This window comes from Pseudomonas sp. S07E 245, from assembly GCF_019599025.1.
Classification (GTDB): Bacteria; Pseudomonadota; Gammaproteobacteria; order Pseudomonadales; family Pseudomonadaceae; genus Aquipseudomonas; species Aquipseudomonas shirazensis.
The window spans coordinates 4,170,001-4,621,791 of record NZ_CP080625.1; the positions used below are offsets into that span (position 1 = coordinate 4,170,001).

At 62.4% G+C, this 451,791-nt stretch carries 425 protein-coding genes, 1 rRNA gene, 1 other RNA gene and 7 pseudogenes (2 of these 434 cut by a window edge); 241 read left to right on the plus strand and 193 right to left on the minus strand.

Features of this window, described 5'->3' with window-relative positions; translation table 11 throughout:
- The 3 genes from K3F44_RS19155 to K3F44_RS19165 all read right to left on the minus strand — a co-directional run.
- Positions 1-203, minus strand: a 16S ribosomal RNA gene (locus K3F44_RS19155); it reaches 1,334 nt to the left of the window's first position.
- A gap of 559 nt (positions 204-762) precedes the next feature.
- Complete coding sequence (locus tag K3F44_RS19160; RefSeq protein WP_150573236.1) at positions 763-1,983, minus strand: CaiB/BaiF CoA-transferase family protein; 1,221 nt, start codon at positions 1,981-1,983, stop codon at positions 763-765.
- Between the two features lie 15 nt (positions 1,984-1,998).
- On the minus strand, positions 1,999-3,180 hold the full coding sequence (locus tag K3F44_RS19165) for an acyl-CoA dehydrogenase (protein WP_101322669.1): 1,182 nt from the start codon (positions 3,178-3,180) through the stop codon (positions 1,999-2,001).
- A 165-nt stretch (positions 3,181-3,345) separates the two neighbouring features.
- Between K3F44_RS19165 and K3F44_RS19170 the strand changes: the two genes are divergently transcribed.
- The 10 genes from K3F44_RS19170 (at position 3,346) to K3F44_RS19215 (ending at position 13,162) form a co-directional block, all read left to right on the plus strand.
- Positions 3,346-4,263: a LysR family transcriptional regulator gene (locus K3F44_RS19170; RefSeq protein WP_220632809.1), complete on the plus strand. Its 918-nt coding sequence runs from the start codon at positions 3,346-3,348 to the stop codon at positions 4,261-4,263.
- Positions 4,264-4,688: 425 nt separating this feature from the next.
- Positions 4,689-5,810 (plus strand): Re/Si-specific NAD(P)(+) transhydrogenase subunit alpha, encoded by a 1,122-nt coding sequence (locus K3F44_RS19175; RefSeq protein ID WP_150570240.1) that lies wholly within the window; start codon positions 4,689-4,691, stop codon positions 5,808-5,810.
- A gap of 11 nt (positions 5,811-5,821) precedes the next feature.
- Positions 5,822-6,136, plus strand: coding sequence for an NAD(P) transhydrogenase subunit alpha (locus K3F44_RS19180; protein WP_101322672.1), 315 nt, complete (start codon positions 5,822-5,824; stop codon positions 6,134-6,136).
- A gap of 2 nt (positions 6,137-6,138) precedes the next feature.
- Positions 6,139-7,575: an NAD(P)(+) transhydrogenase (Re/Si-specific) subunit beta gene (locus K3F44_RS19185; RefSeq protein WP_101322673.1), complete on the plus strand. Its 1,437-nt coding sequence runs from the start codon at positions 6,139-6,141 to the stop codon at positions 7,573-7,575.
- A gap of 179 nt (positions 7,576-7,754) precedes the next feature.
- Entirely contained in the window at positions 7,755-9,248 is a 1,494-nt protein-coding gene (locus K3F44_RS19190) for an acetyl-CoA hydrolase/transferase family protein (protein WP_101322674.1), read from the plus strand.
- 396 nt (positions 9,249-9,644) lie between these two features.
- The gene (locus K3F44_RS19195) at positions 9,645-9,857 is read left to right on the plus strand and encodes a DUF1127 domain-containing protein (protein ID WP_101322675.1); all 213 of its coding nucleotides are present in this window, start codon (positions 9,645-9,647) and stop codon (positions 9,855-9,857) included.
- Between the two features lie 292 nt (positions 9,858-10,149).
- Entirely contained in the window at positions 10,150-10,467 is a 318-nt protein-coding gene (locus K3F44_RS19200) for a DUF2388 domain-containing protein (RefSeq protein WP_101322676.1), read from the plus strand.
- Positions 10,468-10,555: 88 nt separating this feature from the next.
- On the plus strand, positions 10,556-10,849 hold the full coding sequence (locus K3F44_RS19205) for a DUF2388 domain-containing protein (protein ID WP_101322677.1): 294 nt from the start codon (positions 10,556-10,558) through the stop codon (positions 10,847-10,849).
- A gap of 37 nt (positions 10,850-10,886) precedes the next feature.
- Positions 10,887-11,207 (plus strand): DUF2388 domain-containing protein, encoded by a 321-nt coding sequence (locus K3F44_RS19210; RefSeq protein ID WP_101322678.1) that lies wholly within the window; start codon positions 10,887-10,889, stop codon positions 11,205-11,207.
- A complete protein-coding gene (locus K3F44_RS19215; protein ID WP_220632810.1) occupies positions 11,204-13,162 on the plus strand; it encodes a DUF4105 domain-containing protein in 1,959 nt (652 codons plus the stop codon). The genes K3F44_RS19210 and K3F44_RS19215 overlap by 4 nt, the downstream gene beginning before the upstream one ends.
- Positions 13,163-13,192: 30 nt before the next feature.
- Here K3F44_RS19215 and K3F44_RS19220 read toward each other — a convergent pair whose 3' ends face one another.
- Positions 13,193-13,594, minus strand: coding sequence for a GFA family protein (locus K3F44_RS19220; RefSeq protein WP_150570243.1), 402 nt, complete (start codon positions 13,592-13,594; stop codon positions 13,193-13,195).
- A 268-nt stretch (positions 13,595-13,862) separates the two neighbouring features.
- Here K3F44_RS19220 and K3F44_RS19225 point away from each other — a divergent pair, with 268 nt between their 5' ends.
- From K3F44_RS19225 to K3F44_RS19265, 9 genes are all read left to right on the plus strand, one after another.
- On the plus strand, positions 13,863-15,170 hold the full coding sequence (locus tag K3F44_RS19225) for a CitMHS family transporter (protein WP_101322682.1): 1,308 nt from the start codon (positions 13,863-13,865) through the stop codon (positions 15,168-15,170).
- A 66-nt stretch (positions 15,171-15,236) separates the two neighbouring features.
- Positions 15,237-16,007: a TerC family protein gene (locus K3F44_RS19230; RefSeq protein ID WP_101322683.1), complete on the plus strand. Its 771-nt coding sequence runs from the start codon at positions 15,237-15,239 to the stop codon at positions 16,005-16,007.
- 230 nt (positions 16,008-16,237) lie between these two features.
- Positions 16,238-17,896 (plus strand): Na/Pi cotransporter family protein, encoded by a 1,659-nt coding sequence (locus K3F44_RS19235; protein WP_150570244.1) that lies wholly within the window; start codon positions 16,238-16,240, stop codon positions 17,894-17,896.
- A gap of 30 nt (positions 17,897-17,926) precedes the next feature.
- Positions 17,927-19,333: a pitrilysin family protein gene (locus K3F44_RS19240; protein ID WP_220632811.1), complete on the plus strand. Its 1,407-nt coding sequence runs from the start codon at positions 17,927-17,929 to the stop codon at positions 19,331-19,333.
- Between the two features lie 75 nt (positions 19,334-19,408).
- Positions 19,409-20,437 carry a DUF5924 family protein gene (locus K3F44_RS19245; RefSeq protein WP_101322686.1) on the plus strand — a complete coding sequence of 343 codons (1,029 nt, stop codon included), beginning with the start codon at positions 19,409-19,411 and terminating at the stop codon, positions 20,435-20,437.
- 71 nt (positions 20,438-20,508) lie between these two features.
- A complete protein-coding gene (locus K3F44_RS19250; protein WP_101322687.1) occupies positions 20,509-21,642 on the plus strand; it encodes an ABC transporter permease in 1,134 nt (377 codons plus the stop codon).
- The gene (locus K3F44_RS19255; RefSeq protein WP_259075223.1) at positions 21,639-22,433 is read left to right on the plus strand and encodes an ABC transporter ATP-binding protein; all 795 of its coding nucleotides are present in this window, start codon (positions 21,639-21,641) and stop codon (positions 22,431-22,433) included. The genes K3F44_RS19250 and K3F44_RS19255 overlap by 4 nt, the downstream gene beginning before the upstream one ends.
- 3 nt (positions 22,434-22,436) lie before the next feature.
- Positions 22,437-23,375 (plus strand): MlaD family protein, encoded by a 939-nt coding sequence (locus tag K3F44_RS19260; protein WP_188036900.1) that lies wholly within the window; start codon positions 22,437-22,439, stop codon positions 23,373-23,375.
- On the plus strand, positions 23,372-23,989 hold the full coding sequence (locus tag K3F44_RS19265) for an ABC-type transport auxiliary lipoprotein family protein (RefSeq protein WP_220632812.1): 618 nt from the start codon (positions 23,372-23,374) through the stop codon (positions 23,987-23,989). Before K3F44_RS19260 ends, K3F44_RS19265 begins: the two co-directional genes overlap by 4 nt.
- Here K3F44_RS19265 and K3F44_RS19270 read toward each other — a convergent pair.
- The 6 genes from K3F44_RS19270 to K3F44_RS19295 all read right to left on the minus strand — a co-directional run bounded on the left by K3F44_RS19270 (position 23,971) and on the right by K3F44_RS19295 (position 29,375).
- The gene (locus tag K3F44_RS19270; RefSeq protein ID WP_101322691.1) at positions 23,971-25,200 is read right to left on the minus strand and encodes a nucleoside recognition domain-containing protein; all 1,230 of its coding nucleotides are present in this window, start codon (positions 25,198-25,200) and stop codon (positions 23,971-23,973) included. The genes K3F44_RS19265 and K3F44_RS19270 overlap by 19 nt on opposite strands.
- A 148-nt stretch (positions 25,201-25,348) precedes the next feature.
- Positions 25,349-26,683: a glutamate/aspartate:proton symporter GltP gene (gene gltP / locus K3F44_RS19275; RefSeq protein ID WP_101322692.1), complete on the minus strand. Its 1,335-nt coding sequence runs from the start codon at positions 26,681-26,683 to the stop codon at positions 25,349-25,351.
- 730 nt (positions 26,684-27,413) lie between these two features.
- A complete protein-coding gene (locus tag K3F44_RS19280) occupies positions 27,414-27,884 on the minus strand; it encodes an inhibitor of vertebrate lysozyme family protein (protein ID WP_101322693.1) in 471 nt (156 codons plus the stop codon).
- 3 nt (positions 27,885-27,887) lie between these two features.
- Positions 27,888-28,049 carry a DUF1328 domain-containing protein gene (locus K3F44_RS19285; protein ID WP_101322694.1) on the minus strand — a complete coding sequence of 54 codons (162 nt, stop codon included), beginning with the start codon at positions 28,047-28,049 and terminating at the stop codon, positions 27,888-27,890.
- A gap of 40 nt (positions 28,050-28,089) precedes the next feature.
- The gene (locus tag K3F44_RS19290; RefSeq protein WP_101322695.1) at positions 28,090-28,377 is read right to left on the minus strand and encodes a hypothetical protein; all 288 of its coding nucleotides are present in this window, start codon (positions 28,375-28,377) and stop codon (positions 28,090-28,092) included.
- Positions 28,378-28,553: 176 nt separating this feature from the next.
- A complete protein-coding gene (locus K3F44_RS19295) occupies positions 28,554-29,375 on the minus strand; it encodes a BON domain-containing protein (RefSeq protein WP_220632813.1) in 822 nt (273 codons plus the stop codon).
- A gap of 209 nt (positions 29,376-29,584) precedes the next feature.
- Here K3F44_RS19295 and algB point away from each other — a divergent pair, with 209 nt between their 5' ends.
- Positions 29,585-30,931: a sigma-54-dependent response regulator transcription factor AlgB gene (algB, locus tag K3F44_RS19300; RefSeq protein WP_101322697.1), complete on the plus strand. Its 1,347-nt coding sequence runs from the start codon at positions 29,585-29,587 to the stop codon at positions 30,929-30,931.
- Between the two features lie 8 nt (positions 30,932-30,939).
- On the plus strand, positions 30,940-32,706 hold the full coding sequence (locus tag K3F44_RS19305; RefSeq protein WP_150570249.1) for a KinB sensor domain-containing domain: 1,767 nt from the start codon (positions 30,940-30,942) through the stop codon (positions 32,704-32,706).
- Positions 32,707-32,712: 6 nt separating this feature from the next.
- Here K3F44_RS19305 and K3F44_RS19310 read toward each other — a convergent pair whose 3' ends face one another.
- The 7 genes from K3F44_RS19310 to K3F44_RS19340 form a co-directional block, all read right to left on the minus strand.
- Complete coding sequence (locus K3F44_RS19310; protein ID WP_371918891.1) at positions 32,713-34,332, minus strand: EAL domain-containing protein; 1,620 nt, start codon at positions 34,330-34,332, stop codon at positions 32,713-32,715.
- 131 nt (positions 34,333-34,463) lie between these two features.
- Positions 34,464-35,255, minus strand: a complete 792-nt coding sequence (locus K3F44_RS19315; protein WP_371918892.1) for an N-acetylmuramoyl-L-alanine amidase — start codon at positions 35,253-35,255, stop codon at positions 34,464-34,466.
- Positions 35,256-35,318: 63 nt separating this feature from the next.
- On the minus strand, positions 35,319-37,328 hold the full coding sequence (locus K3F44_RS19320; RefSeq protein WP_220632814.1) for a GGDEF domain-containing protein: 2,010 nt from the start codon (positions 37,326-37,328) through the stop codon (positions 35,319-35,321).
- A gap of 28 nt (positions 37,329-37,356) precedes the next feature.
- A complete protein-coding gene (locus K3F44_RS19325) occupies positions 37,357-38,211 on the minus strand; it encodes an endonuclease/exonuclease/phosphatase family protein (RefSeq protein WP_101322701.1) in 855 nt (284 codons plus the stop codon).
- Between the two features lie 11 nt (positions 38,212-38,222).
- Entirely contained in the window at positions 38,223-38,858 is a 636-nt protein-coding gene (dsbA, locus tag K3F44_RS19330) for a thiol:disulfide interchange protein DsbA (RefSeq protein ID WP_101322702.1), read from the minus strand.
- A gap of 205 nt (positions 38,859-39,063) precedes the next feature.
- Positions 39,064-39,681 carry a cytochrome c gene (locus K3F44_RS19335; RefSeq protein WP_101322703.1) on the minus strand — a complete coding sequence of 206 codons (618 nt, stop codon included), beginning with the start codon at positions 39,679-39,681 and terminating at the stop codon, positions 39,064-39,066.
- Positions 39,682-39,712: 31 nt separating this feature from the next.
- A complete protein-coding gene (locus K3F44_RS19340; protein WP_224785572.1) occupies positions 39,713-40,000 on the minus strand; it encodes a cytochrome c5 family protein in 288 nt (95 codons plus the stop codon).
- 207 nt (positions 40,001-40,207) lie between these two features.
- On the opposite strand from K3F44_RS19340, the gene yihA reads away from it, so the two are divergent.
- Positions 40,208-40,840, plus strand: coding sequence for a ribosome biogenesis GTP-binding protein YihA/YsxC (yihA, locus tag K3F44_RS19345; protein WP_101322705.1), 633 nt, complete (start codon positions 40,208-40,210; stop codon positions 40,838-40,840).
- 323 nt (positions 40,841-41,163) lie between these two features.
- Here yihA and polA read toward each other — a convergent pair whose 3' ends face one another.
- Positions 41,164-43,938: a DNA polymerase I gene (gene polA / locus K3F44_RS19350; RefSeq protein WP_220632815.1), complete on the minus strand. Its 2,775-nt coding sequence runs from the start codon at positions 43,936-43,938 to the stop codon at positions 41,164-41,166.
- Between the two features lie 74 nt (positions 43,939-44,012).
- Between polA and K3F44_RS19355 the strand changes: the two genes are divergently transcribed.
- The gene (locus tag K3F44_RS19355; RefSeq protein WP_101322707.1) at positions 44,013-44,300 is read left to right on the plus strand and encodes a DUF2782 domain-containing protein; all 288 of its coding nucleotides are present in this window, start codon (positions 44,013-44,015) and stop codon (positions 44,298-44,300) included.
- 68 nt (positions 44,301-44,368) lie between these two features.
- Positions 44,369-45,319, plus strand: coding sequence for a homoserine kinase (locus K3F44_RS19360; protein ID WP_101322708.1), 951 nt, complete (start codon positions 44,369-44,371; stop codon positions 45,317-45,319).
- Between the two features lie 43 nt (positions 45,320-45,362).
- On the opposite strand, the gene znuA is transcribed toward K3F44_RS19360, so the two are convergent.
- The gene (znuA, locus tag K3F44_RS19365) at positions 45,363-46,334 is read right to left on the minus strand and encodes a zinc ABC transporter substrate-binding protein ZnuA (protein ID WP_220632816.1); all 972 of its coding nucleotides are present in this window, start codon (positions 46,332-46,334) and stop codon (positions 45,363-45,365) included.
- A gap of 18 nt (positions 46,335-46,352) precedes the next feature.
- Here znuA and zur point away from each other — a divergent pair, with 18 nt between their 5' ends.
- The 4 genes from zur to K3F44_RS19385 all read left to right on the plus strand — a co-directional run bounded on the left by zur (position 46,353) and on the right by K3F44_RS19385 (position 49,218).
- The gene (gene zur, locus K3F44_RS19370) at positions 46,353-46,838 is read left to right on the plus strand and encodes a zinc uptake transcriptional repressor Zur (RefSeq protein WP_101322710.1); all 486 of its coding nucleotides are present in this window, start codon (positions 46,353-46,355) and stop codon (positions 46,836-46,838) included.
- Entirely contained in the window at positions 46,835-47,608 is a 774-nt protein-coding gene (znuC, locus tag K3F44_RS19375; protein ID WP_220632817.1) for a zinc ABC transporter ATP-binding protein ZnuC, read from the plus strand. The genes zur and znuC overlap by 4 nt, the downstream gene beginning before the upstream one ends.
- On the plus strand, positions 47,601-48,383 hold the full coding sequence (gene znuB / locus K3F44_RS19380; protein ID WP_101322712.1) for a zinc ABC transporter permease subunit ZnuB: 783 nt from the start codon (positions 47,601-47,603) through the stop codon (positions 48,381-48,383). The genes znuC and znuB overlap by 8 nt, the downstream gene beginning before the upstream one ends.
- A 127-nt stretch (positions 48,384-48,510) precedes the next feature.
- On the plus strand, positions 48,511-49,218 hold the full coding sequence (locus tag K3F44_RS19385) for a PA5502 family lipoprotein (RefSeq protein WP_220632818.1): 708 nt from the start codon (positions 48,511-48,513) through the stop codon (positions 49,216-49,218).
- 38 nt (positions 49,219-49,256) lie between these two features.
- Here the strand turns inward: K3F44_RS19385 and katE are convergent, their stop codons facing one another.
- The gene (gene katE / locus K3F44_RS19390) at positions 49,257-51,401 is read right to left on the minus strand and encodes a catalase HPII (RefSeq protein WP_188036904.1); all 2,145 of its coding nucleotides are present in this window, start codon (positions 51,399-51,401) and stop codon (positions 49,257-49,259) included.
- 223 nt (positions 51,402-51,624) lie between these two features.
- Here katE and K3F44_RS19395 point away from each other — a divergent pair, with 223 nt between their 5' ends.
- From K3F44_RS19395 to K3F44_RS19405, 3 genes are all read left to right on the plus strand, one after another.
- Entirely contained in the window at positions 51,625-52,632 is a 1,008-nt protein-coding gene (locus tag K3F44_RS19395) for a methionine ABC transporter ATP-binding protein (RefSeq protein WP_101322715.1), read from the plus strand.
- Positions 52,632-53,303 carry a methionine ABC transporter permease gene (locus K3F44_RS19400; protein WP_101322716.1) on the plus strand — a complete coding sequence of 224 codons (672 nt, stop codon included), beginning with the start codon at positions 52,632-52,634 and terminating at the stop codon, positions 53,301-53,303. Before K3F44_RS19395 ends, K3F44_RS19400 begins: the two co-directional genes overlap by 1 nt.
- 64 nt (positions 53,304-53,367) lie before the next feature.
- The gene (locus K3F44_RS19405; RefSeq protein ID WP_101322717.1) at positions 53,368-54,141 is read left to right on the plus strand and encodes a MetQ/NlpA family ABC transporter substrate-binding protein; all 774 of its coding nucleotides are present in this window, start codon (positions 53,368-53,370) and stop codon (positions 54,139-54,141) included.
- Positions 54,142-54,231: 90 nt separating this feature from the next.
- Here K3F44_RS19405 and K3F44_RS19410 read toward each other — a convergent pair whose 3' ends face one another.
- Genes K3F44_RS19410 through K3F44_RS19430 form a run of 5 tightly spaced genes read right to left on the minus strand, consistent with a single transcriptional unit; the run spans position 54,232 to position 58,116 of the window.
- A complete protein-coding gene (locus K3F44_RS19410; RefSeq protein ID WP_188036905.1) occupies positions 54,232-54,864 on the minus strand; it encodes an SCO family protein in 633 nt (210 codons plus the stop codon).
- Positions 54,861-55,763: a heme o synthase gene (gene cyoE, locus K3F44_RS19415; protein WP_101322719.1), complete on the minus strand. Its 903-nt coding sequence runs from the start codon at positions 55,761-55,763 to the stop codon at positions 54,861-54,863. The genes K3F44_RS19410 and cyoE overlap by 4 nt, the downstream gene beginning before the upstream one ends.
- On the minus strand, positions 55,748-56,815 hold the full coding sequence (locus K3F44_RS19420; protein WP_101322720.1) for a heme A synthase: 1,068 nt from the start codon (positions 56,813-56,815) through the stop codon (positions 55,748-55,750). The genes cyoE and K3F44_RS19420 overlap by 16 nt, the downstream gene beginning before the upstream one ends.
- A 10-nt stretch (positions 56,816-56,825) precedes the next feature.
- Positions 56,826-57,410, minus strand: coding sequence for a hypothetical protein (locus tag K3F44_RS19425; RefSeq protein ID WP_150570260.1), 585 nt, complete (start codon positions 57,408-57,410; stop codon positions 56,826-56,828).
- Positions 57,376-58,116: an SURF1 family protein gene (locus K3F44_RS19430; RefSeq protein ID WP_150570261.1), complete on the minus strand. Its 741-nt coding sequence runs from the start codon at positions 58,114-58,116 to the stop codon at positions 57,376-57,378. The genes K3F44_RS19425 and K3F44_RS19430 overlap by 35 nt, the downstream gene beginning before the upstream one ends.
- A 64-nt stretch (positions 58,117-58,180) precedes the next feature.
- On the opposite strand from K3F44_RS19430, the gene K3F44_RS19435 reads away from it, so the two are divergent.
- Positions 58,181-58,384, plus strand: coding sequence for a twin transmembrane helix small protein (locus K3F44_RS19435; RefSeq protein WP_101322723.1), 204 nt, complete (start codon positions 58,181-58,183; stop codon positions 58,382-58,384).
- A 151-nt stretch (positions 58,385-58,535) separates the two neighbouring features.
- On the opposite strand, the gene K3F44_RS19440 is transcribed toward K3F44_RS19435, so the two are convergent.
- The 4 genes from K3F44_RS19440 to coxB are packed head-to-tail and all read right to left on the minus strand — an operon-like array spanning position 58,536 to position 62,770.
- On the minus strand, positions 58,536-59,423 hold the full coding sequence (locus K3F44_RS19440) for a cytochrome c oxidase subunit 3 (protein WP_220632819.1): 888 nt from the start codon (positions 59,421-59,423) through the stop codon (positions 58,536-58,538).
- A 16-nt stretch (positions 59,424-59,439) separates the two neighbouring features.
- Positions 59,440-60,006: a cytochrome c oxidase assembly protein gene (locus K3F44_RS19445; RefSeq protein WP_101322725.1), complete on the minus strand. Its 567-nt coding sequence runs from the start codon at positions 60,004-60,006 to the stop codon at positions 59,440-59,442.
- Positions 60,007-60,015: 9 nt separating this feature from the next.
- Positions 60,016-61,599, minus strand: coding sequence for a cytochrome c oxidase subunit I (gene ctaD, locus K3F44_RS19450; RefSeq protein ID WP_101322726.1), 1,584 nt, complete (start codon positions 61,597-61,599; stop codon positions 60,016-60,018).
- Positions 61,600-61,642: 43 nt separating this feature from the next.
- Positions 61,643-62,770, minus strand: coding sequence for a cytochrome c oxidase subunit II (coxB, locus tag K3F44_RS19455; RefSeq protein ID WP_150570262.1), 1,128 nt, complete (start codon positions 62,768-62,770; stop codon positions 61,643-61,645).
- A gap of 386 nt (positions 62,771-63,156) precedes the next feature.
- Here coxB and K3F44_RS19460 point away from each other — a divergent pair, with 386 nt between their 5' ends.
- Positions 63,157-63,798: a hypothetical protein gene (locus tag K3F44_RS19460; RefSeq protein ID WP_101322728.1), complete on the plus strand. Its 642-nt coding sequence runs from the start codon at positions 63,157-63,159 to the stop codon at positions 63,796-63,798.
- Positions 63,799-63,870: 72 nt separating this feature from the next.
- On the opposite strand, the gene K3F44_RS19465 is transcribed toward K3F44_RS19460, so the two are convergent.
- From K3F44_RS19465 to prlC, 5 genes are all read right to left on the minus strand, one after another.
- Positions 63,871-65,403, minus strand: a complete 1,533-nt coding sequence (locus K3F44_RS19465; RefSeq protein WP_101322729.1) for a SulP family inorganic anion transporter — start codon at positions 65,401-65,403, stop codon at positions 63,871-63,873.
- A 193-nt stretch (positions 65,404-65,596) separates the two neighbouring features.
- A complete protein-coding gene (locus K3F44_RS19470; protein ID WP_101322730.1) occupies positions 65,597-66,319 on the minus strand; it encodes a carbonic anhydrase in 723 nt (240 codons plus the stop codon).
- 284 nt (positions 66,320-66,603) lie between these two features.
- On the minus strand, positions 66,604-67,659 hold the full coding sequence (locus K3F44_RS19475) for a PA0069 family radical SAM protein (protein WP_101322731.1): 1,056 nt from the start codon (positions 67,657-67,659) through the stop codon (positions 66,604-66,606).
- A gap of 75 nt (positions 67,660-67,734) precedes the next feature.
- Entirely contained in the window at positions 67,735-68,016 is a 282-nt protein-coding gene (locus tag K3F44_RS19480) for a YheV family putative zinc ribbon protein (RefSeq protein WP_101322733.1), read from the minus strand.
- Positions 68,013-70,064 (minus strand): oligopeptidase A, encoded by a 2,052-nt coding sequence (gene prlC, locus K3F44_RS19485; protein WP_150572338.1) that lies wholly within the window; start codon positions 70,062-70,064, stop codon positions 68,013-68,015. The genes K3F44_RS19480 and prlC overlap by 4 nt, the downstream gene beginning before the upstream one ends.
- Before the next feature lie 102 nt (positions 70,065-70,166).
- On the opposite strand from prlC, the gene K3F44_RS19490 reads away from it, so the two are divergent.
- Together K3F44_RS19490 and K3F44_RS19495 are read left to right on the plus strand one after the other, a co-directional pair.
- Complete coding sequence (locus tag K3F44_RS19490; protein ID WP_101322735.1) at positions 70,167-70,715, plus strand: gamma carbonic anhydrase family protein; 549 nt, start codon at positions 70,167-70,169, stop codon at positions 70,713-70,715.
- Positions 70,716-70,753: 38 nt separating this feature from the next.
- Complete coding sequence (locus K3F44_RS19495; protein WP_101322736.1) at positions 70,754-71,404, plus strand: HAD family hydrolase; 651 nt, start codon at positions 70,754-70,756, stop codon at positions 71,402-71,404.
- Here the strand turns inward: K3F44_RS19495 and K3F44_RS19500 are convergent.
- Positions 71,394-72,503 carry an aminopeptidase gene (locus tag K3F44_RS19500; protein WP_220632820.1) on the minus strand — a complete coding sequence of 370 codons (1,110 nt, stop codon included), beginning with the start codon at positions 72,501-72,503 and terminating at the stop codon, positions 71,394-71,396. The two genes, K3F44_RS19495 and K3F44_RS19500, sit on opposite strands and share 11 nt — an antisense overlap.
- 67 nt (positions 72,504-72,570) lie before the next feature.
- On the opposite strand from K3F44_RS19500, the gene K3F44_RS19505 reads away from it, so the two are divergent.
- Both K3F44_RS19505 and K3F44_RS19510 read left to right on the plus strand, forming a co-directional pair.
- Complete coding sequence (locus K3F44_RS19505) at positions 72,571-72,984, plus strand: hypothetical protein (protein WP_181088456.1); 414 nt, start codon at positions 72,571-72,573, stop codon at positions 72,982-72,984.
- Positions 72,985-73,039: 55 nt separating this feature from the next.
- Positions 73,040-73,453 (plus strand): hypothetical protein, encoded by a 414-nt coding sequence (locus K3F44_RS19510; protein ID WP_101322739.1) that lies wholly within the window; start codon positions 73,040-73,042, stop codon positions 73,451-73,453.
- Positions 73,454-73,499: 46 nt separating this feature from the next.
- Here the strand turns inward: K3F44_RS19510 and K3F44_RS19515 are convergent, their stop codons facing one another.
- Together K3F44_RS19515 and K3F44_RS19520 are read right to left on the minus strand one after the other, a co-directional pair.
- Positions 73,500-73,733: a DUF1161 domain-containing protein gene (locus tag K3F44_RS19515; protein ID WP_101322740.1), complete on the minus strand. Its 234-nt coding sequence runs from the start codon at positions 73,731-73,733 to the stop codon at positions 73,500-73,502.
- A 74-nt stretch (positions 73,734-73,807) separates the two neighbouring features.
- A complete protein-coding gene (locus K3F44_RS19520) occupies positions 73,808-74,233 on the minus strand; it encodes an OsmC family protein (protein WP_220632821.1) in 426 nt (141 codons plus the stop codon).
- A 156-nt stretch (positions 74,234-74,389) separates the two neighbouring features.
- On the opposite strand from K3F44_RS19520, the gene K3F44_RS19525 reads away from it, so the two are divergent.
- Complete coding sequence (locus K3F44_RS19525; RefSeq protein WP_150572340.1) at positions 74,390-75,394, plus strand: LLM class flavin-dependent oxidoreductase; 1,005 nt, start codon at positions 74,390-74,392, stop codon at positions 75,392-75,394.
- A gap of 155 nt (positions 75,395-75,549) precedes the next feature.
- On the opposite strand, the gene K3F44_RS19530 is transcribed toward K3F44_RS19525, so the two are convergent.
- Together K3F44_RS19530 and K3F44_RS19535 are read right to left on the minus strand one after the other, a co-directional pair.
- Entirely contained in the window at positions 75,550-75,771 is a 222-nt protein-coding gene (locus tag K3F44_RS19530) for a DUF1161 domain-containing protein (RefSeq protein ID WP_101322743.1), read from the minus strand.
- Positions 75,772-75,869: 98 nt separating this feature from the next.
- On the minus strand, positions 75,870-76,085 hold the full coding sequence (locus K3F44_RS19535; protein WP_101322744.1) for a dodecin: 216 nt from the start codon (positions 76,083-76,085) through the stop codon (positions 75,870-75,872).
- A gap of 155 nt (positions 76,086-76,240) precedes the next feature.
- On the opposite strand from K3F44_RS19535, the gene K3F44_RS19540 reads away from it, so the two are divergent.
- A complete protein-coding gene (locus tag K3F44_RS19540) occupies positions 76,241-76,564 on the plus strand; it encodes a YqjD family protein (RefSeq protein WP_101322745.1) in 324 nt (107 codons plus the stop codon).
- Here the strand turns inward: K3F44_RS19540 and K3F44_RS19545 are convergent.
- Positions 76,561-77,454, minus strand: a complete 894-nt coding sequence (locus tag K3F44_RS19545) for a LysR family transcriptional regulator (RefSeq protein WP_220632822.1) — start codon at positions 77,452-77,454, stop codon at positions 76,561-76,563. The genes K3F44_RS19540 and K3F44_RS19545 overlap by 4 nt on opposite strands.
- Before the next feature lie 108 nt (positions 77,455-77,562).
- Here K3F44_RS19545 and trpB point away from each other — a divergent pair, with 108 nt between their 5' ends.
- Both trpB and trpA read left to right on the plus strand, forming a co-directional pair.
- The gene (gene trpB / locus K3F44_RS19550) at positions 77,563-78,780 is read left to right on the plus strand and encodes a tryptophan synthase subunit beta (protein WP_101322747.1); all 1,218 of its coding nucleotides are present in this window, start codon (positions 77,563-77,565) and stop codon (positions 78,778-78,780) included.
- Positions 78,777-79,586, plus strand: coding sequence for a tryptophan synthase subunit alpha (trpA, locus tag K3F44_RS19555; protein ID WP_150572344.1), 810 nt, complete (start codon positions 78,777-78,779; stop codon positions 79,584-79,586). Before trpB ends, trpA begins: the two co-directional genes overlap by 4 nt.
- A 45-nt stretch (positions 79,587-79,631) precedes the next feature.
- Here the strand turns inward: trpA and K3F44_RS19560 are convergent, their stop codons facing one another.
- Together K3F44_RS19560 and K3F44_RS19565 are read right to left on the minus strand one after the other, a co-directional pair.
- Positions 79,632-79,964: a DOPA 4,5-dioxygenase family protein gene (locus tag K3F44_RS19560; RefSeq protein ID WP_101322749.1), complete on the minus strand. Its 333-nt coding sequence runs from the start codon at positions 79,962-79,964 to the stop codon at positions 79,632-79,634.
- Positions 79,965-80,053: 89 nt separating this feature from the next.
- Complete coding sequence (locus K3F44_RS19565; RefSeq protein WP_101322750.1) at positions 80,054-80,953, minus strand: choline sulfate utilization transcriptional regulator; 900 nt, start codon at positions 80,951-80,953, stop codon at positions 80,054-80,056.
- Between the two features lie 108 nt (positions 80,954-81,061).
- On the opposite strand from K3F44_RS19565, the gene betC reads away from it, so the two are divergent.
- From betC to K3F44_RS19580, 3 genes are all read left to right on the plus strand, one after another.
- On the plus strand, positions 81,062-82,576 hold the full coding sequence (gene betC, locus K3F44_RS19570) for a choline-sulfatase (protein ID WP_220632823.1): 1,515 nt from the start codon (positions 81,062-81,064) through the stop codon (positions 82,574-82,576).
- 14 nt (positions 82,577-82,590) lie between these two features.
- A complete protein-coding gene (choX, locus tag K3F44_RS19575; RefSeq protein ID WP_101322752.1) occupies positions 82,591-83,514 on the plus strand; it encodes a choline ABC transporter substrate-binding protein in 924 nt (307 codons plus the stop codon).
- Between the two features lie 88 nt (positions 83,515-83,602).
- Positions 83,603-85,168, plus strand: coding sequence for a SulP family inorganic anion transporter (locus K3F44_RS19580; RefSeq protein ID WP_220632824.1), 1,566 nt, complete (start codon positions 83,603-83,605; stop codon positions 85,166-85,168).
- 151 nt (positions 85,169-85,319) lie between these two features.
- On the opposite strand, the gene aroE is transcribed toward K3F44_RS19580, so the two are convergent.
- Both aroE and hemF read right to left on the minus strand, forming a co-directional pair.
- Positions 85,320-86,144: a shikimate dehydrogenase gene (gene aroE, locus K3F44_RS19585; RefSeq protein WP_150570272.1), complete on the minus strand. Its 825-nt coding sequence runs from the start codon at positions 86,142-86,144 to the stop codon at positions 85,320-85,322.
- 26 nt (positions 86,145-86,170) lie between these two features.
- Entirely contained in the window at positions 86,171-87,082 is a 912-nt protein-coding gene (hemF, locus tag K3F44_RS19590) for an oxygen-dependent coproporphyrinogen oxidase (RefSeq protein WP_101322755.1), read from the minus strand.
- Positions 87,083-87,217: 135 nt separating this feature from the next.
- Between hemF and K3F44_RS19595 the strand changes: the two genes are divergently transcribed.
- Positions 87,218-88,195 (plus strand): NADPH:quinone reductase, encoded by a 978-nt coding sequence (locus K3F44_RS19595; RefSeq protein WP_150570273.1) that lies wholly within the window; start codon positions 87,218-87,220, stop codon positions 88,193-88,195.
- A 44-nt stretch (positions 88,196-88,239) separates the two neighbouring features.
- On the opposite strand, the pseudogene K3F44_RS19600 reads toward K3F44_RS19595, so the two are convergent.
- From K3F44_RS19600 to dprA, 4 genes and pseudogenes are all read right to left on the minus strand, one after another.
- A pseudogene (locus tag K3F44_RS19600) lies at positions 88,240-88,515 on the minus strand (DUF3077 domain-containing protein); the annotation flags it as partial.
- 452 nt (positions 88,516-88,967) lie between these two features.
- Positions 88,968-89,284 (minus strand): annotated as a pseudogene (locus tag K3F44_RS19605) (DUF3077 domain-containing protein).
- A gap of 470 nt (positions 89,285-89,754) precedes the next feature.
- The gene (locus K3F44_RS19610) at positions 89,755-90,312 is read right to left on the minus strand and encodes an L-threonylcarbamoyladenylate synthase (protein WP_150572348.1); all 558 of its coding nucleotides are present in this window, start codon (positions 90,310-90,312) and stop codon (positions 89,755-89,757) included.
- Between the two features lie 36 nt (positions 90,313-90,348).
- A complete protein-coding gene (gene dprA, locus K3F44_RS19615; RefSeq protein ID WP_181088465.1) occupies positions 90,349-91,446 on the minus strand; it encodes a DNA-processing protein DprA in 1,098 nt (365 codons plus the stop codon).
- A gap of 209 nt (positions 91,447-91,655) precedes the next feature.
- Here dprA and def point away from each other — a divergent pair, with 209 nt between their 5' ends.
- From def to K3F44_RS19640, 5 genes are read left to right on the plus strand one after another with little or no spacing between them, the layout of a single operon-like run.
- Positions 91,656-92,162 (plus strand): peptide deformylase, encoded by a 507-nt coding sequence (gene def / locus K3F44_RS19620; protein WP_101322761.1) that lies wholly within the window; start codon positions 91,656-91,658, stop codon positions 92,160-92,162.
- 60 nt (positions 92,163-92,222) lie between these two features.
- Positions 92,223-93,155, plus strand: coding sequence for a methionyl-tRNA formyltransferase (gene fmt / locus K3F44_RS19625; protein WP_101322762.1), 933 nt, complete (start codon positions 92,223-92,225; stop codon positions 93,153-93,155).
- Positions 93,152-94,462: a 16S rRNA (cytosine(967)-C(5))-methyltransferase RsmB gene (gene rsmB, locus K3F44_RS19630; protein ID WP_181105937.1), complete on the plus strand. Its 1,311-nt coding sequence runs from the start codon at positions 93,152-93,154 to the stop codon at positions 94,460-94,462. The genes fmt and rsmB overlap by 4 nt, the downstream gene beginning before the upstream one ends.
- Positions 94,463-94,484: 22 nt before the next feature.
- Positions 94,485-95,858 (plus strand): Trk system potassium transporter TrkA, encoded by a 1,374-nt coding sequence (trkA, locus tag K3F44_RS19635; RefSeq protein WP_101322764.1) that lies wholly within the window; start codon positions 94,485-94,487, stop codon positions 95,856-95,858.
- Between the two features lie 12 nt (positions 95,859-95,870).
- Positions 95,871-96,179, plus strand: a complete 309-nt coding sequence (locus K3F44_RS19640; RefSeq protein WP_188036917.1) for a tetratricopeptide repeat protein — start codon at positions 95,871-95,873, stop codon at positions 96,177-96,179.
- Positions 96,180-96,296: 117 nt separating this feature from the next.
- On the opposite strand, the gene K3F44_RS19645 is transcribed toward K3F44_RS19640, so the two are convergent.
- Together K3F44_RS19645 and K3F44_RS19650 are read right to left on the minus strand one after the other, a co-directional pair.
- Positions 96,297-97,184 carry a lysophospholipid acyltransferase gene (locus K3F44_RS19645; protein WP_101322766.1) on the minus strand — a complete coding sequence of 296 codons (888 nt, stop codon included), beginning with the start codon at positions 97,182-97,184 and terminating at the stop codon, positions 96,297-96,299.
- Between the two features lie 40 nt (positions 97,185-97,224).
- Positions 97,225-97,776, minus strand: a complete 552-nt coding sequence (locus tag K3F44_RS19650) for a DNA-3-methyladenine glycosylase I (RefSeq protein WP_220632825.1) — start codon at positions 97,774-97,776, stop codon at positions 97,225-97,227.
- An 83-nt stretch (positions 97,777-97,859) separates the two neighbouring features.
- Here K3F44_RS19650 and glyQ point away from each other — a divergent pair, with 83 nt between their 5' ends.
- The 4 genes from glyQ (at position 97,860) to K3F44_RS19670 (ending at position 102,234) form a co-directional block, all read left to right on the plus strand.
- Positions 97,860-98,807, plus strand: coding sequence for a glycine--tRNA ligase subunit alpha (gene glyQ / locus K3F44_RS19655; RefSeq protein ID WP_220632826.1), 948 nt, complete (start codon positions 97,860-97,862; stop codon positions 98,805-98,807).
- The gene (gene glyS, locus K3F44_RS19660; protein WP_101322769.1) at positions 98,804-100,858 is read left to right on the plus strand and encodes a glycine--tRNA ligase subunit beta; all 2,055 of its coding nucleotides are present in this window, start codon (positions 98,804-98,806) and stop codon (positions 100,856-100,858) included. The genes glyQ and glyS overlap by 4 nt, the downstream gene beginning before the upstream one ends.
- Positions 100,859-100,861: 3 nt before the next feature.
- Complete coding sequence (gene gmhB / locus K3F44_RS19665; RefSeq protein ID WP_101322770.1) at positions 100,862-101,389, plus strand: D-glycero-beta-D-manno-heptose 1,7-bisphosphate 7-phosphatase; 528 nt, start codon at positions 100,862-100,864, stop codon at positions 101,387-101,389.
- A gap of 62 nt (positions 101,390-101,451) precedes the next feature.
- Positions 101,452-102,234 carry a 1-acyl-sn-glycerol-3-phosphate acyltransferase gene (locus K3F44_RS19670; protein WP_101322771.1) on the plus strand — a complete coding sequence of 261 codons (783 nt, stop codon included), beginning with the start codon at positions 101,452-101,454 and terminating at the stop codon, positions 102,232-102,234.
- A 153-nt stretch (positions 102,235-102,387) separates the two neighbouring features.
- Here the strand turns inward: K3F44_RS19670 and K3F44_RS19675 are convergent, their stop codons facing one another.
- Both K3F44_RS19675 and K3F44_RS19680 read right to left on the minus strand, forming a co-directional pair.
- Complete coding sequence (locus K3F44_RS19675) at positions 102,388-104,007, minus strand: MFS transporter (RefSeq protein WP_101322772.1); 1,620 nt, start codon at positions 104,005-104,007, stop codon at positions 102,388-102,390.
- 97 nt (positions 104,008-104,104) lie between these two features.
- The gene (locus tag K3F44_RS19680; protein WP_220632827.1) at positions 104,105-105,754 is read right to left on the minus strand and encodes a GMC family oxidoreductase; all 1,650 of its coding nucleotides are present in this window, start codon (positions 105,752-105,754) and stop codon (positions 104,105-104,107) included.
- A 166-nt stretch (positions 105,755-105,920) separates the two neighbouring features.
- Here K3F44_RS19680 and K3F44_RS19685 point away from each other — a divergent pair, with 166 nt between their 5' ends.
- The gene (locus K3F44_RS19685) at positions 105,921-106,808 is read left to right on the plus strand and encodes a LysR family transcriptional regulator (RefSeq protein WP_101322774.1); all 888 of its coding nucleotides are present in this window, start codon (positions 105,921-105,923) and stop codon (positions 106,806-106,808) included.
- Here the strand turns inward: K3F44_RS19685 and K3F44_RS19690 are convergent.
- The 3 genes from K3F44_RS19690 to K3F44_RS19700 are packed head-to-tail and all read right to left on the minus strand — an operon-like array spanning position 106,797 to position 109,818.
- Positions 106,797-107,651: a sulfite exporter TauE/SafE family protein gene (locus tag K3F44_RS19690; protein WP_220632828.1), complete on the minus strand. Its 855-nt coding sequence runs from the start codon at positions 107,649-107,651 to the stop codon at positions 106,797-106,799. The two genes, K3F44_RS19685 and K3F44_RS19690, sit on opposite strands and share 12 nt — an antisense overlap.
- Positions 107,606-108,886 (minus strand): FAD/NAD(P)-binding oxidoreductase, encoded by a 1,281-nt coding sequence (locus tag K3F44_RS19695; protein WP_220632829.1) that lies wholly within the window; start codon positions 108,884-108,886, stop codon positions 107,606-107,608. The genes K3F44_RS19690 and K3F44_RS19695 overlap by 46 nt, the downstream gene beginning before the upstream one ends.
- 47 nt (positions 108,887-108,933) lie before the next feature.
- Positions 108,934-109,818, minus strand: a complete 885-nt coding sequence (locus K3F44_RS19700; RefSeq protein ID WP_220632830.1) for an MBL fold metallo-hydrolase — start codon at positions 109,816-109,818, stop codon at positions 108,934-108,936.
- Between the two features lie 245 nt (positions 109,819-110,063).
- On the opposite strand from K3F44_RS19700, the gene K3F44_RS19705 reads away from it, so the two are divergent.
- On the plus strand, positions 110,064-111,365 hold the full coding sequence (locus K3F44_RS19705; RefSeq protein WP_220632831.1) for a sigma-54-dependent Fis family transcriptional regulator: 1,302 nt from the start codon (positions 110,064-110,066) through the stop codon (positions 111,363-111,365).
- A 351-nt stretch (positions 111,366-111,716) separates the two neighbouring features.
- Here K3F44_RS19705 and gyrB read toward each other — a convergent pair whose 3' ends face one another.
- Genes gyrB through dnaA form a run of 4 tightly spaced genes read right to left on the minus strand, consistent with a single transcriptional unit; the run spans position 111,717 to position 117,932 of the window.
- On the minus strand, positions 111,717-114,137 hold the full coding sequence (gene gyrB, locus K3F44_RS19710; RefSeq protein WP_101322780.1) for a DNA topoisomerase (ATP-hydrolyzing) subunit B: 2,421 nt from the start codon (positions 114,135-114,137) through the stop codon (positions 111,717-111,719).
- Positions 114,138-114,141: 4 nt separating this feature from the next.
- Positions 114,142-115,245 carry a DNA replication/repair protein RecF gene (gene recF, locus K3F44_RS19715; protein ID WP_101322781.1) on the minus strand — a complete coding sequence of 368 codons (1,104 nt, stop codon included), beginning with the start codon at positions 115,243-115,245 and terminating at the stop codon, positions 114,142-114,144.
- 15 nt (positions 115,246-115,260) lie between these two features.
- Positions 115,261-116,364: a DNA polymerase III subunit beta gene (gene dnaN / locus K3F44_RS19720; protein WP_101322782.1), complete on the minus strand. Its 1,104-nt coding sequence runs from the start codon at positions 116,362-116,364 to the stop codon at positions 115,261-115,263.
- 41 nt (positions 116,365-116,405) lie between these two features.
- A complete protein-coding gene (gene dnaA / locus K3F44_RS19725; protein WP_101322783.1) occupies positions 116,406-117,932 on the minus strand; it encodes a chromosomal replication initiator protein DnaA in 1,527 nt (508 codons plus the stop codon).
- A 613-nt stretch (positions 117,933-118,545) separates the two neighbouring features.
- Between dnaA and rpmH the strand changes: the two genes are divergently transcribed.
- The 23 genes from rpmH to K3F44_RS19840 all read left to right on the plus strand — a co-directional run bounded on the left by rpmH (position 118,546) and on the right by K3F44_RS19840 (position 140,253).
- On the plus strand, positions 118,546-118,680 hold the full coding sequence (gene rpmH / locus K3F44_RS19730) for a 50S ribosomal protein L34 (RefSeq protein ID WP_002551315.1): 135 nt from the start codon (positions 118,546-118,548) through the stop codon (positions 118,678-118,680).
- A gap of 13 nt (positions 118,681-118,693) precedes the next feature.
- Complete coding sequence (rnpA, locus tag K3F44_RS19735) at positions 118,694-119,098, plus strand: ribonuclease P protein component (RefSeq protein ID WP_101322784.1); 405 nt, start codon at positions 118,694-118,696, stop codon at positions 119,096-119,098.
- A complete protein-coding gene (yidD, locus tag K3F44_RS19740; protein WP_101322785.1) occupies positions 119,091-119,336 on the plus strand; it encodes a membrane protein insertion efficiency factor YidD in 246 nt (81 codons plus the stop codon). The genes rnpA and yidD overlap by 8 nt, the downstream gene beginning before the upstream one ends.
- A gap of 2 nt (positions 119,337-119,338) precedes the next feature.
- Positions 119,339-121,024 carry a membrane protein insertase YidC gene (yidC, locus tag K3F44_RS19745; protein WP_101322786.1) on the plus strand — a complete coding sequence of 562 codons (1,686 nt, stop codon included), beginning with the start codon at positions 119,339-119,341 and terminating at the stop codon, positions 121,022-121,024.
- A gap of 90 nt (positions 121,025-121,114) precedes the next feature.
- Positions 121,115-122,485 (plus strand): tRNA uridine-5-carboxymethylaminomethyl(34) synthesis GTPase MnmE, encoded by a 1,371-nt coding sequence (gene mnmE, locus K3F44_RS19750; RefSeq protein WP_101322787.1) that lies wholly within the window; start codon positions 121,115-121,117, stop codon positions 122,483-122,485.
- Between the two features lie 532 nt (positions 122,486-123,017).
- Positions 123,018-124,910: a tRNA uridine-5-carboxymethylaminomethyl(34) synthesis enzyme MnmG gene (gene mnmG / locus K3F44_RS19755; protein ID WP_101322788.1), complete on the plus strand. Its 1,893-nt coding sequence runs from the start codon at positions 123,018-123,020 to the stop codon at positions 124,908-124,910.
- Positions 124,907-125,557 (plus strand): 16S rRNA (guanine(527)-N(7))-methyltransferase RsmG, encoded by a 651-nt coding sequence (rsmG, locus tag K3F44_RS19760; RefSeq protein ID WP_150572356.1) that lies wholly within the window; start codon positions 124,907-124,909, stop codon positions 125,555-125,557. Before mnmG ends, rsmG begins: the two co-directional genes overlap by 4 nt.
- Before the next feature lie 18 nt (positions 125,558-125,575).
- The gene (locus K3F44_RS19765) at positions 125,576-126,367 is read left to right on the plus strand and encodes a ParA family protein (protein WP_101322790.1); all 792 of its coding nucleotides are present in this window, start codon (positions 125,576-125,578) and stop codon (positions 126,365-126,367) included.
- Between the two features lie 9 nt (positions 126,368-126,376).
- Positions 126,377-127,249 (plus strand): ParB/RepB/Spo0J family partition protein, encoded by an 873-nt coding sequence (locus K3F44_RS19770; RefSeq protein ID WP_101322791.1) that lies wholly within the window; start codon positions 126,377-126,379, stop codon positions 127,247-127,249.
- A gap of 149 nt (positions 127,250-127,398) precedes the next feature.
- The gene (locus K3F44_RS19775; RefSeq protein ID WP_220632832.1) at positions 127,399-127,791 is read left to right on the plus strand and encodes a F0F1 ATP synthase subunit I; all 393 of its coding nucleotides are present in this window, start codon (positions 127,399-127,401) and stop codon (positions 127,789-127,791) included.
- 31 nt (positions 127,792-127,822) lie between these two features.
- Complete coding sequence (gene atpB, locus K3F44_RS19780) at positions 127,823-128,692, plus strand: F0F1 ATP synthase subunit A (RefSeq protein ID WP_101322793.1); 870 nt, start codon at positions 127,823-127,825, stop codon at positions 128,690-128,692.
- A 144-nt stretch (positions 128,693-128,836) separates the two neighbouring features.
- On the plus strand, positions 128,837-129,094 hold the full coding sequence (atpE, locus tag K3F44_RS19785) for a F0F1 ATP synthase subunit C (RefSeq protein ID WP_002555987.1): 258 nt from the start codon (positions 128,837-128,839) through the stop codon (positions 129,092-129,094).
- A gap of 58 nt (positions 129,095-129,152) precedes the next feature.
- Positions 129,153-129,623, plus strand: a complete 471-nt coding sequence (locus tag K3F44_RS19790) for a F0F1 ATP synthase subunit B (protein ID WP_101322794.1) — start codon at positions 129,153-129,155, stop codon at positions 129,621-129,623.
- 12 nt (positions 129,624-129,635) lie between these two features.
- Positions 129,636-130,172 (plus strand): F0F1 ATP synthase subunit delta, encoded by a 537-nt coding sequence (locus K3F44_RS19795; RefSeq protein WP_101322795.1) that lies wholly within the window; start codon positions 129,636-129,638, stop codon positions 130,170-130,172.
- A 21-nt stretch (positions 130,173-130,193) separates the two neighbouring features.
- Complete coding sequence (gene atpA, locus K3F44_RS19800) at positions 130,194-131,738, plus strand: F0F1 ATP synthase subunit alpha (protein ID WP_101322796.1); 1,545 nt, start codon at positions 130,194-130,196, stop codon at positions 131,736-131,738.
- Between the two features lie 48 nt (positions 131,739-131,786).
- Positions 131,787-132,647, plus strand: coding sequence for a F0F1 ATP synthase subunit gamma (gene atpG, locus K3F44_RS19805; RefSeq protein WP_101322797.1), 861 nt, complete (start codon positions 131,787-131,789; stop codon positions 132,645-132,647).
- Between the two features lie 27 nt (positions 132,648-132,674).
- Positions 132,675-134,051 (plus strand): F0F1 ATP synthase subunit beta, encoded by a 1,377-nt coding sequence (atpD, locus tag K3F44_RS19810; protein ID WP_101322798.1) that lies wholly within the window; start codon positions 132,675-132,677, stop codon positions 134,049-134,051.
- A gap of 44 nt (positions 134,052-134,095) precedes the next feature.
- Positions 134,096-134,515 (plus strand): F0F1 ATP synthase subunit epsilon, encoded by a 420-nt coding sequence (locus K3F44_RS19815; protein ID WP_101322799.1) that lies wholly within the window; start codon positions 134,096-134,098, stop codon positions 134,513-134,515.
- A 120-nt stretch (positions 134,516-134,635) separates the two neighbouring features.
- Positions 134,636-136,003 carry a bifunctional UDP-N-acetylglucosamine diphosphorylase/glucosamine-1-phosphate N-acetyltransferase GlmU gene (glmU, locus tag K3F44_RS19820; RefSeq protein ID WP_150570287.1) on the plus strand — a complete coding sequence of 456 codons (1,368 nt, stop codon included), beginning with the start codon at positions 134,636-134,638 and terminating at the stop codon, positions 136,001-136,003.
- A gap of 173 nt (positions 136,004-136,176) precedes the next feature.
- Complete coding sequence (locus tag K3F44_RS19825; RefSeq protein ID WP_101322801.1) at positions 136,177-136,953, plus strand: DeoR/GlpR family DNA-binding transcription regulator; 777 nt, start codon at positions 136,177-136,179, stop codon at positions 136,951-136,953.
- A gap of 1 nt (position 136,954) precedes the next feature.
- Positions 136,955-138,790: a glutamine--fructose-6-phosphate transaminase (isomerizing) gene (glmS, locus tag K3F44_RS19830; protein WP_181088479.1), complete on the plus strand. Its 1,836-nt coding sequence runs from the start codon at positions 136,955-136,957 to the stop codon at positions 138,788-138,790.
- A 356-nt stretch (positions 138,791-139,146) separates the two neighbouring features.
- Positions 139,147-139,716 (plus strand): TetR/AcrR family transcriptional regulator, encoded by a 570-nt coding sequence (locus K3F44_RS19835; protein WP_220634208.1) that lies wholly within the window; start codon positions 139,147-139,149, stop codon positions 139,714-139,716.
- A 60-nt stretch (positions 139,717-139,776) separates the two neighbouring features.
- Entirely contained in the window at positions 139,777-140,253 is a 477-nt protein-coding gene (locus tag K3F44_RS19840) for a nuclear transport factor 2 family protein (RefSeq protein WP_220632833.1), read from the plus strand.
- A 5-nt stretch (positions 140,254-140,258) separates the two neighbouring features.
- Here the strand turns inward: K3F44_RS19840 and K3F44_RS19845 are convergent, their stop codons facing one another.
- On the minus strand, positions 140,259-141,128 hold the full coding sequence (locus tag K3F44_RS19845; RefSeq protein ID WP_150570328.1) for a helix-turn-helix domain-containing protein: 870 nt from the start codon (positions 141,126-141,128) through the stop codon (positions 140,259-140,261).
- Positions 141,129-141,259: 131 nt separating this feature from the next.
- Here K3F44_RS19845 and pobA point away from each other — a divergent pair, with 131 nt between their 5' ends.
- The 3 genes from pobA (at position 141,260) to cfaB (ending at position 144,502) form a co-directional block, all read left to right on the plus strand.
- Positions 141,260-142,444 carry a 4-hydroxybenzoate 3-monooxygenase gene (pobA, locus tag K3F44_RS19850; RefSeq protein WP_220632834.1) on the plus strand — a complete coding sequence of 395 codons (1,185 nt, stop codon included), beginning with the start codon at positions 141,260-141,262 and terminating at the stop codon, positions 142,442-142,444.
- Positions 142,445-142,505: 61 nt separating this feature from the next.
- Positions 142,506-143,267: a transporter substrate-binding domain-containing protein gene (locus tag K3F44_RS19855; RefSeq protein ID WP_220632835.1), complete on the plus strand. Its 762-nt coding sequence runs from the start codon at positions 142,506-142,508 to the stop codon at positions 143,265-143,267.
- Between the two features lie 50 nt (positions 143,268-143,317).
- Positions 143,318-144,502 (plus strand): C17 cyclopropane fatty acid synthase CfaB, encoded by a 1,185-nt coding sequence (cfaB, locus tag K3F44_RS19860; RefSeq protein ID WP_220632836.1) that lies wholly within the window; start codon positions 143,318-143,320, stop codon positions 144,500-144,502.
- A 6-nt stretch (positions 144,503-144,508) separates the two neighbouring features.
- Here the strand turns inward: cfaB and cls are convergent, their stop codons facing one another.
- Complete coding sequence (gene cls / locus K3F44_RS19865) at positions 144,509-145,948, minus strand: cardiolipin synthase (RefSeq protein WP_150570332.1); 1,440 nt, start codon at positions 145,946-145,948, stop codon at positions 144,509-144,511.
- A gap of 130 nt (positions 145,949-146,078) precedes the next feature.
- Here cls and K3F44_RS19870 point away from each other — a divergent pair, with 130 nt between their 5' ends.
- The gene (locus K3F44_RS19870) at positions 146,079-146,612 is read left to right on the plus strand and encodes a DUF3617 domain-containing protein (RefSeq protein ID WP_101322810.1); all 534 of its coding nucleotides are present in this window, start codon (positions 146,079-146,081) and stop codon (positions 146,610-146,612) included.
- Positions 146,613-146,655: 43 nt separating this feature from the next.
- Here K3F44_RS19870 and folE2 read toward each other — a convergent pair whose 3' ends face one another.
- The gene (folE2, locus tag K3F44_RS19875; RefSeq protein WP_150570333.1) at positions 146,656-147,534 is read right to left on the minus strand and encodes a GTP cyclohydrolase FolE2; all 879 of its coding nucleotides are present in this window, start codon (positions 147,532-147,534) and stop codon (positions 146,656-146,658) included.
- 112 nt (positions 147,535-147,646) lie between these two features.
- Here folE2 and zigA point away from each other — a divergent pair, with 112 nt between their 5' ends.
- Both zigA and K3F44_RS19885 read left to right on the plus strand, forming a co-directional pair.
- Positions 147,647-148,855 (plus strand): zinc metallochaperone GTPase ZigA, encoded by a 1,209-nt coding sequence (gene zigA / locus K3F44_RS19880; protein WP_220632837.1) that lies wholly within the window; start codon positions 147,647-147,649, stop codon positions 148,853-148,855.
- Positions 148,856-148,976: 121 nt separating this feature from the next.
- A complete protein-coding gene (locus K3F44_RS19885) occupies positions 148,977-149,951 on the plus strand; it encodes a GTP-binding protein (protein WP_220632838.1) in 975 nt (324 codons plus the stop codon).
- Here the strand turns inward: K3F44_RS19885 and K3F44_RS19890 are convergent.
- Positions 149,942-150,343: a DUF3301 domain-containing protein gene (locus K3F44_RS19890; RefSeq protein ID WP_150570353.1), complete on the minus strand. Its 402-nt coding sequence runs from the start codon at positions 150,341-150,343 to the stop codon at positions 149,942-149,944. The genes K3F44_RS19885 and K3F44_RS19890 overlap by 10 nt on opposite strands.
- 120 nt (positions 150,344-150,463) lie before the next feature.
- Between K3F44_RS19890 and pdxY the strand changes: the two genes are divergently transcribed.
- Positions 150,464-151,336: a pyridoxal kinase PdxY gene (gene pdxY, locus K3F44_RS19895; protein ID WP_220632839.1), complete on the plus strand. Its 873-nt coding sequence runs from the start codon at positions 150,464-150,466 to the stop codon at positions 151,334-151,336.
- On the opposite strand, the gene K3F44_RS19900 is transcribed toward pdxY, so the two are convergent.
- Entirely contained in the window at positions 151,333-151,818 is a 486-nt protein-coding gene (locus K3F44_RS19900) for an acyl-CoA thioesterase (RefSeq protein WP_101322816.1), read from the minus strand. The genes pdxY and K3F44_RS19900 overlap by 4 nt on opposite strands.
- A 375-nt stretch (positions 151,819-152,193) precedes the next feature.
- Here K3F44_RS19900 and K3F44_RS19905 point away from each other — a divergent pair, with 375 nt between their 5' ends.
- Entirely contained in the window at positions 152,194-153,954 is a 1,761-nt protein-coding gene (locus K3F44_RS19905) for a cation:proton antiporter (RefSeq protein WP_101322818.1), read from the plus strand.
- 50 nt (positions 153,955-154,004) lie between these two features.
- Here the strand turns inward: K3F44_RS19905 and K3F44_RS19910 are convergent, their stop codons facing one another.
- The 3 genes from K3F44_RS19910 to uvrD all read right to left on the minus strand — a co-directional run bounded on the left by K3F44_RS19910 (position 154,005) and on the right by uvrD (position 157,697).
- Positions 154,005-154,412: an SMI1/KNR4 family protein gene (locus tag K3F44_RS19910; protein WP_101322819.1), complete on the minus strand. Its 408-nt coding sequence runs from the start codon at positions 154,410-154,412 to the stop codon at positions 154,005-154,007.
- A gap of 112 nt (positions 154,413-154,524) precedes the next feature.
- Positions 154,525-155,379 (minus strand): Tim44 domain-containing protein, encoded by an 855-nt coding sequence (locus K3F44_RS19915; RefSeq protein WP_101322820.1) that lies wholly within the window; start codon positions 155,377-155,379, stop codon positions 154,525-154,527.
- 134 nt (positions 155,380-155,513) lie between these two features.
- A complete protein-coding gene (gene uvrD, locus K3F44_RS19920) occupies positions 155,514-157,697 on the minus strand; it encodes a DNA helicase II (RefSeq protein WP_101322821.1) in 2,184 nt (727 codons plus the stop codon).
- Positions 157,698-157,897: 200 nt separating this feature from the next.
- On the opposite strand from uvrD, the gene K3F44_RS19925 reads away from it, so the two are divergent.
- Positions 157,898-160,264 (plus strand): bifunctional diguanylate cyclase/phosphodiesterase, encoded by a 2,367-nt coding sequence (locus K3F44_RS19925; RefSeq protein WP_101322822.1) that lies wholly within the window; start codon positions 157,898-157,900, stop codon positions 160,262-160,264.
- Here the strand turns inward: K3F44_RS19925 and zwf are convergent.
- Positions 160,261-161,703 (minus strand): glucose-6-phosphate dehydrogenase, encoded by a 1,443-nt coding sequence (gene zwf, locus K3F44_RS19930; protein WP_220632840.1) that lies wholly within the window; start codon positions 161,701-161,703, stop codon positions 160,261-160,263. The genes K3F44_RS19925 and zwf overlap by 4 nt on opposite strands.
- A gap of 104 nt (positions 161,704-161,807) precedes the next feature.
- Here zwf and hexR point away from each other — a divergent pair, with 104 nt between their 5' ends.
- Together hexR and K3F44_RS19940 are read left to right on the plus strand one after the other, a co-directional pair.
- The gene (hexR, locus tag K3F44_RS19935; protein WP_220632841.1) at positions 161,808-162,674 is read left to right on the plus strand and encodes a transcriptional regulator HexR; all 867 of its coding nucleotides are present in this window, start codon (positions 161,808-161,810) and stop codon (positions 162,672-162,674) included.
- Positions 162,675-162,758: 84 nt separating this feature from the next.
- Positions 162,759-162,977 carry a PA3496 family putative envelope integrity protein gene (locus tag K3F44_RS19940; protein ID WP_101322825.1) on the plus strand — a complete coding sequence of 73 codons (219 nt, stop codon included), beginning with the start codon at positions 162,759-162,761 and terminating at the stop codon, positions 162,975-162,977.
- Here K3F44_RS19940 and K3F44_RS19945 read toward each other — a convergent pair.
- A complete protein-coding gene (locus K3F44_RS19945) occupies positions 162,919-163,866 on the minus strand; it encodes a LysR family transcriptional regulator (protein WP_181003831.1) in 948 nt (315 codons plus the stop codon). The two genes, K3F44_RS19940 and K3F44_RS19945, sit on opposite strands and share 59 nt — an antisense overlap.
- Before the next feature lie 202 nt (positions 163,867-164,068).
- Between K3F44_RS19945 and K3F44_RS19950 the strand changes: the two genes are divergently transcribed.
- Both K3F44_RS19950 and oadA read left to right on the plus strand, forming a co-directional pair.
- Entirely contained in the window at positions 164,069-165,484 is a 1,416-nt protein-coding gene (locus K3F44_RS19950; protein ID WP_101322827.1) for an acetyl-CoA carboxylase biotin carboxylase subunit, read from the plus strand.
- Positions 165,485-165,495: 11 nt separating this feature from the next.
- Complete coding sequence (gene oadA, locus K3F44_RS19955; protein ID WP_101322828.1) at positions 165,496-167,304, plus strand: sodium-extruding oxaloacetate decarboxylase subunit alpha; 1,809 nt, start codon at positions 165,496-165,498, stop codon at positions 167,302-167,304.
- Between the two features lie 68 nt (positions 167,305-167,372).
- Here the strand turns inward: oadA and K3F44_RS19960 are convergent, their stop codons facing one another.
- Positions 167,373-168,191 carry an amino acid ABC transporter permease gene (locus K3F44_RS19960; protein WP_101322829.1) on the minus strand — a complete coding sequence of 273 codons (819 nt, stop codon included), beginning with the start codon at positions 168,189-168,191 and terminating at the stop codon, positions 167,373-167,375.
- Positions 168,188-169,006, minus strand: a complete 819-nt coding sequence (locus K3F44_RS19965) for an ABC transporter substrate-binding protein (protein ID WP_101322830.1) — start codon at positions 169,004-169,006, stop codon at positions 168,188-168,190. Before K3F44_RS19965 ends, K3F44_RS19960 begins: the two co-directional genes overlap by 4 nt.
- A 107-nt stretch (positions 169,007-169,113) precedes the next feature.
- Here K3F44_RS19965 and K3F44_RS19970 point away from each other — a divergent pair, with 107 nt between their 5' ends.
- Positions 169,114-170,013: a homocysteine S-methyltransferase family protein gene (locus K3F44_RS19970; RefSeq protein ID WP_178080805.1), complete on the plus strand. Its 900-nt coding sequence runs from the start codon at positions 169,114-169,116 to the stop codon at positions 170,011-170,013.
- A 1-nt stretch (position 170,014) separates the two neighbouring features.
- On the opposite strand, the gene K3F44_RS19975 is transcribed toward K3F44_RS19970, so the two are convergent.
- The 3 genes from K3F44_RS19975 to K3F44_RS19985 are packed head-to-tail and all read right to left on the minus strand — an operon-like array spanning position 170,015 to position 171,791.
- Positions 170,015-170,689: a GNAT family N-acetyltransferase gene (locus K3F44_RS19975; protein ID WP_150570337.1), complete on the minus strand. Its 675-nt coding sequence runs from the start codon at positions 170,687-170,689 to the stop codon at positions 170,015-170,017.
- A 14-nt stretch (positions 170,690-170,703) separates the two neighbouring features.
- Positions 170,704-171,150: a GNAT family N-acetyltransferase gene (locus tag K3F44_RS19980; RefSeq protein ID WP_101322833.1), complete on the minus strand. Its 447-nt coding sequence runs from the start codon at positions 171,148-171,150 to the stop codon at positions 170,704-170,706.
- A gap of 11 nt (positions 171,151-171,161) precedes the next feature.
- Positions 171,162-171,791, minus strand: coding sequence for an FMN-binding negative transcriptional regulator (locus K3F44_RS19985; RefSeq protein WP_220632842.1), 630 nt, complete (start codon positions 171,789-171,791; stop codon positions 171,162-171,164).
- Between the two features lie 89 nt (positions 171,792-171,880).
- On the opposite strand from K3F44_RS19985, the gene K3F44_RS19990 reads away from it, so the two are divergent.
- The gene (locus tag K3F44_RS19990) at positions 171,881-173,407 is read left to right on the plus strand and encodes a PLP-dependent aminotransferase family protein (RefSeq protein WP_220632843.1); all 1,527 of its coding nucleotides are present in this window, start codon (positions 171,881-171,883) and stop codon (positions 173,405-173,407) included.
- 156 nt (positions 173,408-173,563) lie between these two features.
- Here K3F44_RS19990 and K3F44_RS19995 read toward each other — a convergent pair whose 3' ends face one another.
- The 4 genes from K3F44_RS19995 to aspA form a co-directional block, all read right to left on the minus strand.
- Entirely contained in the window at positions 173,564-174,667 is a 1,104-nt protein-coding gene (locus tag K3F44_RS19995; RefSeq protein ID WP_101322836.1) for a polyamine ABC transporter substrate-binding protein, read from the minus strand.
- A 2-nt stretch (positions 174,668-174,669) separates the two neighbouring features.
- Entirely contained in the window at positions 174,670-175,710 is a 1,041-nt protein-coding gene (locus K3F44_RS20000; protein WP_101322837.1) for a histone deacetylase family protein, read from the minus strand.
- Positions 175,711-175,826: 116 nt separating this feature from the next.
- Positions 175,827-176,819, minus strand: a complete 993-nt coding sequence (locus K3F44_RS20005; protein WP_220632844.1) for an AraC family transcriptional regulator — start codon at positions 176,817-176,819, stop codon at positions 175,827-175,829.
- Positions 176,820-176,998: 179 nt separating this feature from the next.
- Positions 176,999-178,423: an aspartate ammonia-lyase gene (aspA, locus tag K3F44_RS20010; RefSeq protein WP_101322839.1), complete on the minus strand. Its 1,425-nt coding sequence runs from the start codon at positions 178,421-178,423 to the stop codon at positions 176,999-177,001.
- Between the two features lie 180 nt (positions 178,424-178,603).
- On the opposite strand from aspA, the gene K3F44_RS20015 reads away from it, so the two are divergent.
- The 5 genes from K3F44_RS20015 to K3F44_RS20035 all read left to right on the plus strand — a co-directional run bounded on the left by K3F44_RS20015 (position 178,604) and on the right by K3F44_RS20035 (position 182,218).
- The gene (locus tag K3F44_RS20015; RefSeq protein ID WP_101322840.1) at positions 178,604-179,533 is read left to right on the plus strand and encodes a LysR substrate-binding domain-containing protein; all 930 of its coding nucleotides are present in this window, start codon (positions 178,604-178,606) and stop codon (positions 179,531-179,533) included.
- 174 nt (positions 179,534-179,707) lie between these two features.
- A complete protein-coding gene (gene purE, locus K3F44_RS20020; protein WP_101322841.1) occupies positions 179,708-180,199 on the plus strand; it encodes a 5-(carboxyamino)imidazole ribonucleotide mutase in 492 nt (163 codons plus the stop codon).
- Between the two features lie 10 nt (positions 180,200-180,209).
- On the plus strand, positions 180,210-181,292 hold the full coding sequence (locus tag K3F44_RS20025; protein WP_101322842.1) for a 5-(carboxyamino)imidazole ribonucleotide synthase: 1,083 nt from the start codon (positions 180,210-180,212) through the stop codon (positions 181,290-181,292).
- A gap of 97 nt (positions 181,293-181,389) precedes the next feature.
- Positions 181,390-181,635, plus strand: a complete 246-nt coding sequence (locus tag K3F44_RS20030) for a GlsB/YeaQ/YmgE family stress response membrane protein (RefSeq protein WP_101322843.1) — start codon at positions 181,390-181,392, stop codon at positions 181,633-181,635.
- Positions 181,636-181,684: 49 nt separating this feature from the next.
- Positions 181,685-182,218 (plus strand): DUF3299 domain-containing protein, encoded by a 534-nt coding sequence (locus K3F44_RS20035; protein ID WP_181088500.1) that lies wholly within the window; start codon positions 181,685-181,687, stop codon positions 182,216-182,218.
- A gap of 171 nt (positions 182,219-182,389) precedes the next feature.
- Here the strand turns inward: K3F44_RS20035 and K3F44_RS20040 are convergent, their stop codons facing one another.
- Both K3F44_RS20040 and K3F44_RS20045 read right to left on the minus strand, forming a co-directional pair.
- Entirely contained in the window at positions 182,390-183,289 is a 900-nt protein-coding gene (locus tag K3F44_RS20040; RefSeq protein ID WP_220632845.1) for a D-hexose-6-phosphate mutarotase, read from the minus strand.
- Between the two features lie 70 nt (positions 183,290-183,359).
- The gene (locus K3F44_RS20045; RefSeq protein ID WP_101322846.1) at positions 183,360-183,758 is read right to left on the minus strand and encodes an acyl-CoA thioesterase; all 399 of its coding nucleotides are present in this window, start codon (positions 183,756-183,758) and stop codon (positions 183,360-183,362) included.
- 353 nt (positions 183,759-184,111) lie between these two features.
- Between K3F44_RS20045 and K3F44_RS20050 the strand changes: the two genes are divergently transcribed.
- The 8 genes from K3F44_RS20050 to K3F44_RS20085 all read left to right on the plus strand — a co-directional run bounded on the left by K3F44_RS20050 (position 184,112) and on the right by K3F44_RS20085 (position 194,549).
- Positions 184,112-185,401 (plus strand): MFS transporter, encoded by a 1,290-nt coding sequence (locus K3F44_RS20050; RefSeq protein ID WP_150570346.1) that lies wholly within the window; start codon positions 184,112-184,114, stop codon positions 185,399-185,401.
- A 161-nt stretch (positions 185,402-185,562) separates the two neighbouring features.
- Entirely contained in the window at positions 185,563-186,561 is a 999-nt protein-coding gene (locus K3F44_RS20055) for a phosphate ABC transporter substrate-binding protein PstS (RefSeq protein ID WP_150573458.1), read from the plus strand.
- Between the two features lie 137 nt (positions 186,562-186,698).
- Positions 186,699-188,987, plus strand: coding sequence for an ABC transporter permease subunit (locus K3F44_RS20060; protein WP_220632846.1), 2,289 nt, complete (start codon positions 186,699-186,701; stop codon positions 188,985-188,987).
- 17 nt (positions 188,988-189,004) lie between these two features.
- On the plus strand, positions 189,005-190,675 hold the full coding sequence (gene pstA / locus K3F44_RS20065) for a phosphate ABC transporter permease PstA (protein ID WP_220632847.1): 1,671 nt from the start codon (positions 189,005-189,007) through the stop codon (positions 190,673-190,675).
- Positions 190,676-190,774: 99 nt separating this feature from the next.
- Entirely contained in the window at positions 190,775-191,608 is an 834-nt protein-coding gene (gene pstB, locus K3F44_RS20070; protein WP_101322851.1) for a phosphate ABC transporter ATP-binding protein PstB, read from the plus strand.
- A gap of 80 nt (positions 191,609-191,688) precedes the next feature.
- Complete coding sequence (phoU, locus tag K3F44_RS20075; protein ID WP_103435538.1) at positions 191,689-192,459, plus strand: phosphate signaling complex protein PhoU; 771 nt, start codon at positions 191,689-191,691, stop codon at positions 192,457-192,459.
- A gap of 164 nt (positions 192,460-192,623) precedes the next feature.
- Positions 192,624-193,523 (plus strand): response regulator, encoded by a 900-nt coding sequence (locus tag K3F44_RS20080; protein ID WP_220632848.1) that lies wholly within the window; start codon positions 192,624-192,626, stop codon positions 193,521-193,523.
- Positions 193,524-193,649: 126 nt separating this feature from the next.
- A complete protein-coding gene (locus K3F44_RS20085) occupies positions 193,650-194,549 on the plus strand; it encodes a peptidoglycan DD-metalloendopeptidase family protein (RefSeq protein WP_101322854.1) in 900 nt (299 codons plus the stop codon).
- Between the two features lie 144 nt (positions 194,550-194,693).
- Here the strand turns inward: K3F44_RS20085 and K3F44_RS20090 are convergent, their stop codons facing one another.
- The 3 genes from K3F44_RS20090 to phoB all read right to left on the minus strand — a co-directional run bounded on the left by K3F44_RS20090 (position 194,694) and on the right by phoB (position 198,229).
- Positions 194,694-196,034, minus strand: coding sequence for a hemolysin family protein (locus tag K3F44_RS20090; RefSeq protein ID WP_101322855.1), 1,341 nt, complete (start codon positions 196,032-196,034; stop codon positions 194,694-194,696).
- Positions 196,035-196,179: 145 nt separating this feature from the next.
- On the minus strand, positions 196,180-197,490 hold the full coding sequence (gene phoR, locus K3F44_RS20095) for a phosphate regulon sensor histidine kinase PhoR (RefSeq protein WP_101322856.1): 1,311 nt from the start codon (positions 197,488-197,490) through the stop codon (positions 196,180-196,182).
- Between the two features lie 49 nt (positions 197,491-197,539).
- On the minus strand, positions 197,540-198,229 hold the full coding sequence (gene phoB / locus K3F44_RS20100) for a phosphate regulon transcriptional regulator PhoB (protein WP_101322857.1): 690 nt from the start codon (positions 198,227-198,229) through the stop codon (positions 197,540-197,542).
- Between the two features lie 150 nt (positions 198,230-198,379).
- Between phoB and K3F44_RS20105 the strand changes: the two genes are divergently transcribed.
- Positions 198,380-198,760, plus strand: a complete 381-nt coding sequence (locus K3F44_RS20105) for a hypothetical protein (protein WP_101322858.1) — start codon at positions 198,380-198,382, stop codon at positions 198,758-198,760.
- Positions 198,761-198,814: 54 nt separating this feature from the next.
- Here the strand turns inward: K3F44_RS20105 and ubiA are convergent, their stop codons facing one another.
- Positions 198,815-199,705 carry a 4-hydroxybenzoate octaprenyltransferase gene (gene ubiA / locus K3F44_RS20110; protein WP_220632849.1) on the minus strand — a complete coding sequence of 297 codons (891 nt, stop codon included), beginning with the start codon at positions 199,703-199,705 and terminating at the stop codon, positions 198,815-198,817.
- Positions 199,705-200,262: a chorismate lyase gene (locus tag K3F44_RS20115; RefSeq protein WP_101322860.1), complete on the minus strand. Its 558-nt coding sequence runs from the start codon at positions 200,260-200,262 to the stop codon at positions 199,705-199,707. Before K3F44_RS20115 ends, ubiA begins: the two co-directional genes overlap by 1 nt.
- A gap of 182 nt (positions 200,263-200,444) precedes the next feature.
- Here K3F44_RS20115 and K3F44_RS20120 point away from each other — a divergent pair, with 182 nt between their 5' ends.
- The 4 genes from K3F44_RS20120 (at position 200,445) to K3F44_RS20135 (ending at position 202,856) form a co-directional block, all read left to right on the plus strand.
- Positions 200,445-200,612 (plus strand): rubredoxin, encoded by a 168-nt coding sequence (locus K3F44_RS20120; RefSeq protein WP_101322861.1) that lies wholly within the window; start codon positions 200,445-200,447, stop codon positions 200,610-200,612.
- Between the two features lie 33 nt (positions 200,613-200,645).
- Entirely contained in the window at positions 200,646-201,794 is a 1,149-nt protein-coding gene (locus K3F44_RS20125) for an NAD(P)/FAD-dependent oxidoreductase (RefSeq protein WP_220632850.1), read from the plus strand.
- A gap of 189 nt (positions 201,795-201,983) precedes the next feature.
- Positions 201,984-202,325: an HU family DNA-binding protein gene (locus K3F44_RS20130; protein WP_101322863.1), complete on the plus strand. Its 342-nt coding sequence runs from the start codon at positions 201,984-201,986 to the stop codon at positions 202,323-202,325.
- A 153-nt stretch (positions 202,326-202,478) separates the two neighbouring features.
- Positions 202,479-202,856 carry a helicase gene (locus tag K3F44_RS20135; RefSeq protein WP_101322864.1) on the plus strand — a complete coding sequence of 126 codons (378 nt, stop codon included), beginning with the start codon at positions 202,479-202,481 and terminating at the stop codon, positions 202,854-202,856.
- Positions 202,857-202,892: 36 nt separating this feature from the next.
- Here K3F44_RS20135 and K3F44_RS20140 read toward each other — a convergent pair whose 3' ends face one another.
- The 6 genes from K3F44_RS20140 to exbB all read right to left on the minus strand — a co-directional run bounded on the left by K3F44_RS20140 (position 202,893) and on the right by exbB (position 209,605).
- Positions 202,893-204,296, minus strand: a complete 1,404-nt coding sequence (locus K3F44_RS20140; RefSeq protein WP_220632851.1) for an aminoacyl-tRNA deacylase and HDOD domain-containing protein — start codon at positions 204,294-204,296, stop codon at positions 202,893-202,895.
- A gap of 78 nt (positions 204,297-204,374) precedes the next feature.
- Complete coding sequence (gene recG / locus K3F44_RS20145) at positions 204,375-206,453, minus strand: ATP-dependent DNA helicase RecG (protein WP_101322866.1); 2,079 nt, start codon at positions 206,451-206,453, stop codon at positions 204,375-204,377.
- A gap of 3 nt (positions 206,454-206,456) precedes the next feature.
- Positions 206,457-207,383, minus strand: coding sequence for a hydrogen peroxide-inducible genes activator (locus K3F44_RS20150; protein WP_101322867.1), 927 nt, complete (start codon positions 207,381-207,383; stop codon positions 206,457-206,459).
- Between the two features lie 93 nt (positions 207,384-207,476).
- The gene (locus tag K3F44_RS20155) at positions 207,477-208,211 is read right to left on the minus strand and encodes an energy transducer TonB (protein WP_220632852.1); all 735 of its coding nucleotides are present in this window, start codon (positions 208,209-208,211) and stop codon (positions 207,477-207,479) included.
- The gene (gene exbD, locus K3F44_RS20160; RefSeq protein WP_101322869.1) at positions 208,208-208,636 is read right to left on the minus strand and encodes a TonB system transport protein ExbD; all 429 of its coding nucleotides are present in this window, start codon (positions 208,634-208,636) and stop codon (positions 208,208-208,210) included. The genes K3F44_RS20155 and exbD overlap by 4 nt, the downstream gene beginning before the upstream one ends.
- A gap of 3 nt (positions 208,637-208,639) precedes the next feature.
- Positions 208,640-209,605 carry a tonB-system energizer ExbB gene (gene exbB, locus K3F44_RS20165; RefSeq protein WP_220632853.1) on the minus strand — a complete coding sequence of 322 codons (966 nt, stop codon included), beginning with the start codon at positions 209,603-209,605 and terminating at the stop codon, positions 208,640-208,642.
- 190 nt (positions 209,606-209,795) lie between these two features.
- On the opposite strand from exbB, the gene K3F44_RS20170 reads away from it, so the two are divergent.
- Entirely contained in the window at positions 209,796-210,659 is an 864-nt protein-coding gene (locus K3F44_RS20170; RefSeq protein WP_220632854.1) for an NAD-dependent epimerase/dehydratase family protein, read from the plus strand.
- Between the two features lie 52 nt (positions 210,660-210,711).
- Here the strand turns inward: K3F44_RS20170 and K3F44_RS20175 are convergent, their stop codons facing one another.
- The 5 genes from K3F44_RS20175 to K3F44_RS20195 all read right to left on the minus strand — a co-directional run bounded on the left by K3F44_RS20175 (position 210,712) and on the right by K3F44_RS20195 (position 215,475).
- Entirely contained in the window at positions 210,712-211,446 is a 735-nt protein-coding gene (locus tag K3F44_RS20175; protein ID WP_150571442.1) for a hypothetical protein, read from the minus strand.
- A 60-nt stretch (positions 211,447-211,506) separates the two neighbouring features.
- A complete protein-coding gene (locus K3F44_RS20180; protein ID WP_101322872.1) occupies positions 211,507-211,887 on the minus strand; it encodes a RidA family protein in 381 nt (126 codons plus the stop codon).
- Between the two features lie 24 nt (positions 211,888-211,911).
- Entirely contained in the window at positions 211,912-214,020 is a 2,109-nt protein-coding gene (gene spoT / locus K3F44_RS20185; RefSeq protein WP_101322873.1) for a bifunctional GTP diphosphokinase/guanosine-3',5'-bis pyrophosphate 3'-pyrophosphohydrolase, read from the minus strand.
- Between the two features lie 59 nt (positions 214,021-214,079).
- On the minus strand, positions 214,080-214,343 hold the full coding sequence (rpoZ, locus tag K3F44_RS20190; RefSeq protein WP_101322874.1) for a DNA-directed RNA polymerase subunit omega: 264 nt from the start codon (positions 214,341-214,343) through the stop codon (positions 214,080-214,082).
- A 256-nt stretch (positions 214,344-214,599) separates the two neighbouring features.
- Positions 214,600-215,475, minus strand: a complete 876-nt coding sequence (locus K3F44_RS20195; RefSeq protein WP_188036951.1) for a LysR family transcriptional regulator — start codon at positions 215,473-215,475, stop codon at positions 214,600-214,602.
- 208 nt (positions 215,476-215,683) lie between these two features.
- On the opposite strand from K3F44_RS20195, the gene K3F44_RS20200 reads away from it, so the two are divergent.
- The 3 genes from K3F44_RS20200 (at position 215,684) to K3F44_RS20210 (ending at position 219,501) form a co-directional block, all read left to right on the plus strand.
- A complete protein-coding gene (locus K3F44_RS20200) occupies positions 215,684-217,066 on the plus strand; it encodes a glutamine synthetase family protein (protein WP_103435549.1) in 1,383 nt (460 codons plus the stop codon).
- A 4-nt stretch (positions 217,067-217,070) separates the two neighbouring features.
- The gene (locus K3F44_RS20205; RefSeq protein ID WP_220632855.1) at positions 217,071-217,844 is read left to right on the plus strand and encodes a gamma-glutamyl-gamma-aminobutyrate hydrolase family protein; all 774 of its coding nucleotides are present in this window, start codon (positions 217,071-217,073) and stop codon (positions 217,842-217,844) included.
- Positions 217,845-217,953: 109 nt separating this feature from the next.
- Entirely contained in the window at positions 217,954-219,501 is a 1,548-nt protein-coding gene (locus K3F44_RS20210) for an APC family permease (protein WP_101322878.1), read from the plus strand.
- A 34-nt stretch (positions 219,502-219,535) separates the two neighbouring features.
- On the opposite strand, the gene gmk is transcribed toward K3F44_RS20210, so the two are convergent.
- Positions 219,536-220,165 (minus strand): guanylate kinase, encoded by a 630-nt coding sequence (gene gmk / locus K3F44_RS20215; RefSeq protein ID WP_101322879.1) that lies wholly within the window; start codon positions 220,163-220,165, stop codon positions 219,536-219,538.
- Positions 220,166-220,178: 13 nt separating this feature from the next.
- On the minus strand, positions 220,179-221,042 hold the full coding sequence (locus K3F44_RS20220) for a YicC/YloC family endoribonuclease (protein ID WP_101322880.1): 864 nt from the start codon (positions 221,040-221,042) through the stop codon (positions 220,179-220,181).
- Between the two features lie 225 nt (positions 221,043-221,267).
- Between K3F44_RS20220 and rph the strand changes: the two genes are divergently transcribed.
- Positions 221,268-221,990, plus strand: a complete 723-nt coding sequence (gene rph, locus K3F44_RS20225; protein ID WP_101322881.1) for a ribonuclease PH — start codon at positions 221,268-221,270, stop codon at positions 221,988-221,990.
- Positions 221,991-222,034: 44 nt separating this feature from the next.
- Here the strand turns inward: rph and K3F44_RS20230 are convergent, their stop codons facing one another.
- A complete protein-coding gene (locus tag K3F44_RS20230) occupies positions 222,035-222,814 on the minus strand; it encodes an exodeoxyribonuclease III (RefSeq protein WP_101322882.1) in 780 nt (259 codons plus the stop codon).
- An 81-nt stretch (positions 222,815-222,895) separates the two neighbouring features.
- On the opposite strand from K3F44_RS20230, the gene pyrE reads away from it, so the two are divergent.
- On the plus strand, positions 222,896-223,537 hold the full coding sequence (pyrE, locus tag K3F44_RS20235) for an orotate phosphoribosyltransferase (protein ID WP_101322883.1): 642 nt from the start codon (positions 222,896-222,898) through the stop codon (positions 223,535-223,537).
- Positions 223,538-223,608: 71 nt separating this feature from the next.
- Here pyrE and K3F44_RS20240 read toward each other — a convergent pair whose 3' ends face one another.
- From K3F44_RS20240 to coaBC, 7 genes and pseudogenes are all read right to left on the minus strand, one after another.
- A complete protein-coding gene (locus K3F44_RS20240) occupies positions 223,609-224,268 on the minus strand; it encodes a DUF799 domain-containing protein (protein WP_101322884.1) in 660 nt (219 codons plus the stop codon).
- On the minus strand, positions 224,265-224,636 hold the full coding sequence (locus K3F44_RS20245) for a DUF4810 domain-containing protein (RefSeq protein ID WP_101322885.1): 372 nt from the start codon (positions 224,634-224,636) through the stop codon (positions 224,265-224,267). The genes K3F44_RS20240 and K3F44_RS20245 overlap by 4 nt, the downstream gene beginning before the upstream one ends.
- A 30-nt stretch (positions 224,637-224,666) precedes the next feature.
- Positions 224,667-225,347, minus strand: a complete 681-nt coding sequence (locus K3F44_RS20250; RefSeq protein ID WP_101322886.1) for a CsgG/HfaB family protein — start codon at positions 225,345-225,347, stop codon at positions 224,667-224,669.
- A gap of 149 nt (positions 225,348-225,496) precedes the next feature.
- Positions 225,497-226,408 (minus strand): acetylglutamate kinase, encoded by a 912-nt coding sequence (argB, locus tag K3F44_RS20255; RefSeq protein WP_150571447.1) that lies wholly within the window; start codon positions 226,406-226,408, stop codon positions 225,497-225,499.
- 29 nt (positions 226,409-226,437) lie between these two features.
- Positions 226,438-227,811 (minus strand): annotated as a pseudogene (locus K3F44_RS20260) (phosphomannomutase/phosphoglucomutase); the annotation flags it as partial.
- A gap of 137 nt (positions 227,812-227,948) precedes the next feature.
- A complete protein-coding gene (gene dut / locus K3F44_RS20265) occupies positions 227,949-228,404 on the minus strand; it encodes a dUTP diphosphatase (protein WP_150571449.1) in 456 nt (151 codons plus the stop codon).
- A 5-nt stretch (positions 228,405-228,409) separates the two neighbouring features.
- Positions 228,410-229,621 (minus strand): bifunctional phosphopantothenoylcysteine decarboxylase/phosphopantothenate--cysteine ligase CoaBC, encoded by a 1,212-nt coding sequence (coaBC, locus tag K3F44_RS20270; RefSeq protein ID WP_101322890.1) that lies wholly within the window; start codon positions 229,619-229,621, stop codon positions 228,410-228,412.
- 123 nt (positions 229,622-229,744) lie between these two features.
- On the opposite strand from coaBC, the gene radC reads away from it, so the two are divergent.
- Positions 229,745-230,425: a RadC family protein gene (gene radC, locus K3F44_RS20275; protein ID WP_220632856.1), complete on the plus strand. Its 681-nt coding sequence runs from the start codon at positions 229,745-229,747 to the stop codon at positions 230,423-230,425.
- Between the two features lie 6 nt (positions 230,426-230,431).
- Here radC and K3F44_RS20280 read toward each other — a convergent pair whose 3' ends face one another.
- Positions 230,432-232,024 carry an ABC transporter substrate-binding protein gene (locus tag K3F44_RS20280; protein ID WP_220632857.1) on the minus strand — a complete coding sequence of 531 codons (1,593 nt, stop codon included), beginning with the start codon at positions 232,022-232,024 and terminating at the stop codon, positions 230,432-230,434.
- A 361-nt stretch (positions 232,025-232,385) separates the two neighbouring features.
- On the opposite strand from K3F44_RS20280, the gene rpmB reads away from it, so the two are divergent.
- Positions 232,386-232,622: a 50S ribosomal protein L28 gene (gene rpmB, locus K3F44_RS20285; protein WP_101322893.1), complete on the plus strand. Its 237-nt coding sequence runs from the start codon at positions 232,386-232,388 to the stop codon at positions 232,620-232,622.
- 11 nt (positions 232,623-232,633) lie between these two features.
- Positions 232,634-232,789: a 50S ribosomal protein L33 gene (rpmG, locus tag K3F44_RS20290; RefSeq protein WP_021702025.1), complete on the plus strand. Its 156-nt coding sequence runs from the start codon at positions 232,634-232,636 to the stop codon at positions 232,787-232,789.
- A gap of 135 nt (positions 232,790-232,924) precedes the next feature.
- Here rpmG and K3F44_RS20295 read toward each other — a convergent pair whose 3' ends face one another.
- Both K3F44_RS20295 and K3F44_RS20300 read right to left on the minus strand, forming a co-directional pair.
- Entirely contained in the window at positions 232,925-233,131 is a 207-nt protein-coding gene (locus K3F44_RS20295) for a hypothetical protein (RefSeq protein WP_150572493.1), read from the minus strand.
- A 96-nt stretch (positions 233,132-233,227) separates the two neighbouring features.
- The gene (locus tag K3F44_RS20300) at positions 233,228-233,587 is read right to left on the minus strand and encodes a cupin domain-containing protein (protein ID WP_101322895.1); all 360 of its coding nucleotides are present in this window, start codon (positions 233,585-233,587) and stop codon (positions 233,228-233,230) included.
- Positions 233,588-233,784: 197 nt separating this feature from the next.
- Between K3F44_RS20300 and K3F44_RS20305 the strand changes: the two genes are divergently transcribed.
- Together K3F44_RS20305 and K3F44_RS20310 are read left to right on the plus strand one after the other, a co-directional pair.
- Positions 233,785-235,278: an aldehyde dehydrogenase gene (locus K3F44_RS20305; protein ID WP_101322896.1), complete on the plus strand. Its 1,494-nt coding sequence runs from the start codon at positions 233,785-233,787 to the stop codon at positions 235,276-235,278.
- 129 nt (positions 235,279-235,407) lie between these two features.
- Entirely contained in the window at positions 235,408-236,547 is a 1,140-nt protein-coding gene (locus K3F44_RS20310; RefSeq protein ID WP_181105892.1) for an MFS transporter, read from the plus strand.
- 41 nt (positions 236,548-236,588) lie between these two features.
- Here K3F44_RS20310 and K3F44_RS20315 read toward each other — a convergent pair whose 3' ends face one another.
- Entirely contained in the window at positions 236,589-238,145 is a 1,557-nt protein-coding gene (locus K3F44_RS20315) for a phospholipase D family protein (protein WP_220632858.1), read from the minus strand.
- A 60-nt stretch (positions 238,146-238,205) separates the two neighbouring features.
- Entirely contained in the window at positions 238,206-239,636 is a 1,431-nt protein-coding gene (locus K3F44_RS20320; RefSeq protein WP_101322899.1) for a PLP-dependent aminotransferase family protein, read from the minus strand.
- Positions 239,637-239,815: 179 nt separating this feature from the next.
- Here K3F44_RS20320 and K3F44_RS20325 point away from each other — a divergent pair, with 179 nt between their 5' ends.
- Complete coding sequence (locus tag K3F44_RS20325) at positions 239,816-240,043, plus strand: DUF1127 domain-containing protein (protein WP_101322900.1); 228 nt, start codon at positions 239,816-239,818, stop codon at positions 240,041-240,043.
- A gap of 12 nt (positions 240,044-240,055) precedes the next feature.
- Here the strand turns inward: K3F44_RS20325 and K3F44_RS20330 are convergent, their stop codons facing one another.
- Complete coding sequence (locus tag K3F44_RS20330) at positions 240,056-241,348, minus strand: FAD-binding oxidoreductase (RefSeq protein WP_220632859.1); 1,293 nt, start codon at positions 241,346-241,348, stop codon at positions 240,056-240,058.
- Positions 241,349-241,556: 208 nt separating this feature from the next.
- Between K3F44_RS20330 and K3F44_RS20335 the strand changes: the two genes are divergently transcribed.
- Positions 241,557-241,910, plus strand: a complete 354-nt coding sequence (locus K3F44_RS20335; protein WP_101322903.1) for a YkgJ family cysteine cluster protein — start codon at positions 241,557-241,559, stop codon at positions 241,908-241,910.
- 3 nt (positions 241,911-241,913) lie between these two features.
- Here K3F44_RS20335 and dadR read toward each other — a convergent pair whose 3' ends face one another.
- Positions 241,914-242,402: a transcriptional regulator DadR gene (gene dadR / locus K3F44_RS20340; protein WP_039581953.1), complete on the minus strand. Its 489-nt coding sequence runs from the start codon at positions 242,400-242,402 to the stop codon at positions 241,914-241,916.
- A gap of 155 nt (positions 242,403-242,557) precedes the next feature.
- Between dadR and dadA the strand changes: the two genes are divergently transcribed.
- From dadA to K3F44_RS20370, 6 genes are all read left to right on the plus strand, one after another.
- A complete protein-coding gene (dadA, locus tag K3F44_RS20345; protein ID WP_101322904.1) occupies positions 242,558-243,859 on the plus strand; it encodes a D-amino acid dehydrogenase in 1,302 nt (433 codons plus the stop codon).
- On the plus strand, positions 243,831-244,184 hold the full coding sequence (locus K3F44_RS20350) for a RidA family protein (RefSeq protein ID WP_101322905.1): 354 nt from the start codon (positions 243,831-243,833) through the stop codon (positions 244,182-244,184). Before dadA ends, K3F44_RS20350 begins: the two co-directional genes overlap by 29 nt.
- A gap of 93 nt (positions 244,185-244,277) precedes the next feature.
- Positions 244,278-245,351: an alanine racemase gene (alr, locus tag K3F44_RS20355; protein ID WP_101322906.1), complete on the plus strand. Its 1,074-nt coding sequence runs from the start codon at positions 244,278-244,280 to the stop codon at positions 245,349-245,351.
- A gap of 109 nt (positions 245,352-245,460) precedes the next feature.
- The gene (locus K3F44_RS20360; RefSeq protein ID WP_101322907.1) at positions 245,461-246,009 is read left to right on the plus strand and encodes a cupin domain-containing protein; all 549 of its coding nucleotides are present in this window, start codon (positions 245,461-245,463) and stop codon (positions 246,007-246,009) included.
- 135 nt (positions 246,010-246,144) lie between these two features.
- Entirely contained in the window at positions 246,145-246,567 is a 423-nt protein-coding gene (locus K3F44_RS20365; protein WP_224785531.1) for a cytochrome c5 family protein, read from the plus strand.
- A 113-nt stretch (positions 246,568-246,680) separates the two neighbouring features.
- A complete protein-coding gene (locus K3F44_RS20370; RefSeq protein WP_150570447.1) occupies positions 246,681-248,543 on the plus strand; it encodes an acetyl-CoA hydrolase/transferase C-terminal domain-containing protein in 1,863 nt (620 codons plus the stop codon).
- A gap of 3 nt (positions 248,544-248,546) precedes the next feature.
- On the opposite strand, the gene xpt is transcribed toward K3F44_RS20370, so the two are convergent.
- Positions 248,547-249,119 carry a xanthine phosphoribosyltransferase gene (xpt, locus tag K3F44_RS20375; RefSeq protein WP_101322909.1) on the minus strand — a complete coding sequence of 191 codons (573 nt, stop codon included), beginning with the start codon at positions 249,117-249,119 and terminating at the stop codon, positions 248,547-248,549.
- Between the two features lie 66 nt (positions 249,120-249,185).
- The gene (rep, locus tag K3F44_RS20380) at positions 249,186-251,195 is read right to left on the minus strand and encodes a DNA helicase Rep (protein WP_101322910.1); all 2,010 of its coding nucleotides are present in this window, start codon (positions 251,193-251,195) and stop codon (positions 249,186-249,188) included.
- Positions 251,196-251,510: 315 nt separating this feature from the next.
- Between rep and K3F44_RS20385 the strand changes: the two genes are divergently transcribed.
- Positions 251,511-253,175: a bifunctional diguanylate cyclase/phosphodiesterase gene (locus tag K3F44_RS20385; protein WP_101322911.1), complete on the plus strand. Its 1,665-nt coding sequence runs from the start codon at positions 251,511-251,513 to the stop codon at positions 253,173-253,175.
- Between the two features lie 141 nt (positions 253,176-253,316).
- On the opposite strand, the gene K3F44_RS20390 is transcribed toward K3F44_RS20385, so the two are convergent.
- Positions 253,317-254,687 carry a NorM family multidrug efflux MATE transporter gene (locus K3F44_RS20390; protein ID WP_220632860.1) on the minus strand — a complete coding sequence of 457 codons (1,371 nt, stop codon included), beginning with the start codon at positions 254,685-254,687 and terminating at the stop codon, positions 253,317-253,319.
- A gap of 156 nt (positions 254,688-254,843) precedes the next feature.
- Between K3F44_RS20390 and K3F44_RS20395 the strand changes: the two genes are divergently transcribed.
- The 3 genes and pseudogenes from K3F44_RS20395 to K3F44_RS25170 all read left to right on the plus strand — a co-directional run bounded on the left by K3F44_RS20395 (position 254,844) and on the right by K3F44_RS25170 (position 257,914).
- A complete protein-coding gene (locus K3F44_RS20395) occupies positions 254,844-255,773 on the plus strand; it encodes a LysR substrate-binding domain-containing protein (protein WP_220632861.1) in 930 nt (309 codons plus the stop codon).
- A gap of 158 nt (positions 255,774-255,931) precedes the next feature.
- A pseudogene (locus K3F44_RS25165) lies at positions 255,932-257,053 on the plus strand (Cache 3/Cache 2 fusion domain-containing protein); the annotation flags it as partial.
- A 132-nt stretch (positions 257,054-257,185) separates the two neighbouring features.
- On the plus strand, positions 257,186-257,914 hold the full coding sequence (locus tag K3F44_RS25170; RefSeq protein ID WP_371411595.1) for a methyl-accepting chemotaxis protein: 729 nt from the start codon (positions 257,186-257,188) through the stop codon (positions 257,912-257,914).
- A gap of 54 nt (positions 257,915-257,968) precedes the next feature.
- Here K3F44_RS25170 and K3F44_RS20405 read toward each other — a convergent pair whose 3' ends face one another.
- Positions 257,969-259,363 (minus strand): VOC family protein, encoded by a 1,395-nt coding sequence (locus K3F44_RS20405; protein ID WP_220632863.1) that lies wholly within the window; start codon positions 259,361-259,363, stop codon positions 257,969-257,971.
- Positions 259,364-259,480: 117 nt separating this feature from the next.
- On the minus strand, positions 259,481-260,371 hold the full coding sequence (gene gcvA, locus K3F44_RS20410) for a transcriptional regulator GcvA (protein WP_220632864.1): 891 nt from the start codon (positions 260,369-260,371) through the stop codon (positions 259,481-259,483).
- 136 nt (positions 260,372-260,507) lie between these two features.
- Between gcvA and K3F44_RS20415 the strand changes: the two genes are divergently transcribed.
- Positions 260,508-261,998 carry an aldehyde dehydrogenase family protein gene (locus K3F44_RS20415; RefSeq protein WP_103435578.1) on the plus strand — a complete coding sequence of 497 codons (1,491 nt, stop codon included), beginning with the start codon at positions 260,508-260,510 and terminating at the stop codon, positions 261,996-261,998.
- 99 nt (positions 261,999-262,097) lie between these two features.
- Positions 262,098-263,384, plus strand: coding sequence for an FAD-binding oxidoreductase (locus tag K3F44_RS20420; RefSeq protein ID WP_220632865.1), 1,287 nt, complete (start codon positions 262,098-262,100; stop codon positions 263,382-263,384).
- A 106-nt stretch (positions 263,385-263,490) separates the two neighbouring features.
- Here the strand turns inward: K3F44_RS20420 and K3F44_RS20425 are convergent, their stop codons facing one another.
- On the minus strand, positions 263,491-264,915 hold the full coding sequence (locus tag K3F44_RS20425; RefSeq protein WP_220632866.1) for a mechanosensitive ion channel family protein: 1,425 nt from the start codon (positions 264,913-264,915) through the stop codon (positions 263,491-263,493).
- A gap of 228 nt (positions 264,916-265,143) precedes the next feature.
- On the opposite strand from K3F44_RS20425, the gene ycaC reads away from it, so the two are divergent.
- The 4 genes from ycaC (at position 265,144) to K3F44_RS20445 (ending at position 269,195) form a co-directional block, all read left to right on the plus strand.
- Entirely contained in the window at positions 265,144-265,776 is a 633-nt protein-coding gene (gene ycaC / locus K3F44_RS20430) for an isochorismate family cysteine hydrolase YcaC (RefSeq protein ID WP_101322920.1), read from the plus strand.
- 76 nt (positions 265,777-265,852) lie between these two features.
- Positions 265,853-266,419: an antibiotic biosynthesis monooxygenase gene (locus tag K3F44_RS20435; RefSeq protein WP_220632867.1), complete on the plus strand. Its 567-nt coding sequence runs from the start codon at positions 265,853-265,855 to the stop codon at positions 266,417-266,419.
- Positions 266,420-266,474: 55 nt separating this feature from the next.
- Positions 266,475-267,293 carry an alpha/beta fold hydrolase gene (locus tag K3F44_RS20440; protein WP_150572509.1) on the plus strand — a complete coding sequence of 273 codons (819 nt, stop codon included), beginning with the start codon at positions 266,475-266,477 and terminating at the stop codon, positions 267,291-267,293.
- 60 nt (positions 267,294-267,353) lie between these two features.
- Positions 267,354-269,195: an amidohydrolase gene (locus K3F44_RS20445; RefSeq protein WP_188036965.1), complete on the plus strand. Its 1,842-nt coding sequence runs from the start codon at positions 267,354-267,356 to the stop codon at positions 269,193-269,195.
- A 203-nt stretch (positions 269,196-269,398) separates the two neighbouring features.
- On the opposite strand, the gene K3F44_RS20450 is transcribed toward K3F44_RS20445, so the two are convergent.
- Positions 269,399-270,310 carry a LysR substrate-binding domain-containing protein gene (locus K3F44_RS20450; RefSeq protein WP_220632868.1) on the minus strand — a complete coding sequence of 304 codons (912 nt, stop codon included), beginning with the start codon at positions 270,308-270,310 and terminating at the stop codon, positions 269,399-269,401.
- Positions 270,311-270,608: 298 nt separating this feature from the next.
- On the opposite strand from K3F44_RS20450, the pseudogene K3F44_RS20455 reads away from it, so the two are divergent.
- Together K3F44_RS20455 and K3F44_RS20460 are read left to right on the plus strand one after the other, a co-directional pair.
- Positions 270,609-270,887, plus strand: a pseudogene (locus K3F44_RS20455) (type II toxin-antitoxin system RelE/ParE family toxin).
- A gap of 13 nt (positions 270,888-270,900) precedes the next feature.
- A complete protein-coding gene (locus K3F44_RS20460) occupies positions 270,901-271,185 on the plus strand; it encodes a HigA family addiction module antitoxin (RefSeq protein WP_103435589.1) in 285 nt (94 codons plus the stop codon).
- Positions 271,186-271,192: 7 nt separating this feature from the next.
- Here the strand turns inward: K3F44_RS20460 and K3F44_RS20465 are convergent, their stop codons facing one another.
- A complete protein-coding gene (locus K3F44_RS20465; protein WP_220632869.1) occupies positions 271,193-272,977 on the minus strand; it encodes a monovalent cation:proton antiporter-2 (CPA2) family protein in 1,785 nt (594 codons plus the stop codon).
- 211 nt (positions 272,978-273,188) lie between these two features.
- On the minus strand, positions 273,189-274,490 hold the full coding sequence (locus K3F44_RS20470; RefSeq protein WP_150570434.1) for an Nramp family divalent metal transporter: 1,302 nt from the start codon (positions 274,488-274,490) through the stop codon (positions 273,189-273,191).
- Between the two features lie 499 nt (positions 274,491-274,989).
- On the opposite strand from K3F44_RS20470, the gene K3F44_RS20475 reads away from it, so the two are divergent.
- Both K3F44_RS20475 and K3F44_RS20480 read left to right on the plus strand, forming a co-directional pair.
- On the plus strand, positions 274,990-275,244 hold the full coding sequence (locus tag K3F44_RS20475; protein WP_188036968.1) for a hypothetical protein: 255 nt from the start codon (positions 274,990-274,992) through the stop codon (positions 275,242-275,244).
- A 12-nt stretch (positions 275,245-275,256) separates the two neighbouring features.
- On the plus strand, positions 275,257-275,505 hold the full coding sequence (locus tag K3F44_RS20480; RefSeq protein WP_220632870.1) for a DUF3077 domain-containing protein: 249 nt from the start codon (positions 275,257-275,259) through the stop codon (positions 275,503-275,505).
- Between the two features lie 99 nt (positions 275,506-275,604).
- On the opposite strand, the gene K3F44_RS20485 is transcribed toward K3F44_RS20480, so the two are convergent.
- Genes K3F44_RS20485 through K3F44_RS20500 form a run of 4 tightly spaced genes read right to left on the minus strand, consistent with a single transcriptional unit; the run spans position 275,605 to position 278,733 of the window.
- On the minus strand, positions 275,605-276,348 hold the full coding sequence (locus K3F44_RS20485; RefSeq protein WP_220632871.1) for a penicillin-binding protein activator LpoB: 744 nt from the start codon (positions 276,346-276,348) through the stop codon (positions 275,605-275,607).
- Positions 276,349-276,351: 3 nt separating this feature from the next.
- A complete protein-coding gene (lpoB, locus tag K3F44_RS20490; RefSeq protein ID WP_220632872.1) occupies positions 276,352-276,939 on the minus strand; it encodes a penicillin-binding protein activator LpoB in 588 nt (195 codons plus the stop codon).
- Between the two features lie 21 nt (positions 276,940-276,960).
- Positions 276,961-277,326, minus strand: coding sequence for a YcfL family protein (locus tag K3F44_RS20495; protein WP_150572512.1), 366 nt, complete (start codon positions 277,324-277,326; stop codon positions 276,961-276,963).
- A gap of 15 nt (positions 277,327-277,341) precedes the next feature.
- Positions 277,342-278,733: a COG3014 family protein gene (locus K3F44_RS20500; RefSeq protein WP_150570431.1), complete on the minus strand. Its 1,392-nt coding sequence runs from the start codon at positions 278,731-278,733 to the stop codon at positions 277,342-277,344.
- Positions 278,734-278,953: 220 nt separating this feature from the next.
- Between K3F44_RS20500 and K3F44_RS20505 the strand changes: the two genes are divergently transcribed.
- Both K3F44_RS20505 and K3F44_RS20510 read left to right on the plus strand, forming a co-directional pair.
- Positions 278,954-280,885, plus strand: coding sequence for a cytochrome c/FTR1 family iron permease (locus K3F44_RS20505; RefSeq protein WP_220632873.1), 1,932 nt, complete (start codon positions 278,954-278,956; stop codon positions 280,883-280,885).
- Between the two features lie 53 nt (positions 280,886-280,938).
- The gene (locus K3F44_RS20510) at positions 280,939-281,391 is read left to right on the plus strand and encodes a YaiI/YqxD family protein (RefSeq protein WP_150570429.1); all 453 of its coding nucleotides are present in this window, start codon (positions 280,939-280,941) and stop codon (positions 281,389-281,391) included.
- Between the two features lie 58 nt (positions 281,392-281,449).
- Here K3F44_RS20510 and elbB read toward each other — a convergent pair whose 3' ends face one another.
- Positions 281,450-282,118, minus strand: a complete 669-nt coding sequence (gene elbB / locus K3F44_RS20515; protein ID WP_101315243.1) for an isoprenoid biosynthesis glyoxalase ElbB — start codon at positions 282,116-282,118, stop codon at positions 281,450-281,452.
- Positions 282,119-282,190: 72 nt separating this feature from the next.
- Positions 282,191-282,814 carry a DedA family protein gene (locus K3F44_RS20520; RefSeq protein ID WP_101315245.1) on the minus strand — a complete coding sequence of 208 codons (624 nt, stop codon included), beginning with the start codon at positions 282,812-282,814 and terminating at the stop codon, positions 282,191-282,193.
- A 207-nt stretch (positions 282,815-283,021) separates the two neighbouring features.
- Here K3F44_RS20520 and hemB point away from each other — a divergent pair, with 207 nt between their 5' ends.
- Both hemB and ppk1 read left to right on the plus strand, forming a co-directional pair.
- A complete protein-coding gene (hemB, locus tag K3F44_RS20525; RefSeq protein ID WP_101315247.1) occupies positions 283,022-284,032 on the plus strand; it encodes a porphobilinogen synthase in 1,011 nt (336 codons plus the stop codon).
- Between the two features lie 19 nt (positions 284,033-284,051).
- Positions 284,052-286,307, plus strand: a complete 2,256-nt coding sequence (ppk1, locus tag K3F44_RS20530; RefSeq protein ID WP_101315249.1) for a polyphosphate kinase 1 — start codon at positions 284,052-284,054, stop codon at positions 286,305-286,307.
- On the opposite strand, the gene ppx is transcribed toward ppk1, so the two are convergent.
- The gene (ppx, locus tag K3F44_RS20535; RefSeq protein ID WP_101315251.1) at positions 286,294-287,796 is read right to left on the minus strand and encodes an exopolyphosphatase; all 1,503 of its coding nucleotides are present in this window, start codon (positions 287,794-287,796) and stop codon (positions 286,294-286,296) included. The two genes, ppk1 and ppx, sit on opposite strands and share 14 nt — an antisense overlap.
- 242 nt (positions 287,797-288,038) lie before the next feature.
- Here ppx and trxA point away from each other — a divergent pair, with 242 nt between their 5' ends.
- The 5 genes from trxA to K3F44_RS20560 all read left to right on the plus strand — a co-directional run bounded on the left by trxA (position 288,039) and on the right by K3F44_RS20560 (position 293,395).
- Positions 288,039-288,368: a thioredoxin TrxA gene (gene trxA, locus K3F44_RS20540; protein WP_101315253.1), complete on the plus strand. Its 330-nt coding sequence runs from the start codon at positions 288,039-288,041 to the stop codon at positions 288,366-288,368.
- A 229-nt stretch (positions 288,369-288,597) separates the two neighbouring features.
- Positions 288,598-289,857, plus strand: a complete 1,260-nt coding sequence (gene rho, locus K3F44_RS20545) for a transcription termination factor Rho (RefSeq protein ID WP_101315255.1) — start codon at positions 288,598-288,600, stop codon at positions 289,855-289,857.
- A 209-nt stretch (positions 289,858-290,066) separates the two neighbouring features.
- The gene (ubiD, locus tag K3F44_RS20550; RefSeq protein ID WP_101315257.1) at positions 290,067-291,533 is read left to right on the plus strand and encodes a 4-hydroxy-3-polyprenylbenzoate decarboxylase; all 1,467 of its coding nucleotides are present in this window, start codon (positions 290,067-290,069) and stop codon (positions 291,531-291,533) included.
- The gene (locus tag K3F44_RS20555) at positions 291,533-292,501 is read left to right on the plus strand and encodes a CDP-6-deoxy-delta-3,4-glucoseen reductase (RefSeq protein ID WP_101315259.1); all 969 of its coding nucleotides are present in this window, start codon (positions 291,533-291,535) and stop codon (positions 292,499-292,501) included. Before ubiD ends, K3F44_RS20555 begins: the two co-directional genes overlap by 1 nt.
- Positions 292,502-292,744: 243 nt before the next feature.
- Positions 292,745-293,395: a gamma-glutamylcyclotransferase gene (locus K3F44_RS20560; RefSeq protein WP_101315261.1), complete on the plus strand. Its 651-nt coding sequence runs from the start codon at positions 292,745-292,747 to the stop codon at positions 293,393-293,395.
- 18 nt (positions 293,396-293,413) lie between these two features.
- Here the strand turns inward: K3F44_RS20560 and K3F44_RS20565 are convergent, their stop codons facing one another.
- Positions 293,414-294,391, minus strand: coding sequence for an NADPH:quinone oxidoreductase family protein (locus tag K3F44_RS20565; protein ID WP_101315263.1), 978 nt, complete (start codon positions 294,389-294,391; stop codon positions 293,414-293,416).
- 158 nt (positions 294,392-294,549) lie between these two features.
- Here K3F44_RS20565 and K3F44_RS20570 point away from each other — a divergent pair, with 158 nt between their 5' ends.
- The gene (locus tag K3F44_RS20570) at positions 294,550-294,954 is read left to right on the plus strand and encodes a flagellar basal body-associated protein FliL (protein WP_101315265.1); all 405 of its coding nucleotides are present in this window, start codon (positions 294,550-294,552) and stop codon (positions 294,952-294,954) included.
- A gap of 168 nt (positions 294,955-295,122) precedes the next feature.
- On the opposite strand, the gene K3F44_RS20575 is transcribed toward K3F44_RS20570, so the two are convergent.
- Positions 295,123-295,575, minus strand: coding sequence for an EVE domain-containing protein (locus K3F44_RS20575; protein WP_101315267.1), 453 nt, complete (start codon positions 295,573-295,575; stop codon positions 295,123-295,125).
- A gap of 173 nt (positions 295,576-295,748) precedes the next feature.
- Between K3F44_RS20575 and K3F44_RS20580 the strand changes: the two genes are divergently transcribed.
- Positions 295,749-295,898, plus strand: coding sequence for a hypothetical protein (locus K3F44_RS20580; protein WP_178080737.1), 150 nt, complete (start codon positions 295,749-295,751; stop codon positions 295,896-295,898).
- 13 nt (positions 295,899-295,911) lie between these two features.
- Here the strand turns inward: K3F44_RS20580 and K3F44_RS20585 are convergent, their stop codons facing one another.
- The 4 genes from K3F44_RS20585 to K3F44_RS20600 all read right to left on the minus strand — a co-directional run bounded on the left by K3F44_RS20585 (position 295,912) and on the right by K3F44_RS20600 (position 297,321).
- Positions 295,912-296,520: a 5-formyltetrahydrofolate cyclo-ligase gene (locus tag K3F44_RS20585; RefSeq protein WP_101315269.1), complete on the minus strand. Its 609-nt coding sequence runs from the start codon at positions 296,518-296,520 to the stop codon at positions 295,912-295,914.
- 80 nt (positions 296,521-296,600) lie between these two features.
- A non-coding RNA gene (gene ssrS, locus K3F44_RS20590) (6S RNA) lies at positions 296,601-296,780 on the minus strand.
- A 17-nt stretch (positions 296,781-296,797) separates the two neighbouring features.
- On the minus strand, positions 296,798-297,115 hold the full coding sequence (locus K3F44_RS20595) for a cell division protein ZapA (RefSeq protein WP_101315271.1): 318 nt from the start codon (positions 297,113-297,115) through the stop codon (positions 296,798-296,800).
- The gene (locus tag K3F44_RS20600) at positions 297,112-297,321 is read right to left on the minus strand and encodes a TIGR02449 family protein (RefSeq protein ID WP_101315273.1); all 210 of its coding nucleotides are present in this window, start codon (positions 297,319-297,321) and stop codon (positions 297,112-297,114) included. The genes K3F44_RS20595 and K3F44_RS20600 overlap by 4 nt, the downstream gene beginning before the upstream one ends.
- Positions 297,322-297,474: 153 nt before the next feature.
- Between K3F44_RS20600 and K3F44_RS20605 the strand changes: the two genes are divergently transcribed.
- The 9 genes from K3F44_RS20605 to gcvH all read left to right on the plus strand — a co-directional run bounded on the left by K3F44_RS20605 (position 297,475) and on the right by gcvH (position 306,869).
- On the plus strand, positions 297,475-298,029 hold the full coding sequence (locus K3F44_RS20605) for a YecA family protein (protein ID WP_220632874.1): 555 nt from the start codon (positions 297,475-297,477) through the stop codon (positions 298,027-298,029).
- Positions 298,030-298,049: 20 nt separating this feature from the next.
- Positions 298,050-299,384 carry a Xaa-Pro aminopeptidase gene (pepP, locus tag K3F44_RS20610; protein ID WP_150570424.1) on the plus strand — a complete coding sequence of 445 codons (1,335 nt, stop codon included), beginning with the start codon at positions 298,050-298,052 and terminating at the stop codon, positions 299,382-299,384.
- The gene (ubiH, locus tag K3F44_RS20615) at positions 299,381-300,580 is read left to right on the plus strand and encodes a 2-octaprenyl-6-methoxyphenyl hydroxylase (protein WP_220632875.1); all 1,200 of its coding nucleotides are present in this window, start codon (positions 299,381-299,383) and stop codon (positions 300,578-300,580) included. Before pepP ends, ubiH begins: the two co-directional genes overlap by 4 nt.
- Positions 300,577-301,059: a DUF4442 domain-containing protein gene (locus K3F44_RS20620; protein ID WP_101315281.1), complete on the plus strand. Its 483-nt coding sequence runs from the start codon at positions 300,577-300,579 to the stop codon at positions 301,057-301,059. Before ubiH ends, K3F44_RS20620 begins: the two co-directional genes overlap by 4 nt.
- A gap of 3 nt (positions 301,060-301,062) precedes the next feature.
- Complete coding sequence (locus tag K3F44_RS20625; protein WP_150573481.1) at positions 301,063-302,286, plus strand: 2-octaprenyl-3-methyl-6-methoxy-1,4-benzoquinol hydroxylase; 1,224 nt, start codon at positions 301,063-301,065, stop codon at positions 302,284-302,286.
- An 87-nt stretch (positions 302,287-302,373) separates the two neighbouring features.
- Positions 302,374-303,375, plus strand: a complete 1,002-nt coding sequence (locus K3F44_RS20630; protein WP_220632876.1) for an extracellular solute-binding protein — start codon at positions 302,374-302,376, stop codon at positions 303,373-303,375.
- A 228-nt stretch (positions 303,376-303,603) separates the two neighbouring features.
- Positions 303,604-305,226: an iron ABC transporter permease gene (locus tag K3F44_RS20635; RefSeq protein WP_220632877.1), complete on the plus strand. Its 1,623-nt coding sequence runs from the start codon at positions 303,604-303,606 to the stop codon at positions 305,224-305,226.
- 124 nt (positions 305,227-305,350) lie between these two features.
- Complete coding sequence (gene gcvT / locus K3F44_RS20640; RefSeq protein ID WP_101315288.1) at positions 305,351-306,433, plus strand: glycine cleavage system aminomethyltransferase GcvT; 1,083 nt, start codon at positions 305,351-305,353, stop codon at positions 306,431-306,433.
- A 52-nt stretch (positions 306,434-306,485) separates the two neighbouring features.
- Positions 306,486-306,869 carry a glycine cleavage system protein GcvH gene (gene gcvH / locus K3F44_RS20645; protein WP_150570420.1) on the plus strand — a complete coding sequence of 128 codons (384 nt, stop codon included), beginning with the start codon at positions 306,486-306,488 and terminating at the stop codon, positions 306,867-306,869.
- Between the two features lie 99 nt (positions 306,870-306,968).
- On the opposite strand, the gene K3F44_RS20650 is transcribed toward gcvH, so the two are convergent.
- The 3 genes from K3F44_RS20650 to K3F44_RS20660 form a co-directional block, all read right to left on the minus strand.
- Positions 306,969-307,283, minus strand: coding sequence for a DUF2388 domain-containing protein (locus tag K3F44_RS20650; protein WP_150573485.1), 315 nt, complete (start codon positions 307,281-307,283; stop codon positions 306,969-306,971).
- A gap of 87 nt (positions 307,284-307,370) precedes the next feature.
- Positions 307,371-309,050 (minus strand): GspE/PulE family protein, encoded by a 1,680-nt coding sequence (locus tag K3F44_RS20655; RefSeq protein ID WP_220632878.1) that lies wholly within the window; start codon positions 309,048-309,050, stop codon positions 307,371-307,373.
- Between the two features lie 212 nt (positions 309,051-309,262).
- On the minus strand, positions 309,263-309,589 hold the full coding sequence (locus tag K3F44_RS20660; RefSeq protein ID WP_101315296.1) for a hypothetical protein: 327 nt from the start codon (positions 309,587-309,589) through the stop codon (positions 309,263-309,265).
- Between the two features lie 126 nt (positions 309,590-309,715).
- On the opposite strand from K3F44_RS20660, the gene K3F44_RS20665 reads away from it, so the two are divergent.
- The gene (locus K3F44_RS20665; RefSeq protein WP_101315298.1) at positions 309,716-310,186 is read left to right on the plus strand and encodes an Lrp/AsnC family transcriptional regulator; all 471 of its coding nucleotides are present in this window, start codon (positions 309,716-309,718) and stop codon (positions 310,184-310,186) included.
- Here the strand turns inward: K3F44_RS20665 and K3F44_RS20670 are convergent.
- Positions 310,175-311,569, minus strand: coding sequence for an inorganic triphosphatase (locus tag K3F44_RS20670; protein ID WP_220632879.1), 1,395 nt, complete (start codon positions 311,567-311,569; stop codon positions 310,175-310,177). The genes K3F44_RS20665 and K3F44_RS20670 overlap by 12 nt on opposite strands.
- 153 nt (positions 311,570-311,722) lie before the next feature.
- On the opposite strand from K3F44_RS20670, the gene argE reads away from it, so the two are divergent.
- Entirely contained in the window at positions 311,723-312,865 is a 1,143-nt protein-coding gene (argE, locus tag K3F44_RS20675; protein ID WP_101315302.1) for an acetylornithine deacetylase, read from the plus strand.
- A 126-nt stretch (positions 312,866-312,991) separates the two neighbouring features.
- Positions 312,992-314,290: an amino-acid N-acetyltransferase gene (gene argA / locus K3F44_RS20680; RefSeq protein WP_101315304.1), complete on the plus strand. Its 1,299-nt coding sequence runs from the start codon at positions 312,992-312,994 to the stop codon at positions 314,288-314,290.
- A 48-nt stretch (positions 314,291-314,338) separates the two neighbouring features.
- Here argA and K3F44_RS20685 read toward each other — a convergent pair whose 3' ends face one another.
- A complete protein-coding gene (locus tag K3F44_RS20685; RefSeq protein ID WP_101315306.1) occupies positions 314,339-315,715 on the minus strand; it encodes a glutamine synthetase family protein in 1,377 nt (458 codons plus the stop codon).
- A 667-nt stretch (positions 315,716-316,382) separates the two neighbouring features.
- Between K3F44_RS20685 and K3F44_RS20690 the strand changes: the two genes are divergently transcribed.
- From K3F44_RS20690 to K3F44_RS20720, 7 genes are all read left to right on the plus strand, one after another.
- Positions 316,383-317,741 carry a glutamine synthetase family protein gene (locus K3F44_RS20690; protein ID WP_101315308.1) on the plus strand — a complete coding sequence of 453 codons (1,359 nt, stop codon included), beginning with the start codon at positions 316,383-316,385 and terminating at the stop codon, positions 317,739-317,741.
- Between the two features lie 48 nt (positions 317,742-317,789).
- Positions 317,790-319,151 carry an aspartate aminotransferase family protein gene (locus K3F44_RS20695; RefSeq protein ID WP_220632880.1) on the plus strand — a complete coding sequence of 454 codons (1,362 nt, stop codon included), beginning with the start codon at positions 317,790-317,792 and terminating at the stop codon, positions 319,149-319,151.
- Between the two features lie 169 nt (positions 319,152-319,320).
- Positions 319,321-320,418 (plus strand): polyamine ABC transporter substrate-binding protein, encoded by a 1,098-nt coding sequence (locus K3F44_RS20700; protein WP_101315312.1) that lies wholly within the window; start codon positions 319,321-319,323, stop codon positions 320,416-320,418.
- 174 nt (positions 320,419-320,592) lie between these two features.
- Positions 320,593-321,687: a polyamine ABC transporter substrate-binding protein gene (locus K3F44_RS20705; protein ID WP_101315314.1), complete on the plus strand. Its 1,095-nt coding sequence runs from the start codon at positions 320,593-320,595 to the stop codon at positions 321,685-321,687.
- 57 nt (positions 321,688-321,744) lie between these two features.
- Positions 321,745-322,887: a polyamine ABC transporter ATP-binding protein gene (gene potA / locus K3F44_RS20710; protein ID WP_101315316.1), complete on the plus strand. Its 1,143-nt coding sequence runs from the start codon at positions 321,745-321,747 to the stop codon at positions 322,885-322,887.
- Positions 322,884-323,804 (plus strand): ABC transporter permease subunit, encoded by a 921-nt coding sequence (locus tag K3F44_RS20715; protein ID WP_101315318.1) that lies wholly within the window; start codon positions 322,884-322,886, stop codon positions 323,802-323,804. The genes potA and K3F44_RS20715 overlap by 4 nt, the downstream gene beginning before the upstream one ends.
- On the plus strand, positions 323,801-324,694 hold the full coding sequence (locus tag K3F44_RS20720; RefSeq protein ID WP_150570415.1) for an ABC transporter permease subunit: 894 nt from the start codon (positions 323,801-323,803) through the stop codon (positions 324,692-324,694). The genes K3F44_RS20715 and K3F44_RS20720 overlap by 4 nt, the downstream gene beginning before the upstream one ends.
- 215 nt (positions 324,695-324,909) lie before the next feature.
- Here K3F44_RS20720 and K3F44_RS20725 read toward each other — a convergent pair whose 3' ends face one another.
- Positions 324,910-325,365 (minus strand): REP-associated tyrosine transposase, encoded by a 456-nt coding sequence (locus tag K3F44_RS20725; RefSeq protein WP_220632881.1) that lies wholly within the window; start codon positions 325,363-325,365, stop codon positions 324,910-324,912.
- Positions 325,366-325,569: 204 nt separating this feature from the next.
- On the opposite strand from K3F44_RS20725, the gene K3F44_RS20730 reads away from it, so the two are divergent.
- From K3F44_RS20730 to K3F44_RS20795, 14 genes are all read left to right on the plus strand, one after another.
- Positions 325,570-326,658, plus strand: a complete 1,089-nt coding sequence (locus K3F44_RS20730) for an efflux RND transporter periplasmic adaptor subunit (RefSeq protein WP_220632882.1) — start codon at positions 325,570-325,572, stop codon at positions 326,656-326,658.
- On the plus strand, positions 326,655-327,722 hold the full coding sequence (locus K3F44_RS20735; RefSeq protein ID WP_101315325.1) for an efflux RND transporter periplasmic adaptor subunit: 1,068 nt from the start codon (positions 326,655-326,657) through the stop codon (positions 327,720-327,722). Before K3F44_RS20730 ends, K3F44_RS20735 begins: the two co-directional genes overlap by 4 nt.
- Positions 327,719-330,775 (plus strand): efflux RND transporter permease subunit, encoded by a 3,057-nt coding sequence (locus K3F44_RS20740; protein WP_220632883.1) that lies wholly within the window; start codon positions 327,719-327,721, stop codon positions 330,773-330,775. Before K3F44_RS20735 ends, K3F44_RS20740 begins: the two co-directional genes overlap by 4 nt.
- Before the next feature lie 178 nt (positions 330,776-330,953).
- Positions 330,954-331,136, plus strand: coding sequence for a sulfur starvation response protein OscA (gene oscA / locus K3F44_RS20745; RefSeq protein WP_220632884.1), 183 nt, complete (start codon positions 330,954-330,956; stop codon positions 331,134-331,136).
- 49 nt (positions 331,137-331,185) lie between these two features.
- A complete protein-coding gene (locus K3F44_RS20750) occupies positions 331,186-332,193 on the plus strand; it encodes a sulfate ABC transporter substrate-binding protein (RefSeq protein WP_220632885.1) in 1,008 nt (335 codons plus the stop codon).
- Between the two features lie 89 nt (positions 332,194-332,282).
- Positions 332,283-333,101 carry a sulfate ABC transporter permease subunit CysT gene (gene cysT / locus K3F44_RS20755; protein ID WP_101315333.1) on the plus strand — a complete coding sequence of 273 codons (819 nt, stop codon included), beginning with the start codon at positions 332,283-332,285 and terminating at the stop codon, positions 333,099-333,101.
- A gap of 13 nt (positions 333,102-333,114) precedes the next feature.
- On the plus strand, positions 333,115-333,987 hold the full coding sequence (gene cysW / locus K3F44_RS20760) for a sulfate ABC transporter permease subunit CysW (RefSeq protein ID WP_101315335.1): 873 nt from the start codon (positions 333,115-333,117) through the stop codon (positions 333,985-333,987).
- Between the two features lie 3 nt (positions 333,988-333,990).
- Entirely contained in the window at positions 333,991-334,980 is a 990-nt protein-coding gene (locus tag K3F44_RS20765; protein WP_101315337.1) for a sulfate/molybdate ABC transporter ATP-binding protein, read from the plus strand.
- Positions 334,981-335,226: 246 nt separating this feature from the next.
- Positions 335,227-336,024: an energy transducer TonB gene (locus tag K3F44_RS20770; protein ID WP_220632886.1), complete on the plus strand. Its 798-nt coding sequence runs from the start codon at positions 335,227-335,229 to the stop codon at positions 336,022-336,024.
- Positions 336,025-336,082: 58 nt separating this feature from the next.
- Positions 336,083-336,811, plus strand: coding sequence for a MotA/TolQ/ExbB proton channel family protein (locus K3F44_RS20775; RefSeq protein ID WP_101315341.1), 729 nt, complete (start codon positions 336,083-336,085; stop codon positions 336,809-336,811).
- 1 nt (position 336,812) lies between these two features.
- Positions 336,813-337,214, plus strand: a complete 402-nt coding sequence (locus K3F44_RS20780) for a biopolymer transporter ExbD (protein WP_101315343.1) — start codon at positions 336,813-336,815, stop codon at positions 337,212-337,214.
- A 179-nt stretch (positions 337,215-337,393) separates the two neighbouring features.
- Positions 337,394-337,975, plus strand: coding sequence for an alpha/beta hydrolase (locus K3F44_RS20785; protein ID WP_150570412.1), 582 nt, complete (start codon positions 337,394-337,396; stop codon positions 337,973-337,975).
- Positions 337,976-338,038: 63 nt separating this feature from the next.
- Positions 338,039-338,974 (plus strand): sigma 54-interacting transcriptional regulator, encoded by a 936-nt coding sequence (locus tag K3F44_RS20790; RefSeq protein ID WP_101315348.1) that lies wholly within the window; start codon positions 338,039-338,041, stop codon positions 338,972-338,974.
- Between the two features lie 180 nt (positions 338,975-339,154).
- Complete coding sequence (locus K3F44_RS20795) at positions 339,155-339,940, plus strand: MetQ/NlpA family ABC transporter substrate-binding protein (protein ID WP_101315350.1); 786 nt, start codon at positions 339,155-339,157, stop codon at positions 339,938-339,940.
- Between the two features lie 68 nt (positions 339,941-340,008).
- On the opposite strand, the gene K3F44_RS20800 is transcribed toward K3F44_RS20795, so the two are convergent.
- Positions 340,009-342,372, minus strand: coding sequence for a penicillin acylase family protein (locus K3F44_RS20800; protein WP_220632887.1), 2,364 nt, complete (start codon positions 342,370-342,372; stop codon positions 340,009-340,011).
- A gap of 85 nt (positions 342,373-342,457) precedes the next feature.
- On the opposite strand from K3F44_RS20800, the gene K3F44_RS20805 reads away from it, so the two are divergent.
- The gene (locus K3F44_RS20805; RefSeq protein ID WP_150573040.1) at positions 342,458-343,024 is read left to right on the plus strand and encodes a sugar O-acetyltransferase; all 567 of its coding nucleotides are present in this window, start codon (positions 342,458-342,460) and stop codon (positions 343,022-343,024) included.
- On the opposite strand, the gene K3F44_RS20810 is transcribed toward K3F44_RS20805, so the two are convergent.
- Complete coding sequence (locus tag K3F44_RS20810) at positions 343,003-343,557, minus strand: DUF6436 domain-containing protein (protein WP_101315356.1); 555 nt, start codon at positions 343,555-343,557, stop codon at positions 343,003-343,005. The two genes, K3F44_RS20805 and K3F44_RS20810, sit on opposite strands and share 22 nt — an antisense overlap.
- Positions 343,558-343,674: 117 nt before the next feature.
- Between K3F44_RS20810 and K3F44_RS20815 the strand changes: the two genes are divergently transcribed.
- Complete coding sequence (locus K3F44_RS20815) at positions 343,675-344,598, plus strand: alpha/beta hydrolase (protein ID WP_150573039.1); 924 nt, start codon at positions 343,675-343,677, stop codon at positions 344,596-344,598.
- Here K3F44_RS20815 and K3F44_RS20820 read toward each other — a convergent pair whose 3' ends face one another.
- Positions 344,599-345,351, minus strand: coding sequence for a DUF2059 domain-containing protein (locus tag K3F44_RS20820; RefSeq protein WP_101315360.1), 753 nt, complete (start codon positions 345,349-345,351; stop codon positions 344,599-344,601).
- A 120-nt stretch (positions 345,352-345,471) separates the two neighbouring features.
- Between K3F44_RS20820 and K3F44_RS20825 the strand changes: the two genes are divergently transcribed.
- Both K3F44_RS20825 and K3F44_RS20830 read left to right on the plus strand, forming a co-directional pair.
- A complete protein-coding gene (locus K3F44_RS20825; RefSeq protein WP_101315362.1) occupies positions 345,472-346,095 on the plus strand; it encodes a 2OG-Fe(II) oxygenase in 624 nt (207 codons plus the stop codon).
- Positions 346,082-346,585, plus strand: a complete 504-nt coding sequence (locus tag K3F44_RS20830; RefSeq protein WP_150573037.1) for a DUF523 domain-containing protein — start codon at positions 346,082-346,084, stop codon at positions 346,583-346,585. Before K3F44_RS20825 ends, K3F44_RS20830 begins: the two co-directional genes overlap by 14 nt.
- 15 nt (positions 346,586-346,600) lie before the next feature.
- Here K3F44_RS20830 and K3F44_RS20835 read toward each other — a convergent pair whose 3' ends face one another.
- Positions 346,601-347,086, minus strand: a complete 486-nt coding sequence (locus K3F44_RS20835; protein ID WP_220632888.1) for a transporter substrate-binding domain-containing protein — start codon at positions 347,084-347,086, stop codon at positions 346,601-346,603.
- Between the two features lie 225 nt (positions 347,087-347,311).
- Here K3F44_RS20835 and K3F44_RS20840 point away from each other — a divergent pair, with 225 nt between their 5' ends.
- The gene (locus K3F44_RS20840) at positions 347,312-347,788 is read left to right on the plus strand and encodes a DUF4399 domain-containing protein (RefSeq protein WP_101315369.1); all 477 of its coding nucleotides are present in this window, start codon (positions 347,312-347,314) and stop codon (positions 347,786-347,788) included.
- A 123-nt stretch (positions 347,789-347,911) separates the two neighbouring features.
- Here K3F44_RS20840 and serA read toward each other — a convergent pair whose 3' ends face one another.
- Positions 347,912-349,141, minus strand: coding sequence for a phosphoglycerate dehydrogenase (gene serA, locus K3F44_RS20845; RefSeq protein WP_101315371.1), 1,230 nt, complete (start codon positions 349,139-349,141; stop codon positions 347,912-347,914).
- 170 nt (positions 349,142-349,311) lie between these two features.
- Between serA and K3F44_RS20850 the strand changes: the two genes are divergently transcribed.
- The 4 genes from K3F44_RS20850 (at position 349,312) to K3F44_RS20865 (ending at position 353,492) form a co-directional block, all read left to right on the plus strand.
- Positions 349,312-350,709, plus strand: a complete 1,398-nt coding sequence (locus K3F44_RS20850) for an FAD-binding oxidoreductase (RefSeq protein ID WP_220632889.1) — start codon at positions 349,312-349,314, stop codon at positions 350,707-350,709.
- Positions 350,710-350,734: 25 nt separating this feature from the next.
- Complete coding sequence (locus tag K3F44_RS20855) at positions 350,735-351,400, plus strand: fumarylacetoacetate hydrolase family protein (protein WP_101315375.1); 666 nt, start codon at positions 350,735-350,737, stop codon at positions 351,398-351,400.
- 176 nt (positions 351,401-351,576) lie between these two features.
- Positions 351,577-352,500 carry an SdiA-regulated domain-containing protein gene (locus K3F44_RS20860; protein ID WP_220632890.1) on the plus strand — a complete coding sequence of 308 codons (924 nt, stop codon included), beginning with the start codon at positions 351,577-351,579 and terminating at the stop codon, positions 352,498-352,500.
- Between the two features lie 80 nt (positions 352,501-352,580).
- Positions 352,581-353,492 (plus strand): SdiA-regulated domain-containing protein, encoded by a 912-nt coding sequence (locus tag K3F44_RS20865; RefSeq protein WP_150570404.1) that lies wholly within the window; start codon positions 352,581-352,583, stop codon positions 353,490-353,492.
- Positions 353,493-353,542: 50 nt separating this feature from the next.
- Here K3F44_RS20865 and rpiA read toward each other — a convergent pair whose 3' ends face one another.
- Positions 353,543-354,217 (minus strand): ribose-5-phosphate isomerase RpiA, encoded by a 675-nt coding sequence (rpiA, locus tag K3F44_RS20870; RefSeq protein ID WP_101315381.1) that lies wholly within the window; start codon positions 354,215-354,217, stop codon positions 353,543-353,545.
- 145 nt (positions 354,218-354,362) lie between these two features.
- On the opposite strand from rpiA, the gene ilvA reads away from it, so the two are divergent.
- From ilvA to ptsP, 4 genes are all read left to right on the plus strand, one after another.
- Positions 354,363-355,877 carry a threonine ammonia-lyase, biosynthetic gene (gene ilvA, locus K3F44_RS20875; RefSeq protein ID WP_101315383.1) on the plus strand — a complete coding sequence of 505 codons (1,515 nt, stop codon included), beginning with the start codon at positions 354,363-354,365 and terminating at the stop codon, positions 355,875-355,877.
- Between the two features lie 91 nt (positions 355,878-355,968).
- Complete coding sequence (locus K3F44_RS20880) at positions 355,969-356,394, plus strand: DUF2269 domain-containing protein (RefSeq protein WP_150570402.1); 426 nt, start codon at positions 355,969-355,971, stop codon at positions 356,392-356,394.
- Between the two features lie 126 nt (positions 356,395-356,520).
- Positions 356,521-357,000 (plus strand): RNA pyrophosphohydrolase, encoded by a 480-nt coding sequence (locus K3F44_RS20885; protein WP_101315386.1) that lies wholly within the window; start codon positions 356,521-356,523, stop codon positions 356,998-357,000.
- Positions 357,001-357,022: 22 nt separating this feature from the next.
- Positions 357,023-359,302: a phosphoenolpyruvate--protein phosphotransferase gene (gene ptsP, locus K3F44_RS20890; protein WP_150570401.1), complete on the plus strand. Its 2,280-nt coding sequence runs from the start codon at positions 357,023-357,025 to the stop codon at positions 359,300-359,302.
- A gap of 23 nt (positions 359,303-359,325) precedes the next feature.
- On the opposite strand, the gene K3F44_RS20895 is transcribed toward ptsP, so the two are convergent.
- Positions 359,326-360,072, minus strand: a complete 747-nt coding sequence (locus K3F44_RS20895) for an NRDE family protein (RefSeq protein ID WP_220632891.1) — start codon at positions 360,070-360,072, stop codon at positions 359,326-359,328.
- 131 nt (positions 360,073-360,203) lie between these two features.
- Between K3F44_RS20895 and K3F44_RS20900 the strand changes: the two genes are divergently transcribed.
- From K3F44_RS20900 to K3F44_RS20910, 3 genes are read left to right on the plus strand one after another with little or no spacing between them, the layout of a single operon-like run.
- Positions 360,204-360,986, plus strand: coding sequence for a sulfite exporter TauE/SafE family protein (locus K3F44_RS20900; protein WP_101315392.1), 783 nt, complete (start codon positions 360,204-360,206; stop codon positions 360,984-360,986).
- A gap of 28 nt (positions 360,987-361,014) precedes the next feature.
- A complete protein-coding gene (gene lgt, locus K3F44_RS20905; RefSeq protein WP_101315394.1) occupies positions 361,015-361,824 on the plus strand; it encodes a prolipoprotein diacylglyceryl transferase in 810 nt (269 codons plus the stop codon).
- 48 nt (positions 361,825-361,872) lie between these two features.
- On the plus strand, positions 361,873-362,844 hold the full coding sequence (locus tag K3F44_RS20910; protein ID WP_101315396.1) for a thymidylate synthase: 972 nt from the start codon (positions 361,873-361,875) through the stop codon (positions 362,842-362,844).
- A gap of 42 nt (positions 362,845-362,886) precedes the next feature.
- On the opposite strand, the gene cadR is transcribed toward K3F44_RS20910, so the two are convergent.
- The gene (gene cadR, locus K3F44_RS20915) at positions 362,887-363,330 is read right to left on the minus strand and encodes a cadmium resistance transcriptional regulator CadR (RefSeq protein WP_101315398.1); all 444 of its coding nucleotides are present in this window, start codon (positions 363,328-363,330) and stop codon (positions 362,887-362,889) included.
- A gap of 134 nt (positions 363,331-363,464) precedes the next feature.
- On the opposite strand from cadR, the gene K3F44_RS20920 reads away from it, so the two are divergent.
- The 5 genes from K3F44_RS20920 to K3F44_RS20940 all read left to right on the plus strand — a co-directional run bounded on the left by K3F44_RS20920 (position 363,465) and on the right by K3F44_RS20940 (position 370,608).
- Positions 363,465-365,738 (plus strand): heavy metal translocating P-type ATPase, encoded by a 2,274-nt coding sequence (locus tag K3F44_RS20920; protein WP_220632892.1) that lies wholly within the window; start codon positions 363,465-363,467, stop codon positions 365,736-365,738.
- A gap of 9 nt (positions 365,739-365,747) precedes the next feature.
- Positions 365,748-366,617, plus strand: coding sequence for a LysR family transcriptional regulator (locus K3F44_RS20925; protein WP_101315402.1), 870 nt, complete (start codon positions 365,748-365,750; stop codon positions 366,615-366,617).
- Positions 366,618-366,761: 144 nt separating this feature from the next.
- Entirely contained in the window at positions 366,762-367,826 is a 1,065-nt protein-coding gene (locus tag K3F44_RS20930) for a putative 2-aminoethylphosphonate ABC transporter ATP-binding protein (RefSeq protein ID WP_101315404.1), read from the plus strand.
- Position 367,827: 1 nt separating this feature from the next.
- The gene (locus K3F44_RS20935; RefSeq protein ID WP_220632893.1) at positions 367,828-369,552 is read left to right on the plus strand and encodes a putative 2-aminoethylphosphonate ABC transporter permease subunit; all 1,725 of its coding nucleotides are present in this window, start codon (positions 367,828-367,830) and stop codon (positions 369,550-369,552) included.
- A gap of 30 nt (positions 369,553-369,582) precedes the next feature.
- Positions 369,583-370,608, plus strand: coding sequence for a putative 2-aminoethylphosphonate ABC transporter substrate-binding protein (locus K3F44_RS20940; protein ID WP_220632894.1), 1,026 nt, complete (start codon positions 369,583-369,585; stop codon positions 370,606-370,608).
- Position 370,609: 1 nt separating this feature from the next.
- Here the strand turns inward: K3F44_RS20940 and K3F44_RS20945 are convergent, their stop codons facing one another.
- Together K3F44_RS20945 and K3F44_RS20950 are read right to left on the minus strand one after the other, a co-directional pair.
- A complete protein-coding gene (locus K3F44_RS20945) occupies positions 370,610-371,974 on the minus strand; it encodes a GTPase/DUF3482 domain-containing protein (RefSeq protein ID WP_150573027.1) in 1,365 nt (454 codons plus the stop codon).
- A complete protein-coding gene (locus K3F44_RS20950; RefSeq protein WP_220632895.1) occupies positions 371,967-373,358 on the minus strand; it encodes a DUF2868 domain-containing protein in 1,392 nt (463 codons plus the stop codon). Before K3F44_RS20950 ends, K3F44_RS20945 begins: the two co-directional genes overlap by 8 nt.
- 54 nt (positions 373,359-373,412) lie before the next feature.
- Between K3F44_RS20950 and K3F44_RS20955 the strand changes: the two genes are divergently transcribed.
- The gene (locus tag K3F44_RS20955) at positions 373,413-373,928 is read left to right on the plus strand and encodes a dihydrofolate reductase (RefSeq protein WP_220632896.1); all 516 of its coding nucleotides are present in this window, start codon (positions 373,413-373,415) and stop codon (positions 373,926-373,928) included.
- Between the two features lie 33 nt (positions 373,929-373,961).
- Here K3F44_RS20955 and K3F44_RS20960 read toward each other — a convergent pair whose 3' ends face one another.
- A complete protein-coding gene (locus K3F44_RS20960; protein WP_101315415.1) occupies positions 373,962-375,353 on the minus strand; it encodes an L-cystine transporter in 1,392 nt (463 codons plus the stop codon).
- Positions 375,354-375,600: 247 nt separating this feature from the next.
- Positions 375,601-377,442: a dihydroxy-acid dehydratase gene (ilvD, locus tag K3F44_RS20965; protein ID WP_101315417.1), complete on the minus strand. Its 1,842-nt coding sequence runs from the start codon at positions 377,440-377,442 to the stop codon at positions 375,601-375,603.
- Positions 377,443-377,933: 491 nt separating this feature from the next.
- Here ilvD and mgtE point away from each other — a divergent pair, with 491 nt between their 5' ends.
- Positions 377,934-378,989 (plus strand): magnesium transporter, encoded by a 1,056-nt coding sequence (gene mgtE / locus K3F44_RS20970; RefSeq protein WP_150570392.1) that lies wholly within the window; start codon positions 377,934-377,936, stop codon positions 378,987-378,989.
- Positions 378,990-379,043: 54 nt separating this feature from the next.
- On the opposite strand, the gene K3F44_RS20975 is transcribed toward mgtE, so the two are convergent.
- Positions 379,044-380,240 carry a class I SAM-dependent rRNA methyltransferase gene (locus K3F44_RS20975; RefSeq protein WP_103435664.1) on the minus strand — a complete coding sequence of 399 codons (1,197 nt, stop codon included), beginning with the start codon at positions 380,238-380,240 and terminating at the stop codon, positions 379,044-379,046.
- Positions 380,241-380,492: 252 nt separating this feature from the next.
- Here K3F44_RS20975 and K3F44_RS20980 point away from each other — a divergent pair, with 252 nt between their 5' ends.
- Positions 380,493-381,311, plus strand: a complete 819-nt coding sequence (locus tag K3F44_RS20980; protein ID WP_178080808.1) for an HDOD domain-containing protein — start codon at positions 380,493-380,495, stop codon at positions 381,309-381,311.
- Positions 381,312-381,314: 3 nt separating this feature from the next.
- A complete protein-coding gene (mutM, locus tag K3F44_RS20985; RefSeq protein ID WP_101315427.1) occupies positions 381,315-382,127 on the plus strand; it encodes a bifunctional DNA-formamidopyrimidine glycosylase/DNA-(apurinic or apyrimidinic site) lyase in 813 nt (270 codons plus the stop codon).
- A 6-nt stretch (positions 382,128-382,133) separates the two neighbouring features.
- On the opposite strand, the gene ggt is transcribed toward mutM, so the two are convergent.
- From ggt to K3F44_RS21005, 4 genes are all read right to left on the minus strand, one after another.
- A complete protein-coding gene (ggt, locus tag K3F44_RS20990; protein WP_409077655.1) occupies positions 382,134-383,816 on the minus strand; it encodes a gamma-glutamyltransferase in 1,683 nt (560 codons plus the stop codon).
- Positions 383,816-384,067, minus strand: coding sequence for a YfhL family 4Fe-4S dicluster ferredoxin (locus K3F44_RS20995; protein WP_101315429.1), 252 nt, complete (start codon positions 384,065-384,067; stop codon positions 383,816-383,818). Before K3F44_RS20995 ends, ggt begins: the two co-directional genes overlap by 1 nt.
- A gap of 110 nt (positions 384,068-384,177) precedes the next feature.
- Complete coding sequence (coaD, locus tag K3F44_RS21000) at positions 384,178-384,657, minus strand: pantetheine-phosphate adenylyltransferase (RefSeq protein ID WP_101315431.1); 480 nt, start codon at positions 384,655-384,657, stop codon at positions 384,178-384,180.
- Between the two features lie 126 nt (positions 384,658-384,783).
- Positions 384,784-386,214, minus strand: a complete 1,431-nt coding sequence (locus tag K3F44_RS21005) for a coniferyl aldehyde dehydrogenase (protein ID WP_220632897.1) — start codon at positions 386,212-386,214, stop codon at positions 384,784-384,786.
- A 146-nt stretch (positions 386,215-386,360) separates the two neighbouring features.
- Between K3F44_RS21005 and K3F44_RS21010 the strand changes: the two genes are divergently transcribed.
- Positions 386,361-387,026, plus strand: coding sequence for a TetR/AcrR family transcriptional regulator (locus tag K3F44_RS21010; RefSeq protein ID WP_101315435.1), 666 nt, complete (start codon positions 386,361-386,363; stop codon positions 387,024-387,026).
- Between the two features lie 31 nt (positions 387,027-387,057).
- On the plus strand, positions 387,058-387,912 hold the full coding sequence (locus tag K3F44_RS21015; protein WP_220632898.1) for a sulfurtransferase: 855 nt from the start codon (positions 387,058-387,060) through the stop codon (positions 387,910-387,912).
- A 12-nt stretch (positions 387,913-387,924) separates the two neighbouring features.
- Here the strand turns inward: K3F44_RS21015 and K3F44_RS21020 are convergent, their stop codons facing one another.
- From K3F44_RS21020 to K3F44_RS21045, 6 genes are all read right to left on the minus strand, one after another.
- Positions 387,925-388,917 carry a hydrolase gene (locus tag K3F44_RS21020; protein WP_220632899.1) on the minus strand — a complete coding sequence of 331 codons (993 nt, stop codon included), beginning with the start codon at positions 388,915-388,917 and terminating at the stop codon, positions 387,925-387,927.
- A 61-nt stretch (positions 388,918-388,978) separates the two neighbouring features.
- Complete coding sequence (locus K3F44_RS21025; protein ID WP_220632900.1) at positions 388,979-390,346, minus strand: pitrilysin family protein; 1,368 nt, start codon at positions 390,344-390,346, stop codon at positions 388,979-388,981.
- A complete protein-coding gene (locus K3F44_RS21030; protein WP_220632901.1) occupies positions 390,339-391,661 on the minus strand; it encodes a pitrilysin family protein in 1,323 nt (440 codons plus the stop codon). Before K3F44_RS21030 ends, K3F44_RS21025 begins: the two co-directional genes overlap by 8 nt.
- A gap of 95 nt (positions 391,662-391,756) precedes the next feature.
- A complete protein-coding gene (gene rsmD / locus K3F44_RS21035) occupies positions 391,757-392,359 on the minus strand; it encodes a 16S rRNA (guanine(966)-N(2))-methyltransferase RsmD (RefSeq protein ID WP_220632902.1) in 603 nt (200 codons plus the stop codon).
- On the minus strand, positions 392,359-393,873 hold the full coding sequence (locus tag K3F44_RS21040) for a pitrilysin family protein (protein ID WP_150570386.1): 1,515 nt from the start codon (positions 393,871-393,873) through the stop codon (positions 392,359-392,361). The genes rsmD and K3F44_RS21040 overlap by 1 nt, the downstream gene beginning before the upstream one ends.
- Positions 393,866-395,221 carry a pitrilysin family protein gene (locus K3F44_RS21045; RefSeq protein ID WP_220632903.1) on the minus strand — a complete coding sequence of 452 codons (1,356 nt, stop codon included), beginning with the start codon at positions 395,219-395,221 and terminating at the stop codon, positions 393,866-393,868. Before K3F44_RS21045 ends, K3F44_RS21040 begins: the two co-directional genes overlap by 8 nt.
- Positions 395,222-395,453: 232 nt before the next feature.
- Between K3F44_RS21045 and ftsY the strand changes: the two genes are divergently transcribed.
- The 4 genes from ftsY to rpoH all read left to right on the plus strand — a co-directional run bounded on the left by ftsY (position 395,454) and on the right by rpoH (position 399,647).
- The gene (ftsY, locus tag K3F44_RS21050) at positions 395,454-396,998 is read left to right on the plus strand and encodes a signal recognition particle-docking protein FtsY (RefSeq protein ID WP_220632904.1); all 1,545 of its coding nucleotides are present in this window, start codon (positions 395,454-395,456) and stop codon (positions 396,996-396,998) included.
- The gene (ftsE, locus tag K3F44_RS21055) at positions 396,995-397,666 is read left to right on the plus strand and encodes a cell division ATP-binding protein FtsE (protein WP_101315453.1); all 672 of its coding nucleotides are present in this window, start codon (positions 396,995-396,997) and stop codon (positions 397,664-397,666) included. Before ftsY ends, ftsE begins: the two co-directional genes overlap by 4 nt.
- Entirely contained in the window at positions 397,663-398,688 is a 1,026-nt protein-coding gene (gene ftsX / locus K3F44_RS21060; protein WP_103435675.1) for a permease-like cell division protein FtsX, read from the plus strand. The genes ftsE and ftsX overlap by 4 nt, the downstream gene beginning before the upstream one ends.
- A 104-nt stretch (positions 398,689-398,792) precedes the next feature.
- Entirely contained in the window at positions 398,793-399,647 is an 855-nt protein-coding gene (gene rpoH, locus K3F44_RS21065) for an RNA polymerase sigma factor RpoH (RefSeq protein ID WP_101315457.1), read from the plus strand.
- 78 nt (positions 399,648-399,725) lie between these two features.
- On the opposite strand, the pseudogene mtgA reads toward rpoH, so the two are convergent.
- Positions 399,726-400,471, minus strand: a pseudogene (gene mtgA / locus K3F44_RS21070) (monofunctional biosynthetic peptidoglycan transglycosylase).
- Between the two features lie 30 nt (positions 400,472-400,501).
- Here mtgA and K3F44_RS21075 point away from each other — a divergent pair.
- From K3F44_RS21075 to trmB, 4 genes are all read left to right on the plus strand, one after another.
- Positions 400,502-400,873, plus strand: a complete 372-nt coding sequence (locus K3F44_RS21075; protein ID WP_101315461.1) for a DUF423 domain-containing protein — start codon at positions 400,502-400,504, stop codon at positions 400,871-400,873.
- 102 nt (positions 400,874-400,975) lie between these two features.
- Positions 400,976-401,176, plus strand: a complete 201-nt coding sequence (gene thiS / locus K3F44_RS21080) for a sulfur carrier protein ThiS (protein ID WP_181088344.1) — start codon at positions 400,976-400,978, stop codon at positions 401,174-401,176.
- A gap of 49 nt (positions 401,177-401,225) precedes the next feature.
- Entirely contained in the window at positions 401,226-402,020 is a 795-nt protein-coding gene (locus K3F44_RS21085) for a thiazole synthase (RefSeq protein WP_101315465.1), read from the plus strand.
- A 9-nt stretch (positions 402,021-402,029) separates the two neighbouring features.
- Positions 402,030-402,752 (plus strand): tRNA (guanosine(46)-N7)-methyltransferase TrmB, encoded by a 723-nt coding sequence (trmB, locus tag K3F44_RS21090; protein WP_101315467.1) that lies wholly within the window; start codon positions 402,030-402,032, stop codon positions 402,750-402,752.
- Positions 402,753-402,906: 154 nt separating this feature from the next.
- Here trmB and K3F44_RS21095 read toward each other — a convergent pair whose 3' ends face one another.
- The 9 genes from K3F44_RS21095 to K3F44_RS21135 form a co-directional block, all read right to left on the minus strand.
- Positions 402,907-403,233: a DUF3392 family protein gene (locus tag K3F44_RS21095; protein ID WP_220632906.1), complete on the minus strand. Its 327-nt coding sequence runs from the start codon at positions 403,231-403,233 to the stop codon at positions 402,907-402,909.
- 9 nt (positions 403,234-403,242) lie between these two features.
- Positions 403,243-404,442 carry a radical SAM family heme chaperone HemW gene (gene hemW / locus K3F44_RS21100; protein ID WP_259407006.1) on the minus strand — a complete coding sequence of 400 codons (1,200 nt, stop codon included), beginning with the start codon at positions 404,440-404,442 and terminating at the stop codon, positions 403,243-403,245.
- Entirely contained in the window at positions 404,439-405,035 is a 597-nt protein-coding gene (rdgB, locus tag K3F44_RS21105) for an RdgB/HAM1 family non-canonical purine NTP pyrophosphatase (protein WP_101315473.1), read from the minus strand. The genes hemW and rdgB overlap by 4 nt, the downstream gene beginning before the upstream one ends.
- Positions 405,032-405,466, minus strand: a complete 435-nt coding sequence (locus K3F44_RS21110; protein WP_150570380.1) for a DUF4426 domain-containing protein — start codon at positions 405,464-405,466, stop codon at positions 405,032-405,034. Before K3F44_RS21110 ends, rdgB begins: the two co-directional genes overlap by 4 nt.
- A 27-nt stretch (positions 405,467-405,493) precedes the next feature.
- Positions 405,494-406,114 carry a methionine biosynthesis protein MetW gene (metW, locus tag K3F44_RS21115; RefSeq protein ID WP_101315477.1) on the minus strand — a complete coding sequence of 207 codons (621 nt, stop codon included), beginning with the start codon at positions 406,112-406,114 and terminating at the stop codon, positions 405,494-405,496.
- Positions 406,115-406,121: 7 nt separating this feature from the next.
- Complete coding sequence (locus K3F44_RS21120; RefSeq protein WP_220632907.1) at positions 406,122-407,261, minus strand: homoserine O-acetyltransferase; 1,140 nt, start codon at positions 407,259-407,261, stop codon at positions 406,122-406,124.
- Positions 407,262-407,347: 86 nt separating this feature from the next.
- Positions 407,348-407,938: a YggT family protein gene (locus K3F44_RS21125; RefSeq protein ID WP_101315481.1), complete on the minus strand. Its 591-nt coding sequence runs from the start codon at positions 407,936-407,938 to the stop codon at positions 407,348-407,350.
- 10 nt (positions 407,939-407,948) lie between these two features.
- Complete coding sequence (gene proC, locus K3F44_RS21130) at positions 407,949-408,767, minus strand: pyrroline-5-carboxylate reductase (protein WP_101315483.1); 819 nt, start codon at positions 408,765-408,767, stop codon at positions 407,949-407,951.
- A gap of 36 nt (positions 408,768-408,803) precedes the next feature.
- Positions 408,804-409,490: a YggS family pyridoxal phosphate-dependent enzyme gene (locus K3F44_RS21135; protein WP_220632908.1), complete on the minus strand. Its 687-nt coding sequence runs from the start codon at positions 409,488-409,490 to the stop codon at positions 408,804-408,806.
- Between the two features lie 65 nt (positions 409,491-409,555).
- Here K3F44_RS21135 and K3F44_RS21140 point away from each other — a divergent pair, with 65 nt between their 5' ends.
- On the plus strand, positions 409,556-410,554 hold the full coding sequence (locus K3F44_RS21140; protein ID WP_220632909.1) for a type IV pilus twitching motility protein PilT: 999 nt from the start codon (positions 409,556-409,558) through the stop codon (positions 410,552-410,554).
- 41 nt (positions 410,555-410,595) lie between these two features.
- On the opposite strand, the gene K3F44_RS21145 is transcribed toward K3F44_RS21140, so the two are convergent.
- Positions 410,596-411,228 (minus strand): C40 family peptidase, encoded by a 633-nt coding sequence (locus K3F44_RS21145; protein ID WP_103435688.1) that lies wholly within the window; start codon positions 411,226-411,228, stop codon positions 410,596-410,598.
- A gap of 165 nt (positions 411,229-411,393) precedes the next feature.
- Here K3F44_RS21145 and K3F44_RS21150 point away from each other — a divergent pair, with 165 nt between their 5' ends.
- Positions 411,394-411,813 (plus strand): TM2 domain-containing protein, encoded by a 420-nt coding sequence (locus K3F44_RS21150; protein ID WP_101315491.1) that lies wholly within the window; start codon positions 411,394-411,396, stop codon positions 411,811-411,813.
- Positions 411,814-411,884: 71 nt separating this feature from the next.
- On the opposite strand, the gene K3F44_RS21155 is transcribed toward K3F44_RS21150, so the two are convergent.
- The 3 genes from K3F44_RS21155 to K3F44_RS21165 all read right to left on the minus strand — a co-directional run bounded on the left by K3F44_RS21155 (position 411,885) and on the right by K3F44_RS21165 (position 416,655).
- Positions 411,885-412,574: an SPOR domain-containing protein gene (locus K3F44_RS21155; protein ID WP_101315493.1), complete on the minus strand. Its 690-nt coding sequence runs from the start codon at positions 412,572-412,574 to the stop codon at positions 411,885-411,887.
- 1 nt (position 412,575) lies between these two features.
- A complete protein-coding gene (gene argS / locus K3F44_RS21160) occupies positions 412,576-414,312 on the minus strand; it encodes an arginine--tRNA ligase (RefSeq protein WP_101315495.1) in 1,737 nt (578 codons plus the stop codon).
- A 123-nt stretch (positions 414,313-414,435) separates the two neighbouring features.
- Positions 414,436-416,655, minus strand: coding sequence for a primosomal protein N' (locus K3F44_RS21165; protein WP_220632910.1), 2,220 nt, complete (start codon positions 416,653-416,655; stop codon positions 414,436-414,438).
- A 179-nt stretch (positions 416,656-416,834) separates the two neighbouring features.
- Between K3F44_RS21165 and rpmE the strand changes: the two genes are divergently transcribed.
- The 3 genes from rpmE to K3F44_RS21180 all read left to right on the plus strand — a co-directional run bounded on the left by rpmE (position 416,835) and on the right by K3F44_RS21180 (position 419,323).
- A complete protein-coding gene (gene rpmE, locus K3F44_RS21170) occupies positions 416,835-417,050 on the plus strand; it encodes a 50S ribosomal protein L31 (RefSeq protein ID WP_101315499.1) in 216 nt (71 codons plus the stop codon).
- Positions 417,051-417,052: 2 nt separating this feature from the next.
- Positions 417,053-417,874, plus strand: coding sequence for a thermonuclease family protein (locus K3F44_RS21175; RefSeq protein WP_220632911.1), 822 nt, complete (start codon positions 417,053-417,055; stop codon positions 417,872-417,874).
- A 180-nt stretch (positions 417,875-418,054) separates the two neighbouring features.
- Complete coding sequence (locus K3F44_RS21180) at positions 418,055-419,323, plus strand: malic enzyme-like NAD(P)-binding protein (protein ID WP_150570375.1); 1,269 nt, start codon at positions 418,055-418,057, stop codon at positions 419,321-419,323.
- 532 nt (positions 419,324-419,855) lie between these two features.
- Here K3F44_RS21180 and K3F44_RS21185 read toward each other — a convergent pair.
- Complete coding sequence (locus tag K3F44_RS21185) at positions 419,856-422,306, minus strand: penicillin-binding protein 1A (protein ID WP_220632912.1); 2,451 nt, start codon at positions 422,304-422,306, stop codon at positions 419,856-419,858.
- A gap of 160 nt (positions 422,307-422,466) precedes the next feature.
- Here K3F44_RS21185 and pilM point away from each other — a divergent pair, with 160 nt between their 5' ends.
- From pilM to K3F44_RS21240, 11 genes are all read left to right on the plus strand, one after another.
- Positions 422,467-423,363, plus strand: a complete 897-nt coding sequence (gene pilM, locus K3F44_RS21190; RefSeq protein WP_220632913.1) for a type IV pilus biogenesis protein PilM — start codon at positions 422,467-422,469, stop codon at positions 423,361-423,363.
- Positions 423,363-423,899 carry a PilN domain-containing protein gene (locus tag K3F44_RS21195; RefSeq protein WP_220632914.1) on the plus strand — a complete coding sequence of 179 codons (537 nt, stop codon included), beginning with the start codon at positions 423,363-423,365 and terminating at the stop codon, positions 423,897-423,899. Before pilM ends, K3F44_RS21195 begins: the two co-directional genes overlap by 1 nt.
- Positions 423,900-423,931: 32 nt before the next feature.
- Entirely contained in the window at positions 423,932-424,906 is a 975-nt protein-coding gene (locus K3F44_RS21200; protein ID WP_220632915.1) for a pilus assembly protein PilP, read from the plus strand.
- Positions 424,827-426,098 carry a type IV pilus secretin PilQ gene (locus tag K3F44_RS21205; protein ID WP_150573352.1) on the plus strand — a complete coding sequence of 424 codons (1,272 nt, stop codon included), beginning with the start codon at positions 424,827-424,829 and terminating at the stop codon, positions 426,096-426,098. Before K3F44_RS21200 ends, K3F44_RS21205 begins: the two co-directional genes overlap by 80 nt.
- Positions 426,099-426,102: 4 nt before the next feature.
- Positions 426,103-426,621 carry a shikimate kinase AroK gene (gene aroK, locus K3F44_RS21210; protein ID WP_101315515.1) on the plus strand — a complete coding sequence of 173 codons (519 nt, stop codon included), beginning with the start codon at positions 426,103-426,105 and terminating at the stop codon, positions 426,619-426,621.
- Positions 426,622-426,718: 97 nt separating this feature from the next.
- Positions 426,719-427,816, plus strand: coding sequence for a 3-dehydroquinate synthase (gene aroB, locus K3F44_RS21215; protein WP_101315517.1), 1,098 nt, complete (start codon positions 426,719-426,721; stop codon positions 427,814-427,816).
- A 15-nt stretch (positions 427,817-427,831) separates the two neighbouring features.
- Positions 427,832-429,439 (plus strand): AAA family ATPase, encoded by a 1,608-nt coding sequence (locus K3F44_RS21220; RefSeq protein WP_181088359.1) that lies wholly within the window; start codon positions 427,832-427,834, stop codon positions 429,437-429,439.
- Between the two features lie 374 nt (positions 429,440-429,813).
- Positions 429,814-434,259, plus strand: a complete 4,446-nt coding sequence (gene gltB, locus K3F44_RS21225) for a glutamate synthase large subunit (RefSeq protein ID WP_220632916.1) — start codon at positions 429,814-429,816, stop codon at positions 434,257-434,259.
- Between the two features lie 123 nt (positions 434,260-434,382).
- Positions 434,383-435,801 carry an FAD-dependent oxidoreductase gene (locus K3F44_RS21230; RefSeq protein WP_101315523.1) on the plus strand — a complete coding sequence of 473 codons (1,419 nt, stop codon included), beginning with the start codon at positions 434,383-434,385 and terminating at the stop codon, positions 435,799-435,801.
- A gap of 154 nt (positions 435,802-435,955) precedes the next feature.
- The gene (gene hemE, locus K3F44_RS21235; RefSeq protein ID WP_101315525.1) at positions 435,956-437,020 is read left to right on the plus strand and encodes a uroporphyrinogen decarboxylase; all 1,065 of its coding nucleotides are present in this window, start codon (positions 435,956-435,958) and stop codon (positions 437,018-437,020) included.
- Positions 437,021-437,222: 202 nt separating this feature from the next.
- On the plus strand, positions 437,223-437,570 hold the full coding sequence (locus K3F44_RS21240) for a YgiW/YdeI family stress tolerance OB fold protein (protein ID WP_101315527.1): 348 nt from the start codon (positions 437,223-437,225) through the stop codon (positions 437,568-437,570).
- A 37-nt stretch (positions 437,571-437,607) separates the two neighbouring features.
- Here K3F44_RS21240 and K3F44_RS21245 read toward each other — a convergent pair.
- Positions 437,608-438,896: pseudogene (locus tag K3F44_RS21245) on the minus strand (MFS transporter).
- Between the two features lie 74 nt (positions 438,897-438,970).
- Here K3F44_RS21245 and K3F44_RS21250 point away from each other — a divergent pair.
- The gene (locus K3F44_RS21250) at positions 438,971-439,858 is read left to right on the plus strand and encodes a LysR family transcriptional regulator (RefSeq protein WP_220632917.1); all 888 of its coding nucleotides are present in this window, start codon (positions 438,971-438,973) and stop codon (positions 439,856-439,858) included.
- A 10-nt stretch (positions 439,859-439,868) separates the two neighbouring features.
- On the opposite strand, the gene K3F44_RS21255 is transcribed toward K3F44_RS21250, so the two are convergent.
- The 13 genes in view from K3F44_RS21255 to hutH are tightly spaced (at most 26 nt apart) and all read right to left on the minus strand, a layout consistent with a single transcriptional unit that may run on beyond the window.
- Positions 439,869-440,315: an excinuclease gene (locus tag K3F44_RS21255; protein WP_101315533.1), complete on the minus strand. Its 447-nt coding sequence runs from the start codon at positions 440,313-440,315 to the stop codon at positions 439,869-439,871.
- 26 nt (positions 440,316-440,341) lie between these two features.
- A complete protein-coding gene (locus K3F44_RS21260) occupies positions 440,342-441,568 on the minus strand; it encodes a beta-ketoacyl-ACP synthase (protein ID WP_101315535.1) in 1,227 nt (408 codons plus the stop codon).
- Positions 441,568-442,296 (minus strand): 3-oxoacyl-ACP reductase FabG, encoded by a 729-nt coding sequence (gene fabG, locus K3F44_RS21265; protein WP_101315537.1) that lies wholly within the window; start codon positions 442,294-442,296, stop codon positions 441,568-441,570. Before fabG ends, K3F44_RS21260 begins: the two co-directional genes overlap by 1 nt.
- Positions 442,289-442,759, minus strand: a complete 471-nt coding sequence (locus K3F44_RS21270) for a hotdog family protein (RefSeq protein ID WP_150570366.1) — start codon at positions 442,757-442,759, stop codon at positions 442,289-442,291. Before K3F44_RS21270 ends, fabG begins: the two co-directional genes overlap by 8 nt.
- Positions 442,756-443,949: a beta-ketoacyl-[acyl-carrier-protein] synthase family protein gene (locus K3F44_RS21275; protein ID WP_101315541.1), complete on the minus strand. Its 1,194-nt coding sequence runs from the start codon at positions 443,947-443,949 to the stop codon at positions 442,756-442,758. The genes K3F44_RS21270 and K3F44_RS21275 overlap by 4 nt, the downstream gene beginning before the upstream one ends.
- Positions 443,946-444,431: a hypothetical protein gene (locus K3F44_RS21280; RefSeq protein WP_103435707.1), complete on the minus strand. Its 486-nt coding sequence runs from the start codon at positions 444,429-444,431 to the stop codon at positions 443,946-443,948. The genes K3F44_RS21275 and K3F44_RS21280 overlap by 4 nt, the downstream gene beginning before the upstream one ends.
- Positions 444,428-445,159, minus strand: a complete 732-nt coding sequence (locus K3F44_RS21285) for a class I SAM-dependent methyltransferase (RefSeq protein ID WP_220632918.1) — start codon at positions 445,157-445,159, stop codon at positions 444,428-444,430. The genes K3F44_RS21280 and K3F44_RS21285 overlap by 4 nt, the downstream gene beginning before the upstream one ends.
- Positions 445,156-446,403 carry an NAD(P)/FAD-dependent oxidoreductase gene (locus tag K3F44_RS21290; protein ID WP_220632919.1) on the minus strand — a complete coding sequence of 416 codons (1,248 nt, stop codon included), beginning with the start codon at positions 446,401-446,403 and terminating at the stop codon, positions 445,156-445,158. The genes K3F44_RS21285 and K3F44_RS21290 overlap by 4 nt, the downstream gene beginning before the upstream one ends.
- Positions 446,390-447,547 (minus strand): sodium:proton antiporter, encoded by a 1,158-nt coding sequence (locus K3F44_RS21295; RefSeq protein WP_150573362.1) that lies wholly within the window; start codon positions 447,545-447,547, stop codon positions 446,390-446,392. Before K3F44_RS21295 ends, K3F44_RS21290 begins: the two co-directional genes overlap by 14 nt.
- Positions 447,544-449,904 carry an MMPL family transporter gene (locus K3F44_RS21300; RefSeq protein WP_409077656.1) on the minus strand — a complete coding sequence of 787 codons (2,361 nt, stop codon included), beginning with the start codon at positions 449,902-449,904 and terminating at the stop codon, positions 447,544-447,546. The genes K3F44_RS21295 and K3F44_RS21300 overlap by 4 nt, the downstream gene beginning before the upstream one ends.
- The gene (locus K3F44_RS21305; protein ID WP_150570359.1) at positions 449,855-450,454 is read right to left on the minus strand and encodes an outer membrane lipoprotein carrier protein LolA; all 600 of its coding nucleotides are present in this window, start codon (positions 450,452-450,454) and stop codon (positions 449,855-449,857) included. The genes K3F44_RS21300 and K3F44_RS21305 overlap by 50 nt, the downstream gene beginning before the upstream one ends.
- Positions 450,451-450,876, minus strand: a complete 426-nt coding sequence (locus K3F44_RS21310) for a thioesterase family protein (protein ID WP_150570358.1) — start codon at positions 450,874-450,876, stop codon at positions 450,451-450,453. The genes K3F44_RS21305 and K3F44_RS21310 overlap by 4 nt, the downstream gene beginning before the upstream one ends.
- Positions 450,869-451,791 carry the 3' portion of a histidine ammonia-lyase gene (gene hutH, locus K3F44_RS21315; protein ID WP_150570357.1) on the minus strand. The gene runs 616 nt beyond the window's last position, so only the last 923 of its 1,539 coding nucleotides appear in the window; the start codon falls outside the window, past its right edge; its stop codon occupies positions 450,869-450,871. Before hutH ends, K3F44_RS21310 begins: the two co-directional genes overlap by 8 nt.

Consider the following 451,791-nt stretch of genomic DNA (forward strand, 5'->3'; position numbering starts at 1 on the left):
AAGGTCCCCTGCTTTCTCCCGTAGGACGTATGCGGTATTAGCGTTCCTTTCGAAACGTTGTCCCCCACTACCAGGCAGATTCCTAGGCATTACTCACCCGTCCGCCGCTGAATCGAAGAGCAAGCTCTTCTCATCCGCTCGACTTGCATGTGTTAGGCCTGCCGCCAGCGTTCAATCTGAGCCATGATCAAACTCTTCAGTTCAATACTGCTTGGGTTTTTAAGAAACCCTAAACTTGGCTCAGCAATCTCAAATGACTACTATGATTTCTCATGTGGCCACTTGTGATGCTGATAATCTTGGCGACTATCAAACCGTACTCACAAGCACCCACACGAATTGCTTGATTCAATTTGTTAAAGAGCGGTTGGTTGAGCGTTTCGTCTCAACCGAGGCGCGCATTCTACGCTTTCCTCTGTGTCTGTCAAGCGTTTATTTCGAAGTATTTTGCGAGAAACTCGTTCAACTTCAAACACTTGACTCGCTTGCGATCTCTCGTAGCGGGAGGCGAATTCTACAGCGTTACAACCTGCTGTCAACTGCCTTTTTTCACCGCTGACGATCTTTCGATCGAAGCCCTTGCAGCACCTCTGAAACTTCTAACTCTTTGAAACTCAAGGAGTTTTCCGTTCCAACTACGCTGGAAGTGGGGCGCATTATAAGGGCTCACAGGAATGCGTCAAGCACTAATTCAACACGTTGCAATATTCTTGTAACAGAGGTGATGAACAGCGCACGCCACCTACAGAAGCATGCTCAGTCTTAAAGGACGCCCGCCGCGCGCAGCTGCCGCACTGCCTGTTCATCCAACCCAAGCAGCTCGCTCAGCACAGCCTCGGTGTGTTCCCCTAATAGAGGCGGCGCCTGGCGATACTCCACCGGCGTCTCGGACAGCCGAATCGGGCTAGCCACCTGCGGCACGCTACCTGCGAGTGGATGTGGGATACTCAGCGCCAGCCCTCGGGCCAGCACCTGCGGGTCCTGGAACATCTGCGCCAGGTCATTGATCGGCCCACACGGCACGCCGGCCAACTCCAATTGCGCAACCCACTCGGCCGTCGTCTTGAACACCGTCGCCTGACGGATCAGCGGAATCAGCTCAGCGCGATTGGCAACGCGCTGCTTGTTGGTGGCAAAGCGTGGATCGTCCGCCCACTGCGGCTGACCAGCTACCTCGGCAAACTTGCGGAACTGCCCGTCATTACCCACGGTGAGAATGAAATCGCCATCGGCGGTAGGGAAGTCCTGATACGGCACTATATTAGGGTGCGCATTACCCAGGCGCCGCGGTGCATTGCCGGTGGTGAGGTAATTCATCGCCTGATTGGCCAGGCAGGCAACCTGCACATCCAGCAGGGCCATATCTATATGCTGGCCGACGCCAGCCTGATCGCGATGGGCGAGGGCGGCCAGAATCGCTACGGTGGAATACAACCCGGTAAGAATATCCGTCAGCGCTACGCCAACCTTGACCGGCCCCGCACCCGCTTCCCCTTCGGGCCGGCCGGTCAGGCTCATCAGCCCGCCCAGCCCCTGAATCATGAAATCGTAGCCAGCACGCTTGGCATAAGGCCCGGTTTGGCCAAAGCCTGTGATCGAGCAATAGATAAGCCTGGGGTTGACCGCCTTCAAGCTTGCGTAGTCCAGGCCATAGGCCGCCAGCCCACCGACCTTGAAGTTCTCGATGACGATATCCGACCGGGCCGCCAGCTCACGCACCAGGCGCTGGCCCTCCGGCTGAGTGAAGTCGATGGTCACCGAACGCTTGTTACGGTTCGCCGACAGGTAATAAGCAGCCTCGCTGGTGTTCTCGCCATAGGCGTCCTTGAGGAAAGGCGGCCCCCAGGCGCGGGTATCGTCACCCGCACCTGGCCGCTCGACCTTGATCACGTCGGCGCCAAGGTCAGCGAGGATCTGCCCGGACCATGGCCCGGCCAGTACACGTGAAAGGTCCAGCACCCGCAGATGGGAAAGCGCACCCATGGCCCGGCTCCTCTATTAATAGAACGCCTGGATACCGGTCTGGGCGCGGCCAAGAATCAGCGCATGGATGTCATGGGTGCCTTCATAGGTGTTGACCACCTCAAGGTTGACCAGGTGACGCGCCACGCCGAACTCATCGGAAATGCCATTGCCACCGAGCATGTCCCTGGCCAGTCGCGCGACCTCCAAGGCCTTGCCGCAAGAGTTACGCTTCATGATCGAGGTGATCTCGACGGCTGCGGTGCCTTCGTCCTTCATCCGCCCAAGGCGCAGGCAGCCTTGCAGGCCCAGGGTAATTTCAGTCTGCATATCAGCCAGTTTTTTCTGGATCAACTGATTGGCTGCCAGCGGGCGGCCAAATTGCTGGCGGTCGAGGGTGTACTGACGTGCGGTGTGCCAGCAGCTTTCGGCTGCGCCCAACGCGCCCCAGGAGATGCCGTAGCGGGCCGAGTTGAGGCAGGTGAACGGGCCCTTCAGGCCGCGCACCTCAGGGAAGATGTTTTCCTCAGGGACAAACACGCTGTCCATGACGATCTCGCCGGTAATCGAGGCGCGCAGGCCAACCTTGCCGTGAATCGCCGGCGCACTCAGGCCTTTCCAGCCCTTTTCCAGAATAAAGCCACGGATATCACCGGCGTCATCCTTGGCCCAGACCACGAATACATCAGCGATCGGGCTATTGGTGATCCACATCTTGCTGCCGCTCAGGCTGTAACCGCCCTCGACCTTGCGCGCACGGGTGATCATCGCCCCCGGATCAGAACCATGGTTAGGCTCGGTCAGGCCAAAGCAACCGATCCATTCGCCACTGGACAACTTGGGCAGGTATTTCTGCTTTTGCGCTTCGCTGCCAAATTCGTTGATCGGCACCATCACCAGCGACGACTGCACGCTCATCATCGACCTGTAGCCGGAGTCGATGCGCTCGACCTCGCGGGCAATCAAGCCATAGCACACGTAGTTCAAGCCGCTGCCACCGTACTGCTCTGGGATGGTCGCGCCGAGCAGGCCGACTTCACCCATTTCACGGAAAATCTTCGGGTCGGTCTGCTCATGGCGGAACGCTTCGACCACACGCGGCGCCAGCTTGTCCTGGGCGAACTGATAAGCGCTGTCGCGGACCATGCGCTCCTCTTCAGTGAGCTGCTGATCGAGCAGCAACGGGTCGATCCAGTTGAAGCTAGCTTTACCGGCCATGAACGTAATCCTCGAATAGGGGGCAGGGCAGTAGGGTCATGGAATGATCCTAGGCCCGATCATCAGCCACGACAAACGACTATTACGCACCTACTAGTGATATTTCGTCACTCCGTATATCTTCAGCATTCGTAATTGCTGCACATATAAGTGAGGTTGACGTACATGCGGCGCAAGATCCCCAGCACGACTGCCCTGATCTGCTTCGAGGCAGCAGCTCGCCACGAGAGCTACACCAAAGCCGCCCTTGAGCTGGCCCTGACCCAAGGCGCTGTGTGTCGCCAGATCGCTGCGCTGGAGGCGTTTCTCAACGTCGAGCTGTTTCGCCGCTCCAGGCGCGGGGTGCAATTGACCGAGGCCGGCTTGTCTTACAGCCGCCAGGTCAGCACTCAGTTGGATGCTGTCGAGCGCGACACCTTGTCGGTGATGCGCCAGCAGGGCGCCAATGTGATCGAGCTGGCGGTGGTCCCAACCTTCGGCACCCAATGGTTGCTGCCGAGGTTGAAGGACTTTCAACAGCGTCATCCCGAGGTGACCGTCAACCTGACCAACCGCACCCGGCCGTTCCTGTTCGCCGACACCGCATTCGACGCAGCGATCTATTTCGGCGATGGCGACTGGTCAGGCACCGAGTCGCACCGACTGATGAGCGAGAACCCATTACCGGTCTGCAGCCCCTCACTGCTGCAGGGCCAGCTGGAACTGAGCGCTAAGCAGATCGCCGAGCTGCCTTTACTGCAGCAGACCACCAGACCCTACGCCTGGCGGCAATGGTTCAGCAGCCTGGAACTGAACATCGAGCGCGACATGACCGGTCCGCGCTATGAGCTGTTTTCGATGCTGGCTCAGGCGGCCATGCATGACATGGGCATCGCCCTGATTCCCCCATTCCTGATTCAACAAGAGCTGCAGCAGGGCAGGCTGGTGGTCGCTAACAGGCATGCGCTGTCCAGCACCAAGGCCTACTATCTGATGATTCCCGAGCGCAAGGTCGCTTCAGCTTCACTGCGCGCGTTCCGAGATTGGCTGGCAGAGCAAGCCCGTATTTACGTAGAGACGCACGGCACAAAGCAGACAAATTGACCCTGTAGTCAAATATTTTAAACACCTACAGATATACTGTTATGTCGCATATATGAAAACTGTAATGCTGGCTGCCTAAATCACTATAAACCCAGTAAAGACGGGGCTTTCAGCGTCTTTTACGACCTCGAGCATGCTAGCTGCGAAATCACTAAAAAATAATTCGTTTTATCGTCTAATCTTCCAAAAGCCCGTACTAGAGCGCCCCCGGCCGGTTACTTGCGACATACGGTCACAGGGTGACTTGTAGTTATGCATCGGTATCACTCCAGAATCGGTTGATGGCCGCTGTGTTCCTCTGCAAAATGCTTCGCCCGCCCGGGATTCGGCGGGTTCGAGCCTTATGGCTGCGTCGCTGGCGTTGCGGTGTTGACCGTGCGCCTGCTGGCTTAAATAACGATAAGAAGGTCCGCAGGAGAAAAGTCGTGCACATTGGTGTTCCTCTCGAGACGCAGACGGGCGAAACGCGGGTCGCTGCGACCCCCGATACCCTCAAGAAGCTGGTTGGCCAAGGCCATCAGGTCACCGTCCAACGGGGGGCCGGGCTTAACGCCAGCATTCCGGACAGTGCCTATGAAGCCGCAGGCGCCACCCTTGGCAGCGCTGCCGATGCCTTTGGCGCGCAACTGGTGCTCAAGGTCGTTGCGCCGTCTGATCAGGAGCTGGCCCTGATCAATCGCGGCAGCCTGCTGGTAGGCATGCTCAACCCCTTCAACAGCGAACTGATCGGCAAGATGGCCGAATGCGGGATTACCGCCTTCGCCCTCGAAGCGGCGCCGCGTACTTCGCGGGCGCAGAGCCTCGACGTACTGTCGTCGCAGGCCAACATTGCCGGTTACAAGGCGGTGCTGTTGGCAGCCCATCATTACCCGCGTTTCATGCCGATGCTGATGACGGCGGCGGGTACGGTGAAAGCCGCCCGCGTGCTGATCCTCGGCGCCGGTGTAGCCGGCCTGCAGGCGATCGCTACTGCCAAGCGTCTGGGCGCGGTGATCGAGGCGTCGGATGTGCGTCCGGCAGTCAAGGAGCAGATCGAATCGCTCGGCGCCAAGTTTCTCGATGTGCCGTTCGAAACCGATGAAGAGCGCGAATGCGCTCAAGGCGTCGGCGGCTATGCGCGACCAATGCCGGCCAGCTGGATGCAGCGTCAGGCGCAAGCCGTGCACGAACGCGCCAAGCAGGCCGACATCGTCATCACGACCGCATTGATCCCGGGCCGCAAGGCTCCCACCCTGCTCAGCGCCGAGACCGTGGCGCAGATGAAGCCCGGCTCGGTGGTTATCGACCTGGCTGCAGCGCAAGGCGGCAACTGCCCGCTGACCGTGGCCGACCAGGTCGTGCTGGAGCATGGCGTGACCATCGTCGGCCCGACCAACCTGCCTGCCCAGGTCGCGGCCGATGCTTCGGCGCTGTACGCACGCAACCTGCTGGACTTCATGAAGCTGCTGTTCGACAAGGACGGTGCGCTGGTGATCAACCTCGAAGATGACATTGTTGCTGCGTGCCTGATGTGCCGCGACGGCACTGTCATCCGCAACAACGGTTAAGGAGCACAGCTATGGAAGACATGTTGATTTCCCACGGCATCTACAACCTGATCATCTTCGTGCTGGCCATCTACATCGGTTACCACGTGGTCTGGAACGTGACCCCGGCACTGCACACACCGCTGATGGCGGTGACCAACGCGATCTCGGCGATCGTCATTGTCGGCGCCATGCTCGCTGCCGCCCTGACCGTGACCCCAGCAGGCAAGATCATGGGCACCCTGGCCGTGGCCCTGGCCGCGGTCAACGTCTTTGGTGGCTTCCTGGTCACCCGGCGCATGCTCGAGATGTTCAAGAAGAAAACCAAGAACGAGGCGCAGAAGTAAGCATGAGCATGAATCTGGTAACGCTTCTCTACCTCGTCGCTTCGGTCTGCTTCATTCAGGCATTGAAGGGCTTGTCACACCCGACCACATCACGCCGCGGCAACCTGTTCGGCATGATCGGCATGGGCATCGCCATGCTCACCACGGTGGGCCTCATCTACAAGCTCGGCGCCGAGCTGGCCACTGCCGGTATCGGCTATGTGCTGCTGGGTCTGCTGATCGGCGGCACTGCCGGCTCGATCATGGCCAAGCGCGTCGAGATGACCAAGATGCCTGAGCTGGTCGCCTTCATGCACAGCATGATCGGCCTGGCGGCGGTGTTCATCGCTATCACCGCCGTGCTTGAACCGCAATCGATGGGCATCGTTGCTGCGATCACTGATCCGATCCCGACCGGCAACCGCCTGGAGCTGTTCCTCGGCGCTGCCATCGGTGCGGTGACGTTCTCCGGCTCGGTAATCGCCTTCGGCAAGCTTTCGGGCAAGTACAAGTTCCGCCTGTTTCAGGGTGCACCGGTACAGTTCGCCGGCCAGCACAAACTCAACCTGATCCTGGGCCTTACTACTATTGCCCTAGGCCTGCTGTTCACCTTCACCGGCCACTACAGCGCGTTCACCCTGATGCTGATTCTGGCGTTCATCATGGGCGTGCTGATCATCATCCCTATCGGCGGTGCCGACATGCCGGTGGTGGTATCGATGCTCAACAGCTACTCAGGCTGGGCCGCGGCCGGTATCGGCTTCTCGCTGAACAACTCGATGCTGATCATCGCCGGTTCGCTGGTCGGTTCGAGCGGTGCGATTCTCTCGTACATCATGTGCAAGGCGATGAACCGTTCGTTCTTCAACGTAATCCTTGGCGGCTTTGGCGGCGCAACCGACAGCGGCGCAGCAGCCGGCAGTCAGGAGCAACGCCCGGTCAAATCCGGTTCCGCTGATGATGCGACGTTCCTGCTGAGCAATGCCGACACCGTGATCATCGTACCGGGCTACGGCCTGGCGGTGGCGCGCGCGCAGCATGCGCTCAAGGAGTTGACCGAGAAACTTATCCACAACGGCGTGACCGTCAAATATGCGATCCACCCGGTGGCAGGGCGCATGCCTGGGCACATGAACGTGCTCCTGGCCGAAGCCGAAGTGCCTTACGACCAGGTGTTCGAGATGGAAGACATCAACGCCGAGTTCGGCCAGGCCGATGTGGTGCTGGTGCTGGGCGCCAACGACGTGGTCAACCCGGCGGCGAAGAACGATCCCAAGTCGCCCATCGCCGGCATGCCGATCCTTGAGGCATACAAAGCCAAGACCGTCATCGTCAATAAACGCTCGATGGCCAGCGGTTATGCCGGTCTGGACAACGAGCTGTTCTATCTGGACAAGACCATGATGGTGTTCGGCGATGCCAAGAAGGTCATCGAAGACATGGTCAAAGCCGTCGACTAAGCCGCTGCTATATAGATAGTCAAAAACCCCCGGAGCTGTATGGCCGGGGTTTTTTGCATTTGCCTGATCCAGATCAACGGCGCGGCGCCGAGGCCGCTCATACGACCATGGTCGTGGGACGGAGCAGGGCGAAATCACTAGACTGCGCATCTAGCTTGAGTAGCCTGAGATAACAATCCATGTACCGTGATCGTATCCGCTTGTCCTCCCTGCACAGCAAGGTAATGAGTGCGGCCGATGCCGCTGCCCTGATCGAGGACGGCATGACCGTCGGCATGAGCGGCTTTACCCGCGCCGGCGAAGCCAAGGCCGTGCCGCACGCACTTGCCGAGCGCGCGAAGACCTCGCCGCTGAAAATCACGCTGATGACCGGCGCCAGCCTGGGCAACGACCTCGACAAGCAGCTGACCGAAGCCGGCGTACTCGCCCGGCGCATGCCGTTTCAGGTCGACAGCACACTGCGCAAGGCGATCAACCAAGGCATGGTGATGTTCATCGACCAGCACCTGTCGGAAACCGTCGAGCAACTGCGTAACAAACAGCTGCCGCTGCCGGACATTGCCGTCATCGAAGCGGTCGCGATCACCGAACAGGGCCACATCGTGCCGACCACCTCGGTGGGCAACTCGGCCAGCTTCGCCATTTTCGCCAAACGGGTGATCGTCGAGATCAACCTGTCGCACAACCCCAACCTCGAGGGTTTGCATGACATCTATATCCCAAGCTACCGGCCGACCCGCACGCCAATCCCGCTGACCAAGGTCGACGACCGTATCGGCAGCCCGGCGATTGCCATCGACCCGGCCAAGATCGTCGGCATCGTCATCAGCAATCAGCCCGACTCGCCGTCTACTGTGCTGGCTCCGGATGACGAGACCCAGGGCATCGCCAACCACCTGATCAACTTCCTCAAGAGTGAAGTCGAAGCAGGGCGCATGACCAACAAGCTTGGCCCGCTGCAGGCTGGCATCGGCAACATCGCCAACGCGGTAATGTGCGGCCTGATCGACTCGCCGTTCGAAGAACTGACCATGTACTCCGAAGTACTCCAGGATTCGACCTTCGACCTGATCGACGCCGGCAAACTGAGCTTCGCGTCAGGCAGCTCGATCACCCTGTCGAGCCGACGCAACGCCGATGTGTTCGGCAACCTCGAGCGCTACAAGGACAAACTGGTCCTGCGCCCGCAGGAGATCTCCAACCACCCTGAAGTGGTGCGGCGTCTGGGCATCATCGGCATCAACACAGCGCTCGAATTCGACATTTATGGCAACGTCAACTCGACCCATGTCTGCGGCACGCGGATGATGAACGGCATTGGTGGCTCGGGTGACTTCGCCCGCAACGCGCACCTGGCGATCTTTGTCACCAAGTCGATCGCCAAAGCGGGCGCGATCTCCAGCGTAGTGCCGATGGTCAGCCACGTCGACCATACCGAGCACGACGTCGACATCCTCGTCACCGAGCAGGGCTTGGCCGACTTGCGTGGCCTGGCCCCGCGCGAGCGGGCTCGGGTGATCATCGACAACTGTGTCCATCCCGATTACCGGGCGGCGCTGAACGATTACTTCGAGCGCGCCTGCCAGCGCGGCGGACACACGCCGCACATTTTGCGCGAAGCGCTGAGCTGGCATGAAAACCTGGAAGAAACCGGGCGCATGCTGGTCGGCTGACTGCAAATGAGTAGGCTGGTTTGACCTCCTACGAAGCCGCGTCGTGTACTTTTTGCCTCAGGCAGAAGGTGCTCGACGCGGCTTTGTGCTGCCTGAGTGCTTGGCAAGCAAACGCAACAAAACAGTTTGAATGCTTTAACTTAATTAAACTGTACTACTGTACCGGTAAATACTGACCCAATCGGCAAGTCAGGCAGCCCCAACAGCCATAAATGCACCATAATGATGCGCACCAGTACAGTTTCGCCAATTAACAGTGCAACAGTCGTGTTATGCAGTTAACTGAACCCGCCCAATACAAGTGAACTGTACCTACTGTTATGGACACAAGAGGAGGATCATTGGCATCAGTTAAATCACTACCTAATGCCGCCACAAGCGGAAGGAAGACATATCATGGAACGCACCCTCAGTTCCGGTCTGGTTTTTGAAAGCAACAGCCAATCCAACACCTCGCTGCCTCTGCGCGCTTTGTCCACTCTGCTCCTGTGGCAGCGTCGCATCGCCAGCCGCCGTCAACTTGCTCGCCTGGATGGTCGCCTTCTGGCTGACGCCGGTATCAGCGAGTCGCAGCGTTACGAAGAGCTGAGCAAGCCGTTCTGGCGCTAAGCTCCGGCTTGCCGGCCCAGGCCGGCACCGAGAATTCCTGAAACCCGTCATAGGCAACTGTGACGGGTTTTTTGTTTTTACGGCTGATACATGACTCCATATCTCCGCAACCAGTACAATTTAATGAATTGCGGTTTATACCAGTACAGTTTGCACCTATGCTGCGTCACATCCAGAAACAGCAACGCGTGATACGCTTGCGCTAACGGCCGGTGAAATAAAGTACCGTTACAGGCCGAGTGAGCGTCCGATAACCACAAGCACACCGCCCTTATCTGCAGGAGTCATCGCCATGTCCCGTAACCACTTGCTGGGCGCCGCCCTGTTGCTGACCCTGACTGGCACAGCCAATGCCACCAGCTTCATCGTCACCACCGATGCCGTAGTCGGCGCCGTTGCTGCCACTACCGATGCCACCTCCGACGTGACCTCGTCATTCCGTGACGACAAGATCGTCAAGGCTGCGCGCGACGATGCCGCCAGCTTTGTGGGCAGCGAAGGTGTGATTCGTGGCGCCAAGCTGGAAAGCGCTTTCCGTCACATCCGCCAGCAGGCGCCAACCCTGCAGGCCAGTGATGCCCAACTGGCGCAGGCGATCCTCGCCCTGTAACACCGCCCTGCGGCACACCCGGGTGCACTGGCTCTGCGCCGTGTATTCGGGTTAGCCTTCGCCCTCCGAGTTCAAGCCTGCCAAACCCATGCGTTATCTTTCGCCATTGCTGATTGCCCTCGCCGGGATGGGCAGCGCCCATGCCATGGATGTCTCGACCCAGAGCCTGGTTGTCACTGGCTACGTCACCAGCAAGGTGACCAGCGCACCGTTCGATCGCAAGCTGATGGTGCAGGCCCGTGATGATGCCGCAGCCTTTGTTGCCACCGACGGTCTGATCCGTGGTGTACGCCTGCAGGCGGCACTGCGCACCTTGCGCCATCATGCTGGCTATCAATCTGCTGACGACCTTGAACTGGCAGAAGCAATTCTCGTCCAATGATTCAATTCGACTCCCTGTATTAGTTTGGAGATGCTCCATGCGTAAATCGCTGATCGCCGCTTCCCTCGGCATGCTGCTCCTGGCCGACCTGGCCCATGCACAGACTCTGGTGGCTACCAGCAATATCATCGTCCGCGCCTTTGGCCGTTCGATCGATTTCACTTCTGATACCACCACTTCGATCCGCGACTCGAAGATCGTTCAGGATGCCCACGACGACGCCGCCAGCTTCGTTGCCAGCCGCGGTGATATTCGCGGTGCACAGCTTGAAGCGGCACTCAATACCATTCGCCAGCGTGTGCCTGAAGCACGCGACGCCAGCGATCAGGTGCTCGCCGAAGCTATTCTCGCGCTGTGAAGCGTATGCGTGCCTGGCTGCTGGGCAGCGTCCTGACGCTGCTGGGCGCGCCCGCCCTGGCCGACCTGCAGCTCGATCTGCAGGCTGACGGGCTTGACCAGCAACAACAGCAAGCCACCCAGGCGCTGCTTGATGAAGCGCTGGCAAAGCTGCCGCCGCGGTTCAAGCAGCAGCTGGATCGGCGCGTGCAGGTCAGCTGGAGCGAGCACATGCCCGCCGACGCTTATGGCCAGGCCTCGCTGGTGTCCACGCTTGACCTGAACCGGCGCTTGCTGCCCGCGCTTGCCGATGGCAGCGCGGCCACCCAGGCCACCGGCCGGCCGCACGGCACGGTACGCCAGGAGCTGCTGGCCACCGTCCTCCACGAACTCACCCATATCTATGACCGCGCCCGCCTGTGGCCCAGCGCCGATCGCCTGCTGATCAACCGCTGCAAGCGCCAACAGGACACGCTGGGCAAGATCGGCCTGCCAGAGGAATGCCGCGGCGAAGGCGAACGACGCTTCACCCTCAGCGATGACCCACGCCTGCTCGACCTGGCCGGCTGGCCGCAGTATGTCGGCCGCCGCGGCGAGCGCGAACAGCACAACAACCAATTGGTGCGCAGCCCCGACAGTTATGAGCTGAGCAGCCCGAAGGAATACGTGGCGGTCAACATGGAGTACTTCCTCCTCGACCCAAGCTACGGCTGCCGCCGGCCGGCACTCAATCAGTATCTGCGTGAGCACTTTGCCTGGGCGCCGCAACAGAACGAATGCGCGAAAACCCTGCCATTCATCAATGCCGGCAATGACTTCGCCCGCCAGCCGCTGGGTGAAATCGACCCCGAGCGGGTCTACGAAATCGACTACCTGCTGGCCGAGGCCAACCAGAACCTGGTCAGCCGCTGGGGCCACAGCATGCTGCGCCTGGTGATCTGCGCACCGGGCCGGCCACGTGGCCCGGATTGCCGGCTGGATCTGGACCAGAGCCTGGTGCTGTCGTACCGCGCCTTCGTCAACGATGTGCAGCTGTCCAGTTGGTCTGGCCTGGTCGGCGCTTATCCGTCACGCCTGTTCGTTCTGCCGCTGAACCAGGTGATCGACGAGTACACCAAGACCGAACTGCGCAGCCTTGCCTCGGTGCCGCTCAAACTCAGCCGCGCTGAAGTCGAAAACGTCGTGCGTCAGGCGGCAGAGATGCACTGGAGCTATGACGGCAACTACTGGTTCCTGTCCAACAACTGCGCAGTCGAAGGACTCAAATTGCTGCGCAGCGGCAGCGCCAACCCGCGCCTGAAAGACCTCGACAACATCATGCCCAACGGCTTGCTCGAGGTGCTCAAAGGCCGCGGCCTGGCCGATACCAGCGTGCTTGAGGACCGCCGCGAGGCACTGCGCCTGGGCTATCGCTTCGACTCCTACCGCGACCGCTACCAGGCCATGTTCGACGTGCTCAGAAAGCAGTTGCCGGTCAAGCAGGTCGAAGTTGAAGACTGGCTGGCGCAAGATGCCGAACAGCGCCAGCCATGGTTCCAGCGGGCCGATCTGCGCACCAGCGCGGCATTGCTGCTGCTCGAACAAGCGGCGCTGCGCCGGCAGTTGCTGCTGGCCCAGGACGAGGTCAAGCAGCGCTACCTGAATTCCACCGCGCTGAAGGACGGCACGGTCGACAAGGCCAACGCCACCTTGCAGCAGATGCTGGCCAATAGCGGCTTCCTCAGCCGCCCGGCAGAGCTGCTGGGCACCGATGGCTACGGCTTGCCGCAACCCGACGAGCGCAAACAGCTGGAGCAGGTTAGTCGTGAGCGGCAGGCGCAGTTGTTGCGCCTGAGCACCGACCTCGATACCGAAGTTCGCGCCTTGCTCGATCCGGCGCGCGGCAAGGAGATCAAAGCGGTGGAAGCCAACGTCAAGCAGATCGGTGAGCACCTGCGCGCCCTGCACAAAGCAGCTGGCGGCTTGCAACTGCCCTGAACAGAAGCCGCCGTTACCAGCAACGGCGGCTTACAGCGCTTCTTCGGCTTCTTCCGGCAACTGTTCATCCAGATGCAGCCAGGCTACCCGGCTGCTGGTCCAGATATGCCGATTGGCCTGGACTCGCTCTGGCTGATCCAGGGTTGCCACGGTCACATCGATACTCTGCGGGCTGTGCTCAGTGCTCAGGGCCACATGCGCGCCACAGTCGCCACAAAAAAACCGACTGCAACTGGCAGGCGCCACATACAGCCGCGGCCGCCCCTTGAGCCAGCGAAAGTCGCGCCTGGGCAGGGTGATCCAGGTCACCACCAGGCCACCGCTGACGCGCCTGCAGATCGAGCAATGGCAATGCGCAACATCGTTCAGATCGCCCGCCAGGCGATACCTGATGGCGCCGCAATGGCAGCCGCCCTCGACAAACTCAGACATGATTACCTCTCGTCACCTTGGCGCCAGCGAAAGCTGGCTGAAAGCTTGCGCTCATAGGATAGCCCCCACTACCGGCACAAGACCGGTCAGCCAGGGTACCCGGACCAGTCCGCACCCGGCCCAATCAACAACAACAATGGTGATTCTGATGTCTTCCTGTGTCCGCCTCTTCGCAGTACCCCTCCAGCTATTCCAAGCACAGCGCCCCACGCGCTGATCCGCCCGAAGCATTTTTTTTCATTCGTCGCGCCACGCCTGGAGTACTGCCATGCTGACCTTCCTCGGCTTTGCCATGGTCATCACCTTCATGTACCTGATCATGACCAAGCGCCTCTCGGCCTTGATCGCGCTGATCCTGGTACCGATCCTGTTCGCCCTGTTCGGTGGCTTCTCCTCCGAAATCGGCCCGATGATGCTGCAAGGCATCACCAAGCTCGCGCCAACCGGCGTGATGCTGATGTTCGCCATTCTCTACTTCGCCCTGATGATCGACTCCGGTCTGTTCGACCCGGCTGTGCGGCTGATCCTCAAGGCGGTCAAGGGTGACCCGCTGAAAGTCTCGGTCGGCACCGCAGTGCTGGCCCTGGTGGTCTCGCTCGACGGCGACGGTGCAACCACCTACATGATCTGCTGCGCCGCCATGCTGCCGCTGTACAGCCGCCTGGGCATGAGCCCGCGGATCATGGCCGGCCTGATCATCCTCGCGGGCGGGGTCATGAACATGACGCCATGGGGCGGGCCGACCGCTCGCGCTGCTAGTGCCCTGCATGTAGACCCGTCCGACATCTTCGTACCGATGATCCCGGCCATGGCCTTCGGCGTGGTGGCGATCCTGGTCATCGCCTACATGTACGGCAAGCGTGAGCGGGCTCGCCTGGGTGAACTGCACCTGCCGACCGACGACATCGACCACAGCGCTATCAGTGTGTCGCAGTTCCCTGAAGCACGCCGGCCGAAGCTGATCTGGTTCAACGGTGCCCTCACCTTGGCCCTGATGGTCGCGCTGATCGCTGGCCTGCTGCCACTGCCGGTGCTGTTCATGGTTGCCTTCAGCATCGCCATGATCGTCAACTACCCATGCCTGCAACAGCAGAAGGACCGCATTGCGGCCCACGCCGGCAGCGTGCTGGCAGTGACCGGGCTGATTTTCGCCGCGGGTATCTTCACCGGCATCCTGTCCGGCACCGGCATGGTCGACGCCATGTCGAAAAGCCTGCTGGCAGTCATCCCGGACGCACTCGGCCCGTACCTGGCTGTGATCACCGCCCTTGTCAGCATGCCGTTCACCTTCTTCATGTCCAACGATGCCTTCTACTACGGTGTGCTGCCGGTGCTGGCCGAAGCGGCCAGCCACTACGGCATCACCCCGGTGGAAATGGCCCGCGCGTCGATCGTCGGCCAGCCGGTGCATCTGCTCAGCCCGCTGGTACCCTCGACCTACCTGCTGGTCGCGCTGGCCGGCATCGAGTTCGGCGATCATCAGCGCTTCACGCTCAAGTGGGCAGTGCTGGTGTGCATGTGCATAATGCTCGGCGCACTGCTGCTGGGGACTTTCCCGCTGTTCAGCAGTCTCTAATTCATAAGCCCCATCGCGCTGCGTCCCTATCGGGCGCAGCGCCTTTTTACGTTTGAAGGAATACATATGGAATGGCTGACCAGCCCAGAAATCTGGGTCGCCTTTTTGACCCTGACGGCACTTGAGATCGTCCTCGGTATCGACAACATCATCATGATCTCGATTCTGGTCAGCCGCATGCCCAAGCACATGCAGCCGCGTACCCGGATCTTCGGCCTGGCCCTGGCCATGGTCACGCGGATCCTGCTGTTGCTGTCGATCACCTGGGTAATGCGCCTTACCGCCGACCTGTTCGAAGTGTTCGGCCAGGGCATCTCCGGGCGCGACCTGATTCTGTTCTTCGGTGGCCTGTTCCTGCTGTGGAAGAGCTCGCAAGAGATCTATCACGGCCTGGAAGGTGAAGACGAGAGCAGCGACGGCCCGAAAGGCGCCGGGGGCAAGTTCCTCTACACCATCATCCAGATCGCCATCATCGACATCGTGTTCTCGCTGGACTCGGTGATCACTGCAGTCGGCATGGTCTCGCACGTACCGGTGATGATCGCCGCGATCGTCGTGGCGGTGCTGGTGATGATGCTCTGCGCTGGTGCTATCAGTAACTTCATCGACAAGCACCCGTCGCTGAAGATGCTCGCGCTTTCGTTCCTGATCGTCGTCGGTACCGTGCTGATCGCCGAATCTTTCGATGTGCATGTGCCGAAGGGCTATGTCTACTTCGCCATGGCGTTCTCGCTGGCGGTAGAAGCCATCAACATCCGTATGCGTACTGCCCGTGCACGCAAGGAAGGCGCCGAGCCTGATGCGGTGAAGCTGCGTAAGGACGTGCCTGGTCAGTAAGCCTGGCAGTTGCAGATAAAGGCCCTTCGGGGCCTTTTTTGTGGGCGGCGCCCCGGCGCTCCTGCACCAGTGAAATGTTTCAAATAGGTTTCAGCCATGCCAAGCTGGCAGCAGACGCACAAAACGACTAAAGCTTGAGTGAGCACTGGGAAAACCACCCAGCCCCGGGCCAGGCTCACGGCTTCATTTTTTGGCCCCGTCTTGGGGCAATTGCAACGGGGGCCTTGCCTATGCTGACTCTGCTCAATCTGCTCTCGGCGGTCGCGCTGCTGGTGTGGGGCACGCACATCGTGCGTACCGGGATCCTGCGGGTGTATGGCTCAAACCTGCGCCGGGTGATCAGCCAGAACATGAGCAAACGCCCGCTGGCGTTTCTCGCCGGCATCGTCGTCACGGCCATGGTCCAGAGCAGCAACGCCACTGCCATGCTGGTGACCTCGTTCGTCGGCCAAGGCCTGATGGCGATGACCCCGGCGCTGGCAATCATGCTCGGGGCCGACGTCGGCACCGCGCTGATGGCCAGGGTGCTGACCTTCGACCTGTCGTGGCTGTCGCCCCTGCTGCTGTTCATTGGGGTGATCTTCTTCCTCTCGCGCAAGCAGACTCGCCTCGGCCAGATGGGCAGGGTAGCGATTGGCCTTGGCCTGATCATCCTGGCCCTGCAACTGATCGTGCAGGCGGCCACGCCGATCACCCAGGCACAAGGGGTCAAGGTGCTGTTCGCCTCGCTGACCGGGGATATCCTTCTCGACGCCCTGGTCGGCGCCCTGTTCGCGATGATTTCCTACTCGAGCCTGGCGGCTGTTCTGCTCACCGCAACCCTGGCCGGCTCGGACCTGATCAGCCTGCCGGTGGCCATCGGCCTGGTGATCGGCGCCAACATCGGCAGTGGCTTGCTGGCCTTTCTGACCACCAGCATGCAGAACTCGGCAGGCCGCCGGGTGGCACTGGGTAGCCTGCTGTACAAACTGATCGGCCTGCTGCTGATGATCCCGGTGCTGCACCCGCTGGTCGACTGGATGGACACCCTCAAGCTCAGCCCGCAGGAACTGGTGATCGGCTTCCACCTGCTCTACAACACGCTGCGCTGCGTGCTCATGCTGCCGACCGTGACGCCGATGGCGCGGCTGTGCAACTTCCTCCTGCCGGAGCGCGAAAGCAGCAACGGCCAGATCCGCCCGCGCCATCTCGACCCGTCCGCGCTGCAAACGCCAAGCCTGGCGCTGGCCAACGCCGCCCGCGAAACCCTGCGCCTGGGCGACATCGTCGAGAGCCTGCTCGAGGCCATGCTCGCCGCCTTGCGCGGCACTCAGACCGCATTGCCGCAGCAGGTCCGCGCCTACACCGAAGACGTCGACGCCCTGTACAGCGCGATCAAGCTGTACCTGGCGCAGATGGACCGCGAGGACCTCAGCGCCCAGGACAACCGGCGCTGGGCCGAGATCATCGAGATCTCGGTCAACCTGAAGATGGCCAGCGACCTGGTCGAGCGCATGCTGCGCAAGGTCCAGCAGCAAAAGACCTCACAGCGCCGCGAGTTCTCCCAGGTCGGCCTGGAAGAGCTGACCGGCCTGCAGGAACAACTGCTGGCCAACCTGCGCCTGGGCCTGTCGGTGTTTCTCAGCGCCGACCCGGAAAGCGCGCAGTTGCTGCTCCGTGAGAAACGCCGCTTCCGCGCCCAGGAACGGCGCCTGGCCCACGCCCATGTAAGCCGTTTGCAACGCAAAGTGGTGCAGAGTATCGAGACCAGTTCACTGCATCTGGAGCTGATCGCCGACATGAAGCGGTTGAACTCTTTGTTCTGCAGCAGTGCCTATGTGGTACTGGGCGGCTCGGACACCGGCGGGCTGATGCTCGACAGCGTGCCAGACGAAGCCCGCCAGCCCTGACCTGCACCACCTGGAGACCCCTGCTCGCCTATGCGTAGCCTGATGTTGATTTGCCTGCTGATCTGCAGCCTGCCGACCCTGGCCCTCGACCGCTCCAAGGTCGAAGGCTACCTGTTGCCCAACGGCCTGCAGGTCATCCTCAAATCCGGCTACGAGCGCGACCATGTCGCGATCCGCCTGATTGTCGGGGTCGGCCTCGATGACTTCGAGTGCGACCAGCGTGAGCTGCCGCACCTGCTCGAGCACCTGCTGTTCAGCGGCATCGATGAAACCGGCGAGGGCGGCCTGGAAGAACGCATGCAGGCACTGGGCGGCGAATGGAATGCCTACACCAGCAGCGCCGACACCACCTTCGTGATCGAGGCCCCGGCGCGCAACCAGCGCAAAGTGCTCGACCTGCTGCTGGCGGCCGTTCGCGATACCAAAATCGATGCCAAGGCCCTGGCCACTGCCAAGCAGATCATCGAGCGTGAAGACGGCGGCCACTACGGCCACCTGCAACGTTGGCTCGACCGCCAGGACATCGGCCATCGCGCCAGTGACCAATTGGCAGTCGAGCTGGGGCTGAAATGCCCGGCGCGCTCCAACCTCGACGACATGACTCTTGAGCAAGTGCAGGCTCTGCGCGACCACTGGTACGCAGCCAACAACATGACCCTGATCGTGGTCGGCGGCCTTGACCGCTTGCTGCCGGCCTATCTCGAACGCAGCTACGGCGAGCTGCCGGCGACCGAGCCCGGCGAGCGGCGTAACCTCGACAGCATCAGCCAACAGGCCGAGCAGCGCCGCGATCTGACCCGCGGCTGGCTGGGCGACAGCGTCAAACTGCACTGGCTGTTCATCGAGCCGGTGCTGGACAGCGGCCACGAGCAGACCCTCGACCTGGTTTCGCGTTACCTGGAGTGGGCAGTCTACGACCAGCTACGCCTGCGCCACAGCCTGTCCTACGGGCCTTCGGTGCAGCGTGAAAGCTTCGGCGACAGCGGCATGCTCAGCCTCAACGCCGACCTCGAGCGCGAAGACCTCAACGCAGCGATCAAGGTGTTGCAGGAGCTGTTCGAGCACCTGCGCAAAAACGGCCTCGACGCGGATACCTTTGCCCGCATCAAGGAAGCCGCCATCGCCCGCGAGAGCTGGAACAGCCAGGGCAACAGCGCCTTGGCCGACTATTACTGGGGCGCTTTGAACAACTACACCGACGGCCGCTTCAGCGACCCGATCCGCGCATTACGCCAGGTCAGCCTGAAACAGGCCGACGCCGCCTTGCAGGAGTTGCTCAAGGAGCCGGGGTACGTGCGCATCGAGCAGCCGCTGCTTGGCTATGACGAACTGTACGGCCTGGTGGCTTTGCTGCTCGGTGTGATTCTCGCCCTGGGCCTGCTGCGCCGTCGCCGTCACACACCGACCAAGCCCAGCGGCGCTACACGCCAGCGCTGATTCAGCGGTATCCTGTGCAGAGCCATCGCGGGGCCGCCGCGATGGTGGCCCCCATACTCTTTCTGTAGCCCGTTCATGCCGCCCATCCCGCATATCGTCCAGCGCATCATCGAACTGCTCAAACGCTACCCAGGCGTTATCGCGCTGGGCGGCTTCCTGTCCGGGATCGGCAGCTTCATCCTGGTCGACCGCCAGGCCGGGCTGGCGAGTTGGGTGGCGATCCTGCTGTTGGTCAGCTGGATATGGCTGATGCTGGAGAACACCCTGACTGGTTTGTTCGCCCGCACCTTCAAGCGGGAGATCCCGCAGCCGCTACTGCGCTACGCCACGCAGATGATCCACCAGGAGAGCCTGTTCTTCGTCCTGCCATTCTTTTTCATCACCACCACCTGGAACAGCGGCCAGTTGATCTTTACCGGCCTGCTCGGCGCCGCTGGGGTGATCTCGATCGTCGACCCGCTTTACTACCGCTGGCTGGCGCCGCGGCGTTGGCTGTTCATGGCCTTGCATACCTTGACCCTGTTTGCCGCGCTGCTGACGGCGCTGCCGATCATCCTTCACCTGACCACCGCGCAGAGCTTCAAGCTGGCGCTGATCGCGGCCATGGCGCTGTCGTTCCCAAGCCTGGCCAGCAGCTTCCCGATCACCAACTGGCGCCGCGGCGTCGCGCTGGTACTGGTGACGCTGTCGGTGGGTGCCGGCGGCTGGCTGCTGCGCTCCTGGGTGCCGCCCGCCACGCTGTGGCTGACCGAAGTGGCGGTGAGCACCGAAGTGATCAACCGCCAGCCGGGTGATTCGCTGGATGAGATCCCGGTCAACCAGATTCGCGGCGCGGGGCTGTATGCATACACCGCGATCAACGCACCGCGCGGGCTCAACGAGCGGATCTATCACGTCTGGCAGTTGAACGGTAAAGAGGTCGACCGGATCGCCCTGGATATTCATGGCGGGCGCAAGGAAGGCTACCGCGCCTGGACCCACAAGCAGAACTTCCCGCCCAACCCGGTGGGCCGCTGGCAAGTCCGCGTGCTGACCGAGGACGGCCAGGTTATCGGCGTGCTGCGCTTCAAAGTGGTCGACGCTGCTGCGGCCCCAGCCAGCTGAGCAGATCGCCATTGCCCGGCAGCGCCCGCACTACGCTATGATCGGTGCCTTCCTCGCGCACTGTCAGAAGCATGGAGCCCATGACTACACCGAGCGCCACTCTGGACACCAGCAGCCAACCGCCGTGCCTGCGTATCAGCGGTGACTGGACCCTGGCCCACTACGCCCAGCTCAAGCGCGACAGCGAGCGCCTGCGCAGTCAATACAGCAGTGACACCCGCGCCGACCTCAGCCAGCTCGGCCGCCTCGACACTGCCGGCGCCTCGCTGCTGGCCGAACTGCTCGGCAGCGAGCGGCTGTCGCGCTGCACCGATGACCTCGGCGCGGCCAACCGGGCCCTGCTGAAGACGGTCTACCACTCGGTGCAGGACTACTGCATCCCGCTCAAGCAAGCCGAACGGCCGGTGCTGCTGATGCTGCTCGAGCGCATCGGCTGCTCGGTCAACAAGCTGTGGGGCGACACCCTGCAACTGCTCGGCTTCATTGGCCTGATCATCCAGACCCTGCTGTTGCGTGCGCTGCAGCCACACCGCTGGCGGCTCACACCGGTCGTTGCCCATATCGAGCAGACTGGCCTCAATGCCGCGCCGATCATCGCTTTGCTGACCTTTCTGGTCGGCGCAGTGGTGGCCTTTCTCGGCGCCACGGTGCTCGCCGCATTTGGTGCGACCATCTTCACCGTCGACCTGGTGGCGTTCTCGTTTCTGCGTGAGTTTGGCGTGCTGCTGACTGCCATTCTCATGGCCGGGCGCACTGCCAGCGCCTTTACTGCGCAGATCGGCTCGATGAAGGCCAACGAAGAGATCGACGCCATCCGCACCCTCGGCCTCAACCCGATCGAACTACTGGTAGTGCCGCGAGTACTGGCATTGCTGATCACGCTGCCGCTGCTGACCTTTGTGGCGATGATCTGCGGCATCGTCGGAGGCGGCGTGGTCTGTGCGCTGTCGCTGGATATCTCGCCAGCCATGTTCCTTTCCCTGCTGCAGACCGATATCGGTGTGCAGCACCTGCTGGTAGGCCTAGCCAAGGCGCCGTTCTTTGCTTTTCTGATTGCCGCGATCGGTTGCCTGGAAGGCTTCAAGGTCAGCGGCAGTGCCGAGTCGGTAGGCGCCCACACCACCTCGGCGGTGGTCCAGTCGATCTTCGTGGTGATCGTGCTGGATGCCGTCGCAGCGCTGTTCTTCATGGAGATGGGCTGGTGAGTGCAGCAACCCAGGCAGTAATCCAGGCGCGCGGGCTGTGCAACCGCTTTGGCACCCAGAGCGTGCACGAGAATCTCGACCTCGATCTGTACAAAGGCGAGATCCTCGCGGTAGTCGGCGGCTCGGGCAGCGGCAAGTCGGTGCTGCTGCGCAGCATCGTTGGCCTGCGCCAGCCCGACGAGGGTCAGGTCAAGGTGTTCGGCCAGGACCTGGCCACCCTCGACAACGAACAGCGCTCGCAGGTCGAGCGGCGCTTTGGCGTACTGTTCCAGAAGGGCGCGTTGTTCTCGTCGCTGACCATTACCGAAAACGTTGCCCTGCCACTGATCGAACACGCCGGTCTGTCGCGCACTGATGCCGAGCATCTGGCCGGGGTCAAGCTGGCCCTGGCAGGGCTGCCGATTTCCGCCGCCGACAAGTATCCCGCATCGCTGTCAGGCGGGATGATCAAGCGCGCGGCGCTGGCGCGGGCATTGGCGCTGGACCCGGACATCCTGTTTCTGGATGAACCCACCGCCGGGCTCGACCCGATCGGTGCGGCGGCCTTCGACCAGTTGATCCTGACCCTGCGTGATGCGTTGGGTTTGAGCGTGTTCCTGATCACCCATGACCTGGATACGCTGTACACCATTACCGACCGCATCGCCGTGCTGTCGCAGAAAAAGGTGCTGGTAGCCGGCCCCTTGGCCGAGGTCGAGCTTACCGACGATCCCTGGATCCACGATTACTTTCACGGCCCACGCGGGCGCGCAGCGGCTCAAGCTGCCAGCCGTGTCGGGCAGGAGCGCTGAAGCATGGAAACCCGAGCTCATCATGTGTTGATCGGTCTGGTCACCGTTCTGGTCGTGGCTGGCGCCTTGTTGTTCGGCTTGTGGCTGACCAAGTCCAGCGTCGACTCGACCTTCAAGGACTATCAGGTGGTATTCAACGAGGCGGTCTCCGGTCTGTCGCGCGGCAGCCCGGTGCAGTACAACGGCATCAAGGTCGGTGACGTCACCACCCTGCGCCTGGACCCGCAAGACCCACGTCGGGTGCTGGCACGCATCCGCCTCAGCGCCGACACGCCGGTAAAGCAGGACACCCAGGCCAAGCTGACCCTGGCCGGGGTTACCGGCAACGCCTTCATCCAGCTCAGCGGCGGCACCCCACAAAGCCCAGAACTGAAAGGCAAGGACGGCCAATTGCCGGTGATCGTTGCCTCGCCATCGCCGATCTCGCGCCTGCTCAACGACAGCAGCGACGTCGTCGGCAACATCAACCTGTTGTTGCACAACGCCAATCAGTTGCTCTCCGACGACAACGTCAGCCGCCTCAGCAACACCTTGGCCAACCTTGAGCAGACCACCGGCGCTTTCGCCAGCCAAAAAGGCAGTATCAGCGACGCCATCGCCCAGCTGGCTGCAGTCGGCAAACAGGCCAACGCCACCCTGGCCGAGACCCAGGCGCTGATGCGCAACGCCAACGGCTTGCTCGGCACCCAGGGCAAGCAAGCCTTCGGCAGCGCCGAGCAGGCCATGAACGCCCTGGCCGAGAGCACCGCAACCATCAATGACCTGCTCAAGAATAACCGCGAGGCCATCGACGATGGCGCCCAGGGCTTGAACCAGCTGACCCCGGCGATCCGCGAACTGCGCGAAACCCTCAACGCCCTCAAGGGCATCTCGCGCCGCCTCGAAGCCGACCCAAGCGGCTATCTGCTGGGCCGCGACAATGACAAGGAGTTCCAGCCATGACCCCGCTGCGCCTGATCGCCCTGCTGGCCACGCTGAGCCTGGCCAGCGCCTGCTCGATCCTGCCGCAAAGCCCGCCGGTGGATATCTACCGCCTGCCGGTCAAGCAGCCCACCAGCAGCAACGCGCCGCTGACCTGGTCACTGCGGGTGAACAAGCCACTGGCCAGCGAGGCGCTCGCCGGGCAACGCATTGCGGTGATCGCCCAGGGCGACGTGATCAGTGGCTACAAAGGCGCCCGCTGGAGCGACCCGGTGCCGTTGCTGGTACGCAATCGGCTGCTCGATGGCTTCCAGCGTGATGGCCGGGTACAGCGCCTGAGCGCTGACGACAGCAATCTGCAAGCCGATTACGAGCTGGCCGGCGAGTTGCTGGCGTTCAACAGCGAATACCGCGAGGGCAGGGTAGAGGTGGTGATCAGCTACGATGCGCGCCTGGTGCAGGGCCGCAGCCAGCGCATCGTCGCCAGCCGGCGCTTTGAAGTGCGCCAGCCGCTAAGTGCTACTCAGGTGCCTGCGGTGGTCACCGGCTTTGGTGCCGCCAGCGACCAACTGATGAGCCAGCTGGTCGACTGGACACTGGCTCAGGTCGCTCAGGCTCAGGCGAAGAACCAGTAGCAGACGCAGATCGCCGCGATCACCCCGGACAGCTCGGCCAGCAGCGCGCAGCCCACTGCATGGCGCACGCGCTGGATGCCGACCGCGCCGAAGTACACCGCCAGCACATAGAAGGTGGTCTCGGTGCTGCCCTGGATGGTTGCCGCAACCAACGCCGGGAAGCTGTCGACGCCCTGGCTTTGCATGGTTTCGATCATCATGGCCCGCGCGGCGCTGCCAGAGAACGGCTTGACCAGCGCAGTGGGCAGGCCATCGACGAAGCGCGTGTCCAGGCCCACCCACTCGACCAGGTGGCGAATCCCGTCCAATGCCAACTCCAGCGCCCCTGAAGCGCGCAGCACGCCCACCGCGCAGAGCATGGCGACCAGATACGGCAGCAGGCTCTTGGCGACGTCAAAGCCTTCCTTGGCGCCTTCGATGAAGGTTTCGTACACCTTGACCCGGCGCAGGGCGCCAACCACCAGGAACGACATGATGATGCCGAACAGGGTCAGGTTGCCCAGGATCGACGACAGGCCTGCCAGCGCAGTCGCCGACAGCGTGCCCAGAAACGCCATGAAGCCGCCCAGCAGCAGCGCGCCAGGGATTAGATAGGCGAGCACCACCGGATCCCACAAGCGCAGCCGCTGCATCACCGCGACCGACAGCAGCCCGACCAGGGTCGAGACGCTGGTGGCCAGCAGGATCGGCAGGAACACCATGGTCGGGTCAGGTGCGCCTTGCTGGGCGCGGAACATGAAGATGGTCACCGGCAGCAGGGTCAGCGACGAGGCGTTGAGCACCAGAAACAGGATCTGCGCATTGCTCGCCGTGGTGCTGCTCGGGTTGAGCTCCTGCAGTGCGCGCATCGCCTTCAGGCCGATCGGCGTCGCCGCGTTGTCCAGGCCCAGGCCATTGGCGGCGAAGTTCATGGTGATCAAGCCCAGCGCAGGGTGGCCGCGGGGCACCTCCGGCATCAGCCGGGCGAACAGCGGGCCGAGCATCTTCGCCAGCCACTCGACGATGCCGGCCTGTTCGGCAATCTTGAGAAAGCCCAGCCACAGGGTCAGGGTACCGAACAACAGGACCATGACTTCGACCGACAGCTTGGCCATGGCAAAGATGCTCTCGACCATCGCGGCGAAGATCCCGGCGTTGCCGCCGACCAGCCACTGCGCCATGGCGGAGATGGCCGCGACCAGGAAAAAGCTGAGCCAAAGGCCGTTTAGCATCCGCGTGTTCCCCCGAAAAATGCCACGCATGATAACGCAAGCGGCTGGGTACTTTCTGCAGGCAACAAAAAACCCCGGCATGCGGGGCTCTTGTGGGTCTGCGTTGTCTGGGGCAGGGGCCGCTTTGCGGCCCCAACCACCGCAAATCTTACTGCTTGGCAGCCTCGCCCACAGCGCCAGCAGCCTTGTTACCGGCCATATGCGGCAGCGAGTTGTAATACGCCTCACCCTTGGCCGAGTCGTACATACCTTCCCAACGAGCGATGACCAGCGCGGCCAGGGCGTTGCCAATCACGTTCAGGGCGGTCCGCGCCATGTCCATGATGCGGTCGACACCGGCGATGAATGCCAGGCCTTCCAGCGGGATGCCAACACTGCCCAGGGTCGCCAGCAGGACCACGAACGACACGCCCGGCACACCGGCGATACCTTTGGAAGTGACCATCAAGGTCAGTACCAGCAGCAGCTGCTGGCTCCACGACAGGTCGATGCCATACAGCTGGGCAATGAAGATTGCCGCGATGCTCTGGTACAGGGTCGAGCCGTCGAGGTTGAACGAGTAGCCGGTCGGAACCACGAAGCTGCAGATCGACTTCGGCGCGCCGTACTTCTCCATCTTCTCGATCACACGTGGCAGCACGGTCTCGGAGCTGGAGGTGGAGTAGGCGAGGATCATCTCGTCTTTCATGATGCGCATGATCTTGATGATCGAGAAGCCGAACATCCGCGCGACCAGGCCCAGCACCATGAAGGCGAAGAAGGCGATGGCGAAGTACACCAGCACCACCAGCTTGGCCAGCGGCAGCAGCGACGAGAAGCCGAAGTTGGCGACGGTCACGGCGATCAGGGCGAACACGCCGATCGGGGCGTAGTTCATGATCATGTGGGTGACCTTGAACATGGTTTCCGATACGGCCTGGAAGGTGCGTACCAGCGGATCACGCAGGTCAGCCTGCAGGCTCGACAGGCCCAGACCGAACATCACCGAGAAGAAGATGATCGGCAGCATTTCGCCGCGGGCAACCGCTGCAAAGATGTTCGAAGGGATCAGGTTGAGCAGGGTCTCGATGAACGCATGCTCATGCTGCACCTCGGCCGCAGTGGCCTGGTACTTGGAGATGTCCACCGTACCCAGAGTGCTCATGTCGATGCCGACACCAGGGTGGAACAGGTTGGCCAGGCCGAGGCCGACGACGATGGCAATGGTCGTCACCACCTCGAAGTAGAGAATGGTCTTCAGGCCGATGCTGCCCAGCTTCTTCGCGTCGCCAACCCCGGCGATGCCCACGATCAGCGACGAAATCACGATCGGGACGACGATCATCTTGATCAGGCGAATGAAGATATCACCGGCAGGCTGCAGGACATTGGTGATCCACCATGCCTTTTCTGCACTGAAATGGTTCAGCAGCGCGCCGATTGCAACGCCTAGTACAAGCCCTATGAGGATTTGCCAGGCGAGGCTTAGTTTTGCCTTCTTCATGTCGTTACCTTTTCTTCTAGTGGTCAGGGGCATCGAGCGGAAACGCGCGTACCAGAGCCATTAGAAGCATGCTTGGCAGCGAGATTGTTCCGTACGACGACTCCATCGAAGGTCAGCGCAAGCGAGCGGTTCGGCGCTCTGGCTAGCGAAAAAGGCGGCAACTATTGCTACGCAGGCGGGGCCAGTCTAATGCCGGAAACGACTACCCTATGCCGGATCGGCATAATAGCCCGAGGCAAAACGACGCAGCTGCAAGTCATTGATTTATAACGTTCGGCTTTCCGAACAAGACCAAAGCGCCATGAAACGGCCAATTTGGCAGATATGGCATGGTCATGCACAACTTCTGTTCGACAATCCGAATGGGATGAACAGGGTGTAGGAGGGGAGAGGTTACGAAGGAAAATAATTCGATGTACGGTCACGACAAAATGTGTCTTCAGCACAATTTGGCGACAGCCGCTCGGAGCACATCCATAGACGCTTCGGAAGCCAGGCCTGGCACGGTGCATTCGGCACTGCCAGACCTGAGACTTCCGATGCCATCTTTTCCTGACCCGGCCCAATCGATGGAGGCACTCCCTGTACCCCTAGGCCACTCCGACCCTGCAACAGTCAGAACAGCCCGGCCCCATGGTCATGTGCCAACCCTCTTCGAGTCGGCGCATCATAGAAGCCTGAACCTTAGAAAGGTTCGGCTTCTATTGCATTACAGTTGCGTGAACTTTAGTCAGTACCACTTCGGATCACGCTTGAGTTGCTCCTGCAACATCGCCTTCATGCCGTCATCCGGCTTGCCCAGCCAGCGGTATTGCGCGTGGCGGGTTGGCGACTTGTCCTTGGGCAATCCCTCGGGTACTTCCACGAGCATCCCGTAGGCATCGTCCTTGTCCCAGCTAAACGCCACGATCAGGCGCTTGTAGGTGCAGTTGTCAGCCGATTCGCACAGCGGACCGACAAGATACTTGTCGCCATCCTCTGTCACCGCCGACATCTGCTCCTGCGAACTGCCGCTGAGGTTGATCACCCACTCGGGCAATCGCTCCTCCCCTTTCAGGGTGTCCTGCCAGGTTTCAACATACTCGGGGTCTGTCGCCAACAATTGGTTGGCGTGGACCTGGCCATCATTGGCCGCCATCGCCGCCGCGCTACTGCCCAACAGCAGGGCAGTAGCCAGGGCTTTGCTGATCATCCGCTTCATGGCTTAGCGCCTGCCGCGCCCGAAGAAGAACGAAGCAATGAACAGCACCAGGAAAACGATGAACAGGATCTTGGCAATACCGGTAGCGGCGCCAGCGATACCACCGAAGCCCAGCACGGCAGCGACAATGGCGATGATCAGGAATGTGATAGCCCAACTAAGCATGATGAATCTCCTTTTTCCCTTGAAATTGTATGCAGGCGCCTCAGAACACCCAGCGATCCTGCGGTACTACGTTTTGCACAGTGGCGGGGGACGAGGCCTTTGGCGACGGCTGTGGATCTGCCGCACGTACCAGGTTGTTGGCACGGGTCGCCTGAATCTGGCTCAACAGCGCTGTCTGCGCTGCCACCTGATCGGCCAGTCGTGCAGTCTGCAGGCTGTAGTAAAACTGGCCGGCGGCCAGGGTTACCAACAGGGCAAGTGCCACGAACAGAAACTGACGTACTGGCACTGCGGTGGTCTGCGACTGGTTGACTGGTTGGCGACTCATGTCGATGTCTCCTGCAATGTTCTTGTTAAACGCTACGAACAAGTAATTGCAGCCTGCATGCCAGTCTTGCCAATGTTAAAAAACGTATATATTTCAAGCACTTAAAAACATGTAGGCAGTGTCTGTAGGACGTATCCTGCACGATGGGGCCGTTAGCGTCGTGCGTATTGCACGACTCAGCCCTCGACCTTGGTCGCTACCTTGAGCAAATCAGCGTCAACCCCGCGCACACCAAGGATTTGCCGCGCGACCTCGACAGCGATGGTTTTCTGCTCCCGGCTGACCACCTCACCCGCCAAGCGAACCATGCCTTGCTCACTGCTGACCTTCAGGTTGAGGCCATCCAGGTTACGGCAATAGCCGTAGCTGCTCTGAATCTTGTCGATGATCCAGCTGTCCGAGGGTTGCTCGCCCTGCACTGCGGCCACGGGCGTTTCCCGCGCCTTGGCCATCGCCGCTGTGTCGAGGCTGATCAGGTTGTTGACCAGGTGGATACCGTCGGTGGTGCGTGCCAGCACGCCTGCCACTTCCTTGGCTTCGACCCGGTCGACGCGACCGCGCAAGGTGACCACACCATCGCGACTGTCTACTTCAATTGGCGCCTTGCTGGTTACCTGCGCCCAGGACAAACGCGCACGGACGATAGCCGTCAGGGTCGCATCCTCCAGCCGCTGGGCGTAAGCGCGCAGGTCCAAGGACTGCTCGACCAGACCGGGGTTGACCTGCAACTGGTTATCCACCTGCTCGATGCCGCGGGTAGCCAGCGCTACGTCCTCGGCCAGCTGGCGCTCCACGGCGCTTTCGACCTCACCGGTGAGGCGCGCCTGCTGCTCCTGCACCGCTACCTCGATACGAAACGGATTGAGCAGACGGTTGAGCGACAGTGCGGTTTGCAGCGCGCCTTGCAGGCGGGCGTCTTGCAACGGATCAGCAAACACCGGAGAGGCGAAAGCGGCGATGGACAGCGCCAAAACGGCGCTTCGTGGGGAAAATGCCATGCTGAGTGCTCCTTTTGAAACAAATCCAAATATCTTCGCAACCACCGTGCCAGGCAAAAATCACTGATAAAAACCTTTATATTCAATTGGTTAACCGAATACGCGACTAACGGCTAGCATGCAAAGGACGGAATCCTTCAGAATTGACCATGCAACTTGCCCGATCTTTCCGACACTAACTCAGATAAATCCTAATGGAGCGTAGGAAAATGGAGTCTACCCAGGACAATCAAGGCCGCATTCTGCTGGTAGATGATGAGTCCGCTATCCTGCGAACCTTCCGCTACTGCCTTGAAGATGAAGGCTACAGCGTGGCCACGGCCAACAGTGCGGCCCAGGCCGAGGCGCTGCTGCAGCGTCAGGTATTCGATTTGTGTTTCCTCGATCTTCGCTTGGGCGAAGACAACGGGCTCGATGTGCTGGCGCAGATGCGCGTGCAGGCACCGTGGATGCGCGTAGTGATCGTCACTGCCCATTCGGCGGTCGATACCGCAGTAGATGCGATCCAGGCTGGCGCTGCTGACTACTTGGTCAAGCCGTGCAGCCCGGACCAGCTGCGCCTGGCCACTGCCAAGCAGCTTGAGGTACGCCAGCTGTCGGCGCGTCTGGAAGCCCTCGAAGGCGAAGTACGCAAGCCCAAGGACGGCCTCGATTCGCACAGCCCGGCAATGATGGCCGTGCTGGAAACCGCGCGGCAGGTGGCGACCACCGACGCCAACATCCTTATCCTCGGCGAATCCGGCACTGGTAAAGGCGAACTGGCCCGGGCCATTCACGGCTGGAGCAAGCGTGCGCGCAAGGCCTGCGTGACCATCAACTGCCCATCGTTGAATGCCGAGCTGATGGAAAGCGAGCTGTTCGGGCATACCCGCGGCGCCTTCACCGGTGCCAGCGAAAGCACCTTGGGGCGGGTCAACCAGGCGGATGGCGGGACCCTGTTCCTCGACGAGATCGGCGACTTCCCGCTGGCTCTGCAGCCCAAACTGCTGCGTTTTATTCAGGATAAGGAATATGAGCGCGTCGGCGATCCGGTTACCCGCCGTGCCGATGTGCGCATTCTGGCCGCAACCAACCTCAATCTGGATGACATGGTCCGCGAAGGGCGCTTCCGTGAGGACCTGCTGTACCGCCTCAATGTCATCACCCTGCACCTGCCGCCACTGCGCGAGCGCAGCGACGATATCCTGACCCTGGCTGACCGTTTCCTCGCCCGCTTCGTCAAGGAATATGCGCGGCCGGCACGTGGGTTCAGCGACGAGGCCCGCGCGGCCCTGCTCAACTACCGTTGGCCAGGCAACATTCGCGAGCTGCGTAACGTGATCGAGCGCGCCAGCATCATCTGCCCGCAGGAGCGGGTTGAAGTCAGCCACCTCGGCATGGCCGAGCAAACCACCAGCAATGCACCGCGAATTGGTGCTGCGCTGAGCCTGGACGAGCTGGAACGGGCCCATATCGGCGCGGTGCTGGCCTCCAGCGATACCCTTGATCAGGCTGCCAAGACGCTTGGGATCGACGCCTCGACGCTGTACCGCAAACGCAAGCAATTCAACCTGTGAAGTGGCCCATGAAGCTGCGTGCGAGGCTCTTTTTAAGCATTTCAGCGCTGGTCACGGTGGCGCTGCTGGGCCTGCTACTGGGCCTGGTCAGCGTTTTGCAGATGGCCTCGACTCAGCAAGCGCTGGTGCGTGATACCACCCATACGCTGGAGTTGGGCCTCAAGCTGCGGCAGAACCTCGGCGAACAGTTGATTCTGATTCTGGACGAGGACAGCGACGCCGACAGCCTCAACAACCTGCAGACCCAGTTCCAGACCTTGCTCAGCCAGGGCTTGCAGGAAGGCGGCGAGAAAACCGGTTTCAGCAAGGCCAGCAGCAATTACCAGGCCTTCCTCCAGGCCTACCGGCAAACCCCCAATCCTGCCCGCAGCATGGCCACCGACAAGCCCCTCGGCGCTGCTTTCAATCAGGTCCGCACCGACCTTATCGACTCCTACAAGCAGTCACTGGAGCAGATATCCCGCAGTGAAGAGGCCAGCCGTGACCGCGCGCTGCTGATCAGTGGCCTGCTCGGGCTGATGGGCTTGACTGTGCTGATCCTCGGCTTTGTCACTGCGCACAACATCGCGCGCCGCTTCGGCCTGCCGATCGAAGCCCTGGCCAAAGCCGCAGATGAAGTCGGCCAAGGCAACTTCAATGTCACCCTGCCGCTGTCCCAGGCTACCGAACTGAACCAGCTGACCCGCCGCTTCGGGCTGATGGCAGACGCCCTGCGCAAGCATCAGGCGACCAATATCGACGAAGTCCTCGCTGGTCAGCAGCGCCTGCAAGCTGTGCTCGACAGCATCGACGACGGGTTGCTGATCATTGACCAGCAAGGCCACCTCGAGCATCTCAACCCGGTTGCCCAGCGGCAGCTGGGTTGGGAAACCAGCCGCCATGGCACCAGCCTGGTCGAGGCGCTGCAACGTCCCGAGCTTGAACAGCAGCTGCGCCAGGTATTGCGCGGCGGCAGCCTGGACCGGCCACCGGAAGACCTGAGCATTGAAGTCGAAGACGAAACGCGCCTGCTGTCGTACAGCCTGACCCCGGTCAGCCATCCGCAAGGGCCGATTCTGGGTGCGGTGATGGTGCTGCATGACGTCACCGAGCAACGTGCGTTCGAGCGCGTGCGCAGCGAGTTCGTGCTGCGCGCCTCGCATGAGTTGCGCACCCCGGTCACCGGCATGCACATGGCCTTTGGCCTACTGCGCGAGCGGATCTCGTTCCCGCCACAGGCCCGCGAAAACGACCTCCTCGACACCATCGGCGAAGAAATGCAGCGCCTGACCCAGTTGATCAATGATCTGCTCAACTTCTCCCGCTATCAGAGTGGTTTGCAGAAGCTCGAGCTGGCCCACTGCGGTGTCGAAGAGATGCTTGAGCGGGCGCAGGCGCGCATCGCCGAGCTGACAGCGGACAAGCAGGTCGAGCTGGTGATCGAGCTCGAACAGCCATTGCCACGTATCCAGGCCGACGTTGCCCAGCTTGATCGGGTGCTGGACAACCTCCTGCACAATGCCGTGCGCCATACGCCTGATGGTGGCCGGATTCGCCTGCATGCGCGGCGCCACGGCGAGCGGGTGATCATCAGCGTCGAAGACAACGGTGAGGGTATTGCCTACGGCCAGCAAGGGCGGATCTTCGAACCCTTCGTTCAGGTTGGGCGCAAAAAGGGCGGGGCAGGCCTCGGGCTGGCCCTGTGCAAGGAAATCGTCCAGCTGCACGGTGGGCGCATGGGGGTCATTTCAAGGCCAGGCGAGGGCACCCAGTTCTATATGGCCCTGCCAGTCTGAACCCGCTCACGGCTCATCATCGATGCGCCGTGAGCGGACTCGCCGCCCACGAGTAATCAGCTCGGCGAACTGGCGGGCGCTGAGTGGATGGGCAAACAGCCAACCCTGGCCATAGTTGACCCCTTCGCTATTGAGCAGCAGCGCCTGATCCTCGCACTCAATGCCCTCGGCGATCACCCGCAGGTGCAGGTCGTGGGCCATGCGGATGATGTGCGGTGCCACGCCACTACTGGCGGCATCATGGCCAAGCGCGTCGATGAACGCCTTGTCGATCTTCAGGCAATCCACCGGCAAGGTCTGCAGGTAGGCGAGGCTGCAATAGCCGGTGCCAAAGTCATCGATCAGCACCTGATGGCCAACCGCGCGCAAGGCTTGCAGGTTGTCGCGCGCCACCACCACGTCGATCAGCCCGCGCTCGGTGACCTCAAAGGCGATCTGGCTGGCCGGGACCCGGTGCAAGGCCAGTAAACGCGCGGCCACCGGCCCGATCCGCGGCACCATCACATCGCACGCGGCAAGGTTGACCGAGATGTACAGCTGGCGGTTGGCGCGCAGCAACTGGCCCAGTTGCTCCAGCACTCGCTGCAACACAAAGTCGGTGATTTCGCGGATCTGCCCGGTGTTCTCGGCCAACGGAATGAACAGGTCGGGGCTGGTCAGGCTGCCATCCGGGCGGCGCCAGCGCACCAACGCTTCGGCACCGACGCAGCGCCGGCTGTCCAGCTCGAAGATAGGCTGATAAAGCACCTGCAGTTCACCCCGGCGTAGTGCGTTCTGCAGCTCGGAGCTCATCGAACGGCGCTGCCGAATCAGCTGCAGCACCAGCCAACCGATGCAGCAAGCCAACAACAAACTGCCTGGAAACAACAGCCAGAGCAGGCCGTTCATCTTCAGGGGCAGGCCCACACGCGGGGCGATCAGCACCAGTTGATAGTCCGGCGACTTGGTCGGCATGCTGTAGATCAGCCGGTCGCTCTGCTCGAACAATGACTGGCCCGAAGGCGGCGGCCATTCGGCCAGCGGTGGCCACGGCTGGGCCGGGCCCAGCACGGGGATAGCCCGACTGCCATGATCGAGCACTACCAACAGGCTGCCTCCCGGTGGCAGATCGACCACATCGGTCAGATGCCCGCGCGAGGTCGACACCAGAAACTTGCCCCGGCCAAGCATCAACGCGGCCAGGTTTTCATCAGGTTCAGTAGTGGTGTTGAGCCAGTAGCTGTAGGTGGGCCCGCGGATATCCGGTGGGCGCAGCGGCTGCATGGCGCTTTCCTTGCCACGGCTGGAGCAGAGCTCGTTGCCGTCCAGGTAAGCGGTTTCGTAGATGAAGCGCGAGCTCAGGCTGACCTGCTGCAACGCCGCCAGCATGCGCCCGTCGCAGCCGCGCAAGGGCAGCGCCTGCAGCTGATCGACGCCCTCGCGCAGTTGCCCAAATACCTGCTCCAGACGCTCGAGAAACCGCTCGCCCTGGGCGTTCATCTGCGCGCTTTCGCTTTCTTTCATCTGTTGCAGGGCAACGCCAACGCTGCCGGCAATCAACAGGACGGCGCTGGCCAGGGCCGCGAATGCGGCCAGCAGCCAGGGACGGTGGAAAATTTGGCGCAACCCATCGAGAAAGGTCGGCATCGCACTCATCCAGTTGATTACCAAAGGTATAGCAACGGATCGGGTAATCAGCATGGCCGTCTGGCGTATTACTCACGACTGCCACCCACGCATAGCTCGGCCAACACGCTCAAGCAGTCGGTGCAGCAGCCTCAGCGCATCTGATTGAGTACTTGCAGCATGGCCGCGGTTTGCGCGTCAGGTTGCCCGTCAAAGCGCTGCGGGCGGAAACGCATCTGGAACGCCGCCAGCACGTGCCGGGTAGCGACATCCAGCTCGCCGGTCTGCTCGATCGCGTAGCCAAACCGCGCCAGCTGCTGCTGATACCAGTTGATGCTGGGCGGATTGACCGCAAAGAAGCCCTGCTGACGCGCGACTGCGTTGGCATCAGGCCAGATGCCGAGGCCTGCATCCGCCAGGCGCTTCCATGGGAACAGCGGGCCCGGGTCGAGCTTGCGCAGCGGTGCGATGTCACTGTGGCCAATGATGTAGCGAGGTTTGATGTTATTGCGTTTGACGATGTCTTTGAGCAGGGCAATCAGCGACTGTACCTGCGCCTCACTGTAGGGATACCAGACGCGGCCGTTGGGCGTGTCATCGAAACCGGGATTGACGATTTCGATACCGATCGAGGTCGAGTTGAGCCAGGTACGCCCATCCCACTGACTGTCGCCGGCATGCCAGGCGCGGCGGCTTTCGTCGACCAACTGATACACCGTGGCCGGGCCGTCGCCAATCAGGTAGTGGCTGCTGACTTCACCTTTGGTAAGCAGCGCGAGCGAGCGCTCCAGTGAAGCGTTGGTGTAATGCAGCACGACAAACTGGATGCGCTCATCCTGGTTCACAGAGGTGTGGCTGCGATCAATGCGCAGCCCCGAGCTACAGCCGGCCAGGGCCAGAACGAGCAGGGCGGTAAAGAGAGTTTTCATCGGCAGGGAACACATATCAGCAGCTACGAAGTTGCTACAGTATAACGTGCTCCCTGCCCACTGTTTGTAGGAAACCGCTTAGCCCTGCTCCACCCGATTGCGCCCAAGATCCTTGGCCCGGTACAACGCGGTGTCGGCACGCTTGAGCACCTGGTCGCCGCGCTCGCCCGTGCGAAAGGCGCTGATACCAATGGAGGTAGTGATCACTACCCGCTCGCCCTTGAAGTGGAACGGGCAGGCTTCGATGGCCGCGCGCAGGGTTTCAGCCACCTGCAAGCCGGCTGCCGGCGAGGTCTGCGGCAGCAACACGACAAATTCCTCGCCGCCAAACCGGGCAATGAAGTCGCGCCCGCGCATGCGCTTGCGCAACTGGTCGGCGACGATCTTCAAGACCTTGTCCCCGGCCAGGTGGCCGTAGCCATCGTTGATCCGCTTGAAATGGTCGAGATCGAGGATCGCCATCAGCAGCTGACCGCCATTTTCCTGCCAGTCGAGTACTTCGCGCTCGACCTGCTCGGACCAGGCGGCGCGGTTGGGCAGCCCGGTCAACGGGTCGATCAGGGCCTTCTGGCGTTGCTCTTCAAGGTGCTCGCGGTAGCCCAGCGCCTCCTGCTCCATGTTCGCCACACGCTCGGCCAAGCCGTGCAGGCGCCCAGCCAACTCCTGTTCGCGGCGGTCACGTTCCTGCTGATGGTCGTCGATGGTGACCAGCAGGCCTTCAAGGCGATTGTCGAGGACATGTTTGAGGCTGTTGAGGTCAGCTGCGCCCTGAACGCTGCTTTGCAGGCCATCAACCTGCTCCCGCAGTTGGCTGTCGAGTTCGCGGGCAGCACTGGTGTTGTCGGCATGCCCGGCACTGGCTTCGTGCAAGTGGCTCTGGAAGGTCTCCAGGCGCTCGTTCAGCTGCTGAAGGTACGCTTCGAACTCGTGCTGACCGCTGTCGGTAATGGCCAGCATCAATACGGCCAGGTCATCCAGCACCGGGATCAACTCGTACCAGTTCAAGCCACGTGCAACCCGCTCGCGCATTTCCAGCGCCTGCGCCTTGTGCCGTTCGGGCAGGCTGAGGTCGTCGAGCAGCCCGATCAAGGTCTGTTCGATATGCAGGGCAACCTGGCTGTAGGGCGGCTCGACGGCGTCGGGCAAAGCGTAGGGGCCGTCGTCGTCGACTGGCTCAGCATCCACCTCTGGCGCCTCGCTCGGCCCCAGTTCGTCGGGCTCGACCTCAGCCAATGCTTGCTGCTGCGGTTCGCCGGGCTGTTCGTCACTCTCGGCCACCGATGTCAGTGGCACTACCAGCGCAGGCCCTGACGACTCGGGCGCTACAGGTTGTACCTGCACGGGCTCAGTGAGTGCTGGCTGAACACCTTGCTCAACGACTGTAGGGAGGACATCGGCTGCGCGGACGGGGATGACCGGCTCAGGAGCTGCTGGAGCCTGTACTTCGGCCGGCACGACGGGCGGCTGGGGCTCACTGGCGAGGACTGGCAGAGCCTGCGCTTCAGCAACGGGCACGTTCGGCGCGGGGCCGCTCGGCTCCGGCGTATCCGCGCGCGACTCGCTGTCGCTTTTGCCGAACAGTCGTTGCAGAAAACCCGGGCGATGCTCATCGTCCTGGTTTTGCAGCGAACTCAGCGCTTTGCCCTGCAGGCCACTGAGTTCGCCTAGCAATGGCGGCAGTTCGCGAGACTGGCCAACGCCGCCGTCGAGTTTTTTCGCCAGTTTTTTCAGCGGCCGGGCAACTTCGCCAGGCAGCGGCAAACTCTGCAACTGGGTAACCAGTGCTGTCAGCGCGTCGCTGACCTGATTCATGCGGGTTTCGCGCCGCTGCTCGGAGTCGAGCACGGTTTTTTCCAGGCGCGGGATCAGGTTGGCAAGGCCAGCGTCCATGTTGTCGCTGCGGATGACCTCGCGCATTTCCTTCATGCACTGGTCCACCGCCTTGTCGCTACCCTCAGCCGCCAGGGTGCTGCGCACCAGGCCACGACGCAGCAGGTCGAGCCGGGCGTCCCAGCGACGCTCGAGCTTTTCCTGCTGTTCGATGCTTTTAAGGTATTTTTCTTTCCAACGCTCTGCGTCGTCTGTCATGCCCGGATCCACTGCGCGGTGATGGCAATTAGCTCAAGACGGGCAGGGTATCCACAGTCAATGCGTCAGGCAATCGAATCTCGACCGCAACTGGGAGGTGATCGGAAATTGGCTGGGCCAATACCTCGACACGCTCCAGCGTCAGGCTCGGGCTGAGCAGAATATGATCAAGGCAGCGCTGCGGGCGCCAACTCGGGAAGGTCGCTTCGACCTGCGGCGCAATCAGCCCAAGGTCGCGCAGTGGCGAGGTTTCCAACAGATCGTTGGCGTGGGTGTTCATGTCTCCCATCAACACCTGGTGACGATAGCCGCCAATCAGCTCGCGGATGTAGCTGAGCTGCATCGCACGGGTCTTGGCACCGAGCGCCAGGTGCATCATGACCACGATCAGCGCATCTTCACCCTCGCCGAAGCGCACCAGGATAGCACCGCGACCGGCGGGGCCGGGCAGCGGGTGATCTTCCAGATGAGTCGGTTTGAGCCGGCTGAGGACGCCATTGCTGTGCTGGGCAAAACGCCCCAGGTTGCGATTGAGCTGCTGATACCAGTAAGGGAACGCGCCCAACTGGGCCAGGTGCTCGACCTGGTTGATGTAGCCCGAGCGCATGCTGCCACCATCGACTTCCTGCAAGGCCACCAGATCGAAGTCGCTGATCAGCGCACCGATCTTCTGCAGGTTGCCGGCCCGACCGGTGTGCGGCAGCAGGTGCTGCCAACTGCGGGTCAGGTAATGGCGGTAGCGCTCGGTACTGATACCAACCTGGATATTGAAACTGAGCAGGCGCAGGCGACCATCTTCCGGGAGGCCGGGTGCCTGCAGGTGATGCTCGTTGACCTGCGGTTGATGCAGGCCAACGCCTCGGGTGGTTCGCACGCGAGCCATGGGTTCGCCGCTTACTTAGCGGCGCGCTCCTTGGCGATCAGCTGATCGGCGACGTTGAGTACGCCTTCCGGGCCGCCGGCGGTGCCGAGGTCAAAGCGGTATTTGCCGTTGACGATCATGCTTGGAACACCAGTGATTTCGTACTTCTTCGCCAGTTCTTTGGCCTGTTTGACCTGGCCTTTGATGGCGAAGGAGTTGAAGGTGGCAAGGAACTTGTCTTTATCGACGCCCTGAGTGGCGAGGAACTCAGCCATGTCTTCAGGCTTGGTCAACTGCTTGCGCTGATTCTGGATCGCATCGAACACTGCGGCGTGAACCTTGTGCTCGACGCCCATGGCTTCGAGGGTCAGGAACATCTGGCCGTGAGCATCCCATGGGCCGCCGAACATGGCGGGAATGCGTTTGAAATTGACATCGGCAGGCAGCTTTTCAGCCCACGGATTGATCACCGGTTCGAAGTGGTAGCAGTGCGGGCAGCCATACCAGAACAGCTCGACGACTTCGATCTTGCCTGGCTGGGAGACTGCAACCGGGTTGCTCAGCTCGATATATTCTTTACCCGCGGTAGCCGTATCGGCTGCCTGAACGGCGGTGATACCGAAAACGCTGGCGGCGACCAGCGCAGCGCTGAGAATCAGTTTACGCATGCATTACTCCTGAGCATTCAGTGGTCACCTCGACGCGACCTCAACTAAGACCGGCCGGGAAGGGTGCGAGTTCGATAGTGTAACGGCAACAGACGAAAAAAAGGGCAGCCGGGGCGCAATGCGTCAGCCGAGCCTCGACCGACTGGCACCAACCCAGCCACCCTTCATCATTTACCAATCAATCATTAACTGAAGGTTAACCCCCTCAGTGCAGCCCCTGAATATAGCTCGCCAACGCCTCAACATCCTTGTTGCTCAGCTTGCTGGCGATGCTGCGCATGGTCATCGCATCACCATCGTTGGTGCGATTGCCTTCACGGAAGTCGGTCAGCTGCTTGCTGATGTATTGAGCGTGTTGGCCACTCAGATGTGGGAAGCCTGCCAAGGCAATGCCTGCGCCATCGGGCGAATGGCAGCCGGTACAGGCAGGCATGCCCTTGCTCAGGTCGCCACCATTGAACAAGGCACGCCCGCGCTCGACCAGCTTCGGATCGGCTGCGCCGACGCTGCCTTTCTGGCTGGCGAAGTAGCTGGCGATGTCGGCCAGGTCCTGGTCATTGAACGGTTCGAGCATGCCGGTCATTTCCAGCACCACGCGCTTGCCGGTCTTGATGTCGTGCAGTTGCTTTTCCAGATAGCGTTCGCCCTGGCCAGCGAGTTTCGGGAAATTAGGCGCCAGGCTGTTGCCGTCGGGGTTGTGGCAGGCACCACAGACGGCGGTTTTCGCCTGACCGGCGGCGGCGTCGCCTTTGATAGGGTCCGCAGCACTTGCCGCACCTGCAACCCCCATGGTCAACAGCAGACTCACGAATAGTTTGTTCATCAGCTAATCCAACACGGCTAAGGGTGAAATGTTATGTATCGGGACTGCCGCTCATCCAAAGGATGACCAAACGGTAGTCCTCGGTACTGCAGTCCATGCACAATCCACGCGGCGGCATAGCCTTGAAACCCTTGTTAACATGCGCCACCAGTACCTCCATACCCTGCGCCAGCCTTGGCTCCCAGGCCGCCACGTCACCCTTCATCGGGGCCTGTGGCAGTTGTCCGGCGTGACAGGCAGCACAGCTGCGGTTGTACAACGCCTCGGGATCCTGTGTAGCCTGTGCACTGAAAAACGGTAGGAACATACCAACAGCCATTAGCCATTGCGCCTTGCGTAACGACCTTTCAGGGTTGGGGGCCGCGCTGCGTTCTAATGCGCGAGCTATTGTTCGACACCCCATGTGCGCCTCCTTCGCTGGGAGAATGCACACACAAAAACTGGGGCATTATATACTTCCGCGATCCAAACGGAAACGACACTGCTTGCCGAGCCTGGCTCAGGCAACACCCACATCGGATATCCCATGCAAGTCAAGAACCCCATCCTCGGCCTCTGCCAGAAAGCCACCTTCGCCCTTAGCGCCGCCAAGGTCGATCAATGCCCGGAAGACCAGGGTTACGAGGTGGCTTTCGCCGGCCGTTCCAACGCCGGTAAATCCAGCGCCCTCAACACCCTGACCCATGCCAGCCTGGCGCGGACTTCGAAAACCCCAGGCCGCACGCAGCTGTTGAACTTCTTCAGTCTGGACGATGAACGGCGTTTGGTCGACTTGCCGGGCTACGGGTATGCCAAGGTGCCGATCCCGCTCAAGCAGCACTGGCAGCGCCACCTGGAAGCCTACCTGGGCGGCCGTGAGTGCCTGCGCGGGATCATTTTGATGATGGACGTGCGCCATCCGATGACCGATTTCGACAAGATGATGCTGGACTGGGCCAAGGCCAGCGGCATGCCCATGCACATTCTGCTGACCAAGGCCGACAAGCTCACCTACGGCGCAGCGAAGAACACCCTGCTGAAAATCCAGGCAGAAATCCGCAAGGGCTGGGGCGATACCGCGTCCATCCAGTTGTTCTCGGCGCCCAAGCGCCAGGGCCTGGAAGAAGCCTACGTGGTCCTGGCCGGCTGGATGGAACTGGAAGACAAGCCTGTCGAGTAAGCGCTGACGCGAGGGTGCTGTAAGCGGCAAATTGCCGCTGCAGCCAAATCGCAGGCAAAAAAAACCCCGGACTTCGTATGGGGAGGGGGAAGTTCGGGGTTCAAGTCCGGACCGTTAGGGCGGGGTCCAGATATTCTGCCAACACTTAACACAACATAGGAGCATCGAACGGCTTCACCAGCCATTCAGTAGATCTGAGTCCCGCTTCACTGGTTTAGTTCCTCAGCGCTTGCAATTATTTGCGCTAACAGGGGCTGCCTAGCCTGCAAAAACGCCTAAGCAACGTGGGTCCACGGATAGCCGCAGACCCCACGCCAGACGTCTTAGTGCGCCTCGTCCCAGTTCGCCCCAACGCCGACTTCGACCAGCAACGGCACGTCCAGCTGAGCCGCGTCGCTCATGTGCGGGCGGATCTCGGCCTTGATCTGCTCGACCAGGTCTTCACGCACTTCCAGCACCAGTTCATCGTGTACCTGGAGGATCACCCGCGCATCCAGCCCGCTGCTGCTCAGCCAGTTATCCACAGCGACCATGGCGCGCTTGATGATGTCGGCGGCAGTGCCTTGCATCGGGGCGTTGATCGCGGTGCGCTCGGCGCCTTTGCGCAGGGCCTGATTCTTCGCGTTGATATCCGGCAGGTACAGGCGACGACCGAAGAAAGTTTCGACATAGCCCTGCTCGGCAGCCTGGGCGCGGGTGCGCTCCATGTAGGCGAGCACGCCTGGGTAGCGGGTGAAGTAGCGGTCAATATAGTCCTGCGACTGTTTACGGTCGACGCCAAGCTGCTTGGCCAGACCAAAGGCGCTCATGCCATAGATCAGGCCGAAGTTGATCGCCTTGGCGCTACGGCGCTGGTCGGTGGTGACGGCAGCCAGATCAACGCCAAATACCTCTGCAGCAGTCGCCCGGTGCACGTCCAGGTCGTTACGGAAGGCATGCAACAGGCCTTCATCCTTGGCCAGGTGGGCCATGATCCGTAATTCGATCTGCGAGTAGTCGGCCGCGAGCAATTTGTAGCCAGGGCTGGCGATGAACGCCTGCCGAATACGCCGGCCTTCGGCGGTGCGGATCGGAATGTTCTGCAGGTTCGGATCACTCGACGACAGGCGCCCAGTGGCTGCCACAGCCTGCTGATACGAGGTGTGAATCCGGCCGGTGCGCGGGTTGATCTGGTGCGGCAGCTTATCGGTGTAGGTGCTTTTGAGCTTGCTCAGCGAGCGGTACTGCATCAACACCTTGGGCAGCGGATAGTCCTGCTCGGCCAACTCGGCCAGCACCGCCTCGGCGGTAGATGCCTGGCCTTTGCTGGTCTTGCTCAGGATCGGCATGCCCAGCTTGTCGTAGAGGATCACGCCGAGTTGCTTGGGCGAGCCGAGGTTGAATTCTTCCCCGGCCAGGGCATACGCCTCGCGCTCCAGTTCGGCCATTTTCAAGCCAAGCTCGCCGCTCTGGATGGCCAGCAGATTGGCATCGACCAGCGCGCCCTGGCGCTCGATCCGCGCCAGTACCGGCACCAGCGGCATCTCGATGTCCATCAGCACCGGCTGCACGCTGGGGGTCTTCGCCAGGTGCGCCTGCAGTGCCTGATGCAGGCGCAGGGTAATGTCGGCGTCTTCGGCGGCGTAAGGGCCGGCCTTGTCCAGTGGGATCTGGTTGAAGGTCAGCTGCTTGGCGCCTTTACCGGCGATCTGCTCGAAGGTGATGGTGGTGTGGTCGAGGTACTTCTGCGCCAGGCTGTCCATGTCATGGCGGGTAGCGTTGGAGTTGAGCACGTAGGATTCGAGCATGGTGTCGTAGGCGACACCCCGCATATCGATGCCATTGGCCTCATCACCGCCAATTGCGCAGTTGGCCAGAATATTGATGTCGTACTTGGCGTTCTGGCCGATCTTGCCTTTGTGCGGGTCTTCCAGCAGCGGCTTCAGCGCCAGCAATACCTGGTCACGGTCGAGCTGGGCCGGTGCGCCTTCGTAGTCATGGGTCAGCGGCACATAGGCGGCCACATGCGGTTCGACCGCGAACGACACGCCAACCAGCTGCGCCTTTTGCGCGTCCAGCCCGGTGGTCTCGGTGTCGAAGGCAAACAGCGGCGCCTGGCGCAGTTTTTCCAGCCAGGCATCGAAGCGGGCTTGGTCGAGGATGGTCTCGTACTGCGGCTCGACCTTGGCCTGCGGCGCTTCTTCTACCGGCGCCGGCGCCAGCTCCTCGCCAACCTTTGCCGCTTCACGCTGCACATCGGCGATCCAGCTCTTGAATTCCATTTCGGCATACAGCGCCAGCAGCGCGTCGCGATCCGGCTCGGCGCAGACCAGCGCATCGACTTCGATATCCAGCGGCACATCAATTTTGATGGTAGCCAGCTCATACGACATGAAGGCCGCATCGCGGTGCTCCTCGAGCTTGGCAGGCAGGCTCTTGGCGCCGCGAATCGGCAGCGCCGGGACCTTGTCGAGGTTGGCGTAGACGTCCTTCAAGCCACCGCCGATGCCGGTCAGCAGGCCGACGGCAGTTTTTTCGCCAACGCCGGGCACGCCGGGGATGTTGTCGACCTTGTCGCCCATCAACGCCAGGAAGTCGATGATGTGCTCAGGGCCGACGCCGAACTTCTCGTGCACACCGGCAATGTCCATGACGCTGCCGGTCATGGTGTTGACCAGGGTGATGTGGCCGTCGACCAGCTGGGCCATGTCCTTGTCGCCGGTGGAGATGATCACCGGGCGCCCGGCCGCCGCACTGCTGCGGGCCAGGGTGCCGATGACGTCGTCGGCTTCGACCCCTTCCACGCACAGCAGCGGATAGCCGAGTGCCTTGACGCTGGCGTGCAATGGCTCGACCTGCACCCGCAGGTCGTCCGGCATGCTCGGCCGGTTGGCCTTGTAGTCGGCGAACAGGGCGTCGCGGAAGGTCCCGCCCTTGGCATCGAAAACCACCGCGAACAGGCTGTCCGGATATTGCCGGCGCAGGCTCTTGAGCATGTTCAGCACGCCCTTGACGGCACCGGTGGGCATACCCTTGGAGGTGGTCAGCGGCGGCAGCGCGTGGAAGGCGCGATACAGGTAGGACGAACCGTCCACCAGGACGAGGGGAGCTAGGCTCATGAGCAGAATCAACCTTTTCGACGGGTCCGGCGCTAGAATAGCCAGATCAATGACGACAAAGGGACAAGGTTATCATGCGGACACTCAATCGCCTGTTACTGCTCGGCCTTCTGGCAACCATGCCGATCGTCTCCCAGGCGGCGGACGACGCCCCATCGGCTGATCCCGATGTGACCATTCGCACGGAAGGCGATAAAACCATTCAGGAATACCGGCAAAACGGCTTCCTGTATGCGATCAAAGTCACGCCGAAAGGCGGCAAGCCTTATTTTCTGGTACGCGCCGATGGCTCGGATGGCAATTTCATCCGCTCCGACCAGCCGGACATGCTGATTCCATCGTGGAAGATCTTCGAGTGGTAATCTGACGCGTACCGTCACATCAACCTGGCACTTCCCGGCGGAAGTGCCCGCATGGGCAACTTTTCATCATGTCAGTTTTCACCCCTGTGTCCCGGCCCGAGCTGGAAACCTTTCTGGCGCCGTATCAGCTGGGCCGTCTGCTCGACTTCCAGGGCATCGCCGCCGGTACCGAGAACAGCAACTTCTTCGTCAGTATGGAGCAGGGTGAGTTTGTCCTGACCCTGATCGAGCGCGGCCCGGCCGAAGACATGCCGTTTTTCATCGACCTGCTGGATGTGCTGCACCAGGCCGACATGCCAGTGCCCTACGCCCTGCGCGACCGCGATGGCCATGGCTTGCGGGAGCTGTGCGGCAAGCCTGCGCTGCTGCAACCACGGCTGAACGGCAAGCATGTGATGGCGCCGAACAACCAGCACTGCGCCCAGGTTGGCGAACTGCAGGCGCATATCCACTTGGCGACCCGCGAGCAGATCCTTGAGCGCAAGACTGACCGTGGCCTGGACTGGATGCTGGAGTCGGGCGCTGAGCTGTTGTCGCACCTGAGCGAGCACCAGCAGGCCCTGCTGCAGCCGACCCTGGCTGACATTGCCGCGCACAAGGCGCAGATCCTGGCGCTGCCACGGGCCAACCTGCACGCCGACCTGTTCCGCGACAACGTGATGTTCGAAGGCACCCACCTCACCGGCTTGATCGACTTCTACAACGCCTGCTCAGGGCCGATGCTGTATGACATCGCAATTACCGTGAATGACTGGTGCCTGGACGAAGCGGCGGGGATCAACCTGCCGCGCGCGCAGGCCTTGCTCGGCGCCTATGCCGCGCTGCGCCCGTTCACCGCGGCCGAAGCCGAGCTGTGGCCGCTGATGCTGCGGGTAGCCTGTGTGCGCTTCTGGCTGTCGCGGCTGATTGCCGCCGAGCAGTTCGCCGGCATGGACGTCACCATTCATGACCCACGCGAGTTCGAAGTGCGCCTGGCCCAGCGCCAGCACATCGACCTGAAGCTGCCGTTCGCGCTCTGAGCCTTGCAGGAGCGTCCTTGCCGGGACGCTCCTTCAAGAGCCGTCAGAGCTGTTCCAGACAGCCAGCCAGGCCGTTCGCGAGGTTTTCCAGCAAGCGCTCGTAGCCTTTGCTGTCCACCGGCTCGCTGCCACCCAGCGCATCCAGCTCGGCCAGCCGCACCGGCAGCCCTGCGGTCAGCGTTTCAGCCAGCCGTGGGCGCAGCGGCGGCTCGCTGAATACGCAGGTCTTGCCCACTTCCTGCAAGCGCTTGCGCATTGCCGCCACGTGTTGAGCACCCGGCTGCACTTCCGAAGCCACGCTGAACACGCCGGTGTGCTTGAGCCCGTAAGCCGCTTCGAAGTAATCGAACGCCTCGTGGAAGACGAAGTAGGGCTTGTCGGCAACGCCCGCCACACGGGTCTTGATCCGCTGATCAAGTGCATCCAGGCGCGCATCGAAGGCGCTCAGATTGCTCTGATAACGCGCCGCATTGGCCGGGTCGAGCTTGCTCAGGTCGGCCGCCATCTGCCCGGCAATTACCCGGGCATTGACCGACGACAGCCACAGGTGCGCGTCCAGGCTACCCGGGCGGTGGTCATGATCATGCTCGTCATGGTCAGCTTCATCATGACCGGCCTCATCATGGGAATGGCTGTCCTCACCAAAATGACGCAGCTGCATGCCCTTCAGCGACTGCACCGCCACGGTCTGCTTGCTGCGGCTGCCGAGCACCCGCGGCAAGAAGCTCTCCATGTCCGGGCCGATCCAGTACAGCAGGTCGGCATCGGCCACGCGCCGTACGTCGGACGGCCGCAGCGCATAGTGGTGCGGCGAGGCACCCGGCGGCAGCAGCACTTCAGGGCTGCCGACACCGTCCTGAACGGCCGCAGCGATCTGCTGCAGCGGTTTGATACTGGTCAGCACACGCACATCGGCATGGGCCGAACAGGCGAGCAAAGCGACAAAAAGCACAAGGAAACGGGGCACGGTGAATACTCGACGTGTCAGAAACAGGTAACATAATAACGTCTCCATTAAGAACCGTCGCCGCCCATGTCGATTACCCCGCTGGCTCACCGTCCCCACGACCACTCCCATTGCGTGCACAGTGCGCTGGCTGAAGCCGACGCCATCTGCGTGCGTCAGGGTCTGCGTTTGACTGCCCTGCGCAAGCGGGTGCTGGAGCTGGTGTGGCAGAGCCACAAGCCGCTGGGCGCCTACGATATTCTTGCCGTACTGAGCGAGCAGGATGGCCGCCGCGCGGCGCCGCCGACCGTTTATCGGGCGCTGGACTTCCTCCTCGAGAACGGCCTGGTGCACCGCATCGCCTCGCTCAACGCCTTCATCGGCTGCAGCCACCCGGAACACGCCCATCAGGGCCAGTTCCTGATCTGCCGCGAGTGCCATATCGCCATCGAGCTTGAGCAGGACAGCATCAGTGGCGCGATCATCGCCAGCGCCAACGCGGTCGGCTTCAAGGTTGAAACCCAGACCGTGGAAGTGGTCGGCCTGTGCGGCAACTGCCGAGGCGCGGCATGAGCGACGCCCTGATCCGACTTGAGCAAGTCGGCGTCAGCTTTGCTGGCGAAGCCGTACTGGACAACATCGACCTGGCGGTTGCGCCAGGCCAGATCGTCACGCTGATCGGCCCCAACGGTGCTGGCAAGACCACCCTGGTGCGGGCCGTGCTCGGCCTGCTCAAGCCGCATCGTGGCAGCGTCTGGCGCAAGCCCAAGCTGCGTATCGGCTATATGCCGCAAAAGATCCAGGTCGACCCGACGCTGCCACTGTCGGTACTGCGCTTCCTGCGTTTGGTACCTGGGGTAGACCGCGGCGCAGCTTTGGCGGCATTACAGGAAGTCGGCGCCGAGCAGGTCATCGACAGCCCGCTACAGACTGTTTCCGGCGGCGAGATGCAGCGCGTGCTGCTAGCCCGAGCCCTGCTGCGCAAGCCGCAATTGCTGGTGCTCGATGAACCGGTACAAGGCGTCGATGTGGCGGGGCAGTCCGAGCTGTACAGTTTGATCACACGCCTGCGCGACCGTTACGGCTGCGGCGTGCTGATGGTCTCCCACGACCTGCACCTGGTCATGAGCACCACCGATCAGGTGGTCTGCCTGAACCGCCATGTGTGCTGCTCCGGCCACCCCGAGCAGGTCAGCGGCGACCCGGCCTTTGTCGAACTGTTCGGCCAGAACGCCCCGAGCCTGGCCATCTATCACCATCACCACGACCACAGCCACGACCTGCACGGCGCAGTTGTCACCCCTAGCGCCCATGTTCACGGAGAGCACTGCAAGCATGGCTGATTTTCTTCTTTACGCCCTGCTGGCCGGTTTGTCCCTGGCAGTTGTTGCAGGTCCGCTGGGCTCGTTCGTGGTCTGGCGGCGGATGGCCTATTTTGGCGACACGTTGTCGCACGCGGCCTTGCTCGGCGTTGCCTTGGGCTTCGTGCTGGATGTCAGCCCGGCGTTGGCGGTAACCGTCGGCTGCCTGCTGCTGGCGATCTTGCTGGTGACGCTGCAGCAGCGCCAGCCGCTGGCGTCGGATACGCTGCTGGGGATTCTTGCTCCAAGCACCTTGTCGCTGGGCCTGGTGGTGCTGAGTTTCATGCACGACGTGCGCATCGACCTGATGGCCTATCTGTTTGGCGACTTGCTGGCGATCAGTCCAACGGACCTGGGCTGGATCATCGGCGGCAGTGCAGCCGTGCTGCTGTTGCTCGCCGCGCTCTGGCGCCCACTGCTGGCGGTGACCGTACATGAAGAGCTGGCAACCGTCGAAGGCCTGCCGGTAGCGGCGCTGCGCCTGACCCTGATGCTGCTCATCGCCGTGGTGATTGCGGTGGCGATGAAGATCGTCGGCGTGCTGCTGATCACCTCGCTGCTGATCATCCCGGCCGCCGCCGCCCAGCGCCATGCGCGCTCGCCCGAGCAGATGGCGCTGGGTGCCAGCCTGCTCGGTGTGGTGGCGGTATGTGGCGGGCTGGCAATGTCCTGGTTCAAGGACACGCCGGCCGGGCCATCGATCGTGGTCTGCGCGGCAGTGCTATTCTTGCTGAGCCTGGCCCTGCCTAAACGCTGAGACACGGGTCGCACTTTGGCGCATCTTGCAACCAATGCGCGGGTAAAGGGTCTGTAAGACTTGTTTTCGAGCGTGCGCACCTGGGTGTAGACTTGCTCGCTTTTTGCGCAAATAGAGAGTCGCAGGAATGAAGCCGTTCGCCTCCCGTTATCTGCTTGTTGCCGTGTTGTCGCTGGGCCTGGTTGCGTGTGCCAGCGCCCCGGTCGAACAGCCGAGCGTGCCTGCCCAGGCCGACCCATGGGCCGAGCTGCAGCAGAACATCGCCAGCAACGAACTGGCCACTGCTGAAGATCAGCTGACCGCCCTGCAAGCCCAGGCGCCGCAAGACCCGCGCGTGGAGCAGCACCAGCGCCAGCTCGCCGAAGCCTACTTGCAGCGCAGCCAGATCGTCCTGCAAAAGGGTGACGTGAATGCCGCCGCGACCGCGCTGGCGCGGGCCCGGGCATTGATGCCGCAAGCGCCGGCGCTGGCCGCCGGGGATGCCGTTGCCCATGCGCGCAAAGCCGAGCTGGACCGTGCCGAAGCTGCCTTGAAGGCCGCTGAAGCCAAGCCCAAGGCGCGCGTGATCGACCCCACCGCACCGAGCACCGTGATCGCCCTGAAAACCACAGACAGCCGCGCCCTGCGCCGGCAGCTGGATGACATCGCCGCAGACGTGGTCAGTTATCAGTGTGAAGTGGTGTTCCAGGTGCCACGCAAGGACGACGCCCCGTGGCTGAAAACGCTGCTGGGCAAGCGCGTACACAAGCTCGACAGTGGCTATGAGCTCAACCAGCGCCATGAAATCCAGCGCTCATTGCCCGCTCAGGTCGTGCTGGTACCGCATCAGCGTTGAAATAAAACCCCGGCAGGCGAGCCTGCCGGGGTGATCGATCAAGCCGGAATGGCTTCTGCAGCAGCTTCGCGCTCCCAGACGCGGTGCGCTTCGACCGCTTTGACGAAGGCATCGATCGCCTTCTGATCATTGCCCAGCAACAAGCCCTTGTCTTCGGCCAGGCCGAGTTTGCCGACCAGCGCCTTGCCGTCTTTGGCAAAGGCGATGGCCTTCAGGTGCTTGTACGCTTCCAGCAGGAAGTGCTTGGCCAAACCGCTCTGCCCCAGCGCATCAATTGCGGCCTTGCCGGCCGGCACCAGCACACCATCGAACATGATCGACGGCATTCCTTCCATCGACGCATCCACCGCCAGGCTGGAACCATCGGCCGCTTTTACTGGCGCCGAGGTTGGGCCCAGCAGCATTGGCCTGGCGCTGTGCGCCTCAAGTGCCTTGACCAGACGATCGACGTCCGCCGCATCCACACCGTCAGCCAGCAGCAGGGCAATCTTGCGACCCTTGATACCCACGCTGCCCGGGTGATTGAGCTGGCTCAGCGCTGGCGACTCGGCCAGGCTCGAGCCTTTGACCTGCACGGTGCCTTTGCTCGGCGCCGGCAGACCCAGGTTGGCCGCTACTGCCGCAGCCAGCTTCAGGTCGATATTGGCGAGGATCTCGTTGACCTGACGGGCACGGATGTATTCCCGCTCGACCTTGCCCAGCTCAAAGCTGTAGGCCTTGATGATGTGCTGCTGCTCGTTCGGGCTCATGCTGTGGAAGAACAGGCGCGCCTGCGAGAAGTGATCGCTGAACGACTCGCTGCGCTCGCGAACCTTGCGTGCATCGATCCGCTCCTGATAGCTGTCGAAGCCACCGTCTTCAGCCGCTGCCGGGGTTTCCTTCGGCCAGCCGCCATCGATGCTGTTCGGCTCGTACGAGGCACGGCCCTTGTTGATTTCCATGCGGTGCATGCCATCGCGCTGGCCGTTGTGGTTGTGCGCAACAGGACGGTTGATCGGGATCTCATGGAAATTCGGGCCACCGAGGCGGCTGATCTGCGTGTCGGTGTAGGAGAACAGGCGGCCCTGCAGCAGCGGATCGTTGGTGAAGTCGATACCCGGTACGATATGGCCAGGGCAGAAGGCGATCTGCTCGACCTCGGCGAAGAAGTTGTCCGGGTTGCGGTTGAGCACCATCTTGCCCAACGGCGTCACCGGCACCAGCTCTTCGGGGATGATCTTGGTCGGGTCGAGCAGGTCGAAGTCGAACTTGTGCTCGTCGGCCTCAGGCACGATCTGCACGCCCAGTTCCCACTCAGGGTAGTCGCCGGTTTCAATCGCTTCGGAAAGGTCGCGACGATGGAAATCGGTGTCCTTGCCGGCCAGCTTCTGCGCCTCGTCCCACAGCACCGAGTGCACGCCTTGCTTCGGCTTCCAGTGAAACTTGACGAAACTGGCCACGCCTTCGGCGTTGATCAGGCGGAAGGTATGCACGCCAAAGCCTTCCATCATCCGCAGGCTGCGCGGGATAGCCCGGTCGGACATCGCCCAGATGACCATGTGCGCCGACTCCGGCACCAGCGAGACGAAGTCCCAGAAGGTGTCATGAGCCGAACCGCCGGTGGGCATTTCATTGTGTGGCTCAGGTTTCACCGCATGAACGAAGTCGGGGAATTTGATCGCGTCCTGAATGAAGAACACCGGCATGTTGTTGCCGACCAGGTCGAAGTTGCCTTCGTCGGTGTAGAACTTCACGGCGAAGCCGCGCACGTCGCGCACCGTGTCACCGGAACCGCGGGGGCCCTGCACGGTGGAGAAGCGCACGAACACCGGAGTGATCTTCTCCGGGTCCTGGAGGAAACCGGCCTTGGTCAGCTCGGCATGCTTGCCGTAGCTCTGGAAGTAACCATGAGCGCCAGTGCCACGGGCATGGACGATGCGCTCGGGGATGCGCTCATGGTCAAAGTGGGTGATTTTTTCACGCATGATGAAATCTTCGAGCAACGACGGCCCGCGCGCACCCGCCTTGAGGGTGTTCTGGTTGTCAGCGATCTTGACGCCCTGATTGGTCCGCAGCGCCTCGCCGGTAGCGTCGCTACGGTAGGCTTCCAGACTCTGCAGTTTGGCGTTGGTGTTGGCACGGTCCGGGGTGTCGGTACCGGCCATCTCACTCTGTTTCGGGGTATCCGGGTGCTTGCGCGACATGTCGGCTCTCCTCATCGGTATTCAGGGCGGCCCATTCGGGCTCGTTAGCTAGTGACTGATGGCCGTGCGCATGCGTTCAATTCCATTGCCGACTGTCGCGTTATGCCGGTTGGATTGGACCAATACGAAATAAATGCTAAGAAGACCAAGGGGAAAAGGCTAAAATGCGCCCCCCGGCTTACCGCCAGACCCTATTTCCATTGCGCCCCACAAGGTTCGCTCAGTGATCGAGTTTCAACATGTGCACAAGACCTACCGCGTCGCCGGTAGGGACATCCCCGCCCTGAACCCGACCAGCCTGACCATTGAAAATGGCCAGGTGTTCGGCCTGATCGGCCACTCCGGCGCTGGCAAGAGCACCTTGCTGCGCCTGATCAACCGCCTCGAAGCGCCCAGCGGTGGCAAGATCATCGTCGATGGTGAAGACGTTACCGGCTTCGATGCCAACCAGCTGCGGCGCTTCCGCCAGCAGGTCGGGATGATCTTCCAGCACTTCAACCTGCTGGCCTCCAAGACCGTGGCCGACAACGTGGCGCTGCCGCTGACCTTGGCCGGTGAGCTATCGCGCAGCGAAATCGACCAGCGTGTCACCGAGCTGCTGGCGCGGGTCGGCCTGTCCGATCACGCCAAAAAATATCCGGCGCAGCTCTCCGGCGGGCAGAAGCAACGTGTCGGCATTGCCCGCGCGTTGTCGACCCGGCCAAAGATTCTGCTGTGCGACGAAGCCACCAGCGCCCTCGACCCGCAGACCACGGCCTCGGTCCTGCAACTGCTGGCCGAGATCAACCGCGAATTGAAGCTGACCATCGTCCTGATCACCCATGAAATGGACGTGATCCGTCGGGTCTGCGACCGCGTGGCGGTGATGGACGCCGGCCTGATCGTCGAGCAAGGCAGTGTTGCCGAGGTGTTCCTGCACCCGCAGCACCCGACCACCAAGCGTTTTGTCCAAGAGGACGAGCAAGTCGACGAAGGCGAACAGCGCGACGACTTTGCCCATGTGCCTGGCCGGATCGTGCGCCTGACCTTCCAGGGCGATGCCACCTACGCACCGCTGCTCGGCACTGTCGCCCGGGAAACCGGGGTCGACTACAGCATCCTCGCCGGGCGTATTGACCGCATCAAGGACGTGCCTTACGGGCAATTGACCCTGGCCGTTACCGGCGGCGACATGCAAGCCGCGTTCGACCGTTTCAGCGCAGCTGATGTGCATATGGAGGTACTGCGTTGATGGACGCTTTGAATTTCTTCGCCAATGTCGACTGGGCCGAAATCTGGCTGGCGACCATCGACACCATGATCATGCTGTTCGGCTCGCTGTTCTTCACCGTGCTGCTGGGCCTGCCGCTGGGCGTGCTGCTGTTCCTGTGCGGGCCGCGGCAGATGTTCGAGCAGAAAGGCCTGTACGCGCTGCTGTCGCTGGTGGTGAACATCCTGCGCTCGCTGCCGTTCATCATCCTGCTGATCGTGATGATCCCATTCACCGTACTGATCACCGGCACCTCGCTGGGCGTCGCCGGGGCCATCCCGCCACTGGTGGTCGGCGCCACGCCGTTCTTCGCCCGCCTGGTCGAGACGGCGCTGCGTGAAGTTGACCGCGGCATCATCGAAGCGACCCAGTCGATGGGCGCGACCACCCGCCAGATCATCACCAACGCACTGCTGCCCGAGGCGCGCCCGGGCATCTTCGCGGCGATTACCGTGACCGCGATCACTCTGGTGTCGTACACCGCCATGGCCGGTGTGGTCGGTGCTGGTGGCCTCGGCGACCTGGCGATCCGCTTTGGTTATCAGCGCTTCCAGACTGATGTAATGGTGGTCACCGTGGTGATGTTGCTGATCCTGGTTCAAGTTCTGCAAAGCGTCGGCGACAAACTGGTCGTGCATTTTTCCCGTAAGTAACCCCAATGGGGTCGGCCAGGCCGACCCGTTCGGGGGCCGTCGCGGCCCTCACAAGGAGTGTTTGATGAAAAAACTGCTTGCTGTTGTTGCCGCTGTGGCGGCTTTTTCGGCGCACGCTGCCGAGACCATCACCGTCGCTGCAAGCCCGGTGCCGCACGCCGAGATCCTCGAGTTCGTCAAACCCGTGCTGGCTAAAGAAGGCGTCGACCTCAAGGTCAAGGTCTTCACCGACTACGTGCAGCCAAACGTACAGGTTGCCGAGAAGCGCCTGGATGCCAACTTCTTCCAGCACCAGCCGTACCTGGATGAGTTCAACAAGGCCAAAGGCACCAACCTGGTCAGCGTTGCCGGCGTGCACCTGGAGCCACTGGGCGCTTACTCGAGCAAGCTGAAGAAGCTCGACGAGCTGCCGGCCGGCGCTACCGTGGTTATCCCCAACGATGCTACCAACGGCGGCCGCGCGTTGTTGCTGCTGGACAAGGCCGGTGTGATCAGCCTGAAGGACAAGAGCAACATCTTGTCGACTGTGAAAGACATCACCACCAACACCAAGAACCTCAAGTTCCGCGAGCTGGAAGCGGCCACCATCCCGCGTGTGCTGACTCAGGTCGATCTGGCCCTGATCAATACCAACTACGCGCTGGAAGCCAAGCTTGATCCGTCCAAGGATGCCCTGGTGATCGAAGGCAGCGACTCGCCTTACGTCAACATCCTGGTGGCACGCCCGGACAACAAGGACTCGGACGCAATGAAGAAGCTGGTTGCAGCGCTGCATTCGCCTGAAGTCAAAGCGTTCATCACCGAGAAGTACAAAGGCGCGGTACTGCCGGCGTTCTGATCGAGCCGACCGCAACACCTGCGGGGCAAGCCCGCCGCCTGCAGCTTGTGCACTGCAGGCGGCGGGCTTGCCCCGCAGTGCTTTCTGGCCTCAGTCGCGCTTGACCAGCCCCGGCAGCTGCGCCGCCAGCTTCTGGTTGTTGAACGGTGCGCGGATAAAGCCGCGCTGGCGCCCATCGGGCCCGACCACAGCCAGGTTGCCGCTGTGATCGACGGTGTAGCCGGGCTTGCTGGTGTCAGCAGGGATAAACGGAATGCTCAGGGCATTGGCCAGCTTCTGGGTGTCCTCGATCGAGCCGGCCAGGCCGACGAAATCCTTATCGAAGTAGCCCAGGTACTGCTTCAGCTGAGTGGCGGTATCGCGGTGCGGATCGACGCTGACCAGCACCACTTGCAAACGCTCCAAGGCTTCCTTGGGCAGTTCGCTCTTGACCTGGCGCAGCTGCGCCAGGGTCGTCGGGCAGATGTCCGGGCAGTAGGTGTAGCCGAAGAACAGCAACGACCATTTGCCTTTGAGCTGATCGAGCTCGACCGGCTGGCCGTTGTGGTCGGTCATGCTCACCGCCGGCACGCTGCGGCTCTGCGGCAGCAGGATGATGCCGGCATCGATCAGTTCAGCTGGGTTGGCCTCGCTGCGGCCGTTGAGCACCTTGTTGACGGTCAGGCCGAGGATCAAGGCAACCACGGCAACGAGAATGAAGACGGTTTTCTGGGTTCGGGTCATAGATTCAGCATCAACAGATAGTGGTCAACGAGCAGGGCGATGAACAGGGCGAACAGGTACCCGATAGAGTACTTGAAGGTCTTGATCGCCGCGTGCGGCCGGGTGCCACGGTACAGCACCCAGGCCCAGCGGACAAAACCCAGCCCGAGCAGCAGCGCACAGGCCAGATACAGCAGGCCGCTCATGTGGATGGCGAACGGCAGCAGACTTGCCGCCAGCAGCACCCAGGTATACAGCAGGATATGCAGCTTGGTGTAGGCCTCACCATGGGTCACCGGCAGCATCGGGATCGCTGCCTTGGCGTATTCCTCCTTGCGGTGGATGGCCAGCGCCCAGAAGTGCGGCGGCGTCCAGGCGAAGATGATCAGCACCAGCAACAACGGCTCGGCGGTGATCTGCCCGGTCACTGCAACCCAACCGAGCAACGGCGGCGCGGCCCCGGCCAGGCCACCGATAACGATATTCTGCGGTGTCGCACGCTTGAGAAAACCGGTGTAGAGCACCGCATAACCGAGCAGTGAAGCCAGGGTCAGCCAGGCTGTCAGGGCGTTGGTGAACACCAGCAGCACGCTCATGCCGAGCACCGCCAGAAGCAAGGCAAAGGCCAGCGCTGCCATGGGCGCGATCCTGCCATCGGCCAAAGGCCGCTTATGGGTGCGCGCCATCAATCCATCAATACGCCGGTCGACCACATGGTTGACCGCAGCCGCAGCGCCAGCGCACAGGCCGATACCCAGGTTGCCGAACAGCAACACCGTCCACGGCACGCCCGCACGGGTCGCGAGAAACATCCCGACCAGCGAAGTGATCAGCATCAACAGCACCACCTTGGGCTTGGTCAGCTCGACATAATCGCGCCAGCTGGCCTGCTGCCGCGGCGTGCTCAGAACCGTCGCCATGCGTCACTCCTCATCGGTACATGTGCCCCGGCCACGCGGGTCAAGCGCCAGCCATGGCCGACGCGGACCTTGTCGACCACGCGAATGCGGTAATTCACCAACACCATGCACAGCAACAGCGCAGCACCACCGGCGTTGTGCGCCACCGCGACGGCCAGCGGCAGGTGCAGCAGGACATTGCTGATGCCAAGGCTGATCTGCACCGCCAGCGCCAGCATGACCAGCCCGGCCAGGGCGCGTAAACCGTTGCGGTAGAGCTTGTGGCTGAGCAGCAACAGTACGGCCGTGACCAGTAGTGCACCCAGCCGATGGCTGATATGAATCGCCGTGCGCGCATCACTGTCGAGCTGGCCACCGAGGTAATTGGGGCCGACATGTTGAGTCAGGTGAAAGCCATTGCTGAAGTCAGCCGCAGGCCACCACTGGCCATGGCAAGTCGGCAGGTCGATGCAGGCGACGGCGGCATAGTTGGCACTGACCCAACCGCCCAGAGCGACTTGGCCAATCACGGTCAGCAGCCCCAGCGCGGCGACTCGGCGCAGGCTCAACGGCAGTTTCGGCAATGGCGCAAAGGCCCGGGATAGACGCAGTGATAGCAGCAACAGCAGGCTCAACGTAGTGAAGCCGCCAAGCAGGTGCGCCGTGACCACCTGCGGCCACAGCTTCAAGGTCACCGTCCACATACCAAATGCCGCTTGCGCCAGCACCACCCCCAGCAGCAGCAGTGGCAGACGGTAGGGCTGGCCGTCACGGGCGTGCCGGCGCAGCGCCTGCAACGCCAGCCAGGCAATCACCAGCGCCAGGCCACCGGCAAAGTAGCGATGGACCATCTCGGCCCAGCCCTTGGCTGCTTCAACGGGATGCTCAGGGAAGTGCAGCTCGGCATGGGCCAGCTGCGCGTCGCTTTTGGGCACGCTGATAAAGCCGTAGCAACCGGGCCAGTCCGGGCAGCCGAGACCAGCATGGGTCAGCCGGGTATAGGCGCCCAGCAGTACCACCACCAGCGCCAGCAAGGTTGCGAACACAGCGAGGCGATAGCCGGGTCTGGCCATGGCAGAGCTCCTATCCGATGTTGGACAGCTTGAGCAGATGACGCAGGTCGTCGAGCACGTGCTTGCCCTTGACCGTGGCGTCGTAGCGCAGCACCAGGTTGCCGTGCGGGTCGACGATCCACAGTTGCGGCCCCGGCTCGCTGACGTGCTCGCCGTAGCGCTGCAGGTCCAGCGGATAACGCTGCAACTGCGGGTACTCGCGGGTGAGCAGCTGCTGGTAATCGCTGCTCAGTGGCTGCGCAGCCGCCAGCGCATGGCTGGCGCGGCTGGCATCGCGGCCCAGGCCGATCTGGATCTGCCGCGCCAGGTACACAAGGTTCTGGCAGGGCTGATCACACGCCGCCGGCGCGCTGACCAGCAGCTGCCAGCGCTGCTCCTGCGCCGGGATACCAATGTCGGCCCGGCTCAGGCCGTTGCCGATCATTGCACCGTGATAACTGCGGCCGTCCGGCACCCAGAACTTGAACTTGTACATGCTGGTGGCAAGGATCATCGGGCCGAGGGTGACCAGCAAGATCAGCAACAGCTGCCAGCGTCCGCGGCTGCGGGGCTTGCGGCCTTCAGGCACGTCCAGTGGACTCGTGGCGGCGCTCATGGTGATGCTCCTTGTTGTTATGCCAGCCGAAGTACAGGTACAGCAGCACCAATGCCGCCGCCAGGGCGAACCACTGCACGGCGTAGCCCAGGTGCTTTTCCGGGCCCATGGCGACTATCGGCCAGTCCAGCCGGTAGCTGGCTGGCCCGCCGAGCAGGCGCAGTTCGTGGCCATAACCGTCACGCCCCAACTGCTGCCAGAGCGCAGCGGGGTCGATGGCAGTGAGCAGGTGCGGCCACTGCCCGCCGACCGGGTCCGGGTGCAGTTGGAAGGCCGCGCCGGGGGCGATATAGACCGACGCCTGCAGCGCCAGCGTTTGCGAAGGGGTATCGAAGCGCGCCGGCACACGCCGATCGGGCCAGGGCAGCCAGCCGCGATTTATCAACAGCCAGTGGCCGCTGGCCTGATCGAGAAACGGTTGCAGCAGCTCGACGCCGACCTGGCCGTCGCGCAGGCGGTTGTCCAGCAGCAGGCTGTGATTGGCGTCAAAGTGGCCAAACAGCTGCACCCGATGAAAAGCCGGATCGGCCAGCGACTGCAGCTCGGCCAGCGCCAGCGGCGCTTCGACCTGGCGTTCGGCGTAGGTCGCCAGCAGTTCGCGCTTCTGCTCGGCGCGGCTCAGTTGCCAGCAACCCAGCGCGATCAACCCCGGCAGCAGTGCAAGCACCACCAGAGTCGGCACCAGCCCGGGGCGAAACGGCTTCACCTTGGGCCACGCTGTGCGAACGCTATACTTGCCTGCATCACCAAGCCCCCCGGGGAGTGCCGCCATGCTCAAGGCCGCCATTGTTTTGCTGTTGTTGGCCACTGTTGCCAGCCTGTTCAGTGGCCTGGTGTTTCTGGTCAAGGACGACCAAGACTCGACCCGCCTGCTCAAGGCCCTGACCGTGCGCGTCAGCCTCGCAGCGCTGACCATCGGTCTGATCGCCTGGGGCTTCATGAGCGGGCAACTGGTCTCCCACGCGCCCTTCTAATTGCATCCCACGCGCCCTGTGTAGGAGCGGCCTTGTGTCGCGATTGGGGCGCGCAGCGGCCCCATAAATCGTGCAGCCACCACAGATCGCCGGGCCCGCTACGCGCGCCTATCGCGACACAAGGCCGCTCCTACAGGGTCCGCGCAAGCCGTTACAGCACATAAACAAATACAAACAAGCCAACCCACACCACATCGACAAAGTGCCAATACCAACTGGCTGCCTCGAAACCGAAATGCTGCTGGGCATCAAAGTGCCCACGCAGCACGCGCACGAACATCACGATCAAGATCACCGTCCCCAAGGTCACATGCGCGCCGTGGAACCCGGTCAGCATGAAGAACGTCGCACCATAGATCCCCGAGCCCAACGTCAGCCCCAGATGCACATAAGCTTCGTAGTACTCGTAGGCCTGCAATGCCAGAAACGACAGCCCCAGCAGGATGGTCAGTCCCAGCCACAACTTCAGCGGCCCGCGATGGCCTTTGCGTAATGCGTGGTGGGCGATGGTAATGGTCACACTCGAGCTGACCAACAGCAGGGTGTTGATCAACGGCAGGTGCCAAGGGTCGATGACATCCTTGGGCGGCGGAAACAGCTTTGGGTCCGGCGTGTGCAAAAGCGGCCAGGCAAACTCGAAGTTCGGCCAGAGCATGTGCGCCACACCCTTGGCGCCGTCACCGCCCAACCACGGCCCGGCCAGCACGCGCACATAGAACAGCGCGCCAAAGAAAGCCAGAAAGAACATCACCTCGGAGAAGATGAACCAGCCCATACCCCAGCGGAACGAGCGGTTCATTTGCGCGCTGTACAGCCCCGCCTTGTTCTCCCTGATCACCGCACCGAACCAGCCGAACAGCATGTAGGCCAGGCACAGCGCACCGAAGAAGAAGATCAGCGGCCCGTGCGAATCCGGGTGGCCGGCCTTCAGATCATTGAACCAGGTGCCCAGGCCGAACACCGTGACGAACATGCCGATGGTGGCGATGATCGGCCATTTGCTCTGCGCCGGGACGTAGTAGTGATCGTGGTGTGCCATTGCTGTTCTCCTTCCCTCAGCGGGCGCGCTGGACGCCCTCGGTGCTCAACTGGGCAACCGGCGGGTGGCGAGCGGTGATGTCGAACAAGGTGTAGGCCAGAGTCAGGTGCTTGACGTTGCCCGGCAGGTCGCGGTCGACGATGAACCGCACCGGCATCTCAATGCGCTCACCCGGCTGCAGCACCTGCTGGGTAAAGCAGAAGCATTCGGTCTTGTGGAAATACGCCGCCGCCTCGGCCGGAGTGATGCTCGGTACCGCCTGAGCGCTCATCGGCTTGTCGGTCGGGTTGTGCGCCACAAAGATCATCTGGTTGACCGCGCCCGGGTTGACCTCGACCTGGTCGGCACGCGAGTAGAAGTCCCAGCTCATGTCACCAGCATTGGTCGACATGAACTGCACCCGCACCGTGCGCGAAGGGTCGCTGACCTGGCTGCCTTCATATTGCCCGCCGGTCTTGCCATTGATGCCGAACGCCTTGCACATCACGTCGTACAGCGGCACCAGGGCAAAGCCGAAGGCAAACATCACCACCGTCAGCAGCAGCAGGCGGCGCACCAGGCGTTTGAGTGGCAGGCTGGTCATGGCAAGGCCCTATTTCACTTCCGGCGGCGTCTGGAAGGTGTGGTACGGCGCCGGCGATGGCACCGACCACTCCAGCCCTTCGGCGCCATCCCACGGTTTGGCCGGCGCTGGCCGGCCTCCACGGATGGTCTTGATGACGATGAACAGGAAGAAGATCTGCGTAGCGCCGAACAGGAATGCACCAATCGACGAGACCATGTTGAAGTCGGCGAACTGCAGGTTGTAGTCGGGGATGCGCCGGGGCATGCCGGCCAGGCCAACGAAGTGCATCGGGAAGAAGGCCAGGTTCATGCCGATGAACGACAGCCAGAAGTGCAGCTTGCCGAGGGTTTCGTCGTACATGTGGCCAGTCCATTTCGGCAGCCAGTAGTAGGCCGACGCGAAGATGCCAAAGATCGCCCCAGGCACCAGCACATAGTGGAAGTGCGCCACCACGAAGTAGGTGTCGTGGTACTGGAAGTCCGCCGGGGCAATCGCCAGCATCAGCCCGGAGAAACCGCCGATGGTGAACAGGATGACAAAGGCAATGGCGAACAGCATCGGCGTCTCGAAGGTCAGCGAGCCTTCCCACATGGTGCTGACCCAGTTGAACACCTTGACCCCGGTCGGCACCGCAATCAGCATCGTCGCGTACATGAAGAACAGCTCGCCCACCACCGGGATGCCGACCACGAACATGTGGTGCGCCCAGACAATGAACGACAGAAATGCGATCGCCCCGGTGGCGTACACCATCGAGGTGTAGCCAAACAGCGGCTTGCGTGAAAACGCCGGGATGATCGAGCTGACTGCGCCGAACGCCGGCAGGATCATGATGTACACCTCGGGGTGGCCGAAGAACCAGAACACATGCTGGAACAACACCGGATCACCACCGCCGGCCGCGCTGAAGAAGCTGGTGCCGAAGTGAATATCCATCAGCATCATCGTCACCACCCCGGCCAGCACCGGCATCACGGCGATCAGCAGGAAGGCGGTGATCAGCCAGGTCCAGACGAACAGCGGCATTTTCATCAGGGTCATGCCCGGCGCGCGCAGGTTGAGAATGGTCGCGATCACGTTGATCGCGCCCATGATCGAGCTGACGCCCATCAGGTGGATAGCAAAGATGAAGAAGGTCACGCTGGCCGGCGCATAGGTGGTGGATAACGGCGCGTAGAAGGTCCAGCCGAAGTTGGGCCCGCCACCGGCGCTGAACAGGGTCGATACCAACAGCAGAAATGCCGCCGGCAGCAGCCAGAAACTGAAGTTGTTCATCCGCGGCAGGGCCATGTCCGGGGCGCCGATCATCAATGGGATCATCCAGTTGGCCAGGCCGACAAACGCCGGCATCACCGCGCCGAATACCATGATCAGGCCGTGCATGGTGGTCATCTGGTTGAAGAAAGCCGGTTCGACGATCTGCAGCCCCGGCTGGAACAGCTCGGCGCGAATGACCATGGCGAACGAGCCGCCGAGCAGGAACATGCAGAAGCTGAACCACAGGTACATCGTGCCGATGTCCTTGTGGTTGGTGGTCAACACCCAGCGCATCAAGCCCTTGGCCGGGCCGTGGGCATGGTCGTGGCCATGCTCGTCGATCACTGCACTCATGTCCTGTCTCCTGCCAGCCACTGGCTGCGGCGCAATTTACGGCTCATTTGGCTTCTGCCTGCTTGAGCGCGAGCACGTCTTTAGGCGTGACCATGTCGCCTTTGTTGTTGCCCCAGGCGTTGCGCTCATAGGTGACCACGGCGGCGATATCGACTTCCGAGAGCTGTTTGCCAAACGCGGCCATGGCCGTGCCGGGCTTGCCGTGGAAGACAATGCCCAAGTGGCCTTCGATAGGCCCGGTAGCGATTTTCGAGCCCTTGAGTGCCGGGAACATTGGCGGCAAGCCCTGGCCCTCGGCCTGGTGACAGGCGACGCAAGTGGTGTGATAGACCTTGTCGCCGCGCTCGACCAGCTCTTGCAGGGTCCATTCCTTGCTGGTCAGCTCTTTGAGCTTGGCGGCTTCGGCCTTGCGCTCGCCCAGCCAGGTGTCGTAATCGGCCTGCGACTTGACCTCGACCACCACCGGCATGAAGCCGTGGTCCTTGCCGCACAGCTCGGTGCACTGGCCGCGGTAGATGCCGGGTTTCTCGACCCGGGTCCAGGCTTCGTTGACGAAGCCGGGGATGGCGTCACGCTTGACCGCAAAGGCCGGTACCCACCAGGAGTGGATGACGTCGGCGGCCGTGACCAGAAAACGCACCTTGGCGCCCACCGGGATCACCAGCGGCTGGTCGACCTCGAGCAGGTAATGCTCGTCCTTGGGCGCCTTGTTGTTGATCTGTTCCGCGGGGGTGGCAAGGTTGCTGAAGAACTCGACATCCTGCCCCAGGTATTTGTAATGCCACTTCCACTGGTAGCCGGTGACCTGGATATCGATATCCGATTCACTGGCGTCGTAGATTTCGATCAGGGTCTTGGTGGCAGGGATGGCCATGACGATGAGGATCAGCAGCGGCACCACGGTCCACATGATCTCGACCCAGGTGTGCTCGTGGAAGTGCGCGGCCTGCTGGCCGGTGGAGCGGCGGTGGATCACCATCGACCAGAACATCGCGCCAAACACCACGATGCCGATAACGACGCAGATCCAGAAGATGATCATGTGCAGGTCGAACACTGCGTGGGAGACTTCGGTAGCCCCGGGCGCCATGTTGACGGTCCATGCGCCATGCGCCTGACCGATAACCGACCACAACAGAAGGCCCATCCAGACATGTGGATGTCGCATCATTGCGGGTTCCCCTTATCATTCTTGTAATCCCGGAGGCATAGACCTTGGGCAAGGGGGGGCGGCGGTCAAGACAGCCTGCTTCGACGACCGAGCTCCTCTGCAAACTGCAGGTGGGCCTCATCAACCAATCACGTTCAACCCGAGTATAGACAGCGCTCTAGGCCACGCAACGCGGCCTATGAAAACATCGTCACAAAGCCACAAAACCCAGCAAACCCGCGCCATTGCTGGGTCATGGCATAATGATGGCATCGCTATATTCTTGAGCTCGCACACGTTTGCGTTGCTTATAACAAATGCGTCTTAGGCATCCGGTATACCGAGCTAACTTAGAGCTTTCCGTAAGTACTGTCTTCCGTTTGTCACCCAATGTCCCTGGAGTTGTCATGAACATCGCCGCTGTACGCGAGCAGATCAAACAAGCCCATCAACATGAAAGCCAGAGCGGCCAATTGAAACAGCGCCTCGAAGCGCAACTGCCGCACCTGCATCCGTCCATCCAACTCCCTGAGAAAGATGCTCAGGGCACCCTGGCGCGCTTTGTTGGCGCTTATATCGATGAGGTTCCAGAGCTACTCGAAGCTGCCCATGCGGTCGCGCTCGAAGCTGGCATCGAGTCGCAGATCAAACCGGTATTGAAGATCGCCGAAGCCTATTTCATGCAACCGCCCAGCGTCATGCAAGGGCATGTCGGCCTCGATTGCCTGCTCGATGAAGCCTACCTGGCCCATCGTCTGGTCGAAGAGGTCAACGATCTGTACATCAAGCACTTCGGGCAGCCGCTGATTCCGGCGGACACCACCGTGGCCAACCTGATCGCCCATCAACTGATCGGCGAAGAGTTTGCCAACCAACTGGATGAAGTGGTGCATCACTCGGTCGACGAGATGCTCGACGACGACAGCTTCGCCCTGGAATCGGTCGAAGCCTACCGCGCCACGCTGAGCAGCCCGGCGACCGGTGAAGCCTGGAAACGCTGGCCGTGCCTGTCGCGCCAGCTGGGGGTCGAGCTCGGCCAACCGGCTTGAGCTGACGCAGTGTGAACCGGCCGGTCGCGGGCAACCCGCGACCGGCCAATACTGTTTAGGTGCAGTGCCCGCTCAGGCACCCACGCCCGCCGTGGTCCGCAGCCGCCCCTCGATCCGCCGCTTCAAGCGCCACTGCTCGATCTTCAAGCGCGAGCCCTTGGCGGCATTGCTGCGCCCCCAGTCTTCCAGTAACTCCAGGCACGAGTGGTCGATGTAGCTCAGGTTGCCCAGCGGCACATGCAGGGTCGTGCCCGCAGGCACCTGCTCAAGTACCTGGGTCAGGGCCGGCACCTTGAGGAAGGTGGCCGCGCCGCTCAGGCGCAACTCCATATGCCCAGGCTTGGCCAGGTCGACCAGATTGATTTTCAGCCGGGCCGCCTTGAACGCCAGCTTCAACAGAGTCAAGGCAAAGCCCAGCAAGACCCCGGTCAGCAGGTCGGTGAAGATGATCGCCAGCGCTGTTGCGGCATAGGTGAACATCGGCATCCGGCCATATCGGCCAAGGCTGCGAAACGCCTTGAAATCAACCAGCTTGATCCCGGTATACACCAGCACCCCGGCCAGGCTCGCCACCGGAATCTGCTGCAGCACGCTGCTCAGCACTACCACAAAGCCCAGCAGCCAGACACCATGCAGGATCGCCGAAGCGCGAGTCTGCGCGCCGGCCTGGACGTTGGCCGAGCTGCGCACGATCACCCCGGTCATCGGCAGCGCACCGAGCACGCCGCAGAGCATGTTGCCGATGCCTTGCGCCGAAAGCTCCTTGTCGAAGTCCGAGCGCTGCCCGCTGTGCATGCGGTCTACCGCTGCAGCAGACAGAAGCGTTTCAGCACTGGCGATGAAGGCCAGGGCAAAGGCGGCGACCAGCAAGGTCGGGTCGGCCAGCTTCAGCAGGTCATCCGGGCGCAGCCAGTCGATCGCTTCGGACAGGTCCGCCGGCACCACCACGCGGTTGACCGGCAGTGCCAGCCACATGGCGATTGCGGTCATGCTTGCCACACCGAGCAGCGCGCCCGGCACAAAGCGCAGCCGCTGCGGCCGGAAGCGCTCCCAGGCCCACATCATGGCGATGGTGCCCAAGCCAAGCGCACCGGCCTGCCAGCCATTCCCCGCGTTTTCCAGCGGCAGCGCTGCCAGCAGCGTTTCGGGGAAGGCCAGCAGGTTGTTGAGGCCCGAAGGCTGCGGCGCGGTGTCGAACATCACATGCACCTGCGACAGCACAATCAGCACGCCAATCCCGGCGAGCATGCCGTACACCACCGCCGGTGCCGTAACCCGAAACCAGCAGCCCAAACGAAAACGCCCGGCCAATAGCTGCAGCAAGCCCGCCAGCAGCAGAATCGGCCCAAGCATGGCCATGCCATGCTGGCGCACCAGCTCGAACACCAGCACCGCCAGGCCCGCCGCCGGGCCACTGACCTGCAGCGGCGAACCGGCAATGAAGCCGACCACGATGCCGCCGATAATGCCGGTAATCAGCCCCTTGGCAGGCGGCATGCCGGATGCGATGGCGATACCCATACAAAGGGGCAGGGCCACCAGAAACACCACCACTGAAGCCAGTAATTCTCGCGGCAGGGCCGCCTTGATCTGTGTTTTGTTCACCGTATTTCTCCTTTCTAGACACATGGCCGGTCCGCTGGCCATGGGCACAATGGGCCCCTGACAGGCGCGCAGGCGCCCGCCGCCAGCGCAGATGCCGGCAACTCGGTCAGGGAAATTCAAGGCAGCCGAAGGCCGCACCGCGCCCCTTAGGGTGCGCGGTCGGCTATCAAGGTTTTGCGGGTGTCAGGGTCGCTTAGTAGCGGCCTCTCGGCGTGGCGCTGGGGATCGGCTGGCCAGCCTCCAACGGCAGGAAGCTGTCGCTGACGGCGTCATAGGCTTCGATCCGGCTGGTCTCGATGTCGTAAATCCAACCGTGGATGTGCAACTGGCCAGCGGCCAGGCGCGAAGCGACCGACGGGTGCGTGCGCAGGTGCTGCAGCTGGGCGATGACGTTTTCTTTGGTCACGACCTGCATGGTCTCGTGCTCGCTGCCGCACGAGCAGTTGTCTTCAACCACGGTGCGGGCGACTTCGGCGTGGCGCAGCCAGGCCTTTACGGTCGGCATCTTTTCCAGCGAAGCGGGGTTGAGCACCGCACGCATGGCGCCGCAGTCGGAGTGGCCACAGATGATGATGTGGTGCACACCGAGGGCCAGCACGGCGTACTCGATGGCTGTCGAAACACCACCGTTCATCTGGCCATAAGGCGGAACCACGTTACCGACGTTACGGGTCACGAACAGGTCGCCTGGCGAGCTCTGGGTGATCAGTTCGGGAACAATCCGTGAGTCGGCACAGGTAATGAACATAGCGCGTGGGGTTTGCGCTGTGGCGAGCTTCTTGAACAGCTCTTGCTGCTCTGGAAACACATCGTGATGAAACTTCAGGAAGCCGTCGACGATATGCTTAAGGGCGGCATCGGCGCTTTCGGCCGGGACAGCAGCCGGGGCGGCTTTGGATGGGTCCTTGATGGGCATGATTCATCCTCTAGACGGTGTGGGTAAGTTCCATATTACCGGTTAAAGATTCTGGCTATGCGGGGAATTAGATGACACGCACGGGCCATGAATCACAGTCGGTGTGGACTGATTTCCTACGCTACCGGGGAAAACTTAACTGAAACTTAATTTGAAGGCTCTAGAACGGGCGTTCCAGCTTCATTTGGCGGGACTTTGATAATAGCAAAAAAACATCAGAGGCCAAGGGTCATTAGTAAAAATATTGTGCAGTATTAGTTGGGCTGAAGGGTAACTGCCTGGGCTCAAAACAGTGCCATCTGCCCGCCGGGCCGACAGAACGCCGAGCAGTCCAGCGTTTGCGCCTCGCGGCCGGCAAAATCCAGCCGGCGCATGGCCCGAGAGAAGCGCTGCTGCAACAATTCGGCAAACACCCCTTCACCGCGCATGCGGCTGCCGAACCGGCTGTCGTAAAGTTCGCCGCCGCGGCTCTGGCGGATCAGGCTGAGCACGTGCGCGGCGCGCTGCGGGTAATGATCCTGCAACCACTGTTCGAACAACGGCGCTACCTCCAACGGCAAACGCAACATCATGTACGCCGCACTTTGCGCTCCGGCCTCCTTGGCCGCTTCAAGCAGATGCTCCAGCTCGCTGTCGTTGATCATCGGGATCATCGGCGAGCACAGCACGCCGACCGGGATACCCGCTGCGCGCATCACCCGGATCGCCCGCAGGCGTGCCTTGGGCGCTGCCGCACGCGGCTCGAGCACACGTTTGAGCTCATCATCGAGGGTGGTCAGGCTGATCATTACCCGCACCAGGCGCTGCTGAGCCAGCTCGGTGAGCAGGTCGAGGTCACGCAGAATCAACGAGCCTTTGGTGACGATGGTGACCGGATGGCGAAAGCGCAGCAGTACCTCCAGCAAGCGCCGGGTCAGCAACTGCTCACGCTCGATGGGCTGGTACGGGTCGGTGTTGGAGCCAAGGTTGATCGGTGCACAGACATATCCCGGCTTGCTCAGCTGTTGTTCGAGCACTTCGGCAGCGTTGGTCTTGGCAATCAGCTTGGTTTCGAAATCCAGCCCTGGGGACAAATCCCAGTAAGCATGGCTGGGCCGCGCATAGCAGTAGATGCAGCCGTGCTCGCAACCGCGATAGGGGTTGATCGAACGGTCGAAGGGCAGGTCGGGGGAGGTGTTGCGGGTGATGATGGTCTTGGCGGTTTCGCTGCGGATCTCGGTGCCCTGGGTGAGCGGCACCTCTTGATACCAGCCGTCATCCTCCGCCACCGATACGCTTGGCGCAAATCGGTTATGAGGATTGTCGGCGGTGCCACGACCGCGCACAGGAGAGACTGACATGAGCATACTCGGAGAACTGTTTTTATATACAGTACTCCGAATGCGCAGCCAATGCCATGACCGCCCGGCGCTCAGTTACTCGCTGGGCTTTTTCAACTTGGGGTTAGGGAAAAACTGCACCGTCTGCACCTTGACCGGCTCAGCCTTGACCGCCTGTTGATTGACCCGTGTGCCCAGCTCCTTGGGCACCGACAGGCCCTGCTCGTTGAGCGTATCGGTAAACCCGCAGGCGACGCACTCTCGGTGCGGTACGCCGTCTTCGCTCCACATGGTCAAGCGATCCGGCTCGCTGCACGCCGGGCAGACCGCCCCGGCGATAAAGCGTTTTTTGGTCTTGCTCACAGGCACCTCACTCATGCCGCTGCATCCTCGCTCAAGCCGCAGTGACGCAGCAGGGCATCGATCGACGGCTCGCGCCCACGGAAGTCGACAAACAGTACCATCGGCTCACGCGAACCACCGCGGGCGAGGATCGCCTCACGGAAGGCGCGGCCGGTTTCGGCATTGAGTACGCCTTCTTCTTCGAAGCGCGAGAAGGCATCAGCCGACAGCACTTCGGCCCATTTATAGCTGTAGTAACCGGCAGCGTAACCGCCGGCAAAGATGTGCGCGAAGCTGTTCGGGAAGCGGTTGTAGGCCGGCGGACGCATCACCGTGACTTCATCACGCACGCCTTCCAGCACCTCCAGCGCGCTGCGACCGTCGCCATGGGTGGCGTGCAGCTCGAAATCGAACAGCGAGAACTCGAGCTGGCGCACCATCATCATGCCGGACTGGAAGTTCTTCGCTGCGAGCATCTTGTCGAGCAGGTCCTGCGGCAGTGGCTCGGCGGTCTCGAAGTGGCCCGAGATCAACGCCAGGCCCTCGGGCTCCCAGCACCAGTTTTCCATGAACTGACTTGGCAGCTCGACCGCATCCCAAGCCACACCGTTGATGCCGGATACGCCGGCATGCTCGATGCGGGTCAGCAGGTGATGCAGGCCGTGGCCGAATTCGTGGAACAGAGTGGTGACTTCATCGTGGGTCAGCAGCGCCGGCTTGCCAGGCGCGGCCGGGGTGAAGTTGCACACCAGGTTGGCCACCGGGCTCTGCAGGCTGCCAGCCTCGGTACGGCGGCGGTCGCGCGCGCCGTCCATCCAGGCCCCGCCACGCTTGTTGGCGCGGGCATAAAGGTCGAAGAAGAAGCGCCCGACGTGCTCGCCGTTCTCCTTGATCTCGAACAGGCGCACGTCCGGGTGCCAGCTGTCGAAGCCCTTGAGTTCGGCGATTTCGATGCCGTACAGGCGCTGGACGATGGCGAACAGGCCAGACAGCACCTTGTCGATCGGGAAGTAGGCACGCAGGGTTTCCTGCGAAACGCTGTAGCGCTGCTCGCGCAGCTTCTCGCCGAAGTAACCGACGTCCCAGCTGGCCAGTTCAGGGCAGCCTTGCTCGGCAGCGTAGGCCTTGAGCTGTGCCAGGTCCTGCGCGGCAAACGGCTTGCTGCGCTTGGCCAGGTCCCGCAGGAAGCTCAGCACCTGGTCGCTGGACTCAGCCATCTTGGTCGCCAGGCTCAGCTCGGCGAAGTTCGGGTAACCGAGCAGCTGCGCCAGCTCCTGACGCAGGTCGAGGATCTCGTTCATGACCGGGCCGTTGTCGAACTGGCCAGCGTTCGGGCCTTGGTCCGAAGCGCGGGTGCAGTAAGCGGCGTACAGTTCTTCACGCAGGGCGCGGTCGTTGGCGTAGGTCATCACCGCGTAGTAGCTGGGGAATTCCAGGGTGATCAGCCAGCCATCGAGGCCCTTGGCTTGCGCAGCGGCAGCCATCTGCGCCTTGGCCGATTCGGTCAGGCCGGCGAGGGCGGCTTCGTCGCTGACGTGCTTGCTCCAGGCCTGGGTGGCGTCGAGCAATTGGTTGGAGAAGCGGCTGCCCAGCTCGCTGAGCTTGCTCTGCACTTCGGCATAGCGCTGCTGTTTGTCCGCCGGCAGGTCGATACCCGACAGGCGGAAGTCACGCAGGGCGTGCTCGAGGATGGTCTTTTGGGCGACGTCGAAGGTCGCCGACTCGGGGCTGTTGGCCAGGGCTTCATAGGCCTGGAACAGCTCGCGGTTCTGGCCCATCTCGGTGGAGTAGGCGCTCAAGGCCGGCAGGCACGACTCATAGGCCTCGCGCAGCTCGGCGCTGTTGCACACCGCATTGAGGTGGCTGACCGGGCTCCAGGCCGCGCCGAGGCGGTCGTTGAGTTCGTCCATCGCCAGCACCAGGCCAGCCCAGGTAGGGTGCTGGCCCTGGCTTTTGAGAATTTCAGCGATGGCTTTACGGTTATCGGCAAGGATCTGTTCGATCGCCGGCAACACGTGTTCGGCACGGATTGCCGAGAAGGGCGGCAGATCGTAGGACTGCAGAAGCGGGTTGTTCGCACTCACGGTTTGGATACCTTGGCAGGAGAAACATGGGACCATCTTAATTACAATCGACGCCGTCCGCAGCAGGCAGCCCGCCTATTGGCATTCAAGAGAGGCGCTATCATGGCCATTCGTAGCTTTCAGCAACACACTCCGATAGTTGGACCCCGGGCCTTTGTCGACCGTTCGGCGGTGGTGCTGGGCGACGTGCAGATCGGCGAGGACAGCTCGGTATGGCCGCTGACCGTGGTGCGCGGCGACATGCACCGCATCCGCATCGGTGCGCGCACCAGCGTGCAGGACGGCAGCGTGCTGCACATCACCCATGCCGGCCCGTTCAACCCGGACGGCTTCCCACTGATCATCGGCGACGAGGTGACCATCGGTCACAAAGTCATGCTGCATGGCTGCACCCTGGGCAATCGCATCCTGGTCGGCATGGGCAGCACCATCATGGATGGCGCGGTGGTCGAGGACGAAGTGATCATCGGCGCCGGCAGCCTGGTGCCGCCGGGCAAGCGCCTGCAAAGCGGTTACCTGTATGTCGGCAGCCCGGTCAAACAGGCGCGGGCACTGACTGACAAGGAGCGGGCGTTTTTCCCGTACAGTGCCGCCAACTACGTCAAGCTCAAGGACCTGCACCTGGCCGAAGGCTACGACCGCCCGGAATGACGCCTTCGCGGCGCCCATCCGCACAACCGAGAGACTCCATGCACCAGCAGACCATTCTTTTCGACCTGGACGGCACCCTGACCGACCCGCGTCTGGGCATTACCCGTTCGATCCAGTACGCCCTGGCCAAACTGGGCATCGACGAGCCGGACCTGACCCGCCTCGAACACTTCATCGGCCCGCCCTTGCTGCAGGCCTTCATGCAGTTCTACGAGTTCGACGAGGCCAAGGCCTGGCAGGCGGTGAACTTCTACCGCGAGCGCTTCAAGGTCACCGGGCTCTATGAAAACAGCGTGTATGCCGGCGTGCCCGAGCTGCTCCAAGCGCTCAACGAGCAAGGCCGCACGCTGTATGTAGCCACCTCGAAGCCGTGGGAATTTGCCCGCGAAATTGCCCGCCACTTTGCCTTCGACCATCACTTCAAAGTGATCTACGGCAGCGAGCTGGATGGCACGCGCACCAACAAGGTCGAGCTGATCGCCCACCTGCTCGAGCAGGAAGGCCTCGACCCGGCGCATACCCTGATGATCGGTGACCGCAAGCACGACCTGATCGGCGCGCGCAGCAACGGCGTGCAGGCCGTGGCGGTGGGCTACGGCTTCGGCAGCCGCGAAGAGCTGACGGCAGAAGCGCCAGCCTTCCATTTCGAAACGCTGGCTGAACTGCATCAGGCGTTTATCAGGGCCTGATCGGCTTCGCCGACGGCTGCGCAAGCTTGCCCAGCTCAGCTTTACGCTGCGCCAGGGGCAGCTTGCCCAGCTGTTCAACCGCCTGATAGAACCGCGGCCAATCCCTGCCGACCTGCTGGAACATTGCCGCAAAGGCCGGCACCCATTGGTCATAAAGGCCGAAGGGCAACAGCTTGGCATTGCTCATTGGTGCGTAGATCCAGGCGTCATAGCGTTTGTCGCCCGCCCATTGACCATCGCGCAGCTGCCGGTACTCGGCGCGCAGACGGGCAAACTCGGCTTGCTTGGCCGCTCGCTTGGCGGCATCGGACAGTTGCCCCGCGTAGAGCTGCTGCAATCGCTCACGGCTATCGAGCACCAACTGAATGAACTGCTCGCGTTGCCGTGAAGTGTCTTCGCCAACCGCTGCAAGGCCACGGGCGGCGCGCCATTGCCGCGTGCCCTGTTGCTCGACAAAAGTGGCAAAGGATTCGTTGAACTCGGTGTCGTCCTTCACGTAGAAGCGCTGGTGCGCCAGCTCGTGAAAGATCAGCGAAGCCAGCCGCTCGTCACCCCAGCCAAGCATCGACGACAGCAGCGGGTCATCGAACCAGCCCAAGGTCGAGTAGGCTTCGACACCGCCGACATACACGTCCAGCCCTTGCTGGCGCATCAACGCCGCCGCACCGCGCGCTGCGCCTTGGCGGTAGTAACCGCGATAGGCCACGCAGCCGGCAATCGGGAAGCAGTGGGTGATCGGCTGCAGCGACAGCTCAGGCGTGGCGAACACATTCCATACCACGTACGGCCGGCCCAGATCGGCATACACCCGGTAGCTGCGGTTATCCGGCAGCTTCAGCACATCGCTGGCAAACACTCGGGCCTTCTCGGCGTGCTCAAGCCGCTCGCGCAACACCGGATCTGTCGCCGGGTCGCGCAGCAGCTGCTCGACCGGCTGGCGCGCACGCAGCAACTGCAATTGGCCCGCGGCCAGTTGGCTGTAGTAACTCACGCTGCTGCAACCGCTCAGCAGAACAAGCGCCAGTACGGGAACCAAAGGTGAGAAAACGCGGTCGAGTGCCCCAAGGCCTGAGCGCTGACTAAAAAGATCGCAAAGCATCGCCGCTGTTCATCTCGCTCAAGGTTGTGCAAAGCCACAGACTATCTCGCCAAGGGGGAGTATCGCCATGCGTGCACCGATAGCCATCGGCGCCTTACTGCTGTTGTCAGGTTGCTCGACCCTGCCCGATGCCGACCCGAGCAAAGCCTGGGTCGACCTCGAACCGAGCGATGACACGGCGCTGCATGCCGTGCAGGTCGACGAGCGCGACTGGCAAGACAACCGTTACTTCGAGGTCGAGCCCGGCAAGCATGAGCTGACCGTGCGCTATCAATTCCCGGTAGCGCCGAGCAACATTGGCCCGGTGGCCGAGCCGCTCTGGCGCGACTGTCAGCTGAATGTCGACTTCAAGGACTTCAACGCTGGCCAGCGCTACAGCCTGCAAGCAGGCAGCATCGGCTTCAGGCCGTGGCTGAAACTCTACGATGAGCAACAAAAGCTGGTAGGCCAGGGTGCACCGGCGGGCTGCCAACGCAGCTGATGGCGACGATTGGCGCTATGCTCAAGGCTTGTAACCTGCAAGTGGGAGTTCCACCATGCGCCAGCCCATGATGCTGATCGCCCTGAGTACACTTGGGGCCTGCGCCAGCCCCTTGCCCCCCGTTGACCCAAAACAGGCGTGGGTCGACCTCTACACCATGACCCCCGGCAAGGTGATCATGGCTGACCGCCTCGATGGCAAGCGCCTCGACGACGGCCGCTACTTTCAGGTACCCCCCGGCCAACACGAGCTGAGAGTGCGTTTTGACTATGAGCTCAGTGGCGGGCTGTTCACTACTGACCCTACCCAGCGCACCTGCTACCTGACCGTACGGTTCGACAACTTCGAAGCCGGCCAGCGCTATCGCCTGGAGGCCAGGGCACCAGCCATGCAGCCGCAGGTGTACCTCTACGACACCAGTCGCAAAGTGTTGGTGGATGAGCCCAGCGACGTGTTTTGCATCCCATAAAGAAAATGGGGCTGCTCGAGTCCGAGCAGCCCCATGGCATCAACCGTTACTGATCATTCTTTTGATAAATGATCTTCTTGCTGCCACCTTCACAGCTGCCCACCACCATGTTCTGGTCGGTGACCTCACTGTTGGCAACAATCTCCAGGGTGTAGGAGGCTACGCCTCGGGCCTGGATCTTCGCTTCGATTTCAGCTTTGAGCTCTTCGCAGGGCTTCACTGCAGCTAACGCAGAAGTAGCGAGCAGCGAAGCCAGCAGGGCGATTGCAACGCGAATCATGGGACGGCTCCTGGAGCGGCAGGCCAACTGCCGACAATCCTTAGACTACAACAAACCGCCCCAGTTGCGCCGCCTCAGCCCTCCAGTGTGGCGTCGAGGCTGATCTGCGCATTGAGCACTTTCGACACCGGGCAACCGGCCTTGGCCTTGTTGGCGATCTCGGTGAACTGCTCTTGGCTGGCACCTGGCACCTTGGCCTTGAGGATCAGGTGCACGGCGGTGATGGCGAAGCCGTCGTCCTGTTTGTCGAGGGTGACTTCGGCGGTGGTGTCGATGCGCTGTGCGGTCAGGCCAGCCTCACCGAGCATCATCGACAGTGCCATCGAAAAGCAGCCGGCGTGGGCAGCGCCGATCAGTTCTTCAGGATTGGTGCCGGGGGTGTCTTCAAAGCGGGTATTGAAGCCATAAGGGTTCTGCTTGAGCGCGCCGCTCTCGGTGGACAGCATGCCTTTGCCATCCTTCAGACCACCTTGCCATACCGCTGATGCTGTCTTTTTCATGGTGTCCCCTGAACATTTGCTTGCGTGTAGGTAAAGATTGAGAGGACACCACCTACGGCAAGTTCAGAACAATCCGCAGGCAAACATTGAATACATCGAATCTGCCCATACAGAGTCTACAAGGCTAACGCCCTTTACTTTTTTGCGGAGGCAGCGATGACGCAGTTGCGTGATCTGAAGATTTCAACCCTCGACCTGGTCCCGGTACGCGCCGACGCCGGCCCAGCCCAATCCCTGCACAATTCACTGGACCTGGCGCGCCACGTCGAACGCTTTGGCTACAACCGCTTCTGGGTGGCTGAACACCACAACATGGACGGCATCGCCAGCTCGGCCACCTCGGTGCTGCTCGGCTACCTGGCCGGCGGCACCTCGACCATCCGTGTCGGCGCCGGCGGGGTGATGCTGCCCAACCACGCACCACTGGTGATCGCCGAGCAGTTCGGCACCCTCGCCAGCCTCTATCCCGGTCGTATCGACCTTGGCCTGGGGCGTGCGCCCGGCTCTGACCAGATGACCGCCCGCGCCCTGCGCCGCGAGCGCTCGGGCAGCGCCGACGACTTCCCAGATGATGTCGAAGAACTGGTGCGCTACCTCGGCCCACGCACGCCTGATCAAAAAGTGATCGCCGTGCCGGGGTATGACACCGAGGTGCCGATCTGGCTGCTCGGTTCCAGCCTGTTCAGCGCCCAGCTGGCTGGCATACGCGGCTTGCCTTACGCCTTTGCCTCGCACTTTGCGCCGCGCTACATGCATGAGGCGATTCGCACCTACCGTAATCACTTCAAGCCGTCGACGGTGCTCGACAAGCCCTATGTGATGCTCGGCGTGCCGATGGTGGTCGCTGATACCGACGAGACAGCCGAGTATCTGGCGACCTCGGTATATCAACGAATCCTCGCACTGATGCGTGGCCAGAGCCTGATGCAGCGCCCACCGGTGAGCACCATGGACGGCCTGTGGCTGCCCCATGAGCGCGAAGCGGTGATGAGTTTCCTGGGTCTGGCGATGATCGGCAGCCCGCAGAAGGTGCGGGCCAAGGTAGAGGTGCTGCTGGAGCAGACCGGTGCTGATGAGCTGATCTTCACCTGTGACCTTTACGAGCACGCCGACCGCATCCGGTCGTACGAACTGCTCGCGCAGGCGCTCAAGGCCGACTGAGTGCAGATGCGATTGGGGCCGCTTCGCGGCGGTCCGGCGTCCCGGTAAACCCGCTCCCACAGGCGCTGCAGATCCCTGTGGGAGCGGTTTACCGGGACGCCGGACCGCCGCGAAGGGCTGCAGAGCAGCCCCAATTGGCCATTACGCAGGCAATATTACTTGCGCGTGTAGACGATTTCCTTGGTGCCGCCCTCGCAAGAGCCCACCACTTTGCCCGCTGGATCACCCTTGTCGATGATCTCCAGCGTGTAACCACTGACCCCTTTGGCATCCAGCTTCGCCGCAATCTCTGCCTTGAGCTCCTCGCACGGTTTGCCTGCGGCCATGGCACCACCGGCCAGCATCAGCAAACCCATCGCCATCAGTAGCTTGTTCATCGATCGCTCTCCTTGTTCAGATCAATCAAACAGGGCGCAACGCGCGCCCCTGAACTGTATTACCCCATCCCGCACGGACACTCTAGCCCGGTAGTGTTTCAACTCTCGGCAATACGGAAGCCAACCTTCAAGGTGACCTGGAAGTGCGCGACCTTGCCATTCTCGATATGGCCGCGGGTTTCGGTGACTTCGAACCATTCCAGATGCTTGAGGCTCTTGCCGGCCTCGGCGATAGCGTTGTTGATGGCGTCCTCTACACTGGTCGTGGAAGACCCAACCAGCTCGATTTTCTTGTACGTACGATGCTCAGACATTAGCGCGTTCCTCGAGTGATTACCGCAGATGAGCCTAGCAGTGCAGGCCTGATTTACCTGCGAGCGGTCAATTCGAGAAAAAGTTCGATCGCACTTTTGCCGCGCGGCACAGTCGCACTAGTTACTGCCACTTACCATTGCGAAGGAGAGTCAACATGGCCCGCAACACCCTGCGTAAGACATCGCTGCAAAGCATGGAAGCCGAGATCGAGAGCCTCCTCAACACCCTCGAGACGCTCAAGAATGACGCCTCCGAAGAATCGCAAAAGTCCCTCAAGGCCATTCGCGGCAACGCCGAAAACGCCCTGAAACACTCGCGCAGCGTCATCAGCGACGCCTATGACGAGGTCAAGACCCGCACCCGTCAAACCGGCATCGCTACCCGTGACTACGCCCAAGAGCACCCATGGACTGCCGCCGGCGTTGCCGTTGGCGCACTGGGCCTGCTGGCGGCTTACCTACTGACAAAACGCAACTAAGCCATCTGCTCCAGCTCGCGGCGCAGCCACTGCGCCAGTTGCTCGGCGCGCCCATCTGCGGCGCGCCGCGGCACCCACAGCGCCAGCGCGGCGTTGGTGGGCGAGAACCCCCAGGGTGCAATCAAACGCCCGGCACGCAAGTCGTCCGCTACCAACGGTTGCGGTGCAATCGCCACGCCCAGGCCTGCCACGGCCGCCTCCAGCAAATAATACAAATGCTCGAACGCCTGCCCCAGCTGTAGCTCGCCCGTGCTCAGGCCATGCTGCGCCGCCCAGGTAGGCCAGGCTTGTGGTCGCGAGGTGGTGTGCAGCAACGCTTGCTGCAGCAATGCTGCCGATGGGGCGTTGCGCAGGCTCTGCGAGCCGGCAAAGTGCGGGCTGAGCACCGGGCCGATGCGCTCTGCAGCCAGGACATGGACCTGCATATCTGCCGGCCACGGCGGCTCGGCGTACACCAGCAGCGCATCCAGCCCCGGGCGGCGCGGATCGAGGTCGCCTTCACCCGCCGACAGGTGCAGGCGCAGCGCCGGCAGCTCGGCATTCAGTCGCCCGAGCCTGGGGATAAACCAGCGCGCCAGCAGGCTGCCCGAGCAGCCCAGCACGAACGGTGCTTCGCTGACATCCCGGCTTAGCTCGGCACACACGCCGCGCAGGCGGTCGAAGGCATCGACACTGGCATCGCGCAGGCGCACGCCGGCATCTGTGAGTTTGACGCCACGCCCATCCTTGACGAACAACGCCACCCCAAGATGCTCTTCCAGCACCTTGATCTGCCGGCTGACCGCGCCGTGGGTCACGTGCAGCTGCTCGGCGGCCTGGCTGACGCTGTTCAGCCGGGCGGTCGCTTCAAATGCCCGCAGAGCATTCAGGGGAGGAAGGTCGTGGCGCATAACCTGTGAGATTTCCTGACATGTTTGCGCAATCTTATCGGTTTTCAGCCGAGCGCAGTGAAGTTAGAGTAAAGCCCATCAGTCATCCATATCGCCTTGGAGCGCTCCATGACCCAGACCCAATTCCGCGCTGGCCCCGACGCCGACGGCCTGTTCGGCTCGTTCGGTGGCCGCTACGTGGCAGAAACCCTGATGCCGCTGGTGCTGGACCTGGCCCGCGAATACGAAGCGGCCAAGGCCGACCCGGCGTTCATCGAGCAGCTGGCGTACTTCCAACGTGATTACATCGGCCGGCCCAACCCGCTGTACTTCGCCGAGCGCCTGACCGAGCACTGCGGCGGCGCGCAGATCTACTTCAAGCGCGAAGAGCTCAACCACACCGGCGCGCACAAGGTTAACAACTGCATCGGCCAGGTACTGCTGGCCAAGCGCATGGGCAAAAAACGCCTGATCGCCGAAACCGGCGCCGGCATGCATGGTGTCGCCACCGCAACCGTGGCTGCCCGTTTCGGCCTGCCGTGCGTGATCTACATGGGCGCCACCGACATCGAGCGCCAGCAAGCCAACGTGTTCCGCATGAAGCTGCTGGGCGCCGAGATCGTTCCGGTTACCTCCGGCACCGGCACCCTCAAAGACGCCATGAACGAAGCGCTGCGCGACTGGGTCACCAACGTCGACGATACCTTCTACCTGATCGGCACCGTTGCTGGCCCGCACCCCTATCCTGCGATGGTGCGCGACTTCCAGTCGATCATCGGCAAGGAAACTCGCGCCCAGATGCAGGAAAAACAAGGCCGTCTGCCAGACAGTCTGGTGGCCTGCGTCGGTGGTGGCTCCAACGCCATGGGCCTGTTCCACGAGTTCCTCGATGACGCCAGCGTGCAGATCATCGGCGTTGAAGCCGGCGGCCATGGCGTCGACACCGACAAGCACGCCGCCAGCCTCAACGGCGGCGTACCGGGCGTGCTGCACGGCAACCGCACCTACCTGCTGCAGGACGGCGACGGTCAGATCACCGATGCCCATTCGATTTCGGCAGGCCTGGACTACCCCGGCATTGGCCCGGAGCATGCCTTCCTGCACGAAGTGAAGCGGGTCGAGTACGTCAGCATCACCGACGACGAAGCGATCGATGCGTTCCACGCCACGTGCCGTCTGGAAGGCATCATCCCGGCGCTGGAAACTGCCCACGCCCTGGCTGAAGCCATCAAGCGCGCGCCGACCCTGCCTAGCGACCACTTGATGGTGGTGTGCCTGTCCGGCCGTGGCGACAAAGACATGCAAACCGTGATGAACCACATGGCCGCCCAGGAGAAACAGGCATGAGCCGTCTCGAACAACGCTTTGCCGACCTCAAGGCCGAAGGCCGCTCGGCGCTGGTCACTTTCATCACTGCCGGCGACCCTGGCTACGACACCTCACTGGCCATCCTCAAGGGCCTGCCAGCCGCCGGTGCCGACGTGATCGAGCTGGGCATGCCGTTCACCGACCCGATGGCTGACGGCGTGGCGATCCAACTGGCGACCTTGCGCGCCCTGGACGCCGGCCAGACCCTGGCAAAAACCTTGCAGATGGTTCGCGAGTTCCGCGTCGACAACCAGACCACGCCAATCGTGCTGATGGGTTACTACAATCCGATCCACCGCTTTGGCGTAGAGAAGTTTGTTGCCGAGGCCAACGAGGCTGGCGTTGACGGCTTGATCATCGTCGACCTGCCGCCTGAGCACGACGCCGAGCTGGCCACCCCGGCGCAGGCCGCGGGTATCGACTTCATTCGCCTGACTACACCAACCACCGACGATGCGCGCCTGCCGCGCGTGCTCGAGCGCAGCTCGGGGTTCGTCTACTACGTCTCGGTGGCAGGCGTCACCGGTGCCGGTTCTGCTACCAGCGAGCACGTCAGCGAGGCGCTGGCGCGTCTGCGTCGCCATACTGACCTGCCGATCAGCGTCGGCTTTGGTATCCGCACCCCTGAGCAAGCAGCGGCGATCGCGCGCCTGGCTGAAGGTGTGGTGGTTGGCTCGGCGCTGGTCGACAAGATTGCCAACGCCAGCAGCAACGAGCAGGCCGTCAACGATGTGCTGAGCCTGTGCTCGGCGCTGGCTGAAGGCGTACGCTCGGCTCGTCGCTGAGTTGACCTGGGCCACTCGCGCTGCTGCAGCGCGGATGGCCCTGCTTCACTCCTCGAAGATCGACAGGTCCAACGGTCGTAAAGCGCCCATCCAGATCGCATGATCACGGTGATCGGCCAGCTCATCGCCAGTCAGCGGGTGCAGAAACACCACCAGCCCGCGTCGATATAACGCCAACCACGGCAGCACCACGCCCACCACCTCCGGCGCAAACGCCAGCTGGCAGCTCCAGTCCGGGTGCGGCCCTACTGGCTTCTGATGCATGCGCCCCATGCTCACGGGAAACAGCCGTGTCGCCTCCTCGCACAGCTCCCGCGCCTGCTCCATGCTCTGCGCGTCGTAATAGACGTGCGCGTGGTAACCCTTGATTCTCTGCACGATAGCTCCTGATTACGCTTCCACCGCCACCGCCGGCAAGGCAGTGATGCAATGAAAAGATAGCCGAGACCGCAGAGCAGCCCAACCTCTTAACGGTTGCGCTCTTGCTCCAGCCAATCCACAAACCGCTCGATCAACGCCCCACGGCGCTTGCGCGGCGGTAATACCACGTAATACCCGCGGTCCGAGCGCAAACTCCCCGCCAATGGCCGGCACAACAACCCTTGTTCCACCAGCCCGTCCACCAAATGCCCCCAGCCAATCGCCACGCCTTGCCCGGCAATCGCCGCCTGAATCAGCAGCGTGTAGTTATCAAAGCGCAATTGCCCAGCCGGCGCTGGGCTGGACACGCCAAAGCCGCGAAACACCCCCGCCCAGTCAAACCAGCGGCTGGCCTGCTCGCCCTTCAAATGCAGCAACGGCAACCGTTGCAAAGCCGAGGCTGACAAGGGTTTGCCATCAGTCATCCGCGGGCTGCACACCGGGAAAACCTCCTCATCGAACAACCAGCGGCTCTCCCCCTGATGGAAACGCCCATCGCCGAACAGCACCGCCACGTCGATGTCAGGGCGCAACATGCCCTGACTACGTTCACCGGTCACCAGGCTTACATCCACCTGTGGATAAGCCTCATGAAAGCGCTGCAGCCGCGGCATCAGCCAGAATGCTGCGAAGGCAAAGTCAGTGGCCACCTGCAGCACCTCGCGTTGACCGCGGCCGCTGGCCTGGGCGATGCCGTCATCCATCGCCTGCAGGCCCTGGTGCACCTGTTCGAACAACAACTGGCCGGCTTCGGTGAGCTCAATGCCCCGATAAATACGGTCGAACAGGCGCGTGCCAAGAGTTGCTTCCAGGCGCTTTACCTGCTGACTGACTGCCGGCTGGGTGGTGCCAAGCTCCAATGCAGCGGGGGTAAAGCCACGCAGGCGCGCGGCCGCTTCGAACACGCGCAAGGTATCCAGCGACAGCGCGGCAAGGTGCTCAAACATAAGCTCAGCTAATCCCAGTCATTGCCCGCCATGGGCTTTACCCATGTTATCGGAAGTCGCATCTTGAAAGGCACGCGGATCGTATAACCCTCGACAATGGAAGCCAATATGACGCGCCCGAATATCCTGTTCATCATGGCCGACCAAATGGCCGCACCCCTGCTGCCAATCTATGCCCCTTCGCCTGTGCAGATGCCTCATCTGAGCCGGCTGGCGGAACAGGCGGTAGTGTTCGATTCAGCCTACTGCAACAGCCCATTGTGCGCGCCGTCCCGCTTCACGCTGGTCAGCGGCCAACTGCCCAGTCGCATCGGCGCCTACGATAATGCTGCCGATTTTCCCGCCGATGTACCGACCTATGCGCACTACCTGCGCCGCTTGGGTTACCGCACTGCGCTGTCAGGCAAAATGCACTTCTGCGGCCCAGACCAGCTGCACGGTTACGAAGAGCGGCTGACCAGCGACATCTACCCAGCCGACTATGGCTGGGCGGTGAACTGGGACGAACCGCACGTGCGTCCGAGCTGGTTCCACAACATGTCTTCGGTGCTGCAGGCGGGGCCGTGCGTGCGCACCAACCAGCTGGATTTCGACGAAGAGGTGGTGTTCAAAGCGCGCCAGTACTTGTACGACCATGTGCGCGAGAACGATGGGCGACCGTTCTGCCTGACGGTGTCCATGACCCACCCGCACGACCCCTACACCATCCCCAAGCGATATTGGGACCGCTATGAGGGTGTAGATATTCCGATGCCCACCGGGCTCAGTCAGGCAGAACAGGACCCCCACTCACAGCGCCTGCTGAAGGTTTATGACCTGTGGGACAAGCCGCTACCTGTGGATAAAATTCGCGATGCCCGCCGAGCCTACTTTGGCGCCTGCAGCTACATCGACGACAACATCGGCCAGCTGCTGCAGACCCTGGAGGAGTGCAACCTGGCCGACGACACCTTGATCGTGTTCTCCGGCGACCACGGCGACATGCTGGGCGAGCGAGGCCTCTGGTACAAGATGCACTGGTTCGAGATGTCGGCGCGGGTTCCGCTGCTGATCCATGCGCCCAGGCGCTTTGCTGCAAGCCGGGTGAGCGCCTCGGTATCAACCTGTGATCTGCTGCCGACATTGGTAGAGCTGGCCGGTGGCGCTGTGGATAAAGACCTGCACCTTGACGGCCGCTCACTGCTCGGCCATCTGCAAGGGCAGGGCGGTCACGACGAAGTGATCGGCGAATACATGGCTGAGGGCACGGTCGGCCCACTGATGATGATCCGCCGCGGGCCATACAAGTTCGTGTACAGCGAAGACGACCCCTGTCTACTCTATGACCTGAGCCGCGACCCGCACGAGCGGGAGAACCTCACGGGCAGCCCGGACCACCAGGCGCTGCTGCAGGCGTTTATCGATGAAGCACAAGAGCGCTGGGATGTCCCCAGCCTGCGCCAGCAGGTACTGGCCAGCCAGCGCCGCCGCCGGCTGGTCGGCGCAGCGCTCGCCATCGGCAAGCTGAACAGCTGGGACCATCAACCCTGGGTAGATGCCAGCCAACAGTACATGCGCAACCACATCGATCTCGACGACCTCGAGCGCAAGGCACGTTACCCACAGCCCGCACCCCTGGATTGAGAAGAGAGGCCGCCATGCACATGTTCTCCACCGCCGTACTTGCCCTGGCTCTGGGCGTTGCCACAGCCAACGCAGCCGACAGCGACGCGCAATGCAGCACCGTAAAACTAGCCGACCCTGGCTGGAGTGATATTGCCTCGACCAACGCAGTAGCCCGGCTGCTGCTGGAAAGCCTGGGCTACCAGGTAAAAGTAGATAGTCTGGCCGTGCCGATCATCTACGGCGGCCTCAAGGATGGGAGGGTCGACGCCTTTCTTGGCAACTGGATGCCGGCGCACCAGAGCTTCCATGACAAGTTCGTCGCCAACGGCGATGTCCAGCAGCTGTCACGCAACCTGGAAGGAACCGAGTTCACCCTGGCAGTGCCCGACTACGTGTGGAACGCCGGGGTCAAGAGCTTCGCTGACCTGCAGAAACACGCCGACCAGTTCGACCACAAGCTGTACGGTATCGGCTCCGGCGCCCCAGCCAATCTCTCGTTGAAAGAAATCATCGACAAGAATGAATTCAACCTTGGTCAGTGGAAGCTGGTGGAATCCAGCGAGCAGGCGATGCTGGCCCAGGTCGATCGGGCGATCAAGAAACAGCAGTTCATCACCTTTCTTGGCTGGACCCCGCACCCGATGAACGTGAAACTGAAGATGCATTACCTGACCGGCGGGGAGAAGTGGTTCGGCAGCAAAGGCGAGGTATACACGCTGACCCGCAAGGGTTATCCACAAGCGTGCCCGAATGCGGCGAAGCTGCTGGGGAATCTCAAGTTCACACTGGACATGGAAAACAGCATCATGGCCCAGGTTGTGGATAACAAGATCAGCTTCGATCAAGCGGCCAAGGCATGGGTGAGAGCGCACCCCGAATCGCTGGACGAATGGTTGCTCGGCGTGACCACCAAAGCCGATAGCAATGCGCTTGAGGCAGTCAAAGCCAAGCTCTGAACGACCCCAAAAAACTGGGGCTAGGCGCTATAGCCGGGATGCCCCACTGCGATGAATCTCGGCGAAATCTAAGGATTGTGGACAACTCATGCACCGCCTCAGTCACCTGCTGCCTTTCCTCAAGTGGCTGCCCCGGCAAACGCCGCGCAGTATGCGCCAGGACCTGCTGGTCGGCCTGAGCGGTGCCATCCTCGCCTTGCCGCAATCCATCGCCTACGCGCTGATCGCCGGCCTGCCGGCCGAGTACGGCCTGTACGCGGCCATCGTGCCGGTGATCATCGCCTGTCTGTGGGGATCTTCGTGGCACCTGATCTGCGGCCCGACCGCTGCCATCTCGATCGTGCTGTATGCCAGTGTCAGCCCGCTGGCCGTCAGTGGCAGCAGCGACTACATCAGCCTGATCCTGCTGCTGACGTTTCTAGCCGGCGCCTTCCAACTGGTGCTCGGACTGGCGCGCTTTGGCGCACTGGTCAATTTTGTCTCGCACTCGGTGGTGCTCGGCTTCACCCTTGGTGCGGCTGTGGTCATTGCCCTGGGGCAACTGCCAAACCTGCTCGGCATCGAACTGGTGAGCCAGGCCACCGCGCTGAAAACCCTGCAGGATCTGCTCAGTCACGCTGGCGAAATCGACCTGCCAGCGCTGACGCTGGGCTTGGCGACGTTGCTGCTTGGCCTGCTGCTGAAGCTTTGGCGGCCGCGCTGGCCGAGCCTGTTGATAAGTCTGCTGCTGGTCAGCCTGGTCGCCTGGTTGCTGCCGCAATGGTTTGGCCAGGTGGCGCGGGTGCCGGCGTTCAGCGGCCAGCTACCACCCTTGAGCCCGTTGCCATTGCTGGATTTCGAACTGATCCTGCACTTGCTGCCAAGCGCCGTGGCGGTGGGCATGCTCGGCTTGGTCACCAGCCTGTCGATTGCCCGCTCGCTGGCGTCGCGCTCCGAGCAAATGATCGATGCCAATCAGGAAATCCGCGCCCAAGGCCTGTCGAACATGGTCGGCAGCGTATTCTCCGGTTACCTCTCGTCCGGCTCATTCACCCGCTCGGGCTTGAGCTACGATGCGGGCGCACGTTCGCCGCTGGCCGGGGTGTTTTCCGCGCTGTGGTTGGCGCTGTTCGCAGTGACCGGCGCCGGCCTGATTGCGCACCTGCCGATCCCGGCCATGGCCGGCAGCATTTTGCTGATCTGCTGGGGTTTGATCGATGTGCGCGGCATCCGCGCGCTGTTTCGGGTCAGCCGCGCCGAGTTTCTGGTGATGGCCCTGACCGCTATGGCAACGCTGCTGCTGGAGCTGCAGACCGCGATCTATGCCGGCGTACTGGCCTCGCTGTTCTTCTACCTCAAGCGCACCTCACAGCCCCGCGTGCTGCAAAGCCGCGAAGGCGAGACAGATGTACTGCGGGTGGGTGGGTCGATCTTCTTTGGCGCAGCGCACTACCTGCAAGTGCGCCTGCAACGCTGCCAGGGGCCGCATGTACTGATCGATGCGCGGCAGGTCAACTTTATCGACTATTCGGGCGTTGACATGCTCCACCGTGAAGCGCGGAGGCTGATGCGTAATGGCGGTAGCCTGACGCTGCAGCGGGCAAGGCCGCAGGTGGTCGAGGAATTGCAGAAGCTGGAAGGGACGCAGGCGTGTCCAATACGCTTTGAGGATTGATTGGGACTTCAGGATGCTGGGGGGACCGCGTCAGACTGGCTGGACACGGTCAGTGTAGGAGCGGCCTTGTGTCGCGAAAGGGCTGCAAAGCAGCCCCGACATTCTCAAACCCCACACAATTTGAGACCCTGCCCGATCCCCGGCCTAGGCCTCAGCCCCGCGCCAACTGGCGACGCAGCTCATCCAGCACTGGCGCTGTATCCGGCCGCACCCCACGCCAGATGAAGAACGCCTCGGCCGCCTGTTCGGCGAGCATGCCCAGGCCATCGAGTACCTTGGCTGCCTGCAGGCGAGTCGCCCACTGGCAAAACGGGGTCGGCTCCTTGCCGTACATCATGTCGTAGCACACGGTGCGGCCAGCTTCGACCAGGCTGTCGGCAATCGGCGGCATCTGCCCGGCAAGGCTGGCCGAGGTGGCGTTGATGATCACATCTACCGGCTCGCTGAGCCAGGCAAAACCACTGGCCACCACCGGCCCTAGCGCATCGAACTCATGCGCCAGCCGCTCGGCCTTTTCTTCCGTCCGGTTAGCGATCACCAGCGCCTGCGGGTTATGCGCCAGAATCGGCTCGAGTACACCGCGCACTGCGCCGCCCGCACCAAGGATGAGGATGCGCTTGCCCTTGAGCTCGACCCCGGCGTTTTGCGTGAGGTCGCGCACCAGACCGGCGCCGTCAGTGTTGTCACCTTGCAGGCTGCCGTCGGCCAGCTTGGTCAGGGTGTTGACCGCGCCGGCGCGCTGGGCACGCTCGGTGAGACTGTCGCACAGGCGGTAGGCTTCTTCCTTGAACGGCACGGTGACGTTGGCACCCTGGCCTTGCTTGAAGAAGCCGCGAGCGCAGTCGCTGAACTCGTCCAGCGGCGCCAGCAGGGTGTTGTATTCAATGTGCTGGCCGGTCTGATCGGCAAACAGGCGGTGGATCAGCGGCGACTTGCTGTGGCCGATCGGGTTGCCGAAAACGACGTATTGGTCCATGGCGCTTCCTCGGTTATCCACAGGGCTTACTGGCCAAGCCAGTCGCGGTCTTGCAGGTAGTAGTCGGTCAGGCGCGCTTCTTCGCTGCCTGGCGCCGGCTTCCAGTCATAGCCCCAGCGCACTTGCGGCGGCAGCGACATCAGGATCGACTCGGTACGCCCACCCGATTGCAGGCCGAACAAGGTGCCACGGTCGTACACCAGGTTGAACTCGACATAGCGCCCACGGCGGTACTCCTGGAATTCGCGCTGCTCAGCGGTATAAGGCGTGGCCTTGCGCCGCTGCACGATCGGCAGGTAGGCGTCGATATAGGCATCGCCGATCGCCCGAATGAAGGCGAAGCAGGTGTCGAAGTCCCACTCGTTGAGGTCATCGAAGAACAGCCCACCAATGCCACGCGGCTCGCCGCGGTGCTTGAGGTGGAAGTAGCGGTCGCACCAGGCTTTGTAACGCGGGTAGACGTCGGCGCCGAACGGCGCGCAGGCCTGCTCGGCGACGCGGTGCCAGTGCACGCAGTCTTCCTCGTTGCCGTAGTAGGGGGTGAGGTCAAAGCCGCCGCCAAACCACCAGACTGCCTCTTCGCCTTCTTTTTCGGCGATGAAAAACCGCACATTGGCGTGCGAAGTCGGCACATGCGGGTTATGCGGGTGGATCACCAGCGACACCCCCAGCGCCTCGAAGCCGCGCCCGGCCAGCTCTGGCCGGTGAGCACTGGCCGACGGCGGCAGGCCGCTGCCGAACACGTGGGAGAAGTTGACCCCGCCTTTCTCGATCAGCGCGCCGTCCCCGATCACCCGCGTGCGCCCGCCACCACCGGCTTCGCGCACCCACGCGTCCTCGACGAAGCGGGCGCCGCCGTCTTCGCGTTCGAGGGCAGAGCAGATGCGGTCTTGCAGGTCGAGCAGATAGGCCTTCACGGCCTCGGTGCGGCTGGTCATCGGGGTCACCTGGGAGGAGCAGGGAAGAATTCGCCGCGTAGCATACCACCGGCAACCGGCGCGTCGCAGTTGACGGCAGTCAAGCAAAGGCGTCCGATAGAAGGCCTGCATCCAATCCGACAACAGGAGTGCGAGATGGCCCAGCGTATCCAGTTCAGCCAGCATGGCGGCCCCGAAGTACTGCAACTGGTCGAGTTCAACCCGGCCCCACCCGGCCCGCAGCAGGTTCGTGTGCGCAACCAGGCTATCGGCCTGAACTTCATCGACACGTATTTCCGCAGCGGCCTGTACCCACCGCCAGCACTGCCCTCGGGCCTGGGCACCGAAGGTGCCGGCATCGTCGATGCGGTCGGCGAAGGTGTCACCCGGCTCAAGGTCGGCGACCGCGTCGCCTACGTCGGCGGCCCGCTGGGCGCCTACAGCCAAGTGCACACGCTGCCCGAAGCCAACCTGGTCAAACTGCCCGACAGCATCAGCTTCGAGCAGGCTGCCGCAGTGATGCTCAAAGGCCTGACCGTGCAGTACCTGCTCAAACAGACCTACGCCGTGCAGCCGGGCGAAGTGATCCTGTTCCACGCCGCAGCTGGTGGGGTTGGCTCGCTGGCGTGCCAGTGGGCTAAAGCGCTGGGCGCCAAGCTGATCGGCACGGTCAGCTCGGCGGAAAAAGCCGAGCGGGCCAAGGCCCTCGGCGCCTGGGAGACTATCGACTACAGCCACGAAGACGTCGCCAAGCGCGTGCTTGAGCTGACTGACGGCAAAAAGGTTGCGGTCGTATACGACGGCGTTGGCGCCGATACCTGGCTGACCTCGCTGGACTGCCTACAGCCACGCGGCTTGATGGTCAGCTTCGGCAACGCCTCCGGCGCGGTCAGTGGCGTCAACCTGGGCATTCTGGCGCAGAAGGGTTCGCTTTACGTGACCCGGCCGACCTTGGCCACTTACGCCAACAACGCCGAAAACACCCAGGCCATGGCCGATGACCTGTTCGCCATGATCGCCAGCGGCCAGCTGACGGTGGATATCCAGCAACGCTACCCGCTCAGCGAAGCGGCCAAGGCGCAGAGCGAGCTGTCGGCGCGGCGCACGGTCGGCTCGACGGTGCTGTTGCCCTGAGCTGCGGGGCCGCGGAGCGGCCCCAATACAGCCAGCACCGGGCGTCAGGTCAACGACATCCTCTCGCTCAATGTCCCGGATTCGAAGCTGTCGAGTAAAGACTCAACCACACCCTCAGCCGCTTCCACCGCGTGCAGGTTGGCCCAGTACAGGCCACGGCCTTCTTCGCGCATGTGTTCCATGGCTTGCATACCGGTTTCATAGGCACAGCGCAGGTGCAGCGCTACGTGGACCAGAGCGTCTTCGATGGGGATGTTTGGGTTTACTGAGAAAAGCGGAGGATGGCCGGCTTCGCAGCGGCCGAAGGGGTGGGCGGTGGTGGAGCTTTACCGCTTCAATTCACTACCACGTGAATTGGGTGGCGGCGATACGCGAGGTGGTAGACCCGGGCATTTTCCAATCCAGGCAGGCTCGAAAGCCTCCCGCGCACAGCCGCCATAGACTGTCATGGAAAAAAAGCACCTGGGCTACCACACCCGATCGCAGAATTATTCAGCGACGATGTGAAGCCTAGAGGCATGAGTTCCCACTGAGCAGGTGATGGCATACGACAGCGTGCGTAGGATATTTCGCTGAATGCGATCCGCACAGCCTTTTGGTAAAAATCAGAAATATCCTGCACATGACTGAGTAATGCTGGGCAACAGTCTGCGGACTCACGAATTCGGTACCAGCCAGAAATGCTGGGGCGCTACGCTCCGTTGGTTCGGCCGTACTGCTGCCCTGAGTGATTGGGGCCGGCTAACGGCCCCAACGTCCTGCACAGCGGGTGTCAGGTGAGAGACATGCGCTTGTCCAGGGTGCCAGCCTCGAAGTTGTCGAGCAGCGAGTCGACCACACCTTCAGCCGCTTCCACTGCATGTAGGTTGGCCCAGAACAGGCCGCGGCCTTCTTCGCGCATATGCTCCATGGCTTGCAGGCCGGTTTCGTAGGCACAGCGCAGGTGCAGTGCGACGTGGACCAGAGCGTCTTCGATGGGGATGTTTGGGTTTACCGAGTAAAGCGGAGGATGGCCGGCTTCGCAGCGACCGAAGGGGTGACTCGTGGTTAGTGGGAGAGAGGCGGATCAGGTACAAGCTTCTTGGTCATGGGGTTTTCTCTAATCAATCGCCGCTACAACTCGTTACCACGCGAATTGGTGGCAGCTATACGCAGGGTGGTAAACCGGAGAGATACCCCAAGACCCGGCAGGCTAAAAGCCTCCCGCGCACAGCTGCCATGACTGACATGGGGAATCATCATCTCCGGGTTACCACACCCGATCGCTGAGTTATTCAGCGACGATGTGAAGCCTAGAGGCATGAGTTCCCACTGAGAAGGTGATGGCATTCTACAGCGTGCGTAGGATATTTCGCCGAATACGATCCGCACAGCCTTTTGGTAAAAATCAGAAATATCCTGCACATGGCCTGGTAGTGCTGGGGGCGCTACGCACCCCTTTCGCGACACAAGGCCGCTCCTACAGGCACCGCGTAAGCAGGTAGCACGCGGTGCCTGTAGGAGCGGCCTTGTGTCGCGAAAGGGCTGCAAAGCAGCCCCGGCAGACTCGAGCCAGACGCTCACCCCGCCCGCACCACCTCGCCAGTGGCCAGATCACGAATCACACTCGGATTCTTCCGCCCGCCCAACAACCCGCCCAGCACCAGATCCAGATCTCCCCGGAAATACTGCTCCACCCGCAAGCGACTCTTCGCTGCCGGCCGTCCACCGGGGTTGGCCGAAGTGGAAATCAGCGGCCCAACCAGCGCGCAAAGCTCGCGCACCTGTGGATGATCAGTGACGCGCAGGGCAACGGTGTCGTGCTGGCCGGTGACCCACTCCGGCAACATGCCCTGATGCGGTACCAGCCAGGTGTTTGGGCCAGGCCAGGTGTCGGCCATGCGCTTGATCCAGTCTTCGGGGAAGTCTTCGAACAGGAAGTCGAACTGCTCGATGCTGTCTGCCACCAGAATCAGGCCTTTATCCACAGGCCGCGACTTGAGCGCGAGCAGGCGGTACACCGCGTCTTCGTTCCAGGGGTCGCAGCCCAGACCCCAGACTGCTTCGGTCGGGTAGGCAATCACCGCGCCCGCGCGAATTTCCCGTGCGGCTTGCTGCACACGCCAACTGCTGACCATTGTTGTTACTCCGAATTACGCTGACCTGCAGTTTACTCAGCCAGACCGCGCAAACCAACGCCCAGCTTGATTGCTGACGCGGCCTTCCAGCTCCAACTCGGTCAGGCTGGCGAGCACCTGCGCCAGCGCCTGCCCGCTGCTGCGGGCCAGCCCTTCGCTGGTTTGCGGTGCAGCGTGGAGCAAGGCGAGCAGGGGGTGGGCGGGTTTATCCACAGCCACCGGCGGCAGGTTTTGCCAACCGCGCAGGCTGTCGAGGATCTGCTCGACGCTTTCCACCAGCAGCGCGCCATCACGAATCAACTGGTGGCAGCCCTTGGCGCCGGGGTGATGGATCGAGCCTGGGATGGCGTACACCTCGCGGCCTTGCTCGGCCGCCAGACGGGCGCTGATCAGCGAGCCGCTGGCTGTACCGGCCTCGACCACCAGCACACCGAGCGACAAACCACTGATGATCCGGTTGCGACGGGGGAAGTTGCCAGGCAGTGGTCCGGCGTCCAGCGGGAACTCTGAAACCACTGCACTACCACGCTCGATCATCTCCTGCGCGAGGGCTTTATGGCGCTGTGGATAAAGTTTTTCAAGACCCGTGCCAAGCACCCCGATTGTGCTGCCTTGAGCGTCCAGCGCAGCCCGATGAGCGGCGCCGTCTACGCCCAGCGCCAGGCCGCTGGTGATGGTAAAACCGGCGCGGGCGAGGCAGCGCGAAAAAGCCGCGGCGTTGTCCAGCGCCGGCGGCGAAGCACGCCTGCTGCCGACGACAGCCAGCTGCGGGCGCTCGAGTATTTCAACGTTGCCGGCCACAAACAGCAGCGGCGGGGCATCGTCGATTTCGCCCAGCAGAGGCGGGTAGCCAGGCTGGTCCCACATCAGCAAATGCTGGCCCGGACGCTCTAGCCAGGCCATTGCAGCGCTGGCACCATCGCGCACTTCTGGGCTGCGCCGAGCCTCGCAGGCCGCGGCAGTCAGCCCCAGCGTGCGCCAGGCAGTTGCCGGTGCACTGAGCGCCGAGGAGGCGCTGCCAAACGCCTCAATCAGTGTCAGAAAACGCCGCATACCGACGTCAGGCAAGCGATGCAGGCGCAGCCTCGCCTCTAATTCAGCAGGTGGACAGTCAGACGAAAGGGGAACGGGCATGGCTGATCATCCTTGATCGACAAAGGGTCATGCAGATGGCACAACCTGTGGATAACTGTGTTGATAAGAGTTTTATAACCTGTCAACAGATTCGGCTATAAGCGCCGTTCTGAAACCCTAGCTGACCTTTGCTACGTGCTGAATCGTGCGTTTGCCTTTATTATGTGTGTTCAGTTTTCAACCGACCGCACAGTGACTGCCTGACCCCTATGGCCATTTTGAACATTCTCGAATTCCCGGACCCGCGCCTGCGTACCATTGCCAAACCGGTGACGGTGTTTGACGACGCCTTGCGCCAGCTGATCGACGACATGTTTGAAACCATGTACGAAGCGCCTGGCATCGGCCTGGCCGCGACGCAGGTCAACGTCCACCTGCGCCTGGTAGTGATGGACCTGAGCGAAGATCGCAGCGAGCCACGGGTGTTCATCAACCCCGAGCTCGAAGAGCTGACCGACGACATGGGCCAGTACCAGGAAGGTTGCCTGTCGGTGCCGGGCTTCTACGAAAACGTCGATCGCCCTCTGCGCATCCGGGTCAAAGCCCAGGATCGCGATGGCAAGCCGTACGAGATGGAGGCCGAAGGCCTGCTCGCGGTGTGCGTGCAGCACGAGCTGGACCACCTCAACGGCAAGCTGTTTGTCGACTACCTGTCGCAGCTCAAACGTGACCGGATCAAGAAGAAGCTGGAAAAGCAGCACCGCCAGAACGCCTGATCCCCCACCTTGCAGAAGGCTTGCTCCGGCAAGCCTTTTTCTATTTCAAGCGAGAACTCCATGCGCATCGTCTTCGCGGGCACCCCTGAGTTTGCCGCCGAACACCTCAAAGCCCTGCTCGACAGCCCTTACCAGGTGGTTGCGGTGTACACCCAGCCCGACCGTCCGGCCGGCCGTGGGCAAAAGCTCATGCCGAGCCCGGTCAAGCAGTTGGCCGTGGCCCATGACATCCCTGTGCTGCAACCGCCGACCCTGCGCAATGCCGAGGCCCAGGCCGAACTGGCCGCGCTGGCGCCGGACCTGCTGGTGGTGGTTGCCTACGGTTTGATCCTGCCGCAGGCGGTGCTGGATATCCCGCGCCTGGGCTGCATCAACAGCCATGCCTCGCTGCTGCCACGCTGGCGCGGTGCGGCGCCGATCCAGCGCGCCGTCGAAGCCGGCGATGCCGAGAGCGGCGTCACCGTGATGCGCATGGAAGCGGGCCTGGACACCGGGCCGATGCTGCTCAAGGTCACTACCCCAATCAGTGCCAGCGACACCGGCGGCAGCCTGCATGACCGCCTTGCCGAAATGGGCCCGCCTGCCGTGCTCGAGGCGATTGCCGGGCTGGCCGCTGGCACCTTGCAGGGCGAAGTGCAGGATGACGCCCTGGCCACTTATGCACACAAGCTGAACAAAGAAGAAGCGCGCATCGACTGGAGCCGCCCGGCAGTTGAGCTGGAGCGTCTGGTACGCGCCTTCAACCCATGGCCGGTGTGCCACACCAGCCTCGATGGCGAAAGCGTGAAGGTCCTCGAAGCGAAGTTGTCCACAGGCAGCGGCGCCCCCGGCCAGATCCTCAGCGCCAGCAAGGACGGCCTGGTCGTCGCCTGCGGTGAGCAGGCACTGAGCCTGACCCGCCTGCAACTGCCAGGCGGCAAGGCGCTGAACTTCAGCGACCTGTTCAACAGCCGCCGCGAGAAGTTCGCTGACGGCAAGGTGCTTGGCCAATGAACCCACGTCTGGCTGCTGCCCGCGCCCTCGCTGCTGTACTCAGCGGCAAGGCTTCGCTGAACAGTTCGTTGCCAACGCAACTGGACAAGGTCGAGGAACGCGACCGTGGCCTGACCCAGGACCTCGCCTTCGGCACCGCCCGCTGGCAGCCACGCCTGGAGCTGCTGGCCGCGCAGTTGCTGCAAAAGCCGTTCAAGGCGGCCGACAGTGATGTGCAGGCGCTACTGCTGGTGGGCTTGTACCAGCTGTTCTACACGCGAATCCCGGCGCATGCCGCCATCGGCGAAACCGTGGGCTGCGCCGACAAGCTGAAAAAGCCGTGGGCCAAGGCCCTGCTCAATGCCGTGCTGCGCCGCGCCCAGCGCGAGGGCGAAGAACTGCTCGCCAGCATGGAGCGCGACCCGGTGGTACGTACCGCCCACCCGCGCTGGCTGCAGAAGTCGCTCAAGGCGTTCTGGCCGGAGCAGTGGGAAGCCATCTGCGCCGCCAACAATGCTCATCCGCCGATGATCCTGCGGGTCAACCGCCGCCATCACAGCCGCGACGCCTACCTGGCCTTGCTTGGCGAAGCCGGTATCGCTGCCGCTGCTTGCCAGTACAGCCGCGACGGCATCGTGCTCGCGGCTGCCTGCGACGTGCGTGGCCTACCAGGCTTTGCCGAAGGCTGGATCAGCGTGCAGGACGAGGCGGCGCAACTGGCCGCCGACCTGCTCGAACTGGCCCCCGGCCAACGCGTGCTGGATGCCTGCTGCGCACCGGGCGGCAAGACCTGCCACCTGCTCGAAGCCGAGCAGGGCCTGGCCGAAGTGGTGGCGATCGACCTGGAAGCCAAGCGCCTGGTCCGCGTGCGCGAGAACTTGGCGCGCCTGCAACTGGACGCCAAGCTGATCGCCTGCGATGCCCGCGACACCGCCAACTGGTGGGACGGCAAGACCTTCCAGCGCATTCTGCTCGACGCACCGTGCTCGGCGACTGGAGTGATCCGCCGTCATCCGGACATCAAGTTGACCCGTCAGGCTGATGACATCCCGGCCCTGGCCACGTTGCAGGGCGAGTTGCTCGATGCGCTGTGGCCAACCCTGGAAGTCGGCGGCATGCTGCTGTACGCCACCTGCTCGAGCCTGCCGACCGAAAACACTGAAGTGATCGAGGCGTTTCTGGCCCGCACGCCAGGCGCCCGTGAACTGGACCTGGCCACCGAGGCCGGCCTGCGCCAGCCGCACGGGCGCCAGTTGCTGGCTCAGGAAGGCGGCCACGACGGCTTCTACTATGCCAAGCTGATCAAGATTGCCGCCTCGCGCGGATAAAACACCAGGTTAGGAGTAGTGGATGAAGATCATCATCCTTGGCGCAGGGCAGGTAGGCGGCACGCTGGCAGAACACCTGGCCAGCGAAGCCAATGACATCACTGTGGTCGACACTGATGGCGACCGCCTGCGCGATCTTGGCGACCGCCTTGATATCCGCACCGTGCAGGGCCGTGGCTCGCTGCCGACGGTGCTGCGCCAGGCCGGCGCCGACGACGCCGACATGCTGGTGGCGGTGACCAACAGCGACGAGACCAACATGGTCGCCTGCCAGGTCGCCTACTCGCTGTTCCACACCCCGACCAAGATCGCTCGGGTGCGCGAATCGGCGTACCTGACTCGGGAAGAAATGTTCCACAACGACCATATCCCGGTCGACGTGCTGATCAGTCCCGAACAGGTGGTGACCAACTACATCAAGCGTCTGATCGAGCACCCCGGCGCACTGCAGGTGATCGACTTCGCTGACGGCAAAGCCCAGTTGGTGGCGGTCAAGGCCTACTACGGCGGCCCGCTGGTGGGCCAGCAGTTGCGCCAGATCCGCGCGCACATGCCCAATGTCGACACCCGCGTGGCGGCGATCTTCCGCCGTGACCGGCCGATCAAGCCGCAGGGCGATACCGTCATTGAAGCCGATGACGAGGTTTTTTTCATCGCCGCGAAGAAGGACATCCGCGCGGTCATGGGCGAGTTGCGACGCATCGACGAGACCAACAAACGTGTGGTCATCGCCGGGGGCGGGCAGATCGGCGAGCGCCTGGCTGAAGCGATCGAGAGCCGCTACCAGGTCAAGATCATCGAGATGAACGCGGCCCGTTGCCGTTACCTGTCCGACACCCTGGAAAGCACCGTGGTGTTGCAGGGCAGCGCCTCGGACAAGGACCTGATGCTGGAAGAGAACATCGCCGACGCCGATATCTTCCTGGCCCTGACCAACGACGACGAGGCCAACATCATGTCGTCGCTGCTGGCCAAGCGCCTAGGTGCGCGCAAGGTGATGACCATCATCAACAACCCGGCCTATGTCGACCTGGTGCAGGGCGGCGATATCGACATCGCCATCAGCCCGCAGTTGGCGACTATCGGCACCTTGCTTGCCCACGTGCGCCGCGGCGATATCGTCAGCGTGCACTCGCTGCGCCGCGGTGCGGCCGAGGCGATCGAGGCGGTGGCGCATGGTGACGCCAAGTCGAGCAAGGTGATTGGCAAGGCCATCGCCGACATCGACCTGCCGCCGGGCACCACCATTGGCGCGATCATTCGTGCCGAGCAGGTGCTGATCGCCCACGACAACACGGTGCTGGAAACCGGCGACCACGTGATTCTGTTCGTTGTGGATAAAAAGCATATCCGCGACGTCGAGAAGCTGTTCCACGTGGGCTTGAGCTTTTTCTAAGGAGGCATGGCAATGCGCGAATCGCTGCAGAAGATGCTCGACAAGGGTGTGGATAACTCACTGTTGCGCTTCGGTCTGGGCAAGGCCTGGCTGGATGAGGGCAACGGCGCCGAGGCGGCGGTGCATCTGGCCCGCTGCGTTGAGCTGGACCCGAAGTATTCGGCGGCGTGGAAGCTGTTGGGCAAGGCTTATCAGCTGAGCGGTGATCTGGCCGCGGCGCGGCAGGCGTGGGAACAAGGGACTGAAGCGGCGCGGGCGCATGGCGACAAGCAGGCCGAGAAAGAGATGGCGGTGTTTTTGAAGAAATTGAACAAAGCCTGAGATTGCCGGGGCTGCTGCGCAGCCCTTTCGCGACACAAGGCCGCTCCTACAGTTGACCGCGTCCCTCTGTAGGAGCGGCCTCGCGTCGCGAAAGGGGCGCAAAGCGCCCCCAAAATCTCAATACCAGCGCTGTTCCCCAGCCGGACGCTTCTTGAAGCGCTTCATGCTCCACATGTACTGGCTCGGATACTCGCGCACATAACGCTCGACCACCTTGCTCATGGCCGCCGCCGACACCGTTACATCGGTGCTGTACATCTCCTCGGGCGCCGCCTCGAGAATTACCCTGAACCCAGAACCATCCGGCAGCCGCAGCGCATGCAGGAACACCCCGACCGCCTTGCCGCCAGCCAGCATGTTCGGCACAAACTTGCTGGTCAGCGCCTGGGTGCCGAGGAACGGTACAAATACCCCAGCCGACTCGGCCGGCTCCGGGTCAGCCGGAATCCCCACCTGGCCACCACGGCGCACTTCCTTGATCACGCTGAGGATGCCTTCCTTGGTCGACGGCGCCACACGGTTGCCCATCTGCACGCGCTGCTCGCGAAGCAGGTCATCGACGGCCTTGAGCTTGGGCGGGCGGTAGAAAATGATCGGTTTGCACTGGCTGCAGTAGAAGTGGTTGAGCACTTCCCAGTTGCCCAAGTGGCTGGTAATGCCGACTACGCCCTTGCCTGAGGCCAGCGCGGCCTCCAGCACTTCCAGGCCCTGCACTTCGTGGACGAGGTCCAGCGAACGCTGTGGCGGCCAGATCCAGGCGCAGGCGCTTTCGACAAACGACTTGCCGATATCGCGCAGGGCGCGGCCGACCAACTGCTCGCGCTCGGCCGGGTCCATCTCCGGAAAACACTTGGCCAGGTTGATCCGCACCACGTTGCGCGAACCGTTGGGTATCTTCCACATCAGCCAGCCAATGCCGGCGCCAACCCGTTGCACCGCGCTCCAGGGCAGCTTGGCAAACAGGCGCAGCACCCCGACCATCAGGGCGCCCTTGAACTTTTCCACAGGCGAATTCCTTATTTCAGCAAGCGCGCATTGTACCCGCTCAGCGCGCCAAGGCGGCGTAGCGATCGCAGTCGGTGGTGTGGTCCATGACCATCCCGGTGGCCTGCATGAACGCGTAGCAGATAGTCGGACCAACGAACGTGAAGCCGGCTTTCTGCAACGCCTTGCTCATCGCCTTGGCCTCGTCGGTGACTGCCGGCATCTCGCTACGGTCGGTGAAGTGGTTGATCTTCGGCGTGCCGCCGACAAACGACCAGAGCCACTCGGCCGGGTTATCCACAGCCAGCCAGGCCTTGGCATTACGCCGCGCCGCGTTGAGTTTGAGGCGGTTGCGGATGATCCCGGCATCGAGCATCAATTCCTCGATGCGCTCATCGCTCATCTGCGCCAGCTGCACCGGGTCAAAGTCATACATGACCTGGCGATAGCGCTCGCGCTTGCGCAATACGGTGATCCAGGACAGCCCAGCCTGGAACCCTTCGAGCAAAAGCATCTCGAACAGCAACGCCGGATCGCGCTGCGGCGTTCCCCACTCCTGGTCGTGGTAGGCCTGGTACAACGGATCGTCGGTACACCAAAAGCAGCGTGGCATAAGGCTCCAATCAGTAGAGGGCGAGGCGAATCGGGTTATACTCCCGCTCTTTACATCCGCATCCCCAGATACAGGTGAATTTCGTGAGCCAGCCTACGCCAGCCGTGCGTACCTTCCAAGACCTCATCCTCGCCCTGCAGAAGTACTGGGCTGAGCAAGGTTGTGTGGTACTTCAGCCCTACGATATGGAAGTAGGCGCCGGCACTTTCCACACCGCGACCTTTTTGCGCGCCGTCGGCCCAGAAACCTGGAACGCCGCCTACGTGCAGCCAAGCCGTCGGCCTGCCGACGGACGGTATGGTGAAAACCCCAACCGCCTGCAGCATTACTACCAGTTCCAGGTGGTCCTCAAGCCTAACCCGGCCAACTTCCAGGAACTGTACCTGGGCTCGCTGAAAGCGATCGGCCTCGACCCGCTGGTGCACGATGTGCGCTTCGTCGAAGACAACTGGGAATCGCCGACCCTCGGCGCCTGGGGTCTGGGTTGGGAAATCTGGCTGAACGGCATGGAAGTGACTCAGTTCACCTACTTCCAGCAAGTCGGCGGTCTGGAGTGCTACCCGGTCACCGGCGAAATCACCTACGGCCTCGAGCGCCTGGCGATGTACCTGCAGGGCGTTGATTCGGTGTACGACCTGATCTGGGCTGACGGCCCGTTCGGTGTGGTCACCTATGGCGACGTGTTCCACCAGAACGAAGTAGAGCAATCGACCTACAACTTCGAGCACGCCAACGTCGACAAACTGTTCGAGCTGTTCGACTTCTACGAAAGCGAAGCCAACCGCCTGATCAAGCTCGACCTGCCGCTGCCGACCTATGAAATGGTCCTGAAGGCGTCGCACACCTTCAACCTGCTCGACGCCCGCCGCGCCATCTCGGTGACCGAGCGCCAGCGTTACATCCTGCGCGTACGTACGCTGGCTCGCGACGTGGCGCAAAGCTACCTGCAAGCCCGTGCCCGCATGGGCTTCCCGATGGCGACCCCTGAACTGCGTGACGAAGTGTTGGCTAAGCTGGAGGCTGCACAATGAGTGCTCAAGATTTTCTGGTTGAACTGGGCACCGAAGAGCTGCCACCCAAAGCCCTCGCCAGCCTCGGTGACGCGTTTTTGGCCGGTATCGAAAAAGGCCTGCAGGCCGCTGGCCTGAATTACGCCGGCAAGAGTGTGTATGCCGCGCCGCGCCGCCTGGCAGTTCTGATTCGTCAGCTCGACGTGCAGCAGCCTGACCGCTCCATCAACGTCGATGGCCCGCCCATGCAGGCCGCGTTCAACGCCGAAGGCCAGCCAACTCAGGCGGCCCTGGGCTTTGCCAAGAAGTGCGGCGTCGACCTCAGCGAGATCGACCAGAGCGGCGCCAAACTGCGCTTCTCGCAGCACATCCCGGGCAAGGCTACTGCCAGCCTGCTGCCGACCATCGTCGAAGATTCGCTCAACGACCTGCCGATTCCTAAGCGCATGCGCTGGGCGGCCAGCCGTGAAGAATTCGTGCGGCCAACCCAATGGCTGGTGATGCTGCTCGGTGAGCAGGTGGTCGATTGCACCATCCTCAAGCAGCAAGCCGGTCGCGAGTCGCGTGGGCACCGTTTCCACCACCCGGAAAACGTGGTTATCAGCGCGCCTGCCAACTACGCCGAAGACCTGCGCAAAGCCTACGTGCTGGCCGATTTTGCCGAGCGCCGCGACTTGATCGCCAAGCGCACCGCAGAGCTCGCCCTGCAGCAGGAAGGCACGGCCATCGTGCCGCCGGCGCTGCTCGATGAAGTGACTGCGCTGGTCGAATGGCCGGTGCCGCTGGTGTGCTCGTTCGAGGAACGCTTCCTTGAAGTGCCGCAAGAAGCGCTGATCACCACCATGCAGGACAACCAGAAGTACTTCTGCCTGCTCGACAGCGACGGCAAGTTGCTGCCGCGCTTCATTACCGTGGCCAACGTCGAGAGCCGTGACCCGCAGCAGATCGTGCTCGGTAACGAAAAGGTCGTGCGTCCGCGCCTGACCGACGCCGAGTTCTTCTTCAAGCAGGACAAGAAGCAGCCCCTGGCGACCTTCAACGAGCGCTTGAAGAACGTGGTGTTCCAGGCCCAGCTGGGCAGCGTCTACGATAAAGCCGAGCGTGTTTCCAAGCTGGCCGCCTACATCGCCCCACGCATCGGCGGCGACGCCCAGCGTGCGGCGCGTGCCGGCTTGCTGTCCAAGTGTGACCTGGCCACCGAAATGGTCGGCGAGTTCCCGGAAATGCAAGGCGTTGCCGGCTACTACTACGCCATGAACGACGGCGAGCCGGAAGACGTCGCCCTGGCCCTGAACGAGCAGTACATGCCGCGCGGTGCTGGCGCGGAACTGCCGCAGACCCTCACCGGTGCTGCCGTGGCCATTGCCGACAAGCTCGACACCCTGGTCGGTATCTTTGGCATCGGCATGCTGCCAACCGGCAGCAAAGACCCGTACGCCCTGCGTCGCGCTGCCCTCGGCGTGCTGCGCATTCTGATCGACAAGCAGCTGGACCTGGACCTGACCGACGCCGTGAGCTTCGCCGTCAACCAGTTCGGTAGCAAGATCAAGCCAGCCGGGCTGTCCGAGCAGGTCCTGGAGTTCATCTTCGACCGCCTGCGTGCACGTTATGAAGACGAAGGCATTGACGTCGGTACCTACCTGTCGGTACGTGCCCTCAAGCCAGGCTCGGCGCTGGACTTCGACCAACGCGTACAGGCCGTGCAGGCATTCCGCCAACTGCCTGAAGCCGGGGCCCTGGCCGCGGTCAACAAGCGTGTGTCGAACCTGCTGAGCAAGGCTGAGGGTGCGATCTCCGAGCAAGTCGAGCCGAAGTATTTCGACAATGCCAACGAGTTCTCGCTGTACTCGGCGATCCAGCAGGCCGACCAGGCTGTGCAACCGATGGCCGCGGCCCGTCAGTACCGTGAGTCGCTGGCCCGCCTGGCAGCGCTGCGTGACCCGGTCGACGCCTTCTTCGAGGCAGTGATGGTCAACGCCGAAGATGCCAAGGTCCGTGCCAACCGCTACGCCCTGCTCAGCCGCCTGCGCGGTCTGTTCCTGGGTGTGGCCGACATCTCATTGCTGGGGTAAGCCTTGAAACTGCTGATTCTCGATCGTGACGGGGTGATCAATCACGACTCCGACGCCTACATCAAGTCGCTGGAGGAGTGGATCCCCATTGCCGGCGCGATCGAGGCCATCGCGCAGTTGAGCAAAGCGGGCTGGACGGTGGCGGTGGCCACCAACCAGTCCGGCATTGCCCGGGGCTACTATTCGCTGGACACCCTCGAGGCCATGCACACGCGCTTGCGCGAGCTGGTGGCCGAGCAGGGTGGCGAACTGGGCCTCGTCGTGTACTGCCCGCATGGTCCGGACGAGGGCTGCGCCTGTCGCAAACCGAAGCCGGGCATGCTCGAGGCAATCGCTGCCCATTACCAGGCAGAGCTGCCTGGCGTATGGTTCGTCGGCGACAGTAAAGGTGACCTGGAGGCCGCCCTGGCCGTCGGAGCACAACCGGTGTTGGTGAAAACCGGCAAAGGTGAGCGCACCCTGAGCAAGGGCGTCGCTGCAAGCACGCTGATTTTTGACGATCTGGCCGCTGTCGCCAGAGCACTTATCTAGACTGTCCGCCGCCTGGCGCACAGTTCATTAGGCGGGCACGACCCGCAACGGTACATGCCACTATGTCGATCCTGCAGGCGATCAGAATCTTTCTTTTTTACCTGCTGCTGGGCACCAGCTCGTTGCTTTGGTGCACCTTGAGCTTCTTCATCGCGCCGTTTCTGCCGTTTCAAAAGCGCTACCGCTTCATCAACGTCTACTGGTGCCGCTTTGCCGTGCGCCTGACCGAGGTGATGCTGGGTATCCGCTACAAGATCACCGGCGCGGAGAACGTGCCAGCGACCCCGTGCGTGATTCTGTCCAATCACCAGAGCACCTGGGAAACGTTCTTCCTGTCGGCGTACTTCCAACCGCTGAGCCAGGTACTCAAGCGTGAGCTGCTGTATGTGCCGTTCTTTGGCTGGGCCATGGCCATGCTGCGGCCGATCGCGATCGACCGCGACAACCCCAAGGAAGCCTTGCGCCACGTTGCCAAGAAGGGCGACGAGCTGCTCAAGCAAGGCGTATGGGTATTGATCTTCCCTGAGGGTACCCGTGTCCCGTATGGGCAGATCGGCAAGTTCTCCCGTGGCGGTACGGCCTTGGCGGTGAACGCAGGCCTGCCGGTGCTGCCGATTGCGCATAACGCCGGCCGTTACTGGCCGAAGTCTGGCTGGGGCAAGCAGGCGGGGGTGATCGAGGTGGTGATTGGCGAGCCGATGTATGCCGAAGGTAGCGGGCCGCGGGCCATTGCTGACCTGAATAACCGCGCTGAGGCATGGAATCAGGAGACCCAGCGGGCGCTGGGTGCGCTGCCTCCGGTGGCTGAAAGCAGCGCCGCAGACAGCTTGGAAAATTGTGGATAACTTGTGAGCAACTTTTCAAATGATGCTTAGGGATTGACTCTAACTGATTGAAATTTATAGTTATTTATCTATGTGACAGTTTTTCGAAAACCGTGCATAAGTTTTTTAGTGATTGAAAACGGGGGCTGCTTTGCAGCCCCCGGCTGTTTCAGATCAGACCTTGTCCAGGTCCACATCCTTGGTCTCTTTCAAACAGAATATCCCCACCACTAGGCTCACCCCGGTTATCAACACCGGGTACCACAGCCCATAGAAAATATCCCCGGTATACACCACCAGTGCGAACGATACGGTCGGCAGGAACCCACCGAACCAGCCATTACCAATGTGGTACGGCAGGGACATCGAGGTATAGCGGATCCGCGTCGGGAACAGCTCGACCATCACCGCCGCCAGCGGGCCATAGGTCATGGTCGCGATCAGGATCATTGCCACAATCAGCGCCACCACCATGAACTCGTTGACCTGCGCAGGATCGGCCTTGGCCGGATACCCCGCCTGGGTAATCGCCGCACGCATTGCCGCTTCGTCGAAGCCAGTGATGGCCGTGTCGCCGATGTTCACCACGACATCACTGCCAGTCGCAGCAGCAGAGCTGTACGGCAGGCCCTGCTTGACCAGGAAGGTCTTGACCTTGTCGCACGGGCTGTCGAAACGCGCTTTGCCGACCGGGTCGAACTGGAAGGTGCAGCTGGCTGGGTCAGCCATCACCACGATGGGCGACTGACGGCTGGCGGCGTCGATCTGTGGGTTGGCGTAATGGCTCAGGGCCTTGAACAGCGGGAAGTACAGGACGGTTGCCAGCAGCAGGCCAACCATCAGGATCGGCTTGCGGCCAATGCGGTCAGACAGCCAACCGAAGAACACGAAGAACGGCGCGCCGATCACCACGCTGATGATCAGCAGAGTGTTGGCCTGGGCCGGGTCCATCTTGAGCATCTGGGTCATGAAGAACAGCACATAGAATTGCGCCGTGTAGAAGGTTACTGCCTGACCGGCGTTGATGCTGAACAGTGCCGTCAGGACGATCTTGAGGTTGCTCCAATTGGTGAACGACTCACGAATCGGCGACTTGCTCAGCTTGCCCTGCGCCTTCATTTTCACGAAGGCTGGCGACTCGTGCATGCTCATGCGGATCCAGGTGGAAATCCCCAGCAGCACAATCGACAGCAGGAACGGCAGGCGCCAACCCCAGGTTTCAAACTCATCACCGCTGATGTAGCGGCTACCCAGTACCACCAGCAACGACAGCAGCAGACCCAGGGTCGCGGTCGACTGGATGAAGCCGGTATGGAAACCGCGCTTGCCGGGCGGTGCGTGCTCGGCCACGTAAGTTGCCGCGCCACCGTACTCGCCGCCCAACGCCAGGCCTTGGAGCATGCGCAGAATCACCAGGATGATCGGCGCCGCGATACCAATGCTGGCATAGGTAGGCAACAGCCCGACCGCGAAGGTCGACAAGCCCATCAACACGATGGTGACCAGGAAGGTGTATTTACGCCCGATCATGTCACCCAGGCGGCCGAACACCAGCGCGCCGAACGGCCTGACCAAGAAGCCCGCAGCGAATGCCATCAGGGCGAAGATGAACGCCGTGGTGTCGTTGACCCCCGCAAAGAACTGCTTGCTGATCACCGCCGCCAGAGCGCCGTACAGAAAAAAGTCATACCACTCGAAAACCGTCCCGAGGGATGACGCGAAAATGATCTTTCTTTCCTCGCGACGGCTGGTAGGGCTCGCCGCTGCTCCCTGCTCTTGAATGTAATCAGACATCGTTGCTGTCCTCGGCCCGCAGGCCACAGTGATTATTCTTGTTGTTCCACTGCCGGCAGGCCCTGATCACCAGCCGCCGCTTGTTGCACGCACCTGGTCAGGGCGTCGGTATTGCGCTTGCGTCGCTGAGGTAGGTTTGGGTTGCAGCTCCTTTGAGAATCAGTTGCGCCGCTTTCTCGGCGATCATTAGTGTCGGTGAACAGGTATTGCCGGAAACAATCTGCGGCATGATCGAGGCATCGGCCACGCGCAAGCCTGGGATGCCGTGCACACGCAGTTGATGGTCGACCACATCGAGCGCGCCGCTGCCCATGCGGCAGGTGCCGACCGGGTGGAAGATGGTGGTGCCGATCTTGCTCGCAGCCTCAAACAGCTCTTCTTCAGTGTTGAGCGCAGCGCCCGGCAGGTACTCGACCGGGTCAAAGACGGCGAGGGCAGGTCCCTGGACGATGCGCCGGGTCATGCGAATGGCATCGGCGGCAACCCGCAGGTCTTGCGGGTCGCTCAGATAGTTAGGGTTGATCACAGGCTCGGCATGCAGATCGGCCGAGCGAATATCGATGCGCCCACGGCTGGCCGGGCGCAGGTTACACACCGACGCGGTGAACGCCGGGAAGCGGTGCAGCGGCTCACCGAAGCGCTCCAGTGACAGCGGCTGGACGTGATATTGCAGGTTGGCGCTGGCCTGCTCGGGGCTGGAGCGAACGAATGCACCGAGCTGGCTGGGCGCCATCGCCAGCGGGCCGCTGCGGTCGTATAGATAGCGCAGGCCCATGCCCATCTTGCCCCATAGGCTGTTGGCCATCTGGTTCAAGGTACGGGTGTTGCGGATCTGGTAGATCAGGCGCAGCTGTAGATGGTCCTGCAGGTTGCCGCCCACACCTGGCATGTCATGGCGTACGCCGATGCCGAGATCTTCAAGCAGCTTGCGCGGGCCGATGCCGGAACGTTGGAGGATACCCGGTGAACCGACCGAGCCTGCGCAGAGGATAATCTCCCGCCGCGCCTGAAACTCGTGCCACTCACCCTGCCAGCGAGCTTTGACCGCCGTAGCACGGGTATTGTCGAGCAGCACCTGGTCAACTTCGACGCCAGTGAGCAGAGTCAGGTTGGGCCGCTTGAGGATTGGCCGCAGAAAGGCTTTGGCCGCATTCCAGCGTACGCCGCTGCGCTGGTTGACCTGAAAGTATCCACAGCCTTGGTTGTCGCCGGTATTGAAGTCGTCGACCTTGCCAATCCCGCTCTGCTCGGCGGCATCGCGGAAGGCGTCGAGGATCGGCCAGCTGTAGCGCTGCTGTTCGACCCGCCATTCGCCGTCGGCGCCGTGGCTGTCGCTGCTGCCGGCATAGTGATTCTCGCTGGCCTTGAACAGCGGCAGCACGTCTTTCCAGGCCCAGCCGTCGTTGCCTTGTTCAGCCCAGCGATCATAGTCGCTGGCCTGGCCGCGCATGTAGATCATGCCGTTGATCGACGAGCAGCCGCCGAGCACCTTGCCGCGCGGATAACCCAGGCTGCGGCCGCCAAGGCCCGCTTGCGCCTCGGTCTTGAAGCACCAGTCGGTGCGCGGGTTACCGATGCAATAGAGGTAACCGACCGGGATGTGAATCCATGGATAGTTATCGCGCCCACCCGCTTCGAGCAGCAGCACCCGGCAGGATGGATCGGCGGACAAACGGTTGGCCAGCAAACATCCGGCTGGGCCAGCGCCTACAACGACATAGTCGTAGGCAGAATCGGCTGATGGCATGTGCGACCTCGGGCCTGATTATTATTCTTGTCGCTTTTGATCTTAGTGCGTAATTTCGCTAAGGAAACACGAGTTTTCGCTCAACCGCTGTGCGTTTTAGCACAGCCAATATCAGCCGTTTCCTAAGTAACCTGACAGCCGCTCACAGTTATGCACAGGGATAAGCATGTTCGACTGGAATGATCTGAGGTTCTTTCTCGAGTTGCAGCGCAGCGGCCGTCTGCTGACTGCAGCCAAGCGCTTGAACACCACCCACAGCACGGTAGCGCGGCATATTGAGGGCATCGAAAAGAGCCTGGGCACAGCGCTGTTCGTTCAACATGCACAGGGTTACGAGCTGACGCCGTCTGGCCAGGCACTGCTCAAGCATGCCGAAGCGATGGAGAACGTCGCGCTGTTGGCGCAGGAAGAGATCACCCAGGCGATAACGCCGCTGGGCAAGATCCGCCTGGGCGTCACCGAAGGCATCGGCATCATGTTCTTCACCCCACGCATGCGCGCCTTGTTCGAGCGCTATCCGGGCCTGGAAGTCGAACTGGTGGCGGTGCCGCGCTTCGTCAGCATCCTCAACCGCGAGGCAGAAATCAGCATTCATCTGGAACGGCCCAATGCCGACCTGTTGATAACTCGCAAGCTCACTGACTATCGGCTGGCGCTCTACGCCAGCCCCGAGTACCTCGAACGCTCACCGGCGCTGAACAGTCGTGAGGATCTGGCCCGTCACAGCTGGATTGGCTACGTCGACGATCTGCTGTTCAGCCAGGAGCTGCTGTTTCTCAACAGTTTCTGCCGTGCGCCGAATGTGATCTTTCGCAGCACCAGCGTCATCGCTCAGCAGCAGGCCGCACGCGCCGGCTTGGGCATCGCTGTGCTGCCCAACTACATGGCCAGGCATGATCCACAGCTGCGCCGGGTGCTGCCCAGCGAAACCATCCAGCGCAGCTACTGGATCTGCACCCGTCGCGAGTTGCACAAGTCAGTGCGCCTGCGGGTAGTCTGGGATTACCTGCTGGCGCTATGTGCAGCAGAGCAGGCCGAGCTGCTAGCCGAGTAGGCCCTTGCTCGCCAGCAGCAGCGCTGCGCCGATGCCGACCACGGCAAACACCTGCTGCAAGCGCGGCCCGGCCAACTTGCCGGCCAGTGGGCGCGCCAGTAGCAGGCCCATCACCGCACCTACCGCGAAGGGTGCACCTACCTGCCAGTGCATCACCCCGGCGACGCTGGCGCTGACTACGCTGCCGCAGGCAACCAGCGCGATCACCGCCAACGAGGTGGCGACAATGCTCTTCATCTCCAGGTTGGTATAACGGCTGAGCGCCGGAATGATGACGAAGCCGCCACCGACGCCCAGCAGTCCCGACAGTAAACCCGCCACACCGCCAGTCACGGCCAGGGCACGTGCGCAGGGCAGGGTCCAGCGCAGCCGCCCCTTCATAGGGTTGAGTACGCAGGGCATGATCTGGCGCTCGCCGCATGGCGACTCACCACGTAACTCGCGCGCCGCCTTGCGCCAGATGCGCAGGCAGGCATGGATCAGCACCGCGGCGAACACCAACGCCAGCGGTGCGTTGGGCAACCGATGAGCGAGCATCAAACCGAAAGGTGTTGCGCAGATACCGATCAGCGCAATGAACAACGCCGCGCGATAACGCACCAGGCCCTGGCGCAGCCCGAGCAGCGCACCGACTGACGCCGCCAGGCCGACGGCCAAAAGGCCAACTGGCGCCGCCTCGACCATATTCAAACCCAGCCCGAATACCAATAACGGCACTGCCAGAATGCCTCCGCCAGCACCGGTCAACGCCAGTACCGCTCCGATGATCGCGCCCAGCGCTGCACCCAGCACTTCGATCACGATTGCTTCTCGGTGCCGGCAGGTTGCGGCCGCGCCAGCCATTCACGGCCTTTGAGCATCCCATGCCAATACAGCGCAGGGAGCAGCCTCACCTTGAGTAGCCAGGCCAGCCGAGTAGGCTGCCGGCCGTCGAGCAACCACTGCGCAAAGCTGGGTGCCAGCGTACCGCCGTATTTGAATTCAGCCAGGACGATCTTGCCGCGCTCCACGGTCAACGGGCATGAACCGTAACCGTCATAGTGCGCGAGGGTAGGCGACCGGCCGAGCGCTACCAGCACGTTGTTGGCCACCACCGGCGCCTGCTTGCGCGCAGCCGCGGCAGTCTTGGCGTTACTGGTATTGATCGCATCACCCAGGCCGTGCACGTTGGCGAACTGCCGATGGCGCAGAGTGAACGGATCGACATCCAGCCAGCCCGCGCCATCCGCCAGCGGGCTGCTGCGGATGAACTCGGGCGCTACTTGCGGCGGCACCACGTGCAACATGTCGAAGGGCTCGACTCGCGTCTGCGTGCTGCCATCGGCCAGGCTGTGGATAAACGTCGCGCGCTTGCCCGCACCATCTACTGCCACCAGGCGGTGTGAATAATTGAGATCCACCGCGTACTTGTCGATGTAGGCCATCAATGCGGGCACGTAGTCAGCAACGCCAAAAAGTACCGGACCCGAATTGTAGAAGCTGGCCTTGATGGCACCCAGGCGCTCACGCCGCAGCCAGTGATCACACGAGAGGTACAACGCCTTCTGTGGGGCCCCCGCACACTTGATGGGCATCGGGGGCTGGGTGAAGAGGGCGCGGCCTTGCTTGAGGTTCTGGACCAATTGCCAGGTGTAAGGTGCCAGGTCATAACGGTAGTTGGAGGTCACACCGTTGCGCCCGAGGGTTTCCGTGAGGCCCTCGATTGCCTGCCAGTCGAGAGTCAGGCCGGGGCAGACCACCAGCTGTTCGTAACTGATGATGCGGCCGTCTTCCACAACCACGCTTTGCGCTGCGGGATCAAAACTAATCACCCGCGCTTTTATAAATCGCACGCCTTTGGGGATGGCGCGGACCATGCTGCGCGCGGTGCTGGCAGCGCTGAATACACCAGCGCCGACCAGGGTCCAGCCGGGTTGGTAGTAGTGCACCTCAGCCGGGTCGATCAACGCAATATCGAGCGTCGGATCACGCTTGAACAAACTGGCGGCGGTGGCAATCCCCGCAGCACCAGCGCCGACGATCACCACCTTGTGATGGTCGATGCGCGTGCTATTGGCTGTGGATGGCAAGGCAGGCATGCGGGTATTCCTTTTCGATCTTGGTATGGGTACTAGGCCGGCGACGTTCAGAGCTGGTTCAGCGGGATTTTCAGGTAACGCACGCCGTTGCTCTCCGGTTCAGGCAACTGCCCGCTGCGCATGTTGACCTGGACGGCGGGCAGGATCAGTACCGGCATATCCAGGGTGGCGTCACGCGCTTCGCGCATGGCGACGAACTCGTCCTCGCTGATGCCCTGACGGATATGAATATTGCTGGCGCGCTGCTCGGCCACGGTGGTGACAAAACGCAGGGCGCGACCCTCGGGCAGGTAGTCATGGCACATGAACAGTTGGCTGTGGTCGGGGAAGGCGAGCAAACGCCGGATTGAGCGATACAGCGTGCGTGCGTCGGCACCGGGAAAATCGCATCGGGCAGTGCCGTAGTCAGGCATGAACAAGGTATCGCCGACAAACACCGCCTTCTCGCCAGCATCCTCGACCACGTAGCTCATGCACGCCGGGGTGTGCCCTGGGGTGTGTAGCGCACGGGCCCGCAGATTGCCGATCATCAGCACGTATTCGTCTTCCAGCAACACGTCGAACTGGCTGCCGTCGCGGGCGAAACCGGGTTCGGCGTTGAACAGTGCTGCGAAGGTCTTCTGCACCTGGGTGATGTGCGAACCGATGGCAACCTGGCCGCCGAGCTTGGCTTTCAGATAGTCAGCAGCCGACAAGTGATCGGCGTGCACATGAGTTTCCAGAATCCACTGCACACTGGCGCCGAGCGCCTCGACCCGAGCGATCAGCTTGTCCGCCGAGCTGTGGCTGGTGCGTCCCGACTTGGGGTCGTAGTCGAGCACGCTGTCGATCAGCGCGCACTTGAGGGTCTGGCGGTCCATCACCAGGTAGCTGATGGTCGAAGTGGCCTCGTCGAACAGGCTCTCTACATGGATGTTGTTGCCGATGATCATCACACTCTCCAGATATCTGCAGCGCCTTGTTAGGCTTAGGCAGTAACCCAGGGTTTATCAAGATGCATGCCAGGGTTTCAATGAGGCGTTATGGCCCACCTGTCCGCAGTGCTACAGCTATCGCAGCGTTGTCTTCCTCTCGATTCGCTGCCAGCACTGCCAGTGGTTGGCAGTCGACTGTCAGCCAATGGCAGTCACTGGCAGTCCTTGCTACGCTCGCCAGGTACCCGCAACCGGTTCTGGTCATGTCTGCGCTTTCCGCTTCTCATCCTGCCATCCTCGGCCTGGTGTCCTACCTTGAGCACGATGTGCACCCGTCGATCGTGCTCGACACCGACTACAACATCCTTGCGGCCAATGCTGCCTACCGGCGTCAGTTCGGCATCAATGACAGTGCGCCGCTGGGCGAGAAATGTCATCGCGTCTCTCATCACTACGCGGTGCCCTGTGATCAGGCCGGCGAGCACTGCCCGATGCGCAAAGCCTGGGACAGCAAAGTGCCGGAGCGGGTCCTGCACATTCATCACACCCCACGCGGGCCCGAGCATGTCGACGTCGAGTTGCGGCCAATCCTCGATGAGCAGGGCAGGGTGGTTGCTTTCGTCGAGCGCCTCAACACCGTGACCCTGGCTGCCGCCCAGCCACAGCAGCAAGGGCTGGTTGGCCGCGCGCCGGCGTTCCAGGCGGCGCTGGCCAGCTTGCAACGCGCCGCGCCAGCGCAGATTCCGGTGTTGCTGCAAGGCGAGTCCGGCACTGGCAAGGAGTTGTTCGCCCGTGCCCTGCACCTGGGCAGCCCGCGCGCGACCGGCCCGCTGGTGGTGGTCGACTGCACCGGGCTCAATGACAGCCTGTTCGAGAGTGAGCTGTTCGGCTATGAGAAAGGCGCGTTCACTGGCGCGACCCAGCGCAAGATCGGTCTCGCCGAAGCGGCCCATGGCGGCACGCTGTTCCTCGACGAAATAGGTGAAGTGCCGCTGACCATGCAGGTCAAGTTGTTGCGACTGATCGAGTCGGGCAGCTTCCGGCCGGTGGGCAGCTTGCGCACCGTGCACTCAGACTTTCGCCTGATTTCGGCTACCCACAAGCCGCTCAAAGAGATGGTGGCAGCAGGTACCTTTCGCGAGGACCTGTACTACCGAATCAGCGGTTTTCCGATTCGCTTGCCAGCGCTACGCGAGCGAGTAGAGGACCTACCGATGCTGGCGCAGAGCTTGTTACAGCGCATGGCTGGCGCCCATACCGTTACGCTGACGCCTGAAGCGCAAGCGCGCCTGAGCTTGCATGCTTTCCCGGGCAATATCCGCGAGCTGCGCAATATCCTCGAACGTGCGCGATTGTTTGCCGATGATGGGCTGATCCGCCCAGAGCATCTGCCTGAGGACCTGGCCCCCGCCAGCTCGACTGTATTGACACGAGACTCGCGTAATTCGCTAGCCGACCTCGCGCAGTTGGTGGAGCAGTTCCAAGGGCCGCGCAGCGAGCTGGCGCAGGTACTGGGCATCAGTGAACGCACGCTGTATCGCCGGCTACGTGAGCTTGGGCTTTGAGAAGGTCGAATGCGCTGCTGTTCCACGTGGAACATGCCTGCGCAGGGACGTCGGCTTTTGCACACGATGTCGCGATCAGCCGCGCCGACGACGCCTAGAGACCACCCACAGTAGCGGAGGCGTCAGCGCTGTAACTTATCTTTGCTACGGTCTGAGTTCTCATTGACATGGACACAAGGCTTAGCAGTGACGGCAGACAAGAACTGGGTGATCGTGAAGCCGGACGACATTCAATAAGAGGTAGTCCGCTGACAGGGCAGTGAAATACTGAAAAAACAAAAAGCCCGCGAATGCGGGCTTTTTGTTGATCGGCGGGCCCAGGCTTGAGCAGCACCGGTCATTTACGGCAGATCAGAAGTCCAGGTTGGACACCGACAGCGCGTTGTTCTCGATGAACTCACGACGAGGTTCCACTGCGTCGCCCATCAAGGTATTGAAGATCTGATCAGCAGCGATCGCATCTTCGATGGTGACCTTGAGCATGCGGCGAACCGCTGGGTCCATAGTGGTCTCCCAGAGCTGATCCGGGTTCATCTCGCCCAGACCTTTGTAGCGCTGGATGGTGTGACGCTTGGCAGTCTCGTTCATCAGCCAGTCGAGGGCTTCCTTGAACTCGCTGACTGCCTTGCGCCGTTCGCCACGTTGCACGTAAGCGCCTTCACCGAACAGGGTGCTGATCTTGCCACCCAGGTTAACCACAGTGCGGTAGTCGTTGCTGCCGAAGAAGTCACGGTTGAAGGTGATGTAGCTTGCGAGGCCGTGGGAGGTGATTTCCACTTCCGGCAGCCAAACGTTGCGCTCTTTGTCTTCACGCAGGCTGGCGTTGTAGGCCAGGCCCGACTTCTGATTGCTGTGCAGGCGAGCCTGGAAGGTTTTCAACCAAGCCTGCATGTGAGCGTGATCACCCAACTGCTCCAGGGTGATTTCATCCATGTAGATGAAGTGCTCGGTCAGCTCCTGCGGATACAGGCGCGACAGACGCTTTAGGGTCTTCATCACACTGCGGAACTCTTGGACCAGACTTTCCAGCTGTACGCCGGAAACTGCTGGCGCCGATTCGTCCAGGTGCAGGCTGGCATCATCCAGCGCCGACTGGGTCATGTACTCTTCCATGGCCTCGTCGTCTTTGATGTACTGCTCCTGCTTGCCGCGCTTGACCTTGTACAGCGGTGGCTGAGCGATGTAGATGTAGCCGCGCTCGACCAGCTCCGGCAGCTGACGGAAGAAGAAGGTCAGCAGCAGGGTACGGATGTGCGAACCGTCGACGTCGGCATCGGTCATGATGATGATGTTGTGGTAACGCAGCTTGGCGATGTTGTACTCGTCGCGGCCGATACCACAGCCCAGCGCGGTGATCAGCGTACCGACTTCCTGGGACGAGATCATCTTGTCGAAGCGGGCTTTCTCGACGTTGAGGATCTTACCCTTCAACGGCAGGATCGCCTGGGTACGACGGTTACGGCCTTGCTTGGCCGAACCACCTGCGGAGTCACCCTCCACCAGGTACAGTTCAGACAGGGCAGGGTCCTTCTCCTGGCAGTCAGCCAGTTTCCCCGGCAGGCCAGCGATGTCCAGTGCACCTTTACGGCGAGTCATCTCACGCGCTTTACGCGCAGCTTCACGAGCACGGGCAGCGTCGATCATCTTGCCGACCACAGCCTTGGCTTCGTTGGGGTTCTCCAAGAGGAAGTCAGAGAAGAACTTGTTCATCTCTTGTTCGACGGCGGTCTTCACCTCCGACGAGACCAGCTTGTCTTTGGTCTGCGAGCTGAACTTCGGGTCCGGCACCTTCACCGAGATGATCGCGGTCAGGCCTTCCCGGGCGTCGTCACCCGTGGTTGCAACCTTGTTCTTCTTGGCCAGGCCTTCTTGCTCGATGTAAGCATTCAGGCTGCGGGTCAACGAAGAACGGAAGCCGACCAGGTGAGTACCACCATCGCGCTGCGGAATGTTGTTGGTGAAGCACAACAGGTTTTCGTTGAAGCTGTCGTTCCACTGCAGGGCAACTTCAACACCGACGCCATCTTCACGCTGGGTGCTGAAGTGGAAGACCTGGCTGTTGACCGGCGTCTTGTTGGTGTTCAGATACTCGACAAATGCGCGCAGGCCGCCTTCATATTTGAAGAGCTCTTCTTTGCCACTGCGCTCATCCTTCAACAGAATGCCAACACCCGAGTTCAGGAACGACAACTCGCGAATACGCTTGGCCAGAATGTCCCAGCTGAAGTGGATATTCTTGAAGGTGTCAGCAGACGGCTTGAAGTGGATATGGGTACCGGTGCTGTCGCTTTCGCCAACAACCGCCATAGGCGCTTGCGGTACGCCGTGGACGTAAGTCTGTTCCCAGACCTTGCCACTACGGCGTACGGTCAGAATGAGTTGCTCAGAAAGGGCGTTCACTACCGAAACGCCAACACCGTGCAGACCGCCGGATACTTTGTACGAGTTGTCGTCGAACTTACCGCCGGCGTGCAGCACAGTCATGATGACTTCAGCAGCTGAGACGCCTTCTTCTTTATGGACGTCGACCGGAATACCACGGCCGTTGTCGCGGACGCTGATGGATTCGTCCGGATGGATGATGACGGTGATGTCATCGCAGTGACCGGCGAGGGCTTCGTCGATCGAGTTGTCGACCACCTCGAAGACCATGTGGTGCAGGCCGCTGCCATCATCGGTGTCGCCGATATACATGCCGGGACGTTTGCGTACGGCATCAAGCCCTTTCAGCACTTTAATGCTGGACGAGTCGTACGTTTGATTTTCGCTCATGCCTTCACTCCCGATGGTCGTGGGTCTGGGTGATACGGCCCTGTTCCACGTGGAACAAAGCAACTGGCGTTTCCGTCTGCCAGCCTTCCCTCAGTAATTCGTGATCTACACAGGTGATGAACACCTGGCAGCGTAATTCTTCAAGCAAGCGGCACAGTGCGCGGCGATGCTGCTCGTCCAGCTCAGACGGCAGGTCATCTACGAGATAGATACAAAGACCGCGGCGAGCCTGGCTAACCAGATGACCTTGGGCGATGCGCAATGCGCACACCACAAGTTTCTGTTGCCCACGGGACAAGATATCCGCAGCGTTGTTTGCACCAATACGCAGGCGCAAATCTGCACGTTGCGGACCGGCCTGGGTATGGCCAATCTGCTGATCGCGTTGAAGAGAAGTGGCGAGGACCTCGTTAAGTTCCCGGTCCTTGTCCCAGCCGCGATAGTAGCTCAAGGTCAATCCGTCCAGCTCGACCAGTTCGCTCAGGGTACGCTCGAAGACGGGCTTCAAGGCCTTGATGTAGGTGCGACGGTATTCATCTATCTCCGCGCTCGCCAGGCACAATTCTCGGTCCCAGGCGGCTTGCGAAGCAGCGTCAAGTGTACCATGCCGCAACCATGAGTTCCGCTGCCGCAGCGCCTTCTGCAAGCGCTGCCAAGCACCGAGGAAACGTGGTTCCACGTGGAACACTCCCCAGTCGAGAAACTGCCGACGTATTTTCGGAGCGCCCTCGAGCAGGCGAAAGCTGTCCGGGTTGATCAATTGCAGCGGCAGTAGCTCGGCAAGCTGCGCAGCACTGCGAGCGTTCTGCCCATCGATGCGAATGGTGAAGTCGCCCTGGCGCTCGCGTGATACACCCAGGTTGCTGGTGCCACCTTCGGCCAGTTGCACTTCACCAAAGACGGTACAGGTCGGCTGCTCGTACTGGATAACCGGCGTCAGTCGGGTGCTGCGAAATGATCGAGCCAGACCCAGAAGGTACACGGCTTCAAGCACGCTGGTCTTGCCGCTGCCGTTGGCGCCGTAAAGGATGTTGATGCGGGGGGAGGGCGTGAGGGTCACTGGGTGCAGGTTGCGCACCGCAGTGACCATGATACGTCGTAGGGACATTCGCTCAGCTACAGATCACAGGCGCATCGGCATGACGACATAGGACGAGTCATCGTTGCCAGCTTCCTGCAGCAGGGCACTGCTGTTGGAGTCGGATAGAATCAGACGAACCTGTTCTGTGGTCATTACGCCCAGCACGTCCAGCAAGTAGCTGACGTTGAAGCCGATCTCCAGCGCGCTGCCGTTATAGTCGACGCTGATTTCTTCCTCAGCTTCTTCCTGCTCAGGGTTGTTGGCCTGGATTTTCAGTTGGCCGGCGGCCAACTGCAGGCGAATCCCGCGGTACTTCTCGTTGGACAGAATCGCAGTACGGCTGAAAGCTTCACGCAATGCCTGACGATCACCCACCACCAGCTTGTCACCGCCTTTAGGCAGCACACGCTCGTAGTCTGGGAACTTGCCGTCTACCAGCTTGGAGGTAAAGGTGAATTCACCGGTGGTAGCGCGGATATGGTGCTGGCCGAGTACGATACTGACCATGCCTTCTGGATCGGTCAGCAAACGCGCCAGCTCCAGGATACCTTTGCGTGGCACGATCACCTGGTGCCGGTCAGCTTGCTCGATTCCTGCGGTCATCGAGCACATAGCCAGGCGATGGCCGTCAGTAGCAACGGCGCGCAGGGTGCCTGGGGACACTTCAAGCAGCATACCGTTGAGGTAGTAGCGCACGTCCTGCTGAGCCATGGCGAAGCTGGTGCGCTCGATCAGACGGCGCAGGCGGCTCTGCTCCAGGTCGCAGGTCAGCGAGCCTGGGCCTTCTTCAACAGTCGGGAAGTCATTGGCGGGCAGCGTCGACAGGGTGAAGCGGCTGCGACCGGCTTTAACCAGCAGCTTCTGCTCATCAACCTTGATGTCGATCAGCGCGTCACTTGGCAAGCTCTTGCAGATGTCCATCAGCTTACGTGCCGGGACAGTGATTTCGCCTGGCTCGGCTGGTTCTTCCAGCTGCACGCGACCAACCAGTTCGACTTCCAGGTCGGTACCGGTCAACGACAGCTGCTGGCCTTGTACGACCAACAGGACGTTGGACAGGACCGGCAAGGTCTGGCGACGCTCGACGACACCTGCGACCAGTTGCAGGGGTTTCAACAGGGCTTCGCGTTGAATGGTGAAATGCATGGTCTAGTCCCTTGCCTTCAAAATGGCTGCGCCGGCGATCATCATGTCGTCAGCGTCCGCAGCAGGTTCTTGTAGTCCTCGCGGATGTCCGCATCGGATTCTTTCAGTTCGTTGATCTTGCGGCAGGCGTGCAGCACGGTGGTGTGGTCGCGGCCGCCAAACATATCGCCAATCTCTGGCAAGCTGTGGTTGGTCAGCTCTTTCGACAACGCCATGGCTACCTGACGCGGACGCGCTACCGAGCGCGAGCGACGCTTGGACAGCAGATCGGAGATCTTGATCTTGTAGTACTCAGCGACGGTGCGCTGAATGTTATCCACACTGACCAATTTATCCTGCAGCGCCAGCAAGTCCTTCAGCGACTCGCGGATCAGCTCGATGGTGATATCGCGGCCCATGAAGTGCGAGTGAGCGATGACCCGCTTCAGCGCGCCCTCCAGCTCACGCACGTTGGAACGAATACGCTGGGCAATGAAGAAGGCTGCGTCATGCGGCAAATCCACCTTGGCCTGGTCGGCCTTCTTCATCAGGATCGCAACGCGGGTCTCGAGCTCTGGCGGCTCGACTGCAACAGTCAAACCCCAGCCGAAGCGCGATTTCAGACGCTCTTCAAGGCCTTCGATTTCCTTCGGATAGCGGTCGCTGGTCAAAATCACCTGCTGACCGCCTTCAAGCAAGGCGTTGAAGGTGTGGAAAAACTCTTCCTGCGAACGCTCCTTGCGGGCGAAGAACTGAATGTCATCGATCAGCAGCGCATCGACTGAGCGGTAGAAGCGCTTGAACTCGTTGATGGCATTGAGCTGCAGCGCCTTGACCATGTCAGCCACGAAGCGCTCGGAATGCAGGTACACCACCTTGGCATTCGGGTTCTTCTTCAGCAGGTGGTTACCCACAGCGTGCATCAAGTGCGTTTTCCCCAGGCCTACACCGCCATACAGAAAGAGCGGGTTGTAACCATGCTTGGGGTTATCCGCCACCTGCCACGCAGCCGCACGGGCAAGTTGGTTGGATTTACCTTCCACAAACGTATCGAAGGTGAACGTGCGGTTCAGATAGCTGGTGTGCTTGAGCGCACCTTCTACCTGCACAGTGCGCTGTTCAGTGCGCCCAGGTGCAGTTGGCTGCACGGGCGTATCGCCGCCCATCGAGTCAAAGCTGTGGCGCGAAGTCGGCTCTTCGACTTCGTTGACCATTACCGGCTCGATCGATTTGGCCGCAGTGCGCTCTTCAGACGGAGCCGCAGGTGCAGGCTGCTGAGACTGTGCAATCGCTGCCGCCGCAGCACTGACCGGGGCGTTGGGAGCTGCGCGTGCTGCAGAACTGCGGCGGCTGCCTATCAACAAGGACAGCGCCGGTGCGATGCCGCTGCCGTGCTCACCCAGCAGCTCAAGCAGCCGGCCCAGGTACTTTTCATTGACCCAGTCGAGGACGAAGCGATTAGGCGCGTATACGCGCAGCTCGTCGCCTTCGGCTTCGACCTGTAGTGGACGGATCCAGGTGTTGAATTGCTGGGCAGGCAGTTCGTCGCGCAGAAGCTCCACGCACTGCTGCCAAAGTTCCACTGACACGGATATCCCCTGAGTTGAAAGCCGGATGAGGCAAAAAGCAAACCGCCATTGTACCGGGCGGGTGAGTACTTATCCACATAAGAGCGGCATGGATGGCGTGCCAAAGCAGCCAATTCATGTCCGAAAAGCCATCTTAACCCCTGAATAAGCTCTGTGGATAACCCCACATAAGGGCTATGCACAACCCTGGGTTGAAGCCTGTGGATAAAACCCCTGTGGATAAACAGCCATTCGATCCACAGGTTTCGACCATGCGCAGCACAAGCGCAGCACCTGTTTCTGACAGAGTCTACGATCTCTGTACATAGCATGGATAAAGGGCTGCGTAATGTTATCCACAGAAAAGGCTGTGTATAAGATCTATAAGTTATTCAGAAAAGCTTTATATATCCCTCTTTTATATTTTCATATTGAGCGTGTCTGTGAAAAGCGCTCAGGCCGATGACACACTCGGTCCAGCACCACCTCATCCACCACGCCGATGAAAAAAGTGCTGCCATCCATAAGGAAAGGCTGGTTGGAAATTGACCTATTGGCTTGCTTTCTCTAGAATCGCCGATCTCTTAAAACGGGGGCCATTCCGGCCCGTGTCGTCGAACCCAGGTAACACGCCATGAAACGTACTTTCCAACCAAGCACCATCAAGCGCGCGCGCACCCACGGCTTCCGTGCCCGTATGGCCACCAAGAACGGTCGTGCAGTACTGTCGCGTCGTCGCGCCAAAGGCCGTAAGCGTCTGGCCGTTTGATTTTTCGGCACAGGTGGTGAGTCAGGACTTCAGTCGGGATAAGCGACTGCTTACAGCCCGGCACTTCAAAGCGGTCTTCGACTCGCCAACTGGCAAGGTTCCAGGCAAAAGCCTGCTTATCCTTGCCCGCGAGAACGGCCTCGATCACCCGCGCCTCGGCTTGGTGATCGGCAAGAAGAGCGTCAAGCTTGCCGTTCAACGCAATCGCCTCAAACGTTTGATGCGTGATTCCTTTCGTCTGAATCAGCAGAGTCTTGCTGGGCTGGACATTGTGATCGTCGCGCGCAAAGGCTTGGGCGAGGTAGAAAACCCAGAATTGCACCAACACTTTGGCAAACTCTGGAAGCGCCTGGCTCGCAGTCGGCCCTCTCCAGCGGTAACTGCCGATCCTGCAGGGGTAGACAGTCCAGATGCGTAAACTGGCCCTCGTTCCGATCCAGTTTTACCGTTACGCCATTAGTCCTCTGATGGCCAGCCATTGTCGTTTCTACCCCAGCTGCTCCTGTTACGCCTACGAAGCCATTGAAAACCATGGCCTCTTGCGTGGCGGGTGGCTAGCCGTTCGTCGCCTGGGGCGTTGTAATCCGTGGAACGACGGCGGTTTCGATCCCGTCCCACCCGCTCCCTCCTCCCGAACTTCTTCGATAGCCGAGTAATCATGGATATTAAACGCACGATCCTGATCGTCGCCCTGGCAATCGTGGCCTACGTGCTGGTCCTTAAATGGAACCAGGACTACGGTCAGGCTGCTCTGCCGACTCAGCACACTGCTGCCAGCAACGCTGCACCGGCTCTGCCGGACACCGTACCGGCTGGTAACAACGACGGCGCCAGCGCCGACGTGCCGAGCGCCAATGCTGATGCCAGCCCGGCCGAACTGGCTCCAGTGGCCGTCAGCAAGGACCTGATCCGCGTCAAGACCGACGTCCTTGATCTGGCTATCGACCCGGTCGGTGGTGACATCGTCCAGCTGAACCTGCCGCAATTCCCGCGTCGTCAGGATCATCCGGATATCCCGTTCCAGCTGTTCGACAACGGCAATGAGCGCACCTACCTGGCCCAAAGCGGCCTGACCGGTGCCAATGGCCCGGACGCCCGCGCCACCGGTCGCCCTGTATATGCCGCCGAGCAGAAGAGCTTCCAGCTGGCCGATGGCCAGGAACAACTGGTCGTCGACCTGAAGTTCAGCGAGAACGGCGTCAACTACATCAAGCGCTTCAGCTTCAAGCGCGGCGAGTACGATCTGACCGTCAGCTACCTGATCGACAACCAGAGCGGCCAGGCCTGGTCGGGCAACATGTTTGCTCAGCTCAAGCGTGATGCCAGCTCCGATCCATCGTCGAGCACCGCGACCGGTACCGCGACCTACCTGGGCGCTGCCCTGTGGACGCCGTCCGAGCCGTACAAGAAAGTGTCGATGAAAGACATCGACAAGGGCAGCCTGAAAGAAACCGTATCCGGTGGCTGGGTTGCCTGGCTGCAGCACTACTTCGTAACTGCCTGGATTCCGGCCAAGTCGGACAACAACGTCCTGCAGACCCGGAAAGACAGCCAAGGCAACTACATCATCGGCTACACCGGCCCGGCGCTCAGCGTGCCTGCTGGTGGCAAGGTCGAAACCAGCGCCATGCTGTACGCCGGTCCGAAGATTCAGTCCAAGCTCAAGGAGTTGTCCCCAGGCCTGGAACTGACCGTCGACTACGGCTTCCTGTGGTTCATTGCCCAGCCGATCTTCTGGCTGCTGCAACATATCCACAGCCTGCTGGGTAACTGGGGCTGGTCGATCATCGTCCTGACCATGCTGATCAAAGGTCTGTTCTTCCCGCTGTCGGCTGCCAGCTACCGTTCGATGGCGCGCATGCGTGCCGTATCGCCGAAACTGGCCGCGCTGAAGGAACGCTTCGGTGACGATCGCCAGAAGATGTCCCAGGCGATGATGGAGCTGTACAAGAAAGAGAAGATCAACCCGCTCGGTGGCTGCTTGCCGATCCTGGTGCAGATGCCGGTGTTCCTGGCCCTGTACTGGGTTCTGCTGGAAAGCGTCGAGATGCGCCAGGCACCATGGATGCTGTGGATTACCGACCTGTCGATCAAGGATCCGTTCTTCATCCTGCCGATCATCATGGGCGCGACCATGTTCATCCAGCAGCGCCTGAACCCAACCCCGCCGGATCCGATGCAGGCGAAGGTCATGAAAATGATGCCAATCATCTTCACCTTCTTCTTCCTGTGGTTCCCAGCTGGTCTGGTGCTGTACTGGGTTGTGAACAACTGCCTGTCGATTTCGCAGCAGTGGTACATCACTCGCCGTATCGAAGCAGCCTCCAAAAGTGCTGCCGCCTAACAGGCTGTTACGCTAGCCTGTGAATAAAAACGCCCCCTCGTGGGGCGTTTTTGCTATCTGTGTAATGAATTTGTGGAGAGGCTTGCGAGCATGAACCCTGTGCGTGAAACCATCGCCGCGATTGCCACCGCCCAAGGCCGCGGTGGGGTCGGCATCGTCCGGCTGTCCGGTCCATTGGCGAGCGAGGCCGGGCTGGCCATTACCGGCCGCAGCCTGAAACCACGTTATGCACACTACGGCCCGTTCCGCGACCAGGACGGCCTGGTGCTCGACGAGGGCATCGCGTTGTTCTTCCCCGGGCCGAACTCGTTCACCGGCGAAGACGTGCTCGAGCTGCAGGGCCACGGCGGCCCGGTGGTATTGGACATGCTCTTGCAGCGTTGCCTGCAGTTGGGCAGCCGCCTGGCGCGTCCGGGTGAATTCAGTGAGCGGGCTTTTCTCAACGACAAACTCGACCTGGCCCAGGCAGAAGCCATCGCCGACCTGATCGAGGCCAGCTCGACTCAGGCTGCGCGAAATGCACTGCGGTCACTGCAGGGCGAGTTTTCCAAACGTGTGCACAGCCTGACCGAAGCATTGATTGCCTTGCGCATCTACGTCGAGGCGGCGATCGATTTTCCCGAAGAGGAGATCGATTTCCTCGCCGATGGCCACGTACTGGGCATGCTCGATGAGGTTCGCACTGCGTTATCCACAGTGCAGAAGGAAGCAGGCCAGGGCGCATTGCTGCGTGACGGTATGAACGTGGTGATCGCCGGCCGGCCCAATGCCGGCAAGTCGAGCCTGCTCAACCGGCTGGCCGGGCGCGAAGCGGCGATCGTAACTGAAATCGCCGGCACCACCCGGGACATCCTGCGTGAACATATCCACATCGATGGCATGCCGTTGCACGTTGTGGATACCGCAGGCCTGCGCGATACCGATGATCATGTGGAAAAGATCGGGGTGGAACGTGCGTTGAAGGCAATCAGCGAAGCTGACCGTGTGCTGCTCGTCGTCGACAGTACCGCGCCGGAAGCGGCAGATCCATTCGCTTTGTGGCCCGAATTTCTCGACCAACGGCCAGATCCGGGTAAAGTCACCCTGATTCGCAACAAGGCCGACCTCAGTGGTGAAGCGGTTGCAGTTGAACAATGCGCCGATGGCCACGTCACCATCACGCTTAGCGCCAAGGGCGATGACACCGGTCTGGAGCTGCTGCGCGAGCACCTGAAAGCCTGCATGGGTTATCAACAGACCTCCGAAAGCAGCTTCAGCGCGCGTCGGCGCCACCTGGAGGCGCTGAACATCGCAAGTACGCATCTGGAGCACGGTCGTGCTCAGCTCACGCTGGCGGGCGCGGGAGAGCTGCTGGCCGAGGATCTGCGCATGGCGCAGCAGGCACTCGGCGAAATTACCGGTGCGTTCAGCTCGGACGACCTGCTCGGGCGCATCTTCTCCAGCTTCTGTATCGGTAAATAATCCACAAATCTGTCGCCGACGGGCCTGAGCGCAGGCCTTTCGGCCCATGACAGCGGCAGCACACTGGACGCAATGTCCGGTTTTACTCCCTCCTTTGTAAAAAATCCCTAATCCGTGGCTGCTGATTTTGATCAACAGGCTCGTTCTCTGCGTCTAAGCTCTGTGGATAAGCCGCCCTTAGCTCAGTTGATAACCATGCTTTTTTTCTGAGGATAAATCCGCCTGTGGGTAACATGGCATTCTATCCACAGGCTCAAAGGGCTTATCCAGAGCCCTCATAGGCACATGGACACAGGGTTTAATTCCTCTGTACATACCATGAATTCTGGCCTGTAGCGTTCTATCCACAGATAATGGCCTGCATAGAAATAAACATAAAAACAAAGCTTTTAAATATTTTCCTTTTTAATTTCTGTTATCCCGTTCATCCACAGGCTGGTCAAAATTTGCGCAGACGGTTTCTTTAGAAGGCAGGAAGTCGCATACTTGTCCGCTTAATTTTTCTATTCGCGAAACAGGCACGAGGTGCGTGGTGGATTTCCCTTCCCGTTTTGAAGTGATCGTCATCGGCGGCGGCCATGCCGGTACCGAGGCTGCGCTTGCGTCTGCACGCATGGGTGTAAAAACCCTGTTGCTGACCCACAACGTGGAAACCCTCGGTCACATGAGCTGCAACCCAGCCATCGGTGGCATCGGCAAGAGCCATCTGGTCAAAGAGATCGATGCGCTCGGCGGCGCCATGGCGTTGGCCACCGACAAAAGCGGTATCCAGTTCCGTGTTCTGAACAACCGCAAAGGTCCGGCCGTACGGGCAACCCGTGCCCAGGCCGACCGCGCTATCTACAAGGCTGTGGTACGCGAGATTCTCGAGAACCAGCCCAACCTGTGGATTTTCCAGCAGTCCTGTGACGACCTGATCGTCGAGCAGGACCAGGTCAAGGGCGTGGTTACACAAATGGGTCTGCGCTTTTTCGCGGATTCGGTGGTGTTGACCAGTGGCACCTTCCTCGGCGGGCTTATCCACATCGGCATGCAGAACTACAGCGGTGGTCGCGCCGGTGACCCGCCTTCCAATGCCTTGGCCCAACGCATGCGTGAACTGCCGCTGCGTGTCGGTCGCCTGAAAACCGGTACACCGCCACGCATCGACGGCCGCTCGGTGGATTTCTCGGTAATGACCGAGCAGCCGGGTGATACACCGATTCCAGTGATGTCGTTCATGGGCAACGCGCAGATGCATCCGCGTCAGGTCAGCTGCTGGATTACCCATACCAACGCCCGCACCCACGAGATCATTGCCTCAAACCTGGATCGCTCGCCGATGTATTCGGGCGTGATCGAAGGCGTCGGCCCGCGTTACTGCCCGTCGATCGAAGACAAGATCCACCGCTTTGCCGACAAGGACAGCCACCAGGTATTCATCGAGCCGGAAGGCCTGACTACCCACGAGCTGTACCCCAACGGCATTTCCACTTCGTTGCCGTTCGACGTGCAACTGGAGCTGGTGCGCTCGATCCGTGGTATGGAAAACGCCCACATCGTGCGCCCCGGCTATGCCATCGAGTACGACTACTTCGACCCGCGTGATCTCAAGTACAGCCTCGAGACCAAGGTCATCGGCGGCTTGTTCTTCGCCGGTCAGATCAACGGCACCACCGGTTACGAAGAGGCCGGTGCACAAGGTTTGCTCGCCGGGACCAACGCTGCGCTGCGCGCGCAGGGCCGTGACAGCTGGTGCCCGCGGCGCGACGAGGCCTACCTCGGGGTGCTGGTCGATGACCTGATTACCCTCGGCACCCAGGAGCCGTACCGCATGTTCACTTCACGTGCCGAGTACCGCCTGATCCTGCGCGAAGACAACGCCGACCTGCGCCTGACCGAGAAGGGCCGTGAGCTCGGCTTGATCGACGATCAGCGTTGGGCCGCGTTCTGCACCAAGCGCGAAGGCATCGAACGTGAAGAACAGCGCCTGAAATCCACCTGGGTGCGCCCTAATACTGCGCAAGGCCAAGCCATTGTGGATAAGTTCGGCACGCCGCTGAGTCACGAGTACAGCCTGCTAAACCTGCTGGCCCGCCCAGAGATCGACTATGTCGGCCTGATCGAGGCTACCGGGGGCGAAATCCTCGATGCACAGGTTGCCGAGCAGGTCGAAATAAAGACCAAGTACGCCGGCTACATTGACCGCCAGCAGGAAGAAATCGCCCGCCTGCGCGCCAGTGAAGACACCCAGTTGCCTGTGGATATCGACTACACGACGATTTCCGGGCTGTCCAAAGAGATCCAGAGCAAGCTTGGCCAGACCCGTCCAGAGACTCTCGGCCAGGCTTCGCGTATCCCCGGCGTCACGCCGGCGGCGATTTCGCTGTTGTTGATCCACCTGAAAAAACGCGGCGCTGGCCGCGAATTGGAGCAAAGCGCTTGAGTTCTTCGGTCACCCCGCAGCACGCAGAAGAGTTGTCCACAGGCGCGCGCCAGCTTGGCGTCGCCCTGAGCGAGCAGCAGCACCAGCAATTGCTGGGTTATCTGGCCCTGTTGATAAAATGGAACAAGGCTTACAACCTCACCGCAGTGCGCGATCCTGATGAAATGGTTTCGCGGCATTTGCTCGACAGCCTCAGCGTGATGCCGTTTATCCACAGCGACGCGCAAAGCTGGCTCGATGTTGGCAGCGGTGGTGGCATGCCCGGTATCCCGTTGGCGATTCTGCACCCGCACAAGCAAGTGACCCTGCTCGACAGCAACGGCAAGAAAACCCGCTTCCTGACCCAGGTGAAGCTGGAGCTCAAGCTCGACAACCTGCAGGTTATCCACAGCCGGGTCGAGGAGTATCAACCGGCGCAGCCGTTTGCCGGGATCATCTCCCGAGCGTTCAGCAGCATGGAGAACTTCACCGGCTGGACGCGCCACCTCGGTGACACGCAGACGCACTGGCTTGCAATGAAAGGGCTGCATCCTGCCGACGAACTGGTAGCATTGCCCGCAGACTTCACAGTCGAAAGCGAGCAGGCCCTGACCGTTCCGGGTTGTCAGGGCCAGCGTCATCTGCTGATACTGCGCCGCAAGGCATGACTGGGAACACACGCAACAATGGCTAAGGTATTCGCAATTGCGAACCAGAAGGGTGGTGTGGGTAAAACCACCACCTGCATCAATCTCGCCGCATCGCTGGCTGCGACCAAGCGTCGTGTGCTGCTGATCGACCTCGATCCGCAGGGCAACGCGACCATGGGCAGCGGGGTCGACAAGCATGAGCTCGAGCATTCGGTCTATGACCTGCTGATTGGCGAATGCGACCTGGCCCAGGCGATGCACTACTCCGAGCACGGTGGCTATCAGCTGCTGCCGGCCAACCGCGACCTGACCGCCGCGGAAGTCGTCCTGCTGGAAATGCAGGTCAAGGAGAGCCGCCTGCTCAATGCGCTGGCGCCGATCCGCGACAACTACGATTTCATCCTGATCGACTGCCCGCCGTCGTTGTCGATGCTGACGCTCAATGCGCTGGTAGCCTCCGATGGCGTGATCATTCCGATGCAGTGCGAGTACTACGCATTGGAAGGTCTCAGCGACCTTGTGGATAACATCAAGCGGATCGCCGCCAAGCTGAACCCGCAGCTGAGGATCGAGGGTCTGCTACGGACGATGTTCGATCCGCGCCTGAGCCTGAACAATGACGTCTCGGCGCAGCTCAAGCAGCACTTCGGCGACCAGCTCTACGACACCGTGATCCCGCGCAACATCCGCCTGGCCGAAGCGCCAAGCTTCGGCATGCCGGCGCTGGCCTACGACAAGCAATCGCGTGGCGCGCAGGCTTATCTGGCCCTGGCCGGCGAGCTGGTCCGCCGCCAACGTCGGCCATCACGCACTGCACAAACAACTTAAGGAATCCGCATGGCCGTTAAGAAACGAGGTCTCGGACGTGGGTTGGATGCACTGCTCAGTGGTCCTTCCGTCAGCTCGCTCGAGGAGCAGGCTGTCAAGATCGACCAGAAAGAACTGCAACACCTGCCGGTCGAGCTGATCCAGCGTGGCAAGTACCAGCCACGCCGTGACATGGACCCGGAGGCGCTGGAAGAGCTGGCCGCCTCGATCCGTATCCAGGGCGTGATGCAGCCGATCGTGGTCCGTCCGATCGCTGATGACCGCTTCGAGATCATCGCCGGTGAACGCCGCTGGCGGGCGACTCAGCTGGCTGGCCTCGACACCATCCCGGCGATGGTCCGCGATGTGCCCGATGAAACCGCCATTGCCATGGCACTGATCGAGAACATCCAGCGTGAAGACCTCAACCCGCTGGAAGAGGCGATCGCCCTGCAACGGCTGCAGCAAGAGTTTGAACTGACTCAGCAGCAGGTTGCCGATGCGGTCGGCAAGTCGCGGGTGACCGTGGCCAACCTGTTGCGCCTGATCTCGTTGCCGGAGGCGATCAAGACCATGCTCGCTCATGGTGATCTGGAGATGGGCCATGCGCGTGCTTTGCTCGGTCTTGAAGAGAATCGGCAGGAAGAGGGGGCGCGTCATGTTGTCGCACGTGGCCTTACAGTGCGCCAAACCGAGGCACTGGTACGCCAGTGGTTGAGCGGTAAACCTGATCCGGTAGAACCGAACAAACCTGATCCGGACATCGCTCGCCTTGAACAGCGTCTGGCAGAGCGGCTGGGCTCCGCAGTGCAGATTCGCCATGGCAACAAGGGCAAAGGCCAGCTGGTAATCCGTTATAACTCGCTAGATGAGTTGCAGGGTGTGCTTGCTCACATCCGCTGAAACAATTCCTGTTGTAGCGCGTAGTCGGAAATCACTACCCAAGAGTTGAATAGGGGTTAAACCACCCCTATACTCTGCGCGCATTTTGTCGGCACAAATTATGCCAAGTCGATGCTGACTTGAGGGTCGACATTCGAGGAGTAGTGGTGATGGAAACCCGCACGCCAAACCGCTTGCCTTTCCATCGCTGGGCGGTTTTTCCGGTGCTGCTGACGCAATGTGTCGTTGTCCTGCTGGCAACTTTGGTGTTGTGGCAGTGGAAGGGTGCAGTCAGTGGATATTCAGGCCTCTGTGGAGGACTGATTGCCTGGTTGCCCAATGTGTATTTTGCCTGGAAGGCTTTTCGCTTTAGCGGAGCCCGGGCAGCGCAGGCCATCGTCAAGTCGTTCTACGCAGGCGAGGCAGGCAAATTGATTTTGACGGCAGTGCTGTTTGCACTGACCTTCGCAGGAGTGAAGCCATTGGCGCCGTTAGCAGTCTTCGGCGTCTTCATGCTGACCCAACTGGTCAGCTGGTTCGCGCCCCTGCTAATGAATAAATGACTTTCGAGACCTAAGGGCGTTTGAGGCAACCATGGCAGCAGAAACCGCTTCGGGCTATATCCAGCACCACTTGCAGAACCTGACCTACGGTCAACTACCAGACGGCAGCTGGGGCTTGGCCCATTCGGCTGCTGAAGCCAAGGCTATGGGTTTCTGGGCATTCCACCTGGACACCCTGGGCTGGTCGGTTGCACTGGGTCTGATCTTCCTGTTCATCTTCCGCATGGCAGCCAAGAAGGCCACTTCCGGCCAGCCTGGCGGTCTGCAGAACTTCGTCGAAGTGATGGTCGATTTCGTTCACGGCAGCGTGAAGGACTCGTTCCACGGTCGTAGCCCGGTGATTGCACCGCTGGCGCTGACTATCTTCGTCTGGGTGTTCCTGATGAACGCCATCGACCTGGTACCGGTTGACTGGATCCCGCAACTGGCGATCCTGATCTCGGGCGACCCGCACATCCCGTTCCGCGCTGTGTCGACTACCGACCCTAACGCTACTCTGGGCATGGCCCTGAGCGTGTTCGCGCTGATCATCTTCTACAGCATCAAGGTCAAGGGCATCGGCGGCTTCATCGGCGAACTGACCCTGCATCCGTTCGGCAGCAAGAACGTCTTCGTTCAGGCGCTGCTGATCCCGGTCAACTTCCTGCTGGAATTCGTTACCCTGATCGCCAAGCCGATCTCGCTGGCCCTGCGACTGTTCGGCAACATGTATGCCGGCGAGCTGGTGTTCATCCTGATCGCGGTGATGTTCGGCAGCGGCCTGCTCTGGCTCAGCGGCCTGGGCGTGGTGCTGCAATGGGCGTGGGCTGTGTTCCACATCCTGATCATCACACTGCAAGCATTCATCTTCATGATGCTGACCATCGTCTACCTGTCGATGGCGCACGAAGATAACCATTAAGACCGCCTGGCGTGTCTGATAGCCTTCCCCGCCTGGCTGGGGGGAGGGCTGAAAAAGTCCGCAAGGGCAGCTGTACCAAACGATTCGTTTTACCGCTTCAAACTAAAAAACCTAACCAATACGACGTAAAAGTCGGGAGGAAAGATGGAAACTGTAGTTGGTCTTACCGCTATTGCTGTTGCTCTGCTGATCGGTCTGGGCGCACTGGGCACCGCCATTGGTTTCGGCCTGCTGGGCGGCAAGTTCCTCGAAGGTGCTGCTCGTCAGCCTGAGATGGTTCCAATGCTGCAGGTCAAAATGTTCATCGTTGCCGGTCTGCTCGACGCCGTAACCATGATCGGTGTTGGTATTGCTCTGTTCTTCACCTTCGCAAACCCGTTCGTTGGTCAACTCGCTGGCTAATCATCTCGTCCTACGAGTTGATGGCTGGTGATGAACAAAGACCGAGCGAGGTGTTGGCGTGAACATTAATGCAACCCTGATTGGCCAATCCGTTGCCTTCTTGATTTTTGTTGTTTTCTGCATGAAGTACGTTTGGCCTCCGGTCATCGCTGCTCTGCAAGAACGTCAAAAGAAGATTGCCGATGGTTTGGACGCTGCCAACCGCGCAGCTCGCGACCTGGAGCTGGCCCAAGAGAAAGCGGGTCAGCAACTGCGTGAAGCTAAAGCACAGGCAGCTGAAATCATTGAGCAGGCCAAGAAACGCGCTGCTCAGCTTGTCGAGGAAGCCCGTGACCAGGCCCGCGTCGAAGCTGACCGTGTGAAGGCTCAGGCTCAGGCCGAGATCGAACAGGAACTGAACAGCGTCAAAGACGCCCTGCGTGCCCAAGTGGGTGCCCTGGCTGTTGGCGGTGCTGAGAAGATCCTTGGGGCCACAATCGATCAAAACGCGCATGCGGAGCTGGTTAACAAACTGGCCGCTGAAATTTAAGCGAGGGCGATCATGGCAGAACTGACCACGTTGGCCCGACCTTACGCTAAGGCTGCCTTTGAGCATGCCCAGGCCCATCAGCAACTGGCCAATTGGTCAGCCATGCTCGGCCTGGCTGCTGCTGTGTCGCAAGACGACACCATGCAGCGCCTGCTCAAGGCCCCGCGACTGACGAGCGCACAAAAGGCCGCCACGTTCATTGACGTGTGCGGTGACAAGTTTGATGCACAGGCACAGAATTTCATTCATGTTGCCGCGGAAAATGGCCGTCTCCTGCTCCTGCCGGAAATTGCCGACCTGTTCGAGCTGTACAAGGCCGAACTGGAAAAATCCGTGGACGTGGAAGTCACCAGTGCTTTTGCGTTGAACCAAGAACAGCAAGACAAACTCGCCAAGGTTCTCAGTGCACGGCTCGGCCAGGAAGTTCGCCTGCACGCGTCAGAGGATGCCAGCCTGATCGGCGGCGTCCTCATCCGCGCCGGCGACCTGGTAATCGATGGCTCTGTTCGCGGCAAAATCGCGAAACTGGCCGAAGCATTGAAATCTTGAGTTTGAAGGGGCAGCAGAGCAATGCAGCAACTCAATCCTTCCGAAATAAGTGAAATCATCAAGGGCCGCATCGATAACCTCGATGTAGCCTCTCAAGCCCGCAACGAAGGTACCGTCGTCAGCGTTTCTGACGGTATCGTGCGGATTCACGGTCTGGCCGACGTTATGTACGGCGAAATGATCGAGTTTCCGGGTGGCGTGTACGGCATGGCCCTGAACCTGGAGCAAGACTCCGTAGGTGCAGTGGTCCTGGGTGCCTATGACACCCTCGCCGAAGGCATGAGCGCCAAGTGCACCGGCCGCATCCTCGAAGTTCCAGTTGGTAAGGAACTGCTGGGTCGCGTTGTCGACGCACTGGGCAACCCAATTGATGGCAAGGGCCCGCTGGGCAACACCGAGACCGATGCGGTCGAGAAAGTTGCTCCAGGCGTAATCTGGCGTAAGTCGGTAGACCAGCCTGTACAGACTGGCTACAAATCCGTCGACGCCATGATCCCTGTCGGCCGTGGCCAGCGTGAGCTGATCATCGGTGACCGTCAGATCGGTAAAACCGCAATGGCCATCGACGCCATCATCAACCAGAAAGACTCCGGTATTTTCTGTGTTTATGTTGCTGTCGGCCAGAAGCGTTCGACCGTTGCCAACATCGTTCGCAAGCTGGAAGAAAACGGCGCCCTGGCCAACACCATCGTGGTGGTTGCCAGTGCTTCGGAATCCGCCGCACTGCAGTTCCTGGCACCTTATGCCGGCTGCACCATGGGCGAGTTCTTCCGTGACCGCGGCGAAGACGCACTGATCGTCTACGATGACCTGTCCAAGCAGGCTGTTGCCTACCGTCAGATCTCCCTGTTGCTGCGCCGTCCACCAGGTCGCGAAGCATACCCAGGCGACGTGTTCTATCTCCACTCCCGTCTGCTGGAGCGTGCATCGCGCGTTTCCGAAGAGTACGTAGAGAAGTTCACCAACGGCGCAGTGACCGGCAAAACCGGCTCCCTGACCGCGCTGCCGATCATCGAAACCCAGGCTGGCGACGTTTCCGCGTTCGTTCCGACCAACGTGATCTCGATCACCGACGGTCAGATCTTCCTGGAATCGGCCATGTTCAACTCGGGCATCCGCCCTGCAGTGAACGCCGGTGTTTCGGTATCCCGCGTAGGTGGTGCCGCTCAGACCAAGATCATCAAGAAGCTCTCCGGTGGCATCCGTACCGCCCTGGCTCAGTACCGTGAACTGGCGGCATTCGCCCAGTTCGCATCTGACCTGGACGAAGCCACCCGCAAGCAGCTCGAGCACGGTCAACGTGTAACCGAGCTGATGAAGCAGAAGCAATACGCTCCAATGTCCATCGCGGACATGGCGCTGTCGCTGTATGCCGCTGAGCGTGGGTTCCTGACCGACGTTGAAATCGCCAAGGTTGGCAGCTTCGAACAAGCGCTGATCGCCTACTTCAACCGTGATCACGCCGATTTGATGGCCAAGATCAACGTGAAGGGTGACTTCAACGACGAAATCGATTCGGGCATCAAAGCCGGTATCGAGAAGTTCAAGGCCACCCAAACCTGGTAAGCCGCGGCGGGGGCTTCGGCCCCCGCTTGCTAACCTGATAGGTGATACATGGCAGGCGCAAAAGAGATTCGCAGTAAGATTGCGAGCATCAAAAGCACGCAAAAGATTACCAGCGCCATGGAAAAAGTGGCGGTCAGCAAAATGCGCAGGGCTCAAATGCGCATGGCTGCTAGCCGTCCCTATGCGGAGCGTATCCGCCAGGTGATCGGTCATCTGGCCAACGCCAACCCGGAATACCGCCACCCGTTCATGATCGAACGTGCCGTAAAGCGCGTCGGTTATATCGTGGTGAGCAGTGACCGTGGTCTGTGCGGTGGCTTGAATACCAACCTGTTCAAGGCCCTGGTCAAGGACATGAACGCCAATCGCGAGCAGGGTGTTGAAATCGACCTGTGCGTGATCGGTAGCAAGGGTGCGACTTTCTTCCGCATCTTTGGCGGCAACGTGGTAGCTGCAATCAGCCATCTGGGCGAAGAACCGTCGATCAATGATCTGATCGGTTCCGTCAAGGTCATGCTGGACGCCTACCTGGATGGCCGTATCGACCGCCTTTCGGTGGTATCGAACAAGTTCATCAATACCATGACGCAAAGTCCGACGGTCGAGCAGTTGGTACCGTTGGTGGCAACCCCGGATCAAGAACTCAAGCACCACTGGGACTACCTCTACGAACCCGATGCCAAAGAGCTGCTGGACGGCTTGATGGTGCGTTACGTGGAGTCGCAGGTCTACCAGGCGGTGGTCGAGAACAACGCGGCCGAACAGGCTGCCCGGATGATCGCCATGAAAAACGCCACAGACAACGCCGGTGACCTGATCAGCGACCTCCAGCTGATCTACAACAAGGCGCGTCAGGCTGCGATCACCCAGGAGATCTCGGAAATCGTCGGCGGCGCTGCCGCGGTTTAACGGTTCAAAAATTCAGAGGATCCAGCTATGAGTAGCGGACGTATCGTTCAGATCATCGGCGCCGTCATCGACGTGGAATTCCCACGTGACGGCGTACCGAGTGTTTACAACGCGCTGAAAGTTCAAGGCGCGGAAACCACCCTGGAAGTTCAGCAGCAGCTGGGCGACGGCGTGGTTCGTACTATTGCGATGGGCTCGACCGAAGGCTTGAAGCGCGGTCTGGCTGTAGTCGACAGCGGCGCTGCCATCTCTGTCCCGGTCGGTAAAGCGACCCTGGGCCGGATCATGGACGTGCTCGGCAACCCGATCGACGAAGCTGGCCCGATCGGCGAAGAAGAGCGTTGGGGTATTCACCGCGACGCACCTTCCTTCGCTGACCAGGCAGGCGGCAACGACCTGCTCGAAACCGGCATCAAGGTTATCGACCTGGTTTGCCCGTTCGCCAAGGGTGGTAAGGTTGGTCTGTTCGGTGGTGCCGGTGTCGGCAAGACCGTAAACATGATGGAACTGATCCGTAACATCGCCATCGAGCACAGCGGTTATTCCGTGTTCGCCGGTGTGGGTGAGCGTACTCGTGAGGGTAACGACTTCTACCACGAGATGAAGGACTCCAACGTTCTCGACAAAGTAGCCTTGGTCTACGGTCAGATGAACGAGCCACCAGGCAACCGTCTGCGCGTAGCGCTGACCGGCCTGACCATGGCCGAGAAGTTCCGTGACGAAGGTAACGACGTTCTGCTGTTCGTCGACAACATCTATCGTTACACCTTGGCCGGTACTGAAGTATCCGCACTGCTGGGCCGTATGCCTTCGGCAGTAGGTTACCAGCCGACCCTGGCTGAAGAGATGGGCGTACTGCAAGAGCGCATCACTTCGACCAAGGAAGGTTCGATCACCTCGATCCAGGCCGTATACGTGCCTGCGGACGACTTGACCGACCCGTCGCCAGCGACCACCTTCGCCCACTTGGACGCCACCGTCGTTCTGTCCCGTGACATCGCCTCCCTGGGTATCTACCCAGCGGTCGATCCACTCGACTCGACTTCGCGCCAGCTGGATCCGAACGTGATCGGCAACGAGCACTACGATACCGCTCGCGGCGTTCAGTACGTGCTGCAGCGCTACAAAGAGCTGAAGGACATCATTGCGATTCTGGGTATGGACGAACTGTCCGAAACAGACAAGCAGCTGGTATCCCGCGCTCGTAAGATTCAGCGCTTCTTGTCCCAGCCGTTCTTCGTGGCCGAAGTCTTCACCGGTTCTCCAGGCAAATACGTTTCCCTGAAAGACACCATCGCAGGCTTCAGCGGCATCCTCAAAGGTGACTACGACCACCTGCCAGAACAAGCGTTCTACATGGTCGGCAGCATCGAAGAAGCTGTTGAGAAAGCCAAGAAACTGTAATCCCGGTGCCCCGCAAGGGGCGCCAATCAGGTTGAGGCAAGCAGATGGCTATGACAGTCCATTGCGATATCGTCAGCGCAGAAGGAGAGATTTTCTCCGGTCTGGTCGAGATGGTAGTTGCGCACGGTAACCTGGGTGATCTTGGTATCGCTCCGGGCCACGCGCCGCTGATCACCAATCTCAAGCCAGGCCCGATCACGCTGACCAAGCAGGGTGGCACCCAAGAGGTGTTCTACATCTCTGGTGGTTTCCTCGAGGTCCAGCCGAACATGGTCAAGGTGCTTGCCGATACCGTGCAACGTGCTGGCGACCTGGACGAAGCTCAGGCCCAAGCAGCCCTCAAGGCTGCCGAGAACGCCCTGAACAGCAAAAGCGCTGATTTCGACTACGGCGCTGCTGCCGCGCGTCTGGCCGAGGCCGCAGCTCAGCTGCGTACCGTCCAGCAGATGCGCAAAGGGAAGTAATCGGCCCAGGCCGACGCTTCCGTTGCGATTGAGTAAAAGGGTAGCCTCGGCTACCCTTTTTCTTTTTCCGAAATTTCTCTTCGGTCACAGCGCTGACCGCCCCGGATTGGTAGCCAGTCAATGTCACTCGATATCGTTATTCTCGCCGCAGGCCAAGGCACCCGCATGCGTTCGGCACTGCCTAAAGTGCTGCACCCGGTTGCTGGCAATTCCATGCTTGGCCATGTTATCCACAGCGCGCGCCAGCTCAAGCCGCAAGGCATTCATGTGGTGATCGGCCACGGTGCCGAGCTGGTCCGTGAACGCCTGGCAGCAGACGACCTCAACTTCGTCCTGCAAGACAAGCAACTGGGCACCGGCCATGCCGTCGCTCAAGCCATCCCGGCGCTGACCGCTGACACCGTGCTGGTGCTGTACGGCGATGTGCCGCTGATTGAAGTGGAAACCCTGCAGCGCCTGCTGGCCCAGGTCAGCCCACAGCAATTGGGCCTGCTCACCGTCAACCTGGAAGACCCGACCGGCTATGGCCGCATCGTCCGCGATGCTCAGGGCCAGGTTGCCGCGATCGTCGAGCACAAGGATGCCAGCGAGGCACAGAAGGCGATCACCGAGGGCAACACCGGAATCCTGGCCATGCCGGCTGCGCGCCTGGGTGACTGGATGAGCCGTTTGTCCAACAACAATGCCCAGGGCGAGTACTACCTCACCGACGTCATTGCCATGGCTGTGGCAGACGGCCTGGTGGTCGCTACCGAGCAGCCGCACGATGCCATGGAAGTGCAGGGCGCCAACGACCGCCGCCAGCTGTCCGAGCTCGAGCGTCATTACCAACTGCGCGAAGGTCGCCGCCTGATGGCGCTGGGCGTGACCCTGCGTGATCCGGCCCGCTTCGATGTGCGCGGCGAGGTGACGGTTGGCCGTGATGTGCTGATCGACGTCAACGTGATTCTCGAAGGCAAGGTGGTGATCGAGGATGACGTGCAGATCGGCCCCAACTGTGTGATCAAGAACAGCACCTTGCGCAAGGGTGCTGTGGTCAAGGCCAACAGCCATATCGAAGGTGCGGTGCTGGGCGAGGGCAGCGATGCTGGCCCGTTTGCGCGCCTGCGCCCGGGCAGCGTGCTGGATGCCAAAGCGCATGTGGGTAACTTTGTTGAGCTGAAGAACGCTCATCTGGGCGAGGGTGCCAAAGTCGGTCACCTGACCTACCTGGGCGATGCTGAGGTCGGTGCACGCACCAATATTGGCGCCGGCACCATCACCTGCAACTACGATGGCGCCAACAAATTCAAGACAGTGCTGGGCGCGGACGTCTTTATCGGCTCGAACAACTCGCTGGTCGCGCCTGTGGATATCCTGGACGGCGCCACTACCGCGGCCGGTTCGACCATCAATCAAAACGTCGAGGCCGGTCAGCTGGCAGTCGCGCGTAGCCGTCAGCGCAATATCGACGGCTGGAAGCGCCCTGTGAAAATCACCAAGAACTGATTTACCCACAGCCGTTAATCACAAAGCCGACTTATGTGAGTAAGTCGGCTTTCTGATTTCAACAGGTGACAATCCGTTTCGAAAGTTATCCACAGGCGCAAGAACGCTTGACGAAGACACCGAGTTAGGTTTTGATTGGCCTACTTATCTTTCGAATCGAAACTTAACCTGTCATGTCGAAACGAAACACCCCCCAGCGCCGTCATAACATCCTTGCCCTGCTCAGCGAGCAAGGCGAGGTGAGTGTGGATAACCTGGCCAAGCGTTTCGAAACCTCCGAGGTGACCATCCGCAAGGATCTGGCTGCGCTCGAAAGCAATGGCCTGCTGCTGCGTCGCTATGGCGGCGCGGTACCGGTACCGCAGGAGCTGCTGGCCGAAGCTGTGCAACCCGTATCCCTGTACAAGCAGGCCATCGCTCGCGCCGCCGTGGAGCGGATCCGCGAGCACGCCCGGATCATCATCGACAGCGGCAGTACCACCGCCGCCATGATCCCTGAGCTGGGCCGCCAGCCCGGCCTGGTGGTGATGACCAACTCGCTCAACGTAGCCCGCGCCATCAGTGACCTTGAACACGAGCCGGTGCTGTTGATGACCGGAGGCACCTGGGACCCGCATTCGGAGTCGTTCCAGGGCCAGGTCGCCGAGCAGGTACTGCGCTCGTACGATTTCGACCAGTTGTTCATCGGCGCCGATGGCATCGACCTGCAGCGTGGCACCACCACCTTCAACGAGCTGCTCGGTTTGAGCCGCGTGATGGCCGAAGTTGCCCGCGAAGTGATCGTGATGGTCGAGTCGGACAAGGTCGGACGCAAGATCCCTAACCTGGAGCTGCCGTGGAGCAGCATCAGTACCCTTATTACAGACGAGCGCCTGCCCATGGCGGCGCGCGAAGCATTCAAAGCCCGCGGCATTAACCTGATCTGCGCCGCGATCAGCCAGGAGCAATAATATGTGTGGAATCGTTGGTGCCGTTGCTGAACGTAATATCACGACCATCCTGATCGAAGGCCTCAAGCGCCTCGAGTACCGTGGCTACGACAGCGCTGGCCTGGCTGTGCTGACCGAGAACGGCGCGCTGCAACGCCGCCGCCGCATCGGCAAGGTCAGCGAGCTGGATGCCGCCGTCGCCGCCGAGCCCCTTGCCGGCAAGCTGGGCATTGCCCACACCCGCTGGGCCACCCACGGCGCGCCGACCGAGCAGAATGCCCACCCGCATTTCTCCAGCGATGAACTGGCGGTGGTGCACAACGGCATCATCGAAAACCACGAAGAGCTGCGCGAAGAGCTCAAAAGCCTGGGTTACGTATTTGCCTCGCAGACCGACACCGAAGTCATCGTCCACCTGATTCATCACACCCTGAAAAGCACACCAGACCTGGCCGATGCCCTCAAGGCGGCGGTCAAGCGCCTGCATGGTGCCTACGGCCTGGCGCTGATCAGCATCAAGCAGCCGGACCGCCTGGTCGCCGCACGCAGCGGCAGCCCGCTGGTGATCGGCCTCGGCCACGGCGAAAACTTCCTCGCCTCCGACCAGTTGGCCCTGCGCCAGGTCACCGACCGCTTCATGTACCTGGAGGAGGGCGACATCGCCGAAATCCGCCGCGACCAGATCACCATCTGGGACCAGGCCGGCGCACAGGTGCAACGCGAAACCGTGCAGTACCACGAAGGTGCTGAAGCAGCCGACAAAGGCACTTATCGCCACTTCATGCTCAAGGAAATCCACGAGCAGCCAGCGGTGGTGCAGCGCACTCTGGAAGGCCGCCTGGGCGGTGACCATGTGCTGGTGCAAGCCTTCGGCCCACAAGCCGCCGAGCTGTTCGCCAAAGTACGCAATGTTCAGATCGTTGCCTGCGGCACCAGCTACCACGCCGGTATGGTCGCCCGTTACTGGCTGGAAAGCCTGGCCGGCATCCCTTGCCAGGTCGAAGTCGCCAGCGAGTTCCGCTACCGCAAGGTCGTGGTGCAGCCAGACACCCTGTTCGTGTCGATTTCCCAGTCGGGCGAAACTGCCGACACCTTGGCCGCCCTGCGCAACGCCAAGGAGCTCGGCTTCCTTGGCAGCCTGGCCATCTGCAACGTCGGCATCAGCTCGCTGGTGCGCGAGTCCGACCTGACCTTGCTGACCCTGGCTGGCCCGGAAATCGGCGTTGCCTCGACCAAGGCCTTCACCACTCAGCTGGTCTCGCTGATGCTGCTCACCCTGGCCCTCGGCCGCGTACGTGGCACCCTCGAAGCCGGTGTAGAAGCAGAGCTGGTCGAGGAGCTGCGCCGCCTGCCGACTCGCCTGGGCGAAGCGCTGGCGATGGACGGCGTGGTCGAGAAGATCGCCGAGCTGTTCGCCGACAAGCACCACACCCTGTTCCTCGGCCGCGGCGCGCAGTACCCGGTAGCCATGGAAGGTGCGCTCAAGCTCAAGGAAATCTCCTACATCCACGCTGAAGCCTACCCAGCTGGCGAGCTCAAGCACGGCCCGCTGGCGCTGGTAGACGCCGACATGCCGGTAGTCACCGTCGCGCCGAACAACGAACTGCTGGAGAAGCTCAAGTCCAACCTGCAGGAAGTCCGCGCCCGCGGTGGTGAGCTGGTGGTGTTTGCCGATGAGCACGCCGGCATGAGCAATGCAGAAGGCATCCACGTGATCAACGTGCCGCACATCGCCGACGCGCTGGCGCCGATCCTCTACACCATCCCGCTGCAGTTGCTGTCGTACTACGTGGCGGTGTTGAAGGGGACTGATGTCGACCAGCCGCGGAACTTGGCTAAGTCGGTTACGGTGGAGTGATGTGAAGCTGGGAGGGCGGTTGGTTGGCCATGCAATATGGCTGACGCGAGATAAACGCCCTCCCGGATACACCACTCGCCCGCGATCCAGAGTAGATCTGTACGCCGCCAGCGGATAGTTAGTGGGAACACACCCGGGGCGACAAGGCTGCTCCGGTTGCGATTGGCTCGCAGCCTGAGCCCTTGCCTTCATCGCTACAACTGCGGGCATGTTGCCGCCGACACCGATCTCACCGCCATCCTCAGCCCCCAACTGTGACATGTCGGCTGCTTGCCTTTCCCCAGCCCTCACTCATCCATTCGAGAATTCAGCAGTTGCTGCTTGACCGTGGAGAACGATCGTTCTACATTGAATCCATGATCAGACCAACGATAGATCATCGAGACCAGATCCTCGCAACCGCCGAAAAACTCATTTACCAGAACGGTATTCATGCAACAGGCATGGATCTACTGGTGAAGACCTCTGGCGTGTCCCGCAAGGGCATCTACAACCATTTCGCTACCAAGGATGAGGTGGCCGCTGCGGCGCTGAGTGCGCGCGATGTGCGATGGATGCAATGGTTTAGAACAGAGTGCGACAAAGCGTCTACGCCGTATGACCGTGTGCTTACTATGTTCTCTGTTTTGAAGGGCTGGTTCGAATCCGAGGGTTTTTGTGGCTGTGCCTTCATCAATACAGCAGGCGAGGTTGGGAATCCCGATGATCCCATCCGCCAGATCGCAAAGCTGCACAAGCAAAAGCTCCTGGACTACACGCTTGAACTGACCGAGCAATTGAACACCGAGCAACCGTTGGTGTTAGCCAGGCAGTTACTGGTGTTGATGGAAGGCGCAATCACCATGGCGCGAGTTATGGGTGATTATCACGCTGCTGATGATGCAAAGGACGTTGCGCGGATGTTGCTGAAACAGTTCACGCCCTAACGCTTGAGCTGCAGAGAAACGACTCAAACTTATCTATCCTGCTCGACTGGAGTCACGACCATGTCCAATGCCCAAACTCGCCCGCCACTTCCTCCTTTCACGCGCGAAACAGCGATTGAAAAAGTTCGACTGGCTGAAGACGGTTGGAACAGCCGGGATGCCGAGAAAGTCTCGCTCGCCTACACGCTGGATACCAAATGGCGTAACCGTGTTGAATTTGCCGCCAATCGCGAAGAAGCCAAAGGCTTTCTCACCCGCAAGTGGAAAAAAGAACTCGATTATCGCCTGATCAAAGAGCTCTGGGCCTTTACCGATAATCGCATCGCCGTTCGCTACGCGTATGAGTGGCATGATGACTCAGGTAACTGGTTCCGCTCCTACGGTAACGAGAACTGGGAGTTCGAATCAGATGGCCTGATGCATCGTCGCTTCGCCTGCATTAACGACATGCCTATCAAGGAAAGCGAGCGCAAGTTCCACTGGCCACTGGGCCGCCGCCCGGATGATCACCCAGGTCTGACCGAGCTTGGCCTGTAAAGCATCTAAACCTCCCGGCGTTGCAGCCGGAATTCCTTCGGCGTCAGCCCGGTAGCCCGCTTGAAGAAGCGCGAAAAGTAAGCCTGTTCGGCAAAGCCCAGACTGTCGGCCACCTGGCCGATGGTCATTGAGGTGTAGACCAGGTTGCGCTTGGCCTCGAGGATCACCCGCTGGTTGACCAGTTGCAGCGCAGACTGGCCGGCAAGTTGCCGACACAGCGCATTGAGGTGGGCAGTGCTGACGCCGATCTGCCGGGCGTAGTCATCAATCTGCTGGTGTTCCCGGAAGTGCTTTTCTATCAGCTGCGCCAGATGATCAAGGTGCTGCATCCCGCGCTCACGGGGTTTCGCGATGTGCTGAGCACGCTCGCGAGCACGCCGTGAGATCCATACCAGCAGGGCACACAGCAGCGACTGCAACATCAAGTCGCGCTCCGGTCGGCGCAATACGTATTCCTCGGTCAACTGGGCGAACAACTGCTCCAGGTAGGCTCGGTCTTCGCCAGCCAGGTAGCAGTGTGCCTCAGCCATTGGCTTGCCTTCGAGCAGCGGCGCAAAGCGGTCGAGTACCGGCTTGGCCAAGCTGATCACATAGCCTTGGATGTCCTCGGAAAAACGAAACCCGTGAATGCTCATCACCGGAACGATCTGTAAGGCACCACCGCTTACTTGCTGTTCGACATCTTCGACCACGACTCGTGCCTGCCCGGCCTGCACGTAGAGCAATTGCGCCAGATCGCCGTGGCGGTGGGTCTTGATTTCCCAGTCATGCAGACGACTGCGCTCAGGAATCGACTCGCAGTGGATCAGATCTGGCGTCGGCCAGGACGTCTCGCCGTAGAGCTTGAACACCGGGATGCCATTCACATTCGCCATTGCCGATATCCGCAGATCCTCGAAAAGTCCTAAAAATAAAGCAGAAAGTGCCTTCTTATGGAACCTCTATCTGCGAAAAATACAGAACGACTAATCGTAACCCTGAGCCCCGGCTCATGAGGATAAGAACAATGAAGACTCAAATTGCCATTATCGGGGCGGGTCCGTCTGGACTGCTGCTCGGCCAACTGCTGCAAAACGCCGGTATCGACAACGTGATCATTGAGCGCCAGAGCCCTGACTATGTCCTCGGCCGGATCCGCGCCGGCGTGCTTGAGCAAGGTATGGTTGATCTGCTGCGCGAGGCGGGTGTTGGTGCACGGATGGATCAGGAAGGGCTGGTGCACGATGGTTTCGAGCTGGCCTTCAACGGTCGTGTCGAGCACATCAACCTGCGCGAACTGACTGGCGGCAAGACCGTGATGATCTACGGCCAGACCGAGGTTACCCGTGACCTCATGCAGGCTCGCCGGCAAAGTGGTGCGCCTACCTACTACGACGCCAGCGATGTGCAACTGCACGAGTTGAAGGGCAACAAGCCTTACGTCACGTTCATCCAGGACGGTAACCAGGTGCGCATCGACTGCGACCTGATCGCCGGCTGCGATGGCTATCACGGCGTTTCCCGCAAATCGATCCCGGACGGCGTGCTCAAGGAATTTGAGCGGGTGTATCCGTTCGGTTGGCTGGGTGTACTGGCCGATACGCCGCCGGTCAACGAAGAACTGATCTACGCCAGCCACGAGCGCGGCTTTGCCCTGTGCAGCATGCGCTCGCCTACGCGCACTCGTTACTACGTGCAGGTCGCCAGCGATGAAAAGGTCGAGGACTGGTCGGATCAGCGCTTCTGGGACGAACTCAAGAGCCGTCTGCCCGAAGCCGTTGCCGCCAAGCTGATTACCGGCCCCTCCATCGAGAAAAGCATCGCGCCGCTGCGCAGCTTCGTGGTCGAGCCAATGCAGTATGGCCACCTGTTCCTGGTCGGGGATGCAGCCCACATCGTCCCGCCTACCGGCGCCAAGGGCTTGAACCTGGCCGCCAGCGACGTCAGCACCCTTTACCGAATCCTGCTCAAGTACTACCACGAAGGCCGCCAGGACCTGCTCGAGCGTTACTCGCAGATCTGCCTGCGCCGAGTCTGGAAGGCCGAACGCTTCTCTTGGTGGATGACCTCGGTGTTGCATCAATTCCCGGGCACCGACGCCTTCAGCCAACGCATGCAGCAGACCGAACTGGAATACTTCGTGAGCTCGGAAGCCGGGCGTAAAACGATTGCGGAGAACTATGTTGGCTTGCCGTACGAGGCGGTGGGGTGAATGATGGGCGCCACTCCTATACCCTCGGCAATCCAGCCAGCCATTGCAGCGGAACACTGACATGCACGGGATGACCCCAGAAGTATTAGCCGATCTTGCTCCCGAAGGAGCGCTGCGAGTTGCGATCAACTACGGCAATCCGGTCCTCGCCCAGCAGGGCGCTGATGGCACACCCTTGGGCGTGTCCGTTGCCTTGGCCAAAGCGCTGGCCGCTGAACTCGGTGTCGAATTGCAGATAACCGGCTTTGACGCCGCCGGCAAGGTGTTTGCGGCGTTGGACCAAGACCTGTGGCGTGTCGCGTTCCTGGCGATCGAGCCGGTGCGGGCCGCTCAGATCGATTTCACCGAGCCCTATGTGCTCATCGAAGGCACTTATCTGGTCAAGCGTGATTCAGCCTGGCAGCACGTGGACGAGCTCGATCAGGCTCAAACCCGTATCGCTGTGAGCAAGGGCGCGGCCTATGATCTGTATCTGTCCCGTACCCTGCAGCATGCGCAGTTGGAGCGTGCAGACACGTCCCCTGCCGCCGTGGATCTGTTCATCGCCAATGGGCTGGATGCCGCGGCAGGGGTGCGTCAGCCGCTGGAGCAGTTTGCCTTGGGTAACCCTGAGTACCGGGTAATGGACGGCGCGTTTACCGCTATTCGCCAGGCCATGGCAGTGCCACGCGGCAGGGATGCCGGCGCTGCATACGTTCGCGGGTTCATCGAGCGACGCCTGGCGCAAGGCTTTGTTCGTGGGGCGTTGTTGGCGAGCGGTCAGGCCGACGTCAGCGCGCCTCGCTGGCCCTGGCCGACCAGCGTCAGCTCCCTGGCTGAGTAGCTGTACTACCCTGTTGCGAAGACGTCCGAACTTCATACGGGGGACTCTTCATGCAAGCGCAACTTCCACCCGCACTGCAGCAGCTGCATTTACCCTTGCGTCTCAAGCTTTGGGATGGCAATCAGTTCGATCTGGGGCCTAGCCCTCAGGTCACCATCCTGATCAAGGAACCGCAACTGATCAGCCAGCTCAGCCACCCCAGCATGGGTGAGCTGGGCACTGCGTTCGTTGAAGGCAAGCTGGAGTTGGAAGGCGACATCGGCGAGGCGATCCGGGTCTGCGATGAGCTCAGCGATGCCTTGCTGGTGGGGCAGCAGGAGACCGCACCGGTACGCTCCGCGCACGACAAGCACACCGATGCGCAGGCCATCTCCTACCACTACGATGTGTCCAATGAGTTCTACCAGCTGTGGCTGGACCAGGACATGGCCTACTCGTGCGCCTACTTCAAGGAGCCGGACAACACCCTCGATCAGGCCCAGCAAGACAAGTTCGACCACCTGTGTCGCAAGCTACGCCTGCAGCAGGACGACTACCTGTTGGACGTCGGCTGTGGCTGGGGCGGGCTGGCGCGTTTCGCTGCGCGTGAGTATGGCGCCGAGGTGTTCGGTATCACCTTGAGCAAGGAGCAGCTCAGGCTGGCGCGCCAGCGGGTCAAGGAGGAGGGGCTGACCAAGCGGGTCGATCTGCAGATCCTCGACTATCGCGATCTGCCGCAGGACGGACGCTTCGACAAGGTGGTCAGTGTCGGTATGTTCGAGCATGTCGGCCATGCCAACCTCGACCTGTATTGCCAGACGTTGTTCGGCGCCGTGCGTGAGGGTGGGGTGGTGATGAATCATGGCATCACGGCGCGGCATGTGGATGGCCGACCGGTGGGCAGAGGGGCGGGCGCGTTCATCGACCGTTACGTGTTCCCCAATGGCGAGCTGCCGCACCTGTCGATGATCAGTAGCAGCATCTGCACCGCCGGGCTCGAGGTGGTGGATGTCGAGAGCCTGCGCTTGCATTACGCGAGGACCCTGCATCAGTGGAGTGAAAACCTCGAGCACCAGCTGCACCGGGCAGCGGCGATAGTGCCGGCCAAGACTCTGCGTATCTGGCGGCTGTATCTGGCGGGGTGTGCCTATGCCTTCAGCAAGGGCTGGATCAACCTGCACCAGATCCTCGCGGTCAAACCCTATGCCGATGGCCACCACGATCTGCCATGGACGCGCGAAGATCTGTATCGCTGAGCGCCCTCAGAGCACCGGTGATATCAGCCGAGCGATACGCATCCCAAGCTGTTGCAGGCGATGGGTATCGCGGCTGTCCTCGGCAGTGATTTCCTTGGCGTGGGAGAAGTCCTCCTGCAACATCGCCTCGACCTGATCGGCAAACGCCCGGTCAACGGTCAGCAGGGTGATTTCGAAATTCAGCCTGAACGAGCGGTTGTCCAGGTTGGCGCTGCCAATGGCGCTGACCTCATCGTCAACCAGCACCACCTTCTGATGCAGGAAGCCTGGCTGGTAGCGGAACATGCGTACGCCGGCGCGCACCGCTTCGAAGGCAAACAGGCTGGAAGCAGCGTAGACCACGCGGTGGTCCGGTCGCGCCGGAATCAGCACGCGCACGTCCACGCCGCGCATAACAGCCAGGCGCAATGCGGCAAACACGGCTTCGTCGGGGATGAAGTAGGGCGTGGTTATCCACACCCGGTGCACCGCCGAATGGATAGCCTCGACGAAGAACAGCGAGCAGGTTTCCTGGGGATCAGCCGGGCCGCTCGCCAGCAGCTGGCAGAGCACGCCGTTGTCCGGGTAGTTGTCCTGCAGAATCAGCGGCGACAGCTCGCGCGTTGCCCAGTACCAGTCCTCGGCAAATGACTCCTGCAGGCAGGCCACGGCCGGGCCGTTGATCTGTACATGAGTATCGCGCCAAGGGGACAGCTGCGGGTTGCCGCCCAGGTATTCATCGCCGACGTTATGCCCACCGATAAAGCCGACTTCACCATCGGCCACGACGATCTTGCGGTGGTTGCGGAAGTTGACCTGAAAGCGGTTGAACCAGCCGCCACGGGTGGCGAAAGCCTTTACTTGCACACCGCCATCGCGCAGCGCCTTCACGTAGCTGGCAGGCAGCGCGTGGCTGCCGATGCGGTCGTAGAGGACGAAAACCTGCACACCCTCGCCAGCCTTGCGCAATAGCAACTGCTGTAGCTCGCGGCCGATGATGTCGTCGTGGATGATGAAAAACTGGACCAGCACCGCTTGCCGCGCTTTGTCGATCGCAGCAAAGATCGCGTCAAAGGTAGCCCGGCCATTGATCAGCAGCTTGACCTGGTTGTTCGCCAGGCACGGCATGCGACCCAGCTTGGGCATGGCGCGCAGGGCCTTGTAACTGTCCGACTCGCGCGCCGCCAATGCTTCTTCAACCCATGGCCGCCAGTTCAGGTTGGCCATCGCCACATGCATTTCCTGGTTGGCCTGACGGCGCGCCTTGATATAGGCGTTGAACGAGCGGGCGCCGAAGACTAGATAAGGGATCAATGCCAGATATGGGATGAACAGCAATGGCATCGCCCAAGCAATTGCGCCCTGGGCAGTGCGCACGGTGAGCACGGCATGCAGAGCAGCTACCATCCCCAATAAATGAGTGAAGCCAATCACGTAACCGAAGAAATAGGGGCTGTGGTAATCCATGTGCATCCTGCTTGCTGAGAACACTACTGATAACAGACCACGGGTCTAGTGTAGCGTGCAACCGACTGACAAATTTGACGTCTAAGCTGAGTCCGGCCAGTTGCCCGGTTATGCCAAGGAGCATTTATTGATGAACATCCGCCTGCCCCTGTTCGCCCTGGTCGTGGGTCTGACCAGCCCGTTGGTCCACGCACAAATGCTCCAGCCTGGGCTGTGGGAGCTGACCACCAGCGACATGCAGGTCGATGGCAAAGCGCTGCCCGACATGGGCTTCATGCTTGGTCAGCTGAAGAACCTGCCGCCTGAGCAACGGGCGATGATGGAAGGCGTGCTGGCTAAGCAAGGTATTACCGTTGGTGGCAATGGCGTGCGCTCGTGCCTGACACCGGAGCAGGTCAAGACCGACGATATTCCGCTGCAGGACCCCAAGTCCGGCTGCACCCAGAAGATCACTGACCGCACCGGCAAGGTCTGGAAGTTTGAATTCAGCTGCCCGAAAGCGCAGGGTCAGGGTGAAGCGACGTTCCTCAGTGACCGCGAATTCACCACCAAGGTCAACGGCACCTTCAATGCCTCGGGTGTGGAACAGAAGGGCAGCATGAATACCCGCGCGCTGTGGCTGGGTAGCGACTGTGGCACGGTCAAGCCACGGGTGGGCGGCTAAGCGCTATTGTTGCAACCGGCTGCCCCAGCAGCCGGTTGCTGTTTCACCAGCGCCATTCGCTGACGGCTACCGCATCGTGCGCATGCAGGCTCTCTGCGTGCTCGACCTTTACGCTGAATCCATTTGCCCAAGGCAGCGCCTGCATCGCTACATGCAGGCGGCGGGCAGCATCTTCGCAGAACATCAGGTTCTGCCCATTGGCTAAAGCAAAGGCCTGCTCATCGGCGCGCTTCACTGCTGTCTGCACCGCGGTGCCCAGCGCTGCCTCCGTGCTATCTATCAACACTCTGAAAGGCATTGTGTCGTCGCTCGTGGCTAACCTCACCTTGATGTGTGCTTCGCTGCGCTGGCTGTGCGGTGTGGCGACGATGCCTTCACTGCTGCCGAGCCAGGCCAGCACTGCCTCTTGCTGCAGTTCCACACCAGCGAAATCATCCAGGAACTGCTGCTGAATGAGCTGACGCGCCAGCGCAGCGGAACATGGGCATGTCGAGGAATAGGCAATCCGCACAAATAGTTCCACGTGGAACATTTCGTTTTTGATCGACGCATCAACGGTTACTGGATAGCTCTTCCAGCCGGCTAGCGAGCTGATCAACGCAGGTCGATTGACCAGATAATCAAAACTCAGACTGCAATGAGCGGCCGTAGACAGGCCTTCGTGGGTGTCGAGGAACTCGCTGAGCAGGCGGCGCAAGACAAGAGGCGACAGTTCGTCCTGCTCAAGGCTTTGCAATGCCAGGTACAAGCGCGACATGTGGATACCGCGCGAGCGTCCATCAACCAGATTGACGCCTGCGCTGGCGCGAGCACTCACCCGGTGCCCCTCGATGGTCACGGGCAGCGCGATGCCTTGCATGCCGACCCAATCCAGCGGCAGGGCCTGTGCGTCCATCTGTGCAGCAATATCGGGCAGGATCATAGGTGGCTTCCGGGAGAGATTATTCGCAGGACGGGTTGGCCAAATTGTATTGTTATAATATAACATTAAGCAAATGCATCGTTTTGAATGCGTTCGCCTGATGAGGTTTGCCATGTCCACCCGTCTCCCCGTCACCGTGCTGTCTGGCTTTCTTGGCGCAGGCAAAAGCACCTTGCTCAATCATGTGCTGCGCAACCGCGATAACCTGCGCGTCGCCGTCATCGTCAACGACATGAGCGAAATCAACATCGATGCCAGCGAAGTACAGCGCAACGTCAGCCTCAACCGCGCCGAGGAAAAACTGATCGAGATGAGCAACGGTTGCATCTGCTGCACCCTGCGCGAAGACCTGCTCGAAGAAGTGGCCCGGCTGGCCGAGGACGGCCGCTTCGATTACCTGCTGATCGAGTCGACCGGCATCTCCGAACCGCTACCCGTCGCCGAGACCTTCACCTTCCGCGATGAACAAGGTCGGAGCCTGTCTGACCTGGCCCGGCTCGACACCATGGTGACCGTGGTCGACGGGTTGAATTTTCTGCGCGACTACCAGGCCGCAGATACCTTGGCCAGCCGCGGTGAGACGCTGGGCGAAGACGATGAGCGTTCGATCAGTGACCTACTGATCGAGCAGATCGAGTTCGCCGATGTGCTGCTGCTGAGCAAGATCGACCTGATCGGCCAGGACCAGCGCAACGAGCTGATGGCGATCCTGCGTAGCCTCAATGCCCGCGCGCAAATCGTGCCGATGGTGATGGGCCAAGTGCCGCTGGCGCAGATTCTCGACACCGGGCTGTTCGACTTCGAGCAGGCAGCGCAGGCACCCGGCTGGCTGCAGGAGCTGCGCGGCGAGCACGTACCAGAGACCGAGGAATACGGCATCGCCGCAAGTTCCTGGCAGGCGCGTCGGCCACTGCACCCGCAGCGGTTCTTCGACTTTATCCACACGCCATGGACCAACGGCCGACTGCTGCGCTCGAAAGGCTTCTTCTGGCTTGCCAGCAAGTATCAGGAGGCGGGTAGTTGGTCGCAGGCGGGCGGCATGATGCGCTACAGCTATGCGGGGCGCTGGTGGTGTTTTGTGCCGGAGGACCAGTGGCCGCAGGACGACGCCAGCAAGGCTGCGATCCTGGGTCACTGGAGTGAGGAAGCCGGTGATTGCCGTCAGGAACTGGTATTCATCGGGCAGAACATCGACTTTGCACAGTTATCCACAGCGCTGGATGCGTGCCTATTAACCGATGAGGAGATGGCCGCTGGTTCTGACGCGTGGCTGAAATTTTCAGACCCGTTCGGCGCGTGGCATGAGGGTATGGCAGCGTAAAACGATGCCTGTGGATAACCTCAAGATACGCAGGCTGGCCTTGACTGCCTGAGCGGGCGGGGCATAGTGGACGCTTCCGGTTACGGGGCCGCTTTGCCTCGCTCTGCGCAGATCCATCGACATGCTCAAGAACATCCCCACCCACATTGTTGCCGGCCCTCTAGGCGCCGGCAAGACCAGCCTGATTGGCCATTTGCTTGTGCAAAGGCCTGCCAATGAGCGCTGGGCAGTGCTGGTCAACGAGTTTGGTCAGATTGGCCTGGACGCTGCGCTGTTGCACCGTGACGAAGACGGCGTTGCCATCGCTGAGGTTGCCGGTGGCTGCTTGTGCTGCGTCAATGGCGTGCCGTTTCAGGTTGGGCTGGGTCGGCTGCTGCGCAAAGCTCGCCCGGACCGGCTGTTTATCGAGCCGTCCGGCCTGGGTCATCCGTTGCAGCTGTTGCAGCAGCTAAGCCAGGCGCCTTGGGCCGGCATACTGCAGTTGCAGCCACTGATGATGGTACTGGATGCGTCAGCATTGGTCAGGGGAGAGCGCTTGGCAGAGGCGCAGCAACAAGCGCTGGCGGCAGCGGAGCTGTTGATAATCAACAAGGCCGACGCTGTGGATAACCCTCAGCGGCTGGCGATAACCGCGCAGTTATCCGGCAAACCCGCTTTCTGGACCGAACAAGGACGGCTGGCGATCGCAGAACTTTTACAGTTTTCCACAGGCCCGACCCATGCTGTGACGGCTGCGCCGTTGCCTGAGGACAACTATCTCCAGCCAGCAGCCTCATTGTGGACAAGTAGCGACAAGCCATTGTTTGCCGCTAAAAAAGGCGAAGGTGGTTGGAGCTGTGGCTGGCGCTGGCATCCATCCCAATGCTTCGAACAAGGCCGCATCGAGCATTTTCTCAGCACCACGGCCTGGCTCAGAGCCAAAGGAGTTATCCACAGCACAACTGGCTGGCAGTCGCTCAACGGGCTAGCTGACGGCGCCTTGAGTTGGCAGCGCAGCGAATGGCGCAAGGATTCACGGCTGGAGCTGATCTTCGAGCAAGAGCAGCCTATGGGTGCGCTGCAGCAGGCCATGGCCGACTGCCGTATTCAGCGCTGATCATTGCTCCAGCGGTTGTGCTCCTGGCGCCACTGCTGCATCTCGATCACGTTGTCGCTGCGCGGCGCCGGTTTGATTTCGAACGGGTAGGGCGCCAGTTCGATCTGCATGGTGTGTGCACCAAACTGTGTGACCGTACCCGGATGACGCTGCTCGCCCGTCACGGTGAACTCGAAGTTGTAGATCCGCGCCAGGCGCTTGCGGCCGTTGGCGTCGCGGACAAAGCCAATACGCTTGAGCGCTACGGCCTCGTCCAGCAGCTCCAGGTCGAGTTTGGCGCAATGCTGTTTGACCCGCTCGAGGGCTTTCTCGCGCAGCCCGTGATTATGCCACAGCCAGGCGCCGCCGCTGGCCAGCAGCATCAGGAAGAAGAGGTTCTCCAGGGTCAACATTTGCATATGCTCCAAACAGGTAGATCCAGCTTAACTGCGTCCCTGGCCTGTCGTACAGGTGGCAATCGGGTTCATACTGCGCGACGTTCTTATCTTGAAATCAGTTTTGGAAACCTCTGCATGAAACGCACGCCGCACTTGCTCGCGATCCAATCCCATGTGGTCTTCGGCCACGCCGGAAACAGCGCCGCGGTGTTTCCCATGCAGCGCATAGGCGTGAATGTCTGGCCGCTGAACACGGTGCAGTTCTCCAACCATACTCAGTATGGCCAGTGGGCCGGAGAAGTGCTTGCTCCAGCGCAAATTCCTGCGTTGGTGGAAGGCATTGCCAACATCGGCGAGCTGGGCAACTGCGATGCGGTGTTGTCCGGGTATCTGGGCAGCGCCGAGCAGGGACGGGCGATTCTGGCTGGCGTCGAGCGGATCAAGGCGGTCAACCCAAAGGCGCTGTACCTGTGCGACCCGGTCATGGGCCATGCCGAGAAGGGCTGCAGCGTGCCGGCCGAGGTCAGCGAGTTCCTTCTGCAACAGGCCGCGGCCAAGGCCGATATTCTCTGCCCTAACCAGCTTGAGCTGGACAGCTTCAGCGGACGCAAGGCGCAGTCGCTGGAAGATTGCGTGGCCATGGCGCGCGACCTGCTCGCCCGCGGGCCGCAGGTTGTGCTGGTCAAGCACCTGAGCTATCCCGGCCGCGCCGAAGATTCTTTCGAAATGCTGCTGGTAACCGGCGAAGACTGCTGGCACCTGCGCCGGCCGCTGCTGTGCTTCCCACGCCAGCCGGTTGGCGTCGGTGACCTCACCTCTGGGCTGTTCCTGGCTCGCGTGCTGCTGGGCGACAGCTGGCTGCAAGCGTTTGAATACACCGCAGCGGCTGTCCATGAGGTGCTGCTGGAAACCCAAGCCTGCGCCAGCTACGAACTGCAGCTGGTGCGAGCCCAGGATCGCATTGCCCATCCGCGGGTGCGTTTCGAAGCGCAGCGCCTGAGCGTTTAAATCGAGTCGGTTTTCAGGTCCTGGTAGCGTTTTTCCAGCTCCTGACGAATCTGCCGGCGCTGTTTTCCTTGGAGGAAGCGGCGTTTTTCTTCGCTGCTTTGCGGCAGGCGCGCCGGGACCGGGACTGGCCGGCGATTGTCATCCACCGCCACCATGGTGAAGAAGCAGCTGTTGGAGTGGCGAACGGAGCGCTCACGAATGTTCTCGGTCACCACTTTGATGCCGACTTCCATCGACGTATTGCCGGTGTAGTTGACCGATGCCATGAACGTCACCAGCTCACCGACATGCACAGGCTCGCGGAACACTACCTGATCGACCGACAGGGTCACTACATACGTCCCCGCATAACGGCTGGCGCACGCATAGGCCACCTCGTCGAGGTATTTGAGCAAGGTGCCGCCGTGTACGTTGCCGGAGAAGTTGGCCATGTCCGGAGTCATCAGGACGGTCATAGTCAGCTGGGCGTTTCCAGGTTCCATAGAGTGCTCACGGTGAGGTTGCGCTGAATCGGGGCCGGTATCTGCAGACACTTCTTGGTACCCCTGTTGAATTTCCGATCTAGATACGGGACGCCGCAGAGCGCTCCGTCGTCACGCGCATGGGCCGTCAGCGGTGTTGTGCACCACACCCGGGCAGCGGTCAGAGCTCGCATCACAAAACGTGCAGCAGCACATCAACCGATCTGTTTCTGCATATTGCGCAGACGTTTTGCGTCCGGGCGCGATGGTAACCTGAGTCGGCCCATGCAACATGGGCTTTCCCGCTTTCATCACAGTATGTACTTGCTGCCCGCTCAGGTTCGCCTCAGCGGAGGAGCGGTCTGCTCTGGCACCGTGAACAAGGAGTAGCACGCCATGCATGCCATAAGCTTCATCCAGGATCTTGCCGTAATCATGTTGGTGGCGGGCGTGGTCACCATCCTCTTTCATCGGTTGAAACAGCCGGTGGTCCTGGGTTACATCGTTGCCGGCTTTATCATCGGCCCGCACACCCCGCCATTTGGCCTCATTCACGACGAAGACACGATCAAGACCCTGGCCGAGCTTGGGGTGATCTTCCTGATGTTCTGCCTGGGCCTTGAGTTCAGCCTGCGCAAGTTGTTCAAGGTGGGTGCCACGGCATTTATCGCGGCCTTCCTGGAAATCGTCCTGATGATCTGGATCGGTTTCGAAATCGGCCGCTGGTTCGGCTGGAACACCATGGACTCGCTGTTCCTCGGCGCGATCCTGGCGATTTCCTCGACCACCATCATAGTAAAAGCCCTCAATGACCTGAAGATGAAGAACGAGCGCTTCGCGCAGCTGATCTTCGGCGTGCTGATCGTCGAGGACATCCTCGGTATCGGCATCATCGCCTTGCTCTCGGGTATCGCCGTCAGCGGCTCGGTAAGCTCTGGCGAAGTCTTCTCCACAGTCGGCAAGCTGTCGCTGTTCATGATCGTGGCGTTGGTCATCGGCATTCTGCTGGTGCCGCGGCTGCTGGCCTACGTGGCCAAGTTCGAAAGCAACGAGATGCTCCTGATCACCGTGCTGGGGCTGTGCTTCGGCTTCTGCCTGCTGGTGGTCAAGCTCGAGTACAGCATGGTCCTCGGTGCCTTCCTGATCGGTGCGATCATGGCCGAGTCGCGGCAACTGCTGAAGATCGAACGCTTGATCGAGCCGGTACGCGACATGTTCAGCGCGATCTTCTTTGTGGCCATCGGCCTGATGATCGACCCGCAGGTGCTGGTCGACTACGCCTGGCCGATTGTGGTGATCACCTTTGCCGTGGTGCTGGGCAAGATGCTCTCGTGCGGCATGGGTGCGTTCATTGCCGGCAACGATGGGCGTACCTCGCTGCGGGTCGGCATGGGCCTGTCGCAGATTGGCGAGTTCTCGTTCATCATCGCCGCGCTGGGCATGACCTTGCAGGTCACCAGCGACTTCCTCTATCCGGTGGCGGTAGCGGTCTCGGCGATTACTACCTTGCTTACGCCGTATCTGATTCGGGCGGCTGATCCGCTGTCGATCAAGCTCGGCCAGATCATGCCCAGCCGGCTGTCGCGGGTGCTGTCGCTGTATGGCGAATGGCTGCGCAGCATTCAGCCGCAAGGTGAGGGCGCCATGCTCGCGGCGATGATCCGGCGCATCCTGCTGCAGGTTGGGGTCAACCTGGCGTTGGTGATCGCGATCTTCTTTACCGGGGGCTACTTTGCCGAGCGGATCGGCCTGTGGCTGAGCGAGTGGCTGGGCGATGTCAGCCAGCAGAAGGCGCTGATCTGGGGCGCCGCGCTGTTGCTGTCGCTGCCGTTCCTGATTGCGGCGTACCGCAAGCTCAAGGCACTGTCGATGCTGTTGGCGGAGATGGGGGTCAAGCCAGAGATGGCCGGGCGGCATACGCAGCGGGTCCGGCGGGTGATCGCCGAGGTTATCCCGTTGTTGTCACTGCTGGTGATCTTCCTGCTGCTGTCGGCGTTGTCGGCGAGTATCTTGCCGACCAACGAGCTGCTGCTGGTGATCGTGGTGGTTGCTGCGGTGGTTGTCGCGGTGCTGTGGCGTTGGTTCATCCGCGTGCACACGCGGATGCAGATCGCTCTGCTCGAAACCCTGGAAAACAACCGCGATCAGGCCCACTGACATTCAACGCAATCGCGGTGCAGAGTGCGCCGCGATTGCGTTGAGCCGGATCAGCTTTCCAGCCAGACGTCGCGCGCCCAGTGCCAGACCGATTCCCAGCTTTCTTCGGTGACCAGCTCTTCTTCGCCCGACCACAGCACCACGGTGCCGTCTTCTTCGACGCAGTAGTAGTTCTCGCCATCCTGACAGATCGGGATCAGCTCGCGTGGTACGCCGGCATCCCAGGCGTTGGCAGCAACTTCCGGCAGATAGGTGTGTGACTGTGGGTCGGTGACGGTGACCGGCTCCAGGCTGCCGTAGATCACATCGCTGACTGTCAGCAGATATTCCTTGAATACGAACGGAATATTGATGAACAGCTGCTCCTCGACTTCGACCAACTGATCTTCGTCAGGAAGCTCCAGGGGCACCGGCACCGGCTCATTGGCTTCACGCAGTTGTTCGATCACTTCTTCCACGGTTCACATCCTCTCGCTTGATGACAACGCTGCGGGTTATACCCTAGTAGGGCGCTCTGGCAAAAGCAAAAACCCCGGGCAAGCCCGGGGTTTTTTATGCAGCAAGCCTGGATCAGCCGTTTTGGCGGATACCGGCGACCAGCCAAGGCTGGTTGTCGCCTTGGGCGCGCTCCATGTGCCAGCTTTCGCTGAACGCCTCGCCCTGGTCGAAACGCGAGGTTTTCGACACACCGCTGAAGGTCAGGGTGGCGATAGTCTTGTCGGCGCGATCTTCGACACCGTCCAACTGTACTTCGAGGTTGTCGATGTAGGTGGACTGGAAGCCATCACCCAGATCAGCGCGCTCGCGCTTGAGGAACGCAAGCAGTTGCGGGGTCACGAACTCGGAGATCTTGTCCATCTCGTTGGCGTCCCAGTGCTGCTGCAGCGTCTGGAAGTGGCTGCGCGCGGCATTCAGGAAGCTTTGCTCGTTGAACCAGGCGGGTGCGTTGATCGCAGGTGCGGCAGCAACAGGTGCTGCAGAACCACCGAAGATCGACGGCTGCGCTGCTTGCTGGTTGTAAGCCTCACGCTGGAACGGTGCATGGCCGGCAGCAGCAACTTGTGGTTGTTGCTTGCGGCGACGCGCAGCGATGAAGCGGAACACCAGGAAGGCGATCAGGCCCATGATCAGGAAGTCCATGATCTGCATGCCCTGGAAACCGTCACCCATGAACATGGAGGCCAGCAGACCACCGGCGGCCAGGCCAGCGAGTGGGCCCAACCAGCGCGAAGCACCGCTGGCGGCGGCCGGCGCACGACCTGCAGCATTTGGTGCGGCAGCTGGAGTGTTTGGCGTAGCCTGGCGAGTCTGGTGCATAGGCGCGGCGCCCGAGCTCTTGCCGCCGCCGAAGCGTTTGGCATTGGCGTCCAGGCTCAGCGTCAGGCCGAGGCACAGCGCCAGGGCGATGCTAAGAAAACGTTGCATAAGTGGGATATCCCCTGATTGTGGATTGCACGCGCGTCATGTTGCACATGTTGTAGCAGACATGACCAGCAGCATAATGTTTCGAGCTTTTGCCTGAACGGTCATTCAGCAACCGCTCAGGCATCCGCGTTGGCTTAGATGGCCTCGAGCTTGGCGTAACCAAGCATCAGCCACTTGCTGCCCTCGGCGAAATTCACCTGCACCCGTGCCTGGGCGCCAGAGCCCTCGAAGTTGAGGATCACGCCCTCACCAAACACCGAGTGCTGCACGCGCTGGCCAAGGTTGAACGAGGTCTGCGGGATGTTGGCATTGGCAAAGATACTGCTGGCCGGCGCCTGCGAGCCGCCGAACGGGCGGCTGACCGAGTTCGACAGGCGCACTTCCTGCACCAGCCCAGCGGGGATTTCGCGGACGAAGCGCGAGACCTTGTTGTAGGTCTCGCTGCCATATAGACGACGCGTCTCGGCGTAGGTCATGAACAGCTGGCGCATGGCCCGGGTGATGCCGACATATGCCAGACGGCGCTCTTCGGCCAGGCGGCCAGGTTCTTCCAGGCTCATCTTGTGCGGGAACAGGCCTTCTTCCAGGCCGACCAGGAACACGTAGGGGAATTCCAGGCCCTTGGCGCTGTGCAGGGTCATCAATTGCACGCTGTCTTCGTGTTCATCAGCCTGCGACTCACCGGCTTCCAGCGAGGCGTGGCCGAGGAAGGCCGACAGCGGCGACAGGTCGGCGTCTTCGTCGCTGCTTTCGAAGTTACGCGCAGCGCTGACCAGTTCCTCAAGGTTTTCTACCCGTGCCTGGCCCTTTTCACCTTTTTCTTCCTGGTGATAGATGATCAGCCCGGACTGCTCGATGACGGTCTGGGTCAGGACGTGCAGTGGCATTTCGACGGCTTTGGCCGCCAGCCCTTCGATCAACTCGATAAAGGCACCCAGCGCACTCGCGGCGCGGCCTTTGAGGCCTTTGGCGGCGATCAGCTGGCACATCGCTTCCCACATCGACAGCTGCGCATGGCGAGCGTGGTCGCGGATCGCTTCAACCGTCTTTTCGCCGATGCCACGCGGTGGCACGTTGATCACCCGCTCCAGCGCAGCGTCGTTGCCACGGCCCTCGAGCAGGCGCAGGTAGGCCATGGCGTTCTTGATTTCGGCACGCTCGAAGAAGCGTTGGCCGCCGTAGATCCGGTAAGGGATGCGTTCGCGCAGCAGGGCCTCTTCAAGCACCCGCGATTGGGCGTTGGAGCGATAGAGGATGGCGATGTCGCTGCGCGCGTGGCCTTGCTTGATCACGCTCTCGATCGACTCGACTACATAACGTGCCTCGTCGTGCTCGTTGTAGGCGGCGTACAAGGTCAGCGGCTCGCCTTCACCGACATCGGTCCACAGCTCTTTGCCGAGACGGTCGGTGTTGTTGGCGATCAGGGCGTTGGCGGCCTTGAGGATGCCGCCGGTGGAGCGGTAGTTCTGCTCCAGGCGGATCATCTCGGCGTCGGGGAAGTCTTCGGTGTACTGATGGATGTTCTCGATCTTGGCACCGCGCCAGCCGTAGATCGACTGGTCGTCGTCGCCCACCGCCATCAGGCTGTCGCCGCCTTTGGCGAGCAGGCGCAACCAGGCGTACTGCACGGCGTTGGTGTCCTGGAACTCATCCACCAACAGGTGGCGGAAGCGCCGCTGGTAGTGCTCGAGCAGCCCCGGGTTGTCGCGCCACAGGTCCAGCGCACGCAGCAGCAGTTCGGAGAAGTCGATCACGCCGGCGCGTTCGCAAGCTTGCTCGTAAGCTTCATAGACGCTGCGCATGGTCGCCAGGAACAGATCGCCGCCCGCTTGAATGTGCTGCGGGCGCAGGCCTTCATCCTTTTGCCCGTTGATGAACCACTGGGCCTGGCGCACCGGCCAGCGCTGCTCATCCAGGCCCAGCTCGCGCATCACCCGTTTGACCAGGCGCTGCTGGTCATCGCTGTCGAGAATCTGGAAGTTCTGCGCCAGCTTGGCTTCCTGCCAGTGTGCCCGCAACAAGCGGTGGGCCAGGCCGTGGAAGGTACCCACCCACATGCCGGCGGGGCTGATCCCCATCAGTTGCTCGATCCGCTGGCGCATTTCGGCGGCAGCCTTGTTGGTGAAGGTCACCGACAGGATCGAGTGCGGCGAGGCCTGTTCGACCTGGATCAACCAGGCGATACGGTGCACCAGCACGCGGGTTTTACCGGAACCGGCGCCAGCAAGCACCAGTTGACGCCCGACCTTGGCCGCTACGGCCTGGCGTTGGGCATCGTTGAGGGAATTCAGCAGGAGGGAGAGGTCGTCTGTGCGCATCCGGCCATTCTAGGTTGCTGTGGGGGGAGGGGGCAAATCTCTACTGTATAAATATTCACCTCGGGCGCCAGCCGTTCATCGGTTCTGTGATGTCAATCCGCCGGTAACGGCAGTGGATGACATAGAGCAGTTTGGCCTGCGCCTTCGCTTGTGTAAGATCCGGGCAACTTTTTGTCGCCAGCCAATAACAAGAAAATGACATGACTCAGGATTGCACGGCGGTCGGCGTATTGCCGCAGATGTCGAGGAATGTGCGCAGGCAATTCGCCACTCAGCTTTCCATCGAGCGCACCCGGCTGCTGTATCAAGGCTCGCTGCTGCCTACACTATTGATGCTGTTCAACGGCCTGCTCTGCGCGTGGCTGCTGTGGAGCCCTGGACGCTATCTGCTGCTGGGCACCTGGCTGATCTGGTTGCTGGCGCTGGCGGGGCTGCGCCTGGTGCAGGTCACCGCGTTCGACGCCGCACCGACCCAGCGCCAGGCCAGCCTGAGCTGGCGGCGGATGTTTCTGCTGGGCTCGGCGTTCAGTGGCCTGACCCTGGCCAGCGCAGCGATTGCCCTGGTGCCGGTGGCCAATTTCGTCCAGCAGGCCTGGGTGTTCGGCTTGCTTGGGGTAGCGGCGTTGTCTGCCAGCGTGTCCTATGCCGTCAGCCTGCCGGCGTTTCTCAGTTTCGCCTTGCCCTGCCTGCTGCCGCCGATTGCCTTCCTGTTCTACTTCGACGCCGGCCAGCAACGCGGCTGGGGTTGGTTGGGGCTGATTCTGCTGGGGGCGCTGATGGTGGTCGCCTGGCAGGTCCATCGATTGGTCGATCGCAGCCTGTTACGGCGCTTTCAGAATCAGGCGCTGAACGAAGACCTGCAGCGCATCTACGCGCAAAAGGCGCTTGAAGAACAGCAACGCTTGGCGTCGTCTGTATTTGAAGCCTGCAACGACGGTATCGTGGTGCTCACGGCCGACTTCACCTTGCTTGCCGTCAACCAGGCCTACTGCCAGATGACCGGCTACTCCATTGCCGAGCTGCTCGCCCGCCAGTTGCTCGAGCTGCCCTGCAGCAGCGACGCCCGACGTTATCAGCAGTCCATGGAGCATGCCCTGGCCCAGCACGGCCAATGGCAGGGCGAGCTGGTCGAAGCCCGCCGCAATGGCGAGTTGTATCCGCAGTGGCTGCAACTCACAGCCGTGCGCGGAGCGTCTGGCAAGCTCAACAATATCGTCGGCTTTTTCACCGATCTGTCGGCGCGGCGCGCGTCTGAAGAGCGGCTGCGCTACCTCGCTCACTATGACGAGCTGACCGGCCTGGCCAACCGGGCGCTGTTCCGTTTGCGCGTACATGAGGCCGGCCAGCGCGCGCGGCTGAACGGGCGCAGCCTGGCCTTGCTGCACATCGACGTTGATCGCTTCAAATTGCTCAATGAAAGCCTCGGCCACGAGCTGGCCGACCAGTTGCTGAAAAAGATCGCCCAGCGGATCGCCAATGCCGTGCCCGAAGCCGACACCGTGGCGCGCCTGTCGGGCGACGAGTTTGCCGTGCTGTTCGACGGCTACAGCAACCTGTCCAGCCTCGTCCGGGTGACCACCCGCTTGCTCGACAAGCTGCGCGTGCCGTTGCGCCAGGATGATCATGAGGTGGTGATCAGTGCCTCGGTGGGCATCAGCCTGTTGTCTGACGCGGCGTTCGATGGCAATACCCTGATCAGCCAGGCGGACATGGCCAAGCGTCACGCCAAGCACCTGGGCGGTGACAACTTCCAGTTCTACACCGAGAGCCTTCGCGCCAGCACCCTGGAGCGCCTGCAGCTTGAGATTCAGCTGCGCAAGGCCATCGATGAGGGTCAGCTGTGCGTCTATTACCAACCCAAACTGTGCCTGCGCAGCGGCAAGCTGCATGCGGCCGAGGCATTGGTGCGGTGGCAGCATCCGCAACTGGGCATGGTCCCGCCCAGCGCGTTCATTGGCCTGGCCGAAGAAACCGGGTTGATCGCGCCGATGGGCGAGTTCGTTCTGCGCCAGGCCTGCCGGCAGGCGTGCCAGTGGCTACGTGAGGGCGTGCAGGTTCGCGTCTCGGTCAACCTGTCGGTCTATCAGCTGCGCCAAGGCAAGCTGGTCAGCCTGGTGCGCCAGGTATTGGAAGAAACCGGGCTGGCGCCAGAGCAACTGGAGCTTGAGCTGACTGAGAGCCAGCTGCTGGATAGCGTCGAGCACATCATCGCCATCTTCGAGCAGCTGCATGCGCTGGGGGTCAAACTGGCGATCGATGACTTCGGCACGGGCTATTCATCACTGAGTTACCTGAAGCGCTTGCCGGTGGACTACGTGAAGATCGATCAGACCTTCATCAGCGGGCTGCACGAGGGCAGTCAGGACGCCGCGATCACCCGTGCGATCATCGTCATGGCCAATAGTCTCGGTTTGAAGGTCGTGGCCGAGGGTGTCGAGACCCAGGAGCAACTGGACGTGCTCACAGCCCAGGGTTGTGATGAGGCGCAAGGCTATCTGATCAGCAAGCCGGTGGATGCGGCAGCCTTTATAGGGTTGCTGAGCAACCCGGCCGCCGCCAAGGCTTAGCTGTACCAGTGCCTGCCGTGGCGGCTGAGCAAGCTGTTGGCCAGCTCTGGCCCATTGCTGCCGGCATGGTATGGCCGCGGCGTCTGGAAGTGCTCTTCCCAACCCTGCAGGATCGGGTCGATCCAGGCCCAGGCGGCTTCGACCTCATCGCGGCGCATGAATAGCGTCGAGTCGCCGTCGAGCACGTCCAGCAGCAAGCGCTCGTAAGCTTCCCAGCGGCGGGTCTGGCCAAACGCCTGAGCGAGGTTGAGGTTCAGCTCGACCGGCTCCAGACGCATGCCTTTGCCCGGGGTCTTGGTCATCATGCGCAGGCTGATGCGCTCATCGGGCTGGAGCTGGATCAGCAATTGATTGACCTGACCGCCGCTGAACAGCTCGTGCGGCACCGGCTTGAACTGGATGACGATCTGCGACGAGCGCCGCGCCATGCGCTTGCCGGTGCGCAGGTAGAACGGCACCCCGGCCCAACGCCAGTTGTCGATCTGCGCCTGAACGGCGACGAAGGTCTCGGTATCGCTGTCGTTGTCGACGTCTTTCTCGAAATAGTAGGCCGGCACTTCCTGGCCGCCGATATGCCCGGCGCTGTACTGGCCGCGCACGGTCTTGTCCTGCACGTCCTGGCCGCTGATGGGCTTGAGCGCGCGCAGAATCTTCACCTTCTCGTCGCGCACGGCCTCGGCCTCGAACTGCGCCGGCGGCTCCATGGCGACCAGGCAGAGCAACTGCAGCAGGTGGTTCTGCAGCATGTCGCGGGTGGCGCCGGCCCGGTCGTAGTAGCCGCCGCGGCTCTCGACACCGAGGGTTTCACACACGCTGATCTGCACATGATCGACCTGGCCATTGCGCCACACCGGCTCCAGCAGGGCATTGGCAAAGCGCAGCGCCATCAGGTTCTGCACGGTCTCTTTGCCCAGGTAGTGATCGATGCGAAACACCTGCGATTCGGCGAACACTTCACCGATGGCCTGGTTGATCGCGGTAGCCGACTGCAGCGAGTGGCCGATGGGTTTTTCCAGCACGATGCGCGCTTCGTGGTCGGCCAACCCGGCGATGCGCAGGTGGGTGGCGATCGGTACGAACAGGTGCGGCGCGGTGGCCAGATAGAACACTCGGGTCAGCCCGCCAGGCTCGCCCAGATAGCGTGCCAGGCGACCGAAGTCAGCACTCTGCGAGGCGTCCATGGCGAAGTAGTCGAGCCGCGCGCAGAAGCGTCGCCACACCTCTTCTTCGAAGTCGTTGCGGGCGATCTGCACCCGGCAATGGCGTTCTGCGAGTTTGAGGAAGTCGTCGCGGTGCAGGTTGCGCCGTGCCAGCGCGATGATCCGTACGGCATTGTGCAGGCGCGCCTCGCGGTACAGGTGATAGAGCGCCGGCAGCAGTTTGTGCAGGGCCAGATCACCGGTGCCGCCAAAGACCAGAATGTCGCAAGGAATCGTCAAGCCACCACTCTCCACGTTCGTTTAACTGGGCGCTTTGCCGGTCATGTAGTATAACTACAAGAAAGCTACATCCCCGGCCAGTCGATCATAACCGAGTCCAGCCCGTGAATCTGTTGCACCATATCGCCCAATCGCGCCACTTGCTGCGTAAATCGGAACTGAAAGTAGCGGACCATGTGCTGCAGGACCCCGCTGCCGTCATGCACAGCTCGATGGCCGACCTTGCCCACAACGTCGGTATCAGCGAGCCGACCATAGTGAGGTTTTGCCGGGCGATTGGCTGTTCAGGGTTTCAGGATCTGAAGCTGAAACTGGCGCAGAGCCTGGCTGCTGGCGCCAGTTTTGGTCAGTTCGCGATCCACGAAGACGACTCGGTTGCCGACTACAGCCTGAAGATTTTCGACACCACCCTGCATACCCTGATGGAGGTGCGCGAGCAGCTCGATCCGGAGGCCTTGCAGCGTGCTGTGGCAGCCATGGCCCAGGCCCAGCGGGTTGAGTTCTACGGCTTTGGTGCATCTGGCGCGGTCGCGGCCGACGCCCAGCACAAGTTCTTCCGCCTGCTGCTCAGCGCGGCGGCGTATTCCGACCCGCACATGCAGGCGATGTCGGCGGTAACCCTCAAGCCCGGTGACGTGGCGGTGTGCATCTCGCAGTCAGGGCGCTCCAAGGACTTGCTGATCACGGCCAATCTGGTCCGTGAGAGCGGCGCCAACCTGATCACCCTGTGCCCAAGCCAGACACCGTTGGCCGAGTTATCCACAGTCAATCTGGCCATCGACGTGCACGAAGACACCGAGATCTACACCCCGCTGACCTCGCGGATTGCCCACCTGGTGGTGATCGACGTGCTGGCCATGGGCGTGGCCATGGCGCGCGGGCCGAGCCTGGTCAACCACCTCAAGAGCGTCAAGCGCAGCTTGCGCAGCCTGCGCCTGTCGCCCAAGTCGATCAAGGCCATGGACGACTGACCATAAAAGTTAATCGAGCTGTCACCTCACGGTAAACCAGCTCGGTCAGTCTGAAGCTCCCCGCACTCGCTCAGGGAGACAGGCATGACTCGTGACTTCGATGGCTCGTTTCAACCCAACGCCAAAGCGCGCAAACAACAGCAGAAGGATCAGCGCCGGATGGAATTCCGCCGGGCGATCGAAAGCTATTCCGAGCAACGGCAACTGTTGCGCGAAATCGCCGATTATTCCGAACTGAGGGATATCACGGTGTGGCAGGTACTGCCGGGGGCGTCGCCGAAAAACGCTCCACAAGCCCACTGATCAACGCACGTTCGCTGCGGATGAACGCCAGAAACGCCAGGGCAACCGGCGACTGACGCTTGGCTTTGGCCTGCACGACACACCAGCTGCGGTACAGCGGCAGCTCTTCCACTGGCAGCTCCTTGAGCCTGCCAGTGGCCAGTTCCAGGCGCAACGCATGGCGGGTCAGCAGGGCGATGCCGAGGCCGGCGCTGACACACTCGCGCTGCGCTTCTGCCGAGGCTACCTCGAGGGTCTGGGTGAAGTGCACGCGCTTGTCCTTGAAGTATTCTTCACAGGCTTTGCGCGTGCCTGAGCCCTGTTCGCGGATCAGCAGGGTATGCGGCTCGAGGTCTTGCAGGCGCAGCGTGTCGAGCTTGCACAGCGGGTGATCCGGTGGCGCCACGGCAACGATCGGGTTGTTCAGAAACGGCAGAAACTCAAGGCCCATGTCCTGCGGCACCATCGACATGATGATCAAGTCGTCGCGGTTGTCCGACAGGCGCCGGATCACCTGCGCCCGGTTGACCACGGTGAGGGTCAGGTTGACCTCGGGGTGACGCTCCTTGAAGGCCGCAAACAAGTGCGGCACGAAGTACTTGGCACTGGACTCGACGGCCAGTTTCAGTTGCCCCTGCAGCGAGCCCTGCATGTCCGACAGTTGCATGTCGAGGTTTTCCAGGCGGCCGAAGATGTCGCGGCTGGCGCGCTGCAACGCCTCGGCGGCTTCGGTCAGGTACAGCTTCTTGCCGACATACTCGAACAACGGCTGGCCAACCAGCTCTTCCAGCTGGCGGATCTGTAGACTTACGGCGGGTTGCGTCAACGACATCTCTTCGGCAGCGCGACTGTAAGAGCGCAAATCGCACACCTCATTGAAGATCTGCAACTGACGCAATGTCATACGCATCAATGACTTACGCATTTATCCCCACCGTTTGGCAAAACCTTGTTACCGGACTATAAGCTTTTGCTAATGCTGCCCCTAACAAATATTGATTTTTGTTTATCGTGCGCTGGCGCTAGGGTGAATGTGCGACTGGCCAGCAGCGTCTGGCCGCGCCGAGCGGTAGAACCGGCTCGTATGTTCCAACGGCTTTGGGAAGAATCCAGTGATAAAAAAAATCCTGATCGCCAACCGGGGTGAAATTGCAGTTCGGATCGTGCGTGCCTGCGCTGAAATGGGCATTCGTTCGGTGGCGATCTATTCCGACGCCGACCGCCACGCGCTGCACGTCAAGCGTGCAGATGAGGCCCACAGCATCGGTGCCGAGCCACTGGCTGGCTACCTGAACCCGCGCAAGCTGGTCAACCTGGCGGTCGAGACCGGCTGTGATGCATTGCATCCTGGCTATGGTTTTCTCTCCGAGAACGCTGAGCTGGCGGAGATCTGCGCCGAGCGTGGGATCAAGTTCATCGGCCCGTCGGCGGATGTGATTCGGCGCATGGGCGACAAGACCGAAGCACGCCGGACCATGATCCAGGCGGGTGTCCCGGTCACCCCCGGCACCGAGGGTAACGTGGCGGATATCCACGAGGCGCTCAACGAAGGTGAGCGCATTGGCTACCCGGTCATGCTCAAGGCAACCTCCGGTGGTGGCGGCCGTGGTATCCGTCGCTGCAACAGCCGCGAAGAGCTCGAGCAGGCGTTTCCCCGGGTGATCTCCGAAGCCACCAAGGCCTTTGGCTCGGCTGAAGTGTTCCTGGAAAAGTGCATCGTCAACCCCAAGCACATCGAGGCGCAGATCCTCGGCGACAGCTTTGGCAATGTGGTGCACCTGTTCGAGCGTGACTGCTCGATCCAGCGCCGCAACCAGAAGCTCATCGAAATCGCCCCCAGCCCGCAGCTGACCCCGGAGCAACGCGCCTACATTGGCGATCTGGCGGTGCGCGCGGCCAAGGCGGTCGACTACGAGAACGCCGGTACCGTGGAGTTTTTGCTCGCCGATGGCGAGGTGTACTTCATGGAGATGAACACCCGGGTCCAGGTCGAACACACCATTACCGAAGAAATCACCGGTATCGATGTGGTCCGCGAGCAGATCCGCATCGCCTCCGGTCTGCCGCTGTCGGTCAAGCAGGAAGACATCCAGCACCGCGGCTACGCGTTGCAGTTCCGCATCAACGCCGAAGACCCGAAAAACAACTTCCTGCCAAGCTTTGGCAAGATCACCCGTTACTACGCCCCGGGCGGCCCGGGCGTGCGCACCGATACGGCGATCTACACCGGCTACACCATCCCGCCGTACTACGACTCGATGTGCCTGAAGCTGGTGGTCTGGGCACTGACCTGGGAAGAAGCCATGGACCGCGGCCTGCGCGCTCTGGACGACATGCGCCTGCAGGGGGTCAAAACCACCGCCGCGTACTACCAGGAAATCCTGCGTAACCCGGAATTCCGTAGCGGCCAGTTCAATACCAGCTTCGTTGAAAGCCACCCTGAACTGACCAACTACTCGATCAAGCGCAAACCCGAAGAGCTGGCCCTGGCCATCGCCGCCGCCATCGCCGCCCACGCAGGCCTGTGAGGAATACAACAATGTCCAAGAAAATCCACGTAACCGACACAATCCTGCGCGACGCCCACCAGTCCCTGCTGGCCACGCGCATGCGCACCGAAGACATGCTGCCGATCTGCGAAAAGCTCGACAAGGTCGGCTACTGGTCACTGGAAGTGTGGGGCGGCGCAACCTTCGACGCCTGCGTGCGCTTCCTCAAGGAAGACCCGTGGGAGCGCCTGCGCCAGCTGCGAGCGGCATTGCCCAACACCCGCCTGCAGATGCTCCTGCGCGGGCAGAACCTGCTCGGCTATCGCCATTACAGCGATGACGTGGTCAAGGCCTTCGTGGCCAAGGCAGCGGTCAACGGCATCGACGTATTCCGCATCTTCGATGCCATGAACGACGTGCGTAACCTGCGTGTGGCGATCGAAGCGGTCAAGGCTGCCGGCAAGCATGCTCAGGGTACCATTGCCTACACCGTCAGCCCGGTGCACACCATCGACGCATTCGTGGCCCAGGCCAAGCAGATGGAAGCCATGGGTTGTGACTCGGTGGCAATCAAGGACATGGCCGGCCTGCTGACGCCGTTCGCCACTGGCGAACTGGTCAAAGCGCTCAAGGCCGAGCAGTCGCTGCCGGTGTTCATCCACTCCCATGACACCGCTGGCCTGGCCGCGATGTGCCAGCTCAAGGCTGTGGAAAACGGCGCCGATCATATCGATACAGCCATCTCCAGCTTCGCCTGGGGCACCAGCCATCCGGGTACCGAGTCGATGGTCGCTGCGCTCAAAGGCAGCGAGTTCGACACTGGCCTGGACCTGCAACTGCTGCAGGAAATCGGCCTGTACTTCTATGCCGTGCGCAAGAAGTACCACCAGTTCGAGAGCGAATTCACCGCGGTCGACACCCGTGTGCAGGTCAACCAGGTCCCTGGCGGGATGATTTCCAACCTGGCCAACCAGCTCAAGGAGCAGGGCGCCCTCAACCGCATGAACGAAGTGCTGGCAGAGATCCCGCGGGTTCGTGAAGACCTCGGCTTCCCACCGCTGGTGACCCCGACCTCGCAGATCGTCGGTACTCAGGCGTTCTTCAACGTACTCGCCGGCGAGCGCTACAAGACCATCACCAACGAGGTCAAACTGTACCTGCAAGGCGGTTACGGCAAGGCTCCGGGTGTTGTCAACGAACAGCTGCGCCGCCAGGCCATCGGTAGCGAAGAAGTCATCGACGTACGCCCGGCCGATCTGCTCAAGCCCGAGATGACCAAGCTGCGTGCCGACATTGGTGCCCTGGCGCAAAGCGAAGAAGACGTGCTGACCTTTGCCATGTTCCCGGACATCGGGCGCAAGTTCCTCGAAGAGCGCGCGGCCGGCACCCTGACTCCTGAAGTGCTCCTGCCAATCCCTGAGGCTGGCGCAGTGGCTGCCCCTGGCGGCGAAGGCGTGCCTACCGAGTTCGTCATCGACGTGCACGGCGAGACCTACCGTGTCGACATCACCGGTGTCGGCGTCAAGGCCGAGGGCAAGCGTCACTTCTACCTGTCGATCGACGGCATGCCGGAGGAAGTGGTATTCGAGCCGCTCAACGATTTCGTTGGCGGTGGCGGCAGCAAGCGCAAGCAGGCCAGCGGGCCGGGCCATGTCAGCACCAGCATGCCGGGCAACATCGTCGATGTGCTGGTCAAGGAAGGCGATGTGGTCAAGGCCGGCCAGGCGGTGCTGATCACCGAGGCGATGAAGATGGAGACCGAAGTGCAGGCGCCAATCGCCGGCAAGGTTGTGGCCATCCATGTTGCCAAGGGCGACCGGGTTACACCAGGCGAGATTCTGATCGAGATCGAGGGCTGAGCAAGACCTTCATCTACAAGCGGTTAACCTCATTGGGGAGCGGATAGCTCCCCTTTTTTTATCCACTTTCAGCGCTGATAGCCTTTGCCGAAGTAGCGCTCAAGCCGCGCCTGCACCAGTTCCAGCATGATCGACAGCACCCAATAGATCACCGCCGCTGTAGTCAGCATCTCCAGGTACCGATAGCTGGAACGCCCATACGACTGCGCCAGAAACATCACCTCCCAAACCCCCATCACCGAAATCAGCGACGAATCCTTGAGCATCGAGATGAACTGGTTGGCGCTCGGCGGGATGATCGTGCGCATCGCCTGCGGCAAGGTGATATGCCAGAAGATCGCTGCCGGACGCATGCCCAGAGCGAGTGCCGCCTGGCGTTGGCCGAGCGCTACGCCGATGATCCCGGCGCGGAAGATCTCGCTCAGGTAAGCACCGTAGTTCAGCGACAGGGCGATGATCCCCGCAGCAATCGCCCCCGGCACCAGCCCCAACTGCGGCAGGCCGAGATAGATCAGCAGAATCTGGATCAGCAACGGCGTGCCGCGGAAGAACGACGTGTAGAAACTGGCCACGCCAAACAGCACCGCGCTTGGCGACAGTCGCGCCAGCGCTGCGGCAAAGCCCAACAGCACCGACACCAGCATCGAGCACAGGCACAGGAACAGCGTCAGCGCCGCGCCCTGCAGGAAGCCGTTAGGGCCCAGCTTGAAGCCCGCTAGATTGGGGAACTTGTCGACGATAATCGCGAAATTCAGATCAAAACTGAGAAAGAAGCCGACAAACAGCAGCAGCAACACCAGCCACGTCAGGTATAGCCGTGTGCGAAAGCCGAACAGGCGCAAGGCGGTTTTACCTACGGGCTTGGGAGCGGGTTGATGAGCGTTCATTTACTGATGTCAGCGCCGATCCATTTCTGTGACAGCTTGGCCAGCGTGCCATCGGCTTTCAGCTCGGCAAACACCTGACGCACCTTGGCATCCCACTCCGGGTCGCCTTTTTCGATGGCCACCGAGTTGGGCTCTTCATACAGTGGCGCGCCGGCCAGCTTGAAGCGCTTGTCCTGATTCAGACGCGGTTGCGCGGTCACCAGGTTGGTGAGGATGGCATCCAGGCGTACGCCGGCACCCAGGCCGAGGTCCTGGAAAGCGACGTTGTCGGTGTCATACGGGGCAATCTGGACGAACTCGAACGGGTACTCCAGCTTTTGCTCTTCGGCGCCCTCGATCACCAGGTTCTTGTTCAGGTAGCTCTCGTAGCTGGAGGCGCTGGTCAGGCCGACCTTGCGCCCTTCGAGGTCCTTGGCTGAATGAATGCGATCATCCTTGGCATTGACCACGATCACCGCCGGCGAGGCGTAGTATTCAACCGGGAAGTCGAACACTTCAGCGCGGGCCTTGCTCGGCGTCATCGAGCAGATGCACAGGTCATAGCGACCGCTCCAGCGGCCGGCGGCGATCACGTCCCAGGACGGTGTTTCCAGGCGCAGCTTGACCCCGAGTTTCTGTGCGACCGCCTTGGCCACGTCGACGTCAAAACCGTCGAGCTGGTTCTGGTCATTCAAGAAGGAGAACGGCGGATAGCTCTCCATCAATACGTTGACGACTTCCTTGCGCGACTCGACGCGGTCCAAGGTGGCACCGGCAAAGGCAGAGGTAGCGCTCAAGGCCAGCAGGCCCGCGCAAAGCAAGGAAGGTAAACGCATAAGGACACCTGCAAAAAGGTTGTTAAAAAAACGCTGATGGTTATTTAATAGTTATAAGTTTTACATCACTAGTGAATATTATTCATATCAATATAAGCGGAAGTTATATGGCCGAGCGAGCGTTGGAAATTCTTGATGGCGGTATGGGTCGGGAGCTGCAGCGCCGTGGCGCGCCGTTCCGCCAGCCAGAGTGGTCTGCACTGGCCTTGAGCGAGGCGCCAGAGGCAGTGATCGCCGTGCACACTGCCTACATCGAGGCCGGTGCCGGGGTGATTACCAGCAACAGTTATGCGGTAGTGCCGTTCCACATTGGTGAAGAGCGCTTCGCCAATGAAGGCTTTGCTCTGGCCGCCACCGCTGGTCAGCTGGCGCGCACGGCTGCCGATGCCAGCGAGCGTGCGGTGAAGGTGGCTGGTTCGTTGCCGCCGCTGTTCGGCTCGTATCGCCCGGACTTGTACGAGCCGGAGCGCGTCAGCGAAGTGCTGTTGCCGCTGGTGGTCGGCCTCGCACCGTACGTCGACCTGTGGTTGGCCGAAACGCAGAGCGCGATCATCGAAGTACAGTCGATTGCCCGGCAGCTGCCGGCGGACGGCAAGCCGCTGTGGGTGTCGTTCACGCTGCAGGATGAAGACGTCGGTGACGTGCCGACCCTGCGTTCCGGTGAGACCGTGACCCAGGCCGCCGAAGCGGTCGCGGAGCTGGGCGTAGCTGCGCTGCTGTTCAACTGCAGCCAGCCAGAAGTGATCGGCGCCGCCATCGACGCCGCCCGTGCGGTATTCGAGCGCCTGGGTGCTGATATCGCCATCGGTGCCTACGCCAACGCCTTCCCGCCGCAGCCCAAGGATGCCACCGCCAACGACGGCCTCGACGAGCTGCGCGATGACCTCGACCCGCCGGGCTACCTGAGCTGGGCGCAGGACTGGCGTCAGCGCGGTGCAAGCCTGCTCGGCGGTTGCTGCGGCATCGGTCCGGAGCATATCGCCGAGCTGAAAAACAACCTGAGCTGATTCAGCTCGGGTTACGACAGGCTTCCAGCGTCTGCGCTTGACCTTCTGGGCGCTGGTTGTCGGCACTCAGCCAACGCTCAAAGCCCGCCGCAACGGTGGGCCATTCGTCATCGGTGATCGAGTACCAGGCCGTGTCGCGGTTCTGGCCCTTGATCACCATGTGCTGGCGGAACACCCCTTCAAAGACAAAACCGAAACGCTCCGCCGCGCGCTTGGAGCGGGCATTGGCGTTGTTGCACTTCCATTCCAGGCGGCGGTTGCCCAGGGCGAAACCCAGCTTGCCGAGCAGATAGACCGCCTCGCTACCTTTGGGCGTGCGCTGCATCGCGCCAGCAAAGGCGATGTGGCCGATCTCGATGCGGCCGTGGTCCGGCACTATCGACATCAAACTGAGAATGCCCTGTACCTGGCCACTGGCGCGGTCGATGACGCTGTAGAACAGCGGGTCGCGGCTGGCCGCGTTGCCGTCCAGCCAGCGATCAAAGCTCGCTCGCTCGCTGAACGGGCCGTAAGGCAGGTAATCCCACAGCGTCGGGTCTGCCTCGGGGCCCTGCAGCACCTCCCACAAGTCATCGCCGTGGCGAGCCGGGTCGAGCTTTTCCAGGCGGATGAAGCGGCCCTCGATCGGCTCGGCTTGCGGAACTGTCGCGGGTTTCCAGTTACTTGGCTGACTCATCTACGGCTCCTGTCTTACAGCGTTTGCCGGAATTGGATAAAGCCTGGGCGTTCGGCCACCTGCTCGTACAGCTTGATGGCGGTGGCATTGGTCTCGTGGGTCATCCAGTAGACCTTGCAGCAACCGATGGCCTTGGCGGTACTGTGCACATGCTCGATCAGCTGGCGGCCGATACCCAGGCCGCGCTGGCTGCCGTCGACATAGAGATCCTGCAGGTAGCAGGCGTCGCTGACGCTCCAGTTAGTACGATGATAGATCCAGTTGACCATGCCCACCGCCTTGCCATCGACCCAGGCCAGCGCCGAGTGGGTGGGCTGCTGCGGATCGAGTTGGCGCTGCCAGGTTACCGCACTGACCTCGTCGGCCAGCTCGGTTTCATAAAAGCGTAGGTAGGCCTGCCACAGTGGCAGCCAGGCGGCGTGATCGTCGGCGGTGACGGGGCGGATAATAACGGCTGGCATGGGTGATTCCTTCACAGTGGCCGCATCTGCGCGGCGAGTTGGTTGTCTTGCGGGTCGGTGCTGCTGGCCAGGCCGTCGCGCACGCCTGCGACATCTTCGGCGGAGCGGTTCTGGCTAAGCTTGCGTGCGCCCTGTATGCGGCTAATCGGCAAGCGAAAACCGACGATGGCGCGCAACATGCCTTCGATGTAGTCGCTTGGCGCATCGCCTACCTGCCAGGGCGTGTCGCGGCCTTGTTCGTGGCGGTCGGTCAGGTGGCTGACGATGTCGAGCAGGGCGGCGCCATCCTCGATCACTTCAGCGCTACCGTAGGCATGCACGGCCAGGTAGTTCCAGGTCGGCACGACCTTGTGCGTGGCGGCTTTGCTCGGATAGAAGCTGGGGCTGACATAAGCATCGGCACCGGCAAACACCAGCAATGCTTCGCTGCCTTGTTGCAACTCCTGCCACTGGCGGTTGGCCCGGGCCAGGTGGCCATAAACCGTGCCGTACTCACCTTCGCCGGTGTCGATCAGCACCGGGATATGGCTGGCAAGCAAACCCTGTTCGCCGTGGGTGATGAGTACAGCCAGGCGGGTTTCCAGCATCTGTTGCTGCAAGCGCTGTAGATCATGCTCTTGATGGGGTTTGCTGTTGTACATGGTGGGATCCTTGTGCAATGGCTCTATCCTAGGCAGGCTATTGGCTCAGGTTAAGAGCCATTAATGACTGTTTTCATAGGTCCAATGCCATGCGTGATCAGCCGCTTGCACTGCCATTCGACCCGGCCGGGATCGTGCTCGACCGCCGTCGGGGTCTCAGCTTGCAGTTGTATCAGGCGTTGCGCGCGAGGGTGCTGGATGGTCGTCTGAGTAGTGGCACCCGGCTCCCAGCCAGCCGCGATCTGGCCAAGGTGCTGGCGCTGTCGCGCAACAGCGTGGTGCGCGCATACGACCAGTTGTACGCCGAGGGGTACATTGAAAGTCGGGTGGGCGATGGCACCTATGTCAGCCGCCTGCCAAAACTGTCCACAGAAGTATCCACAGGGTTATACCCTAGGTTATCAACAGGGTTATCCACATTTGTGGATAAAAGCACTGAGGATTTATCCAGCAATGCGTCCTCCAGCGTGTGGTTGGACCGTCTGAAAAATCATCATCTACCCGCGCCCCGCAGCGGTCCTCCTGGTGCGTTTCGGGTCGGCGTACCTGCGTTCGACCTGTTCCCCTTCGACGTCTGGGCCAAGCTGCATGCGGGTTTCTGGCGTAATCCCGATCCAGCCCGGCTTGGCTATGGCGACCCGGCTGGTGAACCGCAGCTGCGCGAACTGATCGCCGCTTACCTGCGCCAATCAAGGGGCATCAGCTGCACGGCTGGGCAAATAGTGATCACCAGTGGTGCACAGCAGGCGATAACCCTTTGTGCACAGCTGCTGGTGCAGCCTGGCCAGGCCGTAGCTGTGGAAAACCCGGGCTACCGGGCGGCAGGGCACGCCTTTGCAGTTGCGGGCGGTCAGGTCAAGGGAGTACCAGTGGACGCTGAGGGCCTGGATTGCGCCAGGCTCGAGCAGCTACCGGATTGCCGCGTGGCCTATGTAACGCCGGCTCATCAATACCCCACCGGCGTCACCATGAGCCTCGCCCGGCGCCTGCAATTGCTGGCCTGGGCCGAGCGCAGCGACGGTTGGATCATCGAGGACGATTACGACGGCGAGTACCGCTACAGCGGCGCACCGCTGGCGCCCTTGGCTGCGCTGGATCAGCAGGGGCGGGTGTTGTACGTAGGCACCTTTGGCAAGATTGCCTTCCCGGCCTTGCGGTTGGGGTATCTGGTGTTGCCGCAAAGCTTGGTCGAGCCCTTCAGCCAGGCCCGTGCGCTGGCGGTGCGTCATTCCGAGGTAGGTACGCAGTCGGTGATGGCGCAGTTCATGGCGTTGGGGCATTTCCAGCGCCATATCCGGCGCATGCGGCGGGCGGCACTGAGCAGGCGCAATGTGCTCAAGGCCGGTTGGCCGACCACCGTAGCGGGCTTGGGTGCCATGCCGGAAGTGGCGGCAGGGCTGCACGTGATGGTGCCTGTGGATAACTTTGCCAGAGAACAGGCGCTGGTGGCATTGGCGGAAGCGGCGGGGGTAGAGGTTAATCCGCTGAGCGGCTATTGGCTGGAAGACAGCGATGAACCTGTGGATAAGCGCGCAGGGCTGGTGCTCGGCTTTGCCGCTGTCCCGGAAGCGCAGATTGCAGACGCCGTGATGCGCCTGCGCAAGGCCTGGCGCTAGGAGAACCGCGGTGTGTAGGAGCGGCCTTGTGTCGCGAAAGGGGCGCGTAGCGGCCCCAGATTTCACCTTCGCAGCCGATATCGCCGGGCCAGCTACGCTGGCCTTTCGCGACACAAGGCCGCTCCTACAAAGAGCGGCGTGATGGCCCGAATGCTATCAGGTACCAGATTTGATCCGGGTCCAGGCGCGGGTCCGGGCTCGCTCGGCATCGCGCGCCAAGGGCTTGAGGGTGTACAGCGTTTGCATCGCCTCAGCCGTCGGGTACAGGTTGGGGTTGTTGCGAATCGCCGCGCTGACCTTCTCGGTAGCGTCTTTATTGGGGTTGGGGTAACCGACAAAGTCGCTGATCGGCGCGATCACTTCCGGGCGCAGCAGGTAGTTGATGAACGCATGCGCGTCCTCGGCGTTGGCGGCATTCTTCGGAATCGCCAGCATGTCGAACCAGATCGGCGCGCCTTCTTTCGGCAGGCGCATATCCACGACTACGCCATTGTTGGCTTCCCGGGCACGGTTGGCGGCCTGGGAGAAGCTGCCGGAATAGCCGACCGCGACGCAGATATCGCCATTGGCGATGTCAGCCATGTACTTCGAGGAATGGAAGTAGGTGATATACGGGCGAATCTTAAGCAGCAACGCTTCGGCCTTCTTGTAGTCCTCGGCCTTGTTGCTGTTGGGGTCCAGGCCCAGGTACTTCAGCGCCAGCGGCAGCACCTCGGACGGCGAGTCGAGAACGGCCACGCCGCACTGCTTGAGTTTGGCCAGGTTTTCTTCCTTGAAGATCAGGTCCCAGCTGTCCACTGGCGCGTTGTCGCCCAGCGCTGCCTTGACCTTGGCCGGGTTGAAGCCGATCAGCACGGTGCCATACATATAGGGCACGGCGTACTTGTTGCCGGGGTCATTGGCTTCGATCAGCTTCATCAAGGCCGGGTCGAGGTGCTGCCAGTTGGGCAGTTTGCTGCGGTCCAGCGGCTGGAACACGCCGGCCTCGATCTGCTTGGCCAGGAACACGTTGGACGGCACTACTACGTCATAGCCCGAGTTACCGGTCAGCAGCTTGGCTTCAAGCGCTTCGTTGGTGTCGAAGATGTCGTAGATCAGTTTGACCTGGCTGTCTTTCTGGAAATCAGTGAGGGTCTGCGGGGTGATGTAGTCGAACCAGTTGTACACGCGCAACGTGCGCTGTTCGGCCTGAGCCTGAATTGTGCTGCTGAGCAGGCCAACGGCGAGCAACGGGGCGAGCATGTGCTTGAGGGTGATCATGTTCAGGCTCCTGGCTGGGCACGCTGGAAACCTTCCAGCACGTTGACTGCGTTGATGCCGATTTCTTCCACAGCGTAGCCACCTTCCATCACGAACAAGGTCGGCTTGCCCAGCCGTGCAATGTGCTCGCCCATCTCCAGGTAATCCGGGCTGTCGAGTTTGAACTGCGAAATCGGGTCATCCTTGAACGTATCGACGCCAAGCGAGATCACCAGCACATCCGGTGCATAGCGGGCGATGCGCTCGCAGGCCGCCACCAGCGCCTGCTTCCACGCCGTCCAATCACTGCCGGCGGGCAGCGGATAATTGATGTTGCAGCCCTCGCCGGGGCCTTCGCCAAGCTCATCGGCATAGCCGAGGAAGAACGGAAATTCATCCTGCGGGTCGCCGTGGATCGAGGCGAAGAACACGTCGTCACGCCTGTAGAAGATGTCCTGAGTGCCGTTGCCGTGGTGATAGTCGACGTCGAGGATCGCCACTTTGTTGTGGCCCTGGTCGAGGAATGCCTGGGCGGCGATGGCGGCGTTGTTCAGGTAGCAGTAACCGCCCATGACTTCGCTGGCGGCATGGTGGCCCGGTGGCCGGCACAGCGCAAAGGCGGCATGGGCGCCTTGCTGGATGGCGTCCTGGGCGGTGAGGGCGACCTGCGCAGCGCTGTAGGCGGCCTGCCAGGTGCCGGCGGTAATCGGTGCACCGGCATCGAAGCTGTAGTAACCCAGCTCACCATGCAGCCCCGTCGGTTTGACCTGGCGCAGAGTGCGCGCCGGCCAGGTGAATGGCAGCAGGTCGCCGTCGTGGCCCAGTGCGGCCCAGCGCGCCCAGGCGCCTTCGAAGAAATTCAGGTAGTCGGCGCTGTGGATGCGCTGCAACGGTGCGCGGCCAAAGTCGCGAGGCGCTTGTACCGGGCCAAGATTGCGCGCCTTGACCCGCTCAAGCACATGATCGGCGCGCGAAGGCATCTCGAAGCAGGGCATCAGCTGCCCGTCGATCAGCTCGCAACGGCCGTGGTGCAGGCGGTGATCATCGGAATAGATCGTCAGCATTTTGTTGTTCTCCGAAGTAACTGGCGTGACCCATTGTCAGGGGCGGGCAGCTGAGGGAGAACGGCAGGCATGGCCAAAAGGGGATCAATGTGGCCAAGCTCGCTGGCCACTCAGGGCTAACCGCGAAAGTGGCTCGGCGCTACACCGCTCCAGCGTTGAAAGGCATGGCGGAAACTCGCCGTCTCGCTGAAGCCGAGGGTTTCGGCGATTTGGTAGATGGGCATCTGGTCCTCGGCGAGCAATTGCTTGGCACGCTCGAAGCGCAGGCTGTCGAGGATCTGCTGGTAGCTGCTGCCCAGCAATTGCAGGTGCCGGCGCAGGGTCCGCGATGAGCAGTTCATCTGCCGCGCCAGGCCTTCCAGGCCAGGTGCTGCATCCAGTTGCTGCAGCAACAGCTGGCGAATCCGCCCGAGCCAGGCCTGACGCCCGGTGAACTCCAGGTTTAGCTGGCGGCAGCGCTCGCTCATGGCCTTGTGGGTAATCGGGTCGGCCAGCGGCAGCGGCGTGTCCAGCCAGCGCCGCTCGAAGGCGAAGGCGTTGTCGCGGGCGGCAAAGCCCAGCGGGCAGTCGAAAGTCTCGGCATACAGCCCGTGATAGCCAGGCGCTGGCTGAGCGAAGCGGGCCGCCAGCAACGGCAGCGGCTGGCCGAGCAAGTCTTCGCAGATGGTTTTCAGTGATACCAGGCAGAATTCGGCATTGAAGCTGGCCAAGGCCAGGCTGTCGGCGTAGTCACTGGCACTCAGCCACACCCGCTGGCCATCTTCGATCAGGCGCAGGCTGAACACGGTGCCCAACAACGCCGGGTAGCGCAGCGCCAGGCGCAGGGCGTCACCCAAAGTGGCACTGGAGAGCAAGGCGTAACCGAGCATGCCGTAGCACGACACATGCATGCGCCGGCCGAGCTCCAGGCCGATCTCCTCGCGGCGAGCCACGGCGTTGGCACACACCTGCAATTCCTGCTGGGTGGTGATGCGCGCATCGGCATGGCCAAGGTCGGCCGGGCCAATGCCGCTGCCGGCCAGCAGGCTCGAGGCGTCGTTATGCTCTTCCTGAAAAACCTTGAGGATCAGCGAAACGGCATTGAGGGTGGTCAGGTGGCTGTGCAGCATGCTCGTCTATCCCGTGGCTTGGGAGGGATTAGCGAGCAAGTTGTGTGCCGCACCGCAGGCTGATACCCCGCGGCGGCAAAGCGCAGATAAAAAAAGGGCCCGATGCATGCGCTCGGGCCCTTGAAAGGTCGAGAGGTGTCTAGTCCCTCAAACCTGGTGAGACGGGTTACAGCAGCCGGTTATGCCTTGAGTGGCACCAGGCGTGGAGCAATCATGTTTTCCGGACGCAGGATGTCGTTGAGCATCGCTTCGTCGAGCAGCTTCTCTTCACGCACCAGTTCCAGTACGCCGCGGCCTGTTTCCAGGGCGATGCGGGCGATACGGGTGGCGTTTTCGTAGCCGATGTACGGGTTCAGTGCGGTGACCAGGCCGATCGAGTGCTCGACCAGTTCACGGCAACGTTGTTCGTTGGCAGTGATGTCGACGATGCAGTGCTCGCGCAGCATGTCCATGGCGCGCTGGAGCAGGCGGATCGAGTCGAAGATCTTGTAGGCGATCAGCGGCTCCATCACGTTCAGCTGCAGCTGGCCACCTTCGGCGGCGATGGTCAGGGCGAGGTCGTTGCCCATGATCGCGAAGGCGACCTGGTTGACCGCTTCCGGGATAACCGGGTTGACCTTGCCGGGCATGATCGAGCTGCCTGGCTGACGCGCTGGCAGGTTGATCTCGTTGATGCCGGTACGTGGGCCGCTGGACAGCAGGCGCAGGTCGTTGCAGATCTTCGACAGCTTGACCGCAGTACGCTTGAGCATGCCCGAGAACAGCACGAAGGCGCCCATGTCGGAAGTCGCTTCGATCAGGTCGGCAGCCGGTACCAGTGGCTGGCCGCTGATGGCCGCCAGGCGCTGCACGGCGAGCATCTGGTAGCCCGGGTCGGCGTTGATGCCGGTGCCGATGGCGGTGCCGCCGAGGTTGATTTCGGTGAGCAGCTCAGGTGCCAGCGAACGCAGACGGTTGAGGTCTTCGGTCATGGTCGTGGCAAAGGCGCGGAATTCCTGACCGAGGGTCATCGGTACGGCGTCCTGCAGCTGGGTGCGGCCCATCTTCAGTACGTGGTTGAATTCCTGACCTTTGGCAGCGAAGGCCTGGATCAGGCTGTCGAGGCTGGCCAGCAGAGCGTCGTGACCCAGCAGCAGACCCAGACGGATCGCAGTCGGGTAGGCGTCGTTGGTCGACTGCGCCATGTTCACGTCGTTGTTCGGGTGCAGGTACTGGTATTCGCCCTTCTGGTGACCCATGGCCTCCAGCGCGATGTTGGCGATGACTTCGTTGGCGTTCATGTTGGTAGAAGTACCAGCACCGCCTTGAATCATGTCGACCACGAACTGCTCGTGGTAGTCACCACGGATCAGGCGGGCGCAAGCCTCGCTGATCGCAGCATGCTTGGCATCGCTCAGGTGCCCCAGCTCACGGTTGGCATCAGCAGCAGCCTGCTTGACCATCGCCAGGCCGACTACCAGTTTCGGGTAGTGCGACAGCGGGACGCCGGAGAGGTGGAAGTTGTTGGCAGCGCGCAAAGTCTGGATGCCGTAGTAGGCATCAGCAGGGACTTCAAGGGTACCAAGCAGATCTTTTTCGACGCGGAACGATGCAGCGGAGGACATGATAGATATCATCTCGAGTTTGACCCGGCACCTGCCGGAATGCCGCCAATCCTAGGCTGGAGCGCATTTGTCGGCCAATGCTGTTAGGCGCTATCCTATGCACAAACGGCATAATGATTGATGTGACGTCAACTGACATTCGAGCGTGTTCCATTTTGGTGCATGCCGGGAGATGGCTGCATGAACCTAGAAAGCAAATGGCTGGAAGATTTCAGCGCGCTGGCCTCGACGCGCAGTTTTTCGCAGGCGGCCGAGCGTCGCTTCGTTACCCAGCCTGCTTTCAGCCGGCGCATCCGCAGCCTTGAAGCGGCACTCGGGCTGACCCTGGTAAACCGCTCGCGCACGCCGATCGAGCTGACTGAAGCCGGGCAGCTGTTTCTGGTCACGGCGCGCACTGTTGTCGACCAATTAAGCGAAGTTCTCCGCCATTTGCATCATTTAGAAGGCGGGCAGGGCGAGGTTATCCAGGTGGCTGCGGCGCACTCACTGGCTTCGGGGTTCTTCCCGCGCTGGGTGGCCCAGTTGCGCAACGACGGCCTCAACATCGCCACACGGCTGGTCGCGACCAACGTCGGTGATGCCGTGCACGCCCTGCGCGAAGGCGGCTGTGACCTGATGCTGGCCTTCTACGACCCGGACGCTGCGCTGCAGATGGATGCCGAGATCTTCCCGTCACTGCACATGGGCACCACCGAGATGCTGCCGGTTTGCGCAGTCGGGCCGGATGGTCAGCCACTGTTCGACCTGGAAGGTGAAAACAGCGTGCCGTTGCTGGCCTACAGCGCCGGGGCGTTTCTGGGCCGTTCGGTGAGCCTGCTGCTGCGTCAGCGCAACCTGCGCTACACCACCGTTTATGAAACGGCGATGGCCGACAGCCTCAAGAGCATGGCCCTGGAAGGCATGGGCGTGGCCTGGGTGCCGCGCCTGTCGATGCAGGGTGAGCTGGCCCGCGGCGAGCTGGCGGTATGCGGCAGCAGTGCCTGGCATGTGCCGCTGGAGATCCGCCTGTACCGCTGCGCACTGGTGCGCAAGGCCAACGTAAGGCTGCTGTGGCGCAAACTGGAAGGCGGCACAGTTGACCCGAAAGTCAGCCAAACCCCCGAAAAATAGGCTCGACAGTTGGTCGCCAGGGGTGCCGGGATGCGCTTGCGTTACGTTATACTGCGCGGCCCCTGGACCGGATAGATATTCCGGTCGTGATCAGCATACAAGCCACGCCGGTCGTCCCGCGTGGCTTGTTGTTTTTTGACGCGCCTGCGGGCGCACAAGCGAAGAGGCTCGACGATGAGTGCACTGGTTGGCGTGATCATGGGCTCCAAGTCCGATTGGTCCACCCTTAGCCACACCGCCGATATGCTGGAAAAACTCGGCATTCCCTACGAAGTGAAGGTGGTTTCTGCCCACCGTACTCCGGATCTGCTGTTCCAGTATGCCGATGAGGCCGATGGCCGTGGCATCGAGGTGATCATCGCCGGTGCTGGTGGCGCTGCCCACCTGCCAGGCATGTGCGCCGCCAAGACCCACCTGCCGGTACTCGGCGTGCCGGTCCAGTCGGCCATGCTCTCGGGCGTCGACTCGCTGCTGTCGATCGTGCAGATGCCGGCCGGCGTACCGGTCGCGACCCTGGCCATCGGCAAGGCTGGCGCGATCAACGCCGCGCTGCTGTCGGCGAGCATCCTCGGTGCCAAGTACCCGCAGTTCCACGCAGCGCTCAAGCAGTTCCGCGTAGAGCAGACCGAAACCGTCCTGGACAATCCTGACCCGCGTCAGGTTTGAGGCTTAGCACATGAAGATCGGTGTAATCGGTGGCGGCCAGTTGGGCCGCATGCTGGCCCTGGCGGGTACTCCGCTGGGCATGAACTTCGCATTTCTCGACCCGGCCCCGGACGCCTGCGCCGCGCCGCTCGGCGAGCATCTGCGGGCTGACTATGGCGACCAGGACCACCTGCGCCAGTTGGCCGACGAAGTCGACCTGGTAACCTTCGAGTTCGAAAGCGTCCCGGCCGAAACCGTGGCTTTCCTCTCGCAGTTCGTGCCGGTGTACCCGAGCGCCGAAGCGCTGCGCATCGCACGCGACCGTCTGTTCGAGAAGAGCATGTTCCGCGATCTGGGTATTCCGACCCCAGCCTTCGCCGACATCCTCTCGCAGGCTGACCTCGACGCGGCAGTCGCCAGCATCGGCCTGCCGGCCGTGCTCAAGACCCGTACCCTGGGTTACGACGGCAAGGGCCAGAAGGTGCTGCGCACAGTTGAAGATGTGGTCGGTACCTTTGCCGAGCTGGGCAGCGTGCCGTGCCTGCTCGAAGGCTTCGTGCCGTTCACTGGCGAAGTGTCGCTGGTGGCGGTGCGTGGTCGCGATGGCGAAACGCGCTTCTACCCGCTGGTGCACAACACCCACGACAACGGCATTCTGCGCCTGTCGGTCGCCAGTGAAGACCACCCGTTGCAGTCGCTGGCCGAAGACTACGTTGGCCGCGTGCTCAAGCAGCTCGACTATGTCGGCGTGATGGCGTTCGAGTTCTTCGAAGTCGACGGTGGCCTCAAGGCCAACGAAATCGCCCCGCGCGTGCACAACTCCGGGCACTGGACCATCGAAGGCGCCGAGTGCAGCCAGTTCCAGAACCACCTGCGGGCCATCGCCGGCCTGCCGTTGGGTTCAACTGCCAAGGTCGGTGAGAGCGCCATGCTCAACTTCATCGGTGAAGTGCCGGCGGTGGACAAGATCGTTGCCGTCGACGACTGCCACCTGCATCACTACGGCAAGGCCTTCAAGGCCGGGCGCAAGGTCGGCCATGCCACTCTGCGCTGCGCCGACATGGTCAGCCTGCATGAGAAAATCGCCGAAGTAGAGGCGTTGATCGCAGGCTGAGGGAACCTCTGCCGGTTGCCTGCCCTCTGAGATGGCAACATGCCAAAGCGCTGTCTAGGCTTTGGCATGCCTCATCTTCAAATGCAGAGGGATTGCCATGGGCATCATCGGAACCATTTTCATCGGCCTCATCGTTGGCTTGCTGGCGCGCTTCATCAAGCCAGGCGACGACAGCATGGGCTGGATCATGACCATCCTCCTGGGTATCGCAGGCTCCCTGCTGGCGACCTACGGCGGCCAGGCACTGGGCATCTATCAGGCCGGTCAGGCTGCAGGCTTCTTCGGTGCGCTGGTTGGCGCCGTGGTCCTGCTGGTGATCTACGGCATGATCAAGAAACGCTGATTGCACGGTAGAATGCTCGGCAATTCTCCCCGAGTTGCCGAGCGTTCTCATGCGTGCGTTGTTCCTCCTTCCCCTGCTACTGGCCAGCACCCTGGCCCATGCCGAGCTGCCCGAAACCGACTGGCTGGAACTGATGCCCAAGTCGGACCAACTGGCGCTGGAGCAGATGCCAGAAATCGACCACGACTCGCCTGAAGCTACCGGTACCTTTACCGACAAGGGCGGCCTCAAGCAGAGCAAAGGCTTGCCGGCAGTGATGTACTCGAGCAAGACCGTGCCGGCCATGAACGGCAAGCAGATTCGCCTCGGTGGTTATCCGGTGCCGCTGGAAAGCGACGCCAAGGGCAACAGCACGTTGTTCTTCCTGGTGCCGTATCCAGGCGCCTGCATCCACGTACCACCGCCACCGCCCAATCAGTTGGTGCTGGTGCGCTATCCGAAAGGTCTGAAGATCGACGATATCTACACACCGCTGTGGGTCAGCGGGCGTCTGCAGGTGGAAAAGGTCAGCAATGATCTGGCGGATGCTGCCTATGCGTTGGAGGCCAAGCAGGTGCGGGTCGTGGAAGATGCGGACCTGTGATGTAGGCCACCAGGATATTTGCAGCACCGCAGAATTTTGGGGCCGCTTCGCAGCCCTTTCGCGACACAAGGCCGCTCCTACAGGGATCGCGCATTACCTGGCAACGCGGTCCCCTGTAGGAGCGGCCTTGTGCCGCGAAATGAGGGCGCAGCCCTCACCGGGGCCAGCAGATCAGAGCGTTTCGCTGGCGATCTGAACGCTCAAGACATTGCGCTCACCAGCCTTCAACTCGACCAGATCATCCCAGACATTCGCCGTCTCGATGCACAGCATGCGCTGCCAGCCATCGTCTGCCATGTCCGGCAATTCGCGGGCGCGGTCGGTCCAGGGGTTCCAGATCACCGCCGAGCGCGAGCCGCTGCTGGTCAGGGTAATCCGTCGCTGCCAGTGCGGGTCGACAATGCTTAGCTGCTCAGGGCTATCGAGGTAGATCCGGTCGGTTTCGCCGCTGAACGCCAGCGCGCCCTGCTGCGTGCGCTGCTCCCAGTCAGCCAGGGTTTCGATGTAGCTCAGCCCTGCAACACCCTCGACCTGCGCCTGGCGCACATCGCTTACGGCAAAGTAGCTGTGCAAGGCCTGGCTGATGGTGACGCTGTCATCCCCGAGGTTGTGACTGGTGAGGGTGACACTGAGCTGCGCGCCAACTTCGATCAGCAGCGTGAGCTCGACCTTGTGCGGCCAGCCCGGCAGTTCGCCGTTGGCAGCCTCAGGCAGCGAGAACTGGATCTGGACCGTTTCGCCAACCTGCTCGATGCCCAGCAACTGCCAGTCCCGGCCACGCACCAGCCCATGAGCCGGGGCCTCTGTGCCGTTGTACATTTTTTGAACAGATAGTGGGTTACGTTGCAGGTTGCCAAACCACGGCCAGCATACCGGGACCCCGGCACGCACCGATTTGCCCTGACGAAACAGCGCTTGTTCACTCAACCACAGCAGCGGCGGTTGGCCGATGCGCTGGTAGCTGAGAATCTGCGCGCCTTGCTGAGCAATCAGCAGTTCCGCCTGCGGGCAGCTGACGCGCCAGCAAGCAAGCTCGCCGTGGGTTTCGGTTTCGACCTGAAAGTTAGCCATACGCTCATCTCGTTGTTTGCACCTGGGTTTTCGACCCTGTGCTGTGCAACGAGTTTAACCCCGGCGTGGCTCAGCGACGAGGGACCGAGCGGGTGCGGCCACTGCCATCGATGGCGACGAACACGAACACCGCCTCGGTGACCTTGCGCCATTCGCTGGACAGCGGGTCGTCGCTCCACACTTCGACCATCATCTGGATCGAGCTGCGGCCGATTTCCACCGTTTGGGTGTAGAACGACAGTTGCGCGCCAACCGCCACCGGGACCAGAAAGGCCATGCGGTCGATAGCTACGGTTGCCACCCGGCCACCGGCAACGCGGCTGGCCATGGCGGTACCGGCGAGGTCCATCTGCGCGACCAGCCAGCCGCCGAAGATATCGCCAAAGCCATTGGTTTCGCGGGGCAACGCGGTGATCTGCAGAGCCAAATCGCCTTGCGGAATAGGATCTTCTTGTTCGAGCTCAATCATGCCGTGGGGCCTCTGACCCGTGACGCTTCGTTGGTTGGCGCAATCAAGGTCGCCGTGAAAACGATCAGCTCATACTACGCTGATTTCGTTTTGGAGGGCGGCCGCAGGGAAACTCTGCGAAACCGCCTGAGCATAATGACCGGCGTTTTCGCACAACATCCCACAACGGGAGCATTCTTTTCATTCGAATGGGCAGTATATAGACGCCTGCCGCCAGGCACGACCATGCATTGATGAATATCGAGAGAGTTTTTCTGCCGCTATGAGCGCCGGCAGGCAATTTGTTATCTTCCTCCCTCAACTATCCAGAAGCCGCGTTACAAGCGGCCTGCACGTCCTACAAGAGACCTCCGATGACCTCCGTGCCGAGCAGTATCGAGCAGCCTTCGCGGCCGCTGACCCGCAGTGACTACAAGACGCTCTCGCTGTCCGCCCTGGGCGGGGCGCTGGAGTTCTACGATTTCATCATCTTCGTGTTCTTTGCCACCGTGGTCGGCAAGCTGTTCTTTCCGCCGGACATGCCCGAATGGCTGCGTCTGATGCAGACCTTCGGCATCTTTGCCGCGGGTTACCTGGCCCGGCCCTTGGGCGGCATCATCATGGCGCACTTCGGTGACCTGCTCGGGCGCAAGAAGATGTTCACCCTGAGCATCTTCATGATGGCTCTGCCGACGCTGATCATGGGCCTGCTGCCGACCTACGCGCAGATCGGCCTGTGGGCGCCGATCCTGTTGCTGCTGATGCGGGTGATCCAGGGCGCGGCGATTGGCGGGGAAGTGCCCGGCGCCTGGGTGTTCGTCTCCGAGCACGTGCCGGCGCGCAATACCGGCTACGCTTGCGGCACCCTGACCGCCGGGCTGACCGCGGGCATCTTGCTCGGCTCGCTGGTGGCAACCCTGATCAACACCGTCTACACCCCGGTGGAAGTGGCCGATTACGCCTGGCGCATCCCGTTCCTGGTCGGCGGTGTATTCGGCCTGTTCTCGGTGTACCTGCGCCGCTGGCTGCACGAAACCCCGGTGTTCGCCGAGATGCAGCAACGCAAGGCCCTCGCCGAAGAGCTGCCGCTGCGGGCAGTGCTGCGTGACCACCGTGGCGCGATCGTGCTGTCGATGCTGCTGACCTGGCTGCTGTCGGCAGGCATCGTGGTCGTCATCCTGATGACCCCGGCGCTGCTGCAGACGCTGTACCAGGTCAGCGCGCTGGATTCGCTCAAGGCCAACAGCGTGGCCATCGTCCTGCTCAGCCTGGGTTGCATTGCCGCCGGTAGCCTGGCCGACCGCTTCGGTGCCGGGCGTGTGTTGGTGATCGGCAGCCTGGCGCTGCTGGCCAGCTCGTGGAGCTTCTACCACAGCCTGCCCAACCACCCCGAGCTGCTGTTCCCGCTGTATGCGGTCACCGGTCTGTGCGTGGGCGTGATTGGCGCGGTGCCGTATGTGATGGTCAAGGCGTTTCCAGCGGCGGTGCGCTTCAGCGGCTTGTCGTTCTCCTACAATGTCGCCTATGCGATCTTCGGCGGGCTGACGCCGATGGCGGTGACCGGCCTGTTGAAGATCAGCCCGATGGCGCCGGCTTACTACGTGGCGGTGCTGTGCACGGTCGGCCTGCTGGTGGGCTTGTATCTGCTGGCGAAAAAACGCTGACAAAGGCGTTTCAACTCGAGCAAAAGTGAAAGGCCATCTCGCGGGTGCGATGATGGCCTTTCATCCAATTGTCACATTGAAGTCATAGAGTGTTCATGCGCCCTGCAGATACTGGGGCCCGTTCCATCCAGCACACCCCCTATTCCTGCTAGGAGCAAGGCATGAAACTGAAGCGTTTGATGGCGGCCCTCACGTTCGTCGCCGCTGGCGTTGCAACCGCCAACGCGGTGGCCGCTGTCGACCCAGCGATCCCGACTTACACCAAGACCACCGGTGTATCGGGCAACCTCTCCAGCGTCGGTTCCGATACTTTGGCGAACCTGATGACTCTGTGGGCCGAGGCCTACAAGAAGGAATACCCCAACGTAAACATCCAGATTCAGGCTGCCGGCTCCTCGACTGCGCCACCCGCGCTGACCGAAGGCACCGCCAACCTCGGCCCGATGAGCCGCAAGATGAAGGACGTCGAGCTGCAGGCCTTCGAGCAGAAGTACGGCTACAAGCCAACTGCTATCCCGGTCGCGGTCGACGCCCTGGCAGTCTTCGTGCACAAGGACAACCCGATCAAGGGCCTGACCATGGCGCAGGTCGATGCGGTGTTCTCGTCGACGCGCCTGTGCGGTGCCAAGGCCGACGTGAAAACCTGGGGTGACCTCGGTGTGACCGGCGACCTGGCCAACAAGCCGGTGCAGCTGTTCGGTCGCAACTCGGTATCCGGCACCTACGGCTACTTCAAGGAAGAAGCCCTGTGCAAAGGCGACTTCAAGCCTAACGTCAATGAGCAGCCTGGTTCGGCTTCGGTGGTACAGTCGATCAGCAGCTCGCTGAACGGCATTGGCTACTCGGGCATCGGCTACAAGACTGCCAGTGTCAAGACCGTGCCGCTGGCCAAGAAAGAAGGTGGCGAGTTCATCGAAGACAACGAAGAGAACGCCCTCAACGGCAAGTACCCGCTGTCGCGCTTCCTCTACGTCTATGTCAACAAGGCGCCGAACAAGCCGCTGGCTCCGCTCGACGCCGAGTTCATCAAGCTGGTGCTGTCGCAAGCAGGCCAGCAGGTTGTAGTAAAAGATGGCTACATCCCGCTGCCGGCCAAGGTAGCTGCCAAGGCGCTGGCTGATCTGGGCCTGTCGCATGCCGGCAACGTTGCCAAGCATTAAGTAACACTGGACGGGGTTGGCCTGCGGGCCGGCCCTGTCAGCTATTTTCGGTCCGGCGCCAGGCTTACTGTGCGGCGGGCTTTGTTGCGTCAACGCACTGTCATGTTTTTGTAATATGGGACCGCTAGGGTGTGCGCATGAATGATCTGGCCAACTCCACCATGAGCGACAAGGCTCCGCCGGTGCGCATTGACTTCAATACGCCCGAGTTGCAACGCAAGCGCCGCATGCGCGCCCTCAAAGATCGCCTGACCCGCTGGTATGTACTGGTGGGCGGGCTTGCCGTGCTTGCGGCGATCACCTTGATCTTCTTCTATCTGGCTTACGTGGTGCTGCCGCTGTTCCAGGGCGCCGAGCTGACCCGCAAGCAGGCGTTGCAGCCCACCTGGCTGCAGCAGGATGCCGGCAAGCCGCTGTTGATCGCGCTTGAAGAACAAAACCTGGTTGGCCTGCGCGTGTCCGACCAAGGTCAGGCGTTGTTCTTCGACAGCAAGACCGGTGCCGAGCTGAAACGTGTTGACCTGCCAGTCCCGGCCGCTGCGCACGTGACCTCGATCAGCGCTGATCAACCGGGCAGCCCGCTGATCGTGCTGGGTCTGTCCAACGGTCAGGCACTGGTGTTCAGTCACACCTACAAGGTCACCTACCCGGACAACAAGAAGACCATCAACCCGGGCATCGACTTCCCTTACGGCGAGACGCCATTCGTGCTCGATAGCGCAGGCCGCGCGCTGGAACATGTCAACGTCAGTCTCAATGGTGAGTCGCTGATCCTGGCCGGCTCGCACGGCTCGCAGTTGCTGGTCAGCCAGCTGACCCGCGAAGAAAACATGATGACCGGCGAGGTCAGCAGCGAGCAGACCAGCATCGACCTGCCGCAGATGACCGAAACGGTCAAAGCGATCTATGTCGACCCGCGTCAGCAGTGGCTGTATGTGGTCAACGGTCGCGCCCAGGCCGATGTGTTCAGCCTGCGCGACAAGAATCTCAACGGTCGCTACAAGCTGCTCGAAGACGGCCAGGCAGAAATCACCGCGAGCACCCAGCTGGTGGGCGGTATCTCGCTGATCTTTGGTGATTCCAAGGGCGGCCTGAGCCAGTGGTTCATGGCCCGCGACCCGGATGGCGAGTCGCGCTTCAAACTGATCCGCAGCTTCCAGCTCGGTACCGCGCCGGTGGTGCAGATCGACGCCGAAGAGCGCCGCAAGGGCTTCATTGCTCTGGACAGCGCCGGCCAGCTGGGCGTGTTCCACAGCACCGCGCACCGCACCTTGCTGGTCGAGCCAGTTGCCGATGGCGCAGGCATTCTGGCCCTGTCGCCGCGGGCTAACCGCATCATCATCGAGCAAAGCGGCAAACTGCTGCCGTTGAGCCTGAAGAACCCGCACCCGGAAGTGTCCTGGAGCGCGCTGTGGGGCAAGGTCTGGTACGAGAACTACGAGGAGCCGAAGTACGTCTGGCAGTCGACTGCCTCGAACACCGACTTCGAGCCCAAGCTGAGCCTGTCGCCACTGACCTTCGGCACCCTCAAGGCAGCCTTCTACGCGATGATTCTGGCGGCACCGCTGGCCATCGCTGCTGCGATCTACACCGCCTACTTCATGGCTCCGGGCATGCGCCGCAAGGTCAAGCCGGTGATCGAGTTGATGGAGGCGATGCCGACGGTGATTCTCGGCTTCTTCGCCGGTCTGTTCCTCGCGCCGTACCTGGAAGCGCACTTGCCGGGCGTGTTCAGCCTGTTCCTGCTGATGCCATTGGGTATTCTTCTGGCCGGCTTTGGCTGGAGCCGCCTGCCTGAGTCGATCCGCCTGCGCGTGCCGGACGGCTGGGAAGCCGCGATCCTGCTGCCGGTGATCCTCTTCACTGGCTGGCTGTCGCTGTCCATGAGCCCGTTCCTCGAGAGCTGGTTCTTCGGCGGCGACATGCGCCTGTGGATCAGCAATGACCTGGGCATCACCTACGACCAGCGCAACGCCCTGGTGGTCGGTATCGCGATGGGCTTTGCGGTCATCCCGAACATCTACTCGATCGCCGAAGACGCCGTGTTCAGCGTGCCGCGCAGCCTGACCCTGGGTTCGCTGGCGCTGGGCGCAACGCCCTGGCAGACCCTCACCCGAGTGGTGATTCTGACGGCCAGCCCGGGGATCTTCTCGGCGCTGATGATCGGCATGGGCCGCGCAGTCGGCGAAACCATGATCGTGCTGATGGCCACCGGCAACACGCCGGTGATGGAGATGAACCTGTTCGAAGGCATGCGCACCCTCGCGGCCAACGTCGCGGTGGAAATGCCGGAGTCGGAAGTCGGCGGCAGCCACTACCGGGTACTGTTCCTCGCCGCGCTGGTGCTGCTGATGTTCACCTTTGTGATGAACACCCTGGCCGAGCTGATTCGTCAGCGTCTGCGCAAGAAATACTCGTCGCTTTGATAGAAAGGTAGAGATCCGTGAAAAAGGATTCCCTCAAAGGCTGGTTCAAGAGCGGCGCTCCCGGCGTTTGGATCAGCGGTGGCGCTGTCGCCATCGCCGTGATCATGACCGTTGGCCTGCTGGCGGTGATCGCCGTGCGCGGCCTTGGCCACTTCTGGCCGGCCGACGTGATCCAGGCCACCTACAAGGTGCCAGGGCAGGCCGAGCACATCGTCGTCGGCGAAGTAGTGCAGCAGGAACAGGTACCCCTGGCGCGGCTCAAGGGCGCTGGCCTGCCAGTGCCGGACAACGGCCCGGAATTCATGACTCGGGAGCTGATCAAGGTCGGCAACCGCGACATCAATGGCAGCGACTTCACCTGGGTGGTCGGCGACTGGCTGGTCGATCAGACCGCCCCGGCGGACTTGATCGCCTTGGAGCGCCGCGAGTGGGGCAACTTCTATGGCTACCTGGTCAGCGTCAAGCAGGAAGGCCAGGTAGTGGCCCAGGGCGATGCGGCCTGGGGCGAACTGCAAGCCCGCCTGAAACGCGCGAGCGAACTTGCCGGCGAGCTTCAAGACCTTGAGAAGAAAGACATCGGTGCCATCAACCATGGCCTTGAACGCCTGCGCCTGCAGAGCCGCAAGCTGGAGCTGGCGGGCAAGCTGGACGCCACCGCGCAGGCAGACCTTGAGTCCGAGCGTGCCGAGCTGAATAGCCGCTACAAGGCCATCGAAGAACGCCTCGGCGCGCTGCACCGCGATTTCAGCCGGGACAGCCTGGTGGTGCGCGATGGCAATGGCCGCGAGCTGGAGATCAACCTCGACAAGGTCGTACATGCCTATCAGCCGAACGGCATGGGCATCGTTACCAAGCTGGGCACCTATTTCGCCAAAGTGTGGGAATTCCTCAGCGACGACCCGCGTGAGGCAAACACCGAGGGCGGGATCTTCCCGGCCATCTTCGGCACGGTGATGATGACCCTGATCATGGCCATCATCGTCACCCCGTTCGGTGTGCTCGCGGCGGTCTATCTGCGTGAATACGCCCGGCAGGGCCCGGTCACCCGGCTGATCCGCATCGCCGTGAACAACCTCGCCGGCGTCCCGGCGATCGTCTACGGCGTGTTTGGCCTGGGCTTCTTTGTCTACGTGCTGGGCGGCTCGATCGACCGGCTGTTCTTCCCGGAAGCGTTGCCAGCGCCGACCTTGGGTACCCCGGGCCTGCTCTGGGCATCGCTGACCCTGGCGTTGCTGGCCGTGCCGGTAGTGATCGTGGCCACTGAAGAAGGCTTGGCGCGAATCCCGCGGACCCTGCGCGAAGGCTCGCTGGCGCTCGGTGCAACCAAATCCGAGACGCTGTGGAAGATCGTGCTGCCGATGGCCAGCCCGGCGATGATGACCGGCATGATCCTCGCCGTCGCCCGCGCCGCTGGCGAAGTCGCGCCGCTGATGCTGGTGGGGGTGGTCAAGCTGGCGCCGACGCTGCCGGTCAACGGCAACTACCCTTATCTGCACCTTGATCAGAAGATCATGCACCTGGGCTTCCACATCTACGACGTCGGCTTCCAGAGCCCCAACGTCGAAGCCGCGCGGCCGCTGGTGTACGCCACCGCGTTGCTGCTGGTGCTGGTGATTGCCACGCTCAACCTGTCGGCGGTGTGGATGCGTAACCACCTGCGCGAGAAGTACAAGGCGCTCGACCACTGATTCAGCTTCACGCCACAAGCGCCGGGCTCAGCAGCCAGGCGCTTTTGCCCAGACCGCAGCTTGCAGCTCGAAGCCGGCAGCTACAAACGGAGTGAAACCATGCAACATGAAACTCAAGCTCATGGCATCGACATGTCGGCCCTGGGTCGCAACAAGCAGAGCCTGCGCCTGGCTGAAGAAGCTGTAGCCATCGAAGTGCCTGGCCTGTCTCTGTACTACGGCGACAAGCAGGCGCTGTTCGACGTCAGCCTGAATATCCCCAAGCAGCGCGTGACCGCCTTCATTGGCCCGTCCGGCTGCGGCAAGTCGACCTTGCTGCGCACCTTCAACCGGATGAACGACCTGGTTGACGGTTGCCGCGTAGAAGGCGAAATCAACCTCTACGGCACCAACATCTACCGCAAGGGCGAAGACGTAGCCGAGCTGCGTCGTCGGGTCGGCATGGTGTTTCAGAAGCCCAACCCATTCCCCAAGACTATCTATGAGAACGTGGTCTACGGCCTGCGCATCCAGGGCATCAACAAGAAGCGCACCCTCGACGAAGCGGTCGAATGGGCGCTACGCGGCGCGGCCTTGTGGGATGAGGTCAAAGACCGCCTGCACGAGTCGGCTCTGGGCCTGTCCGGTGGTCAGCAGCAACGTCTGGTGATTGCCCGCACGATTGCCGTCGAGCCAGAAGTGCTGCTGCTCGATGAGCCGTGCTCGGCGCTCGACCCGATTTCCACGCTCAAGGTCGAAGAACTGATCTACGAGTTGAAATCCAAGTACACCATCGTCATCGTCACCCACAACATGCAGCAGGCGGCGCGCGTCTCCGACTACACCGCGTTCATGTACATGGGCAAACTGATCGAGTATGGGGACACCGATACGCTGTTCACCAACCCGGCCAAGAAGCAGACCGAAGACTACATCACCGGTCGTTACGGCTAGCAGCCGCTGCCGGCTTCACGCCGGCACCGACCCGAATACCTTGAAGCTTGCAGCAGCTGGCTTCTGCGCGGAGCGAACGCATGATCAACAAAGAAAGCCTTACCCATCACATCTCCCAGCAGTTCAATGCCGAGCTCGAAGAAGTGCGCAGCCACCTGCTGGCCATGGGCGGGCTGGTCGAGAAGCAGGTCAACGATGCGGTCACCGCGCTGATCGAGGCTGACTCGGGCCTGGCCCAGCAAGTGCGCGAAGTCGATGAGCAGATCAACCAGATGGAGCGCAACATCGACGAAGAATGCGTGCGCATTCTGGCCCGTCGACAGCCGGCGGCTTCTGACCTGCGCCTGATCATCAGCATTTCCAAATCGGTAATCGACCTTGAGCGCATCGGCGACGAGTCGACCAAGATCGCTCGCCGCGCCATCCAGCTGTGTGAAGAAGGCGAGTCGCCGCGTGGTTACGTCGAGGTGCGCCACATCGGCGACCAGGTGCGCAACATGGTCCGCGACGCACTGGACGCATTTGCCCGCTTCGACGCCGAGCTGGCGCTGTCGGTAGCGCAGTACGACAAGACAATCGACCGCGAATACAAGACTGCGCTGCGCGAGCTGGTCACCTACATGATGGAAGACCCACGGTCGATCTCGCGGGTACTCAGCGTGATCTGGGCATTGCGTTCGCTGGAGCGGATCGGCGATCACGCACGCAACATCGCCGAACTGGTGATCTACCTGGTGCGCGGCACCGACGTGCGCCACATGGGCTTGAAGCGGATGAAAGCCGAGGTCGAAGGCACCGCAGGCCGCGAGGCTGAAATCGCTAATGTTTTGGCTGAATCGGACGATAAATAGGATTGCTCCCGAGCCTCAACGCCCGGCCCAGTGCCGGGCGTTTTCGTTTGCGGTCGAGCAGCCAGCAGGCACCCGCGAACAGTGTGCGACGCCCCGACCTGATTCGCTGCTTGGCAAATGGCCATCAGTGAGCGTTATGCTAGTCGGGATCAAGAGGAGTATCGATGAGTAAAGTCAATGTGCTGGTTGTGGATGACGCCCCGTTCATTCGCGATCTGGTAAAGAAGTGCCTGCGCAACGCCTTCCCGGGTATGGTCATCGAAGATGCAGTGAACGGCCGCAAAGCCATGGCATTGCTCGGTAAGGAGCATTTCGACCTGGTTCTGTGCGACTGGGAAATGCCGGAAATGTCGGGCCTGGAATTGCTCACCTGGTGCCGTCAGCAGCCAGAGATGAAAGCCCTGCAGTTCATCATGGTGACCAGCCGTGGCGACAAGGAAAACGTGATTCAGGCGATTCAAGCCGGGGTGTCCGATTTTGTCGGCAAGCCGTTCACCAACGAACAGCTGCTGACCAAGGTGAAAAAATCCCTGAGCAAGATCGGCAAGCTCGACAGCCTGACGTCGGGCGGCGTGGCCAAGGTCAATTCCGCGTTTGCCAATGACTCGCTGAGCGCCTTGACCGGTGGTCGCCCGGAGGCTGTCAGAGCCGCTCCGGTGGCCGCCGAGGCTGCCCGGCCGCTGGTCGCCGCAGCAGCACCGAAGGCCGCGCCAAGTGCCGCACCGGCCGGTCGTGGCCAAGGCCAATTGCGCCTCGCCAGCGGCGCGCAAGCCTGTGTGATCAAAGCCCTGAGCCTGAAGGAAGCGCTGCTGGTGGTGCGTCGCAGCGCCAACCTGCCGCAGGTGCTTGAAGGCGCGGTGCTCGACCTTGAGCAGGGTGACAACGCTGAAGTCGCGCGTCTGAACGGCTATCTGCATGCAGTGGCGGCGATGGAGCCGAAGCCGGACAGCGACTGGCTGCAGCTGACCTTCAAGTTTGTCGACCAAGACGCGCAGAAGCTCGACTACCTGTCGCGCTTGATTGCCCGCGGCACTACTCAGAAGCACTTCACTCCCGGCGCGTGAGGCGCTGTCCGACGCAGCCGCGGCCCCTGTCAGCACGGGCCGCGGCTGCGCCGACCAACTGCCATACCCAATGGCAATCCGCCTGCTAGGCTTCGACAGAACCCAACTGTCATAAAGCCACCATCCATGCCCAGCCGCCTGCTGCTGTTCTGTGCCTTGCTCACGGCTTCGGCGTCGAGTGTGGCCATGACGTTGTATCGAACCACTGATGCCTACGGTGTTGTGTCGTACTCCGATCACGACAGCGAAGGCGCCAAGGCCTATGTGATCTTTCGCGAGCCGATCGTCGAGCGCCTCGACGGCCAGGTGCGGCTGTACAGCGAAGTGATTACCGGCGGGATGCGCTTCAGCGCGCACAACGAGCTGTTCGCGCCGGTCGAGGTCGAGTTGCGCCTGCAAGGGCTGAGCAATGCTCAGGGGGGCAACGCGCCGCGGATCGTGCGCAAGGTGCTGCCAGCGCGCTCGACCCAGTTGCTCAGCGTGGTCATGGCCCAGCCCGGCAAGCAACTGGGTTATCAAAGCAAACTCGACTACGCCCTCGGCAGCCCGCTGCAGCGGCCGCAGGCATTTCGCTACCCGTTCCCCTGGCGTGGCGGGCCGTTTCGTTTGAGTCAGGGGCCGAACGGGCGCTACAGCCACTTCGGCGCCAAGGGTCGCTATGCGATGGACATCGCCATGCCTGAAGGCACGCCGATCGTCGCTGCGCGCGGCGGGGTGGTGATCAAGACCGAGAACAGCCAGAACGGCCGCGGTACCAATGCCTCAGGCAACTTTGTGCGCATTCTTCATAGCGATGGCACCATGGGCGTCTACCTGCACCTGATGCAGGGCTCGGTGGTGGTCGGCGAGGGGCAGCGGGTCAGCGTAGGGGATGCGCTGGCCAAGTCGGGCAATACCGGCAACAGCAGTGGGCCGCATCTACACTTTGTGGTGCAGCGCAATGTCGGCCTGGCACTGGAGTCGATCCCCTATCAGTTCGACCGGCCCCTTGGCGGGCTGCCCAATTTCACGGCGGGCAATCCGTGAATTGGGGCCGCTGCGCGGCCCTTTCGCGACACAAGGCCGCTCTTACAGTTGCCCGCGCATGACGTGCTTGCGCGGACCCTGTAGGAGCGGCCTTGTGTCGCGAAAGGGCTGCGCAGCAGCCCCAAAGATGTGGCAGAGCGCTGGTTATTCCAGCTTGAGCACCTTGGCCAGAACGATCTTGGGCCCTTTCATCTTCTTGATGATGATGCGCAGGCCTTCGACTTCGAGCAGTTCCTCTTCTTCAGGCACCCGATTCAGCGTCTCGTAGACCAGCCCGGCAAGGGTTTCGGCCTCGATGTGATCAAGGTCAACGCCCAGCAGCCGCTCGACCTTGAACAGCGGGGTATCGCCGCGCACCAGCAGCTTGCCCGGCTGGTAGGCAAGGATGCCGCGCTCGGTCTTGCGGTGCTCGTCCTGAATATCACCGACCAGCACTTCCAGCACGTCTTCCATGGTCAGGTAGCCGATCACCTTGCCATCGGCTTCTTCAACCAGCACAAAGTGCGCGCCGCCCTTGCGGAACTGCTCGAGCAGCTGCGACAGCGGCATGTGCCGGGACACCCGCTCGAGTGGCCGGGTGAGGTCGTCCAGGTCAACGCTGCCGGGGATATGGTCGAGGTCGGCCAGCTCCAGCAACAGGTCCTTGATGTGCAGCAAACCGGTGAATTCCTCACGCTCGGCATCGTACACCGGGTAGCGGCTGAATTTGTGCCGGCGGAACATCGCCAGGATTTCCTTGAGCGGCGCCTTGGCGTCGAGGCTGATCATGTCCTCGCGCGAGTTGGCCCAGTCGACCACCTCCAGCTCGCCCATCTCGACCGCCGACGCCAGTACGCGCATGCCCTGATCACTCGGGTCCTGGCCACGGCTGGAGTGCAGGATCAGCTTGAGCTCTTCGCGGCTGTAATGGTGCTCATGGTGCGGCCCCGGCTCGCCCTGGCCAGCCACCCGCAGGATGGCGTTGGCGCTGGCGTTGAGCAGGTAGATGGCCGGGTACATGGCCCAGTAGAACAGGTACAGCGGCACCGCCGTCCACAGCGACAACAGCTCGGGTTTGCGGATCGCCCACGACTTGGGCGCCAGCTCACCGACAACGATGTGCAGGTACGAGATAACGAAGAAGGCGATGAAGAACGACACGCCCTTGATCAGCTCCGGCGAGTCGACGCCAAAGTACGCCAGCAACGGCTCGAGCAGGTGGGCGAAGGCCGGCTCACCGACCCAGCCCAGGCCCAGCGAGGCGAGGGTGATACCCAGCTGACAGGCAGACAGGTAGGCATCGAGCTGGTTGTGCACCTTGCGCAGAATGCTGCCGCGCCAGCCGTGCAGCTCGGCGATCGAATCGACCCGGGTCGAGCGCAGTTTGACCATGGCGAACTCGGCGGCAACGAAGAAGCCGTTGAGCAAGACCAGGAACAGTGCAAAAAGAATCATGCCGAAGTCGGCAAACAGGGAGGTGACGCTGATACCAGGGGAAGGGTCCATGATGGGGTTTTACGGGGTCCGTCTGCGAAAATGATGATAAAAAGCCGCCAGCTGTGCCGGCGCAGGACAGCCAATGTAGCGGCTGAGGCGGCAAAAGCAAAGGGGGGGCAGGGCGGCGTCGGTCAGTGCCAGCCACCCGCTGTGGCTATCTGCCCTTGCCGATATCCATCTGCACAGCGGCAAAATGGCAGGTAAAGGTGCTGCCGTGGCCGGGCACGCTGCTGATCTCCAGCCGCGCGCGGTGGCGCAGCAGCACGTGCTTGACGATCGCCAGGCCCAGGCCGGTGCCGCCGGTGTGGGAGTTGCGGCTGGAGTCCACCCGGTAGAAGCGTTCGGTCAGGCGCGGCAGGTGCTTGGCCTCGATCCCCATCCCCGAGTCCTGCACCGACAGGTGCGCGCCCTGTTCATCGGCCCACCAGCGGATGCGGATGTTGCCGCCGTCCTGGGTGTACTTGACGGCGTTGAACACCAGATTGGAGAACGCACTGCGCAGCTCCGACTCGCTGCCCTTGAGGTAGACCCCAGGGCTGGCCTCGAGGCTGATGTTCTGCTGGCGCGGGCCAGACAGCGCCTGGGCATCGGCCTTGATCGCGGTGAGCAACGCATCGACTGCCACGGGCTGGTTGTCCGAGGGGTAGTCGGTGGCTTCGAGCTTGGCCAGCAACAGCAGGTCGTTGAGCAGCGTCTGCATGCGCGACCCTTGCTGGCTCATCTGCTGCAGGGCGCGGGTCCAGCGTGGATTGACGTCTTCGACGTTATCCAAGAGGGTTTCCAGGTAGCCGCTGATCACCGTCAACGGCGTGCGCAGTTCGTGCGAGACGTTGGCGACGAAGTCTTTGCGCATCTGCTCGAGCAGGTGAATGCGGGTGACGTCGCGCACCAGCATCAGGTGCTCGTTGTTGCCATAGCGGGTGATGTGCAGCTGCACCCGCATGCGGTCGTTGATCGGCGAGGGGATTTCCAGCGGCTCAAGGTAGTTTTCTGCTTCGAAGTATTCTTTGAAGCGTGGGTGGCGGACCAGGTTGGTTACCTGCTGGCCGCCATCCTGCGGGGTCTTGAAGCCGAGCAGGGTTTCCGCTGCGCGGTTCCACCATTCCAGATTGCCGTCGCTGTCGAGCATGATCACCGCGTCACGCAGGGCAGCTGTTGACTCCTGGACTCGGTCGATCACTGCCTGCAAGCGCCCGCGCACGCGCTGATCGCGGCGTTGCAGGTGGTAGATGCTGTCGAACACCTCGCCCCACAGGCCGTAGCCGTCGGGTGGTGCTTCGTCGGGTTGATGGTTGCGCAGCCAGTCGTGCAGGCGCAGCAACTGCTTGAGGGTCCAGCCCAGGTACAGCGCCAGGCCGATGGCAAAGCTCCAGCCATAGTAGCCGCTGACCAGGCCGCCAATGATGCAGACGGTGATCAACAGCAGCAGGTGGCGAATCAGGGTCGCATGCCAGTTCTGGTTCAATTGTTACGGTCCTTGTACAACAGTGTGCAGCCAGCTGCGCAGGCGTCGCTCAGCTTTTGGTCGAGAAACGATAGCCAGTGCCGCGCACGGTTTGTACCAGATTTTCGTAGACCTCACCCAGCGCCTTGCGCAGGCGGCGGATGTGCACATCGACGGTACGCTCTTCGACGTAGACGTTGCCGCCCCAGACCTGATCGAGCAACTGGCCACGGGTGTAGGCGCGCTCCTGGTGGGTCATGAAGAACTGCAGCAGGCGGTATTCGGTTGGGCCCATCTCGGCTGGCTTGCCGTCGATGGTGACGCGGTGGCTGATCGGGTCGAGCAGCAGGCCGCCGATCTCGATTGGCGACTCGCTGTCGCTCGGGCCGGTGCGGCGCAGCACGGCTTTCAGCCTGGCGACCAGTTCCCGCGGCGAGAACGGTTTGGTGATGTAGTCGTCGGCGCCGACTTCCAGGCCCTGGATCTTGTTGTCCTCTTCGCCCTTGGCGGTGAGCATGATGATCGGGATGTCGCCGGTCAGTTCATCACGCTTGAGGCGGCGCGCCAGCTCGATGCCCGACGTGCCCGGGAGCATCCAGTCGAGCAGGATCAGGTCCGGCTTGCGGTCGACGATAATGGCGTGGGCCTGCTGCGAGTTCTCCGCCTCGAGGCAGTCATAGCCGGCCATTTCCAACGCAACGGCGATCATCTCGCGAATGGGCGCTTCGTCGTCGACGATCAGAATGTTCCTGCCAACCATGCTCTCAACCTCTCCTGAATTGGATGTCTTGGCCCGCATTAGATAACGGAATTATTGCAGTCGTGTGACAAGTCGTGGGCTGCCACTGCAAGTATCGACGGCTGAGCTAGGCTGTAAATCCCAACCCCCGAATAAATACGGTGAAATCCAATGACACGATCAACGCTGAACTGGATGGCCTTCTGCGCGGTTTTGGCGCTGCCGGGGGTAGCCCTCGCCGAGCATGGCGGCATGGGCATGGCCAAGGGCGGCATGCTGGTGGATGACAAGGGCATGACCTTGTACACCTTCGACAAGGACAGCGACGGCAAGTCGATGTGCAACGGCGACTGTGCCAAGAACTGGCCGCCGCTGATGGTCAAGGAAGATGACAAGGCTGCGGCAGGCAAGTGGACCCACATCAAGCGCGACGACGGCAGCATGCAGTGGGCCTACGATGGCAAGCCGCTGTACACCTTCGTCAAGGACACCGAAGCCGGCAAGACCACCGGCGATGGCATGAAGGACGTCTGGCATGTAGCCAAGCCCTGACGGCATCGCCGCGCCCTGCGCGAGCGCCTGACAGCGCTGGCACAGGGCGCGCAGTCAGCCCAGGGCGTAATCCAGCACCACCCCGATAAAGATCAGCAAGCCTGCCCAGTGGTTATGCAGAAACGCCTTGAAGCACGCGTCGCGATCCAGCTTGCGCGTTGACCAGAACTCCCAGGCAAAGCACACCAACGCACCCACCAGGCCGAGGTGGAACCAGCCGCCCAGGCCGAACTTGATGCCCGCCAGCAGCAGGCAGGCCAACGACAGCAGCTGCAAGCCAAGAATGATCGCCCGGTCGGCCTCGCCAAACAGGATCGCGGTGGATTTGACCCCGATCTTCAAATCGTCATCGCGGTCGACCATGGCGTAGTAGGTGTCATAGCCCACCGTCCACAGCAGGTTGGCGATGTACAGCAGCCAGGCGCTGGCAGGCAGATCGCCGCCGGCGGCGGTGAAGGCCATCGGGATACCCCACGAATACGCTGCGCCCAGGACCACCTGTGGGTAATAGGTGTAGCGCTTCATGAACGGATAGCAGAACGCCAGGGCGACCGCACCGAACGACAACCAAACCGTCTGGGCGTTGGTGCACAGCACCAGCAGGAAACTCACCGCCACCAGCACGGCGAACAGCACCAGCGCCTCGCGTGGCTTGACCCGACCGCTGGCCAGCGGCCGGTCGGCGGTGCGTTTGACGTGGCCATCGACCTTGCGGTCGGCGAAGTCGTTGATGCAGCAGCCGGCCGCGCGCATCAGCACTACGCCTAGGCCAAAGATCAGCACATTGGCCACCGTCGGCGCGCCCTGGCCGGCAATCCACACCGCAGTCAGGGTCGGCCACAGCAACAGGTAGATGCCGATCGGCCGATCCATGCGGCTCAGCTGGACGAAGTCCCAGGCGCGCGGGTGCAGGTGGTTGAGTGATTTCAGCAGTTGCAGGTACATCAGCCGGTTACCTCGCTGGAGGCTTGCCACAAGGCCGGCAGAAACACCTCGGCCACCAGTAGTTGCAGGCCATCACGCTCGAAGCGCGAGCGCCGGCCCCACAGATTCGCAGCAGCGACTTCAATCGGTAGCCAGTGCTGCGGGTAGCTGCACACCTCGATAGGGTGACGCACAAAGGCCTGATCGCAGAACAGCAGCTCACCCAGCGAACGGCTGCCCAGGGTTTCCAGGTCCAGCCCACCGCGCTCCAGCGCGCTGCGCCCGGCCACGCTGCGGGCGAATACCCAAGGCTGGCCATGGCCACGCAGGTAGACCTCACGGACCCAGCCCTGCGCACCAGGCTCAAGGCCAAGCGCCAGGCATTCGTCATCGCGCAGCGGCTGCCAGCCCTGGAACAACGGGGTGACACTGAAATGATCAGCAGACAGGGCAGTCAGGCGGCGGGTCAGCGAGCCTTCATCGAACAGCCAGTCGAGGGTCGGCTGGGCAAGCGTGGTTGCCAGCTGTGGATACGGCAGCCACGCAACAGCGGCTGCTAGCGGGGATTCGTACGACACGTCGGTATGCTTGTTACAGCCAGAGAGGCGCCGAGCTTAGCATGATTGCCTGCGCTGCTTGCATACTGCAGGCTGGGCCAGTAAAAAGCCCGTGGCAGCCGCACGAGCCATAACTCAGCCTGTTGCGTGCAACAGCGCGATAAGCGGCAAGGCCAAGCCTGAACCTGGATGAGGAGCTGTTGATGAAGAAGTGGCAATGCATTGTATGTGGCCTGATCTACAACGAAGCCGAGGGCTGGCCGGATGACGGTATCGCGCCGGGCACCCAATGGCAGGATGTCCCTGAAGACTGGCTGTGCCCGGATTGTGGCGTAGGCAAAAGCGACTTTGAAATGATCGAAATCGCCTGATAGCAACCCTTGGCAACGTAAAAGGAATACGGCATGACCTCCCCAGTAGTGATCATCGGCACCGGCCTTGCGGGCTACAACCTGGCCCGTGAGTTTCGCAAGCTCGACGGCGAAACGCCGCTGCTGTTGATCAGCGCTGATGACGGCCGTTCCTATTCCAAGCCAATGCTGTCCACTGGCTTCGCCAAGAACAAGGACGCCGACGGCCTGTGCATGGCAGAGCCGGGGGCCATGGCCGATCAGCTCAAGGCGGAGATCCGTACGCACACGCGCATCAGCGGCATTGATCCTGGACACAAGCGGCTGTGGATCGGTGAAGAGGTGGTCGAGTACCGTGACCTGATTCTTGCGCTGGGCGCACAGACAGTACAGCTGCCGCTGCAGGGCGACGCGAGCGATGCGGTGTTTGCGATCAACGACCTTGTCGACTACGCCCGCTTTCGCCGCGCTGCGGCAGGCAAGCAGCGCGTGCTGATTCTCGGCGCCGGGCTGATCGGCTGCGAGTTTGCCAACGACATGAGCCTCGGTGGTTTCCAGGTCGATGTGGTTGCCCCTTGTGAGCAACTGATGCCGACCCTGATCCCGGCTGCCGCCGCAGGCGCGGTGCAGGCAGGCCTGGAGAGCCTTGGCGTGCGCTTCCACCTAGGCCCCGTGCTGGGCCGCCTGCAGCGCGATGGCGCTGGCTTGCAGGCGCACTTGTCCGACGGCCGCGTGATCGCCTGCGACCTGGTGGTCTCGGCCATTGGCCTGCGCCCGCGCACCGAACTGGCCGCCGCGGCCGGGCTGGCGGTCAATCGTGGGGTGGTGGTGGACCGTCAGTTGCGTACCTCGCACGGCAATATCTATGCCCTGGGCGATTGCGCCGAAGTCGATGGCATCAACCTGTTGTACGTGATGCCGTTGATGAGCTGCGTACGCGCGCTGGCGCAGACCTTGGCCGGCAATCCGCAGGCGGTGGCATACGGGCCGATGCCGATCACCGTGAAGACCCCCGCTTGCCCACTGGTGGTCGCGCCACCGCCGCATGGCCGCATGGGCGTGTGGCAAGTGGAAGGTGACGGCGCCGATCTCAAGCTGACCTGCCGCGATGAGGCGGGTGCGCTGCTCGGCTATGCCCTGACAGGCAGCGCCGTCATGGAAAAACTCGCTCTAAATCGGCAGCTTCCGGCGCTTATGGCGTAAATGGCTGGCGTTCTGTCGCTTATGCCGTTGGCTTACCGACACAATGGCCGTGCTGATACTGGCGCGGTCCCGGTTGGCGTGCCATTCTCACTCGCGTCTGCCGCAGTTTAGAGCCTGCGGCGCCTTGAGCGCTGCCTCCCCTGGCAGCACGGCAATAACAACAAGAATTCCCGTCCAAGAGGCTTCACTATGCGCAAACCAGAACTCGCCGCTGTCATCGCTGAAAAGGCCGATTTGACCAAGGAAAAGGCCAATGAGGTACTCAATGCGATCCTCGACAGCATCACCGGGGCCCTCGATAAGGATACCGTTACCCTGGTTGGCTTCGGCACTTTCGAGAAGCGTCACCGTGGCGCCCGCACTGGCAAAAACCCGCAGACTGGCGAGCCAGTGAAGATCAAGGCCAGCAACACCGTTGCGTTCAAGCCAGGCAAGGGTCTCAAGGACACGGTCAACCCGACCGGCAAAGCGGCAGCACCGGCCAAGGCCGCTGCCAAACCCGCTGCCAAGGCTGCCGCGAAGAAAAAGTAAGCGGCTCGTTGCTAGCGGTTGCAGAGCCAATCAACGGGCGCCTTTATGGCGTCCGTTTTGCTTTCCATAGGGTAACGGTGGCGGGCTTGTATAAAGTGTTCTGAAAGAGGATAAACTCAGCGCTTTCAGTCACATTACAGTCGAGTCTTGCCGATGAAGTTCCGTTTTATTCTGTGGGCCATGGGCTTGTTGATGGCCCGTGCCAGCCGCAACAATCCGGCGTTCCAGCAGCAGCTGCGGGACAAGGATCTGGTGTTCCAGATGCAGACCCTGGATGGCAAGGTCGCCCGTCACTTCATCGTCAGCAACGAGCGCATCAGCAGCAAGGCCGGGCAACATGCGCAGCCAGCCTTCGCGATTGCGTTCAAGGACGCCGCCTACGGCTTCGCCACCCTGCAGGCCAGCAACAAACAGCTGGCGTTCATGCAGGGGATTCAGGACAAGAACATCCAGATCAAGGGCAATCCGGCGCTGGTGATCTGGTTCCAGGGCCTGATGAAGTACCTGAAACCGCGCAAGCGCAAAGCCTGAGCGAGCGGGGCGCCTGACGCCCCGGTGCTGGTCAGCTCAATGCGCAGGGTGGAACTGCGAGGCCAGTTCGCGCAGCAGCGCTTCTGCTTCGAGCACCTTGCTGACGACATCGTCGGCCTTTTCGCGGCTCAGCCCCAAGCGCTCGAGCAGGGCATCGGGGATTTCTTCCTGCGGCCCTGAGCCAATCCCGCGCGAACGCAGCAGGCTGGTCGCCAGGCAGACCAGATTGGGGAACACCGCCAGTTCGCCATCGTAGCCAGGATCGTGCTGGAAGCGCAGCGCGTTGGACAGCTCTTCAGGCATGTCCCACAGCTTCATCAGCCACGCGCCGATCTGCTCACGACTGATGCCGAGCAGATGCTGTTCGATGTAGGTGTGGCTCAGGTGCGGGTTGACCTCCAGGTGGCGGCAGATCAGCGAGAAGTGCGGCGGGAATACGTGCGCCAGCAGCAGGTAGCCAAAGTTGTGCAGCAGCCCGGCGAGGTAGGTCAGGCCAGCTTCCGGGCGCTCGGCGCGGGGCACGGCGCGGGTCAGGCCCTCGATCACGGCAGCGGTGTAGATCGACTGCTGCCAGTACGGCGTGGCCTGCTGCGGGTGGTCCTTGGGCAGGCTCAGGGTCTTGCCCAAGGCCAGGCCCAGTGCCAGGTTGATCACCAGATCAAAGCCGAGCACACGCACGATGGCGTCTTCTACCGAACGGATCTTGCCAGGTGAGGCGTAGTACGGCGAACCGGCCCAACTGACCACTTGCGCGGCCAGCGCCGGGTCGGTTTCGACCACACCGGTGATGTCGTCGATGCTGGCATTGGGGTCGACCCGCAGCTTGATGATCTTTTGCGCCGTGTCGGCCAGTGGTGGAATTTCGATGGTTTCTTCCAGGCGCTTCTGGATCCGCCGCGCGGTGAACGCTTGCACCGCCTGGGTGATCTCGTGGGGATCATCGTCAGGACGGTTGAGGTTGGGCTGGATGTCCGCCACGGTCTGGCCGAATTTGCCTGCGCTGGCCTTGCTCAGCATGCGCTTGAACGCGCCGCGCTCGATCTGCAGCAGCAGGCCGCGTTCGCCCGACTGGATAAACAGCGCCTCGGCCTCGAGCAGGCGTTCGTCATACAGGCAGGGCGAGCTGGTCAGGGCCGGCAGGGCAGGCAGCGCTTTGAGTTTGTGCTTGTCGAGCATCTGGTTCAGGCGCGTCAGCGGCACGGCGTGTAGCTTGCGCCCGGTCAGCTCGGCGAGGCGATTGAGGTCCAGCAACTGAGTGTGCGGGAACAGCACCAGCAGCGCGCCGATTTCGTCATCGAGCAGCACCGCTTGAACACGCGAGGCTGCAGGCAGGGACGGATGCTCCGGCACCTCCTTGTAAGCTACGCCGAGCTTGTCCAGCAGTTGGCGGATAACAGACGGTGCTTGCGGGGATGCGGCGTCCAGGGCTGCTTCAGTCATGAGCTGGATCCAATAGTTTCTTTAAACGCGAAGTATAACCAGTCTGAACGGCAGGCTGGTTGCGTAGTGGGACTTGTGTCACACCTGGCCATATTGCTGGCCATGGCGCAGCCAGCGATCGAGCAACGGGCTGACGTGTGCCGGCCAACGCGTGAGCAGCGCCTGGGCGGCGTCGCGCACGGCTGGCAGCAAGTCGGCGTCGCGCATCAGGTCAGCGACCTTGAACTGGAGCAGGCCGGTCTGGCGCGTGCCGAGCATTTCGCCAGGGCCGCGCAGTTCGAGGTCTTTCTCGGCGATGACGAAACCGTCGTTGGTCTCGCGCATGATGCCCAGACGCTCGCGGCCGACCTGCGACAACGGCGGGTGATAGAGCAACACGCAGTGGCTGGCGGCGCTACCGCGACCGACCCGCCCGCGCAGCTGGTGCAGCTGGGCCAGACCAAGCCGCTCGGGGTTTTCGATGATCATCAGGCTCGCGTTGGGCACGTCGACGCCGACTTCGATCACCGTGGTTGCCACCAGCAACTGCAGGTTGCCGGCTTTGAACTCGGCCATCACTGCAGCTTTTTCGGCTGGCTTCATGCGCCCGTGGATCAAGCCCACGCGCAACTCGCCCAGGGCCGCGCCGAGGTCTTCGAAGGTGCTTTCGGCGGCCTGGCAGGTCAGCTCTTCGGATTCTTCGATCAGGGTGCAGACCCAGTACGCCTGGCGCCCTTCGGCGCAGGCGGCGCGGACTCGTTCGACCACCTCGAAGCGGCGGCTGTCGACCACCAGTACGGTATTCACCGGGGTGCGGCCGGGCGGCAGCTCATCGAGCACCGAGGTGTCGAGGTCAGCGTAGGCGCTCATGGCCAGCGTCCGCGGGATTGGTGTGGCGGTCATGATCAGCTGATGCGGGCATTGCTCGCCGGCCACGCCTTTCTTGCGCAAGGCCAGCCGTTGCTGAACGCCAAAGCGGTGCTGTTCGTCGATGATCGCCAGCGCCAGATGCTTGAACTTGACCTCGTCCTGGAACAGCGCGTGGGTACCGACCACCATCGGCGCGCCGCCGGCGATCTGCTCCAGGGCGCTGACCCGGGCCTTGCCCTTGAGCTTGCCGGCGAGCCAGGCGACTTCGATGCCGAGCGGCTCCAGCCAGCGCTTGAAGGTGATGAAGTGCTGCTCGGCGAGGATCTCGGTGGGTGCCATTAGGGCGACCTGGTAACCGGCTTCCAGCGCTTGCAGGGCAGCCAGGGCGGCGACCACGGTCTTGCCCGCGCCGACGTCGCCCTGGACCAGGCGCAGCATCGGCTCGGGTTGGCTAAGGTCGTAGGCGATCTCGTTGCCGACCCTTTGCTGCGCACCGGTGGGGTTGAACCCCAGGTTGGCCAGGTACTGCGCAGGCAGCCGGCTGGCTTTGGGCAATGCCGGCGCGCGCAGGCTGCGCAAGCTCTCGCGCAGGCGCTGCTGGGACAGCTGGTGAGTCAGCAGCTCTTCGAAGGCGAGGCGGTGCTGGGCCCAGTGATGACCCACCGCCAGCTCTTCCAGATCAGCATCGGCGGGCGGGTTGTGCAGGTAGCGGATTGCCTCGTCGAGCGGCGCCAGCTGATAATCGTTGGCCAGCTCCGGCGGCAGCCAGTCTGGCAGGCTGCGCGGGCCGAGCATGGCCAGGCTTTGCTGGCACAGCTGGCGCAGGCGCTGCTGGGTCAGGCCTTCGGTGGACGGGTAGATCGGGGTCAAGGTCTGCTCGACCGGCGGCGCCGGCTCGCTGCCGTTGAGGGCGCGGTATTCCGGGTGGTAGATCTCCAGCCCCGAAGCACCTGGGCGAGCCTCGCCGTAGCAACGTACATGAGTGCCGCGCTTGAGGGCTTCTTTCTGCGCATTGCTGAAGTGGTAGAAGCGCAGGCTCAGCACGCCGGTGCCGTCGCCCAAGCGCACCACCAGGCTTCGGCGCTTGCCCATGGTCACGTCGGCGCCACTGACCACGCCTTCGATGACCGCGTCCTGGCCTGGGCGCAACTGGCCGATTGGCACTACGCGGGTGCGGTCCTGATAACGCAGGGGCAGGTGGAACAGTACGTCCTGCAGGTTCTCCAGGCCGACCTTGGCAAGCTTTTCAGCCATTGCCTCGCCGACGCCCTTGAGTTCAGTGACCGGTACCTTGGACAGCTCGCTCATGACTCAGGCCGACTGTTCCACGGGTGGCTTGACCACCGAACACAGCCGGATCGAGTCGGCCAGGATCTCGATCGCCTTGGGCCGCGGGAAGCTCGCGCGCCAGGCAATCGCCACCGTGCGGAAGGGCGTCGGTGCGGTCAGCGGGCGCACTTCGATGATGCCTGGTGCGTAGTGATGGCTGTGCACTGCCGACAGCGGCAGGATCGAGATGCCCAGGCCCGAGGCGACCATGTGGCGGATGGTTTCCAGCGAGCTGGATTCGACCGTGGTGTGCTTGGAGCCGTCGTTGCCTTTGGCCAGGGTCGGGCAGGCTTCGAGCACCTGGTCGCGGAAGCAGTGGCCTTCACCCAGCAGCAGCAGGCTCTTGTCGTTGAGCATGGCCGGGTCGATGGTCTTGCGTGCGGTCCACGGGTGATCTGCCGGCATCAGCGCGCAGAACGGCTCGTCGTACAGCGGCAGGGTCAGCACGTCGGCCTCGTTGAACGGCAGGGCGATGATCACTGCGTCCAGTTCGCCGTTGCGCAGTTTCTCGCGCAGTACGTGGGTGAAGTTTTCTTCGATATACAGCGGCATCTGCGGGGCTACCCGGTGCAGCTGTGGAATCAGATGCGGGAACAGGTACGGGCCGACGGTGTAGATCGCGCCGACCTTGAGTGGTGCGGTCAGCTGGTTCTTGCCGGCCTGGGCCAGTTCACGGATACCTTGCGCCTGCTCCAGGACCTTCTGCGCCTGGGCGACGATGGTTTCACCGACCGGAGTCAGGCGAACCGCGCTCTTGCTGCGTTCGAAGATCAACACGCCAAGCTCGTCCTCGAGCTTCTTTACCCCGACCGACAGGGTCGGCTGGCTGACGTGGCAACGCTCGGCAGCATGGCCGAAGTGCTGCTCTTGGGCGAGGGTGACGATGTAGCGGAGTTCAGTGAGGGTCATAACGTGCGTCCATGAAGTTGCAGCCCCAGCATAGCGGCTGCAATTGATAGACGCACGTTATCAGACTTGCGCTTTTGTGACAGAAACAAAGTGTCAGCGTTTATCCAGCGAGTAGACGAAGGGTGCTACCACTTCGATCGAGCCATTGGTCAGCAGCTCTGCCGGCGGCTTGGGCAGCGAGCCCGCACGGCGGATCATTTCCATGGTCGCTCGGTCCAGTGCTGCGCTGCCTGAACCACCGGCCAGCGAGTAGGACAACACCTTGCCGTCGGCGTCGACCACGAAGCGCAACCGGTTGATGCCTTGCAGGCCACGCCGGCGGGCGTCTTCAGGGTACCGCTTGTACTTGGCCAGGTGACGCAACAGATCGCTCTGCCAGGTCGGCAAGGCCTTGCTGTTGGAGGCGATGCTTGGCGCTGGCGCTGCCGATTTCTGCGGTGGCGTATTGCTCGGCGGCGTATCGACTACCTGCTCATCGGCGGGTGGCGCTTCCTTGGGCGGCTCAGGCTTCTTCTCGGGCTTGGGCGGCTGCGGTTTGGCCTTCGGCTTGGGCGGCTTGGCAATCGCGATTTTCGGTTTTGGAGCCTCCACCAACTTCGGTAGCCGCGGCTCTTCGACCGGAGTCGGAGGCTGCGGAGCGACCTTGGGCGGTGGTGGTGGCGCTGGCTCAGGCAGCGGTGCCAGCTCGACCATCATCGCTGCCGGGGGCAGTTCGATGGCCTGAGGCACCGACCAATTGAGCGTCAGCAGCACAGCGATGGCATGGACACCCAGCACGATCGCCAAGCTGCCGCTGTAACGCGCCAGTTTGTGCCGCGTCTTGATCATTTTTTGGCTGCCGTCTCGAGACCTACCAGACCGACCTTGAGGTAGCCGGCCGCGCGCATGTTGTTCATCACTTCCATCAGGTCGCCGTAGTCCACGCCTTTATCGGCCTGGAAGAAGATGGTGGTCTCCTTGTCGCCCTTGGTCTTGGCGTCGAGCATCGGGCCAAGCTGGCTGGGCTGAGCAACCATATCGTCGCCGACGTACAGCTTCTGGTCGGCCTTGACGCTGACGAACACCGGTTTCTCCGGCCTCGGCGCCGGTTTGGCGGTCGAGGCGGGCAGGTCGACCTTGATGTCGACGGTGGCCAGGGGAGCTGCGACCATGAAGATGATCAGCAGCACCAACATCACGTCGATGAACGGCGTAACGTTGATTTCGTGGTTTTCGGCGAGGTCATCGCCACCTTCGTTAAGATGCAGGCCCATGGCTTACCCCACTTTCACCATGTGCGGGGCGACGCGTTCGCCACCCTGGTGGTCGAGGTCGCGGCTGACCAGCAGCAGGACTTGCGCCGAAGCGTCGGACACCTGTGCGCGGTAGCCAGCGATGGAGCGCGCGAAGACGTTGTAGATCACCACTGCCGGGATGGCCGCTACCAGGCCCAGAGCGGTCGCCAGCAGTGCTTCGGCGATGCCGGGTGCAACTACTGCGAGGTTGGTGGTCTGGGTCTTGGCGATGCCGATGAAGCTGTTCATGATGCCCCATACGGTACCGAACAGACCTACGAACGGCGCGGTCGAACCAATGGTGGCGAGCACGCCGGTACCGCTGCTCATGTTACGACCGCTGGCGGCAACCAGGCGCTCGAGGCGGAAGCTGACGCGCTCCTTGATGCCTTCTTTTTCGCGAGCGTTGGCCGACAGGCGCATTTCTTCGAGGGCGTCATGCACCAGGGTGTGAGCCAGGGTGCCTTCCTTGCTGGACGCTTCAGCAGCTTCCTTGAGGGTGGAGACGCGCTTGAGCGCTGCGATTTCGCCGCGCAGGCGGCGCTTGGCGCCCATCAGCTCGAAGCCTTTGGCGATCCAGATGGTCCAGGTGATGATCGAGGCGATGGCCAGGCCGATCATCACGATTTTCACGACGATGTCGGCGTTCTTGTACATGCCCCATGGCGACAGGTCGTGGGCCATGCCCAGCGAGGTGTCTTCGACCAGCGGCTGCACGTTGTCTTCGGCAGGTGCCTGAGCTTGCCCTTCGGCAGGTGCGGCGGCTGGGGCCTGGCCTTCAGCGGCGGGCGCAGCAGGCGCGGTAGCGGCAGCTGGGGTGGTGGCAGCGGTGGCGTTTGGCTCATCGGCCATGGCGACCGGGGCCAGCACCAGGCTGAACATCAGCGCGGCAATGGCGCGCCAGGCGCGCGACTGGGTTGGCGAAGCGGAGGGTTGAGTACGAGTCATGCTGGCCGGACCTGATGAGTAGAATGAGTTGACGTTCACCACGGCCCCGAGGCAGGCCGAGAACAGATAGGTCGCCATTATTGCAATTAATTCTTGTTAACAAAAGTAATACAGTATCTTTTTTTTACCTTTGTCTAGCCGTTGATCGCGCAATCCGGCTAGCCTGATCCTTTATCAGTGGAGCTGAATGATGTCGGAATTGTCTGCTTTGATCGTCGGCTGCGGCGATGTCGGCGGCCGACTGGCCCTGCAACTGCTTACCAGTGGCTGGCATGTGAGCGGCCTGCGGCGTTCGATCGATCAATTGCCGGAAGGCGTCCAGCCCGTCGCAGCTGACCTCACTGATGCGCAGATTCCTGCGGCCTGGCCTGAGCATGCACCTGACTATCTGGTGTACTGCGTGGCTGCCAGCCAACATGACGAAGCCGGTTATAAGGCGGCTTACGTCGATGGCCTGCGTAATGTGCTCAGCTGGTTGCAGGCGCGCGGGCAACAACCGCGGCGGCTGCTGTTTGTTTCCAGCAGTAGTGTGTTTGCTCAGCATGATGGCCAGTGGGTCGACGAAACGGCGCCGACCGAGCCTACGGGTTATTCCGGAAAAATCATGCTTGAAGCCGAGCAAGTGGCGTTGAAAAGCGGCATTCCCGCCAGCGTGGTGCGCCTGACCGGTATCTACGGGCCGGGCCGTGAGTGGCTGCTGAGCCAGGTTCGCCAGGGCTACCGGGTTGCCCAGCAGCCGCCACTGTATGGCAACCGGATTCACGCTGAGGACGCAGCGAGCCTGCTGGCCTATCTGCTCGCCGCGGATGCCCGTGGCGTTACCTTGGATGACTGCTATATCGGCGTCGACGACGACCCGGCGCCGCTAGCCGATGTGGTCGCCTGGTTGCGCGAGTACCTTGGCGTTACCCAATGGTCGGACGAACAGCGCGTGCGCCGCACCGGCAGCAAGCGCTGCAGCAATGCCCGGGCGCGAGCGTTGGGTTGGGCGCCGGTGTATCCGAGTTACAAGGAAGGCTATGCGGCGATTTTGCGGGGGGCAGCCAAGCCTTAGGGTGGACCCAGTAATCGTTGGGGCCGCAATGCGGCCCCAACGCCACCTACTATCAGCTACGTTCCAGCAACCACTGCCGCGGCCCGGGCGCCAGCTGCGGCATCTCGTCCGGCTGGGCACGGTTGATAGCCTGGAAAATCTCCAGTTGGTCACCGCTGTGCTTGAAGATAAACGGCGCGCCACGTTGATCGCGCTCCAGCCACAGGCTGTCGTTGGCACCGCCCATGGTCGCGCAATCGCCGCCCAGGCACAGCGCATAGCGATTCGGCCCGGGCAGCCCGGTTACGCTGCCGGTGTCGCTGAACTGCACAGTCTCACCTTTGCCGGTGCCTTCGATGATCTTCCAGTTGCCACCCAGATACGCGCCATATAGCGCCTTCTCGAAGGTGCTACCGACCGGTGTATCGGCAGCGGCTGGCGTCAGCGCCTTGCTGAATGCCTGCTCTTTGCCGCTTTCAGTAACGGTAACCAGCTCCTTGCCTTTGAGCTGCAGTGGCGCGCTTGGGCCGCCGTCGAAGTCGACTTGCCATTGCTTGTCGCTCAGGCGCAGGCGGCCGTTGACGTTCTCGTAGCCGTTATAGAGGTAGCTGGCCTGTTGGCTGGCGACGTCGACACGGACTTCCGACACCGGGCCGTTGGCTGCCAGCGCCTGGCGCAGGCTGCCACCTTTGGCGGCGGCGTCGATGGCTGCCTGATTGATCCAGGTGCCGTTGTAGTCTTCAGGTTTGTGGCTGGAGCAGCCGCCCAGAATCAGGGCTGCCAGCGCGAGGGGCAGGGCGTGACGCATGGTGGGGAGACCTTCAGGCAGAGAGGAGGGTGACGGGCAGGGCGCCCGTCACCTCAGGCATCACTCGATGACGAGGATGGCGTCCATTTCGACCTGGGCGCCCTTGGGCAGAGCTGCCACGCCGATGGCGGCACGCGCCGGGTAAGGCTGCTCGAAGTAGCGGCCCATGACTTCGTTGACCTTGGCGAAGTGGCTCAGGTCGGTCAGGAAGATGTTCAGCTTGACGATGTCCTTGAACGAACCACCGGCAGCTTCAGCCACCGACTTGAGGTTCTCGAACACCTGAACGGTCTGCGCTTCGAAACCTTCGACCAGCTCCATGGTGGTCGGATCCAGCGGGATCTGGCCAGACATGTAGACAGTGTTGCCGGCCTTGATCGCCTGGGAGTAAGTACCGATGGCGGCGGGGGCCTTGTCGCTGGTGATGACGGTCTTGGTCATGGTGACTCCTTGCGGTTGGCGGATTTACGCACGCATGCGGGTGATGCGGACCACGCCGGTCAGGGTGCGCAACTTCTTGATCACACGAGCCAGGTGCACGCGGTCGTGCACGCTGACCACCAGCTGGACCACGCTGATGCGGCCATCGCGTTCGTCCATGCTGATTTTCTCGATGTTGCCGTCGGCGGCGTTGACGCTGCTGGCGAGCAAGGCAATCAGGCCGCGCTGGTGCTCAAGCTCGACGCGCAGCTCGACGTTGAATTCGCCGGTGACATCCTTGGCCCAGGACAGCTGCAGGCACTTCTCCGGGTTGTGGCGGATTTCACTGATGTTGCGGCAGTCTTCCAGGTGCACGACCATGCCTTTGCCGGCCGACAGATGGCCAACGATCGGGTCGCCCGGGATCGGTGTGCAGCATTTGGCGTAGCTCAGCACCAGGCCTTCGGTGCCGCGGATGGCCAGCGGGCCTTCCGGGCTTGGCAGCTGTTCGCCTTCGGCCGAGAGCAGCCGACGGGCGACCACGTAGGCCATGCGATTGCCCAGGCCGATGTCTTCGAGCAGGTCTTCGATGACTTCCAGGCGATACTCGTTGAGGATCGGCTGGATACGTTCCTGCGGGATCTTTTCCAGGCTGCTGTCGAAGCCGGTCAATACCTTGTTCAGCAGACGCTCGCCAAGGTTGATCGACTCGGAGCGGCGCTGCTGCTTGAGCGCGTGGCGGATGTGCGTGCGCGCCTTGCCGGTGACCACGAAGTTGAGCCAGGCCGGGTTCGGCCGTGCGCCCGGGGCACTGACGATTTCCACCGTCGAGCCGCTCTGCAAGGGCTCGGACAATGGCGCCAGGCGGCGGTTGATGCGGCAGGCAATGCAGCTGTTGCCGACGTCGGTGTGCACCGCGTAGGCAAAGTCGACAGCGGTGGAGCCTTTGGGCAGCTCCATGATTCGCCCTTTCGGGGTGAACACGTAGACCTCGTCCGGGAACAGGTCGATCTTCACGCTCTCGATGAATTCCAACGAGTTGCCGGCACGTTGCTGCAGCTCGAGGATGCCTTTGACCCACTGACGGGCGCGGGCGTGGCTGCCCTTGGGCTGCTCTTCCTCGTTGGACTTGTACAGCCAGTGCGCAGCGATGCCGTTGTTGGCCAGCTCTTCCATTTCGCGGGTGCGAATCTGGATTTCGATGGGAACGCCGTGCATGCCGAACAGGGTCGTGTGCAACGACTGGTAGCCGTTGGCCTTGGGGATCGCGATGTAATCCTTGAAGCGCCCCGGCAGCGGCTTGTACAGGTTGTGCACAGCGCCGAGCACGCGGTAGCAGGTGTCGACCTTGTCGACGACGATGCGAAACGCGTACACGTCCATGATCTCGTTGAAGGCGCGACGCTTGCCGCGCATCTTCCGGTAGATGCCATAGAGGTGTTTCTGGCGGCCGCTGATCTCGCCCTGGATGCCGTCGCTGCCGAGGCAATTGGCCAGGGACTGTTCGATCTTGGCGACGATTTCCTTGCGGTTGCCGCGGGCGCGCTTGACTGCCTGGTGGATGCGCGCCGAGCGCATCGGGTGCATCGCCTTGAAGCCAAGGTCTTCGAACTCTACGCGCACATTGTGCATGCCCAGGCGGTTGGCAATCGGAGCGTAGATCTCGAGGGTTTCCTTGGCAATGCGTCGGCGTTTTTCGCCCGACAGCACTTCCAGGGTGCGCATGTTGTGCAGGCGGTCGGCGAGCTTGACCAGGATCACGCGGATATCCCGCGCCATGGCCATGGCCATCTTCTGGAAGTTTTCGGCCTGCGCCTCGGCCTTGGTCTCGAAGTTCATCTGGGTCAGTTTGCTGACCCCATCGACCAGCTCGGCCACCGTCTCGCCAAACTGCTGGCTGAGGGCTTCCTTGGCGATGCCGGTGTCTTCGATCACATCGTGCAGCATGGCCGCCATCAGGCTTTGATGGTCCATGTGCATGTCGGCGAGGATGCCGGCAACTGCCAGCGGGTGAGTCACGTAGGGTTCGCCACTGCGGCGGCGCTGCCCATCGTGCGCCTGTTCGGCGTAGAAATAGGCTCGCCGAACCAGGTTGACCTGGTCCGGACCGAGGTAGGTCGATAGCCGTTCGGCGAGGGTGTCTATGCTCGGCATGGGTATACCTCCTGCCGAGGAAGAAGTCCGGTTGCCGCGCGACGTCGACCTGGCATCAATCAGACAGCCTCGTTGGACTCGTCCTCGAACGCGGCGAATACCGGATCTTCGGTGACGATCTCTTCGGCAGCCAAGAATTCGTTGGTGATGATGCCTTCAGCGATTTCGCGCAGGGCAACAACGGTAGGCTTGTCGTTTTCCCATGCAACGCGTGGCTCTTTACCACCGGTGGCCAGCTGACGGGCGCGCTTGGTGGAGAGCATGACCAGCTCAAAGCGGTTATCCACGTGTTCCAGGCAGTCTTCTACAGTTACGCGGGCCATGGTCTTCCTCAGTAGCAATGCGGTAGGGCGTACAGCCCATAATGGGCGGTGGACTGGGTAGTTTAAAAAATCACCAGCCAATAGGGAAGGGCTGTTTTATAGCCAGCCTTGCCCGTCAGTCCTGAAACCGCCTCGATCATGCCGCTTTGGCCTGGCCCGCAAAGGCCGGCCCGCAGCGCGAAAGCACCGTTTCAGACGCCTCGATAGCGCTGACGATAACGGTTTCCGGGGCTGCAATACAACAGCCGCAAACGGCTTATCGCAACAATGCTGCGCGCAAATGTGGGGTCAGCTCCTCAAACAGCGTCTGCACTGAGCGCAGCGCACGGCAATCGGGGCGTGTCAGCAGCCACAACTGCGTGTCGCAGCCTGCCAGCGGTGCGCTCAGCGCCTCGACATCAGGCATGTCGTGGACCATGTAATCGGGCAGCGCCGCCACGCCCAGGCCGGTGCTCACCAGCTGCGCGATGGTCGACATGCCGCTGCATTGGTAGCGCGGGTTCAGGCCGGGATACTGCTGGTTGCGCCAGACCACCGTGGGGTGGTCCTGCATCGAGTCATCCGGCGCGATCCAGGCCACGCTGCTGACCGACTGCTCGAGCCGCTCGCGCAGGGCGGCATGGCCGCAGATAACGTAGGAGGTCGAGCCCAGGCAGCGTCCGACCAGATGCTCCGGCGGGTTGTTGGTCAGGCGCAGGGCGATGTCGGCGTCGCGCCGGCTGAGGTTGGCGAAAGTGTTCGAGGTGCCCAGCTCCAGCGACAGCGCCGGGTAATTGGGCATGAACGTCGCCAGTGCCGGCAGCAGCAGGCTGTGCAAAACGGCCTCGGTGCAGGTCAGGCGCACCGTGCCGCTGACCACCTGCTCACCGCTGGTCAGGGCAATCCTTGCCGCTTCCAGTGCCAGCTCGGCACGTTCAGCCTGCTCGGCCAGGGCCTGGGCAGTGTCGGTGGGCAGGTAGCCTTTGCGGCTTTTGACGAACAGCGCGGTGCCCAACGCCGACTCCAGGCGGCGAATCGAGCGGAACACCGTCGAAACGTCGACTTTGAGTAGCTCTGCGGCCTTGGCCAGCGAGCGACCGCGCTCAAGTGCCAAGACTAGCGAAAGGTCGGCATGAGTAATCTGATATTGCATTGGTGCACGCTCTGCTTGCCGAAATGCCAATGTCTGTTGCGTTGAGGCCATTTTATAGTGAAACGGCCTGCGCGAATCAATGCACCCCGTCGGGCCGACAATCCCCACGATGGGACAGTGAAAAGAACAACAGCAGCATCCATCGTCGCCCATGAGGCGCCAGCCGTATCTCTCCACATCGCCGCTCCACACCCAAAGGATGTACACCATGACGTCGGTAAACCCGCGCGCCAGCACTTCCAGCGAGATGTCCGACTTTCTCAAGGCGCATCCGGACATCCAGTACGTTGATCTGCTGATCTCCGACATGAATGGCGTGGTTCGCGGCAAGCGTATCGAGCGTGCCAGCCTGCACAAGGTCTACGAGCGTGGCATCAATTTGCCGGCGTCGCTGTTCGCCCTCGATATCAACGGCTCGACCGTGGAGAGCACCGGCCTGGGCCTGGACATCGGCGACGCCGACCGGGTCTGCTATCCGATCCCTGGCACCCTGTGCTACGAGCCATGGCAGAAGCGCCCGACCGCGCAGTTGCTGATGACCATGCACGAAATCGAAGGCGAGCCGTTTTTCGCCGACCCCCGTGAGGTGCTGCGCAAGGTAGTGAGCAAGTTCGACGATCTGGGCCTGGATATCTGCGCCGCGTTCGAGCTGGAGTTCTACCTGATCGATCAGGACAACCTCAACGGCCGGCCGCAGCCGCCACGCTCACCGATCTCCGGCAAGCGCCCGCAATCGACCCAGGTATACCTGATCGACGACCTCGATGAGTACGTCGACTGCCTGCAGGACATGCTCGAAGCCGCCCGCGAGCAAGGCATCCCGGCCGACGCCATCGTCAAGGAAAGCGCCCCGGCGCAGTTCGAGGTCAACCTGCATCACGTTGCTGATCCGATGAAGGCCTGTGACTACGCGATACTGCTCAAGCGCCTGATCAAGAACGTCGCCTATGACCATGAGATGGACACCACCTTCATGGCCAAGCCCTATCCAGGCCAGGCCGGCAACGGCCTGCACGTGCACATCTCGCTGCTCGACAAAAAGACCGGCAAGAACATCTTCACCAGCGAAGACCCGCTCGAAAGCGCGCCGCTGCGCCATGCCATTGCCGGCGTGCTGGAAACCATGCCAGCGTCGATGGCGTTTCTCTGCCCGAACGTCAACTCGTACCGCCGTTTCGGCGCGCAGTTCTATGTACCCAATGCACCGAGCTGGGGCCTGGACAACCGCACCGTGGCCGTGCGCGTGCCGACCGGCAGCAGTGACGCAGTGCGCCTCGAACACCGCGTCGCCGGTGCCGATGCCAACCCGTACCTGATGATGGCGTCGATCCTGGCCGGCATTCACCACGGCCTGACCAACCAGCTCGAGCCGGGTGAGCCGATCGAGGGCAACTCCTACGAGCAGCTCGAACAGAGCCTGCCGAACAACCTGCGCGACGCCCTGCGTGCGCTGGATGACAGCGAGATCCTCAACCAATACATCAGCCCGGACTACATCGACATTTTCGTCGCCTGCAAGGAAAGCGAGCAGGCCGAGTTCGAGGTGTCGATTTCCGACCTCGAGTACAACTGGTACCTGCACACGGTGTAAGCCCATGAGCGCAAACGTGGTCCCTCTGATCGGTGTCAGTGCCTGCCGCCAGCAGGTCGGCAAGAATGCTTCGCACACCGTTGGCGACAAGTACGTGGAGGCGGCCGGCTATGCCGGGATCCCGTTGATCCTGCCTGCGCGCGATGTCGGCAGCGACCCGCTGGCACTGCTATCGATCCTCAATGGCATCGTTTTCACCGGCTCGCCTTCCAATGTCGAGCCGCACCACTACAATGGCGCCGCCAGCGTTGCCGGCACCCGCCATGATCAGGCGCGTGATCGCCTGACCCTGCCTTTGCTGCGCGCAGCCATCGCCGCCGGCGTGCCGGTGCTGTGTATCTGCCGCGGCTTTCAGGAATTGAATGTGGCCCTGGGCGGCAGCCTGCACCAGCGCGTGCAGGAGCTGCCCGGTTACCTCGACCACCGCGAACCGCAGGACGCGCCGCTGGAGGAGCAATACGGCCCTCGGCATCTGGTGCGCACTGAGGCGGGCGGGCTGTTCGAGCGTTTTGGCCTGCCTGAGCAGTTCGAGGTCAACTCGCTGCACAGTCAGGGGATCGACCGTCTGGCCGCTGGCCTGCGTGTCGAAGCACGGGCCCCGGATGGCCTGATCGAAGCGGTGTCGATGCTGGGCGCGCCGGGCCTGGTGCTCGGCGTGCAGTGGCACCCGGAGTGGCGTTTCGCCGAAAACCCGGTCTCGCTGCGCCTGTTCAAGGCGTTTCGCGAGGCCTGCAAGGCCCATGCTGTGCGGGAGGTTTCACGCCAGAAAACAGTCTGACGTCAGCCGAAGGTCTCGGATGACTCACCCCCGACAGCAAGCTTTCAATGAGTGAAAGCGGACCCTCAGCGGTCTGTGAAAACAATACCAATATCGACGGCGAATACTCATGAGCGAAAACACAGACAACGGCCGCCCGCCCGGTGCGGCGGCCGCTTCAGACGGCAGCGCCCCTCGCGCCAGCAAAGGCCTGGCCAAGGGCCGGCTGGGCTTGCTGGCCAGCGTGGTGCTGGGCATTTCCACCATTGCCCCGGTCTACACCCTGACCGGCGCGCTTGGCCCGACCGTGCGTGAGGTCGGCGCACACCTGCCAGCAGTGTTCATTGTCGGCTTCCTGCCAATGCTGTTGGTTGCCCTCGGCTACCGTGAGCTGAACGCGGCAGAACCCGACAGCGGCACCTCGTTCACCTGGTCGGCCCGGGCGTTCGGTCCGATGATCGGCTGGATCGGCGGTTGGGGCCTGGTGGTGGCGACCACCATCGTGCTGTCCAACCTGGCCGGCGTGGCGGTGGACTTCTTCTATCTGTTCCTCGCGCAGATCACTGGCGATCAATCGCTGGCCGCGTTGGCCGACAATCTGCTGATCAACATCATCACCTGTTGCGTGTTCATCGCACTGGCGGTATGGATCTGTTGTCGCGGCATGGGCACCACCATGACAGTGCAGTACGGCCTGGTGGCCTTGCAGTTGCTGGTGCTGATCGGTTTCGCCTTTGCTGCCTTCGGCGAAACCACCGCGCCACCACCACTGGCGTTTGACCTGGCCTGGTTCAACCCTTTCGGCGTCGAGTCGTTCTCGGCGTTCGCTGCGGGCTTGTCGTTGTCGATCTTCATCTTCTGGGGCTGGGACGTATGCCTGACCGTCAGTGAAGAGTCGATCGGCAGCGATGAAGTGCCGGGCAAGGCAGCGACCTGGACGGTGCTGTTGATTCTCTGCCTGTATCTGCTCACCGCCATCGCCACGCTGCAGTTCGCCGGGATCAGTGATGTCGGCCTGGGCCTGGGTAATCCGCGCATTCAGGAAAACGTCTTCGCTCACCTGGCCGGCCCGGTCATGGGCCCGTTGGCGATCCTCATGTCGATTGCGGTGTTGGCCAGTACTGCAGCGTCGTTGCAGTCGACGTTCGTTTCGCCTGCGCGCACGTTGCTGGCGATGGGTTACTACGGCGCGGTACCAAAGCGTTTCGCCAAGGTCTGCCCGCGTTCGCAGACGCCACGCTACGCCACCATTTGCGCGGGCATTGCCGCAGCACTGTTCTACGTGACCATGCGTACCCTCAGCGAGAACGTGCTGGCCGACACCATCACCGCGCTGGGCATGATGATCTGCTTCTATTACTCGCTGACTGCCTTTGCCTGCGTCTGGTACTTCCGCCGCAGCCTGTTCAGCAGCCTGCGGCACTTCCTCATGCGCGGCGTCTGCCCGTTGCTGGGTGGCGCAATCCTGTCGGTGATCTTCGTGCGCACGGCAATCGACAGCGCTTCGCCAGATTTTGGCAGCGGCTCGCATGTGGGTGGGCTGGGGCTGGTGTTCGTGATTGCGGCGATCATCTCGCTGCTGGGCATCTGCCTGATGCTGCTGTCGCGGCTGCGCCTGCCGGCGTTCTTCCTCGGCGCCACCTTGCAGCAGCAGGCCAAGCTGCAACTGCAGGAGTGAAGTGATTTGGGGCCGCTATCGGCCCCAAGACAGATCAGCCAACCAATTGCTCGAGCAGCGCACCATGGCGCTGCTTTTGCTTTGCAAGCAGCAGGCGATTGGAGCGGAATACCGCTTTGATGTCCGCCAGCGCCGCATCGAAATCATCATTGATGATCACGTAGTCGTACTCGTCGTAGTGAACCATCTCGTTGACCGCTTCCTTCATGCGCCCTTCGATGATCTCTTCGCTGTCCTGGCCGCGCCCGGTCAGGCGTTGGCGCAGCGCATCCTGGCTCGGCGGCAGGATGAAGATCGACAGGGCATCAGGCATCAGTTCGCGCACTTGCTGGGCGCCTTGCCAGTCGATTTCCAGAATCAGGTCAAAGCCCTCGTCCAGGGTGGATTGCAGGGCGCTGCGGGAGGTGCCGTAAAAGTTGCCGAACACCTCGGCGTGCTCGATGAAGTCACCCTTGTCGATCAGGCTCTGGAACTGCTCGCGGTCGACAAAGTGATAGTTGACCCCGTCTTTTTCGCCCGGTCGCATTGCACGGGTGGTGTGCGAGACCGATACGCGGATATGCGTGTCTTCCCGAGTGATCGCCGTGAGTTCGGTAACCAGGCTGGTCTTGCCCGCGCCAGATGGCGCCGAGATGATATAGAGAGTGCCGCTGCAGTGGTTCATGGTCGGGATGGCCTTACTCGATGTTCTGTACTTGTTCACGCATCTGCTCGATCAACACCTTGAGGTTGACCGCCGCCTGCGTACTGCGCGGGTCGAATGCCTTGGAGCCAAGGGTGTTGGCTTCGCGGTTGAGTTCCTGCATGAGGAAATCCAGGCGTCGACCTGCAGCACCACCGGATTTGAGCACCCGGCGCACTTCAGTGATGTGGGTGTTGAGGCGATCCAGCTCCTCGGCGACGTCGCTTTTTTGCGCGAGCAGGACCATCTCCTGCTCCAGTCGCTGCGGGTCGAGTTCGGCCTGCATGTCATGAAAGCGATCGAGGATCTTCTGCCGCTGCACCGCCAGCATCTGCGGCACCAGCGCGCGTAGGGTAGTCACTTCCGTGGTCATGCCGTCGAGGCGCTCGTTGATCAGCCGGGCCAGCTCCTGGCCTTCGCGCTGGCGACCGGCCTTGAGCTCCTGCACCGCTTCGTCGAACAAGGCGATGGCTTCGGCATTGAGGGCCTGCGGATCGCTGGCATCGGCCACCAGCACGCCGGGCCAGGCCAGCACTTCCAGCGGGTTCAGCGGCGCGGGCTGCTTGATCAGGCTGGCGACGGTTTCGGCGGCGGCGACCAGTTGCGCGGCGCGCTCGCGGTCGACCTGCAGCGGCTTGCCGGTGCTGTCTTCATTGAGGCGCAGGGTACATTCGACCTTGCCCCGTGACAGCCCTTGGCGCAGGCCTTCGCGCACCGCGCTTTCAAGCTCGCGCAGGGCTTCTGGCAGGCGCAGATGCGGCTCCAGGTAGCGGTGGTTGACCGAGCGCAGCTCCCAGACCAGAGTGCCTTGGCTGCCGGCGCGCTCGACGCGAGCAAAAGCGGTCATGCTGTGCACCATGGCGGACTACCTCGCATAAGAATGATGGGGCAGCCGGGTCAGGCTGCAAGGCGCGCGATTGTAACGCAGAGTGGGCTGCGCGCCCAATTTCGGCCATGTCATCGATCGCCTTGGCCGCAGCTAGGAGTAGTCGACAGGCTGGCGCCTGCGACGATAGGCATGTCCTCGCCGGGCTGCGGGCTTTATAATGCTCGGCAGATTCGAATCCCAGTACAGGTATCCCAAATGAAACGTCCAAGTGGTCGCGCCGCCGATCAGCTCCGCTCGATCCGCATCACCCGCAACTACACCAAGCACGCCGAGGGCTCCGTACTGGTCGAGTTCGGTGACACCAAGGTCATCTGCACGGTCAGCGTCGAAAACGGCGTGCCGCGCTTCCTCAAAGGCCAGGGCCAGGGTTGGTTGACTGCCGAGTACGGCATGCTGCCGCGTGCGACCGGTGAGCGTAACCAGCGCGAAGCCAGCCGTGGCAAGCAGGGTGGCCGCACCCTCGAAATCCAGCGCCTGATCGGCCGCTCGCTGCGCGCTGCGCTGGACATGAGCAAGCTCGGCGATGTCACCCTGTACGTCGACTGCGACGTGATCCAGGCTGACGGCGGTACCCGCACCGCTTCGATCACTGGTGCCATGGTTGCACTGGTCGACGCCCTGGCGGTGATCAAGAAGCGCGGCGGCCTCAAGGGCGGCAACCCGCTCAAGCACATGATCGCTGCTGTATCGGTAGGCATGTATCAGGGCGAAGCAGTGCTTGACCTGGATTACCTGGAAGACTCCGCGGCCGAGACCGACCTCAACGTGGTCATGACCAGCGCGGGTGGCTTCATCGAAGTGCAGGGTACCGCTGAAGGTGCACCGTTCCAGCCGGAAGACTTCAACGCCATGCTGGCGCTGGCGCAGAAAGGCATGAACGAAATCTACGACCTGCAGAATGCGGCTTTGGCTGACTGATTGCAGTTGTAACCGCTGGGGCCGCAAAGCGGCCCCAGTGTATGTCAGATCGTCAGAGTCCAGTCATAGTCCACAATCAGTGGCGCATGCTGGGAGAACCGCGGCTGACGCGGCAGGCGGGCACTACGCACAAAGCGGCGCAAGCCTGGCGTGAGGATCTGGTAGTCGAAGCGATAACCCAGGTTGAGCATCTCGGCCTGTTCGTTATCGGGCCACCAGCTGTACTGATCGCCTTCGCGGCTGACTTCACGCAGCGCGTCGACATAACCCATGTCACCCACGATCGAATCCATCCACGCCCGCTCGGGCGGCAGGAAACCAGGTGACTGCTGGCTGTCGCGCCAGTTTTTGATGTCGAGCTTCTGCTGCGCCACGTAGAACGAGCCGCAATAGATGTATTCACGACGCTTGCGCCGCTGTTTGTCCAGGTACTTGCCGAAATCGTCCATCAACTTGAATTTCTGGTTCAAGTCTTCGTCGCCGTTCATGCCCGAAGGCAGCAACAGGCTGGCAATACTGACTTTGTCGAAATCTGCTTGCAGGTAACGTCCGTAGCGGTCGGCTGTCTCGAAGCCCAGGCCGGTGATGACTGCCTTGGGCTGCATCCGCGAATAGAGCGCCACACCACCTTGGGCGGGCACCTCTGCATCGCAGGCATAAAGGAAATAGCCATCGAGCTGGAAAGCTGGGTCGTCGAGTTCAAAGGCCGAGGCGCGGGTATCCTGAAGGCAGATGACGTCGGCATTCTGGGCTTGTAGCCAACTGAGCAAACCACGCTCGGCTGCAGCCTGAATGCCATTAACGTTCACACTGATGATCCGCATAAATGGCCCCAAAAATCTCGTGCGTGTATGATACCCGAGCTCAACTCATTTAGCTAAATCCGTGGTGTCTGGGACTTTTTCATGCAGCCGTATCAGCGCGACTTCATCCGTTTTGCCATCGATCGCGGCGTTCTGCGCTTCGGTGAATTCACCCTGAAATCGGGGCGTACCAGCCCGTACTTCTTCAATGCGGGGCTGTTCAACAGCGGCTCGGCACTGGCGCAGTTGGGACGTTGCTACGCGGCGGCCATCGTCGACAGCAAAATCCCCTTCGACGTGCTGTTTGGCCCGGCCTACAAAGGCATCCCGCTGGCTTCGGCCACTGCGGTCGCCCTGGCCGACCAGCATCAGCTGGACGTGCCGTGGTGCTTCAACCGCAAAGAGGCCAAGGCCCATGGCGAGGGCGGTAGCCTGGTCGGCGCACCGCTGGAAGGCAATGTACTGATCATCGATGACGTGATCACCGCCGGTACCGCGATCCGTGAAGTGATGCAGATCATCAGCGCGCAGCAGGCCAAAGCCGCCGGCGTACTGATCGCGCTCAACCGCGAAGAGCGTGGCAACGGCGAGCTGTCGGCGATCCAGGAAGTGGAGCGCGACTTCGGTATCCCGGTGGTCAGCATCGTTTCGCTGACCCAGGTGCTCGAGTTCCTCGCTGACGATCCGCAGCTCAAGCAGCACTTGCCAGCGGTCGAGGCGTACCGCGCGCAATACGGGATCTGATCCCGCAGCCGGGCCCGTGCTTGCGCGGGCCCCCTGCTTATTCCTCAGAGTGCGTAAATCACACTCGGAACTCAGTCTGTACCGTACTTGGGCGAGCGCGGGCCATACAGAATGCCGCCGTTCGGATACGGTGACAGCAACCGCGCGCTGGTCATGCCGGCAATCGGGTAGCCGGCGTCATCCTGCACGCTGCTGATGACCTGGTTGACCGCCGCCATCACCAACATGCCGATCAGGCCACCCTGGTTCTGCCGACCTTCCTCACTGGACGCTGTGGCGCTACCGGTCCACAGCGTGGTGCCGGTCTTCAGGTCGACCAGCTTGGCGCTGGCGGTAACGATGGTCGCGCTGCTGAGCACCATGTAGCGGGTGCCGTAGTCACTCACGGTCACGTACAGGCCGGCATCGGCGCCGAAGATCTCCTGCAGCTTGCTGGTCGGCAGCTCATGGATATCCGACGGCGTAGTCATGCCGTTCTGGCGGAAGGTCTCGTCGACCAGCGCCACCGGCATTACGTAATAACCCGCTTCGGCCAGCGGATAGGTCACCTGCGCAAGCATGCTGTAGGTGGCCTTGACGTCCGGCGACTGGTTCAGCGGCGGCAGAATCAGGATCGACTTGGGCCGCGCCTGCTTGTACGCCGAGTAGTCCACGCTGCGGCGCTCGGCGCAACCGGCGAACAAGGCCAGCACGCAGGCGCCGACGATCAGTTGGGTGATCCGCTTGATCATTGCTTGGCTCCTTTGCGCGCGTTGTTCATGAGAAAGTCCATGTACTTGGCCGACTCAGGGAACAAGGCCTTTTCAGTCTGGAACTGCTGAATCATCTGGTCGTCCTTGCCCAGGCTGGAATAGATCAGCCCAAGCTGCGCGTGGTAACCCGGCGGCACGGCGCCATTCTTGGCCTTGATCTTCTCCAGGTCGCGCTCAAGGGCGATGGCCTGTTCTTCCTTGGCCTGGCCCTTGAAGTACTCGTTGACCTGCGGCTGGTAGCTTTCCCACTGATACAGTGGTTTGTGCGGGGTGCCGCAGCCGGTCAGCAGAACGCTGCCCAGCACAACGCCGGCGACCAGGCGCCAGCCTTGAGGGATGATGCTCATGAAGGTGTCTTCCTTGTTGTGCTGCTCAGCTTATCGGGCTTGAGGCTTCCATTGGCCGTTGTCGATCGCGTCGACCATCTTGTTGATCGCTTCGCGCATGGCCAGGTCGAGGACCTTGCCGTTGAGCGTGGAGTCATAACTGGCGGTACCGCCAAAGCCGATGATCTCGCGATTGGAAAGGGCGTACTCGCCGGCACCCTGGGTCGAATAGACCACTTCCGAGGTGCTGATATTGACGATGTTCAGCGCCACTTTGGCGTAGGCGATCTGGGTCTTGCCGCGGCCAAGAATGCCGAACAGCTGGTGGTCGCCGACTTCTTTGCGGCCGAACTCGGTGACGTCACCGGTGACCACGAAATCCGCACCCTTGAGCTTCTGCGCCATGCCCTTGATGGTTGCTTCCTGCTGGATCTCGCCCATGTTGTCGCGATCAAGCACATTGAAGCGGTTGGTCTGCTGCAGGTGGGTGATGAGGATGGTCTTGGCCTGGCCGCCGAGGCGGTCGACGCCGTCGGAGAAGATCCCGCGCATGTAGCTGGAACGGTTGTCGAACTTGCCCACAGCGATTGGGGTGCGTTGGCCGCTGTACGGGCGGTTGACGCTTTCGACCTGTTGCACGGCAACAGCTTTGGACGTTTCAGTGGCGCAGCCGGCGAGGGACCCGACAGCCAGAACGGCTGCCAGCACGAGTCCATGTGATGCGTATTTCACGCGCTTTCTCCAGGGTAGATATTAGTTTTTGCAAGGGTGTTGCGGGTCCGCTTTGCGGCCCTTCGCGGGCAAGCCCGCTCCCACAGGATTCACTGCTGGCCCTGTGGGAGCGGGCTTGCCCGCGAAGGGCTGCAAAGCAGCCCCGACAATCAGGCCAAAGCGCGCTTGCTGTTGGTGATCAAGGTGCCTACACCGCTGTCGGTGAAGATCTCCAGCAGCACCGCGTTCGGTACGCGACCGTCGATGATGTGCGAACTCTGCACGCCGCCCTGGACTGCTTCCAGTGCGCATTTGATCTTCGGCAGCATGCCGCCGTAGATGGTGCCGTCGGCGATCAGCTCGTTGACTTGCTCGGTGGTCAGGCCGGTCAGGACCTGGCCCTGCTTGTCCATCAAACCGGCAATGTTGGTCAGCAGCATCAGCTTCTCGGCCTTCAGCGCTTCGGCAACCTTGCCGGCAACCAAGTCGGCGTTGATGTTGTACGACTCACCGTTGGCGCCGACACCGATCGGCGCGATCACCGGGATGAAGTCACCGCGGACCAGCATGTTGAGCAGGTCGGTGTTGACCCCGACCACTTCGCCGACGTGGCCAATGTCGATGATCTCGGGCGAGGTCATCTCTGGCGTCTGGCGGCTGACCTTGAGCTTTTTCGCGCGGATCAGTTCGGCGTCCTTGCCGGTCAGGCCGATGGCGCTGCCGCCATGGCGGTTGATCAGGTTGACGATGTCCTTGTTGACCTGGCCACCGAGCACCATCTCGACCACATCCATGGTCGCCGAGTCGGTCACGCGCATGCCGTCGATGAAGTGGCTCTCGATCGACAGACGCTTGAGCAGGTCACCGATCTGCGGGCCACCGCCGTGCACTACCACCGGGTTGATGCCGACCGCTTTCATCAGCACGATGTCGCGGGCAAAGCCGGTCTTGAGCTCTTCGCTCTCCATCGCGTTGCCGCCGTACTTGATCACCAGCGTCTTGCCGACGAAGCGACGGATGTAAGGCAGCGCTTCGGACAAGACTTCGGCTACATGGGAGGCAGCTTCGCGATCGAGGGTCATGCAGGGCTCCAGTGGGTACGGATAATCGGTCAGAACGGCAGTTGCAGGTCAGGGGCAACCCGCAGCAACTGCGCGCGGAAAACATCCTTGATACGTTGCAATTCGGCCTCGCTGTCGGCTTCGAAGCGCAGCACCAGCACCGGCGTGGTGTTGGAGGCGCGGACCAGGCCCCAGCCTTTGGCGTAGTCGACCCGCACACCGTCGATGGTGGTCAGGTTGGCTTCACCCCAGTCGGCGTCGCGTTGCAGTGCATCAATGATGCTGAATTTACCCTCGTCGGTCACATCAATATTGATTTCCGGCGTAGAGATGTCGTTCGGGAATGCAGCGAACAGGCTCTCGGCGTCCTGCTCGGCCTGGCTGAGGATCTCGAGCAGGCGTGCGGCGCTGTAGATGCCGTCGTCAAAGCCGAACCAGCGTTCCTTGATGAAGATGTGCCCGCTCATTTCGCCAGCCAGCAAGGAACCGGTCAGCTTCATCTTCTTCTTGATCAACGAGTGACCGGTCTTCCACATTAGCGCGCGACCGCCGTGCTGTTCGATCAGCGGGGTCAGGCGACGGGTGCATTTGACGTCGAAGATGATCTCGGCGCCTGGGTTGCGCGACAGCACGTCCTGGGCAAACAGCATCAGCAGGCGGTCGGGGTAGACAATGCTGCCGGTGTTGGTCACCACGCCCACGCGGTCGCCGTCGCCATCGAAGGCCAGGCCGATATCGGCGCCGGTTTCCTTGACCTTGGCAATCAGGTCTTGCAGGTTTTCAGGCTTGCCCGGGTCCGGGTGGTGATTGGGGAAGTTGCCGTCGACCTCGCAGAATAGCGGGATCACTTCACAGCCCAGGGCCTCGATCAGTTGCGGGGCATTGACGCCCGCTGCACCGTTGCCGCAGTCGACCACTACCTTGAGTTTTTTCGCCAGTTTCACATCGCCGACGATCTGCTGATGGTAGCGCTGGAGGATCTCGACCTGCTCGACGCTGCCTTCGCCGCGGCTCAGGTCATCTGTTTTCAGGCGGGTCAACAGGGCCTGGATCTGCTCGTTGGCGAGGGTGTCGCCGGCGATGACGATCTTGAAACCGTTGTAGTCGGACGGGTTGTGGCTACCGGTGAGCATCACCCCGGAGGTACCGGCCAGCACGTTGGCGGCGTAATACAGGGCAGGGGTTGGCACCAGGCCAACGTCGCTGACCTTGCAGCCGGCTTCGACCAGGCCCTTGATCAGTTGCTCGACCAGCATCGGCCCGGACAGGCGACCGTCACGGCCAACCGAGATATTCGGCTCGCCCTGAGCGAGGGTCTGGGCGCCGATGGCACGACCGATCCAGTAAGCGGTTTCAGCGTGCAGGGTCTTGCCGACCACGCCGCGGATGTCATAGGCGCGGAAGATGCTCTCAGGCAGTGCAGGGACCAGCTGGGCCATATCGTTCATCTCTGGGAAAGCTCCAATGTCTAAGGCTTCTGGGTAGGCGCAAACTGCACGCTTGGACGGTACTTTCGCCAGAGAGTTCGCCATCCGTGGCGCAAACGATCGTTCTCTGGCCGTTATTGGCTGCCCGAATGACCGAAGCCGCCAGCGCCACGTTGGCTCTCGTCGAAGGCCTCGACGATGTCGAAATGCGCTTGTACCACAGGTACCAGGACAAGCTGTGCAATACGCTCGCCAATGTTGATGGTGAAAGCGCTATTGCCGCGGTTCCAGCACGACACCATCAGCTCGCCCTGGTAATCCGAGTCGATCAAGCCGACCAGGTTGCCGAGCACGATGCCGTGTTTGTGGCCCAGCCCCGAGCGCGGCAGGATCAACGCCGCCAGGCCTGGATCGCCGATGTAGATCGACAGGCCGGTCGGGATCAGCAGGGTCTGGCCCGGCTCCAGAACGGTGTCCTGTTGCAGCATGGCGCGCAGGTCCAGGCCAGCGGAGCCAGGCGTGGCGTACTGCGGCAGGGGGAATTCGGCGCCGATGCGCGGATCGAGAATCTTGGCTTGAAGAGCGTGCATGTAACTTATTGAACCTGCTTGAGTCGTTCGGCGATAAAAGCAACCAGCTGGCGGGCGATCTTGCCCTTGCTGGTCTGCGCGAATAGGGTCTGGTGCTGCTGGCGGTCGATCACGGTCAGGGCGTTTTCCTCGCTGTTGAAGCCGATGCTGGGGTTGGCCACATCATTGGCGACGATCAGGTCGAGGTTCTTGTCCTTGAGCTTGCGCGTGGCGTAATCGAGCAAGTGTTCGGTCTCGGCGGCAAAGCCGACGCTGAACGGGCGGTCGGCACGGCCAGCAATGGTCGCAAGGATATCCGGATTACGCACCATCTGCAGCAGCATGCCGTCGCCGGTCGTAGGATCCTTCTTGAGCTTCTGCGTGGCGACTACTTCCGGGCGGTAGTCCGCAACCGCAGCCGAAGCGATGAACAGGTCGCACGGCATAGCGGCTTCGCACGCCGCGAGCATGTCCCGCGCGCTTACCACGTCAATCCGGTTGACCCGGTCGGGGGTCTGCAGGTGCACCGGGCCGGTCACCAGGGTTACCCGAGCCCCGGCTTCGGCAGCCGCTTCGGCCAGGGCGAAACCCATCTTGCCGGAGCTATGATTGGTGATGTAGCGCACCGGGTCGATGTTTTCCTGGGTCGGCCCGGCGGTGATCAGCACGTGCTTGCCGGTCAGTGCCTGGCGCTTGAAGCTCTCGGCGGCGCACCAGGCCAGGTCGGTGGCTTCAAGCATGCGGCCAAGGCCGACATCACCACAGGCCTGGCTGCCGGAGGCCGGGCCGAATACCTGAATACCACGGCTTTGCAGCAGTTCCAGGTTGGCCTGGGTCGCCGGGTCGCGCCACATCGCCTGGTTCATCGCCGGGGCGACGGCGACGGTGGCGTCGGTGGCCAGCACCAGGGTGGTCAGCAGGTCATTGGCCATGCCTTGGGCCATGCGCGCCATGAGGTCGGCGGTGGCTGGGGCAATGAGCACCAGATCGGCCCACTTGGCCAGTTCGATGTGGCCCATCGCCGCTTCGGCGGCAGGGTCGAGCAGGTCCATGTGCACCGGGTGACCAGACAGCGCCTGCAAGGTCAGCGGAGTGATGAACTCGGCACCGCCGTGGGTCATCACCACGCGCACCTGGGCGCCGTGTTCCAGGAGTCGGCGAATCAGCTCGGCGCTCTTGTAGGCGGCGATGCCGCCACCGACGCCGAGAACGATGCGCTTGCGATACAGCCGCTGCATAGGCTTGCCTTTTTTCAGTAAGCGGATGACGACGATGGGGCCTGCGGCAGATCGTCGCATTTTTGAAGCGAAATAGATTAACACACGGCTTAAACGCGCCGCAGCAGCACTCAAGGAGCAGTAATGAACATCAGGGAATGGCCGGTCGACGAACGGCCGCGAGAAAAGCTGTTACAGCGCGGCGCAGCCGCATTGTCCGATGCCGAATTGCTCGCCGTGCTGCTGGGTTCGGGGGTGGCCGGGCGCAATGTCGTCGACCTTGCCCGCGGCTTGCTGGTGCGCTTTGGCGGCCTTCGCCAGTTTCTCGAGGCGCCACGCAGCGCAGTGCTCGGTGAGCCTGGGCTGGGACCGGTGAAGTACGCGCAGTTGCAGGCGCTGCTGGAGACCGGGCGGCGTTATCTGCACGACACCATCGAACGTGCCCCCGCGCTGGAAAGCCCGATGGCAGTGAGGCGTTACCTGAAATCGATGCTGCGCCATGAACCTAGTGAGGTATTTGGCTGCCTGTTTCTCGACTCCAAGCACAGGCCGTTGGCGTTCGAGATCCTCTTTCGCGGCACCATCGACCGGGCCAGCGTGTACCCACGTGAGGTAGTCCGGCGCTCGCTGGTGCACAACGCCGCGGCGCTGATCATCTGCCACAACCATCCTTCCGGGAGCAGCGAGCCGAGCCAGGATGATGTGCACCTGACCATGACTCTCAAACGCGGGCTGGCGCTGATCGATGTGCGTGTGCTCGATCACCTGATCATCGGCGAGGGCGAGCCGCTGTCCATGGCCGAGGAGGGCTGGATCAGCGGCTGATCATGCTTAGCGAGTGACCGAGACCTTGCTGAAGTCCAGCCGCCCGAACGGGCTCACCTGGTAGCCCTCGACACCCTTGGCCAGCAACGTTGCGGCGGTTGGGTGAGCCAGCGGCAGCCACAAAGCCTGCTGCTGGATCAGCGCCTGGGCCTGCTGATACAGCCGGCTGCGCACGCTTTGGTCGTTGGTGGTGCGGCCAGCGTTGATCAGCTGGTCCAGACGGCTGTCGCAGAAGCGCGCGAAGTTGGTCCCGGACTTGACCGCCGCGCAGGAAAACTGCGGGCTGAGGAAGTTGTCTGGGTCGCCGTTGTCGCCGGCCCAGCCCATGAACAGCAAGTCATGCTCACCGGCTTTGGCGCGGCGGATCAGCTCGCCCCACTCGATCACGCGGATTTCGGCCTTGATGCCGATCTTGGCCAGGTCCGCCTGCAGCATCTGTGCGCCGAGGTTGGGGTTGGGGTTGAGCAGGCTGCCCGACGGGCGGGTCCAGATGGTGGTGCTGAAGCCGTCTGGCAGGTCCGCCTTGGCCAGCAGCGCCTGGGCTTTTTTCAGGTCGGTCGGGTAGCCAGGCAGGTCCTTGGCGTAACTCCAGGTGTTGGCCGGGTAAGGGCCGTTGGCGGCGGTTGCGGTGCCCTCGAACACGGCTTTGAGATAACTCGACTTGTCGAAGGCGAGGTTGATCGCCTGACGCACCTCGGGCTTGTCCAGCGGCGGATGCTGGCTGTTGATGGCGACAAAGGCGGTCATGAAGGCAGGGGTGGACTCGACCTTGAGCTTGTCGTCCTCGCTGGCCGCAGTGATATCCAGCGGCTTGGGCGAAAGCGCCACCTGGCATTCGTTGCGCTTGAGTTTCTGCAGGCGCACATTGGCATCCGGGGTGATCGCGTAGATCAGCGGCCCGACCGCAGGTTTGCCGCCGAAGTACTCAGGGTTGGCCTCGTAGCGCACCTGCGCGTCCTTCTGGAAGCGTTTGAACACGAACGGGCCGGTACCTATCGGTTGCGTGTTGAGCTTCTCTGGGGTGCCTGCCTTGAGCAGCTGATCGGCGTATTCAGCCGAGTAGATCGAGGCAAAGCCCATGCTCAGGGTGGCCAGGAAGGTCGCATCCGGATGGCTCAGGGTGAAGCGCACGGTGTGCGGGTCGCTGGCATCGATCGATTTGATCAGGCTACCCAGCTGCAGCGACTGCGCGTGCGGGTAGCCGCCGGGCGCGGTCTTGTGCCAGGCGTGAGCGGGGTAGAGCATGCGCTGGAAGCTGAACAGCACATCGTCGGCGTTCAGGGCCCGGCTTGGCTTGAAGTAGGCGGTGCTGTGGAATTTGGTGTCGTCACGCAGCTTGAAGTCGTACACCAGACCGTCGGCCGAGACCGTCCAGCTCAGCGCCAGGCTTGGCACCACTTTGCCCTGCTTGGCATCGAATTCGACCAGACGGTTCATCAGCACGTCGGCCGAGGCATTGGTGGTAGTCAGCGAGTTGTACTGCACCACGTCGAAGCCTTCCGGGCTGGCTTCGGTACACACCACCAGTGGTGCGGCCTGGGCGAGGCCGGCCAGCAGCAGGCTGGATGAAAACAACAGGGAACGAGCGGCGGCGCGCATGTAAAGTCCTTGGCTGATCAGTGACCCATCTGCCGGTGCAGTCTGGAAATGTCCTACCCTAGTGTGCGAACTGACAAATGACCACACCCTTTTTTACAAACGTAGCGACGAGCGGTCGACAGCCTGCAACCCTAGTCGTTATGCTTGCCGCACTCGCTTGGCCTGCTGCAGAAAGTCATTTTCTGTTGTTGTGGTCGAGTCTTTCTGATATAAAGCAGCGCTCTTTTCTAGGGGCTCGCTCTGTCGCGAAAGCGGATCAGGTTGATAAGACCCCCGGAAACACGGCGCCTAGCGCCATAGACTGAGAGATTAAGCGGCCAACCCATGCCGGGTTGGGCATGTGGTTTTAGAGGGCTGAGGCATGTCGAGAGTCTGTCAAGTTACCGGTAAGGGTCCGGTGACTGGGAATAACATTTCCCACGCAAACAACAAAACCCGTCGTCGTTTCCTGCCAAACCTGCAGCACCACCGTTTCTGGGTTGAGTCCGAGAAGCGTTTCGTGCGTCTGCGCGTTTCCGCCAAAGGCATGCGTATCATCGACAAGCGCGGCATTGATGTCGTTCTGGTTGAAATCCGCCGTGCTGGCGCCAAGGTTTAAGGGAGAGCATCATGCGTGAATTGATCCGTCTGGTATCGAGTGCTGGCACTGGCCACTTCTACACCACTGACAAGAACAAGCGCACCACCCCGGACAAGATCGAGATCAAGAAATATGATCCGGTCGTCCGTAAGCACGTGACCTACAAGGAAGCCAAGATCAAGTAATTGATCCGGCGACCGAAAAAAACCCGCTTCCTCACGGAAGCGGGTTTTTTTTTGCCTGAATGGCTGGGCAGATATCGTTCAAGCAATGCGCTGGTCTGCGGCTATAGCGCCTTGCTCAAGACCTGCCCGGCGCGCTCAGGAAATCACCAGGCCAGTAATGCAGTTGTCGCCATCAGCCTGGATAAGTACGCGGTCGCTGCGAAGATCCATGGTGCTGATGTCGTTGGGGCCGACTGCGATATGCAGGCCGGTCAACTCGAGAATGTAGGCTTTGACGCTTTCTACATAACGCGAGCCGATGACGTGACGAGCAGGGCCGAGGATGTCGATGTCGGTGGTCATGGTGAATCTCCTTGAAGTGTCCGAAATTGGACGCTTGCATGATTCACTGCAGCGCTTGCCGAGCTGCGGTACATGTTCAGCACGCCATGGCGTGACTTACTTCTGCTCGAACATCACGTAAATCTTGCGGCAGGGCTCAAGTACTTCCCAGGTGCCCTGGAAGCCTGCCGGAATGACGAATCGGTCACCTGCACGCAGCGTCTTCGCATCGCCGGCCTTGTCACGCAGCACCGATACGCCGTGGACGATCTCGCAGTACTCATGTTCGGTGTAACTCACCGTCCATTGGCCGACCGCGCCTTCCCACACGCCCGCTGCAAACTGACCGCATGGGCTTGAGTAGTGGTTGTAGACAGCCTGATCCGGCTCGCCCTTGAGGATTTTCTCGGCCGCCGGGCGGTAGCGTTCCGCTTCGGTCAGGACCTGGGCGAAGTCGATAATGCTGGAGATGGTCATCGGTCAAACCCTGTTGTTGTTTAATAAAATTAACATCTGTAGGCGTTTGGGCCTTTGGTGTCAAATATATTGATAGTTTATCCGGGCTGGTTTAGGGTAACTCCTGCCCGCGTGCGCTTGTCGCCCGGCCAGAATTTTTGCCAGCGCCCGAGAATCTTCAGTGCGGCGCTGCACCTTAACAAGAGGAGGAGTTTCCTATGACCACCCTGACGCGTGCAGACTGGGAACAGCGTGCCCAGCAACTGAAGATCGAAGGCCGCGCCTTCATCAACGGCGAGTATACCGACGCCGTTTCCGGCCAGACCTTCGACTGCCTGAGCCCGGTGGACGGACGCTTCCTGGCCAAGGTTGCCAGCTGCGACGTGGCCGACGCCGATCGCGCTGTTGAAAACGCCCGTGCTACCTTCGAGTCTGGCGTCTGGTCGCGTCTGGCGCCAGCCAAGCGCAAGGCCAAACTGATCCGCTTCGCCGAGCTGCTGCGCAGCAATGTCGAAGAGCTGGCCCTGCTCGAGACCCTCGACATGGGCAAGCCGATCAGCGACTCCTCCAGCATCGACATCCCCGGCGCGGCGCAAGCCCTGCACTGGAATGCCGAAGCTATCGACAAAGTCTACGATGAAGTCGCGCCAACCCCGCATGACCAGCTTGGCCTGGTGACCCGCGAGCCGGTTGGTGTGGTCGGCGCCATCGTACCGTGGAACTTCCCTCTGCTGATGTCCTGCTGGAAGCTCGGCCCAGCGCTGGCGACCGGTAACTCGGTGGTGCTCAAACCGTCCGAGAAGTCACCGCTGACGGCCATTCGCATTGCCCAGCTGGCAATTGAAGCGGGTATCCCGGCTGGTGTTCTCAACGTGCTGCCAGGCTACGGTCACACTGTAGGCAAGGCGCTGGCCCTGCACATGGACGTCGACACGCTGGTGTTCACTGGCTCGACCAAGATCGCCAAGCAGTTGATGATCTACGCCGGCGAGTCGAACATGAAGCGCATCTGGCTGGAAGCCGGCGGCAAGAGCCCGAATATCGTCTTCGCCGACGCACCGGACCTGCAAGCCGCTGCCGAAGCCGCTGCCAGCGCCATCGCCTTCAACCAGGGCGAGGTCTGCACTGCCGGTTCGCGTCTGCTGGTCGAGCGTTCGATCAAGGACAAGTTCCTGCCTATGGTCGTCGAAGCGCTCAAGGCCTGGACCCCCGGCAACCCGCTGGACCCGGCCACCACAGTCGGTGCGCTGGTCGACACCCAGCAGATGAACACCGTGCTGTCGTACATCGATGCCGGCCATCAGGACGGCGCCAAGCTGGTTGCCGGTGGCAAGCGCATCCTTGAAGAAACCGGTGGCACCTATGTGCAGCCGACCATCTTCGACGGCGTGACCAATGCCATGAAGATCGCCCAGGAAGAGATCTTTGGCCCGGTCCTGTCGGTGATCAGCTTCGACACCGCCGAAGAAGCCATCGCCATCGCCAACGACACGCCATACGGCCTGGCCGCAGGCATCTGGACCTCGGACATCTCCAAGGCGCACAAGACAGCTCGCGCCGTGCGTGCTGGCAGCGTGTGGGTCAACCAGTATGACGGCGGCGACATGACCGCGCCGTTTGGTGGCTTCAAGCAGTCGGGCAACGGCCGTGACAAGTCGCTGCACGCACTGGAGAAGTACACCGAGCTGAAGGCGACCTGGATCAAGCTGTAATCCTCTAGGTAGCGTCTGCGGGCAAGCCCGCTCCTGGCGGTTCGGCGTCAGTCTCACTGACTGCGCCGTGCCTTTGGGGGCGGGCTTCGCTGCTGTTGGGTGAAAGACAATTCTGCCTGGGAGGCAGTCATGCGTTGGGCAACCTACTTTGCCGTGCTGGCCTCAGTGCTCAGCGTCGGCCTCGCGCTGGGCGTGAGCATGCCGCTGGTGTCGCTGCGCCTGGAAACCTGGGGTTACGGGAGCTTCGCCATCGGCGTGATGGCGGCAATGCCGGCAGTGGGCGTGCTGATCGGCGCCAGCCTGGCCAGCCGCCTGGCTGGCTGGGTCGGCGTGCCGGCCGCCATGCGCATTTGCCTGTGGGGCGGAGCGTTGTCGATCGCCCTGGTTGCGCTGCTGCCCAGCTACCCGTTGTGGCTGGCGCTGCGGTTGGTCATCGGTATGTCGCTGACGGTGGTGTTCATCCTTGGCGAGAGCTGGATCAACCAGTTGGTGGTCGAGCAGTGGCGCGGCCGGCTGGTGGCGCTGTATGGCAGCAGCTACGCCTTGAGCCAGCTGGCGGGGCCGCTGGTGCTGGGTATGCTCGGTTCGGATGATGACTTTGGCTTCTGGGCGGCCACCGGGTTGTTGATCCTTGCGCCGTTGCTGCTGTTTGGCCGTGGCGGTGCGCCGACCACCGAAGCGTGCAGCGTGACCTTCCGCGACCTGCTCGGATTCTGCCGCCGACTGCCGGTGATTGCCTGGGCGATTGCCTTGTTTGCAGCGTTCGAGGCGATGATCTTGACCCTGCTACCGGTGTATTGCCTGCAGCAGGGGTTCAGCACTGAGGTGGCGTTGTTCATGGTCAGTACAGTGGTGGTCGGTGATGCGGTGTTGCAGCTGCCAATTGGCCTGCTGGCCGACAAGATGTCGCGGCGCACCCTGTTCAGTGGTTGTGCGCTGACGTTGATGGTGTCCAGCCTGGCGATTCCGTTGTTGATGGAGACCGCGTTGATCTGGCCGCTATGGGTATTGTTCGGTGCCAGTGCCGGTGGCTTGTTCACCTTGTCGCTGATCCTGATCGGCGAGCGCTACCGCGATGATGAATTGGTGCGGGCAAACGCCCATGTGGCGCAGTTGTGGGGCATTGGTTGCCTGCTCGGGCCGCTGTTGGCCGGGGCGGGCAGCCAGTGGATCAGTGGGCATGCATTGCCGTTGATCATGGCCTTGGGGGCGGCGGGGTTGGTCCTGCTGACGCGCCGGCCTGGGGCGTTCGAGCCGGTGCCTGACTGAAGATGGCTGGAGCCGCCGCGCAGCCCCCCAGCGGTCTCAAATCAAAGCATCTTCTCCAACCCCACCGCCTTGCTCACCCAGGCATTGAACCGCCGCCACATGCCGCCAGGCTCCTTGCTCAGCACATGCCGCTGGCCGTTGTCCTCGGTCACCCAGACCATCTTGCCGTCCTCCAGCAGCGGCTGATAACTCAGCGCCGGCGCCATACCCTGCAAGGCCAGCTCGCGGGTATATTCGGCCAGCTCCGGGCTGTCTACCAGCACGCCGACTTCGGTGTTCCACAACACCGAGCGTGGGTCGAAGTTGAACGAACCGATGAAGGTCTTGTGCCGATCGAACACGATCGCCTTGCTGTGCAGGCTCGAATCCGAACCGCCATGGAAATTCAGGCCGCGCCCGGCACTCGGATCACCCGGCTGCCGGCGCAGCTCGAACAGCTGCACTCCGTGTTCGAGCAGGGCACGCCGATACGGCGCATAGCCGCCATGCACCGCAGGTACGTCAGTGGCTTCCAGCGAGTTGGTCAACAGCCGCACCGACACTCCAGCGTCAGCCCGGCTGGTCAGATACACCAGCCCCGATTCACCCGGGACGAAATACGCCGACACCAGAATCAGCTCTTGCTTGACGTTGTTCAGGTCCGGCGCCAACTGCCGCGTCAGCAGCAGATGCGGATCCGGTTCGTCCTGCGCCAGCACCTTGCTCGGCGCGTCCCACAGCGCCTGGCTGTGGGCCCAGATCAATTCGTTGCGCCAAGTGTCCAGGCGCGGCTGCAATTGATACGCCATCAGCCGGTCATACAACGCCTTGCGTTTGATCCGCGCCTCGGCCAGTGACACCTCGAGACGCCGGCGGCTGGCGCGCAGGTCGTCGGCATCCGGCATGCTCCAGAGGAAATCGCCGATCGGCCGGCTGAGGGCGCTGTTCCAGTACTGGTCGAAACTGTGCCCAAGCTGCTCGGCTACCGGGCCGACGCCGAGCATGTCGATGTCGGTGAAGTTCAGGTTGGGCTCGGCGTCGAAGTACTCGTCGCCCAGGTTGCGCCCGCCGACAATGGCCATGCTGTTGTCGACCAGAAACAGCTTGTTGTGCATGCGCCGGTGCTGGCGCGACAGGTTGAACAGGCGGCCGACGCCGCGGGTGACACCGGTACTGCGGCCCAGGTGCAGCGGATTGAACACGCGCATGTGGATGTTGGGGTGGGCGGCGAGGGTGGCCATCAGCGTGTCGAGGCCGTCACTGGTGGTGTCGTCGAGCAGAATCCGTACGCGCACGCCACGGTCGGCGGCTTGCAGCAGTTCATGCACCAGCGCCCGGGTACTGAGGCCGTCATGGACGATGTAGTACTGCACGTCGATGCTGGCCTGGGCGTTGCGGATCAGCTCGGCACGGGCGCGGAAGGCCTCGTTGCTGTTGGGCAGCAGGCGAAAGCCCGAGCGACCTTCATAGGGCGCGGCCTGGCGCTGCACCGAGCGGCCAAAGGCCGAATCACTGGCCGGTAGCGCCTGGCTGACTTCACGAACCGGATTGACGCTGGCGCAGCCAGAAAGGCCGAGCAGCAGCGCCAGCATGAGAGGCAAAGCTCGCTGAAGTCTCAAGGATGAATCGTCCTGTGCGCAGAAGGCTGAGTGCTATGGACCATGCCAGGTGGGGCAAAGTTACGCCTCGCTGTGATCATCGACCAGCAGGCGCAAGGCGGTTTCGCCGACCTTGCGTACCGCCGCCTCGATCTCGGCGCTGGGCCGCGCCGCGTAGTTCATGCGCAGGCAGTGCCGGTACTTGCCGGAGGCGGAGAAGATACTGCCCACCGCGATCTGTACCCCTTGTTCGAGTAAAGCGCGGTTCAGCCGCAGCGTGTCGAAACTTTCCGGTAGCTCGACCCACAGCATGAAGCCGCCCTGTGGCCGGCTGACGCGGGTGCCTGGCGGGAAGTAGCGCGCCACCCAGTCGCTCATCAGATCGCGCCCGCGCTGATACTGGCTGCGCATCCGGCGTACATGCGGGTGGTAGTGGCCGCCTGCGATGAAGTCGGCGATGGCCAGCTGCGGTTGCACGCAGGTGCTGCCAGTGCCGATGTATTTCATGTGCAGCACCCGCTCCAGATAGCGCCCAGGCGCCACCCAGCCGATGCGCAGGCCCGGCGCCAGGGTCTTGGAGAATGAGCTGCAGAGCAGCACGCGGCCGTCTTCGTCGAACGACTTGACCGTTGGCGGGCGCGGGTAGTTATAGGCCAGATCGCCGTAGACGTCGTCTTCCAGAATCGCCACGTCGTAGCGCTGGGCCAGGGTCAGCAGGGCCTTCTTGCGCGCCTCGGGCATGATGTAGCCCAGCGGATTGTTACAGCTGGGGGTGATCTGGATGAGCTTGATTGGCCACTGTTCCAGGGCCATTTCCAGCGCCTCCAGGCTGATCCCGGTGGTCGGGTCGGTGGGGATCTCCAGCGCCTTCATCCCCAGGCCTTTGAGCGTCTGCATGGCGCCGTGAAAGCTGGGCGAATCCACCGCAACGATGTCGCCGGGTTCGCACACCGCGCGGATGCTGGTCGACAGCGCTTCGTGGCAGCCGGTGGTCACCACCAGGTCGGCCGGGCTGACGTGGCAGCCGGAATCGAGCATCAGCCGCGCGATCTGTTCGCGCAGGGCGATGTTGCCGTGGATGTTGTCGTAATACAGACCGGGCATGTCCTGGCGCCGGCTGAGCTGGGCCAGGCTGCGCAGCAAGGGCTTGAGGCTTGGACTGTTGACGTCGGGCATGCCCCGGCCAAGCTGAACCACGTCCGGCCGAGGCGTGCCGCGCACCAGCTCCAGCACCTGCTCCCACTGTGAAATCTCCACCGGGCGTTGCGCTGGCCGGGTCACGGCGGGCAGGGCTGGCAGGCTGCGATGGTCGGTAACGAAGTACCCCGATTTTGGCCGCGGCGCGACCAGGCCGTTGTCCTCGAGCATGCGGTATGCCTGCTGTACGGTGCTCAGGCTGACCCCGTGTTCAACACTCAACGCGCGCACCGACGGCAGCCGCTGGCCGGGCCGGTAGAGACCTTGTTCGATGCGCGCGCCGAGCATCTCAGCGAGGTTCAGATACAGCGTCACGGCAATACTCCTGCAGCGCTTGAGGTGACTGACCAGTACAGATCGGGCAAAAATACAGCATTCAGCGCCAGATCCGCCAATTCTGTATGGGAATAATAAAGGTTTTTTGCGTCTGTATTGGCTATGGCTCAGGCGCGCATGCTTTCTCCACGGTGGATCTGGAACAGGAGCAAGCAGCAATGGGTGTTTTCAGTGATGTGCGCGTGCAACCCGCAGTGGAACAGCTTGAGGCGCATCAGCCCCAGGTCGCCAGCGCTCAAGCAGGCTTTAGCGGTGCTGGCCTGATGCTGCACCGCTGGCGTACCCGGCGCGCCCTGCTCGAGCTCGATGATCAGCAACTGCGTGATATCGGACTGAGCTGGGAGCAGGCGCGCCAAGAGGGCAGCAAGCCGTTCTGGAAGGCCTGAAGCGCGTGGCGCCTACACCAGCTCTTTGAGTCGATGCCAGAGCATGCCCAGCGCCAACAGCGGCGAGCGCAGGTGCCGGCCGCCGGGGAAGGTCATGTGCGGCACCTTGGCGAACAGGTCGAAGCGCCCGCTGTGCTGGCCGCTGATCGCCTCGCCGAGCAGGCGTGCGGCCAGGTGCGTGGCGTTCAGGCCGTGACCGGCGTAAGCCTGGGCGTAATACACGTTGGCCTGGCTGGCCAGTCGGCCTACCTGCGGCAGACGGTTGGCGCCGATGCCGATCATGCCTCCCCATTGATAATCGATGCGCACGTCCGCCAGCTGCGGGAACACCTTGAGCATCTTCGGCCGCATGTAGCCGGCGATATCCTGCGGGTCGCGCCCGGAGTAGTGGCAGGCGCCGCCGAACAGCAGCCGGTGATCGGCCGAAAGGCGATAGTAGTCGAGCGCCACGCGTTGGTCGCAGACCGCCATGTTCTGCGGCAGCAAGGCCCGCGCGCGTTTCTCGCCCAGCGGCTCGGTGGCAATCACGTAGCTGCCGGCGGGCAGTACCTTGCCGCCCAGTTCGCGGTTGAGGTCGTTGTGATAAGCGTTGCAGCACAGCACCAGCGTGCTGGCGCGGACCGTGCCGCTGGCAGTGTGCACCTGCACTTGCGGGCCATAGTCGATGCGCGTGACCTCGGAGTGTTCGTGCAGGCGCACGCCCAAGCCCGCAGCAACAGCCGCCTCGCCCAGTGCCAGGTTGAGCGGATGCAGGTGGCCCGAGCCCATGTCGATCAGGCCGCCGACATAGCGCTCGGAGTTGACCACTGTGCGGATGTCTTCTGCCGGTACCAGGCGCAGCTCATGGCAATAACCGAGGCTGCGCAGCTCTTCGGCGTCGGCGGCAAAGCCCTGCAGCTCGCCGGGCTTGTTCGCCAGGTCGCAGTAGCCCCAGGTCAGGTCGCAGGCAATCGCATGGCGCTCGACCCGCTGGCGGACGATATCCACCGCTTCCAGGCCCATCAGCTTGAGGCTGTGCACACCCTGCTCGCCGAGCACCGGCAAAAACTGCTCAAGGCCATGGCCGACCCCGCGAATCAGCTGACCACCGTTGCGCCCGCTGGCGCCCCAGCCGATTTTGCGCGCTTCGAGCAAGATCACCGACAGGCCGCGCTCGGCCAGTTCGATGGCCGTGTTCAGGCCCGAATAGCCACCGCCGACGATACACACGTCGGCGCTGTGCTGGCCTTGCAGAGCCGGGTGATCCGTCTGTGGCGCGCTGCTGGCGGCGTAATAGGAGGCGGCGTGCTGCGCGCTGTGGATCATCGGATCGGCCTTGGCGGAGAGTGGAAGGCGGCGAGCATAAGCCGGGGGTTTGGCTTGCGGCAACCGGCGAGGGCTGCGCCCTCGTTCGCGGGCAAGCCCGCTCCCACAGGTACAGCGCTAGAGTCAGACCTTGCCCGATCCCTGTGGGAGCGGGTTTACCCGCGAATGGGCCTATAATCCACTTCACCTTCCAGATCCCTGTCACGCCATGTCCTGCAACCGCCACAAGATCCACTTTCTGCGCGAACTGATCCCTTCTTTCGAATGCGAGCCCGGCTGCCACGACTGCTGCGGGCCGGTGACCACCTCGGCGGAAGAAATGGCCGCACTGCCGCGTAAATCCGCTGAAGAGCAAGCCGCCGCGCTGGAGCGGCTCGACTGCGTGCACCTCGGCGCGCAAGGTTGCACGGTGTACGCTGAGCGGCCAATGATCTGCCGTCTGTTCGGCACCACGCCGCGCCTGGCCTGCCCGCGCGGGCGCGGCCCGGCCGAGCCAATCGAGCCCGAGGCGGAGCAACTGGTGCACCAGTTCATTGCCAGCACCCGCCAGGTGCTGGTCTGAGCCTCAGTCCGGAATCGGCAGGCACAGGCTCTCTTTGACTTCTTCCATGACGATGTAGCTCTTCGACTCGCGCACGTGCGGCAGCTTCAGCAGGATGTCGCCGAGCAGCTTGCGGTACGAGGCCATCTCGGATATCCGCGCCTTGACCAGATAATCGAAGTCGCCCGACACCAGATGGCACTCAAGCACATGCGGCAGCTTGAGCACGGCGCGGCGAAACTCCTCGAAAGTATCCCCTGACTTGTAGTCCAGGCTGATCTCGACAAACACCAGCAGGCTGCCCTTGAGGTGCTGCGGATTGAGCCGGGCGTTGTAGCCCATGATGATCCCCTCGCGCTCCAGGCGGCGCACGCGCTCGGTGCACGGGGTGGTGGAGAGGCCGACCTTTTCACCCAGCTCGGTGAACGAGATACGGCCGTCACTCTGCAGGATCCGCAGGATATTGCGGTCGATCTTGTCCAGTTCACGCTTGCTCTGATGCTGGGTTCTCATAGGGGATGCCCCTCCGTAAAAGCCGACATGGCCAAGAATTGTCGCCAAATATAGGCCTTTATATAGTGAAATGCACTGGCCGGTCCTTCATATACTGCGCCCATTCATGCCATATAAACAAAATGTCGCGGCGTGCCGCGTGCGAGGGATAGACGATGCGAGTTCTGGTGCTTGGTAGCGGTGTAATCGGTACCGCCAGTGCCTACTACCTGGCCCGGCAAGGTTTCGAGGTGACGGTGGTCGACCGCCAGCCAGCGGTGGCCATGGAAACCAGTTTTGCCAACGCCGGCCAGATCTCGCCGGGCTACGCCTCGCCCTGGGCCGCCCCGGGTGTCCCGCTCAAGGCCATCAAGTGGCTGCTGGAGCGCCACGCCCCGCTGGCGATCAAGCTCACTGGCGATGTAGACCAGTACCTGTGGATGGCGCAGATGCTGCGCAACTGCACCGCCAACCGCTATGCCGTGAATAAAGAGCGCATGGTGCGGCTGTCTGAATACAGCCGCGACTGCCTCGACGAGCTGCGCGCCGAGACCGGCCTGAGCTACGAAAACCGTGCGTTGGGCACCACTCAGCTGTTCCGCACCCAGGCGCAGCTCGATGCGGCGGCAAAAGACATCGCCGTACTCGAGCAGTCGGGTGTGCCGTACGAGCTGCTCGACCGCGATGGCATTGCCCGTGTCGAGCCGGCCCTTGCCGGGGTTACCGACATTCTCGCCGGTGCCCTGCGCCTGCCAAACGACCAGACCGGCGACTGTCAGCTGTTCACCAACAAGCTGGCCGAGATGGCCATCAAGCTCGGTGTCGAGTTCCGCTTCGGTCAGGACATCCAACGCCTGGACCATGCTGGTGATCGCATCAACGGCGTGTGGATCGACGGCAAGCTCGAAACCGCTGACCGCTACGTGCTGGCACTGGGCAGCTACTCGCCGCAGATGCTCAAGCCACTGGGTATCAAGGCGCCGGTGTATCCACTCAAGGGTTACTCGCTCACCGTGCCGATCACCGACCCTGGCATGGCGCCGACTTCGACCATTCTCGACGAGACCTACAAGGTCGCAATCACCCGTTTCGACAACCGCATCCGTGTCGGCGGCATGGCCGAGATCGCCGGTTTTGACCTGTCGCTGAACCCGCGCCGGCGCGAAACGCTGGAGATGATCGTCAACGACCTTTATCCTCGCGGCGGCGACCTGAGCCAGGCCAGCTTCTGGACCGGCCTGCGCCCGGCCACTCCGGACGGTACGCCGATCGTGGGTGCAACCAGTTTCCGCAATCTGTTCCTTAACACCGGTCACGGCACCCTGGGCTGGACCATGGCCTGTGGCTCCGGGCGTTTGCTGGCCGACCTGATCGCCAAGCGCAAGCCGCAGATCAGTGCTGAGGGCCTCGATATTTCCCGTTATGGCAACCACAAGGAGTTCGCCAAGCATGGCAATCCAGCGCCAGCTCACCAATGAGCGCATGAGTCAGATCGTCACCCACAACGGCACGGTGTACCTGGCAGGTCAGGTCGGTGATGACCTCAGCGCCGGCATTGAGCAGCAGACCCGCGAGACGCTGGCGACCATCGAGCAACTGCTCGACCAGGCCGGTACCGACAAGACCCGCTTGCTCTCGGTGACCATCTACATGAAAGACATCGACGCCGACTTCGCCGGCATGAACGCGGTCTGGGACCAGTGGCTGCCGGCCGGCGTTGCGCCTGCCCGGGCCACAGTTGAAGCCAAGCTGTGCGAGCCGGAAATCCTCGTCGAGCTGTCGGTGGTCGCTGCACTGCCGTAACCCGTTCCCTCACCCCGGCGCGGTGGCTACCTACCCCCCACCCACCGTGCCGGGGGCTTATTCAACAACCCGTACTGCCAGAAGGCTGCCGCCATGCGTCCCGCCCGCGCCCTGATCGACCTCCAGGCCCTGCGCCACAACTATCGTCTGGCCCGTGAACTGTCCGGTGCCAAAGCCCTCGCCGTGATCAAGGCCGATGCCTATGGGCATGGCGCGGTGCGCTGTGCGCTTGCCTTGGAGGCTGAGGCCGATGGCTTCGCTGTGGCCTGTATCGAAGAGGCGCTGGAGCTGCGCGCCGCTGGCATCAAAGGGCCGATTCTGTTGCTCGAAGGCTTCTTCGAAGCCAGCGAGCTGGCGCTGATCAGCGCCAATGATCTGTGGTGCGTGGTGCATTCGTTGTGGCAACTGGAAGCGATCGAACAGAGCGCTGTGGCCAAGCCGTTGAAGGTCTGGCTCAAGCTCGACAGCGGCATGCACCGAGTGGGTCTGCATCCAGAGGATTACCAGCAGGCCTATCAGCGCCTGCTGGCCAGCGGCAAGGTGGCGCGCATCGTCTTGATGAGCCACTTCGCCCGCGCCGACGAGCTTGATGTGCAGGCCACGGCGCAGCAGCTCGCGGCATTCGAAGAGGCGCGCCAAGGCCTCAGCGCCGAATGCAGCCTGCGCAACTCACCGGCCGTGCTTGGCTGGCCGCAGGTGCCGAGCGACTGGGTGCGCCCTGGCATCATGCTGTACGGAGCGACGCCGTTCGAGGTGCCCCAGGCCGAGGCGAGCCGACTGCAACCGGTCATGACTCTGCAATCGCGGGTCATCAGTGTGCGCGAACTGCCTGCGGGTCAACCGGTCGGTTATGGCGCCAAGTTCATCAGTCCACGGCCGACCCGGGTCGGCGTGGTTGCGATGGGTTATGCCGACGGTTACCCACGCCAGGCCCCAACTGGCACCCCGGTGCTGGTGGCCGGCAAGCGCAGCCAACTGATCGGCCGGGTGTCGATGGACATGCTCTGCATCGACCTGACCGATGTCCCCGAAGCGACCCTGGGCAGCCCGGTCGAGCTGTGGGGCAAGCAGGTGTTGGCCAGTGACGTGGCCGGGCATGCCGGGACCATTCCTTACCAGCTGTTCTGCAACCTGAAGCGGGTGCCACTGGAGTACATCGGCGAATAAAGCTGCGCTGCGGACGGGCAGGGGTGTGGAGTGTTGTAAATACTGAACGGCATTGCCATGATATCGTTCACATTCGACCCCACCCCCACCGTTTCAGGAGGCGCAAGCTTTGGACGTCGGCGAACGACTGCAAGCCATCCGCAAGCTCAAGGGCCTGTCCCAGCGGGAACTCGCCAAGCGCGCGGGGGTAACCAACAGCACCATCTCGATGATCGAGAAAAACAGCGTGAGCCCTTCGATCAGCTCGCTGCGCAAGGTGCTCAGTGGCATTCCGATGTCGATGGTCGAGTTCTTTTCGGTAGAAATGGAAGTCGAAAGCCAGGCCCAGATCGTCTACAAGGCCCATGAGCTGATCGACATCTCCGACGGTGCGGTGACCATGAAACTGGTCGGCAAGTCGCACCCCAATCGCGCCATTGCCTTCCTCAACGAGGTCTACCCGCCTGGCGCCGACACCGGTGACGAGATGCTCACCCACGATGGCGAAGAGACCGGCATCCTCCTCGAAGGCCGCCTGGAGCTGGTGGTCGGTAGCGAGACCTTTGTGCTCGAAGCTGGCGACAGTTATTACTTCGAGAGCACCCGTCCGCACCGTTTTCGCAACCCGTTTGCCGAGCCCGCACGCTTGATCAGTGCCGCGACACCGTCGAACTTTTGATCCAGCGCAGCGTATTGATTCGCCAATAGCCCTTTCACTTGTGTGGTCGTTTCGCGGCTGTGGTGTAGCCGCTATACTTTTCAACGCCCGCAATTCGTGGCTGCGGGCGTGATCAGCCACCATGAGGGTGAACGCGTGAACCAAATCAAGAAGATGCTGGCCATACCAGCTGCCGTTTTCGCCCTGTGGGCAGTCACCGCAAACGCGGCGACCAACGATGATATTGCCAAGCGCCTGGCGCCGGTCGGCCAGGTGTGTGTTCAGGGCCAGGAATGCAAGGGCATGGCCGTGGCGGCTGTGGCCAGCGGTGGCGCGGCCAAGTCGGCTGATGACGTGATCGCCAAGCACTGCAATGCCTGCCATGCCACCGGCCTGCTCAATGCGCCGAAGATCGGCGATACCGCTGCTTGGAAAGAGCGTGCCGATCATCAGGGTGGGCTTGATGGGATCCTCGCCAAGGCGATTACCGGGATCAACGCCATGCCGCCCAAGGGCACCTGCGCTGATTGTTCGGACGATGAGCTGAAGGCGGCGATTCAGAAGATGTCCGGGCTTTGACCTATCGGTTGCTGGGGCTGCGCAACAGCCCCAGCAATCCCAAGCCAGGTGCAGCAAATCCCGCCCGCCCACGGTCCAACCCCCTGACCGCATGGACGTAACAGGAGGCACCGATGGCCCACAGCTGCAGCATCGACCAGGCCGTAGATCACGTTCTGGCCCATTTGCCCGCCCATATTCACATGGGCCTGCCGCTCGGCCTGGGCAAACCGAATGCCTTCGTCAACGCGCTCTATGCCCGCATCCGTGAGCTGCCCGAACGCCGTCTGACCATCTACACCGCGCTCAGCCTCGGCCGGCCGCCATTGGGCGATGGCCTGCAGAAACGCTTCCTCGAACCCTTCATAGAACGGGTCTTCGCCGACTACGAAGAGCTCGACTACCTGGCCGACCTGCGCGGCGACAAACTGCCCGCCAATATCCGCGTCGAGCAGTTCTTCATGCAGCCCGGCAGCCTGCTGCACAGCTGCATGGCCCAGCAGGACTACGTCAGCAGCAACTACAGCCACGCCGCCCGCGATATCAACGCCAAGGGCCTCAACCTGATCGCGCAACTGGTGGCCGAAACCCCGGAGCGCCCGGATCACCTGAGCCTGGCCTGCAACCCGGACATCACCCTCGACCTGCTGCCGATGGTCGCCAAGCGCCGCGCCGCCGGCGAGACCATTCTTCTGCTCGGCCAGGTGCACACCGAGCTGCCGTACATGCCCGGCGCTGCCGAACTGGGGCGCCAGGCCTTCGACCTGTTGATCGACGAGCCCGAGCAGCGCCGGCTGTTTTCCACCCCGAACATGCCGGTGGCGACTCAGGACCATTGCATCGGCCTGCACGCCAGCGCCCTGGTGCGTGACGGTGGCACGCTGCAGATCGGCATCGGCGCCATGGGCGATGCGGTAACTGCTGCGTTGTTGGCTCGCCAGGGCGACAACGAGGGTTACCGCGCCGTGCTGGACGAGCTGGATATCCAGCCGTGGCTGGCGCTGATCGAACGTGAAGGCGGCCTGGATGGCTTCGCTCAAGGCCTGTATGGCTGCAGCGAAATGTTCGTCAACGGCCTGCTGGCGCTGGCCGAAGCCGGCGTGGTGCGACGCCCGGCCGATGAGCACGGGGTGCTGGTGCACGGTGGTTTCTTTCTCGGCCCACAGGCGTTCTACCAGCGTCTGCGCGAGATGCCGCTGGAGCAGCGCCAGCGCTACGCAATGACCGCCATCAGCTACATCAACGAGCTGTATGGCCAGGAAGAATTGAAGCGCCGCCAGCGCCGCGATGCACGCTTCATCAACACCGTATTCGCCATGACCCTGCTCGGCGCCGGCGTCGCCGACCAGCTGGAAGACGGTCGCGTTCTGAGCGGGGTAGGCGGGCAGTACAATTTCGTCGCCCAGGGCCACGCGTTGCAAGGCGGCCGCTCGGTGCTGCTGCTGCGCAGCTGGCGCGAGGCCGGTGGCGAGGTGAGCTCCAACCTGTACTGGACCTATGGCCACTGCACCATCCCGCGGCACCTGCGCGATATCGTCGTCACCGAATACGGCATCGCCGACCTGCGCGGGCAGACCGACAGCGAAGTCATCGCCCGGCTGCTGGCGATCAGCGATTCACGTTTTCAGGGCGAGTTGCTCGAGCAGGCCAAGGCCGCCGGCAAACTGGCCAAGGACTTCGTGCTGGATCAGCGCTTTTGCGACAACACCCCGGAGCGCCTCGAAGCGCTGCGTGAGCGGCATCCACGGTTGTTCCCGGAGTATCCGCTGGGCACGGACTTCACCGCCGAGGAGCGTGATTTGTTCAGGGCGCTGAACTGGCTCAAGAGCAAGTTCAAGCTGAGCGAGGTGCTCGAGCTGGGCAAGGCGGCGCTCGATGCACCGCCGCCCGAAGCCTATCCGGCGCAGCTGGCGCGGATGGGCCTGGAGCAGCCGCAGGGGCTGAAACAAGAGCTGTATCAGCGCCTGCTGCTGGCCGGGTTGCAGGCAACCCGGTGAGCGTCACTCGATGAAGGTGACCACGCCGCCTGCAAGCGACTTGACCCGCGCTAGCGACTCAACCCGGTAACCCTGGCTGTCGAGCTCGGCACGGCCGCCCTGGAACGACTTCTCGATGACGATGCCCAGCCCGGCAACGGTAGCGCCAGCCTGCTTGATGATCGAGATCAGCGCCTGCGAGGCCTTGCCGTTGGCGAGGAAGTCGTCGATGACCAGCACGCGGTCGCTGCTGTTGAGATGACGCGGCGAAATCGCCACGGTGTTCTCGGTCTGCTTGGTGAACGAATACACCGAGGCAGTCAGCAGGTTTTCGGTCAGGGTCAGCGACTGGTGCTTGCGGGCGAACAGCACCGGTACACCGAGTTTCAGGCCGGTCATGATCGCCGGAGCGATGCCCGAGGCTTCGATGGTAACGATCTTGGTCACGCCGGAGTCTGCGTACAGTCGGGCGAATTCGTCACCGATCAGCTGCATCAGCGCAGGATCGATCTGGTGGTTGAGAAACGCGTCGACTTTGAGAACCTGGTCGGAAAGCACGATGCCTTCTTCGCGAATCTTCTGCTGCAGTGCTTCCACTGTGGTATTCCTCGATGTAGCAAAAAGTGGCCACGGCTGGCTGCCGTGACAAAAGTGTAAAAGGGTTCAGCGCTTGAGCATTGCCCGTATATCGGCCAAGGCGTTGTTGCCGCGCGCGGCTTTGACTTCAACCGGCGCATCGTCCAGACCTTCCCAGCACAGATCATCCGGCGGTAGTTCGTCAAGGAAGCGGCTGGGCGTGCAATCGATGATTTCGCCGTACTGCTTGCGCTTGGCAGCGAAGGTGAAGGCCAGGGTCTGGCGTGCGCGGGTGATGCCCACGTAGGCCAGGCGCCGCTCTTCTTCGATGGTGTCGGCCTCGATGCTGGAGCGGTGCGGGAGGATTTCCTCTTCCATGCCCATGATGAACACGTAGGGGAATTCCAGGCCTTTGGAGGCGTGCAAGGTCATCATCTGCACGCCTTCGGCGTTTTCCTCTTCTTCCTGCTGGCGCTCGAGCATGTCGCGCAGGACCAGTTTGCCGATGGCGTCCTCGATGGTCATGTCACCCTCTTCGTCTTTCTCGAGGGTGTTTTTCAAGGCATCGATCAGGAACCAGACGTTGCTGATCCGGAAATCCGCCGCCTTGTCACTGGCGGTGTTCTGGCGGATCCAGTTTTCGTAGTCGATGTCGCGGACCATCTCGTGCAGCGCTGCGATCGGGTCATCCAGCGCAACCTTGTGGCGAACGCCGTCGAGCCAGTGCTTGAAGCGCTGCAAGCGCTCGGTGTAGCGCGCATCGAGGTGCTCGCCGAGGCCAATTTCGTCGCTGGCGGCGTACATCGACACGCCACGTTCGGTGGAATAGTTGCCGAGCTTTTCCAGGGTGGTCGAGCCGATTTCCCGGCGCGGCACGTTGATCACGCGCAGGTAGGCGTTGTCGTCATCCGGATTGACCAGCAGGCGCAGGTAGGCCATCAGGTCCTTGACCTCCTGGCGCCCGAAGAAGCTGTTGCCGCCCGACAGGCGATACGGCACCTGGTGGTGCTGCAGCTTCAATTCGATCAGCTTGGCCTGGTAGTTGCCGCGGTAGAGGATGGCAAAGTCGCTGTAGGGACGGTCGGTGCGCAGGTGCAAGGTGAGGATTTCCATGGCCACACGCTCGGCCTCGGTTTCCTCGTTCTTGCAGCGGATCACGCGGATTTCGTCACCGTGGCCCATCTCGCTCCACAGCTGCTTTTCGAAATCATGCGGGTTGTTGGCGATCAGCACGTTGGCGCAACGCAGGATACGGCTGGTCGAGCGGTAGTTCTGCTCGAGCATGACCACCTTCAGCGACGGATAGTCCTCTTTCAACAGCATGAGGTTTTCCGGGCGGGCACCGCGCCAGGCGTAGATCGACTGGTCATCGTCGCCGACCACGGTGAACTGGTTGCGCATGCCGATCAGCATCTTCACCAGCAGATACTGACTGGCGTTGGTGTCCTGGTATTCGTCGACCAGCAGGTAGCGCACCTTGTTCTGCCAGCGCTCAAGCACCTCGGGGTGCTCCTGGAACAGTTTGACCGGCAGCAGGATCAGGTCGTCGAAGTCCACCGCGTTGTACGCCTTGAGCGTGCGCTGATAGTGGGTGTAGACGATGGCGGCGGTCTGCTCGCGCGGATTGCGGGCTTTTTCCAACGCCTCGGCGGGCATGATCAGCTCGTTCTTCCAGGCACCGATCATGTTCTTGATCTCGTCGATGCCGTCGTCGCCGGAGTACTCCTTCTGCATGATGTCCGACAGCAAAGCCTTGATGTCGGCCTCGTCGAAGATCGAGAAGCCCGGCTTGTAGCCCAGGTGCTTGTGCTCCTTGCGGATGATGTTCAAGCCCAGGTTGTGGAAGGTGCAGACGGTCAGGCCGCGGCCCTCACCTGCGCGCAGCAGAGTGGCGACCCGCTCCTTCATCTCGCGCGCGGCCTTGTTGGTGAAGGTCATGGCGACGATGTACTGGGCACGGATGCCGCAGTTCTGGATCAGGTGGGCGATCTTGCGGGTGATCACGCTGGTCTTGCCGGAGCCAGCACCGGCGAGCACCAAAAGAGGGCCGCCGACATAGTCACAGGCTTCTTGTTGCCGGGGATTGAGTCGGGACATGCTAGAACCGGGGTCGCCAGAAAATAGCCGCGCATTCTAACAGGCAAGTCACGCTTGTGGCGCGACCGTCTGACGCCGGAGTCAGACTTTTGTGACGTCCGGTGCCCTACCTGGCGGGAGTGGATCATGGCCTTGCCGCCACAATCGAGCTATTACTCAAATCAGATTTGCCGGTTGTACGACTTTTGGAGCAGGATGCGCGACAGAATACGACGGAGTGCAGCCCCGGGATGGGTGTTAATAAGAGTGAATATCATTTGGCTCTTGAGGTAGGATACCCCCGTCACGGTTAACGACCTCGCCTAAGGAGCGCGCTTGTCCACGCCTGTCGAACCCTTGCGTTTGCTGCTGTTGGCCGATGAGCCGGAGTGGGCCGCCAGCTTGCGCGACTGCCTGCAGCCTTTGGCTGGCAGCGCGGTGCTGCTGACCGCGCCCAACTGGGAGGCGGTCAACAGCCTGTTTGCCCATGACCGTCAGGCGGTGGTGCTGGCAACGCCTGCGCTGCTGCCGACCCCGGGCCGCTGCGAGTTGCCGACCATTGTCCTGCTCGACGACGAGCCCGAGGCGCCGCCTGCCGGCGTCAGTGACTGGCTGGTGCTGGCGCAACTGAGCAGTGACAGCCTGCGCCGCTCGCTGCGTCATGTGCGCGAGCGCGGCGTGCTGGTCGCCACCCTGCAGCGCCTGGCCGAACAGGACCCGCTGACCGGCATCGCCAACCGTCAGGGCTTTCAGGCCCTGCTGACCACGCGCCTGGCCGAACACGACGGCCGTGGCGTTGCTCTTGGCCATCTGGATCTGGACAACTTTCGCCACGTCAACGATGCGCTCGGCCATCAGGGCGGCGACCGGCTGATCCTGCAGGTGGTGACCCGGCTCAAGTTGCAGCTGGAGGCGGGCGATCAGCTGGCCCGGCTGGGCAGCGACGAATTCGCCCTGCTGATCGACACCCGTCGCGAGCCGAACCGCGCCGAATGGGTGGCCGAGCGCATCGTCGAAGCGCTGGGTGAGCCGTACTGGGTCGATGGCGAAAGCCTGCTGGTGGGCTGCAGCCTGGGTCTGGCCCATGCCCGCGCGCAGGCCGGCGCCGACCCACTGATGTGGCATGCGCACATCGCCATGCGCCAGGCCAAGAGCGTGCAGGGTTGCAGCTTTCATGTGTTCAACGAGCGGATCAACCGCAATGCGCGCAGCCTGGCTGACCTTGAAGGCGAACTGCGCCGCGCCCTGCGCCGCGACGAGCTGGAACTGCATTACCAGCCACGGCTGAACCTCGTCGATGGCCGCATCGTTGGCCTCGAAGCACTGGTACGCTGGAACCACCCCGAACGCGGCCTGCTGCCGCCGAGCGAATTCGTGCCGCTGGCCGAGCAGAGCGGCCTGATCGTGCCGCTCGGCTACTGGGTCATCTCACGTGCCCTGCGCGACATGCAGGGCCTGCGTGAGCACGGCATTGCGCCGCTGCACATGGCGGTCAACCTTAGCTTTCGCCAGTTTCAGGACAGCCAGCTGCTGGCGACCCTGAGCCGGCTGATCATCGAGCATGGCGTCGATGCCCGGTGGCTTGAGTTCGAACTGACCGAAACCGCGGTGATGCGCCGCAACGAGCTGGTGCGCCAGACCATGGACGCCCTGGGCCGCCTGGGTGTGCGCTTCTCGCTGGATGACTTTGGCACCGGTTTTTCGTCGTTCGTGCACCTGAACAGCCTGCCGATCACCTTGCTCAAGGTCGACCGCAGTTTTGTCGGTGGTATGGAGCTGCGCGAAGAAAACCGCAAGCTGGTCCACGCGATGATCAACCTGGCGCACAACCTCAACCTCGAAGTGGTCGCCGAGGGTGTCGAAAGCGAAGAGCAGATGGCGCTGCTGCGCGGCTTTGGCTGCGACCAGGTGCAGGGTTTTCTGGTCAGCCAGCCGCTGCCGGTGGATGAGCTGGTGACCTACCTGCAGCAGGTGCCGGTCAGTGCGATCCGCGCTGTCTGAGTGCGCCGGGGCTGCTTTGCAGCCCTTTCGCGACACAAGGCCGCTCCTACAGGAACCATGTCGTCTGGGCATTGCGCGGTCCCTGTAGGAGCGGCCTTGTGTCGCGAAAGGGGCGCAAAGCGCCCCCAGCATTCCCGACCGTCACCCCCCCACGGCAACCTTGCGCAACATCCGCCGCACTCGCCATTCAAACGCGAAGGTCAGCGCCACCGAGGAGCAGGCCAGGCCCAGCGCCAGGCCCCACCAGATGCCGAGTGCACCGCCGTCGAGGTTGAAGGCAAACAGCCACGCACTTGGCGCGCCGATCAGCCAATAACAGCCCAGACCGATCAGGAAGGTGGTCTTGGCGTCTTGCAGGCCGCGGATCGAACCCATGGCGATGGTCTGCACACCATCGAACAACTCAAACCACGCCGCCACCATCACCAGCCCCACTGCCAGCTGGAAGATGCCGGCAAAGGCAGGGTCATTGCGGTCGATGAACAATCCCACCAACTGCTCGGGCAGCAACAGGAACAGCGCGGCGAAGGCAAACATCAACAGCGCACCAAAGCAAATACCGACCCGCCCGGCACTGCGCGCTGCAAGCAGGTTGCCGCCGCCGTAATACAGGCCGACCCGCATGGTCACCGCATAAGACAACCCGGTCGGCACCATGAACGCGGTCGAGACGATCTGCAGGGCGATCTGATGCGCCGCCAGCTCGGTGCTGCCGAGCACACCCATGCACAGCGCGGCGAAGGCGAACAAGCCGACTTCGACCATGTACGTTCCGCCAATCGGCAGGCCCAGCCGCCACAGCTCGCGCAACGCCGACAGCGATGGCCGCGCCAGGCCCTTGCGCAGCGGGTAGGCGTCGTAGAAGCGGTGCCAGCGGATATACAGCGCCAGGGCGATGGCCATGCCCAGCGAGACCAGCGCGGTGACCAAGCCAATGCCGACCAGGCCGAGTTTGGGCAAACCGAACATGCCCTCGATCAGCGCATGGTTGAGCAGGTAGTTGAGCACCGTGCCGACCAGGCTGATGACCATCACCGGCGTCGACCGGCCAAGGGCGCTGGTGAAGCCGCGCAAGGCCATAAACGTCAGGTAGCTGGGTAGTGCCAGTGGCAACAGGGTGAGGAAGGCCATGGCCGCCTCGACGTTTTCCGGCTGCTGACCAAACATCAGCAGCACCGGGCCGAGGTTCCACAATGCCAGCGCGGCGCCCAGCGCCAAAGCCCAGGCCAGCCAGATGCCGGCCTGAGCGAGGCGGGTGGCGCCGGCGATATCCCCGGCACCCTTGCGGATCGCCACCAGCGTGCCGACGGCGGCAATCACGCCCAGGCAGAAGATCGACACGAACGAATAGCTCGCCGCGCCCAGGCCGCCACCGGCCAGGGCCTGCGGGCTGATCCGCGCCATCATCAAGGTGTCGGTCAGCACCATCAGCATATGCGCCAACTGCGAGGCAATCAGCGGCCCGGCCAGGCGCAGCAGAGCCTTGAGTTCAACGGTGGGCGCGACGTGCATGGTGAGAGTCCTTGATGCTGGGGGATGAACAGGAGGTGGATTCTGAGGCCTGGGTCAACTTTCCACAAAAGGATAAATGCGATCCCTCCCATGAGTTGAACTCATGTATGTATGATTTGCCTTGCTCGTTCGTGCCCCCCGTATTGCAGGTGCCCCATGTCCAGACAACTCCCTCCGCTCTATGCACTGCGTGCATTCGAGGCGGCTGCACGGCATTCCTCGTTCACTCGCGCCGGCGAGGAGTTGTCGATTACGCAAAGCGCCGTCAGCCGGCACATCCGCACGCTGGAGGAGCACTTCGCCTGCCGCCTGTTCGTGCGCAGCGGCCGCAGCCTGCAGCTGACCGAGGCGGCGCGGATGCTGCTGCCCGGCGTGCGCGATGGCTTCGCTTCGCTGGAGCGCGCCTGCGATACCTTGCGCGGCGAAGATGACATCCTGCGCATGAAAGCCCCGTCGACCCTGACCATGCGCTGGCTGCTGGCGCGGCTGAGCCGCTTTCGCCATCTGCAACCGGGCAACGAAGTGCAACTGACCAGCGCCTGGATGGACGTCGACCATGTCGATTTCAATCACGAGCCGTTCGACTGCGCGGTATTGCTCAGCGATGGCCAGTTCCCGGTCGACTGGGAGGTGCGGCGGTTGTTCTCCGAGTTGCTGATCCCGGTCGGCGCTGCGCAGCTGATCGACGAGGGGCCTTGGGATGAGCAGCGCCTGGCTGACATCGAACTGCTGCATCCGACCCCGGACAAACGTGACTGGCGTAGCTGGCTGGCGCGCATGGGCCTGGCTGACAAGGTTTCGCTCAAGGGTGGGCAGGTCTTCGACACGCTTGAACTGGGCATGATCGCTGCGGCGCGTGGCTACGGGATCTCCATGGGCGATCTGTTGATGGTGGCCGAAGACGTCGCTCAAGGCCGGCTGAGCCTGCCGTGGCCGACCGCAGTGGCCAGCGGCATGGACTATTACCTGGTCTGGCCACGCACCAGGCCCGGCACAGAGCGCCTGCGTCGCTTGAGCGGGTTTCTCCAGGAAGAGGCGGCGGCAATGGACTTGCCAGCGGTGCAAATCCTGCCAGCGCTTGCGTAGTAAAACGTTTGCGAATGTCCCGGTCCGGCACTCAAGTATTCGTCCGCGACGCCGATTTAGTGGCACCAGCGTCCCGCAAGAGGACGCGATTACCCGTCGAAAGCAGCGGGCGGTCAGCGCGATCAGGATGATCCCGGCCCCTTGCCAGGAGCTTGCACATGCCTCAACCCCGTGCCCGGATTGCCTCACAGCTCGGGATCGCCCTCGCCATCGTGCTGGCGCTGGTGATCACCGGCAGTACCCTGTTTGCCCTGCGCTCGCTGGATAACGCCAACCTCGCCACCCGCCAGGAACACCTGGCCAGTGAAGCGCGGCTGCTGGCTGACCAGCTGGATACCTTCCATGGTTCGCTGAAGGACAACACCCAGCGCCTCAGCGGCCTGTTCGAGCGCCGTTTCGCCTCGGGTCTGAGCCTGCATGCCGGCGAAAGCGCCACTGTCGCCGGCCAGGCCACGCCGGCGCTGTATCTGGGGGAACACCTGCTCAACAACGATTTCCAGCAGGTCGACGAGTTCAAGCAGATGACTGCTGGCGTCGCCACCGTGTTCGTGCGCAGTGGCGATGACTTCATCCGCATCAGCACCTCGCTGACCAAGCAGGATGGCAGCCGCGCCATCGGCACCCAGCTCGACCGCCAGCACCCGGCCTATGCCAAGTTGATGGCCGGGCAAAACTACGTTGGCCGTGCCGTGCTGTTCGAGCGCAACTACATGACCCGCTACGTGCCGGTGCGCGATGACAGCGGCCGAGTCATTGCGGTGTTGTTCGTCGGCTTCGACTACACCGATGCGCAGAACGCCCAGCTCGCCAACCTCAAGCGCTTCCGCATCGGTCACACCGGCTCGCTGGCGCTGCTCGACGAGCAGGGCAAGTGGCTGGTGCCGCCGGCTGATGTGGGCAATGCCGAGACGGCCGCGCAAGCCGTCAAGAACCTCGCTGCAGAGCCGGGGACTGGCAGCTTCTGGGACAACGCCGACCAGCAGATTTTCAGCGTTGCCATGCCGTTTGCTGAAGGCCCGTGGACAGTTGTTGCGAGCATGCCCGAAGCCGAGATTCGCGACGTGACCTGGAGTGTCGGCCTGCGCCTGGCGATTGGCAGCCTGCTGGCCATGCTGCTGGCGGTGGCGGCGACGCTGTTCCTGCTGCGGCGCAAGCTGCGCCCACTGAGCGACCTGCTGCGTCAGGCCGAAGCCCTGGGTGCGGGTGATCTGAGCGCGCGTCTGACGGTCAGCAGCAACGACGAGATTGGCCAGTTGGCGCGCAGCTTCAACCAGATGGGTGAAGCACTGTCGACCATGGTTGCGCACATTCGCAGCGCCTCCGAGCAGGTCAGCGGCCGTGCTCGTTCGCTGGCCGGGTTGTCGTCCGGTGCCTGCGAAGGCATGGAGCAGCAGTCTGGCGAAATCACCAGCATGGCTGGCGCCGTCGAAGAGTTCAGCGCCACCTCTATGAACATTGCCGACAATATGGCCGGCACCGAACGCATGGCCCGCGACAATGCCGAGCACACCCGGGTTGGCCGCAGCGCGATGAACGAAGCGTCAGCCTCGCTACGCCAGATCGCCGATGCCCTCGGCGGCACTGCTGAGGTCATGGACACCCTTGGCGCCCGCTCGCAGGAAATCGGCGGCATCGTCGGGGTGATCACCGCCATCGCCGAGCAAACCAACCTGCTCGCGCTCAACGCGGCAATCGAGGCCGCTCGCGCCGGTGAGCAGGGCCGTGGCTTTGCCGTGGTGGCCGATGAGGTGCGCGGCCTGGCGGCGCGGACCCGTTCGGCAACCGACGAGATTTCCGGAATGATCGGCAGTATCCAGCAGCAGACCGGGCACGCCATCAGCACCCTGCAGCAGGGCAACCGGCTGATGCAGGAAGGCCTTGAACGCAACGTCAAAGTGGCTGATGCGCTGGCTCAGATTGACCAGCAGAGCCGCGACGCCGGTGAGCAGTTTGCCGCGATCAGCGCTGCCACTCAGGAGCAGAGCAGCACCGCGACCTTGCTCAGCCGCAACCTGCAGAGCATCGCCCAGGCCAACAGCGAGCAGCACGATGTGGCCAATGAACTGGCCACCACCGCACGTGAGCTGGAAGGCCTGGCGGCGCAGTTGCGCCAGGAAGTGGATCGCTTCCGCGTCCGCTGACAGCGGCAGCCGCCGCGCAGATCGGCCTGCGCAGCGGCTGCAATCAGGCGAGGGTTACAGCGCGCTCAGGTTCAGTGCCTGCGCACAGGCCAGCAGCGAGCGCTGTTCGCTCTGCGCGTATAGCGCCAGCTCGTCCTGCACCGCCAACCCCAGCGCCGCCTCGAACGCTTCGCGGTTGGCATTGCTGCCGTAGTTGGCCTGGGCATCGTCGCCCAGGTTGGACTGGAAGATCCCCGCCGCACTGACCGGCAGGAAGTCTTCGTAAACCAGCGCCTCGAAATGCACATGCCCGGCGTCGATCAGGCCCTGCAAGGTGCTCGGCCGGCCAGCTTCGTTGCGCGCTGCCAGGCCCTTGTCGGTAGCGAAATAACGGAAGTAGGCCAGGCCCTGCTCGCGCATCTGCGCCAGGTCATCGGGGAACTCGGCGAACTGCGCCTGGAGCAACTGCTGGTAGCGCTCGGCATTGGCCTCGGCCGGCACCCCGCCGAGTGCTGCGCGGGTCGCATCGAGCAGGGTGTCGTACAGCGCCCGGCCCTTGGGCGTCAGCGCTGCTCCACGCTGTTCGATTTCGCCGAAGCGCGCAGTATGGCTGCCTTCGCTGCCGGCCTGATCGGTGAAGGCGACCTTCTCTTGCAGGGCCTTGAAGCTGGTCTGACGCAGCAGGATCGGGTGGCGCCGGGTTGGCGGGCCTTCGACCACTGCCTTGGGGGGAATGCCCTTGGCCGGCATGCCCAGCTGAATCGCATCGATGTCCAGCGTGCGCGGGGTCAGGTGATTGATGTGCGGGCCTTTGAACGCCACCACATCGGCAATCAGCCGGTGCTGGTCATGCAGCTGCTTATACTGCTCGGCAGTCACTGTCGCCTGCTGGTGCCAGCGGAAGGTGTGCAGCGCCTCCTGCACAAAGGCCTCGGCGTCGGCGGCGTTGAGGCCGTTGTTGCGCTCACATTGGGCGATCAGTTCCAGCACCCGCGGGGTGAAGATCTGCCGCTTGGCCAGAATGCTCGCAGCCAGCTCGCGCAGTTGCGGGTTGTCGATCAGCTCCAGGCGCAGCAGCGAAGTGAATACACGGAACGGGCTGACGTGCAGCGACTGCTCATGCACTGCGCGAAATGCCGTCGAGTGCACCGGCACGCCCGCCGAGCTCAGGTCGTAGTAACCCACCGGCTGCATGCCCATCACCGCGAACAGGCGGGCGATGGTGGCCAGCTCGGCGGCGGTGCCAACGCGGATGGCGCCATGGCGTTCGTGGTCGAGACGCTCGATTTCGCCGGTCCAGCGCAGCGCTTCAGCGACCTGCGGCTGTTGCTGCATGACCTGCTGGTTGATTTCGCTGACCAGCTCCAGCAGCGTGCCATAGAGCGGCACTTCCTGTTTGTACATGAGCGACATGGCGGCAGAGAACTGCGCACGGATGCTGTCTGGGCTGACGAAATCATGGGCGGGCATCGCAAGCTTCCTGGTGGTTAATGGGACCGTTACATGAAAACTGGGAATGGACTGCCGCCACAAGCGAAAAAAAGTAGAGGTGTCATTCCCTTTATGATTGATGTCGCCCCGACACTATCAGCCCCCAAGCTGAGTTTTGATCCACTCCACCAACGCCCGCACCTTCGGCACTTCGGCCGCATGCTCGGCATACGCCAGATAATGCGCGCCATTACTGCGCATAGCATGCTGCCAGGCAATCACCAAACTGCCCTCGGCCAGTTCCTTCTCCGCCAGATAACGTGGCACCAGCGCCACGCCGCAGCCCGCCTGAGCCGCACTCAAGGCCATATAAAAGGTGTCGAAGCGTGGCCCGTGGTAGCTGTTGTCGGTGTGCAGGCCCTGCTCCAGGAACCACTCATGCCAGGCCTCCGGCCGTGAAGTGCTCTGCATCAACACCAGTTCGGCCAGCGCACTGGCATCGTTCAACTCGCGCCCTTGCAGCAATTCAGGCGCGCACACCGGCACCACTTCCTCGTCGAACAGCTGCACGCAGGTTGCCCCCGGCCAGGTGCCCTGGCCAAAGAAGAACACCACGTCGGCCGAGCCCTGCAACAGCGAGAACGGCTCCATCTCGTTGCGGATATCCAGATGGATATTCGGGTAGCGCTTGCCAAAACCCTTGAGGTGCGGGATCAACCAGCGCACGCCAAAACTCGGTTGAGTAGCTACTTTCAATATCTCGGTCTGCTCGCCGTACGTCAGGATGTAGCGGCTGGACATGTCGACCTGGGTGAGGATCTTGTTCACCTCGGCCAGGTACAGGCTGCCCGCAGGCGTCAGTTGCAAGCGCCGGCGAATGCGCAGGAACAGGTGGTGGTGGAGCATTTCTTCAAGCTGCGCGACCTGTTTGCTGACCGCACTTTGGGTCAGGTGCAGCTCTTCGGCAGCGCGGGTGAAGCTCAAGTGACGGGCTGCGGCTTCAAAGCACTGCAGGGCCGTCATCGACGGTACCAGACGTTTCGACATGGCAGTCTCTATGCAAGGGGATCATGACCTGACGGAATGATATGCGGAATAAAGGTCGTTTGTTGCGCTGCTGTGATCGGATTAATACTGATCCACATCATATTTACCACCCTTCAGCCGATTTAGGAGAAGCACGATGGTTGCTGCATTGCTCGAGCGCCTTGGCGTCGCCGCCCAGGCCTACACTCAGGGCGACTACCCTGTTCACACCCCGATCGACGGTAGCCAGATCGCCACGGTGAAACTGCTCGGCAAGGCCGAGACCACCGCCTGCATCGACCAGGCCCACGCCGCCTTCGAAGCCTGGCGCACTGTACCGGCCCCGCGTCGCGGCGAGCTGGTGCGGCTGTTTGGCGAAGTCCTGCGTCAGCACAAGGCCGAGCTCGGTGAGCTGGTCTCGATCGAAGCCGGCAAGATCACCCAGGAAGGCCTGGGCGAAGTGCAGGAAATGATCGACATCTGCGACTTCGCCGTCGGCCTGTCGCGTCAGCTGTACGGCCTGACCATCGCCTCCGAGCGCCCCGGCCATCACATGCGTGAGTCGTGGCATCCGCTGGGCGTGGTTGGCGTGATCAGCGCCTTCAACTTCCCGGTGGCGGTGTGGGCGTGGAACACCGCGCTGGCGCTGGTAGCCGGTAACGCCGTCGTCTGGAAACCGTCCGAGAAGACCCCGCTGACCGCACTGGCCTGCCAGGCGCTGTTCGAAAAAGCCCTGCTGGCCTTCGGTGATGCACCGGCCGGCCTGGCCCAGCTGGTGATCGGCGGCCGTGAAGCCGGCGAAGCGCTGGTCGACGACCCACGTGTACCGCTGGTCAGCGCCACCGGCAGCACCCGCATGGGCCGTGAAGTCGGCCCACGGGTTGCCGCACGCTTTGGCCGCAGCATCCTCGAACTGGGCGGCAACAACGCCATGATCCTCGCGCCGAGTGCCGATCTTGATCTGGCTGTGCGCGGCATTCTGTTCTCCGCCGTCGGCACCGCTGGCCAGCGCTGCACCACCCTGCGTCGGTTGATCGTGCACCGTTCGATCAAGGACGAAGTGGTTGCCCGCGTCAAAGCCGCCTACGGCAAAGTGCGCATCGGCGACCCGCGCGAGAACAACCTGGTCGGCCCGCTGATCGACAAGCAGTCGTTCGACGCCATGCAAGGCGCACTGGCCAAGGCCCGTGACGAAGGTGGCCAGGTGTTTGGTGGTGAGCGCCAGCTGGCCAGCCAGTATCCGAACGGCTACTACGTGACCCCGGCAATCGCCGAGATGCCTGCGCAGAGCGAAGTGGTCCGCCACGAGACCTTCGCACCGATCCTGTACGTGCTGGCTTATGACGACTTCGAGGAGGCCTTGCGCCTGAATAACGAAGTGCCACAAGGCCTGTCGTCGTGCATCTTCACCACCGACCTGCGTGAAGCCGAGCGCTTCCAGAGCGCAGCCGGCAGCGACTGCGGCATCGCCAACGTCAACATCGGCACCAGCGGTGCAGAGATCGGTGGCGCGTTCGGCGGCGAGAAAGAAACCGGCGGCGGTCGCGAGTCGGGTTCGGATGCCTGGAAAGGCTACATGCGGCGCCAGACCAACACCGTCAACTACTCACGCGAATTGCCGCTGGCGCAGGGCATCGTGTTCGACTGATGATCGCAGGCGGGGGCCTCGGCCCCCTTTCGCGGCCGTGTGCCGCGAGCGGCCGCCTGGCGGCCACACCGTAACAAGAAAAATAAGCTGAGGCCGGTCATGCCCGAATTGCGTCAACAATGTCTCTGGGAACACGTCACCCCGGCGAGCGTCGCCGTGCAGGCCCTGGCGGGCGAGCACAAGGCCGACGTCTGCGTCATCGGTGGCGGTATCACCGGCCTGTCGGCAGCGATCCATCTGCTCGAACAGGGCAAGTCAGTGATCGTTGTCGAAGCCTGGAAAGTCGGCCACGGCGGCTCCGGGCGCAACGTTGGCCTGGTCAACGCCGGCACCTGGATTCGCCCCGACGATGTCGAGGCGACCCTCGGTCAACAACAGGGCAGCCGCTTGAACAAGGCCTTGGGCGAGGCACCCGCCGAGGTGTTCGCCATGATCGAGCGCCTGGGCATCGACTGCCAGGCCCAGCACAAAGGCACTCTGCACATGGCGCACAACGCCACTGGCCTGGCTGACCTGGAGGCGCGCCATCAGCAATGGAGCCGGCGCGGCGCCAACGTCGAACTGCTGACCGGCGCGCAGTGCCAGGAATACTGCGGTACCGACAAGATTTCCGCCGCGCTGCTTGACCATCGCGCCGGCACCATCAACCCGATGGCTTACACCCAAGGCCTGGCTGCTGCAGTAGAGCGGCTGGGCGGCAAGCTGTTCCAGCAATCCTCGGTCGAAGGCCTGCAGCGCGATGGCGCTGGCTGGCAGGTCAACACCGGCAAAGGCGTGGTCCGCGCCGACAAGGTGGTGATCTCCACCGGCGCCTACACCGAGGGCGACTGGAGCAACCTGCAAAAGCACTTCTTCCGTGGCTATTACTACCAGGTTGCCTCGGCACCGCTGCACGGCGCAGCCGCCGACAAGGTGCTGCTCCATGGCCAAGGCTCGTGGGACACCCGTACCGTACTCAGCAGCATCCGCCGCGATGACCAAGGCCGCCTGCTGCTCGGCAGCCTCGGTCGGGTCGACAACAAGCCGGCATGGTTCGTACGGCGCTGGGCCGACCGCATTCAGAGCCACTACTACCCGGAGCTGGGCAAGGTCGACTGGGAAATGCACTGGACCGGCTGCATCGACTTCACCCCCGATCACCTGATGCGCCTGTTCGAACCTGCACCGGGGTTGGTCGCGGTGACCGGCTACAACGGTCGCGGCAATACCACCGGCACCGTGATTGGCCGAGCCTTTGCCGAGTTTCTGCTCAAGGATGACCCCGAGCGCCTGCCGGTGCCGTTCTCGCCGATGAAAGCCGTCAGCGCGCCGTCGTTGCGTACTGCGTTCTATGAGTCAGGCTTCTCGCTGTACCACGCCGGCCAGTGCTTGCGCGTGGTCCTGTAGGAGCGGCCTTGTGTCGCGAAAGGCCAGCGTAGCTGGCCCGGCGATACCCGCGGCGAAGCTGAAATCTGGGGCCGCTACGCGGCCCTTTCGCGACACAAGGCCGCTCCTACCGCAGCCAGCTGAGAAAGCCGCCTTTCTTGACCAGCACCGGTTTCTGCATCAACAGTGAATCGCGGCTCTGCCGGCGGAACCGTTGCAGCTTGGTCAAGGCCATCTGCACGTCGCCGCGCTGGTCCAGGCAACTGCGCAGCTGTTCCTTGTCGATCCGATACAGCACGCAGCCGCTCAGGGTACGGAACTCCACCGTCGACTCTTCTTCATCGACCAAACCTTCAATGGCCAGCAGCTCGCCCGGCCCCATGCGCCCGGCCTCGACCAGCCGCTCGCCATCGCGCACCGACGCCGACACTACCCCGCTGGCAATCACCAACACATGCTGCGAGCGCTCGCCGATGCCAAGGATCACCTGATCGACCAGGTACTCCACCGTCGTCATGTGCTGGCTCAGCTCATCGCGCTCGTCGCCGCTCAGCGAGCGGAACAGGCGCACCTCATCCAGCAGCTCGCGCTGACGGCTGCGTGGCGCCGAAGCCAGGTCGGCATTCCAGATCACGCCGCTGGCTTCCAGGTGCCGATGGGCCAGGTCGAACAACTGATTGCGCACCTCGCCCTTGCGCGCCATGTCGGTGATGAAACCACTGGCTTCATATTCCACCGACTCCAGGCTTGAGGCTTTTACCGAGACCTTCGGTGCAGGCGTGGCGAGAAGCGCAGAGGTGCCTTGCAGGGCCTTTTCCAGTGCATCGAACACCCGCTTCGGGCGCACTTTGGCCGGCACCACCACGGTGATGCTCAGCCCATGCCGGTCCGCCGGGCGGCTGTGATTGAGCAGCTTGGCCTTGGCTGCCACCGAGTTGGGTACCACCGCCAGGCTGCCGCTGGCAGTGATCATCCGCGTTGCCCGCCAGTCGATATCGACCACCTTGCCCTCGGTGCCATCGATCGAAATCGAATCGCCAATCTGATACGGCCGCGTGGTATTCAGAACGATCCCAGAGAACACATCGCTCAAGGTGCTCTGCAACGCCAGGCCGATCACGATCGCCATTACCCCTGACGTCGCCAGCAGCCCCTTGACCGGCAACTGCAGCACATAGGCCGCCGCAGCCACCACCGCCACCAGAAAAATCAATGCCCCGAGCACGTCCTGCAACAAACGCCCGCCATGGCTGCCGCGCGCCACCAGCAGCACGCCGAACACCACCGTCACCGTCCGCGCCGCAAACAGCCACCAGCCAATCGCCAGCACCGTCGCCAACAGATTGCGCGCCACATCATCGACCCACGGCGGCGGCTGCAACGGGCTCATCCCCGCCGCCACCAACACCGCGCTGAACAACAGGAAGATCGCCAGACGCGCAGCGATCCGCCACGGCTGGCGCTGCAGCGTGATCAATTGCCAGAGCAGCACATCGAGCAGGATCAAACAGGTGCCGAGCAACAGCGGGTAGGACTGGATGAACGCCAGCATGACGGTCTCGGTGCGGGGGAGGGCTGATGGGTAGTAAAGAGTAGGTGCGGGGGACAAGCAACTGGGCCGTAGTCGCAACAACAGGCCGTAATCACCATCGTTCATAAAATAGAACGCTAAAGACAAATTTAGCTATCTAGTCGCACAAAGGTCTTGGTTTTAATCTTTACTCATCAACGCGAAACACCCAACTCACTCGAAACCAAGACCCTTGCGGAGCACCAAGCCATGAACAACTTCAAATACAACCGCCTGAACAAAGACGACGCCGTAGTCCTGCTGGTCGACCATCAAGCTGGCCTGCTGTCGCTGGTGCGTGACATCGAGCCGGACAAGTTCAAGAACAACGTGCTGGCCCTGGCTGACCTGGCCAAGTTCTTCAACCTGCCAACCATCCTTACCACCAGCTTCGAGCAAGGCCCCAACGGCCCGCTGATCCCCGAGCTGAAAGCGCTGTTCCCGGATGCGCCGTACATCGCTCGCCCTGGCCAGATCAATGCCTGGGACAACGAAGACTTCGTCAAGGCGGTCAAGGCGACTGGCAAGAAGCAGCTGATCATCGCTGGTGTGGTGACCGAGGTTTGTGTGGCGTTCCCGGCACTGTCGGCGCTGGAAGAAGAGTTCGATGTGTTCGTGGTTACCGATGCGTCCGGCACCTTCAACGAGATCACTCGTGACGCCGCCTGGAACCGCATGAGCAGCGCTGGTGCACAACTGATGAACTGGTTCGGCGTGGCCTGTGAACTGCACCGCGACTGGAGGAACGACATCGAAGGCCTCGGCGCGCTGTGCTCCAACCACATCCCGGACTACCGCAACCTGATGACCACCTACAGCGCCCTGACCGCCGCCGGCAAATAAGCCGCGCCCTCAACCCAGCGCCGGCCCACAGCAACAGCGTGGGCCATGGCCAGCCGCCTTTGCCCAGGGAACACCCATGAACAGTGCAACCGTCGATAACCGCAACGTGGTGACCCTGGTCATCCAGCACAAGGCGCGGGCCGCCGCGCTGGCGCAGTACGAGGCATGGCTCAAGCGCGCGGTAACCACCGCCCGCCAGCAGCCGGGCCACCTCGACGTCAATGTGATCCGCCCCGATGGCGGTGGTTGCCACTTCACCAATGTGGTGCGTTTTGCCGATGCTGAACTGCTGCAGGCATGGGTCAATTCGGCTGAACGCCAGGCACTGGTCAGCGAGGTGCTGCCGCTGCTTGAGGACGGTGACCACACCCATGTGCATGACGACCCGGAGTTCTGGTTCACCCCGGCCAGCAGCAACACCCCAGCGCCGCCGCGCTGGAAGCAGGCCGTACTGACCTACCTGGTGATCTGCCCGTTGACCATGTTGGTACCGATCGTGCTGGCACCGCTGTTCACTCGCGTGCCGCAACTGGCCGGGCCGGTCATTGGCAACCTGATCGGCAACCTGCTGGTGATCCTGCCGGTGGTGTTTTTCATCATGCCGTGGGTAACCCGCCGCTGCGCCAACTGGCTACGTGGTTGAAACATTTCTGACGCTACGCTGTGCAAGCCCCTACCTAATTTCTGGAGATACCGATATGAGCACGTTCGTAACCCGCGATGGCACTTCGATCTACTTCAAGGACTGGGGCAGCGGCAAGCCCGTGCTGTTCAGCCATGGCTGGCCGCTGGATGCGGACATGTGGGACACCCAGATGGAGTTTCTCGCCAGCCGCGGCTACCGCGCCATCGCCTTTGACCGGCGTGGCTTCGGTCGCTCCGACCAACCGTGGACCGGCTATGACTACGACACCTTCGCCGACGACATCGCCCAGCTGATCGAGCACCTCGACCTGCGCGACGTGACCTTGGTCGGCTTCTCCATGGGTGGCGGTGACGTTAGCCGCTACATCGGTCGGCATGGCAGCGAGCGGGTGGCCAAGCTGGTGTTGCTCGGCGCAGTAACGCCGGTGTTCGGCAAGTCCGAGAGCAACCCGGATGGCGTCGATGCTTCGGTGTTCGAAGGTATCCAGGCGGGCCTCAGAGCCGACCGTGCACAGTTCCTGGCCGACTTCGCCACCCCGTTCTACGGCATCAACAAAGGCCAGGCGGTCTCCACCGGAGTGCAGGCGCAGACCCTCAATATCGCCCTGCTGGCGTCATTGAAAGCGACTCTGGATTGCGTCAGCGCCTTCTCTGCCACCGACTTCCGTCCAGACATGGCCAAAGTCGATGTGCCGACCCTGGTCATTCATGGCGACGCCGACCAGATCGTACCGATGGAGACCACCGGCAAGCGCGCAGCAGAAATGATCAAGGGCGCTGAGTTCAAGGTATACAGCGGCGCGCCGCACGGCTTTGCGGTCACCCATGCGCAGCAGTTGAACGAAGACCTGCTGGCGTTCCTGGCCAAGTAAGCCACCGAGGCGGCGCGGTTCACTCCGCGCTGCTCCCGCCCCCTATCCGAGGATTTGCCCATGACCGCCGACCTGATCCTGTTCAACGGCAAGCTGCACACCGTCGACCGTGAAAACCCAACCGCCACCGCCGTGGCCATCAAGGACGGGCGTTTTCTCGCCGTGGGCAGCGACGCCGAGGCCATGGCCTTGCGCGGTGACAGCACGCAAATCATCGACCTCAAGCAGCGCACGGTGATCCCCGGTCTCAACGACTCGCACCTGCACCTGATCCGCGGCGGTCTCAATTACAACCTGGAACTGCGCTGGGAAGGCGTGCCTTCGGTAGCCGATGCCCTGCGCATGCTCAAGGACCAGGCGGCGCGCACGCCAACTCCGCAGTGGGTGCGGGTAGTCGGTGGCTGGAACGAATTCCAGTTCGCCGAAAAACGCATGCCGACCCTTGAAGAGATCAACCAGGCCGCGCCCGATACCCCGGTGTTCCTGCTGCACCTGTACGACCGCGCGCTGCTCAACCGCGCCGCGCTCAAAGCCGTCGGCTACGACAAGGACACGCCCAACCCAGCCGGTGGCGAGATCCAGCGCGACAAGTTCGGCAACCCGACCGGCATGCTCATCGCCCGCCCCAACGCGATGATCCTCTACGCCACTCTGGCCAAAGGGCCGAAGCTGCCCTTGGAGTATCAGGTCAACTCGACCCGCCAGTTCATGCGTGAACTCAACCGCCTCGGCCTGACCAGCGCGATCGATGCCGGTGGTGGCTACCAGAACTTCCCCGACGATTACTCGGTAATCCAGGAGCTGGCCGACAACAACCAGCTGACCGTGCGCATCGCCTACAACCTGTTCACGCAAAAACCCAAGGAAGAGCTCGACGACTTCCGCAAGTGGACCTCCAGCGTCAAGCTGCACAGCGGCACCGACTTCCTCCGGCATAACGGCGCCGGCGAGATGCTGGTGTTCTCCGCCGCCGACTTCGAGGACTTCCTCGAGCCGCGCCCTGACTTGCCGCAGACCATGGAAGATGAGCTGGAACCGGTGGTCCGCCATCTGGTCGAGCAGCGCTGGCCGTTCCGCCTGCACGCCACCTACAACGAGTCGATCACGCGCATGCTCGACGTGTTCGAGAAGGTCAACCGCGACATCCCGTTCAACGGCCTGCCGTGGTTCTTCGACCACGCCGAAACCATCACCCCGCAGAACATCGAGCGCGTGCGTGCCCTGGGCGGCGGTATCGCCATTCAGGACCGCATGGCCTTCCAGGGTGAGTACTTCGTCGACCGTTACGGCGCCAAGGCGGCCGAACAGACCCCGCCGATCAAGCGCATGCTGGAAATGGGCGTGCCGGTCGGTGCCGGTACCGACGCCACTCGGGTTTCCAGCTACAACCCGTGGACCTCGCTGTACTGGATGGTCAGCGGCAAGACCGTCGGCGGCATGGAGCTGTACCCCGAAGGCCTGAGCCGCGATACCGCGCTGCAGTTGTTCACCCAGGGCAGCGCCTGGTTCTCCAGCGAGCAGGGCAAGAAAGGCCAGCTCAAGGTCGGCCAGCTGGCTGACCTGGCAGCGCTGTCGCTGGACTTCTTCAGCGTCAGTGAGGAGGCGATCAAGAGCATCGAGTCGGTGCTGACCATTGTCGATGGCAAGGTCGTGTACGGCGCCGCCGAGTTCGATAAGCTGGGCCCGGCGCAGGTGCCGGTATTGCCTGAGTGGTCGCCGGTGGCCAAGGTGCCGGGGCACTGGCGGGCGGGCACACCGTCGCTGGCAGCGATGCCACATCAGTGTTCCGGGCCGTGTGGGGTCCATGCTCACAGCCATGACAAGGCGCGCAAATCGAGTGTGCCGGTGAGTGACTTCCAGGGCTTCTGGGGATCGCTGGGCTGTTCGTGTTTCGCGTTCTGATCTGATCCGAGGCGGCCGCCTCGACGCGATCTCTGTAGGAGCGGCCTTGTGTCGCGAAAGGGCCGCGCAGCGGCCCCGACGATCTCTGGTGCTGCACAGATCCTGGGCCCGCTACGCGCGCCTTTCGCGACACAAGGCCGCTCCTACAGGGATCGCGTCAAACCTCAAGATCAGGCTTCGGGACAGATGTCGCTTTAACCCATTCAAGCCATGTCGCAGGTCACGAACTCTTCCGCCAGGTGATCGATCAGCGAGCGTACCGACGGCAGCAGGCCACGCCGCGATGGGAAGATCGCATGGACGATACCGCAGCGCGGATTCCAGCCCGGCAGCACTTCTACCAGATGCCCGCTGGCCAGATCCTCACGCACGGCCACCTTCGGCAAGTGCGCTATACCGATCCCCGCCAGCACGAAATGGCGCAGGGCAAACAGGTCATCGGTGACCATCCGCGGCGTATGCGGGATGACGATGCTGCGGCTCATGTCCTCGCCCTGAAACAGCTCCCACTGATACTCACGCTGCGCGCCGCCCCAGTGCAGGCTCGGCAGCTGGCTGAGCTGCTGCGGATCGAAGCCCGCCGGCAGTTGCTCAAGAAACGCCGGCCGACCGACCAGACATTGGGTGCTGTTGCTCAGCACCTTCATCACCATGTCGGTGTTTTCCAGCGGCGGAAAGCGCACCCGCAGCGCCACATCGAAGCCCTCGTGCAGCAAATCGACGCGGCGGTTGGTGCTCTCGATGAACAACTCGACCCGCGGATACTTGAGCATATAGCGCGTCAGCATCGGCCCGACCCAGGAGTTGAGCAGGGTGGTCGGGCAGCTCATGCGCACCAGCCCGCGCGGCTCGCTGCGGTTGCGCTCGATCACCTCGGCAGCGCTCTCGGCCTCGACCCGCATGGCCAGGCAGCGGCGGTAATACTCCTGGCCGATTTCGGTCAGTGAGCAATGCCGGCTGGTGCGGTGCAGTAGGCGCACGCCGAGCCTTTCTTCGAGGTCGGCGATGCGCCGGCTGAGCTTCGATTTGGGCATGTCCAGCGCCCGCCCGGCAGGGGCAAAGCCACCGTGCTCGACTACCTGAGTGAAGAAGTACAGCGAGTTGAGGTCTTCCAAGCGGGTCTCCTGGTCAGTCGCTTGCTGCTGCGCCGGAGTGTTTGCGACTCGAGCGAGACGGAGCGTAACAGGCCAGGGGTGGAGGGGGCGGGTGATTTTTTGTGGTCGCGGGGTGGAGGTGACCTGACGGATGGACAGCTGCTTAGGAAATTTCCCACGTGCTTGGCTGACGCCATCACGGCGTCTTTGAAGCTGGCAAAGAACAAACTGCACTCCCGGAAATTCTCAGGAGTGTCTCCATGCAACGAGCCATGGTCTACTTGAAAAGTGTAAGGCATGACCTTACACTTCAGCGTCGATGATCAGGAGTTTCAGGCATAAGGGCCTGAAGGCACTTTATTAGCGGGGAGATACATCCGGTGTCCGAGCTGATCAAGTAGCACGCCTGCGCCGGCTTCTCGCGTCACTCGCAGTCGCACAATCGCCTGCCGATATGGACCGACCCGGTTATCGGCTCCATCCCTTGCGAGGCAACCTGGACGGTTTCTGGTCCGTTAGCATCTCTGGTAACTGGCGGGTGATATTCCACTTTGTCAGCACCGACGTTGAGCTGGTCGACTATCTGGATTATCACTAGGAGCTGAATGCTTATGTCGATGCACAACCCGCCTCACCCCGGCGAATCGCTGCGCGAAGATGTCCTGCCCGCTATTGGTATGAACGTCTCGTCGCTGGCTCGCCACCTTGGCTACTCACGCGGGCAGCTGTCTGCCGTCATCAATGGACGCGCAGCGCTTTCGGCTGACCTGGCTTATCGCCTTGAGCTGGCAGGCCTGGGTGCGGCCCGGCAGTATCTGGCGGAGCAGGCGGCCTACGATCTATGGCAGGCCGCGCAGCGGGAGCATCCGCCTATCTGTCGACTAGTGTTGGCCTGAGTTGGCCTCAGTCGGCGTCTGACTCGAATAGCCGGGCCAGCTCCACCCGTGCTTCCTTGGCGTTCTGCATGACCTTGGCGCGGTCGTCGCGGATGCGGCCCTGGGCTTCGAGCACCTGCTCGTCATGTTCGGCAAAGCGCTGGATGCGGTCAGCGGCCTGATCATCCGACAAACCCAGGCCGACCAAGGCGCGTCGGCTCATTTCCAGGCTGGAATAGAACGTCTCGCGGATCGGCTCGGCGCCGACGTCCATCAGCTTGTGCACATGCTGGCGGTTGCGCGCGCGGGCGAGCACTTTCAGATGTGGATAGAGACGTTTGACCCGCTCTGCCGTGCGTGTGGTGATCTCGGGGTCGTCAGTGGTCACGATCAGGTATTCGGCCTCGCCGACTTTGGCGGCGTGCAGCACTTCGGCGCGCATCGGGTCGCCGTAGAACACCGGCGCCTGCTCGAAGGTGCGGGTCATCTCGATGGCGTCGACCGAGGTGTCGAGGGCAATGAACGGGATCTTCTGCGCACGCAGGATGCGCGAGACGATCTGGCCCATGCGGCCCATGCCGACGATCACCACCCGCGGCGCATCGGTCTGGATGTCCTTGTACTGTTCCGGCACTTCACGCGTGGCAGGCGGGCGCTTGAGCAGGCGGGCGCAGGCCATCAGCAACAGCGGCGTGGCGGCCATCGATAGAGTGATGGTCATCAGCAGCAGGTCGTAGGTGTAGCTGTCGAGCAGTCCTTGGTCCTTGCCCAGCTTGAACACCACAAAAGCGAACTCGCCGCCAGCCGCCAAGACCACGCCGAGGCGCAGGGCATTGGCCGTATTGAGGCCGCCCAGACGCCCGACCAGCATCAGCATCGGCAGCTTTACTGCGATCAGCAGCGCAGTCAGGCCGATCAACAGCCAAGGCGTGTCGAGCAACAGACTGAGATTGGCGCCCATGCCGACACTGATGAAGAACAGGCCCAGCAGCAGCCCTTTGAACGGCTCGATCTGCGACTCCAGTTCGTGCCGGTATTCCGAGTCGGCCAGCAACAGGCCGGCGAGAAATGCGCCCAAGGCCATGGAGATTCCGGCCAGCTCCATCAGCCAGGCAGTGCCGATCACCACCAGCAGTGCGGTGGCCGTGGACACTTCCGGCAAGCCGGTGCGGGCGACGATGCGGAACACCGGGCGCAGCAGATAACGGCCGCCGACGATGACCACGGCGATGCTGGCAAAGATGGTCAGGCCGTGTTGCAGGCTGTCGCCATGGCTGGTGTCCGGGCCGCTGGCGGCGAGCAACGGCACCAGTGCGATCAGCGGGATGGCGGCGATGTCCTGGAATAGCAGAATGGCAAACGCCAGACGCCCGTGCGGGGCATTCAATTGCTTGGTTTCTGCCAGCGTCTGCAAGCCAAAGGCAGTCGACGACAAGGCCAGGCCCAGACCCAGCACCAGCGCTGCGGGCAGTGATTGGGCGAAACCGAACAGAGCGATGGCGCCGAGTATCGCGCCGGTCAGCAGCACCTGTGCCAGGCCCACGCCGAACACCGCTTTGCGCATCAGCCACAACCGCCGCGGTGACAGTTCCAGGCCGATGATGAACAGCAGCAAGACTACGCCCAGCTCGGAAATGTGCGCGACGCTTTCGGTGTCGCGGATCAAGCCTAAAACCTGTGGGCCTATGGCTACGCCGGCAAGCAGGTAACCGATGACGGCGCCGAGTTGCAGGCGCTTGGCCAATGGCACGGCAATCACTGCGGCGAGAAGGAAGATGACCGCGGTTTGTAGCAGGCTGCCTTCGTGTGGCATCGCTCGAACTCCATGAGCTGCGAAGAGGGCAGCGGGATCAGATTAGTCGCGCATTGTGAAGGGCAGGGTGGGTGCAGACAATCCGCCTGTGCAGAGACACATTGTCATTTCAGTGGCGACAATCAACGCACACTGGCTGCAAACAAACACGGGGCAAGCCCTTTTCAAGACCTGCCCCGCAGAGTGTTTTACAGCAGCGTTGTACGATGACTTAGCTGAACAGCTCCACACCCAGCTGGAACGCCACCCACAGCGCCAGGCCGGTGGCGAATGCCAGGGCGATGTTCTCGAACAGGTTGTTGCGGTATTCCTTGCTCAGCAGCGATTTCTGGTTGGACATGATCAACAGGCCCAGCGAGATCACCGGCAGACCAATGATATTCAGCGCGCTGACGCCGATGGTCAGGGTGACGAAGTCAGGCATGCCCGGGATCGACCAGATCAGTGGCGTAACCAGGATGAACAGCATGAACCAGCGGTGCGCCGGGTCCTTGTGGAATTCCTTGCCATAACGCTCGCGACGCTTGGGCTGCACGTGCTGCAGGGCGTCGGTGATCAGCATCGGGAAGGCTGTGGTCTTGCCGGAAATGCTGGCGAACAGGGTGGCGAACACGCCGATGAAGAACACATACCAGCCGATCGGGCCGAAGAAGATTTCCAGCGCCTTGCCCAGATCGCCGAGGGTTTTCACTTCGATGCCGTTGGGCCGCAGGATTTCTGCGCCGACGATCCAGATCGCCAGGTTGATGACGATACCGACGAATACTGCAAACAGCAGGTCGTTGCGTTGCACACGCTTGTGCTGCGGGCCAACCCAGCCCTTCTGGCGCATCACGTAGGGGTGGACGAAGTTGGCCACCGAACCGGCCACTGCGCCGATCACCGACACTGCTACCAGCATGGCGCCATGCATGCCTTCGTCAGGCGGGATGCTGAAGCCGATGGTGCCTTTGACGATGCCTGCCACATCCGGCCCGGACATCACCGCCAGCGCTAGAAACGCCAGGGTCATGATCGCCAGCAATGCCTTCATCACACCTTCGATAAGCGAATAGATATTGCGCCCGACCAGCATCCACACCGCCAGCACCACCGCCATCGAGCAAAGCAGCGGGTAGTCGACGCGCAGCAGCATGGCCAATGATTCGCCGGCGCCCTTGATCATGTATGCGTTCATCAGGTGGCCCATGATCAGCGCGTAGCCGAGCATGAACCAGGCGAACACCGGGTGCAGTTGCGCGTAGCCCTGAAGGATGGTCATGCCCTGGTTATTGCACAGTTGGAAGCGGGCGATGATGTTGACGATCAGGTAGCGCAGCAGCAGCGAAACTGCCAGCACCCACATCATTGCGTAACCGTAGTTGGCGCCGGCCACGGAAGAGGTGATCAGATCACCTGCGCCCAGCCACGACAGCACGGCGATGATGCCTGGGCCGAGCAACTTGGCGATGCGCGCGAGGCGGCTTTGCGAGGGCACAGCAGCTTTGCCCTCAACGGAAGGTAGGCTGGTCATTGGATGTCTCCGTTATTTTTGTAGTGAGAGCCGGCGCAGTCGAACATGCTGATAGGACGTCGTACAACTAAAATCGCTGAGCAAACATTACAAAGTATTACGGCAAATCCAGGCTGCTTTGTGCAGGCCTTGCGGGGCTTGAGCTGCCGTGGAATATGGCCTGCTGACATCATGGGGGTGCTTGTAAGACCTTTCCCAACTTCGCGCTGAGCGCTTCAGGCTGTGGGGCCTTCGGAAGTATCCTACGTCCTTTGCGGAAGCTGCCGTATTGTCGGGGAAATGCCTCAGGGCTAACGTCGTCGGGTCGCCTGAACAGGGCGAACGGGCGTGAGATACCCGACCCTAACGCACTCCGCTTTATGGCGGTCTTACGCGGGCAGACTTCGGTCTGGCCGGGTTAGCGTATGGGCCCGGGTCTCACCCCGCGTACGACTGCCACCCAAATCCGTGAGACGAAAAGGAGGGCAGCGACCATTCATACGCTATGAGGTGTCGTCCCATGAAAAAGATCGTCCCTGATCCACCCCGTTTAAAGCTGATCATCTCCCCGCATTTTTCTGTCCACAGCGACATGCTCCCGCCTGATTCCCTGGCCTTGGCCAATGAATTTCTCTGCGGCGTGGTCGAGACCCTCGACCAGCAGTGCAGCGACTCGGCTGAGCAACCTGACCTAAACGCCCTGGCCAGCGCCGCCCATGCCACGCGCATGGCCCGTACCCTGGTTGAACACGCATTGACCCGGCTGCGTAGCTGAAGGAGCCAAGGTATGAGCGTGCAAACCAACGGCATTACCACGGTGGGCGTGGCCTCAACCGAGCTGTTCACCGTCCGCCCTGGCATCCCGATCCCCCAGGCGTTTGATGAGCTGTCGGTGTTGCTGGGTTGTATCCGCCATCTGACCGATGAGGCCGAAATGCAGGGCGACCTCCAGGCCGGCAGCGCGGCGCGGATCCTCAGCGGGCTGGCCAAGGCGCTGGTCAATGACATGGAGACTGGGGTCAATCGACTGCGGTGAATGGCTTTGATGCGATGTATGGGGGCTGCTTTGCAGCCCTTTCGCGACGCAAGGCCGCTCCTACAGGAGCGGGCTTGCCCGGGAGAGTGCTTTCAGCCCTCAGCGCAAAATCTGCGCCGGTTCATCCGGCGGCAAGTTGCTCTGCACACCTTCTCGCGCTGGCGCCGCCGACACTTCGCCGGCCAGCTGCTCGGCCAGTTGCCGCGCTACATCCATGCCCAGCTCCCTGGACACCTCGCGGACCACCCGCGGGCGGTTGAGGGTGACGCGCGCATCCTGGCGTTTTACCAGCTTGGTGTCCTGGCCCTCGCCCATGGCGGTGAAGGCCGAGGTGATCTCGTAGGTGCGGGTATTGATCAGGCTGAAATCAGCCACCACGCTCAGGGCCAGTACCGCCGAGTGGCTGTCGGTGTGGTCGAGTGCGTTGATGTCGCTCTGGAAGTCGATATCCGACAGGGTGCCGAACAGCACGTAGTCGGCACCTGGGAACGAGCCGGCTTTGATCCGGGCGATCACGTCGTAGACATCGTCGTTGGAACGGCTGGTGTAAGGCTTGCCCTGCACCAGCTGGAACAGCCCACCCTTGAGGATTGCGCCCTTGATGTCGCCACCGAAATTGCGCAGCTCGGTCTGCTCGATGTAGCTCTTGCTGCTCTCGTACTCGCTGTAGCTGGCCGAGTGGCTGGCGCTGTACGGGCTCGCCTGGCCGCTGTTGTGCGCACTGACGCTGTGGATGTATTCCTCCACCTGCGCCTGATAGGCAAGGTCGGTGACTGCGACCTTGGGCGCCGCCTGCGCAGAAAATGCGCAAGCCAGAGCGATGACTGCCATCCATGTACGCATCGCTTAGCGCTCCGTGGTCTTGCGGATTTCTTTTTCGTCCATCCATTCAGCCAGGCCGCTTTCGACGTCGACCAACTGCAGGCTGAACTTGTAGAACACGTCTTTGTAATCGCTGCTGCGTTTGACGATGGAGCTGATCGAGCCTTCCAGGCGGTACTGCGCGGCGATCATGTTGCCCGTCTTGGCGACGGTGGCTTTTTTGTACAGGCCGCTTTGGTTCTGCAACTGGAGCTGGTCGACCTGGCTCTGCATGTCGGTGTTGTCGCTGGCAAAGCGGGCAACGCCGGTCTTGAGCAGTTGGGTCTTGATCGTGGTGGTGATCTCGCGGGTATCGATGTACTCGCTGGTCTTGTTCTTCACGTCATACACCTGCACCACCGGGCGGCCCTGCAGCACGCCGGACTGGGCCAGCGAGCGGGTCATGCTCTCGGCGATCATCTGCAGGTCGGTGGAGCCGAATTCGTTGGTAATCAGCTCGACTGCCTTGGTGTCGCCGTAGCTGATGTTCTTGCTGCCCAGGCCTGGTGACGGCGTGCTGCAGCCGCTGAGCAAGGCGAGGGTGAGCGCGGCGAGGGTAATGCGTGCAAACATCAAAAGTGCTCCTGAAAATGATTACCGGGTATGGACTTCGAGGCGGAAGTCGCGCGCCTGCGGAACCGGGGCGATGGCGGGCAGGAAGCTGGCCTGCTTGCCGTACAGAGTGAGGGTCTTCCAGCTTTCTTCATCGCCTACCGGGAAGCCGTCGTCGCCCAGCCAGGCGAAGCGGTAGTAAAGGGTCTGGTTGCTGCGGCTGGTGTTGTTGATGGCGACCTTGACGGTGAGAAATCCGCGTTCGCGGGCCACCCGCATCGGGCCAATGTCAAAGTCGTCGAGCTGGCCCATGGTCACCACCTTGCTGGCGGCGCTGCCTGGCTCGGGCGGACTGGCACAGCCTGCCAGGAGGGCGGCGGCGACAAGAGCGATGCAGATTAAACGCATGTTCGATCCTTGAGATTATTTGAGGTTGGCAAGCACCGGCGCTTGGGCCGGCTGCGGCAGTTGTATGGCGGCGCCACTGGCGAACACCTGATGGCCGAGCACGCGCAGGCTGATCACTTGGTAGGGTTGGTCGATCTTGACCTTGAGCGTACCGCTGCCGAGGATCGCCGGCAGGCTCAGGCGATGTTCGCCTTGGGCCAGATGCACGCGGGCGACCTGGGTCTGGTTGGGCAGGGTGCGCCAGGTGCGGGTGTCGGCGCCTTCGACCACTGCCGCGGCAATGCCCACGATCAGGGCTGCCAGCGGGTCGACCTCGTTCAGCTTTTTTTGCGCCAGGGTGCGGCTGACCGCGCGCACGCTGGTGCGCAGGATGATCTCCGGCATGTCGTCACGCAGGGCCCTGCGCGACATGGCGCTGGTGTTGTTGAGTGAAGTGAGGCTGACAGCCTGGTCGTTCAGGTAGACCTCGCCAAAGCGCGCAGTGCTGTTGTCTTCTCTTATCACCGGGAACGACAGCGTGGTGATCACCAGGTTACCGTCGATCGTCAGTGGCAGCGGGATGCGCATCGAGTCGCGTGCCGGTGCCAGGCCGCTCTGGACCACAATCAGCACATCGCTCTCGCCGGCTTTGGCTTGCTTGCCATCCAGGTTGAGCAGGGCTTGCTCGAGCAATGGCGTCTTCGGCCGTAGCTCGGCTGCAGTGCGGTAGCCCGGCGCGGCCAGGCCCTTCTCGCCAAGGGCCTCGTAGACGAAGCCGGACAGGTAATGGCTGAACGCGCTCTGGTAGCTGTTTTTCAGACTGACCACTTCAGGGTCGTCGAGGCTGGCCACCGGATATCCCTTCAGATCCTTGAACTCGGTGCTGGCACCTTGTTGTTCGGCTTCCTGCTCGCCCTTGAGGTACTGCTTGTCACGCAGCTCGGCGATGACCGCTTCGCGTTCGTGGGTCTTCTTGATTTCGGTACGGGCGCCGGCGAAATCGTTCTGCGCCAGCAGGTTCAGGGCCATCTGGGTGGTCAGCATGACCTTTTCGTAGTCGTAGCCCTGGTAGCGGCGGACCTTGTCGTTGACCAGATAGCTGGCGAACTGGCTGAGGTACTTTTCAGTGTCCAGTTTGACTGCTTCTTCCCACTCGAAGACCACGCCGTCGGCCACGCGCCAGGCTTGCTGGCTACCCTGCAGATCACCTTTGGAACGCAGCAGCTCGCCTTTTTCGAAGTAGTAGAGGAGGTCTTTGACGTCGCTCTTGTTGTTGCTCTCGAGCAGAGCCAGGGCAGCGTCGACATTGCCGGCGACAAGCTGCTGGTTGGTTTCCTGAAGCTCGCTGTCGTAACTGCGAAACACAGCGCAGCCGGTCAGTTGCGTGACGGCGATAAGCGCTGCCAGAAGTACTGCGCGGGGGACCATCGGTGTTGTTCTTCCCTGAATGGATGGACTGCGTCCTGCGCCAGCGCGGCCCGTGATTGCGGGGGACCAAAGGCAAAGGCGCGACATTATAAGCACAGGGTGGCGTTTTGCTGGCATGAAGGCTTGAATTAGGTTGCGCTGGCCCCTGTCGCTAATCTGTTACAAGATTTTTCGTGAAATATGCCGGCAGCCCTTGAGCAGGCGCGAGTGGAAGTGAACAATGTTCTCTTTCGTATTCCCCTCGAGATCGGCCATGACTTCCCGTCCCCGTTTACTCGCCTGGCTGCTGTGGCCAGTGCTGGCGCTGTGCAGCACGCTGGCCATGGCCGAAGCCCCTGCAGAGGCGACCAAGGCCTTGCACCTGCTCGATTACATTGGCGCGGATTACCCGCCAACGGTGCGCGAGGGCAGGGTGGTCGATGACGGTGAGTACCGCGAGCAGCAGGAATTCAGCAGCGTGCTCGCCGAACTGGTGAAAAACCTGCCAGCGCACGCCGAACGTGATGCCCTCGAACAGGGCGTACAGGCCTTGCGCACCGCCATCGACCAGCGCCAGGACGGCCCTACCGTTGCTCGCGAGGCGCGCCAGCTCGGTGCCCGTCTGGCGGTTGCCTATGAGGTCAGCCAGGCCCCGATAATCACCCCTGATCCTGCCCGCGGCGCCGCGCTGTACGCGCAAAACTGCTCGATCTGCCACGGTGACAGTGGTGCCGGCGATGGCCCGGCCGGGCTCGGTCTGGAGCCAGCGCCGGCCAACCTGCGCGACGTCGCCCGGCTCGATCAGCTCAGCCTGTTCGACCTCTACAACACCCTTGGCCTGGGCATCGAAGGCACCGAAATGCCCTCGTTTGCCGACCAGCTCGACGAGCGTCAGCGCTGGGACGTAGCGGCCTTTGTCGCCAGCTTCAGCGCCGAGCCGCAGGCCGCTGCTGGCGCTCCTGCCTGGAACCTCGCTGATCTGGCCCGGCAGACCCCTGCAGAAGTCGCCGCCAGCCACAGCGCCGAGGCCGTCGCTGCGTTTCGCGCCCAGCGTGCACAGCCGCCGCAGGTCAAGCGCGGCCCGGCGCAGTTGCTCGACTACACCGCCAGCACCCTCGACAAGAGCCTGGCGGCCTATCGCGACGGCGATCATGACCAGGCCTACGACCTGTCGGTAGCGGCCTATCTGGAAGGTTTCGAGCTGGTCGAAAGCTCCCTCGACAACATCGATGCCCAAGTACGCAAAGACACCGAGAAGGCCCTGATGGCCTATCGGCAGTCGTTGCAGGACGGCCTGCCCGTCGCCCAGGCCGAACAGCGCCTGAGCGAGGCCAAGGTCAAGCTCGACGCCGCCGCCAAGCTGCTTGGCAGCGATGGCCTGAGCTGGTCGCTGAGCTACATCTCCGGGCTGTTGATTCTGCTGCGCGAAGGCCTCGAGGCGATTCTGGTGCTGGCCGCGATCCTGGCATTCCTGCGCAATACCGGCCAGCATTCTGCGGTGCGCAGCGTCAACGTTGGCTGGGCGCTGGCACTGGTCGCAGGCTTCGCCACCTGGGCGGTAGCGGCGTATCTGATCGACGTTGGCGGTGCTCAGCGCGAATTGCTCGAAGGTTGCACCGCGCTGTTTGCCAGCGTGATGGTGCTGTGGCTCGGCGTGTGGATGCACGACCGGCGCCACGCTGCGGCCTGGCAGGACTACATCAAAAGCAGCCTGGTCGGCGGCGGCGGGCGCTTTGGTTTTGCCTTGCTGGCGTTCTTCTCGGTGTACCGCGAGCTGTTCGAGGTGATCCTATTCTACGAAACCCTGTGGCTGCAATCAGGGCCTGCCGGGCACAACGCTGTGCTGGCCGGTGGTGCCACCGCGCTGGTGCTGTTGGTGGGCCTGGCCTGGGTGATCCTGCGCGGTTCGGCCAAGCTGCCGTTGGCGCTGTTCTTCAGCATCAATGCCGCGCTGCTGTGCGCACTGTCGGTGGTGTTCGCCGGGCATGGCATCAAGGCCTTGCAAGAGGCAGGCATCCTCGGCACGCGGCCGGTGGCGTTCTTTGAATTCGACTGGCTGGGCATTCATGCCGATGCCTACTCACTGGCGGCACAAGCCTTGGCACTGAGCGCGATCGCGCTGCTGTATGGCCGCTCGTGGCTGCTCGAGCGGCGCCGCGCTGCGGCCAGTTGAGCTGCGATCTGGCACACTGGGTGCAGTGATTAACAGCCGATGAGAATGCAGCAATGCGTATATGGATCGATGCCGACGCCTGCCCCAAGGCAGCCAAGGACCTGATCGTAAAGTTTGCCCTCAAGCGCAAACTTGAGGTGGTGATGGTCGCCGGCCAAGCGCAGATCAAGCCGGCGTTTGCCTGCGTAAAGCTGATCGTGGTGCCGAGCGGGCCGGATGCCGCCGATGATTATCTGGTCGAGAATGCCGTACCGGGCGAGTTGGTGATCTGCAGCGATATCCCCTTGGCCGACCGCCTTGTGAAAAACGGCGTGGCGGCGCTCGACCCACGTGGCCGTGAGTTCGATGAGCGCAATATGGCCGACCGGTTGGCGACGCGTAACTTGTTCACCGAGCTGCGTGAACAGGGCCAGGCCAGTGGTGGTCAGGGGCCTTACGGCGAGAAAGAGAAGCAGGAGTTCGCCAACTCCCTCGATCGCATCCTGACCCGCCTCGCGAGGGGCTGATTACGACATTGATCACAGCACCACGCAGCGCCGGCCTGGGCCAGCGCTGCAGGGCAGCTCAGTGGTCGTTGGCGTGGGTCAATTCCAGCACCCGATCGACCAGTTTGTAGATGCCGCTGGCCGCATCGCTGATCGAGGTAGCGAGCATGTACGCCGGGGTGGTCACCAGCTTGCGCTGGGTGTCTTCGACGATGTCATGTACATCGCACTCTTCGTGGGTGCCGCCCATCTTCACCACCGCCGCGCTGGTGCCGGCATCGTTACCGATGGTGCAGACCACGCCTGGGCCGTAGATCTTCGCTGCCAGAGCTGGCGAAATGCACATCAGGCCGACCGGTTTGCCGGCTTCGGCGAAGGCCTCGGCCAGCGCCAGTACGTCTGGTTGAACCGTGCACTTGTCACCTTCAACGGCAAAGTTGGAGAGGTTTTTTGCAGCGCCAAAGCCGCCGGGCACGATCAGCGCGTCAAACTCGCTGACGTCTGCTTCGCGAATGTCCTTGACCTGGCCGCGGGCAATCCGCGCCGACTCGACCAGCACATTGCGAGTCTCGCTGGTTTGCTCACCGGTCAGATGATCGATTACATGCAGTTGGGGGATGTTTGGTGCAAAGCACTGCACCTGCGCGCCGCGCTGGTCCAGGCGCAGCAGCGTGATCACGCTTTCGTGGATTTCAGCGCCATCGTAGACACCACAGCCGGAAAGAATCACCGCCACTTTTTTTGTCATGCTTGTTTCTCCAGAGTCCAGGCGCCAATTGTTGCTTGGCACTTTACTAGGATCACGGCAACAGCGGCATGTTCATTCTTGCGGTGGGCTTGGCTTGTCCGTCAGCTGCTCGGTCGCAGCCGCGTCGGCGGCCGCCTTGCGCTCGGCGCGCTGGGTGCGAAAACGCCGGCGCAGCCACAGCAGCAGGCCCAGCACCAGCAGGCCGCCAAGTACCCACAGCTCGTACTTCTTGACGTTGCCAAGCAGGCCTTCGAGGATCGCCCCGAAGTGGTAGGCCGCAGCGCCCAGGGCCACTGCCCACACCGCAGCGCCAATGCCGTTGAGCAGCAGGTAGCGGCGCGGCGGATAGCCCGACAGGCCAATCGCTACCGGCATCACCGTGCGCAGGCCATAGACGAAGCGGAAGCTCAGTACCCAGATGTCCGGGTGGCGGCGGATATGGTCCAGGGCACGGTCGCCCATGGCCTGCCAGCGCGGCCTGCGCGCCAGGATTGCGCGGCCATGGCGGCGGCCCATGAAGTACCACAGCTGGTCGCCGGCATAGCTGCCGAAGAAGGCCACCACGCACACCATGTTGATGTCCATGTAACCGCGGAACGCAAGAAATCCCGCAAGCACCAGGATGGTCTCACCTTCAAAAAATGTGCCGAGAAAAAGGGCAAAGTAGCCGAAATCCTGCAGGAATTGTTGAAGCATCTTCTGGGGTGCTGGCGAAATGAACGCGCAGCCTACCCCTTCGCGGGCCGTGGGGAAAGTGTCCAAATGTGTCTCGACGTGAACAATTCCTACATGGTGATTGCCTGTGGCGACACGTCGCAGGGTTGCCCAAGGGTGTAACACAGGCGTCATAATGGCCGCTTATAACTGTCGCGCTGCCCGCCTGCGCGGGCTCAGGAGTCTGCCGTGAGCTTTACCCCCGCCAACCGTATGTTTCCTGCCACACGTCTGCGTCGCAATCGCCGCGACGAGTTTTCCCGTCGCCTGGTGCGTGAAAACACCCTGACGGTCGATGACCTGATCTTGCCGGTATTCGTTCTGGATGGTGAAAACCGCCGAGAAGAAGTGCCGTCCATGCCAGGTGTCGAGCGCTTGTCGATCGACTTGCTGCTGGAAGCTGCGCAGTCCTGGGTGGACCTGGGGATTCCGGCCTTGGCACTGTTCCCGGTAACCCCGGTCGAGAAAAAGACCCTGGATGGCGCCGAAGCGTGGAACCCGGATGGCATTGCCCAGCGCGCTACCCGCGCCCTGCGTGAACGCTTCCCGGAGCTTGGGGTGATCACCGACGTTGCCCTCGACCCGTTTACCACCCACGGCCAGGATGGCATCCTCGACGAAGACGGCTACGTGCAGAACGACATCACCGTCGATGCGCTGGTGCGCCAGGCGCTGTCCCACGCCGAGGCTGGCGCGCAAGTGGTGGCGCCTTCTGACATGATGGACGGCCGCCTCGGCGCGATCCGCGAGGCGCTGGAAGTCGCCGGCCACGTCAACGTGCGCATCATGGCCTACTCGGCCAAGTACGCCAGTGCCTACTACGGCCCGTTCCGCGATGCGGTAGGCTCGGCTTTGAACCTGGGCAAGGCCAACAAGGCGTCGTACCAGATGGACCCGGCCAACAGCGACGAGGCCCTGCACGAAGTGGCCACTGACCTGGCCGAAGGTGCCGATATGGTCATGGTCAAGCCAGGCATGCCATACCTGGATATCGTTTACCGGGTCAAAACCGAGTTCAAGGTGCCGACCTTTGTCTATCAGGTCAGCGGCGAGTACGCCATGCACATGGCGGCAATTCAGAATGGCTGGCTGAGCGAGGCCGTGATCCTCGAATCGCTAACCGCTTTCAAACGTGCAGGCGCCGATGGCATTCTCACTTATTTCGCCGTTCGCGCCGCCCAATTGTTGAGAGGGCAGTAACGCCCTTCAGGAACGTCAGATGAATAACGAAGTGCTATCCCCGGTCGACATCAAGGATGCTCAAGCGCTACCGCAAGAGCTGACGCAAACGCCGCCAGACCTTGAGCCGGTGGCCGAGCCTGTGGTCGAAGCGGTTGCCGACGCTGCGCTCGAAACCGCCGCGCCGACCCCTGCGCCGGCGCCGGCGATCCCGGTGCCTGGGCTGGACGACAGCAGCCTGTACATTCATCGCGAGCTCTCGCAGCTGCAGTTCAACTTCCGCGTGCTGGAACAGGCGCTGGACGAGTCGTATCCGCTGCTCGAGCGCTTGAAGTTCCTGCTGATCTTCTCCAGCAACCTCGACGAGTTCTTCGAGATCCGCGTCGCCGGCCTGAAGAAGCAGATCAATTTTGCCCGTGAGCTGGCCGGCGCCGACGGCCTGCAGCCACATCAGGCCCTGAGCCGGATCAGCGAGCTGGTGCACCACGAAGTGGATCGCCAGTACGCGATCCTCAACGACGTGCTGCTGCCAGAGATGGAAAAGCACAACATTCGCTTCATTCGTCGGCGCAACTGGACGCCGAAGATCAAGACCTGGGTGCGGCGTTTCTTCCGCGACGAGATCGCGCCGATCATCACCCCGATCGGCCTCGATCCGACCCACCCGTTCCCGTTGCTGGTGAACAAGAGCCTGAACTTCATCGTCGAGCTCGAAGGGGTCGATGCATTCGGCCGCGATTCGGGCCTGGCGATCATCCCCGCGCCGCGTTTGCTGCCTCGGGTGATTCGCGTACCGGAGGAGGTAGGTGGCACCGGTGCCAACTACGTATTCCTCTCGTCGATGATTCACGCCCACGCCGATGATTTGTTCCAGGGCATGAAGGTCAAGGGTTGCTATCAGTTCCGCCTGACCCGTAACGCCGACCTGGCGCTGGACTCGGAAGAGGTCGACGACCTTGCCCGCGCTCTGCGTGGTGAGCTGTTCTCGCGTCGCTACGGCGATGCGGTGCGCCTGGAAGTCGCCGACACCTGCCCCAAGCATCTGTCCGACTACCTGCTCAAGCAGTTCAGTCTGAGCGAGAACGAGCTGTATCAGGTCAATGGTCCGGTCAACCTGACCCGGCTGTTCAGCATCACCGGCCTGGAAAGCCACCCGGAACTGCAGTACCTGCCGTTCACCCCGGCGATCCCCAAGCTGCTGCAGAACGCCGAAAACATCTTCAGCGTCGTCAGCAAGCAGGACATCCTGCTGATGCACCCCTTCGAGTCGTTCACCCCGGTGGTCGACCTGCTGCGCCAGGCAGCCAAAGACCCGCACGTGCTCGCCGTGCGCCAGACCCTGTACCGCAGCGGCGCCAACTCGGAGATCGTCGACGCACTGGTCGACGCAGCGCGTAACGGCAAGGAAGTCACTGCGGTGATCGAGCTGCGTGCGCGCTTCGACGAAGAGTCCAACCTGCAGATGGCCAGCCGCCTGCAGGCGGCCGGCGCGGTGGTGATCTACGGCGTAGTCGGCTTCAAGACCCACGCCAAGATGATGCTGATCCTTCGTCGCGAGCAGGGCGAAATCGTCCGCTACGCGCACCTCGGCACCGGCAACTACCACGCCGCCAACGCCCGTCTGTATACCGACTACAGCCTGCTGACCTCGGATGACGCGCTGTGCGAAGACGTTGGCAAGCTGTTCAGCCAGCTGATCGGCATGGGCAAGACCTTGCGCATGAAAAAGCTCCTGCATGCGCCGTTCACGCTGAAGAAGGGCATGCTCGACATGATTGCCCGCGAGACCCAGTGCGCGCTCGACGGCAAGCCGGCGCACATCATCGCCAAGTTCAACTCGTTGACCGACGCGAAGATCATCCGCGCGCTGTACAAGGCCAGCCAGTCAGGTGTACGTATCGATCTGGTGGTGCGTGGCATGTGCTGCCTGCGCCCGGGCATCGCCGGGGTTTCGCACAATATTCACGTACGCTCGATCATCGGCCGCTTCCTTGAGCACACCCGGGTGTTTTACTTCCTCAATGGCGGCGAAGAGCAGATCTTCCTGTCGAGTGCCGACTGGATGGAGCGCAACCTCGATAAACGCGTCGAGACCTGCTTCCCCGTCGAGGGCAAGAAGCACCTGCTGCGGGTCAAGAAGGAGCTGGAAAGCTACCTGACCGACAACACTCAGGCGTGGATCCTGCAGTCCGACGGCCGCTACGTGCGCAGCACGCCAACCGGCAACCAGAACCCGCGCAGTGCCCAGGCGACCCTGCTGGAGCGCCTGAGCAACCCGGTCCTCAACGTACGCTGAGGACGAAGCCGACCCGGGCCAGCCACTCCGCCTCGTTGGCGAAGTCGGCCTGGGTCAGCGGGTGCTGTTCCAGCCAACCGTCCGGGAATACTACTTCCAGGCTATTTTCGTGGGCTTGCAGCACCACTTTGGGCATCTCTTGGGTGCCGCGGATGTGGTGGAAGAGGATGGCAAAGCGCAGCAGTACGCACAGGCGAATCAGCTGGCTGCCTTCATCGCCGAACTCGGCGAATTTGTCCTTGGGAATGTTGCGGCGATGGCCGCGTACCAGCAGCGCGAGCATCTGCTGGTCTTCACGCGAGAAACCGGCTAGGTCGGAGTGCTCGATCAGGTAGGCGCCGTGCTTGTGGTAGTGATAGTGGGCGATGTCGAGGCCCACCTCATGGACCTTGGCCGACCAGCTCAGCAGGTCGCGCCAGTTGCCTTCTTCCAGATCCCAGTCTTTGGCCACTTGATCAAACGCGTGCAGCGCCTTGCGTTCGACCCGCGCGGCCTGGCCGTGGTCGACGTGGTAGCGCTCCATCAACGAATTGAGGGTGCGCTCGCGCACATCTTCGTGGTGATGGCGGCCAAGCAGGTCGAACAGCACACCTTCACGCAGGGCGCCGTCGCAGTGGTCCATGCGTTGCAGTTCGAGTGCATCGAAAATGGCTTCGAGAATCGCCAGGCCGGCCGGGAAGATCGTGCGGCGGTCAGGCTTGACCCCTTCGAAGTCGATCTTGTCGGTGTCGCCCAGCTTGAACAGCTTGCGTTTGACCCAAGCCAGGCCTTCGGCATTGACCTCACCGTTGCCCAGGCCGCCAGCCTTGATCGCCGCGCCGATGGCGCGAATGGTCCCGGACGAGCCGATCGCTTCGTCCCAGGTCAGCCGGTGCAGGGCGGTTTCGATGCTCATCAGCTCCAGGCGCGCAGCGGTGTAGGCCTGGGCGTAGCGCGCCGGGGTGATCTTGCCGTCGCGGAAGTAGCGCTGGGTATAGCTGACGCAGCCCATTTGCAGGCTCTCGCGCAGCAACGGCTCGAAGCGCTGGCCAATGATGAACTCGGTGCTGCCGCCACCAATGTCGGCGACCAGGCGCTTGCCCGGATTGTCGGCCAGGGTGTGCGACACGCCGAGGTAGATCAGGCGCGCTTCTTCACGGCCGGAGATGACCTCGACCGGGTGGCCGAGGATAGCTTCGGCGCGCTGGATGAATTCGTTGCGGTTGCGCGCTTCGCGCAGCGCGTTGGTGCCGACGATGCGCACGGCGCCATCGGGCATGCCGTTGATCAGCTGGGCGAAGCGCTTGAGGCACTCCAGGCCGCGCTGCATGGCTTCTTCGCTGAGGCGGCGCTCTTCGTCGATACCGGCGGCCAGCTGAACCTTCTCGCCCTGCCGCTCAAGAATGCGGATTTCCGTGTGGTGGGCCTTGGCCACGACCATGTGGAAACTGTTGGAGCCCAGGTCGATGGCGGCGATCAGGGATAGGTTCTTCGCGGAGTTCTGCGGCATGATTTTCGAGATTCTCGGTCGGTTACCTGGCAATCCTGCCACGAACGCGGGCATACGCCAACGCGTGGCTGGGCAAGGTTTGATGCAAAGCAAGGTGCGCACGGATCGTATGACACCTATGTGACAGTTTCGATGCGGGGTGTCTTGCTCCACTATAGTTACACTCAATCGTCCGCGACTTCCTGTAGCCAGCCGGTGCAGCTATGATGGGCCACGATTTTGCTTTCCACCTGGAGATATCCATGAGCAACGACCTGATCAAACATGTCACCGACGCCACCTTCGAGGCCGAAGTCCTGAAGGCAGAAGGCCCGGTGCTGGTCGACTACTGGGCTGAATGGTGCGGCCCATGCAAGATGATCGCTCCAGTCCTGGACGACATCGCCACTACCTACGAGGGTAAACTGACCGTCGCCAAGCTGAATATCGACGACAACCAGGAAACCCCGGCCAAGCACGGCGTGCGTGGCATCCCGACGCTGATGCTGTTCAAGAACGGTAACGTCGAGGCAACCAAGGTCGGCGCGCTGTCGAAATCACAACTGGCTGCGTTCATCGACGCCAACCTGTGATGTGAAAAGGCCCCGGTAAATCCGGGGCTTTTCTTTTTGCGAACCCTAGACGCGCAAAAAAGCAAGTGTTACATTCGGCCTCGCACTGTTTCTTCAAGTGCCCCCTGCACGCCGTCGCCGAAGCATCCCAATTCGAATCAGTACGCGATCCTGTCGCCTTCTTGCGGCGCGGCTTCATTAAGCCAGAAGCTTAATTCTCCCTTCTTACATGATTACGTCCACTCCCCTTATGAACCTGACTGAACTCAAGCAAAAGCCGATTACTGATCTGCTAGAAATGGCCGAACAGATGGGCATTGAAAACATGGCCCGTTCGCGCAAGCAGGACGTGATTTTCGCCCTGTTGAAAAAACACGCTAAGAGCGGCGAAGAGATCTCGGGTGACGGCGTGCTGGAGATTCTCCAGGATGGTTTCGGTTTCCTGCGGTCGGCTGATGCGTCCTACCTGGCCGGCCCTGACGATATCTACGTCTCGCCCAGCCAGATCCGTCGCTTCAACCTGCGTACCGGTGACACCATCGTTGGCAAGATTCGCCCGCCAAAGGAAGGGGAGCGTTACTTCGCGCTGCTCAAGGTCGACACGATCAACTACGACCGTCCAGAAAACGCGAAGAACAAGATCCTCTTCGAGAACCTGACGCCGTTGTTCCCCAACAAGCGCCTGAAGATGGAAGCCGGCAACGGCTCCACCGAGGACTTGACCGGGCGTGTGATCGACCTGTGCGCGCCGATCGGCAAGGGCCAGCGTGGCCTGATCGTCGCTCCGCCAAAAGCGGGCAAGACGATCATGCTGCAGAACATCGCTGCCAACATCACCCGTAACAATCCCGAGTGCCACCTGATCGTTCTGCTGATCGACGAGCGCCCGGAAGAAGTTACCGAGATGCAACGCACCGTGCGCGGCGAAGTGGTTGCTTCGACCTTCGACGAGCCGCCAACCCGCCACGTGCAGGTTGCCGAAATGGTCATCGAGAAGGCAAAGCGCCTGGTTGAGCACAAGAAAGACGTGGTCATCCTGCTCGACTCGATCACCCGTCTGGCTCGTGCCTACAACACCGTCATCCCGAGCTCCGGCAAGGTCCTGACCGGTGGTGTCGATGCCCATGCGCTCGAGAAGCCAAAGCGCTTCTTCGGTGCTGCGCGTAACATCGAAGAAGGCGGCTCGCTGACCATCATCGCCACCGCGCTGGTTGAAACCGGCTCGAAGATGGATGAAGTGATCTACGAAGAGTTCAAAGGTACCGGTAACATGGAACTGCCTCTGGACCGTCGTATCGCCGAGAAACGTGTGTTCCCGGCCATCAACATCAACAAGTCGGGCACGCGTCGTGAAGAGCTGCTGACTGCTGATGACGAGCTGCAGCGCATGTGGATCCTGCGCAAGCTGCTGCACCCGATGGACGAGATCGCCGCAATCGAGTTCTTGATCGACAAGCTCAAGCAGACCAAGACCAACGACGAGTTCTTCCTGTCGATGAAGCGCAAGTAAGCTTCGCGCTTAATACGCTGAAGATTTGGGGCCGCTGCGCGCCCCTTCGCGGGTAAACCCGCTCCCACAGGGATTACATCGAACCTTGTGGGAGCGGGTTTACCCGCGAAGGGCTGCGCAGCGGCCCCAAGTCATTTTGGCATCCTACAAAAGCCTGATCGGCGCTACACTCTGCACCCCGACCGATACGGCCAACACGAGGCTTACGCATGCAGTATCGCGATTTGCGCGACTTTATCCGTGGCCTGGAGCAGCGCGGCGAACTCAAGCGCATCCAGGTTCCGATTTCACCCGTCCTGGAAATGACCGAAGTCTGCGATCGCACCTTGCGTGCCAAGGGCCCGGCGTTGCTGTTCGAAAAGCCTGTCGGTTTCGACATCCCGGTGCTGGGCAACCTGTTCGGCACACCGGAGCGGGTCGCCATGGGCATGGGCGCCGAGTCGGTTGCAGAGCTGCGCGAGATCGGCAAGCTGCTGGCCTTCCTCAAGGAGCCCGAGCCGCCCAAGGGTCTCAAGGATGCCTGGTCGAAGCTGCCGATCTTCAAGAAAGTCGTGTCGATGGCGCCCAAGGTGGTCAAGGACGCGGTGTGCCATGAGGTGGTGATCGAGGGCGACGACGTCGACCTCAGCCAGCTGCCGATTCAGCATTGCTGGCCGGGCGACGTCGCGCCGCTGATCACCTGGGGCCTGACCGTCACCCGCGGGCCGAACAAAGAGCGGCAGAACCTGGGCATCTATCGCCAGCAGGTGATCGGCCGCAACAAAGTCATCATGCGCTGGTTGAGCCATCGAGGCGGCGCGCTGGACTATCGCGAGTGGTGCGAGAAGCATCCGGGCCAGCCATTCCCGGTGGCGGTGGCGCTCGGCGCCGACCCGGCGACCATCCTTGGCGCGGTCACGCCGGTGCCGGATACCTTGTCCGAGTACGCCTTTGCCGGCCTGCTACGCGGTAACCGTACCGAGCTGGTCAAGTGCCGCGGCAGCGACCTGCAGGTGCCGGCCACGGCGGAAATCATCCTTGAAGGGGTTATCCACCCTGGCGAGATGGCCCCGGAAGGCCCGTATGGCGATCACACCGGCTACTACAACGAAGTCGACAGCTTCCCGGTGTTCACCATCGAGCGCATCACCCATCGGCGTAATCCGATCTATCACAGCACCTATACCGGCCGGCCACCAGATGAGCCGGCGATTCTGGGTGTGGCCCTGAACGAAGTGTTCGTGCCGATCCTGCAAAAGCAGTTCCCGGAGATCACCGACTTCTACCTGCCGCCGGAAGGCTGCTCGTACCGTATGGCGGTGGTGACCATCAAGAAGCAGTACCCAGGCCATGCCAAGCGGGTAATGCTCGGTGTGTGGTCGTTCCTGCGACAGTTCATGTACACCAAGTTCGTTATTGTCACCGACGACGATATCAACGCCCGCGACTGGAACGACGTGATCTGGGCCGTCACCACGCGCATGGACCCCAAGCGTGATACGGTGATGATCGACAACACGCCGATCGACTACCTGGATTTTGCCTCACCGGTGTCGGGGCTTGGCTCGAAGATGGGCCTGGACGCCACACACAAGTGGCCGGGCGAGACAACACGCGAATGGGGCCGGGTCATCGTCAAGGACGATGCCGTCACCCGCCGTATCGATGAGCTGTGGGATCAGTTGGGAATAGATTGATGCAGGTAACGTTGCAGCCCTCCGGGGCGGTACTGGCGCTGGAGCCCGGTGAAAGGATTCTTGATGGTGCGCGGCGCCTGGGCTATGACTGCCCGAGCAGCTGTCGCAATGGCAACTGCCATGTCTGCGCGGCACTGCTGGTCGAAGGCCGGGTGCGCCAGGACGGTGAAGTGCGCGATCACGGCGAGCTGTTCACCTGCATTGCCGAGCCGCTGGAAGACTGCGTGCTGCTCTGGGACGGCGTTCTGGCCCTGGGCGAGCTGCCGCTGCGCACGCTGGCCTGCACGGTCAGCGAGTGCATCGAGGTTGGCGGTGATGTCTGGCGCGTGCGCCTGCGTGCCCCCGCTGGCAAGCCGCTGCGCTACCACGCCGGCCAATACCTGATGATCGAGCGCGATGGCGCCGACAAGGCGGCCTTCTCGCTGGCCTCCGCGCCGCATGCCGGGCGGGACCTGGAGCTGCACGTACTGGCCCGCGAGCCCAGCTCGGTGGCATTGATTGAGCAATTGCAGCGCGACGGCCTGGCGCGTATTCAGATGCCGTTTGGCGACACCCACCTGGCCGAGCTGCCGGATGGGCCGCTGGTGTTGATCGCCGCCGGCACCGGCATGGGCCAGATGCACAGCCTGATCGAGCACTGCCGGGCCAACGGCTTCAAGCACCCGGTGCACCTGTACTGGGGCGTGCGTCGCCCTGAGGACTTCTACGCGCTCGAGCACTGGGACGAGTGGCAGCGCTTGCCCAACCTGTTCCTGCACAAGGTGGTCAGCGACCTGTGTGGTTGGGAAGGGCGCTGCGGCATGCTCCACGAGGCGGTTTGCGAAGATATCGCTGACCTCAATGACGTTCACGTGTACGCCAGCGGCTCGCCCAACATGGTCTATGCCACGCTGGATGCTCTGGTCGAAGCCGGTATGGACGCCCATCGCATGCGCGCAGACGTATTTGCCTACGCCCCGCGTGGTTGATCGCTAATAACCAAAGTTGTTCGACTTGATTATAAGGCGGTAAGTCTTACCGCCCTTGCCAATAACTTTATCTATACTCGCAACAGCACTGCACATTCGCCTGCAGTGCCCATGTTGCGGCTGCTCCTACCTGCGTCAGGGCTTGTAATACGGTGCCTTTCTGCCGTACGGTAAGTCCAGCGCAGCGCCAGTGAGTTACAGTGGCGCTCATTGTAAGTTCTCGGGGAATAATGGCGGCAGCTTATGTCGGCACTTGAAAGTCTATCCTGGAAAGTTTCCTATCCGCCGTCGCTGGACTTTGGTCAGCAACTCACGCGCGAGCAACTGTCAGTTTCTATGCAGTCGACCATGTCGCGTCACCGTGGCGGGCCAGTGTGGTTGTTTGCCTATGGTTCGCTGATCTGGCGGCCGGAGTGCAACTCGGTCGAACGTCAGCGTGCGCGCGTGCACGGTTATCATCGCGGGCTGTACCTGTGGTCGCATGAGCATCGCGGCACACCCGAGTGCCCGGGGCTGGTGTTTGGCCTGGATCGCGGCGGCTCGTGCAGCGGCTTTGCCTACCGGCTGGACGACAGCAATCTGGATGACTCGCTGATGGCCCTGTGGCAACGGGAGATGCCGTACCCGGCCTATCGCCCGCACTGGCTGACCTGCCGGCTCGACAATGGCAGCAAGGTGCAAGCCTTGGGTTTCGTGCTGGAGCGGCACTTGCCGTGTTACGCCGGCGACCTGCCGGATGGGCTGCTGAGCCAGATCCTGGCCAGCGCCAGCGGGCGCTTCGGCACCACCCGCGATTACGTCGAGCAGACCTTGAACGCACTGCGCAGCCACCAGATGCCTGATCGCAATCTGGAGGCGCGTTTTCGCCGCTGCCATAACCTGCGCGAGGTTTGACCCCCGCGCAGGCTTCGTTCAACGGGTCTGCACCACCAGCTTGCCCACCGCCTTGCGCTGTGCCAGTTGCTCTATGGCGCTGCCGGCTTCGGCCAGTGGGTAGGTTTTCGATACCAGTGGTTTGATCTTGCCCTCGGCGTGCCAGGCGAACAGTTGACGGAAGTTGGCGGCGTTGTCCTGTGGCTGACGCTGGGCAAATGCACCCCAGAACACTCCCACTACCGCCGCGCCCTTGAGCAGCGCCAGATTGACCGGCAGTTGTGGGATCACGCCGCTGGCAAAGCCCACCACCAGCAGCCGGCCGTTCCAGGCTAGGCCGCGCACCGCCTGGTCGAACAGCTCGCCGCCGACCGGGTCGTAGATCACGTCGACGCCCTGGCCGCCGGTCAGGCGCTTGATTTCATCCTTGAGCGAGCTTGTGCTGTAGTCGATCAGCTCATCTGCACCGGCTGCCTTGGCTACCGCCAGCTTGTCGGCGCTGCTGGCTGCGGCGATCACCTTGGCACCCATGGCTTTGCCGATCTCCACGGCGGCCAGGCCGACGCCACCGGAAGCGCCCAGCACCAACAGGGTTTCTCCAGGCTGCAGGTTGGCCCGCTGGCGCAGTGCGTGCAGCGAAGTGCCGTAGGTCATGCCCAGCGCGGCGGCGGTGGTGAAGTCCATGCTGTCGGGGATTGGCAGCACGTTGTAGTAGGGCACCGCGACCTGCTCGGCAAACGCGCCCCAGCCGGTCAGCGCCATGACCCGCTGGCCCACCTCGAACGCGCCGGCCTTGGCGCCCACCGCCGCAACCACCCCGGCCGCTTCGCCACCCGGCGAGAACGGCAGCGGTGGCTGGAACTGGTATTTGCCTTCGATGATCAGCGTGTCAGGGAAGTTGACCCCGGCGGCGTGCACGTCGAGCAGGACCTCGTTGATCTTCGGCTGGGGGCTGGCGACGTCTGCAAGCACAAGATCGCGCGCCGGGCCCAGGGTTTTGCACAACACGGCTTTCATCGGGGCTATTCCTTTGCAGGTGATGGCCGATAAGTGTAGGAGGACTGCTTGCCCGGTCAACGAGCATGCTCGGCCCTGATGGTCCGGCATAAGCCCGGGCTTGGGTTTGCGCGACGTGCTGGGTAAGCTGGCGCCAACTGTATGTGAGGAGCGAATTCGTGAAAGCGTGGATCTTGATGGTTATGGCGCTGATGCTGCCAATGGCGGCTATGGCCGAGGAAGCCGCAGAAGGCGCGCCGAAGGTTGCCTATATCAGCCTGAGCCCGCCCTTTGTCGGCAACTACGCCCTGGATGGCAACAGCAAGCTGCGCGTGTACAAGGCTGACGTGGCCCTGCGCGTGACCGGCGATGCCGCTGCGGCGGCGGTCAAGCATCACGAGCCGCTGATTCGTAATCAGCTGGTGGCGCTGTTCACCCAGCAGACCGTGGACAGCATGAGTAACGTCGAGGCCAAGGAGCGCCTGCGTCAGGAAGCGTTGAAGCAGGTACAGCAGGTGATGGAGAACGAGGAAGGCAAGCCGATCGTCGAGGACCTGCTGTTCAATAACCTGATCGTGCAGTAAAGCCAACCGGGGCCGCTTTGCGGCCCTTCGCGGCGGTCCGGCGTCCCGGTGAACCCGCTCCCACAGGGTTCAGCGGCGTTTGTCGAAATTCGGTTTCAAAACCGCTGTGATCCCTGTGGGAGCGGGTTTACCCGCGAAGGGCTGCAAAGCAGCCCCCTCTGCTTTCCACTACTTGGCCAAGGTCAGGATCGCAGCCCACTGCTTCAAGGTCACCGGCATCACCGACAGGCGCGTGCCTTTTTGCACCAGCGGCATCTCCTCCAGAGCTGCCTGCTGCTTGAGCAAGCCCAGCCCGAGCAAAGGCTTGAAGGTGCGCACATGGGCGACATCGACGGCGCTCCAGGGGTTCTTGTCGGCGCTGGCCTTGGCATCGTGGTAGTGACTCTGCGGGTCAAGTGCCGTAGGGTCGGGGTACGCCGCTGCAACAATTTTGGCGATACCGGCAATGCCCGGCTGCGGGCAGCTTGAGTGATAGAAGAAAAACTCGTCGCCAACCGCCATGGCCCTGAGGAAATTGCGCGCCTGGTAGTTGCGCACCCCGTCCCAGCGCGCTTCGCCGAGGCGTTTGAGGTCATCGATGGACAATTCGTCCGGCTCGGATTTCATTAGCCAATAGGCCATGGACGCTGCTCCTGACAAAGTCTGAAATAACTAGTTGCATGAAACCGACAGCCGGTTGACGTCAACGTTTGCGTGTCGGCTCCGGTTGGCGGAAAATGCGCCGATTTTAAGCACTATGCTCAGTCAGCACTGAAAAAGCTGGCAAGCCCGAATCAGTTGCCAGGGGGCAATCAATGAACAAACGCAAACCGGACCTGCTGTGGATCCTGGCCTTTATCTTCGGTCTTGGGGTCGTTACCACCGGTTATGCGCAGAGTTTGCTGGAGCGAAAGATGGACGTCGCCTACCAGACCCCCGTCGAGCAAGCGCCACAGCAGCGCTGAAGTCATTGCGCGCTCAATTGCGCGCCAGGTACCAGTGGCGGTCCGAGACCGTGCCTTGCAGCGGTACATCCCAACTGGCCTGCGCCAGACGCTCGACCTTCTGGCATTCATGCGCCAGGCCCAGCAGCAGCGGTTTCTTCCAGGTCTTGCGCCGGCTCTGATAGGCCAGGCTGCGGTCATAGAACCCGCCCCCCATGCCCAAGCGGCCACCCACTTCGTCAAACCCGACCAACGGCAGCAGGATCAAATCCAGCGCCCAGATTGGCCGTTGCCGCTTGCGCTCGATTACCGGCTCCGGGATGCGAAAGCGATTGCGCTTGAGCACCTCACCCTGGTCGTAACGCTGAAACACCATGCGTGTGGCCGGCCAGGCGTGCAGTACCGGCAGGTAGATCCGCTTGCCGCGCCGATGGCCCTCGCGCAGCAGCAGGCGCGGGTCGATCTCGCCGTCATTGGGCAGGTACAGGGCAATGTGGCGGGCGCGGCGGAATAACGGATGCTGGGCCAGCTGACGGTACAGGCCGCGAGACGCCTGACGCTGTTGTGCAGGCGTAAGGGCGCGGCGTGCGTTACGCAGCTGGCGACGAAGTTGCGGGCGGGTGAGGGGCGCGGTGTCGGTCATGGCACAGAGGTCCCGAAGGTGTCGGCCGCCGTGGCGGCCAGACCAGTTGCCCGCCAGAGCAGGCGAGCAATGCAGAATTCAGGCTCCCCGATAAGACCGCTATCGGCGTAGCCCTTGAACCCGAAAGTTCAAGGTGGAGATTGCAGGGGGCGTTAAGGCTTTCCGTCGGGCGGACATGCACACCGGCCCCAGCGTGCAACCCCCGTGGTTGTGCGTATCGGCTCAGGGACATAACCGACTGGCGCATCTCCCAGGGAGTGACGCCAGTATACCGATCTCAGCCGTTTTTGGTACCCGTGTCGTCGGCCAATGCGCTGTCGACGCGCTCGAGCAGGTCACGCACCTGCTCGCGGGTAGTACCGCCGCTGGCCACTTCAGGGGTTTCCTGGCGGTGGAGCATTTCGTGGGTAATGTTCAAGGCCGCCATCACCGCAATGCGATCGGCGCCGATGACTTTGCCGCTGCTGCGGATCTCGCGCATCTTGCCATCCAGATAGCGCGCGGCGCTGACCAGGTTGCTGCGCTCTTCGGGCGGGCAGATGATCGAGTAGTCTTTGTCGAGGATCTGTACGGTGACGCTATTGCTTGAACTCATGAGTCTTGCTCCAGGGCCTTGAGCCGCAAGATCATGGATTCGACCTTACGCCTTGCGATCTCATTTTTTTCAATGAGGTGGGCGCGCTCTTCGCGCCAGGAAGTTTCCTGCGCTAATAGGAGTGCATTTTGCCGTTTAAGTTGCTCGACGCGCTCGATCAGCAGCTCGAAACGGCTCATCAGCGCTTGCAGGTCGTTGTCTTGCATGGGGGGCACTCGTTTCGCTCCATCGTTTACGGCCTGGCCATGATGCCGGTGCCGGGCCTTGGGCGGCCAGTGCCGATGGTCTTGGCGCGCCTGCCGGTGCTAGGATACAAGGTCTTCATTCTAGACATTGCGCCGTCTGGCGCCTAGCAGCCCATGCCTAATACTCAATCGCCGTACACCGCTTTCGCCGCACTGCTCTCGAGCAATGGTCACCCTGTCTCCCCCGCCGAGCTGCACGGCCTGTTGATTGGCCGCAGCTGCGCCGGCGCAGGCTTCGATGCCGAGGCCTGGTTGGCCGACGCCGCCAACACCCTCGAGGTCGAACCGAACGACTCTGTGCGCAACGCCCTGATCGGCCTGCAGGAGATGGTCAAGGCCGAACTCACCGGCGATGACGTCGCTCTGGTGCTGTTGCTGCCGGGTGATGAACAACCGCTGACCGAACGTGCCGCCGCCCTTGGCGAATGGTGCCAGGGCTTCATCGCCGGCTTCGGCTTGAACGCCGGTGGCAAGGACCTGTCCACCGAAGCCAAGGAAGTGCTGCAGGACCTGGTGGCGATTTCGCAGGTGCAAGACGCCCTGGAAGAATCCGAGGACGGCGAGAGCGACTACATGGAGGTCACCGAGTACCTGCGCGTCGCGCCGCTGCTGCTGTTCACCGAGCTGGCCGCGCCAGTTGCGCCTGCCCCCAAGCCATCGCTGCACTGATCAATCGGGGTCGTCTGTCCATGAGCCACATACCCAAGGCCGAGTATGCCCGTCGGCGCAAGGCGCTGATGGCGCAGATGGTCCCCAACAGCATCGCCATCCTGCCCGCCGCTGCGGTTGCCATTCGCAACCGTGATGTCGAGCACGTGTACCGTCAGGACAGTGACTTCCAGTACCTCAGCGGCTTTCCCGAGCCTGAGGCGGTGATTGTTCTGATCCCCGGTCGCGAGCATGGCGAATACGTGCTGTTCTGCCGTGAACGCAACCCGGAGCGCGAGTTGTGGGACGGCTTGCGTGCCGGTCAGGAAGGTGCCCTGCGCGAGTATGGCGCGGACGATGCATTTCCGATTACCGACATCGACGAGATCCTGCCGGGCCTGATCGAAGGCCGCGAGCGGGTGTACACGGCGATGGGCAGCAACCCTGAGTTCGACCGGCGCTTGATGGACTGGATCAACCTGATTCGCTCCAAGGCCCGCCTCGGTGCGCAGCCGCCCAACGAGTTCGTTGCGCTGGATCATCTGCTGCACGACATGCGCCTGTATAAATCGGCAGCAGAAGTGAAGGTCATGCGCGCCGCTGCGGCGATTTCTGCACGGGCCCATGTGCGGGCGATGCAGGCCTGCCGGGCGGGGCTTTACGAATACAGCCTGGAGGCCGAGCTCGATTACGAGTTTCGCAAGGGCGGGGCGAAGATGCCGGCCTATGGCTCGATCGTCGCTGCTGGGCGTAATGGCTGCATCCTGCACTATCAGCAGAACGACGCCGTGCTCAAGGACGGCGACCTGGTGCTGATCGATGCCGGCTGTGAAATCGACTGCTATGCCAGCGACATCACCCGCACGTTCCCGGTCAGCGGGCGTTTTTCTGCTGAGCAGAAAGCCATCTACGAGCTGGTGCTCGAAGCCCAGGCTGCGGCCTTTGCCGAGATCGCCCCAGGCAAGCACTGGAACCACGCCCATGAGGCGACGGTGCGGGTGATTACCGCAGGGCTGGTGCGGCTGGGCTTGCTCAAGGGCGAAGTGCAGGCGCTGATCGACAGCGAGGCCTACCGCGCGTTCTACATGCACCGCGCCGGGCACTGGCTGGGCATGGATGTGCACGATGTCGGCGAGTACAAGGTCGGCGGCCAGTGGCGGGTGCTCGAAGTGGGCATGGCGCTGACCGTCGAACCCGGCATTTACATCGGCGCCGACAATCAGGCCGTGGCCAAGAAGTGGCGCGGTATCGGCATCAGGATCGAGGACGACGTGGTGGTTACCAGGCAGGGCTGTGAAATTCTTACCTCCGGCGTGCCGCGGACGGTTGCCGAGATCGAGGCGCTGATGGCCGCTGCCCGCGAGCAGGCGGCATGAGCCGGGTCAACCTGGCAATCATCGGCGGCGGCCTGGTCGGCGCCAGCCTGGCGCTGGCGCTGCAGGCTGGGGCCAAGGCGCGTGGCTGGAAAATCCTGCTGATCGAGCCGTTCGCCCCTGGCGATGCGTTTCAGCCAAGCTACGATGCGCGCTCGTCGGCGTTGTCGTTCGGCACCCGGCAGATCTACCAGCAGTTGGGCCTGTGGCCGGCCATCAGCCAGCGCGCCGAGCCGATTCTGCAGATTCACGTGTCCGACCGCGGTCGCTTTGGCGCCACCCGCCTGGACGCCAGCGAAGAAGGCGTGCCGGCGCTGGGCTATGTGGTGGAAAACGCCTGGCTCGGCCAGTGCCTGTGGCAGGGCCTGGACCCGGAAGTGGTGAGCTGGCGATGCCCGGCCGAGGTCAAGGCGATGCAGCCGATCGAAGGCGGTTACCGCTTGCAGCTGGATGACGACACCAGCCTTGAGTGTGACCTGGCTGTGCTGGCTGACGGTGGTCGCTCGGGCTTGCGCGAGCAGCTGGGCATCCATGTGCAGCGCCGGCCTTATCAGCAGAGTGCCTTGATCGCCAATATCACCCCCGGTGAGGCCCACGGCGGTCAGGCCTTCGAGCGCTTTACCGAACAGGGGCCTATGGCTTTGCTGCCATTGCCGGACAACCGCTGCGCGCTGGTCTGGACCCGCCAGGGGATGGACGCCAAGCGCCTGGCCGAGATCGATGAGCGCAACTTCCTCGCCGAGCTGCAGCAGGTCTTTGGCTTCCGCCTCGGCGCACTGCGCCAGGTTGGCGCGCGGCATCTGTACCCGCTGGCGCTGGTGGCTGCCAGCGAGCAGGTGCGCCCGCATCTGGTGGTCCTCGGCAATGCCGCGCACAGCCTGCACCCGATTGCCGGGCAGGGCTTCAACCTGTCGCTACGCGATGTGCAGGCGCTGGCTGAAGGCTTGCTGGCCGGCCCGCCGCACCCCGGCGACCTGGCGACCCTGCAGACCTATCAGCAGCGGCAGCAACTCGACCAGAGCCTGACCATCGGCTTCTCCGATCAGGTCACGCGGATGTTCGGCAGCAGCCAGCCGTTGCTGGCCACCGGACGCAACCTGGGTTTGCTTGGCCTTGATCTGTTGCCACCGGCCAAGCGCTGGTTCGCCCGCCAGGCGATGGGCCTGGGCACCCGCAGCGATCTGCGGGGCCGCCTGTGAGCGATTCGCGTCGGCTGGCGCGCAAGGCCCGCATGCTGCGCTGGTTGCTGAATATCTACCCGCCGTACCTGGGTGCTGGTATTCGGGTGCAGCAGATCAGCCCCGACATGAGCCACATCAAAGTGCGCATGAAGCTCACCCGCTGGAACCGCAACTACGTCGGCACCCAGTTCGGCGGCAGCCTGTATTCGATGGTCGACCCGTTCTACATGCTGTTGCTGATCGAGCGTCTGGGCAGCGAGTACATTGTCTGGGACAAGGCCGCCAGCATCGATTTCATCTCACCGGGCAAAGGCCCGGTGTATGCCGAGTTCAACGTCGATGACGCGCTGCTGGCCGAGATTCGCCAGCACACCGCCAGCGGCAAGAAGTACCTGCCGCGGCTGCAGGTCGACATCCGCGACGGTGCCGGTGAACTGGTGGCGCGGGTCGATAAAACTCTTTATGTACGGCTCAAGCCGCAAGTGAGGCAGGCGTAAGGCATGGAAACGCGCGCAGATGTACTGATTGTCGGTGCCGGTATGGTCGGCAGCGCCCTGGCCCTGGCATTGCGCCACAGCGGCCTGCAAGTTGTCCTGCTCGACGGCGGCCCATTGTCGGTCAAGCCGTTTGACCAGCAAGCCGCGTTCGAGCCGCGGGTCAGTGCCTTGTCGGCAGCCAGCCAACGCATCCTCGAGCGCCTCGGCGCCTGGGATGGCATCGTCGCCCGGCGCTTGTCGCCGTACACCGACATGCACGTGTGGGACGGCAGCGGCACCGGCCAGATCCACTTCTCGGCGGCCAGTGTGCACGCCGACCTGCTGGGCCACATCGTCGAAAACCGGGTAGTCCAGGACGGCCTGCTGGAGCGCTTGCTCGACAGCGACATCGGCCTGCTGGCCAATGCCCGCCTGGAGCAGATGCGCCGCTCCGGTGATGAGTGGCTGCTGACCCTGGCCGATGGCCGTCGCCTGCGCGCACCACTGGTCATCGCTGCCGATGGCGCCAACTCGGCGGTGCGCCACCTGACCGGCTGCGAAACCCGCGAGTGGGACTACCTGCACCAAGCCATCGTCACCAGCGTGCGCTGCAGCGAGGCGCACCAGGCCACCGCCTGGCAGCGCTTCACCGACGAGGGGCCGCTGGCCTTTCTGCCGCTGGCGCGTGATGGCGGCCAGCAGTGGTGCTCGATCGTCTGGTCGACTACCCCAGAGCAGGCCGAGCAATTGATGAGGCATGATGATGCCGCCTTCGCCGAGGCGCTCCAGCGCGCCTTTGAGGGGCGTCTGGGTCAGGTCCTTGAGGTTGACCCTCGGGTCTGCGTGCCGCTGCGCCAGCGCCACGCCAAGCGCTATGTGGCTGAAGGTCTGGCATTGATCGGCGATGCCGCCCACGTGATTCACCCGCTGGCCGGGCAAGGCGTCAACCTGGGCTTTCTTGATGCCGCCGTATTGGCCGAAGAACTGGTACGGGCCTGCGAGCGCGGCGAGCGGTTGGCGGATGTGAAGGTACTGAGCCGCTACGAGCGCCGGCGCATGCCGCACAACCTGGCGCTGATGGCGGCCATGGAGGGCTTCGAGCGGCTGTTCCAGGCCAATCCGTTGCCGCTGCGCTGGCTGCGCAACAGCGGTTTGAAGCTGGTCGAGCAGTTGCCTGAGGCCAAGGCGCTGTTCGTGCGGCAGGCGCTGGGCTTGTCTGGCGATCTGCCGGAATTGGCCCGGCCCTGACTGCAACATCTGGTAACTGCTCAGCGGGTGAGCTGCTTAATGGTATTCACTACCATTCGCAGCTCAATCACCCGCGAGGAATACCCGATGTTGCCACGCAAGCACCTACTGGCCGCCCTGGCCCTGACCCTGTTCGGCGGCACTGTGCATGCGGCGGACGAAGTGGTGGTGTACTCCTCGCGCATCGATGAGCTGATCAAACCGGTATTCGACGCCTACACGGCCAAGACCGGGGTCAAGATCAAGTTCATCACCGACAAGGAAGCGCCGCTGATGCAGCGCATCAAGGCCGAGGGCCAGAACGGCGTGGCTGACCTGCTGCTGACCGTGGATGCCGGCAACCTCTGGCAGGCCGAGCAGATGGGCATTTTGCAGCCGATCAAGTCGGACGTCATCGACGCCAACATCCCCCCTCAGTACCGCGCCAAGTCCCATGACTGGACCGGTCTGAGCCTGCGTGCGCGGACCATCGTCTACTCCACCGAGCGGGTCAAACCGAGCGAGCTGAGCACCTACGAGGCGCTGGCCGACAAGCAGTGGGAAGGGCGCCTGTGCCTGCGCACTGCGAAAAAGGTCTACAACCAGTCGCTGACCGCGACCATGATCGAGACTCACGGCGAGGCCAAGACCGAGCAGATCATCAAGGGCTGGGTCGGCAACCTGTCCACTGACGTGTTCTCCGATGACACCGCTGTGCTACAGGCCATCGAAGCCGGCCAGTGCGACGTGGGCTTGGTCAACACCTACTACTACGGCCGCCTGCACAAGCAGCAGCCCGATCTGCCGATCAAGCTGTTCTGGCCGAATCAGGGTGACCGTGGCGTGCACATCAACCTCTCGGGCATCGGCCTGACCAAGCATGCGCCGCACCCGGAAGCGGCGAAAAAACTGGTGGAGTGGATGACCGGCGAAGAAGCGCAAAAGCTGTTTGCCGACATCAACCAGGAGTTCCCGGCCAACCCACAGGTCAAGCCATCGGCTGAAGTGGCCGCTTGGGGCACGTTCAAGGCCGACAGCCTGCCGGTGGAAGTGGCCGGCAAGCGCCAGGCAGAGGCGATTCGCCTGATGGATCGGGCTGGCTGGAACTAAGCGCCAGGCTTTATGCTTGAAATTCCCTTCGGGGTGATGCCGGTCAGTTAAGCCAATGGGGCTGCTCTGCAGCCCTTCGCGGCGGTCCGGCGTCCCGGCAAGCCCGCTCCCACAGATACAACGCTGGAGTCAGACTTCGCGCGTTCCCTGTGGGAGCGGGCTTGCCGGGACGCCGGACCGCCGCGAAGGGCCGTAAAGCAGCCCCAACTCATAAACGAGACTCTGGATTTGTCCCACGCTCCCCAACGCCGCTGGTATCTGCCGGTCGGCCTGATCGCCGCTCTGGTACTGCTGCCGCTGAGTGTTCTGCTGCTGTCATGGCAGTCGATCGATATGCAGATCTGGTCGCACCTGCTCGACACCCAAATGAGCCGTCTGCTGGGCAATACCCTGACCCTGGTGCTTGGCGTGGGCATCGGCGTTACCGTGCTTGGGGTGAGCCTTGCCTGGCTCACCAGCCTGTGCGAGTTCCCCGGGCGGCGCTGGCTCGACTGGGCCTTGATGCTGCCGTTCGCCATTCCGGCCTATGTGCTGGCGTTCGTGTTCGTTGGCCTGCTGGATTTCGCCGGGCCGGTGCAGAGCGCCCTGCGTGAGCTGTTCGGGCCGATGCGCCTGCCGCGCGTGCGCTCGACCGGCGGGGTAATCACCGTGCTGGTGCTGGTGTTCTACCCCTACGTGTATTTGCTCGCGCGCAGCGCTTTCATGGCTCAGGGCAAAGGCCTGATGGAAGCAGCGCGGGTCCTGGGCCTTTCGCCGGTGCAGGCGTTCTGGCGGGTTGCGTTGCCGATGGCGCGGCCCGCCATCGGCGCCGGCATCGCCCTGGCACTGATGGAAACCCTGGCGGATTTCGGCGCCGTAGCGGTGTTCAACTTCGACACCTTCACCACCGCCATCTACAAGACCTGGTACGGCTTCTTCAGCCTGTCCAGCGCGGCCCAGCTGGCCAGTTTGCTGCTGTTGGTGGTGATGCTGGTGCTGTATGGCGAACGCCGCGCTCGCGGTGCCAGCCGCAGCGGTAACGAGCGGCCACGGGTGCAGGCGTTGTATCACCTGCGCGGGCTCAAGGCGTGGGCGGCCAGCGGCTGGTGTCTGCTGGTGTTCGCCTGCGCCTTCGTCATCCCGCTGCTGCAACTGCTGGTGTGGTTCTGGCAGCGTGGCCGGCACGACCTTGATGAGCGCTATGTCGGCCTGGTCATGCACACCCTGTACCTTGGCTCGATGGCGGCACTGATCACGGTCAGCGCGGCGTTACTGCTGGCGTTTGCCCGCCGCCAGGCACCGACCGGGGCTATCCGCGCTGGTGTCGGCCTGGCCAACCTGGGTTATGCCTTGCCCGGCTCGGTGCTGGCGGTGTCGATCATGCTGGCGTTCAGTTACCTCGACAATCAACTGGTGGTGCCGCTGTCGCAATGGCTGGGCGGTGCCGGCCGGCCGTTGCTGCTGGGCAGCCTGGCGGCATTGTTGCTGGCCTACCTGATGCGCTTTATCGCGGTCGCCTACGGCCCGCTGGAAAGCAGCCTCGAGCGGATTCGCCCGTCACTGCCGGAAGCCTCGCGCAGCCTCGGCGTCGGCGGGCCGAGATTGTTTTTCAAGGTATATCTGCCGTTGCTGGTACCGGGCGCTCTGAGCGCTGCCTTGCTGGTGTTCGTCGATGTGCTCAAGGAGATGCCGGCAACCTTGCTGATGCGCCCGTTCGGCTGGGATACCCTTGCCGTACGGGTGTTCGAGATGACCAGCGAGGGCGAGTGGGCACGCGCTTCGCTGCCCGCGCTGACGCTGGTGCTGGTCGGCCTGTTGCCGGTCATCGGCCTGATACGCCGTTCGGCCCGTCGCCCGGGTCAGACTCACTGAGGATGCCAGTCCGCGCCCTTGCCGCTACAATGCGCGCCATTCGCTGCGGCGGGTCCTACAAGATCAGGTGACGATTAAACGTCGCCGACCGTCGCCGCTTCGCCACGCCCGGAAGGAGAAACCCATGGGACAGCGCACACCTTTGTACGACTGGCACTTGGCGCTAGGCGCCAAGATGGTCGACTTTGGCGGTTGGGACATGCCCCTGCACTATGGCTCGCAAGTCGAGGAGCACCATCAGGTGCGCGCTGACTGCGGCGTATTCGACGTCTCGCACATGACAGTGATCGATGTCGATGGCCCAGCAGCCACACGCTGCTTGCAGTACCTGCTGGCCAATGACGTGGCCCGCCTTGGCAGCACAGGCAAGGCGCTCTACAGCACCCTGCTGAATGAACAGGGCGGAGTAGTCGACGACCTCATCGTGTATCGCACCGAAGCGGGCTACCGGCTGGTGGCCAATGCCGCTACCCGAGCCAAGGTCGTCGCCTGGCTGCAGGCGCATAGCGCCGGCTACGAGGTCAACGTCACGCCACGTCCGGAGCTGGCCATTATCGCCATCCAGGGCCCCCGTGCTCGCGACAAGGTGGCTGAGCTGGTGTCCTGGTCGCGCGCAGCGCTGATCCGTGAGCTGCAGCCATTCGAAGGCGTGGCCGAGGGCGATTGGTTCATCGCGCGCACCGGCTACACGGGCGAAGACGGCCTGGAGATCATTCTGCCCGCCGAACAAGCCCCGGTTTTTTTCAATGACCTGGTTGGCGCCGGTATCGCCCCCAGTGGCCTCGGCGCGCGCGATACCTTACGCCTGGAAGCCGGAATGAACCTGTACGGTCAGGACATCGACGAGCAGCACACCCCGCAGACCTCCAACCTCGGCTGGTGTATTGCGTGGCAGCCGGCCGAGCGCGAGTTTATCGGCCGCAGTGCGTTGCTCAATGAAATCGAGCACGGCGTGCAGGAAAAACTGGTTGGGCTGGTGCTCGAAGAACGCGGCGTGCTGCGTGCCCATCAGGTAGTTCGCGTCGCCGGGATTGGCGAAGGGGAGATCACCAGTGGTAGTTTCTCTCCTACGCTGAGCAAGTCGATTGCCCTGGCGCGTGTGCCGATGGCCACCGGCGAGCGCGCCGAGGTCGAAATTCGCGGCAAGTGGTACCCGGTGCGGGTGGTCAAACCGACCTTCGTGCGCCACGGCAAGATTCTGATCTGAACAATTACCTGGCGGGTCGACCGCTGATCCCTGACATCGAGGACCCTACGACATGAGCAATATTCCCGCCGAACTGCGTTTTGCCGAAAGCCACGAATGGGCACGGCTGGAAGCCGATGGCACGGTAACCGTTGGCATCAGCGATCACGCCCAGGAGGCTCTGGGTGACGTGGTTTTCGTTGAGCTGGCTGAAGTTGGCAAAGTGTTCGCAGCAGGCGACGCTGCTGGCGTGGTCGAGTCGGTCAAGGCCGCATCGGATATCTACGCGCCGGTGTCGGGCGAAGTGATTGCGGTCAACGAAAGCCTGGCTGACAGCCCTGAATCGCTCAACGACAGCCCTTATGAGTCGTGGATCTTCAAACTCAAGCCGGCCAACACTGCCGAGCTGGACAAGCTGCTCGACGCCGCTGGCTACAAGGCCGCTATCGGCGAGTAATCGCCTCCGTTGCAGCGCTTATCGCTCCTGGGCCGGCACGGCTGGCCCAGGAGCGGTCGCTATCACTCAGTCGCCACCATCGGTAGCAACAGCGCGGGCTTATTCAGCTACAGCGTTTTTGGCCAGGATGGCATTGGCCAGTTGCATGTCGCTTGCCTCCAGGCCTGGATTGTCGGCTCGTACCTGACGCATCGCAGCTTCAAGGAACGGCCCGCGAATAGCCCCTTCACTGGCAACGAAGCTGCCGGCATCGTCCTGCGCAGCGACGATCATCTTGTGATCCTTGAACGTCAGGTAGGTCGACGCAGTAGTTGCGCCGGACGAGATGACGTTGTGCCAGAAACTGTCGGCCATGGCCGAGCCAACGGGCAGCGAAAGCAGGACAGCGGCGGCGATGGCTGTTTTGAAACGCATGCTGAAGTACCTAGGAGGGTGGGCGGATAATGCTTGCTTGGATGCTCGATACACAGGCCAAGTTCCTTGCGCGCTAAGGAATATTCGTCAGCTGCAGACGCTCAGCACTTCACTCAGACTGGTCAGCCCGCGGGCGATCTTGGCCTCACCGTCGCTGCGCAGATCGCGCAGGCCATCGCGCAGGGCATGCTGACGCAGCTGCGCCAGGTCGGTCGCCGGGCCAATGCTGCCGAGCAAGGCTGTACCCGGTGTGAGCAGCTCAAATAGCCCGATACGGCCCAGGTAACCGGTACTGCGGCATGCCCGGCAGGGGATAGGCGGCTGCGCTGACTGGCCTTTGCAGGTGGCGCACAGGGTGCGCACCAAGCGCTGGGCCATCACCCCGATCAATGTGGCTTTGATCAGGTAATCGGCAACGCCCAGCTCTTGCAGGCGAACAATCGCTGCGCAGGCATCGTTGGTGTGCAGGGTCGACAACACCAGATGGCCGGTCAGCGCTGCCTGCATGGCCACCTGAGCGGTTTCACGGTCGCGAATCTCACCAATCATGATGATGTCCGGGTCTTGCCGCAGCAGGGCGCGCACGCCGTTGGCAAAGCCCAGGTCAAGGCTGGGCTGCACCTGCAATTGGTTGAACGCTGGCTCCAGCCGCTCGATCGGGTCTTCGATGGTGCACAGGTTGACCTCAGGTGTGGCCAACCGCTTGAGGCTCGCGTACAGCGTGCTGGTCTTGCCCGAGCCGGTCGGCCCGGTTACCAGAATGATGCCCTGACGCTGGCGCAGCAGTGCCTGCCAGCGGTGCCCCAGCTCGCCATCGAGGCCGAGCCGGTCGAAGTCCTCATGCAACTGCTGCGGGTCGAACAGGCGCAGCACCAGCTTTTCGCCAAACGGGGTGGGCAGGGTCGACAGGCGCAGCTCGACTTCCATCTCGCCGGCCAGCCGCGTCTTCAGGCGACCGTCCTGCGGTCGGCGTTTCTCCGCAACATCCATGCGGCCAAGATGCTTGAGGCGGCTCACCAGCGCCAGGGTCACGGCCAGCGGAAAGGCATACACCGTGTGCAGCAGGCCGTCGATGCGATAGCGCAGCTGGCCTTGTTCACGGCGCGGTTCGAGGTGGATATCGCTGGCGCGCTGCTCGATCGCGTACTGCAGCAGCCAGTCGACGATATGCACGATGTGCGCATCCTCCGCGCCAGCCTCGCCCTGGCGCTTGCCCAACTCCAGCAACTGCTCGAGCTCGCCCAGGCTGGCATCCTGTTGCAGGCCGGCACCCTGCACCGAGTGGGCCAGGCGGAACAGGCTCTGGCTCAGTTGGCGAATGTGCACCGGGCTGGCCAGCACGCGCTGGACGCGCTTGCCCAGGCTGCGTGCCAGATCATGCTCCCACTCACGCTGAAAGGGCTGCGCACTGGCCACGGTGACGCTGTGCACATCGACCGCCAGAGCGAGGATGCCATGGCGGTCGGCGAAGGCGCGCGAGATCAGGCTGCCGACCTGGGCCAGGTCGATCTGCAGCGGGTCGAGCCGGACGAAGGGCTGCTGCACGACATCGGCCAGCCATTGGCACAGGCTGTCCAGATCGAGGACATGGCCGGGGCGCTGCTGATCGCTGAGGTTCAGGCTGGCGATGATTTCGAGCGGGTGGCTGCTGCACTGGTTAGGCTGCTCAAGGGCACGCAGGACGTCACCGGGTTGCAGGCGGCGGTCGGCGAGCAGAGCGTCGAGGAGGCGTTTGAGGTCGAGGTCGTGGCTGTCTTGGGTATGCATCGCGGCGGCGTCCGTGCCGAAAAGGTACAGGCAAGGCTAGCCGCCTGGACAGCTTTGGCGTCGATGCAACGATTGCGGGGTTTTACTGGCTGAAACTTGTGTCGTATTCAGTAAATTGGGGCCGCTTTGCGCCCCTTCGCGGGTGAACCCGCTCCCACCGGGACTTGTAGCGCCGCCTAAACCTGTAGGCTGCGAAGCAGGCCCAGCACCTATCAGCCTGCTGCTACGCCTTGCAACTGCGGCAAGTTGCTCAGCTCGACTTCGCCGACACAAACCAGATTGCGCAGCTTCTGCGCGATGACTTCGGCGCGATGCCAGCTCAAACCATCGATGCCGATTTCCAGCTCAAGCCAGTCGCCCTGCTGACGCATCTGCACACTATTGGGCGTGAGGAACTGCATCGCGAACAGGTTCAGCACTCGGCACAGGCTGTCTGGCTCAGCCTCAGCTTGCAGTTGATAACGCACGTGGCTGTGCGCCGCGCTGGCGGCCCAGACGTCGGAGCGGGGCAGGGTGTCGGGCCGTTCAAGTGCGTTCATGTGATTCTCCTCCAGGACGGAAGAAATTCTGCCACGCGGCAGGTGGCATTTTTTCGCTATGATTGAGACGATTTGTCAGCTAGGCAGATTGATCTATTCGCCTATCGGCGGCTTGGAGAATAATTAATGCAAAGCGAACTGGACGCCTATGACCGGCGCATCCTTCAGCTGCTACAAGAGGATGCTTCATTGTCCAGCGCGCAGATTGCCGAACGCGTGGGCCTGTCGCAGTCACCCTGCTGGCGGCGTATTCAACGGCTGAAGGAAGAGGGGGTGATTCGCGCTCAGGTGACCCTGCTCGACCGCAAGAAGGTCGGCCTGAATACACAGATCTTTGCCGAGGTGAAGCTCAACGCCCACGGGCGGTCCAACTTCGCCGGCTTCACCGAAGCGATCCGTGAATTCCCCGAGGTGCTGGAATGTTACGTGCTGATGGGGTCGGTGGACTTCCTGTTGCGCATTGTCACCCCAGACATCGAAGCTTACGAACGATTCTTCTTCGAAAAGCTGTCGAATGTGCCGGGGATCCAGGAGGTCAACTCGATCGTGGCCTTGTCCGAAATCAAGTCCACGACCAGCCTGCCGTTAGCGCGTTGACGGCGACTTGAGCAGGTGCTTCCAGGCGCGGTTCTGCTCGATCGCACGGGCCTGCTCGACGCGGGCGATCAGCAGTTCGTCGTTCTCTTCCTCGCCCAACGGCTGCTCAGCCAGCTTGTGCAGCTTGTTCAGCTCGCCATAGAGGCGATCCATTTGCGGCACGTCGAGCACCTGGCGGGCGTGGCGCAGCCAGGTCAGCAGGGTTTCGATGCGTGGCAACTGCTCGCCAAGGTCTTCCGGCTGCTGCACATAACGCTCTTGCAGCTTCAGCGCGCGGGCTTCTTCGCCGACCAGGTGTTGCAGCCAGTTGGCCAGCTGCGCCTTGCCCTGGCGTTCGCCACGGCCTTTGCGCTCGACGGTCCAGGCGCGGGCCAGCAGCCAGCGTGAGGTTTCCAGCGAGAACTGGCCCCAGCGTGGGTCTTGGAGCTCTTCGCTGAACTGCTCGGGCGCGGCGCGGCGGACGTCTTCGTCGTCGTTACCGGCCTGTACCAGCGGGCGCCAGTCTTCCAGCAGCGCGTCGAGGCTGGCGCGCAGGACGCTGGTGGTCGCGCGCGGCGCGGCCTGGCCCATGCTGCCGGCCAGGGCGCGCAGCTCGCTCAGGCACTGCACCCAGTCCTGCAGCAGGCGCCAGTGGCCGCTGTGGCGGTACTGCTCGGCCAGCCGTTGGCTGCTCGCCAGCAACTGCCAGGCCAGGGCGGTGAAGGCATCGTCGACCGGCATTTCGGCGTCGAGCTCGGCGCTCGGCAGGTCCAGCTCGTAGCTGTCTGGCTCAAGCAGGCGATAGCCGCGCTCGGCCTTGCTGATGTCGCAGGGCATCAAGGGCAGGCTCGCGGCCAGCTCGGCGGCCAGTTCCAGCAGGGCTTCGGCGGAACCTTCGCGCAGCTCAAGCTCCAGCTCGCAGATTTCTTCCTTGCGCTTGCCAGCGATGACAAAGCCTTGGTCCAGCGCTGCTTCGATAACCACTTTGGCCTTGCCGCGGCCCCAGGAGATCTCGGCGAACTCGCGGGTGAAGTCGGTGGTGAACAGCGGTTTGATGGTCTTTTTGTCGAGCTCGGAGAGTTGCTCGGGCCAGCAGCTGGCGTCGAGTTTTTTCAGGTCGAGCTTGGCTTTTTCCAGCGGCCACTCGAATTCGTTGCGCTCAGACAGGCCTGCGACGCTCTGGCCACGGCATTTGAGGGTCTGGATGACGGCATCGCCATCGCGGCGCAGACGCAGGGCGACACGCGCGGCGGACAGCTCACGCTCAGGGGTGTCGAAGTACTGGTTGAGCAGTTCGCGGGTCTGCCAGCCGGACTTGTTGCGCTTCTTCAGCAGGGGGTGCTCACGAAGGGCGGTGAGAGTCTCGCGGCTGGCGCGGAGTTTGAGTTCGGTTTCTTTGTGCATCGCGGGCTCGAAGGAGGGGCATCGTTGCAAGGCAGTCTACAGCAGTCAGCCGTGCTGCTGTGATCCGACTGGTCGGTTGCCCCGGTGCAGCGGCCTTGCGCCGTCTACGTCAGGCATTGTTATGATGGGTCGACGTTTTCGAGGAATCCGCGCATGCCGTTGCCATCGCTGAAAGACCAGTTCGCCGCCCTGATCGCCGCGCCATCGGTCAGTTGCACCCAGCCCGCACTGGATCAGTCCAACCGCGTGGTGATCGACTTGCTCGCCGGTTGGCTGGCTGACCTTGGCTTCACATGCGATATCCAGCAGGTCACCCCCGGCAAGTTCAACCTGCTGGCCAGCCGCGGCACGGGCCCTGGCGGGCTGATTCTGGCTGGCCACAGCGACACGGTGCCGTTCGACGAGCAGTTGTGGCAGAGCGACCCGCTGAAACTGACCGAGGTGGGCGATCGCTGGGTTGGGCTGGGTAGTTGCGACATGAAAGGTTTCTTCGCGCTGGTGATCGAGGCCGTGCTGCCGCTGCTCGAACATGACTTCAAACAACCCCTGCTGATCCTTGCTACGTGCGACGAAGAAAGCTCGATGTCCGGCGCCCGCGCCCTGGCCGAGGCCGGTCAGCCGCTTGGCCGCGCAGCGGTGATCGGCGAGCCGACCGGGCTCAGGCCGATTCGCCTGCACAAGGGCATCATGATGGAACGCATCGATATTCTCGGCCGCAGCGGCCATTCGTCAGACCCAAGCCTGGGCCACAGTGCGATGGAAGCGATGCACGCAGTGATGGCCGAGATGATCGGCCTGCGCCAGCAATGGCAGCAGACCTACAGCAACCCGCAGTTCACCGTGCCGACGCCGACGCTGAACTTCGGCTGCATTCACGGTGGCGACAACCCCAACCGGATCTGCGGTCAGTGCGCGCTCGAGTTCGACCTGCGGCCATTGCCCGGGATGGACCCGGAGCAGCTGCGCGCGGCCATTCGCGCCAAGCTGGTGCCGCTGGCCGAGCAGCATCAGGTGAGCATCGACTACAAACCGTTGTTTCCTGAGGTGGCGCCGTTCGAGCAGGCCGCCGACAGCGAGCTGGTACGTGTGGCCGAGCGCTTGACCGGGCACCGCGCCGAAGCGGTGGCCTTCGCCACCGAGGCGCCGTACCTGCAACAGCTGGGCTGCGAGACCATTGTGCTTGGGCCGGGCGACATCGCCTGTGCTCACCAGCCTGGCGAATACCTTGAAATGTCACGTATCGAGCCTACCGTGCGTCTATTGCGTGACCTGATCAGGCACTATTGCCTGAGCTAAACGTCCATTGAGCTGATTCGTTCCTGCCTAGAGGAGAGTGCGCGTGACCGCAAGCCTGTTCCGACGATGACCTCGCACCGTTGTGCGTCTTGACCGTTCTCCGTCCACTTAGCCACAGGCCCTGTCATGCCCGATTACGTAACCTGGCTCCGCCACGCTTCGCCGTACGTCAATGCTCACCGTGACTGCACCTTCGTCGTCATGCTGCCCGGCGACGGCGTCGATCACCCCAACTTTGGCAATATCGTCCACGACCTGGTGCTGCTGCACAGCCTTGGCGTACGCCTGGTGCTGGTGCACGGCTCGCGCCCGCAGATCGAAAGCCGCCTGGCCGCCCGTGGCCTGACCCCGCATTACCACCACGGCATGCGCATTACCGATGCCGCCACCCTGGATTGCGTGATCGACGCGGTCGGCGCCTTGCGCGTGGCAATCGAGGCTCGCCTGTCGATGGACATGGCCTCCTCGCCTATGCAGGGCGCACGACTGCGCGTGGCGTCCGGCAACCTGGTCACTGCACGGCCGATCGGCGTGCTCGAAGGGGTCGACTACCACCACACCGGTGAAGTCCGCCGGATCGACCGCAAGGGCATCAATCGCCTGCTCGACGAACGCTCGATCGTGCTGCTGTCGCCGCTGGGCTACTCGCCGACCGGCGAAATCTTCAACCTGGCCTGCGAAGACGTCGCCACCCGCGCAGCTATCGAACTGGCCGCCGACAAACTGCTGCTGTTTGGCGCCGAGCCCGGCCTGCTCGATGAAAACGGCCGGCTGGTGCGCGAGCTGCGCCCGCAACAGATTGCGCCGCACCTGGCACGGCTGGGCAGCGACTATCAGGGCGAACTGCTCGATGCCGCCGGCGAGGCGTGCAAGGGCGGCGTGGCGCGTAGCCATATCGTCAGTTATGCCGAAGACGGTGCGCTGCTCACCGAGCTGTTCACCCGCGACGGCGGCGGCACCTTGGTGGCGCAGGAGCAGTTCGAGATCGTCCGTGAGGCGAGCATCGAAGACGTCGGTGGTTTGCTTGAGCTGATCAGCCCGCTGGAAGAGCAGGGCATTCTCGTGCGCCGTTCGCGCGAGGTGTTGGAGCGTGAGATCGAGCAGTTCAGTGTGGTCGAGCGCGACGGTCTGATCATCGCCTGTGCGGCGTTGTACCCGATTGCCGATTCGTCGGCGGGGGAGCTGGCGTGCCTGGCGGTCAACCCGGAGTACCGCCACGGCGGCCGTGGCGATGACCTGCTCGAGCGGATCGAATCGCGGGCGCGCACGCTCGGGCTGAAGACCCTGTTCGTGCTGACCACGCGCACTGCGCACTGGTTTCGCGAACGCGGCTTCGAGCCCAGTGGCGTCGAGCGGCTGCCGGCGGCGCGGGCTTCGCTGTACAACTTCCAGCGCAACTCGAAGATCTTCGAGAAGACCCTGTAAACCTCACGCCACAATGAAAAACGCCGTCTGATCAGACGGCGTTTTCATTTACACGGTGTGCAGATACCAGTTGTACTCGAGGTCGGAGATCGAGTGCTCGAACTCCTCCAGCTCGCTTTCCTTGCACGCGACAAAGATGTCGATGTACTTCGGATCGATGTACTTGTTCAGCACTTCGCTGTCGTCCAGCTCGCGCAGGGCATCACGCAGGTTGTTCGGCAGGCTCTGATCAAGCTGCTCGTACGAGTTGCCTTCGATCGCCGGGCCCGGTTCGATCTTGTTGGTCAGGCCGTGGTGCACGCCTGCCAGCACCGCTGCCATCATCAAGTACGGGTTGGCGTCGGCGCCTGCTACACGGTGCTCCAGGCGGACCGAGTCGGGCGAGCCGGTCGGCACGCGCACGGCGACGGTACGGTTGTCCAGGCCCCAGCTCTGTGCGTTGGGCACGTAGAACTGCGAACCGAAGCGGCGGTACGAATTGACGTTCGGGCACAGGAACGCCATCGACGCGGGCAGGGTCTCGAGCACACCGCCGACTGCGTGGCGTAACGCGGCGTTCTGCTCGGGATCCTCGCTGGTGAAGATGTTGTGGCCATCTTTGTCCAGGATCGAGATGTGCACATGCAGGCCATTGCCAGCCTGGCCGGGGTACGGCTTGGCCATGAACGTGGTGTCCATTTCATGGTCGTAGGCAATGTTCTTGATCAGACGCTTGAGCAGCACTGCATAGTCGCAGGCCTTGAGCGCATCAGGCACATGGTGCAGGTTGACTTCGAACTGCGCCGGGGCGCTTTCCTTGACGATGGCGTCAGCCGGGATGCCTTGCTCTTTGGCACCTTCAAGGATGTCCTGCAGGCAGTCGGCGTATTCGTCGAGGTCGTCGATCAGGTAGACCTGAGTCGACTGCGGGCGTTTGCCCGAGATCGGCGAGCGCGGCGGCTGTGGACGGCCGTTCACGTTTTCCTGGTCGATCAGGTAGAACTCGAGTTCGAATGCGGCGCAGATGGTCAGGCCCATGTCGTCGAACTTGCTCACGACCTGGCGCAGCACTTCACGTGGATCGGCGAAGAACGGCTCGCCTTCGATCTCGTGCATGGTCATCAGCAGCTGAGCCGTAGGGCGCTTCTGCCACGGCTCGTTGCACAGGGTGTCAGGGATTGGGTAGCAGATGCGGTCCGCATCGCCGATGTCCAGACCCAGGCCCGTGCTTTCAACGGTCGAACCGTTGATGTCGAGGGCGAAGAGGGAGGCCGGCAGGTTGATGCCTTTCTCGTAAACCTTGTGGAGGCTGGTGCGCTCAATGCGCTTGCCGCGCACCACACCATTCATATCTGCAATCAGAAGGTCAACGTAGAGAACCTCAGGATGTTCCTTAAGGAACGCGTTCGCTTCGTTAAGCTGAACGGCACGCGGGGGTACCGACATGATGCAACACCTTTGTTGTTAAAAATATCAATCAAGGGGGGCTTGCAGTTCCAGTCAATCGGAAACGCAAACCGAAGTCAAGCCAACCCCTTAACGCCCTGAAATGGCACATCTACGGCAGATTTGCTGCATATCGGGGCGAAGCATTATCCGCTATTTAAGCCGAAAAGGGTTATCTCGGCCTGCCTGTCTTTTATTTTTTACGGAGGTGTTGTGTAAAAAAATGAACAAGGCTAAGCTCGGTTGCAACCCAAAACACAATAATACGAGGGTCATATGGTCCGCTTGTCGCGACCTGCAGGTGCTGTCTGTGCAGTGCTTTCAGGGACTCAATCCGTCCGCCGCAAGGGCAACGCTCAGCCATTTGCTGAGGCTGATGCTCTGGCCGCAATAATTGACGGTCGCCCCGGTCCATACGCCTTACGTCGCAGTCTGCTGCACCCCCTTCGCTTGTTCTGCCCTGTGAATGCTTCAAGGAATCCCGCCGTCGGCGTGGTTCCGATGACGTCCTGTGCGCGCAGTTTTGCAATGCCCGGCTACTCCATCCAGAATCAAGGCGCGGGTCTGCTGCGGCCCTTGCGCCGAGCCGGCTACCGCCTTGATCGACGCCCGACGTCAGCACTGCCCGAGCTATCCCGACCGGGCCACCTTACCTCCTGAGGTATTTATGAGTAACAACCTCGACCAGCTCACCGATTGGTTGAAAGAACACAAGATCACCGAAGTGGAATGCATGATCAGCGACCTGACCGGCATCACCCGCGGCAAGATCTCGCCGACCAACAAGTTTATCGCCGAAAAGGGCATGCGCCTGCCTGAGAGCGTGCTGCTGCAGACCGTGACCGGCGACTATGTCGACGATGACATCTATTACGAACTGCTCGACCCGGCCGACATCGACATGATCTGCCGACCTGACGAGAACGCGGTGTTTCTCGTGCCTTGGGCCATCGAGCCAACTGCTCAGGTGATTCACGACACCTACGACAAAAAGGGCAACCCGATCGAGCTGTCGCCGCGCAACGTATTGAAGAAAGTGCTCAAGCTCTACAGCGACAAGGGCTGGCAGCCAATCGTCGCGCCGGAGATGGAGTTCTACCTGACCAAGCGCAGCGAAGACCCGGACTTCCCGCTGCAGCCGCCGGTAGGCCGCTCGGGCCGCCCGGAAACCGGCCGCCAGTCGTTCTCGATCGAAGCCGCCAACGAATTCGACCCGCTGTTCGAAGACGTCTATGACTGGTGCGAACTACAGCAGCTGGACCTCGACACGCTGATCCACGAAGACGGCACGGCGCAGATGGAGATCAACTTCCGTCACGGTGATGCACTGCACCTGGCCGACCAGATACTGGTGTTCAAACGGACCATGCGCGAGGCTGCGCTCAAGCACAACGTTGCCGCCACCTTCATGGCCAAGCCAATGACCGGCGAGCCGGGCAGCGCCATGCACCTGCACCAGAGCGTGGTCGACATGCAGACCGGCAAGAACATCTTTGCCAATGCCGACGGCAGCATGAGCGCGCTGTTCCTCAACCACATCGGCGGGCTGCAGAAGTTCATCCCGTATGTGTTGCCGCTGTTCGCCCCCAACGTCAACTCGTTCCGCCGCTTCCTGCCCGACACCTCGGCGCCGGTCAACGTCGAGTGGGGTGAAGAAAACCGCACCGTCGGCCTGCGTGTGCCGGATGCCGGGCCGCAGAACCGCCGAGTCGAGAACCGTCTGCCAGGCGCCGATGCCAACCCGTACCTGGCCATCGCTGCCAGCCTGTTGTGTGGCTACATCGGCATGATCCAGGCCATCGAACCAAGCGCACCGGTGCAGGGCCGTGGCTACGAGCGGCGCAACCTGCGCCTGCCGCTGACCCTGGAAGATGCACTGGAACGCATGGAGAACTGCCATGAGCTGGAGCAGTACCTGGGCAAGAAATTCATCGCCGGCTACGTCGCCACCAAGCGCGCCGAGCATGAAAACTTCAAACGCGTGATCAGCTCCTGGGAACGTGAATTCCTGCTGTTTGCCGTCTGAACCAAACCCGGCCCGCAGGAGCGCGGCTGTCGCACAACGGAGAAGCACATGAGCGTCAACAACCCGCAAACCCGTGACTGGCAAACCCTCAGCGGTGAGCACCACCTGGCACCTTTCAGCGACTACAAACAGCTGAAGGAGAAGGGCCCGCGCATCATCACCAAGGCTGAGGGCGTGCACCTGTGGGACAGCGAGGGTCACAAGATCCTCGACGGCATGGCCGGGCTGTGGTGCGTTGCGGTCGGTTACGGGCGTGAAGAGCTGGTGCAGGCGGCAGAGAAGCAGATGCGCGAGCTGCCGTACTACAACCTGTTCTTTCAGACCGCCCACCCGCCGGCGCTGGAGCTGGCCAAGGCGATCAGCGACGTGGCCCCGGCGGGCATGACTCATGTGTTTTTCACCGGCTCCGGCTCAGAAGGCAACGACACCGTGCTGCGCATGGTTCGCCATTACTGGGCGCTCAAGGGCAAGCCGCACAAGCAGACCATCATTGGTCGCATCAACGGCTATCACGGCTCGACCGTGGCCGGTGCCAGCCTGGGCGGCATGAGTGGCATGCACGAGCAGGGCGGCTTGCCGATCCCGGGCATCGTGCATATTCCTCAGCCGTATTGGTTCGGTGAGGGCGGTGACATGAGCCCGGACGCCTTCGGTGTGTGGGCGGCCGAGCAGCTGGAACAGAAGATTCTCGAAGTCGGCGAAGACAATGTTGCGGCGTTTATCGCCGAGCCGATCCAGGGTGCTGGCGGGGTGATCATTCCACCAGAAACCTACTGGCCGAAGATCAAGGAGATCCTCGCCAAATACGACATCCTGTTCGTTGCCGATGAAGTGATCTGCGGTTTCGGCCGCACCGGCGAGTGGTTCGGTTCGGACTACTACGACCTCAAGCCTGACCTGATGACCATCGCCAAGGGGCTGACTTCCGGTTACATCCCCATGGGCGGTGTGATCGTGCGTGACAAGGTGGCCCAGGCACTCAGCGAAGGCGGCGATTTCAACCACGGCTTCACCTACTCCGGGCACCCGGTGGCGGCTGCGGTCGGCCTGGAAAACCTGCGCCTGCTGCGCGATGAGCACATCGTCGAGCGCGCCAGGACAGAAGCGGCACCGTATTTGCAAAAGCGTTTGCGTGAGCTGCAGGACCACCCATTGGTAGGCGAAGTGCGCGGCCTTGGCCTGCTCGGCGCGATCGAGCTGGTCAAGGACAAGGCAAGCCGCAGCCGTTACGAAGGCAAGGGCGTCGGCATGATCTGCCGTAACTTCTGCTTCGACAACGGCCTGATCATGCGCGCCGTGGGCGACACCATGATCATCGCGCCGCCGCTGGTGATCTCCCATGCCGAGATCGACGAACTGGTCGAAAAAGCGCGCAAGTGCCTGGATTTGACCTATGAAGCGGTGAAATGAGCGCCTGCTACGCTAGCGTTGTGACATTAAGCGGTTACAAGGGTCTGCTGTTGTTGATACAGCGCCTTGTAACTTGCCAGACTAGCGACTGATTCAGTCGCCCAGCGCTTGCACCATGGGACCTGGCTGCTGAACAGATGGCTTGATAATAAATTCTGGAGCATTACGCATGAAGAAAATGGGCAAGACGTTGCTGGCCGCCGCCCTCATGGGTGCCATGGCTACCGCAGTTCAGGCTGACGACAAAGTACTCCACGTCTACAACTGGTCGGACTACATTGCCCCGGATACCGTGGCCAAGTTCGAAAAGCAGACCGGCATCAAAGTGGTCTACGACGTGTTCGACAGCAACGAGACCCTCGAGGCCAAGCTGCTGGCAGGCAAGTCTGGCTACGACATCGTCGTACCGTCGAACAACTTCCTCGCCAAACAGATCAAGGCCGGCGTCTATCAGGAGCTGGATCGCTCCAAGCTGCCCAACTGGAAAAACCTCGACGAAGACCTGCTCAAGGCCGTTGGCGATGCCAGCGACGAAGGCAACAAGCACGCCTTCCCGTACATGTGGGGTTCGATCGGTATCGGCTACAACCCGGAGAAGGTCAAGGCCGCGCTGGGCGTGGACAAGATCGACTCGTGGGACACCGTGTTCAAGCCAGAGAACATGGCCAAGCTCAAGAGCTGCGGCGTGACCTTCCTCGACGCCCCGACCGAAATGATCCCGGCCGCCTTGCACTACCTGGGCAAGCCGACCAACAGCAAAGACAAGGCTGACCTGAAAGCAGCCGAAGACCTGTTCATGAAGATCCGCCCATCGGTGGCGTACTTCCACTCGTCCAAGTACATCTCCGACCTTGCCAACGGCAACATCTGTGTTGCAGTCGGCTACTCGGGTGACCTCGAACAGTCCAAAGCCCGTGCTCACGAGGCTGGCGACAAGGTCAAGCTGGCGTACACCATTCCCAAGGAAGGTGCCGGCACCTTCTACGACATGGTCGCCATCCCCAAGGATGCCAGCAACCTCGACGCTGCCTACCAGTTCATGAACTACCTGCTGCAGCCTGAAGTCATGGCCGAGATCACCAACGCCGTGCGCTTCCCGAACGGCAACAAGGCGGCGACTGCCCTGGTCGACAAGGACATCACCAGCGACCCGGCCATCTACCCGTCGGATGCGGTGAAGAAACAGCTGTACGCAATCAGCGATCTCGATGCAGGCACCCTGCGTCTGATCACCCGCAGCTGGACCAAGATCAAGTCGGGCAAGTAAGCCTGAGTGAAAGCCTCTGGGCCGCGGTTTTCGGCCCGGAGGCGCACTGAGACGAATAAGTTTGCCGCAGCGTTCCTGCAAGGGTAAGTTGCGCGCCGGTTTTGCCAGTCTGGCGGCGCCTTTATCACTGACGGCTACCGTCACCGAATGCACTGTTTGCCAAGGAGCATCCACTTGTCTAAATCTGTACTTCGCAAGGCCTTGCTGGCCGGAGCGGGCCTGACGCTGGCATGCAGCGTCCAAGCGGCGCCTACGGTGCATCTGTACAACTGGTCGGACTACATCGGGCCAACCACCCTCGCCGATTTCGAGAAAGAAACCGGGATCAAACCGGTGCAGGACGTTTTCGACTCCAACGAAACCCTGGAAGGCAAGCTGCTCGCCGGTCGTACCGGCTATGACGTGGTCGTGCCGTCCAACCATTTCCTCGGCAAGCAGATCAAGGCGGGCGCATTCCAGAAGCTCGACCGCAGTCTGCTGCCCAACTATGCCAACCTAGACCCGGCGCTGATGAAGCGCCTGGAGAAGAACGACCCCGGCAATCTCTACGCCGTGCCGTATCTGTGGGGCACCAATGGCATCGGTTACAACGTCGACAAGGTCAAGGCCGTGCTCGGCGTCGACAGCATCGACTCGTGGGCAGTGCTGTTCGAACCGGAAAACATGAAGAAGCTGTCCAAATGCGGTGTGGCCTTCCTCGATTCGGCTGACGAAATGCTGCCCGCGGTGCTCAACTACATGGGCCTCGATCCCAACAGCAGCAACCCCAAGGATTACGCCGCCGCCGAGAAAAAGCTGCTGGCCGTGCGCCCTTACGTGACCTACTTCCATTCCTCCAAATACATCACCGACCTGGCCAACGGCGACATCTGCGTGGCCGCCGGTTTCTCCGGTGATGTGTTCCAGGCCAAGGCCCGTGCTGAAGAAGCGAAGAAGGGCGTCAACCTGGCCTACGCGATTCCCAAGGAAGGCGGCAACCTCTGGTTCGATGTACTGGCGATTCCGGCCGACTCGAAAAACAGCAAAGAGGCCCACGCTTTCATCAACTATCTGCTCAAGCCTGAGGTTATCGCCCAGGTCAGCGATTACGTCGGTTACGCCAACCCGAACCCCAAGGCTGGCGCGCTGATGGACCAGGATGTCAGGAACGACGCCGCGGTTTACCCACCGCAGGAAGTACTGGACAAGATGTTCGTCAACAGCGAGTTGCCGCCTAAGGTGCAACGTTTGATGACCCGCAGCTGGACCAAGGTCAAGTCGGGCAAATAATCATCCAGACCCGCCTCCTTGAGGGCGGGCTTAAAAATCTTGTTGGGAGTTTCACTCATGGCAGTTGCCTCCAGTGCCTATAAGAAAGCCCTCGAGGGTGGCCAGCAACCCAAGCAGGTGCTGGTCAAGATCGACCGGGTCACGAAGAAGTTCGACGAAACAATTGCCGTGGACGATGTGTCCCTGGAAATCCGCAAAGGCGAGATCTTCGCCCTGCTGGGTGGCTCCGGCTCCGGTAAATCGACCCTGCTGCGCATGCTGGCCGGGTTCGAGCGGCCGAGCGAAGGGCGCATCTATCTGGATGGGGTCGACATCACTGACATGCCGCCGTACGAGCGGCCGATCAACATGATGTTCCAGTCCTACGCCTTGTTCCCGCACATGACCGTGGCGCAGAACATCGCCTTCGGCCTGCAGCAGGACAAGATGCCCAAGGCCGAGATCGACGCCCGCGTGGACGAGATGCTCAAGCTGGTGCACATGACCCAGTACGCCAAGCGCAAGCCGCATCAGCTGTCCGGTGGCCAACGCCAGCGGGTGGCGCTGGCGCGCTCGCTGGCCAAGCGGCCGAAATTGCTGCTGCTCGATGAGCCGATGGGCGCGCTGGACAAAAAGCTGCGCTCGCAGATGCAGCTGGAACTGGTGCAGATCATCGAGCGGGTCGGCGTGACCTGCGTGATGGTGACCCACGACCAGGAAGAAGCCATGACCATGGCCGAGCGCATCGCCATCATGCACCTGGGCTGGATCGCTCAGATCGGCTCGCCGATCGACATCTACGAAACCCCCACCAGCCGCCTGGTGTGTGAGTTCATCGGCAACGTCAACCTGTTCGAAGGGCAGGTGGTCGACGACGCCGAGGGACACGCGCTGATCGCCAGCCCCGAGCTTGAGCGCAATATCTACGTCGGCCACGGTGTTTCCACCTCGGTCGAGGACAAGAGCATCCTCTACGCGCTGCGTCCGGAGAAGATGCTGGTCACCACCGAGCAGCCGAGCTACGAATACAACTGGTCGCGCGGCAAGGTGCATGACATCGCCTACCTGGGCGGCCACTCGGTGTTCTACGTCGAGCTGCCGAGCGGCAAGATCGTCCAGTCGTTCGTGGCCAACGCCGAGCGCCAGGGCACCCGCCCAACCTGGGGCGACGAAGTCTACGTGTGGTGGGAAGACGACAGCGGCGTGGTACTGCGCTCATGAAAATCCGCAAGCTCAAGCGAGCCTTCCAGCGGCTGGTCCCGGAGGGACGGCACCTGGTGATCGGCGTGCCGTTCATCTGGCTGTTCCTGTTCTTCATGCTGCCGTTCTTCATCGTGTTGAAGATCAGCTTTGCCGAAGCCGACGTGGCGATCCCGCCGTACACCGAGATCTACACCTACGTCGAAGACAAGATTCAGTTGGTGCTCAACCTGGCCAACTATGGGCTGTTGACCGAGGATGAGCTGTATATCTCGGCCTACCTCGGCTCGTTGAAGATGGCCTTCATCAGCACCGTGCTGTGCCTGCTGATCGGTTATCCGATGGCCTATGCCATCGCCAACGCGCGCAAGGAAAGCCAGACGGTCTTGCTGCTGCTGATCATGATGCCGACCTGGACCGCGATCCTGATCCGGGTGTACGCCTGGATGGGCATCCTCAGCAACAACGGGTTGCTCAACAGCTTCCTGATGTGGATCGGTCTGATCGATCAACCACTGCAGATCCTCAACACCAACCTGGCGGTGTATATCGGTGTGGTCTATTCATACCTGCCGTTCATGATCCTGCCGTTGTTCGCCAACCTCGTGAAGCACGACCAGAGCCTGCTGGAAGCCGCTTCGGACCTCGGTTCGAGCACCTTCAACAGCTTCTGGAAGATCACCGTGCCGCTGTCGAAAAACGGCATCATTGCCGGCTGCATGCTGGTGTTCATTCCGGTGGTGGGTGAGTTCGTCATTCCGGAACTGCTCGGCGGCCCGGAAACCCTGATGATCGGTAAAGTGCTGTGGCAGGAATTCTTCAACAACCGTGACTGGCCGGTAGCCTCGGCGCTGGCGGTAGTGATGCTGGCGATCCTGATCGTACCGATCCTGCTGTTCAACCGTAGCCAGGCCAAAGAGATGGAGGGCAGAGCATGAAGCGTTTCAGTTTTTCCAAGCTGATGCTGGTGCTCGGCTTGCTGTTCATCTACCTGCCGATGCTGATCCTGGTGATCTACTCGTTCAACGCCTCCAAGCTGGTAACGGTGTGGGGCGGCTGGTCGCTGAAGTGGTATATCGGTCTGCTCGACAACACCCAGCTGATGGGCTCGGTGATGCGCTCGCTGGAGATCGCCTGCTACACCGCGGTCGCCGCGGTGGCGCTGGGTACCCTGGCCGCGTTCGTGCTGACCCGGGTCACCCGCTTCAAGGGCCGCACGCTGTTCGGTGGCCTGGTCACGGCGCCGTTGGTCATGCCCGAGGTGATCACCGGTCTGTCGCTGTTGCTGCTGTTCGTGGCCATGGCGCAGATGATCGGCTGGCCGCAGGAGCGCGGCATCGTCACCATCTGGATCGCCCACACCACGTTCTGCGCAGCCTACGTGGCGGTAGTGGTGTCGGCGCGCCTGCGTGAACTGGACCTGTCGATCGAAGAAGCGGCGATGGACCTCGGTGCCAGGCCGTGGAAGGTGTTCTTCCTGATCACCATCCCGATGATCGCGCCGTCGCTGGCGGCGGGCGGCATGATGTCGTTCGCGTTGTCGCTGGATGACCTGGTACTGGCCAGCTTCGTCTCTGGGCCGGGCTCGACTACCTTGCCGATGGAAGTGTTCTCGGCAGTGCGGCTTGGGGTCAAACCTGAAATCAACGCCGTGGCCAGCCTGATCCTGCTGTCGGTATCGCTGGTGACCTTCATGGTCTGGTACTTCAGCCGCCGCGCTGAAGAGCACCGCCGCAAGGCCATCCAGCAGGCTATCGAGGAGGGTGCAGCGGCAAGCGTTGGCCAGCCTCAGGTACGTCGCCCGGCGCAGACTGCAGCGTCCGTCTGACCTACCTCGGGGGCCGCTTCGCGGCCCTTCGCGGGTAAGCCCGCTCCCACAGGCATCGCGATCGTTTCAAGGGCATCGCGGTGCCAGTGGCGGCCCCGATACCGCTCAGCTTTCAACGGTGTGTGAGTGATCCGTACTTGCTGGGTCACCTCATTTTCATGAGTTCCTCAGAACCCTGTAGGAGCGGGTTTACCCGCGAAGGCCACGACACGGAATTACTGCCAGAGCGTATCCCAATGCGGGTAATCGCCAATGCTGTCGACAAGCTTGGCCCGTACTGGGTTCTCAACGATATACGTCGCTACACTGCGCATGCTTTCTTCCCTACGCAACGCCCGATCCTGATACCCGGCTTGCCAAACCGGCCCATAGCGAACGCCGGCCTTGTGCAAGGCAAGACTGGATCTCGACTTGAACCTGCGCATCAAAGTCCCCAGCGTCACCGACTTCAATTCGATCAGCCAATGCACATGATCTGGCATCACCACCCAGGCCAACGACTGGCAGTCCTGTTCCTGATCTGACAAACGCAGCTGCTGCACAACGATGCGTGCTGTGTGTAATTGACCAAACAGCGCTTCACGCTGATGAGTGACCGTGGTCAGTAAATAACGCCTGCCAGGCTCGGACCAGCGGCCACGGCGCAGCAGGTAGGATTCGGCGAATGTCATGGTTCTTCCTTGAGTTCGACGCCCTCTTGAACCGTAACCGTTGCCGCATGGAGAACGCGGTGCTTCTCGTTTCCGGGTATGACATTCGTGACTCTTTACAGGATCAGTCAGGCTGACTGACCCCTATCAGTGCCGATTGCGGAACCCTGATCTACGCTAACAGTCGCATCCCTCGAACCATTCGCGCGCAAGCAAGGAGCACGCATGCCGTTGAGGCGCCTATTGTCGGTCGCTTGCCTGGGTTATTTGTCGCTATTGGTGGGTTGCAAAGAAGAAATTGCCCCGCCGGAACTGCCCAGAGTAGGTGTACAGCAAGTCCAGACCACAGATTTTGCCGCCAACGTGACCCTTACCGGTGACGTGCAGGCGCGTGTGCAGACCGACCTGTCTTTCAGGGTCGGCGGCAAGATCATCTCGCGCAGCGTCGACGTCGGCGATCACGTCAAGGCCAACCAGGTGCTGGCGCGGCTCGATCCCAAGGACCTGCAGAACAACGTCGACTCGGCCAAGGCCGAGGTATTTGCTGCGCAGGCGCGGGTAACCCAGACCAGCGCGGCCTTCGTTCGCCAGCAGAAACTGCTGCCCAAGGGCTACACCAGCCGCAGCGAATATGATTCTGCCGAGGCGGCGCTGCGCGGCAATCAAAGTGCTTTGAAGGCCGCTCAGGCGCAGTTGGCCAATGCCAGGGAGCAACTGAGCTACACCGCGCTGGTTGCCGACGCCGATGGCGTCATCACCTCGCGCCAGGCCGAGGTTGGCCAGGTGGTGCAGGCGACCATGCCGATCTTTGGCCTGGCCGTGGACGGTGATCGCGATGCGGTCTTCAACGTCTACGAATCGCTGCTGATGGCGCCGCCCAGCGACGCGCCAGTGATCGTGAAGCTGCTCGACAACCCGCAGGTGCAGGCGCAGGGCCAGGTGCGCGAAGTGACCCCGACGGTGTCCGCCGACAGCGGCACGGTGCAGATCAAGGTCGCCCTGCAGAGTGTGCCCGCCGGCATGCAACTCGGCTCGCCTGTCACCGCCAGCGGCCGCACCCAGGGCCGGCCGAGCATCGAACTGCCGTGGTCGGCCTTGACCAAGGCGCTCAAGGAGCCGGCAGTGTGGGTGGTCGGTGAGGGCGACAAGGTTGAACTGCGCCCAGTCCAGGTCGGCCGCTATCTCACCGGCAGAGTGGTGATTGCCGATGGCGTCAAAGGCGGCGAGACCGTGGTGGTCAGTGGCGGGCAGCTGTTGCACCCCGGTATGCAGGTCGAGAAAGTCAACGCCAATGACGGAGGCGCCGCGCCATGAAAGCAGTGCTGCTGATACTCTGCTCGGCTGCGCTGCTGGGCGGCTGTGGCAAGGACGAGGAGGCTGCCGAACCGGTCCGCCCGGTGCTGTCGACCGTGGTCCAGCCGCAGGTTCAGGCGCAGTTGGGGCGCTTCGCCGGGACGATCCAGGCCCGCTATGAAAGCACCCTGGGCTTTCGCGTGTCAGGACGGATCGCCCGGCGCTGGCTCGATGTCGGCGCCCAGGTCAAACCGGGCGATATCCTCGCCACCCTCGACCCGACCGATCAACAGAACCAGCTGCGTGCCGCCGAGGGCGACCTGGCGCGGGTCCAGGCGCAGTGGATCAATGCCCAGGCCAATGCCCGCCGCCAGCAGCAGCTGTACGACCGTGGCGTTGGCGCCCAGGCGCAACTGGACATCGCCCAGACCGACTTGAAAACCACCGGTGCCTCGCTCGAACAAGCGCGCGCCGCAGTCAGCCAGGCCCGCGACCAACTCGACTACAGCACCCTGCGCAGCGACAACGCCGCGGTGGTCACCGCGTGGCGTGCCGAGGCCGGGCAAACCGTCAGCGCTGGCCAGGAAGTGGTCACGCTGGCCCGCCCCGACGTCAAAGAGGCGGTCATCGACCTGCCAATCGGCCTGGCCGAACAATTGAGCAAAGACCTGACTTTCACTGTTGCCGCGCAGCTCGACCCTGCGGTCAATACCACCGCGACCCTGCGCGAGCTGGAGCCGCAAGCCGACGCCACCACCCGCACCCGGCGTGCGCGGTTGACCCTGGCCAGTACCCCCGCAGCGTTCCACCTGGGCACGGCGATCAGCGTCAACCTGTCCTCGGCGGTCACCCCGCGTAGCGAGTTGCCGCTGAGCGCCTTGCTCGAACGCGACGGCAAGACCCAGGTGTGGGTCCTCGACACTCAACAAAAGACCGTGGCCCTGCGCGACGTGACCCTGATCGACCGCACCGCCAGCAGCATCGTCGTGGCCTCCGGCGTGCAGCCGGGCGAGCGCGTGGTGACTGCCGGCGTGAACAGCTTGAAGCCCGGCCAGCCGGTCAGCTTTGACGAGGATGCGCAATGAAAGGAAGCTTCAACCTGTCCGAATGGGCGCTCAAGCATCAGTCCTTTGTCTGGTACCTGATGTTCGTCAGTGTGCTGATGGGGGTGTTCTCCTACTTCAACCTGGGCCGTGAAGAAGACCCGTCGTTCACCATCAAGACCATGGTCATCCAGACCCGCTGGCCCGGCGCGACCCAGGACGAGACGCTCAATCAGGTCACTGACCGCATCGAGAAAAAGCTCGAAGAGCTGGACTCGCTCGATTACGTCAAAAGCTATACCCGCCCCGGTGAGTCGACGGTCTATGTGTATCTGCGCGATACCACCAAGGCGCCGGATATCCCGGCCATTTGGTACCAGGTGCGCAAGAAGATCGACGACATTCGCGGCCAGTTCCCCAAAGGTATTCAGGGCCCGGCGTTCAACGATGAATTCGGCGACGTTTACGGCACCATCTATGCCTTCACCGCCGATGGCCTGAGCCAGCGGCAACTGCGCGATTACGTCGAGCAGGCCCGCGCCGAAGCCCGCGAAGTGCCTAACATCGGCAAGATCGAGCTGTTTGGCGTGCAGGACGAAGTGCTCTACCTGAACTTCTCGACGCGCAAACTGGCGGCGCTGGGGATAGACCAGCGCCAGGTCATGCAGGCTCTGCAAGCACAGAACGCAGTTACCCCAGCGGGGGTGATCGAGGCCGGCCCTGAGCGGATTTCGGTGCGCACCAGCGGCCAGTTCAGCTCCGAGAAAGACCTCGAGGGCGTCAACCTGCGGATCAATGATCGCTTCTTCCGCCTGGCCGACATCGCCAATATCCAGCGCGGCTACACCGACCCGCCTGCACCGATGTTCCGTTACAACGGCCAGCCGGCGATTGGCCTGGCCATTGGCATGAAAGCCGGCGGCAACATCCAGGCGTTCGGCGCCGAGATGAAAGCCAAGATGGACCAGATCATCACCAACCTGCCGGTCGGGGTTGGTGTGCACACCGTGTCGGATCAGGCCGTGGTAGTGAAGAAAGCAGTTGGCGGCTTCACCAGTGCCTTGTTCGAGGCGGTACTGATCGTGTTGGCGGTAAGCTTCGTCAGCCTCGGCGTGCGCGCCGGGCTGGTGGTGGCGTGCTCGATCCCGTTGGTGCTGGCGATGGTGTTCCTGTTCATGGAATACAGCGGCATCACCATGCAGCGGATCTCGCTGGGTGCCCTGATCATCGCCCTCGGCCTGCTGGTGGATGACGCGATGATCACCGTCGAGGTGATGGTCACGCGCCTGGAAATGGGCGAAACCAAGGAGCAGGCGGCTACCTTTGCCTATACCTCGACGGCCTTCCCGATGCTGACCGGCACCCTGGTCACGGTGGCCGGCTTTGTGCCCATCGGGCTCAACGCCAGCTCTGCCGGCGAGTACACCTTCACCCTGTTCGCGGTGATCGCAGTGGCGTTGATCGTGTCGTGGGTGGTGGCGGTTTTCTTCGCCCCGGTACTCGGCGTGCATATCCTCAAGGCCAACAAGGTCAAGGAGCACGAAGCCAAGACCGGCCGCGTCGGTCGTGCCTTCGAGCATGGTTTGCTGTGGTGCATGCGCAACCGCTGGTGGACGATCATCGGCACGGTGCTGATCTTCGCTCTGGCGCTGTTTTCGATGCGCTTTGTGCAGAACCAGTTCTTCCCGTCCTCGGACCGCCCGGAAATCCTGATCGACCTCAACCTGCCGCAAAACGCCTCGATCGAGGAGACCCAGAAGGTGGTCGATCGGCTTGAAGCGAAGATCAAGGACGACCCCGATCTGGTGCACTGGAGCAGTTACATCGGCCAGGGCGCGATCCGTTTCTACCTGCCGCTCGACCAGCAGCTGCAGAACCCGTACTACGCCCAGCTGGTGATCGTCAGCAAAGGCCTGGAGGAGCGTGCCGGGCTGATGGACCGGCTGCGCAAGCTGCTGCGCGAAGACTTCGTCGGCATTGGCAGCAATGTGCAGTCGCTGGAGATGGGCCCGCCGGTGGGCAGGCCAATCCAGTACCGGATCAGCGGCAAGGACATCGACCTGGTGCGCAAGCACGCGATCGACCTGGCGACCATGCTCGACAGCAATCAGCACATAGGCGAGATGATCTTCGACTGGAACGAGCCGGGCAAAGTCCTACGGGTCGAGATCGCTCAGGACAAGGCGCGTCAGTTGGGCTTGTCGTCCGAAGACGTCGCCAATGTGATGAACAGCATTGTCAGCGGCGTGCCGATCACCCAGGTCAACGACAGCATCTACCTGGTCGACGTGATCGCCCGCGCCGAAGACAGCGAGCGCGGCTCGCCCGATACCTTGCAGAACCTGCAGATACTGACTCCCAACGGCACCTCGATCCCGCTGCTGTCGATTGCCACGGTGCGCTACGAGCTGGAGCAGCCGCTGGTGTGGCGCCGCGATCGCAAGCCGACCATCACCATCAAGGCCTCGGTCAACGGCGATATCCAGCCGACCGACCTGGTCAAACAGCTCAAACCGGATATCGAAGAGTTCGCCAGCAAGTTGCCGCCGGGCTACGAAGTGGCCACCGGCGGTACGGTCGAGGAGAGCGGCAAGGCGCAGGGGCCAATTGGCCAGGTTATCCCGTTGATGCTGTTCCTCATGGCGACTTTCCTCATGATCCAGCTGCACAGCGTGCAGAAGCTGTTCCTGGTGGTCAGCGTGGCGCCTTTGGGCTTGATCGGGGTGGTGCTGGCGCTGGTGCCGACGGGTACGCCAATGGGCTTTGTGGCGATCCTCGGAATCCTGGCGCTGATCGGCATCATCATCCGTAACTCGGTGATCCTGGTCACCCAGATCGACGAATTCGAGGCGCAGGGCCTGTCGCCCTGGGCTGCGGTGCTTGAGGCGACCAACCATCGCCGCCGGCCGATCCTGCTCACCGCAGCGGCGGCCAGCCTGGGCATGATCCCGATTGCCCGCGAGGTGTTCTGGGGGCCTATGGCCTACGCCATGATCGGCGGCATCATCAGTGCAACGCTGCTGACGCTGTTGTTCCTGCCGGCGCTGTATGTGGCCTGGTACAAGATTCGCGAGCCAGAACAGTCCTCCAGCTAATACCGCGCGCCGTTCAGAAAAGGCCATTGCCCAGCGCAATGGCCTTTCTGCTTTTGGTTATATAAACATTCTTAAATAGTATTTTTAAGAATATCTACGCCTCACTATTATCAGCTTCAAGCCAGGCGCAAATCCCCTTCAAACCCCTGCCCGGCACTTCACTCACAGGAGAACGAGCATGAGTGCATCCCTGCGTAGCATCGACGGTCAGGACGAAGCGACCATTTTGCGTGAGATCCAGGCCGCCCTGCGCGACCTGCGCTTCGGCGCGGTGGAGATCACCGTGCATAACGCTCAGGTCGTGCAGATCGAGCGCAAGGAGAAGTTCCGCCTGCAGCAGCCCGGCAACAAGACCGCCTGATCGCGCACTACTTACCAATTAGAAAAAAAGCCAATTCGGGAGCTTCACCATGTCCATCCGCCGTTATGCGCTCGCCGCTCTGGCCAGTGCCGTGTTTGCCGGTTCCGCCATCGCCAAGGACTACGAACTGCTCAACGTGTCCTATGACCCAACCCGTGAGCTCTATCAGCAGTACAACGCCGAGTTCATCAAGCACTGGCAGCAGACGCACCCGGATGACAAGGTCAAGATTCAGCAATCCCATGGCGGCTCGGGCAAGCAAGGTCGCGCGGTGATCGACGGCCTGCGCGCCGACGTGGTGACCCTGGCCCTGGCCGGCGACATCGACGAAATCGCCAAGCTCGGCAAGACTCTGCCAGAGAACTGGCAGACCCGCCTGCCGGACGCCAGCACACCGTACACCTCGACCATCGTCTTCCTGGTGCGCAAAGGCAACCCGAAAGGCATCAAGGACTGGGGCGACCTGGTCAAGAACGACGTGTCGGTGATCACTCCCAACCCGAAAACCTCCGGCGGCGCTCGCTGGAACTTCCTCGCCGCCTGGGCCTATGGCCTGAAAGCCGGCGGCAGCGAAGCCAAGGCCCAGGAATACGTGCAGCAGCTGTTCAAGCACGTGCCTGTGCTGGACACCGGCGCGCGCGGCTCGACCATCACCTTCGTCAACAATGGTCAGGGCGATGTGCTGCTGGCGTGGGAAAACGAAGCGTTCCTGGCCTTGAAGGAAGATGGCGGCGGCGACAAGTTCGAAATCGTCGTGCCTTCGCTGTCGATCCTCGCCGAGCCGCCAGTGGCAGTGGTCGACAAGAACGCGCAGAAGAAAGGCAACGAGCAGATCGCCGAGGAATACCTCAAGTATCTGTACAGCCCGGCCGGGCAGAAAATTGCCGCCGAGAACTTCTACCGCCCGCGTGACCAGAAAGTGGCTGCCGAATATGGCAAGCAATTCCCCAAACTTGACCTGGTGACCATCGACAAGGACTTCGGCGGCTGGAAAACTGCACAGCCGAAATTCTTCAACGATGGCGGTGTGTTCGATCAGATCTACCAGGCGCAGTAACTCGGCAGTACAGTGCCGCACTGGAGCTTCAGTAGCCTGCATGGGCCCGGGACTTGTCCCGGGCTTGATGCGTTAAACCAGGGACCTTTATGTCACGTCGTATATCCCCCGTCATACCCGGCTTCGGGCTGACTCTGGGCTACACCTTGGTGTACCTCAGCCTGATCGTGCTGATACCGCTGGCGGCCATGTTCGTGCATGCCTCGCAGCTGACCTGGGAGCAGTTCTGGAACATCATCAGCGCCCCGCGAGTGATTGCCGCGCTGAAGCTGAGTTTCGGCACTGCCCTGTTCGCCGCCATCATCAACGGCATCATCGGCACCCTGCTGGCCTGGGTGCTGGTGCGCTACACCTTCCCCGGGCGCAAGATCATCGACGCGATGATCGACCTGCCGTTCGCCTTGCCCACGGCCGTCGCCGGCATCGCCCTGACCGCGCTGTATGCGCCGTCCGGCTGGGTCGGGCAGTTCGCCACCGACCTCGGTTTCAAGATCGCCTACACGCCGCTGGGTATCACCCTGGCGCTGACCTTCGTCACCCTGCCATTTGTGGTGCGGACGGTGCAGCCGGTGCTGGCGGACATCCCCCGAGAAGTCGAAGAAGCGGCTGCCTGCCTGGGCGCGAAACCGTTGCAGGTATTCCGCCATATCCTCATGCCGGCGCTGCTGCCGGCCTGGTTGACCGGCTTCGCGCTGGCCTTTGCTCGCGGTGTCGGCGAGTACGGCTCGGTGATCTTCATTGCCGGCAACATGCCGATGAAGACCGAAATCTTGCCGTTGCTGATCATGGTCAAGCTCGACCAGTACGACTACACCGGCGCTACTGCCATCGGCGTCTTGATGCTGGTGGTTTCCTTCATTCTGCTGCTGCTGATCAACTTGCTTCAGCGGCGCATCGAAACCCCTTGAAGGAGGACCGCCCATGTCTGCTTCAACTCTAGGCGCAACGGCCGCCGCCAACGCCGCCCGCCGCGGCAGCGCCACCTCACGGCGGGTGCTGATCATTTCGGCCTGGCTGGTGTTTGCGCTGTTTCTGCTGTTGCCGCTGGTGATCGTGGTTTCCCAAGCGCTGAAGAACGGCTTCGGTACGTTCTTCGAGGCGATCTTCGAGCCCGATGCACTGTCGGCGCTCAGGCTGACTTTGCTCGCGGTGGCCATTTCGGTGCCGCTGAACCTGCTGTTCGGGGTCAGTGCGGCGTGGTGCGTGAGCAAGTACAACTTTGCCGGCAAGAGCATCCTGGTGACCTTGATCGACCTGCCGTTCTCGGTGTCGCCGGTAATCGCCGGTCTGGTCTATGTGCTGATGTTCGGCGCGCAAGGCTTCTTCGGGCCGTGGCTGCAGGATCACGACATCCAGATCGTGTTCGCCTTGCCGGGCATCGTCCTGGCGACCATCTTCGTTACCGTGCCATTCGTGGCCCGTGAGCTGATCCCGCTGATGCAAGAGCAGGGCACTCAAGAAGAAGAGGCCGCGCGTCTGCTTGGCGCCAATGGCTGGCAGATGTTCTGGCACGTGACCCTGCCCAACATCAAATGGGGCCTGATCTACGGCGTGGTGCTGTGTACTGCGCGAGCGATGGGCGAGTTTGGTGCGGTGTCGGTGGTCTCCGGGCATATCCGCGGGGTTACCAACACCTTGCCGCTGCACGTCGAAATCCTCTACAACGAATACAACCACGTCGCGGCGTTCAGCGTGGCGAGCTTGCTGCTGATCCTGGCGCTCTTCATCCTGCTGCTCAAGCAGTGGAGCGAGAACCGTATTAACCGTCTGCGCCAAAGCGCAGCGGAGGAATAATTCATGTCGATCGAAGTTCGTAACGTCAGCAAGCGCTTCAACAGCTTCCAGGCTCTGGACAACATCAACCTGGATATCAACAGCGGCGAGCTGGTGGCTCTGCTCGGCCCGTCGGGCTGCGGCAAGACCACCCTGCTGCGGATCATCGCCGGCCTCGAAACGCCGGACGATGGCAGCATCGTTTTCCATGGCGAAGATGTCTCCGGGCATGACGTGCGTGATCGCAACGTCGGCTTCGTGTTCCAGCATTACGCGCTGTTCCGCCACATGAGCGTGTTCGACAACGTCGCCTTCGGCCTGCGCATGAAGCCCAAGGGCGAGCGGCCGAGCGAAAGCCGCATCGCCGAGAAGGTCCATGAGCTGTTGAACATGGTCCAGCTCGACTGGCTGGCCGACCGTTACCCCGAGCAGCTGTCCGGCGGCCAGCGTCAGCGTATCGCTCTGGCTCGCGCCCTGGCGGTCGAGCCCAAGGTACTGCTGCTCGACGAGCCGTTCGGTGCGCTGGATGCCAAGGTGCGTAAAGAGCTGCGCCGCTGGCTGGCGCGGCTGCACGAAGACATCAACCTGACCTCGGTATTCGTTACCCACGACCAGGAAGAAGCGATGGAAGTCGCCGACCGCATCGTGGTGATGAACAAGGGCGTGATCGAGCAGATCGGCTCGCCGGGTGAGGTCTATGAAAAGCCAGCCAACGACTTCGTCTATCACTTCCTTGGTGACTCCAACCGCATGAGCCTGAGTGAAGGCAACCATGTGCTGTTCCGCCCACACGAGGTGTCGTTGTCGCGGCATGAAACCGAAGGCCACCATGCGGCCGAGGTGCGTGATATTCGGCCATTGGGCGCGACCACGCGGGTGACCTTGAAGGTGGAAGGGCAGAGCGAGCTGATCGAAGCCGAGGTGGTCAAGGACCATGACAGCCTGACCGGGCTGGCGCGGGGCGAGACGTTGTTCTTCCGGCCCAAGGTTTGGCAGAAGGTGGCTGATATCTGATCCATTCTGGGGCTGCAAAGCAGCCCCATCCCCCGCAAGACCAATGCCTTCCAGGAATATTTCAAATGCCGCCCAGGCATCAAAATCCCCGCCATCACGGCCAGCCCACGAACCACGCGGGCTGCGGCCTTCCCCCTAATACCAATATTCAATAAAATTCTAAGTTTACGTTTAAACATTACTTTCAGAGATAAGCGTCTGGCACCGATGATTCAGCCATGAATCGAGACCCCAGGAGTTTGATCAATGGGTAATGTCCATACGGCCGTCAGGGCCTACGACCAGCCATGGCGCCCGGCCCCGGGCGACCTGGTCGAGCTTGGACGCACGCTTCGTCTGCCGCTCGGCCAGCTGCGCCTGCAACGCACGCCGGTCAGCGGCCTCAAGCGCCGCGACAAATGGGCCTTGGCCCTGCTGGTAGTGGCGTTGCATGGCGCGGCGGCGTACTGGATCAGCCAGAGCCCGACCCCGCCGTTACCGGTCGTGCCACCGCAGATCCCACCCATGACCATCGAGTTTGCCGCACCGGCCCCGCCCGTGGTCGAACCGCCACCGCCTGCACCAGCGCCTCCGGTAGTCGAGCCGCCACCGCCGCCGGTAGTCGATGAGCTGGCGGCCAAACCTGCACCCAAGCCTGTGCCTAAACCGAAACCCAAGCCGCTGCCAAAGCCTGTCGCCAAGCCCGTGCCGAAACCGGTGGAAACTCCGCCGCCGCCAGTTGCAGCACCTGCGCCAGCGCCAGCTCCACCGGCGCCAGCGCCGGTCACGCCGCCGTCGGCCAACGCTGCCTACCTGAAGAACCCGGCGCCGGAATACCCGCAGATGGCCCAGCGCCGCGGCTGGGAAGGCACCGTGCTGCTGCGGGTCGAGGTCATGGCCAGCGGCAAGCCCGGCCAGATCCAGATTCAGAAAAGCAGTGGCCGTCCGGCCCTCGACGACGCCGCACTGGCGGCCGTCAAGCGCTGGAGCTTTGTCCCGGCCAAGCAGGGCGATGTCGCCCAGTCCGGCTGGGTAAGTGTGCCGATCGACTTCAAGCTGCGCTGATTACACCCCTGAACATGCACCTGAACCGTATACCGACCGAACATAGGAAGACTTCATCATGAGCCTGCTGGCATCCGCATCTCCCCTCGAGTCCGTTGAAGTAGCCGTGATCTGGCTGCTGGTTGTGTTCTCTGTCGCCACCTGGGGCCTGGCGCTGATCAAGGCTGTACAGTTCGTGCGCCTGAAGAACCAGGACAAACGCTTCCACAAGCAGTTCTGGGCTGCCTCCAGCCTCGACTCGGCAGCCGAGCTCAGCCACGAACTGCCAGGCCCGGCCGCCCGTGTGGCGCAGTCCGGGTACGCCGCCATCGCCGTGGGTGAGCCTGGCCATGCCAGCGACCTTAGCCAGTCGATCAACCATCAGGACCGCCTCGAACGTGCCCTGCGCCAGCAGATCGTGCGTGAACGGCGCTCGCTGGAAACCGGCCTTGCTGTAGTCGCCAGTATCGGCAGCACCTCGCCCTTCATCGGTCTGTTCGGCACCGTGTGGGGCATCATGGAAGCGCTCAAGGGCATCAGTGCGGCAGGTTCGGCCAGCCTCGAAACCGTGGCCGGGCCGATCGGTGCGGCACTGGTTGCAACCGGCGTTGGTATTGCCGTCGCGGTGCCGGCGGTGCTGGTCTACAACTACTTCCTGCGCCGGCTCAAGCTGACCGCTGCCGACCTCGATGACTTTGCCCATGACTTCTACAGCCTGGCCCAGAAGAGCGCCTTCCGCGTGCTGGTCCACCCGACTGCACACAAGCCTCAGGCCGGCTTCACCCAGCCCGTGAAAGAGGCGTCCTGATATGGCCTTTTCAACCCAGGACAACGACGAAGTCCTCAGTGAAATCAACGTCACGCCACTGGTCGACGTCATGCTGGTGCTGCTGGTGGTGTTCATCGTCACCGCACCGCTGCTGACCAACGCCATACCGATCAACCTGCCCAAGACCGAAGCCGTGGCCCCGGTCGAGCAGAAAGACCCGCTGGTGGTCAGCATCGATGGTGGCGGCAAGCTGTTCATCAACAAGGACGAGATCCAGCCAGACCTGCTCGAAAGCAACCTCAAGGCGGCCAAGCTCAAGGACGCCGAGGTGCGAGTGCAGCTGCAGGCCGACGATGGCGTCAATTACGGTGAAGTAGCCCGCGCCATGGCGGCCATCGAACGCGCCGGGATCACCAAGCTGGCGGTGATAACCGCACGCTAGAGCCCGTCGTACCCTCTTCAGGCAAGTGCTTCAGGGCCATACCTCATGGCAGGGGGGTGGCCCTTTTTTTATTTGCGGAACGTAAATTGGTTATAAATAAATAGCTTCTTATTCCTTTACGGATATATCCCGCTCCCTATACTGGTCAACAAGCACGCAAACTTCCTGGAGGCGTCCCCATGCGCAATGAGTCAATTCGTTACCTGATTGTGCCGGGCTGGCAAGGATCGCCAGACAATCATTGGCAAAGCCACTGGCAGCGCAGCCTGCCCAACAGCGCTCGGGTCGAGCAGGCCGACTGGCTGACGCCGCAGCGGCGCGATTGGGTGCAGGCGCTGGAGCAGGCGATTGCCGCCGACAGTACGCCGGTAATCCTGATTGCCCACAGCCTGGGCTGCATCACCGTTGCCCATTGGGCCGCTGCGGCCAGCCCGGCCTTGCTCGCACGGGTACGTGGCGCCTTGCTGGTGGCACCGGCGGATGTCGAACGGCCAACCTGCGCGCCGGCGCTGCGCAACTTCGCGCCGATCCCGCTGCAGGCACTGCCGTTTGCCAGCCAGGTAGTGAGCTCGGACAACGACCCAGCGGTGAGCGTGCCGCGGGCGCTGTATCTGGCCCAGGAATGGGCGGCCGAGGCGGGCCTGTTGGCCAATGCCGGGCATATCAACGTCAAGTCCGGGCATGAGCGCTGGGAGCAGGGCTTTGCCTACCTGTACCGCCTGCAAAGCCGGATCGAGCAGCGCACGCTACGGCGCGCCTGACCCGGCAGTTATCCACAGAATGCCTGAGACGCCCGGCTGCTGATGGCCCGGCGGGAGTTTGTCATGACCTTGCACGCCCCTTTCGGCCAGCCGCTGCTGACCTTCCCCGAGCTGGATAAAAGCCCGCTGAGCATTCGCGCCAAGGCGCTGGTGTTTGTCGACCCGCGCTCGCAGCAGCTGCGCCGAGACCTGGAGCGTCTGGCAGTGCAGCCGCTGCCGGTGCTGATCCGTGGCGAAACCGGCACCGGCAAGGAGCTGCTGGCGCGGCAGATCCATCGCGCCAGCGACCGCGCCGGCCTGTTCGTTTCGGTCAACTGCGCCGCCATCAGCCATACCTACGCCGATGCCGAACTGTTCGGCTACAGCGCCGGCAGCCACGGCGGCACCGCCAGCAGCCGGGCCGGTTGGTTTGGTTCGGCCAATGGCGGCACGCTGTACCTGGATGAGATTGCCGACCTGCCGTTGGCGATTCAGGCCAAGTTGCTCGCCGCGCTGGAAAACCGTGAAGTGACCCGGGTCGGTGCGCAGCAGCCGCAGCCGGTCGACGTGCGCCTGGTTGCCGCTTCGAGCATTGACCTGGCCCTGGCCGTGGCGGCCGGGCGCTTCAACGAGCGGCTCTACCTGTACCTGCACGAGGGCGAGCTGGAACTGCCGGCACTGCGTGAGCGGGTAGGCGATATCCTGCCGTTGGCCGAGTACTTCGTCGGCATCTACAGCGCCCGGCTGGAGCGGCCGGTGCCACTGATCAGCGACCTGGCCCAGCAAGCGCTGGAGGCGCATACCTGGCCGGGCAATACCCGCGAGCTGGAAAACGTCATCCATTTCGCCCTGCTGGTGAGCGATGGCGACGAGATCCTCGCCGAGCAACTCGACCTGCCCGACACCGCACCGCTGGCCAGCCTGGCGGCGCGACTGAGCCAGCTCGGTCATAGCCGGGAGCCGCACACCAGCGCAGCCCTGCGCCAGTTGCTCGAGTCAGCATTGGCGGCACTCGAATAGTCGATCGTGTGGCTAATAAGCGAAGTCGATGATGGCCAATGCTTTTTGATATAAGCAGCTAATCAAAAGATATTGTTCCGGAATATAAAATCCCGGTATCGTCCGCTTCACGCCCAGCGCAGCTTGCGCCGGGCACCCCATATTGCCGTCGCCGATGGCTCAGCTTACTTAAGGATCACCATGAAGAAATCCCTGCTGACTGCGGCCCTGGCTGCTGCCCTGGCGCTGACTGGCGTTGCCCATGCGGCCGAGAAACTGGTAGTCGCTGCCACCCCGGTGCCGCACGCCGAGATCCTCGAACTGATCAAGCCGACCCTGGCCAAGGAAGGTGTCGATCTGGAGATCAAGGTCTTCACCGACTACGTGCAACCGAACGTGCAGGTCGATCAGAAGCGCCTGGATGCCAACTACTTCCAGACCCTGCCGTACCTGAAGAGCTTCAACGAAGGTAAAGGCACCAACCTGGTCACCGTGATCGGTGTCCACGTTGAACCCTTCGGCGGCTACTCGAAGAAGATCAAGAACCTCAGCGAGCTGAAAGACGGCGCTACCGTTGCCATCCCCAACGAGGGCAGCAACAGCGGCCGCGCCCTGATCCTGCTGCAGAAGGCTGGCCTGATCACCCTGAAAGACCCGAAAAACGCCCTGGCCACGCCGAAAGACATCGCCGAGAACCCAAAGAACCTCAAGTTCAAGGAACTTGAATCGGCCATGCTGGCGCGCGTGCTGGACCAGGTTGACCTGGACATGATCAACACCAACTACGCCCTAGAAGCAGGTCTGAACCCGGCCAAGGACGCCTTGATCATCGAAGGTAGCGACTCGCCGTACGTCAACTTCCTGGTGGCTCGCCCGGACAACAAGGACAGCGATGCCATGCAGAAACTGGCCAAAGCGCTGACCAGCCCGGAAGTGAAAGCCTTCATCGCTAAGAAATACAGCGGTGCGGTACTGCCAGCGTTCTGATTTGCACGCTGACTGCCCTGAAAAAAACGCCGACGCATTTGCGTCGGCGTTTTTGTTTCTGCGAAAGGCTATTCGGCAGGCAGCAGGCGCAAGGTACTGCGCGCCGGGATCACGCCCAGCTGCGCCCGCTGATAACGGCCTTCGATGTAGTCCTCGGCCTGATCGCGATAATGCCGGTCGAACGGCACGCCGCTCTGGCCGAGCGGGTTGATGCTCAATGCCTGGGCGGGGTCGGCGAAGTCGATGATTCGCCGGGTCGAAGGCCCATAGGTCACAGGCCATGGCGCGGGGCCGATCTTGGCCGAGAGGTTGTTCGGCGCCTCGTGGGTGCCCGGCGCGGCAAACGGGCCGACGTTGAACAGCAGGTTGAGCGGCTTCTGCACGCCCAGCGGATGGTTATGGATCAGGGTATGCGCCTTGCCCCATTGCCAGTTGGCCGGGTCGGCGCCAAAGGTTTCGCCCAGGTGGGCCAACGTCTTGTGCCAGGCCTCGCGCACCACCGCACTGCGCCCTGCAGGTTGACTGGTCCCGCGCTGGCTCCACCAGGGTGATTGCGGATCAGCTGCAAGTCGGGGAAGGGCGGCATCGATGGCGCGGGTGTTGAGCAGCATCGTGAACCAGGTATCGCCCAGCTCATCATGCAGTGCGGCATGGGCCAACTCGTACAGAAACTGGTTGAACAGGGTCGCGCTGGTCGAATCCAGCGGGTAGTCACCGCGCCAGGCTGCCAATTGCTCGACCAGCTCCTGCTCCTGCACGCCCTCGGCAGCTTCGCGCAGGGTCGCCAGCAATGGCGCGAGCAGGCGTGGGCCGTAGTCGCTGACGGTGTCCAGTTGCAGCGCCTGGCTGTTGTCTGTGTCCCACTTGATCTGCGGGTTGGCCAGTTGCCGGTCAAGCTGGCGGCCGCGGTCGGCAAGGTTGTAGTAACCCGGCACCGTGATCGAGGCCGGTGGCTGAAAGTTGGCCGAGACGATGTAACCGCTGGCTGGATTTTCCTGCTGCGGGTTGAGGCTGAAGGGGTAGAAGCCAAGCTTGTCTGCCTGGCTGCTGCTGCCGTCGAGAATAAACGCCGGGTTGACCCCCTCCGGGCGGATTGGCAACTGCGCCGCCGCCCACCAGCCGATGTCGCCAGCGGCATTGGCCCACACCAGGTTCAGCCCGGGCGACTGAATCTTCACCGCTGCCAGGCGCATCTTGTTCAGGCTGTCGGCGCGGTTGAGCTGGTAGAAGCCCTCAAGAATCGGGTTTTCGGTTTGCAGAAACGCCCACCACATGGCAATCGGCGTGGGTCCCGCCGTTTCGCCGAGCACGCTGTTGACGATCGGCCCGTGGGACGAGCTGCGCAGGGTGATCTCGACCGGCGCTGCGTCCTTGACCGCGATCTGCTGCTGGCTGCGCTGCAGGGTTTGCCACTGGCCGTCGATCATCACCTGTTCGGGATTGGCCGGGTTGCTGCGCTCGGCAATCAGGTCGACGTCGTCGTTCTGGAACATGGTCAGGCTCCAGCCGAAATCGCGGTTGTGGCCGAGCAGGGCAAACGGGTTGAGTGCCTGGAAGTAGCCATACAACTCAAAACCCGGCGCCGCCAGCTCGGCCTCATACCACACCGCCGGCACGGCAAAGCCGATATGTGGGTCGCCGGCCAGCAGCGGGCGGCCGCTACGGGTGCGGCTGGCTGAAACTGCCCAGGCATTGCTGCCCTCGAACTGCGGCAGGCCGGCGGCGGCCAGAGCATCCTGGCTGGCGCTGGCCAGTTGCTCGAGGCTGCGCCAGTCGGCGGCTGCCAGGCGCGGGGCGAGGGCGCCTTCGGGCTGCCATTCCAGGTCGAAGATGTTCAGGTAATCGGCGCCGAGCTGATCGCGGATGTAGGTCAGCGCCGGTTCAGTGCGAAACGCGGCGGCGAAGCTGTAGGCCAGATACCCGGCGATGCTCAGGGTGTCTTCGGCGCTGAAGGGGCGTGGGGTGATACCGAGCAGGTCGAACTCGACCGGCTTGGGGTGGCTGGCCTGCCATTGGTTGACCCCATCCAGATAGGCCTGCAAACCTTGCCAGGCGGGGCCTTGGCGATCCTGACGCTGGACCATGCGGGCGGCCTGCTCGCGGATGCGCAGGCTGCGGAACAGGGTATCGGTGGCGACCAGCTTGCTGCCGAGCACTTCGGCCAGCTCGCCACGGGCCAGGCGGCGCATGATCTCCATTTGGAACAGCCGGTCCTGGGCGTGCACATAGCCCAGCGCGCGGTACAGGTCGGCTTCGCTCTGCGCCTGGATGTGCGGCACGCCGCGCTCGTCGTAGCGCACGTTGACCGGCGCTTGCAGGCCGCGCAGGCTCAGTTCGCCGTGGCGTTGGGGCTGCTTGCTGTGGACATACCAGTAACCGCCGGCAGCGGCCACGGCAATCACCACGACCAGCACGGACAAGCTGCGTTTCATCAGAACTCCTTGTGCATATCAACGCAAACGGTTGTCAGATCATTGACCGAATCGCGCCACCAGCATAGCCCCCAAAGGAGTCTGCATGTCCCTCAGCGAAAAACAGAAGATGCTCAGCGGCCAGCTCTATCACGCAGGCTGCCCCGAGTTGCAGGCTGAGCAACGCAGCAACAAGCAGTGGATGGACCGCTACAACGGCAGCGACGAGCAGCTCAAGCTCAGCCGCCATACATTGCTGGCCGAGCATCTTGCCGCAGTCGGCGAGGGCGTGATCATCCGCCCGCCGTTCTACTGCGACTATGGCTACAACATCAGTATCGGCGCCAACACCTTCATCAACTTCAGCTGCGTGATCCTCGACGTGCTGCCGGTACACATTGGCCACGACTGCCAGATCGCGCCGTCGGTGCAGATCTACACCGCCGATCATCCGCTCGACCCGGACGTGCGCCGCACCGGCCTGGAAAGCGGGCGCCCGGTGCACATCGGCAACAACGTCTGGATCGGTGGCGGTGCGATCATTCTGCCGGGGGTCACCATCGGTGATGACGCGGTGATTGGTGCTGGTAGCGTGGTTACCCGCGATGTCGCCGCCGGTGCGGTTGTGGTGGGCAATCCGGCCCGCGAGCGTCAGTCAGCCCAAGGGCAGTAACAGCCGACCGCGAGGGTGTTGGAGGCGCTGACATTGCGGTTCTCGAGCAAAGCCTTGAGGATAGGCTCGATGAAGCTGTTGCTTGAGTTGCACACGGCGCCTTCGCTGTACGGGCCGAAGTAGGCCAGTCGGCCCTGGCGGTCCCAGATCGCCACCGCAGGGCTGGCGGGCAGGCTGGCACTGCCGGGCAGCTCGCTCAGGACCTTGAGCGCGGCCAGGTTGGCCGGCAGCGCGCCATGGCTGGCGGGCTTTTGCAGCAGATAGAAACTCACTCCCTGCGGCGTGAACTGTTCGACCAGTTCGCTCAGATGTTGCTGGTTGCCGACGTTGCACGGGCAGGCCGGGTCCCAGAAATGCACCACACGGATCGCCCCGGGGCCGGCAAGCTCGGCGGGCAGGCGCAACTGGCTACCATCGAACAGCGTGGCCTGATTGGCGAACGGGCGCAGATAACGTGACTGGAAACTGTCGTAAGCCCACCAGAGCACGGCGGCGCAGAGCAGGGTGATGGCCAAGGTCGACAGCTTTTTCATGGGGGGCCCGCAGCTGCGGCACTCGCTTTTTGCAATGAGTTGGAGGGGCGCCCAGCTTGCCATGCGCCGCGCTTGAGCTGAATATCCCAGATCAATACTTGTTCGCGGATTTTGCCGATGCCTGCTCCTTTCAACGTCGACCTGCGCAGCGGCCTCGCACCATTGTCGAGCCGCCAGCCGTTATCTGCCCAGGCGCTTGCGTACCAGCGCTTCTATGGCCTGGATCTGCCTGTGCAGCGTTTGCTCGGCAGCTTCGAGGCGGGCGGTTTCGAGCTGGTCGGTCAGGCCTGGCTGCCGCCGCAGCCGGTGGCGACGCTGTTCGTGCTGCACGGCTACTATGACCACATGGGGCTGTACCGGCATGTCATCGAGTGGGCACTGAGCAAGGGCTTTGCGGTGGTCAGCTGTGATTTGCCCGGGCATGGTCTGTCCAGTGGCGAGCGGGCCAGCATCAGTGACTTCGGGCTTTATCAGCAGACACTGGTGGCGCTGTTCGGCCAGGCCCGCGAGCTGGAGCTGCCACGCCCGTGGCATCTATGCGGGCAGAGCACCGGTGGCGCGATCGCGGTCGATCACGTGCTGCATGCCGGCGAACACAGCCCGGTCGATGGTGAGCTGATCCTGCTGGCACCGCTGGTGCGGCCGCGGGCGTGGCACTGGTCCAAGCTCAGCTATCGGTTGCTGCGCCACTTCGTCAACGGCATCCAGCGCCAGTTCAGCGAAAACAGCAACGACCCGGCGTTTCTGCCGTTTCTGCAGGCCGACCCGCTGCAACCACGGCGCTTGCCGACTGCCTGGGTAGGTGCGCTGATGAGCTGGGTCAAGCGGATCGAGGCGGCGCCGCCGAGCACGCGCAGGCCGTTGATCGTGCAGGGCGAGGCGGATGGCACGGTCGACTGGCGTTACAACCTCAAGGTGCTCAAGGCCAAGTTCGCTGATCCGCAGATCCTGCTGCTGCCAGAGGCGCGCCATCATCTGGCCAATGAACTGCCGGCAACCCGTCAGCGCTACCTCGATTTCATCAGCCAGCGGCTGGGCTGATTACTTGAGCTGATTGCCGTTCTGGCCGACCGCAAGCCCCGCACGCACTGCCGCCAGTGCCGCCTGGTAGTACGCCTGGCCGTCGGCGGATTCGGCGAAGTTGGCGAACTCTTCCAGTTCGGCATCGCTGAGCTCGCGGTAGACGTAGAGCAAGGTGTTGTTGAGGTCTTCGCCGATCTGGTTCATCAGGCGCTGGCGCTGGCCGTCGAGCAACCCTTGCGCCTGACCGCCACCAAACAGCCCTGGGATCATCGAGCTGAGGCTGTCGGCAGCCACGCCGGCGATCGCCAGGCTGACTTCGGCGCCGGCTTCGCGCGCGGGCAGGGCCTGGGCCAGGTGGCCCATGATCAGTTGCCGGGTGTCGCTGACCTGCAGCTTGGGCAGGCCTTTGGCGTTCTTGGCCAACTGGTCCTTGCGTGTGGCGAGCAACTCGGCGGCCACCACTTTGCGCCCCAACGGCGAATTGAAGAACGCCAAGGCTGGCGCCGGGTTGGCCAGCTTGCTGCGTAGCTGCGCCTGTGCGCGCTGGTCCATGGCCTGGGCCTGGAAGCGTTGGTTGCTGTTGCTCACCAGCGCCTGGTAAACCGCAGGCGGCAGGCTGTTGCGGTAGCGCTGTTGGGCAGCACTCACGGCATCATTGAAATGGGCGCGCTGGTCGGGCCAGCCTGCGGCCTTGTACAGCTGATCGAGGCTGTCTGCCCAGACAGGCATGGTGCAGATCATCAGCAACAGCAGGGAAAACAAACGGCGCATTCAGGACTCCTGTCGGCAGTGCGCTATTGTCCGTGGCGCAGTGGGAGTTTGTCGAGACGCAATGACGCCGGTCAGCCAAGTGGCGCTGGAGGGGGCCTGGGCGAATGGCTATGATGCGCCATGCACATTACTTCCGATGTTTCCAAGCTGTCCGCGATTGTCGATGACCTGGCCAGCCAGGGCTGGTCGCAGCAGGCCGACTTTTTGCCGGCCGAGCTGGTCAGCGCGCTGGCCGCTGAATGCCGGCGGCGCGCCGGCGACGGCCAGCTCAACCCTGCCGGGGTTGGCCGTGGCGGCACGCTAGAGGTTCGCGAGGCGATCCGTGGCGATCACATCCGCTGGCTGGAGCCTGGCGAGTCGAGCGCTTGCGACCGTTACCTGGACACCATGGACGCGCTGCGTCAGGCAATCAATCAGGGCTTGTTCATCGGCCTTGAAGATTACGAATGCCATTTCGCCCTGTATCCGCCGGGGGCGTTCTATCGGCGCCATCTGGACCGCTTTCGCGATGACGACCGCCGCGCCGTGTCGGCTGTGATCTATCTCAATCAGGACTGGCAGCCCGGCGACGGCGGCGAGTTGCGCATGTTCCTCGATGACCAGCGCGTGCATGACGTAGCGCCGACAGCGGGCACACTGGTGGTGTTTCTGTCCGGCGACGTGCCCCACGAAGTGCTGGCGGCCGGGCGTGAGCGCTTGTCGTTGACGGGTTGGTTCCGTAGGCGTGGCAATGAGCCGTTCTGAATTGTCGCCGGTTTTGGTCAGCGCGTGTCTGCTGGGCCAGCCGGTGCGCTACGACGGGCGTGCCAGTGGCCATCCGGACGTGCTGCAAGGCTGGCAGGCCGAGGGTCGTGTGGTAGCGCTGTGCCCGGAGGTAGCTGGCGGCTTGCCGACCCCGCGGCCACCTGCAGAAATCCCCGGCGGGCAGGGCGCGCAGGTGCTCGACGGGCAGGCGCAGGTGATTACGGTGTCGGGCGAGGACGTCAGTGCGGCGTTTCTGGCGGGTGCGCAGATCGCCCTGGCGCTGGTGCGTCGGCACGGCATCCGGGTCGCCGTACTCAAGTCCGGCAGCCCCTCCTGCGGTAACCAACTGACCTACGACGGCAGCTTCAGCGGGGTCAAAGTGGCGGGGCAGGGCGTGACTACTGCGCTGCTGCGCCGCGAAGGCGTGCTGGTGTTCAGCGAGCTGCAGTTGGCCGAGGCGCAGCAGGCGCTGGCAGCCCTCGACCACTGAGATGTCATCAGCAGGTTACTGGCCGGCGGTAGGTCTCTCACCCTTGAGCCATTTCTTTTCAAGGTCCGCCAGCCTGCCGTCATCCTTGATCCGCTGCAGGGCGTTGTTCACTGCGCTCTCGAAGGCCGGGTTGTCTTTCTGGAACGGGATTACCAGCTTGTCACTGCCAAACGGCTGGCTGACATCCAGTGCCGCGTCGACCTTCTGCGCAGCGCGCAGCTGGCTCAGGGCAACATCGCTCTTGCCGCTCTCGACCTCGGGCAATATCTGTTCTGCGGGGGTTTCGATGAACTCGGCACGCAGGTCCAGCTCCTTGGCCAGGGCCTGGCCCAGCTCGACATCGAAGCCCGCCAGGTGTTTGTCCTGCTTGAAGGCATAAGGCGGTGTATCGGCTTGCACGGCAATGCGCAGTTCGCCCCGGTCGTTGATTTCGTCTATCAGCTCGGCCTGGGCCAACGGACTGATCAGTACTGTCAGCAGTACGCCAATGGTCAAACGCATGAGTATCCCTTCTTGTTCAGCAGGTAAATTTCATTCGCCGCTGCTTTATTTGTGGTGGCGGTCGAACGCTGGCTATGACCGTGGGTCTCTCCTAATGTTTAAACCGCTGATAAATTATTTGTGACAGCGGGCCCAGACACCTCGGGCCACATTTGGACTATGTTGATGCTCCGCTGCCGATCGTTACCTGGCGGCGGTCAATGAAGTGAATCACAGGAGAAGTGAATGAACAGCCTATTTTCGCGTGCTGCCGTTGCCGGTCTGCTCATGGGGGCGTCGGTACTGGCCAGTGCAGCGGATGCCCTGCAAAGCCAGGAGCCGCCGAAGGATGCCAAGGTCTTCATTGTTTCCCCGGCGGATGGTGCCACGGTCGACAAGACCTTTACCGTCAAGTTTGCCATCGAAGGCATGGCGCTGAAACCCGCTGGCGACCAGACTCCGCATAGCGGCCACCACCACTTGCTGGTAGATGTCGACAAGCAGCCACTGAGCGATACACCGCTGCCGACCAGCCTTATGCCGGAAAACAACGCGCCGCTGCCGGCTGGGCCGCAGGTGCTGCATTTCGGCAAGGCGCAGACTGAAGCGACCATCACCCTGACACCAGGCAAGCACACGCTGCAGTTGGTGCTGGGCGACAAGTATCATGTGCCGTTCAAGCCTAGCGTTGAGTCGCAGAAAATTACCGTTACCGTTAAGTGAAGTAAATGGGGCCGCTTTGCGGCCCTTCGCGGTTAAACCCGCTCCCACAAGGTTTGCTGTGGGAGCGGGTTTAACCGCGAAGGGTCGCAAGGCGGCCCCAATATCTTCAGCCTGCAATCAAGCTCAGAACAGTACGCGCGAGCGGATAGTGCCCTTCACGTGCTGCAGTTTTTCCTGAGCCAGATCCGAATACTCGGCATCGACGTCGATCACCACGTAGCCAACCTTCTCGTCGGTCTGCAGGAACTGACCGGAGATGTTGATTCCGTTTTCGGCGAAGACCTTGTTGATCTCGCTGAGCACGCCCGGGATGTTTTCGTGGATGTGCAGCAGGCGGTGCTTGCCTGGGTGGGCCGGCAGGGCCACTTCCGGGAAGTTGACCGACGACACCGAAGTACCGTTGTCGCTGTACTTGACCAGCTTCTCGGCGACTTCCAGGCCAATGTTGGCCTGCGCTTCGGCAGTCGAGCCACCGATGTGCGGGGTGAGGATGACGTTGTCCAGGCCACGCAGCGGGCTTTCGAACTCGTCATCGTTGGAGCGCGGCTCCACCGGGAATACGTCGATGGCGGCGCCGATCAGGTGCTTGTCCTTGATCGCGTTGGCCAGGCTTTCCAGCTCGACCACAGTACCGCGGGCGGCGTTGATCAGGATCGAGCCCTTTTTCATCGCGCGGATTTCTTTCTCGCCGATCATCCACTGGGTCGATGGCAGCTCAGGGACGTGCAGGGAGACGATGTCAGCCAGACCCAGCAGTTCGTTGAGGCTAGCCACCTGCGTGGCGTTGCCCAGCGGCAGCTTGGTCAGCGGGTCGTAGAAGTACACCTGCATGCCGACGCTTTCGGCCAATACCGACAGCTGGGTGCCGATCGAGCCGTAGCCGACGATGCCGAGCTTCTTGCCGCGAATCTCGAACGAGTTGGCCGCGCTCTTGATCCAGCCGCCGCGGTGGCAGGCAGCGTTTTTCTCGGGGATGCCGCGCAGCAGCAGGATCGCTTCGGCCAGGACCAGCTCGGCCACCGAACGGGTGTTCGAGTAAGGCGCGTTGAACACGGCAATGCCGCGCTCGCGAGCAGCGCCGAGGTCGACCTGGTTGGTGCCGATGCAGAAACAACCTACCGCCACCAGCTTCTTCGCGCAGTCGAAGATTTCTTCGGTCAGTTGGGTCCGCGAGCGGATACCAATGAAGTGCGCGTCGGCGATCTTTTCCTTGAGCTCGGCTTCGGGTATTGAACCGGTCAGATACTCGATGTTGGTGTAGCCGGCAGCCTTGAGGGTATCGACCGCGTTCTGATGCACACCTTCAAGAAGAAGGAACCGGATCTTGCTCTTGTCGAGAGAAGTCTTGCTCATCTGCGTAAACCTGTATCCCGGAGAAATAATGGCGAGGAGGTGAAGCGGCGCGGCGTCGGCCTTAGCACGAACAGCGGGAGGGCTATGCTAGCATACGCGACACAATCTGAGCTCCCACCGACAGGTGAAGAGTGCTCAGGGTGACTATGAATAAGTCGAGAGTTCCGGCGATGACCCATCCTGCGGTAATGGAAGAGCTGCTGACCCTGGTCGACCCTGGCAAGGTGCTTACCGACCCTGCTTCGCTGGAGGCATACGGCAAGGACTGGACCAAGCATTACCCGCCTGCGCCAAGCGCGATTGTGCTGCCCAAGACCATCGAGCAAGTGCAGGCCATCGTCGCCTGGGCCAATCGCCATCAAGTTGCGCTGGTGCCCTCCGGTGGCCGCACTGGCCTGTCCGCCGGGGCTGTCGCTGCCAACGGTGAAGTGGTGGTGGCCTTCGACGCCATGAACCAGGTGCTCGCCTTCAATGAGTTCGACCGCACCGTGGTCTGCCAGCCTGGCGTGATCACTCGTCAGTTGCAGCAGTTGGCCGAAGAACACGGTCTTTATTATCCGGTCGACTTTGCTTCGTCAGGCTCCAGCCAGATTGGCGGCAACATCGGCACCAATGCCGGCGGGATCAAGGTGATCCGCTATGGCATGACCCGCAACTGGGTGGCCGGCATCAAGGTCGTCACTGGCAAGGGCGAGCTGCTCGAGCTGAACAAGGACCTGATCAAGAACGCCACCGGCTATGACCTGCGCCAGCTGTTCATCGGTGCCGAGGGCACCCTGGGGTTTGTCGTCGAGGCGACCATGCGCCTCGACCGGGCGCCACGCAACCTCACGGCGATGGTTCTTGGCACCGCTGATTTCGACTCGATCATGCCGGTGCTGCACGCGTTTCAGGGCCGGCTGGACCTGACCGCCTTCGAATTCTTCTCCGACAAGGCCCTGGCCAAGGTCATGGGCCGCGGCGATGTCCCGCCGCCGTTCGCTACCGCCTGCCCGTTCTATGCACTGCTGGAATTCGAAGCCAGCAACGAGGACGCGGCCAATGACGCCTTGGCTACCTTCGAGCACTGCGTCGAGCAGGGCTGGGTGCTGGATGGGGTGATGAGCCAGAGCGAGACCCAGCTGAAAAACCTGTGGAAACTGCGCGAGTACATCTCCGAAACCATCTCGCACTGGACGCCGTACAAGAACGACATCTCGGTCACCGTTTCCAAGGTGCCGGCCTTCCTGCGTGAGATCGATGCCGTGGTCGCCGAGCATTACCCGGACTATGAAGTGGTCTGGTATGGCCATATCGGCGACGGCAACCTGCACCTGAACATTCTCAAGCCCGCTGACATGAGCAAGGACGATTTCTTCGCCTCCTGCGCCAGGGTCAACAAGTGGGTGTTCGAGATCGTCCAGCGCTACAACGGCTCGATCTCGGCCGAGCATGGCGTCGGCATGACCAAACGTGACTACCTCGGTTACAGTCGCTCAGCGCAAGAAATCGCCTGCATGAAGGCAATCAAGGCCGTTTTCGACCCTAACGGCATCATGAATCCGGGTAAGATCTTCGCTCCTGAATAAAAGCAGCCAGCACAAGGAATCGGCCATGAGTTACCAGCACCAGTATGTAGACGGCACGCGCATCCACTTCCCGCTGGGCAAAGTGGTCTGCATTGGGCGCAATTATGCCGAGCACGCCAAGGAACTGGACAACCCCATCCCGAGCGAGCCACTGCTGTTCATCAAGCCTGGCAGCTGCGTGGTGCCTCTGGCGGGCGGCTTCAAGATCCCGAGCGATCGTGGGGCGGTGCACTATGAAGCCGAAATCGCCGTGCTGCTGGGCAAGTCCCTTTCGGCCAAGCCATCGGTAGAAGAAGTGCTCGACGCCATCTCCGGTTTTGCCCCGGCGCTGGACCTGACCCTGCGTGACGTACAGGCCAAACTCAAGGAAAAGGGCCTGCCGTGGGAGCTGAGCAAGAGCTTTGATGGCGCCTGCGTACTGCCGCCGTTCGTGGCCGCCAGCGCATTCGACGACCTCACCGACATCCCGGTACGCCTGACCATCAATGGTGCCGTGCGCCAGGACGGCAGCAGCGCGCTGATGCTCAACCCGATCGTGCCGATGATCCAGCACATGGCCGCGCAGTTCTCGCTGCAGGCCGGTGATGTGATCCTGACTGGCACCCCAGCTGGGGTCGGCCCGTTCGAGGCCGGTGACGAGTTGGTGCTGGAACTGCCTGGCGTGTGCCGCTTCGAGAGCAAGGTGCTCTAAGGGGCTGTTTGCCTAGCGCGCTGGCTCCATGGTGGAGCAAATCCCCAGAGCGGGAGCCAGCGCGATGTTTATGCAAGGCTTGTCATTTTTTTCACAAACGATCTGGATAATGCGGCTACCCGAAAGCCCATTCGCCGCGGCCAAACCCTGCTCGGCTGTCTCAGGAATCTCCTGCCATGACGTCATCCAGCGCTTCAACTCCCCCTTCCCGCAAGCGACGCCTGTTCCTGCGTTGGCCCTTTTTGCTGGGTGTCGTGGCGGTGATCGGTTATGGCGTGGTGTTCGCCATGCACTGGGATGATCGTGGCCTGCTCTGGGTCAAGGAGCGCTTCGAAACCACCGGCGAGCGCAGCGAAAGCATCTGGCTGCCGGACTACACGGCCGACATCGATGCCAAGGTGCTGCCCGGCATGAACGATGACGAAGCCTCAGACCTTGCCTACAACCCCCGGACCAAAACCCTGTTTGCGGTGATGGGCAAGAACCCGTTTCTGGTCGAGCTGACGCTGGACGGTGACGTCTTGCGCAAGATGCCGTTGCATGGCTGGTCCAACCCGGAAGGCGTGGCGGTGCTTGAGGGTTACCATCTGGCCATTGTCGATGAGCGCAACCATGAGCTCACCCTGGTTGTGGTCGGGCCTGAGACCCGCGAGCTCAAGCGTGAGGATTTTCGCAGCTACGACCTGGGTGACTCAGCCAATCAGAACAAGGGTTTCGAAGCCGTTGCCTGGGACCCGCTGCGCCAGCGTCTGCTGTTCGGCGAGGAGCGTCCACCGCGCTTGTTCACCTGGGCCACCGATGGTCGCAGCCCGCTTACAGGTACCAAACAGCCAGTGCCTAGCGATGAACTCGACCTGCGCAACTTGTCGGGCATGAGCATCGACCCGCGTACCGGTCACACACTGCTGCTGTCGGCTGATTCGAACATGCTGCTGGAACTGGATGAAACCGGCGGGCAAGTCAGCTTCATGACCCTGCTCGGTGGCTTCAACGGTCTCAAAGACCGTATCCCGCGCGCTGAAGGCGTGGCCATGGATGAGCACGGCACCTTGTACATGGTCAGCGAGCCGGATCTGTTCTACCGCTTCAAGAAGAAATAACGGCAAAGGCAATGATGGCATTAAGCTTGTCTTCAGCTGATCGTGATTAGCTTTGCCTCCCATTCACCGAGTTTGCCTCCATGCGCCGTTATCTCCGCTTGCCTGTGCTGTTGCTGCTGTCAGTTGTTGTCGTGTTACTGGCGATCGGCGTCAAGGGTTATGAATCGCGACTGTTCGAGCGCGGCTGGTTCAACCTCAAGACCTGGTGGCAGCCGGCCGAGCAAAGCATCGGCCTGGACCGTTATAAGGTGGTGCTTGAAGGACAGGTCATCGAGGGCCTGGATGACGATGTATCGGCGCTGACCTTCGACCCTGATCGTAAAACCCTGTTTACCGTCACCAACAAACGCTCCGAGCTGATCGAACTGTCGTTGGACGGGCGCATTCTGCGCCGCGTGCCGTTGACCGGTTTCGGTGATCCAGAGGCAGTCGAGTACATCGGCCCCAACAGCTACGTGATTACCGACGAGCGCCTGCAACGGCTGATCCGGGTGCGCCTGGATGACAACACGCGCTTTCTCGACGCCAACGACGCCGAGCAGCTCAGCCTGGGCATCGGCCTGAACGGCAACAAGGGCTTTGAGGGCCTGGCCTACGACTCGGCCGGCAAGCGCCTGTTCGTGGCCAAGGAGCGCGATCCGATGGTAATTTATGAGGTGCGCGGCTTCCCCCACGATAATCCCGAACAGCCTTATTCGGTGCAGGTCGACCAGGACCGCAAGCGCGATTCGCGGTTGTTCGTGAAGGACTTGTCCAGCCTGCAGTTCGATGAGCGCAGCGGCCATCTGCTGGCGCTGTCGGATGAATCACGGCTGGTGGTGGAGCTGGATGTGAAGGGCAAACCGCTGAGTACGCTGTCGCTGCGCAAGGGTGCGCAAGGCCTGCAGAAGACGGTGCCGCAGGCGGAGGGGATTGCCATGGATGATGCCGGGACGATCTATCTGGTCAGCGAGCCGAACCTGTTCTACGTGTTCAAGCAGCCGGCTGACTGAGTAGCGCAGCCCACGGCCACCTTGAACAGGGGCCGTGGGCGCATCGCTGTTTACTCGGCGGTGAGAGTCTTGACCCCTTCGGCGGTGCCGAGCAGCAGCACATCGGCCGGGCGCGCGGCGAACAGGCCGTTGGTGACCACGCCGACGATGGCGTTGATCTGCCGCTCGAGCTCGACCGGGTCTGTGATCTGCATGTTATGCACATCCAGAATCACGTTGCCGTTATCGGTCAGCACGCCTTCGCGGTAGACCGGGTCGCCGCCCAGCTTGACCAGCTCGCGGGCAACGTGGCTGCGCGCCATCGGAATCACTTCGACCGGCAGCGGGAACTCGCCTAGCACCGGCACCAACTTGCTGCCGTCGGCGATGCAGATGAAGGTCTTGGCCACGGCGGCGACGATCTTCTCGCGGGTCAGTGCGGCGCCGCCGCCCTTGATCAGGTTCAGGTGCGCGTCGCTCTCGTCGGCGCCGTCCACGTAGAACTCCAGCTCGCTGACGCTGTTCAGCTCGTACACCGGAATGCCATGGCCCTTGAGGCGCTGGGCAGTGGCCTCGGAGCTGGCGACCGCGCCATCGAAGGCGCCTTTGTGCTGAGCCAGGGCGTCGATGAAGAAGTTGGCAGTCGAACCGGTGCCGACGCCAACGACGCTCTTGTCGTCCAGCTTGGGCAGAATGAGATCGACAGCGGCCTGGGCGACGGCCTGTTTCAGTTGGTCCTGGGTCATGCGGGCTCCGAGTGGGGCTGGGGAGTTTCGAGAGGCGCACAGTATAGCGGCAAGTGCCGGCAAAACCTCGGCTTTGCTGTGGTCCGCCGACGTGGCGCTGGGGTAGACTCGCAGGCCTTGTCCCGCGGCCAGTGATGCTTTCCCGATGCTCGAACAGTACGTCAAGATGATCCTCACCTCGCGCGTGTACGACGTTGCCGTCGAAACGCCGCTGCACAGTGCTGGCCAGTTGAGCAAGCGCCTGAACAATCAGGTGCTGCTCAAACGTGAAGACCTGCAGCCGGTGTTCTCGTTCAAGATCCGCGGGGCGTACAACAAGCTGGCGCAATTGACTGCCGAAGAGCTGGCCCGTGGCGTGGTCACTGCCTCCGCCGGCAACCATGCCCAGGGCCTGGCCCTGGCTGCGCGCGAGCTGGGCATCAAAGCCACCATCGTGATGCCCAAGACCACCCCGGAAATCAAGATCGAAGGCGTGCGCTCGCGTGGCGGCAAGGTCGTCCTGCACGGCGACTCGTTCCCCGAGGCGCTGGCCTATTCGCTCAAGCTGGTGGATGAAAAGGGCTTCGTCTATATCCACCCCTACGATGACCCGCATACCATCGCCGGCCAAGGCACCGTGGCCATGGAAATTCTGCGCCAGCACCCGGGCCGCCTCGACGCGATCTTTGTGCCGGTCGGCGGCGGCGGTTTGATTGCCGGCATCGCTGCCTACGTCAAATATCTGCGCCCGGAAATCAAGGTGATCGGCGTCGAGCCGGACGACTCCAACTGCCTGCAGGCGGCCATGGCCGCTGGCGAGCGAGTAGTGCTGCCGCAAGTCGGGCTGTTCGCCGATGGCGTTGCGGTCGCGCAGATCGGCCAGCACACCTTTGATATCTGCAAGCTGCACGTGGACGAGGTGATCACGGTCAGTACCGATGAGATCTGCGCGGCGATCAAGGATATCTACGACGATACCCGCTCGATAACCGAGCCTGCCGGCGCTTTAGGCGTTGCCGGGATCAAGAAGTACGTGGAAATGAGCGGTGTCAGTGGTCACACACTGGTCGCCATCGACTCCGGCGCCAACGTCAACTTCGACCGCCTGCGCCACGTGGCCGAGCGCGCCGAGCTGGGCGAGAAGCGCGAAGCGATCATCGCCGTGACCATCCCCGAGCGGCCGGGCAGCTTCAAGGCCTTCTGCGAGGCCATCGGCAAGCGCCAGATAACCGAATTCAACTACCGCAAGCACACCTCGGACGAGGCGCACATCTTTGTCGGCGTGCAGACCCATCCCGATACCGACCCGCGCGCCGCGCTGGTGCAGCAGTTGATCGAGCAAGGCTTCCCGGTTATCGACCTGACCGACAACGAACTGGCCAAGCTGCACATCCGCCATATGGTTGGCGGCCATTCGGCGCGGGCCCACGACGAGATCGTGCTGCGCTTCGAGTTCCCCGAACGGCCGGGGGCGCTGTTCAACTTCCTGACCAAGCTGGGCGGGCGCTGGAATATCTCCATGTTCCACTACCGCAACCATGGCGCCGCAGACGGGCGCGTGGTGGCCGGCTTGCAGGTGCCCGAAGACGAGCGTCATCTGGTGCCGGCAGCGTTGGCCAAGATCGGCTACCCGTACTGGGATGAAAGCGAAAACCCGGCCTACCGGCTGTTTTTGGGTTGAGGGGCTAAGCTAGACCTCGAGAGGCTTCTCGGCGCGGTGCTGTATCAGCCAGCCGCGCCAAGGCCCGCACGCGCAACCCAAGGATCTGCACATGGAATACCTGACCACCCTGAAGACCGTGCACGTTGTCGCCACCGTGCTGTTGCTCACCTGCGCCCTGGGCCTGGCCATCTACACCTGGCGGCTGCGCCAGCGCAGCGATGCTGCGGTCTATAGCCAGTTGCTGCGCCGCCCCCTGCTGTTTGTCTGGCTGTTGCTCGGCGTGTGCCTGGTGAGCATGCCATTCACCGGCTGGTGGCTGGTGCACCTGGTCGGCTGGCCGCTGGGGCAGACCTGGCTGTTGGCCTCGAGCGTGATCTACACCGTCGGTGCGCTGAGTGTGTGGTGGCTGCTGATCCGCCTCAACCGCTTGCGCCGGGCTGAGCCTGGCAGCCTGCGCCTGACCTTGGCACTGGCCGTGTTCAGTGCGGTGTGCTTTGTCTCGATTGCGGGCCTGATGGGCGCCAAGCCGGTCTGAGGCAGCCCGCAACAGCCCCATTTCACAGGGAATTTCACCTGGCTGCACATAAGCACGGCAGGCGCGTTGCTGCGCTTGTGAGCTTTGTGGAACAATGCGGCAATATGCGTTTTCGAGGTTGCTGCCGTGATCGACCCGGATGGATTTCGCCCCAACGTCGGTATCATTCTCACCAATGATGCTGGACAGGTGCTTTGGGCTCGACGGATCAACCAGGATGCCTGGCAATTTCCCCAGGGCGGTATCAACCCTGATGAGACGCCGGAAGATGCCCTGTACCGCGAGCTGAATGAAGAAGTCGGCCTGGAGCGTGACGATGTGCAAATTCTTGCCTGCACCCGCGGCTGGTTGCGTTATCGTCTACCCCAGCGGCTGGTGCGCACGCACAGCCAGCCATTGTGTATCGGCCAGAAACAGAAGTGGTTCCTGCTACGCCTGGTGAGCAACGAGCAACGGGTGCGTATGGACCTGACCGGCAAACCGGAATTCGACGGCTGGCGCTGGGTCAGCTATTGGTATCCGCTGGGCCAGGTCGTGACATTCAAACGCGAGGTTTACCGCCGCGCCCTGAAAGAGCTAGCCCCGCGCCTGCTGACGCGCGACTGACGACGGAGTTCGACCCCGAGCCATGCTCAATACGCTGCGCAAGATCGTCCAGGAAGTGAACTCCGCCAAAGATCTCAAGACGGCGTTGGGGATCATTGTCTTGCGCGTCAAGGAAGCCATGGGCAGCCATGTCTGCTCGGTTTACTTGCTTGACCCGGAAACCAACCGGTTCGTGCTGATGGCCTCCGAAGGCCTCAACAAACGCTCGATCGGCAAGGTCAGCATGGCCCCCAACGAAGGCCTGGTTGGCCTGGTCGGTACCCGGGAAGAGCCGCTGAACCTGGAAAACGCCGCCGATCACCCGCGTTATCGCTACTTTGCCGAAACCGGTGAAGAGCGCTACGCGTCGTTTCTCGGTGCGCCGATCATTCACCACCGTCGAGTGGTTGGGGTGCTGGTCATCCAGCAAAAGGAGCGGCGCCAGTTCGACGAGGGCGAAGAAGCCTTCCTGGTAACCATGAGCGCGCAGCTGGCCGGGGTTATCGCCCACGCCGAAGCGACCGGTTCGATCCGTGGCCTGGGCCGTCAGGGCAAAGGCATTCAAGAGGCGCGCTTCGTCGGCGTACCGGGTTCGCCTGGCGCTGCGGTAGGCCGCGCGGTGGTGATGCTGCCGCCCGCCGATCTGGAAGTGGTGCCGGACAAGACCGTCGATGACATCGACGCCGAACTGAAACTGTTCAATAACGCCCTCGAAGGCGTGCGCGCCGACATGCGCAAGCTGTCGGCCAAGCTTGCCACCCAGCTGCGCCCGGAAGAACGGGCGCTGTTCGACGTCTACCTGATGATGCTCGAAGACGCTGCCCTTGGTGGCGAAGTGGTCGAAGTGATCAAGACCGGCCAGTGGGCCCAGGGCGCCTTGCGTCAGGTGGTCGGCGAGCACGTCAACCGCTTCGAGCTGATGGACGACGACTACCTGCGCGAGCGCGCCTCCGACGTCAAGGACCTTGGCCGGCGGCTGTTGGCTTACTTGCAGGAAGCCCGTTCGCAGACCCTGGTCTACGCCGAAAACACCATTCTGGTCAGTGAAGAGCTGACGCCCGCGATGCTTGGCGAGGTGCCGGAGGGCAAGCTTGCCGGTCTGGTTTCGGTGCTTGGCTCGGGTAACTCGCATGTGGCCATTCTGGCCCGGGCGATGGGTATCCCGACGGTGATGGGCCTGGTCGACCTGCCGTACTCCAAGGTCGACGGCATCGAAATGATCGTCGACGGCTACAAGGGCGAAGTCTTCACTAACCCCAGCGATGTGCTGCGCAAGCAGTACAAGGAAGTCGTCGAAGAAGAGCGCGAACTTGCCAAAGGCCTGGACGCACTGCGCGAGCTGCCCTGCGTAACCCCGGACGGCCATCGCATGCCGCTGTGGGTCAACACCGGCCTGCTCGCCGACGTGGCCCGGGCGCAGCAACGCGGCGCCGAAGGGGTTGGCCTGTACCGCACCGAAGTGCCGTTCATGATCCAGCAGCGCTTCCCCAGCGAAAAGGAACAGCTGGCGATCTACCGCGAGCAGCTCGCTGCCTTCCACCCGCTGCCGGTGACCATGCGCACCCTGGACATTGGCGGTGACAAGGCGCTGTCGTACTTCCCGATCAAGGAAGAAAACCCGTTTCTCGGCTGGCGCGGCATTCGCGTCACCCTCGACCACCCGGAAATCTTCCTGGTGCAAACCCGCGCCATGCTCAAGGCCAGCGAGGGCTTGAACAACCTGCGCATCCTGTTGCCGATGATCTCCGGCATCCATGAGCTGGAAGAAGCCCTGCACCTGATCCACCGTGCCTGGGGCGAGGTGCGCGACGAAGGCACCGACGTACCGATGCCGCCGGTGGGGGTGATGGTCGAAATCCCGGCAGCTGTGTACCAGACCAAAGAGCTGGCGCGTCAGGTCGACTTCCTCTCGGTTGGCTCCAACGACCTGACCCAGTATCTGCTGGCGGTCGACCGCAACAACCCGCGGGTCGCCGACCTGTATGACTACCTGCACCCGGCAGTGCTGCAAGCCGTGCAAACCGTGGTGCGCGATGCCCATGCCGAAGGCAAGCCGGTGAGTATCTGCGGCGAGATGGCCGGTGACCCGGCGGCAGCGATCCTGCTGATGGCGATGGGCTTTGACAGCCTGTCGATGAACGCCACCAACCTGCCCAAGGTCAAGTGGATGCTGCGTCAGGTCAACATGAGCAAGGCCAAGGAACTGCTGGCCGACGCCATGAGCCACGACAACCCGCAAGTTATCCACAGCTCGCTGCAGCTGGCGCTGAAGAACCTCGGCCTGGCGCGGATGATCGGGCCTGGCGCAAACAAGACCCTCTAAGCCAAGGATGCTGGTGGCTCTGCTCAGACCGCCAGCTCGACCTCACCCAGATGCCCGCCGTAGGGACCAAAGCTGCGTTCGAGCATGCGCCGCTGCCCCGACTTGTGCACAAGCAGCACCGTGCTGGCGCGGGTGCCGTAGTTCTGGCTGGCAATGAATGCGCTCGACAGCAGCCGCTCGGTGGCCAGGCCGACACCGGTGTCCGGCAAATCGGCGTCCAGCGCAGGCTGAGCGTTGCCAAGCAAACCCAGCAGCCGCTGCGGGTCGGCCTCGTCGAGCAGCTCGCGCAGGCCTTGGCGGGTCTGCACCAGCTTCGGCCACGGCGTATCCAGCCTTGCATTGGACAGCCCGTAGACGCCCGGCTCAAGCAATTGCGGCGCTGCGTCAGAGGCGTGCAGGTAGCCCAGCTGCTGCTCGTCGCCAATTAACAGATTGAAGCCTGAGTACTCGCTGCTGCGGCTAGCCACCTGCTCAAGGTATTGCTCAACGCCGAGCTCGCCGCGCAGGTAACCAGCCACCAGTTCACCGCGAGAGCGCAGGCCTTGTGGCTGGCGCGGGTCACGGATATTGGTCAGCGCCGCGAAGCGCCGGTTCGGACCAATCCCCAGCCAACTGCCGCCGGCCTCGAGGTCGCGCCCGGCGTACACCCCCGGTGCGTCGTCCCACGCGCCCAGCGCCTGACTGGGGCGGGCATAGAACTCGTCACGATTGGCCGCAACGATCAGCGGCAGGGCATGCCCCGGCCGCCAGGCAAATACGATCAGGCACATGGCGTAGCCTCTGGTTTTTGCTCACTCTACCCACTGCATCGAGCACTGGCCATCAGCTGACACAGACTTCACTAGAGCCACAAGGCCAGCTTCCGTTACCATGCCGGACTGAATTGTCATGGGGTCGACGAATGGAGTTCGTACTCTACCTGCTGTTGGGCGCCTGCGCCGGCGTCCTGGCCGGGCTATTCGGCGTGGGCGGCGGGATCATCATCGTGCCGGTGCTGGTGTTCAGCTTCACCTTGCAGGGCTTCGAGCCCTCGGTGCTGACCCACCTGGCCGTCGGCACCTCGCTGGCGACCATCATCTTCACATCGATCAACGCCGTGCGTGAGCACCAGCGCAAAGGCGCGGTGCAATGGTCGGTCTTTGTCTGGATGACCGTTGGTATCCTGATCGGTGCGGGTATCGGCGCCAAAACCGCTTCGTTGATCCAGGGCCCGATGCTGCAGAAGATCATTGGCGTGTTTGCCCTTGTGGTCGCCGCGCAGATGGCCCTCGACCTCAAACCCAAGGCCAGCCGTGGCATCCCTGGCAAGCCTGGGTTGTCGGTTGCCGGCGTGGTAATCGGTTGGGCCTCGGCAATCTTTGGCATCGGTGGCGGCTCGCTGACCGTGCCGTTCCTGACCTGGCGCAGCCTGCCGATGCAGCAGGCGGTGGCGACCTCATCGGCCTGCGGCTTGCCCATCGCCCTGGCCAGCGCCCTCAGCTTCATGCTGCTGGGCTGGGACGACAGCCACCTGCCGCCGCACAGCCTGGGTTACGTGTACCTGCCGGCACTGCTTGGCATTGCCCTGACCAGCATGTTTTTTGCCCGTTATGGCGCGCGCCTGGCGCACAAGCTGTCGCCGCGCCTGCTCAAACGTCTGTTCGCCGCGTTGCTGTTCTGCGTCGGCCTGAGTTTTTTGATTTAGCTGCCTGATTTGATCGAGAGGAATCACCATGCTGCCTTACCCGCAGATCGACCCCGTGGCCCTGGCCATCGGGCCGCTGAAAATCCATTGGTACGGCCTGATGTACCTGATCGGCATCGGCGGTGCCTGGCTGTTGGCCTCGCGCCGGCTGAACCGCTTCGACCCGACCTGGAGCCGCGAGAAGCTCTCTGACCTGGTGTTCTGGCTGTCGATGGGGGTAATCGTCGGCGGACGCCTGGGCTATGTATTGTTCTATGACCTGCACGCCTACCTGGCCAACCCGACGCTGATATTCGAAGTGTGGAAGGGCGGCATGTCGTTCCACGGCGGCTTTATCGGCGTGATGCTGGCCGCGCTGTGGTTCGGCAAGCGCAACAACAAGTCGTTCTTCGAGCTGATGGACTTCGTAGCGCCGCTGGTGCCGATTGGCCTGGGTGCCGGGCGCATCGGCAACTTCATCAACGCCGAGCTATGGGGCAAGGCCACCGACGTGCCGTGGGCGATGGTCTTCCCGCCGTTCAGCGACCCGGCGCAACTGCCGCGTCACCCGTCGCAGCTGTATCAGTTTGCCCTCGAAGGTGTGGCATTATTCCTGATCCTTTGGCTGTACTCGCGCAAGCCGCGCCCGACCATGGCCGTGTCGGGCATGTTCGCGCTGTTCTATGGCATCTTCCGCTTCATCGTCGAGTTCGTGCGTGTGCCTGATGCCCAGCTTGGCTACATCGCCTTTGGCTGGTTGACCATGGGCCAGTTGCTCTGCCTGCCGATGATCATTGGCGGCATCGTGCTGATCTGGCTGGCCTACAACCGCAAACCCACGGCCAACGCCGCGGTCTGATTTTCACGGCAGGGGCGATCCCCCTGCCGTTCTCGTTACAGGTAAGTCATGAAACAGTATCTAGATCTGGTCCGCGACGTCATCGACAACGGCACCCTGCAGAGCAACCGCACCGGCGTGCGCACCATCAGCCTGCCCGGCGCCATGCTGCGCTTCGACCTGCAGAAAGGCTTCCCGGCCGTGACCACCCGCCGCCTGGCGTTCAAGTCGGCCATCGGCGAGATGGTCGGTTTTCTGCGCGGGGTGAAAAACGCCGGCGAGTTCCGCGAGCTGGGCTGCAAGGTCTGGGACCAGAACGCCAACGAAAACGCCCAGTGGCTGGCCAACCCGTTCCGTCAGGGGCATGACGACCTTGGCGAAATCTACGGCGTGCAATGGCGCCAGTGGCCAGGCTACAAGCGCGTGCCGCTGAGCAACCCGGCAGCGATCGCCATGGCCGAGCAACAAGGCTTCCGCCAGATCGCCCAGGACGAAGAAGACGGCCAGGCGTTCGTCATCCTCTACAAGGCCATCGATCAGGTGCGTCAGTGCCTCGATACCATCGCCAACGACCCGGGCAGCCGGCGCATCCTGTTCCACGGCTGGAACTGCGCCCAGCTCGACGAAATGGCCCTGCCGCCGTGCCACCTGCTGTACCAGTTCCACCCCAATGTCGAGACCAGGGAAATCTCCCTGACCCTCTACATCCGTTCCAATGACCTCGGCCTGGGCACGCCATTCAACCTCACCGAAGGCGCTGCGCTGCTGTCGCTGTTCGGCCGCCTGACCGGCTACACCCCGCGCTGGTTCACCTACTTCATCGGCGACGCCCATGTGTACGAGAACCACCTGGACATGCTCAACGAGCAGTTCACCCGCGAGCCATTGCCGGCACCCAAACTGGTGATCAGCGACCGCGTGCCTGAGTTTGCCAAGACCGGGGTGTACGAGCCGGAGTGGCTGGAGAAGATCGAGCCGAGCGACTTCAGCCTGGAAGGCTACGAGCATCACCCGCCGCTGACGGCGCCGATGGCGGTGTGATTCGGATTGGTCGCGGGGTCAGGTGCCCCGCGATATTCCTGATCAATGCCCATGACTCCTGCCCACATGCGAGTGCTCGGTCTCTGGCACTGACACCGCACCATTCACCTCCAACTGCTGCAGAATCGCGCATTCCGCCCCGGGTGCGGTGCAGCGTTGGCGCAATTCCACCAGTTGCTCCTGCAGTGCCAGCAGGCCGTCGATGCGGGCCTGGACGTGGTCGATGTGCTCGTCGATCAGCGCGTTGACGCTGCCGCATTGGCCCTCCGGGCTGTCGCGCAGGCGCAGCAGGCTGCGGATCTCGTCCAGGGTCATGTCCAGCGTACGGCAGTTGCGGATGAAGGTCAGGCGCTCGACGTGGGCCTGGGTGTACAGCCGGTAGTTGCCGTCACTGCGGGCGGGCTCGGGCAGCAGTTGCTCGCGCTCGTAGTAGCGGATGGTCTCGACGGCGCAGTCAGTGGCTTTGGCCAATTCCCCGATTTTCATCACGAATCCTCTGCAGATGGCTTGACCCTATAGTGGCTACAGGGTGTTCACTTGGCAATAACTACCCTGTAACCGAGCGTCTTTGCCGCGCAAAGCCTGCTCAAGGGATCGGCGCATCAGCTAAGGACGACTCCATGAACCAGCCTGTCAGCCATGACCACGCGCATGACCATGACGCCCATGACCACGGCCATGAGCACCAGCATGCGCATGCCGCCAAGAGCGCTTGCCAAGACACCAAGGCCCACAGCTGCTGTGGCGGCGAGCCTGCGCCTGCGCTGGTGCAACTGACCGAGCAGGCCAGCAGCGATGCGCAGCTCAGCCGTTTTCGCATCCAGGCCATGGACTGCCCGACCGAGCAAGGTCTGATCCAGGACAAGCTGGGCAAGATGGCCGGTATCGAGCAGCTTGAATTCAACCTGATCAACCGTGTGCTCGGCGTGCGCCATACGCTGCAAGGCACGGACGCAATCGAGCGGGCGATCGACAGCCTGGGCATGCGCGCCGAGCCGCTGACTGACGATGAAGACAGCACAGCTGCGCCTGCCGCCAAGACCCGCTGGTGGCCGCTGGCACTGTCGGCAGTGGCGGCGATTGCCGCCGAAATCGTGCACTTCAGCGCGCTGGCGCCGGAGTGGGTGGTGGCCTTGCTGGCCTTGGCAGCCATTCTTGGCTGTGGTCTGGGCACCTACAAAAAGGGCTGGATCGCCCTGAAAAACCGCAACCTCAACATCAATGCGCTGATGAGCATCGCGGTGACCGGCGCCGTATTGATCGGCCAATGGCCCGAGGCGGCGATGGTGATGGTGCTGTTCACCGTTGCCGAGTTGATCGAAGCGCGTTCGCTGGACCGCGCGCGCAACGCCATCGGCGGCTTGATGCAGCTGACCCCGGACATGGCCACTGTGCAGCAGGCCGATGGCCAGTGGCTTGAGGTGGAAGTGCGTGGGGTAGCGCTCGGTGCGTCGGTGCGGGTGCGTCCTGGCGAGCGCATCGGCCTCGACGGGGAAGTGCTCAGCGGGCAATCGAGTGTCGATCAGGCGCCGATCACCGGCGAAAGCCTGCCCGTGGAGAAGGTTGTCGGCGACAAGCTGTTCGCTGGCACCATCAACCAGGAAGGCGCGCTGGAGTACAAAGTTACTGCCCTTGCCGGCCAGTCAACCCTGGCGCGGATCATCAAGGCTGTGGAAGAAGCGCAGGGCGCGCGTGCGCCGACCCAGCGCTTTGTTGATCAGTTCTCGCGCATCTACACCCCGGTGGTGTTTGCCCTGGCCCTGGCCGTGGCGATTCTGCCGCCGCTGCTGATGGGCGGCGTCTGGTTTGACTGGATCTATCGCGCACTGGTCTTGCTGGTAGTGGCGTGCCCATGTGCACTGGTGATTTCGACCCCGGTGACGATTGTCAGTGGCCTTGCCGCTGCAGCGCGCAAGGGCATTCTGATCAAGGGCGGGGTGTATCTGGAGGGCGGGCGCAAGCTGGACTTCCTGGCCCTGGACAAGACCGGCACGATCACCCATGGCAAACCGGTGCAGACCGATTTCAGCGCGCTTGATCCGCTCTTTGCAGACCGCGCCCAGGCGCTGGCTGCCAGCCTCGGCGAGCGCTCCGACCACCCGGTATCGCGGGCCATCGCGCAGTTTGCCCAGGCGCAGCAACTGCCGTTGAGCGACGTCAGCAACTTTGCCGCGCTGTCCGGGCGCGGTGTGCGTGGCGAGATCGACGGCCAGCTGTACCACCTGGGCAACAATCGCCTGGTCGAAGAGCTGGGCCTGTGCTCGCCGCAACTGGAAGCCCAGCTCGATACGCTGGAGCGCCAAGGCAAGACCGTGGTTCTGCTGCTCGATCGCAGCGGCCCGCTGGCGCTGTTTGCCGTAGCCGATACGGTCAAGGACAGCAGCCGCCAGGCGATTGCCGAATTGCATGAGCTGGGTATCAAAACGGTCATGCTGACCGGTGATAATCCGCACACCGCGCAAGCGATCGCTGCCCAGGTAGGTATCGACCGAGCCGAGGGCAACCTGCTGCCAAGCGACAAGCTGAAGACCATCGAAGCGCTCTACGCCCAAGGGCACCGGGTCGGCATGGTCGGCGACGGCATCAACGATGCACCGGCACTGGCCCGCGCTGAAATCGGCTTCGCCATGGCGGCAGCGGGAACCGACACGGCGATTGAAACCGCCGATGTGGCCCTGATGGACGACGACTTGCGCAAAATCCCGGCATTCGTCAGGCTTTCCCGCGCCAGCGCGGCCATTCTCATCCAGAACATCGTCCTCGCGTTGGGGATCAAGGCGATCTTCCTGGTGGTTACCTTTACCGGCATGGCCACCCTGTGGATGGCGGTCTTCGCCGACATGGGCGTGAGCCTGCTGGTGGTGTTCAACGGTCTGCGCCTGCTGCGCAAATAAGGGATCTGCATGCTGAGTTCCGAGCTCAAGGCCTTCTACATGGTTGCCCGCCTGGGCAGCATCACCCAGGCCGCGAAGAAGCTCGGGCTCAGTCAGCCCACGGTGACCACGCAGATTCGCCAGCTGGAAAGCCACTACGCGGTGGAGCTGTTCTACCGCGGTGGGCGCCGGCTGGTATTGAGCGAGAGCGGTGCGCGCCTGCTACCGATGGTCAAGACCTTGCTGCAGCAGGAAGCGGACATCGAGTTCGAGCTTCGCAACAGCGGCCAGGCCCAGGGCAGTCTGCGCATCGCCGCCACCGCGCCGTATTACATTCTCGACCTGGTGAAAATTTTTCGCCAACGCCTGCCGCAGGTGGACGTAGCGGTGGAAATCGGCAACTCGCAACAGGTGCTGGAGATGCTCGAAGACTATCGCGTGGACGTCGCCGCATCCTCGCAACTGGTTGAGGATGCACGGCTGGTGCGGCGAGTGCTGGGTACAGACCCGCTGGTGGTGGCCGTGCACCGTAGCCATCCGTTGGCGCAACGGCAGACGCTGGCCATCGATGCCCTGGCCGGTCATTGCCTGCTGATGCGCGAGCAGGGTTCAACCACGCGGCTGATGACCGAACAGATGCTTGCCGGGCGTGGGGTCAAGGTCGGCACCTTGCTCGAGATCGGCAGCCGCGAGTCGATCCGCGAGGCCGTGCTGCGCAACATCGGCATCAGCATCATCGCCCGCCATGAGGTACCGCATAACCCCGAGCTGGCCGTGCTCACCCTGGAAGGTGCACCGGTCATGCACGAGTACCTGTATTGCCTCAAGGAGCGGCGCCAGGCGCGCCTGCCAGCGGCGTTTCTTGGTGTCGCGCAGGAAGTATCGGGTATTCAGTTGTAAGTGCTGCGGCAGGCTCATTGCGCAAACGCTAGCACGGCCACTCCCAAATCTGCCTATGGCACTATCGCCAGCTTTGCCCTGAACGCCACAGAACCTTCGCATTGCCTCCCTAGCATGGCCTCTATCTGATCACGAGGCCTGGCCATGACCCACGCTACCCCTACCCCTGGCGCACCGGTAAAAGTGCGCGGTATCGACAAACGCTTCGGCGCCTTCGCTGCGCTGAACAACGTTTCCCTGGATATCGGTGCCGGCGAGCTGGTGTGCCTGCTCGGCCCGTCCGGCTGCGGCAAGACCACCCTGCTGCGTTGCATCGCCGGCCTCGAGCGGCAGGACCGTGGCGAGCTGTACCTGGGCGAGCGCGACATCTCCGAGCTGCCGCCGCAGGCCCGCGACTACGGCATCCTGTTCCAGTCCTATGCGCTGTTCCCCAACCTCACGGTCGAGGCCAACATAGCCTACGGTCTGAATACCAGCAGCCGCGACCAAGCGCGCCAGCGGGTCGGGCAGATGCTTGAGTTGGTCGGCCTGCTTGGCAGCGAGAAGAAATATCCAGGCCAGTTGTCCGGTGGTCAGCAACAGCGGGTGGCGTTAGCCCGCGCCCTGGCCCCGGCGCCGTCTTTGTTGTTGTTGGACGAGCCGATGTCGGCGCTGGATGCGCGGGTACGTGAGCACCTGTGTGGCGAGCTGCGCCAACTGCAGCGCCAGCTCGGCATCACCACCCTGATGGTCACGCACAACCAGGACGAAGCCATGTTGATGGCCGACCGCATAGCCGTGATGAACAACGGCCAGGTCGAACAGTACGACACCCCGCAAGCGATCTACGACCGGCCGGCCACGCCATTTGTGGCCGAGTTCGTTGGCCAGGGCAACTGGCTGCCGTTCCAGCGCAACAGTGCCAGCCACGCCCAGGTCGGCGGGATGAACCTGCGCCTGGCCGCCAATGCCGGTGCGGCCAGCAGCGGTAGGCTGTTCTGTCGCCCTGAGGCGATCACGGTCAACCCGCTGGTGCATGAAGAAAACCTGTTCCCGGCCAAGGTGCGCGAAGTCACCTTCCTCGGTAACCGTTGCCGCATGGCCTTTGAGCTGCACACTCTGCCGGGGCATACCCTACTTGCCGAGCTGGCGCCGGAGGCCATGCCGCGTCTTGGTTCTCAGGACATCTGGGTGGCGCTGCCGCCGCAGAGCCTGCAGGTGTTTGCCTGAGATGGCCGGGCCAATCTCCATGCCCTTGAACCTGGCCACGGCGGACCGAGGCAACGGCGTTGCGCTGGCCGACCGGATCTTTGTGCTCGGCGGCAAAAGCCTGCTGCTGGTGCTGCTGATCGTGGCAGTGCTGCTGCCGCTGCTGGCGATCTTCTGGCGCGGCTTCAGCGGCGACGCCGGCCAGGGCGGCGGCTTGCTGGCAGCACGCGAGCTGTTTACCAGCGCCAACTTCCGCTGGCTGCTCGGTAACAGCCTGGCAGTTGCCTTCACCGTGGCCGCTATCGTCATACCGCTGGCGTATCTGTTTGCCTACGCCCTGCAGCGCACCTTGATCCCGGCCAAGCCACTGTGGCGGGGGATTTCCCTGCTGCCGTTGTTGGCCCCGTCGATGTTGCCGGCGATTGCGCTGGTCTATCTGTTCGGCAACCAGGGCCTGCTGCGCAGCCTGCTCGACGACAACATCTACGGCTTCTGGGGCATCGTTGTCGGTGAGGCCATCTATACCTTCCCGCATGCCTTGATGATTCTGCTGTCAGCGCTGTCGCTGGCCGATGCGCGGCTGTTCGAAGCGGCTTCGAGCATGGGCGCGGGACCCGTGCGGGCATTCTTCAGCGTGACTTGGCCGGCGACCCGCCAGGCCATGTTTGCCGCATTCTGCCTGGTGTTCACCCTGACCATCACCGACTTCGGTGTGCCAGTGGTGGTGGGCGGTGACTATCAGGTGCTGGCGCTGGAAGCCTACAAAGCCGTGGTAGGGCAGCAGCAGTTTGGCCGAGGTGCACTGATCGGCATGGTCCTGCTGCTGCCGGCGCTGTTCAGTTTTGCTGTCGATGCCTGGCTCCGCCGGCGCCAGGGCCAGGCCATGAGTGGCCGGGCGCAGGTGTTCGAGCCCAAGCCGTCGCGCCGCCGCGATGCTGTGTTTCTCGCGGTGGTGGTGCTGGTGTGCAGCGTGCTGCTGGCGGTGGTGGGCATGGCAGTGTATTCGTCGCTGGTCACCTTCTGGCCTTACAACTTGTCGCTGTCGGTCAAGCACTACCTGTTTGAAGACACCGCCGGCGGTGGCTGGCTGGCCTATCGCAACAGCGTGAGCATGGCGCTGTGCACGGCCTTGATCGGCAGTCTGGTGATCTTCGTCGGCGCCTACCTGATGGAAAAAACCCAGGGCCAACGGCTGCTCAACCAGTCGCTGCGACTGCTCAGTTTCATTCCGATGGCGGTGCCGGGGCTGGTGTTGGGCCTGGGTTACGTCTTCTTCTTCAACCTCGCCAGCAACCCGCTGCACGTGTTCTACGGCAGCATGACCCTGCTGGTGGTGTGCACCATTGCTCACTATCTAACTACCGCACAGATGACCGCAACCACCGCCCTGCGCCAGCTCGACGGCGAATTCGAAGCCGCAGCGCTGTCGCTCAAGGCGCCGCTGTACCGGCATTTTCTGCGGGTCAGCCTGCCGATCTGCCTGCCGGCCTTGCTCGACATCATCCGCTACCTGTTCGTCTCGGCGATGACCACGGTGTCGGCGGCGATCTTCCTCTACAGCCCCGACACCATCCTCGCTGCCGTGGCGGTGTTGAACATGGACGATGCCGGCAATGTTGGCGGCGCTGCGGCGATGTCGACGCTGATCCTGCTCACCAGTGCTACCGCTTCGTTGCTGCTGGCCGCCGCCTCGCGTGGCCTGCTGCGCCGCTCCCAGGCCTGGCGCCAATCCGCGCCCGGCCATTGACTGCCTGCCCACCCTGAAAGGAAACGCACCATGTTCAAGCCAGTTGCCCTTGCTGCTGCCATCAGCGCCATTTTCAGCCTGCAGGTGTCTGCCGCGGAGACTCAGCTGACGGTCTACACCGCGCTCGAAGCCGAGCAGCTGAAGACCTACAAACAGGCCTTCGAAAAGGCCAACCCGGACATCGAGATCAAGTGGGTGCGCGACTCCACCGGGATCATTACCGCCAAGCTGCTGGCCGAGAAAGACCGCCCGCAGGCTGATGCAGTGTGGGGCCTGGCGGCGTCCAGCCTGGCCATTCTCGACCAGCAGAAAATGCTCGAAGCCTATGCGCCGAAGGACCTGGCGACGATCTCGAAGAACTACCGCGACGCGGCCAATCCGCCGGCCTGGGTGGGCATGGATGTATGGGCCGCGACCATTTGCTTCAACACCGTCGAGGCCGAAAAGCAGGGCCTGAGCAAGCCGGTCAGCTGGCAGGACCTGACCAAGCCTGAGTACAAGGGCAAGATCGTCATGCCCAACCCGGCCTCATCGGGCACGGGTTTCCTCGACGTCAGCGCCTGGCTGCAGACCTTTGGCGAGCCGCAGGGCTGGGCGTACATGGACGGCCTGCACCAGAACATCGGCCAGTACGTTCACTCCGGCTCCAAGCCGTGCAAGCTGGCCGCGTCGGGTGAATTCCCGATCGGCATTTCCTTCGAGTACCCGGCCGTGCAGCTCAAACGCCAGGGTGCGCCGCTGGACATCATCCTGCCCAAGGAGGGCCTGGGCTGGGAGATTGAAGCCACTGCAGTGATCAAGGGCACGCCCAAGGCCGCTGCCGCCAAGCGCCTGGCAGACTTCTCGGCCAGCCCTGCGGCGATGCACCTGTATAAGGAGAACTTCGCCGTGCTCGCTGCCCCCGGCATGGCCAAGCCGCAGACCGAGTTGCCGGCAGACTATGAGCAGCGCCTGATCAAAAACGACTTTGCCTGGGCCTCGCAGAACCGCGACAAGATCCTTGCCGAGTGGCGCAAGCGCTACGACGGCAAGTCAGAGAAGGTCGCCCAGCAGTAACTCAAAGCTGCTCGAGCAACTGCTCCAGTTGCTCCTGGCGCTCGGCCTGATTGAGCCTCGCGCCAGGGTTGAGCGACGACCACTGCGGGTGTGCCCGGGCCTTGTGCAGGGCTTCGGGCAGCTTGCCCTCGCGCCAGGCCTTGTCTTCCCCCGCCTGCAGCTGAATGCTCTGCTGCGCCGCATGGCCGCGGCTGTCCAGGGCCTTGAGAAGCTGCTGCTGACGCAACGCGAGCAGCCGCAGCACAGCGTCATCCACCGTCAATTCCCGCTGGCCCTTGAGCTTGCCGAGCAAGCGCGAGCCGTAGCTGCGTGCGGTTTGCAATGCGCCGCCAGCGATTGCCCCGGCCAGCGCAGCGGCGCCCAGGGTCAGCCCGCCCACCAGCAAATCAACGCCGGCGCCCGCGGCTGCACCGGCAGCAACGCCGCTGCCCAGGCGCACACCAAGCAGTTTCAAGGTTTCCGGGTTGAACAGATCATCGCCCCAGCGCCCATCCAGCAACGGCAAGTCGCCTGCGCTGGCGTCTTCGCGGCGGAACGCATACAGCTTGAGCAACCCCTCGACACAGCGTTGCTCGCGCTGGCGCACTGCTTGGCGCAGGGCTTCGATCGCCTGCGCTTCGGCCGCCGGTTGGGCCTCGACGCTACGCCGGCAGGCGGCACAATCGAGCAACAGTTCGGCGATCAGGCGCTTGGCGCTGTGCTGGCGGGCCAGACGCTGCGCCTGCTGATCCTCGATCAGCCGTTGCAGGGCGGGACGTGACTCTTCCAGCAACAGCGCGAGGCTTTCATACAGGCGGCGCTCGCCGTCTTCTGGCGGGGCCACGCTATCAAACCGCACCAGTGCATGCAGGCCCAGCCGTGCCAGGGCTTCGCGCCATTCCGGCTCGCGGTGCTCGCTGCTGGCGACAAAGTTGAGCACCGGCAGCAGCGGCCGCCCGCAGCTGGCCAGCACTTCCAGTTCATCACGGTATTTGGCCAATACCGGCTCACGGGCATCGATCACGTACAGCCCGGCATTGCTGGCGAGCAACTGGCGCAGCACCTTGGCTTCCTGTTCGAAACGCTGACGGGCTTCGCTGCCTTGCAGAAAGCGCTCGAGCCGGGCTGGGCCATCCAGCCGTTCGCCGGGCCGTTCCAGGCGTTCGAGATAGTCGAGCAGGGCGATGGCATCTTCCAACCCTGGCGTGTCGAACAGGTCCAGCAACGGCTCGCCATCCACCGACAGCCGCGCACCTTCGACGTGGCGGGTGGTGCTGGGGCGATGCGAGACTTCGCCGAAACCGACGTCACGGGTCAGCGTGCGCAGCAGCGAGGTCTTGCCGACATTGGTGTGGCCGACCACGGCCAGTTTCAGCGGCTCAGTCATGGCCTTGCTCCAACCAGTTCAAAGGGGCACTGTCGGCATAGGGCAGGCCGAGGCGGTCGAGGGCTTCGTGCCAGTCGCTCAGGCGCGCGCTGTCCAAGGTCTGCCCGGTAAGCGCCGGCAGCAGCCAGATCCGCGTTGCGCCTGCGTTGCGCGCCAGTTCGGCGAGCAGCGCCAGGCTGCCGCGGTCTGGAGAGCGGCGTGGGTCGCAGGCGATGGCCAGGCGGGCCGGGGGGAAGCGGCTGAGTTGCTCAAGCAGCTTGTTGCGCGACTCGCGGCTGTCGAGCAGGCCGGCGTCGCTCACTCCAGCCGGCAACGCCGGCGGCCAGGGGCGTTGATCATCCAGTTCCAGGCCCACCAGCACTGCACCGCTGGCGCTGGCGTCCAGGTGCCCGGCGTGAAACTCCGGCAGTAATTGCGGTGCTGCGTCCTGCACGCCCAGCCGTTCGCTGCTAGGCATCAGCGCTTCGCGCAAGTGCGCATAGCCGGGCAGGCTCACGTCCAGTTGCAGGCGGTTACGGCCCTGGCGCCAGCGCCACAGGCACAGCAGCGCCAGCAGCAGGCGCGGCAGCAGGCCATACACCAGTACCACCCCAAGCAACCAGCTGGCCCAGGCCTGGCGCGCTACATCCAGCGCCGGCAGGGTCGCGCCGCTGGCGCGGATCATCGCTTCGTCCGGCACGGCAAAGCCGAGCAGCGAGGGCAGGGCGCCAAGGGTATGGGTCAGGGTAATGAACGGCTCGGCGGCGAGCAGGGTAGTTTCCCAGACAAAGCCGTAACGGCGGGTTGCCAGCAATGCCAGCAGCATGACCACGGCGGCAATCATCGCCAACAGCCATAGGCCATGCACCAGGGCACCGAGCAACCAGCGGTTGAGGCGCTTACGTTGCAGCAGCACCACCAGCGCCGGCGCCAGGTGCGCGGCCTTGGCGTCGCGGGCGAAGCGCTCGCTCAGCCACAGCCACAGCCGGCCGAGGGTTGCCCCTTGCTCGCCGGCGAACAGCAGGCCGCCTGCCCAGCCGATCAGCATCAGCAGGTTGAGCCCGAGCAGGCTGCCCAGGGCCCAGAACACATTGACCGGGCGTTGACCATCGCCAAGCGCGGCCAGTCCGAGGCCGGCGCCGCTGACTACCGCCAGAATCATCATTGCCAGCAGGGCCAGCCGTGCGCCTTGTTTCCAGTGGCACAGCGCCTCGGCCAGGCCATCGCGTTCGGCCAGCCACAGGGCGCGGGTTTCGATCCGCGCAGCAAGGTCGCCGCCCTGCTGGCGGGCGCGGCGGTTGGCTTCCTGATCTTCCAGAGGGCCGGCGTGTTCCTCGCGCAGGCGGACCGCTTCGGTGAGCCAGCGCTTGTCGAGTGGAGTGGGTGCAGTCACAAGGTCTTCCAATGCACAGGTCAGGGCACAAGCTTAACCCAGCTGCGGTTTGCTATCCTCGTCGGCATGAAGACATCTCTCCCCCTCAGCCTGATCGCGGCCTGCGCCAGCAACCGCGTGATCGGCATCGACAACTCCATGCCCTGGCACCTGCCGGGGGACTTCAAATACTTCAAGGCCACCACCCTCGGCAAGCCGATCATCATGGGCCGCAAGACCTGGGATTCGCTGGGCCGGCCGCTGCCAGGGCGGCTGAACATCGTCGTCAGCCGCCAGCCTGGCTTGCAGCTGGAAGGCGCCGAGGTGTTCCCCTCGCTGGAGCAGGCGCTGGCCCGTGCCGAGCAATGGGCGCACGAGCAGGGCGTCGATGAGCTGATGCTGATTGGCGGCGCGCAGTTGTACGCGCTGGGGCTGGAGCAGGGGCTGGTCAGCCGCATGTACCTGACCCGGGTCGAACTGTCGCCGCAGGGCGATGCGTGGTTCCCGGAGTTCGACGCGCAGCAGTGGACACTGGATTCGAGTGAAGCCCAAGCGGAAGACGGCAAGCCTGGCTACCACTTCGAGGTATGGAACAAGCGTTGATAGACAAGGGCCGCGATGCGGCCCTTGTGCGTTTCAGGTGTGGCTCAGCTCGGCGTGCTGGTCATCGTCCAGCACGGCCTTGTCGGTACTCTTGAGCAACTGGCTGGTGACCACGCCTGCGGTCATCGAGCCATTCACGTTCAACGCGGTGCGGCCCATGTCGATCAGCGGCTCGACCGAGATCAACAGCGCCACCAGCTCGACCGGCAGGCCCATCGCCGGCAGCACGATCAACGCGGCGAAGGTCGCGCCGCCACCCACACCTGCGACACCCGCCGAGCTCAAGGTGACAATCGCGATCAAGGTGGCAATCCACAGCGGATCGAAGGTATCGATACCCACCGCTGGCGCCACCATCACCGCCAACATGGCCGGATAGAGGCCGGCGCAGCCATTCTGGCCGATGGTTGCGCCAAACGATGCGCTGAAGCTGGCGATCGACTGCGGCACGCCCAGGCGCCGGGTCTGCGCTTCGATATTGAGCGGAATGCTCGCCGCACTGGAGCGGCTGGTGAAGGCGAAAGTCAGCACCGGCCAGACCTTGCGCAGGAAGCGCAGCGGGCTGACTCCGGTGGCGGCTAGGATCAGGCCATGTACCACGAACATCAGGCCCAGGCCGAGGTACGACACCAGCACGAAGCTGCCCAGTTTTAGGATGTCTTCGATGTTCGAGCTGGCGACCACCTTGGTCATCAACGCTAGCACGCCGTACGGGGTCAGCTTCATCACCAGGCGCACCAGGCGCATGACCCAGGCTTGCAGGGTGTCGATGGCCGACAGCGCGCGTTCACCTTTTTCGCGGTCATCCTTGATCAGTTGCAGTGCCGCCAGGCCAACGAACACGGCGAAGATCACCACGCTGATGATCGAGGTCGGCTTGGCCTTGGCCAGATCGGCAACCGGGTTGCTCGGCACGAATGACAGCAGCAGCTGCGGGATATTCAGATCGGCGACCTTGCCGGCATAGTCGCTCTGGATCGCCTGCAGCCGCGCCGCTTCGGGGATGCCCGCGACCAGGCCCTCGGCGCTGAGGCCGAACAGGTTGGTCAGCAATACGCCAATCAAGGCAGCGATGGCAGTGGTCAGCAGCAATGTGCCGATGCTCAGCACACTGATCCGGCCCAGCGCCGAAGCATTGTGCAGGCGCGCTACTGCGCTGAGGATCGAGGCAAAGATCAGCGGCATGACGATCATCTGCAACAGCCCGACATAGCCGTTACCGACCAGATCGAGCCAACCGATGGTGGCCTTGAGCACCGGATGCCCTGCGCCGTAAACGGTGTGCAAGGCCAGGCCGAACCCTACGCCCATGACCAACCCGAGCAGGACCTTCTTGGCCAGGCTCCAATCGGTGCGGCGGGTTTGCGCCAGGCCCAGCAGCAGGGCCAGAAACGCCAGCAGATTAAGTGACAACGGCAGGTTCATTACAGCTCCGGGATCGAAAAAGGGGGCGTCGCGTCTGGGCGCGATTGCGAACTCAAATGCTAACAGCTTGAAAACAAACGAATTTATATCTGAATGGAATGTGCTTAGGTCGGTATGGAATAACAACGGCTTCGACGTCGCAATAAACAAACCGTTTCACCTGATGAGCGCTGTCTGAGCGGGCAGGCTGGCTACAGGCGAAAAAAAACCGGCGCACCAGGCGCCGGTCTGTTTTTGCCGAAAAGTCTTACAGCCCGTCGAGCAACGTCTTGTCGCGCACAGCGCCTTTGTCGGCACTGGTTGCCAGCAGCGCGTAAGCCTTCAGCGCCGTGGTGACTTTGCGCGGACGCACTTCCACCGGCTTCCAGCCCTTCTTGTCCTGCTCGGCGCGGCGGGTGGCCAGCTCCTCATCGCTGACCAACAGGTTGATCGAGCGGTTGGGGATGTCGATCAACACCTTGTCGCCATCGCGCACCAGGCCAATCGCGCCACCGGCAGCGGCTTCAGGCGAAGCGTGGCCGATCGACAGACCCGAGGTACCGCCAGAGAAGCGGCCATCGGTGAGCAGGGCGCAGGCCTTGCCCAGGCCTTTGGACTTCAGATACGAGGTCGGGTAGAGCATCTCTTGCATGCCCGGGCCGCCTTTCGGGCCTTCGTAACGGATGATCACGATGTCGCCGGCCTGTACTTCATCGGCCAGAATGCCGCGCACGGCGCTGTCCTGGCTCTCGAAGATCTTCGCGTTGCCTTCGAACACGTGGATCGATTCGTCAACACCGGCAGTTTTCACCACGCAGCCATCAAGGGCGATGTTGCCGTACAGCACGGCGAGGCCGCCTTCTTGCGAATAGGCGTGCTCGAAGCTGCGGATGCAGCCGTTTTCACGGTCGTCGTCGAGGGTTTCCCAACGGGTCGATTGGCTGAACGCGGTCTGCGTCGGGATGCCACCAGGGCCGGCCTTGAAGAAGGTGTGCACAGCTTCATCGTCGGTCTGGGTGATATCCCATTTGGCGATGGCTTCTTCCATGCTCGGGCTGTGCACGGTCGGCAGGTCGGTGTGCAGCAGGCCGCCACGGGCCAGCGAGCCGAGGATGCTGAAGATGCCGCCGGCGCGGTGGACGTCTTCCATGTGGTACTTCTGAATGTTCGGCGCAACCTTGCACAGCTGCGGCACCTTGCGCGACAGCCGGTCGATATCACGCAGGTCGAACTGGACCTCACCTTCCTGGGCTGCAGCGAGCAGGTGCAGGATGGTGTTGGTCGAGCCGCCCATGGCGATGTCGAGCATCATGGCGTTTTCGAACGCCTTGAAGTTGGCGATGTTGCGCGGCAGCACCGAGGCGTCGTTGTCGCCGTAGTAGCGTTTGCACAGCTCGACGATGGTACGGCCGGCAGTGAGGAACAGCTGCTCACGGTCGGAGTGGGTGGCCAGGGTCGAACCGTTGCCAGGCAGGGCCAGGCCGAGTGCTTCGGTCAGGCAGTTCATCGAGTTGGCGGTGAACATGCCGGAGCACGAGCCACAGGTCGGGCAGGCGCTGCGCTCGTACTCGGCGACTTTTTCATCGCTGGCGGTAGAGTCGGCGGCGATGACCATGGCGTCGACCAGGTCCAGGCCGTGGCTGGCGAGTTTGGTCTTGCCGGCTTCCATCGGCCCGCCGGAGACGAAGATCACCGGGATGTTCAGGCGCAGTGCAGCCATGAGCATGCCAGGGGTGATCTTGTCGCAGTTGGAGATGCACACGATGGCGTCGGCGCAGTGGGCGTTGACCATGTACTCGACCGAGTCGGCGATGATCTCGCGGCTGGGCAGCGAATAGAGCATGCCGTCGTGGCCCATGGCGATGCCATCGTCGACCGCAATGGTGTTGAACTCTTTGGCCACGCCACCGACGCGCTCAATCTCGCGGGCGACCAGTTGGCCCAGATCCTTGAGGTGCACATGCCCCGGGACGAACTGGGTGAACGAGTTGGCGATGGCGATGATCGGTTTCTTGAAGTCTTCGTCCTTCATCCCGGTTGCGCGCCACAGGGCACGGGCACCGGCCATGTTGCGGCCGTGGGTGGAAGTCTTGGAACGATAATCAGGCATGAAGCACTCCTGGCGGCTGAATCAGGTCAGAAAAAAGGGAAGTGAGCTTCTCTTGTCCTTTGCACCGCAGGCCGGTTGCCACTGGCACGGATGAGGTCGAAAACACTACGGGATCGCCGCAAGCTCGACCAGAGCTCATAAACCCGCCGGGGATGACTGGCGATGAATAGGCCGATTCTACACCGCTGCGGCCGTGAAGGGAGGCCGATGTGCCGGGTGGATATTGGCTAGGCATTGGCCGAACTGTCGTAGGAGCTTTCCTAAATGCGCTCGAACGGGCAATTGCTGGCTGACGTGCCCTCGCCAGCTGCCTATTATCGCCGCGCCGCATGTGCGGCTCGACGAGATACACCCTCAATGGACCTTCCCAGTTTTCAGTTCATCACGAACCTGCATTCTGGCACTGAGCGCGCTGGCGCCAGGGCTGCCGAAGGCTTGCACCTGAGAGGGTGAGGGCTGCAGGCGCCCGCGTCGGCGCCTGGAGACAACACATGCACTACTCCCCCGATTATGTAGACGCGCAAGCCAAGCAGCGCCGCGACGCCCAGGCTCGACGTGACCACCTGCTGCGGTCGCAGCTCCATCCTGCCGGCACCGCCGGTGCGCTGATGATCAGCCAGTACTCAAGCCTGGAGAGTGGCTTGAGCGCCAGTCAGGCGATCGACATGCTGCGCCGCGAGGCGGCTGATGCCGAAACCATCTATCAGTCCTATGTGCTCGATGAGCAGCGCAACCTGCTCGGCACCGTGTCGCTGCGCGAGCTGATCCTGGCAGCACCCGAGGCGGCGATTGAACAGGTCATGGTGCGCAATATCATCAGCGTCAGCGTGCACACCTTGCAGGAAGAGGTGGCGCGGTTGATTCGCCTGCATGACCTGCTGGCGGTGCCAGTGCTCGACGACGACGGTCGCTTGGTCGGTCTGGTGACCTGTGACGAAGCGTTGGATGTGGTGGTGGAAGAAGCCACCGAAGACTTCCACAAGGGCGCGTTGATCGCCAATCACGTCGGCAACCTGCGCGACGCCACGCTGGGGCTGCTGTACCGCAAGCGCGTGCTGTGGCTGGTGTTGCTGGTGTTCGGCAACCTGTTCTCGGGCGCGGGCATCGCCGCGTTCGAGGAAACCATCGCTGCGCATATCGCCCTGGTGTTCTTCCTGCCATTGCTGGTCGACAGCGGAGGCAATGCCGGTGCGCAGTCGGCAACCCTGATGGTACGAGGCCTGGCGACGGGCGAAGTGGTCATGGCGGACTGGCTGCGGATGCTTGGCCGCGAGTGCGGCGTGGCCCTGGCGCTGGGTGCGACCATGGCAGTGGCGGTAGCTTCGCTGGGGATGTTGCGCGGCGGTGCGGACATCGCCTTTATCGTCGCCAGCAGCATGCTGGTGATCGTCTTGATTGGCAGCCTGATCGGCATGAGCCTGCCGTTTCTGCTCAGCCGGATCAACCTTGATCCAGCCACGGCGAGTGGGCCGTTGGTGACGTCGGTGGCTGATGCAGTGGGGGTGTTGATCTACTTCGGCATTGCTTCGCAGGTGCTGGATATCTGAGCAGCAGCGATGACAGCGACCAGGCGTCGCTGTCATCGCGCTCAGGCCAGCGGCTTAGCTGTTGGGCAGCAAGCGGCAGGTGATGCTCTTGATGTAGCGGGTTTCAGGGATCGCCGGGTGCACCGGGTGATCAGGGCCCTGACCGCCGCGCTCGAGCAACTGCAGGTTGCGGTCGAGGTGCCGGGCGCTGGTCAGCAGGATGTTGTTGAGGTCGTCTTCGGGCAAGTGCATCGAGCACGAAGCGCTGACCAGAATGCCGTCCTTGTTGAGCAGGCGCATGGCTTGCTCGTTCAGGCGACGGTAGGCGCCTTCGCCGTTTTTCAGGTCTTTCTTGCGTTTGATGAAGGCGGGTGGGTCGGCGATGATCACGTCGAAGCGCTCTTCAGCGGCCTTCAGCTCGCGCAGTGCTTCGAACACGTCACCTTCGATGCAGGTCAGCTTGTCGCCGATGCCATTGAGTGCTGCGTTGCGCTCGACACCGTCCAGAGCAAAGCTTGAGGCATCCACGCAGAACACTTCGCTGGCACCGAACACGCCGGCCTGCACGCCCCAGCCACCGATGTAGCTGAACAAGTCGAGTACGCGCTTGCCTTTGGCATACGGCGCCAGGCGGGCACGGTTCATGCGGTGGTCGTAGAACCAGCCGGTCTTCTGCCCTTCACGCACCGGGGCTTCGAACTTGACGCCGTTCTCTTCCAGGGCGACCCAGTCCGGCACTTCACCGTAAACGGTTTCGACATAACGCTGCAGGCCTTCGGCATCGCGCGCGGCGGAGTCGTTCTTGAACAGGATGCCGCTCGGCTTGAGCACCTGCACCAGGGCGGCGATCACGTCGTCCTTGTGCTGCTCCATGGTCGCCGAGGCCAGCTGCACCACGAGGATGTCGAAGAAACGGTCGACGACCAGCCCTGGCAGCAGGTCGGAATCGCCGTAGACCAGGCGGTAGCACGGCTTGTCGAACAGGCGCTCACGCAGCGACAGGGCTACGTTGAGTCTGTGCACCAGCAGCGATTTGTCCAGCTGCAGCTTGATGTCACGCGACAGCAGGCGCGCGCAGATCAGGTTGTTCGGGCTCAGCGCGACGATGCCCAGCGGTTTGCCGTTGGCGGCCTCGAGCACAGCCTGCTGGCCGGCTTGCAGGCCTTGCAGTGGCGTCGCGGCAACATCGATTTCGTTGCTGTAGACCCACAGATGGCCGGCGCGCAGGCGGCGATCGGCATTGGCTTTGAGGCGTAGGCTGGGCAGGGACATGACGTCGCTCCGGAAAAAAGAGCGGGATTATAGCCTGTTGCCAGGCCCGTCGGTGCGGTGGATGACGAAGCGCTGCGGGAGCTGCAAGGGTGGCTGACACCTGGGGTAGCAATCTTGGGTCGTGCTGCAATGATGCAGTGGTTGGTGCGTTGGGGGGCGCCGGGGTTAGAATCGGCTGACCTTATCGAGTATGTACGTATGTCCCAGGAACTCACCGCCGAACAGATCCAGCACGCCTTGCAGGGCATCACCATTCCGCCGCAGCCGCAGATCATGGTCGACCTGCAGTTCGAGCAGTACATGCCCGACCCCGATCTGGAAACCATCGCCAAGCTGATCGCGCAGGATCCGGGGCTGTCGGGGGCCTTGCTCAAACTGGTCAATTCGCCGCATTTTGGCCTGAGCAACAAGATTGGCTCGATCCAGCGTGCGGTCAACCTGCTCGGCAGCCGCTCGATCATCAACCTGATCAACGCGCAGTCGATCAAGGGCGAGATGAGCGATGAGACCATCGTTACCCTCAACCGCTTCTGGGACACCGCCCAGGACGTTGCGATGACCTGCCTGACCCTGGCCAAGCGGGTCGGCATTCAGGCAGCGGACGAAGCCTATACGCTGGGCCTGTTCCACGATTGCGGCGTGCCGTTGATGCTCAAGCGCTTCCCCAACTATATGGAAGTGCTCGAAGAGAGCTACGCGAAAGCCGATGAGCAGACCCGCGTGGTCGATACCGAGAATCGCGCGTTCAACACCAATCACTCGGTGGTGGGTTACTTCACCGCCAAGTCCTGGCGCCTGCCCGAGCACATCAGCGCGGCCATCGCCAACCACCACAACGCGCTGGCGGTGTTCCGCGACGAAACCTCGCGCAATACCCAGAACCAGCTGAAGAACCTCTTGGCAGTGCTGAAGATGGCCGAGCACATCTGCTCGTCGTATCAGGTGCTGGGCAATCAGTCGGTCGATCATGAGTGGAACGCGATCAGCGCGCTGGTGCTCGATTACATCGGCCTGTCCGACTACGACTTCGAGAACCTCAAACAGACCATTCGCGAATTGGGCGGGCGCTGACCGATGCCTGAATTGCCAGAAGTTGAAACCACCCGCCGGGGCATTGCGCCGTATCTTGAGGGCCAGCGCGTCAGTCGCGTGGTGGTGCGCGAGCGGCGTCTGCGCTGGCCGATCCCGGATGACCTCGATGTGCGGTTGTCCGGGCAGCGTATCGTCAGCGTCGAGCGGCGGGCCAAATACCTGTTGATCAACGCCGAGGTCGGCACGCTGATCAGCCATCTGGGCATGTCGGGCAATCTCAGGCTGGTCGAACTGGGTTTGCCGGCGTCCCGCCATGAACACGTCGATATCGAACTCGAGTCCGGGCTGGCGCTGCGCTACACCGACCCGCGCCGCTTTGGTGCGATGCTCTGGTCGCTTGATCCGCTCAAGCATGAACTGCTGCTGCGGCTGGGGCCGGAGCCACTGACCGAGCTGTTTGACGGCGACCGCCTGTTCAAGCTGTCACGTGGGCGGGTGATGGCGGTCAAGCCGTTCATCATGGACAACGCGATCGTGGTCGGGGTGGGCAACATCTACGCCACCGAAGCGCTGTTCGCCGCTGGCATCGATCCGCGCCGCGAGGCGGGCGGTATTTCCCGTGGGCGTTATCTGAAGCTGGCGCTGGAGATCAAACGGGTGCTGGCAGCGGCCATCGAGCGTGGCGGCACTACCTTGCGCGACTTTGTTGGCGGCGATGGCCAGCCGGGCTATTTCCAGCAGGAGCTGTTTGTCTATGGTCGCGGCGGCATGCCCTGCAAGGTATGTGGCACTGACCTGCGCGAACTCAAGCTGGGCCAGCGGGCCAGTGTGTATTGCCCGCGCTGCCAGCGCTGACGCCGCTCAGGGCAGCACCAGTGCCTGGCCAACCCCGCGCGGGTCGCTGGCAGCCTCAACGCTGCCAGCCTGCTTGTTCCAGTACAGCACCTGCTGGTTGCCATAGCTGCGACCAAGATCCTTGAGGCGATAGCCGCGCGCTTCCAGCTGGGCTTGCTCGGCAGCACTGAACGCCCCCGGCTCGTGCTCGACTACATCCGGCAGGTATTGATGGTGATAGCGCGCAGTTGCCGGCCAATCCTGCACTGGTCGGCCCTGTAGAAAGCCCATCATCGACAGCAGCACCATGCTCGGAATGCGGCTGCCGCCCGGCGTGCCAAAGCTGGCGAACTGGGTCGGGCTCTCGATAAAGCTTGGGCTCATGCTCGACAGCGGCCGCTTGCCCGCCGCCACGGCGTTGGCCTGGCTGCCGGCCAGGCCGTAGCTGTTGCTGCCACCTGGGTCGGCGGCAAAGTCGTCCATTTCGTTGTTCAGCACGACGCCGGTACCGGCCACGGTGAACGCCGCACCAAACGGCAGGTTGACCGAAAGCGTCGCAGCGAGGGCATTGCCCTCGGCATCGATCACTGCAAAATGCGTGGTGTGATCGCCTTCGCGCCAGGCCGGCGCGGGCGGCAGGGCACTGCTTGGGGTGGCTTGATAGACGTCGATACCGTCGGCCAGACCGGTCAGGTAACTGCGTGCCAGGAGCTTGTTGATTGGGTTGCTGACGTAATCGGGATCACCCAGCAGGCCGCGGTCGCGGTAGGCACGGCGCAATACTTCGAGTACATAGTGGCTGCGCTGGACCGGCTCGGCGCTCTGCCACGGCAGGCGTTGGAGCATCGCAAGGCTTTGCGCCAGAGCAACACCGCCGGCCGAGGGCGGTGGGCTGCTGATCAGCTCGCGCTGGTCGGCCAGCTTGAAGCGCAAAGGCTCGCGCCAGACGCTGCGATAGCTGGCCAGGTCGTCGAGGCTCCAGATACCGCCCGCCTGGCGTACACCGGCCACCAGCCGCTGCGCCAACTGGCCGCGATAGAAACCATCGCGGCCGTGCGCGGCAAGCTGTTGCAGGGTAGCTGCCAGTTCGGGCTGGCGGATCAGTGTGCCCAGTGCCGGCACCTGATTGTCACGCAGGAACAGCCGCGCGCTCTGCGCATCCTCACGCAACGCTGCAAGACGCATCTGCGCCCGGTCGCGATAGACCCGATCAACGGCAAAACCTTCATTGGCGAGGCGAATGGCCGGCGCCAAGCTGTCCTTGAGCGGCAGTTTGCCATGGGCGTTGGCCAGATCAGCCAGGGCTTGCGGCAGGCCAGGGATGGCAGCGGCCAATGGACCGTTGATCGACAGGCTCGGGCTGAGCTTGCCATCTTTCAGGTACATGTCAGCGGTTGCTGCGCCGGGCGCACGCTCGCGGGCATCGAGAAAACGGTAGCGTGGCGTCTCGCCGGCTTCACGCAGCAGGAAGAAGCCACCACCGCCCAGCCCGGAGCCGTAAGGCTCGACCACGGCCAGCGCAGCGCTGACGGCAATCGCGGCATCGAAGGCATTGCCGCCCTGTTCGAGAATCAAGCGGGCGGCAGCGGTCGCGTCGGCGTGTGGGCTAGCAATCGCAGCGCGGCCAGGCACTTGGGCCTGGGCGGCCGTCGCCAGCAGTGTGACAACCGCACCAAGCGCCGCCCGGCGCAAACCGCGCAGGCTGATCACTAGGCTTTGCCGGTGATCCGCTGATATTTGGCCATCAGCTCGTCGGTGGTTTCCGGGTGCGCCTCATCCAGCGGGATGCAGTCGACCGGGCAGACCTGCTGGCACTGCGGCTCGTCATAATGGCCAACGCACTGAGTGCACAGGTTCGGATCGATCACGTAGATCTCTTCACCTTGGGAGATGGCAGCGTTCGGGCACTCGGGTTCGCAGACGTCGCAGTTGATGCAATCGTCGGTGATGATCAGGGACATGGGGGCTCCGGCCGGGGCTCTGGGCCCGGGCATGTTTCAGACCTAATGGCCGCAATTGTGCCGCAATCGCGCCCGCAGTGCACGCGGGCGCGACGTCCAGGCGCTGCAGATCACTTCTTGAAGCGTTCGGTGAGGGCCTCGGCCACTGCTGGATGAACGAACTTGGTGATGTCTCCGCCCAGCGCGGCGATCTCCCTGACCAGGGTCGAGGAGATGAACGAGTAACGTTCCGAAGGCGTCAGGAACAGGCTTTCGACGTCGGGCGCCAGTTGCCGGTTCATGTTCGCCAGCTGGAACTCGTACTCGAAGTCCGACACTGCACGCAGTCCGCGCAGGAACACATTGGCGTTCTGCTCCTTGGCGAAATGCGCCAGCAGGCTGGAGAAGCCGATGACCTCGACATTGGGCAAGTGGCTGGTGACTTCACGCGCCAGAGCGACCCTTTGTTCCAGCGGGAACAGTGGGTTTTTCTTGGGGCTGGCCGCCACGGCGATGATCACATGATCGAACAGACGCGAAGCGCGCTCGACCAGGTCGCCATGGCCCTTGGTAATCGGGTCGAAAGTACCCGGGTACAACACTCGGTTCATCGCGTCATCCTGGCTGGAGTGCGTTGGGGAGTCGGATGGTAGCGCAGCGACTGCGCCCGGCCAAGTCGCACGGCCTGACCAAGGCACTATAGACAGTCCGGGCAGGGCTTGTCATGCGCGCGCGAGTCAGCGAATGAACAGCTTGTAGACCAGTCGTTGCAGTGCTTTGCCGTACGGCGGATAGATCAGCCGGGCCAGGTTGAGCCGCTGCTTGCTCAGTACTGCCCTGGCGTTGCTGAAGGTCAGGAAGCCGTCGTGACCGTGATAGCGGCCCATGCCCGAAGGCCCGACGCCGCCAAAGGGCAGGTCATCCTGGGCAACATGCAGCAGGGTGTCGTTGATGCATACCCCGCCCGAGTGGCTGTGCTGCAGTACCAACCGCTGCTGCGCGCGGTCCTGGCCGAAGTAATACAAAGCCAAAGGCCGCGGCCGCTGATTGATGTAGGCGAGCGCATCGTCGAGCTTGTCATACGGCACCAGCGGCAGCAGTGGGCCGAAGATTTCGTCCTGCACGATCTGCATGTCATCGCTCACATCCAGCAGCAGATGCGGCGGCAGGCGGCGACCTTCGCGGCTTTCATGCGGATACAGGTCTAGCACCTGAGCACCTTTGTCGCTGGCATCCGCGAGCAAGTGCACGAGCCGCTGCAGTTGCTGCGGGTTGATGATCGCGCTGTAGTCGCGGTTGCCGGCGATGCTCGGGTACAGGCGGCGCACGGCCTGTCGATAGGCATCGGCAAACGCGCCGACACGATCACGCGGTACCAGCACATAGTCGGGCGCGACGCAGGTCTGGCCGGCATTGAGCAGTTTGCCAAAGGCGATGCGCTCGGCGGCACCGGCCAGGGCCGCGTCGGACGAAACGATGACCGGCGACTTGCCGCCCAGCTCCAGCGTTACCGGAGTCAGGTTGTTGGCCGCCGCCAGCATCACCCGCCGGCCGATGCTGGTGGCACCGGTGAACAACAGGTGGTCGAACGGCAGGCGGGCAAATGCCTGGCCGACCTCGATCTCCCCCAGCACCACGCTGACCAAGTCCTCGGGAAACACCCGCGCCAGCAGCGCTTGCAGGGCGATTCCGCTGGCCGGGGTGGCCTCACTGAGTTTGAGCATGACCCGGTTGCCCGCCGCCAGCGCTCCGGTCAACGGGCCAATGGCCAGAAACAACGGGTAGTTCCACGGCACGATAATGCCGACCACACCCAAAGGCTGGTATTCCACCCGCGCGCTGGCCGGTTGAAAGGCCAGACCGACCTTGCGCCGCGAGGGCCGCATCCAGCGCTGCAGCTGGCGCTCGGCATCGCGCAGGCCTTGCACCGTGGGCAGCAGCTCGGCCAGCAGGGTTTCATCAGCGCTACGCCCGGCAAAGTCGGCATCGATCGCCTCGATCAAGCGCTGTTGGTCTGCCAGCAGCGCTTCGCGCAGGCTTTTCAGCCATTGCCGGCGCTGCGCGGCAGAGGGCGACGGGTTGCCCGCGAACGCCTTTCGCTGCAGGGCGAACGTCGCTTGCAGGTCGAGGTCGGAATGCACAGGAGGCGCGCTCAGGGTTGAAGACATCACAGGCTCCGCGAGGCCGGACAGGTGCTAGAGCTTGTACTCTAATTCGATCAGGATTTCGACCCGTCAGCAGCCTGCAATCGTGCAACCGTGGCTGGATTGACCGTAAGATGCGGTATCGAACTGCCCGTAACCTGGAGCTGAGCATGGCCCCACGCATCAATACCCGTGAGCGCATCGTGCAAAACAGCCTGGAGCTGTTCAACCAGCAGGGCGAGCGCAGCGTCAGCACCAACCACATCGCAGCGCACATGGAAATGTCGCCCGGCAACCTGTACTACCACTTCCCCAACAAGCAGGCGATCATCGCCGTGTTGTTCAGTCAGTACGAAGAGCTGGTCGACAGCTTTCTGCGCCCGCCCCAGGGCCGCGCGGCGACCGTCGAAGACAAACGCTTCTATCTCAAGGCACTGCTCGCGGCGATGTGGAACTACCGCTTTCTGCATCGCGACCTGGAGCACCTGCTTGAGAGCGATCTGGAGCTGGCGGCCCGCTATCGGCGCTTTTCCCAGCGCTGCCTGGTGCAGGGCCAGGCGATCTACCGCGGCTTTGTCGATGCAGGCATCCTCGCCATGGCGCCGGCGCAGATCGAGTCGCTGACCATCAATGCCTGGATCGTGCTGACTTCGTGGGTGCGCTTTCTCAGCACCACCCGCGAACATTCGGCGCATCTGGGTGAAGAAGCTTTCAAGCGCGGCGTCTATCAAGTGCTGGTGCTGGAGCTGGGCTTCGTTACGGCCGATGCGCGCGCTGCCGTAGACGCCTTGTGCGATGAATTTCACATACCTCTCAACCAGGCCCTGGCGCACTGACGCCTTGCTGCCCTTCGATCAGGAGATTGCCATGCCCCTTGCGCAGTTGATCACCCCACAGCAGTTGGCCGAGCGTCTGGACTCGCCTCGGCTGGTGATTCTGGACTGTCGTTTTGCTCTGGAGGACGTCGATTACGGCCAGCGCAGCTATGCCGAAGGGCATATCGCCGGCGCGCACTTTGCCGATCTTGAGCGCGACCTGAGTGGCAAGGTGGTCAGGGGACAGACCGGCCGGCATCCGTTGCCGGACCCGCAAAGGCTGATCGAGCGGCTGCGCGAGTGGGGTGTGGATAACACCAGTGAGGTGGTGCTGTATGACGACGGCCCTGGCGCCTTCGCCGCACGCGCCTGGTGGCTGCTGGTGTGGCTGGGCAAGCGCGACGGTGTGGCGATACTCGATGGCGGGCTCAAGGCCTGGCATGCCGCGCAACTGCCGCTGAGCCTGGATTCGCCACCCAAGCGCGAGGGCGGCTTCAGCGGTGAGGCCGATACGCAGCTATTGATCGATGCCGAGGAATTGCTGGCCGAGCTGGACAAACCTGAGCTGACCTTGCTCGACGCCCGCGGCTTGCCGCGTTTTCGTGGCGAAGTGGAGCCGATCGATCCAGTGGCAGGGCACATTCCCGGAGCCAGATGCGCGGCATTCACCGACAACCTAGGCGCCGATGGCCGTTTTCTGCCGGTCGAACAGCTCAAGCAGCGCTTTGCCGAGCAGTTGGCCGGGCGCGCGCCAGAGCAGCTGATTGCCTACTGCGGCTCGGGGGTGACGGCGTGTCACAACCTGTTTGCCCTGGCGCTGGCCGGCTATCCGTTGGGCCGCTTGTATGCAGGTTCCTGGAGTGAGTGGATCAACGACCCGCAGCGCGGCGTGGCCACTGGCGACTGAGGCCGTCAGCGCTTAACCGCGCTCGGCCAGCCACTGCGGAATGCGCCGCTCAAGGTAATACCCCGGCTTGCGCAGGCTGCCTTCGACAAAGCCTACATGCCCGCCGCGGGCATGCAGTTCGAATTCGGTCTGCGCCGGCAGCTCTTCAGGCGTCGGCAGGCTATGGGTGAACACGAACGGGTCGTCGCTGGCGTGAATGATCAGGGTCGGTGTGCGGTTCTCGCCCAGGTAATAGCGGCTGGATGCTCGCCGATAGTAATCGTGTGCATCGGCAAAGCCGTGCAGCGGCGCGGTGACCTTGCCATCGAAATCCCAGAACGTGCGCATTTTGCCCAGCGCGCCTAACTGCTCGATCTGCTCCAGCCCCTGCTGCTGGCCGGTGGCGCGAAAGTACTGCTGCTTGTGTTGCACGTAGGCCAGCATCTCGCGCATGAAGTGCGCTTGATAGATTTTCGAAAAACCCAGCCCGATGCGGTCGGCGCATTGATCCAGGCGAAACGGCACCGATACCGCGACCGCTGCCTGCAACTGACTGGCGGCGCCGCTTTCACCCAGGTACTTGAGTAGCACGTTGCCGCCCAGTGAGTAACCGACCGCATACAGCGGCGCCAGCGGCCGCTGCGCACGAAGGTGCTGGATGATTTCGGCAAGGTCTTCGCTGGCGCCGGAGTGATAGCTGCGCGCAAGCAGATTCGGCTCACCCGAACAGCCACGCCAGTTGACCGCAACACTGGCCCAGCCGAGCGCCTGCAAGGCATGCTGCAAACCCTTGACGTAGGGCGAGCTGGACGAGCCGGTGAGGCCATGCAGGACCACCACTAACGGCGTGTCGAGCTGATGCGGCCCGTACCAGTCGAGGTCGATGAAGTCGCCATCGGTCAGCCAGAGCCGCTCGCGACTGCGGGCCAGCTCCGGCAATCTGCGCCAGAGCGGGCCCCACAAGGTTTGCAGGTGAGGGTTGGTCAGGCCGGTGGCCGGGCGGAACTGGGCAGTGTGGCTGGGCATGCTGGGGCGACTCGTGATGTGCCTGCCTAGAGTGCCATGAAACGGCGCCGCTGTACCTGTGCTATCGGTCGCTGTGTGGCAGCGGCGGCAAGGGCTGCTGCGGTTGGTCCGAGCCCAGGCTGACGGTCACCATGCGACTCAGGTCGAGGTGCTCCTGCAGTGCGTGGCGTGCGCTGCGTGCGCTGACTGCGCTCAACTGCGCCTGGTAGGTGACCAGGTGATCGGCGGGCAGGCCCTGATGGCTGCCTTTGCTCAACAGCTCCACCAGCCCGCTGTTGGTTGCCACCGAGCGTAGCAACTGGCCAGACAGCTGCCGACGGCTTAGCTCCAGTTCGGCGTTGGTGGGGCCCTCATTTACCAGCGCTTCGAGCATGCCCGCGACCAGTTCGCGGCTCGCCTCGCGGTATTGCGCGGCGCAGTCCCAGCCGATGGCGAGCAAGCCGCCGGCCTTGAGCGGGGATGGCCGGCAACTGATGTGATAAGTCAATCCGCGACGTTGCCGCAGCTCCTGCATCAGGCGTGAGTCGAATCCTGAGCTGAGGACATCGGCTGCCAGAACCAGCGCCGGATAGTCTGGCTGCGACGGCCGCCCGCTCATGGGTACCGCAAGCAGGAGGGTGTTGTTTGCAGCAGGCGTTGGCACATGTGCGCTGGCGGCGCTGGTGGGCGAAACCGGCGGCAGCTCGGCAGCGGCCCAGCCTTGCGGCAGAGCCTCGGCGAGCTGCTCGACCAGCGCCTCGGCTTGCGCCCGCGACAGATCGCCGACGATCGACACCTGCAGATTGTTGGCCGAGTAAGCGCGCTGATGGAAATCACGCAAATCCTGGGCGGTCAGGGCCTGAATGCCCTGCTCAGTGCTACCCAATGGGGCGGCATACGGGTGCCCGGCATACAAGCGGCTGAACAGTTCACTCTGGGCGCGGGTTGGCGCAGCGTTGTAGCGAGAGCTCAGGAATGCCCGTAGTTGCTGCTTGACCTTGACCAGTTGCTGTTCGTCGAAGGCGGGCCGTGCAAGCATCTCGGTAAACAGCGCCACGGCCTGCGCCAACACCACTTCGCTGCTCAGACAGCGCAGCGACAACGAGGCATGCTCCAAGCGGATCTGCGTGCTGAGGATCGCGCCCAATCGCTCTGTCTGTTCGGCAAACTGCTCGGCGTTCAAGCGCTCGGTGCCTTCATCGAGCATATACATCGTCAAGGCTGCCAGCCCGCTGTGTTCGGCATCCACGCTGGTGCCGGCATTGAACAGAACGATCAGGTCAACCATCGGCAATTGGCGCGCCTCGACGAACCGTACCTGGGTGCCATGGCTGGTCTGCCAGGCCTGTACCTCAGTGCGAACCTGTTCGAACTGGCTCAGGTCGATGCCTTCGGCTGAGGACAGGTTGGCGGTAACGGCGGTGGGTGCAATGCTTGTCGAATCAGTCATGGGTTTGCTCCTGGGGCATCATGTAGGTAATGCTCAGTCGATCCCGGGTCAGGTAGCTGAGGGCTGCGTGGCGCACAGCGTCTGCGCTGACCTGCTCGATGGCGTGCTGCTCACGGTCGAGAAACGCAGGGTCGACGCCGATTGCGGCATATCGCCCAATGGCGTCGGCCTGCTGGCTGATCATGTCTCGGCCGAACACCAGATTGGCCAGCAAGCGTGCCTTGGCGCGCTCAAGCTCCGCTTCGCTGGGCGCTGTCTGGGCCAGCACCTGCAGCTCGTCCAACACCACTTCGCCGGCTTGCTGCGGGGTGCCTTGCTGGGGGTTGCTGAACATGAAAAACGACATCAGGCTGTCGCCACGCATCAGGTGCCGGTACTTGGCGCGCATCGCCTGGATCAACTGCCTGCGATTGACAAGTTGCCGATACAGCCGCGAGCTGACGCCATTCATCATCAGTTCCGGGATCAGGCGTAGTGCGCAGCTCTCATGCTCATCGACTGCGGTTGCCTGGCTGGGAACGTTGAAGTTCATGATCAAACCCTCGCGCATCTGTGCCAAGGCCACGGTTTGGCTGCGCGATTGCAACGCAGTCGGCCCTGTTGGGCGCCTATTGAATGGCACTTGAGCGCGGGCCACAGCGGCAAAATGGCGCTCGACATACCGGCGCAGGCACGCCAGATCGATATCGCCCACGACCACCAGTGTCGCGTTGGCGGGCTGATACCAGTTCTGGTACCAACGGCGCGCGGCTTGAGCGGTGAGGCTTTCAACATCGGCCTGATGGCCGATGATCGGGGTCGCATACGGGCTGCTGCCGTGGGCCAGGAGCCTGTCCCGTTCCAGGGCGATGGTCAGTGGGCTCTGGTCGGTCTGCAGGCGTCGCTCTGCCAGCACGACCTGCACCTCGCGCTCGAAGGTCGACTGCTCGAAGCGCGCAGTGCCCATGGCATCGGCCATTGCTTCCAGTACGATCTCCAGGCGGCTGACAGGCAGCGTTACCGGGAAGCACGTAGCATCTTCGGAGGTGAAGGCGTTGGGGTCGCCGCCCAGCAGGGTAAGCAGTTTGGAGTACTGCCCCGATGCCAGTTTGCTGCTGCCTTCGAACATCAGGTGTTCGAGCAGATGCGACAGGCCGGATTGGCCGGCCGGCTCATAGCTTGAGCCGACGTGGTACCACAGTTGCGCACTGACCAGCGGGGCGCGGTAGTCCTGGCGCAGATAGACCTGCAGGCCGTTGTCGAGTTTGAAGCTTTGCAGCGGTGGCTGCGTGAGCACCGTCTGGCTGGCTGACAAAGGGGTTGCGGACGAGGTCATGATTGGAGCGCTCCTGTTCGACGTTAGAACGAAGCAGCTTCAATCAAGCGGGTGACCCACCTGCGTTAATTAATTACGCAGGTGGGCTGCGGGCGTCAGCCGCGTTGCCACAGTGCGTAATGCACCTGGCCGGTCTTCTTCTCACGGTGCAGGCGCCAACTGGCAGGCATCTGCAGCGAAGACGGCGCTACTTCGCTTTCGGTGTAGATCCAGGCCCGCTCGCGCAGCCACTGGCGTTCTTCGAGCAGGCTGCAGGTGTTGGCCAGCAGGTCCTGATTGAACGGCGGATCGAGAAAGACCACGTCGAACTGCTTTTTCGCTTCGCCATCCAGATAACGCAGGGCGTCGGTCTGGAGGATCTGCCCGCGGGCGCAGCGCAGCAGCTCGAGGTTGTCCTTGAGGTTGCTGACCGCGGCGCCGTTGTTGTCCAGCGCCACGGCATTTTCGGCGCCGCGCGACAGGGCTTCGAGCACCAGCGCACCGCTGCCAGTGAAGGCGTCGAGCACCTGTGCGCCTTCGATGTAGGGCGCGAGCCAGTTGAACACGGTTTCGCGCACGCGATCAGGGGTAGGCCGCAGGCTCGGGCCGTCTGGCACCGGCAGGCGGCGGCTGCGCCACTCGCCAGCGATGATGCGCAGGTGACCCTGGCCTTGGCTCACGCCGGGCTTGGCGCGAGCGGGGGTGGATGGCTTGGCCATTAATGCTCCGGTACGCCAAGCGGCTGCTCGGCGGGTTTGTCAGTAGGCGGCGGCAGCGGTTGCTGCGCGACTTTCGGGCCGACCGTGACGATCACCAGTTTGTCCGCTGCCAGGTGCTTGTTCATGGCGGCCTTGACCTGCTCGACGGTGAGGCTCTGCGACTGCTGCATGAAGTCTTCGAGCCAGGTCAGAGGCAGGTTGTAGAAGCCGATTGCGCCCAGCTGGCCAACGATGCTGGCGTTGCTGGCATTGGACAGCGGGAAGCTGCCGGCCAGTTCGCGCTTGGCATCGTCCAGCTCTTGCTGGGTCGGGCCGCTCTTGAGGTAGTCGGCAAGGATATCCTGAACCAGCTTGAGTGTCCCTTCGCTGAGTTCGGCGCGGGTCTGCAGGTTGATCATGAACGGGCCGCGGACCTGCATCGGGCTGAACACCGAGTACACGCCGTAGGTCAGGCCGCGCTTCTCGCGCACCTCGCTCATCAGCCGCGTGCCAAAGGCACCGCCACCAAGGATCTGGTTACCCAGAGACAGTGCTGGCCAGTCCTTGTCCTGGCGGTCGATACCCAGCTCGGCGAGCATCAGGTGGGTCTGCTTGGACGGGAAGTCGATGTGGGTCAGGCCCGCTTTCGGTTCGCTCGGCTCGGCCGGTTTGGCCAGCGCTGGGCCTTGCGGCAGCGCGGCGGAAACCTGCGCAGCAATCGCTTCGGCATCACTGCGGCTGAGGTCGCCAACCAGCGCGATCACGGCATTTTTCGAGGTATAGGCCTTGGCGTGGAACGCGCGCAGTTGCTCCAGAGTGATCGCCGGGATGCTCTGCGCAGTGCCGTCACTCGGCTGGGCATATGGGTGATCGCCATACAAGTTGGCGAACAGCGCCTTGCCGCCGATCTTGGCCGGGTTCTGCTTCTCGTACTCAAAACCGGCCAGCAGCTGGTTCTGGATGCGTTTGAGCGCGTCGGCGGGGAAGGTCGGCTTGCCGACCACTTCGGCAAACAGCTTCAGGGCCGGCTCGCGCTTGTCGCTGGCGCTGAGGCTGCGCAGGGTCGCTACCGCCATGTCGCGGTAGGAACCATTGCCAAAGTCGGCGCCCAGGCCTTCGAAGCCTTCAGCGATTGCAGTGACGTCCTTGCCGGCAACACCTTCGTTGAGCATGGCGTTGGTCAGCGTGGCCAGGCCAGCGACGTTACCGTCCTGGCTGCTGCCGGCGGCAAAGGTCACGCGCAGGTCGAACATCGGCAGTTCGCGGGCTTCAACGAACAGCACGCGGGCGCCTTCGGCGGTGTTCCAGCTCTGGATGTTCAGTTCACGCCGGCTCGGCGCCTTGCCGTCCAGTTCGGCCAGCGACTGCAGGGTATTGGCTGGTCTTGCGGCACTGCTGGCAGGCTTGGCATCGGTAGTGGTTGCGGTAGCGGCATCGGACTGTGCCGGGCGGGTCAGCATAATGGTGCCGGCGACTGCCAGGGCAACCGCGCCGAGACCGATCAGGGCGTAGCGTGGAAGGCGGCGATCACTCATGAGCGGACTCCTCGGGCAGTACATGGGCAACGCTCAGGCGTTCGCGGGTGAAATAGGTGCGGGCGGCGTCCTGGATGTCCTGCGGGGTCACTTGCTTGAGCTCGTCCAGTTCGCTGTCGATCAGCTTCCAGGACAGGCCGACGGTTTCCAGCTGGCCGATGGTGGTGGCCTGGCTGCTGATCGAGTCACGGTCATACACCAGCCCGGCGATGACCTGGGCGCGTACACGCTCGAGCTCTTCGGCGGTTGGCGGAGTGGTCTTGAGTTCGTTGAGCAGCTGCCAGATGCCTTTTTCGACATCAGCCAGGGTCTTGTGCTTTTGCACATTCGGCGTGGCCGAGATCAGGAACAGGCTGTCGCCGCGAGTAAACGCGTCGTAACCGGACGACGCGCCGGCGACCAGCTCCTGGCCGCGCTCCAGGCGTGCTGGCATGCGCGCGCTGTAGCCGCCGTCGAGCAGCGCCGAGATCAGCCGCAGGGCATGCACGGTGCGTGGCTCCTTGGCGGTGGCCAGGCCTGGCACGTTGAAGCCGTAGATCAGGCTCGGCAACTGCGTACGCACGTGCAGGGTCAACTGGCGCAGGCCGGGCTCTGCCAGCTCCAGCGGCAGCTTGGACGGCGGCACTGTGCGTTTCGGGATGGCGCCGAAGTACTTCTGCGCAAGGCCTTTGACTTCATCGACGGTAACGTCGCCGACCACCACCAGGGTGGCGTTGTTCGGCGCGTACCAGGACTCGTACCAGTGGCGCAGCTCCTCGACTTTCATCCGCTCCAGGTCCGCCATCCAGCCGATGGTTGGCGTGTGGTAGCCGCTGGCGGGGTAGGCCATGGCGCTGAACAGCTCAAACGCCTTGGCGTTGGGCTGATCGTCGGTGCGCAGGCGCCGTTCTTCCTTGATCACTTCGATTTCACGGCTGAATTCGTCGGCCGGCAGGCGCAGACTGGCCAGGCGGTCGGCTTCGAGCTCGAACGCGACCGGCAGGCGATCGCGCGCCAGCACTTGGTAATAAGCGGTGTAGTCGTCGCTGGTAAAGGCGTTTTCTTCAGCGCCGAGGTCGCGCAGGATCCGCGAAGCTTCGCCCGGGCCGAGTTTGGCGCTGCCTTTGAACATCATGTGCTCGAGCGCATGGGACAACCCAGTCTGGCCCGGGGTCTCGTAGCTGGAGCCGACCTTGTACCAGATCTGCGAGACCACCACGGGGGCGCGGTGGTCCTCGCGCACGACCACTTTGAGGCCGTTGTCGAGGATGAATTCGTGGGTCGGTTGCGGATCGGCGGCAAGTGCTGCCAGGGGCAGGCAGAGCGTGCTGAGCAGCAGGCCAGCAGCGCGGCGGGCTAGAGCATTCATACGATGATTAACCTGTACGGCGGCCCGCTTCGGTTTAGCGTCAGCAGGCCAGGAGGTGCTAGGATACTGATCCGGTTGCCTGGCGACCATGCCTGTCGCCGTTCTGGCCCACAGGACCCTACGACAAAACGTTGCGCATGAACCAGCCGGATTCAAGATAGTCTGTTCTGCGTGATAGAGAATTCCAGATGCGCCACTAATGGCTCATCGCGACTTGAGATAGCCGTCCTCCATGTTTGGTTCCAACGACGACAAGAAAGCGCCGGCCGAGGCTGGTGAGAAAAAAGGCCTGTTCGGCTGGTTCCGCAAGAAACCACAGCAAGCTGTCGCCGAACAGCCGCAAACCCCTGAAACCCAGGTTGCAGAGCCTGTTGCACCCGTCGAGCAGGCTGCTCCGGTTGCGCCGGCGGCGCTGGCCGAGCCTGAGCCTGTGCTGCTTGAAGCGGCGCCGGTGATTGCGCCGCAGCCGGTTGTCGAGGCTGCGCCTGAACCTGAACGTGAGCCGCTTGCGCCAGCGCCCGTGGCTGAAACTGCACCGCCGGTCAGCAATCTGGTGCTGCCGGTGGCCGAGGAGCCGGTTGCGCTGGTGCCGGACCTTGAGCCAGTTGCGCCACCGGTCATTCCTGTGCGGCCGCTGGTCGAGCCGGTTGCGGTTGAAGTGGTTGCCGAGCCTGAATTGGTTGCTCAGGCTCCTGTACTCGAGCCAACGCCAGAACCAGAGCCACAAGCTCCGGTAGTTGCTGTCGCGCCAGTCGTCGAACCTGAGCCGGTTGTTGTCGCCGCCGCCGTTCTGCCTGCCGTCGTCGAGCCGGCCGCAGCCCCTGCCGTTGCCAGCGAACCTGCCAAGGCCGGGTTCTTCGCCCGCCTCAAGCAAGGCCTGTCCAAGACCAGCGCCAGCATCGGCGAAGGCATGGCCAGCCTGTTCCTGGGCAAGAAAATCATCGACGATGATCTGCTCGAAGAAATCGAAACCCGCTTGCTGACCGCCGACGTCGGCGTCGAAGCCACGTCGGTGATCGTGCAGAACCTGACGCAGAAGGTTGCGCGCAAGCAGCTGGCCGACGCCGACGCGCTGTACAAGTCGCTGCAGGACGAGCTGACCGCGCTGCTGCGCCCAGTCGAGCAGCCCTTGCACATCGACACCCAGCACAAACCCTACGTGATCCTCGTGGTTGGCGTGAACGGCGCTGGCAAAACCACCACTATCGGCAAGCTGGCCAAGAAGCTCCAGCTCGATGGCAAGAAGGTCATGCTGGCTGCCGGCGACACCTTCCGCGCCGCTGCGGTCGAGCAGTTGCAGGTCTGGGGTGAGCGTAACCAGATCCCGGTCATCGCCCAGCACACCGGCGCCGACTCGGCTTCGGTGATCTTCGATGCCGTACAGGCCGCCAAGGCTCGTGGCGCCGATGTGCTGATCGCCGACACTGCTGGCCGCCTGCACACCAAAGACAACCTGATGGAAGAGCTGAAGAAGGTCCGTCGGGTCATCGCCAAGCTGGATGCCGACGCACCCCACGAAGTGCTGCTGGTGCTGGATGCAGGCACCGGCCAGAACGCCATCAGCCAGGCCAAGTACTTCCACCAGAGCGTCGAGCTGACCGGCCTGGCACTGACCAAGCTGGACGGCACCGCCAAAGGCGGGGTGATCTTCGCCCTGGCCAAGCAGTTCAAACTGCCGATCCGTTTTATCGGTGTGGGTGAAGGCATCGATGACCTGCGCACCTTCGAGGCCGAGCCGTTCGTCAAAGCCCTGTTCAATGAGCGGGAGCCTTCATGATTCGATTCGAACAGGTCGCCAAGCGCTACCCCAACGGCCACGTCGGCCTGCATGAGCTGAGTTTCCGCGCCCGTCGCGGCGAGTTCCTGTTCGTTACCGGCCACTCCGGCGCCGGCAAGAGCACCTTGCTGCGTCTGTTGCTGGCCATGGAGCGCCCGACCAGCGGCAAGCTGCTGCTGGCGGGGCAAGACCTCGGCCAGATCAGCAACGCGCAGATCCCGTTTCTGCGCCGGCAGATCGGCGTGGTGTTCCAGAATCACCAGCTGCTGTTCGACCGCACCGTGTTCAACAACATCGCCTTGCCGTTGCAGATTCTCGGGCTGTCCAAGCCGGAAATCGCCAAGCGCGTTGATTCGGCGCTGGAGCGCGTGGCACTGAGCGACAAGGGCGATTTGTTCCCGGCGGACCTGTCCACCGGCCAGCAACAACGCGTCGGTATTGCCCGTGCCATCGTTCACCAGCCGGCTTTGCTGCTGGCTGACGAACCTACTGGCAACCTCGACCCGCGCCTGGCGGCCGAGATCATGGGCGTGTTCGAGGACATCAATCGCCTCGGCACCACCGTTCTGATTGCCAGTCACGACCTGGCACTGATCGCCCGCATGCGCCACCGCATGCTGACCCTGCAACGCGGCCGACTGATCGGCGATGGCGAGGCTGGCCAATGAGTACTACCCGCACCCCCAAGGTTTCCGAGCGCGTTGCGCCCAAGCCCGCTGATCCGCAACCAAGCAAGAAACGCGGCGGCAGCGACGACGACGGCCCGGACTTCCGCACCCTGTTCCACGCCTGGCTGGAAAGCCACCGCGCCAGCCTGCTCGACAGCCTGCGCCGGTTGGCCAAGCAGCCGATCGGCAGCTTCTTCACCTGCCTGGTGATGGCCGTGGCCCTGAGCATGCCCATGGGCCTGTCGCTGTTGCTGAAGAACGTCGAGCAGCTGGGCGGCTCCTGGCAGCGCGCTGCGCAGATTTCGCTGTACCTCAAGCTCGATGCGGGCAGCAGGGAAGGCGAAGCGCTGCGAGATGAAATCAAAGGCATGCCTGGCGTAGCAGATGCCCAGTTCGTCAGCCGCGAAGAGGCTCTGGAAGAGTTCCAGCAGCAGTCGGGCCTCGGCCAGGCGCTGCGCGAGTTGCCGGACAACCCCTTGCCCGGGGTGGTCGTAGTGACCCCGACCGAAGTCGACAAGCCGGCCCTGGAAGCCTTGCGCCAGCGCCTGGCTGAGCTTCCACGGGTGGATGTGGCGCAGCTGGATCTGGTCTGGGTCGAGCGGTTGGCGGCGATCCTCAAGCTGGGCGATCGTTTCGTCTTTGGCCTGGCCGTGATGCTGGTTTCAGCTTTGTTGTTAGTAATCGGTAACACAATTCGTCTACATATCGAGAACCGCCGCGTCGAGATCGAAGTGATCAAGCTGGTCGGTGGTACCGACAGCTACGTACGCCGGCCGTTTCTGTATATGGGCGCGCTGTATGGGCTGGGCGCCGGGCTGCTGGCCTGGGCGATTCTGGCGTTTGGCCTGAACTGGCTCAACGACGCGGTAATCGGCTTGTCCGGGCTGTATGGCAGTGACTTTGCGCTGGCCGGTGTGCCGGCTGCCGACGGTCTGTCGCTCTTGATTGGTGCGGTGTTGTTAGGGTATATCGGTGCATGGATTGCGGTGGCTCGCCACTTGAATGAGCTGGCCCCACGATAATGTTTTTGCGCCATCATTGACGTAAACGGGAACTTGCACGACAGTTTCCGGTCATTTATGGCAGTGCTCACAAGGCACGAATCCAGTGAGTCGGAGGTTCTTGAATGACCACTTCGTTGCAACCTGCCTATGCGTTGGTCCCCGGTGCAAACCTGGAAGCCTACGTACATACGGTGAACAGCATTCCCCTGCTGACGCCCGAGCAGGAGCGTGAACTGGGCGAACGTCTTTTTTACGAGCAGGATGTTGAGGCTGCTCGGCAAATGGTTATGGCCCACCTGCGCTTCGTCGTGCACATCGCACGCAGCTATGCAGGGTATGGGCTGGCGCAAGCTGACCTGATCCAGGAAGGTAACGTCGGCCTGATGAAGGCTGTCAAACGCTTCAACCCGGAAATGGGCGTACGTCTGGTGTCCTTCGCGGTGCACTGGATCAAGGCCGAGATCCATGAGTTCATCCTGCGCAACTGGCGCATCGTCAAGGTCGCGACCACCAAGGCCCAGCGCAAGCTGTTCTTCAACCTGCGCAGCCAGAAGAAGCGTCTGGCCTGGCTGAACAACGATGAAGTGCATCGTGTCGCCGAAAGCCTGGGCGTCGAGCCGCGTGAAGTGCGCGAGATGGAAAGCCGCCTGAGCGGCCATGACATGGCCTTCGATCCTGCTGCTGAAGCGGACGACGACAGCGCGTTCCAATCGCCGGCGCATTACCTTGAAGATCACCGCTACGATCCGGCGATGCAGCTCGAGGACGCTGACTGGAGCGATAACTCCACCAGCAATCTGCACCAGGCCCTGAGCGGGCTGGATGATCGCAGCCGCGACATTCTCTATCAGCGCTGGCTGGCTGAAGAGAAGGCCACATTGCATGAGCTGGCCGAGAAGTACAGCGTATCGGCTGAGCGTATTCGCCAGCTCGAGAAGAATGCGATGAACAAGGTCAAGGCACTGATCGCAGCCTGATCGTCGCAGCAATGAAAAACCGCCTGGCCCTGATGGGGCAGGCGGTTTTTTTGTCGCTGCTGAACGCCAGCGGCTAATTCACTGGCTGCGGCCTGCCTCAAGCTGCTGCAGGTAGTCGGCGCCGCCCAGCTGGCTCATCTGCCGGCGAATCCAGCCTGCGCGGCTGGCAACATAGGTGCTCGGCCGGCCGGCGTTCCACTTCAGCGGGCTGGGCAGCACTGCAGCCAGTTGCGCGGCCTGCTGGCGCGTCAGACGGCTGGCATCGACGCCAAAGTGGTAACGAGCTGCGGCCTGGGCGCCAAATACCCCAGGGCCCCATTCGACGCTGTTCAGGTACACCTCAAGGATCCGATCTTTGGACCAGAACAGCTCGATCAACGCCGTGAACCAGGCTTCCAGGCCTTTGCGAAACCAGCTGCGGCCCGACCACAGGAACAGGTTCTTGGCTACCTGCTGGGTCAAGGTGCTCGCTCCGCGAATGTTGCCGCCGCGCTCGTTATGGGCAAACGCTGCCTGAATCGCCGGGATGTCAAAACCCCAGTGGCTGGCAAATTTCTGGTCTTCACCGGCAATCACCGCAACCTTGAGGTCATCGGATATGCCCTGCCACGGCTGCCAGTCACGCTGCAGGTCGATCGGCTCGCCACTGAACCACGACTGCACCTTGCGCTCGACCATCAGCGCGGTGCCCGGTGGCGGCACCCAGCGCAGGACCAGAACCAGCACGATACTGCCGGCGGCAAACCAGAGCAGGGCGCGTACGCAGCGACGGATCAGGGATGACAGCATGGCGATGGCTTGGCCGGACCGATGGAACCGGCCATTATACAGACCCCTCTCGAGGAGTCCTCCCCATGCTTCGAAGCTTCCTCATGCTGGCCGCGTTTTTTGCCTTCACCGGTGTCGCCCTCGGTGCGTTTGCCGCGCACGGCCTGAAAAACCGCCTGACTGCCGACTACCTGGCGATCTTTCATACCGGTGTGACTTATCAGCTGGTGCATGCCCTGGCGCTGTTTGGCGTTGCCCTGCTGGCTGCGCATCTGCCAGGACGGCTGGTCGGCTGGGCCGGTTGTCTGTTCGCCGTGGGCATCGTGCTGTTCTCCGGTAGCCTTTACCTGCTGACCCTGACCGGCGTGAGCAAGCTGGGCATGATCACCCCCATCGGCGGCCTGTGCTTCCTTGCCGGCTGGCTGTGCCTGGGCCTGGCGGCGTGGCGGCTGGGCTGACCGGCTGGTCCACAATCGCGACTAATGGCGGCTGTCGCCCTTGGGTTCAGGGGTTGATCGGGGCTAGAATGCGGGCCCCAAAGAACAACGGTGGCCGTGTGCATGCGCATTCAATTGAACGGTGAACCCTACGAAGTGCCTGCCGGTGAGAACGTTGCCGGCTTGCTCGCGCGGCTGGAGCTGACTGGGCGCCGGGTGGCTGTCGAGCTCAACCTCGATATCGTGCCGCGCAGCCAGCACGACAGCACGCTGCTAAACGAAGGTGATCAGCTCGAAGTGGTGCACGCCATCGGCGGCGGCTAGTCGCCTGACGTTCACCTGCAAGTCCCGCAACCTTTCCAGAGGAACAACGATGAGCAATGTTCGTAGCGACAAGCCCTTCATCCTGGCCGGGCGCACGTTCCAGTCGCGCCTGCTGGTTGGCACCGGCAAGTACCGTGACATGGAAGAAACCCGCCTGGCCATCGAAGCCTCGGGTGCCGAGATCGTCACAGTCGCCGTGCGCCGCACCAACCTGGGCCAGATCCCGGGCGAGCCGAACCTGCTCGACGTGCTGCCACCCGACCGCTACACCATCCTGCCCAACACCGCTGGCTGCTACGACGCAATCGAAGCCGTGCGTACCTGCCGCCTGGCCCGTGAGCTGCTCGATGGCCACAACTTGGTCAAGCTGGAAGTGCTCGCCGACCAGAAGACCCTGTTCCCCAATGTGATCGAAACCCTCAAGGCCGCCGAAGTGCTGGTCAAGGAAGGTTTCGACGTGATGGTCTACACCAGTGATGACCCAATCATCGCGCGTCAGCTGGCAGAGATCGGCTGCATCGCGGTGATGCCGCTGGCGGGCCTGATCGGTACCGGCCTGGGCATTTGCAACCCGTACAACCTGCAGATCATCCTTGAAGAATCCAAGGTGCCGGTGCTGGTCGATGCCGGCGTCGGTACCGCTTCCGATGCCACCATCGCCATGGAAATGGGCTGCGAGGCGGTGCTGATGAACTCGGCCATCGCCCACGCCCAGCAACCGGTGCTGATGGCCGAAGCCATGAAATACGCTATCAATGCGGGTCGTCTGGCTTATCTGGCCGGGCGTATGCCGAAAAAACTGTATGCCAGCGCCTCGTCGCCGCTGGATGGTCTGATCAAGTAAGAGTTTCTGATGACTGAATCGCAAGATACGCCGATCCCCGCTGACGGCGAAGAGCGCCCGCACCGCCGCATCAAGAGTTTCGTGATGCGCGCTGGGCGCATGACCGAAGGCCAGCAACGTGGTCTTGATCAGGGCGCGCCCCTGTTCGTGCTGCCGCTGGCCGACAGCCCGGTCGATTACGACCAGGTATTCGGCCGCTCGGCGCCGCGTACCCTGGAAATCGGCTTCGGCATGGGGCACTCGCTGCTGGAAATGGCTGCTGCCGCACCAGAGCAGGACTTCATCGGCGTCGAAGTGCACCGCCCGGGTGTTGGCGCGCTGCTCAATGGCGTGCTGACCCAGGGGCTGCAGAACCTGCGGGTGTACGACTGCGATGCGATCGAAGTGCTCAACCGCTGTGTCGCGGATAACAGCCTTGATCGCTTGATGCTGTTCTTCCCGGACCCCTGGCACAAGGCTCGTCACCACAAGCGCCGCATCGTCCAGCTGGAGTTCGCCGAACTGGTGCGCAGCAAGCTCAAGCCGGGTGGCGTTTTCCATATGGCCACCGACTGGGAACCGTATGCCGAGTACATGCTAGAAGTGATGAGCGCCGCGCCGGGCTATCGCAACCAGGCCGAGGATGGCACCTATGTACCGCGCCCCACAGAGCGGCCGATCACCAAGTTCGAACGCCGTGGCGAACGACTTGGGCATGGCGTCTGGGATTTGAAGTTCGAGAAGGTTGACTGATACCGGCGTCGGCTGGATTGGGGGCGCTGCGCGCCCCTTTCGCGACACGAGGCCGCTCCTACATCGACCGCGTGCTCTGGACATTGCGCGCCCCTGTAGGAGCGGCCTTGTGTCGCGAAAGGGGCGCAAAGCGCCCCAACACACGGTCTACACGTCAACCACGACGATCAGCCACCACACCGATCAACACCAGCACCACCAGCAGTACCGGCGCCAGTGCGTAGTTGTTGAACTGGCTGAGCCCCTTGTTAACCCACGGCGTGGCATAGATCAACGCCGCACCGCTGCCCACCATCACCAGCAAGGCCATGAATGGTATGCGCAACGCGCCGGCCAGGCCGCCCAGGCGCTGGTCTACCCAACCCTTGATATCCGTGCCGAACAGCACCAGCAGGCAGCCTACCAACGCCAGCGAGATCTCCGACAGGTTGCTGCGGCTCCAGCGCGACACGGTCGCAAGCAGGTCAAGTACCAGGTCCATGGGTCATCCTTAGGTCAAGAAATACTGCAGCAGGTCATTGAGGAACAACTGGCCGCGCGGTGTTGCTGCCAGCCGATCCGGTTCGACCTGCAAAAGCCCCTTTTGTTCGGCCAGGCGCCGGGCTTCGGCCAGCTGCGCCAGCGGCAGACCGGTGCGGCGGTGGAACAACTCAGCCTCGACCCCATCCGTCAGGCGCAGCGCATTCATCAAAAACTCGAACGGCAGCTCATCCACTGGCAGCAGCTTCTCCCCAGCCTTGTACGGCTTGGCCGGGTTCAGGTAGTCCTTGGGTAGACGCGTCTTCCAGGTGCGCAGGATGCGCCCGTCGGCGAACGACAGCTTGCCGTGGGCGCCGGCGCCGATGCCGATGAAGTCGCCGAAGCGCCAGTAATTGAGGTTGTGCCGTGCGGCGCGATCGGCCTGGGCATAGGCCGACACTTCGTACTGATGGAAACCATTGTTGGCCAGCAGCAACTGCCCGGCTTCCTGGATATCCCAGAGGATGTCGTCTTCAGGCAGCTCGGGCGGCTGGTTCCAGAACACCGTGTTCGGCTCGACGGTGAGCTGATACCAGGACAGGTGCGTCGGGCCCAGGTCGATTGCCTGCTGCAGGTCGTCCAAGGCGTCCTCCAGCGACTGATCGGGCAGGCCGTGCATCAGGTCCATGTTGAAGTTGTCAAAACCTGCTGCGCGCGCCATGTCGGCTGCGCGGATCGCCTCGTCGCCGTTATGAATGCGGCCAAGCTTCTCCAGCTTGGCCGGTTGGAAGCTCTGCACGCCGATCGACAGGCGATTGATACCGGTCTGCCGGTAAGCCTTGAACTTGTCCTGCTCGAAGGTGCCCGGGTTGGCCTCGAGGGTTATCTCGATATCGGCGGCAAACGCAATGCGCTGTTCAACCCCGCGCAGCAGGCGGTCCAGCGCAGCGGCGCTGAACAGGCTTGGCGTGCCACCGCCAAAGAAGATCGTGCTGATGGTGCGGCCCTGCACGGCAGGCAGCTCTTGTTCAAGGTCTGCCAGCAAGGCGTCGACGTAGGCTTCTTCAGGCAGCTCAGGGCCGGCCTGGTGCGAGTTGAAGTCGCAGTAGGGGCACTTGCGCACGCACCAAGGGATATGGATGTACAGCGACAGCGGGGGCAGCTCCGGCAATGCCAGGCGCGCGCCAGAGGCCCGCGGATGGAGCAGCTGGATCGACGGCTTGTCGGTCATGCCAGGCCCAGACGCTGACGCAGCAGGGCCATGGCGCGGGCGCGGTGGCTGAGCTGGTTCTTCTCCAGCGGCGCGAGCTCTGCGCTCGAGCAGTTGCGCTCGGGCACCCAGAACAGCGGATCGTAGCCAAAGCCATGCTCGCCACTGGCAGCACGCAGGATGCTGCCGTGCCAGAGGCCTTCACAGAGGATCGGCAGTGGGTCATCGGCATGCCGTACCAACGCCAGCACACAGACGAACTGCGCACCACGTTGCTCATCCGGCACGTCTTTCAGCGCGTCGAGCAGCTTAGCGTTGTTGGCGGCATCGCCCTTGCCATCGGCATAGCGTGCCGAGTAGATGCCCGGCGCGCCGCCGAGAAAGTCCACGGCCAGGCCCGAGTCATCGGCCAGTGCCGGCAAGCCGGAAATGCGCGCCGCGTTGCGGGCCTTGAGAATGGCGTTTTCGACGAATGACAGGCCGGTTTCTTCCGGCTCGACCTGGCTGAATTCGCCGATCGAACGCAGGTGCACCGACTCGCCAAGCATGGCCTGGAGTTCTTTGAGCTTGCCAGCGTTATGGCTGGCCAATACGAGTTGCTGAAGATTGATCATTCGCCTGGGAACACTTCCTGGTTGAAGCTGAAAGAATGGCTGGCGCCGCCGCTGGCAACCGTGAGTTCGAAGATCAGCGTCTGCGCCTGCTCGATTGGGAACTGGGCGAGGTAGCTGACGCCACTAGGGTCGCCGACCTGGCGGAACGTAAGCGCGCTGCTGCGCCCGGTGAGGTCCTTGACGCTGCCGCTGACCATGGCCATGTCCGGCTTGCCGCCCTTGAGCACCGACACAGTCAGCACGCCCTGGTTCTTGCTGCGGATCAGGCCATTGGCGGTGGCAATCGCCGGCTGCAGCATGCTCGAAGTGAAGGCGCTGTAATGCACGGTGACATCCCCGAACACTTCCTTGCGCTGGGCCTTGGCCGCATCGGCAGCCAGAACCGGTAGGGCCATGCACAGGCCGAGCAGTAATACAGCGAGTCGACGCATCGGGCGAATCCTCCAAGCGGTACGGGGTCAGACGGCGATCTGGTGTTCGCTCAGGCTCGGGCTGCTGAGGCGATAGATGCCGATTTCTCCCAACAGATTAGGCCAAACCCGGCCGCCGATGCCATTGCGGTGCAGGCGGTCGACGGCCAGCCGGTCGAGGACCTTGGCATGGTGATCGACGCACAGCTGCTCGAAGTCGGCAAAGGTGCAGAAGTGGATGTTCGGCGTGTTGTACCAGGTGTACGGCATGAAGTCCGAAACCGGCATGCGGCCCTTGCTGGCCAGGTACCAACGGCAGCGCCAGTGGCCGAAGTTGGGGAAGGTGATGATGCACTCGCGGCCCACCCGCAGCATTTCGGCGAGGATCCGGTCGGGGTATTCGACCGCCTGCAGGGCCTGGGTCATGACCACCACGTCAAAGCTGTTGCTGGCAAAGTTGCCCAGCCCCTTGTCGAGGTCCTGCTCGATGACGTTGACGCCCTTGGCCACGCACGCGGCGATGTTGTCGGCATCGATCTCCAGGCCGTAGCCGGTGACCTGCTTGAGGTCGCGCAACGACGCCAGCAGCTCGCCGTTGCCGCAGCCCAGGTCGAGGACCCGGCTGCCGGCGGGGATCCAGTCTTGGATGATTTCCAGGTCGGCTCTCATGCGGTCCTCAGATGGCGATGCGGTTCATGTAGTTCGAGAAACCCAGCATGTAGCGAGGCGTTGGTATCAGGAAGGCGTCGTGGCCGTACGGCGAGTCGATTTCCAGATAGCAGACGTTCTTGCGTGCGGCCATCAACGCATCGACGATTTCTCGCGAGCGGGCCGGCGAGAAGCGCCAGTCGGTAGTGAACGAGATCACGCAGTAGTCTGCCGTGACGTTGCTCAAGGTTGCCGCCAGATCGCCGCCATGCGTGGCGGCCGGATCGAAGTAGTCGAGCGCCTTGGTCATCAACAGGTAGGTGTTGGCGTCAAAGCGACCGGAGAATTCTTCGCCTTGGTAGCGCAGGTAGCTTTCGACCTGAAACTCAACGCTGTGGAAGTCGTAGTTGAGCTTGTCGCTCTTGAGTTCGCGGCCGAATTTCTCGCCCATCGAGTCATCCGACAGGTAGGTGATGTGGCCGACCATGCGCGCCAGCATCAGGCCGCGCTTGGGGATCACGCCCTGGTCCTGGAACGAGCCACCGTGGAACTCAGGGTCGGTGAGGATGGCCTGGCGGGCAACTTCGTTGAAGGCGATGTTCTGCGCCGACAGTTTGGGCGCGGAGGCGATATCGACGCAGTGGCGGACCCGGTCAGGGTAGGTGATGGTCCATTGCAGGGCCTGCATGCCACCGAGACTGCCACCCACCACGGCGGCCCACTGGTTGATGCCGAGACGGTCGGCCAGGCGCACCTGGCTATGTACCCAGTCTTCCACGGTGAGCACCGGGAAGTCGGCGCCGTAGGGCTTGCCGGTCAGCGGGTTGACGCTGCTCGGGCCGGTGCTGCCGTTACAGCCGCCAAGGTTGTTCAGGCTGACCACGAAGAAGCGGTTGGTGTCGATCGGCTTGCCAGGGCCTATACAGCTGTCCCACCAGCCGGGCTTGCGCTCGTCGGCACGGTGAAAGCCGGCGGCATGGTGATGGCCAGACAGCGCGTGGCAGATCAGCACGGCATTGCTCGCGCTGCTGTTGAGCGTGCCATAGGTTTCATAGACCAGCTCGTAGCTGGCCAGCGATCGGCCGCAGGCCAGCGCCAACGGTTCATCGAACCGGGCAGTCTGCGGTGTTATCAGACCGACGGAATCTTCGGGAAAGACAGTGGACATCGACCCTGCTCACGCTTGACGGAGGCGTAAGTCTAAAGAGCGCTACCCCCAGCGGCAAGCACAGGCTGCCGCTGGCGGTGCACGGGTCAGATCATTCGCCACAGCTCTTGCGGCATGCCGGCGTAGGCTGCCAGTGGTGGCATCACGAACGACTGGATCACCTGGATCGCCAGGAAGGCAAAGATCGGCGAGATGTCCAGGCCGCCCAGGTTCGGTATCAGGCGGCGGAACGGCGCCAGCACTGGCTCGGCGATCTGGTAGGCGAGCTCGGCAGCCGGGTTGTGGCTGTTGGGCGCAACCCAGGAGACGATGACCATGACGATCATCGCGACCCAGAAGATCTTCAGGAACAGCGAGGTAACGCCAATGATCGCCCACATCAGCAGGTGCAGGATGTCACCGGCGGTGCCGTAGGTGATCATCAGCACAAAGGCCATCAGCAGCGCCTGAATCAGGATCGCCAGCAGCAGCGACGAGGTATCCAGGCCGAAGATGCTCGGCACGATGCGCCGGATAGGCTTGAGCAGCGGTTGCGTGGCGCGCACCGCGAACTGGCTCAGCGGGTTGTAGAAGTCGGCCTTGACCAGTTGCAGCACAAAGCGCAGCAGAACGATCGCCAGATACAGGCTGACCAGGGTTTGCACCACGAAAATAGCGGCGCCAGACAGTGCATTCATCAACAGCTCCTTATTTGCCCAATTGTTCGGCGAGCTCGGCGGAGCGCGTTGCCGCGGCCTGCAGCGCCTGTTCGACGATGGCCTCGAAAGCATTGCCCTGGAACGATTTGATCGCCGCCTCGGTGGTCCCGGCAGGCGAGGTGACCCGGCGGCGCAGCTCAGCGGCATCGACATCACTGGCGACTGCCATGTGCGCCGCGCCGAGGGCGGTTTGCAGGGTCAGCTGGGAAGCGGTTTCGCGCGGCAGGCCGAGCTTTTCGCCGGCAGCGGTCATTGCTTCGATCAGCAGGAAGAAGTACGCCGGGCCGCTGCCGGAGACTGCCGTTACGGCGTCCAGCTGCTGCTCGTGCTCCAGCCACAGCGCCGTGCCTACGGCCGACAGCAGTTCTTCGGCCTGCTGACGTTGCTCGGCAGACACCTGCTCGGTGGCGTACAGGCCGCTGACGCCTTGGCGCAACAGGGCCGGGGTGTTGGGCATGCAGCGCACCACAGGGCGCGGGCCGAGCCAGTCTTGCAGGCTGGCGCAGGTGATCCCGGCGGCGATGGAGACGATCAGTTGGCCGTCCTGCAGGTTGGCCTGCAGGCTCTGGCAGACGCTTTTCATGACCTGCGGCTTGACCGCCAGGACGATCACGTCGGCGTCGGCGATTGCTTGAGCGTTGTCTTCGAACACCTCGATTGCGTGCTCGGCGCGAACCCGGCTGCGGGTCTCGGCGCCAGGGTCGCTGGCGCGAATCTGCGCAGCGTCCAGACCCTGCGCACGCAGGCCGCCAATCAGGCTGGCGGCCATGTTGCCGGCGCCGATAAAGGCAATACGTGTCTTGCTCATGTCAGGTCCTTAGAAAAAAGTGAGTAAAGCATGGATTCAAGCCTGCCCGTAATCGCGCGCGCCGAACAGGGCGGTGCCAATACGTACCCAGGTCGCACCTTGGCTGATGGCGGCCTCGAGGTCGTGGCTCATGCCCATCGACAGGGTATCCAGGCCAAGATTCAGGCTGGCCTGCAGCTCGCTCAGTCGGGCAAAGGCAGCCTCCTGCACCGCGCGCTCATCGCTCGGCTCGGGGATGGCCATCAAACCACGCAAACGTAGGCCCGGCAGTGTGGCCACCGCTGCTGCCAATGCTGGCAGCTCAGCCGGGGTACAGCCAGACTTGCTGTCCTCGCCACTGACGTTGACCTGCAGGCAGATGTTCAGTGGCGCCAGCTCGGTCGGGCGTTGTTCGGACAGGCGTTGGGCGATCTTCAAGCGGTCTACCGAATGCACCCAGGCGAAATGCTCGGCAATCGCGCGGGTCTTGTTCGATTGAATGGGGCCGATGAAGTGCCAGGTCAAGGCCAGGTCAGTTAATTCATCTTGCTTGGCCAGGGCTTCCTGCAGGTAGTTTTCACCCACGTCGCGCACGCCGGCAGCGTAGGCTTCACGCACGGCGGCGGCGGGTTTGGTCTTGCTCACGGCCAGCAACTTGATGCTGGCTGGGTCGCGGCCACAGGCGAGCGCTGCGCTGTCGATACGGGCGGCGAGGGCGCCGAGGTGGTCTGCTATGGTGGACATGGAAGAATGCCGGCGGCTCAGTGATCTGCGCCATTCTACCTGCTTGATAGCCTTTGGGGAGTCTCATGGACGTGACTGGCCTGCTGGCCCAGGCCGCTGCTGCGGGGGCATCCGACCTGCATCTGGCCGAGGCCGAACCACCACTGCTGCGCGTGGACGGCGACCTGCGCCGACTCGATCTGCCGCCGATGCCTGCCGGCCAACTGCAGCAAGGGCTGGCGCCGCTTTTGGCTGAGCACCAGATGCAGCAATGGCTGGCCGGTGCCGAACTGGATCTGGCAGTGACCCTGAACCAGAGCTGTCGCTGCCGCCTCAACCTGTTTCGCCAGCGTAACGGCCTGGCCGCCAGCCTGCGCTTGATCCCGAGCCATGTGCCAAGCATCACCGAGCTCGGTCTGGAAGATGTATTGCAAGCTGTTGCCCAGTGCACCGATGGCCTGGTGCTGATCGGCGGGGCAACGGGTAGCGGCAAGTCGAGCACCCTGGCCGCACTGGTCGACTGGCTCAATCGTGAGCGCTCGTTACACATCATCACCCTGGAAGACCCGATCGAAGTCATCCACAGCAGCCAGCGCAGCCTGGTCACCCAGCGTGAGGTCGGCCAGCACAGCAGTGACTTTGCCCAAGGCCTGCGCAGCGCCCTGCGTCAGGACCCTGACGTGATCGTGCTGGGTGAACTGCGTGATCTGGAGTCGATCCGCCTGGCGCTGCGCGCGGCGCAGACCGGGCATCTGGTACTGGCGACCGTGCACACGCGCTCGGCGGTGAGCAGCATCGACCGTATGGTGGAGGTGTTTGCCGCCGACGAGAAACCGCTGGTGCGTACCCTGCTGGCCGACTCGCTGCGCGTGGTCGTGGCGCAGGTGCTGGTCAAACGGCGCAGTACCGGTCGGGTTGCTGCGCGGGAAGTTCTGCTGGCGAACATGGCGGTGCGCAACCTGATCCGCGAGGGACGGTTGGCGCAGATCTACTCACTGATGCAGGCGGGAGGCGCGGCGGGGATGAAGACCATGGACGCAGCTTTGCAACAGTTGCGCGCTGAAGGCGTGATCGAAACGGGGTAGCATCTGCACTGGCCTCGTTGCGAGGCCAGCGCGTGCACCTGTCAGCGCTTGGCCAGGCTCAGCTGTTGATCCTTCGGCAGGACGCGCTTGGCGACTACGTAGTGTTTCTGCCAGTACGGCTTGCTCAGTTGGTCGATGCTGACCGACTTGCCACGACGCGGTGCATGGATGAAGCGGTCGTTGCCCAGGTAAATGGCAACATGATTGACCCGTCGGCTCTTGATGTTGAAGAAGATCAGGTCGCCTGGCTTCAGATCGCCCTTGGCAACCTTGACGCCGTGACCCTGGGCCATGGCATTGGAGGTACGCGGTAAATCGACATCTGCCACGTCGTTGAACGCATATTTCACCAGCCCGCTGCAGTCAAAGCCCTTGCCTGGCGTGCTGCCGCCCCAGCGATAAGGGGTGCCGAGCACATTCACCGCGCGGCTTAGCACGTTGCTGCTCTGCTTGGCGGACATGGCCACAGCCGGCAAGGCGTTGGCAGCATTGCTTGGGCGGGCACGCAGATTGGCCGATTTGGCTGCTGCATGTTTGACCGGTGCATGCTTCACGGTGGCGTTGGTGGTGTAGCCAGTGAAGCCGTTGGGAAGTCGTTGCTCACGATTGGTGGCGTGGGCTGCCAGGGGTAACAAGAGGCAGAGGGTCAGCCATGTCTTGAATAAAGGCGGCATAGATGAAGCTCTTGAAAGATGATTAGGTGATGACGCGCAACTTTATAACAGCTTTTTGCTCAAAAAATGATCCGTTGGTCGACTGCAAGGAACCATGCGTCGGCTTCACATGAAAAAGTCACATTTATTCTGAGAATATTTTTGGCTAAGCCACGAGGGCTAGGAATGAATACTTATCAACAAGGGGCGCCTTATCACGACACCCATAGCAAGGTACTGGGGTACCTTTTGTGGATTTTCGGCTTCCTCGGCGCGCACCGTTTCTACTACGGCAAGCCGATTACCGGGACTATCTGGTTCTTCACTCTGGGCCTGCTGGGCATTGGCTGGTTGATCGACCTGTTCCTGATCCCGGCGATGGACCGCGAGGCAGACATGCGCTTCCAGTCGGGTCGGGTCAACTACAGCCTGGCGTGGGTACTGCTGACCTTCCTCGGGCTGTTCGGCGTGCACCGGCTGTACATGGGTAAATGGATCACGGCGATCATCTACTTCTTTACCGGGGGCCTGTTCCTGCTTGGCATCCTTTACGACTTCTGGACGCTCAACCGGCAGATTTCCGATGTGAACAGCGGCCGGGTCTGACTGATCCGTTCCAGCCTCGATGACGAGCTGAAAAAAAGGCCTTGGCGCGATTCGCGGCAAGGCCTTTTCAGTTACTGACGGGTCTGTCGCTGTTGCAGCAGAAGGTTGCTGAAGCCGGCACCGGCCAGCTGCTTCTGGGCAACCGTGAGTTGTTCACGGTTGCTGAAAGGGCCGACCAGCACCCGGTACCAGGTCTCTTCCTTGACCGTGCCCGACTCGACCTTGACCACCTGGCCGAGCAGGATGATCTGCGCCCGCACCTTGTCAGCATCGGCCTCTTTGCGGAACGAACCGGCCTGGAGGAAGAACTGCGTGGTTGCCGCTGGCTTGATCACCGGCGGTGGCGGCGGCGGAGTCTGCCCGAGCAGTGCTGCCTGCGCGCGCGCTGTGTCGATTTTCGCAGCCTCGGCCGGGGTCACCGGTTGCGCCGGTACCGGCGGAGTTTTCTCCGGCACGGCCTCAGGCGGCACGATCACTTCCGATTCAGGCAGCAAGGTGTAGAAGTCGTACTTTGGCTTGACCGGTACCTGCGGCGTGGCCGCGGTGGTCTTGGCTGCTTCGGCAGTCCTGCCCGGTTTTTGCTGTTCCGGCTTGGCCCGCTTGATGTCATCACCGCCAGGCTCGAGCTTCATCAGGAAGACAATGAACGCGCCAACCGTCAGGCCGACCGCCAGCCAGATCCACCCCGGGATCGGCTGTTTGGCAGGGGCCTGTTGGCGGCTGGCGCCGCGCTTGGGTGCAGGTTTTTTCTTGGCAGCCAACTTACATGCGCTCCAGGGTTTCCAGGCCGAGCAACTCCAGGCCTTGCTTGAGCGTGCGGCCGGTCAGGGCGGCCAGGCGCAGGCGGCTCTGCTGTTGTTCAGCGGTTTCGGCGGCGAGGATCGGGCAGTTCTCGTAGAAGCTGGAGAACAACCCGGCGATGTCGTACAGGTAGCTGCACAGCACGTGCGGGGTACCTTTGTCGGCGACGCTGTTGAGCACTTCGCCGAACTGCGCCAGGCGTGCGGCCAGGTCCTGCTCGTGTGGGGCCTGCAGCACGATCTGGCCGTCGAGCTGGTCGTAACCCTTGCCCAGCTTGCGGAACACGCCCGCGACCCGGGTGTAGGCGTACAGGAGGTACGGCGCGGTGTTGCCTTCGAAGTTGAGCATCAGTTCGAAGTTGAAGCTGTAATCGCTGGTGCGGTGCTTGGACAGGTCGGCGTATTTCACCGCGCCAATACCGACCACTTCGGCGATCTGGCGCAGTTCGTCTTCGGCCAGGCTCGGGTTCTTTTCCTTGACCAGCGCATAGGCGCGGTCCTTGGCCTCGTTGAGCAGGTCGATCAGCTTGACGGTGCCGCCATCACGGGTCTTGAACGGGCGGCCATCGGCGCCGTTCATGGTGCCGAAGCCCATGTGTTCCATCTGCATCGGGTGGCCGACAAAGCCTGCGCGGCGGGCCACTTCAAATACCTGGTTGAAGTGCAGTGCCTGACGCTGGTCGACGAAGTACAGCGCGCGATCGGCCTTGAGCACGTTGCTGCGGTAGCGCACGGCGGCAAGGTCGGTAGTGGCGTACAGGTAGCCGCCATCGGCCTTTTGCACGATCACCGGCAGCGGCTCGCCATCGGCGGTCTTGAATTCCTCGAGGAACACGCACTGCGCACCCTGGCTTTCGACCAGCAGGCCTTTGCTCTTGAGGTCGCTGATGACGTTGGCCAGATCAGCGTTGTAGGCGCTTTCGCCCATCACGTCGGCCATGCTCAGCTTGACGTTGAGCAGCTCGTAGGTCTTCTGGCAGTGCGACAGCGAGATGTCCTTGAAGCGCGTCCACAACGCCAGGCAGTCGGGGTCGCCGGCTTGCAGCTTGACCACCAGACCACGGGCGCGGGTGGCGAATTCTTCGGATTCGTCGAAGCGCTTCTTCGCGGCGCGGTAGAAGTTTTCCAGGTCAGACAGCTCGTCGCTGGTGATTGGATTTTCCTGCAGGTAGGCCATCAGCATGCCGAACTGGGTGCCCCAGTCGCCGACGTGGTTCTGGCGGATCACCGTGTCGCCGAGAAACTCCAGCACTCGCGCAACGCTGTCACCGATGATGGTCGAGCGCAGGTGGCCGACGTGCATTTCCTTGGCCAGGTTCGGCGCCGACAGGTCGACCACGACCTTCTCGGCCGGACCAGCCTTGCGCACGCCAAGCTGGCTATCGGCCAGGGCAGCATCAAGGCGCTCGGCCAGGGCGGCGGTGTTCTGGAAGAAGTTGAGGAAGCCCGGACCGGCGATCTCGACTTTGCTGATGTCAGCGCTGGTCGGCAGTGCTGCGATGAGCTTTTCGGCGAGGTCTCGCGGCTTCATCCCGGCTGGCTTGGCCAGCATCATGGCGATGTTGCTGGCGAAGTCACCGTGGGTCTTGTCGCGGGCGTTTTCCACCTGAATCGCCGGGGTCAGGCCGTCAGGCAGCACACCGTCGGCGACGAGTTGGGTGAGGGCTTGCTGGATCAGCTGGCGAATGGTGTCTTTCATCGGAATCTCTTTTCGACCGCAAGCGCGGCGGAGCGCTTCGATGCGCAGGTGGAAAAACTGAGCATTATCCGTGGCTGAGCCGTGGTTGCCAACCTTTGCGGGTATCAACGGCGCGTCAACAGCTCAGTACAGGTCGACCGGATCGACGTCCAGCGACCAGCGCACCTGACGCCCGCTGGGCATCTGTTCCAGCTCCAGCAGCCAGGCGCTGATCAGCCGGTGCAGCGGCGCGCGGGCGCTGGCCTGCAACAATAGCTGCGCGCGAAAGCGCCCGGCGCGGCGTTCCATCGGTGCCGGCACCGGGCCGAGCAACTCGATGCCCTGGCCGCCTTGTTCGGCCAGCAAGCGCTCGGCGGCGCTGCACGCTTCATCCAGAAACCCTTCGGCCTGGCCCGGCTTGTGCGCTTCGGCGCGCAGCAGGGCGAGGTGGGCGAAGGGCGGCAGGCCGGCGCTGCGGCGTTCGCTCAGGGCCTGTTCGGCAAAGGCGAAGTAGCCTTCTTCAGTCAGCTGCACCAGCAGCGGGTGCTCGGCCAGGTGGGTCTGCACGATGACCTTGCCCGGCTCTTCGGCGCGCCCGGCGCGGCCGGCGACCTGCACGATCAACTGGGCCATGCGCTCGCTGGCGCGGAAGTCGCCAGAGAACAGCCCGCCATCGGCATCGAGGATCGCCACCAGAGTAACTCGCGGAAAATGGTGGCCCTTGGCGAGCATCTGCGTGCCGACGAGGATGCTCGGCTGGCCGCGCTGGATGGTGGTGAACAGGTTGTGCATGGCGTCTTTGCGCGATGTGCTGTCGCGGTCCACGCGCAATACCGGGAAGTCCGGGAACAGTACTTTCAGGCGCTCTTCGGCGCGCTCGGTGCCGGCACCCACTGGGCGCAGGTCGACATGCGCGCACTTGGGGCAGCGCAGCGGCAGGCGCTCGTCATAGCCGCAGTGGTGGCAGCGCAGCACGCCGGAACGCTGGTGCACGGTCATGCGTGCATCACAGCGCGGGCAGCCCGACATCCAGCCACAGTCGTGGCACAGCAGTGTCGGGGCAAAACCGCGCCGGTTGAGGAATACCAGCACCTGCTGGCCGGCTTCGAGGGTCTTGCCGATGGCCTGTTGCAGCGGGCCACTGATGCCGCTGTCCAGCGGCCGGCTGCGCACGTCGAGGCGCAGGAAGCGCGGCTGTTTCGCACCCCCGGCGCGGTGGTTCATGCGCAGCAGGCCGTAACGGCCGGTGTGGGCGTTGTGCAGGCTCTCCAGCGAGGGCGTGGCCGATCCGAGCAGAATGGGTACGTTCTCTTGATGCGCGCGTACCAGCGCCAGATCGCGGGCGTGGTAGCGCAGGCCCTCCTGCTGTTTATATGAGCCGTCGTGCTCTTCGTCGATGATGATCAGGCCAGGGTTTTTCATTGGCGTGAACAGCGCCGAACGGGTGCCGATAATGATGTCGGCTTCGCCATCCCGCGCCGCCAGCCAGGCATCCAGGCGCTCACGGTCGTTCACCGCCGAGTGCAGCAGAGCGATGCGCGCATTGAAGCGCTGCTCGAAGCGCGCCAGGGTCTGCGGGCCGAGGTTGATCTCGGGGATCAGCACCAGCGCCTGCTTGCCGGCCTCCAGGGTTTCGCGGATCAGTTGCAGGTAGACCTCGGTCTTGCCGCTGCCGGTAACCCCTGCCAAAAGAAACGCATGGAAGCTGCCAAAGCCCGAGCGCACGGCTTCGAAGGCTGCCCGCTGTTCGTCGTTGAGCGGCAGCTCCGGCTGCGCCAGCCAGTGTTCATGGCGGGTAGCCGGGCGTTGCCGGCGCACCTCGAGCTGGACCAGCTGTTTGGCCAGCAGCAGGTCGAGGCTGTCCTTGTTCAGGCCCAGTTTACTCAACAGGCTGTGGGCAACGCCGTGCGGGTGCTGCGACAAGGTCTGCAGGGCTTCGCGCTGACGCGGCGCGCGGGCAATCCGCGGGTCGTCCAGGCGCGCGTCAGCGGTGACCTGCCAGAACCGCTCCTGGCGGATTTCGGCTGCTTCGCCCTGGCGCAGCAGCACTGGCAGCGCCCAGCTCAGGGTATCGCCCAAGCTGTGCTGATAGTACTGAGCGGTCCACAGGCACAGCTTGAACAGCGCTGGCGGCAGCGGCGAGGTTGGGTCGAGCAGGGCAATCGCAGGCTTGAGCTTGTCGGCCGGCACCTCACTGCTGGCGCAGACCTCGACCAGGATGCCGATCATCTCGCGCCGACCAAACGGCACGCGGATACGCATGCCCGGGGTCAGCGGCTGGCGGGCCATGGCGGCCGTGGCCCGGTAGTCGAACAGGCGACGCAGGGGCGAGGGCAGGGCAAGGCGCAGGATGACGTCGGACACGCAGAAGGTCTCTGAAGGGCATTTCGGAACAGTTCAGGGCAGCGCCGAGCCTAGCAGACGACGGTCGGTGCGTGCGACAACTTGCGCTGACGCTGCGCTCTGGTATTATTCCCCGCCTAATTACGTGCGGTATTCAACAATAGGTGTTGGGTGGCGGCACGCAGCTCGAGGAAGTGACCATGAAAGAGAATATTCATCCGAACTACGAAGTAGTTGCAGTCACCTGCAGCTGCGGCGCCAAATTCGAAACCCGTTCGACCCTGGCCAAGCCGCTGGCGATCGACGTGTGCTCCCTGTGCCACCCGTTCTACACTGGCAAGCAGAAAGTCCTGGACACCGGTGGTCGCGTACAGAAGTTCGCAGATCGCTTCGGCATGTTCGGTGCCAAGAAGTAAGATTGCGCATGGCGAAGCCCTTGGCTCTCGCGCTGCTGCAACGAAAAGCGTCCCTTGTGGGCGCTTTTTTTATGGCCGCGATTTGTGCCATGCCGGCGCAGGCCTTCTGCCCATTGCCGGTCAAGCCGCAGCAAGTCGCCGTGCGTCAGGTGCTGGATGGCGACACCGTGCGCCTGAGCGATGGCCGCAGCGTACGCCTGATCGGCATCAATGCCCCTGAGCTAGGGCGCAAGGGCCGCCCGAGTGAGCCGTATGCCGAAGCCGCCAGGCAGCGCCTGCAGGCTTTGATCAAGGCCAGTGATGGCCGGGTCGGGCTGGTGCGCGGAGCTGAGGCGAAAGACAAATATGGCCGCACTCTGGCGCATATCTATGGGCGTAATGGCGACAATCTTGAGGCGGTGCTGCTCAGCGAGGGCCTTGGCTTGCGCGTGGCCATAGCGCCCAATGTGCGCCTGGCGGGCTGCCAGGATGCGGCCGAGCAGGCGGCTCGTTCTGCTCGCCTCGGGCTGTGGCGGCAATCGCCGGTGCAGCGCGAGAGCGCCCTGCGCCAGTCCGGATTTGCCGTGCTCAGCGGCACCGTGAGGCGTATCGAGCGCAATCGGGGCGGGGTCTGGCTGGACCTTGGCGAACGCGTGGTGGTGCAGGTGCCCGCTCGTCTGCAGCGGCACTTCCCGGCGCGCTTCTTCGATAACCTCAAAGGGCGCCAGGTCGAGGTCCGCGGCTGGGTGATCGACCGTTCCCGCAAGGGTGTGATCAAGCCCGGGCAGCGTCGCTGGCTGCTGCCATTGACCGATCCGAGCATGCTCAAACGGGCCTCTAGCTAAAAAATTGTAGACATTAATGCCTGCAATTGTACACACTGAATCCCGCATGCCGCGTGGGTTGTAGCGTAAAGTCGTAGGCCATGGGCCTTGACACATGTGACCGGGCAGTCTTGTCGCCCCCCGGCACTTTGCGTATCCTCGGCGGTCCGTCAGAACAGTAAATAAGCGGAATTGCCCACCATGTCAGACCTGAAAACCGCCGCTCTCGAATATCATGCTCAGCCTCGTCCGGGGAAACTGAGCGTCGAGCTCACCAAGCCAACTGCCACTGCGCGCGACCTGTCCCTGGCCTACAGCCCGGGCGTTGCCGAACCTGTGCGCGAGATCGGTCGTGATCCAGAGCTGGCTTACAAGTACACCGGCAAGGGCAACCTGGTCGCAGTGATCTCCGACGGTACCGCCATTCTTGGCCTGGGTGACCTCGGCCCACTGGCTTCCAAGCCGGTCATGGAAGGCAAGGGCGTTCTGTTCAAGCGTTTCGCCGGTATCGATGTATTCGACATCGAAGTCGAGTCGGAAAGCCCACAGGCCTTCATCGACACCGTGCGCCGTATCTCGATCACCTTCGGCGGTATCAACCTCGAAGACATCAAAGCGCCAGAGTGCTTCGAAATCGAACGCACCCTGATCGAGCAGTGCGACATTCCGGTATTCCACGATGACCAGCATGGCACCGCCATCGTCACCGCGGCCGGCATGATCAACGCCCTCGAAATCGCCGGCAAGAAGCTCGAAGAAGCGCAGATCGTCTGCCTGGGCGCCGGCGCTGCCGCGATCTCCTGCATGAAGCTGCTGGTCAGCATGGGTGCCAAGGTCGAGAACATCTTCATGATCGACCGTACCGGTGTTATCCACTCCGGCCGTGAAGACCTGAATCAGTACAAGGCGCAGTTCGCCCACGCTACCGACAAGCGCAGCCTGGCTGATGCCCTGCAAGGTGCTGACGTATTCGTAGGTCTGTCCGGCCCGAATCTGCTGAGCGCTGAAGGCCTCAAGTCGATGGCTGCCAACCCGATCGTGTTCGCTTGCTCGAACCCGGATCCAGAGATCAGCCCGGAACTGGCTCACGCCACTCGTAACGACGTGATCATGGCTACCGGTCGTTCCGACTACCCGAACCAGGTCAACAACGTTCTGGGCTTCCCGTTCATCTTCCGTGGTGCTCTGGACGTTCGTGCCAAGCGCATCAACGAAGAGATGAAGATCGCTGCGGCCATCGCTCTGAAGGACCTGGCCAAGCAGCCAGTGCCTAAGGAAGTCTGCGATGCGTACGGCGTGCAGGCCCTGGAGTTTGGTCGTGAGTACATCATTCCGAAGCCGATGGATCCACGTTTGATTACTCTGGTTTCTGATGCGGTGGCCAAGGCTGCGATCGAAAGCGGTGTTGCTACCCTGCCTTATCCGAAGCACTACCCGCTGAAAAGCGTGGACGATGTGTTCAACGGTTAATAGGCATGGCGTTATGAAAAACCGGCTCTGATGGGCCGGTTTTTTTATGGCTGGGGTTTGGTTTGCCGCGGCGGCCACACCGCGCAGCTCAACGGCGGTCCGTGTAGGAGCGGCCTTGTGTCGCGAAAGGGTCGCGCAGCGGCCCCGGCTATCTGTGGTTCGCTCACTGTTCCTGTGGTCTTATCCATTTTCTGTGGTGGCCTTGCGGGCCCCTTTCGCCCTTACGGCGAGTCACTTTTTTGGCAAACGCCCCAAAAAAGTAACCAAAAAAATGCTTGGCTCCACATCCGGCCCCTGCGCTGCGCTGCGGGGTTCCCTCGCTCCGGTCTTGCTCCCGGGAGGACCGCACTGAACGGGCCCTCCTGGCCCGCAGCGCTTGACGGGCATCCATGCCCGTCACCTCCCTCCGCAAGACCTGCGCTCGGCCTCCTGAGTCGCCGGTGGATCAAGATCAAAAGCAGATCAAGAGCACGCCTCGCTGCGCTGGCGCAGATCAAGAGCTAGGGCCGCTCTGCGGCCCCGGCTTTTGGGCTTAGAACAGGTCCATCGGCGCTGCTTCGTCCGCTGGCAGCGGGCTGCCAGGCGCTGCGCCGTTGCCCAGTTCATCCACCGACGGCGGCGAATCTTCGGCCTTGAACAGTTCGAAGTAGGCGTTCGGCGTGCTTGGGGTCGCTGCGCGGCCGCTGACCGGATCGACCCGCAGGCTGAGGATGCCTTCAGGTTCGGCTGGAGCGTGGTTGGGTTTGTCTTTCAAGGCGGCGCCCATGAAACTCATCCAGATCGGCAGAGCCGCAGTGCCGCCGTATTCGCGGCGGCCGAGGGTTTCTGGCTGGTCGAAGCCAACCCAGACAGTGGTCACGTAGTCGGCGTTGTAGCCGGAGAACCAGGCGTCCTTCGATTCGTTGGTGGTACCGGTCTTGCCAGCCAGATCGGTGCGGCCCAGAGCCATCGCCCGGCGGCCGGTGCCGCGCTTGATCACGTCCTGCAGCATGCTGGTGAGGATGTAGCTGGTGCGCGGGTCGATGATCTGTTCGGCGAGCACTGGTGCCTGCGCACTGAACTGGGCGTTGGCGGTCGGCGCTTCGCCCGGCATGCCGCTGCTGCTGATCGGCTGCTCTGGCGCGGCGATGCCGGCCTCATCGCTGCCGCCGCCCTGCGGCACATGTGCAGGGTTGGCAGTAAACAGGGTATCGCCGTTGCGGCTCTCGATGCGCTCGATCAGGTACGGGCTGATCTTGTAGCCGCCGTTGGCGAAGGTGCTCCAGCCGGTGGCAATTTCCATCGGGGTCAGGGTCGCGGTGCCGAGCGCCAGCGACAGGTTGCGCGGCAGGTCCTGCTTGTTGAAGCCGAACTTGGCGATGTAGTCGATGGTGCGGTCGACGCCCATCGCCTGCAGCAGGCGGATCGAGACCAGGTTGCGCGACTTGTACAGCGCTTCGCGCATGCGGATCGGGCCAAGGAAGGTGTTGGTGTCGTTTTTCGGCCGCCAGACCTTGTCCAGGTACTCATCGACAAACACGATCGGCGCGTCGTTGACCAGACTCGCGGCGGTGTAGCCGCTGTCCAGGGCCGCGCTGTAGACGAACGGTTTGAAGCTCGAGCCCGGCTGACGCTTGGCCTGCATGGCGCGGTTGTAGTTGCTCTGCTCGAACGAGAAGCCACCGACCAGGGCGCGGATCGCGCCGTTGTACGGGTCGAGGGTGACCAACGCACTCTGCGCGCCCGGGACCTGGCTGAACTTGAGCTTGCCTTCATCCAGGCGCTGCACGCGGATCAGGTCGCCGACCTGGGCGACATCGGCAGGCGATTGTGGCGCCCGGCCTTGAGCGTTGGTGTTCAGATACGGCCGCGCCCATTTCATGGTTTCCCAGGCCACGTCCTGCTCTTCGCCGTTGCGGGTGAGCACTTTCAGGCCGGTCTTGTCGACCTGGGTGACGATGGCTGGCTCCAGCCCGCCAAGGGTGCGCTGCTTGCCCAGCTCCTGCAGCCAGGCGGCGTGGGTCTTGCCCGGGAAGCGTGACTCAGGGCCGCGGTAGCCATGGCGCTCATCGTAATCGGACAAGCCATTGAGCACGGCGCTGTTGGCCATGTTCTGCATATCGCTAGGCACCGTGGTGGTCACCCGGAAGCCTTCGGTGTAGGCCTCACTGCCATAACGACCAACCATTTCAGCACGGGCCATTTCGGCAATGTACGGCGCGTTCACTTCCGGCGTCGGCACGTGGTAACTGGCGTTCAGCGGCTCGGCCAGGGCGGTCTCGTAGCTGGTCTGGTCGATCTTGCCGAGTTTGTACATACGCCCGAGGATCCAGTCGCGGCGCTCTTTGGCCCGGGTCGGGTTGGCCAGCGGGTTGAAGCGCGAAGGGGCCTTCGGCAGGCCGGCGATCATGGCCATCTGCGCCAGGCTGACGTCGCGGATCGACTTGCCGTAGTAGACCTGCGCTGCGGCGTCGATGCCGTAGGCGCGGTTACCCAGGTAGATCTTGTTGACGTACAGCTCAAGGATCTCGTCCTTGGTCAGTTCGCGTTCGATCTGCAGGGCCAGCAGGATTTCGTTGGTCTTGCGCGAGAAGCTGCGCTCGCTGGTAAGGAAGAAGTTCTTCGCCACCTGCATGGTGATCGTGCTGCCACCCGTCTGGATATGACCAGATTTGACCAGTTGGGTCGCGGCACGCATCAAGCTGCTCGGATCGACCCCGTAATGGTTGAGGAAATTGTCGTCTTCGGCTGACAGAAGCGCCTGAATGAACTGTGGGGGAATTTCCGCGAAGCGGATCGGCGAGCGGCGCATTTCGCCAAACTCGGCAATCAGCTTGCCATCGCTGCTGTAAACCCTCAGGGGGATCTGCAACTGGATGCTTCTGAGCGAGTCGACCGAGGGCAGGCTGGGACTAAGATACAGAAACGCCCCGCTCAGACCGAGTACGAGGGCACAGATGACTGCGACGAAAGACCACCAGAAGAACTTCAGCAGGCGTATCAAGGCTTTTGGGTGTCCAGGTTGAGAAATGGAGTGCGCACAGGTCCGGCGGACAGGCAAAAACGCTGGGCATTATAAGCAGTTTTCGCCCCATCGGGCGACCGTCGGGGCGACCGGTCGGGCCAATGGCGCGGGCTGACAATCATGGAGCAGGGAGACAGCGATGCTTGGACGCTTGGGCAAGGATGCCGGTTCATTGTTGGGTGTGGAAATAGCCGCCGACTCGGTGCGCATGCTGCAATTGCATGGGCGCCAGGGGACTGAGCAGGTCGTTGGCTGGGCGTATCAGCCGCTGCCGGGGGCAGTTGGCAATGACTGGGCGCAAGCCCCAGATGCTCTGATAGACGCGCTGCGCTGCGCCTTTGAGCGCTGCGGTAATCGGTGTGCGCAGGTTGCAGTTGCGCTGCCGGGCGGGGCGACGTTGTGCAAGCTTTGTTGCCTCCCAGCAGGCTTGTCGGCGGCTCAACTGGAGCAGCGCCTGCTGGTCGATGCCGAGCAGATGTTCCCGTTTGCCCTGGAAGACCTGGCGTTGGACTTTCAGGTGCTCGGCCCGGCAGTCGAGCCGGTGGGGCATGTCAATGTGCTGGTTGCCGCTTGCCGCCAGCGCTCACTGGATCAGCTCGAGCAGCTGCTGGAGGCCGCAGGCCTGTGCGCGGTGGCAGTCGAAGTCGACAGCATCGCCCTGCGCCGGCTGGTGCCCGACGGCCAGGCGTTGCTGCGTATCGAGCAGGGCGGGGCAGCGTTACATAGCTGGTCGGCAAGTGGCCTGCCACAGCGTCAGGAACTGACTTTTGGCGCCCATGAGCCGGACGATGCACGCCTGCAGCGCGTGCTTGAGTTGTGCGCAGCGGCGCTGCCAGGCGAGCACGGTGTGCAGGTGGTCGCGGCCAGCGAACAGGCATCACGCTGGCTACCCGCTTTCGCTGCTCGATTGCCCTGCGATGCGCTGTCGCCGTTGCACGGTCTGGGCTCGGCTGGCCTGAGCAATCGTGCCGAGCTGGCGCGGGTGGCGCCGCACATGGCGCTGGCCTGCGCTCTGGCACTCGGCGGTGCCTGCTGATGCTGCGTTTGAACCTGCTGCCCTGGCGCGAACGGCAGCGGCTGGCAGCGCTGCGACGGTTTCAGCTGGCACTGATTGGCAGCCTGCTGCTGGCGCTCGCCGGCGTGATCATGCTTGACCAGCTGGCGCGCCAGCGTGGTCAGCAGCAACTGGCGGCGATTGCCGAGCGCCAGGCTGACGTCGCCCGACTCGACATCCAACTGCAGCAGTTGGAGGCGGTGCAGGGCAGCCACGCTGATGTAATGGCGCAGTCAGCAGCGCTGCAAGCGCTGCGCAATGGCCAAGACCTGCTGCCGAGGATGTTCGCTGAGCTGGAGCGGGCACTCGGTGCCAGTTTGCAGCTGACCGAGATGTCCATCCAGGAGGGGCAGTTGCAACTGCTCGGGTTGGCGGCGTCGCCTGCGATAGTGGCGCAGTTCATCCGCGATCTGCAGCAATCAAGGCAATTCGACGCGCTTGAACTGAAGCATATCCGTGCAGTTGCCGACGGCGATGAGTTCCTGTTGCTGGCACGTCTGCCGGCGCCTGAGCTGTGAGCGGGCCATGGCCTCCCGACTGGCAGCAAGTGGTGAGCAGTTCGCTGCTGGCCAGGCTGGCGATGCTGCTCGTACCGCTGCTGATTGTGGCCAGTGTGGCCTGGCTGATGCGCTTTGAGGGTGTGCAGCGCACCTACCGGATGCAGGCGGCAACACTGCAAGCACTGGAGCAGGCGTTCGGGGTCAAGGCGCTAGGCGTGCAGGGCTTGCCCGCCGCGCAGGAGGCACTTGCTGACAGTAAGGTGCAGTTGCAGGACGCCCGCTGGCGCTTGGCGGCTGGGCAGGAAATGAGCGACCTGCTCGATCAGTTGGCGCGGTTAGGCCATGCCCATGGGCTGCTGATCGAGCAGGTGGATGTCGGCGAGCCGAGCCAGGCGGCCGGCTACCTGGTCGCGCCGCTCCAGTTGCAGGTGATCGGCAATTACCCGGCACTGCGGGCATGGCTGGATGACTGGCTGGGTCAGATCCGCCTGCTGCACGTCTCGACCCTGCAGCTTGCCGCAGCAGACCAGCCCGGGATGCTGCGGCTGCGCTTGCACGTGCAGGCCTTTGACGCGGGCCAGCAGTTACCGGCGCCGACCTCGCTAGCGCATGAAGCCGCCAGGCAGCGGGCACCGCCGGCGCGGGTCGATCCATTCCAGGCCTGGTCTGCACGCAGCGCAGCCGATGGTCTGGCCCGGGTGCCGCTGGCTCAGTTGCAGATGGTCGGCAGCCTCGCCCGCGATGGCCAGTATCAGGCTCTGGTGTGGTGGTCCGGGCGTTTGTATCGCGTGCGCGCGGGTGACCCATTGGGTCGCGACCAGGGTGTGGTTGTGCGGGTCGACGAACGGCAGATGGAGGTGCGCGAGCAGGTCTTGCTTGGTGGCGCCTGGCAGGAGCGATCAACCCTGGTTGGGTTACGAAAGCCTGTGACGCAAGGAGGCATGGATGAAGCTCGGACAACTGGCAATGCTGCTGGCGACGGTTCTGGCGATGCACGGGGCGCAAGCGAAGACCTATCAGGGTGAACCGCTGTCGCTGAATTTTCAGGATGTTGAAGTTCGCGCAGTGCTGCAGGTGCTGGCCGACTATGCTGGGATCAACCTGGTGGTCAGTGATACGGCAAACGGCAACGTTACTCTGAGGTTGATACAGGTGCCCTGGGATCAGGCGCTGGATCTGGTCCTGCGCAGCAAAGGGCTGGCGAGCCGGCAGGAAGGCAATGTGCTGCTGGTAGCGCCGGCGGCCGAGCTGGCTGGGCAATCCCGCGAAGAACGGCTGGGCCGGGAGCTGGACGCCCAGTTGCAGCCGCTCGAACGCGCGTTGTTGCCAGTGCATCACGCCAAGGCAGCGGAGCTGGCCGAGTTGCTGCTGGCGACCTTGGCCGACGACGGCATCCTGACCGGGCGCGGCAGCCTGGGTGTCGATGCGCGGACCAACACGCTGGTGGCACATCAACCGGCAGAGCGACTTGCCGAGCTGCGCCGACTGGTCACCGAGCTGGATGTGCCGGTGCGGCAGGTGCTGATCGAAGCACGCATTGTCGAAGCCAACGTCGACTATGAAAAAAGCCTCGGGGTGCGCTGGGGCAAGCCGTTCAGCGGCGCCGAAGGCCGCAGCGGCAAAGGGCTGTTCGTCGATCTCGGCGTGGATCGGCCAACTTCAGCGGTGGGTCTGGGGTTGCTGCGCGGCGACGCCTTGCTGGATCTGGAGCTCAGCGCGATGGAAAAGAGCGGCAATGGCGAAATCATCTCGCAGCCCAAGGTGGTGACCGCCGACAAGGAAACCGCGCGCATCCTCAAGGGCACCGAAGTGCCATATCAGGAAACCAGCAAGAGCGGCGCGACCTCGGTGTCGTTTCGCGAAGCCTCGCTATCGCTCGAAGTTACCCCGCAGATCACCGCCGATGGTCAGGTAATCATGACCGTGCGCGTGACCAAGGACGAGCCGGATTACGTCAATGCACTCAACGATGTTCCACCGATTCGCAAGAACGAGGTCAACGCCAAGGTGCGCGTGGCCGACGGCCAGACCATCGTCATCGGTGGCGTCTACTCGACTACGCAAAACAATGTGGTCGACAAGGTGCCATTTTTCGGTGATCTGCCGTATGTTGGGCGGCTGTTTCGACGCGATGCATTACAAGAGAAAAAATCCGAGCTGCTGGTCTTCCTGACTCCGCGTATCATGAGTGACCAGGCGATTGCTGTGAGTCGTTGATTCTGTGCGAAATTTGATACTTGTAGGGCCCATGGGCGCTGGCAAAAGCACCATCGGACGCCTGTTGGCCAAAGAGCTGCGCCTGCTGTTCAAGGATTCCGACAAGGAAATCGAACTGCGGACGGGCGCCAATATCCCGTGGATCTTCGACAAGGAAGGCGAGCCGGGCTTTCGCGATCGTGAAGAAGCGATGATTGCCGAGCTCTGTGAGCTGGACGGCGTAGTCGTGGCTACCGGCGGCGGTGCAGTCATGCGTGATGCCAATCGGCGTGCTCTGCATGCCGGTGGCCGGGTGATCTATCTGCACGCCTCGGTTGAGCAGCAGGTCGGCCGCACGGCACGCGATCGCAATCGGCCGCTGTTGCGCACCGCCAATCCGGAAGCGACCCTGCGTGCTTTGCTCGAGTCGCGAGATCCGCTCTATCGCGAGATCGCCGACGTGATCGTGGAAACCGACGAACGGCCGCCGCGCATGGTGGTCCAGGATATTCTCGAGCGCCTCGAACAGTTGCCGCCCCGCTAAGCCGGGACTATTCTCGGCCACCAACGCCGAGGCAGGGGTTCAACCTTACCGCGTGTGTCGTCCAGGCGACGCCGCGCTCCAGACATTGTGGGGATACATGCAGACACTTAAGGTCGATCTGGGCGAACGCAGCTACCCGATCTACATTGGCGAAGGCCTGCTGGACCAGCCTGAACTGCTGGCCCCGCACATTGCCGGCCGGCAGGTCGCCATTGTCTCCAACGAAACTGTCGCGCCCCTGTATCTGCAGCGCCTGAGCCAGACCCTGGGTGCCTATTCGGTGTTGCCGGTGGTGCTGCCGGACGGTGAAGCACACAAGAACTGGCAAACCCTGCAACTGATTTTCGATGGCCTGCTGACGGCTCGCCACGACCGCCGCACCACCGTGATCGCACTGGGCGGTGGGGTCATCGGTGACATGGCCGGTTTCGCCGCCGCCTGCTACCAGCGTGGTGTCGACTTCATTCAGGTGCCGACCACACTGTTGTCCCAGGTCGATTCGTCGGTGGGCGGCAAGACCGGCATCAACCATCCGCTGGGCAAGAACATGGTCGGCGCGTTCTATCAGCCCAATGCGGTGCTGATCGACACCACCAGCCTGAAGACGCTGCCGGCGCGCGAGTTGTCGGCAGGCCTGGCCGAAGTGATCAAGTACGGCCTGATCTGCGACAAGCCATTCCTCGCCTGGCTCGAAGAGAATATGACCGCCCTGCGCGGTCTCGACAACACAGCGCTGACCGAAGCGATTCGTCGCTCCTGCGCGGCCAAGGCCGCGGTTGTCGGCGCCGACGAGCGCGAAACCGGCCTGCGCGCCACGCTGAACCTCGGCCATACTTTTGGCCATGCCATCGAAACCCACATGGGCTATGGCGTCTGGCTGCATGGCGAGGCGGTGTCTGCAGGTACCGTGATGGCGCTGGAAATGTCCATGCGTCTGGGCTGGATTGATCAGGCCGAACGTGATCGCTCGATTCGCCTGCTGCAGGACGCAGGATTGCCGGTGGTGCCACCACAGGAAATGACCCCGGCGCATTTCATGGAGCATATGGCGGTCGACAAAAAGGTCCTCGACGGGCGCATGCGGCTGGTGCTGTTGCGCCAGCTCGGCGAAGCCGTGATTACCGACGACTATCCGCAAGAGATCCTTCAGGCCACGCTGGCAGCGGATTACCGCGCCATTGTGGCCCAGCTTTGAGGTTGTGACAGCGCAATGACCAGTTTGCATGCCGATGAGGCGTTTCTCGACCATTACCAGCTGAGCCACGATCCGTTCGCGCCCCGTGTGCCCGGTTTCAAGTTCTTCCCCGCCCAGCGCAAGCCAGTGCTCGGCCAACTGCATCACCTGGCGCGTTACAGCCACCTAATGCTGGTGGTCACAGGTCCGGTGGGCAGCGGCAAGACCCTGCTGCGTCAGGCGCTGGTCGCCAGCACCAACAAGCAGTCGGTGCAGAGCGTGGTGGTCTCGGCCCGCGGTGCCAGTGACGCGGCCAGCGTGCTCGGCCAGGTGGCTCAGGCGCTTGGCGTGGCGCAGCCGGAAGTGCAGGCGATCCTGTCGCAGGTGGTGCAACTGGCCCTGACCGGCCAGGAAGTCTATCTGTTGGTGGACGATGCGGAACAACTCGACGAGTCGGCACTCCAAGCGTTGCTGGAATTGGCGGCAGGCGTTGCCGAAGGGCGCCCGCACGTATTTCTGTTTGGCGAGCCTTCGCTGATTGCTGGGCTGGATCAGCTCAATGGTGAGGGAGATCGTTTCCACATCATCGAGCTTGAACCCTACAGCGAGGAGGAAACCCGCGAATACCTTGAACAACGCCTGGAAGGCGCTGGCCGCGGTATCGAGGTATTCACGGCCGAGCAGATCGCCGATATCCACGAACATGCGGATGGCTGGCCTGGCAACATCAACCAGGTTGCCCGCGACACTTTGATCGAAGCCATGATCGCCACGCGCAGCACGGCGAAGCGACCATCCATGGGGTTCAAGATGCCTAAGAAACACGTACTCGCGCTGTCTGCAGTTGTCGTGGTCGCCGTAGCGGCGGCGGTCCTGATGCCGAAGAAAGGCGCTGACAAGCCTGCTACCGACGCACCCGCAGCGCAGGCTCAACTGCCGCTGGGCGAAGGCCAGGCCAACAGCAGCAACCCGGCTATCGAGTTCTCCGGCTCGCAGCCAACACCACTGCCGCTCAATGGCCAGTCGCAACCGGTCATGCGCGAGCCGCTGGCCCAGGCTGCAGGCATGGGTGACGGTGAAGAAGCCAGCCCAGCCGGCAACACCGCATTGCAGCCTGCCAATCCACCAACCGTGACCACCATTGCCCCGCCTGAAGGCGTGCCGGCAGGCCCTGCCGCGGCTCCTGCGCAGCCAATCGCCAGCGCGCCAGCGCAACCGGTTGCACCTGCGCCCAAGCCTGCTCCGGCTCAGCCAGCGACTCAGCCAGCCAAGCCTGTTGCAGCGGCCAAGCCGGCCCCGGCGCCAACCCAGGTTGCCAGCGCCAAGCCTGCGTCGACTGCCGCTGGCGGCAGCGGCAACAGCGCCTGGTACGGCAGCCAGAAAGCCGGCAACTATGTAGTACAGATTCTCGGCACCAGCTCCGAGGCGTCTGCCCAGTCGTTCGTCAAGGCGCAGGGTGGCGACTATCGCTACTTCAAGAAAACCTTGCAGGGCAAACCGCTTTACGTCGTCACTTACGGCAACTTTGCCAACCGTGATGCAGCAGTTGCTGCAATCAAGAACTTGCCAGCGAAGGTCCAGGCTGGTAAACCTTGGCCACGTACCGTCGGCAGCGTCCAACAAGAGCTGACCACGACCCGCTGATACCTTCCGGGCGGCACCACCCCGCCGCCCAGTTGCTGAGCGACTCCTGACTTTCGTCTAGCCTGCTGCGTGTGATCGCGGCAGGCTTTTCTGTCCCAGACTGCCGGCCACAAGCCTCTAGTTGCAGTTCAGGCTGAAACGCTTCAGACTCCGAACCATGCCGTACCACGGCAAATGTTCAAAAACATTCAAAAATGCGACATAAATTTACAACGATTCGTCGTTTGAATTTGTGGGCTTCCCTGTCGCTGTGCAACAATGGTTTCACGTTGCCCCCCGCAAAAAAGCTGGCATTCGACCGGTGTGGATGGTAAGTGGTTGTACTAAAAAGAGATTTGCCTCCGTCGAGGGGCGAACCTGGTGAGAATGTGTCTATGAAAACAGGTCTGTACCATCCCGAAGAATTCAAGGACAACTGTGGCTTTGGCCTGATCGCCCATATGACGGGCGAGCCAAGTCACCACCTCCTGCAAACGGCCATGCAAGCGCTGACCTGCATGACCCACCGCGGCGGCATCAACGCTGACGGCAAGACCGGTGACGGTTGTGGCTTGCTCATGCAAAAGCCCGATCAGTTCCTGCGTGCCATGGCCAAAGAGCACTTTGCTGCCGAACTGCCCAAGCAGTACGCCGTCGGCATGGTGTTCTTCAACCAGGACCCGATCAAAGCCGAAGCTGCGCGGGCCAACATGGACCGCGAAATCATCGCGGCCGGCCTGCAGCTGATCGGCTGGCGCAAGGTGCCAATCGATACCAGCGTGCTGGGTCGTCTGGCCCTCGAGCGCCTGCCGCAGATCGAACAGGTGTTCATCGGTGGTGAAGGCCTGAGCGATCAGGACATCGCGATCAAGCTGTTCAGTGCCCGTCGCCGTTCGTCCGTGGCCAACGCCCACGACAGCGATCACTACATCTGCAGCTTCTCGCACAAGACCATCATCTACAAAGGCCTGATGATGCCGGCGGACCTCGCCGCATTCTTCCCGGACCTGGGTGACGAGCGCCTGCAGACCGCGATCTGCGTGTTCCACCAGCGCTTCTCGACCAATACCTTGCCGAAATGGCCGTTGGCGCAGCCGTTCCGCTTCCTCGCCCACAACGGCGAGATCAACACCATCACCGGCAACCGCAACTGGGCCATGGCCCGGCGCACCAAGTTCGCCAACGACCTGATCCCCGACCTCGAAGAGCTCGGCCCACTGGTCAACCGGGTCGGCTCCGACTCATCGAGCATGGACAACATGCTGGAGCTGATGGTTACCGGCGGCATCGACCTGTTCCGCGGCGTGCGCATGCTGGTACCGCCAGCCTGGCAGAACGTCGAGACCATGGACGCCGACCTGCGTGCCTTCTACGAATACAACTCCATGCACATGGAGCCGTGGGACGGCCCGGCCGGTATCGTCATGACCGAAGGTCGCCATGCGGTCTGCCTGCTCGACCGCAACGGCCTGCGCCCGGCGCGTTGGGTCACCACCCGCAATGGCTACATCACCATCGCCTCGGAAATCGGCGTATGGGGCTACCAGCCGGAAGACGTGGTTGCCAAAGGCCGCGTGGGCCCTGGACAGATCTTTGCCGTGGACACCGAAACCGGGCAGATCCTCGATACCGACGCCATCGACAACCGCCTCAAGTCGCGCCATCCGTACAAGCGCTGGTTGCGCCAGCATGCCACGCGCATCCAGGCCACCCTGAGCGACGACCAGGGCGCGGCCAGCTACGACGCTGACCAGCTCAAGCAGTTCATGAAGATGTTCCAGGTCACCTTCGAAGAGCGTGACCAGGTGCTGCGTCCGCTCGGCGAACAGGGCCAGGAAGCGGTCGGCTCGATGGGCGATGACACGCCGATGGCCGTGCTGTCGCAGCGCGTGCGTTCGCCGTACGACTTCTTCCGCCAGCAGTTCGCTCAGGTGACCAACCCGCCGATCGACCCGCTGCGCGAAGCGATCGTGATGTCGCTGGAAATCTGCCTCGGCGCCGAGCGCAACATCTTCCAGGAATCGCCTGAGCACGCCTCGCGCGTGATCCTCAGCTCGCCAGTGATCTCCCCGGCCAAGTGGCGTTCGCTGATGAACCTCGAGCGCGAAGGTTTCGAGCGGCAGCTGATCGACCTCAACTACGAAGAAAGCCTGGGTCTGGAAGCGGCCATCCGCAACATCGCCGATCAGGCTGAAGAAGCGGTGCGCAGCGGCAAGACCCAGCTGGTGCTGAGCGACCGCTTCATCGCCCCGGGCAAGCTGCCGGTGCATGCCTCGCTGGCAGTTGGCGCGGTGCATCACCGCCTGACCGAGCAGGGCCTGCGTTGCGACAGCAACATCCTGGTCGAGACCGCAACCGCGCGTGACCCGCATCACTTCGCTGTGCTGCTCGGCTTCGGCGCCTCGGCGGTGTACCCGTACCTGGCCTACGAAGTGCTGGCCGACCTGATCCGCACCGGTGAAGTGCTGGGCGATCTGGATGAAGTGTTCAAGTACTACCGCAAAGGCATCTCCAAAGGCCTGCTCAAGATCCTGTCGAAGATGGGCATCTCGACCATCACTTCGTACCGCGGTGCGCAGTTGTTCGAAGCCATCGGCCTGTCCGACGAAGTAGTCGGCCTGAGCTTCAAGGGCGTACCGAGCCGCATCAAAGGTGCGCGCTTTGTCGACCTCGAAGGCGATCAGAAGCTGCTCGCCGCCGAAGCCTGGAGCGCGCGCAAGCCGATCCAGCAAGGTGGCTTGCTCAAGTTCGTCCACGGTGGCGAATACCATGCCTACAACCCGGATGTGGTCAACACCCTGCAGGCAGCCGTGCAGCAGGGCGACTACGCCAAGTTCAAGGAATACACCGCGCTGGTCGACAAGCGTCCGGTGTCGATGATCCGTGACCTGCTCAAGGTCAAGGTTGCCGAGCAGCCGCTGGCGATCGACCAGGTTGAGCCGCTGGAGGCCATCCTCAAGCGCTTCGACTCGGCCGGCATCTCGCTCGGCGCGCTGTCGCCCGAGGCCCATGAAGCACTGGCCGAAGCGATGAACCGCCTGGGCGCGCGCTCCAACTCCGGTGAGGGCGGCGAAGACCCGGCCCGTTACGGCACGATCAAGAGCTCGAAAATCAAACAGGTGGCCACCGGCCGCTTTGGCGTCACCCCGGAATACCTGGTCAATGCCGAAGTGCTGCAGATCAAGGTCGCGCAGGGCGCCAAACCGGGCGAGGGCGGTCAGCTGCCTGGCGGCAAGGTCAACGGCCTGATCGCCAAGCTGCGCTATGCAGTGCCTGGCGTAACCCTGATCTCGCCACCGCCGCACCATGACATCTACTCGATCGAAGACCTCGCGCAGCTGATCTACGACCTCAAGCAGGTCAATCCGCAAGCGCTGGTTTCGGTCAAGCTGGTAGCAGAAGCCGGTGTCGGGACCATCGCGGCCGGCGTGGCCAAGGCCTATGCCGACCTGATCACCATCTCTGGCTACGACGGCGGCACCGGCGCTTCGCCGCTGACCTCGATCAAGTACGCCGGTGCACCGTGGGAACTGGGCCTGGCGGAAACCCACCAGACCCTGCGCGGCAACGACCTGCGCGGCAAGGTCCGAGTGCAGACCGACGGCGGCCTGAAAACCGGCCTCGACGTGATCAAGGCGGCCATTCTCGGCGCCGAAAGCTTTGGCTTCGGTACCGCGCCAATGATCGCCCTGGGTTGCAAATACCTGCGTATCTGCCACCTGAACAACTGCGCCACCGGTGTAGCCACGCAGAACGAAAAGCTGCGCAAGGACCACTACATCGGCACCGTCGACATGGTGATCAACTTCTTCACCTTCGTTGCCGAAGAAACCCGCGAGTGGTTGGCCAAACTGGGCGTTAGCAGCCTCGGCGAGCTGATCGGTCGCACCGACCTGCTCGAAGTGCTGCCGGGCGACACCGAGCGTCAGCAATATCTGGACCTCAGCCCGCTGCTGGGCAGCTCGCACATCCCGGCCGACAAGCCGCAGTTCTGCGAAGTCGACAAGAACCCGCCGTTCGACAAGGGCGAGCTGGCCGAGAAGATGGTCGAGATGGCCTTGCCAGCGATCCGCGATCAGGCCGGTGGCGAGTTCGACCTCGACATCTGCAACTGCGACCGTTCGATTGGTGCGCGTATCTCTGGTGAAATCGCCAAGCTGTACGGCAACCAGGGCATGGCCGCCAAGCCGATCACCTTCCGCTTCAAGGGCACTGCCGGGCAGAGCTTTGGCGTGTGGAACGCCGGTGGCCTCAACCTGCACCTGCAGGGCGACGCCAACGACTACGTCGGCAAGGGCATGACCGGTGGCAAGGTGACCATCGTGCCGCCTGCTGGCAGCCCGTTCAAAACCCAGGAAAGCGCTATCGTCGGCAACACCTGCCTGTATGGCGCCACCGGCGGCAAGCTGTTCGCTGCCGGTACTGCCGGTGAGCGCTTCGCGGTACGTAACTCGGGCGCCCATGCGGTGGTCGAGGGTACCGGCGATCACTGCTGTGAATACATGACCGGCGGCTTTGTCTGCGTATTGGGCAAGACCGGTTACAACTTCGGCTCTGGCATGACTGGCGGCTTCGCCTACGTGCTCGACATGGACAACAGCTTCTTCGACAAGCTCAACCACGAACTGGTGGAAATCCAGCGCATCAGTGGTGAAGCCATGGAAGCCTACCGCAGCCATCTGGCGCGGGTCCTTTCCGAGTACGTCGAGGAGACTGGCAGCGAGTGGGGGCGTGAGCTCTCGGAAAACCTGGACGACTATGTGCGCCGCTTCTGGCTGGTCAAGCCAAAGGCTGCGACGCTCAAACAGTTGTTGTCCAGCACCCGTGCCAACCCGCAGTAAAAGCAGCTGCAAGTGGCAAGCCCCAAGCTGCGGCCAAAAGCAGCATGGGGTGTTGCCCGGCTTACGTGATTGTCTTGCGGCGTGCAGCTAACGGCTCGCAGCTGCTGTGAAGAGGTATTGAAAATGGCTGAACGTCTGAACAACGACTTCCAGTTCATCGAAGTTGGGCGCAAAGACCCGAAGAAAAAACTGCTGCGCCAGCGCAAGAAGGAGTTCGTCGAGATCTACGAACCGTTCAAGCCGCAGCAGTCTGTCGACCAGGCGCACCGCTGCCTGGGTTGCGGCAACCCGTATTGCGAGTGGAAGTGCCCGGTACACAACTTCATCCCCAACTGGTTGAAGCTGGTATCCGAAGGCAACATCCTCGCGGCCGCCGAACTGTCGCACCAGACCAACACCCTGCCGGAAGTGTGCGGCCGGGTCTGCCCGCAGGATCGTCTGTGTGAAGGTGCCTGCACCCTCAACGACGGTTTTGGTGCGGTGACCATCGGCTCTGTCGAGAAGTACATCACCGACACCGCCTTCGCCATGGGCTGGCGCCCGGACATGTCCAAGGTCAAACCGACCGGCAAGCGGGTTGCCATCATTGGTGCTGGCCCGGCTGGGCTAGGCTGCGCCGACGTGCTGGTGCGCGCAGGGGTAACCCCGGTGGTGTTCGACCGGAACCCGGAAATCGGCGGTCTGCTGACCTTCGGCATCCCTGAGTTCAAGCTGGAAAAGACCGTGCTGAGCAATCGCCGCGAAGTCTTCACCGGCATGGGGATCGAGTTCCGCCTGAACACCGAAGTGGGCAAGGACATCACCCTCGAGCAGTTGCTGGCCGAGTACGATGCCGTGTTCATGGGCATGGGCACCTACACCTACATGAAGGGCGGCTTCCCCGGTGAAGACCTGCCAGGCGTGCACGATGCGCTGGACTTCCTGATCGCCAACGTCAACCGCAACCTGGGCTTTGAAAAGTCGCCGGAAGACTTCGTCGACATGGCTGGCAAGAAGGTCGTGGTGCTCGGCGGTGGTGACACCGCGATGGACTGCAACCGGACTTCGATCCGCCAGGGCGCCAAGTCGGTCAGCTGCGCCTACCGTCGTGACGAAGCGAACATGCCGGGCTCGCGCAAAGAGGTGAAGAACGCCAAGGAAGAGGGCGTGAAGTTCCTCTACAACCGCCAGCCCATCGCGATTGTCGGTGAAGACAAGGTCGAAGGCGTCAAGGTGGTCGAGACCCGTCTCGGCGAGCCAGACGCCCGTGGCCGCCGCAGCCCTGAGCCGATTCCGGGTTCCGAAGAGATCCTGCCGGCAGATGCGGTGGTGATCGCCTTTGGTTTCCGCCCAAGCCCGGCGCCGTGGTTCGAGCAGTTCGACATCCAGACCGATAGCCAGGGCCGGGTGATTGCTCCGGAGCAGGCGCGCTTCAAGCACCAGACCAGCAACCCGAAAGTGTTTGCTGGCGGGGATATGGTGCGGGGTTCGGATCTGGTGGTGACTGCGATCTTTGAAGGCCGTACTGCGGCTGAGGGGATTCTGGATTATCTCGAGGTCTGACTGATCGCCGGGGCTGCAAAGCAGCCCCATTCCAGCCATCTTGTATACAAAATCGTTTGACCCAAGACACCCAATAGACAAAACGCATGGCCTTGGCCGTGCCTTTTGTGCTGGCGTCTGAGAAAATGCCCGCACTTTTTTTCCGGATGCCGACATGACTGCCCTGAAGAACGACCGTTTCCTGCGTGCACTGCTCAAGCAACCCGTAGACGTCACGCCCGTCTGGATGATGCGCCAGGCCGGCCGTTACCTGCCGGAGTACCGCGCCAGCCGTGCTCAGGCCGGCGACTTCATGAGCCTGTGCAAGAACCCGCAGTTCGCCTGCGAGGTGACCATGCAGCCGCTCGATCGTTACCCACTGGACGCGGCGATCCTGTTCTCGGACATCCTCACCATCCCTGATGCCATGGGCCAGGGCCTGTACTTCGAGACCGGCGAAGGCCCGCGTTTCAAGAAGGTGGTCAGCACCCTCGCCGATATCGAGGCGCTGCCGATCCCTGATCCGCACAAGGACCTTGGCTATGTGATGGATGCGGTCAGCACCATCCGCCGTGAGCTCAATGGGCGCGTGCCGTTGATCGGTTTCTCCGGTAGCCCGTGGACGTTGGCCACCTACATGGTCGAAGGCGGCTCGTCGAAAGACTTCCGCAAGAGCAAGGCCATGCTCTATGACAATCCGCAGGCGATGCACCTGCTGTTGGACAAACTGGCTCAGTCGGTTACCAGCTACCTCAACGGGCAGATTCAGGCTGGTGCGCAGGCGGTGCAGATCTTCGATACCTGGGGTGGCAACCTGTCGGCGGCGGCGTATCAGGAGTTCTCACTGGCTTACATGCGCAAGATCATCAGCGGGCTGATCCGTGAGCATGATGGGCGCAAGGTGCCGGTCATTGTGTTTACCAAGAATGGTGGCATGTGGCTGGAGAGCATTGCTGACTGTGGCGCTGATGCACTGGGTCTGGACTGGACCTGCGAGATCGGCGATGCCCGCCGCCGTGTCGGCGACAAGGTTGCCCTGCAGGGCAACATGGACCCGACCGTGCTGTACGCCAAGCCTGCGGCGATTCGTCAGGAGGTCGGGCGCATCCTGGCCAGCTATGGCAAAGGCACTGGCCACGTGTTCAACCTTGGCCATGGCATCACGCCTGAGGTTGATCCGGAACATGCGGGTGCGTTCATCAACGCCGTGCATGACCTGTCGGCGCAATACCATCAGTGATCAGTCGCTGAATAAAAACCCGGCCATGTGCCTGACGCTGTTTACCTAAGAATGCCGGGGCTGCGCAGCAGCCCCGATGCAGGCGATGTAGAGCTTAAGTGAACACCATTAGGCCATGTGCCGGGTTTATATTGCGTTAAGCTTAAATTCAGCGATCATCGTTAATCTGGTCCCATCTCAACCGATACAGGACTTGATCACCATGAAAGCTCGCTACCTCGCTCTGATCCTTGCCCCACTGTTCAGCACTGCTGCTCTGGCCACCACCTACACCGGCCCAGGCGCGCAGCCGGTTACCACCGTGGCTGCTGCCAACGATGCGGCTGACGACACTCGTGTGGTCCTGCAGGGCTTCGTTACCAAGAAGCTGGATAACGACGACAAGTTCGAGTTCAAGGACAACACCGGCACCATCAAGGTTGAAATCGACGATGAAGACATGCCTGCAGCTGGCTTCAACGACAAGACCAAGGTCAAGCTGACCGGTGAAGTGGAAAAAAACCTGATGAGCCGTGAAGTGGATGTCGACCTGGTCGAAATCATCAACTGATCGATGACTTCAAAGCGACCGCGTGCAGCCTTTGGCTTCACGCGGTTTTTGGTGCTAGCCGGCTCAGGTGCAGCGCCACCAGCAAGGCCACGGCCAGCAGGCTACCGATGAACAGGCCGATGCCGTTCCAACCGGCCATGTGCCAGAACACCCCGCCCGCGGTACCCGCCACACTCGACCCTGCGTAGTAACTGAACAGATACAGCGAGGACGCCTGGCCCTTGGCCTTGAGCGCACGCCGGCCGATCCAGCTGCTGGCCACCGAGTGCGCGCCAAAAAAGCCGAAGGTGAACACCAGCATGCCGACGATGATCATCGCCAGCGGGCTGGCCAGGGTCATCAACATGCCGCCGGCCATCACCACGATGCTTGCCCAGAACACCTTGCGCCGGCCCAGCCGGTCGGCCAGGGCGCCGACCTGGGCGGAGCTGTAGATGCCCGACAGGTAGACAATCGACAGCAGCCCGACCAGTGCCTGGTTCATGTGATAAGGCTCGGCCAGCAAGCGGTAGCCGATGTAGTTGAACAGGGTAACGAATGCACCCATCAGCAAAAATGCTTCGAGGAACAGCCAGGGCAGGCCGGCGTCGCGAAAGTGCATGACAAAGCCGTTGAGCAGGCTGCGAGGGTTCAGCGTCTGCGGGCGGAAGTTGCGCGACTCGGGCAGTACCTTCCAGAACACCACTGCTGCCACCAGCGCCAGGCCGCCGATGCACAGCATCGCTGTGTGCCAGCTGACGAAGTCGATCAGCACGCCACTGATCAGCCGCCCGCACATGCCGCCAATGGCGTTGCCGCCGATGTACAAGCCCATCGCCAGGCCAATGTGCTGTGGGTGGATCTCTTCGCTCAGGTAGGTCATCGCCACCGCCGCCAGCCCGCTCAGCGACAGGCCGACCAGCGCGCGGGTCGCCAGCACCAGCTCCCAACTTGGCATCACCGCGCTGGCCAGGGTCGACAGGGCGGCGCAGACCAAGGCGAATACCATCACCGGCTTGCGGCCGATGCGGTCGGAGATCGGCCCGGTAATCAGCAGGCCGATGGCAAGCATGGCGGTGGCTACCGACAGCACCAGGCTGCTCTGCGCAGCGTTGATGGCAAACTCCTGCGACAGCAGCGGCATCATCGGCTGTACGCAGTAGAGCAGGGCAAAGGTGGCAAAGCCGCCGCTGAATAGCGCCAGCACCGTTTTCATGAACGCCGGGCTGCCTTTTTCGATCCAGATATCCGGCAGCGGGGCGGCTTCGATCACGTGGGGCATTGCAGCAGTTTTCACGACGGGTCCCTCAAAAGCGCTGGCCGATGTTGCTGATTGGAAAAAATCATATAGCTGGCTAATGATTAGATCCAATATATTGTTCGACCTGTTTAAGACGTTTGACGACTCGTTCGGAGCAGCTATGGAATTGCGTCATCTGCGTTACTTCATTGCCGTGGCCGAGGAGCTGCACTTCGGCCGGGCAGCACAGCAGCTAGGCATCTCCCAGCCGCCGCTGAGCCAGCAGATTCAGGCGCTGGAGCATGAGTTGGGGGCGCGTTTGTTCGAGCGCACCAATCGTCGGGTCGAGCTGAGCGAGGCCGGGCGCTTGTTCCTCGAGGAGGCGCGGCAGGTGCTGGCACAGGTCGATAAAGCTGCCGACGTCGCCCGCCGTGCGCAGTTGGGTGAGCTCGGCGAGATGAAGATCGGCTTCACTTCTTCAGCGCCCTTCACCTCGAAGATCCCCAAGGCGATCCATGCGTTCCGTCAGCGCTACCCGGCGGTGCACCTGAGTTTGAAGGAGATGAGCAGCCGTGATGTTGCGGCGGCGGTGTTCGATGAATCGATCGAAGTTGGCCTGATGCGGCCGATGCCGTTGCCCGACGGCCTGCAGGTCACCGAGCTGTTCCGTGAGCCGCTGGTGGCAGTGCTGAATGCTTCGCACCCCTTGGTTGCCGCCAGTGAACAAGGGTTACACATGGCTGATCTGGCCCGTGAACCGTTCGTGTTCTTCCCGCGCAGTTACGGCAGTGGTTTGCATGCACAGTTGCTGGCGCTGGCCCGCCAGGCAGGCTTCAGCCCGCATTTTGCCCAGGAGGTTGGCGAGGCGATGACGATTATCGGCCTGGTTTCGGCAGGTCTCGGCGTCTCGGTGCTGCCAGCCTCGTACCAGCGCATGCGCATCGATGGCGTGGTCTATCGAACGGTGCTGGATGAAGGGGCGGATACCGCCGTGTGGCTGGTCCAGCGCCAGGCTGGCAGCTCGGTGATGGTCAAGGCGTTTGCCGACCTGCTGATTGGCAACGCCTGATGGCGGCGGTTTAGTCGACGCGAGCCAGGTCGCCTTTCAGTGCGACGCCTGCGATCACGGCGCCGGCGTGGCACTCGTAGGTGCTGGCATCTTTGCGCTCGTTCTTCTTGTAGTAGCTGGCGATGTTGGTCACTGCGTTGGCATTGGCCCGGCGCGCAGCGTCCTGCAGGGTCAGCAGGGCCGACTGCAAGGCCCACTCACAGGCACCCTGGTCGGTCTTGTTGAAGGCATTGGTCTTCTTGTTGGTGACCGCGCCGGGCTGGATCACGCTGACCTTGCCGCGCGGCTGTACACCGGCCAAATAGAACTTCACCGAACCGTCGAGTTTCTTTTCGGCGAGCATTTGCTGGACGACCTTGTCGAAGGGCAGGTACAGCGCGGTATCGCGTGCCTGGCTGATGCCGGGCAGGGCGCAGAGCAGCAGGGCGGTGGTGGCAGTCCAGGTCTTCAGGCGCATCGGATCGTTCCTCGATCGGGGTGTGTTCAGGGCCAGCGGCGGAATATCAACGAAGTGTTGACGCCGCCGAAAGCGAAGTTGTTGTTCATCACATGCTGGTTGCTCATCCTGCGAAACTCGCCGCGCAGGTAGTCCAGCTCGCCGCAGCGGGGATCGATTTCATCCAGGTTGAGGGTGTGCGCATACAGGTCGCTGTTCATCATCTCGATGCTGAACCACGACTCCAGCGCGCCGCAGGCGCCGAGGGTGTGGCCGAGAAAACTCTTCTGCGAACTGATCGGCATGTGCGGGCCAAACAGGCTGCTGGTGGCCAGTGTTTCGGCAATATCGCCCTGTTCGGTAGCGGTACCGTGGCCGTTGACGTAGCCGATGGCCTCTGGCGCCAGAGCAGCGTCCTCCAGGGCCAGCTCCATGGCCCGGCGCATCGTGCTCTGCTCGGGGCGGGTGGTGTGCTGGCCATCGGCATTGCTACCAAAGCCGACGATCTCGGCGTGGATGCGCGCACCGCGGGCCAGGGCATGCTCGAGCTCTTCGAGCACCAGCATGCCGCCGCCTTCGCCGATCACCAGGCCGTCGCGACCATTGTCGTAAGGACGTGGGCTCAGCTGCGGGGTGTCGTTTTTCAGGCTGGTGGCGTACAGCGCATCGAACACCATCGCCTCGGTCGGACAGAGCTCTTCGGCGCCGCCGGCGAGCATCATCGGCAAGCGCCCGAACTTGATCGCTTCATAGGCATAACCAATGCCCTGGCTGCCGCTGGTGCAGGCGCTGGAGGTGGGGATCAGGCGCCCGGTCAGGCCGAAAAAGATGCTGATATTGGCAGCAGTGGTGTGCGGCATCATGCGCACGTAGGAGTTGGCGTTGAGGCCATCGGCTACCGAGTTGAGCAGCATGTTGCCGAATGCCTTGATCTCGTCGGTGCTGCCGGTCGACGAGCCGCAGGCCACGCCCATGCGGCCATCGCGGATGATTGGATCATCGAGCAGGCCGGCATCGGCCAGCGCCTGCTCGGCCGCAGCCACGGCCAGGCGCGATACCCGGCCCATACTGCGCAACTGCTTGCGGGTCCAGTGGCCGGGCACCTTGAAATCGTCGATCGGGCCAGCAAGACGCGTGTTCAACTCGCTGAAGCGATCCCATTCAGCCATGCGCCGGATACCGCTGCGCTGGTTGGCGAAGTGGCCGGCGATGGTCGCCCAGTCGCTGCCCAGGGAGGTGATGCCGGCCATGCCGGTGACGACTACGCGACGCATCAGCACAACCCTCCGTTGACCGCCAGCACCTGGCGGGTGATGTAGGCGGCTTCCGCCGACATCAGGAAATTGACCACGCCGGCGACTTCCTCGGGCGTGCCCATGCGTCCGGCAGGAATCATCTTCATCAGCTCGTCGACCGGCACGTGCTCATCGAGCATGGCGGTGTCGATCAGCCCTGGGGCGACGCAGTTGACGGTGATCTGACGTTTGCCCAGCTCGATCGCCAGCGCCTTGGCCGCGCCGATCACGCCGGCCTTGGAGGCACTGTAATTGACCTGGCCGCGGTTGCCGATCAACCCCGAAACCGAGGTGATGCAGACGATCCGGCCCGGTTTGCGACGGCGGATCATGGGCATGCTCAGCGGATGCAGAACGTTGTAGAAACCGTCCAGGTTGGTCCGCAGGACCTGGTCCCAGTCAGCGTCGGTCAGCGCCGGGAAGGCGCCATCGCGGGTCAGGCCGGCGTTGCAGACCACGCCATAGTAGGCGCCGTGGGTCTCCACATCCTGTTCGAGGATGGCCCGGCAGGCTTCGCGGTCGGCTACGTCGAACTGCAGCACCCGGGCCTGTTGACCCATGGCGTGGATTTCGCCGGCAACGCCATCGGCTTCGGCACGGCCACTGCGGCAATGCAGCACCAGGTCATAACCGGCACGCGCCAGGCGCAGGGCGATCGCTCGGCCGATGCCGCGGCTCGACCCGGTGACCAGGATGGTATCAGTCATGGCAAGGTTCCTCAGGGGCCGCTTCGGTCAGGTAACCAGCGACCTGTGGCGGGCGATAGACATTCAGGCGGGCGCTGGCATGCAGCCCCGGACCGCGCAGGTGACACTCGAACACACCCATGCCGTTGTCGTCTTCCAGCGAGCGCAGGGCGTGGATGTGCAACTCGGCGCCGGCAGGGAAGTGTTCGACATCACATTGGTAGTTGCGCGTGCCGAGGAGAAACCCCAGCTCCACCGGCCGGCCATCGCGACGGGCGCGGCAACCGGCATAGGCGGCAACGCTCTGCGCCATCAGCTCCAGGCCGAGCCAGGCCGGCAGGCTGCCGTCGGCGCGGTTGAACAGGCCGCCAGGGCGCACTGTGCTGCGGGTGTGGATCTGCTCGTCGTCGCAGCTGTCGACCTGATCGATCAGGATCATGTCGCCGGCATGCGGCAGCAGTTCGGCCAGAGGCCAGGCAATCATGGGGTGTCTCCAACAATCAGGCTGACATTGTTGCCGCCGAAGGCGAACGAGTTGCTCATTATCCGGCGTGGCCGCGCCGCATGCATCCGCTGCGTGCCGTCGACCAGATTAAGGGCAGGCAGGCGCGGGTCGGCCTGGCCGTCCCAGACATGCGGTGGCAACTGGCCGTGCGGGTTGTGCTCACTCAGGCTCAGCCAGCAGAAGGCGGCTTCCAGCGCGCCGGCGGCGCCTAGGGTGTGGCCGGTCATCGGTTTGGTCGACGAGCAGGCCAGCTGCGCGCCGAACAGGCCGTGCACCGCCAGGCTTTCCATGGCGTCGTTGTGCTCGGTGGCGGTGCCGTGCAGGTTCAGGTAGTCGATCTGTTCGGGCGCGAGGCCGGCGTTGTTCAAGGCCAGGGCCATGGTTTGCCGCGCGCCGGCGCCGCTCGGGTCAGGCGCTGAAATATGGTAGGCATCGCTGCTGGCGCCAGCGCCGAGCAGGGCCAGTGAAGGGCCATCGGTATTACGCTCTGCGGTCATCAGAAACAGCGCAGCCGCTTCGCCGATATTGATCCCGTCACGGTTCTGCGAGAACGGATTGCAGCGTGCCTGGCTGATCGCCTCAAGGGAGTTGAAGCCGTTCAGGGTCAGGCCACAAAGGCTGTCGACGCCGCCGCACAGCACCGCATCGCAGACGCCCAGCTCGAGCAGGCGCCGGGCGCTGAGCAAGGCCCGCCCGCTGGAGGTGCAGGCGGTGGAAATCACATAGGCCGGGCCGCTCAGTTGCAGCCAGTCGGCAAGGAATTCTGCCGGCGCGCTGAGGGCTTGCTGGTCGTAGCGATAGTCCGGCGGAAACTGCCCGCTCCGGCGCTGCTGGGCGATGGCTGCGCTGCCCTCGGCAATCCCCGAGGTGCTGGTGCCGAGCACCACCGCGATACGCTGCGCGCCGAACCGGGCGATAGCCTGGCGGATTGCCGGCTCGATCTGCATAGCGGCGCTGTAGAGCAATTGATTGTTGCGGCTGTGCTGCGTTGGCAGCGGCACCGCCGGCAGCTCAGCTTGCACCGCGCCGACGGTGGGACAGCGCTCCGGGATCCACCCAGGTTGGGCCTGCATGCCCGAACAGTCACCGGCAAACAGGCGTGCGGCGACCTCAGCCTGGCCACGGCCGAGGGCGCAGGTCAGGCCCAGCGCATTCAGGTAGGCGGTCATGGCAGGCGCTCGCTGGGTAGGGGGTCGACTAGATAACGCAGGCCGTGGGCCAGTTTCAAGTCAAAAGCGCCCGGCTGCCGATAGCTGACCTGCCAACGCTCGCCCAACCAGCGCTGCTGGCCTTGTTCGCGGGCATCCGGGTAGAGCTGCGCCAGTTGCTCGGAGGGGGTCAGAGCAAACAGCAGCGCGGCAAACAGCTCGCGTGCCGGCGGATTGGGTGGCAACAGGCCGTCGGCCTGCCAGTGTTGACCATCGAACAACTGGCGTGCCTGGGGAATACCCAGCAGATCGAGTAGCGACCAGCGCAGTTGGCCGTTCTCGGCCTGCACCACGAGCATCCAGTCCTGGCGCTCGCCGGCCTGCTCGCGCTGCACGTGCAACTGCTGGGGCAACTGCAACTGCGGCATCTGCGCGGGCAGCGGCGCGCGGCTGCTGCAGGCGGCCAGCACCAGGCACAGCGTCGCCAGCAGCAGCGCCCTCATGGCTGCACCAGCGGCTTGCGGGCGACCACATTGACCAGGGTTTCTTCGCGCTGGCCTGGCGCGGGCGGCTTGCACAGGCGCAGCCGTTCGAGCAGGCCGAAGTCCTTGGCGCGGCTCCACCACAGGTACGGGTAGGAGACATTGCGCGCGGTGAAGGCAAAGCCCTGCTCGCGCAGCATCTGCAGATAACCCTCGGCACTCTTCTGTACATGCATTGGGTGGCGGAACAGCCAGCGGATCACCCAGGTGTCGATATAGGCTTCGGTGGATTCGGCGAACAGCAGATAACCACCAGGCTTAAGCACCCGCCAGAACTCGGCGAGGGCCTGCTCCTGTTCCACCAGATGGTGGAAGGTCTGATGGCAGAAGACGATATCGACGCTGGCGTCTGCCAGTTGCAGTTGGGCGCAGTCGCTGCCCTGCAGCTCGACCGCAAGGCCCTGGCGCGTAGCTTCGGCGCCGCTTAGTTGCAGGCTGTGCGGGTCGGCATCGATACCGATCAATCGGCCGGGCGCAAACACTCGCTGCAGATGCTTGAACGATTTGCCCTGGCCGCAGCCGGCATCGAGCAGCACCGGCGCCGCTGGCAGCGGGCTTTCGAACAACTGACGCAGGTCGTCGATCGCCACCCGTAGTACGTGATGCTGCCAGGTGTGGCTGCGCAGGAACCAGAAACCAAAGCGAGTTTCTTCGACATAGCTGGCGCTGAGGAACGGAGGCTGACTCATGCCTGGCCCCTCGCGCAAAGCGCCGCCAGAGTCGCCAGCCGGCGCCGTGGTTCAGCCACGAACGGGTTGCGCTCATCCCAGGCGTAGCCAGCCAGAATCGAGCTGATCATGGCGCGAATCTGCGGCGAGCTGCCGGGGTGATAGATCACGTCCTGGAAGCTGCCGTCATACCAACCCTCGACATAGGCGCGGAAGGTATCCACCCCACGTTTGAGCGGCTCGGCAAACTCCCGCTGCCAGTCGACCGCTTCGCCGCGCAACTGGCGGTCGAGCAGGGCGGCAGCCATGCTGGCCGAGCGCATGGCAATGGTGACTCCGGACGAAAATACCGGGTCGAGAAACTCTGCGGCGTTGCCGAGCAGGGCAAAGCCGTTGCCATGCAGGGTTTTGACGTTGGCCGAGTAGCCGCCGATGGTCCGCGCCGGGGTGTCCCACACGGCGTTGGCCAAGACCTTGGCCAGGCTTGGCGTCTGCGCCACGAAATGCTGCAGGCAGGCGTCCAGATCGGTCGGCGCTGCAGCAAAGCGCTCGGCGGCCGCGACGACACCCAGCGAGGCGCGACCGTCGCTGAACGGGATGGTCCAGAACCAGATGTCGCGATGTTCCGGGTGGGTGGTGATAAGGATCTTGTTGCGGTCGAAGCCGGGCAGATCGATGCGGTCTTCGATGTGGGTGAATACTGCCTGGCGCACCGGGAAATTCGACGGTGCTTCAAGGTCGAGCAGGCGCGGCAACACGCGGCCATAGCCGCTGGCATCGAGGACGAAGTCGGCCTGCACTTCGTATTCGCTGGCGTCTGGCCGGCGTGCGCGCAGGCGTGGCTGCGCAGCGCTCATGTCGACGCTGATGATCTCGTGCTCGTAGCGGATTTCCACGCCCTGGGCCTCGGCCTGGTCGGCCAGCAGCTTGTCGAACCGCGCCCGTTGGACCTGGAAGGTGCTCGGCCGGCCCTGGCTGAAGGTTTCGCCGAAATCAAACGCACTGTACTCATCACCCCAGGCAAAGGCGGCGCCGTCCTTGTACTGGAAACCCGCCGCTTCGAGCGCTTCGAGCATGCCGGCTTCTTCGATGAAGTCGATGCAGTGCGACAGCAGGCTTTCGCCAATGGAGAAGCGCGGGAAGCGCTGGCGCTCGATGACCAGCACGTCGTGGCCGCGGCGCTTGAGCAACGCGGCAGCGATGGCGCCCGAGGGGCCAGCGCCAATGACCACGACCTGGTGGTGTTGCAGTTCACAGTTCGGCATGTGGCCTCCTTGGCGGTGTGAGGGAAGTCTGCGGGATGCGATGCAGGCCGGCGAAGGCAGGCATGAGGGTGGCGATCAGGCTCATCAGCATCAGCGCGAAGTACAACGCCGGGCTGATCAGCTGCTGGGTCAGCAACAGATTGAGAAAAACGATTTCGCTGAGGCCGCGGATGTTCAGCAGCAGGCTCTCGCGCCACTTGCTGGCGCCGGCGAACGAGGCGGTCGCCCAGCTCAAACCGAGCCAGTTACCGAGCAGCTTGCTCAGGATCGGCAGCACCAGCAGCGCCAGCAGCTGGCTGGCGTCGAAGCCTGCGAAGGCATGCTGCAGGTCGATCTGGACCACGCCGTAGGTGAGGATCAGCGGCACGGCCAGGCCTTGTTGCAGGCGGCGGTTGCTGGCGTCTGGCAGCGGCAGGCGTAGCTGCAGGCCAAGCACGCGCAAGCAGGCCAGATAGCCAACGCCGAAGATCAGCGCGTTGAGCCGGTAGTGCTCGGCGGCAAACAGCAGTAGCAGGAACACCAGGCCGTATAGACGGGGCGCGCGCAGGCCCAGCCCTCGCAGCACTACCGGCGTCAGCGCCGCCAGCGCCGGCAGGGCCAGGCTGCTCGGCTGCAGGCTGCCCTGGCCCATGCCGAGCAACAGCCAGCAGGCCAGGTCGATGACGATCGCGGCCTGCAGCAGGCGCTGGCTGGCGGCTGGCGGGTAGTCGATGGCGCGCAGGTACAGGTACAGCACTGGGATTGCGGTGATGGCGAACACCAGGCCCATGGCCAGGGCGCTGACCCCGCTCAGTTCAAGCAGCCACAGCGCGCAGGCCAGGCCGCAGGCAAACGGCACGGCGAAGCTGGGCAGGGCGATCTTCAATGCTTGCGGGTCGAGGCGCAGCTGCGCGACGTCAGCAAGAATGTGTCCCAGCAACAGGGCAAAGCTGCAGCCGTAGAGGGTCTTCAGCCAGCTCGGGGCGATCAGCTGGGCGCCGTCAAGCTGCCAGTGCGGTTGTACCCACAACAGCATCAGCAGCGGCAGCACCAGCGCGGCCAACAGCAGCTGGCTGACGATAGGGATAAGCCCCAGGCGTTTGCCGAATGCGCTGGCCACGGCAAACAGGGCCAGGGCCATGAGCCAGAACAGGACGATGCTCATGGCTGCACCGCCGGCGTCTCGCGTGCCGCTGCCCACGGCGCCAGCAGGAAACTGAAGATCAACCCGAGGCTGACGGCCATGCCGAAGTTGCTCACCGCAGGCGTCTGCGACAGCGCCAGCAGGCCGAACGACAGCCAGGTGGTCAGAGCCGCCAGCAAGGTGCCGAGCAAGCTCACCGCAGCCCCGCCGATACGCTCGTGCATGAGGATGGCGTAGTCGACGCTGATGGCCGTGACCAGCAGCAGGCCAAACAGGCTGAACAGTGTCAGCGGCTGCCCCAGCCAACCGAGGCTGGCCAGGCTGCATAACGCTGCCAGCAGCGGCAGGGCGACAATGCGCAGCGAACCGCGCAGGCCGAACGGGACTGCCAGCAGCACCAGGATCAGTGCGCAGGACAGCAGCTTGAGCTCGGCGGCGCTGATCTGGGTGGCGGCGAACAGTTGATTGAGTTCGCCGAGCCGGTCTACCAGTTGCACGCCATCCAGGCCGTCGGTCTGCAAGCGCAGCAGGCTGGCATCGCTCAGGCCTTGCAGACTGACGATGGCGGCGACGCCGGTGGCGTCCTGGCCAAGCCAGAGCGGTCGCCAGGCTTCAGCAAGCGGACCGGCGAGGGCCTGCTCGATGCTCAGGGGCGGCAACGTTTGCAGCTGTTGCAGCTGGGTTTGCAGGCCGGCTTGCGGCACACCGAGTTCAACCAGCGGCTGCCAGTAGTCGCTCAGGTGGGCCAGCGCCTGCCGGGTTTGTGCCTGCTGCTCAGGGCTGGCGACGATCTGCGAGAGGCTCAGATAACCCTTGAGCTTGCCTAGGTCACGCAGCTCGTCGAGCTTGGCCGACAGCGCCTGCAGGCGCTGGAACAGTTGCTCTGGATCAGCCCCGCGCACCAGGTAGAACTGACTGGTTGGCTGGTAGCCGGTGATGCGTGCGACTGCCTGGGCTTGCTCTTGCAGTTGCGGCGGGCTCGCCACCCATTGGCGGATGTCGTTACGCGTGTCCAGCTGCCACAGCCCAGCGCCGCAAAACAGCAGCACCAGCACCAGCAGCACTGCGCTGGGCACTCTGCGCAACAGCCGCTCGCGCCAGTCGGTGAGGGCTTGCGCGATACGTAGCGGCCACTGCGCCGGCTTCAGCTCGACCTGGCCCAGCAATGCCGGCAGCAGGCACACCGCGCACAGGTAGGCGCCGATCAAGCCGGCGGCCGAGAACGCGGCAATCTGGGTCAGGGCCGGAAACGGCGTGAACGCCAGCGCCAGATAACCGATGCAGCTGGTCGCCAGGCTCAGGCTCAGCCCTGGCAGGGTCAGGCGTACCGCCGGCCAACTGCGCCATGGCTTGAGGCTCCAGCTCTTCGACAAGTAATGCAGCGGGTAATCCACCGCTACGCCGATCAGGCTCGAACCGAGTACCAGAGTCATCACGTGCATGTGGCCGAACAGCGCCACGCACACCACCGAGCCGAACAGCATGCCGGTCAGCACCGGCACGAACGCCAGCAGGGCCCGCCAGCGACGAAACGCCAGCAGCAGCAACAACAGAATGCTCAACGTCGCGCCACCGCCGACCCAGGTGATTTCGCGGCTGGCCTGCTGCTGGCCGGCGGCCGCGTACAGCAGGCCACTGGCGGCCAGCAACTGGGCGCCTTGCGGTTCGGCCTGGCGGCGGGCATCAGCCAGCAGCTCGGCCACCTGCAGCGGTAGCTTCATATCGAAGGCAGTGCCCAGGGTGCGCGCCCGCAGCAGCACCCACTGGCGGCCATCGGCCTGCGCGATCAAGGCGCCACTGGCCGTGTCCAGTTCGATATTGACGGGTTTCGGCTGGCTGTTCTGAATACGCCCGGTCAAGCCCAGCCAGTCGTCCTGGGCAGGCACCAGGCTGAACCCGGAAAACGGGTCGAACAGGCTCTGCACGCGCTGCTCGATGAATGCCGCAGGCCGTTCGCGCAGTTGCGCGCGGTCAGCTGCCGAGAGCATCGCCACGCGGCCGGCGAGCAACTGCTCGCGGACCGCGCCGAGGTCTGTCTGCAGGCTCCACTGCACGCGCTCGAACAGTCCGCTGGCCTGCCATTGGCCGGCCAGTTGTTCGGCAAGGGCCAGCGCTTGCTGGCGTTCGGCGTGGCCAACCAGCACCAGTACCTCGCGGTTCAGTGGCTCTTGCACGCGCAGTTCGGCGCGCTTGACCAGGGCGTCTTCGGTGGCGCCCGGCACCAGCGCCATCAGGTCGGCCGACAACGGCGCGCCGCGCTGCCATTGCCAGCCGGCGATGGCCAGCATCACCAGCAGCAGGGCGAGAAAGCCGCGCGGCAACCAGCGTTCAATCGACAAAATCGCTGCGCTCCGTGTCGCTGAGGGCGGCAGCGCCATGGCTGTCGGTCATGCGCAGCAGCGTGCTGTCGCCCTGGGTTTCACTGAGCTGAATCTGTTCGACGAACTGCCCGCCGCTGATGTCGATGCGGGTGAAGATCTGTTTGAGCAGCAGCGAACGCGGGGTCAGTTGCAGCTGCCAGTGCGTGGCGTCACCGCTCAGGCTCAGTTCGAAGTCGCGCTTGAGACCGGCACTGTCGCCTTGCAGCACGGCAAAGAACAGCCGGTTCTGCTCGGCGCCGGCACTGGCGCTGGGCAGGCGCTGCCAGCCGCTCGGATCACGCCGGGCAATGCCGTTGGCGTCGATCCGGTAGTCCTGGCGCAGCGGCGTCTGCAACAGCCACAACAAACCATGCTCGCGGGCCAGCACGAACTGGCCCTTGCTCAGCAACGGCTGGGGTAGAGCGCGCAGGTGCTTTTCCTGAATGAACGGGCCTTTGACCACGGCCGGCGCGCTGAGCTGGCGCTGCAGGTCATCAAGGCTGAATGCTTGCGCCAGCGGGCTGAGCAGGCTCAGGGCAAGGGTCAGCAGTGTGCACAGGCGCTTCATGGCAAAACCCTCTGTACGGCGTCGAGCATGACCTGCGGCGAGGCCAGCTGCATTTCGCCGCTGTCGATGTGCACCGCGACCTGCACCGTGCTCGCGCGGGTCATCCGCTCGCCGGTTTCGGCGTCGCTGATCAGGTAATGAATCTTCAAGCGGTTTTCCCACTCGACCAGGCTCGCGCGCACGGTCAAGCGCTGGCCGAAGGTGGCGCCGCGGATATAACGCAGCTGCAGGTCGATCACCGGCCAGGCAAAACCGCTCGCCTGCATCTGCACGTAGTTGTGGCCGAGTTGGTCGAGCAGCGCGCAGCGGGCCACTTCCAGGTATTTGACATAATGGCCGTGCCAGACCACATGCATGCTGTCGACGTCGAAAAACGGCACCTGCACTTCAGTGTCGACGTGGATCACTCCCGCACTACGCATGCAGCCTCCAGTGACGTTGGCCGATGCGCAGCAGGCAGTGGCGCAGGTCGGCTTCCAGCGCGCGGTCTTCGATCACCGGGACGAACTCGACGAGCAGGGCTTCGTGCATCTGCGCCAGTGCTGGCGGCAGTGCATGTCTTTCTGCCTGGCGGGCACGCAGCCACACGCCCTGGTTCGCCGCCAGCAGGGTCGCAGCGGCAACCTGCTCGGTCAGCTCCAGCACGCGCAGGGCATCGCGCGCAGCGATGGTGCCCATGCTCACCTTGTCCTGGTTGTGGCATTCGGTGGAGCGCGAGAACACGCTGGCCGGCATGGTCAGCTTGAGCGCTTCGGCGGTCCAGGCGCTGGCGCCGATCTGCACGGCCTTGAAGCCATGGTTGATCATCGCCCGCTCGGCCGGGGCGCCCGACAGGTTGCTTGGCAGGCCGTGGTTGTAGCGGGTATCGACCAGCAGCGCGAGCTGGCGGTCGAGCAGGTCGGCAACGTTCGCCACCAGGGTTTTCAGGCTGTCCATGGCAAAGGCGATATGGCCGCCATAGAAGTGCCCGCCATGCAGTACGCGCTCGGCGTCGCCGTCGATAATCGGATTGTCGTTGGCGCTGTTCAGCTCGGTTTCGATAAAACCGCGCAGCCAGCCCAGGCTATCGGCGAGCACGCCCAGTACATGCGGCGCGCAGCGCAGCGAGTAACGGTCCTGCAGGCGGTGCAGCGGTGGTAGCGGGGCGTCGATGGCCAGGTCCTGGCGCAACCAGGCGGCGACTTGTGTCTGGCCGGGGTGCGGCTTGGCGGCGAACAGGCGCTCGTCGAAGTGCTCCGGGTTGCCCTGCAGGGCGATCACGTTGAGGGCGGTGATGCGCGTGGCCAGTTGCAGCAGGTAGTCGGCGCGGGAGAAGGCCAGGCAAGCCAGGCCGGTCA

Bases quoted from the DNA above. Each gene is read 5' to 3' on its own strand.
- K3F44_RS19160 (WP_150573236.1), bottom strand. From the start codon at position 1,983: ATGGGTGCGCTTTCCCATCTGCGGGTGCTGGACCTTTCACGTGTACTG.
- K3F44_RS19165 (WP_101322669.1), bottom strand. From the start codon at position 3,180: ATGGCCGGTAAAGCTAGCTTCAACTGGATCGACCCGTTGCTGCTCGAT.
- K3F44_RS19170 (WP_220632809.1), top strand. From the start codon at position 3,346: ATGCGGCGCAAGATCCCCAGCACGACTGCCCTGATCTGCTTCGAGGCA.
- K3F44_RS19180 (WP_101322672.1), top strand. From the start codon at position 5,822: ATGGAAGACATGTTGATTTCCCACGGCATCTACAACCTGATCATCTTC.
- K3F44_RS19185 (WP_101322673.1), top strand. From the start codon at position 6,139: ATGAGCATGAATCTGGTAACGCTTCTCTACCTCGTCGCTTCGGTCTGC.
- K3F44_RS19190 (WP_101322674.1), top strand. From the start codon at position 7,755: ATGTACCGTGATCGTATCCGCTTGTCCTCCCTGCACAGCAAGGTAATG.
- K3F44_RS19195 (WP_101322675.1), top strand. From the start codon at position 9,645: ATGGAACGCACCCTCAGTTCCGGTCTGGTTTTTGAAAGCAACAGCCAA.
- K3F44_RS19200 (WP_101322676.1), top strand. From the start codon at position 10,150: ATGTCCCGTAACCACTTGCTGGGCGCCGCCCTGTTGCTGACCCTGACT.
- K3F44_RS19205 (WP_101322677.1), top strand. From the start codon at position 10,556: ATGCGTTATCTTTCGCCATTGCTGATTGCCCTCGCCGGGATGGGCAGC.
- K3F44_RS19210 (WP_101322678.1), top strand. From the start codon at position 10,887: ATGCGTAAATCGCTGATCGCCGCTTCCCTCGGCATGCTGCTCCTGGCC.
- K3F44_RS19220 (WP_150570243.1), bottom strand. From the start codon at position 13,594: ATGTCTGAGTTTGTCGAGGGCGGCTGCCATTGCGGCGCCATCAGGTAT.
- K3F44_RS19225 (WP_101322682.1), top strand. From the start codon at position 13,863: ATGCTGACCTTCCTCGGCTTTGCCATGGTCATCACCTTCATGTACCTG.
- K3F44_RS19230 (WP_101322683.1), top strand. From the start codon at position 15,237: ATGGAATGGCTGACCAGCCCAGAAATCTGGGTCGCCTTTTTGACCCTG.
- K3F44_RS19235 (WP_150570244.1), top strand. From the start codon at position 16,238: ATGCTGACTCTGCTCAATCTGCTCTCGGCGGTCGCGCTGCTGGTGTGG.
- K3F44_RS19240 (WP_220632811.1), top strand. From the start codon at position 17,927: ATGCGTAGCCTGATGTTGATTTGCCTGCTGATCTGCAGCCTGCCGACC.
- K3F44_RS19245 (WP_101322686.1), top strand. From the start codon at position 19,409: ATGCCGCCCATCCCGCATATCGTCCAGCGCATCATCGAACTGCTCAAA.
- K3F44_RS19250 (WP_101322687.1), top strand. From the start codon at position 20,509: ATGGAGCCCATGACTACACCGAGCGCCACTCTGGACACCAGCAGCCAA.
- K3F44_RS19260 (WP_188036900.1), top strand. From the start codon at position 22,437: ATGGAAACCCGAGCTCATCATGTGTTGATCGGTCTGGTCACCGTTCTG.
- K3F44_RS19265 (WP_220632812.1), top strand. From the start codon at position 23,372: ATGACCCCGCTGCGCCTGATCGCCCTGCTGGCCACGCTGAGCCTGGCC.
- K3F44_RS19270 (WP_101322691.1), bottom strand. From the start codon at position 25,200: ATGCTAAACGGCCTTTGGCTCAGCTTTTTCCTGGTCGCGGCCATCTCC.
- gltP (WP_101322692.1), bottom strand. From the start codon at position 26,683: ATGAAGAAGGCAAAACTAAGCCTCGCCTGGCAAATCCTCATAGGGCTT.
- K3F44_RS19280 (WP_101322693.1), bottom strand. From the start codon at position 27,884: ATGAAGCGGATGATCAGCAAAGCCCTGGCTACTGCCCTGCTGTTGGGC.
- K3F44_RS19285 (WP_101322694.1), bottom strand. From the start codon at position 28,049: ATGCTTAGTTGGGCTATCACATTCCTGATCATCGCCATTGTCGCTGCC.
- K3F44_RS19290 (WP_101322695.1), bottom strand. From the start codon at position 28,377: ATGAGTCGCCAACCAGTCAACCAGTCGCAGACCACCGCAGTGCCAGTA.
- K3F44_RS19295 (WP_220632813.1), bottom strand. From the start codon at position 29,375: ATGGCATTTTCCCCACGAAGCGCCGTTTTGGCGCTGTCCATCGCCGCT.
- algB (WP_101322697.1), top strand. From the start codon at position 29,585: ATGGAGTCTACCCAGGACAATCAAGGCCGCATTCTGCTGGTAGATGAT.
- K3F44_RS19305 (WP_150570249.1), top strand. From the start codon at position 30,940: ATGAAGCTGCGTGCGAGGCTCTTTTTAAGCATTTCAGCGCTGGTCACG.
- K3F44_RS19310 (WP_371918891.1), bottom strand. From the start codon at position 34,332: ATGCCGACCTTTCTCGATGGGTTGCGCCAAATTTTCCACCGTCCCTGG.
- K3F44_RS19315 (WP_371918892.1), bottom strand. From the start codon at position 35,255: ATGTGTTCCCTGCCGATGAAAACTCTCTTTACCGCCCTGCTCGTTCTG.
- K3F44_RS19320 (WP_220632814.1), bottom strand. From the start codon at position 37,328: ATGACAGACGACGCAGAGCGTTGGAAAGAAAAATACCTTAAAAGCATC.
- K3F44_RS19325 (WP_101322701.1), bottom strand. From the start codon at position 38,211: ATGGCTCGCGTGCGAACCACCCGAGGCGTTGGCCTGCATCAACCGCAG.
- dsbA (WP_101322702.1), bottom strand. From the start codon at position 38,858: ATGCGTAAACTGATTCTCAGCGCTGCGCTGGTCGCCGCCAGCGTTTTC.
- K3F44_RS19335 (WP_101322703.1), bottom strand. From the start codon at position 39,681: ATGAACAAACTATTCGTGAGTCTGCTGTTGACCATGGGGGTTGCAGGT.
- K3F44_RS19340 (WP_224785572.1), bottom strand. From the start codon at position 40,000: ATGGCTGTTGGTATGTTCCTACCGTTTTTCAGTGCACAGGCTACACAG.
- yihA (WP_101322705.1), top strand. From the start codon at position 40,208: ATGCAAGTCAAGAACCCCATCCTCGGCCTCTGCCAGAAAGCCACCTTC.
- polA (WP_220632815.1), bottom strand. From the start codon at position 43,938: ATGAGCCTAGCTCCCCTCGTCCTGGTGGACGGTTCGTCCTACCTGTAT.
- K3F44_RS19355 (WP_101322707.1), top strand. From the start codon at position 44,013: ATGCGGACACTCAATCGCCTGTTACTGCTCGGCCTTCTGGCAACCATG.
- K3F44_RS19360 (WP_101322708.1), top strand. From the start codon at position 44,369: ATGTCAGTTTTCACCCCTGTGTCCCGGCCCGAGCTGGAAACCTTTCTG.
- znuA (WP_220632816.1), bottom strand. From the start codon at position 46,334: ATGGAGACGTTATTATGTTACCTGTTTCTGACACGTCGAGTATTCACC.
- zur (WP_101322710.1), top strand. From the start codon at position 46,353: ATGTCGATTACCCCGCTGGCTCACCGTCCCCACGACCACTCCCATTGC.
- znuC (WP_220632817.1), top strand. From the start codon at position 46,835: ATGAGCGACGCCCTGATCCGACTTGAGCAAGTCGGCGTCAGCTTTGCT.
- znuB (WP_101322712.1), top strand. From the start codon at position 47,601: ATGGCTGATTTTCTTCTTTACGCCCTGCTGGCCGGTTTGTCCCTGGCA.
- K3F44_RS19385 (WP_220632818.1), top strand. From the start codon at position 48,511: ATGAAGCCGTTCGCCTCCCGTTATCTGCTTGTTGCCGTGTTGTCGCTG.
- katE (WP_188036904.1), bottom strand. From the start codon at position 51,401: ATGTCGCGCAAGCACCCGGATACCCCGAAACAGAGTGAGATGGCCGGT.
- K3F44_RS19400 (WP_101322716.1), top strand. From the start codon at position 52,632: ATGGACGCTTTGAATTTCTTCGCCAATGTCGACTGGGCCGAAATCTGG.
- K3F44_RS19405 (WP_101322717.1), top strand. From the start codon at position 53,368: ATGAAAAAACTGCTTGCTGTTGTTGCCGCTGTGGCGGCTTTTTCGGCG.
- K3F44_RS19410 (WP_188036905.1), bottom strand. From the start codon at position 54,864: ATGACCCGAACCCAGAAAACCGTCTTCATTCTCGTTGCCGTGGTTGCC.
- cyoE (WP_101322719.1), bottom strand. From the start codon at position 55,763: ATGGCGACGGTTCTGAGCACGCCGCGGCAGCAGGCCAGCTGGCGCGAT.
- K3F44_RS19420 (WP_101322720.1), bottom strand. From the start codon at position 56,815: ATGGCCAGACCCGGCTATCGCCTCGCTGTGTTCGCAACCTTGCTGGCG.
- K3F44_RS19425 (WP_150570260.1), bottom strand. From the start codon at position 57,410: ATGAGCGCCGCCACGAGTCCACTGGACGTGCCTGAAGGCCGCAAGCCC.
- K3F44_RS19435 (WP_101322723.1), top strand. From the start codon at position 58,181: ATGCTCAAGGCCGCCATTGTTTTGCTGTTGTTGGCCACTGTTGCCAGC.
- K3F44_RS19440 (WP_220632819.1), bottom strand. From the start codon at position 59,423: ATGGCACACCACGATCACTACTACGTCCCGGCGCAGAGCAAATGGCCG.
- K3F44_RS19445 (WP_101322725.1), bottom strand. From the start codon at position 60,006: ATGACCAGCCTGCCACTCAAACGCCTGGTGCGCCGCCTGCTGCTGCTG.
- ctaD (WP_101322726.1), bottom strand. From the start codon at position 61,599: ATGAGTGCAGTGATCGACGAGCATGGCCACGACCATGCCCACGGCCCG.
- coxB (WP_150570262.1), bottom strand. From the start codon at position 62,770: ATGATGCGACATCCACATGTCTGGATGGGCCTTCTGTTGTGGTCGGTT.
- K3F44_RS19460 (WP_101322728.1), top strand. From the start codon at position 63,157: ATGAACATCGCCGCTGTACGCGAGCAGATCAAACAAGCCCATCAACAT.
- K3F44_RS19470 (WP_101322730.1), bottom strand. From the start codon at position 66,319: ATGCCCATCAAGGACCCATCCAAAGCCGCCCCGGCTGCTGTCCCGGCC.
- K3F44_RS19475 (WP_101322731.1), bottom strand. From the start codon at position 67,659: ATGTCAGTCTCTCCTGTGCGCGGTCGTGGCACCGCCGACAATCCTCAT.
- K3F44_RS19480 (WP_101322733.1), bottom strand. From the start codon at position 68,016: ATGAGTGAGGTGCCTGTGAGCAAGACCAAAAAACGCTTTATCGCCGGG.
- K3F44_RS19490 (WP_101322735.1), top strand. From the start codon at position 70,167: ATGGCCATTCGTAGCTTTCAGCAACACACTCCGATAGTTGGACCCCGG.
- K3F44_RS19495 (WP_101322736.1), top strand. From the start codon at position 70,754: ATGCACCAGCAGACCATTCTTTTCGACCTGGACGGCACCCTGACCGAC.
- K3F44_RS19500 (WP_220632820.1), bottom strand. From the start codon at position 72,503: ATGCTTTGCGATCTTTTTAGTCAGCGCTCAGGCCTTGGGGCACTCGAC.
- K3F44_RS19505 (WP_181088456.1), top strand. From the start codon at position 72,571: ATGCGTGCACCGATAGCCATCGGCGCCTTACTGCTGTTGTCAGGTTGC.
- K3F44_RS19510 (WP_101322739.1), top strand. From the start codon at position 73,040: ATGCGCCAGCCCATGATGCTGATCGCCCTGAGTACACTTGGGGCCTGC.
- K3F44_RS19515 (WP_101322740.1), bottom strand. From the start codon at position 73,733: ATGATTCGCGTTGCAATCGCCCTGCTGGCTTCGCTGCTCGCTACTTCT.
- K3F44_RS19520 (WP_220632821.1), bottom strand. From the start codon at position 74,233: ATGAAAAAGACAGCATCAGCGGTATGGCAAGGTGGTCTGAAGGATGGC.
- K3F44_RS19525 (WP_150572340.1), top strand. From the start codon at position 74,390: ATGACGCAGTTGCGTGATCTGAAGATTTCAACCCTCGACCTGGTCCCG.
- K3F44_RS19530 (WP_101322743.1), bottom strand. From the start codon at position 75,771: ATGAACAAGCTACTGATGGCGATGGGTTTGCTGATGCTGGCCGGTGGT.
- K3F44_RS19535 (WP_101322744.1), bottom strand. From the start codon at position 76,085: ATGTCTGAGCATCGTACGTACAAGAAAATCGAGCTGGTTGGGTCTTCC.
- K3F44_RS19540 (WP_101322745.1), top strand. From the start codon at position 76,241: ATGGCCCGCAACACCCTGCGTAAGACATCGCTGCAAAGCATGGAAGCC.
- K3F44_RS19545 (WP_220632822.1), bottom strand. From the start codon at position 77,454: ATGCGCCACGACCTTCCTCCCCTGAATGCTCTGCGGGCATTTGAAGCG.
- trpB (WP_101322747.1), top strand. From the start codon at position 77,563: ATGACCCAGACCCAATTCCGCGCTGGCCCCGACGCCGACGGCCTGTTC.
- trpA (WP_150572344.1), top strand. From the start codon at position 78,777: ATGAGCCGTCTCGAACAACGCTTTGCCGACCTCAAGGCCGAAGGCCGC.
- K3F44_RS19565 (WP_101322750.1), bottom strand. From the start codon at position 80,953: ATGTTTGAGCACCTTGCCGCGCTGTCGCTGGATACCTTGCGCGTGTTC.
- betC (WP_220632823.1), top strand. From the start codon at position 81,062: ATGACGCGCCCGAATATCCTGTTCATCATGGCCGACCAAATGGCCGCA.
- choX (WP_101322752.1), top strand. From the start codon at position 82,591: ATGCACATGTTCTCCACCGCCGTACTTGCCCTGGCTCTGGGCGTTGCC.
- K3F44_RS19580 (WP_220632824.1), top strand. From the start codon at position 83,603: ATGCACCGCCTCAGTCACCTGCTGCCTTTCCTCAAGTGGCTGCCCCGG.
- aroE (WP_150570272.1), bottom strand. From the start codon at position 86,144: ATGGACCAATACGTCGTTTTCGGCAACCCGATCGGCCACAGCAAGTCG.
- hemF (WP_101322755.1), bottom strand. From the start codon at position 87,082: ATGACCAGCCGCACCGAGGCCGTGAAGGCCTATCTGCTCGACCTGCAA.
- K3F44_RS19595 (WP_150570273.1), top strand. From the start codon at position 87,218: ATGGCCCAGCGTATCCAGTTCAGCCAGCATGGCGGCCCCGAAGTACTG.
- K3F44_RS19610 (WP_150572348.1), bottom strand. From the start codon at position 90,312: ATGGTCAGCAGTTGGCGTGTGCAGCAAGCCGCACGGGAAATTCGCGCG.
- dprA (WP_181088465.1), bottom strand. From the start codon at position 91,446: ATGCCCGTTCCCCTTTCGTCTGACTGTCCACCTGCTGAATTAGAGGCG.
- def (WP_101322761.1), top strand. From the start codon at position 91,656: ATGGCCATTTTGAACATTCTCGAATTCCCGGACCCGCGCCTGCGTACC.
- fmt (WP_101322762.1), top strand. From the start codon at position 92,223: ATGCGCATCGTCTTCGCGGGCACCCCTGAGTTTGCCGCCGAACACCTC.
- rsmB (WP_181105937.1), top strand. From the start codon at position 93,152: ATGAACCCACGTCTGGCTGCTGCCCGCGCCCTCGCTGCTGTACTCAGC.
- trkA (WP_101322764.1), top strand. From the start codon at position 94,485: ATGAAGATCATCATCCTTGGCGCAGGGCAGGTAGGCGGCACGCTGGCA.
- K3F44_RS19640 (WP_188036917.1), top strand. From the start codon at position 95,871: ATGCGCGAATCGCTGCAGAAGATGCTCGACAAGGGTGTGGATAACTCA.
- K3F44_RS19650 (WP_220632825.1), bottom strand. From the start codon at position 97,776: ATGCCACGCTGCTTTTGGTGTACCGACGATCCGTTGTACCAGGCCTAC.
- glyS (WP_101322769.1), top strand. From the start codon at position 98,804: ATGAGTGCTCAAGATTTTCTGGTTGAACTGGGCACCGAAGAGCTGCCA.
- K3F44_RS19670 (WP_101322771.1), top strand. From the start codon at position 101,452: ATGTCGATCCTGCAGGCGATCAGAATCTTTCTTTTTTACCTGCTGCTG.
- K3F44_RS19675 (WP_101322772.1), bottom strand. From the start codon at position 104,007: ATGTCTGATTACATTCAAGAGCAGGGAGCAGCGGCGAGCCCTACCAGC.
- K3F44_RS19680 (WP_220632827.1), bottom strand. From the start codon at position 105,754: ATGCCATCAGCCGATTCTGCCTACGACTATGTCGTTGTAGGCGCTGGC.
- K3F44_RS19685 (WP_101322774.1), top strand. From the start codon at position 105,921: ATGTTCGACTGGAATGATCTGAGGTTCTTTCTCGAGTTGCAGCGCAGC.
- K3F44_RS19690 (WP_220632828.1), bottom strand. From the start codon at position 107,651: ATGGCTGGCGCGGCCGCAACCTGCCGGCACCGAGAAGCAATCGTGATC.
- K3F44_RS19695 (WP_220632829.1), bottom strand. From the start codon at position 108,886: ATGCCTGCCTTGCCATCCACAGCCAATAGCACGCGCATCGACCATCAC.
- K3F44_RS19700 (WP_220632830.1), bottom strand. From the start codon at position 109,818: ATGATCATCGGCAACAACATCCATGTAGAGAGCCTGTTCGACGAGGCC.
- K3F44_RS19705 (WP_220632831.1), top strand. From the start codon at position 110,064: ATGTCTGCGCTTTCCGCTTCTCATCCTGCCATCCTCGGCCTGGTGTCC.
- gyrB (WP_101322780.1), bottom strand. From the start codon at position 114,137: ATGAGCGAAAATCAAACGTACGACTCGTCCAGCATTAAAGTGCTGAAA.
- recF (WP_101322781.1), bottom strand. From the start codon at position 115,245: ATGTCCCTACGACGTATCATGGTCACTGCGGTGCGCAACCTGCACCCA.
- dnaN (WP_101322782.1), bottom strand. From the start codon at position 116,364: ATGCATTTCACCATTCAACGCGAAGCCCTGTTGAAACCCCTGCAACTG.
- rpmH (WP_002551315.1), top strand. From the start codon at position 118,546: ATGAAACGTACTTTCCAACCAAGCACCATCAAGCGCGCGCGCACCCAC.
- yidD (WP_101322785.1), top strand. From the start codon at position 119,091: ATGCGTAAACTGGCCCTCGTTCCGATCCAGTTTTACCGTTACGCCATT.
- yidC (WP_101322786.1), top strand. From the start codon at position 119,339: ATGGATATTAAACGCACGATCCTGATCGTCGCCCTGGCAATCGTGGCC.
- mnmE (WP_101322787.1), top strand. From the start codon at position 121,115: ATGAACCCTGTGCGTGAAACCATCGCCGCGATTGCCACCGCCCAAGGC.
- K3F44_RS19765 (WP_101322790.1), top strand. From the start codon at position 125,576: ATGGCTAAGGTATTCGCAATTGCGAACCAGAAGGGTGGTGTGGGTAAA.
- K3F44_RS19770 (WP_101322791.1), top strand. From the start codon at position 126,377: ATGGCCGTTAAGAAACGAGGTCTCGGACGTGGGTTGGATGCACTGCTC.
- K3F44_RS19775 (WP_220632832.1), top strand. From the start codon at position 127,399: ATGGAAACCCGCACGCCAAACCGCTTGCCTTTCCATCGCTGGGCGGTT.
- atpB (WP_101322793.1), top strand. From the start codon at position 127,823: ATGGCAGCAGAAACCGCTTCGGGCTATATCCAGCACCACTTGCAGAAC.
- atpE (WP_002555987.1), top strand. From the start codon at position 128,837: ATGGAAACTGTAGTTGGTCTTACCGCTATTGCTGTTGCTCTGCTGATC.
- K3F44_RS19795 (WP_101322795.1), top strand. From the start codon at position 129,636: ATGGCAGAACTGACCACGTTGGCCCGACCTTACGCTAAGGCTGCCTTT.
- atpA (WP_101322796.1), top strand. From the start codon at position 130,194: ATGCAGCAACTCAATCCTTCCGAAATAAGTGAAATCATCAAGGGCCGC.
- atpG (WP_101322797.1), top strand. From the start codon at position 131,787: ATGGCAGGCGCAAAAGAGATTCGCAGTAAGATTGCGAGCATCAAAAGC.
- atpD (WP_101322798.1), top strand. From the start codon at position 132,675: ATGAGTAGCGGACGTATCGTTCAGATCATCGGCGCCGTCATCGACGTG.
- K3F44_RS19815 (WP_101322799.1), top strand. From the start codon at position 134,096: ATGGCTATGACAGTCCATTGCGATATCGTCAGCGCAGAAGGAGAGATT.
- glmU (WP_150570287.1), top strand. From the start codon at position 134,636: ATGTCACTCGATATCGTTATTCTCGCCGCAGGCCAAGGCACCCGCATG.
- K3F44_RS19825 (WP_101322801.1), top strand. From the start codon at position 136,177: ATGTCGAAACGAAACACCCCCCAGCGCCGTCATAACATCCTTGCCCTG.
- glmS (WP_181088479.1), top strand. From the start codon at position 136,955: ATGTGTGGAATCGTTGGTGCCGTTGCTGAACGTAATATCACGACCATC.
- K3F44_RS19835 (WP_220634208.1), top strand. From the start codon at position 139,147: ATGATCAGACCAACGATAGATCATCGAGACCAGATCCTCGCAACCGCC.
- K3F44_RS19840 (WP_220632833.1), top strand. From the start codon at position 139,777: ATGTCCAATGCCCAAACTCGCCCGCCACTTCCTCCTTTCACGCGCGAA.
- K3F44_RS19845 (WP_150570328.1), bottom strand. From the start codon at position 141,128: ATGGCGAATGTGAATGGCATCCCGGTGTTCAAGCTCTACGGCGAGACG.
- pobA (WP_220632834.1), top strand. From the start codon at position 141,260: ATGAAGACTCAAATTGCCATTATCGGGGCGGGTCCGTCTGGACTGCTG.
- K3F44_RS19855 (WP_220632835.1), top strand. From the start codon at position 142,506: ATGCACGGGATGACCCCAGAAGTATTAGCCGATCTTGCTCCCGAAGGA.
- cfaB (WP_220632836.1), top strand. From the start codon at position 143,318: ATGCAAGCGCAACTTCCACCCGCACTGCAGCAGCTGCATTTACCCTTG.
- cls (WP_150570332.1), bottom strand. From the start codon at position 145,948: ATGGATTACCACAGCCCCTATTTCTTCGGTTACGTGATTGGCTTCACT.
- K3F44_RS19870 (WP_101322810.1), top strand. From the start codon at position 146,079: ATGAACATCCGCCTGCCCCTGTTCGCCCTGGTCGTGGGTCTGACCAGC.
- folE2 (WP_150570333.1), bottom strand. From the start codon at position 147,534: ATGATCCTGCCCGATATTGCTGCACAGATGGACGCACAGGCCCTGCCG.
- zigA (WP_220632837.1), top strand. From the start codon at position 147,647: ATGTCCACCCGTCTCCCCGTCACCGTGCTGTCTGGCTTTCTTGGCGCA.
- K3F44_RS19885 (WP_220632838.1), top strand. From the start codon at position 148,977: ATGCTCAAGAACATCCCCACCCACATTGTTGCCGGCCCTCTAGGCGCC.
- K3F44_RS19890 (WP_150570353.1), bottom strand. From the start codon at position 150,343: ATGTTGACCCTGGAGAACCTCTTCTTCCTGATGCTGCTGGCCAGCGGC.
- pdxY (WP_220632839.1), top strand. From the start codon at position 150,464: ATGAAACGCACGCCGCACTTGCTCGCGATCCAATCCCATGTGGTCTTC.
- K3F44_RS19900 (WP_101322816.1), bottom strand. From the start codon at position 151,818: ATGGAACCTGGAAACGCCCAGCTGACTATGACCGTCCTGATGACTCCG.
- K3F44_RS19905 (WP_101322818.1), top strand. From the start codon at position 152,194: ATGCATGCCATAAGCTTCATCCAGGATCTTGCCGTAATCATGTTGGTG.
- K3F44_RS19915 (WP_101322820.1), bottom strand. From the start codon at position 155,379: ATGCAACGTTTTCTTAGCATCGCCCTGGCGCTGTGCCTCGGCCTGACG.
- uvrD (WP_101322821.1), bottom strand. From the start codon at position 157,697: ATGCGCACAGACGACCTCTCCCTCCTGCTGAATTCCCTCAACGATGCC.
- K3F44_RS19925 (WP_101322822.1), top strand. From the start codon at position 157,898: ATGACTCAGGATTGCACGGCGGTCGGCGTATTGCCGCAGATGTCGAGG.
- K3F44_RS19940 (WP_101322825.1), top strand. From the start codon at position 162,759: ATGACTCGTGACTTCGATGGCTCGTTTCAACCCAACGCCAAAGCGCGC.
- K3F44_RS19945 (WP_181003831.1), bottom strand. From the start codon at position 163,866: ATGCGTATGACATTGCGTCAGTTGCAGATCTTCAATGAGGTGTGCGAT.
- oadA (WP_101322828.1), top strand. From the start codon at position 165,496: ATGTCCAAGAAAATCCACGTAACCGACACAATCCTGCGCGACGCCCAC.
- K3F44_RS19960 (WP_101322829.1), bottom strand. From the start codon at position 168,191: ATGAACGCTCATCAACCCGCTCCCAAGCCCGTAGGTAAAACCGCCTTG.
- K3F44_RS19965 (WP_101322830.1), bottom strand. From the start codon at position 169,006: ATGCGTTTACCTTCCTTGCTTTGCGCGGGCCTGCTGGCCTTGAGCGCT.
- K3F44_RS19970 (WP_178080805.1), top strand. From the start codon at position 169,114: ATGGCCGAGCGAGCGTTGGAAATTCTTGATGGCGGTATGGGTCGGGAG.
- K3F44_RS19975 (WP_150570337.1), bottom strand. From the start codon at position 170,689: ATGAGTCAGCCAAGTAACTGGAAACCCGCGACAGTTCCGCAAGCCGAG.
- K3F44_RS19980 (WP_101322833.1), bottom strand. From the start codon at position 171,150: ATGCCAGCCGTTATTATCCGCCCCGTCACCGCCGACGATCACGCCGCC.
- K3F44_RS19985 (WP_220632842.1), bottom strand. From the start codon at position 171,791: ATGTACAACAGCAAACCCCATCAAGAGCATGATCTACAGCGCTTGCAG.
- K3F44_RS19990 (WP_220632843.1), top strand. From the start codon at position 171,881: ATGCGTGATCAGCCGCTTGCACTGCCATTCGACCCGGCCGGGATCGTG.
- K3F44_RS19995 (WP_101322836.1), bottom strand. From the start codon at position 174,667: ATGATCACCCTCAAGCACATGCTCGCCCCGTTGCTCGCCGTTGGCCTG.
- K3F44_RS20000 (WP_101322837.1), bottom strand. From the start codon at position 175,710: ATGCTGACGATCTATTCCGATGATCACCGCCTGCACCACGGCCGTTGC.
- K3F44_RS20005 (WP_220632844.1), bottom strand. From the start codon at position 176,819: ATGCTGCACAGCCACCTGACCACCCTCAATGCCGTTTCGCTGATCCTC.
- aspA (WP_101322839.1), bottom strand. From the start codon at position 178,423: ATGTCCTCCGCTGCATCGTTCCGCGTCGAAAAAGATCTGCTTGGTACC.
- K3F44_RS20015 (WP_101322840.1), top strand. From the start codon at position 178,604: ATGAACCTAGAAAGCAAATGGCTGGAAGATTTCAGCGCGCTGGCCTCG.
- purE (WP_101322841.1), top strand. From the start codon at position 179,708: ATGAGTGCACTGGTTGGCGTGATCATGGGCTCCAAGTCCGATTGGTCC.
- K3F44_RS20025 (WP_101322842.1), top strand. From the start codon at position 180,210: ATGAAGATCGGTGTAATCGGTGGCGGCCAGTTGGGCCGCATGCTGGCC.
- K3F44_RS20030 (WP_101322843.1), top strand. From the start codon at position 181,390: ATGGGCATCATCGGAACCATTTTCATCGGCCTCATCGTTGGCTTGCTG.
- K3F44_RS20035 (WP_181088500.1), top strand. From the start codon at position 181,685: ATGCGTGCGTTGTTCCTCCTTCCCCTGCTACTGGCCAGCACCCTGGCC.
- K3F44_RS20040 (WP_220632845.1), bottom strand. From the start codon at position 183,289: ATGGCTAACTTTCAGGTCGAAACCGAAACCCACGGCGAGCTTGCTTGC.
- K3F44_RS20045 (WP_101322846.1), bottom strand. From the start codon at position 183,758: ATGATTGAGCTCGAACAAGAAGATCCTATTCCGCAAGGCGATTTGGCT.
- K3F44_RS20050 (WP_150570346.1), top strand. From the start codon at position 184,112: ATGACCTCCGTGCCGAGCAGTATCGAGCAGCCTTCGCGGCCGCTGACC.
- K3F44_RS20055 (WP_150573458.1), top strand. From the start codon at position 185,563: ATGAAACTGAAGCGTTTGATGGCGGCCCTCACGTTCGTCGCCGCTGGC.
- K3F44_RS20060 (WP_220632846.1), top strand. From the start codon at position 186,699: ATGAATGATCTGGCCAACTCCACCATGAGCGACAAGGCTCCGCCGGTG.
- pstB (WP_101322851.1), top strand. From the start codon at position 190,775: ATGCAACATGAAACTCAAGCTCATGGCATCGACATGTCGGCCCTGGGT.
- phoU (WP_103435538.1), top strand. From the start codon at position 191,689: ATGATCAACAAAGAAAGCCTTACCCATCACATCTCCCAGCAGTTCAAT.
- K3F44_RS20080 (WP_220632848.1), top strand. From the start codon at position 192,624: ATGAGTAAAGTCAATGTGCTGGTTGTGGATGACGCCCCGTTCATTCGC.
- K3F44_RS20085 (WP_101322854.1), top strand. From the start codon at position 193,650: ATGCCCAGCCGCCTGCTGCTGTTCTGTGCCTTGCTCACGGCTTCGGCG.
- K3F44_RS20090 (WP_101322855.1), bottom strand. From the start codon at position 196,034: ATGGACCCTTCCCCTGGTATCAGCGTCACCTCCCTGTTTGCCGACTTC.
- phoB (WP_101322857.1), bottom strand. From the start codon at position 198,229: ATGGTTGGCAGGAACATTCTGATCGTCGACGACGAAGCGCCCATTCGC.
- K3F44_RS20105 (WP_101322858.1), top strand. From the start codon at position 198,380: ATGACACGATCAACGCTGAACTGGATGGCCTTCTGCGCGGTTTTGGCG.
- ubiA (WP_220632849.1), bottom strand. From the start codon at position 199,705: ATGTACCTGCAACTGCTGAAATCACTCAACCACCTGCACCCGCGCGCC.
- K3F44_RS20120 (WP_101322861.1), top strand. From the start codon at position 200,445: ATGAAGAAGTGGCAATGCATTGTATGTGGCCTGATCTACAACGAAGCC.
- K3F44_RS20125 (WP_220632850.1), top strand. From the start codon at position 200,646: ATGACCTCCCCAGTAGTGATCATCGGCACCGGCCTTGCGGGCTACAAC.
- K3F44_RS20130 (WP_101322863.1), top strand. From the start codon at position 201,984: ATGCGCAAACCAGAACTCGCCGCTGTCATCGCTGAAAAGGCCGATTTG.
- K3F44_RS20135 (WP_101322864.1), top strand. From the start codon at position 202,479: ATGAAGTTCCGTTTTATTCTGTGGGCCATGGGCTTGTTGATGGCCCGT.
- K3F44_RS20140 (WP_220632851.1), bottom strand. From the start codon at position 204,296: ATGACTGAAGCAGCCCTGGACGCCGCATCCCCGCAAGCACCGTCTGTT.
- recG (WP_101322866.1), bottom strand. From the start codon at position 206,453: ATGAGCGAGCTGTCCAAGGTACCGGTCACTGAACTCAAGGGCGTCGGC.
- K3F44_RS20150 (WP_101322867.1), bottom strand. From the start codon at position 207,383: ATGACCCTCACTGAACTCCGCTACATCGTCACCCTCGCCCAAGAGCAG.
- K3F44_RS20155 (WP_220632852.1), bottom strand. From the start codon at position 208,211: ATGATCAAGACGCGGCACAAACTGGCGCGTTACAGCGGCAGCTTGGCG.
- exbD (WP_101322869.1), bottom strand. From the start codon at position 208,636: ATGGGCCTGCATCTTAACGAAGGTGGCGATGACCTCGCCGAAAACCAC.
- exbB (WP_220632853.1), bottom strand. From the start codon at position 209,605: ATGACTCGTACTCAACCCTCCGCTTCGCCAACCCAGTCGCGCGCCTGG.
- K3F44_RS20170 (WP_220632854.1), top strand. From the start codon at position 209,796: ATGTCGGAATTGTCTGCTTTGATCGTCGGCTGCGGCGATGTCGGCGGC.
- K3F44_RS20175 (WP_150571442.1), bottom strand. From the start codon at position 211,446: ATGCGTCACGCCCTGCCCCTCGCGCTGGCAGCCCTGATTCTGGGCGGC.
- K3F44_RS20180 (WP_101322872.1), bottom strand. From the start codon at position 211,887: ATGACCAAGACCGTCATCACCAGCGACAAGGCCCCCGCCGCCATCGGT.
- spoT (WP_101322873.1), bottom strand. From the start codon at position 214,020: ATGCCGAGCATAGACACCCTCGCCGAACGGCTATCGACCTACCTCGGT.
- rpoZ (WP_101322874.1), bottom strand. From the start codon at position 214,343: ATGGCCCGCGTAACTGTAGAAGACTGCCTGGAACACGTGGATAACCGC.
- K3F44_RS20195 (WP_188036951.1), bottom strand. From the start codon at position 215,475: ATGCAATATCAGATTACTCATGCCGACCTTTCGCTAGTCTTGGCACTT.
- K3F44_RS20200 (WP_103435549.1), top strand. From the start codon at position 215,684: ATGACGTCGGTAAACCCGCGCGCCAGCACTTCCAGCGAGATGTCCGAC.
- K3F44_RS20205 (WP_220632855.1), top strand. From the start codon at position 217,071: ATGAGCGCAAACGTGGTCCCTCTGATCGGTGTCAGTGCCTGCCGCCAG.
- K3F44_RS20210 (WP_101322878.1), top strand. From the start codon at position 217,954: ATGAGCGAAAACACAGACAACGGCCGCCCGCCCGGTGCGGCGGCCGCT.
- gmk (WP_101322879.1), bottom strand. From the start codon at position 220,165: ATGAACCACTGCAGCGGCACTCTCTATATCATCTCGGCGCCATCTGGC.
- K3F44_RS20220 (WP_101322880.1), bottom strand. From the start codon at position 221,042: ATGGTGCACAGCATGACCGCTTTTGCTCGCGTCGAGCGCGCCGGCAGC.
- rph (WP_101322881.1), top strand. From the start codon at position 221,268: ATGAAACGTCCAAGTGGTCGCGCCGCCGATCAGCTCCGCTCGATCCGC.
- K3F44_RS20230 (WP_101322882.1), bottom strand. From the start codon at position 222,814: ATGCGGATCATCAGTGTGAACGTTAATGGCATTCAGGCTGCAGCCGAG.
- pyrE (WP_101322883.1), top strand. From the start codon at position 222,896: ATGCAGCCGTATCAGCGCGACTTCATCCGTTTTGCCATCGATCGCGGC.
- K3F44_RS20240 (WP_101322884.1), bottom strand. From the start codon at position 224,268: ATGATCAAGCGGATCACCCAACTGATCGTCGGCGCCTGCGTGCTGGCC.
- K3F44_RS20245 (WP_101322885.1), bottom strand. From the start codon at position 224,636: ATGAGCATCATCCCTCAAGGCTGGCGCCTGGTCGCCGGCGTTGTGCTG.
- argB (WP_150571447.1), bottom strand. From the start codon at position 226,408: ATGACCCTCGATCGCGAAGCTGCCTCCCATGTAGCCGAAGTCTTGTCC.
- dut (WP_150571449.1), bottom strand. From the start codon at position 228,404: ATGCACGCTCTTCAAGCCAAGATTCTCGATCCGCGCATCGGCGCCGAA.
- coaBC (WP_101322890.1), bottom strand. From the start codon at position 229,621: ATGCAGCGGCTGTATCGCAAGCGCATCGTTCTCGGCGTCGGTGGCGGC.
- radC (WP_220632856.1), top strand. From the start codon at position 229,745: ATGAACATCAGGGAATGGCCGGTCGACGAACGGCCGCGAGAAAAGCTG.
- K3F44_RS20280 (WP_220632857.1), bottom strand. From the start codon at position 232,024: ATGCGCGCCGCCGCTCGTTCCCTGTTGTTTTCATCCAGCCTGCTGCTG.
- rpmB (WP_101322893.1), top strand. From the start codon at position 232,386: ATGTCGAGAGTCTGTCAAGTTACCGGTAAGGGTCCGGTGACTGGGAAT.
- rpmG (WP_021702025.1), top strand. From the start codon at position 232,634: ATGCGTGAATTGATCCGTCTGGTATCGAGTGCTGGCACTGGCCACTTC.
- K3F44_RS20295 (WP_150572493.1), bottom strand. From the start codon at position 233,131: ATGACCACCGACATCGACATCCTCGGCCCTGCTCGTCACGTCATCGGC.
- K3F44_RS20300 (WP_101322895.1), bottom strand. From the start codon at position 233,587: ATGACCATCTCCAGCATTATCGACTTCGCCCAGGTCCTGACCGAAGCG.
- K3F44_RS20305 (WP_101322896.1), top strand. From the start codon at position 233,785: ATGACCACCCTGACGCGTGCAGACTGGGAACAGCGTGCCCAGCAACTG.
- K3F44_RS20310 (WP_181105892.1), top strand. From the start codon at position 235,408: ATGCGTTGGGCAACCTACTTTGCCGTGCTGGCCTCAGTGCTCAGCGTC.
- K3F44_RS20325 (WP_101322900.1), top strand. From the start codon at position 239,816: ATGGGTGTTTTCAGTGATGTGCGCGTGCAACCCGCAGTGGAACAGCTT.
- K3F44_RS20330 (WP_220632859.1), bottom strand. From the start codon at position 241,348: ATGATCCACAGCGCGCAGCACGCCGCCTCCTATTACGCCGCCAGCAGC.
- K3F44_RS20335 (WP_101322903.1), top strand. From the start codon at position 241,557: ATGTCCTGCAACCGCCACAAGATCCACTTTCTGCGCGAACTGATCCCT.
- dadR (WP_039581953.1), bottom strand. From the start codon at position 242,402: ATGAGAACCCAGCATCAGAGCAAGCGTGAACTGGACAAGATCGACCGC.
- dadA (WP_101322904.1), top strand. From the start codon at position 242,558: ATGCGAGTTCTGGTGCTTGGTAGCGGTGTAATCGGTACCGCCAGTGCC.
- K3F44_RS20350 (WP_101322905.1), top strand. From the start codon at position 243,831: ATGGCAATCCAGCGCCAGCTCACCAATGAGCGCATGAGTCAGATCGTC.
- alr (WP_101322906.1), top strand. From the start codon at position 244,278: ATGCGTCCCGCCCGCGCCCTGATCGACCTCCAGGCCCTGCGCCACAAC.
- K3F44_RS20370 (WP_150570447.1), top strand. From the start codon at position 246,681: ATGGCCCACAGCTGCAGCATCGACCAGGCCGTAGATCACGTTCTGGCC.
- rep (WP_101322910.1), bottom strand. From the start codon at position 251,195: ATGTCCCGACTCAATCCCCGGCAACAAGAAGCCTGTGACTATGTCGGC.
- K3F44_RS20390 (WP_220632860.1), bottom strand. From the start codon at position 254,687: ATGCACGTCGCGCCCACCGTTGAACTCAAGGCTCTGCTGCGCCTGGCC.
- K3F44_RS20395 (WP_220632861.1), top strand. From the start codon at position 254,844: ATGTCCAGACAACTCCCTCCGCTCTATGCACTGCGTGCATTCGAGGCG.
- K3F44_RS25170 (WP_371411595.1), top strand. From the start codon at position 257,186: ATGGCTGGCGCCGTCGAAGAGTTCAGCGCCACCTCTATGAACATTGCC.
- K3F44_RS20405 (WP_220632863.1), bottom strand. From the start codon at position 259,363: ATGCCCGCCCATGATTTCGTCAGCCCAGACAGCATCCGTGCGCAGTTC.
- gcvA (WP_220632864.1), bottom strand. From the start codon at position 260,371: ATGTCGAAACGTCTGGTACCGTCGATGACGGCCCTGCAGTGCTTTGAA.
- K3F44_RS20415 (WP_103435578.1), top strand. From the start codon at position 260,508: ATGGTTGCTGCATTGCTCGAGCGCCTTGGCGTCGCCGCCCAGGCCTAC.
- K3F44_RS20420 (WP_220632865.1), top strand. From the start codon at position 262,098: ATGCCCGAATTGCGTCAACAATGTCTCTGGGAACACGTCACCCCGGCG.
- K3F44_RS20425 (WP_220632866.1), bottom strand. From the start codon at position 264,915: ATGCTGGCGTTCATCCAGTCCTACCCGCTGTTGCTCGGCACCTGTTTG.
- ycaC (WP_101322920.1), top strand. From the start codon at position 265,144: ATGAACAACTTCAAATACAACCGCCTGAACAAAGACGACGCCGTAGTC.
- K3F44_RS20435 (WP_220632867.1), top strand. From the start codon at position 265,853: ATGAACAGTGCAACCGTCGATAACCGCAACGTGGTGACCCTGGTCATC.
- K3F44_RS20440 (WP_150572509.1), top strand. From the start codon at position 266,475: ATGAGCACGTTCGTAACCCGCGATGGCACTTCGATCTACTTCAAGGAC.
- K3F44_RS20445 (WP_188036965.1), top strand. From the start codon at position 267,354: ATGACCGCCGACCTGATCCTGTTCAACGGCAAGCTGCACACCGTCGAC.
- K3F44_RS20460 (WP_103435589.1), top strand. From the start codon at position 270,901: ATGTCGATGCACAACCCGCCTCACCCCGGCGAATCGCTGCGCGAAGAT.
- K3F44_RS20465 (WP_220632869.1), bottom strand. From the start codon at position 272,977: ATGCCACACGAAGGCAGCCTGCTACAAACCGCGGTCATCTTCCTTCTC.
- K3F44_RS20470 (WP_150570434.1), bottom strand. From the start codon at position 274,490: ATGACCAGCCTACCTTCCGTTGAGGGCAAAGCTGCTGTGCCCTCGCAA.
- K3F44_RS20475 (WP_188036968.1), top strand. From the start codon at position 274,990: ATGAAAAAGATCGTCCCTGATCCACCCCGTTTAAAGCTGATCATCTCC.
- K3F44_RS20480 (WP_220632870.1), top strand. From the start codon at position 275,257: ATGAGCGTGCAAACCAACGGCATTACCACGGTGGGCGTGGCCTCAACC.
- K3F44_RS20485 (WP_220632871.1), bottom strand. From the start codon at position 276,348: ATGCGTACATGGATGGCAGTCATCGCTCTGGCTTGCGCATTTTCTGCG.
- lpoB (WP_220632872.1), bottom strand. From the start codon at position 276,939: ATGTTTGCACGCATTACCCTCGCCGCGCTCACCCTCGCCTTGCTCAGC.
- K3F44_RS20495 (WP_150572512.1), bottom strand. From the start codon at position 277,326: ATGCGTTTAATCTGCATCGCTCTTGTCGCCGCCGCCCTCCTGGCAGGC.
- K3F44_RS20500 (WP_150570431.1), bottom strand. From the start codon at position 278,733: ATGGTCCCCCGCGCAGTACTTCTGGCAGCGCTTATCGCCGTCACGCAA.
- K3F44_RS20505 (WP_220632873.1), top strand. From the start codon at position 278,954: ATGTTCTCTTTCGTATTCCCCTCGAGATCGGCCATGACTTCCCGTCCC.
- K3F44_RS20510 (WP_150570429.1), top strand. From the start codon at position 280,939: ATGCGTATATGGATCGATGCCGACGCCTGCCCCAAGGCAGCCAAGGAC.
- elbB (WP_101315243.1), bottom strand. From the start codon at position 282,118: ATGACAAAAAAAGTGGCGGTGATTCTTTCCGGCTGTGGTGTCTACGAT.
- K3F44_RS20520 (WP_101315245.1), bottom strand. From the start codon at position 282,814: ATGCTTCAACAATTCCTGCAGGATTTCGGCTACTTTGCCCTTTTTCTC.
- ppk1 (WP_101315249.1), top strand. From the start codon at position 284,052: ATGAATAACGAAGTGCTATCCCCGGTCGACATCAAGGATGCTCAAGCG.
- ppx (WP_101315251.1), bottom strand. From the start codon at position 287,796: ATGCCGCAGAACTCCGCGAAGAACCTATCCCTGATCGCCGCCATCGAC.
- trxA (WP_101315253.1), top strand. From the start codon at position 288,039: ATGAGCAACGACCTGATCAAACATGTCACCGACGCCACCTTCGAGGCC.
- rho (WP_101315255.1), top strand. From the start codon at position 288,598: ATGAACCTGACTGAACTCAAGCAAAAGCCGATTACTGATCTGCTAGAA.
- ubiD (WP_101315257.1), top strand. From the start codon at position 290,067: ATGCAGTATCGCGATTTGCGCGACTTTATCCGTGGCCTGGAGCAGCGC.
- K3F44_RS20555 (WP_101315259.1), top strand. From the start codon at position 291,533: ATGCAGGTAACGTTGCAGCCCTCCGGGGCGGTACTGGCGCTGGAGCCC.
- K3F44_RS20560 (WP_101315261.1), top strand. From the start codon at position 292,745: ATGTCGGCACTTGAAAGTCTATCCTGGAAAGTTTCCTATCCGCCGTCG.
- K3F44_RS20565 (WP_101315263.1), bottom strand. From the start codon at position 294,391: ATGAAAGCCGTGTTGTGCAAAACCCTGGGCCCGGCGCGCGATCTTGTG.
- K3F44_RS20575 (WP_101315267.1), bottom strand. From the start codon at position 295,575: ATGGCCTATTGGCTAATGAAATCCGAGCCGGACGAATTGTCCATCGAT.
- K3F44_RS20580 (WP_178080737.1), top strand. From the start codon at position 295,749: ATGAACAAACGCAAACCGGACCTGCTGTGGATCCTGGCCTTTATCTTC.
- K3F44_RS20585 (WP_101315269.1), bottom strand. From the start codon at position 296,520: ATGACCGACACCGCGCCCCTCACCCGCCCGCAACTTCGTCGCCAGCTG.
- K3F44_RS20595 (WP_101315271.1), bottom strand. From the start codon at position 297,115: ATGAGTTCAAGCAATAGCGTCACCGTACAGATCCTCGACAAAGACTAC.
- K3F44_RS20600 (WP_101315273.1), bottom strand. From the start codon at position 297,321: ATGCAAGACAACGACCTGCAAGCGCTGATGAGCCGTTTCGAGCTGCTG.
- K3F44_RS20605 (WP_220632874.1), top strand. From the start codon at position 297,475: ATGCCTAATACTCAATCGCCGTACACCGCTTTCGCCGCACTGCTCTCG.
- pepP (WP_150570424.1), top strand. From the start codon at position 298,050: ATGAGCCACATACCCAAGGCCGAGTATGCCCGTCGGCGCAAGGCGCTG.
- ubiH (WP_220632875.1), top strand. From the start codon at position 299,381: ATGAGCCGGGTCAACCTGGCAATCATCGGCGGCGGCCTGGTCGGCGCC.
- K3F44_RS20625 (WP_150573481.1), top strand. From the start codon at position 301,063: ATGGAAACGCGCGCAGATGTACTGATTGTCGGTGCCGGTATGGTCGGC.
- K3F44_RS20630 (WP_220632876.1), top strand. From the start codon at position 302,374: ATGTTGCCACGCAAGCACCTACTGGCCGCCCTGGCCCTGACCCTGTTC.
- gcvT (WP_101315288.1), top strand. From the start codon at position 305,351: ATGGGACAGCGCACACCTTTGTACGACTGGCACTTGGCGCTAGGCGCC.
- gcvH (WP_150570420.1), top strand. From the start codon at position 306,486: ATGAGCAATATTCCCGCCGAACTGCGTTTTGCCGAAAGCCACGAATGG.
- K3F44_RS20650 (WP_150573485.1), bottom strand. From the start codon at position 307,283: ATGCGTTTCAAAACAGCCATCGCCGCCGCTGTCCTGCTTTCGCTGCCC.
- K3F44_RS20655 (WP_220632878.1), bottom strand. From the start codon at position 309,050: ATGCATACCCAAGACAGCCACGACCTCGACCTCAAACGCCTCCTCGAC.
- K3F44_RS20660 (WP_101315296.1), bottom strand. From the start codon at position 309,589: ATGAACGCACTTGAACGGCCCGACACCCTGCCCCGCTCCGACGTCTGG.
- K3F44_RS20665 (WP_101315298.1), top strand. From the start codon at position 309,716: ATGCAAAGCGAACTGGACGCCTATGACCGGCGCATCCTTCAGCTGCTA.
- K3F44_RS20670 (WP_220632879.1), bottom strand. From the start codon at position 311,569: ATGCACAAAGAAACCGAACTCAAACTCCGCGCCAGCCGCGAGACTCTC.
- argE (WP_101315302.1), top strand. From the start codon at position 311,723: ATGCCGTTGCCATCGCTGAAAGACCAGTTCGCCGCCCTGATCGCCGCG.
- argA (WP_101315304.1), top strand. From the start codon at position 312,992: ATGCCCGATTACGTAACCTGGCTCCGCCACGCTTCGCCGTACGTCAAT.
- K3F44_RS20685 (WP_101315306.1), bottom strand. From the start codon at position 315,715: ATGTCGGTACCCCCGCGTGCCGTTCAGCTTAACGAAGCGAACGCGTTC.
- K3F44_RS20690 (WP_101315308.1), top strand. From the start codon at position 316,383: ATGAGTAACAACCTCGACCAGCTCACCGATTGGTTGAAAGAACACAAG.
- K3F44_RS20695 (WP_220632880.1), top strand. From the start codon at position 317,790: ATGAGCGTCAACAACCCGCAAACCCGTGACTGGCAAACCCTCAGCGGT.
- K3F44_RS20700 (WP_101315312.1), top strand. From the start codon at position 319,321: ATGAAGAAAATGGGCAAGACGTTGCTGGCCGCCGCCCTCATGGGTGCC.
- potA (WP_101315316.1), top strand. From the start codon at position 321,745: ATGGCAGTTGCCTCCAGTGCCTATAAGAAAGCCCTCGAGGGTGGCCAG.
- K3F44_RS20715 (WP_101315318.1), top strand. From the start codon at position 322,884: ATGAAAATCCGCAAGCTCAAGCGAGCCTTCCAGCGGCTGGTCCCGGAG.
- K3F44_RS20720 (WP_150570415.1), top strand. From the start codon at position 323,801: ATGAAGCGTTTCAGTTTTTCCAAGCTGATGCTGGTGCTCGGCTTGCTG.
- K3F44_RS20725 (WP_220632881.1), bottom strand. From the start codon at position 325,365: ATGACATTCGCCGAATCCTACCTGCTGCGCCGTGGCCGCTGGTCCGAG.
- K3F44_RS20730 (WP_220632882.1), top strand. From the start codon at position 325,570: ATGCCGTTGAGGCGCCTATTGTCGGTCGCTTGCCTGGGTTATTTGTCG.
- K3F44_RS20735 (WP_101315325.1), top strand. From the start codon at position 326,655: ATGAAAGCAGTGCTGCTGATACTCTGCTCGGCTGCGCTGCTGGGCGGC.
- K3F44_RS20740 (WP_220632883.1), top strand. From the start codon at position 327,719: ATGAAAGGAAGCTTCAACCTGTCCGAATGGGCGCTCAAGCATCAGTCC.
- oscA (WP_220632884.1), top strand. From the start codon at position 330,954: ATGAGTGCATCCCTGCGTAGCATCGACGGTCAGGACGAAGCGACCATT.
- K3F44_RS20750 (WP_220632885.1), top strand. From the start codon at position 331,186: ATGTCCATCCGCCGTTATGCGCTCGCCGCTCTGGCCAGTGCCGTGTTT.
- cysT (WP_101315333.1), top strand. From the start codon at position 332,283: ATGTCACGTCGTATATCCCCCGTCATACCCGGCTTCGGGCTGACTCTG.
- cysW (WP_101315335.1), top strand. From the start codon at position 333,115: ATGTCTGCTTCAACTCTAGGCGCAACGGCCGCCGCCAACGCCGCCCGC.
- K3F44_RS20765 (WP_101315337.1), top strand. From the start codon at position 333,991: ATGTCGATCGAAGTTCGTAACGTCAGCAAGCGCTTCAACAGCTTCCAG.
- K3F44_RS20770 (WP_220632886.1), top strand. From the start codon at position 335,227: ATGGGTAATGTCCATACGGCCGTCAGGGCCTACGACCAGCCATGGCGC.
- K3F44_RS20775 (WP_101315341.1), top strand. From the start codon at position 336,083: ATGAGCCTGCTGGCATCCGCATCTCCCCTCGAGTCCGTTGAAGTAGCC.
- K3F44_RS20780 (WP_101315343.1), top strand. From the start codon at position 336,813: ATGGCCTTTTCAACCCAGGACAACGACGAAGTCCTCAGTGAAATCAAC.
- K3F44_RS20785 (WP_150570412.1), top strand. From the start codon at position 337,394: ATGCGCAATGAGTCAATTCGTTACCTGATTGTGCCGGGCTGGCAAGGA.
- K3F44_RS20790 (WP_101315348.1), top strand. From the start codon at position 338,039: ATGACCTTGCACGCCCCTTTCGGCCAGCCGCTGCTGACCTTCCCCGAG.
- K3F44_RS20795 (WP_101315350.1), top strand. From the start codon at position 339,155: ATGAAGAAATCCCTGCTGACTGCGGCCCTGGCTGCTGCCCTGGCGCTG.
- K3F44_RS20800 (WP_220632887.1), bottom strand. From the start codon at position 342,372: ATGAAACGCAGCTTGTCCGTGCTGGTCGTGGTGATTGCCGTGGCCGCT.
- K3F44_RS20805 (WP_150573040.1), top strand. From the start codon at position 342,458: ATGTCCCTCAGCGAAAAACAGAAGATGCTCAGCGGCCAGCTCTATCAC.
- K3F44_RS20810 (WP_101315356.1), bottom strand. From the start codon at position 343,557: ATGAAAAAGCTGTCGACCTTGGCCATCACCCTGCTCTGCGCCGCCGTG.
- K3F44_RS20815 (WP_150573039.1), top strand. From the start codon at position 343,675: ATGCCTGCTCCTTTCAACGTCGACCTGCGCAGCGGCCTCGCACCATTG.
- K3F44_RS20820 (WP_101315360.1), bottom strand. From the start codon at position 345,351: ATGCGCCGTTTGTTTTCCCTGCTGTTGCTGATGATCTGCACCATGCCT.
- K3F44_RS20825 (WP_101315362.1), top strand. From the start codon at position 345,472: ATGCACATTACTTCCGATGTTTCCAAGCTGTCCGCGATTGTCGATGAC.
- K3F44_RS20830 (WP_150573037.1), top strand. From the start codon at position 346,082: ATGAGCCGTTCTGAATTGTCGCCGGTTTTGGTCAGCGCGTGTCTGCTG.
- K3F44_RS20835 (WP_220632888.1), bottom strand. From the start codon at position 347,086: ATGCGTTTGACCATTGGCGTACTGCTGACAGTACTGATCAGTCCGTTG.
- K3F44_RS20840 (WP_101315369.1), top strand. From the start codon at position 347,312: ATGAACAGCCTATTTTCGCGTGCTGCCGTTGCCGGTCTGCTCATGGGG.
- serA (WP_101315371.1), bottom strand. From the start codon at position 349,141: ATGAGCAAGACTTCTCTCGACAAGAGCAAGATCCGGTTCCTTCTTCTT.
- K3F44_RS20850 (WP_220632889.1), top strand. From the start codon at position 349,312: ATGACCCATCCTGCGGTAATGGAAGAGCTGCTGACCCTGGTCGACCCT.
- K3F44_RS20855 (WP_101315375.1), top strand. From the start codon at position 350,735: ATGAGTTACCAGCACCAGTATGTAGACGGCACGCGCATCCACTTCCCG.
- K3F44_RS20860 (WP_220632890.1), top strand. From the start codon at position 351,577: ATGACGTCATCCAGCGCTTCAACTCCCCCTTCCCGCAAGCGACGCCTG.
- K3F44_RS20865 (WP_150570404.1), top strand. From the start codon at position 352,581: ATGCGCCGTTATCTCCGCTTGCCTGTGCTGTTGCTGCTGTCAGTTGTT.
- rpiA (WP_101315381.1), bottom strand. From the start codon at position 354,217: ATGACCCAGGACCAACTGAAACAGGCCGTCGCCCAGGCCGCTGTCGAT.
- ilvA (WP_101315383.1), top strand. From the start codon at position 354,363: ATGCTCGAACAGTACGTCAAGATGATCCTCACCTCGCGCGTGTACGAC.
- K3F44_RS20880 (WP_150570402.1), top strand. From the start codon at position 355,969: ATGGAATACCTGACCACCCTGAAGACCGTGCACGTTGTCGCCACCGTG.
- ptsP (WP_150570401.1), top strand. From the start codon at position 357,023: ATGCTCAATACGCTGCGCAAGATCGTCCAGGAAGTGAACTCCGCCAAA.
- K3F44_RS20895 (WP_220632891.1), bottom strand. From the start codon at position 360,072: ATGTGCCTGATCGTATTTGCCTGGCGGCCGGGGCATGCCCTGCCGCTG.
- K3F44_RS20900 (WP_101315392.1), top strand. From the start codon at position 360,204: ATGGAGTTCGTACTCTACCTGCTGTTGGGCGCCTGCGCCGGCGTCCTG.
- lgt (WP_101315394.1), top strand. From the start codon at position 361,015: ATGCTGCCTTACCCGCAGATCGACCCCGTGGCCCTGGCCATCGGGCCG.
- K3F44_RS20910 (WP_101315396.1), top strand. From the start codon at position 361,873: ATGAAACAGTATCTAGATCTGGTCCGCGACGTCATCGACAACGGCACC.
- cadR (WP_101315398.1), bottom strand. From the start codon at position 363,330: ATGAAAATCGGGGAATTGGCCAAAGCCACTGACTGCGCCGTCGAGACC.
- K3F44_RS20920 (WP_220632892.1), top strand. From the start codon at position 363,465: ATGAACCAGCCTGTCAGCCATGACCACGCGCATGACCATGACGCCCAT.
- K3F44_RS20925 (WP_101315402.1), top strand. From the start codon at position 365,748: ATGCTGAGTTCCGAGCTCAAGGCCTTCTACATGGTTGCCCGCCTGGGC.
- K3F44_RS20930 (WP_101315404.1), top strand. From the start codon at position 366,762: ATGACCCACGCTACCCCTACCCCTGGCGCACCGGTAAAAGTGCGCGGT.
- K3F44_RS20935 (WP_220632893.1), top strand. From the start codon at position 367,828: ATGGCCGGGCCAATCTCCATGCCCTTGAACCTGGCCACGGCGGACCGA.
- K3F44_RS20940 (WP_220632894.1), top strand. From the start codon at position 369,583: ATGTTCAAGCCAGTTGCCCTTGCTGCTGCCATCAGCGCCATTTTCAGC.
- K3F44_RS20945 (WP_150573027.1), bottom strand. From the start codon at position 371,974: ATGACTGAGCCGCTGAAACTGGCCGTGGTCGGCCACACCAATGTCGGC.
- K3F44_RS20955 (WP_220632896.1), top strand. From the start codon at position 373,413: ATGAAGACATCTCTCCCCCTCAGCCTGATCGCGGCCTGCGCCAGCAAC.
- K3F44_RS20960 (WP_101315415.1), bottom strand. From the start codon at position 375,353: ATGAACCTGCCGTTGTCACTTAATCTGCTGGCGTTTCTGGCCCTGCTG.
- ilvD (WP_101315417.1), bottom strand. From the start codon at position 377,442: ATGCCTGATTATCGTTCCAAGACTTCCACCCACGGCCGCAACATGGCC.
- mgtE (WP_150570392.1), top strand. From the start codon at position 377,934: ATGCACTACTCCCCCGATTATGTAGACGCGCAAGCCAAGCAGCGCCGC.
- K3F44_RS20975 (WP_103435664.1), bottom strand. From the start codon at position 380,240: ATGTCCCTGCCCAGCCTACGCCTCAAAGCCAATGCCGATCGCCGCCTG.
- mutM (WP_101315427.1), top strand. From the start codon at position 381,315: ATGCCTGAATTGCCAGAAGTTGAAACCACCCGCCGGGGCATTGCGCCG.
- K3F44_RS20995 (WP_101315429.1), bottom strand. From the start codon at position 384,067: ATGTCCCTGATCATCACCGACGATTGCATCAACTGCGACGTCTGCGAA.
- coaD (WP_101315431.1), bottom strand. From the start codon at position 384,657: ATGAACCGAGTGTTGTACCCGGGTACTTTCGACCCGATTACCAAGGGC.
- K3F44_RS21005 (WP_220632897.1), bottom strand. From the start codon at position 386,214: ATGTCTTCAACCCTGAGCGCGCCTCCTGTGCATTCCGACCTCGACCTG.
- K3F44_RS21010 (WP_101315435.1), top strand. From the start codon at position 386,361: ATGGCCCCACGCATCAATACCCGTGAGCGCATCGTGCAAAACAGCCTG.
- K3F44_RS21015 (WP_220632898.1), top strand. From the start codon at position 387,058: ATGCCCCTTGCGCAGTTGATCACCCCACAGCAGTTGGCCGAGCGTCTG.
- K3F44_RS21020 (WP_220632899.1), bottom strand. From the start codon at position 388,917: ATGCCCAGCCACACTGCCCAGTTCCGCCCGGCCACCGGCCTGACCAAC.
- K3F44_RS21025 (WP_220632900.1), bottom strand. From the start codon at position 390,346: ATGACTGATTCGACAAGCATTGCACCCACCGCCGTTACCGCCAACCTG.
- K3F44_RS21030 (WP_220632901.1), bottom strand. From the start codon at position 391,661: ATGACCTCGTCCGCAACCCCTTTGTCAGCCAGCCAGACGGTGCTCACG.
- rsmD (WP_220632902.1), bottom strand. From the start codon at position 392,359: ATGGCCAAGCCATCCACCCCCGCTCGCGCCAAGCCCGGCGTGAGCCAA.
- K3F44_RS21040 (WP_150570386.1), bottom strand. From the start codon at position 393,873: ATGAGTGATCGCCGCCTTCCACGCTACGCCCTGATCGGTCTCGGCGCG.
- K3F44_RS21045 (WP_220632903.1), bottom strand. From the start codon at position 395,221: ATGAATGCTCTAGCCCGCCGCGCTGCTGGCCTGCTGCTCAGCACGCTC.
- ftsY (WP_220632904.1), top strand. From the start codon at position 395,454: ATGTTTGGTTCCAACGACGACAAGAAAGCGCCGGCCGAGGCTGGTGAG.
- ftsE (WP_101315453.1), top strand. From the start codon at position 396,995: ATGATTCGATTCGAACAGGTCGCCAAGCGCTACCCCAACGGCCACGTC.
- ftsX (WP_103435675.1), top strand. From the start codon at position 397,663: ATGAGTACTACCCGCACCCCCAAGGTTTCCGAGCGCGTTGCGCCCAAG.
- rpoH (WP_101315457.1), top strand. From the start codon at position 398,793: ATGACCACTTCGTTGCAACCTGCCTATGCGTTGGTCCCCGGTGCAAAC.
- K3F44_RS21075 (WP_101315461.1), top strand. From the start codon at position 400,502: ATGCTTCGAAGCTTCCTCATGCTGGCCGCGTTTTTTGCCTTCACCGGT.
- thiS (WP_181088344.1), top strand. From the start codon at position 400,976: ATGCGCATTCAATTGAACGGTGAACCCTACGAAGTGCCTGCCGGTGAG.
- K3F44_RS21085 (WP_101315465.1), top strand. From the start codon at position 401,226: ATGAGCAATGTTCGTAGCGACAAGCCCTTCATCCTGGCCGGGCGCACG.
- trmB (WP_101315467.1), top strand. From the start codon at position 402,030: ATGACTGAATCGCAAGATACGCCGATCCCCGCTGACGGCGAAGAGCGC.
- K3F44_RS21095 (WP_220632906.1), bottom strand. From the start codon at position 403,233: ATGGACCTGGTACTTGACCTGCTTGCGACCGTGTCGCGCTGGAGCCGC.
- hemW (WP_259407006.1), bottom strand. From the start codon at position 404,442: ATGACCGACAAGCCGTCGATCCAGCTGCTCCATCCGCGGGCCTCTGGC.
- rdgB (WP_101315473.1), bottom strand. From the start codon at position 405,035: ATGATCAATCTTCAGCAACTCGTATTGGCCAGCCATAACGCTGGCAAG.
- K3F44_RS21110 (WP_150570380.1), bottom strand. From the start codon at position 405,466: ATGCGTCGACTCGCTGTATTACTGCTCGGCCTGTGCATGGCCCTACCG.
- metW (WP_101315477.1), bottom strand. From the start codon at position 406,114: ATGAGAGCCGACCTGGAAATCATCCAAGACTGGATCCCCGCCGGCAGC.
- K3F44_RS21120 (WP_220632907.1), bottom strand. From the start codon at position 407,261: ATGTCCACTGTCTTTCCCGAAGATTCCGTCGGTCTGATAACACCGCAG.
- K3F44_RS21125 (WP_101315481.1), bottom strand. From the start codon at position 407,938: ATGAATGCACTGTCTGGCGCCGCTATTTTCGTGGTGCAAACCCTGGTC.
- proC (WP_101315483.1), bottom strand. From the start codon at position 408,767: ATGAGCAAGACACGTATTGCCTTTATCGGCGCCGGCAACATGGCCGCC.
- K3F44_RS21135 (WP_220632908.1), bottom strand. From the start codon at position 409,490: ATGTCCACCATAGCAGACCACCTCGGCGCCCTCGCCGCCCGTATCGAC.
- K3F44_RS21140 (WP_220632909.1), top strand. From the start codon at position 409,556: ATGGACGTGACTGGCCTGCTGGCCCAGGCCGCTGCTGCGGGGGCATCC.
- K3F44_RS21145 (WP_103435688.1), bottom strand. From the start codon at position 411,228: ATGCCGCCTTTATTCAAGACATGGCTGACCCTCTGCCTCTTGTTACCC.
- K3F44_RS21150 (WP_101315491.1), top strand. From the start codon at position 411,394: ATGAATACTTATCAACAAGGGGCGCCTTATCACGACACCCATAGCAAG.
- argS (WP_101315495.1), bottom strand. From the start codon at position 414,312: ATGAAAGACACCATTCGCCAGCTGATCCAGCAAGCCCTCACCCAACTC.
- rpmE (WP_101315499.1), top strand. From the start codon at position 416,835: ATGAAAGAGAATATTCATCCGAACTACGAAGTAGTTGCAGTCACCTGC.
- K3F44_RS21180 (WP_150570375.1), top strand. From the start codon at position 418,055: ATGTCAGACCTGAAAACCGCCGCTCTCGAATATCATGCTCAGCCTCGT.
- pilM (WP_220632913.1), top strand. From the start codon at position 422,467: ATGCTTGGACGCTTGGGCAAGGATGCCGGTTCATTGTTGGGTGTGGAA.
- K3F44_RS21195 (WP_220632914.1), top strand. From the start codon at position 423,363: ATGCTGCGTTTGAACCTGCTGCCCTGGCGCGAACGGCAGCGGCTGGCA.
- K3F44_RS21205 (WP_150573352.1), top strand. From the start codon at position 424,827: ATGAAGCTCGGACAACTGGCAATGCTGCTGGCGACGGTTCTGGCGATG.
- aroB (WP_101315517.1), top strand. From the start codon at position 426,719: ATGCAGACACTTAAGGTCGATCTGGGCGAACGCAGCTACCCGATCTAC.
- K3F44_RS21220 (WP_181088359.1), top strand. From the start codon at position 427,832: ATGACCAGTTTGCATGCCGATGAGGCGTTTCTCGACCATTACCAGCTG.
- gltB (WP_220632916.1), top strand. From the start codon at position 429,814: ATGAAAACAGGTCTGTACCATCCCGAAGAATTCAAGGACAACTGTGGC.
- K3F44_RS21230 (WP_101315523.1), top strand. From the start codon at position 434,383: ATGGCTGAACGTCTGAACAACGACTTCCAGTTCATCGAAGTTGGGCGC.
- hemE (WP_101315525.1), top strand. From the start codon at position 435,956: ATGACTGCCCTGAAGAACGACCGTTTCCTGCGTGCACTGCTCAAGCAA.
- K3F44_RS21240 (WP_101315527.1), top strand. From the start codon at position 437,223: ATGAAAGCTCGCTACCTCGCTCTGATCCTTGCCCCACTGTTCAGCACT.
- K3F44_RS21250 (WP_220632917.1), top strand. From the start codon at position 438,971: ATGGAATTGCGTCATCTGCGTTACTTCATTGCCGTGGCCGAGGAGCTG.
- K3F44_RS21255 (WP_101315533.1), bottom strand. From the start codon at position 440,315: ATGCGCCTGAAGACCTGGACTGCCACCACCGCCCTGCTGCTCTGCGCC.
- K3F44_RS21260 (WP_101315535.1), bottom strand. From the start codon at position 441,568: ATGCGTCGCGTAGTCGTCACCGGCATGGCCGGCATCACCTCCCTGGGC.
- fabG (WP_101315537.1), bottom strand. From the start codon at position 442,296: ATGACTGATACCATCCTGGTCACCGGGTCGAGCCGCGGCATCGGCCGA.
- K3F44_RS21270 (WP_150570366.1), bottom strand. From the start codon at position 442,759: ATGATTGCCTGGCCTCTGGCCGAACTGCTGCCGCATGCCGGCGACATG.
- K3F44_RS21275 (WP_101315541.1), bottom strand. From the start codon at position 443,949: ATGACCGCCTACCTGAATGCGCTGGGCCTGACCTGCGCCCTCGGCCGT.
- K3F44_RS21280 (WP_103435707.1), bottom strand. From the start codon at position 444,431: ATGAGGGCGCTGCTGCTGGCGACGCTGTGCCTGGTGCTGGCCGCCTGC.
- K3F44_RS21285 (WP_220632918.1), bottom strand. From the start codon at position 445,159: ATGAGTCAGCCTCCGTTCCTCAGCGCCAGCTATGTCGAAGAAACTCGC.
- K3F44_RS21290 (WP_220632919.1), bottom strand. From the start codon at position 446,403: ATGCCGAACTGTGAACTGCAACACCACCAGGTCGTGGTCATTGGCGCT.
- K3F44_RS21295 (WP_150573362.1), bottom strand. From the start codon at position 447,547: ATGAGCATCGTCCTGTTCTGGCTCATGGCCCTGGCCCTGTTTGCCGTG.
- K3F44_RS21300 (WP_409077656.1), bottom strand. From the start codon at position 449,904: ATGGCGCTGCCGCCCTCAGCGACACGGAGCGCAGCGATTTTGTCGATT.
- K3F44_RS21305 (WP_150570359.1), bottom strand. From the start codon at position 450,454: ATGAAGCGCCTGTGCACACTGCTGACCCTTGCCCTGAGCCTGCTCAGC.
- K3F44_RS21310 (WP_150570358.1), bottom strand. From the start codon at position 450,876: ATGCGTAGTGCGGGAGTGATCCACGTCGACACTGAAGTGCAGGTGCCG.